Here is a 461,373-nt window from a genome sequence, read left to right as displayed (position 1 = left end):
GGGGTTGGAACCGGAGTTTGCCGCCGCACACGGATTACCATTTCCCGCCCCGGCAGATGGAGCCGGATTGGCAATGGCGGGCGGGTTGGCATTGGCGTGGTTAAAATGGTCGGCGGCAATGGCACCGCTGGCGGCCAGAAAAACCGCGCCATAGAGCAGATAATTACGATCGGTCATTTCTTTTTAAATCCATCGAGGCCAAAAATCGGACGGGCGGCAATGCCAAGCAAGCTGCCGGTAAAAGCCGCAGCAAACCACAGCCAGCCATGCAGGCTGCCCGATGCAATGCCGCTAAACAGCGCGCCAATGTTGCAGCCAAAGGCGAGCCGCGCGCCATACCCCATCAAAATGCCGCCAATTGCCGCCGCGATAAGCGACGCTATTGGCACGCGCACCCGCGGGGCAAATTTACCGGCAAGGGCCGCCGCCAGTGCCGCCCCGATCAGGATGCCGAAATTCATCACCGACGTATCATCGGCCAATACTGAATTATGCAGCGCCCGCGCCGGGCCGGGCCAGTTCCAGAACGCCCAGTTTTCAACGCCGACACCAAAGGCCTGGGCAATTTTAGCCCCCCAGACCCCGAACCCGAACGTGATTGACCATGGATGGCCGGTAACCAGCAACGTCACCACATTCATACCGGCGAGCAAAATACCGGTGCCCACCAACGGCCAGGGCCCGTGAAAAAAGCGCGGCCAGCCGGTGCGGGTTGGAGCAGAAATGGCTTCAAGCGCACCATGGGCGCGACGTTCAATCACCACCGTCACCAATGCCACCAGCGCAAGGGCGATAAGGGTCACAATCACCCCGCCTGCGGGACCAAAAACCGCCCCCAGCCCGACCGGGGGAATGGCCGGCAGCGTGAGCCACATCGGCAAATGGGCCGTACCGACAAGCGCACCGAGAACGAAAAAGGCCAAGGTCACCAGCATCCGGGCCGAGCCACCGCCCGCCGTAAACAATGTGCCGGAACCACAGCCGCCGCCAAGCTGCATGCCAAAGCCAAACATCAGCGCACCGACAAGCACCGACACCCCGACAGGGGCCAAAGCCCCCACAATCGGGCTGCCCAAAGGCGCGCCCACGGCAAGCAGGGGAATAAAGGCAATGGCGGCAACCGCGATCATAAGCAATTGTGCGCGCATGCCGCGCCCGCGACGTTCCACCGCCATGCGGCGCCAGCCACCGGTAAAGCCGAATGACGCATGATAAAGGGCAAGCCCCAAAACCCCGCCAATCAGATAAACCACCATCTGATGCAGGTTAACGGCCTGGGCAATAACAAGGGCGACCGCGATAAAGATAACGGCGCAAATGGCCGCCGGTCCACGATCAAAGGTAAATCGGGGCATGGGCGCGCCCTGGGCGCGGGCCGCAGCCCCACTGGTGTCAGCCATGATTGATCCTGAATGTTTTAAATTCTGTCTAATACCGCTATGCATCGAACGGATAAGGGGCCACTTGAAGATATCATCAAGCCGCCCCTTGAAATTCCGTCCCGGCACCGCCGGATATCATTGCGCGCATCACCGATATGTTTTGGCATACTATATAAGAGCGATGTTTCACGCCCCTGCCCGTGCAGGGTTCATCGCCTATCGTGCCAGCATATAAATGATCGCAAAAACGCCGATATTATTGGGTTTTTACCACGTCGCGCGACGGATCGGCGGCCCATTCGGTCATCGAGCCATCATACATTTTGGTGTTTTTGTTACCCGCCACTTCCGACAGGCCAAACCATGCCACCGATGCCCAGTGGCCGGTATTGCAATAGGTGATTTCCTTGCTGTTTTCGGAAACACCCGCTTTACCTGCCAGTTGTTCAATTACGTCAGCGGCAACAAATTTACCCCGCTTGTCGTCATAGAATTTCGACTGCGAAATATTAACCGCACCGGGAATGGCACCAAAACGTGCAACAACCGGGCTTTTGCTTTTGCCTTCAAACTGGGCCTCGGGGCGGGCATCGATCAGGGCAACACCCTGTGATTTGGCCGCAGCAACATCATCGGCACTGGCGACCAGTTCCGGGCGGTAATGCGCGGTAAAGGCCACCTGTTGCGGGGCAACGGCATCGGTCGAAACATCGCCCTTTGCGGCAATCCAGGCCCGCTGGCCACCATCAAGAATGGTAACTGCATCGTGGCCCAGAACCTTGAAGGTCCAGTAAACACGGGTGGCGGCCCCAAAATCGCTGGAATTTTCGCCTGCTGGCACAATCACGACCTGCTTGTCGTTATCAATGCCCAGGCTGCCAACCCGTTTTGCAATCACATCAACCGGCGGCAACATGCCAACCACATCGCCAACCTTCGAGCGCCAGCCAAATTTGCCATAAGGCGCATCGACCGCACCGGGAATATGACCGGCAGAATAAGGATTGCCCGCTTTGCCCGGCGACCGGATGTCGACCACAACCAGCGACGGGTTATCAAGATTATCGGCCAGCCAGGATGTATCGACCAGCGGCTTTTCGGTCAGGCGTTCAGCCTGGGCAGCGGTTGCGCCAACCATCAGGGAAATGGCGGCAAGACCTGCTAAAATGTAAGAACGCATGGTGAGCGACCTCCAAAATTAATTTCTGTTTGTAGGTCTTATACATTCTCCACTATATATTAGTCAAATATTTTTAATTAACACAAATTATAGTGTTTATTTTAGGCGATTACATTTCCAACGGGATCGACCCTGCTTTTAGCGCCCAGCGCCGGGCACGTCCACACCAAGGGCGGCAAAGGCGGTTCCAATCCGGTCGACTTTGCGAATTTCGTTTTCGGTCAATCCGGTGTCGTCCTGCCCTTTGTAATAAGAGCAAACATCAGGAATGATCAGGGTGTTTTCAATCACCCGCAAATCATAAAAATCGCCCAATGTGTTGCGCTCAATGATCAGGCGCATTTGGGCATAGGGATATAAATCGCCGTCAATCACCACGCCGTTTTCGGTTAGAACACAAGGATCATACCCCTGGGTCCATGGACGGGCATTGTTATTGAGAAATGTCAGCGCAACGTCGACGGGCATAAATTCAACAGCGGTGCGATCAACCATCGCGTCTTTAAATTCGCACCCGGCCAAGGCCAGAGCCGCCACACAGCCCACCACCAAAAATCGCTGTTTCATGCTGTTCCCTTAAAATGATGACGCGGATCTTGCCCCGCTATTTCAATTTGGCACCGGTCAAACCGTTCACTTCCTGCTGCGCCGCTGTCAGTACTGCAAGTTCCGCCGGGCAGCGCGAGGCGGGCACATCGCCTGACACCACAACGGCCATGCCCGGGCTTAACTGGTCAAAACTGTTACCTTCGGGAATGGCGGATATGGCTTTGGGGTCGGGCTTTTTGCCCGGTTTCAGCTTAACCAGCTTGCCGCCCGCCAGACTGACCAGCATCTCGCCTTGCGGGGGTGTTGCCGCATCAAGGTCAACAATCACAAATCCCCAATCGGCCCGCACATCGCGAATAACGCCAACCCGATTGAGCGAAATCAACCCCGCCTGACACCGGGCCAGATTGGTCTGTGCTGTTTTTAACCGGTCCTGCGCCTGCCCCGTCAGCAAGGCTTGCCGGGCTTCTGAATTTTGCGTAAATGGCAAAAAGGCAACAACCGGCACATCACGCGCCGGATCGGCTTCAATGGCATCAAATTCCGTATGCGCCAAAAACACGGTTTCAAATTTACGCCCCACCATCACCCCGGCCATAATGCCCGCAGGCAACAGGGAAACAGTGGCCAGTTGCGCGCGCAACTTGCTGGCAACTTCCTCGCGGCGCTCCCACATTTTGCCGCCCGCTGCCACGCCATACCGGGTGAGGGTGAAAAAGCTTTTGCCTTTTTGCGGGCCGGTTTCGGGCACCACAACCCCGGTCACGACAACGCCCTTGTTATCGGCGGCGATGGCAAACTGGCCAGCCTGATAATCAACCATCGCCCCCAGATCAACAACCCACGGCACCGCCCCTGTTTTTGTGTCCATCGCATACAGGCTGCCATGTATCAGGGTCGAATTATCCAGACGACCGCTGCCATATAAATAAATATAGCGTCCGTCGGGCGAGATGGCGGCGTTTGTTGCCCGATGAAGATTACGGCTGTTCTTCCAGAAATCCTTGCCAAATGCCGTTGCGGGCACCTGCGGCTTTACCTCGCGCAACATCTTGCCCTTCGGGCTTAAAATGCGCAGCGACGGGTTTACCCCCTCGTAGTGCAAATAGATATTCCCGGCATCATCGCGCACCATGGCGGCCAGCGTGTCGCCAAACCCTTTTTTGTCGGTTGCCACATAATGCCAGCGCGTTTTGCCATCCCGGTCCAGCCCTTCAACATGGTCCTGCCCGCCAATCAGGATGTAGGAAATAATCATTCCGCCTTTGCCGTCGGCCAAAACATCGCTGCCATATGAATTGCCGTTATTTGACGCAATATTTCGCTGCCAAACCACCCGACCCAATGTGTCATAGCGCACAAAGGTTGCCGTCGCGGGCACATTTCTTTCCACCGGAACCGGCCCGTAACGGCTTCCCGCCATCACAAACTGGCCATCGCCTAACAACGCCCCGGCCTTAAAAAATGCACCGGCAGCCCCGCCCAGAACACTGCGCCATTGCACCACACCTTTGGCATCCACAAAGCTGCTAATAGCGTTATAATATCCCAAATCAGCACTGGTCGTGGTTGCGGCAATATAGCTGCCATCGGGGTAGGTTAGCCGGATGGGACCTGCCGGTTCCTCACGTCGCCAGCTTTGCCCCAGCAGGGTTTTGCGGGCTTGCAATTCGTCAAGCATCGCCTGCGCCCGCTTTTTTAACGCACCATTGCCTGCAACATATTTGCCAAGGCTGGCAATGGCGGCATCGTTGCGGTGCATGCGCATCAGGGCCTGGCCTTCGGCAAAGCTGATTTCAATGCCCAGGGGCACGTTCAAGGCCCGCAACCGCGCCACATATTCCAGTATGTCGCCATCATCGGCCCGGATAACCGCATCGCCCAGCGCCGTTGCCAACTGGCGAAAGTCGTTGCTCACCCCGGCCGATCTGGCCTGCTGCACGGGCATCACCGCCAACAGCAACGCCATCACACAACCGGCCAAGGCGAACCCGGCGCGGGATTCAAACAACCCTGTTTTCATACGATCACCCATGCCCGGCAACCACACTGATCGCGTTCGAGGCATCGCACTGGCGGGCAACATCGCGGCATTGATAGGTGGTGCGCCGGACCAGAAGATAGGACGGCAAAGTCATCATTTGCGCGATATCGCGGTCATAGGGCAGGATCGCGTCTTCACAAAACAGGATAAATCCCTGCTGATAGGGCTCCCGGCGGTGATCAATATCAGCCGCCGCACAGCCGACATATTCCAGCGCCTGCGACAGGGTATTTTTAATCTCGGTTCTTTGCACCGGCCCGTCACAAAACCATTGTTCATCGCCAAAGGCGGGTGATGTATTTTGCTTTGAATAACAATAGGCAACCGTTTCCATGCGCGTAACCGGGTCGCGCAAGGCGGCCGAAACCGGCCCCTGCCCGCCCGATGACCCAGCGACATTGCCATTGCCCGCCGTTCCCGCCGCGCCACGCGCCGGGGCCAGGGGCGACATCGCCGTCCCACCGCCAAAGGCAATGTTGGTATTTTGCGAACCACTGCTGCCCAAGGCAGAATTTGCCCCGCCCGCCACCACACCGGCCATGATTGTTGTTGAAGATGCGGTTGATTGTGCTGTTGCGGCCTGCCTTGCCGCGGCCTGGGCAGAGGCCCGAACGGCGGCAAGCCGGGCGGCCTCGGCCTGTTGGCGGGCAAGCTCTGCCTGATTGCGCGCCGCACTGGCCGCAGCGGCATTTTGGGCGGCAGCAAGCCGGGCCTCGGCATCGGCCTGCGCACGGCGGGCGGCATTTATGGCATTCACCGTGGCATAGGCACTTTCCGAGGCAATACGCCCCTGTATTTCGGCCTGGGCAACATTATTTGCCGCCCGGTTAATGGCGTCCATAATCATGGCGTTGTTCTGCGCTTGCTGGTTTGATGCCCCCGAATTGCGAATGGCGTCAATCCGGGCCATATCGGCGGCGCGTTTTGCCGCCTTTATTTTGGCGTCGTTTTCTTCTGCCAGTTTGATCTGCTGCTTTTTCTCGGCCTTGGCTTTTTCGTATGCAGCCCATTGGGCCTCAATTTCGGTTTTGCGGATCACATCAAGCTTGTCACCCTCGGCCCGGCGGGTTTCTCTGGTTTCTTTTTCCAGCGCCACGCGCGTGTCAAAGTCGCCCAGCGCGCGGGTTAACGCATCGCTTAAAACCTGATCAAGGTAGCTGGCACTGTCTGCCGCACGCGCGGTGCCAGGCCCCAATGCCGGTGCCAAACCCAGCATCATCGCCGCACATATCGTGATTTTCCCCAACATGGCGCCCCTCCATGTCCTGCCCATAACCTGCACAGAAAGATACCTCCACCCCAACCACAGGGCAAGATAGATAAGAACGTTATTCGCGTTAAAATCAGGGGCGCAAGCTGCTTAGATAGCGGGCATATTCACCGGCAAAGGCGGCGTGAACATCGCTGCTGCGTAAAACCGGCGGGCGGCTAAGATAACCATGCAGGGTTGCCATAATAAATTCCGCCACGGATGATGCCTGAATATCGGTGCGGATATATTTGCCAAATTGCGACCGGGTGATATGCCCGGCCAAGCCCCGCCGCCAATATCGGTAAACGCTATCGACGCGTTTGCGCGTGGCGTCATCCATGTCATCGGCCCCCGATGCCAACCGGGCCAGCGGGCAACCGTGGTTTAATATTTCCGGGGCATCACGGGTGCCAAGCCGGTCCACCTGCGCCATTAACGTGGGCAATACATCCTGTTCAAACGCCAATGCGTCCAGCCATGTATCATCAATATAGGCGGGCAGGCATTCGTCAATCACGGCATTTGCCAGGTGCGATTTACTGCGAAAATGGTGATAAAGCGCGCCCTTGGTCACCCCGGCCAAATCAATGATATTGGCAATCGATGCGCCTTCCACCCCGGCACGGCGAATTTCGGCAAACCCGGCATCAAGCAGCTTTTGCCGCGTCCCGCCGGGGTCGCGCGGGGTGCGCAATTGTAACCGGCGCTCGCCATCCCCCTTGCCATCACGGCGCCAGCCATCCTCGTTTTCGCTATCATCGCCAAGAACCAAAGGTGTCAGGTGTCGAATGTCGCTCATATCGTTTTGATACGCCGTAATGTGACCATACTATGCAAAGGGTTACCTCTTTTAGACCCGAGGTCAAGAATACCTGAGGATAGCAGCGTGAAATATATCACCTTTCTTTCCCCCTCGACCGCGCCGTTTTAATGCCAGCCCCTTGCAATTCCAAGTCAATAAGGCTCTATTTGCAGGCTGATTGCGCCGGGTGCCTTTTGGCGCCATATCGTGTGTCGTACCATATCGTAACGGCCCGCGCGGCCATCCCCGCCTCGACGGATAAAAAATGTATATTCATTCAATCGCCTTTGTCGCCGCCGAAACCAAAATCGCCCAGGATGCCATGTACCGGCTCAAGCATCGCTATGGCCATGTTTCGCCCGATATCGCCGAGGTGATTGTGGCCCTTGGCGGTGATGGCTTCATGCTTGAAACCCTGCATCGCTATATGGGGCGCAAAGTGCCAATTTACGGCATGAACCGCGGCACGGTCGGCTTTTTGATGAATGAATTTCGCGAAATCGATTTGCCCGAACGCATTGCCGAAGCCCAGACGGTGGAACTGCACCCGTTGCAAATGGAAGCCCACACCAAGGATGGCGGCAGCATGTGCGCCCTGGCCATTAACGAGGTCTCGCTTCTGCGTGAAACCCGCCAGGCCGCCAAATTGCGCATTAAAATCGACGGGGTTGAACGCCTGCCCGAACTGGTTTGTGATGGTGCATTGGTTTGCACCCCGGCGGGCAGTACCGCCTATAACCTCTCCGCCCACGGGCCGATTTTGCCGATGGGCAGCGGGTTAATGGCACTAACCCCGATCAGCCCGTTTCGGCCGCGTCGCTGGCGCGGGGCGTTATTGCCCGAACGGGCCGAAGTGGTTTTTGAAATTCTTGATGCCGAAAAACGCCCGGTTTCCGCCGTGGCCGATTACACCGAAGTCCGTGATGTTTCCAAGGTCATCATCCGCGAGGATCGCAGCATGAAAATCCGCCTGCTGTTTGACCCGGAACACAATCTTGAAGAACGCATTCTAAAGGAACAGTTTGTCGAATGAGCGCGCACCCGAGTGAAAAAACCCTGGACTGGCTGGAAAAACTGATCAGCCACAAAACCACCAGCATGGATTCCAACCTCGACCTGATTAATCAGGCGCAGGATTTCCTTAAAGGTCTTGGCTATCGCTGCCATACGGTGTTTGACGACGATCACGGCAAAGCCAACCTTTATGCCTCTATCGGGCCGGATATTCCCGCCGGGGTGATCCTTTCGGGCCATAGCGATGTGGTGCCGGTCGAAGGCCAGGTCTGGCAAAGCGACCCGTTCACCACCGAAATTCGCGGCGACAAACTTTATGGTCGCGGTTCTTGCGACATGAAGGGTTTTCTTGCCTGCCTGATGGGCAAGGCAGAACTTTTCGCCAGTGCCAATCTGCGCGTGCCGATCCACATCGCCTTTACCTATGACGAGGAAGTGGGCTGCATCGGCGCACCGCGCCTGGTGGAAATGATCAATGATCTGAATTGCAAACCGGCCATGTGCATTGTTGGCGAGCCGACCAGCATGCAGGTAATTACCCAGCATAAAGGCAAGTTTTCCGGCCGCGCCCATGTGACCGGGCGTTCGGGCCATTCATCGCTTCCGGGCGAAGGGGTTAACGCGGTTGAATTTGCCGCCGAACTGATTGTGTTTCTAAAAAAACTCGGCGCAAAATTCCGTGACGAAGGCCCGCACGATAACGATTTTGTGCCCAACCACACCACGGTTCATACCGGGCTGATCCAGGGCGGCACCCAGCTTAATATCATTCCGCAAAATTGCTGGTTCGATTTTGAATATCGCAACCTGCCCCTGCATGATCGCGCTGAAATTCGCAAAACCATTCAGGACTATCTCGACAACACCCTGATCCCGGAAATGCGCCAAACCTACCCCGAGGTCGGCATCGAAATTGAAACCGTCGCCGATGTGGCAGGCCTTGCCACCGGCGATGACGACGACGTCACCCGCCTTGTCATGGAACTGACGGGTGCCAACACCACCGGCAAAGTCAGCTTCGGCACCGAAGCAGGCATTTTCGCCGAACTGGGCGACATCCCCACCGTCGTCTGCGGCCCCGGCAATATCGAACAGGCGCATAAGCCTGATGAATTCATCGCGCTCGATCAGTTGGTAAGGTGTGAGGTGTTTTTGGATAAGTTGGTGAGGGTAATAACGAATTGAATAGACTAAAAGACCATCTGAACCGCCTCTTCTGAGGCGGTTTTTTATTTTCCCTTCACAAAAAGCGCAATTTCCTTAAAGATAAAAGCCACAGATAAAACGATTGCACTGAGAGGCTTGATAAAATGAGGATGATTTTCCCCGAACCCGACATCACGCCAACAAGCGGGTTCACTGAAAAAGTAGACATCTTTAAGCGCAAAGATTTCGGGGATAGGCTAGCAAATTTAATTGAGAAATCAGGTGGCAGTTCTGTAATTGCCTTAGATGCGGGATGGGGCGAGGGGAAAAGTACTTTTATCAAAATGTGGAGAGGATATCTCTCAAATCGCGACAGAAAAAAAATCACTTCCATATATTTCGATGCATTCGCAAATGACTATCAAGAACACCCCTTCCTCGCCCTAGCCTCTGAAATATATCAATTAATACCGACCACTGATAAGAAAAAACAAGAAAAATTCCGAGACAATTTATCTCAAGCCACAAAATCACTAACAAGAGGCGCCATTAAAGTTGCAGCCAAAATAACCACAGCAGGTATAGTAGATGGCAGTGACGTCGATTCTATTGAAAAAATAATCTCTAATTTTAAATCAAAAGAAATAGATGAAATCGTTGACGAGAAGCTAAAACAAGCAAAAAACGATAAATCATCTCTACAGAAATTCAAAAATCATTTGACAGAAATCTCCCAAGAAATCGGTGATGGATCACCACTTATCTTCATTATAGATGAACTTGATCGCTGCCGCCCAGATTTTGCCCTAGAACTATTAGAACAAATCAAACATCTATTTTCCGTTGAGGGAATAACGTTCCTACTTGTCACCAACAGGAAGCAACTTGAAGATTCAATAAGAGCAAAATACGGCACCGAAATAAATGCAACCAACTACCTCAACAAATTTGTTCATTTATGGGTAGAATTACCAAGAGCATCAGATAAGCATAACGATCACGGAGTAACCTTCCTCAAATACGCACTAAAAGAAATGATGGAGACTGATGAAAAAATAAATAACACAGATACGATTGAAATTCTTGCCGCACTAGTAGAGTATTACAAACCTTCGTTCAGAGAAATCGAACGAACATTAACTTACTTTTCCATCATAATGAACATGTCTGGAGAGAAAAAATACGATTCTATTTTTCAAATTACAATTGCAATCGTATGTTATTTCAACGTATATCAACCAAACTTATTCAGGGCAATCGACAGTGAACTGACTTATGATCAAGTCATGAATAAATCCAGATTAGACAAATTCAACCCTGAAACAGACCCCCATTACCTAGGTGTCGTCAAAGACATAATAAAATATGAATTAGGAGACAAAGAAACAAAAGAAGAAATTATCCAAAAAAATAGCTTATTCAAAAATCATTTTGGCAGACCTCACAATAGCGTAATTAAAGAAGTAAGATCATGGCTGTCTGATATAAAAATAAACTAACCCCCAAGCGATCTTTTTACTTCGTAGATTTCAAATCCCCAACGACTTCGCCTTATGCTGATCCCCCACATGCTTGGCAATATTAAAACTGTCGGCGGAGGCTGCTTTCCACCAAAGATCATACGGTGTGTCTTCCGGGGCCTCGACCAACTGGTTTTCCGCGACAAACGGGTAAATCTGGTCGGCGGTGCGGGCTTCGGTGGGGCTGATGCGGTGGAACAGGTGGTGGGGTTCGAGGTCGTGGATGCTGTGCAGGCCCGCCGAGCTTGAAATTTGCAGGGCGGCGTGGACGGTTTTGCGGTGGAAGCGTTCGACCTGTTTGGCTTTGTCGGCCACCACCAGCCCCCGCTGACGGCGCGGGTCCTGGGTGGCAACCCCGGTGGGGCAGGTTCCCTTGTGGCAGTTCATCGATTGAATACAGCCGATTGAGAACATAAAGGCGCGGGCGGCATTCACCCAGTCAGCACCTAGTGCAATGGCGTGGGCAACGCCGGTGCCGGAATGCACCATGCCACTGGCCCCCAAACGCACATGTTTTTTAAGGCCGGTTCCGACCAGCGCATTGCGCACAATCACCAGCCCGTCATACAGCGGCAGGCCGACATGGTTTGACAGCTCTATCGGCGCGGCACCGGTGCCGCCTTCGGCCCCGTCCACCACAATAAAATCAAGATATATGCCGGTTTCGAGCATGGCCTTGGCAATGGCAAACGGTTCGTGCGGATGACCAACGCACAGCTTGATGCCGACGGGCTTGCCACCCGACAAATCGCGCAGGCGGGCGGCGAAATGCAGCATTTCGCGCGGGGTGGAAAAGGCCTTGTGCGAGGCCGGGGAGATGCAGTCTTTGCCTTCGGGGATTTTGCGGGTTTGCGCAATTTCCGGCGTTACTTTGGCACCGGGCAACACCCCGCCATGGCCGGGTTTGGCCCCCTGGCTGAGTTTTATTTCGATCATTTTGACCTGATCGGTGCAAGCGGCCTTGGCAAATAAATCTTCGTCAAAATTGCCGTCTTGCGTGCGGCAGCCAAAATAGCCCGAGCCGATTTCCCAGATCAGATCACCACCGCCGTTGCGGTGATAGGGACTGATCGAACCTTCGCCGGTATCGTGGGCAAAATTGCCCATTTTGGCCCCGGTATTAAGCGCCTCGATCGCGCGGGCAGACAGGGCACCAAAGCTCATCGCCGAGATATTTAAAATCGACGCGCTATAGGGCTGCGTGCATTGCGGGCCGCCAATGATGATGCGCGGGGCGACATCGGGCACCTCAAGGGCGGCGATCGAATGGCTGATCCATTTATATTCGTGGGCGTAAACATCCAGCTCGGTGCCAAAGGGGTGATTATCTTCCTCGCCGCGCGCGCGTTCATAGACCAGACGGCGCTGGTCCTGATTAAACGGGCGGCCTTCAAGGTCGCCTTCAACAATGTAGGATCGCAGATAGGGCCGTAAATCCTGAAACAGATACCGCGCCCAGCCCAAAACCGGGTAATTGCGCAACACCGCATAATCGCGCTGCGATACATCATGAAGGGCAACAACAAGCACCGGCAGGCAAATAACCAGCCCCCATAACCAGTCCTGATCCCAGACCGCCCCCACAAGACAAACCACCGCGCCGATAAAGGCCACAAGTGGCAGAACGGCGCGGATGGGGCCATTGCCACCGTTAAAGGCGGCAAAGATGCTGTCATTGTGTTTCATGGGGGATGTTCCATTGTTGGTATCGCAAAAAACCGGGCCGTCAGAACGACGACCCGGCCATAAAAATTACAAATCACGCAGATATTTAAAATTGGTCGATATCTGATCGATCACTTCGGTGCCCCGGCCCGACAATATCATTTTTGCTTCGCTGAGCGCATAACTGCCAAGCTGATCAACCGAGGTATGGGGCGGCATGGCCACCGCGTAACGGTCGGTTTTCACATCAAGCAACACCGGGCCGTCATGTGCCATCGCCATGCGAACGGCATCTTCAACCTTGTCGGGGTCGTCCACCGTCACCCCGCGAATATTGCAGGCCTTGGCGACCTGCGCGAAATCGGGGTTGACCATTTCGGTTTGATAATTGGCCAAACCGGCCAACTGCATTTCAATTTCAACCATGCCCAGGCTGGAATTATTATACACCACCATTTTAACCGGCAACTGATACTGGCCAATGGTGGCAAGGTCGCCCATCAACATCGACAGCCCGCCATCGCCGCACAGCGCAATGCTTTGCCGACCGCCCCCGGCCAAGGCCGCCCCCATCGCCTGGGGCATGGCATTGGCCATGGACCCATGCGAGAACGAGCCCATAAACGTGCGCTTGCCGGTACTTTTAAGGTAGCGCGCCGCCCACACCGTGGTCATGCCGGTATCGGCGGTGAAAATGGCGTCGTCATCGGCATACTGGCTGATCATTGCGGTTAAATATTCCGGGCTGATTTCGCCGGTTTTACCCCCCGTCCCGGCATGATGTTCCAGCCGGTCCTGATCGGATTTATACACACCCAGCCGGTCTTGCAAAAAGCTGTCATCATCGCGGTTTTCAAGGCGGGGCAACAGGGCATCGAGCGTGGCGCGCACATCGCCAATCAGGCCCATTTCAACATGGGTACGCCGCCCCAGCCGTTCGCCGTGGGTTAAAACCTGGGCAATGCGGGCATCGGTTTTTAAAAAGTCCTTCCACGGAAAGTCGGTTCCTAACAGCAACACAACATCGGCCCTGGCAATGGCATCGGCACAGGCCTTGCCGCCGATAAAGCCGGTCATGCCAATGCCGTTGGGGTTGTCGTGTTCTAACGCCATTTTGCCTTTTAACGTCCAGCCCAGCGGCGCGTTAAGGCGGCGGGCCAGCTCGCGCACCTGATCACGGGCATGATCACAGCCCATACCGCCATAAATCAGCGGCCGTTTGGCCCCGGATAGCAGGCTGGCAAGTTCGTCCAGCGTTGCGTCATCGGGGCGAACAATGGTTTCGGGCCGATAAACCGGCGATGCAATGGCGGTTTTGGGCAAATCGAGCGGTAAAATATCGCCGCTATAGCCAAAAACGCCGACACCCTTGCGGGTGATGGCGTTTTGCAGGGCCTGTTGCAACATGCGCGGGGCCTGTTCGGGGATTTGGGCCAGCTCGTTATACCAGCTACAGCCATTAAACATCGCCAGATCGGTTTCCTGAAACGATTCCATGCCGTAATCGGCGCGATCAATGGTGGATGGCAGGGCAATGACCGGCGCACCCCAGCGGTGCGCATCATAAAGCCCGTTAACCAGATGCACATGGCCCGGCCCGGAACTGCCCGCACAGCAGCCCAGCCCACCCAGCACGCCTTCGGCCATGGCAGCATAGGCCCCGGCTTCTTCGTGGCGCACATGGATCCAGTCAATGCGCCCGTCACGGCGAATGGCATCGTTTAGCAGGTTAAGGCTGTCGCCGGTCACGGCATACAGGCGCTTAACCCCGGCATCGGCCAGCATATCAACAATGGTTTCGGCAATGGTAAGCGGCATGAAAGCTCCTTTCGCAAGGCGGGGCGAATATGGTCGACATCGCGTTTCCAGCACGGAAGAAACAAAAGGCAGGGTCGTTTGGGGGCTGCCAACGCGCCAGAACGGCATCAGGCAATGAATAGAAAATGGTCGGTTTCGCGATGACCGCAAGGGAGAGCGCAAGGACGGGCGCAAAACCGGAATATCAACGCCTGGTATCAAAACGCGGCAAAACGCAACTGGTTCCACCTATCCAAACGCAATAAGACACATCTATACTGTCGTTTTAGCTATATCGGAACTTGACGATCCCCTTGCATTTGGCCAAAACAAAAGAGCCGGTGCTTTTGCACCGGCTCTTCGTCACGCGCAACCGACGGCGGGGTCGGGGGACTTGCAGATTATTCTGCAGACCGTCGAAGGCGCGGGAACAAAGCCGGTCCGGTAACGGGCCGGCTTTTTCGTGCACGGGGCCAACCATGTTGCTGGCCCCGTATCTGTTATTTAAAGTTCCGGGCTATCATCGATAACCGGCTTTTCCTTTATCGAGCGATCCTTGCGCGAGAACGTGCCGACAATCACCATGAAGAACAACGGCACAAAGAAAATCGCCAGAACCGTTGCCGCAATCATGCCGCCCATCACACCGGTACCCACCGCAATACGGGCCGCAGCACCCGCACCGCTACTGATCGCCAGCGGCAGCACGCCCAGCGTAAACGCCATCGATGTCATGATAATCGGGCGCAAACGCTGACGCGCGGCTTCCACCGTGGCATCGAGCAAATCCATCCCGTCTTCGTAAAGATCGCGGGCGAACTCGACGATCAGAATGGCGTTTTTGGCCGAAAGACCAATTGTGGTCAGCAACGCCACCTGGAAATACACGTCATTGGGCAAACCGCGCAGCAAAGCCGCCGCGACAGCCCCCAAAACGCCCAGCGGCACCACCATCATCACGGAAACCGGAATGGACCAGCTTTCATAAAGGGCAGCAAGGCACAGGAACACGACAATAACCGACATCGCATAAAGGGCGGGTGCCTGGTCGCCAGCGGCACGTTCTTCATAAGAAAGCCCCGTCCATTCCAGACCAATGCCGTCAGGCAGCTTGGAAACCATGTCGGCCATGGCATCCATCGCGTCGCCAGAACTCACCCCTGGTGCCGCCTGCCCCTGAATATTAAGGGAGGGCAAACCGCTAAAGCGTTCCAGACGGGGCGAACCATAACCCCAGGACATAGATGCAAATGCCGAAATCGGCACCATCTCGTTCTGATCGTTACGGACATACCAGTTGTCCATATCCTTGGGCATCATGCGGTATTTGGCATCTGCCTGAATATAAACCTTTTTGACCCGGCCCTTTTCCATGAAGTCGTTAACATAGCTCGACCCCCAGGCGGTCGACAGGGTATCGTTGATATCGCCAATCGAAACGCCCAGCGCCTTGGCCTTTTCCTGGTCAATATTAACCTGGAATTCCGGCATGTCGTTCAAACCGTTCGGACGAACGCCCTGCACGGCCGGGTTTTTTGCCGCCATGCCCAGCAACTGGTTCCGGGCGGCAACAAGGGCATCATGGCCAACCGCACCACGGTCCACCAGTTGCATGTCAAAGCCGTTTGCCGTTCCCAGCTCAACAATCGCTGGCGGGGTAAAGGCAAAGACCATACCGTCCTTGATCTGGCCAAAAAAGCCATAGGCACGGCCGATAATCGCCTTGACCGACTGGGACGCCAATGTACGCTGTGACCAGTCTTTCAAGCTGACGAAGGCAATACCGGCATTCTGCCCGCTACCGGCGAAACTAAAGCCCGCCACGGTGAAAATGCCGTTCACATTGTCTTTTTCGTCATTAAGGAAGTGGCCTTCGACCTTTTTCAGAACGCCGATTGTCCGTTCCTGCGATGCCCCGGCGGGCAATTGCACCATCGAGAACATAATGCCCTGATCTTCATCGGGCAGGAACGAACTGGGCAATTGCGTGAACAGATAGCCAAGACCGCCCACCAGACAGGCATAAACCACCAGATAGCGCCATTTGCGGTTCACCACATGGCTAACACTGCCCTGATAAAAGGTATTGGTTTTGTCAAAGCCACGGTTAAACAGGCCAAAGAAGCCTTTACGGCTATAAGGATCGTGATGCGAGTTTTTAAGCAAGGTCGCGCACAATGCCGGAGTCAGCACGAGTGCAACGATAACCGAGAGCACCATCGCCGAAACGATCGTGATCGAGAACTGGCGGTAAATTGCCCCGGTCGAGCCCGAGAAAAACGCCATCGGCACAAACACGGCCGAAAGCACAAGGGCAATGCCAACCAGAGCGCCGGTAATCTGTTCCATCGACTTGCGTGTCGCATCGCGCGGGGACAGACCATCTTCAAACATCACACGTTCGACGTTTTCCACCACCACGATGGCATCATCGACCAGAAGACCAATGGCCAGCACCATGGCAAACATGGTCAGGGTGTTGATGGAATAGCCAAATACAGCCAGCACCCCAAAAGTCCCCAGCAACACCACCGGAACGGCGATGGTCGGGATAAGGGTGGCGCGCCAGTTCTGCAAAAACAGGAACATCACAAGGAAGACCAGAGCCACCGCTTCCACCAGCGTGTAGACAACTTCCTCAATCGAAATTTTAACAAACGGGGTGGTATCGTACGGGTAAACAATTTCCACACCGTCAGGCATATATGCCTTGAGTTCGCCAATACGGCTTTTGACCGCTTCAGCCGTATCAAGCGCATTCGCACCGGTAGCAAGATTGACACCGATACCAACCGCCCCCTTGCCGTTATAACGGGCAACAACGTTATAGCTTTCCGCCCCGATTTCCACACGCGCAACATCGCCCAGGCGAACCTGGGACCCATCGGTATTCACCCGCAACAGAATATTTGTGAATTCTTCAGGGGTTTGCAAACGGCTTTGCGCGGTGATGGTCGCATTGATCTGCTGACCTTCAACGGCCGGAGCCCCGCCGATCTGACCGGCAGAAACTTCGGTGTTCTGCGCTTGAATCGCCGTGCGGACATCAGAAACCGTCAGGCCATAACTGATCAGTTTATTCGGGTCCAGCCACACACGCATTGCATGCTGCGCCCCAAACACCGACACACTGCCAACGCCGTTCACGCGCGAAATCGGGTCCTTCATCGTGTTGGAAACAAAATCGGCCAGGTCATGGACGTCGATATTGCCATCAGAGGATACAAACCCCACGACCATCAGGAACGACCCGTTGGACTTGGTAACGTTAATCCCCTGCTGCTGCACCTGACTTGGCAAAACAGACATTGCCGCCTGCAACTTGTTCTGCACCTGAACCTGGGCAATATCCGGGTCCGCTTCAGAATTAAAGGTCAGGGTAATTTGCGCACTCCCAGTGGAATCACTGGTGGAAGACATGTAACGCAGGTTATCGAGGCCATTCATCTGCTGTTCGATCACCTGGGTGACCGTATTTTCAACAGTTTGCGCAGACGCGCCCGGATAGCTTGCCGACACCTTGACCGAAGGTGGCGCAATCGACGGGTACTGTTCGATCGGCAATTGCAGAATCGACAGCCCCCCCGCCAGCATGATCACAAGGGCAATCACCCAGGCAAATACCGGGCGATCAATAAAAAACTTTGCCATCAGATACTATCCTTACCGGGATGCCGGCTGTGCGTCGTCGCTCTTTGCGGCAACCGGAGTAACCGGTGCGCCGGGACCGACACGCTGCAGACCGTCGACAATGATGTGGTCGCCAGGGTTCAGCCCCTTGATAACAATCCAGTCACTGCCTTTGGACTGCTCAATCGTCAACGCCTTGGCTTCAACAGTATTGTCGGACTTGATTGTAAAGACATAGGCCGAACCATCCGGGCGCCGCATCACAGCGCGCTGGGGTACAAGATAGGCATTTTCCACCTGTCCCTGATCAACGAAGGCACGGACGAACATACCCGGCAGCAAAACCTGGTCGGGATTATCAAAAACAGCCCGCAAACGCACCGTCCCGGTTGTTTCATTCACCGTTACATCCGCGAACTGGATCTTGCCGATATGGCCGTATTCATCCCCGGTGGAATCGAGCATCAGACGAACATCAACACCATCGCCATCGGCTGCATTTTTAATACGGCCCGATGCAATGCCCTGATTAATCTGCATCAGACGGCCACCGGCCTGGGTGACATCGACGTAAATCGGGTCAAGCTGGGTAATGGTTGCCAGCGTCATTTCCTGATTGGCCGTCACAAGCGCGCCTTCGGTTACCGAAGATGCCCCGATTTTGCCGGGGATCGGTGCGGTGACCGTCGTATATTGCAAATTGATCCGCGCCTTATCAATCTCGGCGCGGGCAGACGCAACACTGGCTTTGCCCTGGGCTTCGGCGGCAATGGCATCATCGCGGGCCTGTTCGCTAACAGCCTGGGTTTTAATCAGTTTGTCATACCGGGCACGGGTTTTGGTGGCCTGATCCAGCGTGGCCCTGGAGCGCGCCAGTTCCGCCTGAGCGGCATCAAGATTGGCCAGATAAACACTTTGGTCAATCTGATAAAGCTGCTGTCCGGCTTTTACCGTCGCCCCTTCGGTGAAATTGCGCTCTGTGATGATCCCATCGACCTGCGGACGAACATCAGCCTTGCGCGATGCAACCGTCCGGCCGGGAAGTTCAGCGACCAGACCAACCGTCTGAGGCTGAACCTCAACAAAAGTGACCTGGGTTGCCGGCGCTTGCTGGGCGGCGGCATTTCCGCCTCCCTTTTGCTCATCGCAGCCTGCAACGTAAATCACCATCGCCACCATACCGGCAGCTTTTAGACAAGAACGAACGGACAAAATTTTCTTCCTTCCAGTCCCGAAATGCAAAGCCGTTACATCAGCCTTGCCATTGCTTTTAAGAATACTGTACTGTACAGTACATATTGTGCAGTGCCGAAGCAAGACCCAAAAACATAAGGCCCTTTAAAATCATGAGCGAAACATTACAGCCGGTCTCAAAACAAATATCGCGCGGTGAGGCACGTCGCCGGGCGATGCTTGATGCCACCTGGGAAATCCTTGCGACCAAGGGATTTGCGGCTGTGACGTTAAACGATGTTATCTCCCGCTCTGGCGGGTCGCGAACGACCCTTTACGAAGCTTTTGGTGGCAAAGATGGTCTTATCGCATCTGTCCTGACAGAAAAGTGTCAGGAGTTTTCAGAAATTTTACAAACATCGCTGGGATCGGATATTCCCCCGCGCGAAGCCCTGCTTAACTTCACGATTATCATGACGGAAAAGTGCCTGGATGACGAATCGATCCGCATCATGAGCTTCTTGCAGCTTGAAATGGATCAATTTCCCGGCATCCGCGAAACCTTTATGAAAAATGGCCCCGAACCCGTAACCGAACGCACGATTTCCTTTTTTCAGCATCAAAACGATATCGGCAATATGCGGATCGCGGACCCCGAATTTACAGCCAAAATGTTCCTCGCCATGATTCAGGGACAATGGCGAGATGTCGTTCTTGAAACCGCCCCGTCGCACATCCCGTCCAAAGACGAAATCGTAAAGCGCGCAAACCAGTTAATTGACCTGTTATTTAACGGCATCTGGACCCGAAATCGCGAAGATTGACCCCGGCCAATCCCCTTTTCCCCATATGTAAAATCTTCCATAATCGAACATATTGCAACGCAAAATTAAATTACAATTGTCTATCGCCCCCCGTGTCATGCCCGCTTTTCAAATTCATGGCCCTGCCCGCTAAAAGCCCGGTATATGACCTGATATCAAAGGGGCACCTGCACACCGAAATGCGGGCGGCCTGTACTTCTTTCCCAAAACCGGCATTCATCATCGGGCCTTCGTGCCTGGCCCCGCACATGACCCCGGCCCCATCAGCCGATACATCACGAGCTTAGCCATATTGTCCCGGCAGTGCGTCCTGTTGGGCAAAACCGGTCGTGTATGCCCGTCCTGTTGCACATCAAAACGCGACATTCCGATTTATGGGCTATGCCCGCATGCCTTTATGTCGCCAAACGCCATCATTCTGTTTAAAAAACCGGCGCGCCAGAAATAATGACGCGCGGCCTTTCACAACCGCGTGACAAGCCCCCGAAAGCACGACTGCCCCATCTTTACCAAAATCCTGCAATATCTTCGCATCCGTTCCTTCACGACCAGCGAGACTGTATAAATGAACAAGGCCGTTTTTCGTTTTCGACCCGGCAGCAAAACACCCCGGTTAACGGCCTTTTTGTGCCTGAGCGCGGGTATGCTTGCCATGCCCGGTATCGCATCGGCCATGGATGTTAACAATGCTCGCCAGATTTTGCAAAAAGTCATGGCACAACATGACGTTACGGCGACCGAAACCTCTGCCACCAGCCATGATGGCATTGCCAGTTTTCACTATGACAATGTCCATGTGCCCCTGGGCGGATATGAAGGTGATCGCGACCTTGTGATGAGCAATGTCGAGATCAACGTCAATGACGACAAAAACACCCCCCGTTATGTCAGCATCGATTTTAACCTGCCTGAGCAAGCCAGCATCAGCGCACAGGAAACCATTAATCAGCGTAACCTGACCATGCATAATGCGCGTGGCACAGTGACCTGGAACACACAAACGCAAAGCCCGGAAGGGTTTACCGGCTTTGCCAATTTCCTTGGTGCCGACGAACCGGTTTCGCGCCAGCACTGGTTGCTAAGCGATCTGAAAATTTCGTGGCTGACGCGCAAGGTTGACCTTGCCTGGAAAGATGCCGAATGGACCGGCCCCAACCGCGAAAAAATGGGGGCGATGAAATCAGCCGAATTGTCGCTGTATCCTGACAGCGACGGCACCACCCGCCTGGACTATGCCCATGACGGCATGTGGTTGCCCGGCCTGTTTCAACCGCGCACCGTGCGCCTTTTGGGCCATGCCACCGGCGTAAAATGGACCAGCGCCCGCCCGATTTTACAACAAGGCTTAAGCGACCTGTTATCAGGCATGCGCCCGTCGCTGGTGCGTAACAACATCGCCAACGCCCTGTGGCACGAGGCCTTAAAAACCGGCAAGCCGATTGACGTTGAAAAGCTGTATGTCGAAAGCCGTAATCTTGAAGCTGCTGGCACCGGCCAGTTCGTGCCGCAAAAAAATGCGGCTTATGGCTTTCAGGGCGTGCTGGACCTTGACCTGGTGGGCCGCGAACAACTGGAATATCTTTTGGGCACCCCCAAAAGCCCCACCATTCTCGGTGCCCTGTTCCCGCCTGCGGTCGACGGACTGGCGGCAGGTACGCCGGGCAAACAAGGCACCAGTAAATACAAACTGCAACTGCTTGCCGATGGCCGCATCACGGTTAACGGCCAGCGCGTTATGAACGGCCCGGGCCGCTAGTTCGCCCTGTTGTCCCTCGCCCCTTGTTTCAGCCCGCAATGCCCTTGACCAAGGATCGCATTGCGGGCTTTTTGCTGCTTGCACGGCAAAAACCACCAACCCGGCCATCCTCCCCGTCGTGACGATCTGCGCGCAGCACCTTGTTGGCAAAAGCCTTACTTGATCGCGTCCAAGCGCCAAAGACTCGGTACCCATATGACAGTCTGTTTCCCAGCGACGTTAGATCGCAGCCCATAGTGCTGCCCGCAGCTTCTCCGGTTGCGCGCCTCGCATATCCTTCGCGCAACACACCGTGGCGGGTGATGCGGCGGCGCAGTTTTTGGTTTCGCCCCGCAATTTTCGCCGCAAAACAAACGCCCCGGCAAAACACTATTTTGTCGAGCTATTGTAATTTTATGTCGGGAAATATCAAAAAACAGTCGTGAACTTTCATTAAACTTGACAATGGCCCCCTGTATTGGACAAATTGGTCTGACGTCTGATGTCTGACGGCATACCACAATATGCCCGGCAAAGATGCACAACCGACAAATCAGGGATCAAAGTGTGGCAGACATAACGGGTACCGGCTTTACACCCATTGCATCATCGGGACGCCGCGATGCCATTTTGGAAGCGCTGACCAGCTTTATCGTTCAAACAAACCTGAAACCCGGCGACCGTCTGCCGCCGGAACGCGAATTAATGACCGGTCTTCACGTGGGCCGTTCCAGCATCCGCGAAGCCATTGGCCATATGCAGGCCCTGGGCATTGTTGAAATCAGGCGGGGTTCTGGCACCTATCTGAAACGATCGGTCACCGAACAAACCGTTTACATGCCGCTATCCATCGCCACCCAGCGCGACGGCCTGTTGCAAACGCTGGAGGTGCGGCGCGGGCTGGAATGCGAGGCCAGCGTTCTGGCCGCCAAACGCGCATCGCCCGAGGATATCACCGAAATGCGCACGGCACTGGAAGCAATGGAGGCCGAACATTTACGCGAAGGCACAGCAGGCCAGGCCGACCTTGTTTTTCACCTGTCGATCTATAAGGCCGCCGGAAACCCGCTATTTGAACAATTGCTGGGCCAAATGCGCGAAGCCTTTGAATCGTTCTTTTCCATCCCGTTCAACCGCCCCGATTTTGCCCGTGATTCCTTTGAATTTCACCGCATGCTGTTTGACGCCATCGAGCGGCGCGACCCCGAAAGCGCCCGGCAGCATACCCTCGCCATCCTGGAAGTCGTTGAAAACGACATCGTGAGAATGTCCAATGAACACCAATAAGCCCCCCGTCGTTACGTCTTCCCCGTCAACCGTCGTTGCCTATGATGAAACCCATTTTGGCAATGCGGTGGTGCCGCCGATTTTTCAAAACTCGTTGTTCGTTTTTGAATCCTTCGCCGACATGGCCGATACCTATGCCGGCAAAAAGGTGCGCCCCGTTTACAGTCGCGGCCTGAACCCGACCGTGCGCGCCTTTGAAGAAAAAATCGCCAAACTGGAAAAAACCGAAGACGCCCTTGGTTTTGCCAGTGGCATGGCCGCCATTTCGGCATCGGTTCTTTCGGTGGTAAAACCCGGCGACCGCATTGTCGCGGTCGAGCATCTTTACCCTGATGCCTATCGTTTCTTTGAAATGATGCTGAAAGACCTGAATGTCACGGTCGATTATGTCGATGGTCGCGATATCGATGCGATTGACAAGGCCCTGCCCGGTGCAAAGCTGCTTTATCTTGAAAGCCCGACATCCTGGACATTTCATGTTCACGATATCGCCAAACTATGCGAAATCGCCCGTAAACATGGTGCGATTTCCATGATCGATAACAGCTGGGCCTCGCCGATATTTCAGCAACCCGCAACGCTGGGGTGCGATGTTGTTATTCATTCGGCATCAAAATATCTGGGCGGGCACAGTGATGTGGTAGCCGGTGTTGTGGCCGCCAGCAACGACTTTATTGGCCGTTTGCGCGGGCAGATTTTGCCTTATCTCGGCAGTAAACTTTCGGCTTTTGATGCCTGGCTGTTGCTGCGCGGGTTGCGCACCCTGCCCGCCCGCATGCGCGAACATCAACGCTCCGGCCTTGCCATCGCCCAAAAGCTTGCCGATCACCCCGAAGTGGTCGCGGTGTACCACCCGACACTGGGCCGCAATCTGCCCGACGGTTTAACCGGGTCTTCGGGTTTGTTTTCGTTTGAATTTTCACCCCGCGTCAACATCCCGCTTTTTTGCGATGCCCTTGGCATTTTTAAAATCGGGGTTAGTTGGGGCGGCCATGAAAGCCTCGTTGTGCCCGCACTGGTTTCGCGGGCTCAGGTTGGCGGGCCTAATTCGGCACTTCGTTTCGGCGTGCCTGAAAATCTGGTGCGCCTGCATATCGGCCTCGAGGACGCAGACGACCTTTGGTCGGATCTGTCTGCTGCCATCGATGCCGCTCTTTAAATAACAAAACGTCCATTAACAGGGGACTTCACATGAACTGGAAGACAACAATTCTGGCAGGTGCAGCTTCGCTTGCGCTGGCGGGCCATGCCTATGCCGATACCACGTTAAAGCTGGTCGAAGTCATCACCAGCCCGGACCGCACCGCAACCTTGAAAACACTGGTCAAGGAATATGAAGATGCCAATCCCGGCGTGAATGTGGAAATCACATCGCTGCCGTGGGGACAGGCATTTGAAAAATTCGCCACCATGGTGTCGGCCGGTCAAACGCCCGACGTGGTCGAAATGCCCGATACCTGGCTAACGCTGTATGCCAATAACGGCGCGCTTGAAAGCCTGGAACCTTACCTTAAAGACTGGGACGCGACCGAAAACCTGAATGCGCGTGCGCTTGAATTTGCCCGTTCGGCTGGCAACGAAGCCTATATGCTGCCGTATGGTTTTTATCTGCGCGCCATGTTCTATAACAAAAAGCTGTTCAAGGAAGCCGGTGTTACCGAAGTTCCCAAAACGCTGGAAGATTTCCGCGAAGCCGCCAAAAAGGTTTCGGCCTTGCCGGGCAAATCGGGCTATTGCCTGCGCGGCGGCCCCGGTGGCCTTAATGGCTGGGTGATGTTTGGCGCCGCTGCCGCCGGGTCCAACGACTTTTTCACCAAAGACGGCAAAAGCACGTTTGATTCCGATGGCTGGGTTAAGGGCCTTAAATACCTGACCGACCTTTACAAAGAAGGTCTGGCCCCCAAAGACAGCCTGAACTGGGGCTTTAACGAAATTGTCGCCGGTTTCTATTCGGGCACCTGCGCCATGCTTGACCAGGACCCCGACGCCCTGATCGCCATTTCCAGCCGCATGAAAGCCGAGGATTTCGGCATTACCACCATGCCCAAAGGCCCGTCTGGCAAGGCATTCCCAACCATTGGCTATGCCGGTTGGTCGATGTTTAAATCCAGCGAGCATAAAGACGAAGCCTGGAAACTGATTTCGCACCTTGAAAGCAAGGATGCCAACCTGACCTGGAACAAGCGCATTGGCGCATTGCCAATTTACAAGGGTGCTGAATCCGATCCGTTTTTTGCATCCGACCAGTTCAAAGGCTGGTTTGCCGAACTTTCGGACCCTGACGTTCATCCGACCGTGATGCCGACCCATCTTGAAGAATTTGCGTTCTTTAAAGATTCCCTGGTCATCCGCACCAGTCAGGAAGCCCTTCTGGGCCGCATCACCCCCGAAGAACTGGGCAAACAGTGGGCCGATTACCTGACCCCGGCCCAGCAGAAATGGATGGCAACAAACCCGTGACCAACATGACTGATGTCGGAAAACGTCCCGCCGCAAGGCGGGGCGTATTTTCCCGCAGGCTTTCCGGCATACTTGAACCCTATTATTATGTATCGCCCGCCGTGGTGCTGATTGTCGCGGTTATGCTGATGCCCCTTATTCTGGGCTTAAGCTATGCCTTTCGCGACATCCGTATTCTCAACCCGTTTAGTGGCGGGTTTGTCGGGCTGGCCCATTTTCAGGCACTGGCCCATGACAGCGCCTTTTTAGGCGCGTTAATCAATACCGCCTGGTGGACCTTTGGCTCGCTGGCGTTTCAGTTTTCGCTGGGGCTGGTGCTGGCATTGCTGCTAAACCGCCAGTTTTTGGGCCGCAGGCTTATTCAGGCGCTGGTGTTTTTGCCGTGGGCGGTGCCAACATTTCTGTCCGGTCTTAACTGGGCATGGATGTTTAACCCTGTTGTTGGCCCCTTGCCGCACTGGCTGACCAGTCTGGGTTTGATGGATACCCCCTTTAACATTTTGTCAGACCCCGATCTGGCAATGTGGGGGCCGATCATTGCCAATATCTGGTTTGGCATTCCGTTTTTTGCCATCACCCTGCTGGCCGCCCTGCAATCCATTCCCGGCGAATTGTACGAAGCCGCCTCGATTGACGGGGCAACAACGCGCCAGAAATTTATCAGCATCACCATTCCCTTCCTCGCGCCCACCATTGCGATAACCTTGATGCTGCGCACCATCTGGATTGCCAATTTCGCCGATCTCATTGTGGTGATGACCAAAGGTGGCCCGGCTGATTCAACCCAGATCGTGGCCAGCTACATCTTTACCCAGGCGTTTCGTCGCCTTGATTTCGGCTATGCCTCGGCCATTGCGGCGGTGTTGCTTGTTTTGTTGCTGGCCTATGCGCTGGGCGTTATTGCGCTGCGCCGCGCCATGACCCACGCTGATAGTTAACCCCAAAGGAATTCGGACATGTCAACGCCCGGAAAATCCCGGCTTCGCAAAACGGCCTATTGGGGCACGCATTATCTTATGATTGCTGCTTTCGTCGCCTTTGCGCTGTTTCCGCTTTACTGGCTGCTAAAGGTGTCGGTGACCCCCAACGACATTCTCTATACCGAAGGTGTACGAATGTGGCCGTCACGCACAACGTGGGACAATTACACCTTTGTGCTGACCCAAAGCCACTTCCCGCATTATTTCATGAACTCGGTGATTGTGTCGGGCTTTACCGCCCTGTTTACCTGCATCATTGCCGCCGTCACAGGCTATGCCTTTTCGCGGTTTCGCTTTAACGGCAAAATCGTCATTGTCGCCCTGATGCTGATCACGCAAATGTTTCCGCTGGTCATGCTGATCGCGCCAATTTTCCGCATTCTTGCCCCGCTGGGCCTGACCGACAGCCTGACCGGCCTGATCATTGTTTACACCGCCTTTAACGTGCCCTTCGCCACCTTTCTGATGCAATCCTTCTTTGATGGCATCCCCAAGGATCTGGAAGAAGCCGCCATGATAGACGGCAACACCCGGTTTGAGGCCTTCCGCCGCATCATCCTGCCCCTCACCCTGCCTGGCATTGCCGCCACCCTTGGCTTTGTCTTTACCGCGGCATGGTCGGAACTGTTATTCGCCCTGATGCTGGTCAGCAGTGAATCGGCTTCAACCTTCCCGGTCGGCTTGCTCAGCTTCGTTTCCAAATTCGGTGTCGATTTCGGACAAATGATGGCGGCTGGTGTGCTGGCCCTGATCCCTGCCTGTGCCTTCTTCCTGCTGATCCAGCGTTATCTGGTTCAGGGGCTGACGGCAGGTGCAGTCAAAGGATAAACGAGGACAAAATGGCTTCAATTGAAATTACCAACGCCCGCAAAAGCTATGGCGCCGTCGATGTTCTGCACGGCATCGATCTTGATATTCAGGACGGGGAATTTATCGTTCTGGTCGGCCCGTCGGGCTGTGGCAAATCAACCCTTTTGCGTATGATTGCCGGGCTGGAAGAAATCACATCGGGCGATATTGCCATTGGCGGCAATGTGGTTAACGATTTGGACCCCAAAGACCGCGACATCGCCATGGTGTTTCAGTCCTATGCGCTTTACCCGCATATGACCGTTGCCCAAAACATGGGCTACGCGCTGACGCTGCGCAAAACCGCCAGGGAAAAGGTCAGTGCCGCGATTGATAATGTTGCCGGTATTTTGGGCTTAAATGCCCTGTTGCAACGCCGGCCCAAGGCCCTTTCGGGCGGGCAGCGCCAGCGCGTTGCCATGGGGCGCGCCATTGTGCGCCAACCCCAGGCATTTTTGTTTGACGAACCGCTGTCAAACCTTGATGCCCGCCTGCGCGAACAGATGCGCACCGAAATTCGTAAACTGCATCGCCGCCTTGGTGCGACATCGGTTTATGTCACCCACGACCAGATCGAAGCCATGACCATGGCGGACCGCATTGTCGCCATGTATGACGGCATTGTGCAACAGGTCGGAACGCCGCTTGAAATTTATGATCGCCCGGCAAACATCTTTGTTGCGTCGTTTATCGGCTCGCCCGCGATGAATTTCCTGTCGGGCACCTGCCAGATCACGGCACAAGGATGCGCCCTGATCCTTGACGACGGCACATCCATCCCGTTTCTGGCACCGCCAAATGTCAGCAACGGGCAAAAGCTCACGCTTGGTGCGCGCCCGGAACATATCGACATTGTCGGGAACGGCAGTGCCCCGTCGGTTCCCGCCACGGTTGACCTGATCGAACCCATGGGCCTTTCCACGCTGGTTCATGTAACACTGGCAGGTAAACCGGTTAAGATATTCACCCTTGCCCGGCCCGACCTTGCCATCGACAGCACCATCGAGATCGCCTTTAACATGGATAAAACCCATATTTTTGACAGCGAAACCGAATTACGACTGCCGCGCGCCAACGAACCGTTTGCCGCCGAAACGGCATAATATAACTAAAACAGGATATTAGCTAAAACCAGGGCCGCCGGACCCGTTCGGCGGCCTTGGTCATCTTTAAAAGATACCAAAGTTGGCCCTAAAAATTGCTTTGGATCTTCCCATATATTGCAAACGCGTTGTTCCAAATGTCTCATAAAACATTATCACGTCGGGCGCGACATCGGGGAAGAACCAAGAATGAACCTGCTTGGCAAAATTCAGCTTGTGGCTGTCTTGCTAATTCTGTCCGCCCTGCCGGCAAATGCCCAGCCGTCGCTGGTTATTGCCACCAACGACTACCCGCCCTATGCCACATCCTCGACCGACCAAAATTTCCTGGCCGACCTGTTTGCCGAAATCGGCACGCAGATGGGGGTCCGTTTTGAATTTCACTATTTGCCGTGGAAACGCTGCGAACAGGAAGTTGCCGATGCCACCGCATGGGGGACCATCCCCTATCGCAAAACTGCCAGCCGTGAAAAAGCCTTTCTGTTTTCAGACCCGATCTATCTCGCGGACTCGCACTTCTTTGCCTACAGCGCGAACGGCACCAAACCGCCCATCACATACGAAAAACTGTCCGACCTTCAGCCTTATAAAATCGGCGGTATTCAGGGCTATTATTACGAACCGTGGTTTGAAAAAGCCGGGCTGGATGTGCAATATGCCCATTCCGAAGAACAGAATTTCAAACGCCTGCAACTGGGCCGCATTGATTTGTTTTCAACGGCAACCACCGTTGGCTGGCATTTGATCAACACGCAATTCCCGCCCGAAGAAGCGGCAAAATTCTATACCCTCGAAAAACCGTTGATCGCGGGCGAAGGCCTTTTCCTGATGACCTCAAAGGACTACCCCGAAACCTATGCCTTGCTGCCCCGCTTTAACGCCGCCCTGGCCGTTATCAAGGAAAATGGCACCTATAAAAGGCTGATTAATCAATATGGATTGATCATGACCTATTAAGCGATTTCCCCGCACGCTTCAGGCAAAGACACGCCTTTGAAACGTTCGAATTTTATGCGGCCAATGCCTTAAATACCCTTGGGATGTATCACGCCCGGGCATCATATTGCCCAATCCAGACAACATTTCACCTTTTTAACGCAACAAAAAAAGCCCCCGGCGACAAGGACAGCAAAGCTGTGCTATTTGGATAAGAACGTTGCAAGGCCTGCATTTAAACAGAATTCGCAGGCACATCACATGTGGAAACGCCCTTATTGCTTTTTGGGATCGGCAGCCGATCTGAACCGTCAGGAAAATTAAATGCGTACTGTTTATGTCAACGGCCAGTATGTGCCGGAAAATGAAGCATCCGTTTCAATCTTTGATCGCGCCTTTCTGTTCGCCGATGCTGTCTATGAAGTCACCTCGGTGCTCGATGGCAAGCTGATCGATTTTCACGGCCACATCACCCGCCTTGAACGCTCGCTTTCCGAACTTGGCATTAATTTCAAGGTCGATGCCGATGCCCTTTTGGCCATCCACCGTGAACTGGTAAGCAAAAACAACGTCACCGAAGGTCTGGTTTATTTGCAGATCTCGCGCGGGGCCGCTTCTGATCGCGACTTTATGTTCCCCGCTGCCGATGTTGCGCCGACGGTTGTTTTGTTCACCCAGTCCAAATCCCTGATCAAAAGCGCGCTGGCCGAACGCGGACAAAAAATTGTCTCCTTCGCCGATCTGCGCTGGCGCCGCTGCGATATCAAAACCGTGCAGTTGCTTTATCCCTCCATTGTCAAAAACGAAGCCGCAAAAAAAGGAGCCGATGACGCCTGGCTGGTGCTCGACGGCAAGGTCACCGAAGGATCATCGAACAACAGCTATATCGTCACCCGGGACGGCACCATTGTTACCCGCGAACTGTCGCACGACATCCTGCACGGCATTACCCGCAAGGCTGTTTTGAAATGCGCTGCCGAACTTGACCTCAAAGTCGAAGAACGCGCCTTCACCATTGCCGAAGCCCAGACCGCACAGGAAGCCTTCACCACCTCGGCCTCGGCCTTTGTGTGCCCGGTTGTTGAAATTGATGGCGCGGTTATTGGCGATGGCACGCCCGGCCCCATCGCCAAACGCCTGCGCGAAATCTATATCGACGCCAACCGCGCAGCCGCAATCTGATCAGCCCCAATACCGATAGCCCAAAACAAAAACGCCGCCCGGGTCATTTCCGGGCGGCGTTTTGTTTTGGGCGGTTTTAAACCGGCACCCTTACCAGCAAAAATCGCCGATGGCATAGGTCACATAACGACCCGTCACTTGTAGCAACTGGTCCAGCTTTGCCTTTTCCGGCAGGGTTCCGCGCGGGGCGTTTAGTTCCTCGGCATGGATACCGCCGGTAACAAAGGCAATGTCCAGCCCGGCGGCATTGGACCCGGCAACGTCGGTGGATAATGAATCCCCCACCACCAGCAACCGCGCATCCGGCCCCATATCAAAGGCTTGCAGGCAAAAATCATAGGCACTGGCAAGCGGCTTGCCCTCCCAGCGCACATCGCCGCCCAGTTCTTCATAGCGCCCGGCAATGGCCCCGGCACAAATAATGCGCTCGCCACCCCGGATCACTTCACGGTCCGGGTTCGGGCATAACATGGGCAGCGACAGCGACAGGGCAAGATGCAGCATGTCTTCATAGTGGGTCACCGGGTCGTGGTCGTCATCGGGCCCGGTCACCAAAATCCAGTCGGCATCTTCCAGTGTCTCGGCAAATTCAACGTCCTGTTCTTCGAACATCGAATGGTCGCGCACCGGGCCAACCCGAAATACCTTGCGCCCCAGCTTGCCATACCAGGCATCATGGCGGTCGCGCAGCTGGTGATAGGCAATTTCGCCCGATGCCACCGCCGGCCCATATAGCGACCGCTCAATCCCCATATCTTCCATCCGCGCAATCACCACGCTGGAGCGGCGCGGCGCGTTTGACAACAATGCCACCGGAATACCGGCTTCTTTTAATGCCTGCATCGCCGCAATCGAACTGGGATAGGGCGTGATACCGTCATGCACCACACCCCATAAATCCAGAATAACAGCATCGTAATTTCCGATCACTTCGGACAGGCCGTTAATCATCTGATACGAGGGTTGCGGCATCTGGTTTCTCCTGCGTAAGGCCATGCGTGATGCCAACGATCATGCGCCAGCGTCACGGGGCAAATAACTGTTTCAGTCTTGTTTTGGATCAGAAGGTGTTGCGGGCGTCGCCACCATCGGCTCGGTCACATCATCCGCATCTGCTGCGGCAGTGACCGTGGCCGTGACAGTGGCGCGCACAACCTCGTCAATCGCGGCGTGCTTGCCACTAATTTCCGGAAACGCCGCACCAACGGCATCGCTAACCGATGCAAAACCATCCTGTCGCAACCGCTTTTCAAGGTCGTCCTTAATTTCCTGCGCCAACCCCGGCCCATGATAGACCAGTGCGGTATAAATCTGCACCAGCGAGGCCCCGTTCAGGATTTTTTCGTAGGCATCCTTGCCCGACGTTACCCCGCCAACACCAATCAAGGGTACCTGCCCCTTGGTCAACTGGTAAAAATCGGCCAGAACCTTGGTTGATTGTGCCATCAACGGCGGACCAGACAACCCACCTTTCTCCGCCTGATCATAGCTGTTCATGCCAACCGGGCGGTCAATTGTGGTGTTGGAAACAATCAGGCCCTCAATTTTCAAATCCAGCACAACGCTGGCAATATCGGCCTTGTCCTCATCGCTCAGGTCGGGTGCAACCTTAAGCAACACCGGCACACCGGGGGCGGCTTCATCGCGCGCGGCCAAAACCGCGGATAACAATTCAGCCAGCAATTCACGGCCCTGCAAGGCGCGCAAACCCGGCGTATTGGGCGAGGATACATTCACCACCAGATAATCGGCATAGCGACCCAGGGTGCGAACGCCGGTAACGTAATCAGCAGCGGCATCGGCGGCATATTTGTTTTTGCCCAGATTGGCCCCCAAAACACCCCGGCGCGCGCGTTTGCGCAGGCGCGTTGCCACCACCGCCAGCCCGTCATTATTGAACCCCATGCGGTTAATCACCGCGCGGTCCGAATAAAGCCGAAACAGGCGGGGTTTGCGGTTTCCGGCCTGCGGCTCGGGCGTGACCGAACCTATTTCAACAAACCCGAAACCCTGATCCAGCATCTGGTTGGGGACTTCGGCGTTTTTGTCAAAGCCTGCGGCAAGGCCAATCGGATTGGTAAATTTGCGACCAAAAACCTCGCATTCCAGAAGCGGGCTGCTATCGCCTGCGCCGTCGGGTTTTGGCACAAGATTATTCTTCAGCGCCCAAAGAGCCAATCCGTGCGCGCATTCGGTATCGATCCAGCGCACTACCGGCAAAACAAAAGTTTTATACCACCCCACCCGTCTGGCTCCGTCCATCTGTTTGTCCCTGCCCTTTTCTTACGCGGCTGAACCCGACGGGGCAAGTCATGTCTCATTCTGCGGGCCATCTTCCTGCCCGTGCAGCCCGCATACAAACGGCCCGCCCCACATAATGCGTCGGCTTTTTAAGTTTTTAAACGTTCTCGACCTGCTCGATCCGGGCATCATAGGTGGCACGCGCCTTTTCCACCTCGGGCATATAATCCAGTGTCCATTTATAAAGGGCTTTAAACGGCCCCTGTAACTTGCGGCCCAGCGGCGTAATCTCGTATTGCACCGCGACCGGCGAACTTGCGATCACTTTGCGTTCAACCAGGCCGTTTCGCTCCAGACGGCGCAAGGTCTGGGTTTGCGCCTTTTGCGTAATCCCCTCAAGCTGGCGGCGAATTTCATTAAACCGCAATGGTCCGTCATCCAGCACGGTCAGTATCATCATCGACCATTTATCCGAAATCTGCTCGAACAGTTTACGGCTGGGGCAGTCGACATGGAACTTATAGGGCGAACATTCGATCATGCGGTTTCCTTGAATATACCTGGTCGTCTTTGGGTGCCTGATTGACAGTAGGTATATTTTTTATATCTAAACAGCAATTCACATTTTTCCGGAGAGCGAAAAACATGCCTGCAACAGACATTCTGTTCAAACCCTTCAAGCTCAAATCCCTGGAGCTTGCCAACCGTATTGTCATGGCCCCAATGACCCGTTCCATGGCCCCGGACGGCATTCCCGGCAACCCCAATGCCGCCTATTACAAACGCCGTGCGCAAGGCAATGTTGGCCTCATCCTGTCGGAAGGCACCGTGATTGACCGCCCGGCATCACGCAATGAAGGCAATATTCCGTTCTTTCACGGCGATGCCGCCCTTGCTGGCTGGAAAAACGTCATTGACGCCGTACATGGTGCCGGGGGCAAAATGGGCCCGCAAATCTGGCATACAGGTTCTGTCACCAGCTTTCTAAGCGACTGGCTGCCCGATGTCCCGGTTGAAAGCCCGTCCGGCCTTGAAGCGCCCGACAAACCGCGTGGCAAAGCCATGAGCGACGAAGACATTGCCGACACCATCGCAGCCTATGCCAAGGCCGCCGCCGATGCCAAACGCCTGGGCTTTGACGTTGCCGAAATTCACGGCGCGCATGGCTACCTTATTGACCAGTTCTTCTGGGATGGCACCAACCACCGCGACGACAAATATGGCGGCAAAACCATTGCCGAACGGTCCCGCTTTGCCGTTGAAACCGTTGCCGCCGTGCGCAAGGCCGTTGGCCCCGACTTCCCGATCATTCTGCGTTTGTCGCAATGGAAACAGCAAGATTACACCGCCCGCCTTGCCACCAGCCCGGCCGAAATGGAAAGCTGGCTGGCCCCGCTTGCCGATGCCGGTGTGGATATTTTCCATTGCTCTCAACGCCGTTTCTGGGAACCGGAATTCCCCGAAATTGATGGCGATGAAGGCCTTAACTTTGCCGGTTGGGCCAAAAAAATTACCGGTGCCGCCACCATCAGTGTCGGCTCTGTCGGCCTTTCGGGCGATTTCATCGGCTCGTTTTCGGGCGAAGCGGTTAGCAATGCGGGCATTGAAAAACTGCTGGCCCGCATGGAACGCGACGAATTTGACCTGATCGCCGTTGGCCGTGCCCTGATAAGCGATCCGCAATGGGCAACCAAAATTCGCACCGAAAAATGGGACGAAATTTCAACGTTCACCCCCACAGCACTGGGTGAACTGGTTTAACCTCCGTCCCAACCGCCTGAATACCACCGCAACAGGGCAGTTTTATCGCCCCTGTTGCGGCGGCTGCAAAAATGCTATGCTTTGTGCGGACATAAAGCTGATATTTCCCGTCATAAAACCGGGCAGAGGCCGCGATGACCGATGAAGAAATTGCACGTCTGCGTCACCAACTCACGCATCTGCCCGCGGGAAATTTTCATTTTCCCGAAATTTATGGCCCAACCTGGGACCAGCTTTATATCGGCGACAAGGTAAAATCCGGCCATGCCTTTATGAACGCGGTCAGGGCTGGCAAATTCCCCGGCATCATCGATACCGGCATAAAAAAAGGCGGCGGCCGGGTCTATCAAAAGATAGAAAACCCCTAAACCCGCCACCTTTGAAATGGGTGTTATTGCTTAACGCAAATCTTCCGGCAAAACATGAACGTCATTTTCATCAAGGCGAACATCATCCACCCGAAAAACATCCTGTACCGACAGGCGTGCATAAAGATGCGGAAACAGCGTGCCGCCCCGTGCCGGTTCCCATTTGAGATGCGCCGCAATCGGTTCTACCGGCACATGCAGCAATTTCAAATGATTGCGCCCGGCATAATGCAATGCCAGCGTTGCCGCCAGGGTGTCGCGGGTCGAAAAATGGATAAAGCCGTCGGCCACATCATGCGGCGCGCCCAGATACTCGCCATGCGACAGGGCTTCCGCCCATTCATCGCTGCCAAGAACCCGATATATAATCTGTTCGTTCATGGCCCGGACTTTACGGCAACTACGTAGATCGGGCAACAGGAAGGAAGTCTAGCAACAAACTATCCGTTAGAATATCTGGTGCCAAATCAAGGGGCAGGCGCGGTTGCCCGCCCCTTTTGAATGGCAAAACGGTTAGCGCGGGAAATTTGACGGAAACAGGGCGCGTTTGGCAACATCGTCCATTTCCGATTTAAATGTGTGCGATGCCAGTATCTTGCGCGCCCGTTCCACGGCCGGGCGGGAATTGATAAAATCAAACCAGCGCGCCAGATGCGGATAGCTTTCAAGCGGAATGCTTTCGCCCTTCATCACCACCGGCGCACGGTCGATCCAGCCCCAAAGCGAGATATCGGCGATGGTCAAATCATCGCCCACCATATGATCCCGGCCGATCAAATGGGTATTCACAACCTCGTAATGGCGTTCAATTTCGCGACGATACCGGTTTATCGCATAGTCATTGGGTTGCGGCGCGGCATGCTGAAAATGCACTGCCTGCCCGGAAAACGGGCCAACGCCGCTGGCAATGAAAAACAGCCACGACAGCAATTCGCCACGGTCTTCGTCCTTGCCCAGAAACTTGCCGGTTTTTTCCGCCAGATACAACAAGATGGCCGAGCTGTCAAAAACCCGGGTTTCCTTGCCCCCAACGCCATCGGTATCGACAATCGCGGGCACTTTGCCGTTGGGGTTAATCTTCAAATAGGCGTCGCTATATTGCTCGCCTTTTTTGGTATCAACCGGAATCGCCTCAAACTCCAGCCCGGCTTCTTCTAGAAACAGGGCGATTTTGGCCGGGTTCGGCGTGGGGTGAAAATAAAAACGAATCATCGAAAGGCTCTCCTGTCGCCGAAATATTCGGCGAATTGCTTGAGTTTTAAAACGATCGTTCTACAATGATGGCATTGATGAACAAACGCAAGCCTTGCTGATAATTTATAAATCTGTCAGGGAAATGACAGTGCCTGTTGCGACAGGCTTTGGCATGGCAATTTGAAAAAAGGTATGCCCGATGATCGAGCTTTATTACTGGCCAACCCCGAACGGCCATAAAATCACGATGTTTCTGGAAGAAGCCGGGCTGGATTACGAAATTCATCCGGTCAATATCAGCGCCGGTGACCAGTTCAAGCCGGAATTTCTGGCCTTTTCCCCCAATAACCGTATGCCCGCCATAATCGACCGCGCCCCGGCCGATGGCGGCGATGCGATTACGGTTTTTGAATCCGGCGCAATCTTGCTGTATCTGGCCGAAAAAACCGGCAAGTTCCTGCCCGGCGACGTTCGTGGCCGCACAACCGTCAGCGAATGGCTGTTCTGGCAAATGGGCGGCCTTGGGCCGATGCTGGGGCAGAACCACCATTTTGGCACCTATGCCCCCGAAAAAATCCCCTATGCGATTAATCGTTATGTCAATGAAACCAATCGTCTTTACGGGGTGCTGAACAAGCGCCTCGAGGGCCGCGATTTCATTGCCGATGACTATTCCATCGCCGATATGGCCTGCTATCCGTGGATTGTGCCCCATGAACGCCAGCAGCAAAACCTGGATGATTTCCCCAACCTGAAGCGCTGGTTTACCGCCATTGGCGAACGCAAAGGCACGATTGATGCCTATGCCAAAGGCAAGGCCGATCATTTCACCCCGACCGTGACCGAAGAAAGCAAGAAAATCCTGTTTGGCCAAACCGCCAAAACCGGCGATTAACCTGCTTTGTGCCTAAACGCAAAAAACAGCCCGGCCCGCCATTATCGGCGGGCCGGGCTTTAATTATATCATCAACGCAACACAACCGATTATGGCGACAAGGGCGGCAATCCCCGCCGCAATCATCACCACCCCGTCACGCAGGGTCATGGCAAGGCCAAACCCCGCCACCGCCACCATTGGCAAGGCGGCGGCAAAGGGCACCAGTTCAAAAAACGGCATCGGCAAAACCAGCAACAGGCAAATTCCCGCCGCAACCCTGATCGTGCGATGGGTTAAAACCCCTTCCAGCCGTTCATGAAAATGCCGGTCCAGCCATCGCCCGACCGGGTGCATTTTTTCCATCGCAGCTTCCAGCCTGGCCCCCGCCACCGATTGCCGCTCAATAATATCGGGCAGCCAGATATGCGTGCGGCCCAGCACCATTTGCACGGCAAACAGGGCAATCAAAATGCCCAGCAACGTCGGCACACCGGGAATGGCGCCCAGGGGCGACACGCCGATCAGTCCCGGTACCAGCAAGAACGGACCATAACTGCGAAACCGCAAGGCATGGGTCATTTCGCCCAGCGTTACGTCACCATTTACCCGGCCCGTTTCAACCAGTTGGTCGATAATGCCGGTCACGGGGTTATCGTTTTTGCAATCAGGCTTGCTTTGGCTGTGTGGTTGTTCAAAATTCATATTCTGCCAACGTTATAACCACCCTGCTGGTTCCGGTGACAAAGGTCTCCCGCCAAATCAAACCGCGTTAACATCAGCCATCCCGGCGTTTATCCCCGCTGCGTTTCACCACCGAAATGCCCAAAACCGCCAGGGCCACGCCCCAGATCGGGCTGGTATTAACAAGGGCGGCAATAATCGCCGGGGCTTGCAACGGCGTCATCACAATGGCTGCCGCAATTGCCCCCATCATCAACACCCAGGTCAGGGCCATCGCATAACCAAAACTGGGCCGCCAGCGCCGCACAAAGGCATCGTCTGATGCCACTTCCGCCCGGATTGTCTGGTTCACTGCGCGCACCACCGTGCTGTCATGGGCCAGTTGGGCGCGCACCATGGCCTCGGCATGGCGGTTGGCTTCGGCCAGTTGATCCGCCCCGACCACACCTTGCCCCACGGCCACCTCCACATCACGCAATCCTTTGGCCGCCGTTTTTGCCAACGGATTGTCAATCGCGTCCAGCCCCGCCCCCACCGCCTTGATCAGCAAGGGCAACCCGATTTGCGCCAATAATGCCGGTATCATTTTTCAACCTCACCTGTTGGGAAAAATAAGCACGCCAAACCATCCCCTGTCATTGCAGGGCGGCTAACCGATATCGTCGTAAAAAACATGATTGCCAATTTCGCACACCGGCACATGGCCGCGCGCCCACCACGGGTCGCATTGCAAGGTGTGATAATGCGTCGCCCCGTGCGTGGCATCGGGCAGCTTCGCGCTCATGGCCCGGTTGGCCACCCGGCGGCACAACCGATATGCCAGGTCGCGTTCGCTCACGCGCAGCAGTTTTTCCCGGTTCGGATCACCCCGGTTCCAGCACGAAAACTGCCCGGCCTTCAGGCACACCGCCACCACATCATTGCCCCACCAATACCCGCCCCGGCGTTGTGCCATTGCCACCCGGTTCATAATCACACCGGCAACGGCTTCAATCCCGGCAAGGTCTTCGCCGCGCGCTTCGCCATAAAGGGTGCGTGCCAAAATATCGACCGGCGATAATTTCGCCAAAGCCGACAGGTCTGTTTCTGTCTTTTGCGTATTTCTGGTCATGCGAGGCCCCCGTTATTTTTCATGTTCCGCAAAATCACATGTCCCGATGTTCAAGCTTGGCCTCAATGCGCAACAAATGCGCGGTCAAGCGCCGTTCCACATCTTTCAGATACGGGATCGACACATAATTGCGCGCCACATCAAGCTTGAACGCCGCCAGCCCGTCGCGGTTATCCTGACAATCACGCGTGGTTTGCGCGGCGCTAACATCTATCTTGCGCTGCAATTCCGCCCGGCTGCGCCAAATCAGCCAAAACAAACCCGCCAGTGCTGGCAATTCCACCATTGTCAGCCACCAGCCCAAATCAACCGGCCCTGCTGCCATTGTTTTTCTCCCAAAAAAAAGACCCGCCGGAATATACCGGCGGGTCAGTTCAGGAGTTTCTCATCATTAAGAAACGTCCCCCTAATCGTATGTATCGTTGGTCAAACACACCGCGTTAACATCACCCAAATCAATCCTTCAGATGGCCGCGTGTATCCTCGAATTCAAAATTTCAAAACCGTTACCTGCCCCGCACCAACGGGCCGGGTCGCCCCTGCCGGTGTTGTCAGCAAAACGGCCCCTAACAGCAAGGCAAGCAAAATAATGATGCGCCACATCGCCATATCCTCGCTGATCCAGGCAATGCCCGGAAACCAGTGCCTCAAACACCAAACTATTCTTTAGAATAGTAATTAACCACACTAACTATCCTTTGATATAGATTATACATCGCATGAGCAAAAGCAAGAGGCCCCGCAACCATGAGGTGATATTTTTTTTAAAAATCCCCATAACCATATGTTTTAAAATAAAAGTTATGGATCAAACTGTGGCTCTGCCTGTAAAAATGCACTCGCTGGCCGCCAATCCCGGCCAAAATCGGCGCGAACCACACGGGGCAATCGCACCGGTTCTGCCAGAATACACCCTGCCACGGCATCCAGCCCGTCGTCGCGGTTGCCGCCATTGGGCCGCCATTCGCGCATTTCACGAATAAACGGGGTTCGCCAGATATTGCGATGCCCATGCAACAACCCCGCCGCCAGCACCGCGCCAAAGGCATCGGCAATGCGGGCTTCCTTGTTGCGGCTTTCGTGAAATTCCACCACGGCCGTCAGGCACCCGGCCTGTTTCAGGCACCGCCGCAAAATATTGGGCAAAAACCGGCCAATGCCATTGGTCTCCACCCGCACCACGGGCAACTGGTGGCGTTTGGCAAACGCCGCCACTTGCCGACAAAGCTGGCTGGCTTCGTCTTCCCTTTCCAACTGGTTGGGATCGCTTTGCAAATAGGCCACGTCATGCAACCAGTATTCCCCCTGATCACACATATAAATCGCCGCAATCACCGCACCATCCTGCCCCTTGCCGCCAAATGACGGGTCAAAATGGCAACTTGCCGCCACCATGCGGCGCGCACCTATGCGCAATCGCTGCTCGCCATTGGCGGTTTCAAATTCGGCGTCCTCGTCATAGGGGTGCATCCGGGCCGGGTCCAAATCACCTTGGTCGGGCGGCACCATTTCCAGCATCATCTGGCTGGCAAATTTCCCTGCCGGGGTCCGGGCACGAATTTGCTCAATCTTTGCTTGCGAAAAACGCTCTGGCCACGCCGACACTCCGTTTTGATCGATAATCGGCAAACAAAACCGCGAAAACCCGTTTAAAAACGGTGCATCCTCGCCGGTTTCGGGTCGGGTTTCATCGGCATAGATCGAATAATAACTATGCGGTGTGCCAATAAAAACCTGCATCCCGCCGGGGCTTAACACATAGGAAATCTCGCCCAGTTTCTCGCGAAGCTCGCTGCGTTTATGGGCCGTGTCACAGGTTTTTGGCACCTCCACATCGTCACAAATCACCACATCGGCGCGTGACCCGGTAATATTGCCGCCAATCCCCGCCGCCTGCATCGACGGGTCGCGCAGCTCGCCGGACCGGTTGATGGTAAAACGTTCCGCGCCCCAATCGGTCTGCTTGCCCGGCACCGCGAATGCCAGCAACGGGTGGCGCTCGACAATGCGTTTCACATTGCGCACCATCTTTTTTGCCAAATCAAGGTCGGCCGCCAGCACTAAAATCCGCAAATCGGCATTGTAATACAGCAACCAGGCGCAAAACAGCCCCACCATGGTGGACTTGCCACTGTTGCGAAACGCCATCAACAACAAATCACGCGGCCCATAATCATTATGGTGCTGCAACCATTGCGCCATTTTTTGATGATGCGCCGGTGTGCCCTGCCCCAGCTTCTGGTTCCATATCCAGACAAATTCGGCAAGGCTGGCTTGGCATTCCTGCATTCCGCCCGTCCTCCCACCCGTAACCCGCCCCAAAACACCCCGTCGTCACACCGGGTTATTCCTCCTGCATCGCGTGCCGCGCCGCCAAAATCAGCTGCGACACCGCATCGGCCTCGCCTGCGTCATTCACCCCATTTTCAGTTGTATCCACACCCGCCCCCGGCTTGCCATCGCTATCAATCATGCCTCCTTTTCCGGCAGGCTGCCCCCCGCTCAGGTCTTCGTCACACACCCAGCGCAAAAGTTTGATCAGGCTTTCCACATGCGCCAATGCGGCTTTGCACGCGGCCTGATGGTTCACAAACCCCTTGGCATCCATCACACTGGCCGCTTCACTTGCCACGCGATGATACGCCTTACGCGCCCGGCGAATATCGGTGGGCAAAGCACGCAAAAGCTCGCGTCGCAACCGTGTTAACCGAATACGATCATCGGTCGAAAAACCGCTATCCGCTGTTATTTCCGCTTCATTCTGGCGCATTGCACTCCCCGCCTGCGTTACTTACCCCGCCCCGTTGGCACAAAGGGCGACCAGCCGGTCATCCCCCAACCGCCCCGGCCAATAGGATATTGCCCGCACATAGCCGTTAAGCTGGCTTCCGCTTCCGCCATAAGACCCGATCCCCAATGTTTGAAAATTGCGCGGCAAGGCAAAACCGGGGGCCGTTTTTAAAACCCCGTTTTGGGTGGCAACGGCAATGTCATCATCCTCAAACGCCAGTGCCAGCAAATTGCGTTGCCCTGGCACCAGTGCGCCATAAAGCGACTGCGCAATAATTTGCTGCCCGCCTTTGCGCAGGCTGATGCGCAACTGGTTCGCGGCACTGTCATAACCCAGGTCCAAATGATCATCATTCAAACTGGCGGAATAAAGCTGCATCACCCGCCAGATCCCGCTCCAGGCGGCAGGCAGGGCCAGATCAAAAAATAGCGTCCCCGCACCGGCCATAAACCAGCCGTCTGATAAATCCAGCCGCACATCATCGCCATTGCGCGCCGCAGGAATACCGTTGCTAACCATATCGCTGCTCGCAACCGGGGCCGCTTCAAGCTGCGCATTCCACACCAGCACCGATGCCGCCGCCCCCGAAATCGCCGTGCTGATTTTGGGATACCGGCTGGTGGCCGATGCCACCTCGACAAACCCCACCCGTTGCCAGCGCTCCCCTAACATAACCCCGTGTTGTGACGCCCCGTTGATCCCGCCCAGCGTTATCTCCGCCGTGCCACTTACCGCGCGCATCCACACCGCAAAGGCATGGGTCGCCCCCGACGCCAAATTATCCACCCGCTGATAAATCCCGCCGGTTCCTGCAGCAAAATCAATTCGGGTCGCTGTTTCGCTGCCATCCGGCGCCGTTCCCGCCCCGGCCAAAACCGTTACCCCGGCATCCTTTTCCCAAATCGCATTGGTAAAATTCGCCGAATGGCGCAACAAATTCGCCGATGCCCCCTCAATGCGCAGGCCCAATGCCCGCCCGTCATCATCAAATTCAAAGGCGGGCATATTCACGGCAATTTCACCAATCACCCCGGTTTCATTGCGCACATGCGTGGTGCTGGCCCGCGCCACCTGCAAATAATCCGTCAACGGCAAAAACCGCATCGCCATATCATCTGTCCTGTTTTGAAAACCGCCACCGGGCATAACAAAACCCCGCCAACACTGTTGCTGGCGGGGTCAGTCCCCATCACATATCAAACCTGTCGGTAATCAGGCGCTTAGCCGCACCGCATGAAACCAGCTTGCCAAACTGGTGGCAACAATATTGCGCGTATCACTCGCCCCATGCGCCACCCGCACCCGAAAGGCGTTATCAGTGGCAATGCCCGCCCGGGCAATGCCACTACATCGCAACACCTTGCGCCCGTCCGCCCCATTTGGCAGGGTATCAACACCTTGCAAATGCATGTTCCAGCCGCCCGCGCCCAACCGTTCGACAAACACCATCCCCTGCACCGACTGGTCCGCCAGTTCCATGCAAATGCCGATGTCAAAATGGTAATGCCCCGGTGGCACATTGGCGATGCCGTCATAACCGGCATGATAAAGGCCGTGGCTATCGGTTACGATGCTGTCCCATCCCACAATAAATTCGCCATTGGCCGGGATCGCCTGCTTTTGCGTGCGCAACATTTTCACCAGCGGCCCGCCAGACCGCAAAATCTGCACCTGCCAGCGACTGCCATCGCAAAACACCTCTACCGCATCGCCGCGCATCGGCAGGGCAAAAACGGCCCGCTCCGCACCACCATCCACCGGGCGCAGCACATCAAGGCCCACCGTCGTAATGTCGCTCGCCGTGCCATCACCATTAAAAATGCGAAACGTCACCCCGTTGCGGCTTGGCTGGCAGGCCGGAAGCGTAATCCGCCCGCCATTTGAAACCCGCACCACAACCCCGCTTTGTAGGGGGTTCAGGGTCACATTACCCGGCGCATCAACCATCGGCATCCGCCGTTCATCCTGATAGGCCAATGCACGCCCGGTGCGACAATCAAGCTGCAAAACCGCCGTTGCCGCCTGGCTAACAAACCCGGCAAACGATGTTTGCGCCTGATCTGCCGCTGCGCTGGCCTCGTTCGCCGCCCGGCTGGCCGTTTCGCCTGCCACCTGCGCCCCGGCAATTGCTACACTATCGGGGCCGTTCACCAGTTGCCGTGCTGTTTGATCCCACATAATCGCCCGGCCTGCCTGCGGGCCCGGCAATTGGGCCGATACCCCGTCCCCGTTGGCATTGATCGCCCCGTCGGGCAGGCGCAATGTACTGGCAAAACCTGCCTCCACATCGCCAAGGGCAGCCAGCACATAATCAAAATCGGCATTTAAAACATCGGCACGCAGGCTGCTGCCGCTGTCATAATGGCTTAACCGGCGCAACCCCAACCGGCGCGTTATCAACACATCTGCCCCCGTCACCGGGGCTTTGGCAAATGTCACAGTGCCGCCGCTGGCCACCACACTGCCGTCGCCGGTTTCGCCACTGCTTTGGCTGGTATTCAGGGTAATGCCAACATCTTCACTAATCTCGTCGCCATTCACCGTTACCTTCACGTCCGATCCGGCAAACACGGCAAATTCAAACGGAAATTCCCGGCTTTGCCCATCGCCCTCATATCGCACCGCTGCCGGGTCGCCATTGGCAAAAATTGCACCCACGGTCTAGCCCCCCCAATTATCGCGCCGCGCAAACCACGATGTAATTTGCGACAACGTGTTGTAACGCGATGTGTCCAGCAAATTTTGCCGCTTATATTGCGCGCTCTGCTCAATGCTGCTGCTTTGCCGGGCAAACGCCCCATCGGCCGCGTCCTGCACATCTAGCAAACTGCGCTGCGCCCCGGCCAATACCGCACTGGCGGACCCTGCCGCCCCGGCCTGAATGCCTGAGGCCCCCTGTGCCGCGCGCAAACTGGCCTGTTGCACGCGCAATTTGCGGGCGCGCTCGGCATCATCTGTGGCCTTTTGTGCGGCCAATGCCTGCTGCGCGCTTTGGCGCTGGGCATCAACCTGGCTGGCGGCTTTTTTGGCCTGTTTCTGGCTGGTTGCAATTTCGGTTCCGGTCTGTAGCGCACTTGCCACCACCGGTGCCCACGATGAAAATCCTCCCATCAGTCATTCACCCCCACTTCGCTGCTAACTCCCAGCAATAAAAAAGGCCGGGGCAAATCCCCGGCAATGCGCCAAAGCCCATCCTGCCCGCCGCGTTTCCACCCCATGGCCCGCACCGTCACCTCGCCGCGAAACAACCCGTTTGCCTGGTCCAGAACCCGCCCGCTTGCCGGTTTGCGCAACGGCACCCGGCGCATGCCCCGCCCCACATCCACCGCCATCCCGGCACTGTCATGCAGGCGAAACGTCGCACAAATCAGCCGCAGGCTGGACCCGCCATAGGGCCGCGATCCGTCCCCCCCCACCGGCGGCAACGCCATAATTTCATGGCTAAACGGCAAACCGGCCATCACTTGTGTTTCCGGTGTCGCTAATTGCAGGCTGCCCCCTTCAATCAACACATCACGGTAAAGCTGGTTTCCGGCCCACACCCCAACTTCCATGCCATCTAACAGCCCAAACTGCCCCCATTGCGAAATGGCATCATCCGCTTGCGCCGTTAACGTCAAATCAAACCCGGCCTCCTCATCAAACCGGCCCAGAAAAAACCGCCCCGCACGTTCAATCGCCACATAAACGTCGCCGCCACTCACCGCGACATTGCGAAACGCCCCGTCAATTTCCTGCCCGCTCCAGGCCGTTACACCTTCACTACGATAAAGGGTTAATGTGCCAATCGTGCCATCACTCATCACCACATGCAAAAGGCGCCCACTGGCATCATAGGCCTGATCGACCGGCGCATTGATCAAATGGCTCGATAACAACGCCAAATCCGCCGCCCCGTATGCCTGCTCCAGATCGGTGAATAAAAATTCCCGCATTTCCGTGCCATTGCGTGCGGCAAATACCGTGGCGCCATCAATGTTAACCGGCGGCACGTTGCGGTCCACCGCGCTGCCAATGCGGGTTTGCCGCGTTACCTGAATATTTTGCGGGGTTAACGGCGTACCGCTCACCATCCATTCCGCCCCGCTGGTAAAAACCTGCAAATCCCGGCCCGAAAACACCGCCGCAATCGCGCTGACCTGGTCGGCCAGCAAGGCAAACTCAATCGCCTCGTCATCCAGCCCCTCGCCCAGCTCAAAATTAAACAATGCGCCGGAATGCGACATCCACAAACGGTTGGGCAAATCACGCGATCCGCCAATCACCATCCGGTCCTGATGAAACGTCACACTGCGCGGCCAGCCCCGCACGGCCGAAAAGGCCGGTTCGGCAAAATCCTGGGTTTCGCTGGCATCGGGCAGGTTTTCACGCAGGGCAAGGCTGGCATGTTTGCCATCGGCAACGGCGGTTATTTCCCCCTCAATCCCCTGCACCCGCCATTGCAACCCCACATGCCCCGCCACAAACACATCTTCGCTGGCAATCAGGGTTACCGTGCCCGATACCCCCGATGGTTTTACCGATACATAAGGTTCAGCAAACTTATAATAGGGTTGCTGGCGTTTCACCGTGGTTTCGCCCCAAACCCAGCTTGTCACCAGCCAGTCCTCGCCCTGTTTGGGCACAATACGCACTGGCACCACATCGGGGTGCACCACCAGCAACGTATCCGCACTTTGCGTCCAGCTGATCTGGCCTAAATGTTTGCCTTCAAATGGCGTGGTCAATTCCTGCACCACCTTGTCCCCGGCATAAACCGTGGCCCGCAAATGCCAAAACACCACCAAAAACGGCTGATCAACATTATATTCAAACGGCACCAGCCGCACCGGGCCCGCTACCTCATCAATCAACCGCACACCGGGCCTGCGGCACACCCCGCCCGATGGCTGCACAAACACATTGCGCAGTTTGGCCGCCCCGTTGCGATAGGCGGCAATATCGCCGCGCCCCCATAATTTCGGTGCCAGTTCCCCGGCACTAAATGTGGTTTTTTCCAAAACACTGCGCGCCATTACCCTCGCGCCTCCAGCAAGGGAAAATCTTCAATCCGGCGCGGGGTCGATTGCTGGGCATCGGCCAGCCGCGCCTGATGAAACAGCGTGTCCGCCCGCCTTTGCAAATATTCCGCCCGGCTACCGCTTTCGGTTAGCGGCAGGCAAAACTCCGCCGCCAGCCGCGCCATCAACGCCATATCAAACCACACCGGCAACGATGCTTCGGGCATCCGCCCCACATAGTGTAAAAACACCCGGTCCGCCGCACATACAATGCCGCCCTTGCGCAGTTCAAATTCCGGCAATGGCCCGGCACCACTTTCCAGCGACAACAACCGGATAAAATCGCCCGGCAGGGCAAATTGCCGTTCACCCTCACCCGGCACGTCATTGGCATCGTCCGCCAAGGCCAGCCGCGACAGCCACTTGCCCCGCGCGGCAAACTGCCACGGATACGCCGCCAGCATCCCGTCGCGCAGCGCCGGGTACAGCATCGCCGCCACTTCCGCTTCCACCGTTTCCTCGGCAAAGGATGCAATCGGGCTTACCCCGATCATCACCAGTGCGCGCGCACATAATGCCACATCGCTTAACGCCATCACGGCCTCCCTGCCAGCTCGCCATAAAAAAGCCCGGCTCAACCGAACCGGGCTTTTGCGTTTCCCCCCAAAACCAACCGATCAATCGGTATTGGTGGTGCCAATCGCGGTCATATCGCGCACATCAACGCCGTTAACATCGGCCTGCGTCACCAAAAACATCCCGCCCGAAACCCCGCCATCGCGGTTGGTATTGGCAAACATAATGTCACCCGCGCGCAACATGTCGCGGGCGGGTTCAAAATAATTCAATGTGTCCACATCGGTCGCCACATCCGGGGTAATGTAATGCCACAGGGTAAAACCGTTGGCATAGGCCAGAACGCTTAAATTCCGGGCCTTGAAACCTTCTGCCATTTTAATGCTCCGCTATTTTTTGGGAAAAACGCCCATCCGGGCCACTCAAAACGGCGGCACCCTCAGGGGGAAAATGCCCCCAAACAGTGCCGCCCAAACAGCCCCCTATTCCTTGGCCTGCAAGCAGATGATCCCGTCCCCGTCCACCTTGATCGCCCCCTGACTCATCGAATTATTAATGAAATGCGCCGCATAGTCGCCGTGCCAGGTAATGTCAGTCTCCACATCCGCCCCCACCGCATGGCCAACCGCGGTGCGGTGATACCAAAAACAGCTGCGGACATTGCCCTCCAATGGCAAACCCGAATGGGGCATCCACAACGTCCCCAGCCAGCGTTTGGCCTGCGTGCCCTTCCACGGCAAATCGTCATCGCCAATATAATCCGACGATGCAAATTCCTTCACCGCCAGCAAATCCGACCATTGTTTCCAGCCAACAACCGCATACCGCTGCCCGTCATCGGGCACATCGAGTGTCCCCATGCCTTCAAAGGCTTCCAAAACCTTGTCCAGGGTCAAACCGGTATTGTCGTGCGCGACCACGTTTGCGGTTGTTTTCAGGGCGTTAATAATCAGCTCGTCGGTCTTGCGCCCCAGCGCATAGGCCCCGGCATTGGCCAGCACCATTTTTTCATCATGGTTGATTTTCAATTCATCCAGCGCATCCACCCAGTCCCCGGCGTAATAATCGCTTAAATCACAGCGCACCGTGTCGTGCTCCACATTCATCACCGGCACTTTGGCATGTCGGGCCTTGGTGGTGGCAACGCCTTTGCCCACTTTTTGAAAAACGGTGGTCGCCCCCTTGATCCCGTTTTTCACCCGCACCGTATTGCGCAGTTTCGTGCCCATCCGCTGATAGGCCTGATGCACATCGGCCTGAAAATGCTCCACAAAACTTTTATCAATGGAAATACTCATTGCCGCCCCTTTTGCTTTGAAAATGCTCACACGAAGCCGATCACGGCAATCAAGGCACAAACGCCTTATTTGCCGTGTTAAACGTCATTTTCTGGTCATGCTTTGATGGTTGTTTTCCTGTTCCGGATTCTGGCTTTCGGGCCAGACTGAACTGCCATCAAATGGCTGCCGGACGACCCCGATTTATAAAAACGTCAACCCAGTCGGAGCCCTCCAGGTGCGCGCACGTACTTATGCAATTTTAACAATTATCGCTTTGGGTGCTGCGGGCTATTTTGCCCTGCCCTACACACCGGTGCCCGACTATGTTCATGCCTTCACCGCCCGTGTATCCGCCCTTACCGGCTTTGGTGCCGACCGCATCCGCAGCCGTGTTTTACCCGATATGGAAAAACGCCTGAACGAAGCCGGTATTGCCGTTGGCGCCCCGGTTTATTTGCGGGTTTTCACCGCCGATCAAAAACTGCAAGTCTGGCTGCGTGGCGACACCCGCTATAGCGAAATTCAGGATGCCGGCTTTTGCGCCAGTGATGCCGACGACACCAGCGCCAACGCCACCTTCCAAACACCCCCGCCCGGCGTATATCGCATCCGCCGCGACGACCTGTCGCCCAACAGCCCCAGCCATGTTGAACTCAACCTCACCCCGCTGCCCGATGACGACGCCCCGTCAACCAACGATGCCGCCGCCGCCATCTCCTACAGCCTGCATGGCAACTGCTCCGACATCGCCGGTATTTCCCTTAAAAACGACGATATCGAACAAATCTATCTTCTGGTCGATGCCGCCCTGCGCGCCGGTCAGCAATCTGTCCCGGTCCATATTTTCGAAAAACCCCGCGATATGGATGACAGCCTGGCCCTGACCGAAGACGCCACTAACAACAGCCCGGCCCCTGGCCTGTATGATGTTTACGCCGCCTTCGAACGCACCCGTATCCCGCCCGACGTCAGCAAAAGCAACGGCCGCTATCACGTTGACCCGGCCAACTAAAATACAAACGGCCCGGCGCGCTCCAAAAATCAATCACCCCGATGCAGGCGGTCAAACGCCGCCTGCACCTGTGCGACCAAAGCCGGGTTGCGGTCGCGCCAATATCGCGGGTCATTCATCAACCGGTTAATATCGTTCTGCGGGTCGGTCCCGCCTTGCCCGGCATGGTTTCCCGCCAGTCCCGGTTCGCTGCCCTCTTGCATCAGCCGGTATAACGCCCGCACCCCGTCCGGGCTTTGCGCCATCGCCTCATAGGCACCGGGCAAGTTTTTTTGCCCCCAGCTGGCAATGCGCGGGGCCAGTTTCGCCCAGTGTTCCGCCCCGCCAAATTCAGCCGCCAGTTGCCCCTGCATTTCTGCCATCTGTGCGGCATTTTGGGCCTGTGCCACCATTGGCGATAAAATTTCGGATGCCAAATCATATACCAGCTGCGCCTGTGGTCCGGTAAAACCGGCCTCATGCAACCGGGCATTCAGGGCTTCGTCCACCCCGCCCAACGTCTCAGCACCGCTAATCTCGTAATCTGCCGGGCTTTGCGGCACACCAAGGGCCGCATAAAATGCCTGCCGCTCCGCATCCGAACTATCCGGCCCCGGCACCCGAAACGCTGGCACATCTGCATTCGGGGTTTCCGCCGCCCGTGTCATGGCCGCCACCATTGCGGCCCCACCCACTGTGCCGCCGCCGCCAACGCCATCCTCGCCACCTCGCACCGATCCCCCCGCCGCGCTCAAAATATTGCCGCTGTGCGCCGCTGCGGCTGGCACCAACCCCGCACCAGCACCCTGCCCCGCCACGCCGTCGCCCTTAACCATCCCGGCCACATCCCCGGTTGCGGCACCGTTTGCATTTCCGCCCCTGGCACCACCTTGTTGGCCTGCACCATCACCCGCATTTCCCGCCATCAAAACCCTCCCGCATCTTTAAATTTCCAAATCTTCCCCCGCGATCAGCCACCCCGTGCCCGGCGCAACATCTGCAACACCAGGGCACGCTGCCCTTCTCGCATCCAAATCGCCTGCGGGCTTGCCGCCGGGCCAAGGGCCCGTTCCAGCGTCATGGCGCGTAACTCTGCACACACCACCGCCGCATCATGCCCGGCGGATGCCCCCAAAACCCGTTGCCACGCAAGGTCCCGTTCCTGGCGCGAAACCCCAATCACCCCGGCATTTTCCGCCTCTGGTAAAACCGGCGGCAGCGTCCCGCCCGCCAACCCGCCCTCAAACCAGCCCCACCCGCTGTCCTCGCCGTCGCCACTTTCGCGCGCACCACCATCCTCACCGGCCAATGCCGCCGTTCCATTCCCCAAACCTGCAACTGGCGTCGCATCGGCATCAACATTCATCACGGCATCCGCCTTCGCCGGTTTCACACGCCGCCAAATCCTCATTGCCCGCCCTCCCCGGTATTATTCGCGCTATCTTTCCCGGCGCGAACCCCGGCAACCTCCGGCGCGGTCATCATCTCGCCCACAATTCCGGCAATCCCGGCCATGTCTTCGGGCGTCATTTCCGGCTGCAACAATTCCTGCGGCACACCAAACTGCCCGGCCAGCCAGCGCACGGTTTTGTCCATATCAATCGTCGCCATCGCCTCTGGCCCCAATGATGCCAACCGTCCCAACCAATCCAGCGTTTGCCCGGCCTCCGCCTTGCGGCTTAACTGCGCCATCGGGGCGGTATGGCGCAAACACACCACATTGCCATCAATCGGAATATCGGGAAGCTCGCCACTGCGCGCCAGCACATGCAATGCGCGCCGCATCAACGGAAAAATCAGTTCCGCCTGCAACCGGCTATAAGTCGCCGCCAGCAACCGCGAATTTTCCGCAGCCCTTTCTAAAACCTCGGTCGCGGTCATGCGCGGTGCATCCACCTGGCCTAACCGGTCGGTCAGCAAACAACGGCGAATGCGTTCGCGCAAATCGGCCAAAACAACGTCGGAAACATCAAACCGCCCCGGCGCGTCCAGCGGTGTTAACCCTGCCGACCCAACTGCTTTGGGAATAATACTGCCCGGCACCAACCGCACCGTTGCCGGGTTTAAAATGCCATCATCATCGGCCTGCCAAATGCCGGTCACCGCAATCGATGCATTTTTTAACACCAGCTCCACCACCTTGTTGGCGGTTTTAATATCGGGCAATGCCTTCATCACCGGTGATCTGCCATAAATTTCACCCGGTGCCTTTAGCCAGCGAAAGGCGATATAGGGCGAAACTGCAAACTGCCCCGTGGCAATCACGCCATCCTGCGCGGTATTGGCCGCCGGATCATTGGCAAAAAACACCACATAATCATAACCACCCCCGCCGGATCGATCGGGCAACACCGCCTCGATCACGGCAAATTTTTCCATCCCGGCATCCGGCCCGCTCGCCATACGGTCGGGTATTTTCGCATCCGGCCATTTTTCGAAAATGTCATCAATGCCAAGGTTTAACTGGCGAAAAACCGCATCAAGCGTGCCATCCACCCGCTCCTCAAATGCCAGGTGGCGCACCGGCACCGCACAAAACCGAAACCGCGATGGCGCACCGGGTGCGTCTTCCTCCAGCCGCAAACACGCCGTTCCCACCGTCACCAGATCCAGATACGCCTGATGAATTTCCACCGCAAAATTGGACCGTTCAAAATGCCCCTGCACAATCCGCACGGCACGGGCCAGCTTGTCGGTCAAATCCGCCTTGTCGGCGGGGGCCACGTCATCGCCCGGCACCATCTGAAACCACCCGCCCGACGGCGGCGTTATTTCACCTAACAAACTGGCCGCCAGTTGCTCCACCGCATCAGGGGCAGTGGCATCAAACACCCGGTCAAACTGCTTTTTGCCCACACTGCCACCCGCCCCGCCGGTGGCGTTCATCCCGCCAAAACTGCCCATCCCGCCCGAACCCGCGTCACTCTCCTGGCGTTGCGGCAGGGCAAATTCATAACATTCCTGCCAATGGCGTTGCCAATGCCCCCGACGTTGCAAAGCCGCCCGAAACCGCCTGCGCAACATCGCGCTATCCATTTCCGCCTGCTTCATCTGCTCGCCCCCGCTCCCAAAAAACCGTCGCAATCCCCGGCACCCCCGTCTACAGAACCCGCTTCCCCGCCAATTCAGCCCTCACCCTGCCCCCCTCAGCCCTGCCACGCCCAACGAGACGAGACGAGACGCCAAAGCCAAAGCCAAAGCCCCAAAGCAAAAAACCCGCCACCGTTTCCGGTAGCGGGCGCAACTGTGGTGTTGATTTAGGTATCCTAGCCTATTAAAAAGAACAAATCAAGAACTTTTTTGATAAATTTTCGATTTGTTCACAAGGTAGCGATGCAACCCCGCCGGGGTCATCACATACCATGCCGAAATGCCCAGCAATCGCTTCACCACCTCAACACAGCTAAACATGCCCAACCGCACCTTTTTCGCCACATCATCGGGCAAACTCACCCACAGACATTGATGTCCCTGCCCGCGATAATACGCCGCCGGGTCAAACAGGGCCGAAAACTGCCAAAGCTCGCATTGCAACTGGTGGCTTGCCGGGTTCAAATAAATCCACTGCCCGTTTTCCCCGGCCGCAATCACCGCAAAACAATGGCGAAACCCGGAGGGCAACCACCGCAAAAACCGCTTGTCCGGCGCATCGGAAAACACAATCAACGCCCGGTTTTCCCGGCCTCTTTCCCTGGCCCCCGCCATCATCGGCACGCTATGCCGATCCAGCGAACGATCCGGCAAACCATCCTTCACCGCCCGCCGTTGCGCATCACATTCACCGCGCCAGCCTCGCTTTAAAAAATGCGAACCCGCATCCGTTACGGCCTGGTCATTCGCCGCATCGCGCTCAAACCCCGCCGCCACCAAAGCCCCCTGTGAAACCCTTCCTAAAAATGACATGGCGTAAAATCCCCCTGCATTTCCTGGTCGGTATCGTTTTCCTCATAGTCCGCCGATGTCGCCAATGCCTGCCCGTCCGGGTCGACAATACCCCGGCGGATCAACACAGTCGCCAGCACTTCCAGCGCTTCGCGCCACAAAACCGCCTTACGCTGTTCCTCGCCCACCCGTGGGTCGGGCAGCCGTTCCACCGCACCGTAATATTCCAGCACCTGCAAATGGGCCTGCCCAATCACACCACCACGCCATAACCGCATCACCGCATTATAAATATCGTCCGGGTCGCAAGGCCGGGTCACATCCCCGGCATCGGCCACCACCCGCGCCCCGTCAATCCGTGCCGCCTGGCACCGCACAAACCAGAACCACGCCTGCTCGGCACTGGCAAACAAGGTAACCTCCCCGTCCCGCAGGGGTTTGGGAAACAATCGTTGCTGCGTCATTTCGCCCTCCTGATAAAAATTTCACTGCTCTGTGGTCGCCTCACGCCACACCCTGTCAGCCTTTCGCGTCTTGGCGCTTTCATCCCTTTCGTTGGCCCTGTCCGCTGCCTTGTTGCGGCCCCGGTACTGCCGCACCGCCCCACCCCGCTATAACGCCATCCGCTATAACGATTAGCCAAAATTGCGGCACGGCGGCACGATGCAAACAAACCGGGGCCATCACCGCACCCAGGGTGCCGCGTCATTGATGAACCGGACATGATCAAATATTGAAAGGAACGATCCCCCATCGGTATGCTGGCAACAATATTCCCTGCCGCCACATACTCCCGGATGCAAATCTCCCGCTGACACTCAGCTTTTAATCCCTTTTTGTTCTTCCTGTAAAGGATTATTTTCCTATTTCGTTCTCGTATTCCGACAAGGAATAAATTCCCTGTCCCGCGCCCGACCAACCCTGATAGAATAGCCGCATGATCAGACATGACCTCATCTGGGCTGCCCTCGACAAAATTGCCGAGGATAAAGGCCTGTCGCCCTCCGGCCTCGCCCGGCTGGCGCAGCTTGACCCGACCACGTTTAACCGCTCAAAACGCAATACAAATGCGGGCAAACCGCGCTGGCCCTCAACCGAAAGCATCGCCAAGGTTCTCTCGGCGGCCAATGTCACATTCCGTGAATTTTCTGAACTGATGGATGGCAATGGTGCCGGGCGCATCCCCGTCATCGGCTTTGCCCAGGCAGGCAATCGCGGCTTTTTTGATGATGCCGGCTACCCTGTGGGCGGCGCCTGGGAAGACATCACCTTCCCCGCCCTGCACGACCCAACCGCCTATGGCCTGCGCGTCGCGGGCGAGTCGATGTCGCCGGTTTTTCGCGATGGCGACCTCATCATTGTCTCCCCCGCGTCCAACATCCGCCCGCGCGACCGCGTGGTGGTTAAAACCCGCGAAGGCGAGGTGATGGCCAAGGAACTGGTGCGTCGCGGTGCGATGGGAATAGAACTTAAATCCCTCAACCCCGCCTATGAAGACCGCTATATCGAAGCCCAGGACCTCGACTGGATCGCCCGCATTCTGTGGTGCAGCCAGTAAAATCCGTCTAATTTTAAAATCTACTTCCAAAATTATCACCAACATTTCCCTGCATTTCCAGTTCAATTATACGCAGCAGAAATTTTAAAAAATTTCTCTCCCTCCCATTCGAGGAGTCCAAAGTCAGTTTACACGGCAATAATTTTGACTATCCCATTTCCAGTGGAGCACACCAAATAAACTCAACGAAAAATAAAATCGTGAAATTCAAAAAATCTACAACACCCGTCAGAATCTGGAATGCAGGCAATATAACTTACCTGTAAGGGAACCCAGACGACTTCCGGACAGCCAAAAACATTCCGAAAATTGAAATTACTGATGGCAAACTCACCCCAGATTCATCAATAATAGTTCTTCTTTTGAACTAATCACCACATTCAGGGAGTGGAGGATGCCACCAAAGCTTCAGCAGGATTCACTGCCCCGAGACAAAATATTAACGCTATATCAAAAACTGACTTTAGACAGCAGAAAACATTTTCAAGCAGACTTGGCCAATGAACTCGAATGCTCATCCCAAACCGTCGCGCGATTAATCGATCTAGTTGACCGCCACCTAACAAAAGACGTCCAAATAGAACGAGGCATGGACGGCCGCCGCCGTTATTACCAGTTAAGCTGCAATAGCATCAAACATGGATTAGGGTTTTCTTTTGAAGAACTACACTTCTTGGCAATCTGCCGAGACCTTGCCACACCATTTTTGTCTAAAGATGCTACAGACCGTATCGGAAAAACATTAGCAAATATTGCTCTTGGTCTAGGTGAAGATTCTCCAACCAGTGTACCAATACGTTTTCATAGCAAAGGAGTGATTGATTACACTCCACATCTCACAACTCTCTCAATGCTGCGCGAAGCCATAAAACACAAAAAAATTTGTGAAATACAATATATTGCCACAGGCAGAAAAATAGAAAAATCTTATCGATATGCTCCAGGACGTATTTTGATAATGGGAGGTACGATATACGTCCATGGCTACCAAATGGAAGAAACCTCTCTACTTCCAGGTCGCCCAACGACATTCAGCCTACATAGAATTACTCAGATCACAACGGCTCAAGAGTACTTCCTCTTTAACGCCGATGCTGACGAAGTTCGTTGTTTCGGGTTGTCTTGGCATGAGCCTTTACGCATGAAAATCCATATTGCGCCACAAGCTGCGGATTACGTCCGTGATCGAATATGGAGTGACGACCAAATCATAGAAGATCACCCGGACGGTAGCCTGACGCTAACGTTCGTCACCACCAGTCAAAAAGAAGTCAACGCCTGGGTAATGAGCTTCGGCAAATTAGCCCATATTGTTGAACCATATTTACCAAGGACAAATTAAATGTCGCTAAAAAAGCAAAAAATTACAGAAATTCCTTTCGATGATAAACTTGCTATCCACACTGCCATTCAGAACCGTGAAAATATTGAAATCATCCGTTGCCAAGGCAGGATGGCCGTAGCCGCCTTGTTCGTTCAACGAACTATCGCTTCCGAAGGCCTACAATCTCTGATTTGTACTGCACACGCTCCCAAAGCCCCAAAAAATAATAAAATTGACTACGAAATAGTTAGATTTCCAATCAACGGAAGTTTGAAAATCATTTATGTCAACAAAGAGGCATCTTCGGGGAAAAAAATATCGACAGCATACCAAAAAGCTAAATATTTCGGAGAACAAAGTTATCGCGAAGCTCTTCGCTCGGCAGATGAAACTTGGGATAAACATGCCCCAAGCAAAGAGGCTATTGTCGGAACTGCATTTTTGGGTCTACCTGGACACCTTATTCTTGGTGCCGACGGTGTTAAAGAAGTTGGGGCCAAAGTATTAAGTAAGACAACGTTCAAAACGTCCGACGTGAAAATAAATCCTGATACAACAGTACACTCCACCGAAACAACCAACGCAAATTCAGTTGAAAAACCAAAGAACACTACTCTGAATAATAACACCGAGTTAACACCGAAAATAAGCCCATGGGCTATATTTGGCGGTGCTATCGTCGGTATTGCCGCAGTTGCTGCGGCACCTTTTACTGGCGGCGGATCTGTTCTTGGTGCCGCATCTCTACTAGGCTCGCTTTCAGGCGCCGCTGGGATAGCTGCAGCAGGCGCAGCTGCAGGAGCCGCCGTTGGTGGAGCCGTATCCACTGGAAGCCAAAAACAAGCATTCCAAGCTGGCCATGAAACTGGACTTGCCACCAACGCAGGTAAAATTCAGGATTTGGAAGCGCGCATGACCCGCGCAGCGCAGCGGTACGAACAACAAAATAAAACAAATGAATTTATCATATGCTTGTTCGCCGTCGGCGCGGCCATAGCGGCATGTGATGGGAATTTCCACAAAGACGAAGAAAGCAATCTAAAAGAGTTCATATTAGGAGCATTAGCAGAGGCAATCCCGACTGATCTCGAAGGCCCCATTTATACACTACTAAACAACCCACCAAACTTCAACGGCGCAATACAATACATTGAAAAACTAGACAGAAAAATCTGGCCTGTGATCGACGACGTACTCACAATTGTAAGTGAAGCTGATACGATCATCACACCAGAGGAAGAGAAATTTATCGGCCACTGGAACGAATACAAATCAATCAATACAACCAGATAAATGATTCTTCAATTTCACCAACGCTTCTAATATATATCACAAGGATTAAACGCAATGAGTGACAGAATCAACCGCTTTAAAGACCGAAAAATTCTAACAAAAAGTGACAACTCTACCAAATCAGAAATAATATTATCTATAAATGCGTCGACATATAACTCTGCAGAAGTACTTTTGTCATCAGCCAAACTTCGAATGGAAAATGACCCCCCCCTCGAAATGACTGACCCTAATGCGTTACTTTCAGAAATTCATGGAAAGATTAGTTCCGACAAAATCACTGCACTCATCGAATCATGCCAAAACGAGTGCATAACCGCTGTTATACGCCCACTTGGGCTAGGAAAAGTCCTTTTCAATGATCAATTAGGTGGCAATGTAACAACAACCCATAACGTTCGGAGTGAGGATTATGTAAATTCTGAAAACACATCGTACTCGAACAATGGAGAAAAAAAACACTACGAATCCGAAATAAAAAAATGGGAGATGGAAAAAAAAATATATTCTCAACAAAGCAAATACAAAAAAAATATTAAAAAATGGAAAGAGGAAGGCGGGAACGAAAGGAAAAGACCAGAAAATCCGGCAGACGTGACTAATTTTGACGGGGAAATATTTGATCCAAAACACACATATAGAGATGGCAATAAAAATTACAAAAAAACAAAAGAAAAATACAAAAAATTTAAAGAAAACGGTGAGTTAAAAGATCCCAATAGCAACGAATACTTTAGGAAAAATGACGACGTACATTTAGATCACACACGTTCCGTCGAGGAAATTCATCGTGATCGCTCACGCGTATTGACTGGATTAGATGGGCCCACACTAGCTAATATAAAAGAAAATTTACTTCCGATGGATGCACATATCAACCAATCAAAAAGCGACCTATCAGCAAGAGACGCAATCGAACTTTGGAAAAGGCAGGCGCCAGAAAGAAAAAAGAGAATTGAAACCCTCAAAAAAACAATTGAAAGCGGAAATGCCAATGAAGACCAAAAAAGCCGGCTCCGAAAACTCGAAAAACTCGAAAATATAAACGTTGATGCGTTGAAGGGAAATTATGATACAGCAACAAAAATTCAAAATTCAAAAATCGATACGAACTACTATTCCAGTCGTAATTTCATAACATCGTCGGCTCTCACCAGCACCAAGGAAGGCGGAAAAATGGCCCTTCAACAAGCACTTGGTGTGCTGATGGAGGAATTCGTCCGAGCGACCTTCGCCGAGGTTAAGGATGCTTGGAAAAATGGCTTTAAAAATAAAGTTGACGCTAGTTTTCTCGATGCCCTGAAAGAACGCCTAACCCGGATTGCGGTGCGCGTCCACAGCAAATGGAACGATGCTGCATACGCACTTCGAGACGGTTTCATAAGCGGTTTTTTTTCCAACCTGATCACTATTCTGATTAATACATTCGCCACGACAGCCGCCAGGTTAGTGCGCATGATCCGCGAAGGATTTATGTCTCTTTATCGAGCATTGAAAACGCTGGCTCTCCCAGAAGAGGGGACTTCTCTGGCCGATGCCGCCGATGCAGCACTCAAAATCATTGCAGCAGGCTTGGTCGCAGCAGGAGGCATTGCTATTGAAGGATTTTTAGAGCCTTACTTAAAACCACTTGGTCCGCTTGCCGATTATATCCTCGCTATTTCAGTAGGGTTAGTAACTGGCGTTGCTGTCGCCTCTACTGTTTATCTACTAGAGCAAATTGACTTATTTGGTGTGCACGCCAAGGCGCGACATGAGCATGTCGTCGATCGCTTAACAAACACGATTGATCTTTCATATGAAAGGGCCGTTAAGGCCTCGACTATTTTCGATGATCCGATTCTTCACCATTTAACATAGTGCTACTCCGTTGATGACGCCTTTTGTCAATGCAGTTGTAGTCCATGTTGCAGCACAGCTGTCGCCCCTACTCTATCACTTCTTTGCTCAAAATATGGGCCGCATTCAGAATTGAAATTTCATTGCTAGCGCAATCAAGCATTCCAATTCTTTTGCGGCCCCCCAAAAAGGAGATCTTCTAAAACGCCGGATCCGACAGCTGTTCCGAATTTCTCTCAAAGCAAACAACTGTTATTTAACCCCGGTCATCTCCGATAACACCGCCGCCACATGCGGCCCGGCCACCAAAATCGGCGCGCCTTTTTCCAAAACATCCAGGGCCTGCAAAAACCCGTTGCACCAGCCCCCGGCCTCGCGCATCAAAACAATGCCCGCCATGCAATCCCACGGGTTGATGTGCGGTTCAAAATAGCCAATCAGCCGCCCGGCTGCCGCATAGGCCATCATCAGCGCGCACGACCCGTTGCGAATAAACATGCCCTCGCGGTCCAAAAGGTCGGTCATAAATGGCACCAATGCCACACTGCCCACCCGGTGCGACATACCAACCCCCATCACACCGGCATTCACATTATCAACCTGGCTGGCTTGTATTGGCTTGCCATTCACCGTGGCCCCCTGCCCGGTGCACGCGGCAAAAAATTCATCACCATTGGGTTCGTAAATCAGGCCAATCACCGCCTCATCCCCCACCATCAACGCCACCGAAATCACCCAGGTCGGCATTTTATTGACAAAGCACGCCGTGCCATCAATCGGGTCTATCACCCACAGGCAGTCGTTTTTACCGCGATCAATGCCCATTTCCTCGCCCAAAAACCCGTCATCGGGGAACTTCCCGGCAATAAGCTTACGAATAACCGCCTCAACATCCTTATCGGCAATGCTGACAACATCTAGCGGGTTATCCTTGTATTCCACCACCAGATCATCAACCCGGCGATAATAATCCATCGCCACCCGCCCGGCGTCTTTTACCACACTCATGGCATGTTCAAACCGTGCGGCAATATCCACACCATCGCTGGCCTTGTTCAACGCTTCGCTCACGTTTATTTCCCTTATCTTATTGCGGGTTACGAACCCGACACAAGCGCAAGACCGCGCATCGAAAACCAATTCCAAACAGGCAAAACCCTGCCCAACAAGATGTAATCCATGGCGCTACCAAGATATGCCGCATGCGTCACGTTACCCTTTCGCGACATTTGCCCCGCTTCCCCATCAATCAGGCACGCAGCATCATCCCGCCCCACCCTTCATATTTCGCACACGGTTTTCTTTGACCACAGCCAATTAAAAAATCTATGCTGAACATCTCATATTCATCATCTCACCAGCCCCACTGGCGCGCAGCATCGGCTGCCCCCAATAAAATAAATCAGGAGAAACAAAATGGGTCACGCCACCCCTTCCAAAACCTGGACCTGGCATCAGGGCACCTGGCACGAAGGCAACCCGGCCATCATCGGCCCGGCCACCCATGGCATGTGGATGTCCTCCACCGTGTTTGACGGTGCGCGCCGCATCAACGGCAAAACCCCCGACCTCAAACCGCACTGCGCCCGCGTTATTCGTTCCGCCCAATTCATGGGGCTGGAGCCCAAAATTACGGTCGGTGAAATCCTCGAACTCGTCGCCGAGGGCCTGACCAGGTTTGACCCGGACGTTGCGCTTTACATCAAGCCGATCATTTACGGCGAAACCGGCTTTCTCGCCCCCGATGCCGACAGCGCGCAGTTTGTGCTCTGCATTAACGAAAGTGCGATGCCAGAATCCATCACCACCGGCTTCACCGCCCAAAAATCCAGCTTTCGCCGCCCATCGCCCGAAAGTGCGCCGACCGAAGCCAAGGCCTCCTGCCTTTATCCCAATGTCGGCCGCGCGGTAAACGAGGCCAAAGGCAACGGCTTTGACACCGGTGTGATGCTCGACCCAATCGGCCACGTTGCCGAGTTTTCCTATGCCAACCTGTTTTTTGCCAAGGACGGCACGGTTTATACCCCGGCCCTTAACGGCACCTTCCTCAACGGTCTCACCCGCCAGCGCGTGATCCAGCTTCTGCGCGATGATGGGGTAAACGTGGTTGAAAAGGCCGTCAAATACAGCGAATTGCAAGAAGCCGACGAAATATTTGGCACCGGCAATTTCTACAAGGTGGCCCCTTGCGTCAAACTTGACGACCGCAACCTCCAACCCGGCCCCCTCACCAAACAGGCCCAAAACCTTTACTGGGCATTTAGCGAAGCCAGCTAAATTGACTTGTGATTGCGGTGCCAGGCGCATCGGCACCGCAATTTTTCCCTTAAAAGTTTTATCTTGGACATCGGCCACACATATCATTACACCCAAAAGAGACATATTTCTCTTCAGGGTAAGTGATGAATTCCAACTTATTAACCTATTGGCGGTCGTCTCTGATCGATAGCCAACGCACAGCTCCCGTCTTGAATGATGCAACATGCCATGTTCTGAAAATTGGCGAGCTTGCACAGGGGGTAGTTGCGCAAGACATTTCCCGGAAAATTATAAAACAGCGTCAGGAATTGCTCAAAAGGCAATTTGGCCAGAATCTGACAAAAGAACAGGAAGACGAAATCGACGCAATTCAAACAGCATCGGTTCTCATTACCCCTTTTATTGTTTCCACACGCGTTGAACACGGCGTTGCCCGCTCAGACACTCAAAAGGCACGTCAGGGTTCCATCTGGATATCGGCAACAGTTAATCTTGAAGGTAAACTCGCTGCCGATGCAAACCGGCCACCATGGTTTGAACGTGCCTGCCTTGAACCGATCGGCCTTAGGACAATTACCCTTGGTACGATTGAAAGCTTCGATAAATTCCTCGAACACACAACCTTCCCGACAAACCCGTCTTTTCCCGATGTGCTAACTTTTGCCGACAAGCTCTGTCAGGCCGTCGCCAATACATCTATTTACAATCCGGTTTTTGAAAATTACAGCAGCCAGGATGGCCGCATCATGCTGTTTCACGAGCATGCGGGCGCCGGGGAATCGATTGTTCGTTTTTGCGAAACGATGCGCGACAGCCCAGAAAAATGGACCCAAAACACAGCCCTGAATGCATTGCTCGCGGCTGAAACAAATAAACAACCCGCCATAACGTCGTTTGAAACCGCAGCGACATTGCATCACACAGGGCATATCGGCCAACATATTCTTGCCCCGACCCAGCGACAGGCCATGGCAAACATCCTCTCAACCGAGCCCCAATCCATCCTGGCCGTGAACGGGCCGCCGGGCACCGGTAAAACCACATTAATGCAAAGCGTCATTGCATCGGGCGTGGTTAATGCGGCGCTTTTAGGCGAGGAACCCTTTGTTGCCCTGGCTTGCTCAACGAACAATCAGGCTGTCACCAACCTGATTGACAGTCTGGGCAAGGCACTTTTGCAAAACAGTCCCGACCCGATAAGCCGTCGCTGGATTCCCCAGGCCCGTTCTCTGGGGCTTTTCTTTCCATCCGATAAAGCCAAAGAACGCATCCCCAAAGGGAAATACCTGGTGGCGGCGCGCAAGGGTGGCGCATTCCCCGACGAAATCGAACACACGGAAACCCGTGCGAGAACCGAGCAACATTTCTTTGAGTGTTTTAGCCGTTACTATGGGGAAACTATTGAAAACCCCGAAAAAATCATTCGCATCCTGCACAACGACCTGAAAACCCAGTTCAATCGCTATTCAAAAATCGTCACAGAGCTGGAACAACTCGAAGAAATCCGGCAGGCATTGGAAGACAGCCGCTTTACCGACCTTGCGGAATGGATAAGCTCTCTTGAGACGGAAACCGTTACGCTACAAACAACATTAAATGCCTGCCAAAAAACAGCCGACGAGGAAGCCAGCCGGGCCGCCCTAAAACAGCAAAACGCGCGAAAATTACAACAGGCTGCTAAAAACGAAATTGAACCGAAATCCGTGTTCAACCGTGTTTTGAACCTTCTGCCCGACAACAGACAACTAAGAATCAGCAACCTGCAATTCTTGCTGATAGACAATGGCTATGAACACCTTGCAGAAAAATTAGCGCAGCCAAACTTCCGCCTGTCTCAGGCAATGCGAATATTTGATCGCCTCGTAATTGAGGCCACCCGGCTCGCGCAATTGCCAGAAGCAGCCGCACAAATTTCAACCCTCAAAACGAATATCGCCACCCTTCAAACCCGGACCAAACAACTTAAAAAATGGCTCTCGTTTCGTATTGAATGCTGGACCGAAATAGCCGAGCTTATCAACCAGATAAATGCCGATACACGCGCCGCCGAGTTCGAATACCAGCACAGCGAAACACTTCGGAAACTGTACAAAAACAATCCCGAAGGACTGATTGAAAAACTCGATACCCTCGTCCGAAACCGGTTATTCTTCCTTGCCTCGCGCTACTGGGAGGCGCGCTGGATCCACGAAAACAACAACATCGATACCAACACCAACCTGAAACAAACGGCTGAACATATCAGCAAACGCATGCGCCGCTATGCAATGCTGACCCCGTGTTTTGTCGCCACCTGCTACAAGGCCACTGCCACTTTCCTTGTCCCCTATAAAGGGCCGCTACAAGGATTTTTCGACATGATCATCATGGACGAAGCAGGACAGGTCGCCCCCGAAATAGGGGGCCCGTGCCTCGTCCTTGGTCAAAAAGCCATCATCATTGGCGATACCCTGCAGATTGCGCCGATCGTTTCTGTCTCATCGGCCATTGATCGCGGCAACCTGCATGAAGCAGGCCTGCTCGAACACAAAACAATGCTGGCCCAAAACGGATATACCGCCTTTGAAGGCAGCATGATGAAAATGGCACAGCATAAAAGCTGTCGCACGCTTTCTGATGGCAAGGGAATGTTTCTGGCCGAACACCGCCGCTGCTACGATGAAATCATTGGTTATTGTAACCGTTTTTACAATGGGTGCCTCAAACCCGTGCGCGGACCGAAAACAGACTCCTTCCTGCCCGCCATGGGGTACGCCCATATTCGGGGCGAGGCCCGCAAGGTGCAGGGGAGTTGGTCAAACAAAATTGAAGCACAAACCATTGCAGAGTGGATCGCCCGGAAACGGGTCAAGCTGGAAAACCGCTACAAGACACCGATTGATCAAATCATCGCAATCGTCACCCCGTTTCGCAGTCAGGCGACCCTGATAAAAAACGAGCTTTCAAAACTTGCTGCGGCCAATGGCGTGCATGGGCTGAAAAACATCACCGTTGGGACAGTACACGGGCTTCAGGGCGCTGAATGTCCCGTCGTCATTTTTTCAACCGTCTATGATTTCACCGTCAGCACACAGTATTTTTTCAACAGCGACAACTCCATGCTCAACGTTGCCGTCAGTCGCGCGCAGGACAGTTTTCTGGTCTTTGGCGACATGCAAATTCTCGACGCCAGTTCAGACCCCAAAACAAATTCGGATCATTTGGCGCGGATCATCCTCACCGATCCCGAAAATGAAATTACCGACATCCTGCCAACAACAATAGGCATCGATTCCCAAGCTCTGCCGTTGCGCATCGAGACGCTGGAACAACACTGCGATTATTTACGCAAAAGTTTTAAAACCGCACAAAAAAACATACTCGTTTATTCGCCCTATCTAAGTGACAAGGCAATAAATCACGACAAAATCGTTGAACTGATCAATGATGCCAGCCAGCGTGGCGTCAAAGTGGTTATCGCGGCGTGCGCTGATCATTTTATACCGTGCAGCAAAACTGAACAAGACTACGCCCGAAAAGGGCGTGAACTCCTGCATGCAACCTCGGCCGAGCTGATTTTCCTCCCGCGCATCCACAATAAAACACTTATTGTCGATGACCAGCACCTCATCGAAGGCTCGTTTAACTGGTTTTCGGCACCGCGCAGCAAAAAATACGACAAACAGGAATTTTCAAACGCCTATTCTGGCGACGATATCACAGATACCATTCACCGGGTCTGGCAGCGCACTCTTGAACGCATCCCGGACCCATCAGAACGCCAACGAATTCGTCAATGGATTTTTCAGTAAAACAATTCCTGCGATCAAAATGCCAAAGAAAAGGCGGCCGCAACCCGGCCGCCTGCACCAAAATCCAGACCACAGAAAAACGAGCGATTACTCGTTCGCGGCTGCAGGCACCACCGGCGCACTTTGCCCGGCCCGGTACGGGTAGTTGGCGAAAATCGCGCCAATGGCTTCGGCAATCGCTTCATCGGGGTAAAAATCGCCGCCCGATCCCGTCCAGTTGCCGGTTTTGCCTTCCCAGACGGTTTTGTTGGTTTCGCGATCAATCAGGTCAATCACCACCTCGCCGCGCACATAGGTATCAACCCGGCCGGTATCCCCATATAGCGGCACGCCAACGCCGACACCGCCCCGGCCCGAGGAACCGTAATACCCGCCATAAGACGGGCCACTGCGCACAACCTGCTGGTCACGCGTGTTTACATGGTAATCCACCAGCAAGTCGGGGTGATGAATATCAAGCTCATAGCCATAGGCCTGCATCCGGGCTGCAATGCGGTCTTCCATGCGCTGGCCGGTCAGGGTGGTATATTTTGCGTCCCGGTCCTTGCCCGCAACGTCGACAAACGCATAACTGTGATAGCGGCCAAAATCCGTTACCGGGTCCTGATCGGTATAAACACGCGGACCACCGGCACAGCCGGAAACCAGCACACCGGCCAATAATATCAACCATTTATAACGTTTCACTGCCATGCCTCCAATTCTCTAAATAAATGCCGTTTGCCTGTCAGGCGTAAACACATAATGCTGTTGCTTACTGACATCACCATGAAACTACGGCATTTTTTTGCCCGCCAAATTTGCGGCTATATTTGAAACAAATGTCGCCACACGGTTGCATGTTTTTTCCCGTCGACTTTGGGTTACAACCCGCCCAAACCATCCCGACACTTATTTTCCCGTCAGAACTGACACATAAAATACAGTTGCTCTGCTTAACTTCCGGCCCTATCTTCAACCGGGGATTGATTAAAGATTTGAATATTTAATAAAAACACAGCATGGAGGACGAGACATGCGCGGCCTGTTCTGCGGCCCGGCACGTGTAATCATCGGGTTGTCATTATTAATGCTGGGTGCCTGCAGCAATGGCATTCACGATCAAGTCGTTGGCGGCAACGCATTATTTGGCGACGCCAAAGTTGGCGCATTGTCAACAACAGCATCCTATCGCACTGTCGTCGCCAAATTTGATGGCAGTTCGCTGGTCTGCCCGGAACCCCCGCCCGATGTTGCCATTGCCGTCACGTCAAGCCTGCTGGCGCAACTTGAAGCAGGTAAGGGCGATATCACAGGCAACGCAACGCTTGCACGCAGCGTAGCAGAGAAAATTGCGCCGTTGCTAAAGCGAACAACGGCATTGCAATTCTATCGTGATGCCCGGTCCTACAATTGTTTCGCCCATATGAACGGTGCGTTGAATAATGAAGATTACAAACAGGCTAACGATGCTGCGATGAAGTCCGTCACCATGTTAATGGCGCTCGAAATCCTGAAAGGGACGGATCAAACGCTGCCTGAAGAGTTTCAGGCGGTAATTGACAGTGGCGACGTCGATAAACTCAAGGAACTGATCGAAAAGTTCAAAACGAAATAAATAACAGGCGCCGGCCGCCAGACAACACACAGCGCAATTGAAGAAGCCCACCAACGGGCGGGCTTCTTCTGATTTGTATATCTCGACCAGATTTGATCAGGCCCCTAAATCTTCACCGGCAAGGGCGCGGTTGATCAAGGCGACACTTTCATCAATGCCATACAGCGCAATGAACGATCCCATGCGCGGCCCCTGTTCCTGACCCAGCAAAATTTCGTAAAGCGCTTTGAACCAGGCGCGTAAATCGGCAAAACATTCATGCGTTTTACCAATTTCATAAACCGCGGTCTGAATATCGCTGCCACTGGTTGTTTTATCCAGCCCCACCAGCACATCGCGCAATTCGGTCAGGGCCACACGTTCTTCTGCGCTGGCCTCGCGGTATTTTTTGGTTGGCTTTACAAAATCGCGGTAATAATTAACCGCATAGCCCACCAGCTTGTCCAGGTAAGGCGCATTTTCCGGCGTTGCCCCATTGGCATAACGCGAAATAAAGCCCCACAGAACGTCCTTGTCCTCGGTATTACACACCGAAACCAGGTTCAGCAAAATACCAAACGAAATGGGAATATCGCGGTTCGGTGCGGTGCCCGCATGAATATGCCATGCCGGGTTCTGAAGCAGCTTGACCGGGTCGGTTTCGGATTTCAGCTTTTCGGCAAAGGTCAGATATTCATCAACCGTTTTCGGGATGATATCAAAATACAACCGCTTGGCCGTCTTGGGCTTCTGAAACATAAACAGCGACAGGCTGTCTTCCGGCGCATAGGTCAGCCATTCTTCTACCGACAGGCCGTTGCCCTTGGATTTCGAAATTTTCTGCCCGGTTTCATCCAAAAACAATTCATAGTTAAAGCCTTCGGGCGGCGTGCCGCCCATGGCTTTCACAATTTTGTTGCCCAAATCCACCGACGGAATCAAATCCTTGCCCGCCATTTCGTAATCCACCCCCAGCGCATACCAGCGCATCGCCCAGTCGGGCTTCCACTGCAATTTGCAGTTCCCACCGGTTACCGGGGTTTCCACCAGCTTGCCGGTTTCGGGGTGTTCGTAAACAATCGTGCCTTCGGATGCCTTGATTTCCACAATCTTGGCCATCAGCACTTTTTGCGTGTCGGCCTCAACGGGCATAAACGGGCTATAGCTGGCCCGGCGTTCCTCGCCCAAGGTCGGCAGCATAATTTTCTGGATCTTGTCGTAAACTTCCAGAACCCGCAAAAGTGCCGCATCAAACATACCCGAACGATAACAATCGGTCGATGACTTGAACTCGTATTCAAAGCCAAAACCGTCAAGAAACTCGCGCAGGCGGGCATTGTTATGATGGGCAAAGCTTTCAAACTTGCCAAACGGGTCGGGCACACTGGTCAATGCCTTACCCAGATGCTGGGCCAGCATCTCGCGGTTGGGCACATTGTCGGGCACCTTGCGCAACCCGTCCATATCATCGGAAAAACAATACAGTTTGGTCGGAATATCGGACATGGTTTCAAAGGCGCGGCGAACATAGGTTGTGCGCGCAACTTCACCAAAGGTGCCAATATGGGGCAAGCCCGACGGGCCATAACCGGTTTCAAACAGGACATAGCCTTTTTCCGGTTTTTTGTCTTTGTAACGCTGCACCAGCTTTTGGGCTTCACTAAAAGCCCAGACATTGCTGTTTAACGCGGCATCACGAAGATCGGCTGTCATTTTTGAAACCTTGAACAAGTGTTTTACATAAAATTCGGATTTGGGCGCAAACGATAAGGCGCAAGCGCCGCCAGAAGCTAGCCCCGCTTGCGCCCAAGATCAAGCCCGGAGCGCACATAGCGCATCGTAACGGCAAACATGGCTGGCATCGCCCCGCCGAAATGCCCAAACACCCGCCAATCTGGCACCCAACAACCGCAAACCGGCACGCCACCATGCGGTCCCTCTACGCGAAATTACGATGCCTCGCGAATTTCGCGCAAAAATCCGTTCACGGCATCGCCAAGGCTGGCGGCCTCGCGCAGCAGCCCTTCGGCAATGTTTAACACATCGCCCACATCCTCGCGCACGGTGGCGGCGGCTTGCGACAAAACCAGCACATCTTCATTCGCGCGCTGCGTGCCCACCGCCACTTCCTGTGACCGGTCCACAATCGACTGCGTTAACCGCGCCTGTTCGCCCACCGCCACGGCAATTGCCGCCGAATTGCCCTGAATTTTCTGCACCCCGTCGGTCATTAACGCCACAACCGATGCCGTCTCGCGCGAGGCATCCTGTGTTGCTGCAATCTGGCGCGAAATATCACCGGTGGATCGCGCGGTTTCCCCCGCCAGATGTTTCACTTCGTTGGCCACCACGGCAAATCCCTTGCCCGCATCCCCGGCCCGGCTGGCTTCAATATGGGCGTTCAGGGCCAACAGGTTGGTTTGCCCGGCCAGCCCTTCAATCAGGCCCACAACCGCGCCAATTTCCGATGTCGCCAGCGCCAGCCCGGCAATGGTGGTTTTCACCTGTTCGGCCCCGGCGGCGGTATCGCCAATAACCTTGGCCGTTTCGCCCGTGCGCTGGTTAATATCGGCAATCGATGTTGAAATTTCGCTCGCCGCTGCGGCCACCTGCTGAATACCCGCTGCCATCTGGGTCGAAATAGCCAATGCCGCATTGGCGCGTGTACTCACCTGATCGGCAATACCATTGAGGGCGCGTGCCCGGTCGGTCATGGTCTGGGCCGCCCCGGCCAGGGCTTGCACAATGCTCAGCACATCGCGTTCAAACTGCTCGGCAACGGCAATGCGGCCCAGCTTGCGCTGCTCGGATGCTTCATGGCGCGATATTTCCATTTGTTCGCGGGCATCATCCATCGATTTGGCATTGCCAATAAAAATGTCGAGCGCATCAATCATCTCGCTAATTTCATCGCTGCCATCATTGCGTAGCACCACCTGGCGGTCGCCATCTGCCGCCCGGCGCATGGCCTTGGCCAGGTTTTCCAGCCGTTTGACAATCCGCCGCCCCACATACAGCCACACCACCAGAATGGAAAACACCACCCCGGCTGCGGCCAGTGAAATTTGCAGCATATTGGTCTGGTCCAGCGCTGTTTGCGTTTCCCCCGCCCCGGTCGCCGCCGATTGTTGGGCTGCCGCCACAATAACCGCCACATCATCGGCAAGGCGCGTGGCGGCTTCGCGGTTTTCCTGCATCATCGCATTATTGGCCGCCAGGGTATCAAGCTCCTGCCCGCGCAGGGCCAAAATGCCCTCATCGCCAAACCCTGTTGCCAGTAACTTGTCGATCAGCCCCGAAATAACGGTTTGCTCCGCGCCAAGCTGCCCGGCCTCGCTGCCAATCTGTTTGGCAACCTGCTGCAAGCTGGTTTTAAGCATCGCCAACTGGTCCGCACTGCTGGCATTGCCCGCCTCGGCCAGTCGCCCGACCAGCAAATTCACATCTGCCAGAAGCGAGCTTAACCGAATGTAACTTTCCTGTGCCTGTGGCACCTGCACGCCTGCCAGTTCCTGGGTCTGCGTTGCAATTTCCTGCCCGGAACCGGCAATATGGGTGCGAAAATTAAGCATCATCGGCAACAGAAAATTGCTGATATCGCCGTCCAGTTCCACAATCTCATCAACATATTGCGCCAGCTCCGCCGACAGTTTTTCCGCCTTCTCCGATCCCGGCTCGGCCCGCAACTGGCCAATGCGCAGCATATAAATGTTTTTGTCATCGCCGCCAAAGGCCGCCAGTTTGTCAATCGCACCCAGCACCATTTTTGCCGCCGGGTCTTTCGCCAGTGGCCGTAACGCGCCTTGAATGTTGGCAAGGGCTGAATCAAAATCGGTCGATCGCGACATCACCTTGGAGGGTTCGGTTTCATAGGCCCCCAACAGCAACGATTTGGTCAGGGCCGCCGTGGCCCCGCGCAATTGAAACATCGGCACAATACGTTGCGACAAATCATCGCTGATCGAACTTGACGCCGTTGTCGTTGCCACCGTCAACGACGCAATACTGTTGGCCAGCCCCTGTTGCGATTTTTCCATCGCCGGTTTTAACTGGGCTAACAAGGTATCATGTTGCTGTTCAAGCGTGCCCAGCCGCGCCACGCGCTGCGCCTTTTGCTCTAACCGGGTCCGCGTGGCTTTCACCAGTGCATTCAGGCTGGAATTTAACGCCCCCACCTTTTGCACCATGTCGCTGGCGGTATCGTCATCGAGATGGTTCTGCGACAGCTTGTCGACCGCAGCGGTCATAAATTCCTGCTTTTGCGCACTTTCCTGCGCCAGCCCGTCCAGTTCACCCGCACTTTCTGCCGCATCAATACGCGGCCCCAATGCCAAAATCCCGGCCGCCGATGTTGCCAGCCCGTGGGCTGTTTCCAGCAATGGCACCTGGGATTGCGTAATATCGGTCACATGCCCGCGCACCGCACGATAAGACAACCAGCCGATCGACGCGGCAATACATGGCACCAGCGCAATCACCCCAAATGCCAATAACATTTTGGCCTTAATGCCCGTTTTGCCCTTGCCCGATCTTGCCCGCATTTTCACCTGTCCTTGTGCATTGCATCATTGGCACGAAGTTAGTCCCGACCGGGCAAAAACGCAGCAACGCTTCGGTGAAGTTTTAATGACCCTCATTTTTGTTTAAAATCAAATGATTACAACAAAACCAGCATGGCAAAAACATGCCGTTGCGGGCGAAAACCTTTATTGAAACAACCGTGAAATGTGAACACTTTCACATTTGTGCCTGCGAACAACGCCCGCCAGCGGCCCCACCCTTGCCCGGCTTTACCGGTCCCGCTCCCCCGGCCCGCCGGTTTTTCGGCCTGCTGCAAAAATATCGCTATCGCGCAACCCGAAGTTACTTCTAAATGAGCCAAAGCCATTTAACGGAGCATTCGCCATGCAGGCTATTCCCGCCATTCCCGCGACCTTGTTTTTGACAGCCATTTTCGCGGTGATGTTAACCGTCCTTAGCCTGCTGGTATCCTTGCAGCGCCGGTCTGCCAAAATTGGCACCGGCGATGGCGACAATATCGTGCTGCGGCGTCGTATCCGCGCCCATGGCAATTTTATCGAAAATGCCCCGCTGCTGGTGCTGGTCTGCGCGGTACTGGAAATCAGTGCAACGGCATCTTCCGCCACCATATGGGCGCTGGCCGTCGCCTTTATGGTCGCCCGGCTGTTACATGCGTTGGGGGTTCTTAAAATTCCGGTTGTCGGCTCGCAAGCCGTGGGTATGGTGTTACAGCATGTCGCAATACTGATCGGGGCGGCTTTGCTGTTGCGCGGGCTGATCTGATCATTTGATCATTTGATCATCAGGTTGCCAAGCCCGCCCGCCAGCGCGCACCACGCCCAAACGCGCTTGTTCCCGGCCGTTCCGTATCGCCCCCCTGTTGGTTCCTATTGCGCCGATTTTTCCAGCGCATTGCGTAATGTCGTCAGCTTGCGGGTTAAATCCACCAGTTCGTCCAGCTTCATGCCACAGGCTTCAAAAACACAATCGGGCACATCGGCGGCCTTTTGTTGCAAGGCGCGCCCCTGTTCGGTCAGCACCACACGCACCTGTCGTTCATCCTCGCGGTCGCGTTCCCGGGTTAACAACCCGGCCACTTCCAGCCGTTTGATCAGCGGGGTCAAGGTGTTGCTTTCCAAAAACAGTTTGCTGCCAATGCCGCGTACGGTTTGCCTGTCTTCCTGCCACAACACCACCATCACCAGATATTGCGGATAAGTCAGCCCCACCTCGTCAAGCAACGGCTTGTAAATACGGTTAAAGGCATGGCCGGTCGAATAGACCGAAAAGCACAATAGCTGATCCAGCGTCAGGGTCGGTTTTTCTGCCATCTGGCTCTCCTGTTTCACATCAACCAGTTAATTTAAATCGTGCACGATTAAATATCAAGCGATTTAATCGCGGGTCTGATATTCCATAATTTAAATCGTGCACGATTTAATCGCGTGCTATTTAAAATGCACCGAACGGCGATACACCGCCCCCCCACCAGACAATCCGAAAGGACACCACCATGAACGCCTTAAAAACAACCGTTACCGCCGCCGCACTGGCCCTTGCCACCGCCACCTTCACCGCCCCGGCCCAGGCCGATGTGGTGCTTGAACCCGCCACCCAGAACTTCCTCGACGGGCTGGCCGCCGCAAACGTCCCGGCGATCTATACCCTGACCCCGCAACAGGCCCGCGACCTTCTGTCCGGTGCGCAGGCCGGCGATGTCACCGCTCCCGCCGTTGATACCGAAGACAGCATTTTGCCGGTTGGCCCCACCGGCGCCACCCGCATTCGCATCTATCGTCCCAAAGGCAACACCGACCGCCTGCCGGTTATTGTATATTTCCATGGGGCTGGCTGGGTGATGGGTGGCACCGATACCCACGACCGTCTGGTTCGCGAACTTGCCGTTGGTGCCAATGCCGCCCTGGTCTTTGTCGATTATGAACGCTCGCCAGAGGCCAAATACCCCACCGCCATCGAACAGGATTACGCCGTTACCAAATATGTCGCCGATCACAGCGAACAGCTTAATGTTGACCCCACCCGCCTTGCCATTGCCGGCGATAGTGTCGGCGGCAACATGACAGCCGTGGTTTCGCTTTTGGCCAACGAACGCAAAGGCCCGGCAATTAAAGCACAATTGCTGTTTTACCCGGTCACCGACACCAATTTCGATAACGGCTCCTACACCGAATATGCCAATGGCCCGTGGTTAACCCGCGATGCGATGAAATGGTTCTGGAACGCATACCTGCCCCAAAACGTTGACCGTACAGACCCTAAAATAACCCCGATCCACGCAACGCACGACCAGCTTGCCGGACAGGCCCCGGCCCTCGTGATTACCGATGAAAACGATGTTTTGCGCGACGAAGGCGAAGCCTATGCCCGTAAATTGTCACAAGCCGGTGTCACGGTAACCTCGACCCGATACAACGCAACCATCCACGATTTTGTCATGCTCAACGCACTGTCACAAACCCCGGCAACCCGGGCCGCCATCGCCCAGGGCATCTCGTTTCTTAACAACGCCCTGCACGCCAACTAACCACAAGCTAACCTTGCACCAAACCCGCAACGGGGTTGCAGGCAGCGGCCTGTGCCCCATGTTAAGCGCACCCCCGCGCAACCGACCTTTAAACAAAGGATGATCAAAATGTCTGTTAAAGTTCTGTATCGCACTTCCGGTTCTGCAACTGGCGGCCGTGACGGCAATGCCAAAACCGAAGACGGCTCGATCGAAGTTAAACTGACCACCCCGAAAGAACTGGGCGGTGCTGGCGGCGACGGCAACAACCCCGAACAATTGTTCGCCATGGGCTATTCCGCCTGCTTTATCGGCGCAATGAAGGCAGCCTCCTCACAGGGTGCCCCCAAAACCCCGAAAGACGCCGCCATCAAGGCAACCGTTGGCATTGGCCCGCGCGATGAAGGCGGCTTTGGCCTTGATATCGACCTGCACATCTCCCTGCCGGGTCTGGAACGTGCCGATGCCGAAAAGCTCGTCGAACAGGCCGATAAAATCTGTCCCTATTCCAATGCCCTGCGCGGCAATGTCGATGTCCGCCTTCACATCGACTAATCTCAACCGTCTTTAAAATGGCGGATCTCCCCCCAAAACAGATCCGCCCGCTTTGGCCCGGCACATTCCCCAATGTGCCGGGCTTTTCCGGGGTGCCTCACCATCGCGATCCCCAATATTCCAATGGACCAAATCCCGGCCAGTCGCTATGTCGTCCCTATGGTCACATTGCTTCTTGTTTATGGCGGGCTGTTTTTATCGGCCTTCACATCTGCCACCTTGCTGCCCGGCTCGTCCGAGGCGGTTTTGGCCGCCCTTGTTGCGGCGGGCAATTATGATGTGCGCGTGCTGGTGCTGGTCGCCACATTGGGCAATGTCGCGGGCTCGCTGATCAACTGGCTGCTTGGCATCGCCATCGAACGCTATCGCCATGCCCGCTGGTTCCCGGTATCGGACCGCGATTATCAACGCGCCTGCCACTGGTTTTCGCGCTTTGGCCTGTGGGCCCTTTTGTTTGCCTGGCTTCCCGTTATCGGCGACCCCATCACGCTGGTGGCCGGGGCTTTGCGGGTGCGTTTTATCCCCTTTATCCTTCTGGTCACCATCGGCAAGGCGGCGCGTTATGCCATGGTGGCAGGCGGGGTCGGCTGGGTCGCAAGCCTGTTTGGCTAATTCAAAATATTGCCAAATAAAAATATTTCAAAAGTCGAAACGCGCAAATTATCCAAAACACAACACCAAGTATAACCAAATAAAAACATAAGTAATTTGCTAAAAATAACAGTCAGTGATTTAATAAATTTAACAACACTAAAAATATACTTATGAATTTCATAAAACTAATGGGAAAATACTTAATGAATATGGAAATTCCTACCTGGGTAAAGCCCGGCATTGTCGGCGGTGTCATCGGTGCGATCGTAATCACAATTATCGGCTTCAATGCGAACTGGGTTGTTTCAACCAGCACCGCAGCCGAGATGGCCGATGATCAGGGCAAGGAAGTGGTTATTGCTGCCCTCGCCCCGATCTGTGTCGCCCAGTTCAAAACCCAAACGCCGACAAACCAGACCGCGCAGCTTGCTGCCCTGAAGCAGGAAAGCTCTTACAAGCGCGACGATTTCGTCGTCGACCAAGGCTGGGCCACCATGCCCGGCAGCGAAAAACCCACCAAAGAAATCGCCGACGCCTGTGCAGACCAGTTAATGAAACTGACCGAATAACACACATCCCCGAACACCTTCGGGGACGTTCTCTGTTAAAAACGGCGTTCGGGATAACACCCGAAGGCCGTTTTTTATGTTGCTTGTGGGCACAACCGTTTAATAATCATGCTCCAGCTCACTCTGTTCCCATCGCCAAACCCGGAATGCATTACGGATCGGGCTTTGTATCCTCCCGTTTACCAGCGGTCCCTTTGGTAAAATTCGACAGCAGGATAATTTCCCCGGTAGCACTCGCCTCGCACACTGATTATAGTGCCGCAAATGTTCGATGATCGCACCGAAACCCAGCCCCGTTTTTTGCCGCCCGACGCACCGGTTATGGTCGCCGGTTTGCGCCATGCTGTGTTTTTAACCCCCGATGGCGAGGTCGAGGAAATGCCGCTGGCTGCCGCGGCCAAGCGGGCCCGCGCCCAGCGCCCGATCATTGTTCACATGCCCGCCACCGCCAAACGCCTGCGCCTTGATGGCTTCATTGGCCATGATTTGCTTGAACTTTTTGCCTTTGTGCGCCCGGCGCAGTTTTGTGTGCCCACCCCGCGCGGCATTGCCCTGGCAACCGGGCAAGTGGCCTGCGATGACCTGGTTGGTCAGGCTCAGGCGCTGGCCGAAGCCATGAAACGCCTGCTTCAGGAACTTGCCGTTCTGCCCGGCGAAAAACGCGGCCATGCCCTGTCCATTGCGTGGCCAATGGCGCGCGGGCAATGGCCGTGGGGTGTGTCGGTTTTGGCTGCGATGGGGGCCGATGGCGATGGCCCGCACCGCTTTGCGGTTTATGAAGGCCTTAAAATCTGGAAAAAACTGGGCGAATGGTCTGAACATGCGCCGCCGCCGCCCCCCGGCAACAATCCGGTTGAACCGGCCGAGGCCCGCGAACGCCTGTTAAAACTGCTGGGCGAAGGCGCCGAAGAACGCCCGCAACAGGCCGATTATTCATCCGCCGTTTGTTCCGCCTTTGCCCCGCGCACCGCCGATGGCGCGCCCAATATCGTGCTGGCCGAAGCCGGAACCGGCACGGGCAAAACCCTTGGCTACGTCGCCCCGGCATCGGTGTGGGCCGAAAAAAACGAAGGTGCGGTCTGGATATCCACCTATACCCGCAACCTGCAACGCCAGATCGACGGCGAACTCAACCGCCTTTATCCCGACCCGCGCGACAAACGCCGCAAGGCCGTGGTCCGCAAGGGGCGCGAAAACTATTTATGTCTGCTAAACTTTGAAGAAGCCCAACGCCCGCTGGCCCAGCAACCTCGCCAGGCCATTCCGCTCGGTTTAATGGCGCGCTGGGCGGCTGCCACCCGCGATGGCGATATGGTTGGCGGCGATTTTCCGGCATGGCTGACCGAACTGATCGGCGCACGCTTTACATCGGCCCTGGCCGATCAGCGCGGCGAATGTATTTATGCCGCCTGCCCGCATTATTCGCGCTGCTTTGTTGAAAAAACCGTGCGCCGGGCACGCTCGGCCGAAATCGTTGTCGCCAACCATGCCCTTGTGATGGTGCAGGCCGCCCTTGGCGGGCTGGATGATGCCTCCATGCCCACCCGTTATGTCTTTGACGAAGGCCATCATTTGTTTGATGCCGCCGACAAGGCCTTTTCCGCCCACTTAACCGGGCAGGAAGGGGCCGAATTGCGCCGCTGGCTGTTGGGGGCCGAAAACAAAGGCAGTTCGCGCGCACGCGGCCTCAAACAACGCCTTGAAAGCCTGATCAGCGAACGCGAAGAACTGCGCGATGCGGTCAATGCCGTGATCGTTGCCGCCCAATGCCTGCCTGACCAGGGATGGCTGATGCGCCTGCAAGACGGTGTTGACCATGCCAGCGGCCCGGCCGAAATTTTTCTGGCCCATGTCAAGGCACAGGTGATGGCGCGGGCCTCGGAAAAAGACCGTGGCTATTCGATCGAAACCGATTGCAAACCCGCCGTTACCGAAGTTCTCGCCAGTGCCGCCGATCTGGACCGGGCCTTGGCCTCGCTGGAAAAACCGGCAAAAACGCTGATCAAAATCATCGCCCATATGCTTGATGAAAAAGCCGACGAGCTTGATTCCGCCGAACGTCAGCGCCTCGATGCCGCCATTCGCTCGCTTGAACGGCGCGCCATCATGCAGGTTGCCGCCTGGCGCGGGATGCTGGAATCACTGGTCGATGCGACGCCTGCCGAATATGTCGACTGGTTTGCCATCGAACGCCAGTTTGGCCGCGATTTTGATATCGGCATGCACCGCCATTATATTGATCCGACCTTGCCGCTAACCGCCGCCCTGGCCCCCACCACGCATGGCATGGTCGTCACATCGGCCACACTGCGCGATGGCACAGGGGACGACATGTTTGACTGGGGTGTCGCCGAAGACCGCACCGGGGCATCCCACATGCCGCTGCCCGCCGTGCGTGCGGCCATGAAAAGCCCCTATGACTATCGCAAGCAAACCCGGGTTTTTATTGTTAATGATCTGGCGCGCGACAATGCCGACCAAATCGCCGCCGCCTATCGCGAATTGTTTCTGGCATCGGGCGGCGGTGCGCTGGGCCTGTTTACCGCCATCACCCGCCTGCGCGCGGTTTATGAACGCTTGACCGGCCCGCTCGACGAAGCCGGTTTGCAATTGCTGGCCCAACATATGGACGGCATGGATGTTTCCACCCTGATCGATATTTTCCGGGTTGAACGCGATGCCTGCCTGCTCGGCACCGATGCCGTGCGCGACGGGGTTGATGTGCCCGGCGACAGCCTGCGTTTAATCGTGTTTGACCGCGTGCCGTGGCCCCGCCCCGATATTTTGCACCGGGCGCGCAAGGCCGCGTTTCACGGTGCCCGGTACGACGACATGATCACGCGCCTGCGCATGAAACAGGCCTTTGGCCGCCTTGTGCGCCGCGCCGAAGATCGCGGGGTGTTTGTCCTGCTCGATAACCGGATGCCAACCCGCCTTTTGGGCGCGTTTCCCGAAGATGTCGATGTGCAGCGCGTTGGCCTGAAAGAAGCCATTGCCCAGACAAGGGCGTTTTTACATCCCGAGCTTTGACAGGTTAACCCTGCCTCGTACAGGCTTACCTGGCACCACCAAGATCGGATGCAATATCGTGGCGCAGGGCCAGCCGAAGCGCGTTTGAAATGGCGATAATATCAATGCCTTCCTGCAAAAGCGCCCCTGCCACCGGGCTGATATAGCCCGCCGCGGCAAACCCCATCGCCAGCACCGACAGCACCATGCCACCAATAACGCTTTGCAAAAGAATACGGCGCATGGCGATACTGATATGCAAAAGTTCATCCACCGTGGCCAGCGATGCCTCGGGGATCACCACCCCTGCGGCCTGCGCCGTAACCGCACTTTCCTTGCCAAAGGCAATGCCAACCGTGGCCACCGCAAGGGCCGGGGCATCATTAATGCCATCGCCCATGAACAATGTCGGCGCAGCCGCCGTTTCCGCGCGCACAATGGCAACTTTCTGCTCCGGGCTTTGGGATGCCAGGCTTTGGTCAATGCCCAGCAATTGCGACAAATAGGTAACCTCGCTTTCGCGGTCGCCCGATACCAGCATGATTTTTTTAAACCGGTGGATCGGCCCTAAATGGTCCACAAAGGATTTGCCATCAATGCGCGGCGTATCGCGAAACCGCAATGTTGCCCCATACCGGCCATCGACCATCACCACACATTCCAGCCCCGCCGACGTTTCGGGCAAAAAACGGGCGTTTTCCGGGTCGCTCGCCAGCAATTTTTTGCGATGGGTAACGGCAATGTTGTGCCCGTCCACCACCCCGGTTAATCCCTGCCCCGGCTTTTCCGATGCACTGGCAACGTCACCAGCTTCTATCTTGCGGTCCTTGGCCGCCGCCATCACCGCCATTGCCAGCGGATGGCGCGAATAACGTTCCAGGCTGGCAGCAAAGCGTAATACATCTTCGCCAACAAAACCCTCGCCGGGCAAAATATCGGTCAGTTCCGGGCGGCCATAGGTCAGGGTGCCGGTTTTATCAAAAATCGCGGTCTGGCAGGTTGGCAACCGTTCCAGCGCGGTCGGGTCGCGAATAACAATTCCGCGCCGGGCCGCAATCGAAATCGCACTCATCACCGTAATCGGAATGGCAATTAACAACGGGCAGGGGGTGGCCACCACCAGCACGGCCAAAAACCGTGTTGAATCACCCGTCACATACAAAACCAGCATGGCAAACAACAATGCCACCGGCGCAAACCACGCCCCGATCTGGTCGCCCAGGCGGCGAATTCTGGGCCGTTTTTGTTCGGCATCGCGCATCACATTCATGATCCGGGCATAGCGGGAATCACGCGCCTGTTTTTCCGCCCGGATCACCAGCACGGCATCGCCATTAATCGCGCCTGACAGCACCGCCGTCCCCGGCACTTTTGCCACCACAAATGGCTCCCCGGTCAGGTAGCTTTCATCCATATTGCCATGCCCCTCGACCACAGTTCCGTCCACCGGGGCGGTTTCATGGGGAAAGACCGCAATCAAATCGCCAATCGCAACATCATCAAGTGCAATGTCGGTTATCTCGCCTTTTTCGTCCTTGCGGTGCGCCACCGCCGGCATCCGGCTGGCCAGCGCATTTAACGCCGACGACGCCTTGCGCATCGCAAACGCCTCCAACACCTGCCCACCGGTCAACATCAAAATAATCAATGCGGCAGCCAGATATTCGCCAAGCCAGATCCCGGCGACAAAGGCAATGGCAGCCAAAAAATCGGCCCCCATTTCGCGGCGCAGAAATTTCAACAATAACTGGGCAAGGATCGGCACACCGCCAATCCCAAACAGCACCAGCAACGGAAGGTCGGCCGCGCCAAAGCCCCAAACCCCCTGCAAACCCGACCAGCGCAGCGAAAAATGCCCAAGGATCGCCAGCAATGTTGTCATCAGGATTGCGCGATTAACAACGGGAGCCGACAATACCGCGTCCACCTGCGCCAGAACCCGGTCCGCCTCCCCGAAAATCGCCATATCGCATGCTCCTGTTGATGATCGTCAGATCATGACCGACTTCCCAACGCGAGGCCATCGATATGACCTCAAACAAAAACATCCCCGCCGAAATAATCAAGGGGACGACACAACAGGTCTAATCCTTAAACCCATCCCAATAACAAAATCCGCATCGGCACCCGCAATGGGTTTCCCGCTGTCTTTATTGTTTCTAATCACCGCCCCCCTATGGGCAAACGCCCGGTCGCTCGGTTTTCACAGCACCCTCAACCGCAGGTAAAACGTCTTTTAAAACATATACCCCTTGTGAAATACGCCACAAACCGGCCTGAATTAGATATTGGTAAACTTTGACAGCATCTTGAAAACGTTATAATCAAATCGCAGATTAATCCTGATTTGGACATTTGCCGTGCGTGCCAACCGGGCCTCCTCACCGTCTGATCTGCGGGTAACCATCACAACGCTGGTGGCGTGCCTTCTATTGGTCAATACCGTGCTGTTTGGCTTCATGCATGCACCGCTGGCCGCCCAGGCCAATGCTGACGGTACCGGCTATATCCCGCTGCTTATTTGCACCGCCAACGGCATTCAGGCCATTCGCGTGCCCGCCGACCCGGCAGACCCGCAATCCGCCCCCGAAACATCGGGCAAATACGACAGCTACGAAGCCTATCAATGCGCCCTGTGCGGCATCGGCATGCATGCCATGGCCCCCGCCGAAATTGTCGAAATTCCGGTGCTTCATCGCATTTTGCTGTCCAATGCGGTAACCGCCCTTCACATCACGGCCCATTCCCCGCAATTTTATCCCCAAGCCGGGCCTGCCCGCGCCCCGCCAGTTCCCCTTGCAGCATAATTAACCGTTTTTTGGTTTATTTCCGTCGGTAAAGCCGCCGATAGCGATCAACCGCCTGCAAGGAAAATGCCTGTTTTCGGCGTTATCCGGCCTGCCAACCTGCCATCAACTTTATGATGGTTAAGGTGTCATTTGCCGGATCCCCCATAACAAAGCATTCCTTGATGGCCGCCACCGCCGTGCCCTTCGCTCACGGACATCACGGTATTGCGCCATAAATGGCCCCGAAACGGTTCTTCATGCTGCCGCGTCTGATCATGCTGCGCGGTCTGTCGGCCTGTATTTTTAATGCCCGGCCCCACTCCCCGCAGCTTTCGTAATGACACCAGCAGAACGCACGTCGTCTCGCCTTGCGAGAACCCGCAACGTGCCCTGTTTTGGGGATATATCATGTCCAACCCGATCAGCAGTGCTTCGCACCGCGCCGAAAACACCCATGCCTTGTATCGCGCCGTCTGGCGCTGGCATTTTTATGCCGGGCTTTTTGTCCTGCCCTTCATTGTCCTGCTTGCCATAACCGGCGGGGCCTATCTTTTCCGCGATGAAATCGACAATTTTGTTTATTCCGACCTAAAACAGGTCACTTCCCCCGCCACCCCGGCCCTGCCCTATAGCCAGCAAATGGCGGCAGCCCGATCAATGCAAGATGGCACGGTGGTTAAGTTGACCACCCCGGTCACGCCAACATCATCGACCGAAATCACCATTGCCGATGCCGCTGGTGCTCGCCATGCGGTTTATGTAAACCCCTATACCGGCAAAGCCCTTGGCGAAATGGCCGATCGCGGCACCATCATGTGGCTCATCCGCCGTCTGCACAGCTTGGCCGAATTTGGCACCTTTCCCAATGCACTGATCGAAATTGTTGGCGGCTGGACCATTTTGCTGGTCCTGACCGGCATTTACCTGTGGTGGCCCAAACGGGTTGATGGCACCTCGCGTCTTGCCATTCGCGGCAAGCCCGCTACCCGGCGCTGGTGGCGCGACAGCCACGCCGTGATCGGCCTTTTTGCCGGGTTTTTCATTATATTTCTGGCAACCACCGGCATGCCGTGGTCGGTATTTTGGGGCAAATATGCCAACCAGTTTGCCAATGGCACGCCAACCGGTTACCCGTCCGGTGTGCGCGTCGATGTGCCGCTTTCCACAATTCCCATGATCGATGCCTTTGGCACAACCGGCTGGACCACCGAAAACGCCCCGCTGCCTTTTTCGGTTGCCACCGGCCCGCAAGCTATCGGCATTGATGCCGCCACACAAAAGCTGAACAATCTGGGCCTCACACAGGGCTACGCCGTTAGCCTGCCCAATGGCCCGCGCGGTGTTTACAGTGCCTCGATCTATCCCGACGACCTTTCCCTGCAACGTGTCATTCATCTTGATCAATATTCCGGCCAAGCCCTGATCGATATGTCCTATGCCGATTACGGCCCGCTGGGACGGGGGCTGGAATGGGGGATCAACGTGCATATGGGTCAGGAATTTGGTCTGGCCAACCAGATATTCATGCTGATGGTCTGCATCTCGCTGATCTTTATGGCGGTTTCGGCCGGCGCGATGTGGTGGAAACGCCGCCCCAACGGGCAAATGGGGGTTCCGCCCCTGCCGCGTGACATTCGCAAGATTTACGGGGTTATGGCGATTCTGGCGATTGGCGGCATCATCTTCCCGCTGGTTGGTCTGTCGATGATCGTGATTTTGCTGCTTGATCTTGTTTTTGTTGTTCGTCCGCGTGCGCAGCTGCGCAACGCCTGATCATTGTTTGGGCGCACGGCATTCATGCTGTGCGCCTTTTCCCGCAAACAGAAGGATCCGGCCATGAACACCACCGAAGCCCTGCGCCACATCCTGCCCCATGCAGATGACACCCCGTTGCGGATTCCGGCGAACCGCGTGCTTGAACCCGAACACGAAAACCTGACCAGTGCCTATATCATCAAACAGGGGCTGATCATTCAGGGCCATTACAATCGCGGCGGCGACCGCCAGATTTGCCGGGTATATCGCCCCGGCGACCTGTTCGGCCTCGAAGCCCTGAACGGCCCGTTCCCGCCAACCGGCCCCACGCTGGTCAGCGAAACCCTGTCGGAATGTCAGGTGATGCGGGTTTCACTGGCACGCTTGCGCCAGCAACAATCGACCAACCTGTCGCTGACCCAGGCGGTAGCCTGCTTTCTCAGCCGCGAAATTATCGCCAGCCATTACTGGAAAATCAATATCGGCAGCGGCACCGCGCTTAGCCGCATTTGCCGGTTTTTATTATGGATCGCCCATCACGACCAATGCATTGTCCCGCCGCGCGAAAAGCTGGGCAGCATCGTTTCCGTCACCACCGAAACCGCCAGCCGCGCCATCGCCAATTTACGCCGCGAAGGATCCCTGCAACCGGGCGACCCGCAACACCGCGATAAGATGCGCATCAACCGCGCCGAATTAATGCGCCACGCAGGCGACTTCTGGGATGATCGGGCGGCATGAACATGGGGCCCTAATGGCCGTAATATCCGCGCACCTCATAATCAACGCTCACTCGCCTCAAGCGATGGCAGCAGCACTGTTAACGTGGATGGCATAAACACTGGTTGTTGCCGTTATCAGCAACTCGTTGCCGCGCGGTCCACCAAATGTCAGGTTTGATACGGTCTCGGGAACCAGAATTTTACCCAGCAAAACACCCCTGGCATCAAAACAATGCACACCATCGGCGGCCGAGCTCCAGACATTGCCGTGGCAATCAACCCGTAACCCGTCAGGGATTCCCGTATCAACCGACGCAAAGTTCCGCCCGTTTTCAAGTGAATTATCCGCCCCCACATCGTAAACGCGGATAACAGCAGGCACGGTGTCATCATGGCTGCGCCCCGATTCCGCAACATAAAGCCGCGTCTCGTCGGGCGAAAAAGCCAAACCGTTTGGCTGCGTAAAATCCCATGCAACCGGCAAAAGGACGCCGGTATCAGGGGCCAGGCGGAAAACATGGTGATGGCTTTGTTCGGGGGCGGATTTATACCCCTCGTAATCGGACAAAATCCCGTATGTCGGGTCGGTAAACCAGATACTACCATCGGATTTAACCACCACATCGTTGGGCGAATTAAGGCGTTTTCCGTCGAACTGATCAGCCAGTGTTGTAATGCGGCCATCATGCCCGGTACGGGTCACAGTCCGCGTCCCGTGCTGGCAACTGATCAGGCGGCCTTGCGGGTCCGTGGTATTGCCATTGGCAAAATCAGACTTGTCGCGAAATACATTCACCGTGCCATCACACATCCAGCGATAGATTTTCTGATTGGGAATATCGGAAAATAACAGGCATTGATGGGCGGCAAACCACACTGGCCCCTCTGTCCATAAATGCCCGCTCGACAGCTTGCGCAGACTGACATTAAGCAACACAAGGTCGCGAAAACGCTCATCAACAATTTCATAGGGTCCGTTCATACCCTGCCCCTTTTTTTGCTGGCCAGTGCAACCACAGACACAATAATCAACCCGGTCAGGATCAAACGCACCCCGGCACCCAGGCCATAGGAATTCAGCATCGACACCAGCAGAAACATGAAAAGCGCCGCCGCCCAGATACCGGGAACATTTGAATTTCCCCCGGCAATCGACGATCCGCCAATCACAACCACCGCAATCGACATCAGCATATATTCCGTTCCCATATTAAGGTTGGCCCCGCCGGAAAAACTGGCCAGCATAAAACCGGTAAGCCCCGCCAGAACCGCACAGCCGACATACACCCCGAAATGCACCGCATTGACCGGCACACCGCCCAAACGGGCCGCGCGCTTGTTTTGGCCCGTTGCCAATATCCAGCGCCCGACAATGGCCTTTTCCAAAATGACCCACGCCAGCACGGATACCAGCAGTGCCACCAGCGCGGCATTGGGAATACCAACCGTGCCCCCGGTCGCAAAATCAGCCAGACTTTGCGGCGGTTTGATCCGCAAGCCCCGGTTTGACCAGATCGCCAGCGACTGAAACAAAAATGACGACGACAGCGTGGCAATAATGGGTGGAATGCGCATCAGCAAAATCAGGCCAAAGTTAAACAGCCCGCACGCCAACCCGACGCCAATGGCAATCAACAGCCCCGGCACAACAAGGGCGCCATCGCTTGCCATGAATTTTAGCGCAACGGTCCCGGCAAGGGTCATGGTTGCCGGAATGGAAAGGTCCACATTGCCCGGCCCCAATGTCACAACAAACATCTGGCCAATCCCCACCATTACGGCGAAGGAGGCAAATGTAAAAGCAACGTAAAGCAAAGACCAAATCCCGCCACCGCCGCCGCCCGAACCGGCCAGAATGGCGGCAACATAGGTGGCACCAGCCGCCAGATAAGCCCATATCCACGCCTTGCGTGATAATGCGCCAAGCAGATATTTAACCCCTTGCTTTGGCGTAGGAACGGCATTGTTTTTGGCAGTCATGGTCATGCCAGTGCCTCCCGCCGGGTAAAGACAAGCCGCACCGCAAGCACCAAAATCAGGATCGCCCCTTGCGCACCAATCTGCCAGTCAGACGACAGATGCAAAAACGATAGAAAACTTGCCGCCAATGTCAGGGTCAGCGCGCCAATAACGGCCCCGATAGGCGACACCCGCCCCCCGGTAAACTCGCCACCACCCAAAATTACCCCGGCAATCGACAACAGGGTATAGCGCAACGCAATGTTGGCATCGGCCGATGTCGTCAACCCCACAAGGGCCATCCCGGCCAGCACCCCAAACAGCCCGGCAATGCCATAGGCAATCGCCTTAAGCCCCAGAACAGACCACCCAGAACGCTCAATCGCCTGTGCATTGCCGCCAACACCGCGCAGCAACACCCCCAACGAAGACCGCTTAACAAAATAATGCATAATCAGCCCAATCAGGATCGGCGCAATAATCGCCACCGGCAAAAAAGGTGGCTTGGCTTTCATCATCGCCCGGAGCCAGTCCGGTGCGGCCCCGCCAGGCGACGGCAAAATCAAAATCGCCAACCCCGACCAGAAAAAAGACATGCCCAGTGTCACAACAATCGCCGGCAGGCCACGGGCATGAATAACCGCCCCCATTCCGGCATAAACAAGGATCGCTGCGAGCAAGATGGCATAGCCGATCACGGGATCAGACTGCACAAAGGTCGCCGTCACACAGGCACAAAAACTGACAAAGGTACCAATCGACAAATCAATGTCGTTCACCATCAGGATCATCATCTGGGCTATGGTCGCCAAGGCAACCGGAACCGCCAGATTAAACAGAAGGTTAAGTCCGAAATAGCTCATGGCGCGGGGTTGCAGATAAAACACCGCCGCCAACAAAATCGCCAGCGATAAAACCGGCAATAAAATACGCAAATGATCGCGGTTCATGGGGCGGCCTCCTGCATCTCGAACGATGCACGCAGCATGTTTTCTTCGGTAATGTCATCGCCGGTTAGCTCAGCGGCAATTGCACTGTCGCGAAAAACAAAAACGCGATCACATTCCAGAATTTCGTCGGTTTCGGTCGAATACCACAAAAATGTCCGGCCTTTTTCGGCTTCATCGCGGATCATGCGATAAACTTCCTTTTTGGTGCCAACATCCACGCCGCGCATCGGGTCATCCATCACCACAATCGGGGCTATCGATGCCAAAGCCCGTGAAAACAGCACCTTTTGCTGATTACCGCCGGAAAGCGACAAAATCGAACTTTCAAGATTGTCGGTTTTAATGCCGATTTTGTGGTGCCATTGCTGTGCCAGCGCCTTTTCCCCCTTGCAATCGACCAGAAAACGGCGGCTAAACTCCACAAGGGTCTGCAAACTCAGATTGCGCATGATCGACCACAGCGGCATCACACCATCGCGTCCGCGGTCACCAGCAACAAAAACCACGGCAGGTTCACGGGTGGCGCGCCAGTCCGACGACCGTTCGAGAAAACACTGCGCCAATGCCTCGGCCTGTCCATGCCCGGCCAGGCCCGCCAGCCCGACAATTTCGCCCTTGCGCGCCGTCAGGCCATTTTCCATTCTTAAAACTTCGGGGCCAAATTCTTTGTGCTTTCGCGCCGCCGCCACGTCTGCTGCGTCGGGCACAACATGGCCCATCGCGTCGACAAGGCTGTCGCGGGTAAAGTTTTCGGCATCATCATTGGCAAGAATGCGCCCGTCTTTCATCACCACAAGGCGGCTCGCCACTTTGAAAATTTCGCCTAGCATGTGGGAAATAAAGATAATCGCCCCGCCTTTGGCGCAAAACCGACCGATATAATCCAGTAATTGATCTGCAATCGCGCCATCAAGGGATGATGTCGGCTCATCAAGGATCACCAGTCGGGCATCAATATCGCGCCCGGAAAAGGCAATCGCAATTTCAACCATCTGGCGTTCGGCAATCGACAGATCACCAACCACGCGATAGGGATCAATTCCGTTGCCGGGAAAAATGGCGTCCAGAGATGCGCGCACCGCCAATGCGGCGTTGCCGCGCCAGTTGCGCCACGGCATTTTCCGATAGGGAATGCGTAAATTTTCCAGAACCGTCAGGTTGGGGCATAGCGACAATTCCTGAAACACACTTCGTATCCCGGCATTTCTGGCCCGCAGGGAATTCCGAAAATCAGCCTTGCTGTCCCCGCCATCATAGCTGGCATCACCCGTCGTCGGGGACAAACGGCCATTAATCACGTTAACCAGGGTCGATTTGCCCGCACCGTTATGACCCACCACCCCGACACATTCACCCGGCATGATGGCAAGCTCGATATCGCTCAGGGCCTTTACCGCGCCGAAAGAAACCCCGATGCCCGCCAAAGCAATGATCGGCACCTTTCCGGTGCCGATCCCTTTTTGGTTTACCACCATAATCGCGTCGCCTTACTTCGTCGATTTGATCAGGTTTTTCGCGTCATCCAATGAATATTCCACATTGGCGACCGAGCCTTCCGGCGTACTCTTGAGCATCTTCTCAAGGTCACCCTGATCAACACGCAAAATCGGCACGGTCAGATCTTTGGCAACATCAGCACCATCCAGAATTTGCTGCGCCACCCAGAAAGCCAGCGTGCTTACACCTGGCGCAATCGACAGCGAGGTCGTTTCATACCCGTTTTTCGCGTTTTGCTCGGACCACCATTTCAGTTCATCCTGACGGTTGCCCATAATGATGGTTGGGGTTGGCCGGTTGGCCGCCGCAAAAGCCTGTGCGGCACCATATCCATCGCCGCCCTGGGTAACGACCCCCGCGATCTCGGGCAGGCTGGGCAAAATGCCGGCAACGGCTTTCTGGGCCACATCCTGTGCCCAGTCCCCATGCACCGACCCCACAATCTTGAATTTGGTGCCCTCTACGCCTTCATGGATACCCGCGCTGATTTCATCATCAACGAACACCCCGGCAAGACCGCGAATTTCAAGAAGGTTGCCCCCATCGGGATAGCGTTTTTCCAGGTATTTAATCTGGTCGCGGCCCATCTGTTTGAAATCAACCGCAATGCGCCATGCACAGGGTTCGGTAACGATACCATCAAAGGAAACCACGATAATACCGGCATCGCAGGCTTCCCTGATCGCACCGTTAATCGCCGTCGGGGATGCCGCATCTATAACAATGGCGTCATAGCCCTGCAGGATCATATTCTGAATTTGGGCGGCCTGCTCGGTCGCCTGGTTTTCCGATGTGGTAAAGGCATCGGCAGCGGCGACAGTGCCATTTTTAGCAGCCGCCCCGGCAACCTTTTCCCAGCTTTCCAGCATGGCCTGGCGCCAGGAATTGCCGGCATAATTGTTGGAAAAGGCAATACGTTTATCGGCAGTATCGGCCATCGCATGGCCTGACGCGACAATTACAGTCCCCGCAATCACGCCCAGAAGCATGGTCTTGAATGTCATTTTTCCTCCCTGACGCGACGATGCCACGTCTTGGTTTACTTGTTTTGTTTCAACTTCCCCGCCTTGTAGCGCGACGGGATTATCTTTTTTTACGTAATATGATTTAGGGTGATCCCGGCAAAATCGTAAAGAGCGCTCGCCGCACCAGCGTTGCGGGTTCACACACCAGTGTTGCGGGTTCCCGCAAGACAAATCAAATCCACCGTCATATGCTCATCGCAGGAGGAAGCCTTCATGTCGGATCTCGCTCATTACCTGCGCATTTCCAATCTTCTTGCAGGCAATCTCGATATCCATTCTGCCTTGCATTCCGTAAAATCGGAAATCGACAAGATTATCGAATTTGATCATCTTGATGTCTGCCTGACAGACACAGACAAAACATGGAACACATCCTACGAAGTGGGGCTGCAAACAAGCTGGAGCGCCTCGCGATCGCTGGTAAACAAATCGCCGGTCCGCGACATTCTTTTGGGCCGAACCGACTATCTTCTGACCGGCAATGCCCTTAAAGACCCGCGTTATATTTTCCCCGATGCCATAAGCGCGCCGATCCTGCATCACGAGTTTCGCAGTCGCGTAAATGTCGCAATGAAGGTTCTGGGCGAAGTTGTCGGTTCGTTGAACTGTTCGTCTCAAAAGGAAAATTTCTATACTCAGCGCCACGTCGAACAGGTGCGCATTCTGGCCGATATCCTGGCCCCATATTTTTATGCCTTGCGGGCCAATGAAAAAGCCAGCAAGGAAGCGATATTTCGCGCCGAAATCCTTGCACGGGAAGAAGGTTTGCGTCTTGGCGCGCTCAGCCTGACCGATGCGCTGGAAGCGGAACGACAACGGATTGGCATGGATTTACATGATCAGACGCTGGCAGATTTAACCCGTATCGCGCGTGACATCCATCCGGGACTGACCGAAATACAGCATCATCGCCTGCAACAGCAGATACAAAACATGATACAGGATTTGCGCGATATCATTGACACATCGATTCCGTCCATTCTGGAGCTTTTCGGCTTTCATCATGCCATCGCCACCCATATGGAACGCGCCGTCAGCCGCGAAAGCACAATGCAGTTCAAGGTCGAGGATCTGACCGGCGGTGCCGTTGATACCTTGCCCGACACCATCCGTATCGCCGTTTTCCGCATCTGCCAGGAGGCCACCAATAATGCCGTCCTGCATTCGGGGGCAGCCCACATTTCCGTTCTTGTATGTCATGATTCCAACGGATATCTGAAAATCAGGATTGCCGATGACGGGACGTTCCGACTGTCCGATCGCAAAACCCGACGTGGGCTGGCCCATATGAAAACCCGTGCCCAACTTATCGGGGCGCAATATGAACTTCGCACCACGAACGGAACGCAAATAACAATAAAGCTGCCACAAGCGGCCAAAAATACCGAAGGGTCGGCCCATGAAAATATTGCTGGTTGAAGACGACAAAATGCATGCCGATTTCCTCAAGGAAATCGTCGAAAGTGCGCTGCCGGAATTTAACGAAATCGTGATTGCCCGGGATGGCAAAGAAGGCGAAATACTGGCCCAGCAGCATAAGATTTGGGCCATCGTGATGGATTTGCGCATGAAAGAACATAACGGCATCGAGGCCGCCAGAACCATCTGGGCCAGATGCCCCGATACCCGTATTCTTTTCTGGTCAAATTATTCGGACGAAGCCTATTTGCGGGGCATTGCCACTATCGTTCCTCCTCAGGCAACTTATGGCTATGTGTTAAAAACGGCCACACCGGACAAAATGCGGCTGGCCTTGCGTGCTGTTCTAATCGAAGCCCAAATCGTTGTTGATCGTGAAGTCCACCAGATACAAAATCAGCAAATGCGGTCGCACAGTGCGCTGACCGAGTTTGAATATGTCATCTTGCTTGATGTCGCCCTTGGCCTGCCAGACAAAGCCATTGCCACACGGCGCAAACTCTCACTGCGCACGGTCCAGAACCGCTTGTTATCCCTGTATGACAAACTTGACGTCGGTGCCCTTGACCAAAATGATATGGGCATCTTGCTTAACAAACGGGCCCGCGCGGTTTCCAGCGCCATTGCCCGCAAAATCATTAACCGCGAGGGGCTGGCCGCCGCCGAAAAAGAACTCCGGGCATGGCTCAGCAAATCCCAAAAACCACAGCAGCAATAACCATCACCGACCGAACAGGATATTAAGGCTCAGGGTGCCAGATCATAGCTGCAGGGCTGTGCTGCTTAATGTGTTATACGGGGTGTAAGTTCGGCTTGTAATTGCACGTTTAAAAGGGCTTCCATTTCGGGGGCGGGCAAGGGTTTACTAAAATAGAATCCCTGCAATTCATCCACCCCTTCGGCACTGATCCGGTCAAGCTGGGTTTCGGTTTCAATCCCCTCGACATTGACCGACATACCAAAGGAGCGCGCCATAAACACCACCGCACGCACAATGGCCGAATTGCCGTCTTCTTCGTCCATATCAACAATAAACGACCGGTCAATTTTCAGTTTATCCACCGGAAACCGCTTTAAATACGCCAGCGACGAATAGCCGGTGCCAAAATCGTCAATCGCAATTCTGATGCCCTGATTGCGCAACATGCCCAGCGTAATCGCCGCTTCACGCGGGTTGGCCATCATTGCCCCTTCGGTCACTTCAAACTGCAACTGGTGCGGGTCCAGCCCGGTGCGTTCCAGGGCATTGCCCACACTTTCAATCAGGTCCTCGTGGCGCGCGAGCTCCAGCGGCGACAGGTTCACCGAAATCAAAAGTTTGCCCAGCCCGGCTTCACGCCATTTACGGGTTTGAATACAGGCATTGTTCAAAACCCATTTGCCCACTTCGGCAATAATGCCCATGCGTTCGGCCACCGGAATAAAATCGACCGGGCTGACCATCCCGCGCGACGGATGGAACCAGCGCACCAGGGCTTCCATGCCAATAATCTTGTGATCAATCACATCAATGATCGGCTGGTAAAACAGTTCGAACTCGTCATTGGCAATCGCGCGCGACAAATCGCGCTCCAGCGCCTTGCGTTCCTGTACCTCCAACTGCAACCGGGTTTCAAAAAAATGATACCGGTTGCGCCCTTCGGCCTTGGAACAATAAAGGGCGAGATCAACATTGCGCAAAAGGTCTTTTTCGTCGCGCCCGTCTCTGGGATAAACGCAAATCCCCACCGATGTCGACACCAGAACCTCGTTGCCTTCGAGCATGAAGCGCTCGCTTACCCGTTCAATCAGGCGCTGGGCAACAAGGGCTATTTCCTCGGCCGATCCGGGCTCGTGCAGCAATACGGCAAATTCATCGCCGCCCAAGCGGGCCACCACATCCTCGTTGCGCAGCCGCACCCGCATGCGTTCGCCCACCCCTTGCAGCAACAAATCGCCAATCGGGTGGCCCAGCGTATCGTTGATGTCCTTGAAATTATCCAGATCAAACAGCATCAAAACAAAACTGCTATGCTCGCGCTTGCCGCGCGCCACCGCACTTGCCAGGCGTTCCTGAAACAGCGTCCGGTTGGGAAGCCCGGTTAACCCGTCATGATGGGCCAAAAACTGAATACGCGCTTCCGACCGTTTGCGGTCGGTAATATCGGTAATAGATCCTTCAATCAAAACCGGCACCCCGCGATCATCCCGGATCAGGCGGGCGTTTTCCTCAATCCAGATAATTTTGCCATCACCGCGGCGCAGTTCGGCTTCAAACCCCTGCACAATGCCATCGCGCAACAATCGCCCGGTAAATTGCAACCGAATGCCCGGTTGCAAATAAAACCCGTCACTGGCCTGCGCCTTTTTAAGAATAAGTTCACTTTCGTCGCTAAAGCCAAGGATCGATACAAAAGCCGGATTGGCCGACAATAACGGCCCCAGCGGCTTGGCCTGATACAGCCCTTCGGCTGAATTTTCAAAAATGCCGCGATATTTTTCTTCGGCCAAACGCAGGGCACGTTCAACGGCGGTTCGCTCGGTCACATCCTGGCCAATGCAAATCACCCCGCCAACATTGCCGTTTTCGGCAAAATGGGCGCGGGCATTCCATTGCAACAGGCGAATTTCACCGTCCTTGCGGCGAATGGATATCACTTCGTCCTTGATAATTTCACCGGCGATCATGCGGTGAATGCGGGTGGCAACAAGGCGGCGCTCGCGTTCCACCACCAGTAAATCAAAAAAGTTCCGGCCCGCCGCCTCCATCCACGAATAGCCAAAGGTCCATTCGCTTTCGCGGTTATATTCCAGTATCCGCCCTTCGGTATCGAGAAACATAATCACGCTGCCTGCGGTTTGCACCAGCGCGCGATATCGTTCCTGGCGGCGGCGCAAATCATGCTCGGCCTGGCGGCTTTTGGTCACATCAATCAGGGTGATGCTATAACCCAGCAAAATGCCGCCTTCACCATGAATGATGGTGGCATTCATCCGCACCCATATCTGGCTGCCATCCTGACGGCGCATTTCAACTTCGCGGCCGCTAAACCCGTTACCCCGGCGCAAATGCTGGCGCAATTCAACAAAATCATCATCGCGGGCATAAAATGCTTCGGGATTAACCAGATAGGCCCGTTTAACCGAAAGGGAATCCTCAAAACCAAACAGCGGTGCCACCGCATCACTAACCGCTGTCACCCGCCCGTCGGCCGATAAATCAACAATGCCGTGTACCGCGTGTTCCAGCGCCCGGCGATAACTTTCCTCGCGGGTGCAATCACGGCCAAACAGCGCAATGCCGCCATTATCGGCCAAAAAGGTCCGCCGCCATTGAAAAATACGCTGCCCGTAATGAACCGAGCGCATGGTTTCGTCGGGTTCGGCCGGGCCGCTTAACGGGCGTTGTCCATTGGGGATCGCCAAGGCCGCAACATTGGGCAGCCCCACGGCCAGCGCCACCAGTTCGGCGGCGGCATTGCCGTGGCGAAATGCGCCGTCCTTCCCCAACACCAGAACCGGCAAGGGTGAAATCATCAACCCCGATGACATCAGCCGGTCTTGCTGCGTCAAAATCACAACCCGAATAACATTCCCGCCTTCAAGCGGCAGCCACCATCCCAAAAAATAATGCTGTGCCATCCCCGCAACCGGAATGACAAACGTCTCGCCTTGCGGTTCAACCATATCGGGGCTTAACCGGGCGCGATCGATAACCTCGGAGATTTGCCAGCAGGTGCTCACGGCTTGCCATGCGGGCACCTCGGGCATCGGCACGCCAAACACGGCAGCCCATGCCGCATTGCCCATCACCACTTGCCGGTCAGGAACAATAACTGCCGCAGGCACACGGTCACACGAAACCAGTGCCGCTACTGACGTGGCGACGTCAATTGAAATATTAGCTCCCATTTACCCAGCTATTTTCTATCTGTTTTTGTTATAGCTGCGCGACCATAGCTTTTCACCACCACCCTGCAAAGGGCTTTTTGCACCGCTGGGCATTTCCCCGCATTCCTCATACCAACGGCTCCTGTTAGATGAATTATATGTTTTATTATCAACCCTTGATTTAATTCAAAATCCGGATTTCGCCTTGTGTCACCCCGAAAAAACACGGCCCGACGGTTCTTTTTCAAATGCTTTGCAAACAAAATTTTCGCCCATCCCCGCTGTTAAACAGTTGCGGGTAACCGGTTCCCGTTCTAACTTGGGGAACGATGCGGCTTATGGCCGGTCGGCCCTCACGCCCTTGTCAAACCCGGACTGTCGAGGAGAACAACGGTGATTTCGCATCAAGACGCATTGATCTACACCATGGTGATGGTATCTGCGGCAGACAACGACATTACCGACGCCGAACTTTCGGCCATGGCGCGACGGGTTCGATACCTTCCCGTTTTCGCCGGATTTGACAGCGAACGCCTGACCGAGGTCACACGCGATTGCGCCGCACGTCTGGGCGAAGAAGACGGGCTCGACAATACCCTTATCCTGATCCGCGACGCCCTGTCGAAAAAAATGCGTGAAACAGCTTATGTGTTTGCCTGCGAAATCGTGCTGTCGGACGGCGAGATCAGCCAGGAAGAACTGCGCATTCTCGAACTGATCCGCCACCGGCTTGATATTGATCGTCTGGTTGGCTCTGCCATCGAACGGGCCATGGCCGCCCGTTATTTGCGCCCCGGCGACGTATAAATCCACCGGCACTGCCGCAGGAACCCACGCATTTCGACGCTGATTTGCCACATTAAAACGTAAAGATCGCACGCTAAAACCCCCACCGCACCTACCAGGCATCCTTTGCAGGACCGGTTTGTTTGCGCGGGAATGCCAACATTTTTGCACCATCCTTGCGGTGGCGCACCGTCTTCGTTGAATAATTTGCACGAACAAAGGGAACACACCGTCATGACCGCACTGGCAGGCGAAAACATAGCCTTCATCGGACTGGGGCTTATGGGGCGCCCGATGGCCCTTAATCTGGAAAAGGCGGGTGCCAAACTGACGGTAACCACCCGCAACCCCGAAACATTAAACATGTTCGAGGATCTGGGCGTTGAAACCGCCGCCACCCCGGCCGATGCCGTGGCCAATGCCACCATTGTCATTATCTGTGTCGCCGATACCGACGCGGTTGAAAATGTGCTGATGGGCGAAGACGGCGTTCTTGATGGTCTGGAAGAAGACACCATCGTCATCGACATGGGCACCACATCGGTCGATGCCACACGCCGTTTTGCCGATGCGGTCGAAGATGCTGGCGGCGAATGGCTTGATGCCCCGGTATCAGGCGGTACCCAAGGTGCGCAATCGGGCACGCTGTCGATCATGGTGGGGGGAGAGCCAGATATTTTTCAGCGGGTTGACCGTATTTTCAAGGTGCTGGGCAACCGTGTTACCCATGTCGGGCAGGCCGGTGCCGGGCAAATTGCCAAGGCCGCCAATCAAATGATTGTTGGGGTTACCATTGCGGCCATTGCCGAATCTTTTTCCATGGCCGAAGAAGCCGGGGTTAATATTGCCAGCCTGCGCGAGGCGCTAACCGGCGGCTTTGCCGATTCCGTTGTTTTGCAGGAACATGGCAAACGCATGATCGAACGCAATTTCGAACCCGGCGGCCGCGCCATCACCCAGCGCAAGGATCTTTATCAGGCACTTGAATTTTCCGAAACCGATCTGGGGCTGGAACTGCCAATGGCGCGTCTGGCAATGGAACTTTACGACGAACTGATCGACCTTGGCGATGGCGAGCTGGACCATTCCGCCCTGATCAAAATCTACGAAGAAGACTAATTTTCTACCCCTGGCCTGCCAGCTTGTGACATTCACGCATTCGCCATCATCCCCCCGGCCCTGTCGCCGGGGGGATGTGTGTTTTGCACCACAGCGTGCCACACAGGATGCTCCACAGGTTTGTATTTATGTTTACCCCGGCATCAGGCATGATAAACCCCAGTGCCAATGCCAACGACGCATTCCCCACCATCCATAAATACAGAGCCCCATGACAGATACAGACCTTGAAACCCGCATCATCGAACTTGAAACCCGCATTTCCCACCTTGATCAGGCAATGACGGATATGTCGATGATGGTCAAACGCCAGTGGGACCGCATTGATGTTTTGGAACGGCGTAACCATTTACTGGGTGAAGACATGAAACGCATGAACGATTTCATGCAAACCGCCCCCGAAGACGACGTTCCGCCGCCCCATTATTAACGGTGGGCACCCCGTTTTTACCAGCCCAGCGAGTAAGATGTGCCCAATTCCTACCTTGCCATTCCAACTTTTAGCGACTTTCGGCAAATTCTTGACCCGGCCCGTTATCATGCCCTGCCCGATGACTGGTATGTCGGAATTGCCGATATTGTGGCCTCGACCGAGGCCGTGGCACAGGGGCGCTACAAGGCGGTAAATATGGCCGGGGCCGCCGTGATTGCCGCAATTAGCAACACATTGGGCCATTCGGCCTATCCGTTCATGTTTGGTGGCGACGGGGCCAGTTTTGCCTGCGCCCCCGAACAAATTGATAAAATCCGCATTGCTCTGGGCGCAACCCGGCGCTGGACCCGCGAAAACCTGGGGCTGGAACTGCGCGTTGCCCTGTTTAAAATGTCGGAAATCCGCGCCGCCGGGCGCGATGTGCGTGTGGCGCGCTATGCCGTTTCCGATGCCGTCAGCTACGCCATGTTTAGCGGCGAAGGTGTTCACTGGGCCGAAGCCCAAATGAAGGCCCACAGCGACCATCATGTGTCCTCCGCTCCGCCCGGTGCCCAGCCCGATCTTAATGGGTTGTCGTGCCGCTGGTCGTCGATTACCGCCTCAAACGACGGCTCAATCGTCTCGCTGATCGTTTTGCCAACAGACAATCGCGCCGCCTTTGATGCTGTCGTCAATGACGTGCTTTACCTGCTTGACGAAGACCCGCGCCATGCCCACCCGGTTGGTGAAAACGGCCCGTTATTTCGCTTTCCCCCGGCGGGCCTAACCCTTGAGGCCCTGGCAAGCCGCCCTTTGGGCGGGTCATTGTTTGTCGCGCGTGCCAAGGTCATCCTGACCGCGGCGCTGGCCTTTATCCTTGATAAAACCGGCTGGAAACTGGGCGCGTTCGACCCCGCCCATTATCGGCGTTATACCGCCCTGAATACCGACTATCGCAAGTTTGGCGATGCCCTGTTCATGACAGTCAATTGTTCCGCCAAACAGCTTGACGACCTTGAACAGATTTTAACCAGGGCCGAACACGAAAACAGCATCCAGTTTGGCCTGCATCGGCAAAAAACCGCCATCATGACCTGCATTGTCCCCTCGGTGCTCAATGATGCCCATTTTCACTTTCTCGATGGCGGCGAAGGCGGCTATAGCGCGGCATCGGCCGCATACAAGGCCAAACGCCGGGCACGGGACAATGCGAAAACCGCGCAAACACCGCAAGCTGCCTCACCCGTAGCGCCCCTGTAATTACCAAAATTAATCACATTGATCATAGCGATCACTTTGTTGCATCATAACGCAGCCGGGCATAACCGTTCGCGCTTGTGAAGGGATGCAATATGGATACCCGCGAATTACAAACCCTGATCGCCGTTGCCGAGGAAAAATCCTTTCATGGTGCGGCCGGTCGGCTGGGTTTAACCCAGCCTGCCGTTACCCGGCGCATTCAGCGCCTTGAAACCCGCACCGGCTGCATCCTGTTTGACCGCGCCGCAAAACCCCTGCGCCCGACCCCGGCGGGGCAGCGCGCCCTGGCCGAGGCCCGCGACCTGTTGCGCCGCCTGTCGGGCTTTGCCGAAATTGTCAAAACCGGCACAACGCCCGGCGGCCCGGTTAAAATTGGCGTATCGCACGGGGTGGCACCGCTGGTTACCGCCCAAACCATTCGCAAATTGCATCAAAATTTCCCCGAGACACAACTCAGCCTGCGGTCCGGCTGGGCCAGCGAAATGCTGCCCATGTTACGGCGCGGCGAAATTGATGGCTTGCTGTCGATGGACGAACCGCAAACCGGCATTGGCGGCATTCCCAGCAGCGATCTGCCCAAATCCTTCCGTCTCGATGCCTTGTTTGACGATGAAATCGTTCCCATTGGCCCGGCAGATGATCCCCACCCGCCAACCACCATTGCCGAACTGGCCGAGCGCCCGCTTGTGTTGCTGCCCGAGGGATGCTCGTTTCGGGCCTTGGGCAATGTTCTGGCCCATCGCCGTGGTGTCAGTTTTCGCGAAATACTCGAAGTTTCCGCCCTTGATTTGCAAATCGAAATGGTTGCCGCAGGCATCGGTTATGGCATTACCGCAAAACGATATTGCCAGCTCAGCCGCTCGGCACCTTCTCTTTTGCTGCTCGATATCCCCGATGCCTGCTGGCCGATGAAGGTTATTTTGCTGCGCCGCCCCACCAGTGCCGATATCGACATGGTTCTCGATGGCCTTGCCAAAATTGTGACCGATGCAGCAGGGGCAAAAGCACAGGCACCGTCCGCCTCAGCCATCATGCACAAAAGTAATCGCATAGATGAACCCTATGAATTGGACGCATGATTTTCACTCCGGCATAGTCTGCCTCATATCTTTTTAACGTAACAAGGCATAACGAGGCACCATGTCCCCATCGATTAAAGCCGCCAAATGGTTCCCGTGGCTGGTCCTGCTTTGTGGCGGGCTGGTTTTGGCCGTCAATCTGGGTATTCGCCCGTCTCTGGGCCTGTTCATCCCCGATATGCTTACCGCCACGGGTTGGACAGCCTCAATCTTTGGCTTGGCCTTTGCCATTCAAAACCTGTTATGGGGCCTGGCCGCGCCTGTTGCCGGGGCGCTGGCAGACAGGTTTGGCACCACGCGCACCCTTGTCGGCGGCACCGTTTTTTATGCGCTGGGTCTGTATCTTATGGGGCAGGCATCCTCGCCAATTGCCCTTTATGCCACGGCGGGGCTTTTGATTGGCATTGGCGTTGGGGCCTCCAGCTTTGCCGTGGTTCTTGCCGCCATCAGCCGGGTTTTCCCGCCCGAACGGCGCAGTTTTGTGCTGGGCCTTGCCAGTGCCGGGGGCTCGGTTGGTCAGTTTGTTATGGCACCAACCACGCAGGCGTTAAATTCCGGCCTTGGCTATGCTGGCGCGCTTGCCATGATCGCGCTGATCAGCCTTCTGATCATGCCAGCCGCCTTTGCCCTGACGGGCCGCGCCGACCACACGCCGGGCAGTGCCACCGCCGCCACCGACCTTGGCCCGTCCAGCCTGATCGATGCCTTCCACGAAGCCCGCAAACACCGGGGTTTCCTGTTGTTAAATGCCGGTTTTTTTGTGTGCGGCTTTCACATTGCGGTTATTGCCACCCACCTGCCCACCTTTACCCAGCTTTGCGGTTTGCCGCCCTCGGTTGCGGCCAACGGGCTGGCGTTAATTGGCCTGTTTAACATTGTCGGCACCCTGGCATCGGGCTGGTTTGGCGGGCGCTGGCGCAAAAAATGGGGGCTGTCGCTTATTTATGGCACCCGGGCGCTGGTGATTTTCGTGTTTCTGCTGGCCCCAAAAACGGCTGATTCGATCTGGCTGTTTTCGGCCCTGATGGGGGCCTTGTGGCTCTCGACCGTGCCGCTTACCAGCGGTATCGTTGCTCAGGTTTTTGGCCCGCGCTATATGGCAACCCTGTTTGGTCTGGTCATGCTCAGCCATCAGATCGGCGCGTTTTTTGGCGCGTGGCTGGGCGGGGTTCTTTATGACATGACTGGCAGTTTCGATGCCGTCTGGATCATTTCCATCGCCCTTGGCATTTTCGCCGCCCTCATCCATATCCCGATCAACGATACCGCCCTTCGCACCGAACATCGCGTTGCCAGCAAGGCATAACGCCCCGCCGCAAAACCATGACAAACAGGCAGCATTGCAAATTAATGCTACCTGTTTCGTCTCTGCTGTCTCTAACCACTTAACGGCCCCTGCGATCCCTCTTTGCCTCGCCCCGTCTTTGCGATAAAAGCCCTGCATGGACAAACCAATTTACATCACCCCCCAAGGGCTTGCCACGCTTCGCGCCGAACTGGACCGTTTGTGGAAAAAGGACCGGCCCGAAACCGTGGCGATTGTGTCGTGGGCGGCGGGCAATGGCGACCGCAGCGAAAACGGCGATTACATCTATGGCAAAAAACGCCTGCGCGAAATCGACCGCCGGGTGCGTTACCTGCGCAAACGCATCGAGGATGCCGTTATTGTGCGTTCTGAAGACCAGCCCGACCATTCGCGCATCTTTTTTGGGGCCGAAGTCACCTATGTGAATGCCCGCGACGAAGAAAAAACCATTCGCATTGTCGGCGAAGACGAAGCCGAAAGCCTGAAAGGCAAAATAAGCTGGGTGTCCCCGGTTGCCCGGGCGCTGATGAAACGTCAGGTCGGCGATGTCATCACGCTGCGCACCCCGGCGGGCGAAGACGAGCTTGAAGTGCTAAAAATCCATTATCCGGACTAACCCGGCCATACCAGAGAATGCGCTTCAATGCTGGCAGGCCCCGCCAATCAGTCGGGCACGGTGCCGCCGCCCGTCACGGCAATCTCATAGCCATCCGGGTCACGCACAAAAAACTGCAAACTGCCGTCTTCCAGCATCTCTATCGGTTCAGGCGCATATCCGCCATTACCAAGCCGCGCAAACAATGCCGGCACATCATCACATTCCAGATACCACACCATCGCACTAAAGGATGGCCGCATCTTGCGTTCTTCATGCGACACCCCGCCATGGGCGGCCAGCATCAGCCGGATCGGATCGCGCCCCGGTTTCGCCTCGCTGTTTGCCAGCATGGCCCAAACGATTTCGCCGCGTGCGTCATCGCGGGTGCGCGCCACCAGCGCAAAACCAAAGCACTGATAAAACCCGGTACTTTGTTCGATATTGGCAACGCATAATAACGGTGTCGCGGCATTTAGCATGGCTCAGGTCTCGTCTTTCATTCGTGCGTTCAAATCCCATGCTGCCAGAAAAGACCCGGCTGTCACAACTCTCAGCTTTTCGGGCGTTTGATCCGCCGGGTCGGTTCGGCCTGTAACGGGTCATCGGGCCAGTAATGGCGCGGATAACGCCCCTTCATTTCCGCCTTTACCTGCGCATAGGACCCTTGCCAAAAGCCGATCAAATCCGATGTCACCTGCAACGGGCGCTGCGCGGGCGATAATAAATGCAACGTCACCGCCACCTTGCCCCCGGCAATTTTCGGTGTTTCGGTCGCGCCAAACATTTCCTGTAACCGCACCGGCAAGGCCGGGCCTTCCGGCCGGTAATCAATACGAACATGCGACCCGGTTGGCACGGTCCAATGGGTGGGGGCCAATTGGTCCAGCTTTTGGCGCTGGTTCCAGTCTATGCCCGACATCAGGGCTTCGGCCACACTCACCTGGCGCAACTGGCTGCGTCGGACAATACCGGTTACATACGGGGCCAGCCATGTTTCCAAAGTCGCCAACAACCCGGCATCGCTCATATCGGGCCAGTTTTCACTGTCCTGTTCATGTAAAAACGCCAACCTTGTGCGCAAATGTTCGCTTTCCTTGCTCCAGTTCAAACACGAAAGGCCCATCTTGCGCACGCCATCGACCATCGCCTGTGTCAGTTTTGCCGGGTCCACCGCATCGTGAACCGGCTTTTCTTCCAATACCAATGCACCAATACGGCGTTGCCAGCGCGCCACAACCATATCATTCTGGCTGTCCCAGAAAACCTCGGTCCCGGTACGGATCTGGCTGGCGAAATGGTTTTCCAGCACGCCTTGCGACACCGGGGCGGCAAGGTAAATTTTGGCTTCGCGCGATTGCCCGTCAAGCTCGGCCACCGCCAGCCATGGCTCGGGTGCCAGCCCGTCTTCCTTGGGCAAAACACCCCCGCGCCCGCCCGACAGGCGATAACGTGGTTCGCCCCCGCGCCGACGCTCGCCAATCCGGTCCGGGTAGGCAAAGGCGACGAGCAAGCCCACACGGTCGGTAAAATCAATATCATCCGTGGTTTCATCAGCGGGACGGCAAACAATTTTGCCAACCTGCTTTAACCGCCGGGCAAGCTGCCGGGTGGCCTCGCCCAGCATGCCCGGTGCGCGCCCGCGCGCCATTGCCTCAACCCGCAGGCGCAAATCGGCCCCGGCACTGCGCATAAAATCACGGTCTGACAGCAAAGCCGCCACCGCACAGGCAGTATCGGCCAAGCCCAGTTGCTGGCCCCGCACCATCATATGCGCTAATCGCGGATGCACCGGCAAGGCCGCCATCGCCTGCCCCATTTGTGTGATGCGGTTGGCATCATCAAGCGCATCAAGGGCGCGCAACACATCACGCGCCTGATCAATCTTGGCGGCCTCAGGCACATCTAGCCACGGCAGGCTGGTCACATCGGCCACACCCCAGCGCGCCAGCTCCAGCGTTAGCGGGGCCAAATCGGCCTCGGCAATTTCGGCAGGGCTAAATTGCGGGCGGGCACGATGTTCGGCCTCGGCCCACAGGCGGTAACAAATGCCCGGTTCCAGTCGCCCGGCGCGGCCCCGGCGTTGTTCAGCACTGGCCTGCGATGATTTTACCGTTATCAACCGCGTCATGCCCGATGAAGGGTCAAACCGGGGCAATCGTTGCAACCCGCAATCGACCACCACGCGAATACCATCAATCGTCAGGCTGGTTTCGGCAATGGCCGTTGCCAGCACAATTTTACGGTGGCCATCGGGTGCCGGTTGGATGGCAAGGTCCTGCGCCCTGGTATCCATCGCGCCATAAAGCGGGGCGATAATCACTTTGTCCTTGGCGCTAAATAACGGTCGAAGCTGGCTTTCCACCCGGGTAATTTCGCCCTGACCGGGCAAAAACGCCAAAATCGATCCATGCTGTGTTGCCAGTGCCTCGCGAATGGCGGCCACCATGCTGGTTTCAACCCATTCACGCGGTTTGGGCGGCATATAGGTGGTTTGCACCGGAAACGCCCGGCCTTCACTGCTGATCAGCGGGCAATCGCCCATCAAAGCGGCAACCGGCCCGCCATCCAGCGTTGCCGACATCACGATAATGCGTAAATCATCACGCAACGCGGCTTGTGATTCCAATGCCAGCGCCAGCCCCAAATCGGCATCTAACGATCGTTCGTGAAATTCGTCGAAAATCAGCGCACCAATGCCCGAAAGCTCCGGGTCATCCTGAATCTGGCGCACCAAAATGCCTTCGGTTACCACCTCGATCCGGGTTTGGGCGGAAACCTTGCTGTCAAACCGCACGCGATAACCCACCGTCTCGCCCACCTGTTCGCCCAACAATTGCGCCATGCGCCGCGCACTGGCCCGTGCGGCCAACCGCCTTGGTTCCAGCATGATAATCTTGCGCCCCGCCAGCCAGTCGGCATCGCGCAACGCCAGCGGCACCATGGTGGTTTTACCGGCCCCGGGCGGGGCCTGCAAAACGGCATTGGTGCCATCGACAAGGGCTGTTTTCAAGGCGGGCAGAACCGCATCAATCGGCAAGCTGGGAAAATCAGACGTCATAAAACCCCGACAGTTTCCGGCAAAAAAGGCTGTGCGTGTTATTCGACATTAAACCTGGTCTGGCAAGCCGCAACCATCGCCCGCGCTACGGCGAAGGCCGCCTGACCGCCAGAACAAAGCCCCGTTCACCGCTAATCCGCTGCAAGGTTTTCAACCCCCGTGTCAGGGCATAAAGCCGGTCCATATCGCCGTTCTGGCGGGCCATACTTGCGGCCTTGCGGGTTACCACATACAGGGCCTTAAATTCCGCCGCATCAAGGCTACGCAAAATCGCCTCTTTTTCAGCACGTTGCGGGTCCGGGTGATCAAAACAAAGCGGTTCCATCATCTTCCCTGTTTGCCTGTTTCCCAATTCCGGGCGTTTGCTTATCAAGCATGATCGATACGGCCCACACCATCCATGCCTGCGTCCAGCGCATAAAAACCCGCCGGTCTTTGCCAAACCGGCCGATACCGGCATAAAAAACGCCCCGGTTTTGATCAAAAAGATGGTCAATCGCAAACAGGGCCACATTGCGGGCCTGCGCAAATGCCCCAAACCGCTGCAATGTTGCCATCGCCTGTGCTACCGCATGGCTATCGAGATAGCGGTTTTTACCGGCAAAGCTGCGCGGCAAACCCTGGCCATCAAAACATGCACGCTGATAAAATTCCCAGCCCCGATCCATCGCCTTTTCCAGGCCCGGCCACCCGGCATGGTCCAGGCGATGCAGCAAATCAAGGATATATCCGCTATGAAAGCCGTCAACAAAACCGTGATGGGCCCGCCTGCCATAGACCCACGCCCCGTCAGCGCGTTGCTGGCCCAAAACCCGGTCAATCGCGGGCTGTGAACAGGGATTACCCGGCACCAACCGCCATAATATCCACGCCGCCCACAGCGTCACATTATAAATTTCGGCATCCGCCCCGGCGATATAGCCAAAATAGCCGCCATCTGCCCCGGCTGCCGGTGGTTTGCGCCATAAATCGCGCTGTAAAAACACCGCTGCGGCCTGCAACGCCGGGTGATCGGGCGGCATTTTGCCGCCGTTCAGCAAACCATCGACCACAAAACAGGTGACAATGGCATTGGATTGCCCGCTTTGGGCAAAAAACGCCCGCGCCTGCCATGCAAACGGATATCCCCAACCGCCATCGGGGTTTTGCAGCGCCAGCAACTGACGGGTTAAATCCATCGCAATCTTCGCCCTGTTAAATGTCCCCGCAGATGATGTCGGCGACACAGTCCAATCCGACACCGGCACACCGGCCCCAGCACCCAACAACAACGCCAGCGTTTTCGGGTTGACCATAGGGGGAATGGCAGCACAGTCGCGTATCTTCGCCGGGGCATGTTTCATTGCCTGCAACCATGCCAAGCGACTGATACGATGGCGCAATATGACCGACCCGGTATATTTGCTGTGTAATCCATCAAACGGATCGGCCCCGGCAAAGCGGTTTGCTGCCATATGCTGCCACACCCGGTCCCGCACGGCGCGCAGGCGTTCTGCATCAACCACCGTCATCACGCTGTTAAAACTCACCATCATCCGCCTGCATTTGTACGTGCCATGCCACCCCGGCGCCAAGGCCGCTGCACAGCAAATAATGCCCGTACGACAATGTGTTGTCGGTTATCATTGTCACCATCACCGCCAGCAAAATATAAACCGCGCTCTTTGAAGCCCGCACCAGCCACATCATCACCCCCCATCCGGTCAGCCACAAGGCCGCCCCGACGATACCGCTTTCATAAAGCATGTGAAAATGGTCGTTATGCAAGGCCCCGAACGAGGATGCGGTTTGCAAATGCTGCAATTGCCGTTCAATCGCCCCGGCCCCAAAGCCCAGCCAGCGATTTTGCGCTGTGCCCTGCCACCATTGCTGCCAGAACATTTGCCAATAGGCCAACCGCCCACTGGCATGGGTGAATAACAGCCGTGGCAAGGCATCCATCACCGCCCACAAAGCCAGACCCGCCAATGGCAAGCCCAACAGCCAGGTCCAGGCATGGGTAAACCGAATGCGCGCGGCCATAACAACGGCCATTGCCAAAACCGCAATCCGGGTCTGGCTGGCGAATATGCCGCCTGCCGCAATCACCGCCAGCGCCAAAGACAAAAACCCGGCATTCCCGGTTTCGCCGGACACATCGGGCTTTACGCGCCACGCCACCGCCATCACAAACAGGGCCAAGAACAAAAACGGATTATTCAACCGCCAGCCTTCGCTGGTCAGCAAAAATTCGCTATCGATCAAAACATAAATCAACAGCGGCACCATAACCGGCCACAGGCAACGCCGCCCCACCATCATGCCAACAGCAAGGCCCAGCGGCAAAACCGCCAGATTTCCGACCAGCCGAATGGCGGCCCCCATATCTGCCGACCCAACCAGCACCCAGAGCGAAATTGCCCCCCACACCAGCAGGGCCAATGCCGCATCCAGCCCCAACGCCTTACGCCCCAGCCTGCCCAACAGCCCGGCCAACGCCCACAAAATCAGCAGGATTTTGGTTATCGTCCCGCCCAGCGGCAACGCCCATAACGACACCGCAATAACCGCCATGCCAAGGATAGCGATAAAAAGCTGCAATATCCCGGCGCGCTGCTGCCCAATGTGGGACATGCCACTATCATGCCCGATGTCATCGCCTTTTTTCTTGCGTTGGCGGCTTTGTCTGGGGCCGGTTGATGGGCTCAATTCTCTCTCATTGTGCTACGCGCCAAAATGCCATGACACAGGGTCTGGTTAAACCTACACTTATGTCCTGCATCCTCAGGGGTCAAATCCCGTCATGACGACTGCTCTTACCCGCCGGGTTCTAATATTTGAACTGATAATTGCGCCGCTATTGCTGGGCGGGGCGCGGCCATGGGCGATGGCGCTGCTTGCGCTGCTTGTCGCCATCGCCCTTGTCGGCCAAATCATTCACCAGCGCAAATCACCGGAATGTGGTTTTTCAAATGCCATGCGGGGTATCTGCCTTGCCGGGGGCATCGCCTGTGTTTGGCTTGCCTTGCAAACCCTTCCCATATGGCCATCGTCCCTGACTTTGCCGTTTCAAACCACCTCGCTGGCACTGGCCCCCGCGCGCACGCCCGATGCCGTTCTTTACGGGATGTGGCTTGGTGCCATCGTCATGCTGGGTGCCACACAAAATGATCTGAAAAACCAGCTTGCCGTCATCTGCCGGGCGCTGGTCGCCAGCGCCGTGCTGCAAGCCGCCATTGCATTCGTCCTGTTCGCAATCGATGCGCCCGGAACATTATGGTTTGTCAAAACCGCCCATATCAACGATTTCACCGGCACATTCGCCAATCGCAATGCCTTTTGTGCCCTGATGGCGGCGGGGTTTTTCGCCTGTCTTTACCTGTGGCAGCGGCCCACTGGCACACTGCGCGACAAGCTGGACCGGCATGGCGGCTGGCTGGCGCTGGCGATTTTGCTGTTTTTATCGGCCCTTGCCAGCCATTCGCGCGCCGGTATCCTCGCCCTCATCATGGGCAGCCTTATTTTTATCTGGCTGGCAATACCGGGGCGAAACCGGGCAAAAACCCTTGCGTTGTTGGCAACCGTTATTGTCATGACCGGGGCCGTTTTTGCCACGCCCGCTTTAACCGCCCGCTTTGCCCAACTGGCCCGGCGCGACTGGTTGCAACGCGATGATGTCTGGCAAAGTGCGATCACCGCAATTATGCACCGCCCGCTTACCGGGTATGGCCCCGATGGCATCGCGGCTGCCTTGCAGTATTTTGCATCACCAGGGTTAAACACACAGGCGCGCTGGGCCAGCAGCCATAATTTATGGCTTGATGGCCTGTTGGTGTTAGGCGTGCCTGTTTTTCTGCTCATATCCGGGCTTGTGGGCTACGTCCTCATATCCGCCCTGCGCGATTTGGCGGAGCAAGCCAAAACCCGCCCGCAATTTGCCCTTGTCATGGCTGTTTTAACCGCCTTTCTGGTGCAATCCCTGTTTGATGGCATTGCCACAATGCCTGCAGTGATTCTACCCGTCGCGATCATGGTCGGGCTGGTAATTCACCCTTATCAAACCGCACACGCGCCTGCATCATCACCGCAGCCAGCAACCTCTCGGCCTGCTGCCTGACTGCGCCATCCTTGCCCGCAAGGGTCATAATCACCCGAAGGGCATCGGCCAGTTCCGCCCGGCGTTCCGCCTGTTCATCCGGCTTGGCAGAAAACTCAGGCAACATTAAAATCCGCACCCGCACATCTTGCAGCAACACATTCACATCATTGGGATAAACCCGTTTTAACTGTGTTAACAATCCGTGCGCCCGCGGCCAATCCTGCTTGTGCATCGCATTGTCAATTTGCTGGCGCAAACTTGCCAGAAAAATGCCGTCTGCAGCACGAAAGGCCGCCTGATAATCGCTAACATCGGGCAAAACCCGCGCCACCTGCCATAGCTGCCACCCCGCAAGGCCCACCATCATTGCCGCCATTGTCAAACCCGCGACGACGGAAAATCGTATCCCCCGTTTTGCACCAAAACCGCCTTGCAACGGGCTTTGCACAACATCCGAACCATAAATATCTACGTTTGGCCCGTTTTCATGCGCCAGATCGTTGCATTTGCGTTTTTTCATGGCCGTTTTCGCCGTTTTTTGCCGCCGTAATAGGCCCCCCGGCGTGAAACACCACTAAAAATAAGGCCATCTGCCGCGCAACCGGCCTGTTCCAGGCGGCGAACCGCATCAAGGATATCCTCCCGACGGCTTTTTTGCGCGCGGATCAACAATAACCGGTCATCTGCCGCCCGCATCAGCCAGATCGCATCTGCCACCGCTAAAACCGGCGGCGCATCCACCACGATATAATCATAACGATGGCGCAAATCCTGCATCAAACCCAACAGTTTTTCCGCCATCAATTGCCCGGCAAGGGCCGATGACACCGCATCTTGTGCGCCCAAAAAATCATAATAAACATCGCCCGGCTTGCCATCCCCCTCATCGTCCAACCGAACCGGAAAAATCGCCTGGTCCGGCGTCGCATCGCCTTGCAAAACCAGCGAAAAATCCGGGTTATTGCCTTCAACCGGCCCAACACGCCCGGCAATCGGTTGTTTTTCCAGCGTCGGGCGGCGCAAATCACCGTCCAGCAATAAAACCCGCTGGCTGTTTTGGGCAAAGCGTACCGCCATTTTTTGCGCCAACCGGCTTTTACCCTCGCCCGGCATGGGTGATGTTATGCACACCACCCGCCCGCCATATCGCGCGGCAGGGCCGTCATCATTGCCGGCCCGCGCGGTGTCACGGCGCAAACGAAGAATGGTTTGCAAATGACCAATCGCCTCGTTTTCTTCTTCTGTCACCCGCCGTGCAGGATGGGGGGAAACACGCGGCAATACCGCAAAAATAGGCAGACCAGTTAGTATTTCAGCTTCGCTGGCACGGTGCAGGGCGCGGTCGAAATATTCGCGCAAAATGGCCGCTGCCATCGCTAGCAAGGCCGACAGCGCAATCGCAATCATGGCAATATGCTTGCGCGACGGAAAAACCGGTTTGCCTGGTGTTTCGGGGATTTGCACAATTTCCACATCGGGGCGCAAGGCGGCCAGCTCCGATTGCATAATCCGCGCCCGATCTGTCAAAACCGATACTTCAGCGGTCGCGGCATCGAGCTTGCGGCTGAGCTGGTCAAACGCCAGCCGGTCGCGGTTATCGGCCACGGCCTGTGCCAGAACCCGGTTATATTCCTGCGCGAAGGTGCGAAACCGGGTGGCGGCATTTTGCGCATCGCGGTCAATCGCGGCAATCTGTGCCGATATCGCCGCCCGCACATCATCCTGCGCCTGTAAAATCTGTGCATCATTGGCCATTACCAGCGGGTGACGCGGCCCATAGCGCCGCCCCAGATCGGCCTTGGTTCCGCGTAAAACCGCCAAGCGCAAATTCAGTTCGCGCACGGTTTCACTATTGGAAATTTCGGGCAGCTTCATTAATTGGCCCACATCGCCCTGCGTTGCGGCAATTGCCTGTTGGCGGGCCTGCAACCCCAAAAGGTCAATCTGTGCCGCCTGACGTTGGGCGCGAATATTTTCCAGATCGCGCCCCAAATCGCTAGTGCCCGAAGCTGCCGCACCACTACCGCCACCACCCCCCACGACAGAACCGGTCAAGGGGTGCTGGTCTTGCCAGTCCATCAAGGCTTGCTGGTTTTGTGCCAATGCGGCTTCGGCTTGCGCGCGCTGACGCACGGTTTCGTCATATTGGTCGGCCAGTTTGCGGCGCAAATCATTTGCGCGTTTCCACACATAACTGTCAATCACGGCATCCAGCATCCGGCGGGCCCGTTCCGGGTCGGCGTCAAACAGCGATATTTCAATCACCCGGGCATTATCAATTTGTGCGGTTTTGATCTTGCCGCGCAAAATGGCGATATCGCGGTTTTCATGCACCCTTTCTGCCGTCATGCCCGGCGGCACCACCATTGTTTCTTGCGCCGGTTTTATCCCCAGCCAGCGGGCCAGCGGCGACGGTTCTGGATCAAACACAATGCCATCGCCTTGCAAAACCGCGCGCGCAGCAGACAAAACCGCCGTGCCGCGCACCATTGCCATTTCGGTATCAAGGTCCGAAATTTGGAAAACCGGCGTGGGCGGGGTGGCATCTTTTAGGGCCAGCGGGGCGGGTGTGGCGGGTAAAAACCCGATCTGCCCCGATGCCCGAAACAGCGGTTGCCACAACGGCACCCAAAATGCAGTCAGGGCAAGGAAACAGGCAAACACCAGCAACGCAACACCCCGGCGCCCCCAGATCAGCGGCACCATGTCGGCCAGTGTCACGGCCTGCCCCGCCGTTTTAATCGGGGAGAAACGTTGCGTCATGTTATCCCGTCAACATTGGGCATCAAAAGCTTAATTCCCTGGCCGGGAACGGACGGAAAAAGCGACGGCCTGCAAGGGTGAAAATTACCGGGGGCTGGCATCGTCGGGCCACCAGTCATCGTTGCCGTCCGGGTTTTGGGTCAGTGGTTTTTCATCATCAAACGGGGCGGGAATATATTTATCGCCATGATCCGGGGAGGCAAAAACCTGCCCGACCACACCGGGGCGATAAACATCAATGCCGGTGTTTTGCGCGGGTTGCGCAGGCTGATTTACCGGCAAAACCCGCTCAACCCCGTCCCCCGTCATGCCAAATGCCGCCGCCGACAGGCCCGGCGCATATCGATATGCCAGTTGCGCCGGGTCCCCCCCGCCTTTGCCATAGCGTAAAATCGCCACCAGCAAGGCCTGCATCAATATGCCCTGTATGCCCCCCATCAGGGTCGCGGGAATAAATTGCTGCACAATTAGCTGGGCAAAACACTGCTCCAGCGACGATATAATTTTAATGCCGATATTTTGCCGGGCCTGTGCGGTGTCCGCGCCCTGTGCATCGTTAACCGTACCGGCATTCGGTTTGGCATCCCACGAATTCGGGTTTTCGAAAAACCCGCCCAAAATGCTGGTCAAAGTTTGCCCGTCAATAACAGGTAAAATACCGGGATGTTGCACTAAAACCAACGACGTAAAAAACCCCGCCATCACCGTTGCAACCGAGCGCACCATGTCGCCGTTTTCGACATTTTCGCTATTTTGCGCGCCTTCGGCCGCAGCCAGTTGCGATAATTGCTGTGTTAACTGCGCGCCGGCATTTTGCGGGTCCATAACCGCCGATGCCGTTAACCCGGCCGCTGGCACGGTTTGCCCCCAGGCCGACCCTGCCCCCAAAACCCCGCCCATCAAGGCCACAATCGCTAGCAGGCTGAACTGTTTGATGCGCGACAAACCTGCAATTTGGGTGCTGCGGCTTTTCACCCCTTGCCGTGCCACTAAAATAGCAAACTGAAACAATCCTTTGGCGTAACGCGGGCTCATGGCACGCGGGGCCTGCAATACCCGCCACAGCCATTCCATTCCGGCGTTTTGCCACGATTGTGGCGCACGTTTCACCTGGCCTGAAATAACATCAAACGCCCCGCCAACGCCGATCAGCAACCGCGCCCCGCAGGCCTCGGCATACTCGACAACAAAACGTTCCTTGCGCGGGCTGGGCAAGGCGACAAACACCACATCCGCCCCGCTTTGGGCAACCATATCGGCCATTTCGGCGTCGGTGGCCTCATAGCCATGCCGCCAGCCGACAATGTTTAAACCGGGATAATCACGCACCAGGCGGCTGCGAGTGCGCGCTACAATATCGGGCTTTGCCCCCAGCAAAAAAACCGATGATCGCCGTTCTGCCAGCCCCGGCATCAGGGACATCATTAAATCAATCCCGGTTACACGCCCGGCCAGCCGATAGCCCAACAGCTTTGCCGCCCAGACAATGCCCATGCCATCGGCACTTAAACAATCGCACGCCCGCAAGGCATCGCACAGGGCCGCATCCTTGCGCGCTGCCACCAGCTTTATTGCATTTAAGGAAATATGGCGCAGGCGCTGGTTTTGTTCCAACCCCGCCAAAATATCATCGCGCAATTGATCCGGCCCCCGCCGGTCCAGTCGCAAATTAAAAAATGTTCTGTTCTCCCCCAAGCACCCTGCCCCCCAGATCAGTTTGCTATCAAACGAAACCCTAGGATGGCATAAGTTAACAAAAAAACATCCCTATATTGAAAGTTAACCGTGAAAATTGCACTGATCACGAACCTGATCCCGCCTTACAGGCACCCTGCCCATGCGATACTTGCGGAAATGGCGCAGGCAGAAGGTGGCGAATTTTGCATTATCCGCAGCCACAAAACCGAACCCCAGCGCGACTGGCCCGAGCAAACCGGGCCGTATGCGCAAATCATTCTGCCCGGCATCCGGTGGGCCTTGTCTGAAAACCGCTCTATCGCCGTCACATCCTCCCCCGCCCGCCATTTGGCCACCTTTGCCCCCGACGTCGTCATTCTTGCGGGCTTTGGCATGGCGATGTGGCAGGCCCATCGCTGGTGCCGGGCGCACAATATTCCCTATATCGTCCGTTTTGATGGCTGGGCACAGTCCGATGCGGCCTTTAAAAACCTGCTGCGGGCCAAAATGCGCCGCATCATGATTTCCCATGCCAACGGGGCGATTGCCGCCAGCCAACCCGGCAAACACTGGTTTTTGGCCCACGGCATGGCGGCGGATAAAATTTCGACCATTCCGCTGGCTCCGTCATTTTCGCCATTGCCCAACCCGGTAATACCGGAGTTCACCCAACGCCCCTATGACCTTTTATGGTGTGGTCGCCCCACCGCGCCAAAGGGCTTTACCCACTTTCTGTCCATCGCAAGCGCCCTTTATCAGCAACATGCCATTTCGCGCATCTGCATTGCCGGTGTATTTGCAAGGGATACCGCCATCCTTCAGGCCAAATTGTCCGCAATTGGCCTTGGCGATATCACGACAATACTTCCGCCAACACCCCCGCACAAACTGGCCCCGGTTTATGCCAATGCCCGGCTGTTTTTGCTGCCATCGCTTACCGATGCCTACGGTGTTGCCGTGGTTGAGGCAATGGCGTGCAATACACTCGCGCTGGCATCTGATCAGGTCGGGGTGGCCCATGACGTTTTGGTGGCCGGTGAAACCATGTTGCCCCTGCCCAATCCCGGCACGGAAAACTGGTTAACTGCCGTCAAACGCCTGTTGACCAATCCCGCTTATCGCCACCGGCATTTAGCGTTGCAAAAACAGGCCATTGCCCACAATACCCCCCGCGATATCGCCCAACAAACCTGGCAGGCCTGCCGGGCTGCGATTGGCTAAACCACCGCCCACCAGCAACAAGGTTGCGGGTTTGTTTTGCCTCAACCGATAATTGTCAGATATGGTTTTATCTGTTTGCAACAATGCGGGCATATTGGGGAATTGGCCGTTTATGAAAATGCAGGGTGCGTTATTTATGGGCGATCATACGTGCGACAATCCACAATGATTGCCGATATCTGGATGATTGGCCGCATAGACCAGTTTGCTGTGCTGGGCGCGCATTTAGCCCAACAGGGCAGACTTGCCCGCTGGGACAGTTTCTGGCGTCATTCTGACCTGCTAGCCCCGCAGCAAACCCGTTTGCCCAGCCCCCCTCACCACCGCTTGCGTGCTCTGCTTAACCGCCCGTCGCGCCGGGTGGATGCACAAATGGCCACCATTCCCGGCCGCCATTTGCTGCCCGATATTTTGGGGCATGTTGCGCGCACATGCCGGTTGCCGGGTTATAATCTGGCATCCGATCTGCCGTTATCATGGCTGGCGGCAAGCCATATGCCCGCAACCGCGCGTATCTTGCACGGGCAGGGCAATTACAGCCTTCCGGCCATGCAGCGCGCACGTAAAAACGGTGTGCTGACCATCAGCGATGTTACCGGGCAACTGGCCCCCATCCGCACCCGTCAGCTTGGCGATGAATACCGCGCCCATCACCGGAACTGGCGCGAAATATCGTCTTTTCTGGCCCGCCGCCGGTTGGGCGAAGCCCGCTTTGCCGATGCGGTTTTTGCCCCGTCTGAAACCGTGGCACAGGGTTTGGCGCAGTGTGGCATTGCACCAAACAACATCCATATCGTGCCGTTCGATGCCCCCCTGGCCCGGCAATGCCTGACACTACGCCGCCCCGATACCGCCGTTTCGAATAACAGCTTTCAGTTGCTTTATATCGGCGACATGGCGCTGGCAAAGGGGCTGGCAACATTGATTGACGGGTTTAAAACCCTGCGCCGCCAGTTTGGCCCGGCGATACACCTCTCGCTGATCGGTCGGGCGCGCGATTGTGCCCGGTCCTTGTTAGCCCACCTGCCCGATGGCGCCACATGGCAGGGGCAACAACCGCCAACCACCATTTTACACGCCCTGCAAACCGCCGATTTGTTTGTGTTTCCATCCCTTTCCGAAGGCTCCAGTCTGGCGGTGCAAGAAGCCATGGCCGCAGGCATGGCGGTAATCACCACCCCGGCGGCGGGCAGCATTATAAAAGACGGACATAACGGCGTTTTAATCCCGCCGCGCGATCCCGGCGCGCTGGTTCATGCCATCACAAAGCTGATGCGCGATCGCCCGTTTGGCGCAAAGCTGGGCCAGGCGGCAAGAACGGCAATTGCCGCCCAGCTTGGCGAAGGCTATGGCAACCGGGTCTGTGCCGCCTATGACCGGGTGTTGACCCGTCATGGATAATCGCGCGCCGCTGTGGATGATTGGGGCAACCGCGCTGAACCGGGCGGGCGGATTGATCATGATCCTGATTTTGGGTCATGCCATCGCGCCGGATATTCTGGCCGGTTATTTCAGCGCCATTGTCACCATTGGCGTTGCGATCAGCATTACCCAGGCGGGCTGTGGCCCGTTGCTGGTTCGGCTGGCGCAAAACCGGCAATGGCGGGCTGTTATTGGCATTGTTATGCTGCGCGTTGCCCTTGCACTAGCGGCCATTCTCATACTCGCCCCCGGCCTGCCGCCTGTCGCGTGGCCGGTTCTTATGATGCCGCTGGCCGCCGCCCTGTCGCCCGACTGGATCATTACCGCCCGCCTGCAATTCCACCGCATTCTGGCGATTGGCAGTCTGGGCCAAATTGCAGGCATTGCCATCGCCCTTTATGCCAGTGCCGGTCCCGCGACGAATAGCACAGCATGGCTTTATGCCTGCGCCCCGGCCATCAGCCTGACAACCTGTCTGGCATCGGCTTTCTGGGCATGGTCTGGCAGGTACAAGACCCGGCACAGCCCGGCAAAGACAACGCCCCGCATCCCCCCGCTAAACATCAAAATCTGGCCGCAACTGATTTTGCTCACCTTGCTGGCCGGGTTGTTGCCCAATATTGATATTGCGTTTTTGCCATCAACGCTGGCGCAAAGTGATCATGACGCGCTGATGCTGGTCCACCGGTTATTACTGCTGTGCGCTGCCGGGTTTGCCGCCATATCGGGGGTGTTGTTTGCCCAAAAACAAACTGGTGCGGGGCGCGATATCTGGCTGTTTATCCCCGCCCTTTGCATGGCGCTGGCCTTGTTAATCCTGCCCAATGCCGCGTTAACCCTGCTGTTTGGGCACAGCAGTGCCGCAAGCAGCGACATATTGCGCCTTGCCGCCCCGTGGCCGCTTCTTTTGGCGCTGGTATTACGGCAAATTCTGATCCTTCAGGAACGGTCCGGGCATGTGGTGCTCGCAACGCTGGCCATGGTTATTTGTGTCGGCGGTGCTGCGGCACTGGCCCAACTGGGCACGGTCGACGGCATTGTTATGGCGATGAATGCCAAACTGGCACTTTTGGCAGGACTGTTTATGATGGCGGCACGGCTTGATGTCTGGCAAAGGTACGCGTCATGCCAGAATTAACCACCCAAATCACCGATAACCGCCTGATCAGCGGCAGTTTTGGCCCGGTTCATTTTGGCACGAATGATTTCGGACCGGTCAATTTCGGTCCCTGGGGGTTTGAGGCATCGGACCGCGTATCCTTTCTGACCCTTGACGATAACAGCCGCCATGTGAACCATGCGGGCACCGACATTAATTTTAAAAATTCACGCTGGCGGCTGGAGTATCAGACCCGACCGTCGCAAAAGGACACCGCCATCACCATCTCCGCCCGCTTTACCGCCCTTACCGGTGGCCCGTTACAGGACGCCGTTATCCGGCTGGTATTTGATAAAACAGCGATTGACCACGGCATGATTGCCAACCAGAAATACCATCATCGCAACAGCGACAAATACCGCCTGTTTCCCACCCGGCAGGTGCAATTGCACACCCGTGATGATCGCAAGATTGACGTAACACTGGACCACGCCGAGGGTGCCGGGCGTTTCGCCCCTTATATGTATTTGCGCGACCGCGATGAAAGCTGGATCATTCATGCGCGCCTGTTGCCAATCGCCCCGATAGATGACATCTGGCTGCGCTGGGCCAACCGTTTGTTCACCCTGACCTGCCCGCAAAAGCTGGCACGGCTCATCTGGAAGGCCCCCGGTGGCAAAGCCATTTTGTGGCGTTTGCGCGAAAAATGGGGCCGCCATGCCCCGGAAATTCAGGCGGTTCCGTTAAACATTCTAAAACCGGGTCAAAGCCTGTATCTGGAGGTCACATGCCGGTTTCACTAAACCCGCCAGAGGGAACACCTGCCAAAAAAACCAAAACCCGGCGCGGCATTAAAACCGGCACCGCCAGCAATGCATCGGCTTTAACACCGCAAATCAGGGCGAAACGCCTTGCCGTTCTGATTGCCGATATATTACTTGGCCAGCAAAACCCGGATGGCAATTTTCCCCAACACGGTTTTTATGCCACCGCCTTTGCCATTGCCCTGTGGCAGGGGCTTGACGATGCCAAATATCAATCCGCCATTGATCGCGCGACAACGGCCCTGCAAAATCAGGCCAACGACCCGCGCTATCATCGTGAATTTATTGAATTTGCCCTGCATCACTCCCCCGGCACGTCCGAACCACGGCGCAAACGCATTTTATCTGGCAAGCGCTATCGCAATGCCGGCATTGCCAACTGGCTGATTTTGCGAATGCTCTGCCTTGAAAAAGGCAATTTACCGTCGCGCCTGGCGGCCCGCGCATTATGGCGCTTTATTGCGCGAAATTTCCGCGACGGTGCGGCTTTTATGGACCGCAAAGGGTGCTTTTCGGCCCAGTATCATGCCTTTTGCGCCGCCTTGCTCAGCTTCAGCACCCAGCCTGCCTGTCGGGCAGCCGGGCGGGTGGCAACCGGCCTGATTGCCCAACTGGTCACCGAAACCGGTCATGCCAACCTGATTGGCCGGGGGGCGGGGCAAAGTTTTGGCACCGTAAGCGCCCTTTATGCCCTGCTTGATGCCGGCGAAGACGACTGCGCAACCACTCTGCTAGACCAGATCGAACAAAGCCTGATTGCGACCGGGACATTGCCGCTTAATTTGCTGGCAAACGGCGGCGACCATTTAAACATCCCCCCCGCCCCTTTTCCCGCCCCGTCACAGGGAAAAATGCCGCCCTCGCCCGGCGGCACCATTGCCAATATTGCGCTGCCCGCCAATGTCTTGCCGTTGCGCGCCCATTCGGCCCCGATCACCTATCATCCGTTCAAATCCTCAGTGATGGCTGATATCGCCGATAAAACCAGCCCGCCTTTTCCAATAAATCCCGGGCCGGACAACCCCGACACCCCGGGCTGGTATAGCTATAACCGCCATTTCGACTATCTGGCTTTTGCCGGTTTTTTCCTGCTGCGTGCAGGCCAGATTGCCCTCACAGAATCGGACAATCGCGGGTCGAACGCGGTGTTGGCGGGTCATCCCGTGCCCCAAAACCCCGACACACCCTTTCACCATCGCACCACCGCGCATTATGCGGCCCTGTTTAATCTGTCGGGCGGCGCGCCATATGATGTTACCCCGATGCCGGTTGTCACCGCGCCCAATGGCAATATCATTCTGCCCGCTTGCGGGGGCGAGCAGGATTTTGCCAGCCTTTATGGGGCCGACAGCACCCCGCTGCCCTGCTGTGTGCGGCATAATCATTTCGCCCGTTATGATGGCGCGACGTATCAGGATGATACAATTTTGATGCACTATCATGTTGGCGGGTATGTCGGCACACGGCGGATTGTTTTTTTTCCTGACGCGATCGAATTTACCGATCATGTCGAAATCGCCCTTGATGGCGAAACACCCGCACATCAAGCGCCCCAGCCCGACGATATCATCCGGCTGTTTCGGCTGTTTTTACCCCACGACCTGCACGCAACCCAGCATCATCCCAACAGGCTGTCCTTTCCGCAAATCGGGCTGGAAATAACCGGCTCATCACCGTTGAATTTAACCCCGTCAAAGCATTTTTCGGCTTTCGGGCCGGTGCAAACCCTGTTTTGCCAAAAAACCGTCGCCGACGATGGCACCTGCCATGCCGCGTTGAAACTGCATTGGGTGACAAAAAATCCATGACGGAAAACGCCGATGCTGGTGCTGGTGCAGATGCTGGTGTCGCCAAAACCATTACCGTGGTCACAACAATCCACAATGGTCAGGGGCACTGGCCGGAATTTTTCGCCAATCTTCAGGCCATTCTGGGCCCCGATGACCCCGCCATCATTGTCGATGACGGATCATTCCCCGCCGTTTGTTTACCGGAAATCCTGGCGGGCGACAAACGGGTCGCTCTGTTATCCCCGGGCAAAATTGGCCGGGGTGCGGCCCTTAATCTAGCGATTTCACACGCCCAAACGGCCTTTATTGCCATTCAGGATGTGGATGACCGCAGCGATCCGGCCCGCCTGCCTGCTATGAAACAGCTCGCGGCGCGTTATCCCGGTCAGTTGATTTTTTGCCAAGCCATCCGACACGGCAAAACAAACGGGGTTGTGCCAACATCCACCCCCAAAGACGCACCAATCCGCCCGATAGCGGCGGCACGGCTTTATCGTGGCAACCCGTTTCATCATTCGTGTCTCGCGTTTTCCAAAAGCCTGTGGCAGGCCGTGGGCGGATATAATGCCGCCTTGCCCTGCTGCCTTGATCTGGATTTTTATCTGCGCACGCTGGCGCACTCGCCACACCCGATGATGTTGCTTTGCTGCCCGCTGGTAACGCGCCATACCGGCCCGAATCGCCATTATTTTGGCCTGCCGCCCAAACTTTACCATGAAACGGTTTTAGCCATCCGGGCGCGATACCGCCGCCAAATCCAGCCGCCCTTCTGGTTGCGCGTTTATGATTTACGGCATTTTGTTCTGGCAATTTACGCCCGCCTAAACAAGCAACGGCGCAACAATGCCTGAAGCCAAGCCAAAGCATATTCTGGCCCTGGTGCATTTGCCGCCGCCCTTGCATGGGGCTGCGATTATGAACAAACGCGCAATAGAGGTTTTACACGCGCAATACCGGGTCACCCTGCTGCCATTGCGATTTTCCAGCGATATTTCACAGGTTGGCCGGACCAGCCACGCCAAATATGTGGTCGCAATGCTCTATCTTTGTCGCCTGTTCTGGCAATTGATCACCAAACGTCCCGATCTGGTATATTTCAGCTTTGCCCCCACCGGCCCGGCTTTTTGGCGCGACAGCCTGTATGCGCTGTTGATCCGGGCTTTTGGTATTCGCTGTGTGTTTCATTTGCATGGCCGGGGCCTTAAAACCCTGCGTGATCACGCCAAAATTGCAGCACGGGTACAAAAGGCCGTTTTTAAAAATCAGGTTGCCCTTGTTCTGGGACCATCCCTTACAACCGAACTCGACGGGCTTGATTGCGAAACCGCCATCCTTGCCAATTGCGTCGATATCCCTGCACTGCAAAACGCCGGGCCGCAAACCGTGCAAAATCCTGGCCCCTTGCGCATCCTGTTTTTATCCAACCTGATCCGCGACAAGGGGATAGACACCCTGATTAACGCCCTTGGTCTATTAAAGCAGCACGGCATAAGCTTCCGGTTTGATATTGCCGGGGCGCAAGGCGATGTGTCCGAACCACAATTACTGCAACTGTTGAATGATGCCGACATTGCCGATATCAGCCACTATCACGGCACCGTTGGCCCGATTGCCAAAACCACATTGCTCCATAACAGCGATATAATGGTCTTTCCCAGCCGCTATGCCAATGAAGCCCAGCCTTTGGTGGTGCTAGAAGCCATGGCGCACGGGGTTTCTGTTATCAGCAGCAATGTTGGCACGCTTGGCGATATTGTCATTGAAAACCAGACCGGCTTTGTGCTGGGCACTTCGCATGATGCACAAGAACTGGCAACAACCATTTTGCGTGCCCATAACGCCCCCACCCGGCGGGCAGATATGGCAAAGGCCGCCCGCACCCTGTGCGAAACGGCCTTTCATCCCGATATTTTTGCGCAAAACCTGCGCGATATCTTTGCCCGGTTGCTATAGCGGCGCTTTTACAAGCGCCACAAATCAATCCCGTCCGGGCGGTCTTCGCGTGGCAGCATGGCGCGCACATCGGCAACAAAACCCTTGCCGTCATCCAGCATGTTTTGCACCATCGGCCAGCCACCACTGACATAATCACGGTGCGACACCGCCATCACCACGGCATCAGCGGGTTTAAGGTCCGCAAACGCGCACAGCTTTAGCCCGTCAAATTCATGGGCGACTTCATCGGCATCGGCCATCGCGTCATGCACCTGCACTGTAATCCCGGCATCTTCCAGCTCGCGGATAATGTCGATCACGCGGGTATTGCGAATGTCAGGCACGTTTTCCTTAAAGGTCAGGCCCAGCACCGTCACGGTCGGGTTTACCACCCCGCCTTTGCGCAAAATCGCCCGGATCACCTTGTTGGCGACAACTGTGCCCATGCCATCGTTAATGCGACGCCCGGCCAGAATAACCTGCGGGTAATAACCCAGTTCTTCGGCCTTGTGGGTCAGGTAATAGGGGTCAACGCCAATGCAGTGCCCACCGACCAGACCGGGGGTAAAACGCAGGAAGTTCCATTTGGTTCCGGCGGCGGCCAAAACATCGCTGGTATCAATACCGGCGCGATCAAAAATCAGCGACAGTTCGTTCATCAGGGCAATGTTTAAATCGCGCTGGGTGTTTTCAATCACCTTGGCGGCTTCGGCGGCCTTAATCGTCGGGGCTTTGTGAATGCCCGCTGTTACCACGCTGCCATAAACAGCAGCGACAATTTCCAGTGTTTCCGGGGTCTGGCCGGAAACAACCTTGGTAATGGTGGTAAAACGGTGTTCGCGATCGCCGGGGTTAATCCGCTCGGGCGAATAGCCCACCGTGAAATCAACACCGGCTTTCAGGCCCGATTGTGCTTCCAAAATCGGCACGCAAACATCTTCGGTGGCACCGGGGTAAACCGTGCTTTCATAAACCACAATGTCACCAGCCTTTAGCACCGCACCAACCGTTTTCGAGGCCGAGCGCAACGGCGATAAATCGGGCAGATTGGCCTGATCAATCGGGGTTGGCACCGTCACAATATGAAAGTCCGCCAAGGCCAGATCGGCAGCATTGTCCGTCAACAGCAAATTGGCCGCAGCCAATTCCGGTTCATCCACCTCGCCTGTGGCGTCATGGCCCGAACGTAGCTGCGCTATCCGTTTTTTGTTGATGTCAAAGGCAACGGTTTGTCCGTTATGTGTGCCAAAGGCCACCGCGACCGGCAATCCAACATATCCCAAACCAACAACTGAAATCTTGCGTCCGTGGCTCATAAAGCTGACTTTCTCACTTTCTGAAATGACCTTCTGCTTCTATCGACTGCGACAAACAGCGTCAACGCATAGCAAGGCGTTCGCGGCAACTTTCAGGTTAATCCCGCCAATATTCAGCAATGAACAAGACATAGACCGTCATCAGTTCCAGCCGCCCCAACAGCATCGCCCCGATCAGCACCCATTTGGTCGGATCAGACAGGGCTTCAAAATTGCCCGATGGCCCGCCCAGTGTGCCCAGCCCCGGCCCGGCATTGGCCATGCCCTGTGCCACCAGCGTGATGGCCGATAAAAAATCCGGCCCGGTGGCCATCACCGCAACGGACAAAACCAGAAGCGTCATCATGTAGATGAAAAAGAAATTGCGCACGCCCAGAATGGTCTGGTCATCAACTGCGTGCCCGGCATAGCGGGTCAGCAATATCTGATTGGGCCGCACCATTTGGCGAAGCTGGCGCACCAAACCGCCCCACAGGATTTGCCAGCGAAAAATCTTGATCCCGCCTGCGGTGGAGCCCGCACAGCCGCCAATAATCATCAGCATAAAAAACAGACCGGTGGCAAAACTGCCCCAGGCCCCAAAATCGGTGGTGGCAAAACCGGTATCGGTTAACACCGATGTCACATTAAAGGCCGACACCCGTAGTGCATGCCAAAGCGGCATATGGTTGGCATCCACATTCCATGCGGTCATCAGCAAAACAGCACCGGTCAGAACGCCTAAAAATACCACCACCTGGCGTTCCTGAAAAAACGCCCGGCTGCCTTTGGTAAACAAATGCGCGTAAAATATCAGCGGCAAGGCCCCGGCTGCCATAAAAACAATGCCGACAATTTCAATCGGGACGGAATTAAAATACCCCATCGAGGCGTCCTTGGTCGAATAGCCGCCCGTCGCGATGGTCGCCATGGCATGGTTGATGGCATCAAAGCTGCCCATGCCCGCAAGGTCATAGCCAATGGCACATAGCACCGAAAGCCCGACATAAACCATTACGGTCAAAGCTGCCATATGCACCACACGCGCCACCGGCTTGCCCGAAATGTCCGATGATTCCGTGCGAAAAAGCTGCATCCCGCCGACCCGCAACATTGGCAGCAACATCATCGCCATGACAACAATGCCAACCCCGCCAATCCACTGCATTAACGACCGCCACAACAACAAGCCCGGTGCCATATCATCCAGCCCGCTTAAGACCGTGGAGCCCGTTGTCGTTAACGCCGACATGGTTTCAAAATAGGCATCGGTAAAAGTTAGCCCAAGGCTGGAAAAATACAGCGGCAAACTGCCAAACAAACTGACCAGCACCCATGCCGACACGGTTAACAAATACCCCGCCCGGGCATTTAACCGGTCGGACAAGCCCCGGCAAGACAAGGCCAGCGCTGCCCCGATAAACGAACACACCCCGGCCGACCCGGCAAAAGCCCACCAGTCGGCATTGGCCATGCCCAGATCGACCAGCATTGGCACGACCATGGCAGTTGCCAGTACCAGCAGCAGCAAACCATTAACGAACAGGACAAAACGCACGGCACTGCCAAACGGTGTCATGAATTCTCCGGGGTTGTGATGGGCAAATGCCGTGACCGGTAATGCGAATAGTCCGGCATTGCGTATCAAAAAAAACAAAAGCCGGGCAGAACACCCGCCACCAGGAAAAGGCAAATAACGTGGCGGGTATCCTGCCTGAAAGTGACGGCAATAACCCCCGCCAATCGGGAAACCGCCATCTGCGCACATTGCATGCCCAAAACAAAAATGGCGCGCCCCGGATGGTATCCGGCAAGGCGCGCCATTTTTAAAAATCTGCTGTGGTTTTAACCTTTAACCACAATATTCACCAGCTTCGGCGTCGGTTTGGCAATGTAAATCAGCTTCACGATCTCTTTGCCCTCAATATGGCGGGCGACATTTTCTTCGGCCTTGGCAAGGGCCTCGACAGTTGCCTGATCGGCATCTGCCGCCACCATAATGGCACCGCGTTTTTTGCCATTCACCTGAACCGGCACTTCAAATTCATCGTCTTTGGCTTTTTCGGCATCAAATACCGGCCAATCAAACTTGATCACCGATTTTTTGGCGGCAAATTCGTCCGGTGCCAACGTGCTTGCCAGTTCTTCGCCCAGATGCGGCGCAAACGGGGCCACCATCAGGGCAAGGGCACGAATATGGTCCGCATGAACCGCACCTTGTTTGCCAAGGGCGTTGGTCAGTTCGATCAAGGCGGCAAGGGCCGTATTCAGGCGTAGATTGTCAATATCCTTGCCAACCTTTTCGATGGTTTTATGCACCAGACTGTCAATTTTCGCATCTAACACATCGGTGCGGTCCGCCTGGGTTGCCAGTTTCCAGACATTGCCCAAAAACCGCAACATGCCAACAATGGCATCAGACTGCCACGGCTTGGAACTATCAAGCGGCCCCATATACATTTCATAGGCCCGGAAGGTATCGATCGTATATTGGTCGCAAATTTCTTCCGGCGGAATGCCGTTTTTATAGCGTTTGCCCATCTTGCCGGGCACCGTGATCAGGGCTTCATCGGTTTTGGCATTAAACGGGCGTTTTTTACCATCAACGTCACGCATTTCAACATCGTGAATGTCAACATACACGCCACGGGCGTCGGTATAGGCATCGGCCGTGATCATGCCCTGGTTAAACAGTTGTTGGAACGGTTCCGGGGTTTGCACATGGCCCAGATCGAACAGCACCTTGTGCCAAAAGCGCGAATACAGCAAATGCAGCACCGCATGTTCCGCCCCACCCACATACAAATCCACCGCACCGGCCAATGGCTTGCCATTGTCATCCAGCGTTTTTGACCAGTAATCGGCGGCCTCGGGTGCCACAAACGCATCATTGTTATGGGCATCGAAATAACGCAGGAAATACCAGCATGACCCGGCCCAGTTGGGCATGGAATTGGCATCGCGTTTGAAGGCACGCACCGGATATTCCACGCCATTATGAACGTAGTTTTCGCCCGCAGCGGCATCGACCGGCAGAACCGAACCGTCGTCCAGAACAATCCCGGCAACTTCCATCCATTCCCTGGCGCGTGCCAGCGGCGGTTCGGGTTCGGAATTCGGGTCTTCGTTGGATTGCGGTTTAAAATCGGTCATTTCGGGCAGCAAAACCGGCAAAGCGGTTTCGGCCACACCATGCACCTGCCCGGTTTCAATATCGAACAAAACCGGGAACGGCTCGCCCCAATAACGCTGGCGCGAAAACAGCCAGTCGCGCAGTTTATATTGCGTGCGGCCCCGGCCAATGCCGTGGTGTTCCAGCCATTCAATCATCCGGGCTTTGGCATCGGCGGTTGCAAGGCCGTTTAGCGAAATGCTGTCATTGGTGGAATTAATGTTTTCGCCGGTATCGGTATAGGCACCCGCAAATGTTTCAGGGGCGGCAATATATTTCGCCAGCTTTGCATCCCCCGAAAGGTCCGCAATATCCGCAGGCGCGTTTTCAGCCAGCCAATGATCGGTCGGGCGCGTGGTCGCCTTGATCGGCAGGTTGAACTTGCGGGCAAATTCAAAGTCGCGCTGGTCGCCCGACGGCACCGCCATGATCGCGCCGGTGCCATAGCCCATCAAAACATAATCGGCAATCCAGACCGGGATTTTATCGCCCGCGACCGGGTTGGTGGCATAGGCGCCAATAAACACACCGGTTTTTTCGCGTTCGGCATCATCCTTGGCCGATACGGCCTTTACCTCGGCGGCCTGTTTGCGATAGGCGCTCACGGCGGCTTTGGCATCGTCGGCCACCAGCGCATCGACCAGCGGATGTTCCGGGGCCAGCACCATATAGGTGGCGCCAAAAATGGTATCGGGCCGGGTGGTGTAAACGGCAATTTTGCTATCAACACCCGAAACGGTTTCAACCGGGAAATTCACCCGCGCACCAACCGAACGGCCGATCCAGCTTTTTTGCATTTCAACAACACCGTTGGGCCAGTTCAGCCCGGCAAGGTCAGAAACCAGCCGGTCGGCATAGTCGGTAATGCGCAGCATCCACTGTTTAAGCGGGCGTTTGTAAACCGGGTAATCGCCACGCTCGGACTTGCCTTCGTTGGTCACTTCCTCGTTTGACAAAACGGTTCCCAGCATAGGGCACCAGTTGACCGGTACTTCATCGACATAAGCCAGACGGGCACGGTCAATGGCGCGGCCAATCGCGGCGGCACTTTCGGCCTTTACCCCATCGCCAACCATGCTGGCGGGCTGGGCCACACCATCTTCATCTAACAACCATTCCCCGGCATCAAGCAGCGGGCGCAGCTCGGCGATCGGGCGGGCACGGCCAATAACAATATTGCCATCGGGGCCGGTCCATTCCATCAACGGATCATAAAAGCTGTTAAACAGCTGCAGGAAAATCCACTGCGTCCATTTATAATATTCCGGGTCGGTCGAGGCAAAACGACGATGCGGGTCATGGCCCAGACCAATCACCTCGAACTGGCGCAGCATATTTTCAATATTGGCTTCGGTGGTGATGCGCGGATGCTGCCCGGTCTGGATCGCGAATTGTTCGGCAGGCAGGCCAAAGGCATCAAAACCCATCGAATGCAAAACGTTAAAGCCGCTCATGCGTTTGTAACGCGCCTTGACATCGGTGGCGATATAACCCAGCGGATGACCAATATGCAGCCCGACCCCGCTCGGGTACGGGAACATATCGAGGATCACGCTTTTCTTTTTGGACGGATCAAAATCGGCATCGCCCGGGTTTGGGGTGCGATAAATATCGTTTTCGCGCCAATATTGCTGCCAGCGTTTTTCAAACGCTGCGGCACTTTCCTGATAGTTTGCCACTGTATGGTTTGCCGCTGTTGGGTTTGCCACTGTCAAACTGCTCCTGCATCTGGTCAGGGTCAAACCGTGGAGGAAACTCGACACGCCCTGACCGGGTAAATTACGAATTAAACCCTGTTCAATAATCGGGCTTGGCGCGCGGTGCAATCCCCCATCGCAATTATCGCGCCAAAAGACCCCTGATCCCGGGGAACGCGCCGCTGTATTTGGGCAATGGCGCCCCACAATGCTCTGGTTCCCGGATCAAAGGCTCCCATATCAAAGATCATGCTGGTACCGCGCCGGGCCAGCCGCCAGATCAACCTGCCCGTTAATACTTCGCTGGCTTTTTTCGCAAAAACATGCCATTGTCTGTTGTTGAAAATTAACGCGCGTTCCCGCGAAAGATCGCAGGAGTTGGGAAATGGACCTCCTTGTTGGTGGCCAGAATAGTCAAAACACTGGAATATCAGCACGTTCTGCTCAAGCTTATTTGCCGGGCGGCAATGACAAGTCTGGTCACAGTGGATCGCTGATTGGCAAGGACTCGGGTGCGAATATCTTTGGTGATGCCACCAAGGTCTCGCTTTCAAACAGTTCTGCCCAGGCTCTTGGCACCGATCAGATCATTTCTGCGATCAATGAAAGCCTTTCAAGCTCCGGGATCTCGATCCAGGGGGTAAACCCCGACGATTACACGCCCGAAGCCGTATCGGACCGGATATTGTCGCAGGTTTCCAACCTGATCACGTCACATGCCGATAATGAAGGCGAAGCCCGTCATATTTTGTCCGAGGCTTCCAGGGGGATAGCCAAAGGCATTGATCAGGCCCGTGATCTTCTTGAAGGTTTGGGCGCGCTAAATGAAACCGTTAGTGCCAGCATCAATGACACGCAGCAGCGCCTTGATGATGGCCTGAAATCGCTTGATGCCCGAATTACCGAACTGTTTGCCCCGCAAAAGGACGAAGCCCTGTCGGCGGCCAGCCCCAAAGGCGACGAACAGACGGTTCAAACCCAGATTACACAAACCGCGCAAGCCAGCCAGTATTCGGCTCAGGCTGCCGTGGCGCAAGATCGCAACCGCCCACAATTTAGCACTTACGCCTAGGCGACCGGAAATATCCCTGCCCGCCCGCCAATCGGGCGTGGTGCCAGATTGGCTTGGGAAATGTCGTTACCAGGTAAATGCCGCCAGGTAAAAGTCGCGAGATAAAACCGGCTTAATGCGAACAGCCGGATTTCCACCATAAGACCGAGCAAGCAGCAAGAAGTAACCGGCCTGACACTCCCCCGTCAGGCCGGTCTTTTTTCTCCCTTTGTCGTGCCTCGATGCTCAAAGAGCCCGGAGACGAGCACCAAAAAGGGCTTCTTACGCAGCACCATCAATCCACCCCCGCCACCCCGTGGCGCGCCGATCCTGCTGCTGTGAATGCCCCCGGTTACTTTTGCGCGTGATACCGTTTAAAAAAACAATCTGCGGCTTTGCGGGAACAAAGAACGGCTCACGCAGTTCAACAAGTTAACAAATCAATAAGGAGAACATCGATGCGAGCCATCATCGTCCCTTTAATTGCCCTGACAGCAGGGGCCGTTTCGCTGGTTGCCTTTCCGGCCTTTGCCGAAACCGCCGCCACGGCCACCTTTCACAATGACGAAAACACCAATATCGGCACCGCCCAACTCACCGAAACCGACGGCGGGGTTGTGATCAAAGCCGAGGTCACCGGCCTGCCATCGGACCAGTGGGTTGCTTTTCACATCCATGAAAATGGCGAATGCGATACAGCCAGCAAGTTTAAAACTGCCGGGGGCCACTTTAACCCCACCCACAAAATGCACGGTTTTTTAATGCCAAACGGCCCCCATGCCGGGGATATGCCCAACCAGTATGTCAACGCGCAGGGCAAAATGTTTAGCCAGTTGATCGATACCGATGTCAAACTCGACGACAAAGAAACCGGTATTCGTAGCAAAACCATCGTTATTCACGCCGGCGCCGACGATTATATGTCCCAGCCCTCCGGTGCCGCCGGGGAACGGCTTGCTTGTGCGGTCATTAAATAAACAGCTCGTCATTTTCCGGTCCATCTTCCGTCCTGTCGGCTTTCCCCATGCGATACCGGGGGCCGCCGCCCGGGCGTCGGGCACCGCCTTCTTCCGGGCCTTCGCACTGCAACATTAATTTTTGCACCCGCCTCGGCATTGCCATTGGCACCGACTTTTGCATTGCTCCACAGCCCTGAAACGATCCCGTCACAGGCCTGATTTAATCCCCGCACCGGGCCAGTCATAAAAAGCTGTAATTTGGTACCGTAATATGGTTGAATTTTTCTCGCCTGATCTGTTCAACCAACCGGGATCAAACCAATGTGCGTTGCCAGAATATCCGTCTCACATCGTAACGACGCCTGATGCCCGCCCGTAGCAGACCTGCTCAGCCAGCAGCAATCGCGGCAGAAGCGGTACCAGCAAAACCGGCATCGCCTTCGGCCCCCTCGGAAACGTGGCACCAGCTTTCAGATGACTGGATGAACTGGGCCGACCGCCTTGCCCCGCAGGCCGAAAAAATCAATCGCCCCCTGATCGATGCCCTGAACCTGACCTCCCCCGCAAACACCGCCGCCCGGCATCACTTGCTGGTGCTGGATCTGGCATCGGGCGTGGGTGAACCGGCGTTTGGCATTGCCAGACTGCTGGCCCGGCATAAGACCGATGCGCGGGGCGGTGATAATGGCGGCTGCGGGAGCAGCGATGATGAAGATGGTGAACACGCCAGCGAAAATGATCCCGCCAAAGCTTTGACGGGGCATGTTATCGCCTCGGACATTGTCCCGGCGATGTGTGCGGGGCTGGCACAACGCGCACAGGCCGAACAGCTTGCCAACCTTGATGTTATCGCCGCCGACATGCAGGCGCTGCCTTTTGCCAATGACATATTTAATGCCATTTCCTGCCGTTTCGGGGTGATGTTTTGCCCCCGGCCCGATCTGGCCTTGCGCGAAAGCTATCGCGTGCTGGCCCCGTCAGGGCGGGCCGCCTTTATGGTATGGGGACCGATCGGGGATAACCCGTTATTTTCGGTAATGCAGGATGTTTTACAATCAATTTTAGGCGTTGGCTTTGATCAGGCCGGGTTAAATCTTTTTGATTTTGCCGATGTCAATGCGTCAGCATCGCGCATGGGCAAGGCCGGGTTTGACGATATTGTTGTAACATCCCATCGTCCCTGCGGGCGCATTCCGCACAATAGTGCCTTTTGGCGTCCGCAAATGGAAATGCTGTTTGGCCCGCAATTGCGCAATGCCAGCCCGGCTGCCCGCGATGCGATTGACGCGGCAATCCGAACAAAACTGTCGCATTATATTAAAGATGACCATTTTCGCGTACCGATGTGCTTTCATATCATCGCGGGCAGCAAGGGAAATTAAACTGGAACGGATCAAAAACCCTTGCCTTTTTTTGCTGCACATGCGAGATGGAAAGTTTGGTGATCCGCGATGCTGCGCAAATTGTATGGCAATGGCGGGTCCCCCTGTCGTAGCACCAGGTAAAAAACACGCAAAGGTTTGGGATCATGAAAACCATCGTCGTCTGTTCAGGTGGACTGGATTCTGTGACATTGGCGCACAAGGTTGCGCGTGAACACAGTTTATATGCATTGATTTCGTTTGATTATGGCCAGCGCCATAAAAAGGAAATCGATTTTGCCGCCGATGCCGCCAAAGATCTGGGCGTAAGGCACCATATTGTCGACTTAAAACCGGTCGGTGCCTTATTGACCGGGTCGTCATTGACCAGCGATGATGTTGCCGTGCCCGATGGCCATTACGCCGAAGAAACCATGCGGATCACCGTGGTGCCCAACCGTAATGCCATTATGCTGTCCGTCGCGTTCGGCGCGGCGGCAAGTGCCGGTGCCGATACGGTTGCCGCCGCCATGCATGGGGGTGATCACTTCATATATCCCGATTGCCGACCGGACTTTATCAACGCCTTTCAAAAAATGCAGAACCACGCATTGGAAGGCGTTGCGCAAATCCGGCTTTATACGCCGTTTATTAACGCGACCAAGGCTGATATCGCCGCCGAAGCCGGACGGCTGGGCGTGCCGATTGAACGCACATGGTCGTGTTACAAGGGTGAAGAAGTACATTGCGGGCGCTGCGGCACCTGTGTTGAACGTCGTGAAGCCCTGGAACTGGCCCGTGTCCCCGACCCCACCGTTTATATCGACCGTGAATACTGGAAACAGGCGCGTGCCGAACACGCCATGCGCAAAATGGCCGAAGGATAAACACAGCAAAGGATTGCCACGGCGAGCGATAGACACAGGACCGAAAAAAACCGCTTTTTACCAGCGACCCGGCGCAGAAACACCATCTGCTGCCATGCCCGTTGCGCAAAACCGGTTTTATCCCGTACCCTGTCCCTCCGATCCGTGCCCCTTTGCCCGCCGTTACAAGGCACGAACTTGCCCGGCCTGACCACGGCATCGACCACCAATGCCCTAAACCCAAAGCCCGCCAACTGCCGATCTTTGTGGTCATCTTGATGCAAAGACACCGACAGTGCCCAAAAATTTCTGCGCGCCCTGACCGTGTCGGCATCCCGCGCCAATGCGGGCAACATCAGGGCCGCGCAGCATAACAGAGCCAATAAATGTTCAGAATTACCAAACAATTTGCCTTTTCCGCGTCTCATGTTCTTGGCGGTCTTTCCGCCGACCATCCCTGTGCGCGCCTGCATGGCCACAACTATATTGTCGAGGTCGAATTACAGGCCGAAACCCTTGATAGCCGGGGTTTTGTGCGCGATTACCGCGAGCTGACCCCGCTCAAACGGCTGATCGACGATGAATTTGACCACCGCCATTTAAACGATGTGCTGGGCCATGATCACGCCACAGCCGAAAATCTGGCAAAGTTCTTTTACGACTGGGCGCGTAATCGCTGGGATGAAGTTTCGGCCGTGCGCGTTTCCGAAACCCCGAAAACCTGGGCAGAATATCGCCCATGACCCCAGACACAGCCCCTGACATAACCCCTGATACCACGCCAGATCACAGCCCCGAGGCGACCTCGGCGCAAAATGCCGGTGCTGCATCGGCATGGGACGTGGCGGCGGCGGACGACGTGGAAGCTGTGCGTCGGCAGGGTAAAATTCGCATTTCCGAAATTTTCGGACCGACCGTGCAAGGGGAAGGGGCGCTGTTGGGGATGCCAACGGTATTTGTGCGCACCGGCGGCTGTGATTTTCGCTGTTCGTGGTGCGACACCCTGTATGCGGTGGACCCCACCTTTCGCGCCGACTGGCTACCGATGGATGCCACGGCCATTCTGGACCGGGTCAAACAACTATCAAACAACCAGCCGATCCTGATCACCCTGTCAGGCGGCAACCCGGCGATCCAGCCGTTGGCACCGTTAATCCAACTGGGCCAGCAACAAGGCTTCACCTTTGCCATCGAAACCCAGGGCAGCATCGCGCGCAAATGGTTTGCCACGCTGGACCATCTGACCCTGAGCCCCAAGCCCCCGTCCAGCGGCACGGTTTTTAATGCAAACGACCTTGCTGCTTGTATTGCCGCAGCGCGCAGCCCCGCTGCGACCGGCACGACGCCCCCCTTTGCCTCATCCGGCCCTGCCATCACCCTGAAATTTCCGGTCGCCGACGAAGATGATCTGGCCTTTGCCGATCAAGTACGCCAGTTACACCGCGATATTCCCTGTTACCTGCAACCGGTTAACGCCACCCCGGCGGCCCCGCATCCCGATGGGGCCAATGGCGTTGACATTGAAGCCCTGACCGAAAAATACCGCTGGCTGGTCGATCAGGTATCGCAAAAGGGCTGGTTTGATGTGCGTGTGGTGCCGCAATGGCATGTGCATGTCTGGGGTAATTTGCGCGGGGTTTAAGCCGAGCTAATCGGTTACCCCCCTTCCGCATTCAAAAACCGGTATTTCACAAGCCCCAAACGACATCACCTGCCGCTGTCTCTTTCGCCGTCGCCATCACCCACCACCACCATTTTCTATCCCGACATCATCCCAACCACAGGGCTGTTTTTGCATGATCATTTTTCGCCAAGCCTCGCCCGACCAACCTTTGATAGCCGCGCTGTTTGAACAGGCCGACAACCGCGCAGCATCGCTTTACCCCGATCACGACCGATCCGGAACAAGTGCGGCACAGTTAATCGCGCAGAATGTCTGCTTTTTTGTTGCATGCGATACCATCAGCGGCGCGCTTGCAGGGTGTGGTGGCTATGTGCCCCTGCCCGACCTGAAGGCCGGTGAGCATTGTGCGCAACAAGCAGCAGCACACAGCCAAACGGGGGTTTGCCTGGATGCGGAAATTAAACGGTTGTTTGTGAACCCGCGCGCACGGCGCCAGGGCATTGCACGCAGCATTATGACGCATATTGAAATCGATGCCATCAGGCGCGGATATCAGGCGCTGTATCTTGAAACCGGCGTTAAGTCGGATGCCGCCATCGCGCTATATCGCAGTCTTGGCTATGTGCCCTGCCCGCCTTTTGGTCCCAGCCGGAAGGATGTGAACAGTGTTTTCATGGCGAAAACCCTGTCGGGATCGGCGCAAACATGAAAACGGGCTGCATAAATACATATGCAACCCGTTCAAATCTGGTTCTGAAAAAGGCCGGTTTTTAGAACTTGTAAACCAGACCCAGCCCCAAACCGTAAATCACGTCATCTTCAATGATCGAGCTGTCTTTGTATTCATCTGGCAGGAAGGTTGCGCTCGCATTGGCGCGCAGCAGCATCTGCCGGGTTAACTGAAACCCGACCGAGGCATCAAGATGGGGCAAGAAGGCGCTGTCGGGGGCATAGGCCGCACGACCGGCGCGGGCTTCGCCTGGCTCAACGCCAACGTAATAATCGTTCAGGTCGGAATCCCGCCACATCACGCCGCCACCAACTTCATAGTGGAAACGACCGGTTTCAAACGGCACCTTATAGGTGGCATCGGCCTGCTGGCCGTCATGCTCGCCGCTGACATCGTGCAGATATTCGATATGCGCTTTGCCCGGACCAAGGTCGCGGTCATAGGCAACACCGGTTTCAAATGCCCAGTCACGGTCATGCAGCCCGCGAAGATAGTCGCTGTCGCCATCATCAAACGGTTTTTGGCGGACATTGCCCAAAATTGAAACACTGCCCCAGTTGCCTTGGACGATTTTCGCCTTGATCCCGTCAATCCCGACATGCAGGCGTTCGCTGTCAAAGCTGATCCACGGCAGGCCGCCCAGATCATAATCATCAGCCCCGCGATAGGGCGATGTTTTCACATTGCCAACAGCCCCGAGTGACCAGTGCCCTTTCAGCCACTGATCGCGATAGGACGCATTGCTGGCAGATGTATCATTGTTGCCGGGCATGGCCATGTCGCCATTGTCGCCCGCCGATCCGTTTTGCTGTGCCACTTCACGGGCCGGGTCATTATCATGTGATAACGGATCGGGTCCGGGTTGATAAATGGGCGCATCGCTATTGGCCTTTGCCGCGACGGGCAACGTTACGACTGCCAGGCAAACTGGCAACAGGCAATAACGTAAATGATGCAGTCTCATGTCCAAAAGACTTCTCCGTTTATGATGATTTATGATCCGGCATTAAGCGTTTTTTGTTGTTGCTGCCTTGTTGATCAAACCAATTTGCCTGTTTTATGGCAACGTGGCGTCCTTGCGGGTAAGGTCGGTCGTAAAATCACGTCCGATTGCGCATTAGGACGTGCCATTTTCCTTGCGGCGCAGGCTGCTGGGCGTTTCCCCGGTGATTTTTTTAAACGCCAGATTGAATGTCGACTTTGAATTAAACCCCACCTCCAGCGCCACATCGAGAATGGCGCGGTCGGGCTGGTTCAGTAACAGGCGGCTGGCTTCGGCAATGCGGGCACCGTTTACAAAGTCAAAAAAGTTCTGGCCGATATGGTGGTTCAACACATAGGACAGCTGATTGGGCGAGACGCCCACAGCCCGGGCCAGTTTGGGCAGCGATATCATCGGGTCGTGCAATAAATCCCCCCGGGTGCGGATCGCCTGCAACCGCAGTATGGCCCGTTCGGCGTCGTCATCGTCGAGCAACGGGCGGGCCGCCGTGCCCTCGTCGGGGCGCGGGCTTGCCACACCATAATCAGGGTGCGGGGTCGGCTGCGCCGCGCCCGGGCGGCTGTTTGCGCCATCATGTCCGGGCAAACCGGCGTCCGATACGCCATCAAAACTCGCGGGATCCGACGATGCCGTTACAGGGTTTCGGGTGCCATTATTTTTGTCCAGAAAGTGACGAATCGAAGGCTCGGAAACCCGCAGGTTTCCGCCATTCGGTTTTTCATTTTCGTATTTCCCTATATCCGCTGCGGAGTCGACCGGGATGGGCTGAACCAGACCGTCGTCAAGTACCGCATCCTCGCCATCATTGTTTTCATCCCAGTCGGGCAGAACAAAAACCACCTGATAGGTTGCCAGCGTGTAGCTCAGCCAGAAAAACACCAGCAGGAATGCCACATTCAAAAGCTGAAACGACCACAGTTCGTTGCGCAAACGAAAATCGCTGGTAACTTCCTGCACCACAAAAACCAGAAAGATAAACAGCACACTGCCCAGAACGCTGCGCATCCAGCGCACCATGTCATCGCGCCGCGCGCCAAGTTGTTTTTGCACCTGGCGGAAATACCGCATCCCGACACGCCACATCAAAACAGCATAGATCGCCGCCTGCAGGTAAATGCCAAAATGAATGCAGCGCAAAACCACCACCATTAACGGCCCGTGTGCCGCGGCCAGTTCATAGGTCAGTTTCCCATCAGTCGGCGGGGTGGAAATGCCGACCAGCAGCCAGAATGTCAAATTGGCCACCACCGGCACAACGGCCAGATGCAACCCGTGGCGAATTTTAACCGCCCCCGCTGCCTCGCAGAAATACAGATAGATTGCCGGGGCAATAACAAAATTGAACGGTTGAAAAATCAGTTCGCCATAGAAATTAACCGGAGCGGACCCGAATACGTCAAAAACATCCTCGATCAGATTGCTGCAAACGGCTGCAATAAACAAAATCATCCAGCGATTGGCGCGATAGGCCCTGCGCCCTTCGGATAACAGCACGACGCAAAAAAAGCCGGCCTGGAAAAGCCCCAGGATCGAGATAAACATCTCGACGCCTTGATAAAAACTGACTGTATTCAAAATAATCCCGTCCTGCATGCCGCGCAGTGTTGGCCCCGATCGCGATGATACGCGCCCGGCCCCCTCATGCTGGCTAGATTGTATCGCTTCTATATGTCCGAATGCGATTTTTCGCGTCCGATCCTGCATAAACGGACGCGCATCGCGCTTTTTTAAGCCAGTTTCCGCTACGTCGTGCTGTTGATCATATCAGAAATCACAACCTGAGCGAAAATTTCCCGCACGCATAGAACGCAACGTTGACTATGTCGGTTCGTCATAATACAACGCATAGTATATCGAACTGATATAGTAATTTCGTTATAGAAAGTAGCAATAACAGCAATGGACATTCGATCATTATGCCTGGGTGCCTTAATGGCGGGCGATGCCAGCGGTTATGAAATCCGCAAGATGTTTGAAGATGGCGTATTCAGCTATTTTCAAATGGCCTCGCTGGGGTCGATCTATCCGGCCCTGACCAAATTAAGCCAGGACGGCATGGTTACCTTTACCGAACAGGAGCAGGAAAACCGGCCCGACAAAAAAGTTTACCGTCTAACCCCCGAAGGCCGACGGACATTTTTGCGCACCCTGTTCCAGACCCGTCCGGGCGAAGACCGCTATCGGTCCGATATTCTGTTCATGTTGTCCTTTGCCGATGAACTGCCCGTCGAGCTTTGCGAAGCCCTGATTGATGAATATGCGGTACGCCATGAATCAATGCTGGACCGCATTTCCCCGGCCAAGAACCAACCCTCCCTGCCCGAAAACTCATCGGAAAAAAACACCCCCGATGACCCGGCATGCGCGTTCGTCTCCGGGTTGGGCGACGCCGTCTGTCGGGCAACCCTTGATTTTATCGATAAAAACAAAGACTCTTTTCTACGTGAGTTACGTGAACGCCGTCTGCGGCGAAACTGAGCGCGCGATATCCACGCCGTTTGATTGCTACGACTTAAAAAAAATTCAGGCACAGGTCTTTTAGGAACGCGAAACCAATGAATGCTTCACGTTTGATCGCAATTGCGCTGATTGTTGGCGCTGTTTTATGGATTGGCTCAAGCATGCTGACCGGCGAAGACCCCGCCGGCGCCGATAACGGCACAGCAACCGCCAATGGCCCCGAAACCGGCAGCGGTGCCGCCACCAGCGAACCCGACCCATCCGTCCGCGTTATGGCATCAAAGGCCGAAGACCATGTGGACGAATTAATGTTAACCGGCAGCACCGAAGCGGCCGTTAAATCCGACATTCGCGCCCAGACATCGTCGCGCGTGGTGGAAATTGGCGTGGAAAAAGGCGCACGGGTTAAAAAAGGCGACGTTCTGGTACGCCTTGCCGCCGACGACCGCCCGGCCCGCCTTGATGAGGCCCGCGCCCTGGTCGATCAGCGTGCCCTGCAATATGACGGGGCGTTAAGCCTTGCCAAAAAAGATTACCGCTCGAAAACCGGCGTGGCACAATCAAAGGCGGAGTTGGAAGAAGCCCGTGCCGATTTAAAAGCCATCGAAGTTGAGCTGGCCCAAACCACCATTCGCGCCCCGTTTGATGGCGTGATTGAAACCCGCCCGGCAGAAATGGGCAACCTTGTATCGATTGGCGATAGCATCGCCACCGTAATTCAGCCCGATCCGATGCTGGTGGTGGCCCATGTGCCCGAACATTCCATCGGCCATATCCATGTTGGCCAAATGGCCCATGTGCGCCTGTTTGATGACAGTATTCGCCAGGGTGTGGTGCGCTATACCGCCATTGCCAGCGACAACCAGACCCGCACCTACCGGATCGAGGTGGAGCTTGATAACCCCGATTTCGCCATTCCTGATGGCATGACCGCCGAACTGGTTATTCCGGTCGGCACCGAAAAAGCCCACAAGATTTCAGCGTCCTCCCTGACATTAAATGACGAAGGCGAATTAGGGGTGCGCGGTGTGGAAAACGACATCGTGGTGTTTTACCCCGTGGCCCTGCGCGGCGGCGACCGTGAACATGTGTGGGTGACCGGCCTTCCCGACCAGATCGACCTGATCGTGGTCGGGCAGGACTGGGTCAAGGAAGGCACAAAGGTGACGATGGATCGCATCGATCATGTGCCGACCAGCGCAAAACCAGCCGGTGAAACCGCATCTGCATCGGATGCCCCGGCCCAAACACCCGCAAATTCCGCGCAACAGCCGCAAAATGCTGGCAACTAGCTTGCAAGCGCAAAGGAAATCACACCATGTCTCTTATTGATCTTGCGCTGAACCGGTCGCGCACCGTCATAATGACACTGATCCTGTTGCTGGTCGCGGGCTGGGTTGGCTATAACGCGATCCCCAAGGAAGCCGACCCCGACATTCAAATTCCGATCCTGTATGTTTTAATGAACCATGACGGCATTTCCCCCGAGGATGCCGAACGCCTGTTGCTGCGCCCGATGGAACAGGAACTGCGCACCATTGAAGGTGTGAAGGAAATGCGGTCGCAGGCCTATCAGGGCGGCGCATCGGTGACCCTGGAATTTTACAGCGACGTCGATATCGACGATGCCCTGGCCGATGTGCGCGAACGGGTTGATATTGCCAAATCCGATCTGCCCGACGATACCGACGACCCCGAAGTTCACGAAGTGAACCTGTCGCTGTTTCCGGTATTGGTGGTGACCCTGTCTGGCGAGGTGCCCGAACGCACATTGCTGCGCCTGGCGCGCAACCTGAAAGACGATATCGAAGGGGTGCCAGCGGTGTTGGAGGCCAATCTGGCCGGGGACCGTGAAGAACTGGTGGAATTTGTCATCGACCCGATGAAAATTCAAAGCTACCGGTTAAAGGGCATTGATATTGTGTCGCTGGTGCGCAATTCAAACTCGCTGGTCGCAGCAGGCGCGCTTGATACCGGTGCCGGGCGCTTTAACATCAAGGTGCCGGGCCTGTTTGAAGATGTCGACGACATTTTAAACATGCCCCTACTTGTCGATGGTGATTCGGTTATTCGCTTTCGCGATATCGGCGACGTGCGCCGCACCTTCAAGGATGCCACCAGTTTTGCCCGCCTCAACGGGCGCACCGCCATCGCGATCGAGGTTTCCAAACGGGTTGGCGAAAACATCATTGATGTGATCGACAAAATTAAAACGATCACCGCCGAAGCCGCCCAAAGTTACCCCGAAACGGTTAAGGTCACCTATTCGCAGGACAAATCATCCGACATTCGCAACATGCTGACCGACCTTCAAAACAGCGTCATCCTGGCAATTTTGCTGGTGATGGTGGTGGTGATCTGGTCGCTGGGCTGGCGGTCCGGTTTGCTGGTGGGGCTGGCCATTCCCGGCTCGTTCCTAACCGCAATCCTGATTTTGTGGGGCCTTGGCATGACGGTAAACATCGTCGTACTGTTCTCGCTGATCCTTTCGGTGGGCATGCTGGTTGATGGCGCGATTGTGGTTACCGAATATGCCGATCGCAAAATGCTGGACGGTTTACATCGCAAACAGGCCTATCCTTTGGCGGCCAAACGCATGGCCATGCCAATTATTGCCTCGACCGCAACCACACTGGCGGCGTTTTTGCCGCTGGCCTTCTGGCCCGATGTGGTTGGCGATTTCATGAAATTTTTGCCGATCACTGTGCTGTTTACCCTTAGCGCGTCACTGGCGATGGCGCTTGTTTTTGTGCCCACCGTGGGCGCATGGTTTGGCAAACCCGGCATGGCCGCCAACGATGCCCTTGATGCCGTTGCCGCAGGTGAAACCGACAAGCTGGAAAAACTGACCGGCGGCACCGGCTTTTATGTTCATGTCCTTCAGGCATCCTTGCGGGTTTACTGGCTGATCATTCCGCTGGCCTTTGTCATTCTGGTTGCGGTGTGGGCGGCGTTTGGCATGTTTGGCAAGGGGTTTGAATTTTTCCCCTCGGTCGAGCCGGAACAGGCCGCCGTGCAAATTCGCGCCCGGGGCAATTTGTCCTATTACGAACAGGACGCGCTGGTGCATCAGGTTGAAAACCGCATTCTCGCCCTTGATGATACATCCAACACCGGCCATCACTGGTTTGATACGGTTTACAGCCGCGCCGGGGCCTCGGCCCAGGGTGGCGATGATGCCCCCGAAGACGTTATTGGTGTGATCCAGCTGGAATATGCTGATTGGCAGGTGCGGCCAAAGGCCAAGGAAATTGAACATAAAATCCTTGAGGCCACCCGCGATCTTGCCGGGATACAGGTGGAAATTCGCGCATCCGAAGCCGGCCCGCCGCAAGGCAAGGATGTGCAAATTCAGTTACGCTCGCACTATCCCGATATTCTTGATGCGACATCGGCCAAAATCATGGCCGGATTGCACAAGCTGGGCGGTCTTTACAATTTTGAAGACGGTAAATCGCCCCCTGGCATCGACTGGGAATACAAGGTCGACCGCGCACAGGCGTTAAAGTTTGGCGCCGACATTGCCACCATTGGCAACACCGTCAAACTGGTGACCAACGGCATTTTGTTTTCCACCTATCGCCCCGATGATTCGACCGAGGAAATCGATATTGTGGGCCGGTTCCCGCAAAACCGCCGCACCCTTGAAGAATTGCAGCGGCTGCAAATTGTCACCGACAAGGGACTGGTGCCGGTTTCAAACTTTATTACCCGCACAGCAGAGCCCAAAACCGGCACCCTGCACCGGGTGGACAGCCGCCGTGCCCTCACCGTGAAGGCCGATGTCGCCGAGGGCATTCTGGTCGATACCAAGGTGCAAGAGGTCAAACAGTGGGTGAAAACCCTCGATATCGACCCGCGTGTCAGTGTGGAATTCAAAGGGCAGGATGAAGAACAGCAAAAATCAGCCGACTTTTTGAAAAACGCCTTCTCGGTGGCGCTGTTCATTATGTTCATCATTCTGGTCACACAGTTTAACTCCATCACCAGTTCGCTTTTGATCATGGTGGCGATTATCATGTCGACCGCCGGGGTGCTGGGCGGGTTGCTGATTACCGGTCAGGCGTTTTCCATTGTCATGAACGGCATTGGTATTGTCGCACTGGCGGGAATTGTGGTGAACAACAATATTGTTCTGATCGATACCTATGACCGGTTAAAACTGACAGCAGAGACGGTCGAAGACGCCATTTTGCAAACCTGTGCCCAACGTTTGCGCCCGGTAATGCTGACCACCGTTACCACCATTCTTGGTCTGGTGCCGATGGTGTTTCAGATCAATATCGACTTTGTCACCCGCGAGTTTTCCATCGGTGCCCCGTCGACCCAATGGTGGGTGCAACTGGCAACCTCGATTGCCTTTGGCCTGACTTTCGCAACCGTTCTCACCCTGGTGTTCACCCCTTGCGCCCTTCTGATGATTGCCAGATCGGGCCAGGCATGGCGGCGCTGGCGCACCAAAAACAAGGCCTCTGCCGTGTGAAGTTTAACAATCTGAAGCCGGGTTAGCGCGCACCTGCAAAACCCTGACGAAAAAGCTGCCCTCTCGCAAGGGCAGCTTTTTTACTATCACTTGGGTCAGGTATATACCATACTAAGGAATAGAGTTTGCGACAATTACGGCACCCAGCACAGGATGGTGTCTTCGACGGGGAATGATGCGCTATGGGGATCCGGGGCCTCGCCATTGCAGGAAGTATTCTTGCCAGTGTGATCTCGACACATGCAAAAGCAGCGGGCACCACCGAACTCACCTGGGCCATTCCGTCTTTTCCGCCCGCTTACATCGAACAGGATAACACCCTTACAGGATACGCTGCCGAAACCCAGAAATGGCTGATGGCGCGCCTGCCGCAATACAAACACCTGATGAAAAAAGTTCCGCTTGCCCGGTTGCTTGCGGAAATGCGCAGCGAGGAATTACGCTGTTCGCTCACCCTTATTCCCACCCGCGAACGGCGCGACTATATCTATTTTGCCAATCCCATTCTGATCAGCCTGCCGCCCTCGGTGGTGGTTCTGGCCCGCCAGCTGCCAGCCTTTCAGCCCTATCTTAATGATCGCAACGAAATTGACATCGACCGGTTGCTCGCGGATGCCAATATGAATACGGCCATTCGCCTTGGCCGGTCCTATGGGCAATATGTTGACGCAGCGATTAGAAAATACCGGCATCATTCAAATATTATCACCGTTGGCAGCGATGAAAAATTCATCCAGTTGCTGGAAATGGGCCGTCTGGACTGGATAATGTATTTACCCGCCGAGGCCGAATTTCATCACCGTAAGGCGGAGTATAAAAACGAAATTATTTCGCTTCCGATTGCCAGGATGACGCCGCTGATTACGGCAACGCTGGGCTGTTCAAAAAATGAAGCGGGCAAACAAGTGATCGACGCGGTCAATGCCATCCTCAAAGATTACCCCGACATGCCCTGGACACAGTTTTATCAGGCATGGCTGCCCGAAAAGGACCGGTTGCGCTATCAACAAATCCTTAAAACCATCACCACCGCCACCCTTTCCCAAATCAACCCGCCGTCTTAACCCGCCGCCCGGACGGCCCAACCGCCCTTCATGCGTTGCAACCGGACAAACGGCCTCCCGATAAACAGACGATGCGATGGCGCTTGAACAAAAAAAGACCCGCCATCAAAAATGGCAGGTCTTTTAGCAGCTAAACCGTTTTCCCAAGCTTGCCCAAAGGCCGTTCCGGGTAACCGGGTTTTAGTTCTGATGCACCCGGTTCAACCCGTCGTCAGGGTCGTCATCGGGCTGGCCCAGATCTTCTTCTTCTTCAAGTTCGTCCTGGCGTTGTTGTTGTTCAACACCCATGCGGCGATAAGACCGGAAACTGAAGAAAAAAGTAATAAAATAAAGCCCGGCAATCACCGACAAGGTCAGCCATGGCGACGACACCAGAAATGCCACCGATGCCCCGAATGCCAGCATTAATGGCAAGACCCACGCGCGCGGGATCTTGACCTTTTTAAAGCTGAAAGTCGGCATTCTCGACACCATCAGCACCGCAATTAGCACGATATAGGGCGCTGTGATAAACGGGCTGTTAAAAATGCCAACACCGAACTGGAAACTCAGCACCATCGGCCACATCGACAGGGCCGCTGCCGCCGGGGCCGGAACCCCGGTGAAAAACCGGTAGGCCCAGGTTGGCATTTCCGGTTCGCCCAGCATCTGGGTATTAAACCGGGCCAGCCGCAACGACATGCACACGGCAAATAACAGGCACAAGGCCCAGCCAATTGGCCCTAACTGGTGAAGCGACCAGAAATACATCAAAAGGGCGGGTGCCACCCCAAAGCAGACAAAATCCGACAACGAGTCCAGTTCGGCCCCGAAACGGCTGGATGCATTTAACATGCGGGCCAACCGGCCATCTAACCCGTCAATGATCCCGGCGATCAGAATGGCGGTTACGGCGGCTTCCCAATGGTCCTGCATGGCAAACCGGATCGAGGTCAGCCCGGCGCACATCCCCATAAGGGTTGCAACATTGGGGGCCAGACGCGACAGGGACAATGCCTTGAAACGCCGTGGCCGGGTGCGATCAGGACCATTGGCCATTAACGAATCTCCCCGGTTGCCGGAACGGCGACCGTTTGGGCAACATCGGCCAGCACGGTTTCACCCGCAACGGTCAACTGACCCACACAGACCTTGGGTTCAACCCCGGCCGGAAGATAGACATCGACGCGCGAGCCAAACCGGATCAGGCCAAAACGTTCACCGGCCTTAAGAATAGAACCGCGCCCGACGTCGCACAAAATGCGCCGTGCAACCAGACCGGCAATCTGAACCACGCCAAAATCGCGGCCATCCTTGTCGCGGACCAGCAAAATCTGGCGTTCGTTATTTTCGGACGCCTTATCAAGCTCGGCATTGACAAACTTGCCCGGCACATAGGCTTCGCCAACGATTTCGCCATTGATCGGCGAACGGTTAACGTGAACGTTAAACACATTCATGAAAATCGAAATGCGCGTCCGCGGCGACTGGTCCTGAAGTTCCAGCTCCTTGGGCAGCGGGGCCTGTGAAATCATGCAAATGCGGCCATCGGCGGGCGCAATTACCAGATCATCGCTGATCGGGGTTATCCGGTCGGGATCGCGGAAGAAATAGGCGCACCACAAGGTCAGGATGACGCCAATCCAGCCAAGCGGCTGGGCGATCAGAAACAGGATCACGGTCACGGCGGCGAAAATCGCAATAAATTTCCAGCCTTCGGAATTGATCGGCACAAGAACGGATTTCAAAGTTGTCTTCCCTGGTTGCAATGCGACGCGCCAATCAGTGGCACGTCTGGCATGTTCTTATCATTGGCGATCCGTCCCCTTCAACAAGGGGGATCATCCAATGGCGCTTTTTTCACCATAAATCGGGTCAATGGCCCATCAATTGGCCCATTCACCCGGTTCTGGCGATCCATCGGCGGCAAATACACCCCGTTATGGGGCCGGTCAACAATCAGGCGGCGTTACAAGCCGGGCCGTTGCCCAAAACTGCGCCCCACTTTGGCACGGCAGCCCGGCAACAGCAATCGTCATCCGGGCCCAAATCAGCCCAGGACAAAACCGGGGACAAAACAGCTTGATTGCATATAGGGAAAAATGCGCAAAAGTCGATGGGGAGCGGGCACAGAAACGGGGCGCAGCACGGCAAATCGCCGCATTGCGCCCCAATCAGGCCTGTTATTTCGTGGCGTCGCTCTCGGGCAGGGCAAAAATCTGGCCCGGATAAATCAGATCGGGATCGCGGATCTGGTCTTCGTTGCGATGATAAATCACCCAGTATTGAATGCCGTCACCATAGGCCCGGCGCGCAATCCGCCACAGGCTGTTGCCCGGCTGCACGATATATCGCTTGCCCGGTTCCATTGCCTTTTTGGCGTCCGCACGTTCAAACGGCAATTCAACACGGGCAATCACCTTGCCCTGTTTATCAAGCTCGTCGGCGCGCAATTTGTATTGGCCGGGGTCAATATCGGCCCCCAGCGTCATCGACCAGCCGCCCTTGTCATCGGACGGGGCGGTGCCAACAAATTTATTATCAAGATAAACGCGAATATTATGGTCAGGATCGGCAGCGCCCGACATCGCAACCTGGCCTTTGTCATCATAATCCACCACGCCCACACTCAGGCGCGGCATCGACGATGCAATTTCAGGCTGGCCGGCAGCCTGTGCCGCCTGATTAGCAGCCTGGGCCATTTCCTTGTTTTCAGGAACCGCCCCCGGGCCCTGCAACACCGTTGCCGGACCATTGCCTTGCGACGGAACGCGCAGGGCAATAATCGGCTGCTGGTCGGATTTGCTTTTTTCATCCGGTGCGGCGGTGTCGGATTTTTGCGTAACCATCGGTGCCGTGGTTTCGCTTGCCGGGTTTTCCGGGATCAGAACAACCACATTTTCATTGCTCGACTGAACCTTGCCGTCTTTGTCTTCGCTTTCGACGGATAATTCACGGTCCCCCGGTTCAAGTGGTTTTTCCGGCAAAATCACCCATTCGCCCTGGTTATCGGCCGTGGCTTCCCCGATCACGTCCTTGCCTTCGCGCACCCGAACCTTGGTATTGGGTTCCGCACGGCCGGCAATCACTGAATTGCCATCCGGGCTAACGCGCACAACATCAAAGCTGGGATCGGTAACATCAGGTGCATTGCTGTCATCGGACGTAACCGCTTTGTCGCCACTATCGGGCGCGCTATTGGCCGTTGACGCCGCACCGCCTGCCCCCGCAGGTGCCGGTGACGTCGACACGGCATCGGCGTCATCATCACCTGACCCCGTAAGCGTATAATTCAGCACGATGGCGGCAATGATCAGCAACACGCCAATAATGACGAGGATATAAGGTCGTTTCACCGGAAAATATCCTTGAACGATGGTTATCTTTTGGTCGCCGAAGGTCAGAATTGCATCAATGCGCGGCATTGCGGCATGAAAATGGAACCCCGTCCCCACCCCCGACACGGTTATTGGAAACTTGTACTACTTTCATCGCACAGTTTCCATACCGTAACAAAGCTGGAAATGCATCAAGCCGTTGCAAATGCGTCAAATTGTGCATCAAAGGCATTGATTTGGCCGCTATCGACCCGATTTTTGCCCTGCCAACACCAATATAGGAGCTGGCCGCAGCCATGCGCGGGTGAACTTGCCCCAAACCCGGACCACACGATCAAGGTGCGCTCATTGCCGCCCCGATAAAGGCAACAAGTGTGGCCATGCCCACCGGCAGGGCCAGAACCAGCACGCGAACAATGGCATTTCCCGCCCAGATCGTACCGGCGTCGCGGCTGCCTTTTGCGCCATCGGTCGCAACGCGGTCCAGACGCAGGGCCTTTTGCAACAAAACCGTGCCGGTGCCCGAAAACATCACTAAAACCAGCACCGCATGGGCCACCAGACTGGCCGGCGCACGCAAAATTGCCGTTGCCCCCGCCACCATAATGGCCGCCACCATCGACAGCCACACCGCAGCCCGGTATTGCGGTGCGGCTTTTTCCGATATCAGCGCAATCAGCAGGGCAATCGCCATCGCCCCATGCAGAATTTTTAAATCGCGCAGGCCAAATTGCACGGCGATAATGCCCATGCCCAGCACCAGTGCCAAAAACACCGACAGCGCGCCCGGCCCGCGATCCCCGCCGTCAAGATCGGTGCTGACCGATTTGTTTTTGCGGGTGGCGGACACTTTTGTCGTTTTGGCCCTGGTTTTGGTGCCGGTTTTTGCGCCGTTTTTTGCGCCGGGTGTACTGTTGTCTTCGCCTGCATCGGTAAAATCAGGCAGGGTGACATATGCCAGCACCAGCGCCACCGCCAGATACCCGGCCCATGCCAGCACCGAAACCGCGTGCGCCGTTCCGGGCAACGTCACCTGGCCCAGCAAGGCCGCCGTGCCCGTGGCATCATCGCCCAGCACCAGCCACCCGCCGCCCACAATAACAACACAGCCCAAAACCGAGGCAATCCGCGCAGAAAACCGGGCAACATCAATCATCATACCGGCAAGGCCGCCAATCAGGATGACAGCCAGAACCGCACCGGCCCCGCCGCGCATACCTTCGGGCAGGCCAAGGGCGGCGGGCACGGCCACCAGCACGGCTGGAATAATGGCCGAAAGCACCATACGGCGCGCCACAGCACGATCCAGCCCCAACCAAAGGGCCAGCATCAAAACCGCGGCAATGACGCCGGACACAAGTATGGCAAACCAGAACGGACTGTCGACAAACACGCTGTATGAACCTGCCTTTATTATTTCACATCTTTTCGCATCCCGGCATGGTCGGCCCCAAACGGGCGCAACCACAATGCAGGATCGCCACAATACGATATATTGCGGCACAAATCGGGCTGTATATCGGGCCGCGAAAAATTGCGCATTGCAATATCCCCCAAACCCTTGCCCTGCGGCAAAACCGGTTTTGACATCAAGATATCATTGACGGCGCAGGCATATCATACGCTAAGCTGGGGATGAAAGGGGCATTGAAACCGTTCGTGGTTTTAACGCTTTCTTTCCTGCGACAAAATAACAAGAAGGCAGGCCGCCATGACGAAAATAAACTCGATTTGTGTGTTTTGCGGTGCATCGAACGGTGTGAACCCCAAACACAAGGAAAACGCCATCGCCTTTGGCAAAATGATGGCCGAACGCGGCATTACGCTGGTTTACGGCGGCGGGCGCATTGGCCTTATGGGCGCTGTTGCCGATGCGGTGATGGAAAATGGCGGCAAGGTTGTCGGCATTATTCCCGCCCATCTTGATGACATTGAAGTGGGCCATGCCGGGCTTTCAGAACTGATCGTGTGCAACTCGATGTATGAGCGCAAGGTGGAAATGTTTCGCCGCTCGGACGCGTTTGTCACCCTGGCGGGCGGGCTTGGCAGCCTTGACGAAGCGTTCGAGGCCCTGACCCTGCGCCAGCTTGGCATTCACGACAAGCCGTTGGTGTTTTTAAATGCGCTGGGCTATTGGGACAAATGCCTGGCAATGATTGAAGGCATCATTGACGAAGGCTTTGCCCGGCCCAGCAACCGCCAGCTTTATTCGGTGACAGATACGCTTGAAGGCGTGTTTGAAAAACTGTCCGCCGAACCGGGACCGAAATTTGATCCCAAGGAAAAGCTTTTGTAATCCCGGTTATTGCAATTTTAACAAGGCCCTGCCAGCCCTGCCGGCGGGGCCTTGTTGTTTGTGACAACAACCTTGTCTGGCACCACAGCACCACAGGGTTATGGCACGACAAACACGGGTCAGACTCGCAAATTAAAGCCCGAAATGCCGCCTCGCCCGGCATACCTGGCAAGGCAATTAACATTATACATATTTAAATTAGATTTTTGACATACATCATGGTTCCCAGCGGGTTACAGTGATGATGTGATGCCACTCGCACATGAGAGAGGGGACCATCATGAACACCACCCGCACCATTGTCCGACTGCTTGGCGCCAGCGCCCTGTGTATCGGATTTGTGACCAGCGCCCTTGCCGCCGACAAGGTCGATGATGCTGCCCTGCGCACTGCCGCAGGCGACTATTTTGAAGTTATTCCGTCGGCTGTTCCGGCGGTTAAAGGCAATGCCGTTACCCATGAAAAAGTCGAACTGGGCAAAATGCTGTTTTTCGAACCCCGCATTTCGTCAAGCGCGCTGATTTCATGCAACACCTGCCACAATCTGGGCATGGGCGGTGACGACAATCTTGAAACGTCGATCGGGCATGGCTGGCAAAAAGGCCCGCGTAACTCGCCGACCGTGTTTAATGCCGTTTTCAACATTGCCCAGTTCTGGGATGGCCGTGCTGCCGATCTTAAAGCACAGGCCAAAGGCCCGGTTCAGGCCGGCGTTGAAATGGCCAGCACCCCGGACCGGGTTGTCACCACCCTTAAAAGCATGCCCGAATATATCGAGCATTTCAAAAAAGCCTTCCCCGGCGAAGCCGATCCGGTAACGTTTGACAATATGGCCAAAGCCATCGAAGCCTTTGAAGCCACCCTGATCACCCCGTCATCCCGGTTTGACCAGTTCCTTGAAGGCAATGACGTGATCCTGAGCGATCAGGAAAAACAAGGTTTGGCCCTGTTTATGGATAGCGGCTGTGCCTCTTGCCATAACGGTGTCAATGTTGGCGGCAACGGATATTATCCGTTTGGCGTGGTTGAAAAACCCGGCTCCGACATTTTGCCTGCCAATGACAAGGGCCGCTTTGCCGTGACCCATACCGCCGATGACGATTACGTCTTCCGGGCGGGCCCGCTGCGTAATATCGAGCTGACAGCACCTTATTTCCATACCGGCAAGGTCTGGGATCTGGAACAGGCCGTTGGCATTATGGCCACCAGCCAGTTGGGCACCGAACTTGATGAAAAATCAATTTCGGCCATTGCTGCCTTCTTGCGGACACTGACCGGCGAAGAACCCCGGATCGTTTACCCGATCCTGCCGGTAAGCACCCATGCAACGCCCAAACCCGTTGCCATGACGATCAAGAACTAGGCACCACACCACATAATAGCGCACTGGCGGACGATTATTCCGCCAGTGCGCTCTGTCACCGCCAGCGACACGACACCACTTCTACACCACCGACCTGTCGCCCGCCCGCATTGCGGGGCCGGGCGGCTTTTTTATGCGCATGGTCGTGGCCAATATTTGGCGCAAAATCAAACCCCGGCAAACCAGTCATATCCCTGATTTTCCCAATACCCGCCCGAAAAGCTGTTGGTAACTTCGATGGCGCGCACGTTTTTGGCACTTTTAAACCCCAGCTTGGTCGGGATGCGCAGACGCACCGGCGCGCCCCATTCCGGGCTTAGCGGCTTTTCAAGAAAATCCAGCGCCAGAATGGTTTGGGGATGCAGGGCACTCGCCATGTCGATGCTGGTGGTGTAATCATCAAAACAGGTGAATTTCACATATTTCGCCCGCGTATCCGCCCCGATTCTGCGGAAAAAAACATGCAACGGCACCCCGCGCCATTGCCCGACCTGGCTCCAGCCCTCAATGCAAATATGGCGGGTAATCTGGCTTTCCTGCGGCAGGGCCTGCAAAGCATCAAGGGTCCAGGCATTTTTGTCGGAAATGCGCCCTGCAACTTCCAGCCGCCAGTCATCGGGCACCCCGCGCACCTGCCAATCAGGGTAATAGGCGTTAAACCGGAACGGGTCGGTAATGGCGCTGGCCGGGTAGGTTTGCGCCAGACGGGTCGGGTCAAATAAAGCCGCCTGCATTTTGTCATCAAACCGCAAGATCGCTTTAAGCGCAGCATCAACGCCGCTATCGGTCGATAAATTGCACCCGGTTAGCATGGCAAGACCGCCTAACGACAACGACCCGCGCAAAAATGCCCGGCGGTTAAACCGCGCCAGATCGGCGCGGATATCGTCTGGTGTGATCACCGGTTTATTGCGTTTTTTAAACATCAGGGGTCTCCTGCGGGTCGGACGGAACGGCCTTTACCATGGCAACAAGGGTGCGCGGAACAATTGCCACCAGGACCAGATGAACAACGATAAAACCGACAATCAAAATCATCATCGCCAGATGAATGTTGCGCGCCAGAACATACCCGCCAAACAACGAGACCAGCCCGCCAAGCTGCACCGGCTTCCAGATTGACAGGCCGGTTAAAACCTCGACAATCAAGATGCAAATCACACCGCCATAAAACAGGCGTTGAACCGCATTGTAATGGCCGATTTTGTGGGGCAGACGCAGCCGCAACGCTGCGACAAAATCGCGCAGAAACGCCCGGGGAGACGGCGGGCGCAAATCGCGCTTTAAATGGCCGGAAAAAATGCCGTAAAGCAAATAGGCAACGCCATTAAGGACCAAAAGCCACACCGCACTCAGATGCCATGCCAGCGCCCCGCCCAGCCAGCCACCCAATGTTGCCCATTGCGGAAATGAAAACGGCAAATCGGGCGACGCATTGTAAATTTCCCAACCGCTAAACACCATGCAGCACACAGCATAAACATTCACCCAATGCATAATGCGAAGCGGCAAGCTATGCGCCGGACGCACGGAAGATTGCGCACGATTTTCCATAAAAATACCCTGTTGAAAACCAAACCGGGGAGTATTGCCGCCCGGTGGGGCCTGCCGATATCGTGCAAACCCCACCCAGGCGCGCAAAGGTTTATTCTTTACATCGGCGGGATTACGCCACCTTTGCCAACGGCAACCAGCTTGGCGGTTGTTGTTGTGCCGTCTTTAAGGGCGACGACAAAAACGGCTGCCCCTGTTGCCAGATCGGCCTTGCTACCGATCTGAAGGGCAACAACCGGGGCGGTTGGCGGCACAAGAACCGTCTGCTTGCCGCCCTTGTAGGTAACATTCAAAACCGTCAGCCCGCCTTTGGCAGCAGCGGTGGCAACATTGCCATTGGTCATGGCACTATTGACGTCGGTTTTGCCGGAACTGGCAACGGTTGTGACATTACCGTTGGTCATGGCACTGGCGGTCGCGGCACCGGCAGCAAGCGTGGTATCGGCAATTTTATCCCAGGCATAATGGCCTTCACCGGCACCGCGCATTTCGGGCGGAAATATCGATACTTCCAGCGCGATCAGCTTCGACCCAATGGTTTTGGTGGCCGTGCCGATATAGCTGCCTTCGGTAATATCATCGAGGCTGGATTTAACCACGGCGGAATAGCTGGTTTGATCATCAAGGATAACGGTGACGTCTTTGTCATCGCGGGTATGGATCACCAGCGACTGCGGAGTAATTGATGCGATGGTCCCGCGTAAATGTTCCGGGGTTGGGGCGGCATTGGCAAAAGACGCCAGCGGGGTAAAGGCAACCGAAAGGCCAATGGCGGCGAAAGTCGCAAATATAAACGGTTTCATGGATGGTTTTCCTATGGATCGGGGGACAGAACAGGCAAAGGAGTAGCGTTCCCGGCCAGCACAATTCGGGTGAATTGGCCAGGCAGGGTCGTTTTCGCGTCAGTACGGCATGCCGCTTGACGGGAATTTCAGATCATGGGGGAAGCTGTGGCCCGGCATGGCGGCAAACCGGCATGCGGGCAGACTTTCCCGGCGGGCGAGATAGAGCGTTACGGCTTATGTCGGGACGTTTGGCGTTCCGACCAAAAGCCGCTGCAATGCAGGCCAGGCAACGGCCCCGTAAAGGGCGGGGTCGCGTGCGGCCCGGGCGGAAATCATGGAGCCGTGAACCAGCGTCATCAGGATGCGGGCCTCAACCTTTGGTCCGGCCCGAAGCTCAAGCAGCCCGCGCGCCTGCCCCTGCGCCATCACCTCGGTCAGCCAGCCAGACAAATCATCGAAATGCCCCTGAACTTCATCGGCAACGGCATCAGGGATCAAGGGCAATTCACAGGCCAGCATCACACAAATGCAAAACGGCCATGGTCCTTCTCGCAGGCAATGTTCCCAAAAGCCGACAAAAAGCCGCAACAGCCGGACCGGATCGTCGTCTTCTGCGCGCGCCAGCGCAAGCTGATGGTGGGAGTATGTCCGATACTGAATGACAACAGCCTTCACCAGATCAGCCTTGGCCGGAAAATGGTAATGGATGCTGGCATTGGTAACGCCAAGGGTCTTGGCAATATCGGCATAACTAAAACCGTTATACCCGCCATTGGCGATCAAAAGTCGCGCCTGATCAATAATTTCGAGTGCTTTGGGTGATGTCTTTTGGGTCATGAAGATAACTTACTTATCAGTTAGTAAGTTGGCAATCGTCTCTTTAGGCCCTTCCTGGTTCCGGGTGGAGAATTTGCCAATCCCGACGGGTGACCACGCAATTTATTTATCTTTAAAATCAATTACCTGCTTAAATAACGGCCCCTGACTCAAGGATGCAAAAGGCACATCACACCTTTCCGTGAGCACCGCGTGAGCACCCCTTGCCCGCCAGATCTGCCCCATATTGAGCAAGGTTCCGGGGAAATTTAACGAAGACTCCTGCGTGTTTGCGAAAGACCGTCCATGGCGCAGCAGTCCCAGACCAGAACCGGGACAAAAACAACCCGAGCGGCACGGCATCGACGGCAGGCATGGCTCGCCGCAAACAGGGAATAATCGCAAGCTGTTTTGCAAGCTTGGCGAACCGATGTTTTTTGTTCTGTCATGCTTTGCCCCCAAAACCAAAACCCCCGAACCGCACCGGACAGACCGGGCAATTCGGGGGCAAGGCAAACCGCGCAGGCGGGGTCGGGGGGGGGAAGAACATGCGCGGTTTTATCGTCAGGCTGTTTCCCGTATCGGGAAAAAGCCAATAGCGGGGTCAGTGGGCCGGGGCAGCAGCCCCCTGGGGTTTTGGTTTTCTCGCCAATGGCAGCAAAATCAGGGCGAAAACAAACGCTGCCGCCATCACCAGATGCACATCGTTAAAGGCGATCATATTTGATTCACGGGTCAAAATACCGCTGATCGATTTCATCGCCGCCGCTGCCGGTTCGGCAACACCAAGGGAATCATACCGGGCGGTAAGCGTATTAAGGTATTTCTGATACATCGGGTTGGCGGGATTGATATATTCCGCCAGATGTGCCCAGTGCAGATCGGAGCGATTATCAATTAATGTGTTGATGCAGGCCAGACCGATCGCACCACCAAGGTTACGCGTCAGGTTAAACAGGCCTGAAGCGTTCTTGATTTTCTCATGCGGCAAGGTGCCCAAAGCCAGACTGGTAATCGGCAACATGCAAAACATCAGGGCAAAACCGCGGATCGCCTGGGGAACCAGCAATTCGTCAAAATCAAGCTGGCTGTTTTGAAACCCGTTAAGCCCAACGCCCAGAGCAAATAGCGCCAAACCGAAGCCTAGCAACACCCGCAATGGCAAAACCCGCATCAAGCGCCCGGCAATCGGCGCCGACAAAAACTGACACGCCCCTGTCACCGCCATGATGGTGCCGATTTGCAGACTGTCAAACCCGCGAATTCGGGCCAGTTCAAGCGGCAGAATATAAACACTGCCATACAGACCGATGCCCAGGGTGAAACTGAAAATACAGCCCATGGAAAAATTGCGATCCGCAAACGAGCTTAGATCGACAATCGGCTTTTCGTAGGTAAACATCCGCCACAAAAAATACAGCCCCGACAAGGTGCAAATCACCGCGCCATACATGATCGCCCGGTCGTCGAACCAGTCATTGCGCGGCCCTTCGTCAAGCACATATTCCAGACTGCCGAGAAAAGCCGCCATCGCCACCAGACCTTCGATGTCGAAGCCTTTAAGCAATGATCGATCGCCCTTGTCGATATGCAGGGTCATCGCAACAACCGCGCCGACAATAATGCCCGGCACCACATTGATCAAAAACAGCCAGTGCCATGATAACGACTGGGTTAAATAGCCGCCCAATGTTGGCCCCACCGTCGGTGCCATGGTCGCAATCAAACCAATAATCACGCTGGCTCCGTTCTGGCGGGCTTTGGGGAAAATGATATAGGTGGTGGCAAAAACCGTCGGGATCATCGCGCCGCCAAGGAAACCTTGCAACGCGCGAAACAGGATCATGCTGTTGATCGACCACGCCATGGCGCTAAACACACTCATGATCGTGAAACCCGCCGCCGACAGCACAAACAGCCAGCGCGTAGAAATCAGCCGCGACAAAAACCCCGACAACGGGATCATCACCACTTCGGCGATCAGATAAGATGTCTGAACCCAGCCAATATCATCGGGGCTGGCCGATAACCCGGCCTGAATATCTTCAAGCGAGCTGGCAACGATCTGAATATCAAGGATCGCCATAAACATGCCGATCACCATGGCGATCCAGCCAATAAAATGCAGCGGATCTACATGGTCGGGCCCCTGGGGTGCGCCGCCGCCAGATTTGGCACCGTTGCCAGACCCGCCAGCACCACCTGTGCCGCCAGATGCCGGAACAGACGACCGAACCACGTGTGATTTCGCCGGTTCCGCGTGTGTGGCGTGTGTTGCCCCATCACGATGACCGTCATCCTGCATCCGAGCGCTCGCACCGGCATCGGCACTGGCACCTGCGTCGATATCGGCATTATCACGCGCCTCAACATTGCCCTGCCCGCGCCCTGCGACAGAAACGGAACTTAAAACCGCACGGTCGGTTGGGCTGGCGCGCAAGCCTGCGGCCTGATTGTTGTGGTCTGGGGCATTCGGTGCGCGGGCATCGGGCGTTGCCGCCGGTGCGCGATCCGAACTCCGGGGGTCATCGGCCATTATTGCAGCTCCGATACTTCGCGGATCAGGGCTTGATTAGGCGCAAGCCCGGTACCCGCGGCATGCATTTCGCCCGAGGCATCGCGCACATCAACATTCACGACCACCGAAAGGCCGGGCCGCAAGGCATCGGCAACGGGGCTTGGATCAAGTTTGATGCGCACCGGGACACGCTGGGTGATTTTGGTGAAGTTGCCGGTGGCATTTTCAGGTGGCAGCAGGCTGAATTGGGCGCCGGTTCCCGGGGCAAAGCTTTCGACGACACCGGTAATTTCTGAATCGGGAAAGGCGTCAACGTCAATCGTCACCTTTTGGCCCGGTGCCATATGGCCGATCTGGGTTTCCTTGAAATTGGCCACCGCATAAACGCCGGGCAGCGGCACCAGCAGCAATAATTGCTGACCAGGTTGCACCAAAGCCCCCAACTGCACCGAGCGATTGCCGATCACGCCATTAAACGGGGCGGAAATACGGGTATCGTCAAGCGATTGCTGGGCCAGATCAACATCGGCACTGGCTTCGGACACGGCCCGTTCGGCCTCGATTTTTTGCGCTTTTAAAACTTCAAGCTGGCCTTCCTGCACCGCAAGGGTTGCCTTGGCCGCATTTACCTGCGCCACGGCCTTGTTGCGGTCGGCAACGGCGTAGTCATATTTCTGGCGGCTGGCGGCCCCCTTTTTGACCAGGTCTTTATAGCGGTCAAAATCTTCGCCGGTGGTGTTCAAATCCACCTTTGAAATGGCAACATTTGCGGCCGCCTGATCAATCGAGGCCTGTTGCAGGGCAATTTGTTTGTCCATCGTATCAAGGGCGGCCATGCGCGATTCAAACGCGGCCTTGGCCTGATTGAATTTGGCCTGATAGTCCTCATCGCCGATCACCATCAAAAGGTCACCCTTTTTGACGGTCTGGTTATTTTCCACCAGCAACCGGTCAATATAGCCCGAAACCTTGGGCGAAATCGCCACCTGGTCGGCTTGCAAATAGGCATTGTCGGTTTCTTCGTGATAGCGACCCTCGGTCGCCCAGTAAAAACCGTAATAGGCCCCGCCGCCGATTGCGGCTATGGCAATCACGGGCAGCAGAATTTTTTTAACGTTCATTTTCCAGCTTCATTCCCTTTGGTATTGATTAGTACCATTTCGCGTAATATGGTACCAGCCAGTACCCCGGTCAAGAATTAAATTGATCCAAAAAGGGAATGGCACCTTGTCTGAAATGAAAAAAATGGACCCGCGCACAGAAAAGCGCCGCGAAGCAATCATAGAGGCTGCGCGTGAACTTTTTTGTGAACACGGGCTGGCAGGAACGACCCTGGAAATGATTACCGCCGAAGCCGGCGGATCACGACGCACCATCTATGAATTGTTTGGCAACAAGGACGGCGTTTTTGAAGCGGTGATTCGCAATTGCACCGGGCGCGTGACCAAAATCATGCGTGATTTGCCAATTTCACAAGAACCGCTGCGCGATACATTAATTAAATTTGGCGAAAACCTGATGACGGTCCTGACCCTGTCAGACACGCTGCGCTATATGCGGATGTTTCTGGCAGAAGTGCCGCGTTTCCCCCATTTGGGACGGGTCTTTTACGAAAGCGGCCTTATGACCGGCCGCCGCCTGCTGTCAGATTATTTTGAACAGCAAATGAAACTGGGCAATTTCCCCAAGGGCAACCCCGAACTGGCCGCCAGCTTTTTAACCAGCCTGATCAAAGCCGATTACGATATCCGGCAAATGGCCTTTATTGGCTGGGAACCACGCGTGCCTGATTTGATCGAACATGTGACGATTGCGGTCGATATGTTTTTGGCCGGTTATGGTTTGGGCGCGCCGATTGATCCGGGAAAAGCCCCGTCATCGCTGGTATAAATGCCGCAGCATCTGCCGGAAAATCAGCAAAAGCCGCCCGGGCCATGCCCGGCGGCGAACCGGCAAAACAAATGATTTTCAACGCGTCGTGCGTGCCCTTTACCCTGCCCCCGCCAGCAAGGATTATTTAAGGCATATTGCGACGAAAAGAACTTGCGAGGGAAGTTAAGCCAGCCTATTTGATTTTGCGTTCGCATCCTGTATGTTGCGTTCTCCCGACGCGGCCAGGGCGCTCCCTCGCGCGCCGGATGAAATTTGACCGATCTTGTCAAATGGCAGCCGCGCTGATACCTGGCAGCGGCCAGAAAGGGAGTATATTTGCATGACAAAAATTAAAGTAGCAAATCCGGTCGTCGAGCTTGACGGCGATGAAATGACCCGGATCATCTGGGATTTCATCAAGAACAAACTGATCCTGCCGTATCTTGATATTGACCTGAAATATTACGATCTCAGCGTTCAGAAACGTGATGAAACCAACGACCAGATCACCATTGATGCGGCAAACGCCATCAAGGAATTTCGCGTTGGTGTTAAATGTGCAACCATCACCCCTGATGAACAGCGCGTTGAAGAATTCGGCCTGAAAAAAATGTGGAAGTCGCCGAACGGCACCATCCGCAACATCATTGGCGGCACTGTTTTCCGCCAGCCGATCATTTGTTCCAACGTGCCGCGTCTGGTGCCAGGTTGGACCCAGCCGATCGTTATTGGCCGTCATGCTTTTGGTGACCAGTACCGTGCGACCGATTTCAAGGTGCCCGGCCCGGGCAAACTGACAATTAAATTTCAGCCAGCTGACGGCGGCGAAGCCATTGAACACGAAGTGTTTGATTTCCCGTCTTCGGGCGTTGCCATGTCAATGTACAACCTTGATGACAGCATCCGCGGCTTTGCCCGCGCCAGCCTGAATTATGGTCTTAACCTTGGCTGGCCGGTTTACCTGTCGACCAAAAACACCATCATGAAAGCCTATGATGGCCGCTTCAAGGACCTGTTCGAAGAAGTCTTCCAGGAAGAATTCGCCGACAAGTTCAAAGCCGCTGGCATCACCTATGAACACCGCCTGATCGACGACATGGTTGCATGTGCGATGAAGTGGAATGGTGGTTTCGTCTGGGCTTGCAAAAACTATGATGGCGACGTTCAGTCTGACACCGTGGCACAGGGCTTTGGCTCGCTGGGTCTGATGACCTCTGTTTTGATGACCCCGGATGGGCAGACCATTGAAGCAGAAGCCGCCCACGGCACCGTGACCCGTCACTATCGCCAGCACCAGCAGGGCAAAGAAACCTCGACCAACCCGATTGCGTCGATCTTTGCATGGTCGCAGGGCCTTAAATACCGTGGTGAGTTTGACAGCACCCCGGAAGTTGTCAAATTTGCTGAAACCCTGGAAAAAGTTTGCGTCGACACCGTCGAAGCCGGCTTTATGACCAAGGATCTGGCATTGCTGATCGGCCCGAACCAGAAATGGCTGACCACCACCCAGTTCCTCGACAAACTGGACGAAGGTTTGAAAAAAGCCATGAGCATGTAATTGCCCGGCAGTTTTGCCAAGCTGACAAACCCCGCCAGATTAATTTCTGGCGGGGTTTTGTTTTAAGAAATTCAGACAGTTCCTGCCCTGCCCGTTTGGTCGATCAGGGCTGGGCGGTAGCCGGAATTTAGCACCAGCAATGCCAACCTTTTAACGCCGGGGCGTTAGGGGAAAAGGCGAAAACGGCGGGGCCGGCCAGTGCCGTCATTTTATGATTTGGTCAAAAAAAACCCCGCCAGAGTAAATCTGGCGGGGCATTAGTTTGCACGTGTCCCAACGAGCGGCAGGGCTCAGAAACGACAGAATCAAACGTTTCGAGCCGTCAGGTGCCGCTAGTCCCGGTCGTGCTTCCCGTGACACCTTTTGCGCCTTGCGGCGCGACAATGGCGGGGCATTTCCCGTCATTGCATAATTTCGTTGCTGGCTCATTCGCCACCAGGTCATTTTTATGCCCGATTTTTTGCGGCGATGTTGGCCAACCGTCCCTGATAAACTTGCGTTCCTGTTCCAAACCAATGTCCGACCCGGCCGGTGCGCCAAAAACGTGCCATATGACATGGGGCAATTCCCCCGCCATGCCTGAAGGATCCCCCATACCGGGCGGCAAATCGCTTAACGCGTTTGCGCCCTCACTGTATCGGGGCCCGGCATACCCGTTTGCCACCGTGCCACTTTTCGGCAATGAACCATTGTCTGGCGCACCAACCGCGTCGTCCCCATTGGGAGACGGGCCCGATGCCGTATCAAAAGAAATACCGCCACCTGACCGTTGCATACTGCCCGCATATGTCCCGGCCCCCGCCGAAATATGATGCGCGCAAATATCTGTATCTGCGTTCCCTGTGGTACCCGCCGTCTGCGTGGTAATGGGGCAAAAGCCATCACGCGCCGTATGGGCCAACAAGGGCGTTACCGCCAAAACAATCGTTGCAACGCTGCTGACACTGCCTTGCAATAACCGTTTAAGCAGCGCCATCTGTCCCTGGGCCATCCGCTTTCTCCCGATGCGAAACCCTGATTTTGTCTGCTCTTGAGGGAACAACGTTCACGTTGCCCTAATTCTTCCAAAAACTTTTTAAAAAATGTGCGGAATAAAAATTCGACCCGGTACGTTGTCCCATTAACCGACTTATATGGATGCCATGCAGACAGATAGGTTCGACCCGGCCCTGCGAGACGAAATGTCCCGCCTGTTGCCCCGCATACTTCGTTTTGCCCGGTCCCTGACCCGCGACGCCGTCGCCGCAGAGGATCTGGTGCAGAACGCCTATATGAAGGCTGTTGAAAGCCTTGCACAATTTACGCCTGGCACCCGGTTAGACAGCTGGATGTTTAAAATTGTGCAAAACACATGGATAGATGAAAAACGGCGCGCACAAAGGGCGGGAAACGTTATTTCGCTTCAGGATGCGCGCGAGGCAGGGATGCCGGTTCAGGGCCACGGGGGCAATGATCGCGTGTTTTTACGCGCGGCCCTGGCGAGCCTTCCGGCAGATCAGCGATCGGCGCTGACGCTGGTATTGATCGAAGGGTACAGCTACCGCGAAGCTGCCGAGATTTTAAAAGTGCCCGATGGCACCGTGATGAGCCGCGTCGCCCGCGCCCGCCGTGCGCTGGTTGATTTGCATGACGCCGATCACGCTGTGCCACCGCGCGATATAAAACGGGGGACTCCATGACAACGACCCTTACGCCAAACGATGATTTGCTGATATCGGCATGGCTTGACGACGAACTGGACCCGCCTGCCCGGCTGGCGCTGGAACAGCGTCTCGATACCGATGAAGCCCTGCGCGCGCGTCTGGAAATTATGGCGCTGCAAGCTGATATTTTGGAAAACCCGGCGGACGACACCGTGCCCGACCCGCTTCAAAACCGGATCGATGCCATCCTCGACACGGCTTTTGGCGCGGACGCATCATCGTCCGGTGCGCGCGACATCACCGTGCATACCGCCCTTGAAATGCAGGCCCGCGTGATGGAAGAGGACGGGGCGGCTTCGCAATCGCTTGTCCGTCGCGAAAACCCGCAAGTGGCACATTTTACGCCGCGCAATCAATCGCACACATCCCACCCTTCGCACCAGCAAGTGGCGACCCGCCCCAACGCCGGGTCTGCCCACACCTCACTTCATGGTGCCAAAACCACGCGCTGGTGGGCCGGTGCCGGTATTGCCGCCGCCGTTGCGGTGGCGTTTGTTACTGGCGGCTGGTATGGCCGCACCACATTGCCAATGGCCCCCGTAATTGCCGCGAATGGCAGCGACACCAAGGTCGATAATGCCGGGCTGGATATGCTGATTAACGAAACGCTGGAAACCACGCAAAGCGGCCAGATCAAATATGCTGCCCTTGCCACCAATTCGGAAAAAATCGGCAAAACCACCATCGAACCCCTGCGCACCTTTCAGTTAGAAGGGCGTTTTTGCCGCGAATATCGCGCCAATATTGATTTGGGCCAGGAAAAGCCAATTACCTTTTTTGGCCGCGCCTGTCGTGACCCGAAAGAAGGCTGGCAAACGGTTTATCGCCTGTTTCCAGGGCCCGCCGTGGATTTGGGGACCGAAGCACTGGCCGCACATCAAAACCTGTAATCGGCCTGTATTTTACGCGGCGGACAGAAATAACAATAACGGGCGCAGGATTTAACCCCGCGCCCGTTATTTTGTTGTCATCGCATTTTCAGCCCTCAATCGGCGGGCGGGCGCATCGTGGCCTTGCCTTTCGCGGCACTGCCCGTGCGGCGCCGTCGCGCCCAACCAGATCTCCCTGCGTCATTCTCATAAATATCTGGTATCAGCCGGTGGCTTTGGCCCGGACAAACCGGCCTTTTTGAAAATCTTCAAAGGCCTGCATCAGTTCCTGGCGGGTATTCATCACAAACGGGCCATGCCGGGCGACGGGTTCGTTGATGGGGGCCGCCGCAATCAGCAACATCCGCCCGCCTTTGGCACCGCCTTTTAACAAAACCGAATTGCCGTCTTTTAAAACTGCCAGATGGTGGGTTGCCACCGCCCGACCGGCAACTTCGCCATCGCCAATAAACACATACACAAACGCGGCATGACCATCGGGCACCGGCAGGGTTACTTCGGCCCCGGCGGCCAGTTTAACATCCATAAAAACCGGTTTGGTGGCAATGCCCGAAACCGGGCCGGTTTTGCCAAATGCCTTGCCTGCGACCAGACGAATATCAACACCACGGTCCGGGCTGATTTCAACAACCTGGTCGGCTTCAAGGTTTTGATAGCGCGGACGGCGCATTTTGTCCTTTGCGGGCAGGTTGATCCACAACTGAAAGCCCTGCAAAAGGCCAGCTTCCTGTTCCGGTGTTTCGGAATGAATAATTCCGCTGCCGGCCGTCATCCACTGCACCCCGCCAGAGCGCAAAACACCTTCCGATCCAATGCTGTCATTATGGCGCATCGCCCCTTCGACCATATAGGTCACGGTTTCAAAACCACGATGCGGGTGCTCAGGGAAACCGGCGATATAATCATCGGCCTTGTCGCTGGAAATGGAATCAAGCATCAGGAACGGGTCGAGCATCTCAAGGGCGGGCGACCCGACCGAGCGTTTCAGGCGCACACCGGCCCCGTCAGATGTATCCATCGCCCGGATGATGCGGGCGACCTTGCGGCGTTCAACGGTATCAGTCATTTTTCATTCTCCGTGTCCGGGACCCGCCCCGATGGCATCACCGCAGGGGGTCAATTGGCACTGTTTTCTGCCTTTAAAATCGGTTTAATCCGCCCGATTAACAAGGCCCGATGCGGCACCGCATTGTTTCCCGATGCGAACAATAACAGCCTGCCGATGCCAAACCGCCCGCTCAAATGCCAAAAACGCAGCAAGCCGCCCTTTATTTTGCAAAGAGCGGCCCGCGGCAGAATTTCAGAACAATTGTAATTTCCGTGCCAAGTTCAGCCTAGCTGGCCAGTTTGGCTGCAAGTTCGGCGACATGTTTGCCCTGGAAGCGGGCAATTTCAAGCTCGTTTTCCGAGGGCTGGCGCGAGCCATCGGCCCCGGCCAGCGTGGTTGCGCCATAGGGCGAGCCGCCGGTGATTTCGTCCATTTTGGTCAGGCCGGTGCAGCTATAAGGCACACCGACAATCACCATGCCCTGATGCAACAATGTTGTGTGGGTCGAGGTGATGGTGGTTTCCTGTCCACCATGCTGGGTGCCCGTCGAGGCAAAAACCGAGCCGATTTTACCAATCAGCTTGCCCTGTGCCCACAGGCCGCCGGTCTGGTCCAAAAAGGTGCGCATCTGGCCGCACATATTGCCAAAACGGGTTGGCACGCCAAAAATAATGGCATCATAATCGGCCAGTTCGGCAACGGTTGCGACCGGCGCATCCTGATCAAGTTTGGCACCCGCCCCTTTGGCAACATCTTCGGGCATGGTTTCGGGCACACGTTTAACATCAACCGTGGTGCCCGCAACGCCGGTCGCCCCCTCGGCCACCGCCTTTGCCATCGTTTCGATATGGCCATACATCGAATAATACAGCACCAATACTTTCGCCATTGCGCGACTCCTGTTTAAGGGTTGGACCATTTGATCTGGTCACGTCAAAGGCATGATGGGCTGTTTGACCGGCAACGAAAAGGGCGAGATTGGAAACAGTGAATTTCGCCCCAAAATGGCAAAAAGGCGGGAACATTTCTGCATCCGGCCTCTTTGAATTTTAATCAACGTCCTGCGCGCGCAAGCACAAGGTTTATTGCGGCGTTGCTGCCAGATAATCGACAACCTGATCGGGAAAATCGGTAAACACACCGTCGATTCCGGCATCATCAAACACGGCGGTCATGACAATGCGAAAATCCCCGGCCCATTGCGGCAACTGGTCGGCGCGCAGGGTGTAAACATGTACGGGCAAATGGCGGCGCTGGGCGGCAACAAGGGTCGGTGTCATCACCGCATGGCCATCCTCGCTTAACCCCGATATCACCTGATCAAGCGACGGGGCGATGGCATCGACCACCTTGGCCATTTCGCCAACACCCTCGTCGGTTTTCAAAAAATCAAAATCAACATTCGGGGCGATTTTCCAGCTGTTTTCACCCAAAAGCTGCACCATACGGCCCTGATATTTCAGATCGTTTCTGATGCGTTTGGTTTCGTTCCAGTCAAAACACTCGATATAGCCATTGGATTCCCGCGTGCCGTAACCCCATTTTTCCATCACCTTGATCACGGCTTTGGAAATATCCTGCCCCTGCGCACGGTGCCAGGCCGGGTCCTTAACCTCGGCATAAACGCCAATATCGCGGTCGGTGGATTTGTTGAGGCCCTGTATCAGTTTGATTTCTTCTTCAAAGGTCGGAATTTTGAAAATGCTGTATTCCAGCGGAAAGCGGTCGCCATAAACCTGCTTGCCGGTTTTGGCATCAACCCGTTCATGCACATTAAGGGTCTTCAGCTCGGCCAGGGTAAAATCAATCGCATAAAACCGGCCATCCTTGCGGTGCCGTTTGGGGTATTTTTTGGCAACATCGGTGGTGGTATCAAGGTGAATATCGTGCATCACCACCGGCACCCCGTCCTTGGACATCACCACGTCCTGTTCGATGAAATCGGGGTCCATGCCATAGGCCAACGCCACCGCTGGCAAGGTGTGTTCCGGCAAATAACCCGACGCCCCGCGATGCGCGATCACAACATGATCGTCGGTTATGGCCTGTGCCATGGCCCCCGTGGCGGGCACAAGGGCCGCACAAAACAGTCCCGCTGCCAGCGCCATTACCTTAAACATCTGCAACTCCTTAATCCCGAAACGATTTTGCGCGATACTGACGTGCGCAAGCGGCAGGATCAAGGCAGTTCAATGGCGTCATGCGGTGTTTATTTTATGACACCTTCCGGTTTAGACAAATGTGGCCCGCTAAAATGGCCACAAACCGAAACGCCCGGAACCGGGTAAAATACAAATTTACCCGGCAATCTGCACATTTGCCCCGCTATGCCAGCAGTTTTGCCGCAATTTCGGCCAGAAAATCAGGCAGAACCCGGTAACAATAGGGTGCATAGAGCCGTTCCAGACGTTGATGATATTCCCGCCCCCACGGGCCAATATTAACCACCGGATATTCCAGCGCATCCACCGCCGGATGATCGACCAGTTCGCCCACCGGGGTGTTTTCGGCAATCACTTTCGATTCGTCACTTTCTGGACACTTTCCGAAAAACGACATATCGGAAATGCCACCAAAATAGCCCCGATCCACAATTTTGGTATTATGGCGGGCTTCAATCACCTGTCGGGCTTCATGAATGGCATCGATAAATTCGCGGTCCAGCGGCCGGGTGGTATCAAGATGCACGGCGGGGTAATGCAGGCTGGCATTGCCCGTTACAATCGCCGGGGCCAAAAGGCGGGCCTCGGCCATTGCGGCTTGCACCAGCACGCGCGAGCGCAAAAGCGGATTATTGCTATAGCGATATTCTTCTTCGACCGCGCCAATGCGGGCAAGGGCCGCTTCCCCCCCCACATCGCGGGCCATGTCGATTAAGCGCGCATAAGAAACAACCGCCAGCGGGCGATAGGCCATCGGCGCGGGTTCGCCATTGGCCTGCGCATGGATTTTTGCCCGCTCAAACAACCGCGCCAGCGCCCGGTTGGCGGCAACCTCGACAATATCGCCAAACTCGGCCAAAACGTCGGTCGATGTTTTGCCCTGTATCAGCCAGTTAAACGCCATCCACACATGTTCCGGCGTGGTGACTTCGTAATTTTCGCGCAAATCGCGGCATTCAAGGCATACCGGCGGCGGGGCCATAACGTTACGCGCAGTATCGGAAAGGTCGGTATTGCCCTCTATCGCCTGCATAATTTCGGCGCTAATCACGTGCGCGCTGATGCCATCAAACGGGTATCCCACATGGGTGGGCTGGCCAACAATCATGGCAAAGGGCATTATTTTGCCGATCGATCCATGAAAAATCGCCCGCCCAATGTCGCCATTTTCATAATCGCTACTAGCATCCAGGTTAATGCCGCCAACAATATCAATATCCCAACGCCGCACCAAATCGGGCAGCGCATTGCGCAGGCTGCGCATGCCGCAGCTATTGCGTTCTTCATCGGGGGTCAGAAACAAAACAACATTGCCATTGCGGTCTGCCTGCTGCGAGAAATGCTCCAGAAAGGCAATCCCGGCAGCATCGCCGCTTTTCATGTCCAAAAGCCCGCGCCCGGGAATAAAATCGCCGCTTTGCAAATCTTTTAGCGCCAGTTCTTCCTTGGCCGTCAAATCATTGCGCGCCGATAAATCCTTGATCAGGGCCTTGCAAAGTTCGTCCGGCGAAAAAGCCAGATCTTGCAAATCGTGGTAATTTTCAATTGATACCACATCAAAATGTCCCGCCATTGCCATGGTTTTGCGCCCCTGGCCACGCACCAGCGCCACCACATTTTTTGCCATCGCCGTGCCATTGGCGACAAGGTGGCTGTCAATCACCGCAATGTCGTCGGGGTTTTCCTGAAAATAGGGAATTTCACGCAACAGCCCGACCAGCTTGTCGGCAAAATCGGCCTCGTCTTTGGTGCCGGTCACACTGGGCCAGCGGGTCAGGCGTTCGGCAATTTCGCGGGTGCGGGCCTCGGGGGCCCAAGGGGAAAATATGGTCGCCATGACGGTGCGCTGCCCTGATTTGTTTTTGGGTTGGTTGACCCAAATTACCCTGTCACCGGATTAATAAAAATGCCAATTTAGGGCAATTTCAGGATATAAACTGCGTAAATCGGCAGATAAATTGCCGAAAACAGCAACGGAACCCCAAAATGGATGATCTGGACCGCAGCCTGATTGCCGAATTGCGCATTAATGCCCGCGCATCGGTGCCCAAACTGGCCGACCTTCTGGGCGTTGCCCCCGGCACGGTCAAGGCACGCATGACGCGGCTGGAGGAAACCGGCGCGATTGCGGGTTACACAGTAAGGCTGCGCGATGACGCCAGCGACGGCACCATTCGCGGGGTGATGATGATGGAGCTTTCGGGCCGCAATGTGAAGGCGCTGGTGGCAACATTGCGCAAAACCCTTGGCTTTCGCGCCCTTCACACCACCAATGGCGAATGGGACCTGATTGCCGAGGTAGAGGTGGCCAGCCTGCCGGAATTTAACCGCATCGTCACCCATATCCGCAGTATGGACGGCATCGCCAAAACCGAAACCTATCTGTTTTTGGGGCCTGCGTGACGGTAGCGAGAACCAGCAAGTGGTTAAGATTACCCGGCCTGATAATCCCGTACAAATGTCTGCTCTGTCACTTCTGTTCCCCATTGCTGGCCGGTTTGTTCATTTTCAAGAATAAAGCCATTGGCTTCGTAAAGTTTACGGGCGGCATCAAGCCCCTTAAATGTCCAAAGCCGGGTTTTGGCAAACCCGCAAGCATCGCAAAATGACAGGGCTTGTCTAAGCAACGCGCGGCCCACACCGCTGCCGCGCTGTCCATCGCCCACGATAAACCAGCGCAAATGGGCACTGTTATCGCCAAGGTCTTCGCCATCAATTGCGATGGAGCCAACGACATGCCCGCCACCGTCCGTTGCCGCCCATATCTGATTAACCCGGTGGTCCAGCCGCCCGGCAAACTCGGCCATGCCCGATGCCACCTTGCTTTCAAAAAACGCCCCGAAACCCGATATGTTTGCATAATAATGCGCATGCATTTCCACCACACGCCCGATGATGCCCGGCTGATATCCCGGCATAATTTTGGGGGCTGGATTTGCCAAAACCGGTGTTTTGGTGCGACTTGCTGCCAAGGCATCGGCATAGGCCCCCATGCCCTGATGCACCGTGGCATGACTGTGAGGCGGAAGGCATTGCAGGGCCGCGCGCACCTGCGCACTGGCAAAGGCATCGATCCGGGCTAAAGTTTCGCGCCCTTTGGGCGTCAGACAAAGCGGCTTGGCCCGTCCGTCATGCGCGCTAGCCCCCTCGACCAGCTCACCCGCCCGCACCAGCTTTTGCACAAGGCGGCTAACACTTGATTTTTCAAGCCCCAGCACCTCGCACAGCTCCGATGCCGTCAGGATCCCCCGCCGCCCGATTTCGACCAGCGTATGAACAGACGAAGGCGGCATATCCGTCCCGGCAAGGGTTGGTTTCATAAAACCCAGTTCGCGCACCAAACGGCGCGAGGCCTCGCGAATGGGGTTAACCGTCATTTCATCCATAACCGGCCCAGTTATAAAGTTGCATCATACAACTTTATAACTAAAACCAGACCCGTTGAAAATAGCGTTGCCGTTAAATGGTGCTAACGGTTCAACGCGCCCGTCATCCGGTCCAACCCTTCAAGGGTTAACGGATACATCCGCCCGGCCATAAGCTTGTGCAAAATCTGGATTGAAGGGGTGTAGTGCCACCATTTTTCGGGGTGCGGGTTGATCCAGGCGCTATGGTTGAAATGATCGAGCAGGCGTTGCATCCACACCTGCCCGGCTTCCGCATTCCAGTGTTCGACCGATCCACCGGGATAGGTGATTTCATAGGGGCTCATGGTGGCATCCCCCACAAAGACCAGTTTGTAATCGCTGGAATAGGTGTTGATGACATCAAGGGTGGATATTTGTTCGCTGCGGCGGCGGGCATTGTCTTTCCACAGCCCTTCATAAGGACAGTTGTGGAAATAATAGTATTCAAGGTGTTTGAATTCGGTTTTTACCGCTGAAAACAGCTCCTCACACACGCGAATATAATCATCCATCGAGCCACCAATATCAAACAGCATCAATACCTTAACCGCATTGTGCCGTTCGGGCCGCATTTGTACATCAAGCCAGCCCTGCCGCGCGGTCGAGCGAATGGTGCCGGGCAAATCAAGCTCGTCCGCCGCCCCGGTGCGCGCCCATTTGCGCAATTTTCGCAAGGCAACCTTGATGTTGCGCGTGCCTATTTCCACGCTGTCATCAAGGTTTTGAAACTCGCGCCGGTCCCAGACCTTAACCGCGCGGCGATGGCGCGATTTATCCTGGCCAATGCGCACCCCTTCGGGGTTATAGCCATAGGCCCCAAAGGGCGATGTGCCCGCCGTGCCGATCCATTTATTGCCGCCCTGATGGCGTTTTTGCTGTTCTAACAGACGTTGCTTTAACGTCTCCATCAGCTTGTCCCAGCCACCCAGCGACTGGATTTGCGCCTTTTCTTCCTCGCTGAGATATTTCTCGGCCAGCTTGCGCAGCCATTCGTCCGGGATTTCCGCCGAAATTTCGTCCCCGGCGTCGGTCAGCGATGACAGGCCCTTGAAATGCGATCCAAACACCTGATCAAACTTATCAAGGTTGCGCTCGTCTTTTATCAGGGTGGCACGGGCCAGATAATAAAAATCCTCGACCGAATACCCGGCAACGCCCGTCTCCACGGCCTCCAGCAACGTTAAATATTCGCGCAGGGAAACCGGCACGCGGGCGTCTTTCAGCTTGTAAAAAAAGCCGATAAACATGGTCTAGCGCCCTTCGCGCCGCGCCATAAAGGCAAGGCGTTCAAACAGATGCACATCCTGTTCGTTTTTCAAAAGCGCCCCATGAAGCGGCGGCACCGATGATTTGGTATCCTTGGCGCGCAGGGCTTCGGGCGGCAGGTCTTCAGCCATCAGGAGTTTGAGCCAGTCGAGCAATTCCGATGTCGACGGTTTTTTCTTCAGTCCCGCCACATCGCGCATGTCGTAAAACAGGTTCAGGGCCTCGGCCACCAGACGTTTTTGAATGTCGGGGAAATGCACATCGATGATTTGCATCATGGTATCGGCATCGGGAAAGCGGATGTAATGAAAGAAACAGCGGCGCAAAAACGCATCGGGCAGTTCTTTTTCATTGTTCGATGTGATGATGACAATCGGCCGGTTTACCGCCGTGACCATCTTTTGGGTTTCATAAACATAAAACTCCATCCGGTCGAGTTCCTGCAAAAGATCGTTGGGGAACTCGATATCGGCCTTGTCGATTTCGTCAATCAGCAATACCGGGGCATCATCGGCCTCGAACGCATCCCACAGCTTGCCTTTAACAATATAATTGGCAATGTCATGCACCCTCTCGTCGCCCAACTGGCTGTCGCGCAGGCGCGATACCGCATCATATTCATACAATCCCTGCTGGGCGCGGGTGGTGGATTTGATCGACCATGTGATCAGCTTTTTGCCCAGCGACCTGGCAATTTCCTCGGCCAGCACGGTTTTGCCCGTGCCCGGTTCGCCCTTGACCAAAAGCGGGCGCTGCAACGTGATGGCCGCATTGACCGCGACCATCAAATCTTCGGTCGCAACGTAATTTTCGGTACCTTTAAATTTCATTATTGCCCTGCAACAGAGGTTGACGTTTACGTCACCCTAAGGTGTTCAACAGCTTTGAGCAAGAATGCAATTTAAAGCCCTTCTCCGTGTTTGCGGCCTACTCGGGTCCTGCTGACCGCCCCCATTTCCACGCGGGCAAACATATTTGCCACCCCTGCCGCCTTGCCGACCCTTTTTGAAATATTACCTTACGGTAAACTATATTTAACCCAAGGACCCCGATATGAAAATTGACCTGACTGGTAAAACCGCCCTTGTTACCGGATCAACCGAAGGCATTGGCTTTGCCATTGCCGCCGGGCTGGCCGGTGCGGGTGCCGAAATTATCGTTAATGGCCGCAAGGATGACAAAACCGCCAAGGCTGTGGCAAAATTAAAAGCCCAATTCCCCGATGCCAGCATTCGCGGTGTTGCGACCGATCTGGAATCAGCGAAAGGATGCGACACGCTGGTAAAGGCCGTGCCGCATGTGGATGTGCTGGTGAACAATGTCGGCATTTTCGGCCCGCAGGACTTTTTTGAAACGCCCGATAGCGACTGGCAGAAATTTATGGATGTTAACGTAATGTCCGGTGTGCGCCTGTCGCGCGCCTATTTGCCGGGCATGGAGAAAAAGGGCTGGGGCCGGGTGTTGTTCCTGTCATCTGAATCGGGCCTTAATATCCCTGCCGACATGATCCATTACGGGGTGACGAAAACAGCCTATCTGTCGCTGTCGCGCGGCCTTGCCAAGCGTATGGCAGGCACGGGTGTGACGGTAAATGCCATTCTGCCCGGACCGACCCTGTCGGAAGGGGTGATTGCGATGCTGGCCGATGATGTGAAAAAAACCGGCAAGCCGGTTGAAGACGTCGCCAGTGAATTTGTCATGGCGGCCCGCCCGACATCAATCATTCAACGTGCTGCCACGGTCGAGGAAGTTGCCAATCTGGTGGTTTATGTAGCATCGCCACTGTCATCGGCAACCACAGGTGCAGCGTTGCGGGTTGATGGCGGCGTGGTCGACAGCATCGCCTGATCTGGTCGCCATCCAGAACGACGTTCCGTAAAATTGACCCCGTTCCGGTTTTTACGCCGGAACGGGGTTATTTGTCAGCCGGGAACGCGGGACGCAGGGGCGTTGGGGGACGCGGCGATAATCGCCTATTCCCGGCCGACAAAACTGATCGATTGATGGGCGGTGCGCAAGGCACGACGGCGGGGAAATTCGCCATTCACATAGCGATTCACGGCAACCAGCAAATCATCGCGCCACGGCGCATCGGGAAAAGCGGCCAGTTCGGCGCGCGCCATCATGATGGTTTTAAGGCGATGCACGGGTTCAATATAATCATCGCAACCATGATCCAGCACACGCTTATGCAACAGGTTTTTCAGGATGGCATCGCTATCGCCATTATCTTCAATGGCGGCAATGGCGGCATCATCGGCCTGGCCTGTTTCGTCATTTACATATTTGGTGTTGCGACCAATGAAACAGCCAATTTGCAACAGGCCATCGGCCCACAATTCGGGCATGTCGGTTGCCAGTTCGCGCACGGCCTGTGCTGTTGTCAGGGCATGGGTAACATCGAGCCAGTTTACATTTGTGCCAATCGGCATATCGGCACGGTACATGACACGGTGGTCAAAATGGCGCACCTGCCAGGCCGCCGCCCCCAGCAAGGCGTGATAACATCCTTGCACATCGCCCGCCGAACGGCGAATACGCGCCAGAACACGCGCAACAGGCAACCCCAAAAAATCGTCTTTTGTCACGGGTTCACTGGCAACAAGGCTGTCCCAATCCTTGCGAACAACATTAAAGGCGCGAAACTCGGGGATCAGGTCTTCGCGGGTGACGCTGCATAAATGCCGGGTTAAGGGCAGGATCAGGCTTTCCAGCGATTGCGCCCCCAATAACGCCAGCAACGGCGCGATTTTAGAGACATAAATAACCGAATGGCCAAACCCGGCATAATGGCGCATGGCACAGCGGGCAAAGGCCGGGCGCAGATCATCCCAGGTCAAACCCGCTGCCAGTGCGCCGCGCACCAGGGCGATGGCGGTGTTTTCGTCTTCGGCCTCAACCGCTGCGGCAAAGCCGGTTTCTGACCAGTCCTTTACATCCGCGCTAAAGGCATAAACCGGGCGATAGCGGCTGTCCCACGCAATATGGCCGATGGTTTCGGCAAGGCTGGCCAAACGTTCGCGGTCGTCGGAAAGTTCTGCCCGGTATGCCAACCAGTCGGCTGCCCCCGGCATGGCATGGGTGGTGCCATATTCAAAACGGTCCATACGGCAGGCAAAGGCCACACGAATTGCATCAAGCGGGTCCGCGCCGATTAAATCCAGGCGGGCCAGTTCGCGGCAAAGGCGGGAATAATCATATTCATGCAGGGCAACGTCCAGATTAGCCAATATCTGGTCGCGTTGCTGCGCCATTGGCGGTTCGCTCATATCCACCTCCACGGTCCCATCATCACTCAGCCGAACCGGGTAACGACGCAATTTATCGCCCCCCGTCAGGGTATCGCCACTTTCAAGGTCAAATTTCCAGTTATGCCAATTGCATGTCAGCACACAGCCCTGCGAAATTGCGCCTTCCATCAGGGGAAACCCCTCGTGCGGGCAGCGATTGTTGCACGCATATAAACCGGTATCGGTCTGAAAAATCGCAATCTGGCACCCTTTAAGGCGCACCAGTTTACGCCCGGTTTTTGAAAGTTCTGCCATGGTCGTGGCCGCCTGCCAGCCCCCATTAATGGACTGCGCGCGGGATACATCCGGCAACAGGGACAGGGCTGGCTGTTTTCCAGTTTGATCAGACGATGGCATGGCGACCTCATTTCTAAAGATTATTCTTTCAAAAACAAGCTACGCCGCTTTTCTTGCCTTTTCAATAGAATTTTCTTTATAAAAGGATGATGACAAAACGTAATCCCAAAGCCGCCGACGGGGAAACCCGCCGCGCCATCCTTGATATGTTAAAGGCCAACGGCCCGGCCCGTGCCGACCATATGGCGGTATCGCTTGGCGTGTCGTCGATGGCGGTGCGCCAGCATTTAAAAACGCTTGCCGATCAGGGCATGGTTGGCGAACAGCAAATCGCCTCGCCCAAGGGTCGCCCTGCGAAATTGTGGGCGCTGACTGCACATTCAAACACCGCCTTTCCCGATGGGCATCAGGAACTCGCCGTGTCGTTAATTGATTGTATGCGCGACAGTTTTGGCGAAGAGGGGCTGGCGCGCATTGTTGCGGCCCGGGCCGAACAGCAAAAAATGATATACCAGACCCGGCTGCAAAATTGCCCGCCCGACCTGGAATCACGGGTCAACGCCCTTGCCGCCGCGCGTGATGCCGAGGGATATATGGCCGCCACCCTGCGCGACGCCGATGGCACCTTGCTTTTGGTGGAAAACCACTGCCCGATCTGTTCGGCGGCATCGGCGTGCCGCGCGCTTTGCGCAAAGGAACTTGATGTGTTTCAATCGGTTCTGGGCGCGGATGTTATTGTGGAGCGCACCGATCATATTCTGGCAGGTGCGCGGCGATGCGCGTATCGTATTTATGATCGCCCCTGACATCGCCCCGCCTATTACAAAACAGGATACCCGCACATGACCTCGGCAGATTTTACCAAAATGGGGTTGGAAGCCCTGGCACAGGGGCAATATGACGCCGCGATCAATATGTTGCGCCAAACACTGGGCCACAATCAACACGATCTGCCCGCCCGCTTTGGCCTGGCCGAAGCCCTGCACCGGCGCGGCAACTTAACCGAATCGATTTACGAATATCGCAGTGTGCTGCGCGCTGACCCCGCCCATCAACTGGCCCTGCAACAACTGGCCGAGGTTTATTTGCTGTCGGGCAAACCGCGCGAAGCCTTGAATAACCTTGACGTCGCCCTGCGCAGCAACCCCGGCGACCCCGATTTGTTAACTGCACATGGCATGGCACAGCTTGAACTGGGGCGCCATCGCACCGCCTTGGCCGATTTTCACAGTGCATCGCGTTTGCGCCCTGGCGATGGCATGATCCATCATATGATTGCGCTGTGTTACCGGGCAGCAAAAGACAGCGACGGCGAACGCCGCGCCCTTGAACAGCTGTTGCGCATGACGCCACGGTCGCTGGCCTGCCTGAATGATCTGGGCCGGCTGGAAATGCTCGACGGTGATTATCATTCCGCGCTGGAATATTTTGACCGTGCCTTGCAAACCAACCCCACATCGGCCACCGCCCTTGCCAACCGCGCCATTGCCCTGACCGTTCTGGGCGAAGACCGCGCCCAACCGGCATGGGACGCCGCCCTGCAAGCCGATGCCGACGCCCCGCAAGACGGCGCACGCAACGCCACCATTTCCCAGCTTTATCATCTGGCCGAAGGTTTACTTGCCTCCGAAGCCAACACCGATGACGCCGGGCAACGCCAGTATTTAGCGGCAGGTGCCATGACAATGTCGACCATTGTTTAGGCTACCGGTCTTTTAATGTGCCGCCCCATCGCCCGCATTTTTGCCAAGTTCGGGCACAGCACGTTTCCATGCCATGATGCCCGCCACACACATCATGGCGGCAACAAAGCCCATGAAAAACGGCGATTGCGGCGATTGGCCCGATAATAAGCCGCCGACCAGCACGGCGACGGCCTCGGCCATCACATGGGCGGAGCGGTAAACCCCCAATGCCTGGCCTTGTTCATGCGGGCCTGCTGCATCGGAAATAAACAGGCTGGTGGTGACCTCGCACCAGGCTATGCCAAAGGCCGCCAGCGACATTGGCACAAAAATCCAGACCAGCCCGTCGGGCAGCAAAAACGTAATCATGCCAACACCCAAAAACACATGCGCCACCACACTTACCCCGGCAAGGCCGACACGTTTACGTGCCGGTTCCACCAGCAAACCCGCCGCAATCAGCGGCACCGAGATAATCGCAGAACAAGTCCCCAGGAACGAACTGCTGACATCGTGCGTCTGCACCAGGTAAACCCCGAAAAAAGCAAAAAAGACATAAACCGCGACATAGCTGAAAAATGAAATGACAAAACCCGGCAGCAGCTTTTTGTCACACACCGTTTGCCAGACGGTCCGGGGGCGAAATGCTGCGTCACCCGCAGGTTCGACCACGACCGCCTCGGCAGTGGCCGAAAGTTCAACCGCGCTGACCGGCCCCGCGGCACCTTCTGCCACGCGCACGGTGTTGGCCGTTTCGTCATCCTTGCGGCGGCGGGCATAGTCGGGAATGCGCAGGGTAAAAAACACTACCAGTAAATTAACCCCGAACATGCCCGCGGCAAAAAAGAACGGCCACGAGACATTAAAACCGTCGTAAATATCGGGGTCAGACAAAAACCCGCCCAGCAATGGCCCGATGATCCAGCCGATATTAATCGCTACCGTGATCAGGCCAAAATTGCGAACCTTGGTTTTCGGTGTGCTGATATCCGATGTGATGGACTGGGCAATTGCCATATTGCCCTCGCACAGGCCCGACAAAAACCGCCCGGCCAGCAACAAAGGCAGGCTGGCAATGGCAACCCCCAATGAGGTTACCAGATAACCCGCTGCCGCCCCGGCCAACGAGCCTAATAATACAGGGCGCCGCCCGATCCGGTCTGACCAGCGGCCCAGCCACGGCGCGCCGATAAACTGGCCGACGGGATAAAGGGCAATGGCGATGCCCAGCAAAAACGGGCGATATTCAACCGGAATGGACGGATCCAGAAAGCCCAGTTCGGGTTTTAAAAACATCGGCCCGAATACCGGATAAGGCAGGCTGAACCCGGCGAAGCCAAACATAACGGTCAAAAAGACCGCGATCATTAATTTACGTTCCTGGGGCATGGAGACGACTTTGTTTTAAAACGTTAAAAGCACGGTGGCAACGAAACAGGGGCGCGAGGCGTTAACCGCCCGCATCGGCCAAAGGCACCCGCGCGAAATGTTGGGGCATGTAATGCTGACCAAGGCCGTAAATAACGCTGTGCGCCGTGTCGGCCTGCCAGCCTGCCCCGACCAGCATGGCGGTTAGGCCATCGCAAAATGTGGGCAGCGCGTTTTCGCGCAACAAGCGGCCATAATGGGCATCGGTAATTTCGGAAAGGGCCAGCGCATTCATGCCAAAGGACAAGGCCCAACTGCCCAGATTAAGGGTCCGCCCGCGATCGCGGGAATAGTTTTCGCCCAGAACCGGTGCCGCCTGATCGAGAAATTCCTGAAACATGCGGGTGGCGTCGCTGACCTTGCGCAAAAAATCCTGATGGCGGCCATGCGTCGCGCGCTGCCAGATCGAGGGCGACATGGCGAGATATTCCATTTCAAACAGGTCGGGATTTTCGATGGAAAACAAAATATCAAGCAAGCTGGCGACGATGAATTTTTCCAACGCCGGGCCATCATGCTGTCGAGCGGTTTGCAAATAGGCCGTGCGCCCGGCACCCGCCCACATGGCCAAACCCAGCAATAAATCTTCCTTGCTGGCGAAATGAACATAAAGCGTGCCCACCGAAATCCCCGCCGCGCGCGCCAGATCCGACATTTTCAAATCGAAAAAACCGTGTTGGCCAATCAGGGTGCGGGCGCAATCAAGAATTTCCTTCTCGCGCTGCTGCCTTTTTTCCTGTTTCACGGCCAACCTATAAAATGATTAAAAATCGAATTTTGTTCATTTTTTGGTTTGCGGCAAGGGTCTTTTTTGCAAACCAGATTTGAAGGTGCGAAAAACTGCAAGAATGGTCAGGTGCGCGGTGCTGTTTCATGGCATGATGGGCCCGGCAAAAGGCGATAACCGACATTTACATTCGGCGGGCCGACGCAGGCGATGTGCCGGTTTTGCGGGTTAAACTGCTATTGCCACACGGTGCGGGGAACCGCAACGATTGGAAAACGTTCAGCTTTATATTGGTTTGCACAGGCCAACAAACCCGCGCCGATTGTGCCATCATTTTCATCACCCGCGGGTGACACTGGGAAAACCAAATGTTTGAACGCCTGATCCGTATCTGGGAACCTCTTCGGCACAGTCTTTGGCTTTTACCATTATTATTTGGCGTGATGGGCGCATTGCTGGCCGCGTGCATCATGGTGCTTCCCGTGACCATGGTTCGTCAGCTGTTTTCGCCGTTCTGGCCAATTTTTGCCGATGTCAACCAGGTACGCAGCATGGTCGGCATGTTGTTACCGGCCCTGGTAACGATGTTTACCCTGGCCTTGTCGATCACGATGGTGGTGCTGACACTGGCGGCACAAAATCTGGGGCCGCGCCTGATCCGTAATTTTCTTGGCGATCAGGCGACGCAAAGCGTGATCGGCATTTTTGTTGCCAATATCACGTTTCTGGTCACCGCCCTTTTAATGATGGGCGATGTGAAGGACCAGAATGCGGTCGCGCAACTTGCCGGGCTGACCGGGGCGCTGATGTTTATCATCAGCCTGTTCACCCTGATCGTTTTTGTTCATCATCTGGGCCGATCCATTGTCGCTGATCAGGTCATTATCGAGGTGGGCGACCGGTTAGAAAGCATCATTGCCGAAACCCATGACCGGTTGGGCCATGCCGTCATCGAGGCGCGAAATGCCGCCACCACCATTTCTGCGGCACCCGAAATTGCCCCGCAATTTGCCATTCAGGCGGCGCGATCGGGCTATATTCAGGGCATTGATTATGACGGGTTATGCAAAAAAATTGCCGCCCGCCATGCCAGCGTCGAGCTTATTCGCCAACCCGGCGAACACGTCATCAAGGATGAAATTATCGGCCGCATTTGCGGCGATCCGCAACATATCGAAACGCTGCGCCCTGCCCTTCAAAACGATGTGGCCAAAACAGTGATGATCGGCAATTACCGCACAGCCGCCCTCGATATCGAATTTTCCCTGCGCCAGATCGTTGAAATTGCCGTGCGTGCCCTGTCGCCCGGCATTAACGACCCGTTCACTGCCATCGCATCGGTTTATCGGCTGGGCCGGGCCATGCGCGAAACGCTGGCGTTTGTTTATCCCGCCGGTTTATGGATGGACGAACATCAAATCGCCCGGTTAAGCGGCCCGGTTTCCGATTTTAGCGGCATGTTAGGGGCCGCCATTGACCAGATCCGGCAGGCGGCCGTTAAAAAACCCGATGTGCTGATTCCGATTGCCGAGGTTCTCGAAGGGCTTATTCCCTTTATTCGTACCGATCGCCAACGCGACGAAATCCGCCGTCAGGCCAAAATCCTTATCAATACTGCCCGACGCGAAATTGGCGAACCCGATGACTGCCGCGATGTCGAAAACGCCGCCCGCCGGGTGCTGCGCTATAGTGCCAAATGGCATGAAACGCCGCTAACGCCGGGCCAAACCTGACATCCCGACACAAAAACCCCGCCATAACAAAAATGAATGGCGGGGTTTTAATTTAAAGACCGGCGAAACCGGTAAAAGCTGTTTTTGCGGGCTCAGGCACCAAGTTTGGCTTCAATCGCGGCAAGGGCCTGTGCGGCCTTGTCGCCATCGGGTCCACCGCCCTGGGCCATGTCGGGGCGGCCACCGCCACCCTTGCCACCCAGCTCGGCCACACCAATGCGCAGTAAATCCACTGCGTTATGGGTGTTAACCAGATCTTCGGTCATGCCAACCACAATCGATGCCTTGCCACCATCAAGGGCGATCAGGGCAGCAATGCCCGACCCCATCTGGCTACGTAATTCATCGACCATGCCTTTAAGTTCCTTGGCCGGAATACCTTCCAGAACCTTAAACGCGGTTTTAACCCCGTTGATTTCCTTGAAACCTTCGCTGCCACCCGCGCCCCCGGCTCCGCCGGTTGCCAGCTTTTTGCGCAAATCGGAAACTTCGCGTTCGAGACGGCGGCGTTCGTCCTGAAGGGCGCGCACCCGTTCGGGCACGTCTTCAGGGGTGGCTTTCAAATCACCGGCAATCACCTGTAACAGGCGGTCGCGATTGCCCATGTAATTCGCCGCGTCGGCCCCGCACAGGGCTTCGATCCGGCGCACGCCACTGGAAACCGCCCCTTCGGAGACAATTTTAAACTGGCCAATATCGCCGGTGCGTTTGACATGGGTGCCCCCGCACAGTTCCAGCGAATAGGCATAGGTTTTGTCTTCGGGCAGGCCCATGGAGACAACACGCACTTCATCGCCGTATTTTTCGCCAAACAACGCCATCGCTCCGATCTCAATCGCTTCATCCGGGGTCATCAAACGGGTGACGACTTCGGTATTTTCACGAACAAGGCGGTTTACATCGGCTTCGATCACGGCAATTTCTTCGGCGGTGACCGGCTTGGGGTGCGATACGTCAAACCGCAAGCGGTCCGGTGCCACCAGCGAGCCTTTCTGGGTGACATGGCCGCCCAGATGTTTGCGCATCACAGCATGCAACAAATGCGTTGCCGAATGGTTGGCGCGCAGGCTGGCGCGGCGGGTATGATCGACCTTGAACCCGGCTTCGTCGCCGGTTTTGATCTCGCCCGAAACAACCTTGCCCATATGAACATGCAGGCTGCCCAGTTTTTTCTGGGTATCGGCAATTTCAATCACCGCACCACTGGCAGTTTTGATCACACCGGCATCGCCTTGCTGACCACCCGATTCTCCAAAAAACGGTGTCTGGTTGGCCAAAATGGCAACGGTGTCGCCCGCTTTGGCCGCGTCAACTTCGGTGCCATCAACGATAATGGCGGTCAAAACGCCTTCGGCACTTTCGGTTTCATAACCCAAAAATTCGGTCGCCCCCAAACGGTCGTTCAGGTCAAACCAGACTTCCTCGGTTGCGGCTTCGCCAGAGCCCGACCATGCGGCACGGGCCTTGGCCTTTTGTTCGGCCATGGCCGATGAAAAACCGCTTTCGTCAATTTCGATCTTGCGGGGTTTTAATGCATCCGCCGTCAGATCAAGCGGGAAGCCATAGGTATCATACAGTTTGAACGCGACTTCGCCCGGCAATACGGCACCGGCCCCCATATCAAGGGTGGCGTCGTCGAGCATTTTCAAACCACGATCAAGCATGGTTTTAAAGCCATGTTCTTCAAGCTTGAGGGTTTCTTCGATCAAGGCCTGGGCACGGACCAGTTCGGGGTAAGCGGCCCCCATTTTGCGCACAAGGGCGGGAACCATTTTGTACATCAGCGGTTCTTTGGTGCCGATCATGTGCAAATGGCGCATGGCACGGCGCATAATCCGGCGCAAAACGTTGCCGCGACCGGCATTGGACGGCAAAACACCATCGGCAATCAAAAAGCTGGTGGAACGCAAATGGTCGGCAACCACGCGGTGCGACACATTAAACGGGCCATCGGGGTCGGTATGGGTGACATCGGCCGAGGCTTCGACCAGGGCGCGCATCAAATCGATGTCGTAATTGTCGTGTTTGCCTTGCAAAACGGCGGCAACACGTTCCAGTCCCATGCCAGTATCGATTGACGGTTTGGGCAGGTCGAGACGGGTGCCATTGGCCAGTTGTTCATATTGCATGAACACCAGGTTCCATATTTCGATGAAACGGTCACCATCTTCATTGGCACTGCCCGGAGGGCCACCCCAGATGTGATCGCCATGGTCAAAGAAAATTTCCGAACACGGGCCACAGGGGCCGGTATCGCCCATCGACCAGAAATTATCTGATGTCGGGATGCGGATGATGCGGTCATCAGACAGCCCGCCGATTTTCTTCCACAGGGAATGAGCCTCGTCATCGGTATGATAGACGGTAACCAGCAATTTATCTGCCGGGAGGCCGTATTCCCTGGTGATCAGGTTCCAGGCGAATTCAATCGCATCTTCCTTGAAATAATCACCGAACGAAAAGTTGCCCAGCATTTCAAAGAAGGTGTGATGGCGCGCGGTGTGCCCGACATTTTCAAGGTCGTTATGTTTGCCCCCGGCCCGCACGCATTTCTGCGAGGTGGTCGCGCGCGTATAATCGCGATGCTCCTGCCCGGTGAAAACATTTTTAAACTGCACCATCCCTGCGTTGGTAAACATCAGGGTCGGGTCATTGCGCGGCACCAGCGGGCTGGAAGATACGACCTCGTGGCCGTTCTTGCGGAAAAATTCCAAAAACGTGGTGCGAATATCGTTAACGGTCTGCATCTCTCTCCAACCCGGAAAACGCGGAACAATCCCCCCTGCCATCGCAGGGTCGGGACTGCACTGTTTAACGGTTGCGCGGCGGCGTGTCCAGTCGGCACGCCATGAGATGCCTTAATTCGACTTGTCCTGTATTTTCTGACCCAGTTTTTCCAGATCCTTGCCAAACCCGTCAGCGGTTTCACACCCCGCCAGCGCCACACCAAACGCCACCATCAACAGAATCGCCATCACATTGCGGATCCGTCTTTCCATCGCCCGTCTTCTCCTGCTTTCGCTCACAGCCTGTTAATCCAAAAACATCAACGATCTGCGCAACCGCCCCGTCGGGCTGCCTGCATCGTTCTGCATTTGATTAGAGCATATTTCCTTTAATAAGACCCATTCTGCCCGCGCATTCTGCTGCTCGACAAGGAGAAGTCCGCAGGGCGTAACGGGGTTACGGACAAGGATTTCGACGTAACCGAGCAGAAGAATGCGCGGGCCCGTAGGGTTTAATTTTGACGGCATTTGGCGGCGTTACACCGCTTGCGCGATGCGCCGCATCGCGCGGCGCGCTGTGCCTTGCCAAACGGCACGTCAAAATCAAACAGAATGGGTCTTATTAAAGGAAATATGCTCTAATGCGCAAAATATAACAAAATCATGACTTCACCCTACAAAAATCGCGGAGGCAGCCTTTACCGGGGACCGATTTTTTGGAAGGAATTGCGGTATATTACGAAAGCAGACCGCGATATTGGCAAAAAGGCCGGGACAAACACAAAAAAACGAGCCCGCAAGGGGCCCGTTTTTATTGTTGTCGACGACCAAAAACATGTTCGCCTGTTATGTTATCGGCCTAGACTGGCGGGCGGCGCCCCCGCAGGGCGTTGACCAGCAACGACACCAGAAACAGCACAATAAAGACAAAGAACAAAATCTTTGCAATCCCGACAAATGTCCCGGCAAGCCCGCCAAAACCAAGAACGGCTGCCAGCAATGCCAAGACAAGACAGAAAATTGCCCAACCAAGCATCATAATTCTCCTGTTGTTATTATATTTTCAGGCGACTGGCACAGTTTGCCCGTGTTTTCTGTTTAATCTTATGCCAGTCGTTAGCCACACCAGATCAGTTGCGAGCATATGCCCGAAAAGGATCAGTTGGCACCGTCCTGAATGTTATCACCCAGCTTTTCAACATCCTTGCCAAAACCATCGGCGGTTTCGCAGGCGGCCAGCCCCATGCCAAAACCGGCAATGATGGCCAGAGCAAAAAAGCGCTTTAAGAAAGTAGACATGGTTTTCTCCTGATCCTTGATCTTGAGAGTATTTGTATTTTCTACACACTTACTCGAACGCAAAGGCGGGTTGCTTGTTCCTGATGAAAAACACGCTGATCGGGCATTTCGGGGCTTACCGCTTGGAAAATGCTTCAAAAACCGCAGTATTTAGCCATTGAGGCAAAAAATGATCATTTTGGGGCATAATCGGTTCCCTTGCATGATCGACAATGACCCCGCAGAACCGATAGATAAAAGCCCTGACACGGACCGCGTACCGGTGAATTGCGCATAAAAAAACGGGCACCTGTTAAAGGCACCCGTTTATCGTAACTGGCAATATCAGAATTAAAAGGTCGTCGCTGAAAACCTAGTCGTCGTCGTCGTTGAAAACCTAGTCATCGTTGCTGACTTCGTCTTCGCTCAAATTGGTCATGCTTTCGGCGATCAAACCGGCACTTTCACGGATCGCACGTTCAATCTCGTTGGACATTTCGGGGTTGTCGCGCAGGAAGTTTTTGGCGTTTTCACGCCCCTGGCCAACCCGGGTGGAATTATAGGAAAACCACGAGCCCGATTTTTCCACAATCCCGGCTTTGACGCCCAGATCAAGGATTTCGCCCATCTTGGAAACGCCTTCGCCATACATGATGTCAAATTCGACCTGTTTGAACGGCGCAGCCATTTTGTTTTTGACAACTTTGACACGGGTCTGGTTGCCCACAACCTCGTCGCGGTCCTTGATCTGGCCGATACGGCGAATATCAAGACGGACAGAGGCATAAAATTTAAGCGCGTTACCACCGGTCGTGGTTTCCGGGCTGCCAAACATCACGCCAATTTTCATACGGATCTGGTTAATAAAGATAACCATGCAGTTCGAGCGAGACACCGAGCTGGTCAGTTTGCGCAAGGCCTGGCTCATCAAGCGGGCCTGCAAGCCGACATGGGTGTCGCCCATTTCGCCTTCAAGTTCAGCGCGCGGGACAAGGGCGGCCACGGAATCGACCACCAGCACATCAATCGCGCCAGAACGCACCAGCGTGTCGGAAATTTCCAGAGCCTGTTCCCCGGCATCGGGCTGCGAAATCAACAATTCGTCGACATTAACGCCAAGCTTGCGGGCATATCCCGGGTCAAGGGCATGTTCGGCATCGACAAAGGCGCAGGTACCACCGGCTTTTTGGGCTTCGGCAATCACATGCAGCGCCAAAGTGGTTTTACCCGAGCTTTCCGGGCCATAAATTTCAACAATACGGCCTTTGGGCAATCCCCCGATGCCGAGCGCGATATCGAGCCCGAGCGAACCGGTAGAAATTGCCGAAATGTCTATAACACTGCCGCGCTGCCCCAGTTTCATGATCGAACCTTTGCCAAAGGCGCGTTCGATCTGCCCAAGGGCGGCTTCAAGTGCTTTCTGCTTATCCATAGTATCCTTATCCACCAATTGCAGCGCGGTCTGAATCATCGCTTGAACTCTCTTATTCCACAGGCCCGGGTTTGATGCAACGCAGGCGGTTCCCAGGCCCTTTGTGCGGAACGCCACCGCAGGGACCAGCCCCAAAGAACATTTGAGGAACACTGACACAGACCTACAGATGTTTCAAGTTTGTTCTCGCCCTATACGTTAAAAGTCCTAATAAAATCGCGGCGTGTTTCACATTTTGTTCGCACCCGAATGCGCAACCAACCCGGAACCTGCAAAATCATGTTCTAAAACAGCAGCTTGCCCGCATTATCGGCAAAGGCAACGCGACCAGCCCGTGTTTTTGCCCGATATGCCGGAAATGTTTTGCGTTCCTGCCCGCAAGACAATGACAGGCCATGCGGGCAACAAACACACCGACCATATCGGCGATTAAAATGTGGAAATATGCAGATTCGCCCTGTGAACGTTTACATCAACACACGGGTTCCGCGATCAGGTGGTGATTTTAAGATGTTCGTGCTTGTGGGTGTGCCCATCCTCGCCGTGGCGATGGGCTTCGACATGCACTTCACCGGGCACGGTATAAAGGCTACCGTGGCGCACACCGGGCTGGGCCAGAATTTGATCGGCGAATTTACGAATATCGCCGAGCTTGCCTTTCAGGGTCACAATTTCAAGGCAGGTATCATGGTCAATATGAAAATGAACCGTGGAAACCGTCATGTCATGATGTTCGTGCTGGGCCGACATCAGACGGCTGGCCAGCATGCGTTCTTCGTGGTCATAGACATAATTCAAAACGGCAATGCCGCTGCCGTTTTTGTCTTCGGCCAGTTGTTCCTGTTGCAGTTTTTCGCGGATTAAATCGCGAAATCCTTCGGACCGGTTGGTATAGCCGCGCCCGTCCAGAAATGCGTCGAACGCCGACATCAAATCATCTTCGATCGAGACGGTAACGCGCGTCATCCAAAGTTCCTTTCAAAATTCATCCATCCTGCATCAAGGGCAAGGACAAGCCCCGAACCGGACATATCCATGCGAGCGCTAATGTCACAGAGGATGGCAAATGTTTCAATCAAACTTCGCACCGCACACCGGGCTTGCCGCAACAGCATTTGTGACAATCTGACAAATTCAAACATTTCCAATACTTTGGGTGACATCATCGATGGTGCCCCATATGCTTTGCAAGCTTGATCGGGCCGCGACTTCCCTGTCGATTTTTCGTTCCGATTTAAGCATTTGCTCGTGTCCCACAGATATTTCATCTGTAATTACCTAACAGCCATCTCTTTTCAGAGCATGGCTGTTTTTTTGTCTTGCCGGTTGGTGATGCGGGTTACAGCAGGAACAGGATTGCGACACCGGCAAAGGCCATGCAGGTGCCCATTATGGCCTGCAAGCCAACAGGTTTGCGCAAAACCACGCCTTCATACACAATCAGCAAAACCGGCGGCGTCGCCATTAAGGTGCTGGCAATACCGACATTGGCATTTTGCACCGCCAGCATCGACAGCCACACCCCCATTGCCGGGCCAATAAATGCGCCCAACATCAGCCAGCCGCGCACATCGGCAGCCGTGCAAGATATAATCGTTCGGCGCACACGCCCGGTCAGGGCGGCCAGCCCCCACATAATCACAACCGCAACCAGTGTGCGGATCCAGGTGGCTGACAGGGCCGAATAGCCGCCAATCAGCGCATATTTCGCCGTAATTAGATTGGCAACCTGCCCCATCGCCCCACCCAGCCCGCATAAAATACCAATCAGATATTGCCGTCCGTCCAAATTGGCCGGGCGCCCCTTGCGGATCATGATCACGGTTAAAATACCACCCACCCCCAACGCCACCCCGCCGATTTGGCCGGGGCTAAGCACCTCGTCAAACAGAAACCACGCCAGCACCGTCCCCATAATTGGCACAGAGGACATCATCAACATCGACAGGCGCGCCCCCAGAATGGCAAAGGCCTGAAACAGCATCGCATCGCCAATTACCAGCCCCAGCACCGACGACAAGGTTAACCAGCCCAGTTGTTGGGGCGTGGTGGCATGGGGCCAGGGCTGCCCCTCGACCAGCCAATGAATAATTGTCAGGCAGGTGATCGAACACAGCAACCGCCCGCGATTAACGCTTTGCGCCCCGGCCTTGCCGCTAATATTGGAAAAAATCATGCTCGACGTGGCCCAGGACAGGGCCGCCGTCATGGCAGCAGCTTCACCGAAAAAAGGGATCATCAAGGATCATCCAAGCGGGAGACGCGGGGTCTCGTCTGAAAAAGCGGCAAAAAGCGGAAAGCGTTTCAATCACACATCTGGCATTTTCGCAACCGGGACCAACAAGGGGGCCGATATAAAATGCCATAAATACCCGCGATCAACCGCGATGCCGACATGCACAAACCCAAATAAAAAACCCGCATTGGAACTATAATTAAAAGTGTTTATTACCACGCCCCGCAACCTGCGAAATATTTTCCCGAGGCTGTACAAACAGGGGAATGTTACGAACCGGTTTGAGCGACAAGGGCAACCACGCGCGGTGATGAGGCGATGCATCGCGCAGCGCCTTGCGAAATGCGCCCCAGCCAGTATGTTGGGTCCGATCAGATAACACAGGACAGTGCCCATGAGCCGGACCAGCAACGACACCACCGCCACCAAACCCTTTAAGGGCATTCGGCGTCACTTGCATGATGGTGAAGTGGTGATTATGGATTTGCCGTTATCGGCAACGTCCATTCTTGTGCCCGGCCTCATTAAAATCATCTGGCTGGCGGTGCTTATTTTCGCGGCCTACCATTACGGCGAGATATACGATTTTCTGCGTCCCTATCTGAAATCTGCGTTCACCGGCCCCGATGCCTTTGCTGCCCTCGACCGGTTATGGAACAATTACGAATTTGTCTTTTCCATCGCCCTGTTTGGCGTAATCATTGCCGCGATATCGATTATATGGCGGCTTTTTCGCCGTGCCCTTGGCATTTCAACGGCCGCGGCACGCGACAGCATTTTGCTGCCCCTGACCGCCATCCGCGATCTGTTCTTTTTTGAGCGTATCATCACCAACAACAGGATTGTGACGCGCAGCGGTGTTTTCGTTAAAGACCAGGACGACACCGGGTTTGAAGCCATCAAGGCCACCCAGATTTACAAAAGCGTGATTGGCAATATCTTTGATTTTGGCGATTTGCGCATTACCGACCGGCTGGGTTACAGCTTTATCCTGCGTCAGGTGACAGCACCGGAAAAAGTCGCCAAGGAACTTTCCGATTTTTTTGGCCGGGTGACATCGCACCGGGCGGGCGAGCCGGTAAACATTACCGGGCGCAGTCGTGAAACCGTTATCGACAGCCAACAGCAAAACCGCAATTTACCACCCGAAGGCGATACGTTTTAAGGACGGTGCGACCGCGTTAAACGACAATGCAATGTTAAATCAATGCATCGTCCTGTTTAATAAGGGCTTGTTCGAGATGTGCAATGCCGTCGGGCGTGTTGGCAAAAACGGTAATACCGTGATTTTGCAACAGGGCCACCGTGGCCCCGACCCCGCGATGACGTGTGCCAGTGAACTGCCCGTTATAAATAAAGCTGCTGCCACATGACGGGCTGCCATCGGTTAACAAGGCGAAGCGGCAATTATGGGTGTTTGCAAGTGCCAGCGCATTTTGCGCACCGCATAAAAATTCATCACTGACATCGCGACCGGTATTTTCCACGATACGCGCCGTTCGCACCAAAACGTCTGTGCCACTATAACCCTGTTCGATTTCGGCAGGCGGACGCGGGATTGGCAACCCGGCAGAAACTTCAGGGCAAACCGGCACCAGCCGCCCTTCGCCGTGCCAGCGGTCAATCGCATCATGGACCAGGGTTTTGGCCGATCCGTTATAACGTACCGGCGCCCCTAACAAACACGAACTGATCAGGATTTTTGCGACCATCGCTGCCGTTCCGAATAAAGCGGCTTACCGCAAACCGTTAAATCGCGGGTGCCACTTTGGGTTAAAGAACCTCTTTGACCTTGGTTGCCAGTTCCTTGAGCGAGAAAGGTTTGGGCAGGAAGTGAACGCCGTTTTCTTCGTCAAGTTCATCGCGGTAGGTGTCTTCGGCATAGCCGGAAATAAAGATCACCTTCAAATCGGGCCGTTCAGCGCGCAATATCCGCACCAGACTGGGGCCGTCAAGCCCCGGCATCACCACATCGGAAATCACCAGATCGATGGTTTTGTCGGTGTTTTCAAGAACTTCCAGCGCGTTGTCGCCATTGCTGGCTTCAAGCACGTCATAGCCCTTACCGCGTAGCGCACGCGCGCCAAAGGTGCGAACGGCGTCTTCGTCTTCCACCAGCAAAATCGCCCCGCTGCCGGTCAGATCGCGTGACGGGGCTTCTTCGCTTACAGCCTGGCTGGCGGCCAGTTCTTCGGCGGTAATTTCATGGCGCGGCAGGTAAATGGTAAAGGTGGTGCCCACACCCATTTCACTTTCCACCGATATAAAACCGCCCGTTTGTTTGACGATGCCATAAACGGTTGAAAGGCCAAGGCCAGTGCCTTCGCCGCGTTGTTTGGTGGAAAAGAACGGTTCGAAAATGCGGGTCAGATTGTCCTTCGGAATACCAATGCCAGTATCGCGGACTTCGATGCGGACATAATCGCCGGGCGGTATAATTTCAGCCCCGGCATGTTTGGTTTCATCAACAATTTCGTTGCTGGTTTTAATTGCCAGCATGCCGCCGCCCTGCGACATGGCATCGCGTGCATTGACCACCAGATTGATAATCACCTGGTCAAGCTGCCCCGGATCCACCTTGACCAGCCCAATATCACGGCCATGTGCCACTTTAAGGTCGATCTTTTCACCAATCAGGCGGCGCAGCAGGTTCGACATTTCGGCCAGCGCATCGGTAATGTTAATCACCTTGGGCTGAAGCGTTTGCCGACGCGAAAACGCCAGAAGCTGGCGCACCAGATTGGCGGCGCGGTTGGCGTTTTGCTTTATTTGCATAATATCGGCAAAGCTGGGGTCGCCCGGCCCGTGGCGCGACAGCAACAAATCGCAAAAGCCGATCATGGCGGTTAGCAGGTTATTGAAATCATGGGCAACACCGCCTGCCAATTGCCCCACAGCCTGCATTTTTTGCGACTGGGCAAATTGTTCCTCGAGGTTTTTCTGTTCGGTGGTGTCAAGGAAGTTAAGCAACAATGCGCCGCTTTCGCCCGACCGCCCGGCAACCCGTTGCAGGTAAATATGGGCCGCCACCCCGCGCGAGCCTTGCAGGCGAGCTTCGATCTGGCCACCCTTGCCCATGCCCATCACGGCCTTGGACAAATAGCGCGCCACATCGTCACGGTCCTCGGGCAGGATCAGTTCCAGAATGGATCGGCCAATAACCTTGTCGCGTTTTTGCCCGGCGGTATCAATGAAGGCGCGGTTCGCATCGGTAACGGTGCCGCTCATATCGGCCAGAATGATCGAAAGCGGACTGTCATCAAAGAACCACCGCACCCGGCGTTCTGTTTCGGCCAGGGCATGTTCCCATTCGTGGGCGGGCATCGGGTCGGGGAAAACAACAGCCTGGCTGCGAATAGGCCCGGTATTGGGCGCATTGATGGAATGGGTGATAAAACATTTAATCGGCTCGCCGCCGCGCACTTTAAGGCGCACTTCGCCGTTCATGCCGTCGCCCACCATCAGGTCGGCCAGTTCCACCGCACCATCGGCGTAATCTTCGGGCTTGCCGCCCAGCCACGTTGCCAGGCGCTGATTGACGTAAAGAATACGGCCATCTTCATCTAGGCCAAACACGCCGACCGGCAGGCGTTCGATCATCAGATCGGCATGTTCAAACCCCTTGGACCCGGTTGCCAGATGCGATGAAATACCGCCGATCTGGTCGGGAAGGTCCGCCGGGGCCAGATGGGCCGCAACAGATGTGGCATCCTGCAGGGCCAGTTGCCGCCCCTGTGCCAGCACCAGGGCTGTGCGGCTGGCAGGGTCAACACCATCGACAGTCCATAACATTTGCCCGCGCCGGGCATTGGCCGGGGTGACGGACAAACGCAGGATTTTGCCTGCGGTGGTGGCCTGTGCTGCCAAACGGCGTTCGTCATCACTGCCTTCGCCGCCATCCGCGCTGGATACTATATAGGATGTCGGGCCATCGTCATTGGGAGACGCATCGGCAGCGCGGGCACCCTTTTCGGTGGCCTCCGCAGACCGGGCCAGCGCATTATCAAGATAAACCTCGCCCGACTCGCCGCGCATGGCACGCGCGCGCAGATCAACCAGATCAGCACCATCAAGATCAAGGAAACTTAACCGGCTTTCAAGGGCGGCCAGCATGTCTTCGCCGGGTTCAATGCCCAGTTTTTGCGAGAAGGCCGGGTTGGCATAAAGGGTACGGCCATAGGCATCGATCAGGGCGATGCCAATATCCGATGTGGCAAAGCCCGACATAAGCGGTGCGAGATCACGCTCACCATCGCGGCGGCGCGCCGTCACCGACAGGATGGCTACTGCCAAAACAGCGACCCCTGTGACCATTGCGCCAATGATCCACATTACCCGTGCGTCAATGCCCGCCTTTGCCATGACCTGCATCAGGACATAGATGAAACCGACAAACGCCACACTTACCGCAAGGATTAACCCCCGTAACAGCACGTCACCGCCTTTATTACCAACAGCTTATTACGACAGCCTATAGTTTTAGCTGTAATTGCCCCCACTGGCTACCAGCAAGTTTGGCAAGCCCGCTACCCGATGGCACATCGATGGCACATCATCGAACACCGCAAACACGGCAACGCGATGGCACAGAGACAAAAACAGGAACACAAACAGGGGCACAAGGCCGCGCAAATTTGCCGGAATTGCCTAAAGACTGTGATCGACAAACCGTTTCAAGGCCACCTGGGTATTTTCATCGGTATTAAATTCGATGCTGATTTCATCTTCATTAACCGCACAGACCCGCCCCGAGACCCAGCCCTTGGCAGCAGGAACATCAAGATCAACCAGCGTCCCGTAGGAAACGGGCCGGGCCAATTTTACCATGGCACCGCCTTCCGACAGGTTTTCAATTTCGGCGTCAAATGTTTCCCTGCCAACGCGCAGCTTTGATTTGATTGCCACCCTGACACGCGGGGCATGGCGGCGGTCAACGTCGCTTGTGGAGGTGCGCACAACATCGACCAGCACCTTGCGCAGATCGCGCACGGCATGGGCCACCTGATTGGACAGATCCCCAACCTCGCTGGCAAGTTGGCCGGTGATGGCGGCTTCGTCGGAAACTTCGCCGATTTTTCCCGATACCTCGCGCGAGGCCGAGGCACTGTCGGTCACATTGCGGGCAATTTCGCTGGTGGCGGCACTTTGTTCTTCGACGGCGGCGGCAATCGCGGTTGATATCATGTCGATATCGCGGATTTTCTCGGCAATAAGGGAGACGGCCTGCACCGCGGTTTTGGTAACCGCCTGAATTTCGCCGATCTGGCGGGTAATTTCATCGGTTGAACGGCCGGTTTGGGTCGCCAGGTTTTTCACTTCCTGGGCCACCACGGCAAACCCTTTGCCCGCTTCGCCGGCACGGGCGGCCTCGATTGTGGCGTTCAGGGCCAAAAGATTGGTCTGGGCGGCAATGCCAGAAATCAGTTCGACCACTTCGCTAATGCCATTTACGGTATCAGACAGGCGGGTAATGGTGGCTTCGGTTTCATTACTCGCGGCAACGGCTTCGGCGTTAATCCGGTTGGCGTGGCCGATCTGGGTGTTAATTTCCAGCAACGAGGAATTAAGTTCTTCCCCCGCCCCGGCAACGGCTTCGACCGTTGCCAGCGCCTGATGCGAGGCCGAGGCCACCGAATTGGCGTTGGTTTGCACGGTATCGGCCGACCCCGACATGCGATTGGCGACAACGGCAAGGTTTCCGGTTTGCTCGGCAATGGTTTCAACCACACGCCCGGTTTCACTTTCAACCTTTTCGGCCATCGCAACCAGGGCATCCCGACGATTTTTCTCGGCTGTAATGCGATCGGTTTCCTGCTGGTTACGCAATTGTTTCGCCTGCAGGCCGGTGGCGCGAAAAACATCAAGCACCCGGCTAAGATCGCCAATTTCGTCGCTGCGATCAGACTGGGGCACAACAACGTCGAAATCCCCCTCGGACAATTTGCGCAAATTGTCCACCATGCCGGTCAGGGGCACACCGATACGCCGATGCATAACCAGCGCAATCACACCGCAGACAAAAACCGCCGCAATCGTGACAATTGTTGTCAGATAAAAAACAAGACTGATGCTTTTATCAAGCTGGTCAAGCTTGTCTGACAGGTGATTTTCGGAGGTGGCACTATAGGCCTGCGTTTCAAGAACCATGGCAGATAAGGCAGCCGTCATTTTGTCGGCTTCGGCATCAAACTTGACCCGCAGACGATTACCCTGTTCGGCACCACCATCGATATAGGCCTGTGCCATTTCCTTGCCCTGGGCATAATAGGACGGAAACGCTGCCGATACACCGTCCAGCGCGGTAACAATTTTGCTTTGCCCCAGACGCGTGGCAACAGAACGGGCTTCTTCCAGGTCTTTTTTCAAAACCGCAACGGCCTGTTCTGCCTTGTCAAACCCGCCATCAAGGCCATCCTTGCCCCGCGATGCCGAAATTTCCGACAAGCCCTGCTGCACCAGCGTGACATTATACCGTGCGTCGGAAATATTGTGGATCAGAACGGGGATGTCTGTTGTGGTGACAGATGCGATTTCCACAGCCTCGGACGTGGTGCGCCGGGCATCAAGATCGACAAGACCAATACCAATCGCCACCGCAACAAGCATGACAACGATAATGGCATTGGAAAAGGCAATTTGTCCTGAAAGTCGAAGCTTCATAAGGATGTTCCCGAACTGGCCGCTTTCACGGACGATGCAGTGTGACAAAACGCAAATCGCCAAACCACACGGGTGACCGAAAGGCTTGCGAAAATGTGAGCGCTATCTTGCTACGCGCTACCTATACTTATGGCAAGAAAATTTATAGCACGCCTTGCGGCAAAAGGAAAATTCCGGAACAAAAGCAGATGACTAACATCTATAAACCTTCTTTTGAAAAGTATAGTATTCCTATCCTAAAGGTAGGGAATTTATGTTCAAACCGGCCCTGCACAGAATAGAAAACCACCCCGCCAACGGGGCGGCATGGCATTTCAGCCCAGTTTTTTGCCCCGCAGCCGGAAAACATACGAGATAATTTCGGCCACCGCCTTGTAATGTTCGGGCGGAATTTCGCGGTCCACCTCGACTGTGGCAAACAACGCACGGGCGACAGGCGGGTTTTCAATGATGGTAACATTGTTTTCCTTGGCCACTTCGCGAATACGCAATGCCACGTGGTCCTGCCCCTTGGCCACACATTGCGGGGCCTGCATCATGCCAACATCATATTTCAGCGCAACCGCATAGTGGGTCGGGTTGGTGATAATCACGTCGGCACTGGGCACATTTTGCATCATGCGTTTCTGGGCGCGTTCCATCCGGATCTGGCGCACCCGGGCCTTGATTTCGGGGCTGCCTTCGGTTTGTTTGTATTCGTCTTTTATTTCCTGTTTCGACATCCGCATGGTTTTGTTGAATTCGTAGCGCTGATAGGCAAAGTCCATTCCGGCGATCACCGCTGTCAGGGATACGGCCGCAATCATCAACATCACGATCAAACGATATAAATGATCGAGAATTTCGGGCAGCGACATTTGCGGATAAAGCTCGATATCGCTGAGATGGGGAATGATCACGATTGCCAGCACCGCGCCCACCAGCACGATTTTGGAAATGTTTTTGACAAACTCGACCATTGTTTTCATTGAAAACAGGTTTTTGAGCCCCTTGAGCGGGCTGAGTTTGGTGATGTCAGGCGAAATACGTTCAGAGGAAATAACCAGCCCGTTTTGCACCAGATGCCCGGCAGCAGCAAAAAACACCAGCAGCAAAAACGGGATGCCCATAATTTTGAAAAAGCCGACAATAAGCCGCTGCCACAGCTGGCGCGTGCTTTCGGGGTCGAGGCTGAAATCCTGAGGATGGGCGACAAATTGCACCGCGAAATCGCGAATGCCATCCGCCATGCCCGGCGCCATCATGGTAATCACCAGGGCCCCGCCAAACAGCAGCATAAAGTTACCGACTTCCTTGGAAACCGGCACTTGCCCCTTCTCGCGCGCATCGTCGAGCTTTTTTTGGGAAGGGTCTTCTGTTTTTTGGCTGTCGTCTTCGTCGGCCATGGTTACACCCAGATTGACGCCGCACTTACGGGGTCAGAAAATTTTCCAGCCCATTTTCGAAATAGTTCGAAAACACCATCATCATGGAGGGCAAAACAATCAGGAACAAGAAGAATGCCACCGCGATCTGCACCGGCATGGCAACAAAAAACACCGGCAATTGGGGCATCAGCTTGTTTAACAAACCCAAAGCCACCTGCAAAACAATGGAAACCACCAAAAACGGTGCAGACATTTTCATGGCAATGGTAAAACTGTCATTGAGCGCATGAGATATAAATTGACTCATATCGCCAACCGGCAATTTTCCGCCGGGCGGAAACAGGGTGTAGGTTTCAAACATGGCCTGGATCATCAAATGATCAAGCCCGGTCGCAAAAAGCAGCACCAGCCCCACCTGGGTTAACAACCGCCCGGTAACCGCACTTTGCTGCCCGGCAATCGGATCGTTGGTAAAGGCGTTTGCCATCGAGGATGAATAGGCAATAATTGTTCCGGCTGTTTGCAAGGCTGCCATCAATATTTGGCCGAACATGCCAAAAAACAAGCCGATGGTAATTTCAAATCCCAGATAAACAAACAGGGTTGGCGCATCGGCCGGTTGCGCCGGGATCAGGGGGGATGTCAGCGGGGAAATCACCACCGCAATCCACAATGCCAGCATTAACCGCACCCGGGCAGGCACCATGGTTGACCCAAAACCGGGCATAAAGGCAAACGCCGCCCCGACCCTGGCGAAAGTCATCAGGACAACATAAAAGTCTAGAACAAGAAGGTCCTGCAAGGACGACATGATAAAGACCCGGTTGGGGCGAAACGACAGAACAGGTACTCAGACCGGTGCGACCACAGCCCGCAAACCGCCAGCCGGGCTAATTGGGCAATCCGACAAAATGATCGACCATGCGATTGGTAAACTCGATCAATTCGGTCATCATGTAGGGCAGCAATACCAGCAACGAGATAAAAATAACCAGAATTTTGGGCACGAAAGTCAGGGTCATTTCCTGAATTTGGGTCAAAGCCTGAAACAGGGCAATAATCAGACCCACGCCCAGTGCAATCAGCATGATCGGCCCGGACACCTTGATCAGGGTCCATACCGCATCATAGGCCACGTCCATAATCTCGGCCTGATTCATCGGAAAAAATGCTCCGTCCCGGTTATGCCGTCTGACGATGAGCGGAAAAACCGTTCATTGCGACCCTGTGTCCGTATTTCTTCATACAAGATCACCGCCGGTCACCGCCATGATTTTGTTTTGGCATGGTACCCGCGGATAAAGGAAGGAAAGAAAAACAAAACAACAAAAAAGCCGCATCAACGGTGCATTGCGCACATCATGCGGCCTCCCTGCAAAAATTGCCGACCCCAAAAAGGTCAGATCGGCATCCGCAAAATTTCCTGATAGGCCTGCAAGGCCTTGTCGCGCACACCAACAACTGTTTTCAGCGTCACTTCTGCCGCCGAAACCGCCGTAACCACTTCATGCAATTCGGCTTTGCCGACAATCGCCTTCTGGGTCATGGTTTCGCTGTTCATCATGGTATCGCGGGCATCAACCGCCGCATCGCGCACCATATCGGAAAAACTTTGCCCGGGATCGACGGCAGTGCCGTTATTTGCCCGGTCCGTAATCGTATCGGTTTTGCCATCTGCCACATTGCGGTAGGCAGAAATTGCATTCGCAAAGCTGTTATTGATCATGGCGCGGACTCCTTATCCTTACCGACCTACCTTAACGGATAATGTCCAGAGTCTGCAACAGCATGCTGCGCGAGGACTGTATCACATTGAGATTGGCTTCATAACTGCGCTGGGCTTCGCGCAGATCCATCATTTCGATCATCGGTTCAACATTCGGAGTCTGAACATAGCCCTGGGCATTTGCTGCCGGGTGGCCCGGTTCGTATTTCAGGCCAAAAGCCGATTTATCGGTATAAACCTTGTTAACCTTGACCAGATCAGCACCGGTTTCGCGGTCCATAACGTTTTTAAATGTCAGAATTTTGCGGCGATAAGGGTCTTTGCCCGCTTCGGTTGGCAAGCTGTCGGCATTGGCCATGTTTTCGGCCGCCACCCGCAAACGCGTGCCCTGTACCTTCATGCCAGCGGCGGAAATCTGAAATGCGCGATAAAGTTCCATGTCTTTTAATTCCTTTTAACGCAACAGCTTAGCTGGAACGACCAATGGCCGTTGTCATCATTTCAGTTTGCTTGGCATAAAGTCGGGTCATGGTTTGATAATCGATCCGGTTTTCGTTCATCTTGATCAGCTGTTCTTCAAGCACCACGGCGTTTTTGTCCGGGGCGACTTCGTAATTCTTGCGCACTTCCTCGGCCTTGAAGTTGCCCGGTTTGCGAAGGCCGGTCGCGTGGCCGGGCTCGGTCTGGGCCATGGCAAGAATGAACTGGCGATCATTGCCAACCGTAGAGGGGTTGAATTCCTTGAGATCTTCCGGGCGATAGTTCGGGGTATCGGAATTGGCGATGTTTTTGGCAATAACCTGCTGACGCTGGTTCAACCAATCCATCTTTTCCTTCATGTTCGCGAACATGCTGAGTTTGCCGATATCCATAAACCTTACCCTTTCGTTATCTGCCCCAGTATCCCGTCTGCTGGTAAAGCCCGGGTTAACGACTGTATTTTGTCTGTCCCCGTCGTCTCGGCCTTACCCGGTTTCCCGGAGCGATCATTCCACCGCATATCCCTTGCATATCCCGTGCCACAATCCTAAAAGGCAGGAATTGCTTTGCGCTGCATGCCCTCTGGACCAGAACGGCCAAAGCGGGCATAGTCATTCGACCCGAACCAGACGGGCCGTGACCCGATCAAAAAATCAGGACCGAACATGCTGTATCTGACCCGTAAAGTCGGCGACTCCGTTATCATTGATGACAATATTGAAGTCACCGTGGTCGAGGTTCGCGGGAAAACGGTAAAGCTGGGCTTTACGTTTCCGGAAAACATCCAGGTGCTGCGCCGCGAATTATATGACCGTATTCAGGACGAAAACCGTTCGGCAACGGCAAGTGTTGATTTCGCCCGCATCTTCAACAACCGCGCCGCCGAAAATGCCCCAGCCACCAGCACCGACACACCACCGGCCCAAAACCCGGCCCCCGACACCGCCGACAAAGCCGCCGATACCGGCCCCGATGGCGACGAGACACCAAACCGCTAAGACAGGCATTTTGGGCAGGCGGCCCCATATCACCCGCATTGCAGGGGCAACGGGCACCTTTTAACCGTGCGCCCGCCACGTGTTCCCTTTGTTTTTTGCCGCGCGCCAGAACTGTGATGCTGCGGCGAAAACGCAAAAACGACGATAAAGGGAACGAAGCATAACGGGATGGTGATGCACTATTTTCCCGTTAAATGCCGCGCAAAAACCGGACGGCAAGGATTTGTTGACCAAAGCCCCCCTATGATCGACCCTTCAATTGATGGATGCGAAAGACAACATCCTAATGGCCAAGATCCGTGATGGGCAGAAATGACCGGCAAAAAACACAGCGTTGACCTGCTGGCTGACCGCGACGGGGCAAACCCGGAAAAACTTGCCGCGCCGGGCCAGTCAGACCAGATCGCTGTCGCCTTGCGCTATTTGCAAGGTCGCGATAATGCCCCTGTGATGGCGGCCAAGGGCCAGGGCAGCGTTGCGGAACAGATTTTGCAAGTGGCCTTTGCCAAGGGGATCAAGGTCCGACAGGATGCTGATCTTGCCGAAATTCTGATGGCTGTTGATATCGACAGTGAAATTCCGCTGGAAGCTTTTGCCGCCGTCGCCGAAATATTGAACTATATTTACCGCATCAATCAGATCTATGGCTCGCAGGGTGGTCTTCATCGCCCTGAAAAAGATACCATTTCCGGGCCGTCAACAGATCATCGCAAGCAGGAACCGCCCCATGACGCTTGAACAGTTCAAACAGGATTTAAAGCGGGTTTTATCCCTGATCGCCACCAGCCAGCGCTTTCTTGAAGAAGGCAAGGTGGTTGAACTGGGGTCGCTTGAAACGCGCATAGCCGACCTTTGCGGCAATGCCAAGGGGCTTAGCGCACAAGAACGCAGTGAAGCAGCCCCTTTTCTGGCCGCCCTGCAAGCAGACCTGACGCAACTTGAAGACTCGATGCGTGTCGAACATGCCAGCCTGCAACGCCAACTTAAAGGCCTTAACAATTCCAATCAGGCGGTTAATGCCTATACCCAGACAGCCCGTAACCGCTAATCGCGGTAAGGGCGCGCAGTGCTGCGACCGTTGCCGGGTTACATCACGGCCAGCAGCCACCTGGCGGCACCAACACAGCAAGGCGTACCGCATATCGCCTTGTGGCTTGCGCACCGGGCGACAGTGGGATAATCCACAAAGATGGGTACCGGTCAATCCGGCGCGACCATCACAAAACAGGGGATAATCAGCCAGCGATGGATATGGAGTCATATTTCCGCTTTGTCGCGGCACTGGTCTTTGTGCTGGCGTTAATTGGCCTTATTGCCTTGCTGGCCCGGCGTTTTGTGCCCGGCGCCCGCACGGTGAACCGGGGCAAAAAGCGCAGGCTGGCCCTGATCGAGGTTTTGCCGCTTGATACTAAACGTCGGCTGGTCTTGCTGCGCCGCGATGATACCGAACATCTGATTGTGCTGGGGCCAAATGGCGATCTGGTGGTCGAACGCAACATTGGCACCACCTTTAACCAGCTTTTACCTGACGGGGATATTGCGCAAGGATCCGCTCAAAAATTGCACGGAAGGGACGCCGCGTCTGCCGGAACGATCAACAGCAATGTCGATGCCCCTAAAGACCGGGATGTTTTGCCATGATGTTTGCGCGCAAAAACACGACCCCGCCCCATAACCGAACCGCCCTTACATCTGCCGCCGCGTCCGTATCTGGACCAACGGGCAGGTTTTTGACCCTGCGCACGCTAAAACTGGCGGCTTTCTGGTCATTATTGCCATTGGTGGCCATTGTTTTTGGCGGCGATGTCGCCCATGCACAATCGTTTAATCTTGACCTTGGCGATGGCCCCGGCGTGACATCGACCGGGCGCATGATCCAGTTGCTTGGCCTGATCACGGTACTTAGTCTGGCGCCCGCCATTCTGGTCATGGTCACGTCATTTACCCGGATCATTGTCGTATTGGGTCTGTTACGTACCGCCCTTGGCATTCAGCAATCGCCGCCAAACCAGGTGATGGTCAGTCTGGCGCTGTTTTTAACCCTGTTTATCATGATGCCGACCATGGAACGGTCCTGGGACGAGGGATTGCAGCCCATGATCAATGGCGATATTGACGAATTTCAAGGCATGGACCGGGCGATCAAACCGGTTCATGATTTCATGATGACGCAGGTTCGCGACCGCGATCTGGAACTGTTTGTCAATATGGCCAAGGCCACCGTCACCAGCCCCGATGATGTGCCGTTGCGCGCGCTGATCCCGGCCTTCATGATCAGCGAATTGCGCCGTGCCTTTGAAATCGGCTTTTTGTTATTCATCCCGTTTCTGATCATCGACATGGTGGTCGCCAGCATCCTGATGTCGATGGGCATGATGATGCTGCCGCCAGTGGTTATTTCACTGCCGTTCAAGCTGATCTTTTTCGTGCTGGTCGATGGTTGGTACCTGATTTCGGGGTCGCTGGTGCAAAGTTTCGGTGCCAGTTAGAGCATAATCACCCTGTGCCTTATCGGTGTTCAAATCGTTGCTCTGGCGGGTTTTCAGGCACAAAAAAACAGGCTGTTTACGCCTGTTTTTTAATATTCCATCCATGTCGAATTATTCAACCGTGCGCAGACCCACATGCGCCCGGCGCGGTGCCGGATCACTGATAAACAACTGATCGGCACGGCGAATTTCGTCGATTGTCATGCGCGCCCGGACCGCGTCAAATTCGCGGTGGGCATGAGTGCTATGGGCCGGTGTTGCCATTTTAAGCCAGTAATAGGCCTGAACATTGTCCTGTTCGACGCCATTACCAATGGCATAAAGCCGCCCCAGTGCCGATTGGCCATTGGCCGACCCCTTGCGGGCGGCACGTTCATACCAGCCCGCAGCACGTTTCATATCAACCGGCACGCCAAGGCCGTGTTCATACATAACGCCGATCAAATGATAACCGCCAGGATGCCCAAGCTCGGCCAGATCCATTGCCAGATCCAGCGCCTTGCCATAATCAGGCTCGCGATGTTTGACCCCGAAGATCAGAATTTGCGTCATCTGATATTTGGCCGAAACATCGCCCTGATCGCATGCCAGCGACAACATTTGCCAGCCGCGATTAAACAGCTTCAGCTCGGAGCTGTGGCAGAAATACATTGCCAGATTGGCCTGGGCATAGGCATCGCCCTCGCCCGCGGCCAGTTCAAACCAGCTGATCGAGGCTTCAATATTGCGTTCTGCGCCAAGACCAACGCCAAAAGCATAGCCCAGCGCAGATGCGGCCTCGACACTGCCCGCCCGCGCCGCGCGCAAATTATATTCAAATGATTTTCCGGGATCGCGTTTAACGCCACGCCCTTCGAGATAAAGATAGGCCAGCACACTTGCCGCGGCGATGTCATTATGGTCACAGGCCGATTGCAGCAGTTTCACCGCCTTGCGATCATCCTGTTGCACGCCCCAGCCATTAAGGTAACACACACCCAGATTATAAGTCGCAACGGGTGATCCGCGGTCGGCGGCCTCGCGGAACCATTCGGCGGCCATATCGGCGTTTTCAGGCACGCCAAGCCCTTTGGCATAAAGATAGCCCAGATTGCTGGCCGATGTGCCCTGCCCGGACTGGGCTTCTTCGCGAAACCAGTAGGCTGCTTCGCGGTACCATTGCTGGCCTTCGCCCGAATCACGGCTCACGCCAATGCCCTTGCTGCGCATAAAGCCGTAACATACGGCGGCAAAGGCCCGGCTTTGACGGTGAATTTGATCAAGGATGCGGCGGGTGGCTGACTCATCGCGCGGCATACCGATGCCACGGAAGTTTTTCAGGGCAAGATTCAGCTGCGCGAAAATGTCGTGTTCGACATCAGCCTCATCGTAATAGACCATTTTAAGTGCGCGATCCATCTGCCCTCAGCTTACACACACTGGAAATACACGGTTAAAAGAATAAACAATTATTCGCAAAGCGCAACCACCTATTCTTACGGCTAATTTTGTCACGGCAAAAGCAGCCACAACACCATCGCCACAGCGCCCAAAGAAACGGCAGTGAAAAAGGCAGCCCTTCAAAGCTGTTTGCACGTCACGGCGGGGCGATCTTTTCATATCCCGCACGGAAACAGAGCCTTTGTTTTTAGGTACATCCGCGCGCATGCCCCGCCTGTCACAAAATTTATGCCAGGGATAAACGGCCCCGCCCGCACGGCACAGGCCAAAAATGCTGGCTCAGTTAATCGCGCTCAACTGGGTTTTTTCCAACTGGTCCCGATAGTTACCAAGAAATCCTTTGAAATCTTCGACTTCCTTAATCTCGTTTCCGATCGAGCGATAATCAATCAGGCCCCGGGTCGGTGACGATGTAATCAGCTCAAACCCCTTGGCGTAAGGCCCCTTTGACATCAAGGCCCCATAGCGCCGTTTAACCATGTCGAGTTCGCGTTCGCGCCCCGACATCGCCAGATTAATCGCCCAGTTCAAAACATATTGGGCGCGCTGGTCGCTAAATCCGTTTGCAATATTCCCCGGATCAGAACCCACCAGACGCTGGAAACTATCCGCCATCGCGCCGTAATTTTTTACTTTTCTGTATTGCTCGATTCGCAACAGCTCGGCTTCGGGGGTTAAATCATCGCCCAGCAGCGCCATCGCCTCGTCACCCTTGTCAAGGTCAAGCAAGGCGCGGGCCCGCAAATGCAACCGTTGCGTCACCAGATCATCGCCCAGTTCCGGGCTGTCACTGTCATCAAGCACATTGAGGGCGTCTTGCGGCTTGTGATCCAGCAGGTAAACCAGCGCCAGCCGCGCTGCCACCCGGGCCTTTTCATGGCCGGTCAGGCGAAAATCAATCTGATGGAGCAACAAATCCTCGGCCCGGCCAAACAGCTCGACACTAACCATCCGGTCGGCCAGACGGCGGATCAACTCGTCGCCCTTGTCGCCCGCCGGGGTTAATTCGCGAAACTCGTCATACAGGGCCACGGCCTTGATTGCCGAAATATTGTTTATGTCATCGCCGAGATACAGGTCTTCGAAGGTTTTATGCATTTTTTCGGTGATGGCAGGTGTTGACGGATGATTGGGGAAGAAAATTGCCGCCTGACGCAATGTTTTAAGGCCATCGCGGAAATGTTTTCCTTCGACCTGCAAATTGCCAAGGCGGCGCAAAACTGCCAGTTCAAAATCATCGCCCCGCCAGGCAAAGCGCAATTTTTCCAACTGGGTAATGGCGTCATCAACCGTCAGGCGTTTCAGCTTTAACAAAAGCTCGGTGCGGTCAAAAATGGCGTGCGCGCGTGCTTTGCGGTTATCGCCATTGGCGACCTGGTCCCAGGTGGCAATGGCCTGGTCAAACTGGCCAGCTTCCTGTTCGAACAGTCCTTTTAAATATTCAACATCCAGCAGCTTGTTTTTAGACGCTTCGGGGTCTTCAAGCATCTTGCTGACAACTTCCATCCCGGCCTTGGGGTTTTTCACAATCAGGGCCTGTTCTGCCGCCACCGGCCCCAACCGCATCAAAAGCTCGGTCGGGTATTTATCCAGCAGATGAATGGACTCCATCAAATCGCGCGCCCCTTCATTGGGCCGCCCGCGCGCCGCACTGTTCACCGCCCGCCACAATTTCACCTCGGTCAAATCGGCAAGGCGCGGATCGCTTAGCAGGCGTTCGGCTTCGTCATATTGGCCGTTCAAAAACTTTGCCGCCCCTTTCAGGGCGCGAAATTCGGATTTCTGACCAATCAGCGGGTCGTCCTGTTCCATCATTTCGATCATCGCATTGGCTTCCGGCCCCAAACCGTTGGCCATGTAAAACCGTGCCATATCCAGCCGGGCCTTGTTGCGATGTTCATCGCCACTTCGCACCACATCCCCCATCAGCGCGGTAATGGCGTCATTGTAATTATCCAGTCCGCCCCGGCGCCAGTCTTCAAGGTCGAAAATGCGCCCTGCATCAGTATCGCCCGTGCGTGCGCGCACCCCGGTTGCCGAGGCCAGCAACCGCGCCCCTTCGGGCGAGATGTTCAACCCGTTATCCGCCGTTACCACCACCGCCTCGCCCAACGGGGCTGGCGCAGCCGGGTCATTGATTTCGGTTTGTGCAGCGGGCGGGGCCCGATGCGAAACTTTCACCCGGTCGTTAACCGGGGCAACAACCACGCCTTGAAACGACGGCAAAACGTTAAATTCGGGATAATGTAACGGGGTTTCAATGCCGTAACCCGCCTGGGTTGTTGGCACCACACGCAGGCTATCGCCCACTTCGGGGTCATTAACTGTCATGGTGTCGCGGACACCGGTCAGGGGCACGGCCAATCTGGCGCGGGTTTCGCTGTCGAGTTCAATCGTCGGGCCCAGCCGTTCGACCGGCTGCAATATCCCCGCTTCCATCGATATCACCCAGCCACCAAGGTCGTCCTGCCGCGAGATCAAGCCCACCCCGTCAGGAATGGTCATGCGCACCAGCGTGCCATAGGGGCTTTCGAGCTGTTCGATCACCCCGACAATCTGGCTTGCTTCCTGGCGGACCCGGTCAAGGTCAAGCTCGGCGCGGGTATCAAAGGCAAACCATAAAAATCCTGCCCGATCCCAAATTGCCGCCCCGGTGGGCCGCCCGAACGGAAAGGTCAGTTCCAGCTTTGTCGCATCTTGCGTGACACCAACGGTGATCTTGCCAATGCTTTCAACCGGGGCCAACGCCTCGTTTGCCGCGCCGCCCGTGGTGGTATCACGTATTGCCGAGGTCAGTTGACGGGGTTTTCCGGTACTGTTTTCGGTGGCGGGTGTTTTTGGGCCTGTCGATGCACCGGCCGGGGCCGTTGGGGGCGTCACAGGCTGGGTTGCACCGGCGGCTTTTTGCCGGGCAGCCCCGTTTGGCGGGCCAGCAGATGTGTCATCCTCACCCTGGGGGGTGCCATCAACCCCCATCACATCGACGACAACCTTGGTGCCCGAGCGAAAATGGCGCAGCGTGCGCGCAGGATCGCTGCTGATGACAACATCAAGCGGGCGGGTTGCAGCCTGTGATACCGACACGCCACGCGGCAACCGCCGCGACGTTGCCACCTCGTCGATCTGGGCGGGGCTATCAAAAACGATATGGTTTTGGCCGTCGGCTCCGCTAACCTGGTAATTAACGGTTTTGGGCCAGTCAAAAACCAGCCGGTAAAATGTGGGATGGCGCCCGACCCGAATTTCCAACGTCGGCAGGCTGGCATCTGTGGGTGCGGCGCCCGGTGCGACCGGTGCAGGCGATGTCGGTGCGGCAGGGGCGGCAGAGGGAACCTGCGCACCGGACGTGCCGTTGCCCGGCCCGGCAGGCGACGTTTTCGACGTTTTCGACGGGGTCACGGGTGCAGGCGTGGCGGGTGCAGGCGTGGCGGGTTTGGATGCCGGACGCGGCAAAGCCCCCCCCGGTGATGCATTTCCCGGCTGTTGTGCGGGCGCAGGTGCCGTCACCCCGGCAGGCGCACCTTGTGCCGGCGCGGTTGGCGCAGGCGCGGCTTGGTCTGCTGGCGGCACCACAGGAGCCGGGGACGGAGATGGCGCGGCAGGCTGGGGAGCAGGCGCAGGAGTGGGTTCCGGGGCGGCTTTATCAAGAATATCAAGCACCACATTGGTGCCGACATTAAACGCGCGCACGTCAAAGTCATCGCGCAAAACAAAGGCAACTGTCCGGCCATCGGGATCGAAAAAAGCATCGCTGACATAGTCGGAAATCGGGTCAACCACCCCGCGCAAGGATGCGACCAACGGCTGGTCAAAGCGAACAACAAGCTGATTGCCGATAATTTCGGCGGTGTAATTCACCTGATGATCCCATTGCACCACAATGCGACCATACCCTTCGTGATTGCCCGAGCGCATGATGACCGGGCTTGCCGTTTGGGCATGCGCAACCGGCACCGTTTGCGCCGCGACCACCAAACCGGCAGTCGCCACGGCAACAGCCAGCAACAGTCGCGTTAACCCACATCGCATTCCTAAGAACCTCCCAGACCGCTCCCGCCGTGGGGTTCAATGACGATGTCAACACGTCGCGCCATCTCATAGCGCTTTTCTTCGTCACCTGTCCGCGGCAGTTCGTCGTATCTTGATGCCGCAAATCCGTAAATATTTATGTAATCCAGATAACCCGACCTTTTTAATTCATTGGCAACTTCGGCGGCACGCGCCAGCGACAGCTCCCAATTCGAGGTATAACGGCTTTGCGTGCTCACCGGGCGGGGGTCGGTATGCCCTTGAACACCCACACGATTACCAATGTTGGACAACACACCGCCCAGCACAAACAGGGCCTGACGGGCGTTTTGCGCCAGCTTTTCGCTACCGGGAACAAACATCACATCGCCCGGCAGGGAAATAATCAGTTTATCTGCGGTATGGCGTAACCGGGCATGCCCCAGCACGGGGTTATCGCGAATGGCCCCTTCAATCACCGAGCTTAAATAATCCAGGTTCATCGCCGGTTTGCGATACACACGGGGAATATTCATTTGTGCGGTCGGCTCATCGGTCGGTTCGACCGGGGCCGGGCGGATCGATTGGGAGAGCGAATCAACAACTTCGTCCCAGCGATCGACCTTCACACTCGACATTGCAAACAGCATGACAAAAAACGTCAGCAGCAGCGAAATCAAATCAGCCAGGCTAAGCATCCAGATCGGCGGGCCGGTGGGTTCATCTCTTTTGGGTTCGTCAAGCATCATCCGCCTCCCGGTGTTATCGAAGGTGCCGCCGGTTTTGCCGGGGCAACGGGAACCACGCCGGGCGAGGCCATGGGAAGCGGAATGGTCACGCTTGGCGCACTTGTACCCGTGCCGGTTTTGTTAAGCGGCGGTAGCGCAACAGAAGACGGAATAGCCTGTTGGGCGGCAGCAGCACGTTCAGCGGCCGCCTTGGCTTCGGCAGTCTGGTCCCAAAAGAAACGAAAGGTCACAATGAAAGGATCGGCACTGGGATCGATGCCAACATCGACCGCACGCGCCGGTGCGCCCTGGGCGATGACCGCACGGGCAAAGGCCCCGGCACGGGCGATTTCCAGGCTGTCTTCAACCGGAATGGTACCCTGCTTGCCCAGATTGCTGCCCAGCATCATTTCCATTTCATATTGCGCGCCCCCCGCTGTATTGGCCAAGGCCTGCGCCAGATTGGCAACAAATCCCTGCTGGCGTTCGCGGATGGTGCTTTTGGACGGATCAAAAAGCTGGTCGGTATGCATCATCACCTCCAGCAGTTTTCCCGGCTGAAGAACTTCGACACGGGCCACATTCAAAGGCGACTGAAACAGGTCTCCCAGTTTTTTCTGGGTTTCCTGTGCCGCCAGCAACGGGCCATCAACAGAGGTTACAGTATCGAGACTGGTGGTCGGGGGTAAAATAGAAGCAAAGGCCGATGACAGGCTTTGCTGCACCTTTTGGGCCTTTACCTCTTCATAGGTCGAGATGGTGTTTAACAGAATGAAAAAAGCCAGAAGCAAAAGATAAAGCGACAGAAACAACGCCGTTGTACCGCCGGTCACGGCACTTATGCGGCGCGGGGAATCTTCATCTTCTTCTGTCATACCCGTTCGTCATTTCGCCCAAAGGGTCAATTAAACATCGCATCAATATCAGCCTGTGACACGCCCTTGCCCTCAAGCTGCGGACCATTCAGCAAGGCTTCATCACCCTGCTTGTCGTCTTTTGACTTGCGCGGGTTGGCTTCTGCATAACGTGCGATCTCCGCACCAAATGCCGTTACCAGCCCTTCTACCCGTTCTTCAATGGCCTTCAAGGCCTTGACAACCTTGGTCGTCCGCTGCCCGGTGATATCCTGAAAATTACAGGCTTCATAAACCCGCATCGTCGCATTTGTCACAATCTCGGCCTGTTCGGGCGGCAAGCTTGCGGCAAATTCTTCAAGCGAGTCCATTGCATCAAGAATTTCGTGTGTTGCACCGGCGGTCGCATCAACAATGGCGTCCAACTCGTCGGTCGCATTGGGAATATATTCGGCCTTGATGTCGTCGGGCCGCAAAGACGCAATTTCCGATTTCATCTTGCGAATGATATTGGAAAGCTCGTCCAATTCCCCAAACAGGCGTTTTTCATCCTGATTGTCGGTTTTCGTGCTGGCCGGAAGAAATTTTGCCAGACTTTCAACAAGCCCGGAAACTTCTTCAATCTTCAGATCGCCTTTTTCAAGACGTTTCTTAAGCTGTGCCAGCAGGTCGCGTAACTGGGTATCATCCACGGCGGTATCACGGGACAAAATGCCCCGTGCCCCTCTTTGACTTAGAAATCACCAAGAACCGTGGTCAGCTTACCCTTGAGGGTTTCGGCATTGAACGGCTTGACGATATAATTTGATACACCGGCTTTTTTGGCCATAACGACGTTTTCAGTCTTGGCTTCAGCCGTGATCATGATGAAGGGAAGATCCTTCAGCTTCGCATCCGCGCGAACTTCCTTGAGCAACTGAAGACCAGTCATCGGCTCCATGTTCCAGTCGGAAATCACCAGGCTGAACGGCTTTTCGCGCAATTTGCGCAACGCCATGCTGCCGTCTGTTGCTTCTTCAATATTGGTGAAGTTCAACTGGCGAAGAAGATTACGGATGATACGCAACATGGTTTTGTAATCATCGACAATCAGAATTGGCATATTGGGATCGACGGACATTTACCACTCCATGATGCTGTCAATCTGGAAAAACACCCAGCTTTGGTTCGGAACTTTATCTTCGTGATGTACCTATTTAATTTAGGTTAATCAAGGCTTTTCACTTTAACAAGAATGGGGGTTTTCACACCCTGTTTCAAGAACTTCCCCCAAAACAGGGCGATAATTAACCCCAAAGCCCCAAGGCGCATTCGCAAGTCGCGCCAGATCAGGGGTTGGTCAATGGCAGCGAACTCAGATCGCGCTTGTAAGCAAGCTCGGTTGTCAGGGCGCGGGCGCGTTCGGGCGTCATCTGGGCCAGAACCGACGCCGTATTGGCCTCGCGCATGCCCTGTGCCACCTGCAAAAGAATGTTCATATCCAGATCGTTCCAGATACGGGCCGCATCCTTGGGCTTCATTTTTTCATAAACCGTGATCAGCTTCTTGATCCGGTCGTCGTCCTTTTCGTCTTTCTTTTCGACCAGCTGCGCAATCGAGGCCTGCAACCGTTTCATTTCGGAAATTTTGCTGTCTATCCGCGCCTCAGCAGCGGTCAACAGGCTTTCACGTTCGTCAAGGCGCTGCTCGCGACGGTCAAGTTCGGAGCGGCGCGCCGACAAGTTTTGCAAAAGATCAATTTCTTCCTGGGTAAACAAGGTCGGATCACCGCCAAAACTGGGCGGGTCTTCGGCCGCGTTGCCCCCGCCAGCGGCCTCCTGGTCCATCGCCGGTGTCAACGCATCGGCACCGCCCGCCGGGGCATCCAGACCGGGCCCACCGGCAATGCCCGCCGGATCGGCAGGGTTTTCCTGCGCGCGTGCGGCCTGCACCATGCTAACGGCGGCGGATTCCTGCATATCACCGCCATCGCGCCAGATCGACACGACATCAGAGACCTTCAGTGACAGGACAACACCCGACACAACGATCAGCACTGGCAAAATACGCAAAGAAGACATTCACTCACCCGACATTAAGCAGCAGTCCGCAGCGCGAACCACATCAAACCCGAAACGTAATTTTGCTGTCCCCACAAGACAGCCCGTATATGAAAATGGGCCGTCATCCCCACCAGAACAAGCCTGCATCCGCAAACCTGTGCCGATTTTATTGCACAACAGCAATGCAAATTCCCACATATATCCCGACCACGCACCCATCGTGGCTGAACATTCCCTTATCGTCCGTTACCCAATCGTAACGCCATTACCGTACCGAACGCAACGCTGCCAGCAATTCACGTTCGGCGTCCGACCGTCCGGCGTCTTCGTCGGCATCATTGTCGTCCATCAGGTTGGCCCGGCGATCATCGCGCATGGACGTCGACGCACCTGACGATGCCGAAGAAGACCGATCATCACGCATGTCGCGCGACGCCGCGCGGCCACCACCATTTTCATAGGTGTTCCGCGCACTTTGGCGTTCGGTATCGCGGACCAGACGGGCAGCCAGTTCCTCGGCGCGGGTTTCGATCCCGACATTGCGATCACTGCGATCATTCCGGTCGCCCCGGTCATTCCGATCACCCCGTTCGTTGCGGTCGCCCGCATCGTTGCGATCATCCATAACCTGTTTGCCGCCATTGCCAGATGCGCCAAAACCGGCATCGGCCCCGGCGGCCTTGCGCGCGGCATTCACACCGCTGGCCGCTTTTTCAAGACGGTTGGCAATCGCGTCGCCACGGTCAACCATAAAGGACAAATCTTCATGCAGGCCACTGGCCCGCCCGATATCCTCGCGCAACGCATCCCCGCTTTGCGATGCCATTTCCTTCAAGGACTGGATCAGTATTTCGGCCCGCTCGGTCGCGGCATGAAAGGCCGATAGAAACTGTTCCATATCCTCGCGGTTACGACGAAAGGCTGCAAGCCTGCGATTAAGCATCAGCGCATAGATGATTGTCGCTACCAGCAAAACAATCATCAGGAGATCGAGGTAAAACTCGACAGCCATCAGCCGGTTTCCTCCTTGTTCTTGCGCGCACGTTCGCGCACCTGAATGGCGATCCGATCCCCTTTTCGCCCCATCAGGCCGCGAAACAGGGCAACATCCCCGCACCGCACTTCGACCGGCGATGTCGGCCCGGTATTAAGCAACATCCGGTTCCCCACTTCCAGATTGATCACGTCCCCAAGGGCCATCACCTGTTCATCAAGGACGGCCAGCAGGTTCACATGTGTTTGCCAAAGCTCATTGGCCAGATGGTTTTCCCAGATCGAGTCACGGCCGAACTTTTCGCCCATGAACATCTGAAGCAGCAATTCACGTACCGGCTCCAGTGTTGCATAAGGGATCAGCAATTCAAGCCGACCGCCGCGATCTTCCATATCAATGCGCAACTTGGCCACAATGGCGGCATTGGCATGGCGGGCAATGGTGGCAAAACGCGGGTTGGTTTCAAGGCGTTCAAACCGGAAATTAACCGGGCTTAGCGGGTCAAACGCGGCGGAAAGATCGCCCAGAACCACATGGATCATGCGTTCAACCAGATTGCGTTCAATCGTGGTATAGGGTCGGCCTTCAATCCGCATAGCGGCGGTACCGCGCCGCCCGCCCAAAAGCACGTCCACAATCGAATAAATCAGGGCTGAATCAACCGTCAACAGACCATAATTGTCCCATTCCTCGGCCTTGAAAACACCCAGCATGGCGGGCAAGGGAATGGAGTTCAGATAATCGCCAAACCGCAATGACAAAATGTTATCGAGCGAGACTTCGACATTGTCCGAGGTAAAGTTACGCAACGAGGTCGACATCATGCGCACAAGGCGGTCAAACACCACCTCAAGCATCGGCAACCGTTCATAGGCCACCATCGACGAGTTGATAATCGCCTGAATACCCGACTGGTCGCCCGAGCCGCTGCCATCGTCAAAGCCCAGCAGACTGTCGATTTCGTCCTGGTTCAGAACCCGCGCAGATCCGGGGCCGACAAGTTCTTCGTCCTCGCCGCCATCCTCGCCAAGCATGGATTCCCATTCGGCGGCCATATCATCGCCGCCGTCACCGTCGTCGTCTCCGCCCCCGGCCATGGCTTCCCATTCGGCGGCCAGTGCATCATCATCGTCTTCTTCGGCCATCGGCGTTTATCCCAGGCTTAAATCTGCGGTCATGCGCGATACATTATTGTACCAGCATTTCCTTGAACAAAACGTCGTTAATTTTGGCGGGCTTTGCCGCCGCACTTACCCGGATCAGCAATTCTTCGCGCAGGCGGAACATCCCCTCGGACCCGGCAAGATCTTCCGGGCGCAATTCGCGAAGATAGACCTGAAAATTATCAACAATGCGCGGCATCATCTGCTCGACCTCGGGCACCTTTAACTGATCGGCAACTTCCAGACTGACCCGTATTTTCAAATAGCTGGGCTTGCTGGTGCCGGTATTCAAATTTACCAGAATTTCAGGCAAATCAACAAAACCGACATTGTCTGGCACGCCCGGCGCCTGTTCAATCGCGTTTTCAGGGGCTGCTTCCTCGGTGGTCTGGCTGCTGCCCCCCAGAACCATGTCGATCACCGGCTGCATCAACCCGGTAAAATAGGCCGCAGCCGCACCACCAACCAGCAACAAAATTATCAGAACAATAACAATCAGCAGCTTTTTGCTGCCGCCTTTGCCATTACCTTCGCCTTCAATTTCGTCGAGATCTTCGCCCATTATGCCGTCCTGCCCCGCATATCGTCACCTTACACTGGTATGCGCACCCGCACAGCACACCATTTTGACAGCCTTAAACCGGCCACGTTAATATTCCGTTGCCGACACTATCAAGCCTGCGGCCAATCGACAACAAAAGCCCCGTCTTAACACTGCGGCAATCACACCATCCACGCCCCGGCATCTATCGTAACGATAGTGAACTGTATTGCCTGTGGTGCCTGTATTGCCTGTGGTGCCTGCGTCATCTTGTTATAATTTGGGGCGCGCGGCCCGAAATTGCCAGCCTCCCCGCCCGATAACGCAAGAACATTGCCAAAACAAAGGGCGATACAGCGACAAAAACGGTCGCCGCCCGTGTTTTCCCATTATGGCAAGGACAAAAAGGAGGGCTGTTCTTGCCGCATCCTGCCGATTTGGTGCAGGGCAAGTTTTACCGCACACCTATAATCCATTGTTTTTAAATTATATTTTAAATCTGGCATGCCATTCGCATTAAAGCTTGCAACCAATTTTGCCTGCAAGCGGGATATGACCCATAATGGAAAATACATCCTATATCGCCCTGTCGCGCCAGATGGTTTTGCGTAGCAAGATGAACAACATTACGCAGAACCTGGCCAACATGGATACCAACGGGTACAAACAGCAAAACATGATGTTCACCGACTGGATGGCGGCGAACAAGGATGCGCCGTTTCGCGGCGAACGCAAAATCGCACTGGTGCAGGATATCGGCCAGTATCGTGATACGACGGTGGGCAATATCGAAACCACTGAACGCGATTTTGACGTGGCGCTGACCAAACCCGACATGTATTTTTCGGTCGATACCCCCAATGGCACCCGTTACAGCCGAAACGGCAATTTTTCGCTCGACCCTGGTGGCCAGCTCATTACATCGGAAGGCTATCCGGTGTTAACCGATGCCGGACAGCCGCTGTTTTTTGGCCAGGCTGACACCCGCGTGACCATTGCCGGGGACGGCACGGTTTCAACCGATGTTGGTCAGGTCGGGCGCCTTGCGGTTTCCACCTTTGACAATATCCAGCTACTCAAACCCGAGGGCTCGTCGCTTTATAATACCGACCAGCAACCCCAGGCGGTTGAAAGCCCCGGTGTTGTTCAGGGTTCCCTTGAAAAATCCAACGTTAATCCGATCAAGGCGATGGTCGACATGATCGACGTATTACGGACCTATCAGGCCGTGACCAAGACCGTCGAAAATGAAAACCAGCGCCAGCGCGACATGATCAGCAAGCTGGGCGATGTCCGCGCCTGATTGATATGAACAGTTTGTTCCGCACCCCGGTGTGGAACCATGAAGACAGCGCATAAAGCGCAGGATGAGGAGACAAAAATGCGGTCACTCGATATTGGAGCCCTTGGCATGATGGCACAATCCACCAACGTGGATGTGACATCGAACAACATCGCCAACATGACCACCACCGGCTATAAACGCCAGCGCGCCGAATTTCAGGATCTGTTGTATCAGGATTTGCGCCGTGCCGGTTCGCCGTCATCTGATACCGGCACGATTGTGCCGGTCGGTGTGCAGGTGGGCTTGGGGGTAAAAACTGCCGCCATTGGCCGTTATACCGGGCAGGGCAGCGTAACCATGACCGAAAACGAACTTGATGTTGCCTTGCAGGGACGCGGGTATTTTCAGGTTGATTTGCCCAGCGGCGAAACCGCCTATACCCGTGATGGCACGTTCAAACTTGATGGCAACGGCCAGATCGTGACCAAGGATGGTTATGCGATCCAGCCGGGCATCACGGTTCCTAACAATGCCACATCGGTTACCATTAACGGATCGGGCGAAGTTTACGCCGAAATTGATGGCCAGGTCGCGCCGCAGAATCTGGGTCAGATTCAGTTGGCAACCTTCATCAACCCGGCAGGTATGAGCGCACTTGGCGACAACCTGTTTCTTGAAACCGATGGCTCGGGCACGCCCAATACCGGCACGGCGGGCTCGGTCGGGTTTGGGACCTTGTTGCAGGGATATCTTGAATCTTCCAACGTCAACGTGGTTCAGGAAATCACCAACCTGATCAAGGCCCAGCGGGCCTATGAAATGAATTCTAAATCCATTTCCACCACAGATGAAATGATGAGCGCGATCAGCAATCTGCGTTAAGGACACGGGCATAACAGAGGGTGACCCCATCCTCTGCCCGAGACACGCCTGTTCATTCCGGTTCAGGCGTGGCAGGATAAGGTTCAATTTTACCTGCTGTCCATTTTTTGGTGCTAACATTCCGGCCATGATCATTCGAAACATCATCGTTGCCATTACGTTGGCCCTGTTTTTTGTCTTTCCTGCCCCGTCCCGGGCGCAGGATATGGATATTCTTTTGCGCCCGCAGGCCCATATCGAAGGGGCCTATGTGACACTGGGCGATATTTTCAGCGGCTTGCCGATCGACCAGGAAACGGTTGCCGTGGCCCATGCCCCACAACCGGGCCAGCAGGCCGTGCTTGATTATCGCTGGCTGGCAGGAATTGCCCAGCGCTACAAGGTCGCGTGGCGCCCCCGCACCACGGCCGACCAGATCATCATCACCCGCGACAGCCAAAGCATTGGCATGGACGAAATTTCCGATGTCATTCATGGCGCGCTACAGGAAAACGGCATCGCGCCGCCATTTTCCGTGGATATGGGCGGCGACACCTTTCGTATTGAATTGCCCGTCGATGCCCCCGCGCAAATAGAAGTCACCGGCATTAACATCAACCGCCGTACCGGGCGCTTCATTGCCGATGTTACGACCGGGCGGGGCTCTGCCCAGCAACGCACCTATCGTATGAGTGGGCGGTATTTTCCGCTAGAACAAGTGCCGGTACTGGTTGACCCGGTGCGGCGTGGCGATATTGTGCGCCCCGATCAGGTCGAATTGCAGGAGGTTCGCAGCGACCGCCTGCAGGCCAATGTTTTGCGCAACCCTTCGGATGTGATTGGCAAGGAAGTGCGCCGCAATGTCGGCCCCGGTGAACCCTTGCTGAACCGCGATTTCACGGCCCCGATTTTGGTCAAACGCGGGGCGATCGTAAACATTCGGCTTGAAACACCGAATATGTCGCTCACCGCACGGGGCAAATCGCTTGAAAACGGCTCGGTCGGTGATGTGATCCGGGTGGTGAACTTGCAAAGCAACAAAACCATTCAGGTCGAAGTAACCGCCGAAAACGAAGTGCGCGCCTTGCCCTCCATGAGCCAGTAAAACACCCTCGCCACCTTCCCACCCGCGCGCCCGTCACAGGCACGCAAATTTTCCGGCGTACCGGCACGCGAACGGGCAAACGCAGATCGGGATCGGTAATTCCATGGCTCTGACAAAGTCCGGTTTGCCGCTCTCTCCTTTCTTTACCGCCCCCTTCGTCTCCCCTCTCGTCCATTCTCCTCCCTGCCCCCCCCTGCAACTTTGCCCGGCAAGCTTTGCCTTGTCTGGCTTATGGAACTGGCACGCGGGTTGCTAGTTATACCGTGCGGAACCCAGGAGGACCCTATGACCAAACCCAAAACCCCGAAAACCGCCCGAATGGGCCGGTTTCACACGCCCAAAATGGCCGTGGCCCTGTCATTGATATGTGCGACGGCACTTTTGTCCGGGTGCAACACCTTGCGACGCCTGTCAGAAGTTGGCGAAGCCCCCAAGCTTTCGGGCATTAACAACCCGACCCAAAGCCCCGGCTATCGCCCGGTCAGCATGCCTATGCCTGCCCCGCAGGTCGCCGAAAGCAACCCCAACTCATTGTGGCGTACCGGCGCACGGTCGTTTTTCAAGGACCAGCGCGCCAGCCAGGTGGGTGACATTCTGACGGTGAGCATCGCCATTGATGACAAGGCGGAACTGGCCAACACCACCGCTCGCACCCGGCGCAATTCCGAAGATATGGGGGTGCCCTCGCTGCTGGGGCTGGAAAGCCAGTTTACCAAGGTGCTGCCCGAAAGTATTGACCCCTCGAACCTGTTTAACATCGACAGCAATTCGTCCAATTCAGGCGGCGGCACGCTGGATCGTAACGAAACCATCGACCTGAAGGTCGCGGCCATCATTGTGCAGGTATTGCCCAATGGCAATTATGTCATTCATGGCCGCCAGGAGATCCGGGTGAATGCCGAAGTACGCGAAGTTCAGGTGGCCGGTGTGATCCGGGCGGCCGACATTACGTCGGCCAATACCGTTTCCTATGACAAAATTGCCGAGGCCCGAATTTCCTACGGCGGACGTGGCACCATTTCCGATGTTCAGCAGCCGCGCTATGGCAGCGAAATCATGGATATCCTGCTTCCGTTCTAGTTTTTATGCGCAGGGTTTTGTTCTCTTCGGGGTTCCGCAGTCGGGCAATATTGCCCGCCCCGATGACCGGTCGGCATGAAAATGCCGGCCGGTTTTCTTTTACCGGCATCCGCACCGTTGGCCCGTGCAGACAAAAGAAAGGGACCGGCCCAGTCTGAGCCGATCCCTGTTCGGGTATCGCGTATTCGCGTTTCTCCCACAAGAAACGAATTTTTCGGCTGCGGGTTTCATTAAGAATTCCCGTCTTGTTACCGTATTTTTTTACCGCTGCGATTAATCGTCGCGGCGGGTTCGCTCCATCCGTTCATGACGTTCCTGGGCTTCAATGCTCAGGGTCGCAATCGGACGGGCTTCAAGTCGCTTAAGGCTGATCGGTTCGTCAGTTTCTTCGCAGTAACCGTAGGATCCGTCTTCAATGCGGCGCAAAGCAGCGTCAATCTTGGAAATCAGCTTGCGCGCACGGTCTCGCGTCCGCAGCTCAAGTGAACGCTCGGTCTCCGCTGAAGCACGGTCGGTAAGATCGGGTTCTTGCAATCCTCCGTCCTGAAGATTTGCCAGTGTTTCTGATGATTCGTGCAAAAGTTCGAGCCGCCAGGCTAAAAGCTTCTGGCGGAAATATTCCCGCTGACGCGGATTCATGAACTCTTCGTCCTCGGCGGGACGATAGTCAGGTGCTAATGTGATAGTCATGTATGCCCTCTATACAGGACTCACCGATCGCGCGGGAATATAGAGGCAGCAGCCTATGGGCGCAAGCTGATTGAACAATTTCGCCAAATCTATCGGGAAAACCCGAAAAAATACTGCGATTTCAAATACCTGCCCCGACAAAACCAAACTAACGCAAACCGGCAACATCCAGCTTTGCCAATTCAACCCTTGCGCGCAACTCTATTTCATCAAGGACCGCACTTAACGCCGGATCATCGACATCTTCGCGCTCTTTTCCAATAACATCAACAAGTTGCGCCAGTTGCGATGCCGGAAGCCCGCCGCCCAGCAAAGCCTGCCGGACACGGTCAAGTTGATCCAGCAAGGTCTTTGCCCGCAAAACAGACCGGCGACGCGGAGAATCCAGCGCATCGCCACTTTGTTGCAGTGCCAGCAAAGCCCCCAGCGCGCTTACCGATGATGGCGCATGCATGCCCTCGCTCGCAGCCGCGCGTTCGGGACCGGGCCCGTTTGATCGCATGGCATTGGCAAACCCCTGGTCATTTCCACCAGTGCCCGAAGCCTTGCGTGTCGATGCACCTGATGTGGTGCCTTTTGATCCGCTAACCTTCATGTTCGTCTACTGCCCTGTACCAAGATAACTGTTCATCGGAAAAGAATGCGCGTTTGCGTGTACCATATATCTGGAGGCAAACCGTTCCTTTGTCGAGTCTTCCCCAAAGCAGGCGTTTGGGCAACCGGAAAAAAATGCCGGGTTGGCCCCGCAACCTCGCCGATATGACAAAAACACTCTCCAGCCAATTGAGTTTACGGGAATTGCATTAAAACCGCCCTGCCGCGAACCTTGCAAACACTCGCTTGGCACGATTTTCGCTTTGCTTATGGCGAGGGCATCCGACCATGATGCCATCCCCGTTAACCGGCGGAAGTTTTCGCCCACGACACAGTGGAATGACCAATATGATCAAGCGTCTTGGCAAATATGCATTTCAGGCAGCGATTATCCTCGCGGCACTGGGCATTTTCGCCCTGGCTCCCATATCAGCAGCCCATGCCCAGTCTCGCATCAAGGACATCGCCGATTTTGAAGGTGTCCGTGACAACATGCTGGTGGGCTATGGTTTGATCGTTGGTTTGAACGGCACGGGCGACGACATGAAAGACGCGGACTTTACCCGCCAAAGCATGGTCGCCATGCTTGAACGGCTGGGCATCAATGTTCGCGACCAGATCGAAAACATCAAGTCGGACAATATTGCCGCGGTCATGGTCACCAGCACCCTGCCGCCTTTTTCCCGGCAAGGCTCGAAAATTGACGTCAGCGTCAGCGCGATTGGCACATCGGAAAGCTTGCAGGGCGGCACCTTGCTGGTCACCCCGCTGGTGGGTGCAGACGGCGAAGTTTATGCTGTCGCCCAAGGGCCGGTTGCCGTTGGTGGTTTTAGCGCATCGGGCAACGCCCAGACCGTGGTCAAGGGCGTTCCAACCGCCGCGCGCATTGCCAATGGTGCCATTGTTGAACGCGAAATAGATTTTAATTTGAATGCTATGAAATCGATGTCGGTTGTGCTGCGCAACCCCGATTTCACCACCGCCCGGCGCATTTCCAATGCCATTAATGCCTATCTTGGCGAAGTTGCCGCCCGCCCCAGCGACCCTGGCACAGTGCGCCTGACCGTCCCGGACCGCTACAACAAGAATGTGGTGTCGCTGTTAACCGATATTGAACAGCTGCGCGTTGAGCCTGACCAGATCGCCAGGGTGGTGATTGACGAGTCGACCGGGACCATTGTCATGGGCGAAAATGTCCGCATCAGCCGTGTGGCCATTGCCCAGGGCAACCTGACCATCCGGGTTACCGAAACACCGCAAGTATCGCAGCCCTCGCCGTTCTCGCAAGGTGGCACCACCACCACCGTTCCGCGAACCAATGTTCAGGTTGACGACGGATCGGATAAACAGCTGGGCCTGCTTGATACCGGCGTCAGCCTTCAGGAACTGGTCAATGGCTTGAACAGCCTGGGCGTTGGACCGCGTGACATGATCACAATTTTGCAGGCCATCAAGGCATCGGGTGCCCTTCAGGCCGAAATCGAGGTGATGTAATGATGATTGATGGCACCAGCGCCCTAATGGCGCAGGCCCAAACCAGCGCACAGGCCAGCAAGGCATCATCCATTGCCTCGCAAGTCAGCACCATGGGCAACGGCAAGCACAAAACACCGGCCCAGGCTGTCGAAGCGGGCAAACAATTTGAAAGCATGTTTTTGTCACAGATGTTGAGCCACATGTTTGAAGGGATCGAAACCGATCCCAATTTTGGCGGCGGGCACGGCGAAACCATGTTTCGCTCGATGCTGGTCGACCAATACGCAAAAACAATGACCAGTGCGGGCGGGGTTGGCATTGCCGATGCCGTCACCCGTGAAATCCTCAAGACGCAAGGAGCCTGATATCATGTCAACCGAACAGATGGTCATCGAGCTGAAAAGCGTCACCTTTGATCTGATTTCATTGCTGGAACGCGAAACCGACGGCATGCGCACCCTTGAAACATCCGAATATAACCGCTTTGTCGCGGAAAAATCGGCCTTGTCGATGCAATATGAACAGTTGGTACAAGAGCTGCGCGGCCGGGTCGACGATCTGAAAAACATGTCCGAAGACGAAAAGAACGAACTGCGCGAATTGCAGGCCCTTTTTCAGGAGGCCGCCAAGCGCAATATGCGCGCGCTCAAAGCCGCAGAAACCACCAACCAGCGCATGATCGACACCATTGTCCGGGCGGTAAAGAGCCGGGCCAATGAACAGGTCACGACCTATAATCGCGGCGGATATGCCAATACACCGACCAGTCGGGGTTACAGCACCGCCAAAAATCGCGGCACATTGTCCATCAGCCTGAACGAAACGTTCTAGGGCGCGGGGGAAGCACCATGTCACTGACACAGGCCCTTAATTCTGCCATTTCCGGTTTGAACACCGCGCAATCGCGCATTGCGATTACATCGTCGAATATTGCCAACGTCAACACCGCTGGCTATTCACGCAAAATTGCCGGCCAGGAATCCCTGACGTTGAACGGCCAGGGTGCCGGTGTTCAGATTGGCGATGTGACCCGTAACGTCAATGCCGGTCTGCAAACCGAATTGCGTGGCGAACTTGGCAAAGCCGGCACAGCCGAAGTGCGCGATGAGTTTTATCAGCGGATCCAAACCTTGTTTGGCACGCCGCAATCAAACTCGGCCATCAGCCAGCGCATCAGCGACCTGTCTGACGCCTTTGAGCAGCTTAACAGCACGCCAGAACAGAACTCGCCCAAGGTGCAGGTTTTGTCTGCGGCAACCCAGCTTGTCGACTCGTTTGGAAAATTGTCCGACCAGGTTCAGAACCTGCGCAGCGACGCCGATGACAGCATCAACCAGGAAGTAAACGATGCCAATTCGTTGCTTAACCAGATTGCCAAGTTAAATACCGATATCGTACGACTGGGCAATATTGAGCAGCCCACCACCGAACTGCGTGACCAGCGCGACCAGAAGGTTAACGCGCTGTCAAAAATCATCAATACATCGACCTATACCCGCGAAGATGGCTCGATGGTGATTTTTACCGGCAACGGATCGCGGCCTTTGCTTGATCGCAGCCCGGTGCCGCTCAGCTTTGCGCCGACAGCTGGCTATGAACCCGGCTCAAGCGGATCGGGCATCACGCTGGACGGAGTGGATATTACCGACGAAATCAAGACCGGCACCCTGCGTGGCCTGATCGATATGCGCGACCAGGACCTGCCGCAACTGGCCGATCAGGTAAACGAACTTGCCACCCAGTTGCGCGATGCGGTCAATGCCGAACATAATAAAGGGACGGCTTTTCCGCCGCCCACCAACCTGACCGGAACGCGCCAGATCGAGGGAACCGACCTGTTTTCGGCCACCGGCAGTTTTCGGGTTGCCGCCCTTGACAGCAACGGCGACATCAAAAGTTATGCCGATATCGACCTTTCGGGGGTGACCACGGTCAATGATCTGGTCGCGGCGATCAACGGTTCTGCTGCCGGGGGCGACCTGCAGGCAAGAATTGCCGATGGGCGCCTGGTGATTGAAGGCCAGAATGGCAACCGGGTTGCGATTAACGAACTCAACAGCGACGTCACACTAAGTGACGGCCGCAACCAGGGGTTATCGCATTATTTTGGCCTCAACGACCTGTTTACCAACGCCAAAAATTCCCGTGTCATAACCTCGACGGCAATAGCAGATCCATCATCGGCACTGGGTGCCTCGGGAACCCTTACGTTTTCGGCAGGCAGCGGCACCCTTAGCCCGACGCCGATCAGCATCAACTACACCAATGGCGACAGCCTGACGACCCTCCAGAACAAGCTGCGCGGACAATTGACCGGCGCGTTGGGCCTGAGTTCAGATCAGGCGGCGAATATGGTTTATATCGCCACTGATGGTGACCGGTCGCGACTGGTGATTTCCAACGATGCCAACATGTCGGTAACCGACAGTGGCAATCTGTCCGACAAGATCGGCCTGACCGAAGACCAGCCCAATCTCGCAGGAAATCTGACAGTATCGCGCGATATCGCCAATGATCCGTCACGCCTGTCGCGCGGCACCCTTGATGCCGATATTTATGAATCAGGTGTGTCAACCGGATCGGGCATTACCATTGCCGACCCCGCAACCACTCTGGCAAATCTTGGCACCCCGGCATCGCCCCCGGCACCGGCAGGCACCAATTACAGCCTCAATATCACGGGTGATTTTGGCACCGTGGCCATTTCCTATAATGGCAGCACCGACTCCCTTAATTCGATTGCTGCACGGATTAATGCCAATTCGACGCTGACCGATAACAACGTCAATGCCGAAGTCTATTTCGACGGATCGGCCGGGAGCTATAAAATCCGGGTTCAGGATGCCGATGGCGATTCGATGTTTATGACCGACAACTTCGCCACCATGCCTGCATCTGCCGGTACCGAAAAAAGCCTGACCGATATTCTGGGCTTTGGCATTCCTTATGGTATCCGTGAAGGCGACAACTCCTCGGCGGCCTCCCTTGCAAATGCCTTTACAAAAACCGATATCGGCTTTGACGCGGCGGGCGGCCTGTCGCCAGAAAAGACATCCCTGATTGACTATGCCGCCAGTATTATCAGTACAGCAGCCACCAAGGCCTCTGCGGCCAGCGATTCCAACGCGTTTCAAAATGCCCTTGCCAACGATCTTGATACCCGTATCCAGAACGAAGCCGGGGTTAACCTTGATGAAGAAATGTCGGACCTGATCATTTTTCAGCGGGCTTATTCGGCCTCGGCAAAGGTGATTTCGACCGTTGATGAATTGTTTGATGCATTGCTGAATGCAGTTTAAGATGCTGCGAGTAATGGAGAGCTAAAATGGTAACCCGCGTAGCAACCTTTACCAGCCACACATTGTTAAGCAATCTTGCGCTGAGCAATGCCGCCAAATTGACGGATCTGAGCAATCAGTCCGCCAGCGGCTATAAATCGCGCAGTTATGCCGGGATCGCATCAGATACCCAGCAATTGCTCAATATTGAGGGCTCACTTACGCGTAACGACCAATATCTGAACAATATCACCCAGGTGAAATTGCGCCTGCAAAACATGGAATCTGCGACAGACTCGCTAACAGACATTGCGACGCGGATGAAAACTCTGTTGCTGCAAGGCCTTAGCAACTCACAGGCCAGCGACCTCAATCTGGATGAAGAAGGCAATCAGGCGCTTGATCAGGTAACGTCGCTGCTTAACACCACGCTGGACGGACGGTATCTGTTTGGCGGCGGCACCACCGACACAGCACCGGTTAACCTTGCGGCCGCCCCGCTGCCCGACACCTATTTCGCCACTGTTGCCGGAAGCGACAGCGCGACCCTTGGCGCTTTGGGCGGCACGACAGCAGGCAGCCTTGATATTAACGGGCAAACTATTGCCTATACCCCGGGCATGACGGCCAAGGCTCTGGCAAATGCCATCAACTCACTATCACCGCCGCCGGCCATTGCATCGGTACGGGCAGATGTGGGCACCCCCAACTATCGGCTGGTGATCGAAGATTTTTCCGGCAATGCCATGGCGATCAGCGAAACGGGCGGTGGCAACCTGCTTGACGGCCTGTCCCATAACCCGGCACCATCAACCGATGCCGGATATTATCAGGGCGACCAAAAGCAACTGTCGGCCCGGATTGACGAGGATTACTCAATTAAATACGGCGTTCGCGCCGATGACCCGGCATTTGCCAGCCTGATCTCCGGGCTGCAGATCATGAGCAAAACCACCGACGAGACTTCCCTGCGAATCGCGCTGGGGCATATCGAATATGCCATCGACAACCTGCCCAATGTGACGTCGAAAATCGGTATCGACACAAAAAATGTTGAAACGGTTGAATCCCAACATCAGGATTTTTCAGTTTTCGCCAATAATGCGATTTCCGATATTGAAAACGTGGATGTGCCGCTGACGCTGGCTGAACTTGAACAATACAATACAGCCTTGCAGGCCAGCTTTCTGGCAATATCGAAATCGGCCGATAACTCGCTTGTCAATTATTTGCGCTAGTCATTGATTTGAGACAGGGCATCGCGGCCAAAACTTGACGATCCTGAAAAAAGGCACATCTTGTTGCTGATCAGAAATTGGGGGAAGACGACGGGATATGACCGAACAAAAAATCAATGATGCAAATATTCCCAAATCCATTCTCGTCGAAACACGTTTTGGCGATATCGAGTTTGTTTGGGAACGTGCCCTTTACATGCCAGTCGGCCTGCTTGGCTTTGCCGATCAGCATGTTTTTGGCCTTGCCAACATTCCGGGCAAAAGCCTTGACCAGTTCAAGCTGTATCAAAGCCTGACCGATGCCGACCTGTCGTTTATTGTCGCACCCTATAATATGGAAAGCGGCATCTATTCGAACACGGATATCGAGCGGGCCGGGCAAAGCCTTGCCATCCCGCAAGAAGATATGGCCATCTTGCTGATTGTCACAGTCCGCCCGACCGGCGATAACCAGAATTTCACCATGTCTGTCAATTTGCAGGCACCGGTGATCCTTAACACCACCCGCCAGATTGCCTGGCAGCATATTATGCCGCACGACAAATACCCCGTGCAGCACGATATTTAACCACCCCCGAGACGCATGGAACAACCCTGACGATCCGTTTCATGCGTTAACGTGCCGACCCGGAATTTTTATTTTTCCGGTGCCTGATCGTGAAACCCGTTGTTCCTGCTTGGTAATTTCGGGCTTCATAAAACGCTAGACTTTATCTTGGCAGTTGGGTATATTTTGACTATCGAATCGGCATTCCTTGATCAAGAAGATCTTGGTGCCCTCCGGCAACATCGCCGGGTTTGATTGGCAAAATCGCCAATTGCAAGTGATCCATGTAGGAGTTTATCACTATGTCTTTAAATATCATTTCCAACTATGCCGCCAACGTTGCGCACCGTAACCTGCAGGCATCCGATGACATGGCGACCCGTTCGCTCGCCAAACTGTCTTCTGGTACCCGTGTCGTGTCTGCGCGTGATGACGCAGCTTCGATGGCCATTGGTGCCCGTTTGAATGCAGAAAGCCAGTCGCTGAAAACCGCGACGGTTAACGTTGGACAGGCCAACTCGATGCTTCAGATCGCCGACGGCGGTATGGCCACCATCGATAACGTTCTCGTTCGTATGAAAAGCCTTGCTGTTCAGGCATCTTCGGGCAACTTGTCCGACACCGAACGCGGCTTCCTTGACGACGAATACGGCAACCTGACCGACGAAATCAACCGTATTGCCGGTACCACCAAATTCAATGACGTTCAGTTGCTGGGTTCAGGCGGTGGTGCGGAAGTTGATCCGACTGCCATTGGTGCGGCAGTGACTTCGACCCAGGGTATCCAAGGCCTGACTTTCTCGGCCAATTCACCCATTCCTGCGGACGATGGAGTCACCCCCACCCCAGCGGGAAGCCAAATTACCTTTAGCATGGAAACGAATGCTGCTGGCAGTACGATTTTGACATTGTCTGCCACCTCAGATGGCACGACTCCTCTTAACGACGCTGCGGGCAATCCCCTTACGCAATCGATCGACGTTACCCAATTTGCATCTGGCGGCTCACAAGAAATTGGTACAGGCCAGACCAAAGAACTGAACTTTGATGACCTCGGCATTAAGCTAAAGCTGAATGAAAACTTCACGGGTACCGTTGGTAACGTTGCTCTTGCTGCTGATGCCAACAAATTTACTGGTGGGGCCACGGCTGATGTCGCGGCTGATCGTACGATTACACTTCGTTCTACCTCTGCTTCTGCCGCTTTGGCTCCGGTTGATTTCCAGATCGGTTCAGGCAACACTGCCAATGACCGTTTCACCATCAACCTGACCGCTGTTGACGCCGGTTCGCTCGGCACCGCTTCTGGCACCAATGCCCTGCAGTCAAGTGACTTGTCGAACCAGACCAACGCACAGGCTGCGATTGAAACGGTTGGCAATGCCATCAACGACCTGCAGAGCGCACGGGCAAGCATCGGTGTGTATCAGAACCGTCTTGACTTTGCCGCACAGAACCTTTCGACCACGCAGGAAAACACTGAAGCCGCTCGTTCGACCCTTATGGATCTCGACGTTGCTTCGGAAATGACCACGTTCAGCTCGAAACAGGTTCTGGTTCAGTCTGGCGTTGCCATGCTGGCACAGGCCAACCAGATGCCGCAGAACCTGCTGCGTCTGTTGCAGTAATCCAGATATTCGAACAGGAACGGGGGCGCGTCCCCCGTTCCTAATTCGAATTATCCGTAGCCGACGTGATCGGCACAGGCGGAGGCCACGATGGAAATTAACCAGACGACTTCTTCGATTCATACACCGTCATCCGGTAGTACTGTTTCCGGCGTCGCTACTGGTGTTTCTACCGGCAGCCTTTCCTTGGGAAATTCCCCTGCGGTTAGTCCCACATCAGTATCGAAATACCATGCATCCGGCAATATTGCGCCGATTGATGCCACGGATCAGTTGAAACAGGCATTTGCCGACCTTGACCTGCCAGAGCGCCCTATCGACAATTATCGCGTTGAATTAAACTTCAATCGCGATACGGGCCGGGTCATCGCCAGGGTAACCGACCGTACCAACGGCGAAATTTTGCGGGAAATCCCCTCAAAAGAATTACAAAACCTGTTTTCCCAAATTCGTGATTACCTCGGTACTTTTGTGAACGAAGAAGCCTGATTTTAATTAACAGCACCCGATGCCTTAACCGGCATGGCGTTTGCGTTAGTTTCAGGGCATAATCGTTACAAGGCAGCTTTTGCCTATCTACAGTTACCGGGAGACGCACTATGAGCAGCGTCAATTTAAATAATGTCTATGTTGGCGATAACGGACGTATTCAGCTTTCGGGCTTGAGTTCCAATATCGACTTTGTCGATGTCGTTGACCAGATGATGAAGGCCCGTCGTATCCCGGCCGACAATCTTGAAAAACGTATCGATGCCAACGACGAAAAACTGACATCCATGCGCGAGCTGCAAGATCTTGTCAAAGATCTGCAAAGCTCGATTTCCACACTATATGGTGCCGCAAGTTTCGATCAGTCCAAAAATACATTTGCCTCCAAACAGGTGTTCTCGACATCTGCCGATGGCAATGCCGCAAATCTGATGTCTGTTAGCGCAAGTAACAATGCAGCAACGGGCAGCTATAAATTTGTCGTTGACCAGATTGCCTCGAAACACAAAATTGGCGCCGAAACCGTCAATATGAACCCCGATGATGCCCTTAGCACCGCCACCAACGGGGCGGGTACTGCTATTGGTACCGGCAGCTTCACCCTTGGCACCGCCAAAGGCAGTGTGCAGATTGACGTTTCGGCAACAGACACCCTCAAAGACGTTCGCGATAAAATCAACACCGTTACCGGCACCACCGGCATTCAGGCCTCTGTGGTCAAGGTTGCCGACGGGCAGTCTACCATTATTCTGACTTCCTCGGACGAGGGGTCGACCAACCGCATGACCCTGTCTGACGATACGGGTAATGTATTGGAAAACCTCGGCATTCTTGCCGTTGATGCCGGCACGGGCACACTTGGCATTAATGCCGCCCAGGAAATTAACCCGGGTAATGACGCCAAATTCACAATGGACGGCGTGTCGATTACACGGCCGTCCAATGATATTGATGATCTGGTCGATGGTCTAAGCATCAGCCTTTTTGATGCCGAACCGGGCATGACCATCAATGTTGAAGTTGAACAGGACCTGACGGCGGCCAAAACAGCGATCCTCGGTTTTGTCGATTCCTATAACGCGGTCAAATCCTATATCAACGAAAAAACCTATGTTGATCCGCAAACCAACAAAGCCGCTGACGGCTCGGTGCTTTTGGGTAATTCGACGGTAAAATCCATCGAAACCAGCCTGCAGCAGATTGTTGGCTCGACGCCGTTCCGTTCGGACAATGGTGGCGATTCCGACCTTGCCGTGCTGGCACAGATCGGCATCAGCATTACCTCGGCGGCGGCAAGCGGCAGCACCGAAGACACCAAATATTCGGCTGGCACCCTGACGCTTGACGAAACCAAGCTCAATGACATGCTGATCAACAATGTTGATGAAGTTGCCGAGCTTTTTAACTTTAAAGCCACCAGCGACAGCCCGGCCCTGACCATGACCAGCTTCACGGGCAACACCGGGGCTGGCAATTACGAATTTTCGGTCACCAAGGACGTGGATGGTAATATTACCGATGCGACCTATACGCTTAACGGCGAAACCAAAAACGCCAAAATCAACGGCACCAGCCTGACCACGGCTGACGGTTTGAAAATTTTCTATAACGGTGCCGATGGTGCCACCGAAACCGCCACGATCAGTACGTCGGTCGGCCTCGGTGCCCGGTTGCAGTTCGCCATGCAGGAAATGCTCGATAGCGACAATGGCAGCCTGCCCTTGGAAATCAAATCAGTTGAAGGCCAGAATACCAGTTTTTCCGACAAAGTTACGCGCATTGACGACCGTATCGCCAACCAGCGCGAAGTGATGATGAACAAGTTCATCAATATGGAAAAGTCACTGGCCCAGATTAAAACCGTGCAAAGTTCTCTCGACGAGTTGATGGCCGCGGGAAAAAGCGATAACTAGGTGATTGAAGCCCCGCTTCTGATCTGCACCTTTTGAATATCAAGGAATATGGCATGAATACAAACGCGGCCCGCGCCTATGGCGACCAGCAGGTCAACACAGCATCGCCGGCACAGATGGTTTACATGCTGTATAACAAAACCATCTCGCTGCTTCAGGAAGCCATCAAGGCGATTGAAACCAACGATGTTCAGGCGCGCTGCAATGCAAATTGCCGGGCGATGGAGGTTATTGCTCACCTGTCAGGAACACTTGACCTGGATCAGGGCGGCGAGATTGCCAGTAATCTGCGTGAAATATACCGTTTTTCAACGGTCCACCTGATGAAGGTTGACCGCCATAACGATGCGCAGGCCGCGCAGGATGTTATCGGCCTGCTCACCCCGATGCGTGATTCCTGGCAGATTTTGGCCAACCGCAGTGCCGACGAATTGCGCCAGGCGGTTCAGGGTGCCAAGGAAGGCAATGTCGACCAGCAAGATATGTCGCAAGGCGCGACCGGCACCGACAATGCCAGCGCAAGCAGCGCAGATGCTGACACGGCAGAAGCACCGCGCCCGTCCGGCATTTCAATTTCGGCATAAACCGTCATCTTGTGGCACCGAACCAACGCCATCTGAAACGACGTTTCCACGCCGACGTCCGGTTTTAAAATTTTCGTTATTTTCAAATCCCTCCGGTTTCTGACCGGAGGATTTGTTTTTTAGCCTGCCTGACAAGGACGAAGCGGCAAAAGGTGCCGGGTCGACATCGCGCCCTCGCGGCCCTCCCCTTCCCTCCCCGCCTTACCCGCGCTTCACTTGTAACCTGTCATTGCGTTGCACCTGTCACGGTCGGCCCCTGTCCCGGCCCCTTGCGTGCCCCTCTCGTGTGCTCTGCCCCACAGCAACCCGCTTTCGGGTTAATTTGCCGTCGTGCCGCCGGGTGTTCACGGCAGCGATGGACAAAAACGGGCACGATTTGGCTGCTCCCGCTTGCACGCGTGGTCTTTGAAGGGTCACGGGGCAAATCCCCCCGGTTGCCCCTCGGCAAAAACTGCCCGTACCCGCATCACCTTCCCCAACCATTTGCCAGATAATGATTTTTTGTAAATTTCGATTCTGGCCCGATGTTTGCATTATCTATCGCAGACTTACAAAAGGGACCGTGTCATGCACAGCTCTGCGATCGATAAATTAAATACACCGACCATATCGGTACCCGCGCAGAACCAACCTGCCAGCCGCAGTGTGGCCTTCGCCGACATCATGGACCAGGTCCGCTCCGACCGGGCAGAAAGCGCTGCCCGCACGCCGGATCGCCCGGCAAATAGTGCCGATGTTAGCCTGAAATTGCGCGATAGCCGCAGCAATCAGGACCGTCACGAACCTGCACGCGCAGACCGCAGCGATAAAGATGTGGCGCAGACGAGGGACACCACCAGGAACGATCCGAAAGACGACAAGGTTGCACGCAACAGCGACCCCAAGGACACGGAAAACAGCAAACACAAAAACGACGCGACCTCGCGGCACGACGATACGGATGAAAAACCGGTCAAGGATGCAGCCAAGTCCGATAGCAAAACTGCCAGCGGCACCGATAGCAACGATACCGCAGACTCCGCAAAGGCCGAAACCAGCCCCGACGGACAAACGAAGACGGCCACAAATGGCACCGATGCCGGCAAGAATGGCGATATAATTGACGCCACCGCCGACCCGGCAACGGCGGAAACCATTGCCGCATCCGGCTTGCCCGTTATTGCCAGCCAGACCGCGATCGGCATTCCAACCGGAATTGGTGCCCAAGCCGCCACCGCCCAGACCGGCGATGGCAGTGCGAAGGATGCCTTGTTATCAACAACCGCCCTGTCACAATCATCCACCGGGCTGGCACAATCCGCCACGGCCAGTGGCACTGCACAAAGTGATGGCACGGCTGCCAAAACAGTGCAGGCCGCCGCGCTGAACGGCAGCGGTAGCAACGCCGAGGGCAGCACCCAAACTGCAGCCCCGACAGCAGATTTTGAAACCGCGTTAAAGCAGGAACTGGGCGGCAACGCCAAAGGTAATGCCAATGGCACCGCGGCCAATGCAGGGGGCAATACCGGCAAAGGAAACGGACAAAATAGCGCCAGTTCCCCGGCAGGCACCGCCGCGACCGCAAATAATGGCGCGCAACAAGGCACCAATACCGCAATGGCCAACCTTGCCGGTATGCAAAACGCCGCCACACCCCAGGCAGCAGGCACCGGCACCGGCACCGCAGGCACAGCGCAGCCCGGTGGCAATGCAACCGCTGCCATCGGGGCAACCGGCGCCACCGATGCCACAAATGCGAATGTTACGGTAACCGGCCTTCCCGGCCAGCCCGGAACCGCAACAGGCACGGCAGCAACACAGGCCGCCCAAACCGCGGCCGGACAAGCCGGACGCAGTGCCGCAACGGCAGAACCAGTCCAGCAACAGGTTGCGGTGCACATCAAAAACGCTGTGAGCGATGGTGTTGACAAAATTTCGGTACAGCTTCGCCCCGAACATTTGGGTCGGGTGGATGTGAAACTGGAAATTTCCCATGACGGCCGCGTTCAGACCCTGGTGCAGGCAGATAGTCGCCAGACACTGGACATGATGCGTCAGGATGTCAAAGGGCTGCAGCAAGCGTTGCGCGATGCCGGATTGAATGCCGATTCACAAAGTTTCACCTTTGAACACCGCCAGGATGGTGGTCAGGGGCAGAACCAGAATAACGGCAATAATAACGGGCGCTCTGGCGCCTCTCGCCCCAACGAGGGGGATATTATCAGCGGTGCCGAACTGGCCCAGCATGTTGCTGTGGGTTACGGCATCAATTCCAATGGCCTCGTGGATATTCGCATTTAGGACCCGGAGATAAAAAATGACGGTTTCTTCCTTAACCAATATCGGTCTTCAGACCTCGAATGCGAATGCTTCTTCGACCGCGTCGTCAACGTCGCTTTCGCAAAACTTCGATACCTTCCTGACGCTGCTGACCACGCAGTTAAAAAATCAGGACCCGACCTCGCCGATGGAAAGTGACAAGTTCACCGACCAGCTCAGCCAGTTTGCCCAGGTCGAACAGGGTATCGAAACCAACAAAAATCTTGAAAACCTGCTGACCATGCAAGGCCAGCAGCGCCAATTGTCCGCCCTGTCCTATGTCGGTGCCGAAATTGAGGCTGTTGGTGATACCAACTGGCATACACCGGGCGAAAATCTGGATTTCAAATACAGCATTTCGCCTGACGTGCCCTCGGCCCAGCTTCAGATCGTCGATCAGAGCGGTAAAACCGTTTATTCCGAAACGGTCGAAGATGTGTCGGGTGTTCAATCCTTTAGCTGGGATGGCAAGGACAATGCCGGTAACGATCAGGCCGAAGGTGCCTATACCATGGTTATCAAACCGCTGGGCACAGACGGTGAAACCTTCAAGGACGACAAGGGCAAGGAAGCCTCGGTCTCGATTGGTATCGTTGGCAAGGTCGACAGTGTCGATATTGGCGATGACGACATTTATCTGCGGATTGGCGATGTGTCAGTTCCGTTTGCGACCCTGACCAACGTCAAGCTGGCCGCAAATGCCTCAAATAACGCCAGTGATGGCACCTCCGGGACAGGTAGCACCGGAAGCGATGGCGACGATACGGCGAGCGATCCAGCCGCCTGATTGATCGACCACTTTTGAAATACCTATCAGCCTGTAAGCGCAGGAGACAAAAATGAGCCTTTTCGGTGCAATGATTTCCGGTGTATCCGGCCTTAACGCCCAAAGTCAGAACCTTGGCGTTATTTCCGACAACATCGCGAACCTTAATACAGTTGGCTATAAAAGCACCGTGGGTCGGTTCTCGACCCTGGTGACGCAGTCAGCCAGCCAGACCAACTATACACCGGGCGGGGTGCAGTTTCACCCCACAGCCCTGATCAGCAAACAGGGCCTGTTGCAAGCCACATCCTCGACGACGGCAGCTGCCATCTCGGGCGAAGGCTTTTTTATTGTGCGTGACACAGCAAACCCGGGCGAAGACAGTGAACTGTTCTTTACCCGTGCGGGTGATTTCAAGCCTGACGATAACGGCTATCTGAAAAACACGGCCGGTTATTACGTTCAGGGCTGGGCCACAGACCGTAGCGGTCAGCTTCTTGACAAAACCGGCGCTGTGACCTCGTCCAACAGCTCGGCGGCGGGTGACTTGCAGGTTCTTGACGTTAACTCGATCCTGACGGCGGCAGCCTCGACCACAAAAATCGAATTCGGTGCCAACTTTAATGCCGATGAAACACCGCTGGCCGGAACACCAACTACTTCTGCCACTGCCGGTATTACGGCCGACACCACCGACCTTACCACCCTTGCCGGTATTAACGCAGGCGACAGCTTTGATCTTTCCATTGGTGGCGCAGCGGCTGGCACAATCACGATTGTCGCGGGCGAAACCCTTAACAGTCTGGCCGCCAAAATTACGGCCCTGACCGGGGTAACAGCGACGGTGGATACCACCAGCACCAACCACACGTTGTCCATTTCCTCGACCGACCCGCAAGAAACCCTGACGCTGGCAAATAACACCGGCACCCCCCTGACAGGACTGGGCTTTGGCACGCTGACCACCACGGCGGCCTTTACCCCGGGGGCTGGCAACATTGCCTCAGGCGCGATTACGGCCAATAACAGCCTGCCGGTAACGGTTTATGACTCACTCGGAACAGCCCACAAGCTGAACCTGCAGGTGATCAAACTGGGGCAGAACAAATGGGGCTATGAATTAACCGGTGCAACAACGACCGGCGAGCTTGATGGCACCACCCACCCCAATGGCCTGGTCGCATCGGGCACCATGACATTTGACGGTAACGGTGCCCTTAAAACCTTTACCGATGAAGGTGGTGTATCGCGGGTCAACCAACCTGTTACCGGTATTACCTGGTCAAACGGGGCTGAACCCAGCTCGATCACCCTTGATGCCGGTGTCATTGGTCAAACCAATGGTGTCACCCAGTTTGCCGCAGGTACCGATGCCAACGGCAATCTGGTCGATTACACCACCCACTTTATTAACCAGGATGGCGCCCAGGCCGGAACCATGGTCAATTATGGTTTCACCGAAGACGGTTTCTTGCAGGTGGAATTTGCCAATGGCGTGAAACGCCCGGTTTACAAACTGGCAGTAGCCACGTTTGAGGCCCCGGATTCACTGGAAAACCATACAGGCAACGTCTATCGCCAAACCCGTGAATCGGGCGATTACCTGCTGCGCGAGCCGGGCCTGAACGGCGCTGGTTCGGTGGTGGCATCGGCCCTTGAATCGTCCAACGTCGATCTGGCCGAGGAATTCACCAACATGATCGTGACCCAGCGCGCCTATTCGGCCAATACCAAAACCATCACCACCACGGACGAAATGCTCGACGAACTGATCCGGGTGAAACGTTAAACAAGAGGGCGCGGGTTAACTTCCCGCGCCGTCTTTATGGCTTTTTTTGCCACAGGTTTACTGTTAGAGACTCGCCCGGCTTTGTCCGGGCTTTTTTTTCGTTAATCCGATACCCACATAAGGGGTAAGCGGTCTTTCAATCAAAGATGCCGGCAAACGGTCATCACTGGGCAAAATTTGCCGGTCGTTAACCTGTTCTTCAACTTGCACCCCTATTCGTGATAAGGGTTGGTAAGCGTCATGACGCCATACCAGTTGGGGAATTGGGGTGACCGAGCGGGATAGGAGCAGCCTGAATGGGCGGCATTTTACAGACTCTCAAGAGCCTGGGGCCGACACGTCTTATGGCGTTGTCGGGCGTAGCCCTGTTGTTGATTGTGTTTTTTGCTTTTCTGGTTTTGCGCGTTTCGGCGCCGAACATGGATTTGCTCTATCGTGATCTGTCTCCGGCGGATGCCGGGCAAATTGTTGATCGCCTTGAAAGCCAGCAAATCCAGTATCAGTTGCTCAAAGGGGGTACCGAAATTCTGGTCCCGTCCGACGAAGTCAACCGCATGCGCATTTCAATGGCCGAAGCTGGCTTGCCCACCGGCGGCTCTGTCGGGTATGAAATTTTCGACAAGCAGGACGGCCTGGGCTCGACCAGTTTCGAGCAAAACATCAACCATGTGCGCGCCCTTGAAGGCGAATTATCGCGGACCATCGCCTCGATTGATGCAGTAAAACAGGCCCGCGTCCATCTGGTTCTGCCCAAACGGCAAATGTTTTCGCGCGAAACCCAGGAACCCAGTGCGTCGATTGCGCTGCAGCTGCAAGGCAAAAACCTTGATGCCGAACAGGTTACCGCCATTCAGCATCTGGTCGCGGCGGCCGTGCCCCAGCTTGTGCCCAGCAAGGTTTCCATCATTGATGAACGCGGGCATTTGCTGGCACGTGGCGATGGCGAGCAGCAAACGGCCACCTTCCTGACCCAGACCGCCGATGAAATGCGCATCCGCAACGAAACCCGTCTGCGCAACACCATCGAGGATCTGCTGTCACGCTCGCTGGGCTATGGCGAAGTTCGGGCCGAAGTATCGGTCGATATGAATTTCAACAAGGTCACCACCAATAACGAACGGTTTAATCCTGACGAACAGGTGGTGCGTTCGAGCCAGACGGTTGATCAGACATCAAACAATACCGAAAGCGATGGCAACGACCCTGTAACCTTGCAAAACAACCTGCCCGACCCCAATCTGGGCAATAATGGTGCGGGCAGCAACAGCCAGGAAAACCGGTCGGAAGAAACGGTTAATTACGAAATTTCAAAAACCACCACCACCAGCATCAAGGAAATCGGCCAGATTTCGCGGGTCACTGTCGCTGTTCTGGTAGATGGCACCTATAATACCAACGAAAATGGTGAAAAGACTTATCAGGAACGCTCCAAGGGCGATCTTGACAAAATTGCCGCCCTGGTGCGCAGTGCCATTGGCTATGATCCCAATCGCGGCGACCAGGTCGAAGTCATCAATATGAAATTTGCTGACAGCTCCGATATCTTCAAGGATGCACCGGTTGATACCTTCCTGGGCCTCGACAAGACCGAGGTCTTCCGCATCGCCGAAATGCTGGTGCTGGCAATTGTTGCCATCCTTGTTATCTTGCTGGTGGTACGTCCGCTTCTGACCCGGGCCTTCGAAACCTTGCCCAGTGCCGCCGACATGGCCCAGCGCCAGTTGCTGGCCGAAGATGGCGGCATGATGGAAGGGGGCACACCGGCATTGGCGGGGCCTGCCCCTGTACCGGGTGCGCACATGTCCGAAGAACATGACGAACTGATCAACATTTCGCAGGTCGAAGGCCGGGTCAAAGCATCGTCGGTTAAAAAGATTGGCGAAATCGTCGACAAACACCCGGAAGAAGCCCTGGCGATTATTCGCAACTGGCTTTACCAGGAAAACTAGGGCCAGAATGCCGCCGGGGGGCGATGGCGCGGTGCGTTCGATATTCCTGATCCGGGGTTACGGCCCCGGACTAACACCCGACAGATTGCCGATGTGATATGACTGCGATCGAAAAATTCAAATTTGAGCTTAATTTTGACGATGCCGATACCGTGATTCGCCCTGCGGGTTCGTCACAGGAACGCTATTCGCTAACGCGGAAGTCAAAAAAGAAGCAAAAAGCCGAAGAAGATGTGCCGCCGCCACCGCCGGCCATTTACACCGAAGAACAAATGCAAACCCTGCTGCGCGATACCGAAACACGCGCGCGCGAAGAAGCCTTTGCCCAGGGACATAGCCAGGGACTGACACAGGGCCGTGATGAAATTCTGGCAGCGGTGGAAAAAACGGTTGCCGATACGGCAGCGCAAATTGCAGCACGGCTGGACCATATCGACGAATTGCAAAAACGCGCCCAGGCAAGCACGGCCGAAGATTCCATTCATGTAACACGGGCGATCCTGAAAAAGCTGATCCCGGCCTGGACCCTTGAAAACACCACAATCGAAATCGAAAACATTGTTCGCCAATGCCTTTCCAACCTGTTTGATACGCCCAAAGTCCTGATCCAGGTTCATCCCGCCATTGCCGACGAACTGCAAAAACGCGTTAGCGAAATTGCCCGGAGCCGCGGGTTTTCGGGCCAGGCCGTGGTGGTGGGTGAAGCCAGCATTGCCAGCGGCGATTGCCGGGTCTCGTGGGGGGATGGCACTGCCATCCGGGATCAAAAACGAACATGGTCGGAAATCAACGCCATTGTTGATAATGCCATCATCGCCCATCGCGACGGGTTTAACCTTGGCGACAACCCGATGGCGGACCCGCACATACAGGAAAGCCGTTTTCCCGCGCCCGAACCGGGTACCGGCACCGACGCGCCTTCGGCACCAAAGCCCGATATGTCGGCCAGTGGCGAAAATTCGGCAATGTCCGAACCTTCTGAAAATCCTGAACATCACGAACATTCCGAAACACCCGACCCTTTGACGCCCAAGCAAGATATGCCTGCCCCCCATGCGCCTGCCACCGGCAGTGCCAGCGCCACCCCGGATGTCGCGCCAGCCGACCCTGATGCCGCCGTTTCACCGGAAGGCACGGAAAATATGGCACGCCAGCCCGACACCCCGCCCGGCACCACCTGAATCGCAACATAAAAAAGACACCCGGCAGATAAAAACAATAGATTGCATCCGACCGGTGATGAAAGCGACAATACAGGTTCGGCAGGAGCCATCCACCCCGATACCAGCAGGAGACTAAAATGGCAGATGATGACGATCTGGAACTGTCCGAACTTGATGATGACGATATCGAACTGGAAGGCGAAGGAACAGAATTGCTCGCCGGACTCGACACCGGTGGCGAAGGGATGAAAACATCCAAGGATCTTGAGGCGGTATATGATATTCCGGTTCAGGTATCTGCGGTTCTGGGAAAAGCCACCATGCAGGTCAGCCAGTTGCTGAAATTGGGGCGTGGGGCCGTCGTCGAGCTTGACCGCAAGGTTGGGGAAGCTATTGATATATATGTCAACAACCGCCTGGTCGCCCGTGGCGAAGTGGTTGTGGTCGAAGACCGTCTGGGGGTAACCATGACGGAAATTATTAAATCAGAACGAAACTAGGCTGGTCAGAAGGATAGCTGTGAATGGCGGACGGGGGGACGAAGACGAAGTTCGACATCGCAACGGTGGTCGGACTGATCGTCGGGTTTGCGTTGGTTGTTGCTGCAATTTTCCTGGGCGGATCGCCCGGGGCATTTATTGACGTACCGTCAATCCTGATTGTTATCGGGGGGACTGCCGCGATTACGGCAGTGTGTTTTGCCCTGAGCGAATTTCTCGGGGTTGGCAAGGTTTTGGCGCGGACGATTTTTCATCCGTCGCGTAACCCGGCAGATGCAGCATTGCAGATTTTGCAACTGGCCGAAATTGCCCGCAAGGGCGGTGTCCTGTCACTGCAGGGACATCTCGACAGTTTGCTCGGCGAGGAATTTCTTTGGAAGGGCCTGTCCCTGGTTGTGGACGGCACCCCGCCCGAAGAAGTAGAGGGGATCATGCGCAAGGACATGAACGCCACCATTTCGCGCCATCACAAAGGGGCAAGCATGCTTAAAAAGGCAGGCGACATTGCCCCGGCCATGGGCCTGATCGGAACCTTGATCGGTCTGGTACAGATGCTGGGCAACCTTGATGATCCATCCTCGATTGGCCCGTCCATGGCGGTGGCCCTTTTGACAACGTTTTATGGCGCGGTTTTGTCCAACATGGTGTTTATGCCGCTGGCAGCCAAACTGGAACGCAACTCGCAGGAAGAAGAATTATTAAACTCGGTCTATATGGTTGGCGCCGTTTCAATCGGTCGGCAGGAAAACCCCCGCCGCCTTGAAATGTTGCTCAATTCAATTTTGCCCCCGGCAAAGCGGGTCAGCTATTTTGACTGATCCGGTGGCGCCATTTTTCGGTAACGAAACAATGGTATCACAGCACAGACACACCAAAAGCGGATCGGAAAGAGATTAGGCAATGCAGGTATTGATCGTTGGTGGACTGGGCGGCCAGATCGGCGCAGCCAGCAAGATCGCGATGGCACGGGGTGCTTCGGTTCAATTGGCCGAAAGCGTTACCACAGCCTTGAACATCCTGCGCGCAGGCAAGCGCATTGATCTGGTTATGGCCGATATTACCCTTGATGTCGGTGCCCTGATCAACGGGCTGGCAGCCGAACGCATCAGCGTACCGGTTGTGGCCTGCGGCGTTGGCAACGACATTAACGGGGCGGTCAACGCGATTAAGGCAGGTGCGCAGGAATATATCCCGCTGCCCCCCGAAGCCGACCTGATTGCCGCCATTTTTGAAGCCGTCACCGAGGAAAGCCACGCCCTGATCCACCGCGATCCGCGCATGACCGAAACCCTGCGTCTGGCCGAACAGGTCGCGCGCAGCACCGCATCCATCCTGATCACGGGCGAAAGCGGGACCGGCAAGGAAATTCTCTGCCGGTTTATTCACCGTAAATCCAGCCGGGCCGAAAAACCCTTTGTTGCGGTTAATTGCGCGGCCATTCCCGAAAATTTGCTGGAATCCGAGCTGTTTGGCCACGAAAAAGGGGCCTTTACCGGCGCACAGGCGCGGCGCATTGGCAAGTTTGAAGAAGCCGATGGCGGCACCTTGCTGCTTGATGAAATCAGCGAAATGGATGTCCGCCTGCAAGCCAAATTGCTGCGCGTTATTCAGGAACGTGAAATTGACCGTCTGGGCGGCAGCAAGCCGGTCAAGGTCGATGTGCGCATTCTGGCAACCTCGAACCGCAACCTTGAAGCCTATGTCCAGTCGGGCAATTTCCGCGAAGACCTTTATTTTCGCCTCAATGTCGTCAATCTCGACATTCCCTCGCTGCGCGAACGCCCGGGCGATATCCCGGTTCTGGCCGAATTTTTTGTCCGCAAATATTCAGAAGCCAATGACATGCCGCTTCGTCCCATCAGCCCGCTGGCAATCGAACGGCTGGTTCATCACTATTGGCGCGGCAATGTCCGCGAACTTGAAAACACCATGCATCGCGCCGTGCTGATTGCCGGGCCCGGCGAAATCGGCCCCGAGGCCATCATGCTTTCGGGCGGTATGCCAAATGTCGATGCCCCGCAACCGGCCGCCTTTTCGCCCCCGCCGCAAGCCCCGGCACAGGCCCCCGCACCATCAACGCCACAAGGATATGGCGCATCGGGTGCCGACCCGCGCGAAATTGCCCGCAGCAATGCCGCCGCGGCGGCGTATAACCCGTCTTATGTCAATGCTTACCGCAATGGCGCACCGTCGTCTGGCGGGGGCTATGCTACCCCTGGCGGGCAAGGCGGTTATGGCCAAGGCTACCCGCATGAAGCAGCCCCGTCACACACCGGCACGCCCCCGGCCACACCCGCGCCAAACGCCCCAGCTAACGGCACCACCGCCGCCGAACCCGCCCGTCCCTATGGCGACGCCCCCGACGGCGGCGAGGACAGTGGCGTTATTTCGGAACATGGGTCGATCACGGCGGCTTTGGTGGGCCGGACCGTGGCCGATGTTGAACGCGACCTGATTATTGATACCCTGAAACATTGTTTTGGCAACCGCACCCATGCGGCCAATATTCTGGGTATTTCGATCCGTACCTTGCGCAATAAGCTTCGCCAATATACCGACGAAGGGGCTAATGTTCCCTTGCCTGGCAATAACTGACCACCCGCGTTGCGCGGTGCCAGCGGCGGACATGCAAAATAATTGTCTCTCGATATGGATGGACGCGCTGCAACATACAATATAACCCCACACCGGGTTTACCCTGCCGACACGGGCAACAAGACAGGAACAACAGCACACAAGATGGCAGATGGTCGCCAAATAACCCCGTCAGGGCCTGGAAATTCGGGCGGTCCGCCCGGTAATAGCGCGCTGATGGATAATGTGAAGGGCCGTTTCCGTTCCGCATTGCGGCGCGGGGATATTGCCATGGCACTGGGTTTCGTCCTGATCCTTGTGATCATGATGTTTCCATTGCCGACCTGGTTGCTCGACATGTTTCTGGCCCTGTCGATCAGTTTTTCGATCCTGATCCTGATGACCGCCCTGTTCATCCATAAGCCGCTGGAATTCAACTCTTTTCCAACGATTTTGCTGGTGGCAACATCGCTGCGCCTGGCGCTGAACATTGCCACAACCCGCCTGATTCTGGGCCACGGCCATGAAGGCCCGCAGGCCGCCGGGCACGTGATCGAAGCCTTTGGCAGTTTTCTGGTCAGCGGCAATTTTGTCATCGGTATTATTGTTTTTGCCATTCTCGTGATCATTAACTTTGTCGTGATCACCAAGGGTTCAGGCCGTATCGCCGAAGTTGCCGCCCGCTTCACCCTTGATGCCATGCCCGGCAAACAAATGGCGGTCGATGCCGATTTGTCATCGGGCCTGATCAACGAAGAACAGGCCAAGGCACGACGCAAGGAACTGGAAGAAGAAAGTTCGTTTTTCGGCTCAATGGATGGTGCGTCAAAATTCGTGCGCGGCGATGCCGTTGCCGGTATTCTGATCACGTTTATCAACGTTATTGGCGGCATCATCATTGGGACCGCCCAGATGGGCCTGACCCTGAACGAAGCCACCGAAACCTACACCATTCTGACCGTCGGCGATGGTCTGGTCTCGCAAATTCCGGCCCTGATTGTTTCCACCGCGGCGGGCCTTCTGGTCACCAAAGGCGGCATGGAAGGGGCAACGGAAAAGGCCGTTTTTGGCCAGGTGTCAAATTACCCTGCCGCGCTGGGCATTGCTGCTGCCATGATGGGCGGCATGTCGCTTTTGCCAGGCATCCCCATGGTCTGGTTTATGGGGCTGGCCATCGGGATGGGCTATCTGGCATGGATGCTAAGCAAACGCAAAGACAATGCCGCCGCCCTTGTGACCCAGCAAGCAAGCGACGCCGCCGCACAGGCCGCCGCCCCGCCCGCCGAAGAACCCATCGCCAACGCCCTGCGCATGGATTATGTCCGGCTGGAACTGGGTTATGGCCTGTTATCGCTGATCAGCACCGAACGCGGGCAAAAACTGACCGACCAGATCAAGGCGCTGCGCCGCCAGATGGCGGCCGATATGGGCTTTGTCATGCCCAGCGTGCGCATTCAGGACAACATGCAGCTTCCGGCCAATACTTACGTTGTGCGGGTGAAGGAAATTGAAGCCGGACGGGGCGATTTGCGCCCCAACATGTTGCTGGTGATGGACCCCCGCGGCGAGGAAATAACCCTGGCGGGTGAAAAAACCATCGAGCCGACCTTCAACCTGCCTGCCATGTGGGTGGAACAGGGCATGAAGGAAGAAGCCATGTTCCGGGGTTATACGGTGGTGGACCCGCAAACCGTAATTACCACCCACCTGACCGAAGTGGTCAAGGACCACATGCCCGAGCTTCTGTCCTATGCCGAAACGCAAAAGCTGCTGGACGAGATGGAAGACGAACAGAAAAAACTGGTCGAGGATATTATCCCCAGCCAAATTTCGGTCGGCGGGGTTCAGCGCGTGTTGCAGGCATTGTTAACCGAACGCATTTCAATCCGCGATTTGCCGACCATTCTTGAAGGGATTGGCGAGGCTACCGCCTTTACCCGCAATCCGACCTTCATGACCGAACATGTGCGATCACGTCTGGCGCGTCAGCTATCGGACACCAATTCCAACGGCGATGGTGTGATTCCGCTTGTGACCCTGTCGCCGGAATGGGAACAGATTTTTGCCGAAAGTCTGGTTGGCACCGGCGAGGAAAAGCAGCTATCGATGCCGCCCAGCCAGTTGCAGGAATTTATCAACAAGGTCCGCACCACGTTCGAACGTCTGGGCATGATGGGGGAATCCCCGGTCTTGCTGACCAGCCCTGGCATTCGCCCCTATGTGCGGTCGATTGTCGAACGTTTCCGCCCGGCAACCGTCGTGATGTCGCAAAACGAAATTCACCCCAAGGCACAATTAAAAACAATGGGGCAAATTTGATGATCGGGCAAAAAGGGGCGTGCCATGCGTCTTAAAACCTTTACTGCCCCTACCATGAGTGCGGCGATGGCGCTGGTCAAAGAACATATGGGGCCCGATGCCATTATCGTATCGACCCAGGATATTCCCGGGTCCGGCGTGCGCCTGACCGCCGCCATTGACAGCGAACCCGACTTTGACATTGGCATTGGCACCGGCGTTGATGACGGGGTTAGCGCGCCAACGCAGGGCGAACTGATCGAGGAAGCCGAGCGCGCATTAATTCGCCATTCGGTGCCGGAACGATTACGCCTGCGCCTGTGCGATGCCATGGGCCGCGAACGCAACCCGGGCAATGTGCAGCAATTGCTGGCCAGTGCGCTGGACGAGATATTTGAATTTACCCCCCTGCCCGAAAAAAGCAGCCCACGCGCGATTGCCTTTGTTGGCACACCGGGGGCGGGCAAAACACTTTGCGTTGCCAAGGCCGCGGCACGGGCGGTGATGAAAAAACGCCGGGTCGCTGTTTTAACCAGTGACACCAAACGCGCTGGCGGTGTTGACCAGCTGCGCGCCTTTACCCGAATTTTAAAAATCCCGCTGGGCATTGTCAAATCGGCAGAAGATTTTCGCGCCCAGTTCGATGCCGTGCGCGAGGCCGATCTGGTATTTGTCGACACAGCGAACTGCAACCCCTATATCCAGTCCGAGCTTGTGGCCTTGACCGCGTTTTTACATGCCGTGCCCAGCGAACCCATTCTGGTTTGCCCGGCCGGGGTTGATGCCGAAGAAACCGGCGATATTGCCAATGCCTTTGCCGAATGCGGAACAACACGAATGCTGATTACGCGCCTTGATGTTGCATCCCGACTGGGAGGGGCGTTATATGGTGCAGATTGTGGAAATCTTTCATTATGCAATGTCAGCATGACCGCGCAGGTTGCAGATGGCCTGACCGCCATTAGCCCGGTCGCCCTGGCAAAATTGCTGATCCCAGCCCGTCACACCCATAAGAAAACGAGTTTCGCCGAGGTCATGAAATGACAGCCAAATCTGATGCCACCCCAATAGAGGCTGGTCGCACCAAGGGACGCAATGTCATTGCCGTTGCTTCGGGCAAAGGCGGTGTAGGAAAGACGTGGTTTGCCATTTCGCTGTGCCATGCGCTGGCATTGCGCGAAATGAAATCGCTATTGTTTGACGGCGACCTTGGCCTGGCCAATATCGACATTCAATTGGGCCTGATGCCCAAACACGATCTGGGCGGTGTTATTTCCGGGCGCATCGCCCTTAAGGATGCCATCACCCGATTTGAGGATGGCGGCTTTGACATTGTCGCCGGGCGCAGTGGCTCGGGCACATTGGCCAACCTTCCTGCTAGCCGGTTACAGGCCCTGTCTGACGACCTTTTGCAAACCGGCAAAGCCTATGACAAGGTTTTGATCGACCTTGGTGCCGGGGTGGACCAGGGCGTGCGCCAGATGACCAGCCTTGCCAATACCGTGATTGTGCTGACCAATGGCGACCCCACGGCATTGACCGATGCTTATGCCTTTATCAAGGTAACGCACATGGCGCGGCCCAGGGCCGACATCCGTGTGGTGGTTAATCTGGCAAAGGACAAAAAGGAAGGCGAGGCAATTTACGCCAAGCTTCTTAAAGCCTGCGAAGGATTTTTAAAAATCTCGCCGCCGCTTTTGGGCGTGATCCGGGCCGATAGCAAGGTGTCGGAATGTATTCGCAGCCAGACACCGCTTCTCACCCGTCATCCCAATTCCAATGCCGCACATGATGTCGAGGCGATCGCCACAAGGCTGCTCGAAGGATAACACCGTTATGGCAGACACCAGCACCCCTGTTCCGTCTGTCTCCGGCGCCAATGCCGTTGGCACCGGATCAACCGGTGCGGCCAATGCCGGGGTCGGCACCGTTGCCCAAAACGCCCCCGAAGCCCTTGCCAAACTGCCTGTCGACAGCCTGATACAAGCCGCCATCCAAAGCCGGAACGGGGCCGAAACCACCCTGCAAACCGCCCTTGGCAATGTCAATGTTCGCCTGCCCGCCCAATTGCCGGGCAGCCTGAACGATCTGGTCTGGGTGCGGATTATGCCGCAAACCGGCACCGAGGGCACCGGTGGCACCAATGGCCTGCGCTTGCAGGTATTGCCGCAAACATTGCTGGCAGGCGGCGGCACTGCCAGCACGGCAGGATCCGCCCCCGCGCCGATCCTGCCGGGGCAAAGTTTTACCGGTATTACCACCACCAGCCTTGCCCTGCCCGGCGGGGCCACCTTGCCTGCCGGAAGCCAGATGCAAATGGTGTTTGTCGCACCCGGTGCGGCCTCTCCGGCCAAAGCGGCCGGTCTTTTTGCGCCGTCACAACTTGCCGGGCAAGCCGCGACGACCGTATCTGTCGGACAAGGTGCCGCACAGCCCGCTGGCGTGGTCGGAACCATTGGAGCTGCCGGAACTGCCGGTGCCAGCGGCACCCCCGCCTCCAGCACCCTGTCGGCAACCGCCGCGGGCAATGCCGCGATAACAAACAGCGCCATCGCGGCCGGGCAAACCGGCACCGCCAACAAGGCCGGTATCGTTTCCGGGGCCGGTATTCAAGCGGGCGGCGCCGGGCGTGCGGCCCTGTCAGCCCCGGTTATTTTAACCGGCACGGTTTTGCCCGCCAACAGCCCCGAGGCCCGCCTGCTTCCCGACGGGTTTACCGCCCTTCGTACCAATGCCGGTGTTATCGGGGTAAAATTACCGGTCCCCGCCCCGGTCGGGGCGACGTTATCGTTTGCAATTGATGCCAACAGTGCGGCTGCGGCCCGCATTCCCCAGCCAGTGATGACCGAAGGCGAACTTATGGCACGGGGCCAGGCCGCCAGCCTGACCCACAACTGGGACAGCTTGCAACGCGCGATCAGCACCCTTGCCCAGTTCGACCCGCAGGCGGCACAGGCGATTTTAAACCAGATCCCGTCGGCAGGCCCGCGCCTGACCAACACCATGATGTTTTTCTTTTCCGCCATGACCGGTTCGGCGGGTTCGGCCAAAAGCTGGCTGGGGGAACGCTCTATCGGCTCGCTTGACGGACGCGACAGCAAAGATGCCGGACTGGGCAAAAAGCTGGAGGGGGATTTTAATATTCTGCGCAGCATGGCCAGCGAGCAGCGCCCCGATGGCTGGCGTGTGATGTCGATGCCCTTTCAGATGGGCGAGCGGATTGAGCAAATGCAACTGGCCTGGCGACACGGCCATAGCGACGAGGACGACAGCCCGGCGGGTAAAACAGGCGATCCGGGTACCCGCTTTTTGCTCGATTTGTCTTTTACAGCCCTGGGCCATACCCAGCTTGACGGGCTGGTGCGCAAAGACAGCCAGAAATTTGATTTGATCGTTCGCACGGAAAATACCCTTGATGGCCCGCAACGAGATGATATCCGCGCCATTTTTAACGAAGCCCTGACAATTGCCAAGTTGGGCGGTGCCCTGAATTTTCAAAATGGCAGCCGCTTTATTGAGGTCAGCCCGACGCCGGAGCCACAAGGCCCGCAAAAACGCGGGCTTGAGGCATAATTCCACCCGCCTTTATCAATCGGGGACTGGTCCGGTTTGCGATTGATGACTATGCTAAAGCAATAACCTCCGGATCAGGAACAGGCACATGCTGGAAATTTTTGAACGACGCAATCTGCTGGAAACCGAAACCAATCCCGGTATTCAGTTTGATTATGTCGTGACCCTGCAAAGCGAACTTGGCGGTGCCCAAAATGTTTTTCCCGCCCGCCTGACCCTGCGTTACATCCCTGACCGGCTGATTTTAAAACCTGCATGTCTGGCGACATATTTTCAGGAAATCGAAACCATAGTTTTTGACAATCTTGAACAGGCCGCCGTCCTGCTGATGGAAGATTTCAATAACGAACTGATCCCGCGCTGGATCAATATGCGGCTGAACAAACACACCGCCGATAACGCCAGCGTGCAACATCACGAAGCCACAATGGAAGACCGCCAGCCGCGCTGGCACAATGCCCGCCTGCTGGAACGTCTGGAACGCTACTGATCCATTATCGAAACGGCTGCCCGTGCACCCAGCAAGTCAGCGAAAACCGGGTTCCGGCAATGGTGGGGGCCACCCGGTGCAAAACAAAGCTGGGAAATAAAATGGCGGTGCCGCGTGCCATCGGGGCATCCACAATGTGCCCCGCCGGGTTCATCTGCAACAATCCACCGTCATAATCGGTCGGATCTGACAGCTGGATCACCATTGTCAGCTTGCGGCGGCGCGCAACGTCCGATGCACCAATGTCGCTGTGCCAGTCATAATGCCCGCGCTGATCGCCTTCATAACGGGCGATCTGGGCGTTTTCGGCAAAATCGGTCAGGCCAAAATCAAAACAGGTGCGGTTGGCGGTGGCGACCAGATCAACGATCTGGCGCATGACAACGGGTTCCTGTTCTTCATTAAACCAGCCGATCTGGCTGCGGCGAATGTGGCTGGCGGCCTGCCCCTGCACCAGACCACCTTCATCAAGGCGGTCATTGAAATTGGCGATAAGCCGGTCGCAGGTCGCAATATCAAGCGCGTCTGGCACAATCAAAGACATTTCGTCAGGAAACATTTCGCCAAGACTCCAAAAAGCACCCTGTTGGCACTGCCGCCGATCTATACCGCTTTGCAACAGCTGACCAGCGGAAAAACCCCGCACCGGGCCGAATTTTCAACGCCGTAAATTCAGGGTAACAGCATCAAGTCGCTATGGTGATTTTTAGATAGATGTCAGTTTTCCCGGTTTCATCCGCCCCCGACGGTCCGATGATTTTGCGGTGTCATCGCTAATATCGGCCCACCCGTGGCGCTGGCGTCGTCGGGGTCGTGGGTTACCATCAGGGTTGGCAATGCCTTTTGCCGGGCCTGATCAAACACAAAACGACGGAACTGATCGCGCAGGGTGGCATCGAGTTTGGAAAACGGCTCGTCAAGCAACAAGGCAGAGGGTTGCGACAGCAAAACCCGCATCACCGCCACCCGGGCGCGCTGCCCGCCCGACAATGTTGCCGGATCGCGCGTTGCAAAGCCTGCCATATCCGCCGTGATCAGAGCCTGTTCCACGGCAGCAAGCCGCCGTGCCCGGCCCCTGATTTTGGCGGGCAAGGCAAAGGCCAGATTGCCGCCCACCGACAAATGCGGAAACAGCAAATCATCCTGAAACAATATGCCAACATGGCAGTCTTGCGGCGGCAAATTATCAATCCGGGTGCCGTTTAAAAACACGCCTCCGGCCACGTCAAACCCGTGCGCCAATGTGCCACAAATATAAGCCAGCAAGGATGATTTCCCCACCCCGCTTGGCCCCATCAGGGTGACAATTTCGCCCGCCCCAACCGTCAGATCAACATCGCATAATTGCGCACCATTTACCGAAATGCGCACATGGTCAAGTTTCAGGCCGGTATTTTGCGGCGGTCGGGGTGATGTGGCCATATCGGATATATCTCGTTTTTTTATATGTCACGTCGCATGCCACGACGGCGGCAAAACAGAATTGCGGGAACAAGCATGGCAATGCCAAAGCCGACAAAGGGCAAAACGGTTTGCAAAACACCATAAATGCCGATCATGCGCCGATCATTGCCCGCCGCCAGTGCCACCGCATCGGTGGTGAGGGTGGCAAAGCGCCCGGCACCAATCAGCAAGGTGGGTAAATATTGCCCGACACTAACAGCAAAGCCAACGGCGATGGCGGCCAAAACAGGCCGGGTTAATAACGGCAAAATCACCCGCCAGAACACCCGGTCGGGCGATGCCCCCAAACACAAGGCCGTTTGGCGATAGCGCGGATCAAGGGCGCGAAACGGGTCGGCCAGCGATAAAAACACATAGGGCAGTACAAAAACCAGATGCGCCAGCACCACCGAAACCAGTGTGCGTTCCAGCCCCAAAAAAGTGAAGAACACCTGCAAACCAAACATGAAACTGATTTGCGGCATCAGCAACGGCACGTAAATCAGCCACAAGGCCCCGCGGCCCGGTCGGGATGTGGCGGCGTTTCGCTGTTCACGCTCCAGACACGCCACCACCAATATAATCGCCAGCACCACCGCCGCCCCGCCAATCACAACGGTATTGATCACATCATCGCCCAGGGCCGGTAATTCACGCAGCCATAATTTTACACTCCATTGCCCCGGCAACATATCGGGGAAGCGCCAGAACCCGGCGATGCTCCAGACTGCCAACCCGGCAATGCCCAACAGCACCATGCCCGCCGCGATCAGGGCGGCCACCGCGCCAAGCGCGCGCACACTTCCTTCGCAACGATACCGCCCCCCGGCTTCGGCCCAACCGCGCCCAAAGCGGGCAACCAGTTTTTCAAAACCCCACCAAAGGGCAATCAGGCCCACGACCACGCCCAATTGCACCAGTGCCGCCGCCGATGCCATAAACCGCATCGATAAATCCGGGTCGGACAGCCAGTGTAAAATACGCACCGCCAACGGGGCCGGAGTGGTGGGGGCCAATATCATTGCCACATCCACCACCGATGCCGAATAGGCCAAAACCGCAAAAACCGGCAATTTGATTTGCGGGTAAATACGCGGCAACACGGTTTTAAACCAGCCTGCCACCCGGCCATACCCCAAGGTTAACGCAACATGACGGGTGCGTTCGCCGTCGGCCTGTGGCAGGGCACCCAATGTCATTAAAAACAAAAACGGCACTTCCTTGGCCACCAACCCGGCGACAAGTGCCAAACCCCAGCCATCCTGCACAGTCACAATATCAGCCGGGCGGTCCCAACCGCCAAGGGCCGCAAAAACCCGCACAATCCAGCCCGACGGGGCAATTAAAAAGGCAATGCCAAACGCCGCTGCCGCATGGGGCACCGACAAAATCGGTGCCAGCACGCGTTGCATCAGGTCAAAGGCGCGTGTGCCCTGCCATGCCGCACAAAAAAGCATGACCACACCAAAGGATATTGCGGTTGCCAACAAGCCGGTCGTTGCCGAAAGCCGCACTGAAATCAGCAAACCCGGTTGGGCGAATAACGCACGCCACGCCGCCAGCGATGCCTGCCCCCCACCCAGCGCTGGCAAATAGCCAAAAGCCGGTAAAACCGTGCCCAACAGCCCCGCCAGTAACGGCCCGACCATTAAAACCACGGTTAAACCCGGCGCATATTTTAGCAGCTTGGGCACGTATCCCCCGTCATGGCGGCGTTGCTGGCGCGGTCAGGTTGAAAAATTTGCACGGCCCTGAAACGGGATTTGGCCAAAATCATGGGGCGACGCCATAGCGTTTTTGCCATTCCCTTTCGACCAGTTCCATCCAGCTTGGATGGGGTTCGGGCAAAACCTTGCCCATATCAGCCGGTGACAAGGTGGCGACGCCCAAATCGAGCGCATCAAATTTTTCGCGGTCTGCGGGCGGAATTTTATCCATGTCCAGCACCGTAAAGCTGCCCCAGATTTTCGGGTCCTGCTTGCGCAACTGGGCCTGTGGCGACATCAAAAAATCGGCCAGCACCACCGCCCCGGCCTTGGCCGAGGCATTAAACGGAATGGCGACAAAACTGGTATTGCCAAGAGTGCCGCCATCAAACACAAAGCTGCGCACACTATCGGGCAGCTCAAAATTGGCAATCGCGGCTGAAACTTCGGCGGCACTAAACGAAAAGCCGATATCAATTTCATTATCGGCCATCATGGCACGCAAGGCCGCCCCATTGGCCGGATATGCGTTGCCGTCGCGCCACAAAAGCGGCTGCATTTTTGCGAGATATGTCCAAAGCGGTGCCAAAACCTTTTGTGCGTCGGCGTCACCGGCGGGTTTTTGCAAAACCGCCGGATCATCGACAACTTCGGTTAGAACCTGCTTTAAAAACGAGGATCCCATATAGTCCGGCGGCTGCGGATAGGTGAACCGGCCGGGATGGGTTTGCAACCATGCCAGCAATGCCTGCGCGCTGCGCGGCGGGGTTTTCACCCGTGATGTATCATCAAAAAAGCTAAGCTGCGCCATGCCCCACGGCGCTTCCAGCCCGGCAGTCGGCACGGTAAAATCGTTAATCGTGGTCGGCTTGCCAATGACATCGACATATTTGAAATGCGGGGTTTGTTCCACCCACGGGCCAAACAGCAAACCATTGCGTTTCATCGCGGCAAAATTTTCGCCGTTAATCCAGATCATATCAACGGCACCGCCATCGGCAACACCAGCGGCCTTTTCGGAAACCACCTTTGATACCGCATCGGCGGTATCGGCAAGTTTTACCTGTTTGACGGTAACGCCGTATTTTTCCTGCATCTGATTACCCGCCCAGGCGATGTAATCGTTAATGCGGGGTTCTCCACCCCAGGCGTACCAATACACGGTCTGGCCTTTGGCCTGTTTTAAAACCGCGTCCCAGTTTTGCATATCGGGGGCCGGGTCGGCACTGGCAAGGGACGAAAAGCCCATCAGGCTTGCCCCGAAAATTGCCGCCGCCATTAAACGGGCTGTTAATCTGGGCATATGTTTTTCCTTCCCCCGGAATTTACGCAATCGGCGCGCATGTCCATTGTCTGTGTTGTGCCAAGGCGCAACGGAACAATCAATTTTTGCCGCCGTTATCAACCTGCAATGAATTGTTGTCGGGCCTATGGCCTGCGAAATCAATTCACGCTTGCGTTAAGTCTGCGCCAAACACATCTTGATGCGACGATGCCGCAAGGCCACAACACGGAAATGGAAACACCAATGTTTGACTGGATCGCCGACCCCCATATGTGGGTAGGTCTTGCAACGCTAACCGCCCTTGAGATTGTGCTGGGCATCGACAATATCGTTTTTCTATCCGTCATTGTCTCCAAATTACCGCAAAAACAGCAAAAATCCGCCCGGCGTGCGGGCCTGCTGGGCGCCATGCTGATGCGCCTGTTGCTGCTGGCCTGCATGGCATGGGTGATGGAACTGACCACGCCATTATTTGAAATATTTGACCGTGGCATTAGCGGGCGCGACATGATCCTGATTGTCGGCGGGCTGTTTCTTATTGCCAAGGCATCCATGGAAATTCACCACACCATTGATGAGCCGGGTGAACATGAAGCAAAGGCCATTGCCGGGTTTGTTGGCACCATCGTGCAGATTATGCTGCTTGATATTATCTTCTCGCTGGATTCCGTGATTACCGCTGTCGGCCTTGTGGACCATCTCACCGTGATGATGCTGGCCGTTGTCATATCGGTCGGTGTGATGTTAATGGCCGCGCGCATGATTGGCGATTTTGTCGACAAACACCCGTCGATCAAAATGCTGGCGCTGTCGTTTCTGATATTGGTGGGGTTTGTGCTGTTGCTCGACGGTGTGCAAATTCATGTCCCCAAAGGCTATATCTATTTTGCCATGGCGTTTAGTCTGGGTGTTGAAACCCTGAACCTGCTTAATCGCAAACGCAAAAATAACGCCAAACAAACATCGGCACCGTCATGAAAAAAATTACCCCGCCCGCCATGCTTGCCGCGGCATTTAATGCGGCAGGCCAGGGCAATATTAACGTGCTGGAATTTCCTGAAGGCACCCGATCCGCCGCCGACGCCGCAGCCGCCATTGGCTGTGACATCAGCGATATTGGCAAGTCGCTGGTGTTTTGGGGCCAAAACAGCCAAAGCCCGGTTTTGATTATTATGAATGGGGAAAACCGGGTTTGCGAAAAAAAGGTTGAAGCCATCATTGGCGAACCGATTGGCAAGGCTGATGCAAAACAGGTCCGCGCCCATACCGGCTATGCCATTGGCGGCGTACCGCCTTTTGGCCATGCCACCCCCGTACACACCTTGATTGATGAAAAATTGCTGCACAAACCGCAAATCTGGCTGGCGGCAGGCACGCCCCGCAGCGTTTTTTGTTTAACCCCGGCGCAGTTATGCCACATCACCGGCATTCCACACGGCCATAGCGTGGCACAGGAAACCACATAAACCCCGCCCGTTAACGCGAAGGGACGGACCGGGACGAGACGGAACGGAACGATGGAACGTGATCAAGGCCGAACCCTGCTTAAATCAGGCCATCTTTACGGGTAGCGGCACGGGCGCCGATTTCATCAAGGGTTTCCTGTTCCTTGCGGTCTTCCTCGGCGCGCACGGCGGCAACACGGTTTCGTTCGGTAATTTCGGCGGTTTTCATATCTTTAAACGCCTGCGCGACCACATCGCGAAAGGCATCAATTTTGGCTTCCTGTGCGGCAATCTGTTCGTTCAGGGCGGTGCGTTCGGCAATCACAGCATTGGCAAAGTTGCCATAGGCGAACCCGGCCGTTTGCGGGTTTTCCGACGCTACTTTCTGTTCCGCCTTCAAGGCACGGCCCAGTTCGTCGCGTTGCTCAATCAACTGTTCGAGCACGCGCAACAAATCGCCCAGTTCACGCTGTTTTTCATCGAGCGTCCACTTGCGAATCCGCACAAGGGTTTTAAAATCCTTGGCCATGGGCGGCCTTTCTTTTCTGTGATGTCAACATTGCCATTACGGGCAGCGGGCGCGCTTTAGCCGCCCCACGCTATATATTCGATCAGCCGTTTATCACCCGCCTAAAGCCCGCTTGGCGGCGTTCAAATCGGTCGGGGCCTGTCGCGACTGGCTGTTAACCGCGCCGCCGGGGCGTGCCGCGTGGCCTGCGTTTCCGGCCACCTGGGCATTACCATCTTCGACCGGGGCCATATCAAGCCTGCGGGCCAAATCGGCATAGCCTTCGGCCAGGCGCGTGCATTCATTTTTACGCTGGCTTAAAAATTCCTCGATCAGGGGAAAATAATGGATCGCTTCATCGACCTTGGTATCCGTCCCCCGGCGATAGGCGCCCAGCCGGATCAATTCGGCCATGTCGTTATAGGTTGCCAGCAATTGCCGGGCACGGCGCACAATCTGATTTTCATAGTCGTTGTTACATCCCGGCATGGTCCGCGAGACGCTGCGCAAAATATTAATTGCCGGGTAACGTCCCTGTTCGGCAATTGCGCGGTCCAGCACGACGTGACCATCCAAAATACCGCGCACGGCGTCGGAAATCGGTTCGTTATGATCATCGCCATCGACCAGCACGGTAAACAGCCCGGTGATGGAGCCTTGCCCCGGCCCGCCCGGCCCGGCGCGCTCCAGCAAACGGGGCAGTTCGGCAAACACGGTTGGCGTATAGCCCTTGGAGGCCGGGGGTTCACCGACCGACAGGCTGATTTCACGCTGGGCCATGGCAAAGCGGGTGACGGAATCCATCATGCACAACACATCGCGCCCGCGATCACGGAAAAATTCCGACACCGCCATTGTCATATAGGCGGCCTGGCGGCGCATCAAAGGTGGCTCGTCCGATGTGGCCACAACCACAACCGACCGGCTCAGGCCTTCCTCGCCCAGATCATCCTCGATAAATTCGCGGGCTTCGCGGCCACGTTCGCCAATCAGCCCCACCACCGACACATCCGATGTGGTGTGGCGCGTCATCATCGACAGCATACTGGATTTACCCACACCGGAACCGGCGAAAATACCCATGCGCTGGCCCCGGCAGCAGGTTAAAAAGGTGTTCATGGCGCGCACGCCCAAATCCAGCTTGCCCGACACGCGCTGCCGGGTATGGGCCGAGGGCGGGGTGCGGCGAATCGCATAAGGTGTGTTGCCCTGTGGCAGCGGCCCTTTGCCATCCACCGGGTCACCAAAGGCATTGATCACGCGGCCCAGCCAGCCATCGGCAGGGTAAATTTGCGGTTGGGTATCGGCCAGTTCCACCTCGCAACCAATACCAATGCCGTCAAGCGCGCCAAACGGCATTAACAGGGCACGTTCACTGCGAAAACCGACAACTTCGCAAATCACGGCTTCGCCGTCGCGGCGCACAACCTTGCAACGATCGCCAATCGACATCGATCCTTCAACGCCGCCAATTTCAACCAGCAATCCCAAAACCGCCGTCACACGGCCCACAACCCAGTATTCGGGAATGTGGCGAAGGTCGGCGACTATATTTTTGCCAATTTGAAACATAAGGGCCTGCTGTTTGCTCGGGGATACGGGGTGGCGCCGCGAGAGTGGAAAGCGGCGCGCTATGACCCAAATATAGAGGAGAAGGGCAAATTTACAAAGCCAACACGCGCACATGGCCGTAATGACGCCAAAGTTATGACCTAGGGATTGGGGCTTAAACCCCTGTTAAATCTTTGTTTGGTCATGACGGGAACAATATGGCAGTAAAAAAGTTAACAAATAGCGACTCGTGCGCTTGCCACGAGTCGCAAAGCAACGTATCGTTAACAAAAGGGAAAAATCCCACGATACGGCTGCTGTTGGGGCATAGCCGGGACAGTCCGGATAAACACCAAATTTATTGCGGAATATGGTAACGGAGCGGAGCGGAAAATGCGGGTGCTGCTTGTTGAAGATGACGATGCCATGTCGGACAGCATAGAACTTATGCTGAAATCCGAAGGAATGGTTGTCGACACCACTGATCTGGGGGAAGACGGCCTCGAGATTGGTAAATTATACGATTACGATATTATTTTGCTGGACCTGATGTTACCCGACATAGACGGGTACGAGGTTTTGCGTCGCCTGCGCGATGCGCGGGTGGAAACACCGGTTCTGATCCTCTCGGGTCTGACCGAAACCGAAGACAAGGTTAAAGGCCTTGGCTTTGGCGCAGACGATTATCTGACCAAGCCGTTTGACAAAACCGAACTGCTGGCGCGCATCCAGGCGATTGTTCGCCGATCCAAGGGGCATGCCCAGTCGGTTATTGCCACGGGGATGCTGCATGTCAATCTTGATGCCCGCACGGTCGATGTGGCCGGGTCTCCCTTGCATTTGACTGGCAAGGAATATGGCATTTTAGAATTGCTGTCGCTGCGCAAGGGCACCACGCTGACCAAAGAGATGTTTTTAAACCATCTTTATGGCGGCATGGATGAACCGGAACTGAAAATTATTGACGTCTTTGTCTGTAAATTGCGCAAGAAAATCCAGTCTGCGACCGAAGGCGACAATTACATTCATACTGTCTGGGGCCGTGGCTATGTTTTACGCGACCCGGAAAGTAGTGGCGCGCACGCCGCAGCCTGATACGGGCGGCTCCGCTATCTGCACTGCAAAAAACACCCCGACACAATATGTGGCGGGGTGTTTTTTATAGGTGCGGCACACCGGAATTATATGCTGGCAACACTTCAAAACCCATATGTTCATGCAGGACCATCAAGTTTTCCCTCCGCCGACCACCTCAATGAAGGCCGTGCGGCACAGTAGCACCTTGTCACCGACAAGAAGACAACAGCTTAATCTTTTTTGTCGTCGGGTTTACGCGGGTAAGTCCGCCCGAAGGTGGAAGATGACGGCCGCGTTGACGAAAAACTGCTACCACTGCCCGAGCCCGCAGTTCCACCAGGACTTGCAGGGCGCTGATATCCGCTGCCTGCTGTCGTACCCGTACTGCCGCCGCTGGCACCTGTCCCATAGCGCGAAGTCCCGGTACCCGTCGTACCGGTGGTACCGGTTGTGCCCGCCGGACGGCTATAGGTCCCACCCGTTGTCGATGTACCGGCACTCCCGGTGCCATAACTGCGCGGCGATGTGGTTGAGGGCGTGGTCGGACGGGCAGTAGGCGTTGCCGAGCCTGATGTGCCACCAGCCAGTGTGCCTGTCGCCCCGGCCTGCATCGCCTTGGGTTTGGGAAAAGCAAAACCACCTGCTGCAGCACCGCTGGCGGCACTCGTCGCCCCTGCTGCTGCTGCCTGCAATTTTTCAAGGGCGGTAACATCCACCTCGGGCGCACCGGGACGGTTAAGCTGATAAATGCCACGCTGACGGGCCAGCGGTTTGAATTTGTCAGAAATACCCAAAACCGTTTCAGCACCGCCTAAAAACAAAAAGCCGTCATCGGGCATTTGCGCCGAAATGCGCGTCAGCACATCGGTTTTGGTTGGCTGGTCAAAATAGATCAGCACGTTGCGGCAATAAACAATGTCAAACTGCCCCAGCGGCTTTAGATCTTCCAGCAGGTTATATTCGCGATACTGAACCTTTGAGCGCAGATCAGACGAGATTTGCCACATATCTTCGGCCTTCTGGAAATGCTTGACCAGAAGGGTAATCGGCAAGCCGCGCTGGACTTCAAACTGCGAATACAGGCCCGCACGGGCCTTGTTAAGAATTTCACGCGAAATATCGGTACCGATAATTTCAATCCGCCACCCGGCCAACTGGCTGGCAAAATCCTGCAGGATCATCGCCAGCGAATAGGGTTCCTGCCCCGAAGAGGCCGCCGCACACCAGATGCGCAAATGCCGTTTGCTGGCGCGCGCCTTGATCATATGGGGCAACACAACATGGCGGAACTGATCGAACGGTTTGGTATCGCGAAAGAAAAACGATTCGTTGGTGGTCATTGCTTCGACCACATCTTCGATCAGGGCACGGTCCATTCCGCGCAACGCCCCGATTAATTCGCCAAGGTCTTTCAGACCACGCTTGCGCGCAATCGGCATAAGCCGGCTTTCGAGCAAATAGAACTTATCCTGCGTCAGGACAAGACCCGAGCGGGATTTGATCAATTTGCTTACGAAATCAAAGTCTTCCGGCTTCAACATCTTGTGTTAACGACCTCCGGCAAATTTTTTAACATAAGGGGCGATTCCCCCTATTGGCAGTATCGCCGTACAAATTCCGGCCTGTGCCGCCGCACCGGGCATTCCCCAGACCACACTGGTGGCTTCATCCTGGGCAACCACCATGCCACCGGCACCAACAACATTACGGCCCCCCAACATACCATCCTGCCCCATTCCGGTCAGGATGATTGTCAGCAAATTGCCCCCGTAACTGTCAACCAGACTGCGCAACATCGGATCAACTGACGGACGGCAGAAATTTTCCGGGGCATTCTGGTTCAGAGCAATTCTGCGGTTGTTACCGCGACCATCAACCACCATGTGGTAGTCCCCCGGGGCCAAATAAACCCTGCCAGGCTGAACAGTTTCGCCGTTAACCCCTTCGCCGCATTTCAAACCGGTCAGGCGGGTAATATGTTCGGCCAGAATTGTGGTGAAAGTTGCGGGCATATGCTGGGTAATAAAAATTGGCTGACGCACCCCCACCAGCCCGCGCAACACCTCAAACAAGGCCTGCGGCCCCCCGGTGGAGCTGCCAATGGCGATGGCTTCGACATTCAGTTTCTTTTCGGGCACCAGAACCAGCGGTCCCTGATTGTGGCGACCCCGGCGGGCCGGTGCCGGGGCATTGCCAACAACAGTTGCAGCCCCGCGTCTTGCACTGGCATCGGCGGCACGGGCCACCGGCGGTGCCTGGCGCAAGGCGGCCTCGCGGGTTTTTCCCGCCGGGCGGGCCGCGCCCTGGTCATTGCCTTTAACATTATTCGCATGTGCCGTGCCCGCAGCAGGGCGCAAGGGCGAATGTTGTGCCATTGCTGCCGGTTTGGCATGCTGGGTCATCGGGGCGGCGGGGGCACTGTGCCCGGCCGGGGTGCCTTTTTTGGCCGCAACTGCCGCGTCTTCAATCAGCCGGCCGGGATCGCGGACAGGCGCGCGGCGGGTTTCCGGATGCACTATATGGGCGGCATCGCCATGGCTTGCGCTATCGCGTCCTGCGGGCTGACCATGATGCTCGCCCGGGTCGCGCGCAACAGGTGCGGTGGCGACATGGGGCATCGGGCGCGTGGCAGCCTGCATCGGCCGGGGCCGCAATTCGGCGGTGAAACGCTTGCGCTGAATACGACCGGGCTTTTGCATAACCTGATGATCAGCAGAGAGTTCTGCGCGAAACGGTTTGGTGCCGTCGGTATCGTGGCCGGTTTCATGCAAACCGGCTTCATCACCGTGATCGGCAAAATGCCCGGTTTCCCCGATATCGGCAGGCCCACCGGCACCGGCATCAATACCGGCCTGATCTGCCCCGTGCACCGCCAGTGCGGCATCGCCGTCATCAGGCAAGGCACCGGTATCGCTGCCAAGAAGCCCGGCATCGCCAATATCGTCAAAGCCCTCGTCTTGTAAGGCGGCGGTTTGTTCCAGCATCTTGCGACGCTGTTCCGACCATGCCTTGACCTTGTCGACCAGTTCTGTTCGAAAACCGGACCCGACATTGATATCCTTGGCCGAGGACGGCTTGGGGATATAGTCAACCGCGCCCAAAGTCATGGCGCGAAAGCTGATATCGGCGTTTCGCTTGGTCAGGGTGGATGCCATGATGACGCGAACTGTCGGATCGATTTCAAGAATCTTCGGCAGGGCGGTCAGCCCGTCCATCACCGGCATTTCGATATCAAGCACAACCGCTTCGATGCCCCCCGCCAGCATGACGCCAAGGGCATCTTCGCCGTTGGCGACCGAACCGACGACCTCAATATCGTGATCCTCCTGCAACATACGCGTCACAAGGCCGCGTACAATTGCCGAATCATCAACGATCAGGACTTTATATGGTGGATCGATGTGGTTGTGTTCCACAGATACGATGTTCCCGTTTGCTCAGGCCGCAACGCCCCAAACGATGTCGCGGCCACAAGGATCAGATCAGGCCAACCTGTTCGAATTTGGCCTGGATGATCTCACTATCAAATGGTTTCATGATGTATTCATTTGCCCCGGCGGTAATGGCTTCCTGGATATGCTCCAGGTCATTTTCCGTGGTGCAGAATACAACAACGGGTTCATCCCCCCCCGGCGCTGCGCGCAGATCCCGGAGGAAATCAATGCCGCTTTTTATCGGCATGTTCCAATCAAGCAGCACCGCGTCCGGCATATCGGCGAAGCATTTTTCAAGTGCTTCCATACCGTCTTCGGCTTCGACAACCTCGAATCCCAATTCCTCAAGGATACGGCGTGCCACCATTCTGATGACTTTTGAATCATCGACGACGAGACAACTCTTCATCGACTTCCTTCTCGCAATTTCACTTGTTAAGCCACGACCGGCAATATCCGGGCGCCGGGCGCGCCCGGAACATCGTTAACAGACCGGCATCAGCCAGCCTGCTTCACAGACCCGGCAAAATCAAGCAGCCGGGTGACATCAAGAATAACCAGCAGGTTCTTTTCCAGACGGAAGATGCCGTCCGAAAATTCCCGCCAGCGCGGATCAAGTGTTGCCGGGTTCCGTTCAAACGCGTTTTGCGGCACGCTTAAAACTTCCCCGACCTGATCAACCATCAGGCTATAAAGTTCGCCACCCTGGTCAACCACGATGCTCATACCAGGATCTTCGACTTCCTTGTTGCGCAAACCAAGACGTTTGCGCACATCAATCGCGGTAACGATGCGCCCGCGCAGGTTCAAGGAACCGGCCACTTCGGGCGGCGCCAGCGGAATACGGGTAATCCGCTGCGGGCCAAGCACATCCTGCACGGTCAGAACCGGAATGCCAAACATCTGTTTGCCGATCGTCGCCGTCACAAAATCCTTGGTTGATCCTCCCAGATCAAGGGCCGTACTGCGATCTGAACCGGGAACAAGTGCGTTTTTATCACTCATGATACTTTACCTTCGATTTAGACAGCTGCCAGCGTCTGGATCAGCGTCGACACCAGGGCTTCGCGGTCAAACTTGGCGACATAATCGCTAAATCCGGCACGACGCCCGCGTTCGAAATCTTCTTCGCTGGTATGCGAGGACAGGGCGATAATCGGAACTTCGCCCCAGGCCTCGTCATTTTGCAGACTTTCGGCAAACTCAAACCCGTTCATGCCAGGCATTTCGATATCGCTGATAATGGCATCAAAAATGGCACCATTATTTTTCAGCTCTATCGCCTGCTCCGCACTTTCAACCGACGTTACCTTGAAACCCGAAACCGACAACATCGGCGTTAGCAGATTGCGAAAGAAGGGGCTGTCATCGACCAGCAAAACCTTCTTTTTCTCGCCTGTGGTTTCTTCGGTTCCGAACCAGTCGCTAAATGCCAGTTCAAGATAATACCCCGCATCGATCAGATCGGTTGCCTTGCCGTCAACCACGGCCGACCCAACCAGACCATCCCGATCCGATGTCAATTCAACATTGAGCACATCATCAACGATATCAACGATTTCGTCGACAACAAGGCCCATGGTCCGTTCACGGTCCTGGAAAACCAGCGTCGGCTGACGCCCTTCGGTTTTCATCTGGTAGGCACCGTCAATAAACACCAGCGGCATCAGTTTGCCACGGTACTGAACCAGCGGACGACCGTTGGAATATTCGATGCTTTCAACATCGATTTCTTCCAGTCGCGCCACCAGTGCCAGCGGCACCGCACGAACTTCGTTGCCACCAGCGCGGAATACCAGCATCGACGTCGTCTGGCGATCCGTGCTTTCGGATTTGGCCTTGGATTCAACACCCTGACCACCACCAACCGTGATTTCGCCGGTCCGCGTGGCAATGCCGTTCGGATCGAGGATCATGATGACGCTACCGTCACCCAGAATAGTATTGCCCGAGAACAGCGACAGATCACGCAGGATCGGTGCCACCGGTTTGACGACGATTTCCTCGGTGTCAAACACCCGGTCAACGATAATACCAAAGCTGTAGGTGCCGACCTGGGCGACCACGATGAAGGCTTCTTCATCGACGTCGCTTTCGCCGGTTTCATCAAGACCCAGTATTTTCTTGAGCGTGACGAGCGGCAACAACCGGTTGCGCAAGCGCAGAACCGGCGTGTCGTGGATCCGCTCAATCGAATGTTCGGAATTGCTTGAGGCACGCACCAGTTCCAGAACGCTGATCTGGGGAATGGCAAAACGTTCGCCGCCACTTTCAACGATCAGGGCCGAAACGATGGCCAGAGTCAGCGGAATTTTAATGATGAAGGTTGACCCGCGACCTTCAACCGATTTCAGCTCGACCGTGCCGCCGATCTTTTCAATGTTGGTACGAACCACGTCCATACCGACACCACGACCGGAAACCGATGTAACCTTTTCAGCCGTCGAGAAACCGGCCTTGAAAATAAACTGGTGGATCTGCTGATCCGACATGCTTTCCAGTTCGCCTTCCGAGACCAGACCATTGCTGACAGCTTTGGCCTTGATCCGCGCAACATTAAGACCGCGCCCGTCATCGGAAATCTCGATAATAATATGACCGCCTTCATGATAGGCGTTCAGGGTTACCGTTCCGGTTTCAGGCTTGCCAACATCGCGGCGGCCCTGAATGTCTTCAAGGCCATGATCGGCAGAGTTCCGCACCATGTGGGTCAGCGGATCCTTGATCAGTTCAAGAACCTGACGATCCAGTTCGGTGTCGGCACCAATCATTTGCAGATCGATCTTTTTGCCCATTTCAAGGGCCAGATCGCGCACGATACGCGGCAGTTTGGCCCATGCATTGCCAATCGGCTGCATACGGGTTTTCATCACACCTTCCTGAAGGTCGGTGGTGATGTGCGACAAACGCTGCAACGGCACGGTAAATTCGCTGTCATCCTTGCCACGCACCATCTGCAACAGCTGGTTACGTGTCAGCACCAGTTCGGAAACCAGTGTCATCAGGTTTTCAAGCAATTCGACATTCACACGAATGGTCTGTGCCGCAACCGAGCTTTCCTTGGCCTCGTTACGCACATGCGGGTCCGCCTTGGCACCGGCATCCTGGGCCGGGGCGGCGGCTTGAACCGCTTGCGTTTTCGGGGCCGATGGCGGTTTGGCCGCTGCGGCAGGTGCCTTGGGCGCTTCTACCACGGGTTCGGGTTCGGGTTCCGGCTCGGATTTCGGTTCAGGTGCCAGAAAAATTTCGGGCCGGGGCGGCGAAACACTTGCCGCAGCCGTGGGGATATTTTCCCCGGCAGCCGGCAGGTTGCCGGTATCGGCAAAATAGTTCAAACGGGCGATCAGGTCGGCATCGTTGCCTGCCGGTTCGGTTTCGTTGGTTTCAAGTTCGCTCAACAGATATTTAATCGTGTCGATCGATTCCAGAACCAGCGTCACGGCGTCAGGAGTAACGATCAGTTCACCATCGCGGATTTTCCCCAGGACGTTTTCGCCCGCATGCGCAACGGCTTCAAGACGCGGCAACCCTAAAAAGCCGCAAGTGCCCTTGATGGTATGAACCAGACGAAAGATATTCGAAAGAATATCCGGATCATTCGGATTCTGTTCAAGTTTCACCAGTTCGACGTCAAGCGTCGAAAGACTTTCCGAAGTTTCGGTCAAAAATTCGCTTAAAAGATCGTCCATATACCCCCTCCACAATGCCGGCAATCAGACCATCACCGGACCCGGGACGTCAACCGCATCAAATCTGCCCACAATATTCTGTTTCTCATATTACATGAGAGCTACCATGTAGGTAGAGCCTAGCATACGGTTTTACGATACTGGCACGTCTATTTTTTTAAACATAGATCAAAGTAACCGAATTTTCTTTGGCTTCCACCCGCACCCCCTTGCCTAGTCTTTCGGCTAGGTTTCGGGCAAAAAAGCCCTGAATGTTGCGCGGATCAAGGTCGTTCGGGTCCACCGGCCCGGAAAGCACCTTTTCAATTTCGGGGCGGATTGCGGCCCGTTTTCCCTGCGCGATGACGCGAATTTCCTGACCGGAGTCGCACTGAACCGAAATATCGCCGCCAAATGGCAGCGCTTCGCGGGCCATCATGATCATGTTCAAAACAATCCGGCCGGTCACGGCATCGATGGTGCGATAATCAGCCCAGTCCAGGCTCACCTTGCCGTCGGCCTCGTAGGCCTGGGTAATTGTTTTATGCATGGTCGATGCATCAACGCTGTTCCCGGCCCGGCCATAGGCCAGACGAAACAGTTGCAGACGGCGCTGGGCCTCCTGTCCGCTGCGGCGCATCAGGGCCAGGGCTTCGTCGTCGGTGCCCCCTGCCTCGTCCATCAGTTCGGCCCCGGCATTCACCGCGCCAACCGGCCCAACCAGATCGTGACAAATACGCGAGCTGATAAGTTCTATCAGGATAAGCTCTAGCTGCCTGTCCTGTTGCATGCACTGTGCTCCAGATTCTTGATGATGCGCCTTCCCCAAAAGCCGCATCCCCACATAAAAAAAACGGTCTCACGCCCGTTGAGGCGGGAATCCACGCCCTAATGTGCAAAACAGGTATTAAAACCTTATTTATATGATAGGCCAAACTTGCCCTGATCGACACGTCAATTCGGCGTGAAACACGTTTTCGCCCTTTGTCAGACCCGGTTTGCGGTGCTAGATTTGAAATAATAAATCTTGCAAGATAACGGATATCGGTTGCCGACCTGCGCGCAAATCGCCCCGATAAACCGGCAAATGCACGACTGACACAGCAAACCCCCTAACGGTTCGGATAGCAGCTTTATGGATTTTCTTCTGACCCCTGGCACCATTGTTCGTCACCCCGGCCAACCCGACTGGGGCCTTGGCCGCATTCAGGCCGCCGATGGCGACAGGCTTGCCGTCAATTTCGAGGAAGCGGGCCGCCAGATCATTCGGACCCGCCATGTGGTGCTGGAAATTGTCGAACCTGCCTTCGGGTATGAATAACGACAATTATCAAAAATGCGGCCACGATGGCATATTGCCTGCACAGCCAGCCCCTGCCCCGCCGCATTTTTAAAATTGCGGGGTGATATGGTTCTGTTTTGCAGGGTTTTGCAAGGTTTTGTGCCGTTTATCCTGCGCGCGCGGCCCCGGGCACGATAAATTGCCCCTGCCCGTCATAACAAACTGATATCATTCTGATAAAATTCTGCTTCATCACCCCGAACAATTGCGGACACCTTTTAAATGACAAAGACAGAAATCCCGGTTGCCCCGGACAGCTTTAAAAAACGTCACCACGATGCGGCATGGTCCGTTCTGGAACGTTTTGCCAGCGGTCTGTCGGAAAAGGCGCGCAGTCAGGGCGATGTTGTCAGCATCGGCGATATCAACAAGGCGCTTGGCGCCCTTAAAAACCAGCCCGCCCTGTTTGAAGATGCATGGTATGCGCTGGAAAGCGAAGTTATTGCCGCCAATGCCCGGCGCACGCCTTCCATTCGCCACGATCCGTTTGGCCGTTTAATGGTCAGCCGCTTTGCCCATTTGCTGGAAGGACGCGAAGCCGGAGACCTGGAGCATGGCGCCCTGTCACGCGAAATGCTGCATCCGTTTTTTCAGGTTATCCGCATGATGGTCGGTGCCGACACCATCGAACAGATTGACACCGAAATTCGCACCATCGTCGAAACCCATGCCGACGCAGAAGACGAAATGCGCGATGCCACCGATTACTGGGATCATCTTTCGGCCAATCCGCTGGTATCAAAACAGATCACGATGGTATTTGTCCGGATGGCCATGCATTTTGCCGATTATGAAAAACGCAAAAACTGGTTTATCCAGCTGGTCAACGACAATATGCACCGCAATGGTGCCAGTTGGGAATTCACCGAAAGCCATTTTATAAAACTGATCCGCGCCCTGTTTCGCGATGTCCGGGCCATTCTTGCCAGCCCCGATCAATCGGCCCTGCTGGCCGCCGAAATAGACCACGGCAAAGTCACCATTTTGCGCGGCGTCATGGCAAATCTGGACCGCGACATTGCCGCCTTGCACAACCGCGAAGCCGCCGCCTGGCAAAACGACCAACCCGCATAATTTGCCTGTATATCCGGGCGGTATTGCCCCGGCAATCGCCCGGATATAAGCCCGCCCCGACGGCGCCCACAAACCGGTCACAAAGCTGATCAGAAAAAAGTGAGGATGCGGGCCTTGCACCGGGCCGGGTCGATGGACTATTTGTCATACAAAGGTGACGCATTCCGTTTTCGCAAAAATTCAGGCAGTTATCATCGTGCGCAATCCGCTGATCGACAAATATGGCCGTCATGTCTCGTATTTACGGGTTTCCGTAACCGACCGCTGTGATTTTCGCTGTACCTATTGCATGGCGGAAAACATGACGTTTCTGCCAAAATCACAGGTTCTGACCCTTGAAGAACTTGATCAGCTTTGCTCGGCCTTTATTGCACGCGGGGTGCGTAAACTGCGCCTGACCGGCGGCGAACCACTGGTGCGCCGTGGCATCATGGATTTAATTCGCGGTTTGTCGCGTCATTTAAAATCCGGCGCGCTGGATGAACTGACCCTGACCACCAATGGCAGCCAGCTTGCCACCTATGCCGATGATCTGGCACGGGCCGGGGTGAAACGGTTAAACATTTCGCTTGATACGCTCGACCATCAAAAATTTGCCGAGATTACCCGGCGTGGCCGCCTGGAACAGGTCTTGACCGGTCTTCAGGCCGCCAAAGAAGCCGGTATTGGCATTAAAATCAACGCGGTTGCCCTGCGCGGCCAGAATGAAGACGAAATTTCGCGCATGCTGGCCTGGTGCGGGCAGGAAGGTTTTGACCTTTGTCTGATCGAAACCATGCCGCTGGGCGATATTGATGGCGACCGCACCGACCATTACCTGCCACTGACCGTGGTGCGCGAACGGCTGGAAAAAGAATGGACGCTGGTGCCCAGCAACCATGTCACCCCCGGCCCGGCCCGCTATGTCAGTGTGGCTGAAACCGGCGGTCGCCTTGGTTTCATCACACCCATGACCCATAATTTCTGCGAAGGTTGCAACCGGGTGCGCATTACCTGTACCGGCACGCTTTATATGTGCCTGGGCCAGGAAGACCATATCGACCTTCGCGAAATTCTGCGCGAAAACGACCCCGCCTTGCTTGATGCCGCCCTTGACCGCGCCATGCTGCTTAAACCCAAAGGCCACGATTTTGTGATTGAGCGCAAAGGCGAAAAACCCGCCGTTTCGCGCCATATGAGCATGACGGGCGGTTAAACCGCCCCGTCAGCCCAATCAAGCGGCCTCAAGTGTCCGCTTTTGCATTACGCGTGAATATCACCGGAAACCAGTCTTCGCGCAATTTCTGCCCGGCTTGCATGTCATGGCCGGGAAACGGCGGCGATGTGGGGCCGGGGCGCTCGACATAGCGTGCATCATCGCCAACCAGCCGCACCGAAAAAGCCCGGCGGCGATTGCCCGTCAAATTGCCGCGTGCGCCGTGCAATATGCGAAAATCAAAGGCCACGGCATCCCCCGGTGCCATTTCCCATTCGCAAATTGTCATGCCTTCGGCATCCGGGTCGGGCACCGGCATATAGTCATCTTCGTTGGGATAAAAACTTGTTTCTGACAGCCACCGGGTTGGCAACACCGCACGCGGCCATTTGTGTGACCCCGCCACACAGCGCAACGATGCCTCGCGCACCGGGTCCAACGGCGACCAGAAACTGACCGTCTGTTGCCCTTCAACAAAATAATACGGGCTATCCTGATGCCACGGGGTCGGCTTTGATGTTCCCGGTTCCTTGACCAGCACATGGTCATGAAACAATTGCACGGCGTGTGACTGCATCAAATCGGCGGCCACCGCGCCCAGCGGCGATTGACGGATCACCTGCTCAAATGCATCAATGCGCTGCCAGTTGCAATAATCATCAAAAAACCGCCCACCTTCACCCGCTTTCAAATTCTCGGCGGCATAGGGGCCGGGCTGGGACATATTGGTTTCAATCCCGGCGGCCAGTTGCTCAACATGGCTGGCAAACAGCCCACGGATCAAAACAACACCGTCGCGCTGAAAGGCGTCGATATCGGCCTGGGATACAAGCGGATGGGAGATAATGGAATGGGACATTGGAAACTCCTGCATGGCACTATCGCTAGCCTGCCCTGCCCGATAAATAGTTTCCAATAATACATTCTAAAGTTATAATTAGTCTGATGTTATATTTAACCTTGCGTCAGATCGAATATGTGGTGGCCGTTGCCCGTGCCGGAAGTTTGGCACAGGCAGCGCAAAACCTGCATGTGTCGCAACCGGCCTTGTCGGTCGCCCTTTCATTGGTGGAAAACCGGCTGGGGCAAAAGCTGTTTATCCGCCGCAAGGGCAGCCCGATCACCCTTACCGCCTTTGCCCAAAACTATATCGCCGAGGCTGAAACCCTGCTGGCACAGGCACAAAGGCTGGAAGACCCTGCCGCCCTGTCGCGCATTGTAAATGGCACCCTGACACTGGGTTGTTTTGATGATCTGGCACCGGGCCATCTTGCCCCGGTTTTAAAGGCCTTGCGAAGCGGCCTGCCCGATGTGGCGCTGCGCTGGCGCATTTGCGATTTTGAAAGTCTGGCGCGCAACATGCGCGAAGGCCAAATCGACCTTGCCATCACCTATGACCTCGGGCTCGACGCCGCGTTTGATAAAACAGAATTAAAAGCGGTTTCACCGCACGCCTTTATGGCCCCGGCGTCGCCACTGGCCCAGCGCACCAGCATCAGCCTTGCCGATCTGGCATTGCAACCGCTGATCCTGTTTGAGGAAGGCTTGTCGATCCGCCATATGCTGAACCTGTTTCGCCATGCCGACCATAATCCCACCGTCGCCCACCGGGTGCAATCGCTGGAAGTTATGCGCAGCCTTGCCGCCAACGGCGAAGGCATCGGCATTGCCTATACCCTGCCGCCTGGCAATTTTTCCTATGACGGTCATCCCCTTATTGCCCGCGAAATCGGGGATCATAGTGCAATTGAGCCCATCATTCTGGCCCGCAGCAATCATCATCCCAAATTGGCGGCTGCAAACAGTGCGCAACACATAATTTGCCGTATGTTCGGCGATCAAAATCAGAAAAACAGGCTCAACGCCTGAAAATAGCCGCCCAAAAGAGAGGCAAACTTACTTGCTACGTTCCTGCGATCAAATGATCTGCGGTACGTCTTTAGCGATATTCTCGGCCCGATAGGCGGACGGTGTTGTGCCGGTGATCTTTTTGAACGCCAGATTGAACGTTGATTTTGAATTAAATCCAATGCTGATCGCTATATCAAGGACCTGCCGATCCGGTTGCTCCACCAGCAAGCGCAAAGCATGCTCAATGCGCACCGAGTTAACAAAATCAAAAAAGCTTTTCCCGATATACCGATTTAGGACGAAGGAAAGCTGATTTGGTGTCACCCCGACAATTTGGGCCAGTTTGGGCATCGAAAGTAATGGATCAAATATTACCTCGTCCCGTGTAACCGTCTGATCCAAGCGTCGACAAATGCGCCTGACCTCATCTTCCCCCACAAGATTGCGCGATATTGCATTGCTGCCCCGCACACCTTCAGACGACAGAACCTCTTTCTCCATGGCCTCATAACCGCCAAACACACCGGCCTCGACAAAAAGAGCAGGGTTGCTTGCGATAACGTGACTAATACGAAAGAAGACCAAAACAAAACCGCAATGCGCAAGAATGATCAGCCATTCGCTTCTTAATACAAAAATATCAAACAGGTTAATCGCGGTATAAATTACAAATATGACACTTGTTTCAACGAGAAACTCGAAAGTCCAATTGCGCAATACCGCCCCATCAAGCCCAAACTGTTGTTGTACTTGCCTTTGATAGAGCAGGCATGTTTGCCATATCGCAATCATGTAGGCAAGAAACTGCCCGCAATACACCGCAATTATCGCCAGCATCAAAGCCGTTACGACGACAGGGGCCTGCCACTTGAACCCAAGTCCCTGATCTGTCAGCAACAGGTGATTGGCGTCTGCATTGGTACGAACAACCCAGACAACGGCTGAAATACAAACGGCAACAAGCAAAATAATGGCGAAATGTCTGGCGGGATGTGGGGCGGGGCGACCGGAAATTTCGCGAAAATACAAATAAATTGCCGGAATAGATGCAAACACAAAGGGAGAGAATAAAGGGGCAAGATACAAACGTATCAGGGGAGACAAGAAAACGTCGCAAACCTTATCGACAAAAATAATACAAACGACCGTCGCAAAAAATATCAACCACCGATTGGCCCGAAAGGCGCGTTTTCCTTCCTGAAGCAGCAATAATATTAAAAAAAGCGCCTGACCGATCCCGACGACGGCGATAATCAACAGGGCGACATCTTTCGGCTCAAGCATATTTCAGACCTACAAGAAATTAAAACGCAGCCCGGAATCGTGAATGATCCAAGGCATAGAACGTCAGCGATGCGCCACTATCGTGACTTCATCCATCCAAATCAATTGCGAACCGATAACGGTCCACGCCTCACCATACCGGGCGATAATTAACGAGGAACGCCATCGGGTAACCTCGACCGCATTTTTCTTCCATTCAACCCGGAACCGTATTTTTAATTATATTTAAGACGTTAACCACCACGGAGGCATCACCCGGAACAGCCAGCAAATGCGCCGGGCATGACGCGCAGTCCGAGCTGCCAAAACCGGCAACAGGAACCGAAAGTAAAAACTTGTCGCGTAAGCAGGTACATAAATCGCATTCATTACCACCGGGCACGGCCAGAACCGATATGACCTTTCCCACCGGGGCGGTTGTTAGCGCATCAATGTGCCAATGCGGTTTTTTATCGTTCGCACAATGGCGTTTAACCCGCGCAGCGATCCCGCCCGGGCCATTGGCACTGCCGCAATATAAATACTGCCCGCGCGCAATAACCCGGCCTGCAAACTGTTTGGGGGCAAGCTGCACATCTTCATTCACATCAATCGCCAGAACATAGGCTCCGGCTGCCTTTGGCAGCAGCCGGAGGGTTTGATCCGTGATGGGGGATAAAAACAGCATCGGTGCGTGTGCTTATAACAACAAATCAACCGACAGGCCGGGGCCGCGCTGGCCCGATGCCAGAACCGGTTCACAATTCGTGTTGATCCGGGCGGCGATGCGCTGGCGAAAGCCGCTAAAATGTTTCGAGGCGACCACATCCACCGCATGATCAAGGTGAACCTCGATCCGATAAACGCCGCCAACGGGGGTGCGGGTAAGCCCAAGGATTTTGCCTGACACGGCGTGTCCCAGATAAGACCCGGCAAAGCGTTTGCCTATACCAAGGTCTTCGATACTGATGGCGGTTGAATTGCGCCGTGTTACGGCAAGGGCCGTGTTCCAGTCGCGAAAGCCATAACTTTGGGCCATCAGTTCCAGACTGCCAGCGTGCGATACTGTCACATCACGGCTGGCCAGGGCCGCGCGCAGGCGTTTGGCCTGGACCTTCAAGGTGTCGGCGGCGTCACTGGAAAAGTTTTTGGGCGACCCGTTATCGGGGTCGATCGCAGTTTGTTTAATCGGGGTGTCCAAATGCATCTTCGTCTCCTGACAGGAGGCCGGGTGTTCGCATTGCCGGTCCGACGCGGAACCGATAAACATCAGATCGCAACATTCACCTTCCCTTGCGGGTGCGAACGGCTGGCTGTTGCAAAGCCGATAAAGGCAATAGCGCAAAGTTTGACAAAGTTCAACGCAATGATACCTGGCCCCCCAAAAGCAGCGGTAAATGTGCCCGGCTTCACAATACCGAGAATGCATTATGACCGCGATGCCGTTCAACCTGCCCGCCTTGATTGACAGCCCCGGTGGCGCAACATATACCAGAACCAACAATGAATTTTGGCAAATCCGCCCACCCGCACGGGCCACAGGATTTGCCCCAGAAAGGATGACAAACATGGCGATGGCAGCCCACGAAATTGAAACCATGATCAAGGAAGCCCTTCCCGATGCGCAGGTGCGAATCGAGGATTTGCGCGGCGACGGTGATCATTATGCTGCGATGGTTGTGTCCGAAGCATTTCGCGGCAAAACCCGCGTGATCCAGCATCAGATGGTTTATTCGGCCCTGAAAGGCAAAATGGGCGACGAATTGCACGCCCTGGCACTGCAAACCTCTGTTCCTGAATAAGCGCTTTTTATTTTTCGGAAATCCCACCCGATGCGCCGCCTTTAACCGGGCGCGCGCACCTGGTTTCCGGGGCCAGATTATGCCCCAATAACTGACCCTGGTTCATCTGATATGTCGAACACGCACAAACCCGCCCTGATCGGGGCGGGTCCATTGGCCGGCCTGTTTGCCTTTATGACCTGGGGGGTCGCCGGGGCCTATTTTCATGCGGTTGGCTTTGCCGATGCGATGGAAATTCTAAGCCACCGCATCCTGTGGTCGGCCATTTTAACCCTGGTTTTAATCTTTGCCCTGGGCCGCCAGAAAGCCCTGATGGATTTGCTGCGCTCCGCCCGCACGATGGGGCTGTTATTTATTACCAGCCTGCTGATTGCCGGGAACTGGCTGATTTATATCTGGTCGGTCAACCACGGACATGCGCTTGAAGCCAGCCTTGGCTATTACATCATGCCCCTGATCATGCTGGTGCTGGGACGGATTTTTCTCAATGAAAAGCTTAACCGCACTCAGATCCTGTCGGTTGTGATCGTCGCGGCCGGGGTTGTGAACCTGCTGATCTTTTTTGGCACCCTGCCCTGGATCGCGCTGAGCCTGGCCTTCCTGTTTGGTTTTTACGGCTTGCTGCGCAAAATGATCCCGGCCGACCCGATTGCCGGGCTGTTTGTGGAATGCCTGACATTATTGCCCGTCGCGATGATTTATCTGGGCTGGTTGCAAAGCAACGGGCAAATGGCGTTCCTCCATACCGGGACCGGCCACGACGCCTTGCTGATCGGTTTGGGCGTCATGACAACCATACCGCTGGTGATGTTTGCCTTTGCCGCACGCAACATGAAATTTGGCGCCCTGGGATTAATGCAATATATTAACCCGACGCTGCAGTTGTTCGTCGCGGTCTTGTTGTTTGGTGAAAACTTTACCCGCGCCCATCTGATCACGTATATTTTTGTCTGGTGCGGTTTGGCCCTTTTTACCTGGGATAATTTGCGCACAGCACGCCATTTGCGCGCCAACAGTTGACATAAACGCCGCAGAGCGCCATATCTTCGGCCAGAAACACTTATATCAGCGGTAGCATGCAGCGCCGCATTTATCACAGTCAAGGATACCCGCAATGTCCGAAAATCCGGTTTTTGAACGCATCCAGAAGGATATCGACGCTAACGATGTCGTTTTGTTCATGAAAGGAACCTCCATGTTCCCGCAATGCGGCTTTTCCGCCGCTGTTGTGCAGGTTCTCTCCGAACTTGGCGTTCCGTTCAAGGACGTGAATGTTCTGGTTGATCCGGCCATCCGTCAGGGGATCAAGGATTTCTCGAACTGGCCGACCATTCCCCAGCTTTACGTCAAAGGCGAATTTGTTGGCGGCTGCGATATCATTCGCGAAATGTTTGCCAATGGCGAACTTGGCCAGCATATGCGTGAAAAAGGTGTGGCTGCGGCCGCCTGATTTTCGCATTTCGCATCTGATTTGTAAAACACGCCCGGCGATTTCATCGCGGGCGTGTTTTTTATTGGGCCATTCCTGCCATCTACCAACTGGTGCTATCTTGCGCTGCTGGCCTGTTTTTCGTTCTTGTTTCCGTTCTTGCCGGGCGCTTGTGGCACCGGGAACAACACATCATAGGCCCAGTTAAAAACAAACGCATACACCAGATAAAACGCCGAAAACGATATATCCATCATAAAAGCCTGCAACAGGCTGACATGCAAATACCAGGCGATCAGCGGCATTAAAACAACCAGCAAGCCCGCCTCGAACAAAACAGCATGCGCCACGCGCAACACGATTGTTTTGTTAACATGGCCCCAAAGCGCGACCATGGCGCGATCAAACAGCAGATTAAAAACATAGTTCCACAGCGCCGCCAGAACGGCACTAAACAGGGCCACCACGCCAATATCATGGATGGGCATGTTAAAAACCCATGTGCCCAGCGGGGCAACAATGGCAAAACCGATAATTTCAAAGCTGAGAGTATGACGGATACGATCCAGTGTTGTGCGCATGGCGACCTCTTATTTTATCGGGTCGTCCCGAACATATAAAACCCAAGGCGGGCGAGGTCGTCCTCGTTTTGCCATCCCATTTTGCCCGAACATAGCGGATGGATCAAACACCATCAAATAACGGGCACAAAAAAACGCCCGCTGAAAACAGCGAGCGTTTCTTTTTGTATTCGGCGAAACCTGCGAAGCAGATTAACGCGAATAGAATTCGACAACCAGGCTCGGCTGCATCTGAACCGGATACGGGACTTCGGCGAATTTCGGGACGCGCACGAAAGTACCTTTGAAGGCTTTCGGGTCAACTTCGACATATTCGGGAATGTCACGTTCTGCCAGAACAGCAGCTTCGAGAACCATCGGAATTTCGCGCGAAGCCGATTTGATTTCGACAACGTCGCCTTCCTTGACCAGGTAAGAAGGAATGGTGACCTTCTTGCCATTGACCAGGATGTGGCCGTGGTTCACGAACTGACGTGCAGCAAACACGGTCGGAACGAATTTCATACGGTAAACAACAGCGTCAAGACGGGTTTCGAGAATCCCGATCAGGGTTTCCGAGGTATCACCCGGGCGACGCGATGCTTCTTTGAAATAACGCAGGAACTGTTTTTCCGAGATCGAACCATAGTAGCCTTTAAGCTGCTGTTTTGCGAACAGCTGGATACCATAATCGGTCGGTTTTTTACGACGGGTCGCGCCGTGCATACCCGGACCATATTCGCGCTTGTTCAGCGGCGATTTGGAACGGCCCCAAAGGTTTACACCAAGGCGGCGGTCAATTTTATGCTTTGCAGCAATACGTTTCGACATTGTAAACTCTCTTTTTTAAAAGTGCTTTGTTGTCCCGATAGTTTCTGCAAAACAACCTGCTTGCAGAACGGGGACGCAGAACCTTTGCCGCGACCCGCTTTCTCGGAAGTGAGGCGCAATATAGAGATGAATCCCCGCGAGTCAAACCAAAACCGCAGAAAACCAGCCTGTTCATACGATTCTTCCTGTCTTTTTTCGGTTCATTGGCGGTAACGCGATCATCGCCAACAATTTTTTCTCAAAAAATCCGATCCAGCCCCCCGCCCCTTGCGTAACCATTATTACCATGCGTGTTCAGACCGGATCAGCTCTTGGGACCCGTTTTGACAATAATGAAGCTACGCGGCGAAACACGCAGGATAAAAAAAGACAAGTCGCGAGCGAACAAGCGTAGGACATCGAGACAATGAAATTTCGTTCCCTGATGGTTATTGCGTCCGCAACAATGGCCCTGACCCTGGGTGCATGCTCGTCTGGCATGCATGCTGATAAATCTGACATGATGAAGGCCAGCACCGCCATGACACCGGAAAATCATGTGGTGATGGTGGGCGGCGCGCCGATGTATCCGTCGAAAAACATCATTGAAAATGCCGTAAATTCCAAAGACCACACCACACTGGTCGCCGCCGTCAAGGCCGCAGGCCTGGTCGATACCCTGTCGGGCCCGGGTCCGTTTACGGTTTTCGCCCCCACCAACGATGCATTTGACAAATTGCCCGCCGGTACGGTCGACACCCTGTTAAAACCGGCCAACAAACCGACCCTGACCAAGATCCTGACCTATCATGTTGTTCCTGGCACCCTGACGGCCAAGGATTTGATGGAAAAAGCCATGATGATGGGCGGCATGTATAAAATGACCACCGTTGAAGGCGGCACCCTGACCGCCGAAATGAAGGACGGTGCGCTTTATATTGTCGATGAAAAAGGCAACTGGTCAAAAGTCACCACTGCCAATGTCATGCAGTCAAACGGCGTGATCCATGTGGTTGATACCGTATTGATGCCAAACTAACCGGCACATCCTCTCACACACGACAGACCTTACATTCCGTAAACGGCAAAGCCCCCGGATTTATCTCTCCGGGGGCTTTTTATGTGCTGTCGTCACAACAAGTTATACCAAACTGCACTGATCGAAACCGATCAATGCAGCCCTCAGTCGGCGGGCGGGCTTCTACAAAGCCCTTGCCTTTCGCGGCACAGGCCGCGCGGCGCAGTCGCGCCTAACCAGACCTCCATGAGTCATCCTCAGTGAGATCTGGTATTACGGGCTTGCAAACCGTGGGCAGACCCAACAATCAGGTTTTCGGTTTTGGTTTGTGCTTGGCCCCGCGCATGGCGGAAACCATCCCGCGAATGGTTTGCACTTCCTGATGGGTCAAACTCATGCGGTTAAAAATATTGCGGATGTTGCGTTCCATCGCCGGGCGCTTGGCCTCAACGCGGAAAAAACCCGACTCATCAAGTTCATATTCCAGATGTGCTAACATCCGTGCGACCTCGTCATGGGCGGCGGGGAACGAATCGTTCATCATCATCTGGTAATCGGGCACATTCACCCCGGCCTGCCACCATTCATAGCCAATCAGCAACACCGCCTGTGCGAGGTTAAGCGAAGTAAAGCCCGGGTTTAACGGCACGGTCACCACGGCATCCGCCATGGCGATATGTTCATTACGCACACCGGTGCGTTCCGGCCCGAACATCACGCCAATTTTTTCGCCCTTGCCAATATTGGCACGCATTTCCGGGGCAAGACCACGCGGGGTAAAAACCGGTTTCACCGCATCGCGGGTGCGCGCTGTTGTCACGTAAATCCGGTTTAAATCGGCCAGCGCATCGTCTTCGTGTTCGAACACTTTGGTATTGTCGATCACAATATCGGCTCCCGATGCATTGGCCGTGGCCCGTTCATTGGGCCAGCCATCGCGCGGGCGCACCAGGCGCAAATCAACCAGACCACAATTCAGCATCGCGCGCGCGGCCTTGCCGATATTATCGCCAAGCTGCGGTTCGATTAAGATAATAACGGGTGGGTTAACCACGCCTGCCGTTTCGGGGCGGGCCGCAGTTGGGGTATCGCTCATCCCCTGAAGTCTCCTGTTGTCTCAATCGGCACAGATTACACACCAGCCAATAACCGGCACCAATCCATAAAGGCGGCAAACCCGCCCGTGATTGCGGGCTGCTTTAGCATTTCCTGCCGCATAGCACCAGTATCAGCACGCATAACTTTGCAAACCCGGCACCGGGTGCCGCCAACAGCCCCCGGTTAACCGAAATGCGCTCATGGATCAGGAATGTTGGCTGCGGATACCCGCCTTAAACAGTTTGTAACTTATGGAATCACGCAACGCATTATAAGACGCCTCGATAATATTGCCCGACACCCCGACTGTGGACCAGCTATTGCCTTCGGCATCGCGGCTTTCGATCATCACGCGGGTAACAGCACGGGTGCCATCGCCCCGTGTTATGATCCGCACCTTGTAATCGATCAGCTCGATCGGGGCGATCACTTCGCGGTATTCCGGCACGGTGAGCAACACCTTGCGCAAGGCGGCATCAAGGGCGTTGACCGGGCCGTTACCCTCGGCCACCGACATAAACTGTTCATCGCCCACCACCACCTTTACCGTGGCTTCGGACATCGTAATAACCTGTTCGTCCTGCTCATCGACCCAGCGGCGTTCATCGATCACGCGAAACGATGTGACACGGAAATAACGTTCCAACTGCCCCATCGCCTTTCGCGCCAAAAGCTCAAAGCTGGCTTCGGCCCCGTCATAGGCGTAACCGTCAAATTCGCGCTGCTTAACCAGTTCGACAAGTTTGCCAACCGCTTCGGATTTCGGATCAACCTCGACGCCAATTTCACGAAACCGCGCCAGAATATTGGATCGTCCGGCCTGATCGGACACCAGAATGTGGCGCTGGTTGCCAACTTTTTCCGGTTCAACATGTTCGTAACAGGCCGGGTTTTTCTCGACCGCGGACACATGCAATCCGCCCTTATGGGCAAAGGCCGAATCGCCCACATAGGCTGCCTGCCGGGTCGGCTCGCGGTTAAGCCGGTCATCAAGAATGTGCGAAATACGGCGCAGCTGGGTTAACTGTTGTGCGCTAACTCCCACATCATAACCCATTTTCAACATCAGGGTCGGGATGATGGAAATCAGGTTGGCATTGCCGCACCGCTCGCCAAGACCATTTAACGTGCCCTGAATTTGCCGCGCCCCGGCCCGCACGGCCGCCAGCGAATTGGCAACTGCGTTTTCGGTATCGTTATGGCAATGAATGCCAACGTGGCTTCCGGGAATGCGCGTACAGACATCGGTTACAATTTCGAAAATTTCATCGGGCAATGTGCCGCCATTGGTGTCGCACAGCACAACCCAGCGCGCCCCGGCATCATAGGCCGCCCCAATGGCCGACAGGGCATAATCGCGATTGGCTTTATAACCATCAAAGAAATGCTCGGCATCAAACAGCACTTCCTCGCTATGCTGTTTTACATGCGCGACCGATTCCGAAATCATCGCGATGTTTTCATCAAGTTCGATGCCCAGGGCTTCGGTTACCTGAAAATCCCAGCTTTTCCCCACCATGCACACCACCGGCGCATTCTGGATTAACGTAGTTAACCCCGGATCATTCGATGCCGAACGCCCCGCACGCCGTGTCATGCCAAAGGCTGTCAGGCGGGAATTTTTCAGTTTGGGCGGATTGGCAAAAAACGCATCATCGGTGGGGTTTGCCCCGGGCCAACCGCCTTCAATATAGTCAATCGACAGCTCGTCCAGTGCCTTGGCAATCGCGGTTTTATCCGCGGCTGAAAAATCGACGCCCTGGGTTTGTTGGCCGTCGCGCAAGGTACTGTCGTAAAGATAGACGCGCTTGTCAGACATATTGGTTCCAAATCTGCATTTATGCGGTGCCACGCGGGCAGCCTGTGAAAAACGGGTATCTTCCCGCGCCCTTTTTGCCGGGGCGGTCTGGCAAATTGCCGCAAAACCACGCGGGGCGCAACCTCGTTACGCCCGCAAGCAAAAAATCGGTAAATTCCGCCATTTCACCGCCTTTCGAGTAGCAGACCTGTCCCCATGCATGATTGTGCCGCACCGGGCGGTAGCATTATATTGTGACATACACTTATAGGTGCATTTGATGAAATACCTCAACACAGCGTTGTTATCCGTGCGTATATCGACTTACTCTTGATGTTAAGGAAATAGTCATATGGGTCGCGTTCTTCCCGCATCGGACGATCTTATTTTTCTGGGTGGGCTGACATGGCACCGCGACGGCAAACATTGCTGGCGCGCCGCCGACCGGTTTGCGGAATATACCATTTGCCGCGATGTTGATGACAGATGGCATGGCTACTGGATGCGCAACGGCATTAAAACCCGTGCCGAATGGTCCTGCCCAACGATTGAAACCTATGCCGAGTACCTGATTGATCAGGTGCGTCATGCACGGCTGGAAATTGACTGACCGGGTCGCAATCCTTGCGAAATAATGATCGTCAGTCCGCGCCGGTATTCACCGCCAGACAATGCCCCGCCGTCATGGACGTTCTGTAATCTGTGCTGCCCCACGTTAAATACCGCCCGAAAATGACGGCATTTCCCCCCCATGCAAACAAGGCTACCGGGCCGTTTCACAACGCCACACACAGCCAAATGCCAAACGGTCCGGTTTGGCTGGTTTCACCACACGGCAAAGCAAGAATGGTTGCGTTCCTGTGACAAGGGCTTATGTCTGGGGCAAGTTCATTCATAACAAAAGGTCCCGGCATGACCCAAACGACCAAAATGCAGATCGACATTGTTTCCGACGTTGTCTGCCCGTGGTGCATTATCGGCTACAAACATCTTGAACAGGCCCTGGAAAATCTGGAAGGGCAGCTTGATGTGAAATTGCGCTGGCACCCGTTCGAGCTGAACCCCGAAATGGGGCCGGAAGGGCAGGAACTGCGCGAACATATCAATGAAAAATACGGGCTAAGCCCGGATCAAAGTGCCGAAAACCGCGACCGCATCCAGATGATGGGGGAAAATGCCGGTTTTGACATCCAGTTCAGTTCAGATAGCCGCATTTACAACACGTTCGATTGCCATCGCATGCTGTATTGGGCGGGCAAACACGGCAAACAAACCGAATTGAGCATGGCGCTGTTCCGGTCCTATTTTCAGGACGGCGAAAACCCCGGCGACCACGGCGTTATAAAACGCTGCTGCGAAGAAGTGGGGCTGTCGCCCGAAGAAGCCGGTGAAATTCTGGCCAGCGACACATTTACCAGCGAAGTTCGCGCGGAAGAAGAAGAGTTTAAAAGTGTTGGCATCACTTCGGTTCCGACCTATGTGGTCAATGGCAAATACGCCATTAGCGGCGGCCACCCGCCCGAAGTTTTTGAACAGGCCCTTTCCGAAATCGCCCGTGGCGCGACTGGCGACGAATAAGCCTGCCAACCACCCGATTACATTCTTTTGGCAAAGCCCGGCGATATTCGTCGGGCTTTGTTCGTTTGTGCCAAACCTCTGTGCCAAACCTCATTGATCGCAACCGATCAACAAAGCGCGCTTCGGTGGGCGGGCTTTTTCACCGCCCGCCATCCTGACATGCCCCGTCAGCATTATTCACAACCGGGCTTTCAACAATCGACGCCGCCCCGCCATTGGCATATGCTTTTGGAACAGATCAAACAACAGGCGGGCGTCATGACGGAATTTCAGCTGTATTTACCCGGTATTTTGCTCGCTTATGCGGCCTTGCTGGTCGGCCTGATCAGCCCCGGCCCGGCTTTGATGGCGCTGATGGGGGTGTCGCTTGGCGAGGGCCGCCGGGCGGGGCGCTTTTTTGCCCTTGGCATTGGCAGCGGGTCGCTTTGCATTGGCGCGATCACGCTGTCGGGGCTGTCGGCCCTGCTGCTTGCCTATGCCGATGCCATGTTTGCCATCCGTATTGCCGGGGGCTGCTATTTATTATGGCTGGCATTCAAGGCCCTGAAATCGGCTTTTCGCCCGGCAACCAATGATGCAAAACCGGAAAATGGCCCGCAACGCGCCCCAAGCCATTATTTCAGCCGCGGGTTCGCGCTTCACCTTACCAATCCCAAAGCCATCCTGACCTGGATCGCCATCATCTCCATCGGTTTTCAGCCCGGCGCACCCTTGTGGGTTGGCATGGTCATTGTGGCAGGCTGCGGGATTTTATCGACATTGATCCACCTGTTTTATGCCACAGCCTTTTCGACCCGGCCGGTGATTGCGCTCTATCGGCGCATGGCGCGCTGGATCAATGGTATTTTGGGCGTGTTTTTTGCTGCCATTGGCGTGAAACTGTTGTTAAGCCGCTAGCTCACCTGCCCGTGCCGCCGCCCGTCGCATCGCGCGGCATTACACCGTATGAAAACGTTATTCTATAAAGCCGACTTTATCGGTTTGGTGGTGTGTGCTGTTTAACCGCCCCGGCGGCGTAGCAACCGGTTTGCGCGTTACGCCACTTTTGGCATCCATCCACCCCCCCAATATGGCCAGCCACGCCGCCACCAGCGGCAACCATGCAATATCCTGGTCCATCGCCCACAATGTCAGGCTGGTGATCAGGCACCACAAAACCGGCGCGGGCAGCAATATCCAGCGCCAGGTCCCACGCGCCAGCAACAACAATCCCAATGTGCCAATCATTGTCGGGTCGGGCGCGCTGCCAAACAGTTCTGCTGCCATCATATCGCGCCCGGAAAACAGGCTGAAAAACGGATAAACCGGAATGGCGAGAACCAGCAACGCAACCCCGGCCATGCTGGAAAAATCACCGCGCCAGCAAAACTGCAGCGGCGTTTTACGCACGGCAAACACCGCCAGCATCAGAGTTTCAAACCCGAATAGCGGCAAGACATAGGGCACCGCCCAATTGATCGGCTGGTAATAATAGCCCATAAAAACCGCACCGGACCACGCCCACATGAGCGCCAGTATCACCGGCACCAACCGGCACAACCAGCGCTGCCTGTCTGCCCCGGCTCCGGTTCCGGATCGTAACACCAGAACAACCAAGCCCGCCCCGGCCAGATACAGCGCCAGATTAACCGGCCAGAACGCCAAATTAAAACTGGCAAACAACCGGTAATAAACCCGGGTGGAAAACAGCAAAAAATCAATCAGATGATAATCCCACCAATCCGTCACAGGGCATCCCCTATGGCATTGGCGATGGCGTGGCGCATTTTTTCATCGGGCAGGATGTCGGGCAGGATATCGGTTTTTCCCGCGTTTCCGCCTTTGTCGGGCATGGCAGCAGCAAGGTTTTCGCGCACATGATCCACCTTTGTGGTCGCGGGAATGGCGCAGGTTACCGCAGGGTGCGAAATGATATATTTCAAAATCAGTTGCGCCCAGCTTTGCGCACCATAATCGCCCGCAAACCCGGGAAGAGCCTTCCCGCGCAGGGCCTTGGTCAAATGCCCGCCGCGAAAGGGGCGGTTAATGATAACGGCAATGCCACGTTCCTGTGCCATTGGCAAAATACGATTTTCAACCGCGCGGTCCAGCGGGTTATAGGTCACCTGAATAAAATCCAGGGGTTCGCGCTGCATGATCACAGATAACAATTCGTGGCGGCGTTGATGCGATGTCGTAACGCCGATATATCCCAGTTCACCGGCAGCTTTTTTGGCCTGTAACATGGGTAACTGGTCTTCCCAGTCCAGCATGTTATGCACCTGGAGCAAATCAAACCGCGATATACCCCAGTTTTTCGCACTTTGGGCAATTTGCTCAGCCCCGCCATTTTCATCACCGGTCCAGACCTTGTCGGTGGCAAAAACCTGATCGCGGGCAATGCCCAAGGCGGCCAGCCCATGGCCGATGGTCGCCTGCGATGACCCATACATTGGCGATGAATCAATCATTTTGCCGCCGCCGGCAAAAAACGCGCCCATTACATCGGCGCAGTTCTTTAGCAAAACCGGGTCATTACCGACGTTAAAGGTAATCCAGCTGCCCAGACCAATCGCCGGTATTGTTTCACCGCTGGCGGGGATTTTACGGTGCAGCCCCCCGGAACCAGACACAACCTGCTGCGCGCGGGCCATGCCCATAAAGGGCACACCGGCACCGGCAAAGGCCACAGCCCCCAACCGGGCGGCCCCCGTCAAAAATGTGCGTCGACTGATATCAGCAAAGGTCATGTTAGCATTTCCTTTGATCATCCGTGGTTCGTATCGCAGCCCAAGGGTGCAGCAAAACAGCCCCGCATGCAAGGAACGCCATTTTGCCCCCCAACCCCGCCATTTTTCAAAGAAAAAGGCGCCCCGGTTTCCCGGTGGCGCCTTTTGCAAAGGTCAGAAAAGAACAGATCAGCCGCGTTTCCAGCTTGTCCCGTCTTTGAAATCTTCCAGAATAATACCGCGTGCCAGCAAATCATTGCGGATCTGATCGGCCACGGCAAAATCGCGGTTTTTCTTGGCGTCCGCCCGCTTGGTAATCAACGCGTCAATTTCCGCGGCTTCATCGGCGTCACCGCCAGCTGTAAACCAGCTATCAACATCGATTTCCAAAATGCCCAGCAATTCGGCTGCGGCCAGAACGCGGCCTTTGGCTTCGGCTTTTTTGCGGTCGTTTTTGGCTTTGTTTAACTGCGTGATCAGTTCATGGAATTCGGCAATCGCCAGCGGCGTGTTCAAATCATCGCACAACGCGTTTAGTACCCCGTCGGGCACGTCGGCATCTTCATGAATGATGTAGGATGTCTGACGCAGGGCCGTATAAAAACGGTCCAGCGCTTCTTTGGCCTGACGCAGGTTATCAAGGGTCCAGTTGATTGGCTGATGATAATGCGTGCTCATCATCGCCAGGCGAATGGCTTCGCCCGGCCAGTTTTCCAGCAATTCATGCACGGTGACAAAATTGCCCAGCGACTTGGACATTTTTTCGCCTTCAACCATTAAATGGCCGTTATGCATCCAGTATTTGGCATAGCTGGACCCATGATTAGCGCAGCAGCTTTGGGCAATTTCGTTTTCATGATGCGGAAACACCAGATCAATCCCGCCGCCATGAATGTCAAAATTTTCACCCAGATAGCGCGTCGCCATCGCCGAGCATTCAATATGCCAGCCCGGACGGCCCCGGCCCCACGGGCTGTCCCAGCCCGGCGTGTTATCGTCGGATGGTTTCCACAACACGAAATCTGCCGGGTCTTTTTTATAAGGCGCAATTTCAACCCGGGCACCGGCAATCATTTCATCGCGGTTGCGCCGCGATAATTTGCCGTATTGTTCATATTTCGATACCGCAAACAGCACATGACCTTCGGCAGCATAGGCAAAACCCTGTTCGATCAGGTTTTCGCACATGGCGATCATATCGGGGATATGGTCGGTCGCGCGCGGTTCAATATCGGGCTTGTCCGCGTTTAACGCGTCCATATCTTCAAGATAGGCCTGATGGGTGCGTGCCGTAATCGCCGAAATGCTTTCGCCACTGTCGCGCGCGCGCTGATTGATTTTATCATCAATGTCGGTAACGTTACGAACATAGGTGACGTTCGGATACAGATAGCGCAACAGGCGTACCAGCGTATCAAACACCACAACCGGGCGGGCATTGCCAACATGGGCATAGTCATAAACCGTTGGTCCGCAGACATACAACCGTACATTTTCGTCATCAATCGGTTCAAAAACCTGCTTTTCGCGGGTCAGGCTGTCGTAAATGCGCAGTTCTGGATATGTATCAGTCATATTTTTCAAGGTCCGTTCAAATGGCGTAAGGGCGGCTGTCAGTTTCGGGCGGTCTGAGCTAAATCAGACCGCCGTGCCACACAGCCGCGCACGGGCCTTTTCACTGCCAATAAGCGGCAGCATTGCCGACATTTCCGGGCCATGTTCGCGCCCGGTCAGGGCTTTGCGCAACGGCATGAACAACTGCTTTCCTTTACGCTCGGTTGCTTCCTTAAGCGCACCGGTCCAGCTTTTCCAGCTGGTGGCATCCAGTGCGCCCTGGGGCAATATATCGGCGGCCTGACGCAAAAATTCGGCATCTGCTTCGTCAATTTCAGGCACGGTCACGGCGTGGATCACATCCCACCATTCGCGGGCTTCGGCCACACGCCAGCAATTGCCACGCACTGCCAGCCAGAAACCTTCGTCAATATCGTCCATCCCCGCCGCAACCAGTTTGTCGCGCGCCTGGTCATAGGGCATTTCATGAACGATTTTTTCGTTCAGCGATGCCAAATCAGCCGGGTCAAACTTTGGCGTGGCGCGGCCATAGGCCGAAATATCAAACGTGGCGATGGCTTCGCGCATGGTCGCAGGTTCGATCCGGTCAGACGCGCCAAGCCCGGTCAGAAGCCCAACCAGGGCGGGCACTTCAAAGCCGTCATTGCGCAATTCGCGCAGCGACAGGCTGCCCAGCCGTTTGGAAAGCTGGGATCCGCCCGGCCCGGCCAAAAGCGGGGTATGACCAAAATCAAGCCCGCCTGCCTTGCCGCCCAGCGCCATATAAACCAGAATTTGCGCCACGGTATTGGTCACATGGTCTTCACCGCGAATGATATGGGTGACACCCATTTCAAGGTCATCAACCACCGAGCCCAGCATATAAAGCAACGATCCGTCTTCGCGGATCAGAACCGGGTCCGAGACATGTTCGGTATCAAAATGGCACAGGCCACGGCACATATCGTTCCATTCCACCACGCCATCGGGCAGCAGGAAACGCCAATAGGGCGTGCGCCCTTCGGCTTCCAGTGTCCGGATCTCGGCAGGGTCAAGGATCAGGGCCTTGCGATCATAAATGAAAGGCTGGTGGCGCTGGCGGGCGGCCTTGCGTTTCCAGTTCAGTTCGCCTTCCGTTTCATAGCACGGATAAAGCAGCTTTTCGGCTTTCAGCTTTTCAATCGCGACGTCGTATTTGTCCTGACGCAGGGACTGGCGTTCCTCGCGGTCCCAGTCGATGCCAAGCCAGCGCAAATCTTCGCGAATGGCATCAACATATTCATCCTTGGAGCGTTCCGGGTCGGTATCGTCAAAGCGCAGGATAAATTCGCCGCCATGCTTGCGGGCATACAGCCAGTTCATCATCGCCACACGGGCATTGCCCACATGAAGCAAGCCGGTCGGGCTGGGCGCAAAGCGTAAAACAGGTTTTTTCATATCAATATTTTTCAAACAAAATCTATTTCAGGTAACCAGATTGGTAAAACCATTGGTAATCGGATAGCGCCGGTCGCGGCCAAAGGCGCGCGGCGTAATCTTCACCCCCGGCGGGGCTTGTCGGCGTTTATATTCGGCCCGGTCCAGCAAACGCCATACCCGGCGCACAGTTGCCTCGTCATGGCCGCTGGCAACAATGTCGGAAACACTGCGTTCCCCTTCAATCATTTGATGAAGTATATCATCAAGAACGTCATAGGGGGGCAAACTGTCTTCGTCTTTCTGGTCCGGGCGCAATTCAGCCGAGGGCGGCTTGGTAATGATCCGTTCGGGGATCACCATGCCATCGGGGCCAAAAACACCTTGCGGGCAATGCGCATTGCGCCAGTGGCACAGGGCAAATACCGTGGTTTTATAAAGGTCTTTTAAAACCGAATACCCACCGCACATATCGCCATACAGGGTCGCATACCCCACCGACATTTCCGATTTGTTGCCTGTGGTTAACACCATATGACCAAACTTGTTGGAAAGACCCATCAGGATAATGCCACGCGAGCGCGCCTGAATGTTTTCCTCGGCAATATCGGGGTCGCGCCCGGCAAAGGCCGGGGCCAGCATGGTGCCAAAGGCCTCCATCGCTGGGCCGATATTAATGCTTTCAATGCCGGTTTTTAACATGTCAGCGCAAATTTGCGCATCTTCCAGACTATCGGCCGAGGTATAGGGCGATGGCATCATCGCCAGACGCACCCGCTCCGCCCCCAGCGCATCGACCGCCACCGCAGCCGACAGGGCCGAATCAATCCCGCCCGACATGCCAATCACCACACCGGGAAAGCCGTTTTTATTAACATAATCACGCAGGCCCAAAACCAGCGTCTGGTAAATGGCATCCAGCCCCGATGGATAACGCGCATCGGGTGCTGCATCATCACAATACCATTTGCCGTCGCCATCGCGTAACCAGTTTGAAATCTGAACCGATTCGGCAAAGGCCGGCAGGGCAACAGCAAGGTTACCTTCGGCATTTAACCCGAACGACCCGCCATCAAAAACCAGTTCGTCCTGACCGCCAACTTCATTGCAATAAATCATCGGCAGGCCGCATTCCAGAACCCGGTCACGGATCAACTGGCGACGCAGCCCGTCCTTGTCAGCTTCAAAGGGCGACCCGTTAGGTACCAGCATAAATTCGGCACCGCGCCCGGCCAGATGGGCCACCACATGGGGCGTCCACACATCTTCGCAAATCGGAACCCCCAGCTTGATCCCGCGAAAATCAACGACATCGGGCATGGGACCGGCGGCAAAAACGCGTTTTTCGTCAAAGACACCATAATTGGGCAAATCATTTTTGGCGCGCACGGTTTCAATGGTGCCGCCATCAATCAGCAACACGGCATTATAGCGGGCACCGTTAAATTCCCACGGGGTGGTCAGCAACAGGGCCGGTCCGTTTTTGCGCGAAGCCGTGCGTTTGCAAATATCTTCAACCGCATTTTTCAAATGACGCATAAAAGACGGTTTCATCACCAGGTCTTCGGGCGGATAGCCCGATAACACCAGTTCAGAATAAAGGACAATATCCGCGCCCCTGGCGGCCGCAGATTCCCAGGCAGCCACAATTTTTTCCGCATTTCCGGCAATATCGCCGACAATGGGGTTCAACTGGGCAATGGCAATGGCGAGTTTGTTTTTCATGTTGTTTGGAATAGGAGGGGTCCGCCCGCAAGTCAATTGCGGAAATTGCAATAGCCCCCGACGGTTTTACAACCCGCCAGCCAACACGACCCGCCACACAGCCTAAAGCGCCATCGCCGCGTCGATTTCATCCTGGCTCATGGTTTTGGCTGAACCATGAATGATCGAACTGGCAACATCCATAAACCGCTGTAAAGCCGCTGTCGTGCTGTTGGCGGTCATGCGGATAATTTCCGGGTTGCCTTCATTAATCACGACGGCAAGCTGTTCGTTGGCACGCAACACCACCGCATTCATATGTTCGATGGTTTCCTCAAACGGGCGGCGAAATTTATCGGGCACATGGTCATAGGCCTCGATCGCCAGTTCACGATCGGAAAAGGCGCTATCGTGAAAATGCTGTTGATAGCCTTTCGGCGCCCATTCCTGACAATCTTCAAGCATATCGGGCATATCGGGCACCATTTCCAACAACATAACGATTTCGTTGAAATGATTCAGATAATCCGTTGCAAGCAGGGTTGCCGAGGAAATGTTGGTTCCCTCAACCTTCTTTTGCCAGAGTGCAAAATCGTCATCGGCTGACATGTTCGCGGTTATCCCTCTCTCGCCGGCAAGTGCGCCCTGTTTCTTTTATATGCTAAAGGACAAGCATCGCATCAATATCAATCTGAAACAAATTCCCAAATAGGGATGTTTCGACCGCTTTTACGCATAAAAATACCTCAAAAACATTGTCCAAATGGTCAATATCACGAAGAAAAAAGGGCGCCCGGCAAACCGGACACCCTTTCCAACATCTGTAGCAGCAATTTACGGGTCATTCAAATCGTTCAGGCGCTGGCCTGCAATTCGTCCCGCACATTGTCGCGTTCCTGTTTAATCATTTCCGCCATCAGAAACGCCAGTTCAAGGGCCTGGGCCCCGTTCAGGCGCGGATCACAATGGGTGTGGTAACGATCCGACAGGCTGTCTTCGGTAATCGCCTGCGCGCCGCCGATGCATTCGGTCACATCGGTGCCGGTCATTTCAAAATGAACGCCACCGGCATGGGTACCTTCGGCCTTGTGGATGTCAAAAAATGTTTTGACCTCGCCCAGGATCGAATCAAACGCCCGGGTTTTGTACCCGTTGCTGGCCTTGACTGTATTGCCATGCATCGGATCGCACGACCATACAACCTTGCGGCCTTCGGCTTGAACACGGCGCACCAGACGCGAAAGATGTTCGGCCACCTTGCCCGACCCCATCCGGCAAATCAGGGTCAAACGCCCTGCTTCATCGGCGGGGTTCAGAATGTCGATCAGGCGGATCAGGTCATCTTCTTCAATCGTCGGGCCGCATTTAAGACCAATCGGGTTTTTAACCCCGCGCAAAAATTCGACATGCGCGCCGTCAGGCTGGCGGGTACGATCACCAATCCACAGCATATGGGCCGAACAATCGTAATACTGGCCGGTCAGGCTGTCCTGACGGGTCAGGGCTTGCTCGTAGCCCAGCAACAAGGCCTCGTGCGAGGTATAAAAATCGGTTTCGCGCATTTGCGGGGCGGTTTCGGGCGTAATGCCACAGGCCCGCATAAAGGCAACGGCTTCATCGATCTGGGTGCTCATCTGGCGATATCGTTCCCCTGCGGGGCTGTTATCAACAAATGACAGGTTCCAGCGATGGATCTGGTTCAGATCGGCAAAACCACCCTGGGCAAAAGCCCGCAACAGGTTCAGCGTCGAGGCTGACTGGTTATAGGACTTGATCTGGCGCTGCGGGTCTGGCGTGCGCGATTCTTCGGTAAATTCGATCCCGTTAACATTGTCACCGCGATAGCTGGGCAGTTCCACGCCGTTGATCGTTTCCATATCGGATGATCGCGGCTTGGCAAACTGGCCGGCCATACGGCCAACCTTGACCACCGGGCACGACGCGCCATAGGTCAAAACCACCGCCATCTGCAACATCACCTTAAAGGTGTCGCGGATGTTGTTGGGATGAAATTCCTTAAAACTTTCGGCGCAATCTCCACCTTGCAACAAGAAGGCCTTGCCTTCCGCGACGGCACCCAGTTTTTCCTTAAGCGCACGCGCTTCGCCAGCAAATACCAAAGGAGGATAGCTGCCGAGCTCTTGTTCTACGCCCTTCAGGGCCTGTGCATCCGGATATGACGGAATCTGCTTCGCAGGCAGTTTCCGCCAACTATCAATGCTCCAGCTCTTGCTCATTTGCTTCCTCTCCATCGGATGTCTCTTTCAACACCCCTAGTATATCATCATTTATATCGTGCGACCCGATTTATCCGGGCCAAAACCCGCCATTTGCCGGGTCCAACTAGATAAGGGTTTTGTGTCGCGGTTTCCAGTCTTTCCCGCACCGCCACAACATAAAAATGGCAAATTTTTGCCAATACTGCGCAATTGCACGCAAAATTCCACTCATTTTAACCACCAATGGATGAAACGCCCAATCCCGTCCACACGCCACGCGCACATTGCCATTGCGAATCCGCCGTCCCATCAGGCCAAATTCTTGTCTGGTTGAACGGAACATATTTTGCCGTCATCAGGACCGCCACTTCGCCCCGCCGGCACCAACAGAAACAAAATAGATCAATTTGTGTTGTTTTGTATTGCTGGAGGGCGAAGAAAATGATAAAAATTACGCCGCCAAATCACGGAAAAACCGATGCTCTTGATTACCTATAGCCGGGACGCCCAAAAAGCGCTTCGCAAAATTCCCGGCAAACAAAAGCTACGCATCCTGACAGCCATCGAAAAAGTGGCCGAAGACCCTGCCCGCGATGATCTTGATATCAAAAAGCTGCAAGGCCGCCCCGGTTTCCGCCTTCGTCTCGGTGATTATCGCGTCATCTATAGCGAGGATGGCGTCATTCTTGATATCGAGGATATCGGCCCGCGCGGCAGTATTTACAGATAAAGACGAGTTAAAATGACCAAGCATCAAATTATCTATGACAATGACCGCCCGGCATTTGTTGTTGTGCCGTTCGACGAGTACCTGGCCCTGAACCCGGATGCAAAATCGCTTTTAACCGACGAAGAAATGTTCGACCGGGCAGTCGCGCGCGATGACGGCACGCGCATTCCACACGAAATCGTCAAGCGTCTGGCACTTGGTGAAAACCCGTTAAAAGTCTATCGCGAATGGCGCGGCCTTCTACAGCAGGACCTTGCAGAGAAGGCCGATATTTCCGTGGGCTATATCAGCCAGGTCGAACGCGGTGTGCGAACCTTGTCGCGCAAGATGCAAGCCGAAATTGCCCGAATTCTGGTTGTGGATTACGAAGACCTTGAACCGGCAGAACTGTAACGAAACCGTTTCAGTTGTTATGCCAGCGCTCTCCTCAGACCAAATTCTTGTCAGGTTCGCCGGGATATGTTTTTACCCCGTCGGGAATTATCACACCGGGCAGCTTGCGCTTGGCCCAGATATGATCCACCCGGGCAAGGTCGGGTACCACATCAAATGATCCGCCTTTTACACTGACCACGTCGCGTTCCCCCGGTGTTCCATGAAACAGGCGCGTGTCACAGTCGGGGCAAAAATGGCATGGCAGCACCGCCCCGCCATCGGTTGGGCGGGACCATGTTTTAACCGTTCCCTGCATCAGTTCGATATCACAGCCGTGAACCAGCACCGAAATACCAAACGCCGATGCGGCCTGTTGCCGGCATTCACGGCAATGGCAAATACAGGTTTTAACTGGCGCTGCCTTAACAAGATAACGCACCGCGCCACACTGGCAGCCGCCCGTTATTGCCGCGGCATCGTCAGGTGAGATTTCTGCCATGTTGCGTTCCCTTTTATCATTGCGTAGGCGACAAAGCAGTTTACCCCGTGTTTGAAACTGTTGCACCTTTGGGCAAACCACAGCAAACTGCGCCTCCTGACACACCTTGGCAGGAACCACGCCCTTCTTTTCCAGGACACCTGATGACAGTTGAAACAGCGGTGATTATCGCCTGCGCCTATTTTATTGCGGCCTTTGTCAAAGGGGCAACCGGGCTGGGGTTTTCAACATCCGCCCTGCCAGTACTCACCCTGGGGCTTGGCCTTAAATCGGCAATGCCACTGGTGATTATCCCCTCCGTGGTCAGCAACACCATCATCATGGTTCAGGCTGGCCACTTTCGCGAAACCGTCAAACGGTTCTGGCCGATGTTTTTAGCCACCATTCCTGGCTTGATTGTCGGCCTGCTGATTTTGGACCGGGTCAACGGCCTTGTCGCCGGGGCGGTGTTGGGCACCGTTCTTATTCTGTATGGCCTTGTCACCATCAGCCGCCCGGCCTTTCATTTGCCCGAACATCTGGCAGGCAGGCTGGCGCCGGTATCGGGGTTTCTGACCGGGCTGGTCAATGGCATTACCGGGTCGCAGGTGATGCCGATCCTGCCCTTTTTTCTGTCGCTGCGCCTGGACCCGAAACGTTTTGTGCAGGGGGTGAATATATCCTTCACCCTGTCCAGTCTGGTCATGGCGGCAGGCTTGACCAAAATCGGTTTGATGACATGGCACAGCGTATGGATATCGCTGGCCGGGTTGATCCCGGTTTTTGTCGGGGTCAAGGCAGGCAGCTTTGTGCGCGCAAAGCTGGCGGCAGAAACATTTCGCAAACTGGTTTTGATCATGCTGATCTTGTTTGGCATTATTCTGGTTGGCAAGGCTGCATTGGCCTAGGGGCTGTTGCGCCCATTGCCGGTCTGATATGACAGCAATCATGAACACACTTCATCAACCTGCCTTTTGCGAAACCGAAGAAAAAAAGTCGCGCTTTTTGGCAACACTGGTGCCCTATGACCAGTTTGCCGATACGCTGGCGGCCTTGCGCAAGGCGCACCCCAAGGCCAATCACCACGTCACCGCCTATCGTTATTTAAATGACGAAGACCAGTTGATTGAACATGGCAAGGATGACGGCGAACCATCGGGCACATCGGGTATGCCCTGCCTGAAAGTTTTGCAGGGTCGCGATTTGATTAATGTTGGTGTTATCGTCACCCGCTATTTTGGCGGCACCAAACTGGGTACCGGCGGGTTGGTGCGGGCCTATAGCGGGGCGGTACAGGCCGTTTGTGATAATGCCGCAATAATCCCCTATGTGCCACAGGGCACCGCCCGGCTGTTTGCCAGCTTTGCCGATGCCGGGGCCATGGAACATGCCTGCTCCCGGCCCGACATTACCGTGCTGGATCGCCAGTTCGATACATTGGGCACCCTTATTCACATCAGCGGGCCAAAGGATGCGATCACAGAACTGGCCGCGCGTTTCCCCACACTGGGAAGCGACACCCCGGCATAATCCATTACACCCCCGTCACACAGCGCGATAAGTACGGTCCGTGCTTTGGCGCGCCTGCAATTCAAACCCCAGATCAATAATTTTTCGCGGCGGCGGTGTGCCGTCAAGCACGGCATGGATCATGTTCACCGCATGACGGCCAATGCCATAACGATCCGTGCGAATGCTGGTCAGGGTTGGACAGGCGGCTTCCATCATTTCAAGGTCATTAAACCCGGCAATGCCCAACTGCCCCGGCACCGAAATACCGGCCTTTTGCGCGCCAAACAATGCGCCAAGGGCAAGGTCATCATTGTTGCAAAAAACCGCATCCAGATCAGGCCGGTGACGGGCCAGTTCGCGCAAAAGCACACTGCCCAGCGTCACACTGGACGATGTGGTGGTGGTCCGCACCAGATCGGGGTCAAACATGCCGGCATCATCGAGCGCACGGCGAAACCCGGCCAAACGGCGGGTGGTGCGCGGGTCCATCCGCGCGCCTAAAAATCCGATATGCCGGTATCCCTGATCAATCAAATGCTGGGCCGCGGCCCGGCCCCCGGCAAAATGCGAAAACCCCACCATCATATCAATCGGGTCGGGGCCGGTTTCCATAATCTGCACGACCGGGCAGTTTGCTTCTTCCAGCATTTTTCGCGCTGCTGGCGTTTGATCAATACCCGAAACAATCATTGCCGTTGGCCGCTGGCTTAAAAATATGCCCACCAGCCGTTCCTGCTCGGCCGCGGAATAGCGCGAGTTTCCCAACTGCACCTGAAGCGGGCTGCCATCAAGGGCATCATAAATGGCGCGCAAGGTATCGGCGAAAACGTTGTTGGTTAGCGATGGCACCAGCACGCCCACCACGTTTGATCGCGATGATGCCAGCGCACTGGCATGGGTATCGGGAATATAATTAAGGGCGCGCACCGCCTTGTCGATGCGGCCGCGCAACCGTTCGGATACCTTTTGCGGGTCGCGCAGGGCGCGCGACACGGTAATGGAACTAACCCCTGCCTGGGCGGCGACATCGGCGATTGTCGGTCGGCCTGCCCCTTTACGTTTTCTCATTCATGCCTGACTGCAATATGCATTAATCGTGTGGACCACCACGTAAAATTTCTTCGACCAGCGGTATCAGGGCGGTGCCAATCGCCCGTGTATTGGTGGCATCAAGATGCACCCCGTCAACAGGCGATGCCACAGCAACACGGGCCGCGTCAAAGAAATAGCATTTCTTTTCCGTGGCAAGGGCCTGATACGCGCTCGCAAATTTTTGCGATTCGGCAATGCTGCGCCCCGATGGCAACGTGCCCCCGGTTTTGGCGGTTTCACAACAATGCGGGGGCGACATAATCAGAACCGCAGGTACCGGACCAGATTTATAGGAATATCCACGCACAATATCAACCAGTCGCCCCAGCCCGGCGGCGGCCCCCATAACATCCCCGCAAATAAACGGCTTTAAATCATTGGTGCCCAACATGATAATCACAAGGTCAAGCGGGTCGTGACTGCCCAGCAAAGTGGGCAGGATTTGCGCGCCATTGCGGTTGGCCGGGGCGGTGTAATCGTCAAAGGCGGTTGTTCGCCCGCCCAGCCCCTCGGAAATAACGCGCCCTTGCACGCCCAGTCCGGCATCAAGCACACTTGGCCATAAATCATCATAAGGATGGCGACGCCCGTGGTCAGGGTGATGCCCCCAGGTCAGACTGTCGCCAAAGGCGAGAATGGTTTTGGTATACATTGCATTCTTCCCGATGAAATTACGCCAACAAGGCCCTGCCACAAACCCGGTCCAAAGCCGCTTGCCTGTCTTTGCAAACGCCGCACCGGCACCGCTGCCGAACCCGGAATTTGTTTTATCACAGACAAGGCTTCACACCGCGTGATTGAGCCCACACTTAGATTACAATCATTCTAACATGCTGCATTCCCGTGTGATTACAAGATGGAAAAATGTACCCATTTATCGGTTGACTCGATGTTAGCGCTATCATTATGTTAGCGCTAACAAGGCAGGGAGCCAGCAAGGCCCCCGCAATCAGCGTCCGGGAAACAGTATTTACCAATGAATAATGCCGCGAAATTCGTCATCATCATGGGTGTGAGCGGATCGGGAAAAACCGAAGTTGCACGCCGCCTCGCCCTTGCCACGCAGGGCGCGTGGCTGGATGCGGATGACCACCACCCGGCCGAGAATGTCGAACATATGCGCCGTGGCCTGCCGTTAAATGACGAAATGCGCTGGCCGTGGCTTGAAGCCTTGTGTCAGGCTGCCCTTAAAATCCGTAATGACAGCACCTGTGCGCACAACACGGCATCCACCTCTGGCGAGGTTGCCCCCATTTTTATCGCCTGCTCGGCCCTGAAGCGCCGCTATCGCGATTTTTTGCGGGCTGGCCTGGGGCCCGATGCGGCATTTATTTTTCTCGAAGGCCCGCGTGAACTGATTTTAAACCGGATGAACAACCGGACAGATCATTTCATGCCTTCTGCCTTGCTCGACAGCCAGCTTGGCGATCTTGAACCACTGGCACCCGATGAAGGCTCGGTAACGGTCTCCATCGATGCCCCGCTTGACGATATCGTCAAACAAGTGGCGGACTTGTTAACCATAAGAAACCACAACCAATACCGGACGGATCCTTCCGCATCCGGGCGAAACGGAAAACCAACATCCAAGGGAGGATGATGACCATGAAGACATCCATGAATACCGTTCTGGGCGCAGCTTTTGCTGTTGCTTTGGCCAGCACCACATCATTTGCGGCCCATGCCGCCGATTACGAATGGAAATTCCAGTCCAGCGACACCGCTGGCACGCCGACCTTTGAAATCGACACGGAATGGACCAAACGTGTTGAAGAAATGACCAATGGCCGCATCAAAATCGAACTTCTGCCGGTTGGTGCGATTGTTGAACATGCCGAAACCCAGGATGCCATTGCGGCGGGTATTCTTGACGGCCATATCACCGATGTCAGCTATTTTTCGGGCAAAGACCCGGCATTCAGCCTGATCGCCAACCCGATTGGGGCCTGGGCCGACCCGCAGCAGATGTTCCGATTCATGAATTATGGTGGCGGCAAGGAACTGATGAACAAACTTGAAGGCCCGTATGGCCTGCATTTCATCGGTGCCATCACCCCGGGTCTGGAATCCTTTGTCTCGACCGTGCCGATCAACGGCGTTGCCGATCTGAAGGGTCTTAAAATTCGGGCGCCGGAAGGCATGGTGCAGGAAGTTTTTGCAGCCGCCGGTGCGGCCCCGGTGAACATTCCGCAGTCCGAAGTTTATACATCGCTTGATAAAAAAGTGATCGATGCGGCCGATGCCACCGTTTTCGCCACCAACCAGGCGATGGGCTTGAACGATATTGCCAAATATCCGGTCTATCCGGGTTTCCATTCCATGCCGTTGGTCGAAGTATCGATGAACAAGGAAAAATGGGATTCCCTGCCCAAGGATTTGCAGACAATTCTGACGGTTTCCGTGCGTGACCTGTCGCAGGATCTGGTTGCCCGCCTGCAGATGAAAGACCGCGAAGCCGTTGCGGCCGATCTGAAAAAAGGCGACATCCACATCACCAACTGGTCAGACGATGAACGGGCGAAGTTCCGCAAAATCGCCATGGGACAGTGGAAAAAAGTTGCCGATCGCTCGGACAATGCGATGGAAGTCTATGAAACCCTGACCAAATACCTCAAGGCACAGGGTCTTTTGAACTAAGCAGCACAACGCAGCGAACGATCTTTTCCCCCGGCCTTTCAGGGCCGGGGGCATTGCCTGAAAGATACCGCCCTGATCGCCGTTATTGGCCTATAATGGCCCGTCAATGGCACATCGCGGTGATATTTTGATGTCTGGCGATAATCCCTGTTCGTTTAAGGACGCGGCCCCATGACCAACACACCCCATTCTGATCCACACCCGCCCCTTGGCACATCCGAAGGCGATGTTGCCGAGTTAATCGACGACACCCGCACCGTGCTGCCGCAGGAATCGGGTCTGTTTGGCAAATGCGTCAATGCACTTGGATCGATATTTGCCATCGGCTTTCTGTGTTCGATGGCAGCGTTGATTTATGAAATCTGCATGCGCCATATTTTTGATGCCCCGACCATCTGGGCCCACGAAACCACCACCTTTTTATGTGGCATGGGATTTGTTTTTGCCGGGCTGTTTTGTGCCTCGCGCAACCAGCATATCCGGGTGGTCCTCATTTATGATCTGGTTGGCCCGAAAACACGGCGCGTTCTTGATGTGGTCATTTCCCTGATCTGTGCAGTTTCGACCGGCTTTTTTGCTTTTGCGGCATGGTTGATGGTCAAGCGCGCGGCTTTCACGCCCGATGGCAATATTCGCCTCGAAACCAGTGGCAGTGCGTGGAACCCGCCCTTTCCCGCCATTCTTAAAATATTCATGCTGGTCGTCATGGTGGCGCTAACCATTCAGTTCCTGATTCTGGCCTATAATTATGCCCGTAAAACACTGGACCTGCCCGCTGGCGATGCCACCGCAAGGCGCTGATTGCGCCCTTAATCGTCCCATGTCTCCTTTCCTGCGCTCCGGGCGCATCAGGATATTTTCCCATGTTTCATCTGCAATCGCTGGGCATTGAATACGGCACGCTGGCAATATTTGTCCTGCTGATCAGCTTTTTGCTGACCGGGATGCCGCTGGCGTTCGTGACCCTGCTGGTAGCCCTGCTCTTTACCATTGGCTGGTTTGGCCCCATGGCGGTGCCCCTTATCACCAGCCGGGTTTATTCCTTTGTCTCGTCGTTCGTTTTTGTTTCAGTACCGATGTTTGTGCTGATGGCCGCCCTGCTGGACCGATCTGGCATCGCCAAAGACCTGTTTGAAGCCATGCGTCTGTTTGGCGGACGCCTGAAAGGCGGGGTCGCGGTTCAAACCATTTTTGTTGCCGTTATTCTCGCCGCCATGAGCGGCATTATCGGCGGTGAAATTGTGCTGCTTGGCATGATCGCCCTGCCCCAGATGCTCAAACAGGGCTATGACAAAAACCTTGCCATCGGCGTGGTTTGTGCGGGCGGGTCGCTTGGCACCATGGTGCCGCCCTCGATTGTGTTGATCATTTATGGCCTAACGGCCAATGTCTCGATTGGCGATCTGTTTACTTCGGCCTTTATTCCCGGCTTCATGCTGGCGGCATTTTACGTCGCCTATGTGCTTATTCGCTGCTATTTCGGCAAGGATATTGCCCCGCCACCGCGCACGGAAACCATCCCGACAGCCGAAAAAATGCGGCTGCTCAAGGGCCTGTTCCTGCCGCTTCTGGTCGTCTTTTGTGTTCTGGGCTCCATCTATGGCGGGATCGCATCGGTTACCGAGGCATCGGCGGTTGGCGTTGCGGGCGTGATTTTATCGACCATATTGCGCGGCGAGTTTTCGCCATCGATGCTCAAAGGTGCGGCGATGCAAACGCTGTCCACCTGCGGCATGATTGTCTGGATCGGGATTGGCGCATCGGCCCTTGTCGGGGTGTTTAATCTGATGGGGGGCATCAAATTTGTGTCGGTCCTCATCACCGGCATCTCAGATGACCCGACCGTCGTGATCCTGTTCATGATGCTGATCCTGTTTGTGCTGGGCATGTTCCTCGACTGGGTCGGGATTGCGCTTCTGACCATGCCGATCTTTGTGCCGATCGTAAAAGACCTGGGCTTTGACCCGATCTGGTTTGGCGTTTTGTTTGCCATGAACATGCAGGTCAGCTTTCTGTCGCCGCCTTTCGGCCCGGCCGCGTTTTATCTTAAATCAGTCGCGCCACCAGATATAACCCTTGGCACTATTTTCAGATCCCTGGTGCCGTTCATTTGCCTTCAGGTTCTTGCCGTTGCCATCCTGATTATCTTCCCCGGCATTACCGGGCGATAACCGCGCAACGCCAAACCGGCATTAAGCACACCATACCACATCAAACGGGCGGGATTGCACAGCATCCCGCCCGTTTTGTTGACCGCTTTCGCCCTGTTTATACGGCGTCGGGTTTATGACGCATCAGAATGGCGACGGGCGCAAATCTCGCTGGCAAGGTCGATAAATTCGCCCAGTTCTGGCGCATAATCGCGTTTGCGCCACGCAATATATAACGGCAATTCCAAAACCGGGTCGCCGTAAGGCCGAAACATCACGCCATCGGGCGCAATGGTTTGCGCCCATTCGGGCACCAGTGCCACCCCCATACCCTGTCGTACCAGTTGCAACATGGTTGATTTATCAATCACCTCGCAGGTGACCTCGGGCGGGGTTTCAACATCAGCCAGACTGCCCATGACCAGATCATGCAACAAGGGCCGGGCATGACGGGGAAAGCCGATCAGCGGCCAGCGTGCCAACTGTGCGGGTGTTACCGTGTCGTGATCGCCCATTTCGCTTTGCCAGCCATCGGCCACACTGCCAGGCGCAGCAGGCTTTGGCACCGGCAAGGCTGCCATAATGCGCTGGCGATATAACAAACGGCTTTCCACAAAATCGCTGTTTACGCTTTCGCGAATAAACACTACATCGGCGCGATGGGCCTCAAGGGCTTGCACATTACGGCCCGATGATGAAACCTCGTGAATTTGCAAATAGATGCCGGGGTGGCCTGCGCGAAACTGCGCCATCAAGGCCGGCACCAGTGTCACAATCGCCTCATCCACCCCGCCAACACGGATAGACGGCACAGCGGCATGGGCCACCTCGCGGGCATGGCGCTTGGCGGCATCGATGCTGCGTAAAATCTGGCGCACATCTTTTAAAAACACGGCGCCTGCTTGCGTCAGGCTAACCTGTCTTGTGGTGCGAAAAAACAGCGCAAAGCCCAGATCAGCCTCAAGGTTTGCCAGACTGGCCGATAACGCGGGCTGGCTGATGGCAAGGCGCACAGCAGCACGGCGAAAATGCAATTCTTCGGCCACTGCAACAAAACACTGTAGCTGCCTGATTTCCATTTTCGCCCCGCTTTATCACCCGCCCGCGCGTTCCGCACATTCTGCGCATACCGTATGTTCCGCGCATTCTGCGCCGGTCACAACAGCCCGGTTAATGTTTATCGAAAAAATCCAAAAACTGCGTCGCCACCTGATCGGGTATTTCCTCGGCCAGATAATGCCCGGCAGGCAGGGCAAAACCGTTCACGTTTTCCGCCCGCGCGCGCCACAGGGCCAGGGCATCAAAACACCGTTCAATCACGCCGCGCCCGCCCCAGATTGCCAATAACGGCATGCTCAGTTTGCGGTCCCCGTCGGCATCATCATGGGCGATGTCGATGCTCGCCCCCGCGCGGTAATCCTCGCAACTGGCATGGATAACGGCGGGGTTACGAAACAGCGTCAAATATTCATCCAATGCTTCGGGCGCAAAGGGCGATGCTCCGGCACTTTGCGCCTTGCATTTAAATTTCCAATAGGCATCCGGGTCGCCGCCAATCATGGTTTCGGGAAACGGGGCGGGCTGGATCAAATAAAACCAGTGCCAATACGCACGGGCAAAGGCATCGTCGGTGTCGCGGTACATTTCACGGGTCGGCGCAATATCAAGCATCGCAATCGCCTTCACGGCCCCGGCATGATCCATCCCCATCCGGTGCGCCACCCGTGCGCCGCGGTCATGCGCGCCGACATAAAACTGGCTATGCCCCAACTGCGCCATCACCTTTACCATATCGGCCGCCATGGCCCGTTTGGAATAGGGGCTGTGCTGCGCATCGGTTTCGGGCTTTGACGACCTTCCATAACCGCGTAAATCGGCACAAACCACATGATATTTATCGGCCAGTTGCGGCGCAACCTTGTGCCACATCGCCGATGTTTGCGGGTATCCATGCAACAATAACAATCCCGGCCCGTCGGCATTGCCGCCATGACGAACAAAAATATCAGCACCGTCGCCAGCAATTATGTCTTCGCGAAAACCTTCAAACATGACCTTCCTCCTGATGCATGGATCGGCCTTTTGCCAAGGCCGTTCGTTCTGCCCAGCATAGCGGATTTCAAGAATGCCATTATGTCGCAATATTGATCAATAAAATCTATTAATCTTGCCGAACTCAAAACAGGCCATCGGGTTGGCGACGTGCGCGCGGATTTTGCGTTCAAAAAAACAGCAAGGAAAGCACATGCTCCCCTTGCTGAAACAACCTTGCCTGTATCCGGGCGGTCAGCCGTTGCGATACAGATAGCTATAGGCATTAATCGCCGGAACCCCGCCCAAATGGGCATACAAAACCTTTGATCCTTTGGGGAAATAGCCCTTTTTCACCAGATCAATCATGCCCTGCATCGATTTACCTTCGTAAACCGGGTCAGTCATCATGCCTTCCATGCGGCCTGCCAGGCGAATGGCATCATTGGTTTCATCGGACGGCACACCGTAAGCCGGATAGGCGTAGTCATTGATCAGGGTAATGTCTGCATCCGAAATGCCGCCTTCCAGTTCCACCAGATCGGCGGTTTTCTCGGCAATTGCCAAAACCTGCGCCCGGGTTTGTTCGGGGGTGGCCGATGCATCAATCCCCACCACTTTATCGGCCCGGCCATCGGCGGCAAAACCAACCACCATCCCGGCATGGGTGGACCCGGTAACGGTACACACAACGATATAATCAAACTTGAAACCCAGTTCCGCTTCCTGCGCGCGGACTTCTTCGGCAAAACCAACAAAACCCAGCCCGCCATATTTATGCACCGATGCCCCGGCGGGAATGGGATAAGGCTTGCCGCCTTTGGCTTTCACATCTTCAAGGGCGGCTTCCCAGCTTTCGCGAATGCCAATGTCAAAGCCTTCATCGACCAGCTCAATTTCAGCCCCCATAACGCGGCTCATCAAAATATTGCCAACCCGGTCATAAACGGCATCGTTAAACGGCACCCAGCTTTCCTGCACCAACCGGCATTTCATGCCAATTTTGGCGGCAATCGCGGCGACCTGACGGGTGTGGTTGGACTGCACACCGCCAATCGTCACCAATGTGTCGGCACCCGATTTAATCGCATCGGGAATGATATATTCCATCTTGCGAACCTTGTTACCGCCAAAGGCCAGCCCGGAATTACAATCTTCGCGCTTGGCATAAAGCGCAACATCGCCGCCCAAATGCGCCGACAAACGCGGCAAGGCTTCAATCGGGGTCGGCCCAAAGGTCAGTGTGTATTTTTCAAATTTACCCAAATTCATCTCGCACTCCCTGTTTTGCGATTATTCACCGGGAAATGCTACTGCCAGTTAAATGAAAGGTGCTCTCGAAGTTTGGGCTACTTTTGCGCGTCAGACTTCCTAAAATGGCAAAACCATGCCTAGACTTCCATAAACTGGCCCACATCTGGAAGATGATTTCATGCCCCAACTGCTAGACCGCACAGATCAAAAGATTTTGCGCCTGTTACAAAGTGATGGCCGCATGGGCAATGCCGATATTGCCAAACGGGTGAATGTCAGCCCCGCCACCTGCCACCGCCGCATCCAGCGCCTGTTTGATGAAGGCTATGTCAGCACGGTGCGCGCCATGATCGACCCGCAAAAGGTGGAACGCGGTGCCCTTGTCATGGTCGGCGTGGTGCTGGACCGTTCAACCCGCGAAAGTTTCGCCGAATTTGAAACCGCGTGCCGCAAATTACCGTTTATTCTCGATTGTCACCTGGTCGCGGGCGATTTCGACTATTTCCTGAAAATCCGTGTCCGCGACATGGCGGACTTCAACCATCTACACGGCGATCAACTCATCGCCCTGCCCGGCGTCCGCCAAACCCGCACATTTTTTGTGATGAAAGAGGTGGTGGATAATGCACCGTTGGCGTTTTAAAGGAACTTTCACACGCCATTAGTTTCGGAAAAAACCATCCCCGCTTAACACGATTTCTCCGGGAACCCGAGAAATCCACTCTCCCGTTTTCTCCACTTGAGTCGATGTTAGGTAATACTTAGTTAAAAGCTGCTTTTTGATGCTCTCCAGAAAATTTCTTTTATCCTCATGAATATAAGGAAGAGCCTGATCTATACAGCGAAGGTAAGCATACACAGTCATCAGGTTTTTCTCTCCCAGCCTGGAGCCCGCAAACTTCCTCTCAATATTCAATATGTGCCGAATCTCCCCGTCGGTTAGGTCCTGGCCTGATTTGTACTTTTTTAGATATTCCGCCAAAACTTCATACGAAACACCTGGGACCTTTTCCTGTCGTAAAATAAGGTAAGTAAGTGCCTTTTGCTTCAGCAACTTATCGGCCCGAGCAAGATGTGATTTTTCTGAAAGTGTCGAATTCTTTTCCTTTCCGCTGATCGGCGTCAGTTTGATAGCCTTTGTAAAGTCGGGAATATCCTTCAGTTTTTGCTCTGCTGCATTATCCAAGACTTTACGAATGCAGGTCGGGCCAAAAGCCAATTCATTTCCTTCGTCGTCCAGTGCAATAACAGCCACGTTAGACGTCAAAGCCCGCCCACACTCATGGCAAGTAGCCGAGAAAATAAAATCTTTCCTGATTGGGATCATAATTCATTCTCCTTGCCTAAATTTATTCAGAACAGAGCATAACAAAGCTCTATGCAAGTAACGAACAGATCAATTTGAATGAAAAAACCGCAGGAAAAAATCGCTTAATCGCAAAAAGCGGCCCCAAATCGGAACCGCCTTTCGCGCTTTTAGCTTTCAGATTATCCTGGCAATCAGTCCCCAACCGGAAACCGCATCGTCACAAATTCCTCGGCCGCCGAGGGATGCACGGCCACCGTTTGGTCAAACTGGGCTTTGGTCGCGCCAAGCCGCACGGCAATGCCTATCCCCTGAATGATTTCGGCCGCATCAGGGCCAACCATGTGCGCGCCCAGCACCACATCGGTGGTTTTATCGACAATCAGCTTCATCAGCGTTTTTTCATCGCGGCCCGAAAGGGTGTGGCGCATCGGTTTGAAGGTTGATTTGTAAATTACCACATCGCCGCCCTTGGCCCGGGCTTCTTCCTCGCTAAGGCCCACCGTGCCAACAGGTGGCTGCGAGAAAACAGCGGTCGGGATGGCCTGATAGGACATGTGCCACGGCTTGCCGCCATAAACGGTATCGGCAAAGGCCATGCCTTCCTTGATCGCAACCGGGGTAAGCTGCACATGGTCGGTCACATCGCCCACGGCATAGACATTTTCAACGCTGGTTTGCAAACCCTTGTTGATTTTAACCGCACCGTTATCGTCGGTTTCAATGCCAACTTCTTCCAGCCCCAGCCCCTTGGTATTGGGCGCACGGCCGGTCGCAAACATAATGGCATCCACTTCCATGTCGCCACCGCCGGTTAATGTCAGCTTCAAGCTGCCATCATCCTGTTTTTCAATCGCGGTCACGTTGGTTTCAACCTTCAGGTTGATGCCTTTTTTAATGATTTCGGCGGCCAAATGGTCGCGAATATCGCCATCAAAACCGCGCAAAATCTGCTCGCCACGATAAAGCTGGGTTACCTCGGCACCAAGGCCTGCAAAAATACCGGCAAATTCCACCGCAATATAGCCCCCGCCCACAATGACAATGCGCTTGGGCAGGTCTTCGAGATAGAAGGCTTCGTTTGACGAAATCGCATGTTCGATACCGGGAATATCGGGCAGGGTCGGATGGCCACCCACCGCAATTAAAATGCGTTCGGCGGTGACTTCCTCGCCGCCAACAATAACAGTGTGCGCATCCTTGAAGGTGGCGCGATGCTCGAACAGTTTCACATCCGATCCGGCCAGAAGTTTGTGATAAATGCCGTTTAACCGGTCAATTTCCTTGTCCTTGTTGGCAATCAGGGTTTTCCAGCTAAAACTTGGTTCGCCGGGAAGGGTCCAGCCATAGGCCGAGGCATCTTCGAAATCTTCGGCAAAATGCGCGCCGTATACCAGCAGTTTTTTGGGCACACAGCCGCGAATAACACAAGTGCCACCAACCCGGCTTTCTTCGGCAATGGCAACCTTGGCCCCATAGCCCGAAGCAACACGCGCCGCGCGCACACCGCCGGACCCGGCACCGATTACAAACAGATCAAAATCATAGTTCGACATACACATAAATCCTTGCGTTGGATAATCCCCGCTACATGGCGCCAAATGTAGGGATGAATTCGCCAGAGTCTAGGATAGAGTTTATGAACATGATCACGTCTTTGCGCGCCCCAACCGGGAATAGCATTTCATCATCATGATCCTATATGATGCAAACACGATTACCCATAATGGCAACACGCCCACAAAACAGGACGACACTAAATGACTGATGCCCGTTTTTCCGAGGATCCGGCCCATCAAACCGCGCAGCCGGTTTATGCCGAAGAACGCAGCGGCAATACGGCCATTGTTTGTTATGCGCTGATGATTGCCACCCTGTTCACCGCCTATGCCACCGGGTTGATCGCCCTGATTGTCGCCTATGTCGCGCGCGAAGATGACAATCACTGGACCAACAGCCACTACACCTTTGTTATCCGCACCTTCTGGATCAGCATTCTCTATGCAATTTTAACCGGTATCATGACGTTTTTCGTCTGGTGGATTCCGCTGATCGGCTGGGCAATTATTGGCCTGATGGGGCTTTATACCGCCGCATGGTTTATTGGCCGCAACGTGATTGGCCTGTTGCGTGCGATGGAAGGCAAACCGATCAATAACCCGCGAAGCTGGTTTTTTGGCTGATCCCGCCTGCTAAACACCGGGCAAAAATGGCAGGATGATTGCACCAGCGGTGCGGCATCGTTAAAGTCGCGCTTGCGGGCTTTAATCAACAGGGAATGGCAGCTTTATGACGACGGCAGGGATGGCAGAAACGGCAAAAATGCGCTGGGAAGATTTGCTTTCGGCCCATCGTCTTGATGTGGCGGGCGGTAAAGTTACCCTGCCCGATGGTCCTGTCCGCCCTGCTGCCGATGGCAGAAGCCCGTTTCAGATTGATGTCGACCGGGTGATATTTTCATCATCCTTTCGCCGCCTGCAAAACAAAACCCAGGTTCATCCGCTTTCGGAAAACGACCATGTTCATACCCGGCTGACCCACACCATCGAGGTCGGCTCGGTCGGGCAGTCGCTGGGCTTGATGGTCGGTGCGCATATCGTCAAACATCTGGGCGATGACTGCGCCATTACCATTGCCGATATCGGCTATATGGTGCAAGCCGCCTGTCTGGCGCATGATATTGGCAACCCGCCCTTTGGCCATTCGGGCGAAGATGCCATCAATGAATGGTTTACCACATCACAGCTGGCAAAAGACGAACTGACATCGCGCCTTTCTGGCCCGGAACTGGAAGATTTGCGCAATTTTGAAGGCAACGCCCAGGGATTGCGCATTATCAGCCAGCTTGAAATGAAGCGCTTTGAGGGTGGTCTGAACCTGACCTATGGCACGCTGGGCAGTTTCATCAAATATCCGCGTTCCACCAGCATGAGCGAAGCACGGCGCAAGGAATATACCGGCCTTAAAAAGCCCGGCTATTATCAATCCGAACGGGCCATTGCCACCGCCATTGCCCAAAATTGCGGGTTGATTGCGCACGAAGGACTGGACGGCGCCTGGCGGCGTCACCCGCTGGTGTATCTGGTCGAGGCGGCGGACGATATTTGTTATTCGGTGGTCGATCTGGAAGATGGCTGGGAACTGGGCTGTGTGACGTTTGAGGAAGTCGAACGTGCCCTTGCCCCGATTGCGCGCAACCCCGATAAATACGAAGGCGACGCCGACCAGCGCTGGGCCGATTTGAAGGCCGAGCCTTGGTATGCGGCCAAATCGCAAAATGACCGCATCGGTTTTTTGCGTGGCAAGGCGATTGGCAATCTGGTCAAGGCATCGGTTGATGCCTTTATCGCCAACGAGGATGCATTGCTGTGCGGCACGTTAAACGGCGACTTGCTGGCAAACACCCCGCTGGGCGATGATGCCAAATATTGCAAAACCCTGGCGGTGGATAAAATTTACAACGCCCCGCATGTCCTGCCCATTGAGATGGCCGGGTTCGAGGTGATTAACGGCCTGCTCAACAGCTTTGTCCGCGCCGCCATTGATATTGAAGAAACAAAAAAACACAAAAAACGCCTGCCCCCGCAAGCCGACCGGATTGATAAACTTCTTTCGGGCAAACTATCGGCCAGCGACACGCTGTATGACCGCATCATGCGCGTGATGGATTATATTTCCGGCATGACAGACCGTTACGCCGTCACCCTGTTTCGCAAATTGCAGGGCATTACCATTTAAGGGTTTGGCATGTCCGCACGCAACATTGCCGTGCTTGCAAACAAAAAGGGCCTTGCCCGCAATGAATGCGGGCAAGGCCCAAAATCTGCCACCTGAATGATCGATCAGACCATCAGATAATATAGTGAATGCCGCATTCGGTTTTGTCCTGCCCGGCCCAGCGACCGGCCCGAACATCGGAAACAGCGGCATCCACCCGGTCGGTACACGGCATGCAGCCGATTGACATATAGCCTTCGGCTTCTAGCGGATGGCGCGGCAAGGCCCGGTTTTCAAAGATATCTTCGATATCCTGGCGGTTATACCCGGCCAGCGGGTTAACCTTGATCCGCGTTCCTGCGGTTTCGATTACCGGCAACGTGCCGCGTTCACCACCGTGAAAGCGTTTGCGCCCGGTTAGCCACGCATCATAGCCCTGAAGGGCGCGTTGCAGTGGTTCGACCTTGCGGATAAAGCAGCAGCGATTGCCATCTTTGGCAAACAGCATGCCTTCCGGGTCTTCGGCTTTCAGCTTTTCCTCATCCGGGCGCATGATGCGGATATTGGTCAGGCCCAGTTGATCCACCAGTTGTTCGCGATAGCGATGGGTTTCGCCAAACAGCTTGCGGGTATCAAGGAAAATTACCGGCAGGTTGCGGTCGACCTCGGCCACCAGCGCCAGCAGGGCTGCGGCCTCGGTCCCGAACGATGACGTCATGGTAATTTTACCGGCAAATTCTTCATGCACCATCGGCTCGATCAGGGAAATGCCCTGCAAATGGCCGTAGCGATCAAGCAAGGTGCGGGCACGTTCGGTGGTTTCGTCCACACTCATGCTGCCACCGGTGACGACTTCTTCTTCTCTCAAAGCAGCCATTATAACCACCCCCGGCGATCTATATAATCATCTGTCAGGCGCACAAGCTGTTTCATATCCGCACCGGATTCCCGCCATTTGCTGCGCTGGCTTGCCAGTTCGCCCAAACGGTCGCCCCAATGCGGGGACAGCCAGTTTTCAATCGCACGGCGAATACGTCCTGCCAACCGGGGACTGGCACCATTGGTCGAAACCGTGATGACCAGATCACCGCGCTGAACACGGGCCGGGTTAAAAAAATCGCAATAGTCTTTCACATCCTCGACATTGACAATCGTGCCAACGGCGCGGGCGGTGGTGGCAAGGTCTGCGGCGCGGGCCTCGGGCAGGTCCACCACAAACATCACGGCAACGGCGTTAATGTCGGCAGAATTGGGCAGGTAACGGTGCAAACGGTCGCCTGCCTGTTCGGCCAGGTCGGCACTTGGGTCTTCGCTATAAACGGTGACATATTTGGCCCCATCACCGTCAAGCTGGCGCAAACGGTTCAGCGTGGCCTCACCGTTGCCAACCAGAGCCACCGACAGGCGGCCAAGGTCCAGATTGATGGGAAACATCGTCGATCCTCTTAATACGGTTTTCTGTTTGTTGATTGCACTATGAAGGTGTGTTTTATTAAATTCAATACATTTTTTATGTGTTTTATTTACATTCAACAAAAATTAAGTGTTTATTTCGCCACCGCCACAGAAAACCGGCAATCTCGCCCCTTGGCGCCCGATAACAGTTTCGTGATTGGGGGTTCAGGGCGGTTGCATGCGGCTTTTCGTACAAAACAGAATTGTTTCGTCCTATAGTGCCGACGAAATTTGCATTGGCTGAGCCAGAGGATTCGATGTCGCGCAGTGTTTCCCCCACCCTTCACCCCGCCACCAGCATAAACATTGCCGCCCCGCAACCGCACCGCGCCGTTGCAATGTGGCTGTTTTTTTGTGCCTTCATGGTTTTTGTCATGGTGGTGATTGGCGGATTAACCCGGTTAACCGAGTCCGGTCTTTCGATTGTTGAATGGCATCCATTTTCCGGCATCATACCGCCGCTTAACGAAACCGACTGGCAACGCCTGTATCAGGAATACAGCCAGTATCCCGAGTTCCAAAAGGTCAATGGCTGGATGTCGGTGGCTGATTTCAAATCGATCTTCTGGCTGGAATTTATCCATCGCCTGTGGGGCCGATTAATTGGTTTGGTGTTTTTTGTGCCTTTCGTGTGGTTTTTAATCAAACGCAGCATCGATGGCACCACCAAATGGAAGCTGGCCGGGCTTTTTGTACTGGGCGGCCTGCAAGGGGTGATGGGCTGGTACATGGTGATGAGCGGCCTTGTCGATCGCCCCGATGTCAGCCAATACCGCCTCACCGCCCATTTTGGCCTCGCGTTGATTATTTTTATCGCCCTGCTATGGGTCGGCTTGCAGCAATATGCGCCGCGACCGGGTGCCACCGCCACATCACGCCGCATTCTGGGTGTGCTCGCACTGGTGGTGTTTACCGCATTGTCGGGCGGCTTTGTTGCCGGGACCAATGCAGGCTTTATCTATAATACCTTCCCGCTGATGGACGGGCATTTGATCCCCGACGGGTTATTTGCCTTTGACCCGGCATGGATGGCCCCGTTTGAAGACATAAAAACCATCCAGTTCGACCATCGCTGGCTGGCCAAGATTACGTTTTTTGTGGTGCTGTTTTTCTGGTGGCGCACCACACGGCAGGACATTAGCGCCGATCAAAAACGCGCCTGTCATTTGATGCTGGCGGCGGTGTGCCTTCAGGTCGCCCTTGGCATTTCAACCTTGCTGAGCGTGGTGTGGTTGCCTTTGGGTGTTGCCCATCAGGCCGGTGCGGTCCTTTTGATTACGGCGACAACATATTGTGCCTATCGGCTGCGCGCCCGGCACCTGGCATAATTCGCCGCATCATATACCACACACCATATGCCGCCCCTTGTGCAATCGGTTGGGGGCGGGGCTTTCATATTGCCGTGCTGCGGTCTATATAGGAACAACGCCCTATCGGCCGCCTGTACCGGCACGATACACATAAATGCCGCGTCAATGCCGACGCAAAAGGAGGTTTCATGACCGATCTGAGCAAAACCGACAGCCTCTTTTTCGACAAGGGCGAACTTGATCGTGACCGGTTGGAAAGCCAGGTCAATGAAGCCTTGGCCACCGCCGAAGATGGCGAACTGTTTTTGGAATATCGCCAGTCCGAAAGCCTGAGCTGGGATGATGGCCGTCTGCGCAGTGCCAATTTTGATACCGCACAGGGCTTTGGCCTGCGCGCGGTTGCCGATGAAGCCACCGCCTTTTCCCATTCCAACGAATTGTCCAACGCCGCCGTTGGCCGCGCGGCAGAAACCGTTAAAGCGGTTGGGTCTGGCCGGTCGGGCAAGGTCGATCTGGGGTCCATTGGCACCAACGTCTCGCTTTACACCGACATCAACCCGCTGGGCGAAGCCAGTTTTGAAGCCAAGGTCGATTTGCTGGGCAAGATAGACGCCTATGCGCGGACCAAGGACCCGCGCGTATCGCAGGTGTCGGCATCTATTTCGGGCAACTGGCAGGCTGTGCAAATCTGGCGGTCAGGCGGACAGCGCATTGGCGATATTCGCCCGCTGGTCCGGTTTAATGTTTCGGTCGTCGTCAAGGATGGCGACCGCATGGAAAGCGGCTCGCACGGGCAAGGCGGGCGCATTGGCTTTGATGGTTTCTTCGAAGAAAAAACCTGGAAATCCGCCGTCGACGAGGCCCTGCGCCAGGCGATTGTCAATCTGGATTCCGTTGCTGCCCCGGCCGGTGAAATGACCGTTGTTCTCGGGCCGGGCTGGCCGGGCATTTTGCTGCACGAAGCCATTGGTCATGGCCTTGAAGGCGATTTTAACCGCAAGGGTACATCGGCCTTTGCCGGGCTTTTGGGCCAGCGCATTGCATCACCGGGCGTGACCGTGGTGGATGATGGCACCATTCATGACCGTCGCGGATCGCTTTCGATTGATGATGAAGGTACGCCCACCCAGCGCACCGTTTTGATCGAGGATGGCATCCTGACCGGCTTTATGCAGGACCGCCTGAATGCGCGCCTGACCGGGGTTAAATCCACCGGTAACGGGCGGCGTCAGTCCTATGCCCATGCGCCGATGCCGCGGATGACCAACACCTATATGCTGGGCGGCAATCACAGCCCCGAAGAAATTCTGTCATCGGTGAAAAAGGGCATTTATGCTGTTAATTTTGCCGGTGGCCAGGTCGATATCACATCGGGCAAGTTCGTATTTTCGGCATCGGAAGCCTATTTGATCGAAAATGGCAAACTGGGCGCGCCAGTCAAGGGTGCCACCCTGATTGGCAACGGGCCAGACAGCCTGACCAAGGTTTCCATGATCGGCAATGACATGAAACTTGATGACGGCATTGGCACCTGTGGCAAGGATGGCCAGGGTGTTCCCGTTGGCGTCGGCCAGCCCACCCTGCGTATTGACGGACTAACCGTTGGTGGTACAGCGATGTAAGCAGGCATCACCATGCCTGCCGGTTATATCGGATAGTTGCCAGACTTGCTAAAATCGTAAAACTATCAAAGGGATGCTGCATTTAACGATGCAGCATCCTTTGTTTTTGTACCCTTTATTTCCCCGCATCCCATCTAGAACTTTTCAATCTCGCCGCGACAGTCTATCCTTTTGGAAGATTTGGGGGTGGCAAGCCCATACCGTTATTGAACAACAATATCGGTCCAGGCGGCTTGCCAGATATTTGGGGTCTAAAATTGTCAGTGCTGTCATTGCGTCGCGACCATATGTTCGCGGCTATGGTCTTTATGTTTGCGTCCATACCGCTGTCGGGAACCGCGCGCGCGCAGGAACCCGCAGCACTTGATGCGCAACAACGTGCCAACCAGATGCAGCAGGACTTTGAAGAGCTTTCCGGGGCAACTGAAAAATCAAAATTTCTGCTCGAAACCGATGACGGCAAAGGCATTACATTTGCCGATATCCTGCGCGACCCCGACAATATTGTCCTGAACTTTCGCTGGGCCAAGGCCCAGATGGCACAGGGAAACATTCGCGGGGCTTCGGCAACGCTGGAACGCATCCTGATCCTTGAGCCTGATCTGGCACCGGTGCGTTTGTATTATGCCATTATCCAGTATCGCCTCGACAGTCTCGACATTGCCCAGGCCCAGTTTGAAAAGCTGCGCGCGCTGCCCATCAGTGACGATGTCGCCAGCCAGATTGACCTTTATCTTGATCAGATCAAAAAACGTCGCCAGCGCGTAAAACAAAGCCTGTCGATCAGTTTTGGCGGCCATTACGACACCAACCGCAATTCGGCCCCAAGCGATAATGAACGTATGGTGCTGGGATCCCTTCAGGAGATCACCAATACCGGCGACCGCCATCAGTCCGATATCGGCTATATGGCGGCGGCCCATTATGACATTACATATGATTTGGGCTATCAGGCCGGGCACGATGTTTTTGCCGGTGTCACGGGCTATTACGACGATCAGGTTCGCCTTGATAACCTTGATGTTGGCACCGCCAGCTTTGAAGTCGGTGGCCATTGGCGCAGCCCCTATGTCACCATCACCCCCACCCTGATCCAGACAGCAGCCGAACTTAACAATGAAAAATTCCTGACCTCGCGCGGGGCGCGGGTCCGGGTGGACTGGAAATTTCAACCCGATACCACGCTGTGGGGCCAGACCAGCTATTTTGATGAACGCTATGGCGCCACCCCGGATTCAAGCGCGCTTCCGCTGCGATCGGGCCAGCGTTATCAGGGCAAGGCCGGTGTTACCTATGCCTGGAATAACCAGAACCGCACCACATTTGGCCTTACAATGGCGCGTAAAGAAGCCGCGCGCAGCTATTATACCTACCGCAGTGCCGGTGCCGAACTCAGCCATACCCTGCTTTTGGCTGGCGGAAAATACATTCTGGGCAGCCTTTCCTATGGTGTAGACCAGTATCAGCAACCCGACCCGCTGGTAACCGGCAGCACCCCGCTAACGCGCAAGGATTATCCGCTGCGTGCGCGGCTGTCTTATGGGTCCAACCTTGCAAACCTGCTCGATGCGGCATGGTTTGGCAGCGGAATTGGCCGGGACTTTTACCAGTTTATTGCACCGGTTTCCTGGTCGATTACCGAAGAATACCAAGCAACATCATCCAACATTGCCAACTACGATTATGACAACTGGCGGACGCAAATTTTGCTGTCACGCCGTTGGGCATTTTAACCGGAGCCGCGATATGATCCCGTCTATCGTCCCAGACCGCCCTGCTTTTATCAGCCATCCCCGCCGCAAGGCGTGGCTGCCCTGTGCGGGTATTGCGGCATTCCTTATGATAACAACAGCATTATCGGCCCAACCGGCCTTTGCGCGCGGCGAACAGGCCGGTGTCAGTGCCGCCGTGCGTGGCGAGGTCGAACTGGCCGAAAGCAAAGGTGTCGTTGGCTCTCTGGTTGAAAGTGGCCAACCGATTTATCTGGGCGACTATATTACCTCCTCGCCGGGCTCGGGCATGCAGATATTGCTGCTTGATGAAACCGTTTTCACCATCGGTCCGAACAGCGAAATCGCCATTGACGATTTTGTTTATGACCCCGCCAACAATCAGGGCCATATGACGGCCAGCATTACCCGTGGTGTGGTGCGCGTGTTGACCGGCAAACTGGCCCATGACGACCCGAAAACCATGAAAATCAACCTTCCGGTTGGCTCCATCGGTATTCGTGGCACCCAGTTTCTGGTGTCGGTTCAGGATGGCCCGGGAAATGGTGGCAGCGGTGGCAATGGCGGCGGAAACAGCTGGTCGCCTTCAACCCAGAAATTCGCCCAGCAACAATTGGGATCGTCGGGCAGTGGCGGCAATACCGGGCCCGTTGTTGGCGTCATCAACCTTGGCCCGGGTTCGGGCCGCAACGATTCAGGCTCCCATCCCGGCGCGGTTGAACTGACATCGCTTAACGGTGTCACCCAACCCCTGTCAAACGAGGGTTTTGGCGCCTTTATCACCAGCGACACCGTCACCCCTCCAACCCGCTTTCCCGCCGACCTTGCCGGGCTTGATATGAGCAGCCTTGTCACCCGGCCCACCCCGAAAGACGCCAAAGCCAACGGATCAGGGTCTCAAAGCGGGGGCGGCAATGGCAATGGCGGCAGCAAAAGCAGTGGCAGCACAACGACCGGCAGTTCCGGGTCGCAATCCAGCAGCGCGTCGGCCTCTGGCACCACAAAACCGGCCGCATCTGCATCATCGTCCGGGACTGGGTCCGGGTCTACCGCGGCATCTGGCACCCCGGCAGCGACATCGAATAATTCGCAATCAACGCCCCTGAGCGGCACGGTGATGACAGCAGCAAGCAGCGATACCGGCCAATCCGTTGCCAGTGTGCTCGATGTGGCGATAACCCAAACCAGTGTGACGTCGCAAACCAGCGAAACCAGCAACGAAACCGCCGAAACAAACAACGATGTGCATAGCAACCCGGACGTCACCACAGACGTACCGGACGAAATCGTAGATGCGACAACTTACAAAGCCATGAGCGAAATTTCGACCGGATTTTACGACGGAAGCAGGTTCGTAAGCACCGAAAATCTTTCGTATAATTCGTATACTTCTGTGGATTTTGGCGCTCGTGAAATTTTCACGGAAATTTTCAATATTACCGATTCAAAAGGTCAGGATGGCTATTTGAGCGCACACAAATATTATACGGACAGCTCAGATTACGCCGTTATCACAAATGATGACCTTCAAGCGATACCTGATTCAAACTGCATCGCAATGGGCTGCAACGGAAAAGTTACCTTCACAACACCGACGGTTGTTCACGTCGAGCTATCCACTACGGCAGCTCCGGACGGTGCCGATGCAACTTATGGACTAAACAATTTTGATCCCGGTCCTATCGATGCCCCGCCCGTTGATATCCCGGATTGCCAGGACTGCGGAGGCGGAGATTACCCGCCAGATACCGATCCTGGCGATGCCCCGCCCGTTGATATCCCTGTTCAGAACCCGTGACAAGCAAGGCACTATCACCATGCGCAAAAAACTATCTGGCGTTTTGCATTACCTGATCCCGTTGCTGGTTTTGATCACCTGCGTTGTTTTGCGCTGGCAGGATGTGCCGCTGGTGGGGCAATTGCGGATGAATGTGTTTGATACCTATCAGCGTATCGAACCGCGCCAGTATCAGGATGCCGGGGTGCGCATTGTTGATATTGATAACAAAAGCCTGGCCGAACTGGGCCAGTGGCCGTGGCCACGCACCCGCCTTGCCGAACTGGTTTACCGGTTGCGCACCGCCGGGGCCGCCGTTGTTGGCTTTGACGTAATTTTTGCCGAGCCCGACCGCACATCGCCATCGCGTGTGATTGGGGACTGGCCGCAAGATGACAATACCGCCAAAATTCGCGAACTGGCCGCTGGCCTGCCCGACCACGACGCCCTGTTTGCCCAGTTTATTGGCGGCGTTGGGCAAATTGTTACAGCAACCCAGTTGACCAACGGCCCGTTGGCAACCGTTCCCCGCCAGGTCGGAAATTTTTCAGTCGCCGGATCACAGGGCCGCAAGATTGCCGAATATATCCCGACGCTAAGCGGCGCAATCACCAACCTGCCCGCCCTCGAAGACGCGGCAGCGGGCAATGCCCTGATTAACGTAACACCAGGTGCCGATGGTGTGGTGCGACGTGTGCCCCTGTTACTGGCCCTTGATACCGACCTGCCCTTGATTGGCAAACCGGTTTACCCGACGCTAAGCATGGAAATGCTGCGCGTAATGCAAGATGCCCCCAAAACAATGAAGGTCCGCCTGTCTGGCGCCAGCGGTGCCGCAAGCTGGACCACATCTGACGGGGTGGATGCCATTCGCGTCGGGCAATTGACCATTCCATCCGATGCCACAGGCAATATGTGGGTTTATTTTACCGGCCATCAGCAACAACGCTATATTTCAGCCGCCGACGTGATGAACGACAAACTGCCTGCCGGTGCGCTTCAGGATACGGCAGTTTTGATCGGCACCAGTGCGGCGGGCCTGCTTGATTTGCGGTCATCGCCGCTGAACCCGGTTTTGCCGGGTGTCGAGGTTCACGCCGAAATGCTTGAACAGATGTTGTTGCAACAATTTCTGTCGCGCCCCTATTGGGCCTCGCAGGCAGAAACACTGGCGCTGGTTGTGGCCGGTCTGTTTTTCATCATCGCCATTCCCCGGCTTGGTGCGGTTTGGCCGGCCATTATCGGCGTGGGCTTTATTGGCGGGGCCATCGGCTTTTCGTGGTGGGCCTTTCGCGAACATCACATGCTGATTGATCCGCTCTATGCCTGCCTGTCGACCATACTGGTTTATCTTTCGGGCAGTTTGATCGGCTTTATGCGGACCGAGGGCGAAAAACGCCAGGTACGTGGGGCGTTTTCAACCTATCTGTCGCCTGCATTGGTCGAACAACTGGCCCAGCACCCTGAACGGTTAAAACTGGGCGGGGAAATGCGCGAAATGACATTGCTGTTTTGCGATGTGCGCGGCTTTACCACCATTTCCGAAAGCTATAAATCAGACCCGCAAGGCCTGACCCAGTTGATCAACCGGCTGTTAACCCCGCTGACCGGCTGTATTTTACAACGCGATGGCACCATCGACAAATATATGGGCGATTGCATCATGGCGTTCTGGAATGCGCCGCTTGATGTGCCACAGCACCCTGAAAAGGCCTGTGAATCGGCCCTGGCGATGTTTGTTTCGCTGCGTGCCTTAAACGCCGAACGCGAAGCCGAAGCCCATGCCGAAGGCCGCCCGTTTTTGCCGCTTAATATCGGCATTGGCGTCAATACCGGTACCTGCGTTGTGGGTAATATGGGATCGGACCAGCGCTTTGATTATTCGGTTCTGGGCGACGCGGTTAACCTTGCATCCCGGCTTGAGGGACAATCTAAAAACTATGGCGTCGATATTGTGATTGGTCAGGATAGTGCGGTGACGGTATCCGACCGGTTTGCGGTTTTGCAGCTTGACCTGATTGCGGTGAAAGGCAAAAGCGAAGCGGTTGAAATTTTCACCGTGCTGGGCGACCGCGATTTGCGCGATAGCAGCGATTTTGTTGAACTGGCCCAAAGGCACGACGCCATGATTAAAGCCTATCGCGGGCAAAACTGGGATCAGGCCGACGAACTTTTGCGAACATTGCGGCAAAACCCGGTGCGTGATCTTTCTGTTTTGTATGACATGTATGACGAACGCATTGCGGCCTTTCGCAAAATGGCCCCCGGCCCGGACTGGGACGGTGTTTTTGTTGCGACCAGCAAATAACATCCGCCGATTTAGCCCAAACCACAAACCCGCCGCGCTATCGCCCGGCGGGTTTTGTTATGCTTGCATTTCAAAGCGGTTACGCCAATGCTGGATCAAATATCGCCACCAGCTTCCAGTTCGAAAAACAGGCCCCCATGAATTTTTCATCTGACAATGTTTCACCGATATGCCCGGAAATTCTTGCTGCCATCGCCAGCCAGTCCGACAGCAGCGCGCTGCCTTACGGGCAAGACGACGAAACCGCAAAACTTGATACCGCCTTTTCACAACTGTTTGAAACCGACTGCGTTGTTGTGCCGGTTGCCACTGGTACTGCTGCCAATCTAATCGGCCTTTCCAACCTGGTATCGCCTTATGGCGGGGTGGTTTGCCACCACGAAGCCCACATCAACCAGACCGAATCAACAGGGGTGGCATTTTTTGGCGGCGGGGCAAAATTGCTGACGATGGATGGTCCATCGGCCAAAATCGAGGCCGACCGCCTTGATGAATTTTTATCCGCGCAAAGCAATCGCGGCATTCACGCGGTTGACCCCGAATGCGTTGCCATTACCCAGGCCACCGAATTTGGCGCGGTTTACACTGTCGACGAAATCCACGCCATTGGCCGGGTTTGCAAAACCCATGACATGCGGCTGTTTATGGATGGCGCGCGCTTTGCCAATGCGGTGGCATCGCTGGGCTGCCATCCTGCCGACATTACGTGGAAGGCCGGGGTTGATGTTTTAACTTTTGGCGCCACCAAAAATGGCGCATTGGCCGTGGATGCGATTGTGCTGTTTGATAAAACGCTGCGCAAAAAAACCGAGAAGGCCCGCAAACGCGGGGGGCATTTATTTTCCAAACATCGCTATCTGGCGGTGCAATTGCTGGCCTATCTGGAAAATGACCTGTGGCTGAAAAATGCCCGCCACGCCAATATGGCGGCCAGGTTGTTGGGGCAATCCCTGACCAGTCTGGGCGCACGCATGGTGCATATACCCCAGGGCAATGAACTGTTTGTGCGCATGGACGATGACCTTGCCGCCCTGTTACGCGCGGCAGGCATTATATTTCGCCCGTGGCCTGCGGTTGGCCCCGGTGCCTATCGGTTTGTTACCGCGTGGAACAGCCCGCTTGAAGCCATTACCACCCTGCCCGGCGATCTGAACCTAGCATAGCAAACATTGCCAGACGCGCCGCCACCATGAAACAATAACGCCACCATATTGCGCGCCTTTATGCTGCCACCGGCATGAAGGCGCGTTTAACACCCGATTAAAAAGCGAGCCTTTGATGAATTTTGCTTCCGATAACGTGACCCCCGTTTGCCCCGAAATTCAGGCCGCCATCGATGCCCAGTGCCAGGGCAATGCCCCGGCCTATGGCGGGGATGATGTATCAGGCACCCTTGATCGTGCCTTTTCCGGGTTATTTGATTGCGAGGTTGCCGTGGTGCCGGTCAGCACCGGGACGGCGGCAAACTGCATCAGTCTTTCCACACTGGTGTCACCTTATGGCGGCATTGTTTGCCACCACGAGGCCCATATTAACGAAGACGAATCAACGGCCGTCGCCCATTTTACCGGCGGGGCAAAATTGCTGCCGATTGACGGGCCATCGGCCAAGCTTGAAGCCGAAAATCTGAGCCGCTATCTTGAAAGCCGGGTTGATCGCGGGGTCCATTCGGTAACGCCCGAATGTGTTGCCGTCACCCAGTCAACCGAACTGGGCGGGGTTTACAGCCCCGATGAAATTGGGGCGATTGGCGCGGTCTGCAAACAGTTTGACAAAAAACTGTTTATGGATGGCGCACGGTTTGGCAATGCCGTTGCCGCGTTAAACTGCCATCCGGCGGATATCACATGGAAGGCCGGGGTGAATGCGCTAAGTTTTGGCGGCACCAAAAACGGGGCGCTGGCGGTTGAAGCGATTATTTTGTTTGACCCGTCAAAGCGCGCACAGGCCGAACTGGCGCGCAAACGCAGTGGTCATTTATTGTCCAAGCACCGCTATCTGGCCGCGCAACTGGCCGCCTATATCGCCAACGACCTTTGGTTGAAAAATGCGCGCACGGCCAACACCGCCGCCCAGGCCCTTGCCAGCCTTTTGGTCGATCAGGGTGGTGAAATGCTGCTCGACAGTCAAGCCAATGAACTGTTTGTGACACTGCCCGATAATACCGCCCAAAAGCTGCGCGATGCCGGGATGCTATTTTATTCATGGCCGTCTCTGGGGGCAAATGCCTATCGATTTGTGACGGCGTGGAACAGCGATACCGGCGCAATTAACGACCTGAAAACGCAGTTGCAAGGATCGTAAATTTCACTAATTACCTGAAACGACGCACGAATCCCGATATGGGATAAAATATGAAAATGCGCCCCGGTTTAACACAGCAAGGGCGCATTTTTACGTTGTGGCATAAGCAGCCCCGAAAAAAACACATGGCAGCCAGCGAAAAAATTTATCGTCAATTTCATAAAAATAACAAACACTTGACATAAATTCATCTCTCACACGGCTGTGAATGCTACGTAAATTCCCTCAGCAGACGTTGACGGTACGCAAAAACCCTGATTACTTTCCCTCGACGATTACCAACATACGTGTTGGATCGGGTAAACCAGCCCGGGCTGATCATATGGTTTGCAAAGGGTGAGACTTGCAAACCATAACGGCGGTTCGGGCCAGCCTTGAGGGAGGCATATAAATGAAATCGACTTTCGTCAAAGCAGCTTTGGGCGCTGCCCTTGTTGCGACGACAGCCTGGGCCGCACCGACGGCCGCTTCGGCAAAAACCCTGGTTTATTGCTCGGAAGGAAGCCCCGAAGGTTTCAACCCGCAGCTTTACACGTCGGGTACCACCTTTGATGCGACGTCAAAGAACATCTATAACCGTCTGGTTCAGTTCAAGCGCGGCACGACAACGATCGTTCCGGGTCTTGCAACCAGCTGGGACATTTCGGCTGATGGCCTGGAATACACCTTCCACCTGCGTAAAGGTGTAAAGTTCCAGACCACCAAAGAATTCACCCCGACCCGTGAATTTGATGCCGACGACGTTCTGTATTCTTTTGACCGCATGTGGGACAAAGAAAACGCCTATCACGGTGTCAGCGGCGGTTCGTACGAATATTTCGACGCCATGTCGATGCCCGACCTGATCAAGGACATCGTCAAAGTTGACGATTACACTGTCAAATTTGTTCTGAACCGTCCGGAAGCCCCGTTCATTGCCAACATGGCGATGGATTTTGCATCGATCCTGTCCGGCGAATATGCCGACAACATGCTTGAAGCAGGCACCCCGGAACAGGTTGACCTTGTCCCGGTTGGCACCGGCCCGTTCCAGCTGGTTCAGTATCAAAAAGATGCTGTCATTCGCTATAAAGCCAACCCCGATTACTGGGAAGGCCCGGCCGCAATTGACAACCTGATCTTTGCAATTACACCTGACAGCACCGTTCGTTACCAGAAGCTGAAAGCTGGCGAATGCCAGGTGATGCCCTATCCGAACCCGGCTGACCTCAAAGCAATGGATGCCGATGCCTCGATCAACCTGATGAGCCAGGAAGGTCTGAACGTTGGTTACCTTGGATACAACACCAAAAAAGAACCGTTCACCAAAACCGAAGTGCGTAAAGCACTGAACATGGCGATCAACAAGGATGCTATCCTTGAAGCGGTTTATCAGGGTGCCGGTTCCAAGGCCAAAAACCCGATCCCGCCGACGATCTGGTCGTATAACAACGACATCGTTGACGACCCCTATGACCCGGCTGCGGCCAAAAAGATGCTGGCAGATGCCGGTTATCCGGACGGCTTTGAAACCGATATCTGGGCGATGCCCGTACAGCGCCCGTACAACCCGAATGCGCGCCGTATGGCTGAAATGATCCAGGCTGACTGGGCCAAGATCGGCGTTAAAGCCAAAATCGTTTCCTATGAATGGGGCGAGTATCTGGAACGCACCAAAAAGGGCGAACAGGGTTCGTTCCTGATGGGCTGGACCGGCGACAATGGCGACCCCGATAACTTCCTGGCCGTTCTGCTGGGTTGTGATGCCGTTGGCGGCTCGAACCGCGCACAGTGGTGCAACGAAGACTTCGACAAGCTGATCCAGCAGGCGAAAACCACCTCGGACGTTCTCGAACGTACCCGTCTGTATGAACAGGCACAGGTTGTGTTCAAAGAACAGGCTCCGTGGGCAACCATTGCACACTCTGTCGTTTTCGAACCGATCCGCAAGGAAGTTGAAAACTACAAGATTGACCCGTTTGGCGGTCACATCTTCTACGGCGTCGACATCAAAGAATAATCGCGTCTTCATTTTGCAGAGAGGCCCGGTTGTCCGGGCCTCTTCGCATTCCCGATCAAAAAATATGAGAGAGAACGTTCAAGCGCGCAAAAAGCGCCTGAATGAGCAAAAAGGCCCCAAGGCATGCTAGGATTCCTTTTCCGCAGACTGGGTGACATCGTCCCGACGTTTTTCGGCGTTACCCTGCTGGTCTTCTTCCTGATCCGCCTGATCCCTGGCGACCCCATCTTGATGATGGCCGGGGAACGTGGCGTTGATGCCGTTCGCTATGCGCAGTTAAAGGCGCAATACGGATTTGATCAGCCAGTCATTGTTCAGTATTTCCATTATTTACTGGGTGTATTTCAGGGCGATCTTGGCAAATCCTTTGTGACCAAAAAACCGGTCCTTGAAGAGTTTATGACCCTGTTCCCGGCAACGGTTGAACTGGGCGTTATTGCAATTTTGTTTGCCATTGTCGTTGGCTTGCCGCTGGGCGTTATCGCCGCTGTGCGCCGGGGTGGCATTTTTGACTACACCACCATGACCATCTCGCTGGCTGGCTATTCGATGCCGATTTTCTGGTGGGCAACGATGCTGATCATGTTCTTTTCGGTATCGCTGGGCTGGACCCCGGTTTCAGGCCGCCTGTCGGTTTTATATTACATCGAACCCACCACCGGCTTCATGCTGATTGATACCCTGCTAAGCGACCAGAAAGGTGCCTTTGTCGATGCGTTACGGCATCTGATTTTGCCCTCGATTGCGCTGGGCACCATTCCAATGGCCGTCATTGCCCGCATGACCCGGTCTTCGATGCTCGAAGTCCTGCGCGAGGATTACATCCGTGTTGCGCGCGCCAAGGGGCTTAGTCCGGCCAAGGTCGTTGTCGTGCATGCGTTGCGCAATGCGCTTATTCCGGTGGTCACGGTTATCGGCCTGCAGGTCAGCGTGCTGGTGGCCGGTGCCATTTTGACCGAAACGATCTTTTCATGGCCCGGCATTGGCAAATGGATCGTCGAAGCGGTAAGCCGTCGCGACTATCCGACCATTCAGGGCGGAATTCTTCTGATCGCGATCATGATCATGATGGTTAATCTGTTTGTTGATCTGACCTACAGCGTAATCAATCCCCGCATTCGTCATACGCGCTAAGGGATGGAAAAATTATGAGCACACAAACAAATCCCGCGACCACGCCCGACCCGGACGATGCGGCGCAAAAAGAACTTGAAGCCATCCTGCTGGCAAAACCGCCCTCGCCTTTGGCCGAGTTTTGGCACTATTTCCGCCAGAACCGCGGCGCGCTGGCCGGTTTGATCGTGGTGGGAATTGTTGTTTTTCTGGCCGTCTTCGCCCAGGTTGTTGCCCCTTACGACCCCATCGCCCAGGACCGGTCCGCCATCCAGATGCCCCCGTCATGGGAAGATGGCGGCAGTTCGCAATATTTGCTCGGCACCGATGCCGTTGGCCGCGACATGGTTTCGCGCCTGATGTATGGCGCGCAGCTTTCGGTGTTTATCGGCCTGTTCGTGGTGGTTATTTCGGTTATCTTTGGCGTCACCCTTGGTCTGGCGTCGGGCTATTTCCGGGGCTGGGTTGAAATAGCTATCATGCGGGTCATGGATATTATGTTGTCCATTCCCAGTCTGGTGCTGGCCCTTGCCATTGTCACCATTCTTGGCCCTAACCTGATCAACGCCATGCTGGCCATCTCCATTGTCCAGTTGCCCCATTATGTGCGGCTGACCCGGGCCTCGGTGATTTCGGAACGCAACAAGGAATATGTTACCGCATCGCAAATTGCTGGTGCCGGTCCCATGCGGCAAATGTTTATCAACATTCTGCCCAACTGTGCCGCCCCCTTGATCGTGCAGGGCACCCTGGGCATTTCCAATGCCATTCTTGATGCCGCTGCCCTTGGCTTTCTGGGCCTTGGCGCACAGCCGCCAACGCCGGAATGGGGCTCGATGCTGGCAAATGCTCGCGAATTTGTGGGTTCCGCCTGGTGGATTGTTACCTTTCCCGGCCTGTGTATCCTGATCACCGTGCTGGCCTTTAACCTGATGGGTGATGGTCTGCGCGATGCCCTCGATCCCAAGATGAAGCGGTAAAGCGTCATGGCATTGTTAGAAGTTAAAAACCTGACGGTCGAATTTGGCTCGGAAAAGAACCCGTTTCGCGCGGTTGATTCTGTCAGCTATTCGGTCGAACGCGGCGAAGTTTTAGGGATCGTTGGTGAATCCGGGTCGGGTAAATCGGTCAGTTCACTGGCCCTGATGGGCCTGATCGACTATCCCGGCCGGGTCACCGCCGACAGCCTGACCTTTGATGGCGAAGATCTGTTGCGCATGTCTGCGCGCAAGCGCCGCAACATTACCGGCAAAGACATCGCCATGATCTTCCAGGATCCGATGTCTTCGCTTAACCCGTGCTACACCGTTGAAACCCAGATCATGGAAGCCCTTAAGGTCCATGAAGGGGGCAATAAAAAGCAACGCCGTGAACGCACGCTGGACCTGTTAAACCAGGTTGGCATTCCCGACCCGAAATCGCGGATGAAGGCCTATCCCCATCAGCTTTCGGGCGGGATGAGCCAGCGTATTGTCATTGCCATGGCAATTGCGTGCAACCCGCGCCTTTTGGTCGCCGATGAACCAACCACCGCGCTGGATGTGACCATTCAGGCCCAGATCATTGATTTGCTTTTAAAATTGCAAGCCGACAGCGACATGGCCCTGATTTTGATCACCCACGATCTGGCACTGGTGTCCGAGGCAGCCGACCGTATTCAGGTGATGTATGCCGGGCAACTGTTTGAAAGCGGCCCGGCGGACGGCCTGTTTGCCGCCCCGCGCCATCCCTATACCCAGGCGTTGCTGGAGGCCCTGCCCGAACGCTCTGCCGGGCATGACCGCCTGCGCACCATTCCCGGAGTGGTTCCCGGTGCGCATGACCGCCCGACCGGGTGCCTGTTAAGCCCGCGTTGCCGTTACGCCACCGATAAATGCGTATCGACCCAGCCGCTGGTGACGGATTATTACGGCCGGGATGTGCGGTGTTTTTATCCGTTAGATGATAACGGGCAGCCCACCGGGAGGAACGTGTAAATGAGCTTTCTTGATACCAAACCCGGCGTTGCCCTGATGGAAGGCGACACCTTGGCGCGGCACTACACGGTCAGTGGTGGTTTTGGCAAACCCACCGCATCGGTCAAGGCGCTTGATGGTGTTTCGTTTTCACTCGAAGCCCAAAAAACCCTGGCGGTTGTGGGGGAATCCGGTTGTGGCAAATCCACCCTTGGCCGTCAGTTAACATTGATCGAAAAGCCGTCTTCGGGCGCACTTAAAATCAATGGCGACGCGGTAGGCAATTTGTCAGACAAAGACGCCCAGTTGTTTCGCCGCACGGTTCAAATGATTTTCCAGAACCCTTATGGCTCGCTTAACCCGCGCAAAAAGGTCGGCCAGATTCTGGAAGAACCGGTTTTGCTCAATATGGACAAGCTAAGCCGCAAGGAACGCCAGGAACGGGTGCGCGACACCATGGCCAAGGTGGGGTTACGGCCGGAATTTTACAGCCGTTATCCGCATATGTTTTCGGGCGGGCAGCGCCAGCGTATTGCCATTGCCCGCGCGCTGATTTTGGAACCCAAGGTCATTGTCGCCGACGAACCTGTTTCGGCGCTGGACGTTTCGGTGCAAGCACAGGTTTTGAACCTGATGATGGACCTGCAAGACGAAATGAACGTCGCCTATGTGTTCATTTCCCATGATTTATCCGTCGTGCGCCATATTGCCGATGATGTGATGGTAATGTATCTGGGCCGGGTTGCCGAAAAAGGCCCGACCGAGGAACTGTTTAACCGTCCGCTTCATCCCTATACCCGCGCATTGCTGGCATCAGCACCCAAGATTGACCCGGCCCACCGGGTTAAATCCGAACCGCTGACCGGCGAACTCCCATCCCCGATCAATCCGCCGTCGGGTTGTGCGTTTCATAAACGCTGCCCGTTCGCGACCGATCATTGCGCCCAGGTCCGCCCGGAACTGCGTATGATTGAAGGCCGCGAAGTCGCCTGCCACCGGGTCGAGGAAATTTTCTGATCCCGCCATCCTTGCGTGATCAACCCGTAGTCATAAAGGGACGTACCCGCCAGTGCGTCCCTTTATTTATCGGCACCGGCCAATGTCACCAGCACTTAACGCCGTGCTGCGGCCAGCACCGCCCCCGCCCCGATCAGCACCCCGCCGCTCACCCGGTTTAAAAGGCGCAAATGCCGGGCAGACCGCACAAACCCCTTTACCTGCCCGCCCACCAGCCCATAGGCCAGCAAAACGCAGGCTTCCATCACCAGAAATGTCACGCCCATAACGGCAAACTGTGGCCCATAGGGGACTTGTGCGTTTAAAAACTGCGGGAAAAAGGCGGTAAAAATCAAAATGGCCTTGGGGTTGCCCATGGCGGTTAAAAACTCCCGCCGGGCCAGATCATAGGCATTTGGTCGCGGCTGAAATATCAAATCGTCGCCGGGCATTCCACCGGTATCATCGTGGCCTGAAACATGGCTGCGCCAGGTTTTAACGCCCAAATAAACCAGATACGCCGCCCCGGCATATTTGATAATGCCAAACGCCACCTCGCTTGCCGCCAGCACCACACCAAGGCCGGTTGCGGTAACCACAATCATAATGGCAAAGGCCAATAACCGGCCCACACCGCCCGTTGCCGATGCCCCGACACCGTGGCGCGCGCCATTAAACATCGCCATCAAATTATTAGGCCCCGGCGCCATCGAAAGCGCAAACGCCGCCCCGGCAAAGACCAGCCACGTATCAAAGGACATCACACACCCCGGCAAAAACACATGTTTATGGCCGCTGATTGCGCCGTAAAATCACCCCCGCGTCAAGGCTGCAATCATGTCACGCGCATCAGGCCAGCTCGCAACAAGGTCCGCACGTTTTCCCATCGAAAAATCGGCAAAATCAAACCCCGGCGCCACGGTGCATCCCAGCAAGGCAAAGGCACCGCCGGGTTTAAGGCGCGCGCCCTGCCATACATTTTTAGGCACCACCATTTGCGGGCGCTGCCCCGCCATGATGTCACGGCCAATCTCGACCACGCAGTGGCTGCCATCGGCAAACAGTTGCAACTGTTCAACCGCATCGCCGAGATAAAAATGAAAAATCTCGTCGGAGGTTAAAATATGCATCCCCGAAAATGTATCCGGGGTCAAAAGATAATAGATCGCCGTCCCTGTTGACCGGTCCGACGGATAACGCCCCTGCGGATTGGTGATGTCATCAGCCCGAAAAGTTTCGGCGTAATACCCCCCTTCGGGATGGGGCTGCAAATCCAATTCATTAACAACAAACTCTATAATATTTTTATCTGACATATCTAATTACACCTGAACTCAAAAAGAAAAAATTTCCACTGGCTTAAATCCAACATTCTTCTTGAAATTCATATTATGGGAAAAATTCTTCATGCAATCAGACGGGTCCAGAGTTATAAAATTTAACTCATTTACCGTATCCCTCATCAATAAAGCGCTTAAAATAACCTGATTTTCCAAATGCCCTGTTGCAGAGTTCAATAGAGCATCTTTAGCATTAATAATCACGGAGTTCACTGGTAATATATTAAAAATTTCTCTCGCGACTCTCAAGACGGCGCCACATACATAGTCTTGATATATCAAATTAAAATCCCCCTTCGAAATTTTCTTAGTTGAAATAGAACCTGATTGCCGCAATGTGTATTTTTCATCAGGAACAATTTCTTCCCCATGCACATCAATACTAATCAGGACATTATTTTTTCCCTCCAAAACTATCGATATGTGTTTTCCAATATGTTCGATATCAGAAAACTTTCCCAATTCATCAATCGCCTTTAGCATACACTCAGAATCGCCATCTATAATTCTACGCGAGAAATCACGCCGATCCTTGTATTTCTCCTTTTCAAGGTTAAATTTATCAATTTCCGCATCAAATATTTTCTGATCTTTTTCTAAAGAATTTTTAAAATTTTTCTGAAGTTTATTTTTAACTTTTTCCTCTATCCCAAACCAACGATGAAAAACTGTTGGCTTGTAACTTGTGATTTTTTTCTGTGCCTGATCGGTAAAAAATTCCTTCTTGACAGGAGGGACAGGGGAAGATTCTCTAAATATGTTCGCCCAATTAGTTTCTTTTGCTAGCACACTCTTTTGAAGACTCGTAATGGCTGAAATATACCGATCGTATTCACGAACTGCTTCCTGAGCCTCACCCAATGCTATTATTTTTTCTTGATTTTTTTGACGTCTGACATTTTCACGCTGCACTCTACGTGATGCCGCAGCCATTGCCCTCACTGTACCCTTCCAACCCATGACACATCCCCTCATGTTAATTTGATGGTTTAACGCTAACACATAAGGAAACATTTATTTAAATAAAAAAGGCGCAGTTTAATCCTGCACCTTTTTGTTTAAATAATTCCCCAAGAGAAAATAGCTAGTTTTTCGGTTGCCCCATCATCCCGCCGGACTGGCCCATCGCGCCCCCCATGCCGGAATTCATATCCATCGTCATCGGCGCGTGCTGTTTTTGCGATGCATCGGACATGGAAATAACATCAACATCCACCGGCACATCCCCGGCCTTTTCAAACTGCAAGGTCAGGGGAATATGTTGCCCGGCCTTGAGCGGCGTATGCAAATCAAGAAACATCACATGATAGCTGCCCGGTTTAAAGGCAAGCTCGCCGCTGGCGGGCACATCAACACCGCCTTCAACCCGGCGCATCTTCATCACGTTGTTTTCCATGATGTGGGTATGCAGTTCTGTGCGATCGGCCAGATCGGACGTCGCGCCGACAATTTTGTCGGCCGCGCCCGCATTATGAATGATAAAAAACGCGGCCCCGTTGGGCACGCGACCGATGGATTCCTTGGCCCATGCATCGCTGATTGTGATGTCACCTGCAAATGCCGGAAGGGCAGTCACAATCCCTGCCACCATCGTGGCAATTCCCAAAAACCTGTTAAACATGATCTGGTCCATTTCTCTGATTGAAAATAAAACGACGTTGCATTGATCGATCAGATGGAAACAGGGGGACCACGCGGCGCAAAGCCGATGGCAGCCATGATAAACCGCGCATCCTGCCCCGCCAGAACAGCCGAAAACCGGCTTTGTAATGCAGGATGGGAATAGACAAAACCCGCCGCAAGCACCGGGATGGCATGACAAAATGCGCAATGGGCGCAAAAGGCGTGTGAGGGTGCGGTCTTGCCGCCCGATCTGGCATTGTCAACCTTGTCAGCTTCGTTCGCCAGCGACGTCGCACCATCAGGGGCGGAACGGATGTCCGCATTTACAGCGCCAAGACGAACCGGCTGAATACCGCTTCCGGTACAGATATAGATAATATTCGACGCCGCCCGGAATGCCCCCGGCCCGCTTGCCCCGGCCCCATGCAACGCAAGCGGCACGCCCGCCTGGGTCAAGGATGCCAGAATGACAACAAAAACCAGCCCCCACACCTGCAAATTCGTTCGCAGGGAGCCTTGAACACCGTTAACGGTGCGGCGTAATCGTGCCATCGGTGCGCTAAGCACCGTGGCAGGATACGGCAAAAATGCGGAATATTTTGCTGCCATACAGGATGATATGCCCAATCCCTGTTCAATCGGCAATGTTATATGTCAAACCGGACCGGGGAAGCCCCGATCCGGTCAAGTTATTGCGACAATTTAATCAAACAGCCCAAACAATCCTAGCCGATCATGTCTTCGGCACGGACCAGTTCGTCAAACCGCTCGCCGTCCATATGGCCCAGGGCAATTGTCGCCTCCTTCAGGCTGGAGCGTTCGGCGTGGGCTTTTTTGGCCACGGCAGCGGCATTGTCATAACCAATATGCGGGGCCAGTGCGGTGACCAGCATCAGGCTTTGTTCAACATAGGATTTGATTTTTTCCTCGTCCGCCTCGATGCCGGCAACACAATGGTCGGCAAAGCTGACCGAGGCATCGGCGATCAGACGAATGGATTGCAGCAGGTTATAAATAATCACCGGCTTGAACACATTCAAATCAAGGTGCCCGTTGGACCCCGCCACCGTCACCGTCACATGGTTGCCCATCACCTGCGCGCACACCATGGTCAGGGCTTCGGCCTGCGTCGGGTTGACCTTGCCGGGCATGATCGATGATCCCGGTTCGTTGGCTGGCAATATCAGCTCGCCCAGCCCGCACCGCGGGCCAGACCCCAGCAGGCGAATATCGTTGCCAATTTTCATCAGCGATGCGGCCAGCACATTCATCACACCCGACATTTCCACACAGGCATCATGGGCGGCCAGGGCTTCAAACTTGTTGGCGGCGGTTTCAAATTTCAACCCGGTCAGACTGCTGATTTCACGCGCGAACTGTTCGTCAAATCCGTCGGGCGCGTTAAGCCCGGTGCCCAGGGCCGTGCCCCCCTGTGCCAGCTTGCTCAGGCGTTTCAGGGCATCTTCGATGCGGTCCAGCCCCAGTTCGATCTGCATGGTATAGCCGGAAAATTCCTGCCCCAATGTCAGGGGCACGGCATCTTGCATATGGGTGCGGCCAATTTTAACGATTTTTTCAAAGGCGGTGCTTTTGGCATCCAGCGTTGCGCGTAAATGGCGCAGGGCCGGTTTCAGGCGTTCTTCAATTTCAACCACGGCGGCAATATGCATGGCGGTTGGAAAGCTGTCGTTCGATGACTGGCTACGATTAACATGGTCGTTGGGATGTACCGGTTCGCGTTTGCCCAGCGGCGCGCCCATATATTCGCATGCGCGGTTGGCAATCACTTCGTTGGCATTCATGTTGGTTTGCGTGCCACTGCCGGTTTGCCATACCACCAGCGGAAAATGGTCGGATAATTTGCCATCGGCCACTTCGCGTGCGGCGGCCTGAATGGCATCGGCAATTTTGGGCTCCAGATTGCCCAACACCCGGTTGGCCCGGGCCGCCGCCAGCTTTTGCAGGCCAAAGGCCCGGATCAGGGCTTCGGGCATTTTTTCGCCGCCAATGCGAAAATTCTCGCGCGAACGTTGGGTCTGTGCGCCCCAGTAACGGTCGGCGGGGACCTCGACTTCACCCATGGTGTCTTTTTCGGTGCGGGTTTGCTGCTGATCGGTCAAAATTTCCTCCGTGTCAGAAAATGAAACTGACCGGGGCGGGAACCCGGCATTGCGCCAGATATAGTACCCTGTTTTCTCACCGCCAGCGCCAATAGCGGTTTTTGTTGGTTCTGTTGGGGGATTTAGCCGTCCTTGCGGATCGCATCCCACTTCACAAATTCGTGGCTGATATAATCTTCCATCATGAAACGCCACAGCCGTTCGGCGATGTTGTCGTCCAGCCCGTCAATTTTGCACTGGGCTTTAACCTTGGCAATCACGTCTTCGATGCGGGCTTCGTCGCGCACGGCATCGCGCGATTGTTTAATGCGCGCGGCCTGTTCGATATAGCCCAGCCGTTCGGCCAGCAAGCCCACCAGAACCCGGTCAAGACGGTCCACGTTTTCGCGAACATCCTGCATGGTTTCACACGGCACAGCTTTCATCGCTCAGGCTTCCTTTTTTGGTGGGGCAATAAGGTTTGATGTCTTGCCTGATACAACAAGGGCGGTGGATTTACCACCGCCCCCGCATAATTTTCCGTGCTTAACAATCAATAGGCGTATTCGCGAAACACCGGGTCAACCGAGCCTTCCCAGCGGGTTTCGTAAAGGTCTAAAAATTCGTCGGCAAGGGTGCGGCCACTTTGCGCCACATCTTCCAGACTTTCGATGAAATGGCTTTCATCATCGCCGTAGCTGTCCAGCTTGGCACGGTTTTTAAGGCCCTGTTTGGAAATCGCCAGCACTTCCTTGGCCAAATCCTGCATGGTGCCGTTTTTAAACGGGGTTTGCATCCCCAGTTTGGGCACATCATTGCGCAGGGTTTCGCGTTCTTCGAAGCTCATATCTTTAACCAGATCCCACGCGGCATCAAGGCTGGGGCTATCATAAAGCAAGCCGACCCAAAACGCGGGCAACGCACAAATACGACGCCACGGGCCACCATCGGCCCCGCGCATTTCCAGAAATTTTTTAAGGCGCACTTCGGGAAATGCCGTGGTCATATGATCCGACCAGTCATTCATCGTTGGGCGTTCGCCGGGCAAAACATCAAGTTTGCCTGTCATAAAATCGCGGAAGGATTTACCCGACGCATCGATATATTTTCCATCGCGATAGACAAAATACATTGGCACATCAAGCATATATTCGACGTAGCGATCAAAGCCAAAGCTGTCTTCAAACACAAACGGCAACATGCCGCAACGGTCCGGGTCGGTATCGGTCCAGACGCGTGAGCGTGCCGAGAGATAACCGCTGGGTTTGCCATCAATAAACGGCGATGCCGCAAACAGGGCGGTTGCAACGGGCTGAAGTGCCAGAGATGTGCGAAATTTATGAGCCATGTCGGCTTCGGATTCGAAATCCAGATTAACCTGAATGGTCGAGGTCCGCAGCATCATATCCAGGCCCAGTGAACCCACCTTGGGCATATAGCTGCGCATGATATCGTAGCGGCCCTTGGGCATCCACGGAATATCATCGCGTGCCCATTTGGGCTGATGACCCACGCCAAGCATATCAATATCCAGCCCCGAGCAAACTTCACGAATTTCATGAAGATGCTGATGCACTTCGGCACAGGTCTGGTGAATGTTTTTAAGCGGCGCGCCCGAAAGCTCGATCTGGCCGCCCGGTTCTAGCGATACCGAACATTTATCCTTGGTCAGGGCAATGACATTGCCGTTTTCCAAAATCGGGTCCCAGTCGAACCGCTCGGCAAGGGCAGTCAGCAGCGCCTTAACACCGCGTTCCCCTTCATAGGGGATCGGGCGTAAATCTTCGCGGGTAAAGGCGAATTTTTCGTGTTCGGTTCCAATGGCCCAGTCACGTTTGGGTTTGCACCCGGACTCGAACCATTCAACCAGTTGCGCCCGGTTTTCAATTTCCGGGCTATCGCCGGTGGAGGCACTGACAGTCATCAGACTATTCCTTAATCTCTCGTAACGGGGCGGGCCGACCAGTCGCCGATCCGGTCCTGATAAACTGCCAATGCCGCAATTGCCGCCGTTTCGGCCCGCAAAATGCGTGGACCAAGACTGACGGGCGTTGCGAAAGGCTGTTTTCTGATCCGGTCAATTTCGTCTGGGGCAAAGCCGCCTTCGGGTCCAATCACGAGTATATGGTTAACAACATTGTTGTTGTCGATAGCCGAGCCAGCGGGTTTTGCCAAGGATTCTGTAAGGACATCACCAATCGGTGATCCCGAGCCGGTCTCGTCACAAAACAGCAAGTGATTGTTTTCCGGCCAATTTGCCAGCCAGTCATACAATTTTACCGGTTCATCAATTTTTGGCACGTCCAGGCGTTCGCTTTGTTCGGCGGCCTCAATCACCTGGGCTTGCAACCGGTCAAGGCGCACCTTGTCGGTAATACTGTGCGCGGTAATGATCGGCATTAACCGGGACACACCGAGTTCCACCGACTTTTCGATCAGAAAATCCAACCGCTGTTTTTTAATTGGCGCAAAGGCCAATGTCGGGCCGTTGCTGTTCTGCTGGTCGCGCAACCGGGTTTCAACACTGACCACGCCTTTCTTTTTGCGCAGCTCGGAAAGGGTCGCCAGCCACTCCCCATCCATGCCATTAAATATCTTTACCGGCGTTCCGGGCTTGAGGCGCATGACATGTTCAAGGTAATGAGACTGTTCGGGGGTCAGTGCAATTTCCGCCCCGGCGGTGATGGTATGCGCAACGAAAAGTCTTTGGCGGGCGCGTGGTGTATCTTGCTGCATCTATAGTCCCCGAACCGGATTGAAAATTTGCGATCATTTTGCAGGCGTTAAACAGGGTTATTATGGCACAGGTCAACCAACCGTTAAATCAAACGAAAAACGATATGCCCGCCGATGGCTGGGTTGACAAATATATGCCCGCCCCTGTGCGCCCGTATTTAAAACTGGCGCGTATGGACCGCCCCATTGGCACATGGCTGGTGTTGCTGCCGTGCTGGTGGTCTACCGCCATGGCATCAACCGGCGCACCGAACTGGAAAATGTTTGTTCTGTTTGCCATTGGCGCGCTGGTCATGCGCGGGGCTGGCTGTGTGGTCAACGATCTGGCGGATCGCAATTATGATGGCAAGGTGGAACGCACCGCCACCCGCCCCATTCCGTCGGGCCAAATTAAAATATGGCAGGCCTTTGCCTTTTTGGGGCTGTTATTGCTGATCGGCCTTGCCGTTCTGGTGCAGTTTCGCATCGAGGCCATTATTGTTGGCATTTGTTCGTTGCCGCTGGTCTTTACCTATCCGTTCATGAAACGCATCACCTATTGGCCACAGGCGTTTTTGGGGCTGACCTTTAACTGGGGTGCGTTTGTGGGCTGGGCGGCAGTTACCGGCACCATCGCGCCCGCCGCCGTAGCCATGTATGTGGCCGGTATTTTCTGGACGCTGGGCTATGACACCATCTATGCCCACCAGGACAAGGAAGACGACATTAAAATTGGCGTTAAATCGCTGGCCCTGCGCCTGGGCAATGCCACCCCGCAATGGGTGATGGGGTTTTACATCGTCACAACGGCCCTTTTGGCAATATCGGGTGGGTTGGCCGGGTTGCACTGGGTTTATTTCCCGCTTTTGGCGCTGACCTGCCTGCATCTGGTGTGGCAGGTACGCACAGTTAATATTGATGATGCGGCCAATTGCCTGAAACGGTTTAAATCCAACCGCGATTTTGCCTTGCTGGTCACGGCCAGCATTATCATTGCCAATGTTGTCGGGCACGCGGCGGCATTTTAACGCCCCGCAGGCCTCCCTATCAACGATGTTGCATGACACGGACAAAACACGTACTTGGGCGCAGGTTCATCGCGGTAACACAGGAAAACGCGCACAATGGAAAATATCTTTGCCGATGCGCTGGTCCCCGATGTTGACGACCCGCAATTTGCCGACCTGATTGCGACCTTTACCGTCCCGGCCCGCGTGCCGTTAACGCCCGAAATTGAAATGTATCTGGCAACCCATATCACCCCGTTATGGCAAGCAACCGAGGACATTTTGGGTGTGCTGGATATTCCCCCGCCCTATTGGGCCTTTGCCTGGCCCGGCGGGCAGGCCATTACCCGATATATTCTCGATAATCCCGACCTGGTGCGCGGCAAACGGGTGCTCGATTTTGCCTGCGGCGGTGGCATGCAGGCCATTGCGGCGGTGATGATGGGTGCCGCTGACGTTGTTGCCAACGATATTGACCCGGTTGCCATTACCGCCACCCGGTTAAATGCGGCACGCAATAATGTCGACTTTACCACCCTGACCGATAATCTGGTTGGCACAAGCAGCCCGGAAAAACGCTGGGATGTGATTTTTGCCGGCGATGTTTGTTATCAGCAGGACATGGCCAATGCGGTGTTGCAATGGCTGATGGCCGAGGCCCTTTTGGGCACCCGGGTTATTCTGGCTGATCCGGGCCGCACCTATGCCCCGACACACAATATCGACGAGCTTGAAACCTATGACGTGCCGGTTGATGTGGCGGTCGAGGATACCGACACAAAATTCACCCGTGTGTGGCAGCTGTTGCCCGATCGCACCCGCTAGAACATAAAAAATCCCCGATCACCACACAGGCAATCGGGGATTTTTAGGATGTGCTAACCGCTGTTTATTCCGGTAACGGCTTGCCTTTGGTTTCCGGCAGGAACCACGGCACAATCAAGCCGATAACATAAACACTGCCCATGATCAGGGCGGCATGGGAAAGGCCGCCCATGGTGGTGACCATCACGCCCGCAATAATCGGGAATATCCAGGCGACCAGCCGGGCCGCATTGAAAATAAAGCCTGCTGCCGTGGCACGCACCACCGAACTAAACAATTCGACCAGATAAATCGCCATCCAGCTAAAGGCAAAACCAAGGGTGAAAACACCGTTGAAAAACGCGATCACCATAAAGGTTTCAAGGTCGCCCTGCCACGTATAGGTCAGAATGGAAAAGCCCAGCGACCCGGCAAAAGTTAGGAACAGATACAGGCGCCGCCCCAATGCATCGGCAATGAACCCCGAGGCCACATAGGCACAAATGGCACCAATATTATAGATCAGCGACATGCGCGGAGCCCACACCCCGGCAGGCTCGCCGTGCAGATGGGCCAGTTGTTCGGTATAGCCTGGCATCCAGCTTGAAACCGCCCACCAGCCAACTGTCGTTACAAATGACAGGATGGTGGTTAAAATAACCAGTCGGCGGCTTTCAGCACTGCGGAAAATTTCGGCCAGGGTAAACGGCCGCGCCCCTTTGCCATCTTTTTCGGCCTGGCGTTGCGCCTTGACCGCGCTGGCCCATTTTTCAGACTCGTCAAGTGCGCGGCGTAAATACAGCACACAAAAAGCCGGCAACGCGCCAACGGCAAAAATCAAACGCCAGCTTTCAGCACCCAGCGGCTGATAATGCGACAGGAAATACCAGACCACAGCGGCAAGCAACGCGCCGCCCCCAAACCCTGACTGCAAAAAGCCGCAACCCTTGGGGCGGGCTTTATCCGGCCATGTTTCCGAAACCAGGGCGATACCCGTGCTCCATTCGCTGCCAATTGCAAGGCCGGTAACAAACCGCAACAATGCAAGGGCGGCAAAACTGGTGCTAAAGGCAGTAAGGCCGGTAAACAGCGCATAAAAGAAAATCGAAAACATCATCATGCGCTTGCGGCCGATATAGTCGCTTAACACGCCGCCAATCAGGCCACCAATGCCCCAGCCCAACAAGGTAATGCCAATCGCCAGACCGGCATAAAAAGACGGGGTTTGGGCCTGTTCGGGGGTCAGCAGGCTTTTCATGGCAAACGGTAGCGACAGCACCAGAGCAAATGCCTCGAAGCCATCAAATATCCAGCCAAGGTAACTGCCCCACAAGGTGCGCCAGTGTTGTTGGGTCAGACCGGTATACCACGGCAAATTCGCCGCTGCGGCGTCCGGCGTCTGGCCCTCTCTTTCCTGAAAATTCATCATCCTCCCTTTCATTCTCGCATTTGCGATTTTGTAAATTTGCGCCTTGTATGCACTATTTCTCTTAATATTACTGACCTTGATAGGTTATATTTCGGTCTGTACAAATGAAATTTCGTAACGCTAAGTATGACAAATTTTCATACTTATACCCGTCACCCCATCGAGGTTGCGCATGGTTAGCCGCTTGCCATCAATTGCCTGCCTGCGTGCCGCCGAGGCCGTTGCCCGCCATCGCAGCTTCAGCCGGGCCGCGATCGAACTGAACCTGACACAAACCGCGATCAGCCATCAGATCCGCAAACTTGAAGAACTGCTGGGCACCGAGCTTTTTTTACGAAACGGTCGCACCATCAGCCTCACACCACAGGGCGAGGATTATCTGGCCGATATTCGCCCGCTGGTGGTGGGCATTTCCCATGCCACCGACCGGCTTGCCAGCGGCAAACGCGACACCGTTCTGCGCATTGGCTCGCCGGGCACATTTTTGCTTAAATGTTTGGCACCGCGCATTGGCGAATTTATTGCGCTTTATCCCGATATTGATGTCCGCATGCTGACCCTTGACCCTTACCGGGTCAGTGACCGCGATGGCACCCGGGATTTCAAGGACCTGAGCCTGATTGTTCGTTATGGGCTGGGCACATTTCCCGGCCACGATGCCTATAAAATCAGTACCGAACGGATTTTTCCGGTTTGCAGCCCGGATTTGATCGGCAACAGCCCCATCCCGCTTGATCCGGGCGAACTTTCACGCCATCGGGTCATTCGCACCACAACCCCGTTATTGCTACGCGATGACTGGCCCTTGTGGCTGGAAACAGCCGGTGTGCCCGGCCTTGCCTTTGACAGCGAGATCACCTGCGATTTGTTATATTCCTGCTTTGAGCTGGCCATTCACGGGGTGGGCATGGTGATGGGGCGAACACCCCTGATCGACGAAGACATCGCTGCTGGCCGCCTGATTGCCCCGTTTTCGCAAAGTTTGCTGTCGGCATCGGGGTATTTTTTAACCGCCCCCTATGGCAGCCGGGCCAACGAACCGGTGCGGCTTTTCCGCGACTGGTTCATGGCGACATTTTCCAGCGAAGACCCGTATTTTAACAGCTCAGCCGCGCGGGCGGACATCGTCTCACAAGGCGATAGTTCCCGTTAAACACCAACCAGTCACGGTTTGCGCAAGCCGTTCTGGGCAAGGCGGAAATTTTCGTCTTCGATCAGGCGGATGATAAAATCGGGATGTGGTACGTGACCGGCACGTCTGGCAACATATTGCAGCATTTGCCATTGGCTGCGCGCCGCAAAGCGCCGGTTTTCAGCCGCAATATCGGCCAGGGCAAACGTATCGCCCGGTGAAAATTCGCTGCCATACCGCGCGATATAGGCGCCAACGCGCGCCACTGTCAGCCCGCAATCAAGGACAACACCCGCCGCAGGGATTTGCACATAATCGTAATGTCTCCCCAGCGATTCGGTGGCGTGCATATGATGAAGCTGGTCCGGGTCCAGCCAGTTAATCGCAACGCGCACCGTTGTGCCCGCACATGGGGTGACGGTGGCGGGCACCGCGCCATAACCGGTTAAATGGGCGCAATAAACAATATCATGATTGTGCATCCAGCCCCGTGTTACCGGAATGTCGCCCGCATCGAAAGGCGCGCAATATTTACGGGCCAGTTGCCGCGGCGACCGATTGGACCCGGCTGCCAAAACCGGCACCCGACCCGCTAGCACTTGCGCAATGTCATCGGGCGATCCCGCATCAAACGGCAAAACCGTGCGGTTGCGCAAAACAAAATCATGGTCCGGTGCGCCATAAGGATACAAAAGCGCGCGCAGAAGTTCCTGCGCGCGCGGATGCTGTTTAACCTGTGAACGCAAATCGTCGTCGTCAATCAGGCAGATATCAGACAAGGCAAACATCGTCGGGATCAATCAGCTTTCGATAACCCGATACCGGCAATTGCAGTTATCAACATGCTGCCATGCCAGTTTCGACCATTCCTTTTCTGCCAGCTCGAAGCTGGTGAAGGGGCCGTGGCGTTCTTCCGAACCGCCAACCGGGTTTTCAAAATTGGTGTCTTCATATTCGCCACCAACAACCCAGTATTCGTCCAGGCGTTCAATACGGTAGCGCGAATTGGCATCGTCGACCGACTGCCAGGCCAGCTTTGACCATTCTTTTTCGGCATCTTCAAACGTGCCGAACGGGCCTACTTTGGTTTCTTCGCCGACAGGTGCGTTAAAACCGGTGTCCTGATAGGTGCCCCCGATAACCCAGTAATTGGCCATCTGTGCGTCCTTCGTTTTCTTGGTGAAGTGGAAATGCCGCATCTGTGGGCAATGCGACCGATTCTGCCCACTGTATAACCAATCGACATAAGAACCAAAACCGACAATTTCAATAACATTGCCATGCAACGGACGCATGACCGTCGTTTAATTGCCAAGTTTGGCGGCAAACCTTGTGTTCACGGCGCATTTGGGCAACCGCCCGCGCCAAAACTTGTTTCGAACAACAGAACAAGGAGAAGAACAATGCGAGCAAACAAGATTAAAAACATCGGTATCGCCGGTATGATTTCACTCGGCGCCGCACTTTCCCTGTCGGCTTGCGGGTCTACCACGGTGAACAGCACCGATATCGATGTCGACAGCACCGACATGACCGAAGCAGGCACTGTTCTGGTTAATCAGGGCTATCAACCGCTCAGCGGGACGTCGCTGGTTTCGGCCATTACCAACCATACCTTTTCCTACCGCGACGGCGAAAAAGACGCCAATGTCAATGTGACCTATTTTGAAAATGGTGTCGCCTCCATGACCTGGTCAGAAGATGGCGGCGACCGCGGGATGAAAAAGCGGCTGTGGACGGTCGAACAAAGCAAATATCTGTGCTTGTGGGACAAAAGCGAGGATGACGATTGCGCCACGGTATTCACCAAGGCCGGTCAGCTTGCCACCATCGATAATGACGGCGAAATTCATTATATGACGCAGTCCTGACCGGGCCAAGGCCATAAACAGACCCTGAACCGGTCGACCAACCGGAAAACCACCATGATGCGACCCGTGCGAACCCCTGTGTTTGCACGGGTTTTTTGCAGGTTGAAGCTGAAAACCCCGGCGCGATCATCATATTTGCATCACCACGATTAACCAGATCATCGCGCCATATGCTGGACAAGACCCGATCAGCGTATTACCACCTGTGACCATGTTTTAAATGCGGTTGCCCCTGTTTGACCGCCCCACAAGATTGCGGTGCCATGCCCTATCAGTCTTTGCGCGACTTCATTGATGACCTTGAAAAAAAAGGCCAGCTTATCCGGGTAAGCGAACCGGTTTCGCCCCATCTGGAAATGACCGAAATTCAAACCCGCCTGCTGGCCGAAGGCGGCCCGGCGGTGATTTTTGAAAATGTCGTTGGCGAAGATGGCCGCAAATACGACATGCCGGTTCTGGTTAACCTGTTTGGCACGGTGGAACGCGTTGCCGCTGGTATGAACCGCAAGCCCGAAGAACTGCGCGAAGTTGGCGAAACGCTGGCCTTTTTAAAACAGCCCGAACCACCGGGAAGTTTGCGCGAAGCCTTTTCAATGTTACCGCTGGCCAAAACCGTGATGGCGATGAAACCCAAAACGGTTTCAAAAGGCCCCTGTCAGGAAATTGTTTTAACCGGCGACGATATCGACCTTGGCAAACTGCCCATTCAGGGCTGCTGGCCCGGCGAGCCCGCGCCGCTGATCACGTGGCCGCTGGTGGTAACCCAAGGCCCATCTGTGGGCGAAAAAGATGGCGACAAGCGCGATGTGTTCAATCTGGGCATTTATCGCATGCAGGTGCTGGGCAAGAACAAGGCGATTATGCGCTGGCTCAAACATCGCGGCGGGGCGCAACATCACGCGCGCTGGAAAAACACCAAGCGCGACCCGCTGCCCTGCGCCGTTGTTCTGGGGGCCGACCCCGGCACCATTCTGGCCGCTGTTACCCCCGTGCCCGATACGTTATCGGAATATCAGTTTGCCGGGTTGCTGCGCGGCGAAAAGGTAGAGCTGGTTGATTGCAAAACTGTGCCGTTAAAAGTGCCCGCCACCGCCGAAATCGTACTGGAAGGGCATGTATCGCTTGATGATTATGCGCCCGAAGGGCCCTATGGCGACCATACCGGTTATTATAACTCGGTCGAAAACTTCCCGGTTTTCACCATTACCGCCATTACGATGCGTAAAAAGCCGATCTATCTTTCAACCTTCACCGGCCGCCCGCCAGATGAACCCTCGGTGCTGGGCGAAGCGTTAAATGATGTTTTTGTGCCGTTGCTACAACAGCAATTTACCGAAATCGTCGATTTCTGGCTGCCGCCTGAAGGATGCAGCTATCGCATTGCCGTTGTTTCAATGAAAAAGGCCTATCCCGGCCATGCCAAGCGCGTGATGATGGGGGTTTGGTCGTTTCTGCGGCAATTTATGTATACCAAATTCGTGATTGTGGTGGATGACGACATTAATGTGCGGGACTGGAAAGATGTGATGTGGGCCATATCCACCCGCATGGACCCGGTGCGCGATATTACCACCATCACCGACACCCCGATTGATTATCTGGATTTCGCATCACCCGAAAGCGGGCTGGGCGGCAAACTGGGGCTTGATGCCACCAACAAACTACCACCCGAAACCCACCGCGAATGGGGCGAAAAACTGTATATGCCCGACGATGTGATCGACCGGGTTGACCAGAAATGGGAAAGCTACGGCCTGCCCGGCAGCGGCAAAAAAATCTGGAAATAACGCCCAACCGAAAACGGGCCGATCACACGGATCGGCCCGTTTTTTTCTGACTTAATTGCGATAGAAAACCCAGTGATCGCCTTTTTTATCAGCGGTGTTGTTCCAGTAAAATTGCGGGGTATCGCAGATGAAATCCTCGATCCGTACTGCCGTGGTGCATAAATTGGCATTGCCAACCACATCGCGCACATAATCAGGTTCTACCTGTTGCCAGCTCATCGGCGGCGGGGCGGTATCATCGGCAATGCACAGGGCAAATTGTTTGTCCTGTGCAAAGGGAATAAGTTTCATTTCCGAGCTAAGCGTGCCGCCATTGCGCGTTACAAACAGCACATCAAAAAACGGCCCGTCGGGGTTATCATGGTCCACCCAGCCCGCAATGCGGTCGGGTTGGCCGTCACAGGTAAAATCGCCGACCAGAATCTGGTGCATGTTTTGGGCGGCATATTGCCCGGCCTGAATGCGCATTTGCCCATATAAATCGGCATCGGTAACCGGGCCTGCCTGTGCCGCGCCTGAACCGGGCTGATTATGGCGATTGTCTGCCTTCACACCGTTAACAGTGCTTTGAAGTGCAGCATCTTTCGTTTCATCAACCGGCCCATGCGACGCGTTTTCTGAATCTGAAACCGGCTGGGAGCCCGAAATCCCCTGTAGGGTACTGTTTTTGCCGGTGCCAACATGTGTTGTATCGGCGGCTTGCGCATACGGGGCCACCACCAGCCCGGCCGCCCCTGCCAGACCATAAAGAACACAACAGGCTGCACGTTTGGACATCGGGGCCTCCGTCAGGAATAATCAGTTCAGGTCATGTCAAATCAGCTTGATCGCACCTGCACCATCATAACCGGCAAATGCGGAAGTGACTATCGCAGGGCAGGGTTAAAAAATATTGGCAAAATTCGGACCAAAGGTCGCTTTTGATCAAATCGGCATTTTTGTCAGCGGTTATAGCAATCAGGTCCCCGCGCAAGAAGACCCTATGGAGATCACATGACACCCGCAGACAAGGCCGTGTGGCTGATTGAAACACATATCGAGGATGATGCCGAAACCAGCCCTGATCTGGCATTAATTGCGGAAAAATGTGGTGTGTCTTCCCGCCATTTGCTGCGGGCCTTTGCCGCAGCAACCGGTATGTCGGTCATGCGTTATGCCAGAGCCCGGAAACTGTCGGTCGCGGCACAAAAGCTGGTGGCAAAAGACCTGCGCCATAAATCGATTCTGACATTGGCGCTTGATGCAGGTTATGCCTCGCACGAGGCCTTTAGCCGGGCCTTTCGCGACTGTTTCGGCCTGTCACCCGAAGACCTTCGTGCGCGTGGGCACCTTGAAAACCTGACATTACAGGAGTGTTTACGCATGTCAGAGCAAATGATTGTTAACCTTGAACAACCCCGTTTCGAAAAACACGGTAAACTGCGGATCGCAGGGTTACGTCGCGGCTATAGTATCGAAACAAGCACCGCGATCCCGGCCCAATGGCAACAGTTCATTCCCTGGATCGGTGCGATTGACGGGCAAGCTGGCACGGAAACCTTTGGCGTTTGCACCAAGGCCGATCCGGCAACCCCATCTGCCACCGCCAACATTAAAAACAGCGAAAGTAATGAAAGCAGCTGTTTTGATTATATCTGCGGTGTCGCGATAAACGATGCTGCCAGCATAACCGACCCGGAATTATCGGTAATTGAAATTGCACCGCAAAACTATGTGGTTTTCACCCATCGCGGCCATATTTCGGGCATTCGTGCCACCATACACACCATCTGGAACCAGTACTTACCGAAATCGGGCTTGAAACTTATCAGCGCACCCGATTTTGAACGCTACAGCCCCGATTTTAACCCCGATGCCAATACCGGCACCGTCGAAATATGGATTCCGGCAAATCCCGCCTAGGCTGACAGCCAATCACGCGTGCGAAACAACACCATGGCCAACCCTGTATCCGCAGGCAAAACCGACACATGATCCAAAGCGCAGTCAGGCCAGCTATCGGGCAGTCTGAATGCGCTTTGCGAGGCATAAATATGTTTTGCGCCGCCTTTGCCACAAACCTGATGACCCGAGCCCGTCACACAACAAATCGCCCGATAACGCGCCCCCGTTTATCGCAGCAAGTTCAAACTATCGGTGAAATTTTCCCGGAAACCATCAAATTGGCCTGTTCCCCTTTGCGCATTGGCACTTGGCTACCTATAACGGTGGTAAGACACTTTGTGTGAAAAGGAATATCAATGCCCAAAACTGAAATGACGCTTGATCGCATCAATGATTTGCTGGCCCGTGCGAAGAAGGCCGGCGCAGATGACGCGGATGCCGTTTATGTCGAAGGCACGTCGCTTTCGGTGGCACAACGGTTGGGCAAACTGGAAAAACTGGAACGCTCCGAAGGGGCCGATCTGGGCTTGCGGGTGCTGATTGGCAAGAAACAGGCTGTTGTTTCGTCATCAGACACCAGCGACAGTGCGCTGGACGAACTGGTGGAACGTTGTGTTGCCATGGCGCAAAACGCGCTGGACGACCCGTTTTGCGGCATTGCCGACCCGTCGGAACTGGCCGAAACGTTTGATATTGACGGCTTGGAACTGTGCGAGCCGGGCGAAGTGGATCAGGACAAACTGATATCCTGGGCCACAGCCTGTGAAGAAGCCGCCCGGTCGGTTGAGGGCATTACCAATTCCGAAGGGGCCGATGCCGGTTGGGGCCGCCACCAGGTAACGCTGGCGGCAACCAATGGCTTTGCCAACAGCTATGCCGGAAGTGGCAGCCATATTTCGGTTTCCGTGCTGGCAGGAACCGGCACCGGCATGGAACGCGATTATGATTATGACAGTGCGGTTTTTTCAACCGACCTGCGCGACCCCGCCGATATTGGCCGCATGGCCGCCGAAAAAACCCTGCGCCGCCTGAACCCGCGCAAGATCAAAAGCATGCAGGTGCCGATCATTATGGATCCGCGTGTTTCCGCCTCCATCGTTGGGCATTTGTCCGGGGCGATTAACGGGTCTGGTATTGCGCGCGGCACCAGCTTCCTGATCAGCATGATGGACAAGGAAATTTTTGGCCCCAACATTACGATTGTGGACGATCCGCATCGTAAACGCGGCCTGCGGTCCAAACCGTTTGATGCCGAAGGGGTTGCCAACATGAAGCGCAATCTGGTTGAAAACGGGATTTTGAAAACCTGGATCATGGATTTGCGGTCTGCCCGCCAGTTGGGCCTGAAATCAACCGGCAATGCATCACGCGGGGCTGGCAGCCTGCCCGGCCCGTCGACCACCAACCTTTACATGGAACCGGGCACGATTAGCCCGGCTGATATGATCAAGGATGTGAAGCAGGGCCTGTATGTGACCGAAATGATCGGCAGCAGTGTTAACGGTGTCACCGGTGATTATTCACGCGGGGCATCGGGCTACTGGATTGAAAATGGCGAACTGGCCTATCCGGTTTCGGAAATTACCGTGGCAGGCAATTTGAAGGAAATGTTCAAATCCGTTACGCCAGCCAATGATTTAATCTTTAAATACGGCACCAACGCGCCAACACTTCGCATTGATGGCCTGACCATCGCCGGGCAGTAATTTAGCCGCCCGGCCATATCAAAACCTCTTTTATAAAAATGCCCTGCATCCTTAACGTGATGCAGGGCATTTTCCTTGCGGCACCGAAATGCTTTAGGCGGCGCGAATGGTTGCCATGAACTGGTCGGTCGCACTGCGTAACCGGGTAAAGTTTTCCGACAGCATACTGGCCGCCCCCAATACCTGCTGGGCGGCAGCCCCGGTTTCGCTCACGGCTTCGCTTACACCGGTGATATTGGCACTGACAATTGTCGTCCCCGAAGCCGCCTGTTCCACATTGTGGGCAATTTCCCGGGTGGCGACACCTTGTTCCTCGATCGCCGAGGCAATGGCGGCTGCAATGCCATCCATATCGTGAATGGTCTTGCCAATATCCTCGACATCGGTGGCGGCACGGCGGGTTCTGGCCTGTACATTTTCCAGCTGATGGCCAATGTCGCCAATGGCCTTGGCGGTTTGTTCGGCCAGATTTTTCACCTCGGTTGCGACCACGGCAAAACCACGCCCGGCCTCACCGGCGCGCGCGGCTTCGATGGTGGCATTCAACGCTAAAAGGTTGGTTTGTTCGGCGATATCAGAAATGATTTTCAATACCTGATCGGTACTTTGGGTGGCATCCAGTAATTCCCGCATCGAGCCATAAGTCGACTGTGCCTGATCAACCGCCTTGCGCATCATATCGGTCGACAGGGCCACCTGGCGGTTAATCTCGCCAATCGCCATGTTAAGCTGCTCGGTCGCGGCGGCCACTGAATTAACGTTGCTGCTGGCTTCTTCGGTTGCGGCCGCAACCGCTGTGGTGCGGTGACTGGCCCCATCGGCAAGCGATGACATGGAATTGGCGGTTGCCTGTAACTGCACCGATGCAGCGGCAACGGCTTCGACAATTTTACCAACACTGAACTGAAAATCATCGGCAGTGCGATGCATCAGGTCACGGCGTTGCTCGGCCATGCGCACTTCTTGCAATTTTGCTTCTTCTTCAAGTTCGTGGTTGCGAATGGCCCCTTCCTTGAAAACCTGAACCGCATTGCACATTTCGCCAATTTCATCGGCCCGGTTGCGTGCTGGCACCTCAACCGCCAAGTCGTTGGCAGAAAGCCGATGCATAACCGTGGCAATGCCCATAATCGGCTGCGAAATGCGGGTACCCAGCACCACGGCAATCACAAAACCCAGCACCACACCAATCAGCGATGCGATAATAATTTCCCTTTCCGCCGTCGAAATGCCGGCGGTCATTGTCTGGCGAATTTCGTCTTCATTGACCGTCAGGTTTTCAAGCAGGCCTTCGGCATTGGAGATGATGGTCTGGGTGGCCTTGGCCAGATCATTATTGACCAGCAAGGCAATTTGAACCTCGTCATTACGCACCGCATCAAACACTTCGCGGTAATCGGCAAACAGGCTGTTGGCTTGCGATAACAGGCCGGTTTGCACCGCAACACTTGGCACCTGGCCCAACGCCGCAAACGATTGCTCCAGCTTGCCAAATTCGGCGGCGGCTTGCGCGCCAAAGCTGTCATCCTGCCGCCCGATAAGGATATTGGCATACAGGCGCGCCAGCAACGCATGTTCGCGTGCGGCGACGGCTTCGCCAATGGCCTTGTAATCGCCGCTCGAAAGCGCACCCGATATGATCTGGTCAAGTTCGGCGACCATTTTTTCGCCGTCGGGTTCCAGTTTATCCAGGATCAGGCTGTGATAATGGTCGCTCAGGGTACGGGCACGGTCAAAATTGGCAATATAACGGGTTAAATCCGCCTGCATTTCGGTCACGCGTCCTATGTTTTCAGGGTCGGTCAGCCGGGCCTGTGCTGTTGCCAGCATTGGCTCTATTTCCTTGCCAATACGAAAAACGGCGTCCGCATCTTCGTCCCCGGCGGTATTGGCAAATTCGCGCGCATGCAAACCCAGCCGGATAAACCGCGATTCAATCCGCGCGATCAGGCTGGCTTCATCAACCTTCTCGGCAAATTCGTCGACCCCGTGCGACACAACAACAAAACTGGCATAGGAATAAATCAGTGCCGCCAGCAAAACCAGCAATACAACGGAAAAACCCAGAACGATTTTTGTCCTGATCCGAAGGTGTGAAAACATATCGTGCCTTCCTAAAATCCATTGCAACTATGTGCAAACTCGTTACAGGCCATTGTCGCCATCCCGGCGTTGATGCCCGCAAAGTCACGACCCTTAATATTAGATGCCCCCAATAAACTGTTTTTCAATAACTACAGAACTGGCGCAAAAGGATAGGAAGAAACCTATTCCAAAAGATAGCATTCGCAATTTGTTGAAAACACTGAATTTTATTGCCATTGCCCAGAAGCGGCTGAAAAAACATGCGCCAAAACCGACAGAATGACCAAAAAGCGCATCCAATCTGGCCCTCGACGCCCGCATCTGCGCAGGCTTCGGCGTGCTTTGCGCGCGATATGGCCGCGCGACGCCAAAAAAATGGCCGCACTTTACGAAAATAAAGTGCGGCCAAGTCGGGAGGCAAAACAGGAAGATTCCAAAATTCAGAAGTCGATCCACAAACACCACGGACCAAGCAAGGCACAAGTGGCGTTTCACATCGGTGAAACAGTCGCCACAACAGGCAATAGTCACAGCCGGGCTGATCAGTGGTTTTTACAACGCCCCTGTCAGCCACGCAGTCCCCATATTGGGAGGCTTCGAAAAGGCCCCGTAGAACCCGGTTATAAATCGCAAATGGTGCGCACACTTGCAGCGTTGGCCGATGTTAAAAATATTGGTCTCGGTGGCAAAAGCCGTGGAACAATTCGTGATGCATTGGCGTTTCCGACAGGAAGGGAGCCCGTCCATACAAATTCCCGTTCCAGTAAAACGGGGCCACCGCACTGCGCCAATTGGCCGTGCGGGGATGGGTAAAGTGTTTCATTGCCTGAACCTGCGACAATAATCTGGCGCCGCGCGTAACTGCATACGCGCAAACCGAGGGGACCTTGCGACGGATTGTCGGCAGTGGACCAAGGTGGAAACTTCCCAAAAACGGCGACCCGCGCCGGCCCGAACGGGCCAGTCGAGCAACCGATTATTTGGAGCGAATTTATGTCATCGTCAGAAAACGACGTGGCCGAAAAGCCCAAATCGCAGATATGCGCACCCGTTTTTTTCGGGTCTGCGATTTTGATTTTTCTGGTGGTTTTATTCACCATCGTCATGCCCGAAACGGCCAAGGACACCTTTGGCAGTGTCCAGTCGTGGCTGACCGGCAATTTTGGCTGGTTCTATATGCTAAGCGTGGCCATTTTCCTGATTTTTTCCCTGGGGCTGGCTGCCAGTTCCTATGGCGAAATCAGGCTGGGGCCTGATGATTCCGAACCCGATTACAGTTACACATCGTGGTTTGCCATGCTGTTTAGTGCCGGTATGGGCATTGGCCTGATGTTTTACGGGGTGGCAGAACCGGTTTTACATTTCGACAACCCGCCTGTTGGCGAGGGCGGCACAATGGACGCCGCCCGCGAGGCCATGTCGATCACGTTTTTTCACTGGGGTATTCACGCCTGGGCGATTTACGCCGTGATTGGCATGTCGCTGGCGTATTTCAGTTTCCGCCATAATTTGCCACTCACCATCCGATCTGCCCTTTACCCGCTGATTGGCGAGCGTATTTACGGCCCGATTGGCCATACGGTCGATATTCTGGCCGTTCTGGGCACCATGTTCGGGGTGGCAACGTCACTGGGGCTGGGCGTATTACAGGTTAATTCCGGGTTGAATTATCTGTTCGACATTCCCCAGTCCGAAATAACACAACTGATCCTGATTGCGCTCATTACCGGCTGTGCCACCCTGTCGGTGGTCGCAGGTCTTGATAGCGGGATCAAACGCCTGTCAGAACTTAACCTGTTTTTAGCCCTGGCCTTGATGCTGTTTGTTCTCATCGTTGGGCCGACGGTTTATCTGATGCAAACGTTTGTTCAAAATGTCGGCCTGTATCTTAGCGAAGTGGTCAACAAAACCTTCAACCTGTTTGCCTATGAACCCAATGACTGGATCGGCGGCTGGACCCTGTTTTACTGGGCATGGTGGATCGCCTGGTCGCCCTTTGTCGGCATGTTTATTGCGCGCGTTTCGCGGGGCCGGACCATTCGCGAATTTGTCATTGGCGTGCTGTTTGTGCCGGTTGGTTTTACCTTTATCTGGCTGACCTTCTTTGGCAATGCCGCCATGTGGCTTGATATGGGGCCTGCCGCCGGGGCGATATCCGACGCCGTGGGTGCCGATATTTCAACCGCCCTGTTCAAATTCCTGGAAAACTTCCCCTTTGCCAATGTTTCATCACTGCTGGCGACAGTTCTGGTGATTACCTTCTTTGTCACGTCATCGGATTCCGGCTCGCTGGTAATTGACATCATCACATCGGGGGGCCAGGAAAACCCGCCGGTCTGGCAACGGATATTCTGGGCCGTGACCGAAGGTGTGGTGGCTGCTGTGTTGCTGGTGATGGGCGGGCTTAATGCCCTGCAAACCGCATCGCTTACGGCAGCGCTGCCGTTTTCGGTTGTCATGCTGTTTGTTTGTTATGGCCTGCTTAAAGGGCTGCGGCTGGAAAAACTGAAAAAGCACAGTATGGGGCTAGCCCCGGTGACGTCGGTTCACGGGGCGCATGTGCCGTGGAAAACCCGGTTGCAAACCATTGTCAGTTATCCAAAGCTGGACCGTTGCAAAACCTTTTTGAACGAAACAGCCTTGCCTGCCCTGGAGGCCGTCACGGACGAATTGCGTGGTTCGGAACTGGAAGTGAGCGTTTCACATGCAGAGCGCGAGGTCAGACTGGAAATAATACATGGCGATGTGCAGGACTTCGTTTATGGCGTCCGCCTGCGCAGTTATTCCATGCCCGACTTTGCCTTCCCCGAATTCAGACAGCCGACCGAGGCAACCAAATATTACCGCGCCGAGGTTTTCCTGCTTGATGGCGGGCAAGATTACGACGTGTTTGGCTACAACAAGGAACAGGTCATCGCTGATGTTTTAAACCACTATGAAAAACACCGGCATTTCCTGCATTCCACCGCAAGCAGCTAGGGACGTTAAAAACCGGCATTGGCCCGTTTTGCTTAAGCCATCGTGCCTGGGCGCACGGGGCTGATGCCGGTTTTACCCTCAGGCGCGCTCACCCGCTATTTTGCGAGATTTTCCGGCACGGATCGCGCGGATATCAAAACAACACCGCACTAAAAATTCACCTTAACAACCCGCTCGTTTTACAAGTTTTTCTTTAAGAACATCTCTATTTATGGCTGAATAAGTTTTTACTTAATTGCCCCTGAGTCCACCCCTTCCCTTTGGCCGATTCCGGCACACTTATCCTGCCTCCAGACCGGGAGAAAATACATGAAGCTGGGAAAGCTTGGCATTGCCGCCAAAATATTTGCCATCATTGCCGTTCTTGGCGTCGCCATTGTTGCGGTTGCCGCCAATGGATATTACGGACTGGGCACCATGCACCAGTCGTCCCGGCTACAGGAAACCGCCGCCACCGAAGCCCTTGACGGCTTGCGCCTGACCAAACTGATTACGTCGCTGAACCGTGCCGAATTTCGCATTGCCGCCGACCCTACCCCCGAAACCATCACCGATCTGGACCAAACCATCGCCCGCGAAAGCAAGGAGTTTGAAACCCTGCTGGCGGAAACCAAAGCAACCGCAGGCCCCAAAAGGCTGGCCCTGTTGCAAGACGTTGAACGGCTTTATCATGTTTACCAGGCTGGCATTTCGAAAGTTGTGGCAACCGCAACCGCCCCGGGTGCAACCAGCGACCATGCCGCACTGGCAGAAAAACTGGTAACATTGGCGCGGTCAAACCGGGAAGAAGCCCGCGATTTAAACACATCCATTCGCACCTATGTGGCCTATGGCGAACAACGCCTTGCCAATGCGGTTCAAACCGCCAATGACGCCTATGCGACCGGTATTACCATTACCCTTATTGTTGCGATTTGCGGGCTGGCGCTCGGGTTGGGCATGGGGATTATCATTGCCCGGTTTGGCATTGTTCGGCCGATCCACAAAATTGTCGCTGCCCTTAACGAACTGGCCAGCAACAACCTTGAGGTCGAGGTTTATGGTACTGATCGCGGCGATGAAATTGGCGAAATTGCCGGGGCAATGGATGTTTTCAAATCCAATATGATCCGCAATCGCGAAATGGAACAAACCGCCAAGGACACCGAAAAACAGGCCATGGCCGAAAAACGCCAGGCCTTGAACGACCTTGCCAACAAGTTTGATCAAACTGTCGGTGCCATTGTTGGCATCGTTGCCTCGACCGCAACCGAACTTGAATCTGCCGCCCAAACCCTGACCACCTCGCTGGAAGAAACCAATACCCAGTCCAGCACTGTTTCTGCCGCCGCAACACAGGCCAGCACCAATGTCGAAACCGTGGCCACGGCGTGCGAAGAACTGGCGTCATCGGTGCGCGAAATTGGCGAGCAGGTTTTTCGATCCTCCGATGTCACGCGCCTTGCCGTTGAAAATGCCGAGAAAACCCAGCACACCGCCGAGGGACTGGTCGAATCGGTTCACAAAATTGGCGAAGTTGTTAATCTGATTCAGGATATTGCCGCCCAGACCAATTTGCTGGCCCTCAATGCCACCATCGAGGCCGCACGCGCAGGCGAAGCGGGCAAGGGTTTTGCCGTGGTCGCCTCCGAGGTAAAAAACCTTGCCACCCAAACGGCCAAGGCCACCGAAAGCATCACCAGCCACATCGCCGAGGTTCAGGAAGTTACCCAATCCACGGTCGATGCCATCCGCGATATTTCCGAAATCATTTCGCGGACCCGGGAAACATCGGGCTCCATTTCATCGGCGGTGGAACAACAAAACGCCGCCACCCAGGAAATTGCCCGTAATATTTCACAGGCATCTGCGGGCACCAACGAGGTATCTGCCGCCATTTCACAGGTCAGCGAAGCCGCCCATAGTGGCGGTGCGGCAGCAGAACAGGTGCTGGCAAGTGCGCGCGAACTTTCCATGTCGGCCGAAAACCTGCGGCGCGAGGTTGACAGTTTTATTGCCATGGTCCGTTCGGATTAACCCGCCGGTTTAACGCCCGGTTATTTGCAAACTTTCTGCCGCCGGGCCAAGGCGGGCGGGTGCGGCCAAATTGTCGTCGCGGGCCTCGGTCTGGTTTAAATAGGCGCGCGGCACCAGCAACCGCACCGGATAGGGCGACAGGCTGATTTCGCAGGGCAAGGCCCCGGCACTTTCGCCGTCGATTTGAACCGGTGCCGGGCCGCAATGGCTTGAAATTGTAAGCCTTTCGGTGCGCACCACCGACACATCGGACTGACGATGCAGGCGGTTCATTGTCAGTGCCAGCCCGTAACGTGCTGTTGCCAGGCTGCCACCACCGGGCATCAGCACCACATCAAGCTTGTTATCGGTCAGGGTTGCCTGCGGCGCGATGATAAATTTACCGCCGTAATGGCTGGCATGGGTCGCCACCACACCGGCCACCCGGTATTGATCACGGCCGATATTGACCTCGAAATCGCGATGGCGCGGAAAGGCCATGTTGCGCAGCCCTTCCAGAACATACGCCCCCTTGCCAATCAACCGTTTAAGTTTCAGCGATACATTTGCCACCGTGTCGGCGTCGGCACCAATCCCGACCATCAGGAAAAAAGCCCGACCATTGACCAGCCCGGGCCGCACCCAGACATGAACCGGGTCGTGAATATAGCCCGCCACCGATTTTGCGTTCACCCCCAGTCCAACCTCGACCGCCAGCACATTGGCCGTACCCAGCGGAATAATGCCGAGCGGCGGCACTTCGTGCCCGTCAAGCTGGGCATCAAGCAGGCCGTTCAAGGCCTCGTTGAGCGAACCATCCCCCCCGGCCACATAAAGCCGCCGCCCGGCCCGCACCTTGCGCGCCAGTTCGCGGGCATGGCCGGGATGGGTTGTTTGCAATAATTCAACCCGCACCCCCGCCTTTTGCAGAATAGACGATAAAAACCGCTGCTTGTTGCCACCCGCGCGCGGATTGAAAATAATCGTGATGCCATCGTCAGACATGAAACAAATATTACCTGTAATAAAAATGAAAAATAAAATTTAACTACGCCTATACAAAAGTAAATATGTAACAAAATCCTTTCAATACTGATAAATTTATGTGAACGGGTTATATGTTCGCTCTTTTTGTTTTATTCAGATAGTGGTCGAGCCCAATAAAACGGTGCCTGATCATCCTTTGTATGGGGACATGGAGGGCAACGATGACAGCAATGAACACGAAACCGCATTACCGCACGGTGTGGATTTCTGATGTACATCTGGGAACACGCGGTTGCCAAGCAGAATTGCTGGTGGATTTCTTAAATGAAGTAACCGCCGACACCTATTATCTGGTCGGCGACATCATTGACGGCTGGCGACTGAAAAAAAGCTGGTACTGGCCCGAAAGCCACCACGCCGTGATTACCAATATTATGGAAAAGGCCAAAAACGGCACCAAAGTAATATTCGTGCCTGGCAACCATGATGAATTTGCCCGCGAATTTGTCGATATGACATTTGGCCATGTCGATGTTCGCATGAACGACATTCATACCACGGCCGATGGCAAACGATTGCTGGTCATTCACGGTGACGAGTTTGACGGCGTTGTCAAATATGCCCGCTGGCTCGCCTATCTGGGCGACACCGCCTACAATATGGCAATTATGCTCAACCGCTATTTCAACGCCGCCCGGCGCAAGCTGGGCTACGGGTACTGGTCGCTGTCGGCATATCTTAAAAACCGGGTCAAAAACGCGGTTCAGTTTATTTGCAATTTTGAAACCGCCGTGGCCCATGCCGCTGCCAAACGCAAGGTCGACGGGGTGGTTTGCGGCCATATCCACCATGCTGAAAAACGCATGATCGGCAATGTGCTTTATTGCAACGATGGCGACTGGGTTGAAAGCTGCACCGCCCTTGTCGAACACAAAAACGGCGAACTTGAACTGCTGCATTGGGCGGACATGCGCAATATGGCAATGACCTATATCGGCGCGTCAGACACCAACAGCAGCCCGACCACAGCCGGATTGGGCCGCTTGCTGTCGCTGTTTCGCACCGCACAGCCGCACAACAAACCCAAAACCACGCTTGCCCGTCAAAACGCTGCATCGGCCCGAACCGGGCAAAACACCCCCATGGGAAAAACAGCATGAGAATCCTGATTGTCAGCGACGCCTGGACCCCGCAAGTCAATGGCGTTGTCAGGACACTGGAAACAGTGCGAAGTGAACTGATCGATGCCGGGCATGATGTGCGTGTGATCTCGCCCGATCAGTTCACCACTATACCCTGCCCGACTTACCCGGAAATCCGGCTGGCAATTTTTGCCAAACGCAAATTATCGCGCATGATTGATGCGATGCAGCCCGTTGCCATTCATATTTCAACCGAAGGGCCGCTGGGCCGGGCGGCACGCGCCTATTGCCTGAAACGGAAATTGCCGTTTTCAACCGCCTATCACACCCGCTTTCCCGAATATCTTTACGCGCGCACCAAACTGCCGCTTTCAATTTCGTATCGCGGCATGCGCCGGTTTCACGACAAGTCACAATCAGTGATGGTGGCGACCGATTCATTGCGCGATGAACTGGCCCAATGGGGATTTGGCAATTTGCAAATCTGGTCACGCGGGGTGGATCTGTCGCTTTTTCATCCGCGCGAACATGCCAGCTTTGGCGATTTTCCCAAACCGCACTGGCTGTTTGTGGGCCGGGTGGCCGTGGAAAAAAACATCGGGCATTTCCTCGACCTTGATCTGCCGGGCACCAAATTTGTGGTCGGCGACGGCCCGCAACTTAACGATTTGAAACAAAAACACCCAAAGGCGCAATTTCTGGGCAAAAAAACCGGCGAAAGCCTAGCCATGGCCTTTGCCTCGGCCGATGTGTTTGTATTTCCCAGCAAAACCGACACGTTTGGGCTGGTTATTCTGGAAGCCCTGGCATCGGGCACCCCGGTTGCGGTTTTCCCGGTACAAGGCCCGGCCGACATTGTGCGCGGCACCAAGGCCGGCGCCATTAACGCCGATTTACGCCAGGCCGCCCTCGATGCCTTGAAACTGGACCGCGCCGATGCCCGCGCCCTGGCCGAAAAATACAGCTGGCACAATTCAGCCCAGCAGTTTTTGCACAATCTGGCCCCGTTTTCCGGCGGGTATGACGGCGAAGCCGCCACCAGAATGACCCTTGCCGAAAGTGCCGCGACCCGAATGGCCACAGGCAGCGACCCCGTTGGCAGCGGTTTAACCGGAACCGACATTCCAGCCCCGCATCCCGTGCCCGCGCAATAATCACGGCTCAGTCTGCGGTACCGGGCGGGCATGTGGTGGCACGGGGGCCCATGGTTCGCCCGATATCGCGAAACAAAATCTGGTATGTTTGCAGGGCGGTTATGGCATCGGTGCCCAACCAGCGCCGAAACACCAATAACAGCAGATAAACCGGTAAAATACGATGCAGCACCGTTGCCAGCGGCGACAGGGCGCCAGCATTGTCGCCAGCGTGGAACCGATATTTTTGCCAGCCAAGCTGCAATAAATCGGGCCGCTTTTTTATTTCGCGCTGAATTGAAAACAAAAACAGCAAAATATCGCGGGCCTGGGCATCGGCCACCGGCATGCATCCTTCGGGGTCTTCTTCAAAGTCGATAAAGCCGATGCTGCCATCCTTGCAAATTGTGATATTGCGCAAAAGCGGCGCGCCGTGGGCGCAATCGCGCGCATGTAAATCGGCCAGGCCCGATGCGGCCTTTTCAATCAGATCACAGGTTTTCGCAATATCGCCTTTCGCCACGGCGGCTTTGATCTGGTCTTTTAAAATGCGGCCATTATCGCGCAGGACAATCCAGTTATCGTCGCTCATGATCAGGTCGGGGACATGCACGCCATGATCGCGCATGCGCAATAAATGGCTGGTTTCAAACCGCAAACCATTACATCCGCCCGGCGATACCGTGGGCCGCAACATGGGAACGGCCAATATACCGGCCGCAAAGCGTTGAAAACGATGCCATACCTTTTGCTTGGGCGCGACCGCCTGTTTGACCCACAATCGCTGACCGTGCCAGCGCAGGGGAAACACGCGTGCGCCCACACCTTGCGAAAGGGCACCTTCAATCTGATTTTTAAGTTGTTTGCTCATTTGTTATTTTTTATTTGAACCATATATGCCTGAACGCGGTGCATGGCTTTATGGTTCCGACACCGAATTGTGTATGCCTGTATGTGCCTTCGGGCATACGGATGCTTGCCGTAAAGCCATCACCGTGGTAGCAAACTGCACGGAAAATCGGGCATAAATGGGCCTTGATAAAAGGCAAAAACGGGGCAACCCGCCGGAAACATCCGGTGTCACCAATCTTTGCCACAACAACCAGGAATATCTTCTTGTCCAAACAAAATATCGACCACACCACCGATCATTGGGATACTTGGCCCATGGTCAAACGGATCGTTCGTGAAGCGGTTCGTCCCTATATCGGTAAAATTGTTCTGGCCCTGTTATTCATGGTTGTCGTCGCCGCGACGACCGGTGCGTCTGCCTGGCTGATGGACCCGGTGATCAACGAAATTTTCATCAATAAAAACGGCTCGATGCTGTTGCCGGTCGGGGCGGCGGTTTTGATCACCTTTGCCCTGAAAGGCTTTGGCAATTATGGCCAGGCCGTGATGATGAGCTATGTTGGCGGGCGTATTCTGACCGACATTCAAAACCGGCTTTATAACCACGTCATGAGCCTGGATATCGGCTTTTTCCACGGCACCAACACCGGCAAGCTGATTGCGCGCTTTACCAGCGACGTTGGCGCCATGCGCTCGGCCGTATCTGAAAGCCTGACCGGCTTTGGCAAAGACCTGATGTCGGCGATTTTCCTGATCGGGGTGATGTTTATCAAGGACTGGCAACTGGCCTTTATTGCCATTTTCATTTTCCCGCTCGCCATTTTGCCAATCGCACGGCTTGGCAAACGCATGCGCAAGGTATCGTCAAATACCCAGCAGCAAATTGGCGAGTTTGCCACCCTGTTAGAACAAACCTTTCAAGGCGTTCGCCATGTCAAAGCCTATGGCATGGAAGAATATGAAAGCAGCCGGGTCGGCAAGCTGGTTGATTATATCTTCCAACTGAATTTCAAGGCACAAAAAGTCCGTGCGCGGTCGTCCCCCATCATGGAAACACTGGGCGGTGTTGCCGTGACGGCCATCATTGTTTATGGCGGTTACCGGGTGATCGAGGGCAGCAATGACGCAGGGGGTTTTTTCGCCTTCATTACCGCCCTGTTGATGGCCTATGAGCCGGTCAAGCGTTTGGCCAATATCAATATGAATTTGCAGGCGGGCCTTGCCGCATCGCAGCGGGTTTTCACCATTCTGGATCTCGAACCCGATATCAAAGACAAACCCGATGCCAAAGCGCTGGCGATTTCGGGCGGGGCGGTACGGTTTGACAATGTTGATTTTGCCTATGGCGAAGACGGCGAAAACAATGCGCTTGTCGGTATCAACCTTGATATTCCCGCCGGACAGACCGTGGCCCTTGTTGGTCAGTCTGGTGCAGGTAAATCAACCATCCTTAATTTGATCCCGCGCTTTTACGACATCAACAATGGCAGCATTTCGGTTGACGGGCAGGACATTCGCGATGTGAAATTGCGCAGTCTGCGCGAAGCAACCGCACTGGTCAGCCAGGAAATTTCGCTGTTTGACGATACGGTCCGTGCCAATATCGCCTATGGCCGAACCGGTGCCAGCGAGGCCGAAATCGAGGAAGCGGCACGCAATGCCGCCGCCCATGATTTTATCATGCAGCTTGAAGACGGCTATGACACCATTGTTGGTGAACATGGTGTCAAACTTTCCGGCGGGCAGCGCCAGCGCATTGCCATTGCCCGGGCGATGCTGAAAAACGCACCGATCCTGCTGCTTGATGAAGCAACATCAGCCCTTGATACCGAGTCTGAACGCCACATTCAGACCGCCCTGGCACACCTGATGAAAGACCGGACAACCCTGGTGATTGCGCATCGCCTGTCGACAATTGTTGATGCCGACAAAATTTGCGTCATTCATCGTGGCAAGCTGATCGAACAGGGAAAACACGAAGAGTTGCTTGCCCTTGGCGGTGCCTATGCCAACCTGTATAACCTGCAGTTTTCCGAAGAACCGGGTAAAACCCCGACGATGGTGCCAAATCAGGACTAAGACACGTGAAGTGGTATAAAGGAATTATCAAAAGCCCCCTGGCGCGGGCATCGCTGTGCAATTTGGCGGCATTTTATATTCGCCTGATCCGCTATTCGGGCCGCTGGCGCCAAAATGGCACCGACCTGCCACGCCAGATGCTGGAAAACGGCCAACCTTTTATTGTTGCCTTCTGGCATCAACGCCTGTTGATGATGCCCTATACATGGAAAATTGTCGGCGGGGACACACCGTTTAACATGCTGATTTCATCGCATCGCGATGGTGAAATCATTTCACGCATCATTGGCCATTTCGGCATTTCCACCATTGCCGGGTCTACCGGCAAGGGCAAAGGCGGGGCCAATGCCCTGCGCAGTATTGTAAAATCGCTGAAAGCCGGTGAAGTGGTGGGCATGACCCCCGATGGCCCGCGTGGCCCGCGCATGCGGGCCTCAGGCGGCGTTATCACGGCGGCGCGCATGAGCGGTGTGCCCATTTTCCCGCTGACCTTTTCCATAACCAGCCGGCGGGTCATGCGCAGCTGGGACCGCTTTATATTGCCATTTCCGTTTTCAAGCGGTTCTTTTTCCTGGGGCGATCCGATTTACGTTGGCAAGGACCTGGACGCGGCAGGGCTGGAAGAAAAACGCCAGGAACTGGAAGACAAGCTGATCAGCCTGACGCAAAAATATGACCGTGAATATGGTCTGGACATTATCGAACCGGCAGGGCTTGATGAAATAGCCAAACAAAAACGGCCCCGCCGTGACGCCGGAGACGCCACACAATGAGCCTGTTTTACGCCTATCGCGCGGCAACGCGCATGTTAGGCCCCGTTGTCGGGCTGTATCTGCATCGGCGTAAAAACCGCGGCAAGGAAGACCCCGGCCGCATTGGCGAACGGTTCGGCCACCCCGGCCAGCGCCGCCCCGATGGCCCGCTTATATGGATCCACGGGGCCAGTGTTGGTGAATCGCTTTCGGCCCTGCCCGTGATTGACCGGCTTCAACGCGATTATCCCGAATTTCACATTCTGGTGACAACCGGCACCGTAACATCGGCCCGCATGATGCTGGAACGCCTGCCCGACGGGGTTATTCACCAGTTCATCCCGGTGGACCGTCAGGTTTATGTTGCCCGGTTTTTGCATCACTGGCGGCCTGATATTGCCCTGTGGCTGGAAAGCGATTTGTGGCCCAATATTTTAACCCGTGCGCGCAAGGCAGGCACCAAAATCGCGCTGTTAAACGGGCGTATTTCCGAACACAGCTTTAAAAGCTATCGCCGGTTTTCGTCTTTTATTCGCCCGGTGATGGCGTGTTTTAATGTTGTTCTGGCGCAAACCAGCGAAGAAACAGCCCATTTCACCGAACTGGGCGCGCCCAACGTTATCACCACCGGCAACCTTAAATTTGCCGCCCTGCCCTTACCGGTCGAAGACGCCGACCTTCACAAAACCCGAGACCAGATCGAAGGCCGCCCGATCTGGCTGGCATCAAGCACGTTTGAGGGCGAAGAAACCATAGCTGCCGACATCCATGTCAAACTGCGAGAAAAACACCGGGGCCTGTTAACCATCATCGTGCCGCGCCACCCCAACCGTGCGCCCGCCATCGAGGCCAACCTGATGGCCCGGGGCCTGCGGGTGGCCCGGCGCAGCATGGGGCATATCATCACCCGCGATACCGACATTTTTCTGGGCGATACCATTGGCGAGATGGGCCTGTATTACCGGCTGGCCCCCATTTGCTTTATTGGCAAAACCCTGTGTGTGGGCGGCGGACAAAACCCGCTGGAACCCGCCCGGCTGGGCTGTGCCATTTTGCATGGCCCCGATATGAGCAACTTTAGCGAAATCAGCCGCGAAATGCTGGCCGAACGCGCCTGTCGCCCGTGCAGCGATGCCGATGACCTGGCCCGCCAGCTTGACCAGTTATTATCAAACCAACCCGCATGCCAGGCCTTAACCGATGCCGCGCGCACCTATGCCAACAGCAAGGCCGAAGTATTAGATCGCACCATGTCGGCGATTAATGACCTGCTGGTGGCGTGTCGGGGGCCACATGCACGCCCCTGATTTTTGGCAAAATAACGGTTTTCTGGCCCGCGCCCTGGCCCCGCTTTCGCGGCTTTGGCGGGCGGGGGCCGCGTGGAAAGCGGCAACAACGCCTGCTTTTCATCCCGGCTGCAAAGTTATTTGTCTGGGCAACTTTACCGTTGGCGGGGCGGGAAAAACGCCCTCGGCACAGGCGATACAGGCCATTTTGCGCGATCTGGGCCACTCGCCCCATTTTCTAAGCCGTGGATATGGCGGCACAATTTCCGGCCCGCATCGGGTGGACCTGACCACCGATACCGCCACACAGGTGGGCGACGAACCGTTATTGCTGGCGCGTTGCGGCCCGACATGGATATCGCGTGATCGCGCCTGCGGGGCACGGGCGATAAAATCGGCCGGGGCGGATGTAATTATCATGGATGACGGGTTGCAAAACCCGTCCGTGATCAAGGATTTCGCAATTGTTGTAATTGATGGTGCCACCGGGTTTGGCAATGGCCGCGTCATGCCCGCCGGACCGCTTCGCGAAACCACCCAAAGCGGATTTTCCAAGGTGGCTGCCGCGATTATCATTGGCCCGGATCAAACCGGCATTAGCCAGCGTATCCCGGCTCATGTGGCAGTTTTTTCGGCGCAAATTTGTGCGCAAAACCCCGACGAATTTACCGGCCAAAACGTGGTGGCCTTTGCCGGGATCGGACGCCCGGAAAAGTTTTATCAAAGCCTGCGCGATTGTAATGCCAACATTGTCGCCGCCCGTGATTTTGCCGATCACCACATGTATAAACCCGGCGAGATACAGGACCTGCAGGGGCTGGCACAGCAGCATGGCGCACATCTGGTCACCACAGAAAAAGACCTGGTGCGCTTGCCTTTGGCCCTTCAGCACGACATAAAGACCCTGCGCATCGCCCTGGAATTTGACGATTTGCACGGCATCAAAGAAATTATCAAAACGGTATTTGCCAATGGCGCATAAGAACAGCAACATCAGTCATTTTCAGCGTTTTTTCAGCTACCCTTTGCAGGGGCTGTTTGCGCATATGTTTTACTGGCTGTTTGCCGCCCTGCCAATTGATACCGCCTCGGCGATTGGCGCGCGCATTGGCCGCTGGATCGGCCCGAAACTTAGCGTTACACGCCGGGCACGGCGCAACCTGGAACGGGCCTTTCCCGAAAAAACACCCGAAGAATTACAAATTATTATTGGCGACATGTGGGACAATCTGGGGCGCAGTATTGGCGAAGTGCCCCACATTCACAAGATCGAACCCGGTTCGGACAGGCTGGAAGTGGTTGGCCTTGCAAACGGCCTTGCCCTGAAAGACGACGGCAAACCGGGCCAGTTTTTTACCGCCCATATTGGAAACTGGGAAGTCACAACGCTGGTCGCCCGTATTGTGGGCATGGAAATGATGTCGGTTTACCGCGCCCCCGACAATCCGTGGGTAGACAGTATTTTCAACCGGGCGCGGCAGGGCTTCAGGGGGGAACAGGTTCCCAAGGGACCGGCCGGGGCGCGCAAATTAACCGCCTTTCTCAAAAACGGTGGCCATGCCGCCATGCTGGTCGATCAGAAAATGAATAACGGCATTGCCGTGCCGTTTTTTGGCCGCGATGCCATGACAGCCCCGGCACTGGCACAGTTTTGCCTGCGCTATGACACACCCTTGGTACCTGTACGTGTGGAACGCCTGCAGGGGGCACATTTCCGCATGACGTTTTACCCGCAAATGGATATTGTCGAAACAGACGATCGTCATAAGGATATTCTTACGATCATGACGGACGTCAACGCCATCATGGAAGGCTGGATTCGCGAACGTCCTGCACAATGGCTGTGGTTGCATCGTCGCTGGCCTGACTGATCCCGCTTTATAACGCCCGGGCTGCGTGCTGTAGCCGGTGGTCGGATGCGAATAAGGACAGTGCCTTGCGTATGCAAATGCTGACCAGCATTTTGTTACTGATCGTGTGTCTGGTGTGTTTTGCCACGCCAGGTATCACGTCTGAGCAAAGCGATATTAGCAACGATGCCGTCCAACTGCGCCTGACCATTTCCCGGTTTGACAACGACCTGCAAAAACACCTTAAAAAGGCCCTGCAAACCGGTCCCGAGCGGATCATTCAATGCCAGAACCATCCCGACACCCTGGAAAACTGCCTTTCCGGGCCGTTTCGGGATTTACCCAAACCCCCAGTCACGATCCGCCACGATACGTCAGGGCCGAATAGCAAGCCAACCCCGCTGGTCGATTTGCGGGCCGCCGAGGAGCGCTTTGCCCTTTATACCGACCGCGTCAACACAACCAACGACTTGCTATCGCGCGCGGGACTGGCGTTATTTGTCCCCCCGCGCGACCTGACCCCCGACATCGATGATTTACGCAAGCGGGTGCTGGCGGTGATTGAAAACCGGCACGAAGATGACCTTCTTTTTGAAAAATTCGTTCTGATTGCCGGAATGCTGGTTGTTCTGGCAGGGATCTTTGGGGGCCTCTATCTGTGCCTGCGCCGCTTCAAGGGCTAGGAACACAACAGCACATGTTTCTTTTGCCGGGCAAACGCGCATTTTAAATTGATTATCGCGCCAAACGTCGCTAGCGATAGCACCGGTTTAAACAGCAAAGGGTCGCCGGTCTGTGATCTGCCCGCAGTGCAGTCACAACGGGGTTTGGTAATGGAACGACAACAACCATATTGGCAAGATGTGCTGGTCACCTTGCGCCAGATCATCCGCGCCACCGATTTACATTCCAAACGCATGATGAAAATTTGCGGGTTAACCATTCCTCAGGTCATGGTTTTGCGTGCGATTAACGAATTGCAAAATGTAACGGTGCGCCGCATTTCCAACCATGTGTCGCTTAGCCAGGCCACCGTCACCACCATTTTAAACCGCCTCGAACAACGACAATTAATGGAACGGCGACGGTCCACCACCGACAAACGCGTGGTGAATACCGTATTGACCGATAGCGGGCGCGAAATTATCGCCAATGCCCCCGATCTGCTGCAAGAAGAATTCATTCGCCAGTTTGAAGAAATGCCGGTCTGGGAAAAAACCCAGATGCTGTCATCGCTGCAACGGGTGGCAACCATGATGCATGCCGAAAAAATCGATGCATCACCGTTTCTCGATGTGGCCGCCGTTGTTCCCCCGGAAAACGAGCAGAAAACCGCCTGAAAAACCCGCCGTCATCACCATCACCACCATTATTGCACAATAAAATGGTGGCCGTTTCGCCGCGCATCCCCTGATGCCACCAGCTTGTGGGAGCCAGCATTTAACGCAGCAGCATGGACGCCGCCGAAAAACATGTCGCTTTCCTGCCAGCGCTGCTGTTCGTTGAGGTTAAGCTGATCAAGAATAGCGAGGTCAAAGCCCGGCTCGATTGACAGCAACCCGTCATCAAAATGCATTCTGGGCGCGGCAATCGCATCTTCCAGCGACATGCCAAACACATCAAGGTTCAGCAATACCTGCATCATGGTGGAGCGAATACGGTTTGACCCGCCCGAGCCAAGTGCCACCGCCATGCCATCATGGCCCAGATACAGGGCCGGAGTCATCATGGAGGTCATGCGCACGCCACAGGGCCAGTTATGAAAGCCCTCGGGCGATAAATCGGCTTCACCCAGCATGTTGTTTAGCAAAACACCGGTTCCCGGAATCATTCGGCCCGAGGTAGACCCGTTAGACAATGTTGCCGACGCCAGGTTACCAAACTGATCAACCACCGAAATATGGGTGGTGCCGTTTTGGGTTAAGGGCCGGTCGCCGATCAGATTGCGATAGCCTTCACAAAATTCATCGCCCAGTATCGATGGTGCAGCCCCATATTCGCCGCGCACAACCGAGGTTGTTTTTAAAATTTCCGACAGTGCATCAAGATGGCGGGCATCGCCAAAAACGCCCAGATCCAATTCCCGCGCCAGTTTCAAACCAAACCCGGCCAAAACCCCGCCCGAAGCCGGTGGCGGGTTTAAAACAAAACGCCCGTTGCGCCCGCTGACCAGCAAGGGATCACGTACCAAAACGCGGTATTTCGCCAAATCATCGGCGGTAATATATCCGCCACTCTCACGGCAGGCGGCAATCAGGGCATGGGCAATATCGCCATGGTAAAAGCTGGCCGCGCCATTTTTTGCCAGCTCTTCAATACTGGCGGCCAGATGGGGCTGGCGGTGAACCTCGCCCGTCTTGATCACTTCAAACCCGGCATCGGTGCCATCGCCTGCCTGTTGCGATGCATCTGGCGCACCATAAATCGCACGGGTTTCGTCGCAAAACCCCAATAACGGGGTTACAATATTCATGACGTAATTTTGGAAATCATCAACGACAACACCGTCACGGGCCAAATTTTGCGCCGATTGCGCCAGATCAGCCATTGGCAACTGACCTAAATCGTTATGAACGGCAAAAAGCCCGGCCACCATGCCCGGCGTTGCCACCGCACCATAACCACCGTGAAATTCCTGCGTCACGCCCCCGGCAAAACGGGCAATGCAGCTTTCAAATTCAAGGCTTTCGCCCGGGCGTTTGGCCAGCGGTGTTTCAACAAAAAAGTCGTATAAACGGGGCGTTTGGCCCGCAGGCCGCGCCATTAAAAACCCGCCACCGCCAAGGGATGCCAGCACAGGTTCCACCACACAGGCCGTCCACATCGCCGCGATGATCGCATCAAAGGCCGTGCCGCCAGCTTCAAGCACATTTTGGGCAGCCCGCGCTGTTTCCTTATGTCCTGCGGCAACGGCACCTTGCGTTTTCATTTTTTCGCCCCCGCCAAAACCTGTTCCATCGGTGGCACCAGCAAAGCAGCATCAATGCGGGTTGGCCCCACATTAACCCGCCAGTCCAGATGCGGGCCGGTGGCCCGGCCACTGGCACCTGAATGCGCCACCACATCGCCCTGATGCACAACATCCCCTACTTTGACGTCAATTTTCGACAAATGCAAAAATGCCGAAACAACACCAAGGCCATGATCAATAAACAAAGTTGCGCCGGAAAAATACATATCGGGATGGGCCAATGTGACAACGCCATCAGCCGGGGCCACAACCGGCGTTCCCATTGGCACGGCCACATCAACCCCCCAATGGGCGGCACGCGGCTGACCGTTTAAAATGCGCTGCGATCCATAAACACCGCTGATGCGCCCCGTAGCGGGCCAGACAAAGCCGGATTTATAATATTCGGTGGTAAATCGTTCGGTGCGGGCTTCGCGGGCCTGGCGCGAATCATCCTTGATCCGATCCATTACCGCCGGGTCTGGCGTTACCATTTTGGGCGGCAAGCCATCAATGCGCTGAATGTTAAATTCGCGATGTTTGATCGGATAGGTGAATTGTTCGGTGCTGCCATCCTTGTGGGTCAGCGTCAGGGTTGCCGGGCCCTGATAATCGCGCTCGAACCCAAGGGCGAAATTGCCGTCGGGGGCAATCGTGTCAATCTTTTCACCATCAAGCATCACGGTCGTATCAGCCGTCGTCTGGCCAAAAACGATCCCGCCTTGGCTAAACACACCTTTAAATACCGGCTCGGCAGCCTGTGACGGCATCGCGAACCCGAAAACACCGGAAACACCGGCCACAAAGGTTGCAACAAGTGCCAGTTTCATTCCCAAACGCATTATAAAAGGCTCCCTTGGCGGTCATCATTTTGGGGGCGCGGGTCTTTTTTGCGCCGGGGTTTTTCGGGTTTCGGCGGTGTTTTCCCGCCCTCATCGGGTGGCGATTTTGAAGATGTTAAAGTGCTATCCGGGGCGGGGGTGCTGCCTTGCCCCGCTGGCGGGGTCTGGCTGCCAGAACCTGCATTGGACGCCCCGGCCACCACATTGGCAACACCATCCTGCATTTCCAAAACATATCCCTGCCCGTCAACAAGCGATGCCGCCTGTGCCTGCAACTTGCCGTTCTCATCGCGCACCACGGCAAAGCCGCGTTTTAAAACATTGCGGTACGAATAACTTTCCAGCAACCGGTCATAACGGGCCAGGCCATCCTTTTCGCGAGTGATGGTGTTTTTAACTGCCGCATCCAGCCGCGATGCCAAATCGGCCACATGTTTGCGTTCGCGGTTAATATCGCGGGTTGCATTGGCGGGGCGCAAACCGGCGGCTGCCTGGTCCAGCCGCGATTTCTGGTTTTGCAGGCGGGCTGTTATGGCACCATCAAGGCGCAAACGGGCATTTTCCAGCCGTCCGCGTTTTTCCGACAATTGTTCTCGCGGGCTGACCAACCGGGCGCTGGTTTCGTTTAACCGCGATTTTGCCGTTTGCAGCATGGCCTGTGCCGCACGCGGCAACCGGTCGGACCAGTTATCGAGCATCTGCGCGCGGTCTTCCAGCATCCTTTTCGGGTCGCCCAATCCGCGCGCGGCACTATCAAGGGCGATACGTTTTTCCGCCCCCAGGCGGCGAACGGCCTGCGCAAGGCGCTGGCCGTCGTCATTGACCTGTGCCAATAAATCCAGCCGCACCGGAACGGCTTTTTCTGCTGCCCCGGTCGGGGTTGGCGCGCGCAGGTCAGAGACAAAATCAATCAGGGTGGTATCGGTTTCGTGGCCCACTGCCGATATCACCGGGATGGTCGATTCCGCCACCGCACGGGCAACGATTTCTTCGTTAAAGGCCCATAAATCCTCCAGCGACCCGCCACCACGGGCCACAATCAGCAGATCGGGCCTTGGGATATCGCCATACGGCAGCAAGTCGTTAAATCCGCGCACGGCATGGGCCACTTGTTCGGCGGCCCCCTTGCCCTGCACCATCACCGGCCACAACAATACCCGGCGCGGGAACCGTTCGCGCAAGCGGTGCATGATATCGCGAATCACCGCCCCTGTCGGCGATGTAACAATACCGATCACATCGGGCAAAAAGGGAATCGGGCGTTTGCGGTCTGCCTCGAACAAGCCTTCGGCGGCCAGTTTTTTCTTGCGGTCTTCCAGCAATTTTAACAGCGCACCTTCACCGGCCACTTCCATGCTGTCGATCACGATCTGGTATTTTGACCGGCCCGGAAAGGTGGTGAGACGCCCGGTGACGATCACTTCCATACCGTCTTCGGGCTGCACGCCCAGTTTCGCCGCTGCCCCGCGCCAGCACACGGCATCAAGCACTGCGCTGTCATCCTTTAGCGCCAGATACAAATGGCCGCTCGAGGCCCGTTTGAAACCGGAAATTTCGCCGCGCACCCGGACAAAAGAAAACGCATCCTCGACCGTGCGTTTCAGCGCGTTGGACAGATCGGAAACCGAAAATTCCGGCAAGTTGCCAGATTGTTGCGGTTGCGGTGCATATGGGTCGAACAAATCTTGCGCCATAGAGGGTACTTTATGCTAAAAGCCCGCGTGAATTATTAACGCGGTTGCGTAAAACATTACGCAGTGAAGGTGTGAGACCCAAAGTCGGGGCCTGTTCATATGACCCTAAAGGATCACATCATGACCATCAAGCAGTCGGGGTAAAAGTCATGAAAGTTCTGGTCGTTGGCGGCGGTGGTCGGGAACACGCATTATGCTGGGCAATCGCACGCAGCCCGCGTTTGACTAAACTTTGGTGCGCGCCGGGCAATGCGGGGATCGCCGATTCTGCGCAATGCGTTGCGATTAACGATAGCGATATTGACGGTCTGGTAAAATTCGCCACCGACAACAAGGTGGATCTGGTGGTGGTTGGCCCCGAAGCCCCGCTGGTTGCAGGCCTGGTCGATGCGCTTGATGCTGCCGGAATCAAATCGTTTGGCTGTTCAAAGGCCGCGGCACAGCTTGAAGGCTCCAAGGGTTTCATGAAGGACATGGTCGCCAAATTTGGCGTGCCCACCGCTGGCTATGGCCGCTTTACCAACCGAGATGATGCCCGTGCCTTTGTTGAAAAAACCGGCGCGCCCATTGTGATCAAAACCGACGGGCTGGCGGCGGGCAAGGGTGTGACCATTTGCGAAACCATCAATGACGCCTATCAAGCCATTGATGACGCCATGATTGGCGGCAAATTTGGCGATGCCGGGGCCGAACTGGTGATCGAAGAATTTTTGCGCGGCGAGGAAGCATCGTTTTTCGCCGTGTGCGATGGCAAAAATGTGATCCCGCTAATTGCCGCACAAGACCACAAAGCGGTTGGCGAGGGCGATACCGGCCCCAATACCGGCGGCATGGGGGCTTATTCCCCCGCACCCATATTTACCAAAACCGTTGAAGACCGCGTGATGCGCGACATTATCGTGCCCACGGTCGAGGGCATGGCCGCACAAGGCCACCCGTTTAGCGGCGTTTTGTTTGCCGGGTTGATGATTGATGAAAACGAACACCCGAAACTGATTGAATATAACATTCGTTTTGGCGACCCCGAATGCCAGGTGCTGATGAGCCGTCTGAAATCCGACGTGCTGGATATTCTTGACGGGGCCGCCACCCAAACGCTGGATCAGGTTACCCCGGAATGGCATGACGAAACCGCCCTTGTGGTGGTGATGGCCGCCAAAGGCTACCCCGGATCATATGAAAAAGGCAGCGAGATTAAAAACGTTGCTGCCGCCAATGCGCTGGAAAACGTTAAGGTTTTACACGCTGGCACCAAAATGGCTGGCGATAAACTAACCGCGACCGGGGGCCGGGTTTTGGGTGTTACCGCACGGGCAACCAGCGTTGGTGAAGCCCAAAAACGCGCCTATGAAGCGGTTGATACCATTGACTGGCAAGGTGGTTTTTGCCGTCGCGATATTGGCTGGCGTGCGATTGCCCGCGAACAGGAATAACCCCTGCCGATCGGCGAACATCGGTTTGCCTTAATCTGTTCCTATGAAACGAATTACCCCCTTTTTTCACGATCCTGAACCGGTCCCCGGTTTTCAGGATCGTGACTTTCTGTTCGTTTCAAGGAAAAGCACCCCATGCCCCCTGCTGGCGCAAGGCCGATGTCGGCGCGCACCACATTGTTGCAGCCCCTTCGGGTGTCGGTGGCACTGGCAACCATTGCGCTGACCCTGTCGCTGGGGTTTCTGGCCTTAACGGCATGGCATTCGGCCTATCGGCTGAGCCCGCTTGAAAATCACGTTCGGCAAATTCAGGGCTTGCAGCAAACCGACATTGCGATTGGCAAATTGCTGACCCGGCATCTGGCCAGTCATCAGCCGCCAACGGCAATGGAACTCGAACATATCCGCGCCGATCTGGATGATTTATTGCAGCAAAACGGGCAATTATCACCCAACACCCCCAACAACCTGCGCATGGCGTCGGACTATCTTGCCCTGCCGATTGATAACCCCAGCAGCAACCTGATTGGCGCTTTATCGCTGATCCGCAAGGTTTTGACGCAGGAAAACGCCTTGCAACAGCAGGCAATAAAAACGGCCCGTCAGTCGGCCGACCAGGAATTTACCATTGCCCTGATCGCCTTGATCGCAACCCCGATCCTTGCCATTGCCGTAATGATATGGTTTCGCCGCCGGGCCTTTCGTGCGGTAAGCAGGCTTTCGGAATTGCTTGATAACGTTGCCAGCTTGCGATTTGTCGACATTGAACCGGTATCGGAAAATGACCCGCTGGCCCCGATTTACCAACATTATAACGAAATGACCGCCAGCCTGCGCACGGTATCGCAACAAAGCCGGGACCATACCGACCAGCTTGAAAGTCAGGTGCGTGCGGCATCCGAAACCTTGTTGCGCCAACAAGCCGAACTGGAAAACGGGGCAAAAATGGCGGCAATTGGCGAATTTTCCGCCCGGCTCGCCCATGAATTGCGCAATCCGGTATCGGGTATTTCAATGGCCCTGCACAATATGGAAATTGAAACCAAAGACCCCGACCACCGCGAACGACTTGCCCTGATTGCCGAGGAAATGGACCGCGTCACCCGGTTGTTAAATTCGCTGCTGCAAAACAAGTCCTTTACGCTCGAAACACCGGTCGCCGTCTCAAGCGACCAGTTGATTGGCGATGTGGTTAAACTGTTTGGCTATCGCCTGCCCAAACATGTGGCGATCACGGTGGACAGCAAAAACCATAACATCACCCTGCCGCGTGATACCGTCCGCCAGGTTTTGCTGAACCTGTTAAAAAATTCCTGCGAGGCGCTGGGCGACCTGCCCGGCACCATTACGGTTTCATTTGATGTTGATAACAATACGGCCTGCCTGACAGTGACCGATACCGGGCCGGGTTATGCTGATGCCATGATCGCACGCGGTGTACGGCCCTTTCAGTCGGGCAAAGCCGATGGTGTCGGCCTTGGCCTGTCGATTGTGCAACATCTGGTTCACGGGACGGGCGGCGACATTCAGTTAGGGCGCAGCACCAACGGCGGTGCCATGACCATCATCCATTTCCCCTGCGAGGAGCCCGACCATGCGCACCATTACCATCATTGAAGATGAAAAACTGCTGGGCAGCGAGCTTAAACGCCGGTTCGAGCGCGAAGGATGGTCGGTCACATTATCGCCAACACTGGCCGATGCCCGGCGGTTAATGCTGGAGCTGGATTTCAGCCCGTCGGTTGTGCTGTCCGACATGAACCTGCCCGATGGCAACGGGCTGGATTTTTTAGAAGAAGTACGCGCGCACGGTGGCCGGTCGGAATGGATTTTTCTGTCGGGTTATGGATCACGGCAGGACATTGCCCGGGCGGCAAAACTGGGCGCGCTGGATTTTCTGGCAAAGCCGCTGGATTACCACAAGCTGGACCTGACAATTGCCACCGCAACGCGCGGCGCACGCGCCCGCCAGCGCATGACCGATACCGCCCGGTCGGGTGCGCAAAAATACAGCCCCGACAGCTTCATTGGGCAAAGCCCCGCCGCCACACAGGTGCGCACGATGCTGGGCCAGCTTGCCACGGTTCCCGTCACCAGCATTTTGCTGGGCGGGGAAACCGGCACCGGCAAGGGTTTGGTTGCCAAAATACTGCATTATTCCGGCCAACGTGCCGAAGGGCCGTTTGTTGATTTAAACTGTGCCGCCATCCCGCGTGACATGCTGGAATCCGAACTGTTTGGCCACGAACCCGGTGCCTTCACCGGGGCCAAGGGCCGCCACCGCGGCCTGATGGAACAGGCCGATGGCGGCACACTGTTTTTAGACGAAATTGGCGAAATGGATATTGGCCTGCAATCCAAATTGCTAAAGGCAATTGAAGAACAAAGCTTCCGCCGGGTGGGTGGTGAAGAAACAATATCGGTCGATATCCAGTTAATCGCGGCATCAAACCGCGATTTGCGCGCGGCGTCGGACCAAGGTGATTTCCGTCGCGATCTCTATCACCGGATATCTGTTTTTGAATTGCGCCTGCCCAGCCTGCGTGAACGCACGGGTGATATTGCCGCTATTGTCACCACCCTGTTTGGCGAATTTAACGCCCGGTCAGGCAAACAGGTTAGCATCCTGCCGCCCGCCATTCTTGAAACGCTGCAATCCTATAGCTGGCCGGGGAATGTGCGCGAATTACGCAATGTGATTGAACGTTCCGTTATGCTGGCGACCGGGCCGAAACTGCCCCGGGAATGGTTGGGCATAACGCCCGATAACGTTGCCACGTCACCGTCAACGCCCGCCCCCCAACACCAACAATCAAACGCCGCCCCGCCCCAAGCGATGCCGAATGATCCCGCCGGGCTGACATTGCCGCTTGATGGATCGATGACGCTAGATGACATGGAAGAATGCATTATTCGCACCGTGCTGGAACGCCATGATTTTAACGTGATGGCGGCCGTTCGCGCCTTGGGCACCACGCGCGAGACCCTGCGGTATCGCATTCGCAAATACGGGCTGGAGGCTCTGGTGAACGCATAAGCGGGTCAATGTAACCGAGGCAACCACCACATCGGCCCCAAAATTGGTGGTAATATCCACCAATTCCCGGCACCGAACCCACACCATTTATAAATATCATTTTAAATCAATTAGTTAATATCTGGCACGGTCCCTGCAAAGTAAAGATCAGATGTCGCAGAAAACGACATACGGAACGGCCCACAGGCGACACCCATCGCGGACCTTCTGATCATTATCTTTACCGGGTTTTGTGAAAAGGACTAATGCCATGAAAAACGTTACCCGCAAATTTGCCATTGCCACCGTTGCTTTCGGTGTTTCTGTGGCCTGTGTTCCGGCCTTTGCCACAACTGCCAACGCCGCCAGCGCCAGCCCCTATCAGGCGATTGTGCCCAACAATACCGCCGGCAAACATGGTGCTGCAAAGGAATATGAAATCTGGCTGGCCGCACACCCCGATGCAGATACATCGTCACAAGTTGGCCCGGCCCACATCAGCCACGAGGTCGTTCCAAACAATATCAGCGGGCCGCATCGCGCGCGCAAGGAAACCGATATTTATGACGCAGAACAGGCCAAACTGCCGCAACCCGATGTCAACAGCCCGGCCCTTCAGGCCCGGTTTTCGCAAGAAGGACAGGCTGTGTTACAGCAGGTTCATGAAGCCCGCGTCTCGCTTGCCAAAAATGACCGGGTAACGGCGAAAAAGCTGTTGCACGAAGCCCGCGCCACCCTGTCGAACATGTATGACGAAGGGGCACGCGGAAACCTTGTGATCAATGGCCTGTTGGTAATGGATCAGGATTTTGTCGCGCCCCAAACCGGCACCGGCAGCAATGTTGCCTTTAACAAGGTCGTCATGCCGTTTTCCCAAACCCTTGGCGATTTGAACCTGGCCTATACCCAGTTGATCAACAGCTATCCGGTGGATGCCAATCAGACGCTGGGGCTGGTCGAACGCAACCTTACCGTCCAGTCCGCCCTTGTGACCCAGTCCCCGACCACTGCCAAATCATAACCGGCTTTAAATCATCGCCGCAAAATACCGGGTGGAAACGCCCGGTATTTGCTTATCGCTGTGCAGCAGCAGGGAAAACGGCGTTATTTCCGGGTAACTCGAGCATATTTCCTTTAATAAGACCCTCACACGGTCTGATCGGCACGCGCAGCAAGGCCCGTTTCCAGTATACGATGCCGGGTCTTGATACCGTTGACCAGTATGTCGGCCAGATCGGCAGGAAAGTCTTGAGGTAACAGGGAAAGCGTTTTGCTGATCGCGACGGGAACTTGCAAACAAATTTGATCAAGCAATTGCGCAACCAGGGGAACCCCCAAACCGGCTGCTTTTGCTGATTGCAAAAAATGCCGCGGCACGGCGTCGTCCATTCGATAGTGATTGTTTGTACCAACCGACATTGCCAGCCGAAACTGACCGTGGCGGATTTGTCCCGCATCACATGCCTGTTGAGCTGATAAAATATCATATAACGGGGTCATGACGAAGCCACCCCCAGGGCGCAAAAACAGACTGAAGTTTTTCGCATGCCCATCCGTTGCCCCCAGAATCCAGAACAAAATCTGGGCGCGAAAAAACGCAAGCCGGTCATCGGTTGGCGTATTACTGCCTGCCAGCAACATTGCGCAGGATTTAACATCTGGTCCACCATCCGCCTGATATTTCTGACTGGGCGGATATTTCAGAGCCTGGCAAAAATCCTCCTGTGGCAGGCGGATCAATTGGCCCTGGCGGGTCCAGCGCCGATCAAAACGCTCGATAATCAAAGCGCGGGTATCGTCGAAGTCATGGATTTCGACGTTGGCCACATTGGCCCCCATCGCACGACAAAACTGCATGCAGAAAAACTCATTCTCCACGCTATGGGACAGATTAACCCCGTTTGGCAACTGGCCTAATTGTGTTTTCACAATATGCGTGGTTGGTGTCGCACCCAAAGGACGCAACCATTTGCCATCTTTCCTTAATAGCGCGGTTTTTTCCTGTGCCCCGGCAATCGAAATTCTAAAATCATCTTCTTCAACGATACCAAGCGGGGCTGTGGCAAGATTTTTGATCACGTCTGCAATTTGCGTGTCGCTCAGAACATCCCCATCCATTGCCGGTGGCCCGACCTCACCGTCATAATCGGCGAAAAATTGCAACGCCCCGACACAATCACGTCCGATTTTTTCCAACATATGATACGCATCAGTCCCCTCTGCCCCTACCTTTGCAGCAACACGCTCCCGAATTTTCTGATTATCGGGAAGCAGATTTTCCAGATACGAAATAACCGGTGCACCAATATGGGCTTGCACCTGCAAAGGCAGTGACAGCGAAACTGGCAGGGCATATTCCCAATCCAGCCAGGCCTGATCGTATCGAAATGTCACCGCCCCGCTGGTTGCCATCACAATTTCGCCAACAAGCCGCCCATTCAGCACAACCGTCAAAGGCTTGTTGCGTCTTGTCGGTTTCACGAGAAAATGTCCTCTATGCTGAGTTGGCTTTCCTGAACGCGGTCCTGAACAACGAATTCAAGATCAAGGGCCGCCAGCACACTTAACACTGTGCGCATTTGCGTCCCCGGATCCCCGTTTTCCAGGGACGAAATCGTTGCCACCCTCAAATTGGTTCGCGCACTGACATCTTTTTGGGTCATGCCCTTAGCCTTGCGCACGCGCCGTAAGGCATTGCCAATCTGATCGGGTGTTCGGGCAGTAATTTTCATCAGGACCCCTCAATATTACGCTATAACGTAATTTATCTCATTTTACGCCATAGCGCAAATTTTATCATCTTACGCTGTAGCGTAACTTATATATTTTTACGCCATAGCGTAACAAATGGTGTAATCAAAGCTGCAATATTGCCTGTGGAACGTCAGACAAAAAGTCAATCGCACAAAACGATGTGCTGCTATCGAAAACGGGATCAATTCAAAAACTGGCGCGTTGGTATATTTGGTCGCGAATTCGCCATGCTTTGTCCGGATTACCACCACAGTGTTTCGCAAGCTTGTGCAAATCAAAAATATAACGGGGATAATTTCGATGGACACTTCCGCACAGCGCCGACAATTTTTAAAGTCCGCTGCGGCCGCCGGTCTGATATTGCCGGGTATGTCGATGTGGCAGCAGGCCTTTGCGGCCGATGCTGCGAAAAAGCTGGATCTGGGTAAAAAGCACAAATTCAGCTTTGATGCGCTGGTCGAGCGCGCCCGCAAAATGGCAGGCAAGCCCTATGTCGCTCCGAAAACCCCCGACAAGGCGATCCTTGAACAGATTGATTATGCCGAACATGGCAAACTGAAATACAAACGCGATTTCGCGCCTTTTTCTGACGGGTCGGGCACCTATCCGGTGACCTATTTCCATATGGGCCAGTTTTTCCAAAAACCGGTGCGTATGTACCTTTTGGAAAACGGCATGTCACAGGAAGTCGAATATAAAACCGACTATTTCGAAATGCCCGCAAACAGCCCGGCACGTAAATTGTCGGAAAATATCGGCTTTGCCGGTTTCCGCCTGCATGAAAATATCAAACGCGATGACTGGAAAACCCAGGACTGGGTGGCGTTTTTAGGGGCATCCTATTTCCGCGCCATTGGCGATGAAGGGCAATATGGCCTGTCTGCCCGCGGCATTGCCGTTAACACTGCCACCCCGCAGGGCGAAGAATTCCCCGATTTTACCGAATTTTATATCGAGCCTGCCAAATCGGCCGAAGACCCGGTCACAGTTTATGCCTTGCTGGATGGCCCCAGCATTACCGGCGCTTATCGGTTTTATCTCACGCGCGGCAAGGGTGTGACGATGGATGTGGAAAAATTCCTGTTCATCCGCAAGGACATTGAACGCTTTGGCGTGGCACCATTAACCAGCATGTTCTGGTATTCCGAACAAAACCGCCCGTTCCGTATGGACTGGCGACCCGAAGTACATGATTCCGACGGGCTGGCATTGTGGACCGGGGGCGGTGAACGCATTTGGCGGCAGTTGAACAACCCCGAAGTCACCCGCGCCTCGGCCTTTGGCGATGATAACCCGCGCGGCTTTGGCCTGATGCAGCGTGACCGCGACGTTAGCCATTATCTGGATGGGGTGATGTATCATCGCCGCCCCAGCCTGTGGGTGGAACCGCTGGGTGCATGGGGCAAAGGTGCCGTACAATTGGTGGAAATTCCCACCGATGATGAAATCCACGACAATATTGCCGCCTTCTGGGTGCCAGAGGCCCCGGCCAAGGCCGGGCAATCCTATAATTTCCGCTATCGGCTTTATTGGCAGGCACATACACCTTATCCGCTGGAAAAACTGGCCTATGCCAAGGCAACCCGGCTTGGCCGTGGCGGGCAGGAAGGCCTGCCACGCCCCAAGGGCCTGACCAAATTTGTGGTTGATTTTGAAGGTGATATTTTAGGAACGCTGGCATACGGCGAATATCCCGAGGCGATTATTTCGGTATCACGCGGCAAACTGTCGCGGATCAAAACCGAGCCGATCCCCGACACAAGCCTGTGGCGCGCCATTTTCGACCTTGAAGTGGCAGGCAACGACCCGGTTGATATGCGGATGTATTTAAAACGCGGCGATGCACCGATGTCTGAAACATGGATGTATCAGCATTTACCGGGCCTTAAAAACTGGGACGAACAATAATCCCGGCTTGATTGATATCATCAGTATTTCAAGTACGAACCCGCCTTTTATCGGCGGGTTCGTTTGTTTTCAGGCGGTCTATTTATAATTACGCCAGCCCCAGCCATTTCCAATAGGTGGCGGTAAACACCAGGGTCAAAACATAGGCGATCACGGTTAACACCAGCCCGGTACGGACAAAGTCCTTTACCGCGAAGGTATCTGTGCCATGCGCGACCATGCCCTGCGGTGAGTTAACCGGTAAAATAAAGCCGAAACTAACCACAAATTGCAGCAAAATCGTCGTGCCAAAAACATTAACACTGCCAGTGTCCATTTGCTGTAGCACCGCAATGATAATCGGGATCATCGAGGATGCCAAAGCCGTGGCGCTGGCGAACCCCAAATGGATCACAATCAAAAATCCACCCAGAACCGCGACAATGCCCAAGGTACCAAAACCCGACAGGCGAAATATATCCACCGCCGACTTTGCCAGCCACGACGCCGCCCCGGTGCTTAGCAATGCGGACCCAAGGCTAATCCCAACCCCGAACAAAACAATGGTGCCCCAGGGAAATTTGGCATTGGCCTGTTTCCAGCTCATCACTCCGACACCGGGCAACAGCAAAAATGTCACGGCAAGAACGGTCAGGGTCGCACTGTCAAAGCTGTGCAAAACCCCTTCCGTTGCCCAGCAAAAAACCAGCAACAGGGAAACGCTTAACAGGCGTTTTTCCGCCCCGGTCATCGGCCCAATTTCTTTAAGGGCGCTCGCAACACTTTCGCGCCCGCCGGGCACTGTGTCCTGTTCTGGCGGCATCATCCGCATCATCACAAAATACAGTGCGACGGACATCAGCAGCGAAAACGGGGCTGCGGCAATAAACCAGTCCAGCCAGGTAATTTCGACGCCCAAGGTACGTTGTAAAAACCCGACGGCGACCATGTTCTGGGCGGCCGCTGTTTTAATGCCGACATTCCAGATGCTGACAGCCTGAACCGTTGTCATGATCAGCAAACCGGCAAAGCGGCTTTGTTTGCCCGCCCCGAACGTGGCCACAATGCCCATCATAATCGGAATAACGGCGGCGGCACGCGCCGTTGCACTGGGCACAAGAAATGCCAGCAAGGTGGCAACAACGATACTGCCAATCACAATATGGCTAACCTTGGCCCCCACTTTGGACAACACCATCATCGCGATCCGGCGGTCCAGCCCGGTCAGGGTCATTGCGGCCGATAACAGCAAGGCCGACGCCACCAGAATAAGCGCCCGGCTGCTAAACCCGGTAATTGCGGTGCCAAGCGCCTTTGATGTGCCCAGCATACCCTCTGTGTCGCCAACGGCTGGCGACAGACCCAGTGTCACCGCAATCATGGCGGCAATCAGAATGGCGCTGACGGCAAAATCAACCGCTTCGGTCACCCAGATAATGACGGCGAAAATAAAAATCGCCAACATCCGCTGCCCTGCAATCGGCAGGCCCTCGGGTGTCGGTAACAACATGATTGCAACAAAGGCAACAATTGCAGCAATCAACCCGAAATTCAGCGCTTTTGCTGGCGCACGAAAAGGTGTTTTGTCCCCGGTGGCGGGATGCGTTTTGTCAGACATCAAATTTCCATCCGTCTGTTTTGATCCCATTGATCAAAAACATGTTCCTGACAGACGTTTTATACCTGTTTTAAAATCAAATTTCTGATCTAGCGCAGGGTGCCCAAAAATCTTTTCGCCATCTTGCTTCTTCCATCACATAATCCGTAAACTGATGGGGTTTCATTGTTTTGTGGCTATAGGTCCGTCCCTGTCTCTATAATTCAGACCGTGGCCATACCCGCATGGCCCCAGATATCAATGATGTTGCCCCCTCCCCAATACGACTGGAATTGTCGATGTCTGATCCTTTGGCCGAAATTGTCACGCTGCTGCAGCCCCAGGCGCCTTTTTCAAAACTGGTCAGATCAAGCGGCGCATGGCGTGTGCGGCGCACAAATGTTGATCAGGTATATTATTGCCTGATCCTGACCGGCCAGGCCTGCCTTGAGGTTAATGGCAAACCTCCTTTAACGCTGAAACAGGGTGATTTCGCGCTTATCCCGGAAGCCTACAGTTTTGCCATGTCGAGCGTTACGCCAAAACCCGATGACGACCTTGAAACCGTTCCGGCCCAACAGGACGACGGTACTTACCGGTTGGGCGACCCGAACGGCCCGGTCGACACGCAACAATTAATCGGGTTTTGTGTTTTTGGCGCGCCCGATGCCTCCCTGCTGGTTTCCTTGCTGCCCGATGTCATTGTTATTCGCGGGCAAAGCCGCATTCGCACCCTGGCAAAGCTGGTTGGCGACGAAGCCCGGGCAAACCGGCCCGCCCGCGACATATTGCTCGAACGCCTGCTCGAAGCACTTTTAATTGAAACCTTGCGATCCGTGCCCGAAACAACGGCGTCACCGGGCTTGCTCAAAGGGCTTTCCGATGAACGGTTAAACATTGCCTTGCGCTGCATGCACGCCAAACCGGACCAGAACTGGTCCGTCGCCGAACTGGCAAAACAGGCCGGGTTATCGCGGTCGGCGTTTTTTGTGCGCTTTAACAAAACGGTTGGCATCGCGCCGATGGATTACCTTTTGCAATGGCGCATGACGCTGGCAAAACAGATGTTGCGACAAACCAAATGTGGTGTTGCAGAAGTCGCCAGCAAAGTTGGCTATGGCTCGGCCAGCGCTTTTAGTGTGGCGTTTTCCCGCCATACCGGGTTCCCGCCCGCGCAATATGGCCGCCAGACGGACCTTGTTGCACCAAACGAACCTGCCGGGCCGATATAACAGCTTAAATTGGACTAATTCTAACGTTTTATGGATTTCAGATTATAGAAGGTATCGAACCTTCATCCTATATCTTGGGCCTCATCACCATATAGAGGTCTTCCCATGAAAACAGTTCTGATTACAGGTTGCTCGTCCGGGTTTGGTCGCGATAGCGCCAGCTATTTTCTGGCACAGGGGTGGAATGTTATCGCAACCATGCGCACCCCGAACGAAGATGTTTTGCCCAAATCGGACAAACTGCGCCTGATCAAACTTGATGTTACCGACGATGCCAGCATTGCCGCTGCCATCAGGGACGCCGGTAAAATTGATGTGCTGGTAAACAATGCCGGTATCGGCTGGCTGAACGCGGTTGAAGGCACATCAATGGAGGTTGTGCGCCAGATTTTTGAAACCAACACCTTTGGCACCATCGCCATGACCAAAGCCGTTTTACCGCAATTTCGCGCCCAGGGCAGCGGCGTGATTATCAACGTAACATCATCAGTCACGCTAAAACCGCTACATTTGCTGTCGGTTTATACGGCCAGCAAGGCCGCCATTAATGGCTTTACCGAATCAATGGCGCTGGAACTTGAACCATTCAACATTCAGGCGCGCATTGTGCTGCCCGGCCGTGCCCCGACCACACAATTTGGCGAAAACGCCCGCATCCGCATGGGCAAGGAAGGTGGATTTCCCGAAGCCTATGGCGCATTGGTACAGCAGGTTTTTGCAAACTTTGAACAGGCTTCGCCCGACATGGTGACCCAATCGGACGATGTTGCAAAAGCAATATGGCGCGCCGCAACCGACCCGTCCTGCCCGGTTCGCCTGCCTGCCGGTGCCGATGCCGTGGCGCTATCGCGCTAACCACCACCCCGGCGCCATCCATGGCAGTTTACACCCTGTGGCCCGGTATTTTGCCGGGCCATTTCTGTATCGTGATATTAAAGCCCCATCAAACCCTGGCTTTTGCGCCCGGTTAACGCAACGATCCAAAAAATTCCTTAAGCAGGGTTGCCGCCTCAATTTCGCCAATGCCGCCATAAACTTCGGGTCGGTGGTGGCAACTTGTGCTTTCAAACACCCGTGGTCCGTGATCAACCCCGCCGCCTTTGGGGTCATACGCGCCAAAATAAACCCGGCGAATGCGGGCAAAGGAAATGGCGGTTGCACACATCGGGCAGGGTTCAAGCGTGACATACAAATCGCAATTGGGCAGGCGCGGTTCGCCGCGTAACGCGGCGGCGGCGCGAATTGCAACAATTTCGGCATGCGCCGTGGGGTCGTTGTTTTCCTCGGTCAAGTTACCGGCCCGGGCCAACACCTCGCCGCTATCGGTATCAACCACAACAGCACCGACCGGCACTTCGCCGCGCCGGGCGGCGGCACGGGCTTCTTGCAGGGCCATATCCATGAAACTGTCTGCGCTCATTGCTTTAATCCCATCTTGCTGATCCCATCCCGGCGACGCCTGTGATCACCCGATATCTGTCATGCCCTACGGCCTGTTTTCATTTTGGGTCACTGGCTTTATGATCGGCCCGGAACAACCCGCAAAACAGTGCAATTTACGCCCCATATGGTCAATAAGCCATAAAGTGTTGCCAAACGTGCCCCCTTATAACGATTGCCATTGCCCAGACCCCGACAGAAGGCTAAACAGCGCCCATGAACACAATTGTTAAAAAACCAATCATTGGCATTACCCTTGATTCCGAACAACCCGGCGGGTATTCGAAATTTCCGTGGTATGCGCTGCGCCAGAACTATGCCGGGGCCGTTGTGGCCGCAGGCGGCATTCCCATGCCCCTGCCCCATGAAATTGACCTGGTCCCCGACCTGCTTGACCTGATTGACGGGCTGGTTGTCACCGGCGGCGCGTTTGATGTGGACCCATCGCTGTTTGGCGCCACCGAACGCCACGACACCGTGATTACCAAGGACCGCCGCACCAAATTTGAATGGGCCATGGCACAGGGCGCGCTGGAGCGCGACATGCCGGTTCTGGGCATTTGCGGCGGCCAGCAACTTTTGAACGTTATTCTGGGCGGGTCGTTGATCCAGCATATTCCTGATACGGTCGAAAATTGCCTGCCCCACGAACAACCCAACCCGCGCGATGAAGCTGGCCACGACGTAACCGTCGAAACCGGCACGCTCCTTGCGCGCATCTGCGACAATGTTGACCATCTATCTGTTAATTCAGCCCATCATCAGGCCGTTGCCGGTGTGGGCCCGAACGTGATTATCAATTCACGCGCCCCGGACGGTGTCATTGAAGGCATCGAACATCCCGCGTACCGTTATTGCCTTGGCGTACAATGGCATCCCGAATTTCACATCAGCACCGGAGATGCCAAGATCTTCGACGCCCTGATTATTGAGGCCCGAAAATGACCGACAAGGCAGATACCGCCCCGTCACAAACCGACATTCCTGCAAACATTGCCGCCGACAATAAAGTCGACGCCGCAACACCGCAGGACGACATTGGTTCGCAAAACGATGGCGAAAGCAATGATGAAACCACTGCGTCGCCAACCGAGACTACCGCAGAAATTGCCGAAGACATCGCCACTGAAATTGCCGACGGCGATGAATTCGACGCCGAAATGCCGCAGGACGACTTTGACGCCGGGATTGATGGCGAAACCGACCTGGTTGAAATTGAAATCCCCGAAGAAGACCTGCCGCGTGAACGCATTGCCAAGCGCATTGCCCGATCAGGTGTGTGTTCGCGCCGCGATGCCGAACAGCTGATCAAAACCGGCAAGGTAAAGCTTAACGGCAAGCGCCTGGATACCCCGGCGGTTACCGTGACCGACAATGACGTTATTCTGATCAACGAAAAACCGTTGCCGGAAAAACAAAAGCCGCGCCTGTGGCGCCTGTTTAAAAAACGCGGGCTGGTCACCAGCCACCGCGACGAACAGGGCCGCGAAACCGTCTTTAACAGTTTGCCGCCGCACATTCCGCGCGTTATTTCGGTCGGTCGTCTTGACCTTAACTCCGAAGGCCTGCTTTTGCTGACCAATGACGGCGAACTGGCCCGCTATCTTGAGCTGCCCGCCACCGGTTGGGCGCGGCGCTATCGGGTGCGTGTGCATGGCTTTATCGATGATGCCAAGCTTAAACAGCTTGCCGACGGCATCACCGTTGACGGTGTTAATTACGGCTCGATCCAGGCCGAAGTGGACGTTCAAAAAGGCACCAATGCCTGGATGACGATTACGCTTCGCGAAGGTAAAAACCGTGAAATTCGCCGGGTTATGGAACATCTTGGCTGGCCTGTTACCCGTTTGATGCGCCTGTCCTATGGTCCGTTCCATCTGGGCAAAATGGCACCGGGCGACATTGAAGAAATCACCGGCAAGGTGATGAAAGAACAGCTATCGGGTTTCTTTGGTGGCGATAGTGGCAAAGCCAAAGCCAAACGCGACAATGACAACCACGGCCAGGCTAAAGCCCGCCCCAAAAAGCCGAAAGCACATCGTAAAACATCGACGCGCAGCGACAGCCGCGATGGGCGGCCCAATCGGGATGGCGATACCGGCCCAAGCCGTTCTGCCCGCCCGTTTGATAATGGCACCGACCGCAATGGCGGACGCGACTTCGCCCCGCGCGATGGAAATCGCAACGACGGATATAACGATAGCCGCGATAACAACAATCGCGATGATCGCAATGATCGTTTTGATAACGCCCCGCGTGGCGGCGGATATAACGACCGTGCCCCTGCTGGCCGTGGCCGCGATAATGATCACGATGATAACCGCAGCAACAGCCGCGATGACAGTGCACGTCGTGGCGCACCGCAGAACCGGTCTTTTGGCGGCGGTAATGATCGCAATGATCGTTCTGGCAACGACAGCCGTGGCGGCGGATATAACGACCGTGCCCCGGCGGGGCGGGGTCGTGATAATGATCGCGATGATAACCGCAGCAACAGCCGCGATGACAGTGCACGTCGTGGCGCACCGCAGAACCGGTCTTTTGGCGGCGGTAATGATCGCAATGATCGTTCTGGCAACGATAGCCGTGGCGGCGGATATAACGACCGTGCCCCGACTGGTCGTGGCCGCGATAATGATCGCGATGATAACCGCAGCAACAGCCGCGATGACCGCACACGCAGTAACGCACCGCAGAACCGGTCTTTCGGCGGCGGTAATGATCGTAATGATCGTTCTGGCAACGATAACCGTGGTGGCGGATATAACGACCGTGCCCCGGCTGGCCGTGGCCGCGATAATGATCGCGATGACAATCGCAGCAACAGCCGCGATGACAGTGCGCGTCGTAGTGCCCCGCAAAACCGGTCTTTCGGCGGCGGCAATGATCGTAATGATCGTTCTGGCAACGACAACCGTGGCGGCGGATATAACGACCGTGCCCCGACCGGGCGTGGCCGCGATAATGATCGCGATGATAATCGCAGCAACAGCCGCGATGACAGTGCACGTCGTGGCGCACCGCAGAACCGGTCTTTCGGCGGTGGAAATGATCGTAATGATCGTTCTGGCAACGACAACCGTGGTGGCGGATATAACGACCGTTCCCCGGCAGGGCGTGGCCGTGATAATGATCGCGATGATAACCGCAGCAACAGCCGCGATGACAGTGCGCGTCGTGGCGCACCGCAGAACCGGTCTTTCGGTGGTGGAAATGATCGCAATGATCGTTCTGGCAACGACAACCGTGGCGGCGGATATAACGACCGCGCCCCGACCGGGCGTGGCCGCGATAATGATCGCGATGATAATCGCAGCAACAGCCGCGATGACAGTGCACGTCGTGGCGCACCGCAGAACCGGTCTTTCGGCGGTGGAAATGATCGTAATGATCGTTCTGGCAACGACAACCGTGGTGGCGGATATAACGACCGTTCCCCGGCAGGGCGTGGCCGTGATAATGATCGCGATGATAACCGCAGCAACAGCCGCGATGACAGTGCGCGTCGTGGCGCACCGCAGAACCGGTCTTTCGGTGGTGGAAATGATCGCAATGATCGTTCTGGCAACGACAACCGTGGCGGCGGATATAACGACCGCGCCCCGACCGGGCGTGGCCGCGATAATGATCGCGATGATAATCGCAGCAACAGCCGCGATGACAGTGCACGTCGTGGCGCACCGCAGAACCGGTCTTTCGGCGGCGGTAATGATCGCAATGATCGTTCTGGCAGCGATAACCGTGGTGGCAGACCCGATACTAACAGCCGGAATAGCGGCTATCAGGGGCAACCCGCGGGCCGGAGTGGTGCGCCACGTAGCCGCGATGATGCCAGCGATAGAAGCGATGGCACCAACCGCCCTGTGAACAAGGGCCGGGGGCGTTATGCCGGAGGCAATGCCGGGGCTGGCAAGCCAGCGGATCGCCCCGTTGGCCGTACCGGCAGCAAACCGGCGGGCAATCGCCCGGTGGGTCGTGGCGGATCGAAACCTTCGGGTAATGGCAATCGGGGAGATCGTTAATGCGGATTGTCGGAGGAAGTCTTCGCGGACGCAGCCTGACCTGCCCGCCGGGCAGTGACGTGCGCCCGACGCTGGATCGGGTGCGAGAATCGCTGTTTAATATTCTGTCCCATGCGCGCCGCTGGTATGAGGACGATGAAAACCCGTTAATGGATGGCATTGTGCTTGATGCCTTCGCCGGGTCCGGCGCGCTGGGGCTTGAAGCCCTGTCGCGCGGGGCGCAAAAGGCCGTGTTTTTTGACCGTGATGCCAAAGCCCTGGCCGCGATTGAAGAAAACATCAAGTCCTTGCGCCTTGAAGACCGGGCCACGACGCGCCGCGCCGATGCAACCAAACCGGTCAAAAGCCATCAGGCCGCCAGCCTGATCTTTCTTGATCCGCCCTACCATCAGGAATTGATCACGCCCAGTATCATTGCGCTCCGCGATGCGGGCTGGATTAACGACAAAACCCTGATCATTGCCGAACGCGCCCTGCGCGATCCCGGTGCCGATGTTCCTGGCATCGACTTGCTGGATTCGCGCAAATACGGTCGCTGCAAAATAGAGATCATGCGCCTGTTGGCTTGATGTAAAATACTGATTAGCGAAACAAACGGGGGCATATCAGTGCCTCCGTTTGTTTTGACAAAGATTGCGTCCCACGCCAGCGAGCGATATTTTGTCTTGGTGAAAAGATGGAATAACCCGATGCAACCCGTAAACCCGCAAAACACCACCGCCGAAGACACGGCCCGGTTTGGCCGCAAATTGCGCCAGTGGCGGCGCATGGCTGAAATCAAGCAGCAACGCCTGGCCGATATATTGGGGGTGACGCAGGCAACGGTATCGCGCTGGGAAAAGGGAATGCAACAACCTGCCCCGTTACAATACCAGCTTTTGCACGAGATGATGACGCGTAACCGCAATATCCGCCTTGACCACGCGGTGAAGCGGCTGGTGGTGCAGTCACGCCAGCGGGTTCACCTGATCGAGGATCGCAGCCACCGGCTGTTATGTTCATCCCACCCCCGTCAGCACGAATGGCAACGCGCGGACCATGATTTGCTGGGCCAGTCCTTATGGCGCTTTGCCACGCCCGAAATTGCCGCCGCCGAAAAAAGCCTGCATCACATGGGCTGGCACGACGATATGGCCGACCATGTTTTATTTGCCAACTCCACCCGTGATGGTGCCCCCATGCGCATTATTGACCGCTATATCCTGTGGGAACGGTTTTTCCTTGCCGATGGCCGGGCCGTGCGGTTAACCACCGGGTTTGATGACCGCCCGCAGCAATATTAATCCCGAAAATATCACCACAGATTAAGGTGAAATCACGCCACGCGCCGGGCCTGAAACCGCCCGTATATTTCATACGTGGTGATGTGGGGGCGAGCACGATAAAAGCACGCAAAGCTTAATTTGGAATAATCCCATGCGTGCCGTTTTTCCAATTATATTTCTTTACGGAGCCGGGCTTTGCGCCTCGATGCAGGTGGGGTTGATCGGGCCGATTGCAACCTTGCTGCGCGCGCAATTTGACCTGTCACAGGCCCAGTTCGGCCTTGTCGCATCGCTGATTACGGCGGCGGGGGCGATTTGCGCCATCCCGGCCGGGGTGTGGGCCGCACGGCTGGGGCTGAAACAATCGGTTCTGGCCGGGGGTGCTATGATGCTGGTCGGGGCGGTTGTTTTTGCCCAGGCCGATCGCATCGGGTTTCTATATGGCGGGCGCTTTCTGACCAGCATCGGCTATTTGCTGATTGTTGTTGGTGCGCCCAGCTGGATGACACATTTGGGCTCCCCGCGCGTGGTGGCACTGGCCATGGGCATATGGGGCACCTTTGTGCCCGTGGGCATTGCGCTGGGCACCTGGTTAAGTGCGGCGTTAAGCAGCTATTTTGGCTGGCAGATCGCCGTGTTGGGATGTGTCGCACCGGTTTTGGTGTTTTTGGCACCGCTGGTGTGGATGAAAAACCCGCCCTGTGATGAATTTAACCGCCCCCTGACCCGCAGCATTGGTGCTGTTTTGCGCAATCGCAATGCCGTTTCGGTGGCCCTGACATTTGCCCTGTTTGCTGGCACCACATCGGCAACGGTGGCCTTCATGCCCGCCATGCTAATGGACTGCCTGCACGTCAGCCTTGCGGTTGCGGCAACCGCCATTGGCATCACCACGATCTGTTTTAATCTTATCGGGTCACTGGCGGGGGGCTTCTTTCTGGGGCGCGGTGTTCCGGGGCGCACGCTGTTATTGTGGGCATTGCCTGCGATGGCGCTTAGCATTGCGCTTGTTTATCAGGCCTCCAGCCTGGCCATGGCGGTGATATTTCTTGCCAGTTTTAATACCGGCCAGGGCATTGTGGCAGGCACCTGCTTTGCCATTCTGCCACGCATTGCGCAAATTGGCCTGCCAATGCCCGCCTTGCAAGGCATGCTGGCCCAGTTTGCCGAAATATCGGTTGTGATTATTCCGCCGGTGGCCGGCCTGATTATTGATGATTTTGCGTGGTCCGGTGCGGCCTTGGCCTTTGCCGGATTTTATCTGCTGGCCATGATTTTCGCCAACCGCCGCCCACGAATTGCACCCTGATCACGATACGATTATTGCGTATCAACGCCTTGCCAGATCGGGGTCTTGACCAAAAGCCGAAAGCGAGCGACTTTGCCATGCGCAAAACATGGCAAAGGATGCGGAATGACCTGGCTAAAAGCCATCTTTATCGGTTTGTTACTACTGGTTATTGTGGCTATTTCCGGGTTTTTCATCTGGCTTGCCCCGGTGGGTGCTGGCTATACCGCCAAGGTGTTATGTTCGCGAATCTTTGTAAGTGGCCTGTCATCCGAACGCGCGCTGCGCGAAGATGTTCTTTCCGACAATAACAGCCTGTTATCGCTGATTACGGCAAATATCGATTTGCGCCATCAAACAGTCAGCGCCCATGCCTTCGGGTTTCGCACCCGCGTCGCGGTCTATCGCCCCAATCTGGGTTGTACCCTGACCGACCCTGATCATGTGGCATCCCTGCAAAATACCGCCCCGGTTTTACGCCCGATCCCGCCCCAACCGCTGATGACGGCCCCGTTGCCGCCCGGAACCGACCGGCGCAAGTTTAACAATATTCTGGCCGACGCCATGGACGAGCCAACCATTGAGCCCAGCCGCCGCACACGCGCGATTGTGGTTATGTACAAAGGCCGGGTTATTGCCGAACGCTATGGCGAAGGCATCACAGTCAATACCCCCCTTACCGGCTGGTCGATGAGCAAAAGTGCGTTTTCTGCCATTTTGGGCCGCATGCGCCTGAACGGTATGTTGCCGCCGTTGAACTACCCGGTCAGCATCAATGAATGGGATACCCGGCCCAACGACCCGCGCGTTAAAATTACCTATGATGAATTGCTGCAAATGAGCAGCGGGCTGGAATTTGATGAAAGCTACTGGAACCCGGTCTCAGATGTGGTGCAAATGCTGTTTGTCGCCCCCAGTGCCGCCGGGCTGGCGGTTTCAAAACCGCTGGCGCAAACCCCGGGCACGGTATGGGCGTATAATTCCGGCACGACCAATGTGCTATCGGCTGCCATGCGCAACCTGAGCATGTCTATGCAGCAATATCAGGCTTTGCCAACCGAATTGCTTTTCCGTCCGCTCGGCATGCGTCACGCGGTGATTGAAACCGACAGTGACGGCTATCTGGTCGGGTCGAGTTTTATGCATGCCACCGGGCGTGAGTGGGCCAAGCTGGGTCAGCTTTATTTGCAGGACGGCGTCTGGAACGGCACCAGACTGCTCCCGAAGGGCTGGGTTGCCCACGCCACCAGCCCGGCCCCAAACGCTCCTGACGGGGCCTATGGGGCGCACTGGTGGCTAAAACTCCCCGACTATGGCAACAAATTATCCCAAAAAGGTTCAACACTGCCGGAAATCGTCCCTGCGGATGCGTTTTTCGCGCTTGGCCATGATGGACAATCGCTTTCGATTATCCCGTCAAAGGATCTGGTGATTGTGCGCCTGGGTCTGACACGCAGCCACAATGCTTTTAACCCGCGCCAGTTTGTTGGTGGCATCGCCAGCCTGTTTCCCACCCATCAGGACGATCCTGCACGCGACAACACAACGGATGATACCGATACCCCGTCACGTTGATCGACACCGCTTGTCGCCACTCAACAGCGATCACCTCGTCCTTCAGGCGGCTGGCGGCTGACGATAGGCAGCAGGTGACAGGCAGTTTGATAAAGCCCGCGCATCACGCGCCACAAACGCCGCGATCACGTTAAAACTCACCCCAAAAACAATCATCCCCCGCCGCGAACGACAGGGGATGATAAAAATCTGATGCAAATATCGGGCTGCCCGCACCATGCGGACAATGACACAGACGTGCCACCGTTACCGAAAGGCAGGCTCGTCAAGCGAGCGCAGCTTGCGCGAATGCAGCTGATTGACATCCGCCCGCAAGGTATCGATCGTTTGCAAACCGATTTCAAGGTGCTGGCCAATCCGCTGGCGATAGAAATTATTGGCCATGCCCGGCAATTTCAGTTCGCCGTGAACCGGTTTGTCCGACACGCACAGCAAGGTGCCATAGGGCACGCGAAAACGAAAACCGTTGGCAGCGATGGTGGCACTTTCCATATCCACCGCAATCGCCCGGGCCTGGTTAAGGCGCACAAACAATTCGCTATATCGCAGTTCCCAGTTCCGGTTATCGGTCGTGGCGACGGTGCCTGTGCGCATCCGGGCCTTCATTTCCTTGCCTGTCAGGCCGGTTACCCCGGCAACAGCATTGGCCAGCGCCACCTGGACCTCGGCAATTGGTGCCACAGGCACCCACAAGGGCAAATCGGAATCCAGCACATGGTCATCACGGACATAGCCATGGGCCAGCACATAATCCCCCAACAACTGGCTTCGGCGCAAACCGGCGCAATGGCCCAGCATCAACCAGCAATGTGGCCGTAAAACTGCAATATGGTCGGTCGCTGTTTTGGCATTGGACGGGCCAACACCGATATTAACCAGGGTAACGCCAAGGCCGTCTTCGCGGATCAAATGATAGGACGGCATTTGCGGCAACTGTTTTACCGCATCCCCGCCGGCCTGCCATTTTTTCGGGGCATCTTTGCGCACATGGATTGCAGGGCCGGGCTCGACAAAGGCCACATAGGGGCTTTTGGGGTCTTCAAGCTGGGCCTTGGCATATTCGATAAATTCATCGACATAGCGCTGGTAATTGGTGAACAGAACAAACTTCTGGAAATGTTCGGGCGCGGTTGCGGTGTAATGGCGCAAGCGGGCCAGCGAATAATCCACCCGTTCGCCCGAAAACAGCGACAGCGGCTTGGGCACATCGCCATTGCGAACATGCACACCGTTGGCGATGTCATCATCGGTCCGTGCCAGATCGGGCATATCAAATGTCATTTGCAACTGGCGAATATCGGTCGGCCCGATGGCATCAGTTGCGGTTTCAACCAGAAACGGCACCGGAATAGGCCGGTCTGATACGCCAACAACAACCGGCACATCGTGGTTTTTCAGCAGAAGTTCAATTTGTTCGCGGTAATATTGCTCAAACAGGTCCGGCCGGGTCAGGGTGGTGCCATACACCCCGGGATCGCGCGGCGCACCATAGGAAAGCGTGCTTTCAACATGCAGCTTTTCGGGCGGCACTTCGATGCCAAGATAGGGGTAATAGGCACGCACCGGCGAGGTTTGATGGCCATTGCCAAAACGGGTAAAGGCTTCGCGAACAGCCGTTCCGCCGGTCTCGTAAATATCCCGAATGCGCGACAGTGCCTTGTCTGCGTCGGTAAATTCAAACAGATCGCGAACCGATCCGTGGATTCCAGATACCATAAAGAATGCTCCTTTTTATTTTTTTTGGTTGTGAGCGAGAGATTTATCACCGCTCAACCCGGTGCTGGCAACCCCCAATTGTGCAAATGTGAAATGCAGATCGCACGATCAGACCGCGTCCGCGCCCCGTAAATAATTACACACCCCGCACAAAACAGCACCTTCTTACCCACACCGACCCAGGACTGTGCCCGCGATTTTCAAATTTCCCAAATGACAGTTTTCCAAATCATGGCAAAACCAAAGATCAATGCAATGGTGGTCTTTGTCGCTAACTTTAAAACACCCGAATCGCCCGTTGCCGTTCATTGTTCCATCCCGCCACACCCGAACCGGGCCATGCAGGTTTCCTGTGAATTAAATGACCAATGGTCATTGATGGGCGCGGTGCAGTGCGGCAATAGCACAGGGCGCGCCGAAAGCGCGGGATTGGGCGAAAAACAGGGAAGTTTGAGCCTGTATGGCATCACATATGGCCCCGAACGGTTTTCGTTCCGGACAAAAAAAGGGGCCGGAGCATAAGCACCGACCCAAGAATGGGGCTGATAAGACGTTGAGGAAAAAGACCACAACCCCGGTTCGGCAAGAGGCACACTTGCCGAAAACCAATAAATGACTACTGGTCATTTATGGAATACGGGAAATTTTCAAAAAAGGCAAGCCGGTAAACACTCGGAAAATATGTTTTTCGCATTTGCGAAACATACAGCCTGCACAGCGACCGCCCACGACGTCGCACGACACCAAACCGCCTATCCCGCCCCCGGCGGGACAACTACCCCGGGCGTGTACCTTGGGCAACCGGCTTGGCTTACCTTCAGCCTGGTTCAACTCGGTTTAACGCAACACCTGCCTGACTGCCACCCGAGCCGGTACACATCCACGCCGGATGTAAGAACAAGGTGGCTATACCAATAACGGTAAAAATTGCTGTACCGGTTTTAAAGATACATCGCCGTTACGTTTCACGAGTCGCAGCCCTGAAAACGTAGAAACAAATCTACAAAATACGCTCTGAATTCAAAGAGAAGCGCGGTCGCGCCCCCATATGTGTCCATCACAGGCACCGGCAAACAAAAAAGAAGCCGGTTCCTGTAAAAGAACCGGCCCAATTCGGGATTGAACTAAAAGACGTTGAGGGAAAAGATGGCAATCCCGTGTATTCGCTGCGTCAGTGAAGCAAGCCGACAGATTTAGCTAGCTTCTTAAGTCTTTGTACGCGGTGATATTGAAGAAAATCGATTTTATTAGTGTCATTTTCATGACCTTTTTCAATATCGATGATCGTTTTAGCGGCCAGCGGGTCACTTTGCACAAGTTGTTCGATTTCGTGCTTGTCAGCATCTGTTTCAATCTTGCCGTGCACATAATTCAGAATGTCTTCCCTGCCGTATATAGCAAGAATTGCTGTCATTACCCAGCCTCCGTCACAAATCGTGAAACATGTTCGCGTGCTTCAATTTGGCCAACCATCTCGCGCATTTTGCGGCGAGCACGTCCGACACGCGACTTTACTGTACCAATTTCAACATTCATGAATTTGGCAGCGTCCTGATAGGACATTTCATCTACTGTCGTTAGCAGGATCGCCTGGCGCTCCTGCTCGGGAAGTTCATCAAGGACCCGATCAGCGTCGCGAAGTTGCAATCGCGCCATCTGATTACTACCGTGCCCATAGACATCGCCAAGATCGTCCCAGTCAACATGATGACCACGGGTCTTGATCCGGCGGACTTCAGAAATAAACGTATTGAACAGGATGCGGTGCAACCATGCTTTCAGGCTGGTGCCCTCTTCGAATTTGTCCTGTTTGCTGATCGCTTTAAGCAAGGTGTCTTGAACAAGATCATTGGCACGGTCCTGAGTACCACTCAGTCGATATGCATGACGACGCAGAGCTGGAACGTGATCTTCAATTTCATTCATTACCTGGCCCGACATCACAACCTCCGTTTTTTGTTGATGACCCAACTTAACAGAAACCAGAAATAAACAAAGTAATTTCGTATACTTCACCACCTCAATACACTCCCTATACACAGTATAAACAACTAATGGAGGGTGATTAACCTAATCATTATAACTAACTGCATCACAATACATATGTTGTTCACATTGATTATTTTACGTATATTAATCAAAGGCTGTATCCTGCTCAAAACCAGTATTATGGTTGAGTTACGGAGAAAACAGCGGTAACGTCAGTTACTCCAAAATTTACGAAACCACCGCATATCAACGGTTTCCGCGCCACCCTAGAAGGGCGCGGATGAGCAAAGGAGCACAAAGTGCCCACGTCTAAACGGACCGAGAAGCTCCAAATTATGTTGGACGACGACGAGCTGAAGGTGATTGATGATTGGCGTTTCGAGCACAGAATGCCGACGCGAGCCGCTGCAATCCGCGAATTAATTCGCCGTGGATTGGTCTCTGAGGACGTTGAGGCCCCTGACGTTGAGGGTAAAACGACCACAGATTTTCGTATTGAAGCTGAATAATGGCGAAAAAAACGCCCGGAAAAATCGACCGGGCGTTTTTATTTCAATATTCCAACAATTAATTGCTTCAATATTTGCCGCTCCCCGACTTTATTTTGCCTCTTTACTGCCTTGTTTGGCACCTCGACGGGAAAAATAGCGGACATAGCCAGCGCCAAAAAGGCGCACAATCGCGAAAAGTCCGTAATATCGAATCGCCCGTGACAAAAAAATCGCGCTAAAAAACAACCAGAATGAATAATTGGTAACCCCTGCCGCCAATGCAGCAAGCTGCATCGGGGCCGGTGTGATGCTTATAATGAACACCACCCAGAATCCCCCGTCCCTGAAACGGTTCTGAAGCTGGTAAAATTGTTCATGGCCACCGCTCCAGTCCAGAAACGGGGTGACAACATTGTCAAACATTCCCCAGGCCAATAAATAAAGCACCACAGCGCCAAGCAGACTTCCCGCCAGCGTTACAGTCGCAATCTGCATGCCACGCTTACGCGAAATCGCCATAAGCGGCGTAATAATAATTTCGACCGGAATGGGAATGATGGTTGTCTCAAGAAATGATGCAACACCAATGCCGGTCAATCCGCGCTTGCCCGCAGCCAGCGCTTCGAGAGGACGTCGCAATCGCTGCCAAAATCCGGCAAATCCTGTTTTCTGGAATGATTTTTTGTCGTCACCAGAATGCAGTTCAGTCATTGGCGTTCTGTTCCCGTATAGGCGATGCGCTTTATTAACGCCGAGCATTTCACAATTAAAAACGGCCCGCCCCAAAGTTGAGGCGGACCGAAGCACCCGTGGACTTACATGCGCCCAATCAGGTTGTGATGTCTGTTATTGAGCGTCAGGCTCGTCGTCGAGTGCATTCTGTGCCTTGTTCAGAGCGGCAATCGTTTCGGCCTTTACGTCTTCCCACGTTTCGGCAGATGAATCCTGAACATCATCCATCGCTTCGCTCAGATTGTCCTTCGCGTCGTCCCAGGCATCGCCAATAGCGTCCATTGCGTCGTCGCTATTGTCGGCCGCAGAATCTTTCATCTCGTCGTATTTGTCACCGAGCTGATCAGATTTTTTCTTGGCCCAATCCATGAAATCATTTTTCTGCTCATAGGAATAATCCTTGGCATCGTTGAATTCATCTTTGGCATCATTTTTCATTTCGGTCGCGTCGGCCTTAACGGCGTCATCCGTCTTCATTGTATTGGTGTTTGCAGAATCCGCATGTGCCGGCGCAAAAACAGCCGCAGACATCATAATGGTACCTGCCATCAACATTGCTTTACCAAGCATCACAACCTCCATTTTTTTGTTTAAAAGCAGCGTCTTTATTTAACGTTGCTTGCCCTGTCTAACGAGACGGGAAAGATGATGTTCCCAAATCGGGTTATTTATTTCGATGGAACTTCTGCCTTCGCGCCCGCGTTCTATAGCCAATCGTTCATCTACTTTGAACGACACGATCCATAAGAAAGCAGGAGTTACCCATGGCTCAGAGCAATATGCAGAGCGTTGCCAAGGAAGTACCGGTCGAGACCGGCGTTGAACGCAAGGACCGTCGCAAACTGTCCGAAATGCTGACACGTATCGTCGCATCCTCGCATGTTCTGTACGGCAAGGTTCGTGGCGTACACTGGAATGTCGTCGGCCCGAACTTCTATTCGCTCCATAAAATGACCGAAGAACAGTACGAAGATTTACATACCGCCAATGACGACATGGCAGAACGCATTCGCGCCATCGGCTTTACCGCGCCGACCGGCCTTTCGACCATGATCAAAAATTCGGTTGTCACCGACGAAACCGAATTGCTCAAGACCGATGAAATGGTGCGCGAGCTGATTGAAGACCACGAAAAAATGGCCAAGCTGCTGCGCGAAGGTGTTACCGAAGCCGACAGCGTGGATGACCCCAAAACAGCTGACATGCTGACCGAACGCATCGGTGTGCATGAAGAGGCCGCATGGATGTTGCGCGCAACGCTTTCCTGATTGCGCCCGTCACAAAGATGATCAACCGGCGCCACAAAGGCGCCGGTTTTTTTTAGTCATGTTCAGCTTGTATTATGTTCAAACGCACATCAACCTGTGGTTATTGCGTTAAATGTCAGGGAGTTCGATCAGGTGAATAATTCTGACCTCACCGGCAAGGTTCTTATGTTGCTGACCCGTCACAAGGTTCCCGACAGATGGCGCCGCGATGGCGCCCAACCCTTGCGCAGCGTTTTTGAAGATGCGGGCTATCGGACTGAACTGGTGTTTTGTGACGACCCCGGCGCCATGATCGAACAGATCAAAACCGCGACCTGCCCTGGCGATATTGTCGCCATTGGCGGCGGTGATGGCACCATAAACGCGTTGATCGACCCGATTTGCCAGTCAGGCACCGTGCTGATCGCCCTGCCGCTGGGAACCGCCAACGATTTTGCCCGCAGCCTCAAACTGCCCGACGATCCGGTACAGGCCGCACAGGCCGCCATTAATGGCCAGCTGGCAATGCTTGATATTGGCCGGGTTAATGGCAAAAGTTTTGTCAATGCGGCCTCCATCGGCGTTCCCGCCGATGCCCGCAAACGCATCAACCCCGATTTGAAACGCTGGACCGGTGCGATTAGCTATGCCATTGCCAACTGGCAAAGCTGGCACGAAATGACTCCGCTCAAGCTTGACGTCACCTGTGCCGGGCATGATCGGCAGCAGTTGAGTTTGCGCCAGTTAACCGTTACCAACGGCCAGTATTTTGGCGGTGGCCTGCGCCCGCGCGAAAACAAACGCCTGGATGATGGCAAGCTGCATGTTTTTGCTATTCGTGCCGATGTTGATACCTTGTCCGGGATGGATATCGGGGCGGCGTTGCTGTTTGGGTCGGTTGATGAATCGGAACTGGCGCTAACAATGGAATGTGACGACATCCATGTCGATTGTGATGAACCGCACCCGATTTTGGCCGATGGTGAAATTATCAGCAAGCTCCCCGCGCATTTCACCCTTGAACGGGCCGTTTTACCGGTGTTTGCCCCGGCAACCTTTACGGGTGAAGCCAACACCCCCGACGATATCGCCGATGGCGATGCCCTGAATGATATCGCCACCGACACCGAAGACCTCGCCATTCGCATGGAGGCGATTTACAGCATCGCCCAAAGCAGCGACTTCAAGGCAATCTGCCATGACAATGCCCGCGTGCTGCGCGATATTATCCGCCAGCTTGAACTGGCCCTCCGCCCGTATAGATTGCCACTATCATCGCCCGATCCCGATTTTCACAGCATGGAAGCATTGCGCGACCGGGCCCTGGCGTGGGTGCTAAACGACCTTGATGTGCGCATGAGCACCGGGCTGACCAACCAGGTCAACGCCCTTCTGGCCCTGCTGAAAGACTGCCCGATTGATGACAAACCCGAACCGATCCGAAATAACCTGAACGACCTGACACAGGCACTGGCAAACATCCACTCAGCCCTTGCGACGTTTCGCGCAACCCCGGGCGCCTGAACCCTGCCGCGCTGCTCTTTCCCTGTATCAGCAAAAAGGCCGCCGGAGATGCTCCGTGCGGCCTTTCATTTATATTGTACGATGGATCGCGAATTTTAATCTTCAAGTCCGGCAAGGCTGCGGGCAAAGTTGCGCGCCTCGAACGGGCGTAAATCTTCGGCACTTTCGCCAACGCCAATCGCATGTACCGGTTTGCCAAATTTTTCGGCCAGTGCCACAACAACACCGCCCTTGGCCGTGCCGTCCAGCTTGGTCACAATCAGCCCGGAAACATTGGTGGCCGCTGAAAACAGCTCGACCTGTGAATGAGCGTTTTGGCCGGTGGTGGCATCAAGCACCAGCAAGGTATCATGCGGGGCGGTTTCATCGCGCTTGCGGATCACACGGACGATCTTTTTAAGTTCGTCCATCAGATGGGCCTTGTTTTGCAATCGCCCGGCAGTGTCGATCAACAACACATCAACACCGTCGCGCTGGGCCTGATCAATGGCATCAAAGGCCAGTCCGGCGGCATCGGCACCGGTATCGCGTGAAATCACCGGGCAACCGGTACGATCGCCCCAGACCTTTAATTGTTCGACCGCAGCCGCGCGAAAGGTATCGCCCGCCGCCATCATCACATTCAGGCCCTGATCCTTGTAGGATTTTGCCAGCTTGCCGATGGTGGTGGTTTTGCCCGAGCCATTCACCCCGACCACCAAAATCACATGCGGCTTGCGGGTCGCATCAATCACCAGCGGACGTGCCACCGGCTCAAGAATTTTGGCAACTTCTTGCGCAATAAATTCCTGAATCTCGCTGGCATCGACTTCTTTGTCGAACCGGGTCTTTGCCAGTTCCGCGCTCAGTTTGGCAGCGGTTGTTACACCCAGATCGGATGTAATCAGCAAATCCTCGAATTCTTCCAGCGCTTCATTATCAAGGCGGCGCTTGGTAAAAATATCGGCAATGCCGGTGGTCAGTTTCGAGGAGGACCGTTTCAACCCGTCCTTTAGTCGGGCAAACCAGCTTTTTTTCCCCTCATCACTCATTCCATCAGCTCCGCAATCAGTTTTCCGTCTTCATGGCCAACGACTTTTGCCTTGGCGATCGTGCCCGGTTCTATCACGCGATCCAGCACAACGGGAGCAAAATGCTCCGTATGGCCGGTATTTTCCTTTTCAACCAGCACATCCTCGATCAGACCCACGCGGGACTGCAAAAATGCGGCCAGTTGAATATCACCTGCTTCGCGCAGGGCGCTCGCCCGTTCCTTGCGCTTTTCCTTGGCCACCTGCGGCATTTTGGCCGCGGGCGTGCCTGGGCGCGACGAATAGGGAAACACATGCAAATAAATCAGCCCGCATTCTTCAACCAGACGCAGGGTATTTTCGGCCATTTCATCGGTTTCAGTCGGGAAACCGGCAATAATATCGGCACCAAAGGTGACATCAGGGCGCAATGCCCGCACCTTGGCGCAAAAATCGATCACGTCCTGGCGCAAATGGCGGCGCTTCATGCGCTTTAGCACCATATCATCGCCCGCTTGCAGGCTGATATGCATATGGGGCATCAGGCGTGGTTCAGTTTCGATCAGGCGGAAAATATCTTCGTCAATTTCAACCGGGTCGACCGATGAAATGCGCAAACGCGGCAGTTCGGGCACCTGGGCCAGTAACCGGCGGGCCATTTGCCCCAAACTTGGCTTGCCGGGCAAATCATGGCCATAGGATGTAATATCCACCCCGGTCAAAACAACTTCGGCATAACCATTGGCAACCAGTTCACGCACCTGGGTGACAATTTCGCCCAGCGGCACGCTGCGCGAATTACCCCGGCCATAGGGGATAATGCAAAAGGTGCAGCGATGGTCACAGCCATTTTGCACCTGAACAAAGGCGCGCGCCCGGCCTTCAAAGCCCGACACCAGATGGCTGGCGGTTTCTTCCACCGACATGATGTCGTTTACGATCACGCGTTCATGGCTGATATCCATGAAGGTTTCGGCCTTCATTTTGGTATCATTGCCAAAAATGCGGTCGATTTCGGTCATCGCGGCGAATTTTTCCGGATTTACCTGCACAGCACAGCCGGTGACAAAAATTTTGGCATCGGGGTTTTCGCGGCGCAAACGGCGAATATTTTGCCGCGCCTGACGTTCGGCCTCGGTCGTAACGGCGCATGTATTGATGATGATGGCATCATCAAGCCCTGCTGCCTTGGCATGGTCGCGCATCACCTCGGATTCATAGGTGTTTAAGCGGCAACCAAATGTAATGACGCGCGGCTCTGTCATGCTCGGCTTTCGAAGACTGGCGGTAAAACGGAAACAAATTTACATCGTCTGGTGAACCGGGGCATGGAATGCTAACCCGAAACGCCAGACAGCCCGGCAACGTTTAGCGCGCTCAGGCGCTGGTTACATACGCTTTTGGGCCCATGATTGCAAGACCGCAGCCCCCGCCCGCCACTTGCACGACCTGCCATATCCCCGAACCCGATACGCCGAAAACACCGGCAAATTTAAAAATTGAACCCGGGACAACCCGCTGAAAACAGGGAAAAATACAAAACCGCGCAATGGTTGCACCCTCGACCGCGCCCCGATAAACAACGTCGGATCACCGATGGCAGTCAGGGGCAATGCAGCCATGCGCGGTGTTTAAGAAACCGGGACGCCGCCATCATAGGGCAGTGCAATGCAATGCTGGTCACGCCCGGCCTGCTTGGCGCGGTACAGGGCATTATCGGCCCGATCGATCAAGGAAGGGCCGCCTTCGTTGCCGTGATATTCGGCGATGCCAACAGAAATGGTCATATGGCCAAACGAGGTTCCCGACGGTTTGGCGCGAATGTCACGGGTGCGTACCCGGTTCCCCAGGTCTTCGGCCAGAAACAGGGCTTCGTCCAGCGTTGTTTGCGGCACCAAAATCACAAACTCGTCGCCGCCATATCGGGCAACGGTGTCTCCGCCCTTGATGCCGGATTTCAAAATACCGGCAATCAACACCAGAATTTCATCGCCAATGCGATGACCATGGCGATCATTGATTTGTTTGAACTGATCAAGGTCGATCATCATCAGGCAAAAGGGCTGACTGTCGCTACCGCTGTCGCGATCAACGACGGTGCAAAGGTCGGTCAGGATCTGTTCAAAATGCAGGCGGTTTGAAATGCGGGTCAGTCCGTCGGTGAAGGATGCCTGGCGGGCTTTATGCAATTCTGTTTGCAGATGTGAAATTTGCTGGTGATACGTCTGTAATTGCCCGGCCAGGCCCGACACTGTTTTTTGTACCCGACGGGTGTGGCGGGCAACCGCGCCAAGCAATTCCATCGGTTTGCCGTCACGGCGCAAAACCGCATCGGTTTCATCTAGTACCTTGTGATAAACCGTCAACTCGCTGGTCACCGCCGCAATGCTTTGTTCGCTGTGTTCGATCACATCAGCAAAGCTTTCCATGCCCTGACGTAAAAATTCGGTGGTCTGACGGTGCAAGATGAAGCGGTCATAAAGGGCAAGCAGGTTTTTGTCGTCAATCGTGCCGTTTTCCTGACGCGACAGGTCAATCGCGCGCACGATATCGGGGTTTTCGTCGGCAAAATAAACAAACCAGACGTGAAACAGTTGCGGCACCGGCGACAGGTCATGCTCGCGCAGCGCCGCGAGCGCAGCCGAGGCAATTTCCCAATGGCGAGATTTAAGAGGAGACATCCGTGCCACCTTGAATTTGTTCTGCGACACCAGAAACAACGACGCAGCAGCGACGCCCGGCCTGCTCACCCGAACGGATGACCATACATCACCCAAGGTCAAACCGACACGTTTGCCGATAAAAAAACAGGCCGAACAGAACAAACCGGAAAATCCGGGGATTACCCCCGGATCATGGTTCCCGCACCGCGTTCGGTAAACAGTTCGAGCAACACCGCATGGGGCGCACGGCCATCAACAATAACCGCCGCCTCAACCCCGTTTTGCACGGCATCAAGGCAGGTCTCGGTTTTGGGAATCATCCCGCCCGAAATGGTCCCGTCCGCAATCATGGCATTGATGCTGTCAACATCGGCATCGCGAACCAGTTGTTTGTTCTGGTCCAAAATGCCTTTAACATCGGTCAGCATATACAGGCGACGCGCACCAATTGCCTTGGCGATGGCACCTGCGGCTGTATCGGCGTTGATGTTATAGGTCTGGCCATCCTCGCCCACCCCAATCGGTGCGATGACGGGGATGATATCGGTATTGGTGAAACAATCGAGCACATGCGGGTTCACCTTGACCGGCTCGCCGACAAACCCCAGATCCAGCACTTTTTCAATGTTGCTTTCCGGGTCGCGTTTGGTCCGTGTCAGTTTGCGCGCCGTAATCAGGTGCGCGTCCTTGCCGCACAGGCCAACGCCGACACCGCCAGCCGAATTGATGTTGGAGACAATTTCCTTGTTGATCTTGCCTGCCAGCACCATTTCAACAACGTCAATCGTGCGCTGGTCGGTCACACGCAAGCCGTCGATAAATTCAGACTGGATGTTAAGTTCTTTAAGCATCTGGCCAATCTGCGGCCCGCCGCCATGCACCACAATCGGGTTCATGCCAACCTGCTTTAACAAAACAACATCCTGGGCAAACAAACGGGCCAGCTCAGGATCACCCATGGCGTGCCCGCCATATTTGATCACTATTTTCTGGCCGTTATAGCGTCGCATGTAGGGCAAAGCTTCCGACAGAACCTTGGCGCGCGCCAAGGTCCGATAGGCACTGGACTCGGAACTTTCGTCGTCGGGACGGACTTCTTCGCTCATAATGCTCCCCAATTCATGCAACGCGGCAGTCTGATTATTATAACAGGCTTGCAACCTCGGCACGCAATTCCGCGATGCCGGTATTTTTTTCGCTGGAAGTTGCAAAAATCTGATTAAGGGCAGCGGGATGTTTTTTCAACGCGGTAACCACTTCGGCAATGCGTTTGTCCATCTGCCCTTTTTTCAGTTTGTCCGCCTTGGTCAGAACAACCTGATAGGACACGCCCGTTTCATCGAGCATTTTCATCATTTCAAGATCCGCGCCCATAAAGCCGTGGCGTGAATCGATCAAAACAAAAACACGCCGAAGCGTAACACGTCCGCGCAAATAAAAGCGGATCAGCCCCTGCCAGTTGCGCACAACATCCTTGGGTGCCTGGGCAAAGCCATAACCGGGCAAATCAACCAGGTTAAAGGCCCCGTCCAGATCAAAGAAGTTCAGCTGCTGGGTCCGGCCCGGCGTGTTTGATGTCCGCGCCAGATCCTTGCGTGAACACAGCGCATTAATCAGGCTGGACTTGCCAACGTTGGATCGTCCGGCAAAACAGATTTCCACCTTGTCTTCGGTTGGCAGTTGCTCAAGTGTGGCAACGCCCAACATGAAGGTAATCGGGCGCGTGAACAACATGCGCCCGGCTTCGATCTGCCTTGTTTTATAGGTCGGTACTGGTGACAGCACCGGCATTTTTTCTGCGGTCATTTTTTTCCGTATCCGCGCTTGGCGGCCCGAAGACGGGGGTCGTTAGACCCCCATCCGGTACATTATGTAACGCTGCTGAAGAATCGACAGCGTGTTGTTCCAGGCCCAATAGATCACCAGACCTGCCGGGAATTTCGCCAGCATGAAGGTAAAGATAAGCGGAAGGAACATCATGATCTTGGCCTGGGTCGGATCGGCCGGAGCGGGATTAAGTTTTTGCTGCAAGAACATGGTAATCCCCATGATCAGCGGCCAAACCCCGATCATCAGCATATGCGGCGGCGTCCAGCTGATCAAACCAAACAGGTTGAACAACGTGGTCGGGTCGGGTGCCGACAAATCCTGAATCCAGCCAAAGAACGGCGCATGGCGCATTTCGATGTTCACAAACAGCACTTTATAAAGCGCGAAGAACACCGGAATTTGCACAACGATCGGCAAGCAACCCGACGCCGGGTTGATCTTTTCACGTTTGTACAGGCCCATGATTTCCTGCTGCTGACGCTGACGGTCATCGGCGAACTGTTCGCGGATTTTCGTCATTTGCGGCTGCAGCTTTTTCATGCCGCTCATGGATTTGTAGGATTTGTTCGCAAGCGGGAACATCACCGCCTTGACCAGAACCGTAAAGGCCAGGATCGACAGACCGAAGTTGCCAATCACATGGTTGATCCACTGCAGGATCTGGAAGAACGGAATGGTCAGGAACCAGAACCAGCCAAAGTCAATCGCACGATCAAGCAGTTTGATGTCGTACTTGTCGGCATAGGCATCAAGAAGGTTATATTCCTTGGCCCCTGCAAACATATGACTTTCCGAGGTCGCACTGGCACCACTTGCGATGGTGCGCGCAGCCCCCAGATAATCAGCCTGGAACTTGTCGGTATTGTTAACAGTGTGATGGCTGAACCGTGCGGTCAGGCTTTCGTCATTGGCCGGAGCCAACGCCACCAGCCAGTATTTGTCGGTGATACCGACCCAGCCGCCGGTGGATTTTTTGCTAACCGCACCGTCATCTTCCATCAGGTCCTTGTAGCTGATTTCTTTCAGCGACCCGTCGATAACACCGACCGGACCTTCATGAAGGATGTAATAACCTGATGTATGGGGCAAGCCACGACGCGAAATCAAACCATACGGATAAAGCGAAACTTCCTTGCCGCTGTCATTTTTGACCGACTGCTTGACCGAGAACATATAGTTCTCATCAATCGAAATCGTGCGGGTGAAAGTCAGGCCCTGGCCGTTATCCCAGCTGAGCGTTACCGGCTTTTCCGGGGTCAGCGTGTCGCTATCGGCCTGCCAGCGGGTATCATTGCCCGGCAGGGCAATATCACCGGCACCATCGGCTGCAACCCAGCCAAATTCGCCAAAATACGCATCGTCCGACCCGGCAGGGTTCAGAACGTGGATCAGCGGGCTGTTGGGGTCTTCGGTTTCCCGATACCCTTGCAACTGGATGTCGTCAATCAGGCCACCAACCAGACGAATGGAGCCCTGCACGCGCGGTGTATTGATTTCAATACGCGGCGACGACGCCAGGGCATCATCACGGTTTGCGACGGGCGCTGCGGTTTTGCCACCGGGCGCAGACGGAGTCTGCGTCGATGAGGAAGGCTTCGGTGCAGTGGAATTGGTATCCAGCTGCTCGCGAACCTGCGCCTCGCGAACCTGGGGATCAGGTTTGTGAGGGAAAAGGAATTGGAACCCGACCAGGATTACGACCGAAACCGCAATCGCAATCCAGAGGTTACGTTGTTCTTTCATCGCCTCTTTCCGCTTTCGTCCGGCGGCCCATCGGCCTGACCGGCTGTTATTCTATCTATATGACGAAAGCGCCGAGGACCGAGGGTCTCTGTCCGGCGGCGCCTCTTTTCGTTCGCAACCACAATCAGGCACAGGATCGTATCCGTGTCCACCCCAGGGATGGCACCGCATGATCCGTTTAAACCCGATCCAGCCACCTTTCAACGCCCCGTGTTTTGCCAAAGCCTCCATCATGAAGGCCGAGCATGTTGGCTGGTAACGACATTGCCATCCAACATAGGGGGATAAAAAAAGCTGATAGCCCCGAACGGCGAGTTGCATGAGGCGCGCAAGAGGGCTCATTTTACCGAGCCACCTTTTGTCTGACGTTTCCCGCCCTTGCCTTTATTCCGGCCCCGCACAGGGCGTGATCGGTCAACAGGGGATGGCTTGGCGTCAGGTATACGCCGCAAGGCAGTTCTCATATCGTCAATCAGGGCTTCAAATGGCCGCTCGATGGTTTGATGCCGTCCAATGACGACATAATCCCATCCGGGCAAAGCCAGTTCTTTAGCCAACTGATCGGCGACAGCACGCAAACGCCGCCGAACGCGATTGCGTACGACGGCCTTGCCCACCTTTTTGGTGACGGTAAAACCGATTCTGGCGAACCGGTCTTCTCCGGCGCTTTGTTCTTCCGGCTGGATCCCGGGACGCGGAGCGCCTTGCAGGATCAAACCGTCTGTTACCCATTTACGGCGGGTCCCGGCGACACGAAGAAACTCCGCACGCTTTTTCAGGCGTTCCACCGTAACGGTCACAAGATTAAGCCGACAGACGCTTGCGGCCCTTGGCGCGGCGTGCGGTAATCACGCGGCGGCCACCGACGGTCGCGTTGCGGGAACGGAAGCCATGACGGCGTTTCCGTACGAGTTTGCTGGGCTGGTAGGTGCGTTTCACTGCACATACTCCGTTCTAATGAAGGTAATCCAATAAAATTCGAGGTCCGCTGTATAGGGCTTCCCACCTGCGCTGTCAATCACGCCACCGCCTTTTATCCCCGAAATCCGGCAATAGCGGCGGGTTTTGTTAAGCGCAGCATAAATTTGGAACGCAAGGCCGCAGTGGATAAGGGGCTTGGCGGGCAAAGTCAACGGGATTTCGCATTGTGCCTGAACGAGCACGACGAATCGCGCCATATAAACCATGTCGACATTATCCAGGCACCGTCATCGCGCTCAGATAGAAAACAAGCCTTCGCACCCACGTCGAAAACAATCCCCGGCCCACAAAAAAAAGTCGGGATTCGCGGCCCTTCGCGAAGCAGAATACGACGGGTATATGAAATTTTCCCGCCCGCAAAATAGCACCAAGATCTTGCACGGCTAAAACGACGCAGACAGCTCTGCCCTACCTTTAAACAGGTCTGGCCCCGCGCCATCACAAACGGGTTTTATTCCTCGTCGCTATCGCCGCGCAAGCGGTCCAGAGCGCGTCTTTCGGCCTTGGTCGGGCGGCCACTGCCGCTTTCACGGGTCGCAACCGCAGCGGTGCGAATATCGGCGTCTGCATCCTGCTTTTTAATGCGTGGCGGGGATTGATCGTCATACAGGGTCTGCGCCTCCGGTGCGGGGCCGCGGCGGGTTCCTGACGCAACAATTTCGACAATGCGAATATGCGGCCCCTGAAAAAACTGGAGTCGGTCCCCCGGCCCTACCGCCACACTGGGCTTTGACACCGTATTACCATTTAAAACAATATGCCCGCCCTGGCAGGCTTTGCTGGCAACCGAGCGCGTTTTGAAAAACCGCGCATACCACAGCCATTTATCAATGCGGACCTTGCCGCCAATTTGTTCGACCATTGCCTTTTCCCGTTTAAAAACAATTTCGGCCTGCTGCGAAGATCACAACAGGCCGAAATCCTGATCATTACTGCCTGCCGGGATTTACCCCTTGGCGGCCAGCATTTCCTTCAGCTTGGCAAAAGGAGAATCTTCGTTGATCTGGTTGCTTTTTGCTGCGGGTTGCTGCGTGTTGCCGTTATTGCGGCCACCACCAGAGCCCCCCTTGGGACCGGCTTTGGGGCCGCCCTTGGCATGACGCGGCGCGCCCTTCTGTCCGCCCCGGTTACCGGCACCACGGCCTTCGCCACGGCTATCGGTGCGGCCTTCGCCAGCACCAGCAGCCTGATTGCGCGGACCACGGTTGTTCTGCCCGGACGGATGACGCTTGCGACGATCGACACGCACAAAGAATTTTACCTCTTCGTATTCGTCCTCGTCGGTTGGTGCAGCAGCACCGGCGGCATCAGCATTTGCATCCCCGTCAGAAGCGGCAGCAGCCGATTCGACCGGTTCAACAGCATCTTGCCGGGGTGTTTCTGCCTCGGCAGCAACCTCGGCAGCAGGTGCCGCGTCAGCGACCGTGCCTTCTGCTTCATCTGCAGCCGGCGCGTCCGAGTCGGACGGTGCCACCACAGTTTCAGCAACGGGCTCGGCAGCAGGATCGGCAACCGGTTCCACCACGGCTTTTTTCACCTTGACGATTTCCGGACGCCAGCCCAAAGCCGCAAACACGCCTTCGGCCTGTTCTACCGTGCACCCCAGCAGCGAAAGAAGATCAGGGTCCGGGCGGACCTTGCCATCATTCTCGCGGGCTTTCTGACGCAGCAGGGCGGCAAAGCGCTCCAGCATGTCAACACGGGCCGCCAGCGGGCCGACGGGCATATAACCCGCCGCCAGATAAAACCCCTTGGAATTGCTCCGGTCATTGGGGACCGAGGTCCGGCCTGCCGGTGGCAGTTCGGGCAATGCTTCGAGATCGCGTGAAACGGCCCACAAAATGCCGCGCAACTCGACCGGGTCAGGCTTGAGCGCATCAAGCACATGCACCGTTTCCACGCCCAGACGAACGCCCAGCTTTGCCAGCGCTTTGCGATCCTCGTCGGTCAGATCCTTGATCAGACTTTCAAGTTCGGAGCGCGGGACACAGCCCAGACCTTCGTTAAGCTGGAACAGCAACCCGCGAATCGCACCTGTCATTTGACAGTCACGCAAGCGGGTCAACATTTTGAGACGGGTTTCAATATGGCTGTTCAGCCATGTTTGAATCCGTGTCCGCACCCGTTCCCGGGTTGGACCGTCAAAAAATTCGCTGTCGATGACGCTGATTTCGGGACTCAGCACCGTGTCGCCCTTTTTAAGGGTTGCGACAACGGAGTCGAGCCAAAGGATCTCTAGTTTGCCATTCACGGCGAACTGGGTATCCTCGTCCGTTTCCAGTGTTTTGACGCGCTGGGCAATTTCTCCGCTCAGCGCACGACGGGCGGCGCTGGCGATTGCCTTGCCTTCAAAGGCGGCGTCGGTTTCATCGGCAATGAAACGGAATCCTTCCAGTCGGCCGACGAATTCACCTTCGACCTGGACTTCACCATTCGCAGTGATGGTAGACATGAGTTCAGACTTGTCCTTGAGACTTTTCAATAAAACCGAGGTCCGGCGATCCACAAACCTTTGGGTCAACCGTTCATGTAGCACATCAGACAGCTTGTCCTCAATGGCGCGCGTTCGTTCTTGCCAATGTATCGCATCATCAAGCCAATTATGCTTGTGCGAAACATATGTCCAGACGCGAATACCCGCCAAACGGGACGACAGCTGATCAATATCACCATCATAACGATCCATACGCAAGACCTGTTCGCCCATCCAGTCAATTGGCAGCTTGCTTTTTGGCTGACAAAGGAACTGATAGATGGCTGAAAGCAGGCGCGGATGGGCGTCAGTATGGATATTTCGGAAGTCTGGAATTTGGCAGACTTCCCACAATAGACGCACCCGGTCCGGGGACCGTGTGGTGCGGGCTATATCTTCTATATGCGACAGATAATCCAGCATGATTTCATCAACAGGTTCGCGAACCCGGATTAATGTTGGATCAGAAGGCAGGCGGCGCAGCGATTTTTGCAGGCCCTCAATCGATCTGAAATCAGGCTGGGCCGATCGCCAGTATACTTTGGCCAGCGGCTCAAATTCGTGCGCTTCGATTTGTTCGATAATATCGGGGTCAATGCCCGTCAAATTGCCGGTCACCCCGAAACTGCCGTCATTCATGTGCCGTCCGGCCCGCCCGGCGATCTGGGCGGTTTCGGCGGCACTCAGGCTGCGGTGAAACTGGCCGTCAAATTTTGACAGGGCCGCAAAGGCCACATGTTGCAAATCCAGGTTAAGCCCCATGCCGATGGCATCGGTGGCGATCAGATGTTCGACATCGCCGTTCTGAAACATTTCCACCTGGGCATTGCGCGTACGCGGGCTGAGCGCGCCCAGCACCACCGCCGCCCCGCCTTTCTGGCGACGCACCAGTTCGGCCACGGCATACACTTCCTGGGCCGAAAACGTCACCACGGCCGATTGCGATGGCAGGCGCTGGATTTTTTTCGGGCCGGAATATGTCAGGGTTGAAAAACGCGCCCGTGTCTCGAATTCAACATTCGCTACCAGCTTGCGAATAACGGGGCGAATGGTTGCCGCCCCCATGAACATGGTTTCATAGCGGCCCCGCGCATGAAGCAGGCGGTCGGTAAAAACATGGCCGCGTTCCGGGTCGGCGCACATCTGTATTTCGTCAATCGCCATAAAATCAACCGGCATATTCACCGGCATGGCCTCGACCGTACACAGATAATAGCGCGCATGGGGTGGCAAAATGCGTTCTTCACCCGTAATCAGGGCGACGGCACCCTTGCCCACCCGGGCAATGGCGCGATCATAATTTTCACGCGCCAGCAAACGTAACGGAAAGCCAATCATACCCGTGGTATGTGCCAACATCCGGTCCATGGCCAAGTGGGTCTTGCCGGTGTTGGTCGGCCCCAGAACGGCAAGGATGCGGGGACCTGATCGGGTTGAAATCTGCATTAAACTCTTCCAGCAGGCGGTTTCCCGATACGGGAACCACCGGTCTTAGCGCTTTTCAACACTTTGCCCGCATAAAGTCAAGTATTCTGCCGTTTTGCCTTATCCCGGCATGCAGCCCCCGGTGCGGTCAATTCCCGAACACAAAGATCCCCCCAACGGTCCGCGCCAAATACCGGGCCTGTCGAACAAATCGCGCCTGGAAACCGCGCGCCCCGAATTTCCATGACCCTTTTGCGTCACCGGTGGGGCAAGACCGAAAACATGTGCACCACAAAAAGTCGTTATGATAGATTTACATCATATAAATAAAATCAAAAGACGTGTAGCGAGGGAGGTCATTAATTGCCCCGAATATGAAACATCGCTTTTCCTCGCCGCACCAGTAATAGAAAAAAACTATCGTTATTTAATAAAATTGTGAATTTCCTTTATGATATCGCATTGTTAAGGTTGCTGAAGTGAGGGGCGCGTCCCGCGATATCAAGCGCGTTCACGAAGGATAACGGCACGCGGTTCAATGGCCATTTGCCGGTAAATCAGTCAACGAAGCCATGATCGGAGATTAAGATGGATGGAAACGGTAAGAATACGGCCGGCAAATGCCCGGTGATGCACGGTGGTCACACATCCACAGGTGTCACCAACACCGACTGGTGGCCCAACGCCCTGAACCTGGACATTTTGCACCAGCACGACACCAAAACCAACCCGTTGGGAACGTCATTTTCCTATCGTCAGGCGTTGAAAAGCCTTGATGTTGATGCGCTGAAAAAAGACATGCATGCCCTGATGACCGACAGCCAGGAATGGTGGCCGGCTGACTGGGGCCATTATGGCGGCCTGATGATCCGCATGGCGTGGCATTCGGCAGGGTCCTATCGCCTGGCAGACGGGCGCGGCGGTGGCGGCACCGGCAACCAGCGTTTTGCCCCGCTTAATTCCTGGCCCGATAACGTCAGCCTCGACAAGGCACGCCGCCTGTTATGGCCGCTCAAGAAAAAATATGGCAACAAGGTTAGCTGGGCCGATCTTTATATTCTGGCCGGGACCATTGCCTATGCCTCGATGGGTTTGAAAACATTCGGCTTTGCCTTTGGCCGCGAAGATATCTGGGCGCCGGAAAAAGATACCTACTGGGGCGCTGAAAAAGAATGGCTCGCCCCGAGTGACAGCCGCTATGGCGATCTTGAAAACCCGGCGTCGATGGAAAACCCGTTATCCGCTGTTCAGATGGGCCTGATTTATGTGAACCCCGAAGGGGTGAACGGCACGCCAAACCCGCTTAAAACCGCAGCACAGGTGCGCGAAACCTTTGCCCGCATGGCAATGGACGACGAAGAAACCGCCGCGCTGACCGCTGGCGGGCACACCGTTGGCAAAACCCACGGCAATGGCGATGCCAGCCGCCTTGGCCCCGAACCCGAAGCCGCCGATGTCGAGGCACAGGGCCTTGGCTGGGCCAATCCGAATGGCAAGGGCGTTGGCCGCGATACCATTACCAGTGGCATTGAAGGGGCCTGGACGACCAACCCGACCAAATGGGATAACGGTTATTTCAAACTGCTGTTTGGCTATGAATGGGAACTAAAGAAAAGCCCGGCTGGCGCATGGCAGTGGGAACCGATCGACATCAGAGAAGAAGACAAGCCCGTTGATGTTGAAGACCCGTCCATTCGCTGCATGCCGATCATGACCGATGCCGATATGGCCATGAAGGTTGATCCGGTTTATCGCCAGATTTGCGAACGCTTTGCCAATGATCAGGACTATTTTTCCGACGTCTTTGCCCGGGCATGGTTCAAACTGACCCACCGCGACATGGGCCCGAAGGTACGTTATTTCGGCCCCGATGTACCCAAGGAAGATTTGATCTGGCAGGACCCGATCCCGGCAGGCAGCACCAGCTATGACATCGCCGCCCTTAAAGCCGCGATTGCCAATAGTGGCCTGACGGCCAGCGAAATGATTTCAACCGCATGGGACAGCGCGCGCACTTATCGTGGGTCCGACATGCGCGGCGGTGCCAATGGTGCCCGCATTCGCCTTGCCCCGCAAAAAGACTGGGCAGGCAATGAACCGGCCCGCCTGGCTAAAGTGTTGGCTGTTCTTGAACCGATTGCAGCCCAACATGGCGCAAGCCTTGCCGATACCATTGTTCTGGCGGGTAATGTTGGCATTGAGCAGGCTGTAAAAGCAGCCGGTTACACTATCGACGTCCCGTTCAGCCCCGGTCGTGGCGATGCCAGCGATGAAATGACCGATGCCGATTCTTTTAACGCGCTGGAACCGGTTCACGATGGATACCGTAACTGGCTGAAAGCAGACTATACCGTCAGCGCCGAAGAAATGCTGTTGGATCGCACCCAGTTGATGGGCCTGACAGCCCCTGAAATGGTGGTTCTGGTCGGTGGTATGCGGGTTCTGGGCACCAACCACGGCGGCACCAAACATGGTGTTCTGACCAGCCGCGAAGGTACGCTCAGCAATGATTTCTTTGTCAACATTACCGATATGGCAAATACGTGGAACCCTGCCGGGAATGGTGTCTATGAAATTCGTGACCGCAAAACCGGTGCGGTAAAATGGACCGCCAGCCGGGTGGACCTGGTCTTCGGGTCAAATTCCATCCTGCGTTCCTATGGCGAACTTTACGCCCAGGACGATAACCAGGAAAAATTCGTAACCGACTTTGTCGCCGCCTGGACCAAAGTCATGGATGCGGACCGTTTCGATCTTGCCTGATCGCTAGCGCCTAAACGGCACTACCACCCTGATCTTACCCCTGCACCAGCACCTGGTGCAGGGGTTTTTGCATCAAGCCATAAATCCACAAACAACAACGGGGCAGCACACATGCTGCCCCGATCCTTTTACGATGAAAACGCAATGATCAGCACATTGGCCTGATCAATGATTGCGCATTTTCTCGGCATAGTCCTTTAGCTGACGTCGCGCGGCCTGAAAGCTGTTTTTCAGCGCGATATAAACGTCCTCGTGCGCATGGTCGGCACTGTCACGCTTGACCATAATTTCCTTTCCCGGAACGTTAATGCCAAAATGAACAGAATATTGCGTGCGCGCATGAGATGAATGAGGCTTCTCAATAATCACATGACAGGATGTCATGCGGTCGAAGGTTTCTTCCAGTTTCTCCACCTTGAAGCGGATACGCTCATCAAGCGCATCGGACTGATCAACATCACGATAGGTGATTTGCACGGGAACCTTCATATATGGCCTCCTGTTTAAGCCTGGACGTTCACAAGACTTTGCGCCTTGCATTTTATCCGGGATGACGCCCATCCCGGGGCAGGACCGACACCAGATTTACGGTGTCGGGAAAAACCGTCTTACTATAGATGTAGGATACAGGGCTTGCGCTGCAAGATGTGTTGACGCATATCAAGCAGGCTGCGGTCGCGAGGGATATAATCATATCTTTCGTAAATTGATGGTAAGTCCATTGATCCAAAAGGAGAAAACAGAGGTCATGACGGAAGAAAAAATGCGGTTCGAGGCCGAGGTCAGCCGCCTTCTCGACATCGTTGTCCATTCGCTTTATTCCAACAAGGACATCTTCCTGCGCGAGCTCATTTCCAACGCATCCGATGCGTGTGACAAGCTGCGCTATGAAGCCATTTCCAACCCCGACATGATTGCCGGTGACAGCGAATTTAAAATTCGCCTGATGACGGATAATGTTCGAAATGTCCTAACCATCATTGATAACGGCATTGGCATGAACAAGGCCGATCTGGTGGAAAACCTGGGCACAATTGCCAATTCGGGCACGGCCAAATTTGTTGAAGCCATGACCCAGGCCAAGGATGCGAAAAAAAGTGTCGATCTTATTGGCCAGTTCGGCGTTGGCTTTTATTCCGCCTTCATGGTTGCCAACAAAGTTGAAGTTATCACCAAAAAAGCCGGTGACAGCCAGGCCTGGAAATGGACATCGGATGGCAAGGGTGAATACACCGTCGCCGAAACCGAAATGGACGGGCGCGGCACCCAGATCACGCTGCATCTGAATGACGACTCCAAAGATTTCACCGAAGAACATCGCCTGCGCCACATCGTTAAAACCTATTCCGACCATATCGGCATTCCGGTTGTGTTGATGAAGGGCGATGGCGACGATGAAACCTTAAACGAGGCATCGGCCCTTTGGACCCGGCCAAAATCGGAAATCACGCCCGAGCAATATACCGAGTTTTACAAACACAGCTCGCACGCCTTTGATGAACCGTGGAAGACCATCCACTATCAGGCCGAAGGGGCGATTGAATATACCGGGCTTCTTTACATCCCGACCATGCGCCCGTTCGATTTGTATGACCCGGCGCGCAAGGGCCATTTGAAACTGTATGTGCGCAAGGTTTTCATCACCGAAGGGGCCGATGAATTGCTGCCGCCGTGGCTGCGGTTTGTCTCGGGCGTGGTCGATAGCCAGGACCTGCCGCTTAATGTTTCGCGCGAAATGTTGCAAGACCACCCGCTTCTGACCAAAATTAAAAACGGCCTGACCAAAAAGCTGCTGTCCGAACTTGAAAGCAGTGCCAAAAAAGACATCGAAGGTTACAACACCTTCTGGGAAGCCTTTGGTTCGGTGGTCAAGGAAGGGCTGTATGAAGATTACACCAACCGCGACCGCATTTTAAAGCTGGCCCGTTTCAAATCCTCCACGGTCGATGGCTGGACCAGCCTGGAAGATTACGTTAGCCGGATGAAAGAAGGCCAAAAAGCCATCTATTACATCAGCGGCGAAGATGTCGACGCGCTGCGCCGCAGCCCGCAGCTTGAAGGGTTTGATGCCAAGGGCGTTGAAGTCCTGTTGCTGACCGACCCGGTGGATGAATTCTGGATGCCGTCTGTTGGCCAGTTTGACGAAAAGGATTTCAAATCCGTCACCCGGGGTGGTGCCGATTTGAATGACGTCAAAGCCGATGACAGCGACGCGGACAAAAAAGACGACGCCGACGACAAACCGGTCAGCGATGCCGAACTTGATACCCTGATTGCCGCAATTAAAATTGCGCTGGGGACCAATGTGAAAGACGTTCGCGAATCCGACCGGTTGACCAGTTCGGCCTGCTGCCTGATCGCCGATGAAAGCGATATGGATTTGCGGATGGAACGGTTGATGAAACAACATAACCGGGTTGACGATGTCAGCACGCGTATTCTTGAAATCAATCCCAAACACAGCCTGATCAAAAAGCTGTCCGATATGGCCAAAGCAGATGCCAAAGCCGCCATTCTGGGCGATGCGGCCCTGCTGTTGCTAGATCAGGCCCGCATCCTTGAAGGCGAAGCCCTGCCCGACCCGGTGGCCTTTGCCCGCCGCCTTGATCTGGTGATGGAAAAAGGTTTGGGGGCTTAACGCCACCTGCCAAATAAACCGAACCGACAAAAACGGTCCGTTAAAAAGCGGGCCGTTTTTTTGTGTGTAAATGCCGTTGGTCGGTCCAACAAAAAATAATAAGTTTGGCGCGTTTAAAAGGGTTGTTTACCTTCGCCCTGCATATAGGGGGAAATCCCCGTTTTTGGTGAAAGTCGGCATAGAATGATGAACTGGCAAAAATTGCTGTCCCCGGTCCGTTTGGGCACCCAACATTCATCGGTGGGGACGTTTGGCCGGTCCGATTTTCACAAGGATTATGACCGCATCATTTTTTCGGCTGCGTTTCGCCGCCTGCAACGCAAAACCCAGGTTCACCCCCTGCCCGAAAACGACAATATCCACACCCGGCTGACCCACAGCCTTGAGGTTTCCTGTGTCGCGCGGTCTATGGGGTTAATGGTGGGCCATCGTCTGGCCGAAAAACAGCATTTGCCCGACCATGTCGAAGCCGACCATTTGGCCGCCATCAGCCAGGCCGCGGCCCTGGCCCACGACATTGGCAACCCGCCCTTTGGCCATGCCGGGGAATATGCCATTCGCCAATGGTTCGCCGAGGCCGATGAAAAATTCCTCGCCCCGCTATCGGATGCCGAGCGCGCCGACTTGCTGACGTTTGAAGGCAACGCCCAGGGCTTTCGCCTGCTAACCAACAAGCGCACCGGCCTGCATGATGGCGGCATGCGCCTGACCTATGCCACCCTTGCCAGTTTTATCAAATATCCGTGGACGGCGATTAACAGCCCGTTCCCGGAAAAACTTAAATTTGGTGCCTTTCAGCGCGAAGTACCGATGCTGGCCCAGGTTGCCGAGGTAACCGGGTTGCTTGAACGGGGCGAACATTGTTACGCCCGCCATCCGCTGGTGTATCTGGTTGAGGCGGCAGACGACATTTGTTATGCCCTGATCGATATTGAAGACGGGATCGAGCTGGAACTGGTTGATTTTCAGGTCTTTGAAAACCTGATCATGCCCTGCATTCACGATGTACCCGCCGAATATCACCGCGAACAAAGTGTTACCCGGAAAATGAACTTCCTGCGTGGTCGCATCATGACCGGGTTGCTGGCCGCAACCAGCGATGCCTTTATCGCCAATGAAGAACGATTGCTGGCTGGCGAAATGACCGGCGAGCTTTTGAACCATGTCGATGGCCCCTATAACGACATGATCCTGCGGGCCAAGGAATTTTCCGAACAGCAGATTATTTTAAACCGCCGCAAGGTCCAGATCGAGGTTGGGGCTTTTGCCTGCATCGAGGTTTTGCTGGAAACCTTTTGTCGCACCGCTCTGGAAATTCATCAGGCACACAGCGAAACCGATTTATCCTATCGCGCGGCACGGGTGCGCGAGCTGATTGGCCGCGACGATTTGCCGATCAATGGCAGGTTATATGATCTTTATCTGTCGATCCTTGATTATATTTCCGGCATGACCGACGATTTCGCCGCCCGCCTGACCCGCGATATTGGCGGGTCGCAAGGACGCTAACGTCCGCCCTGCGCAAAAATTTGCGCGGACAGGCTCTGGTGCCGCAATGCCTGTTGAGGCTTGCGCTATAACGGGAAACCGGCGATGACAGGCACCTTGTGGTGGGTATTGGGCTGTTTTTTGCAGCGATATTATCGTCGTCTGGCATTTTTTGGCGCGGCGGGGCTGGCAACAATCATTTACGGGTTGGTGGGGCAAAGCCCGCGCCCGGAATTATCCCACCAATATTGGCCACCAATTTTTGCCGCGATAACATTTATCATTACCCGGCTTTTAATACGGCGGTTACTGGGGCAATTGGGGTCTTTGTTGTTGCGGCGTATCCGTTCATAGGCGCAGGCACGCGCACGGGTGGGAATGCTGTTAAAAACCACCATATCGACACATAAATACCCGGCACGCCAACGCGTACCGGGTAAAAATCAGCAAATCGACAGGCGGTTTGTTTTAAAATCTGCGTTCGCCAAACGCCGCTTCAATTTTTTTGTCGGTTTTATACTGGCTCAGGGCATAGACCGCCCAGATCGCGGCTGGAATCCACCCCAAAAGGGTAATTTGCAAAATCAGGCAAATAATCCCGGCAATCGGCCGACCGACGGTGAAAAACAACAGCCACGGTAACAACAATGCTATCAGCAAACGCATTTCATATTCCTTGTACAAACGCGGACCGGGTGCTGCCCAATCCGCACAGATTAACTACGAAACCGCAGGCGCAAAATTGTCATGGTGACGAACTCCCTCGCGGAACCAATTATCCATTCAATTCAGGCAAGTTTACGGCTTTTTACCATAAAAACATAACGTTGAGCACTAAACGGCCAGCCCGAACCATTCTATGATCCTGCCTCACCGTCCTTGCCCGACAATGGCTTTTGCCAATTGGTCAAGCTCGCCTGTCAAGCCAACCTTAATCCGACTTACCGCCCAGCAAACCTTTCATGGCACTGCCCAGCGCGTCGCTGCCTTTTTTAAGCGCCCCGTTGCCGCCATCGGCTCCTGTTGAGCCTGGCGCCGTTCCCAGCGCGCCTAATGGTGCGGCAAGGCTTTTGCCAAAATCGCCAACCCCTTGCATCAAACCATCCATATTCAGTTGGGATACCGAATTAATGACGGCGCTGTTCATTGCCGAAAGAACTTTTTCCGCGACCTGGGCCGGGGTTGCACCGTTTGTGTCGCGGCCAATATCAGTCAGATGCAGGCTTGGCAGCGAGGTCGACAATTTTTTACCGCCCAGAAAACTGGCCGAAATGGCAACCGAACCGTTCTCGATATACACATGGTCAATCACAACCCGGGTGCCGCCCTGCTCGTCATTGATGTCGTCGGCATCCCTGGTGGCGTTTTCGCCCGCCGGGCCAGAAACACGGCTGATGAAACTTTCAACATTGCGCTGGATCGTTGCGATGTTGGAGGTGTTATCGCCAACCTCGTAAATGATCGAGGGGGCCGTGATCGTTACTTTTTCAACATGTATCACGGGTTCGGTCAGCGATGATCCATCAATCACGACCGAAATATCGCCCAGGGCAAAGGCCTGTTCGCTGTAAAATCCGGCAGGGTTGCCGATCTTCAAGCCTTTGATCTCGGCGGTGTTTTGGGTGGTTTCTATTTTCACCGCATCCACCGTAACCTCGGCCTGCGTCACCCGCGTTCCGGCTTCTTCGATGGTCGATTTCACAATCGTATCAAGATTGGCATAAAGATAAACAAGGAACCCGACGACGATCAGAATAATGATCGTCAGGCCAATCAGGATTTTACGCATTTTATTGTTCCCACTTCCCGATATGTCGGACGAACCGGCATAACATCCCCTGCGGAAGCATCATGCCGAAGGCACGACCCATAGTCCTCGCCCCCAAACAGGGCAAGTTTTCCATAAAAAAAGCACAGGTGAAAGAAAAATCCGCCTGTTTCAAGCAGATACCACCTGTGCCTTCCTTTTTCACGCCCCGATCCGAGCCGGACCTAGCCGATATGATCAGATATTAAACTCGGCAATAACCGGTGCATGGTCCGATGGTTTAACCCAGTCGCGCGCCGTATCGTATACCGATGCTTTTGTCACCGTTCCAGCCAGTTCGGGTGTCATCCATACATGGTCGAGACGACGCCCCTTGTTCGACACCCGCCAATCGCGCGAGCGATAGCTCCACCAGCTAAACAGTTTTTCCGGCTCGGGGTAAATTTCGCGCACGGCATCGATGAAATCACCGCTTTGACGAAACCGTTCCAGCGCCTCGATCTCAACCGGCGTATGGCTGACAACTTTTAAAAGCTGCTTGTGCGACCACACATCGTTTTCTGACGGGGCAATGTTAAAATCGCCCACCAGCACCGCTTTGCGCGGTGCAATCTGGCGGCGTTCGGTCCACCACTGGGTCATTTCCTGCAGGAATGACAGTTTGTGGGCGAATTTTTCGTTGATGGTGACATCGGGTTCATCGCCACCAGCGGGAATATAGAAATTATGCACTTCAACGCCGTTTTCAAACGCCGCCATGCAATGGCGACGGTCTTCCTTGGCGCAAAAATGCTTAATCTCGGTGCTGGTGAACGGTATTTTGGCAATAATTGCCACACCGTTATAGGATTTCATCCCGTGGACATGACGGTGTTTATACCCCAGCGCATCAAACGCTTCGTGGGGGAAATGCTCGTCCGGGCATTTCAGTTCCTGCAAACACAGCACATCGGGCTGCTGGTCGCGCAAAAAATGCGCCACCTGTTCAATGCGCAAACGCACCGAATTGATATTCCAGCTTACGATTTTCAAAACCGGCTCCGTTACTGGGGTTATTCAGCTTATTTCAATGTCACCGACAGTGAACCGACATTTTCAATCACCACATCCATCCGGTCACCGCGCACAACGGCACCCACACCTTCGGGCGTTCCGGTATAAAGCAAATCGCCTGCCTTAAGCTCGATCAGGGTGGAAAGATGAACCAGCGCATCAATCGCCGGCCAGATCATTTTTGCCGTCGTATCGTTCTGGCGCACGGTATCGTTAACCGATAATTTCAAATTGGTATCGGCAGGGTTGCCACAGGCATCCTTGGGGCGAATGGCAGAAATGGCGGCACAATCATCAAATGATTTGCCCATATCCCAGGGCAAACGACGTTCTTTAAGGTCGCCCTGGACATCGCGCCGCGTCATATCAAGGCCGCAGGCATAGCCGAAAATTGCCGCTTCAATCGCCGCACGGTCCAGATCTTTGCCGCCTGCTGCCAGGGCAACAACCAGTTCGCCTTCGTAATGCAAATCGTTGGTGGCCGACGGATAAGCCAGATCGCCATCGCCAACTTTCAGGCAATTGGCCGGTTTCATGAAAATGCAGGGCGGCGTGCTGGCAGGGTCGGAGCCCATTTCACGCACATGATCGGCATAGTTTTTACCGATGCAAAAAATACGATTAACCGGGAAAACATCATCGCTGCCATCAACCGGAACGGTGACAGCCTCGGCAGGTGCAAACAAATAGGCCATTGGGGGAACTCCCTGAGAGACATTTATCCCTCAGTGATAGCGAAGCGCGCGGCAAAAAGAAATGGCGCAACGTGCAAATTCACCACACCCCTGTCAGGATATGTCAGAAGCAAGCCGGGTCCGCCGCCCGAAACAGGTTTTAATCCATGATCTGGCGGGCGCATCTTTGGGTACCGGCAAACAAAAACCCGCCGGTTTCCCGGCGGGTGGAATGCAAATGCAACTTCAAAACAAACGCCGTGCCTTACAACAGGCCCTCGATCACGCGATCAGGCGGGGTATGGCCATCGACAAAGGTTTTGATGTTAATCAGCACCTTTTCGCCCATATCCACCCGGCCCTCGATGGTGGCCGACCCCATATGGGGCAGCAAAACAGCGTTATCAAGCTCGATCAGTTTCGGGTTTACCGCTGGTTCGTGTTCAAACACATCCAGCCCGGCCCCGGCAATTTCGTGGTTGGATAACATCCGGGTCAGGGCGGCTTCGTCAACAATTTCGCCGCGCGCGGTGTTGACCAGAATGGCATGAGGTTGCAACAGCTTTAACCGCCGTGCCGACAACAAATGATAGGTCGCCGGAGTATGCGGGCAATTGACCGATACCACATCGACATGGGCCAGCATCTGGTCCAGGCTTTCCCAATAGGTGGCATCAAGTTCCTGTTCGATATCGGGGTGAACCCGGCGGCGGTTATGATAATGCACCGACAGGCCAAACCCCTTGGCCCGGCGCGCCAACGCCTGCCCGATGCGGCCCATACCCAAAATACCCAGCCGTTTGCCCCAAATCCGATGACCCAGCATCAGGGTTGGGCCCCAGCCGTTCCAGTCGCCCGACCGGATCAGGCGTTCGCCTTCACCCACCCGGCGCGAAACGGAAAGGATTAATCCCATCGTCATATCGGCGGTGTCTTCCGTCAGGACATCGGGGGTATTGGTAACGGTAATGCCGCGCTGGCGGGCTGTTTGCAGGTCCACATGGTCTATACCATTGCCAAAATTGGCAATCAGACGCAAATTTGGCCCCGCATGCGCCAGCACTGCCGCATCAATCCGGTCTGTGACAGTGGGAACAAGAACATCGGCTTGTTTCACTGCTTCAATCAGCGCCGATTTGTCCATTGGTGTATCATCAATGTTCAAACGGGCGTCGAACAGTTCCATCATCCGGGTTTCAATCGCTTCCGGCAGCTTGCGGGTCACGATGACGAGGGGCTTTTTCGTGGTCATCAGCCGATCCTATGCGGTCTTTTAACTCTTTTGCTGGCAAGATCGGTTTTCCGGCCTGCGCATCTTGCCGCAATGCAGTGATGCCACGGCCAAAGGTACGAAAGCAAGTATTTTGACGCCTTTTTTGTAATTTTATTTCTTTTGAATCCATTCTCGCCCCTAAAACAGGGCCAGCCACCACTAAAAAGGGAATCACCCCCATGCCTGCCAGGATGCGAAAGCTCCTCTTACTGATCGTGTTATGCGGATTTGTCCTGCCAAATTTTGCCACCGCACAAGAATCGGGCCTGCCGATCCCGCGTTTTGTTGCGTTGCGATCAGACAAGGTTCATCTGCGATCCGGGCCGGGGCTGCGATATCCAAAAGTGTGGATTTACAAACACAGTCATTTGCCCATGGAAGTCGTTTCGGAATTTGATACCTGGCGCAAGGTGCGCGACTGGGAAGGCAGCGAAGGCTGGGTGCATCAAAGCCTGCTGATTGGCACCCGCTATGTCATCGTCACCGGCGACGAAATCACCCTGTATAGCTCGTCCGATAAAAATGCCCGGCCAATTGCCCTGGTCAAGGCCGGGGTGGTGGGCAAGGTTGAAACCTGCCCCAAAGGGGTCGACTGGTGCCAGGTCCAGTTTCAGGATTACGACGGCTGGGTTCAGCGCCAGGGTATCTGGGGTGTGTACGACACGGAAACCATCGAATAGGTCGGTGAATTTTCGCGATACCTGACCCCGGAAATGCTAAATATCATACAAACAGGGCGACAGAAAAAACGCTGTCGCCCTGTTATGGTTTTGCGCCCCGTTAAAACGCCCTGCGTATCAAGACAGCACATTTACCGATCAGGGCTGTATTACCCCGGAAAAGACACCCCGGTCATTTTCTCGGTCAAGTCCCACAATTGCTCGGCCTGTGCCGGGTCCACCGCCCACGGCCAAACACCGGGGAAAAACACCCCAATGGTTTTCGCATCGGCACTTACAACCGGCGAAATATCGCAATCTTCGCAATAAACGCCGCCCATACCGTTTAATTGCGGGCTTGTGGCACACCAGACCGTGGTTGCGGCCCCTTGCTCCAGCGTTTTTTTACCGGTTTGCGGGTCAATAATCGCCGATCCATCCTCGGCGACAAAGCCGGTTGCCTTCAATGCCTCGTCAGACATATGACGGCTAAGGTTTGTTGCCAGTATACCGCCCGGATGCAACGAAAATGCCCGCACGTTATGGGGCTGGCCGCGTTTGTCCAATGCACGCGCAAACAGGGCATTGGCCGTTTTGGCCTGCCCATAGGATTTCCACGGGTCATATTCGCGATGATTAAAATTGGGGTCTTCAAAGTCCACCGGCGAATACCGGTGCCCGCGCGACGACACCGCAATCACCCGTGCCCCGTTTGCCTGACACAAGGCCGGCCACAACCGCATCGTCAATTGGAAATGCCCCAGATGGTTGGTGGAAAACTGCGCCTCGTTGCCGCGTTCGTCGCGCATAAGCGGACTTGCCATAACTGCCGCATTGTTAACCAGCACATGTAACGGGCGTTTGGATGCCAGAAACGCATCGGCAAAGGCATCAATCGATGCCGGGTCCATCAGGTCGAGATCCATAAGTTCAACATCGGGCAAATCGGCCAGTGCCTTTTCTGCCTTGGCCCGGTCGCGCGTCGGAACAATAACATGTGCCCCCGCGCCGACAAAAACCCGCACAGTTTCAAGGCCAAGCCCCGAATAGCCGCCGGTTACAATGGCGACCTTGCCGGTCAGGTCCTGCCCCTTGATCACATCGTCGGCGGTGGAGGACGCAGAAAAGCCCGAACCAATGGGTGCTTGCGCTGTTGTCATAATCTGTCTCCTGTTAAACGGTGACACTTGATATATCCCGGCATTTCTGAATGATGAATGCGCTAACGTCCCAATAAATTGCGTGATCGTACCAAATGACAACAGATCCCCTTTCCGATGCCCTGCACATTCTAAATGCACGCAGCACCGTTTCCGGCGCGATGAAGGCGGGGGGCAAATGGTGTTTGCAGTTTCCGGCCCCGCAAGGCGTAAAGGTAAACGCCGCCGTGCGCGGCGGATACTGGCTGCTTCCTGATGCGCGTGACGCACTACCCGATGTGTGGATCGAGGAAGGCGACGTTGTGCTGTTTAATGGCTGCCACGGCTTTGTCATGGCCAGTGAAAAGGGCCTGCCCGTTGAAAATGCCCACGCGGCCTATCGCGACAGCCACGACAACAGCCTGGTGCTAGGCGACGGGCAGGATTGTTTTATTTTGGGCCTGCATGTGCGACTGGACCCCGATGGTGTCGATTTTTTAACCGGGGTCCTGCCCAAAATGGTGCGCATTCGCGCCCGCGACCGCGAAGCCGCCATTTTGCAATGGTTGCTAGAACAAATGATCGATGAAAAAAACCTGAACCAGCCGGGAAAAACCGTTGCTTCCAACCAGTTGGCGCAATTGATGTTTGTTCAGGTTTTGCGCACATATATCGCCAATGCCGACGCCCACGAACGCGGCTGGTTACAGGCGATTGGCGACCCGCATATCGGCGCGTCCCTGCGCCATATTCACGCCAACCCCGCCCACGCATGGACCTTGGCCGAACTTGCCGAAAAAGTTGCAATGTCGCGAACAAATTTTGCCCTGCAATTTCGCACCAAGGTTGGCATGCCGCCTTTGACCTATTTACAGGGCTGGCGCATGCGGCTGGCCCGCCGCGCCCTGCGTGAACGCGATATTCCTGTATCCTCGCTGGCCCTTGAACTGGGTTATCTGTCGGAAAGTGCGTTTAGCAACGCGTTCAAACGCCATACCGGCCTGTCGCCCAGACAGTTCCGCCTTCAGGCCCGTCCCTCACAGGAAAGGCCACACTCCGATGCAGGGAACCCGCAACAAACTGTGGCCTGAACCAAAATCAGACGACCCAAAAAACCCGTAATCAGGCGGCGACAGGCAATGTCCGGCGCAAAACGGCAAACATTTCAAGATGCGGCGACCACAAAAACTGGTCCACCGGCACCACCTGTTGCAATTCATAGCCGCCATTGCGCAACAGGCGCATGTCGCGGGCAAAGGTGGCCGGGTTGCACGACACTGCAAAAATCCATTCCGGGCCAAAATCGGCCAGAATTTCGCACTGGGCCAGGGCCCCGGCACGCGGCGGGTCAAACACCACCACGTCGGCATCTTTTAGGGCGTCGGCATCCAGCGGCTGGCGAAACAGGTCGCGATGGATCACCTCAATCGGGGCGGATGCCTTGCCAACGGCATATTGCATCGCCCGCACGGCGTTAATGTCGCCTTCAACCGCCATCACCCGGCGGCGGTCGCCGGTTAAGGCCAGCGGGAAGGTAAAGCTGCCAATACCACAAAACAAATCAATCACCTGCCGGGCCGGAATACGCGACAGGGCGTTGGCAATCGCATTGGTCAGTGCGGTTTCGCCTTCGCGTGTTGCCTGCAAAAACCCGCCTGATGGCACCGATACCGGCACCCCGGCAAAACGGACCTGCGGGGTGCGGCGTTGCGCCACGGGTTCGGCCGGGTGATCGCCCACTTTCCACGCCAGCCGTGCCAGATCAACATGATCGGCCAGTTCAGCCAGCCCCTGACGCAAATCAAGGTTGGGTTCGTGGCTGGCTCCAATCATAACATCAAGGCCGGTGTCGCTGTAATTGGCGACCACATTGCGAATGATGGTGACCGTTTCGCGCGGCAGGCTTTCAAGAAAAGACTGAAACTGATTGCGAAACTCAACAATTGCCGGGATCAGTACGGCACATTCTGAAACATTGACGATGTGATGGCTGAACCGTTCGGTAAAGCCGACAAACACGCCTTCTTGCGTGCAAATAACCGAAAAATCCGCCCGACGCCGGCTGGACGGGGGGGATGTTTCAAGGGCGGCCACCATGTTTTCGGCTTCGCCCGCATCGGAAATTCCGGCGCGCATTACGGCCTGAACCGCACGATGGCGTTTCCATGTGCGATAATCCGCATCGGGAAGATGCTGTAACGAACAGCCCCCACACTGGTCATAATGCGGGCATTTGGCAGCGGCATGCGCCGTCACGCCCGCATTGATCGCCACAACTTCGGCGCCATAACCATCGCCCCGTTTCTGGCGCAGTTTTACCCGCACATCGTCGCCTGGCAAAACGCCGTCGACATAAACCAGAACCGATTTTCCGCCAATGGCTGTGGTTTCGGCCAAACCATCGCCCCGCGCACCGATATCGGCGATTTTAACATCGACCTCAACCCCGATCAGCGGATCACGCCGGGGCGCTGCTCCGGAACGGCGACCGGGACGGGAACGAGGATTGCGGGAACGGTTTTTCATAACAGGTCTCTTACACGGGATAAAATTTCAAATCCGCACTGGCCGTCGTCGCGCAATGGCGTTTTTATCTGTCACGACGGGGCCTGAGGATTGTGACGGCCCCTGTTATAGGGCCTTGAGGCATGAATGCCTAGCCTTTGCCTTTACCACGCAGGGCATGGCAGACACCCGCAGTTGGGCGCACAAGGCTGATCGCAACACAGATCCAATCACCAATCCCAACACAGATCCCAACACAGATCCCAACGGGGACAAGCACCGATTGATTGGCTTTTTATACCAACAATTTACAACGGCAACATTTCACGACACATTTCCCGATAAATCCGATAAGCTGATTGTCAAACGAACCGCGCGATACACCGGTTTCATAAACAAAACCGTACCCACGGGGCCGTCCGGCCCGTTTTACCGGTGATCGCGCACGGGGACGCATAACAAAACGGGGAACCTATGCAGGACAGCGCCGATTTGCCCGACGATGGTCGGGAAACACACAAAACGACATTAAAGCCCCGCGCAATATTTGTGGCCGCGCTGGTTTTTTGTCTGATTGGTGGCGCATCCTGGCTTGTTGCCCGACAAATGGAACAGGGCCGTGATCATATCCTTGGCGCGAATGCCCGTTTACTGGCAATGGGGCTGGGCGAACGGATTGATGAAACCATCAATGCCAATTTGCACGCGCTGGAAAATTTCGCCGATAGCTGGCAGGGCGATGCCCCGGTCGATGAACGGCAATATCTTGCCCATGCCTCACCATTGCAATCGCGGTTTCAGGCCTTGCAGGCCATTAACTGGATTTCGCCAAATTATATCATCAAATATGTCGCCCCGATAAAGGGCAATGTCCCGGCAATGGGGGCCGACCTTAAACGCCACCCCATTGCTGGCCCGGTGCTTGATATCGCCTTTGATCAACGCCAGACCCAAATCACACCGACACTTGAACTGTTGCAAGGCGGGCGCGGTTTTGCGGCCTATGTGCCTGTCATTAGTGCCAAGGGCGAAGTTATTGGCATGGTTAACGGGGTCTTTCGCATCCGCACCATGCTTAGCAGCGTTCTTGAAAGCGATTATCTGGCGGGCTACACCATTCGGGTCCGTGAAAATGACAGTGTCCTGTTTGAAATGCAGGGCGACAGCACCGACCCCAAACTGACCGAAACCACCCGGATCAACGTAGCAGGCCGCCAGTGGCAAATTGACGTAACCGCAGACCCGACGGTGGCTGGCTTTTCAATCATCACACCGGGAATGATCAGCAGTTTCGGGGCCATTCTGGCGGCCCTTATCGCCGCATTGCTGTTTTGGTATGCCAACCGGGATATCGGCCCGACCGGCAGAAACCTGCAACGGTTGCGCGGCCGCGAAAACATCAGCGACCTTGCCCTGACCATCAGCCGTGCCGATGGCCATTTGCGCCTGATGTCGCCCGAAACCGCCAGCTTTTTCGATCTGCGCGAAGAAGATTACGGCTTTATCCGCCTTTACAATATTGCCCCCGAATTCCAGTCCGACGGCACATCGTCGCACCGCGCCCAGGACAAACTGTTGACCGCGATTAACCAGGGCGACATCGAAGTTCGCCGCGAATGGGTTGTGCGCAGTTCCGAAGGCGTCCATGTGGTTTGCGATCTGTTAATGACCCCGTCGGAAACCCACCCCGATTGCGTTGATGTGATTTTGCATCACAATCCTGCCGCCAATGCCGCGGTGAACCGGCTGCGCTATCTTGCCACCCACGACCCGCTTACCGGCCTGCCCAACCGCGCCCTGTTTGATGACCGCCTTAATCAGGCCGTCGCCCATGCCAAACGCTATGAAAAGCTGTTATCGGTGCTGGTGGTTGATATCGACAATTTCCGCGCGGTCAATGACCGTTACGGCGCGGATGTGGGCGATGAAACATTGCGCTCCATCTCCGGGCGCCTGCGTGCCACCGTGCGCGAAAAAGACACCTGCGCACGGCTTTCAGGCGACATGTTTGCCATTATCGCCACCGACCTTTCCGAGGCCGAAGGGGCCGCCCTGGTCGCCGAACGCATAGTCGAGGCCATTTCGCACCCCATTCCTATTTCCGGCGAGGAAATCCGCCTCCATGTCAGTGTTGGCGTTGCCCTTTATCCCAATGATGCACGGGCACCGTCGCAATTGCTGGCCAATGCCGATGCGGCCATGTACCGGGCGCAAAAATCGGCAGAATCATCTTATTGTTTCTTTGTCGAAACCATGAATAACGTCATGCATGCGCGCCTGTCGCTGGAAACCCAGCTGCGTCGTGCCGTCGATGAAAAACGCTTTATTCTGGAATATCAACCGCGTTTCCGCCTGTCCGATCATGGCGTATCGGGGTTCGAGGCCCTGCTGCGCTGGGTCGATGATAGCGGCCAGCGTCATTTGCCGCCCGATTTTATCGCCGTTGCCGACCGGACCGGCCTTTTAGCCCCTCTGGGTCGCTGGATTATCAAAACCGCGTGTAGCCAGATCGATCAGTGGCGCACGGAGGGGTATGTTCCGGTCCCCATCGCCCTGAACCTTTCCGGTCGCCAGTTCATTCAGGCCGACATCATTAAAAACATTGTTGAAGAAACCGAACGTCAGGACATTCACCCCGCCCTGATCGAAATTGAAGTCGCCGAAGACATCGCCATGCGCGATCCCGAACGCTCGCTGACCCAGTTTTACCGGTTTTCAGAAGCAGGCATCAGCCTGACCCTTGATCAGTTTGGCGCGGCTAATTCGTCGCTGCGTTATCTTAAACGTTTCCCGATCCAGCGCATCAAGCTGTCGCGAAACCTGTTTAACATCGAACTTGACGAGCAACCGGAAAACAGCGTTCTGAACCCCGCGGTGCGCCTGTGCAAAAGCCTTAACCGCCGGGTTGTCGCTGTGGGGGTTGAAACCGAAGAACAGTTGGCCATGCTCGGCGCGGCCGATTGCGATGAACTACAGGGATTTATCTTTTCGCCGCCGGTAAAAAGCGAAGAAACACTTCAGTATCTTACCCGCCAGATCACCACCGACACTTCATCCCCATCCACGTAACGTGGTGCTGTCTGGTGTTTTGTATGATGTCCGCGAACAAACCGTCGCGGACATCCCGCGGTATTACATCAAAAATGCAGCGGCCAGCCCCAAAAAGGCAAAAAAGCCAACCACGTCGGTAATGGTTGTTAAAAACACCGATGATGATACCGCCGGGTCCACCCCGGCCCGCTCCAGCGCCAGCGGAATAATTGCCCCCGCGGCCCCGGCCATAATCAGGTTAATAACCATCGCCACCCCGATAACCGCCCCCAGGCGCATATTATCGAACCACAACCAGCTGACCAAACCGCTTAACACAGCAAAAGCCAGGCCATTAAGCGTGCAAACCGCCACTTCCTTGCGCACCACGCGCCAGGCGTTGGTGCTGCTAAGTTCACGCGTGGCAATGGCGCGCACGGCCACAGTCAGGGTCTGGGTGCCGGCATTGCCGCCCATGGAGGCGACAATCGGCATTAACACAGCCAGGGCCACCAGGCTTTCAATTGTATGCTGAAACAGGCCGATCACCATTGATGCGCCAATTGCAGTGCCCAGATTGACCAGCAACCAGGTAAAGCGCGACCGCGTGGTATCCAGAATGTCGCTGGAAAGGTCGTCTTCCTCGCCAACACCGGCCATGCGCATCATGTCTTCTTCGTATTCTTCATCAATAACGTCGACCACGTCATCGACGGTAATCACACCGACCAGCCGTCCGTTATCATCCACCACCGGGGCGGAAATCAGATCGCGCTGACGAAACAGATGGGCAACATTTTCCTGCTCCTCGGTGACCAGCACCGTGCGCATGTCTTCGGTTTCCATTACATCGCGCACCAGCACCGGGCGGTTGGTACGAATGGCGCGCGACAGGGGCACCATGCCGACCGGGCGATAGCGCGGGTCAACCACGATAATATCGTAAAAATCTTCGGGCAGGTTTTTGGCGGAGCGCAGAAAATCGATGGTTTGGCCAAGGCTCCAGTAATCGGGAATCGCCACCAGTTCGCGCTGCATGATGCGGCCAGCGGTATATTCCGGGTACGATAAGGCTTCTTGCACCCGGGCCCGTTCAATTTCCGAAAGCGCCCCCAGCAATTCGCGCTGCTCTGCTTCTTCCAGATCCTCGATGACTTCAACCACGTCATCTGAATCAAGCTCGGAAATGGCTTCGGCCACCGCTGCGGTGCCAAGCTGCGCAATCACTTCCTCGCGCAACTCGTCGTCAAGCTCGGTCAGAAGTTCAGGGTCAAAATCGGGGCGGATAACATCAACAAGCTGCTGGCGTTCCCAACTGCCCGCCCAGCCAAGCAAGTCGGCAATATCGGCAAAGTGCAGTTCGCCAACCAGTTCCGCCACACGGGTCGTGTCTTCCTCATGCAGGGCATCAAGGATTTCACGGGCATATTCCGGCGTCAGATCAACATAGTCGTCACTTGTCGATACAGATGATGTTGCACTATCCGGACGATCAATTTCATCGATGTCAGTCATCTGCCCCTCCCCCGTTATTTATATGCCGCGCCAGGTACCGGTCCCGGGGGCAAGTTACAAACCCCCAAGATAAAAGCCGTGCCGGACGCTATGGTCCGGCACGGCTGTTTTTGCGCCAACGTTTATGCCCGGTCAAGTACGACGATGTACCGTTCTGGTTAAACGCGATCAGTTGCGCGACTGTTCCCGGTCAATCGCGTCAACAACGGCAATAGCACTCATATTCACAAGGCCACGCACGGTGATTGACGGGCTAACCACATGTGCCGATTTTGCCGCACCGACCAGGATCGGACCCACCGGCAAACCATCGCCCAGCATTTTAACCATGTTGTACGAAATATTCGCCGCATCGAGGGTTGGCATCACCAGCAAATTGGCCGATCCCTTCAACATCGAATTGGGGAAAATGCGATTGCGGATGGTTTCGGAAATGGCTGCATCGGCATGCATTTCGCCTTCAATTTCCAGATCCGGTGCCTGAATACGAATAATTTTCAGGGCATCGCGCATCTTGCAGGCCGACGGATTATCGTGGCTGCCAAAATTGGAATGCGAAATAAGCGCGGCCTTTGGCGTAATACCAAACCGTTTCACCACATCGGCCGCCATAATCGCGGTTTCGGCCACATGTTCGGGTGTCGGATCAACCGAAACATAGGTATCGGTCAAAAAGAACGTGCCCTGTTTCATGATCATCATATTAACGGCCGAGAAATCCGAAACACCCTTGCGCAGGCCGACCAGATTTCGCACATAGCGCAGATGACGCAGGAAACCGCCCTGGCAACCACACACCATGGCATCAACCTCGCCCCGGCGCAGCATCAGGCAGGCAACCACGGTTGGCCGGGTCCGCACAATAGAACGGGCATATTCGGGGTTAATCCCGCGACGGCCCATAATATTATGAAAATCCTGCCAGTCCTGTTCGAAATGGCGGTTATCGTCGGGGTCGTGAATTTCAACCTGCACATCAGGGATCAGGCGCAGGCCAATTTCCTTGATGCGGTCCAGAATAACGTCACGACGGCCAATCAGCACCGGATGACAAACACCATCATCGACCAGCACCTGACAGGCCTGAAGCACACGGCGCGATTCGCCTTCCGGGTAAACCACACGTTTTTTATGGCTGCGTGCCATATCAAACACCGGCTTCATCACCAGACCAGAACGGAAGACAAAGCCTTCAAGCTGCTGGCGATAGGCGTCAAAATCCTCGATCGGGCGCTTGGCAACACCGCTATCCATGGCGGCCTTGGCAACACGGGGCGGAATTTCCAGCATCAAACGCGGATCAAACGGCTTGGGAATCAAATATTCCGGGCCAAATTTCAGTTCTTCGCCGCCATATGCGGTGGCAACAATGTCTGAAACTTCAGCCGTTGCCAGATCGGCAATGGCTTCAACCGCAGCAATCTTCATTGCCTCGTTAATTTCGGTGGCACCAACATCAAGCGCGCCACGAAACAGAAACGGGAAACACAGAACGTTATTAACCTGGTTGGGGTAATCCGTCCGCCCGGTTGCCATAACCGCATCGGGGCGAATTTCCTTGACCAGTTCAGGCGATACTTCCGGCGTCGGGTTGGCCAGCGCCATAATGATCGGGCGTTCACCCATTTTGCGCAGTTCTTTTTCGCCCATAATATTGGGGGCGGAAAGACCGAGGAAAATATCAGCCCCTTCGATCACGTCATCGAGGGTGCGCGCATTGGTTTCAATGGCATATTCCGCTTTCCACGGGTCCATTTCTTCTTCGCGGCCTTTGTAAACCACGCCGAAACGGTCGGTAACGGTAATGTTTTCGCGCGGCATCCCCATCGAGACCAGCAGGTTCAAACAGGCAAGGGCGGCCGCCCCGGCACCCGATGCCACAAGGCGCACCTTGTCGATATCCTTGCCAACAACACGCAAACCGTTGCGTACAGCAGCCGCAACACAAATTGCCGTGCCGTGCTGGTCATCGTGAAAAATCGGAATATTGCAGCGTTCACGCAATGCTTTCTCAATGATGAAGCATTCCGGCGCTTTGATATCTTCAAGATTGACGCCGCCAAAGGTGGGCTCCAGCGCGGCAACAATGTCGATAAATTTTTGCGGGTCGAGTTCGTTCACTTCCAAATCGAAAACATCGATATTGGCGAACTTCTTGAACAGGACGGCCTTGCCTTCCATCACCGGCTTGGAAGCCAGCGGGCCAATCGGCCCCAGCCCCAGCACCGCCGTGCCATTGGTGATTACGGCCACCAGATTGGCGCGCGCCGTGTAATGAACCGCGGTTTCCGGGTCCTTGACGATTTCTTCGCAAGCGAAGGCAACGCCGGGCGAATAGGCCAGGGCCAGATCGCGCTGGTTGGCAAGCGTGGTGGTTGCCGCGACGGCCAGTTTACCGGGGGTGGGGTACCGGTGATAGTCCAGTGCCGCTTCGCGCAGCTTGTCGTTTCTGTCTGTCATGATAATACCTTTAACTTCAGGTATTTAGGTGAAATTAACCTAAAGTCGATTAAGTCCTGAAAAATTGTGCCGTGTGGGACCGGCCACCGTAGTGGAATTATCACATCGTGAGAAGCGTTCTATTAATTCGTTCATGAATATTTCGCTGCCCCCCTGATGAAAAATCATCCCCGTTTCAAAAATCATATCATGGATGGCGGGCGATTCGAAAAATTTAACACTCTGGAACGGGTCATGATTTCACTTTATCCCCCGACGCCATCGCAATAATCGCGGCGGACAGGCATGTAACTGTCCCTGCAGGTCAAAAAAGGGAAACCAACGCCCGTTGCCTTGCTGTTTAGTCCCGGCATCGGGAGGGGAAGGGGAAAAGCACCAGCGGAGGAAAGGGCGACCCACCGTAAAACAGGCCCAGAATCAGAAAGGCCCTTCCTTGCAAAACAAGGAAAGGCCTTTTTGGTGCGGTCGAGAAGACTCGAACTTCCACGGGGGTTAGCCCACAGCGACCTCAACGCTGCGCGTCTACCAATTCCGCCACGACCGCATAGATATTCGTAACAAGCCCTGTGAGGTAACTTTGCGGACTTGCCTTGGCGCGGAAAGGGAGATAGCAAAAAGCCTCACCCCAATCAAGGGGAGTTTTCATTTATTTGACAGGAAAAATGAAAAGTATCGATTTTAAGCCCGAAAAACCGGAATGGCGGGTCGCCCCGGCACCGGTTTCCTATCCCGAGGCCCTTGCAGAAATGGAATCGCGCGCCGACGCCATTTATCGCGACACGGCAGGCGAACTTGTCTGGCTGGTTGAACACCCCCCCCTTTACACAGCGGGTACCAGTTCCAAAATAGAAGACCTGGTCGACCCTGAACGCTTCCCTGTCTATGACGCGGGGCGGGGTGGCCAGTATACCTATCACGGCCCGGGGCAGCGCACTGCTTACCTGATGCTCGACCTGCGCAAGCGGGGCCGCGATGTTCGTGCCTATGTTCACGCACTCGAAGAATGGATTATTCGCACTCTGGCCCTGGCCGGGGTCACCGGTGAACGCCGGGATGGCCGGGTGGGCATCTGGGTAGATCGCGGCAATGGTCGCGAAGATAAAATTGCCGCAATTGGCGTGCGCGTGCGCCGGTGGGTTACTTTCCACGGAATTGCGATTAATTTAAACCCGGATTTGACACATTTTGGCGGCATCGTGCCCTGCGGCATCGCAGAACACGGGGTAACCAGCCTGAAAGATCTGGGAGTCGATATCACAATGTCGCAACTTGATGATTTACTGGCACAAACATTTGACGATGTATTTCCAGCACCGGTCAGCCAGAATAGCAACGAGGCTTAGCCAAAAAACGGCCCAACCAAAACGGAACGGCACAACAAGGTTGCACCGATGGATGAAATGACCAACCGCGATAACGATGCTTCCGGACAGCGTGAAACAGACATGCCCGAAAGCATCGCGGTCGGTAATTTTATCGACGCCGAACGGGACATTCTGGCCGAGCTGGAAACCGCCCTTTGCGAACATATCGCCCTGGTTCTGGAATGGAACCGGCGTTTGCTGGTCCGTGATGGCGACACGCCATCCCCGGCAGATATCCCCGCCCCGCCCGCAGACCGACCCCATGCCTATACCCATGCCCACAATCACGCTCACGCCCATGCGGACGACCATGACTGCAATTTTGGCGCATGGTATGCCTTAAACCAGCATAACCGCCTGATCGACCAGCCCGCGATCAAATCGCTGGCGGCCACCCATGAACAGCTTCATGCTGCCGCCCGTCGCTTGCTGGAGCATTTTGACCATGACGGCGAAATTGATGCGGCCGAATATGATGCCATGGCATTACGCGCCGAGTCCTTTTTTGCCCAGATCCGACGCATTGAACGGGCCTTTCGCACCGCGCGGTCCGATGTCGACCCGCTAACCGGTGCCTATAACCGGCAAACCATGCTGTCCGACCTTGAAATCGAACGCGAGCGGGCCATCCGCAGCCGCTCGACCGCGGCGATTGCCCTGGTTGACCTTGATCTTTTCAAGGCAGTGAACGACACCCACGGCCACCAGAACGGCGACCTTGTCTTGCAAAGCGTCGCCAGCATCCTGCAATCGCATGTCAGGCCCTTTGACAAAGTTTATCGCTATGGCGGCGAAGAATTTCTGATTTGCCTGCCAAATGCCGACATGCGCCAGACCGCGCGCGTGCTTGAACGCCTGCGCCGCGTGATCGAGGCATCGCCGGTCAAACTGGGCAACGGCACCTTGCTTAAAATCACCACATCCATTGGTGCGGCCCCAATCACCGCCGACAGGCAAATCGGCCAGATCATTGAAAAGGCCGACCGCGCCCTTTATGCCGCCAAAAACAATGGCCGAAATTGCGTACGCGTCTGGCGCCAACCAACCGAGGCTCCCCCTGCCAGCGTCGCGACCACCCCAAAAAACGAAATACCGCCGCTATAAAACCGGTGGCCCACCCGCCAAACAATGCGGGCACCACCGCCAACATATTATTCCCGCCTGTTGTGGCGTTGGTAACGGCATGGGGCCGCCGTCCGTGACAATGCCAATGCCAACACCCGATGATGCTCCGCTGTGTCCGAACGTTGTTTTTCAGCCGCAGGGTTAAATCGCGGATCTGTAAACAGCGCCAGAGGCGATATGGAACACAACCGGCAGATACGGCGTTTTATTGTCAGAAATGACCTTGTCGCTGCCGTGAAAGGTGTTGTGACGAAATAAAAATCCACCCGCATAAGTTACAAAACTTTCGGGGGAAAAATATTTCAAACCCGAAACCGTATGGAAACAGCCTTTATTGCAGCACGTTTTACAACCCGAGGCATAAAAGCGCTGAAAACAGAAAAATTACGATTTATTTCCGGTTCAATTCTTGTCTTCACAAGTTTGAAACATATCTGCAAACTATAATAACAATAACGCAACCGGGTATTTATACCGCAAATAACAATGGTTGCTCCCCTGGGAGGGAATTCGTTTCGCCATAGACGGAGGCCCATAATGACGACCACAACAGATTACATCCCCGGCGATCCCGCCCTGATGTTAACGATTTTGCGTTCCGCGTCAGCCAGATTGGGTAAGGAAGCCGTCCGAAACAAGGTTTTATCCCTGTTTTGCTGTGACGATGACGGTCGCCAGATTATCCTCGAAGACACGCCAACGCTTCGATCTCGCATTGAATATGCCACATCTCACCTCAAAATGGCCGGACTGCTCAGGATGTCTGCCGATGGCACGCCGGGTATCACATCGCTTGGTGAAGCCATGCTGATCACTTATCCGCTTGGCATTGACGACGGTGTTCTGTGTTCGCTGCCCGCTTTTCGCAACCGGATCTATAGCGAAAACGCCCCGTCGATGCGGGCGCGCCCCTTACCTAACCCGGCATATGGGTACGGCTTTTCGGCCGGTCTTGGTGCCCACCGCCTGACAGAAAACCCCTATCCTTCCGACTGCCGCGAACATGAAGACTGGTTGATGGGCTGGGACGAAGCCCTGGATCAGGACAAACGCGAAAAGGAAACCCTGCTCAGCTAATTTGCAAAGGCTGATTTCCAACATCACAGATTGCTATTTGACATAAAGTGTCACCCGACACCGCCTGAAGTGCAATATCAATTCAATATTGCAGCGGGATTTCTGCCCATTGTGCCCCCGCGCACGATGCGACCGGGTGACGACATGGTGCACTGCCCCCCAAAAAAGCCGGGGCAAATCGCCACAAAACGCGGTCGCAGCACCCGGCTTTGGCAACATCCCCATGTGACTCCCCATGACCGGCCCCAGGCCCCCATCGCGCAGATACAGCGACACAGCGTTGCGCCCGCCCCCCCGCAGACCACCACCACATAGCATTCCCGATCTTTCAATATGCATCCAGCAAGCACACACGCCCGTTCCGCAAAATGATTTGCGCAGCCGCCAGCCGGTGTGCCCGCATGATCCGTCGCGCCAGCCCCTCCAAAATGAATGGTAAAAAAACCATCGCGCGGCGGTGGGAAGGTCATCTCAATCTCGGTGGCTGAAACCGACCAACGCGGTCGTCAATCAGCGGGCGGACGCATAGAGCCCTTGCCAATCGCGGCACAGGCCGCACAGCACCGTCACGCCGAACCAGGTCAGGATGAGGTGTTCTCATCGTGAACAGGTATCAGGATTTGCCCAATTCACGAGTTTTTCGGGGGCTGCTTTTGGCCGCGCCACGCGTCAATCCGGATCACGCGGGATGTTTGAGCGATAACTTTGGCCGGTTCCCCCGGCGCATTCCCGTTTTCCGTACCGGGGCCGGCAGGTCTGCCTGTCAGCGGCGTTTTCGCTGGCATGGTTGATCGCTGGGGTATTACAGGCGGCGTGGCACAGTTTTGCAGCCCATCATCGCCGACAGCAGTATTTAGGGCCTTCCGCGGGCCTTGCCCTATACCTTCGTCTCCGCTGGCTGCATCATCAGGTTTTCTTCCATCAACTGAAGAACCATCTGACCTGCAAGGCACCGGCCCTGCCGCGGGTTCATCTTCCGGGTCAGCGTCGTTCTGGCGTAAATGACCGTCGATCTTTTTGGTCGCCAGATCTTTCAGGGCGCGGGTTTCGTCGCGCTCGGTCCGGGTGCGGCCAAACGACGCCCGATTGGCCTCTGCTTTTCTGGATTTTTCATCGCGCGCCTTGCGTTTGCGATGCTGACGCAAATTCACCACATCGGCCATGATTGCCCCGATCACTTAATTTCAAACCGGATTGAACGGAGTCGATCTTATCACAACCGATAATCTGACCCGGTAAATTGTTTGCAAATTACGATTCGCTGTTCGCAAATTCACAAAAAAAAGGCACCTCCCGAAAAGGAGGCGCCTTGTTTGGCCGTTCATCAGATCAGGATCGAAACTGATTAGCGAACGAAAACGTGAACTTCGTTTGCAGAAACTGCAGAGCTGGTCGAGTCTGACAGGCGCACCCGTGAATTGGGCATTCCCATATCGGTCAGCGACCGTAAAACGCTTTGCGCATCCCGCTTTGCCTTGTTGCTGTTCAAGGCAACCTGTGCCGGCGTTCCCCGGTTCGGGGTCACCGCAACAATATCGAATGTCGCATCGGGGCGACGTTCAAGGGCGCGATTAACCGCGTTATACAAGGCTTGCTCGTACTTGACGCTGGCACTGTCAAAGCGAATGACCACCAGCGGGCGGTCGCCGGAATCGGGCATATCGCGGCTGCTGGCCATCGGCTGTGCCGGGGCAGACTTTGCCGCCAGCGACTGACCGAAAATCTCGCCATTTTTCACCGCAAGCGCCAATGCGTTCAGATTGGAACGTTCACCGGCGATATAATTGGTCTGACGTGACAAATCTTCGCTGATTTCGCTTAACAACCGGTCGATCAGAACCGAGGTCCGGCTGGTTTCGTCTTCCAGCATGGCGAGTTGACGGTGATCTTCGTCAACAGCACCGGAAACCTGATACGCGGAACGCACCGATTCCAGAAGGAAGGTCGACAGCGTGGAATCGGCGGCAACATCATTGGCCAGCGAATTAAGCGATGCAATATCGCCATTCACCCGGTCCAGTTCCTGCTGGGCCTGGTTCCACTGATTAACCAGCACCGGGTTGCCCGGCGTTGTGCCAACCTGCAGGCGGGCATTAATTGCCGCCACCGTGCCATGATAAGCCTGCGAATGGCCAACCGTCTGAGCACGCAAGGTCTGCAACTGGTTGTTATGGGAATCCAGCGCAGATTTCAGGCGGTTCAATTCCTGACGCATGCTTTCAACCTTGGTCCCGACAAACGTACCTGTCGAAGACATCCCGGTTAAGGGCTGCGTACTGCGAACCACATCGGCCTGTCCGGCCCCCGTGCCGATATCCGACTGCCCGGCTGCCATACTGGTGGAAGACTGACTTGCCGAATTTCCGGCGTCCTCCCCGCTGAGCGCCGGCCACATGGCATCGGTAGAATTTGAACACCCGCCTAGCAGCAGGGCGACGCCGAAAACGGCGAGGTAGGTTTTGCGAACGGCCATTTCGATCAATTACCTAATAGGAATAAGCGAATCTCCCTGGGCCTGCTTTTTTTATAGAATAAACAAGCCCCTGCTCCCCTGGGATTGAGAGCATCTTAATAGACGGTTCCCCAAGGAACAAGACGCATTTCCCCCTTTTTTCCCGTAACATAGCGATAATCGCCAACATGGCGGAAAACAAAGCCTCCCGGGGGGCTTTGACGACGCTTTTTTACGAGATTTTTAAAAAAATACAGTTTTTTGAAAATTACCGCTTGCAAAGGGCAACGCGTTTTCATAAGTTCCGCTCCGCCGACGGGGAGCACACTTCGCAAGCCGCCGGAAACAAGGACGATGCGCCCATAGCTCAGCTGGATAGAGCATCTGACTACGAATCAGAAGGCCGGAGGTTCGAATCCTTCTGGGCGCACCATTGAAAGGCTCGACGTTAACGCGTCGAGCCTTTGTTTTTTCCAGCCCCCACCCGCGCGCATTTCCCCGATATGAATTGAACCCTGCCACGGCCTTGGTCAAAACCGGGCCAGAACGGGACTGTTTTGCACACGCCCTCAACAAATTTAAAATCACAGTGCCCTCAAACCGACCCGGTTTGCGTTTAACAGCAAGATGGATCGACCGCGAAAAGCTGTGTTAAATGGTCCGCGCCCTATATTATAAAGTGTGACCTGTCGTATTATTGCGCCCGTCACCTTGCCGGAAAACAACGGAGACCTTTATGAACGCCAATACCCGCATTACCATTTCGTGTCGCGACCGGGTTGGTCTGGTATCCGATATTACCGGACGCCTGTTTGATATTGGCGTTAATCTGGGCCCCACCGGTTTTGCCCTTGATCAGGGGCGCGCCACCTTCACCACCCAGTGCGAATTGCCCGACACCTGCCCGATCACGGAATGCGAAGTGGCGTTGTGCGAGCTGTCTATGGAACAGGCAGAAGTGACGGTAGAGGCGATTTATCCGGTTCTGCCTGCTGCCAATGCGCCCGGTGCGACCCACATGATCGAATGTTCCGGCATTGACCAGCCCGGCCTGATCGCGCGGTTATCTGAGATATTTATCGAATTTAACGCCAACATCGTGCAATTGGCCGCCAGCGCCACCAACGAAAACGATTCGCGCGTTTACACCACGCGCTTTGCCGTCTCCATCCCGGTGGATCGCGCCGCCGCCTGCCTGGCAACCCTGGCCAATACGGCAGGGTCACTGCGCCTGTTGTTCAAATTCGAGGAAATTGGCGCTTAACGCATAAATACAGCACGAACCGGCATGTATGATGATGCACAAGGCCCCAACAAAAGGGACGCCCCCCCATATTGCGTCCCTTTCAATCCCTGCCAGCTATGCCTGTCAGGCCTAGCTAACAGCCATGCCATCATCGAAAATAACATGACCTTCATCCAGGTCGTCTATCGTGATGCCATCAATTTGCACGCCATAATTATAATGTGCGCCATTGGCAAAATCGACATAGACGCCGGTATCGTTTTGCTGGGCGTGGTCGATAAAGTCCTGAAAATCGGTAATGCCGGATTTATACTGAAAATTGTCCGACAGTTTTATGTGATCGGCATTTGAGCCATCGGCCTGAAAATCGACGATCCGGTCGCGCTCCGCCCCGCCTTCATAGACATCCCATAAAAAGGTATCTGCGCCCGCCCCAAATCCGCTGTGATGAACATCGCCAATCAGATAGTCATTGCCATCGCCGCCTTCCAGCACATCCGCGCCAGCACCGCCCTCAAGCACGTCGTGGCCATTACCGCCCTTCAGATCGTCAGTGCCAGAACCACCTTCCAGCCGGTCGCGTCCGTCATCGCCGGAAAGAAAATCATCGTCACCCAGGCCCTGTAACAAATCATCACCGCCGGCACCGCTCAGGGAATCATTACCCCAGTCGCCGTAAAAAACATTGCGACCATCATCACCTAAAAAGGTGTCATCGCCGCTGCTACCGGTCAGGTTTTCAAAATTGCGAATGCTGGAATTTTCATACGCACCGCCGGAAATCTCACTTGTCGCCAGATCCACAAAGACATGCCCATCGGGGTCACTTGCGACAAACAGGGTATCTGAACCGCTTCCGCCATCCATGACGTCGCCATTCTCCCCGCCATAAATGATATCATCACCGCTGCCGCCCAGCATGGTATCGCTGCCGCCATCATGGGAAAACAACCAGTCGTCGCCGCTACCGCCGAACAACGTTGCGCTGCCGGTTTTCAAATCATCATAGGGACCACCGGCCTCCATCCAGTCATCGCCTTCGCCGCCAATCAAAATGTCATGACCGACACCATCGGCATACACCGTGTCATCCCCGGCACCCCCGTCAAAATAGGTATCGGGGTTGTCGCCAGCACCTTCATATTCGTCAATATCGTTGGCTATGTTGTCATCGCCGTCCCCGCCATACACGGTTTCGCCATTCAGCCTGTCGTCACCATCCCCGCCATAGAGGGTATCTGTCCCCATCCGGCCTATCAGGGTATCGGATGCATCGCTCCCTGTCGCGATATCGTCAAACTGGCTTAAATCCACGACAGTGAAATCGTCGAATACGTCGCCTTGGGCATCGCCACCGCTGCCTTCACCGGTTTGCAAATTCACATTCACCCCGGCATCCGAGGCAAGATAGTTCAGCGCGTTCTTGCCCGCACCGCCCAGCATATGGTCGGCCCCTTCACCACCGTAAAAATAGTCGTTGCCCGCACCACCTTCCATATAATCGTCGCCGCTGCCGCCATCGAACCGGTCATATTCGGAACCGCCGATCAAAATATCGTCGCCGGCACCACTGTTAATAACGGACCGTTCATCTTCCAGCGCAACGAATCTATCGTCAAAGGCCGTTCCGTGAAGTTCAACTGTGTGCACATCATCGGAAAACGTTATCTGGTCCCCTTCGGCATTCCCGCCGTGCCCCAAACCGTCATTCAGATCAAGCTGCACGCCCGCATCTGACGACGAATAATCCAGCACGCTCTGCCGATATAGAAATTCGCCCTTTTCAAAATGAATAGTATCCGCTCCGGCGCCGCCATCGACATAGCTGAAATCGCCGGTAATGTGGTCGTCTCCATCACTGCCAATCACGCTGATCGTCGGGCGGTCCACGGAATCTCGGGCGATAATGCTGTCGCCCTTTGCATCACCCCCCGATGCAGACAAAACCGGCTCGGGATATATCGGGGCGTCATTTAAGCGATAATCCAGGGTTATGGCCTGCTCGGACCCCTCATATGAAAGGGTCACTTCAATTCTGCTTTCATCTAGCACAAAGGTATCGCCACCTTCGCCGCCAACCAGAACATCGCCGTTACCCACGGCAGTCAGTCTGTCATCCCCGGCCAGTCCTTCGATCCGGTCGATGTCGTCGGTTCCTGTCAGAACATCGTTTCCACTGGTTCCGATGATGCTTGCCATTCTAACCTCCCTGCGCACAGATGAAAAACTGCACCAAGGCTACTACCGCAGGTTAAACAAGACAAACGGATAAAAACTAAATATACCAAACTAATAAAATTTATTATCGTGTATTTATTGAAATTAACTTTGAATAAAATTCAAATTAACCTGCCGTACAATATTTATTTAATTAAATAATTTCAAATAGTCACCGAGGTTAACTTGCAATTCGATTGCGGCCTGCATCTTTTGCTGCGAATAACTTCTCGTCAGCAGCCTTTAACACTTTCCATGGGTCGTCTTCACCGTCGCTTCGCTCGGCCAGACCAATTGAAACGGTAATACCCACGCTGCGGTTTTTATCTGGCAACAAAATTTTGTTCGCGGCGATCTTTTTTCGCAAAATTTCCAGCGTTTCCCTGGCACGTTGTGCATCGCGGCTGGCGAACAGGATGGCAAATTCTTCGCCGCCATAACGAAACGCCTTGCCGCCACCGCCCATATGGGCCAGTTCCCGGGCAACCTTGCACAGCACGATATCGCCTACATCATGACCGTGGCTGTCGTTGAATTTTTTGAAATGGTCAACATCGAGCATGGCAATGCGATATTGCCCGCCCAGTTCCGCCAGCGCATGGCCCAGCGCGCGCCGCCCCGCCAGCCCTGTCAGATCATCGACAAACGCCATGCGCCAGGCTTCCTGAACAACACCCCCCAAAATAACCGCTGTCGCCGCCAGATACCCGAACGGAATGTAATATGGCCCGGCCAATGTCGACACCCAGACCGCAGGCAATGTACAGGCAAAGGCAAATTCAAGCGGTCGCCCTTTTAGCAACAACACCACACTCACCAGGGCCGACAGGATAAAGGCAGCCTGGGGCACAGCATTGGCGACCCCGCCCAATTCAATGAAATGAACATTTAGCAACATGAATAATGCAGCCGCGACGTCGGATCGGACCGCGAACAGCATCAGAGCAAAAAACTGAAGCCCCAAAAACAAAACCCGGGCGATGCCGCGGCGCCGAAACACCCCGCGCTCCGACATAAAAGCCAGCACCAGCATGTTCATCGGCACGATATAAAGGGTTGCCAGTTGCAGGAACTGCGCCCCTTCTGACGGAAGAAATGCTGGCGCACTGATACAAAACCAGTAACAGAAAAACAAAACCAGCATCGCAAAGACAGCACGGCCCCGGTTAAACCAGCAGCCCAGAACCACGCCAAGTACCGCCAAAAAAAACGGGCGGTATTTTAAAAATCCAACCAGCCCGTCGGGCAGGAGCGCAGCCCTGTCCGCAAGCACCAATGCCAGCGCCACCGATAAAATCAAAAGCGGTACAAGCCCGACAGAAATGCCGGCAAAAAAGGCACGACGCATCAGAACCCTGGCCCGTTATATCGATTCCTGGAAATTCGACCGGCAATATAGAGATAAAACCTGAAAAATTTCTATAATAGTTTCAATTTAATATGAATGCTCTCGCCCCGCGCATCCCCGTAATCACGGGTTCCCCCCCAAAAAAAACCAGGCAGGTGCCGCACACCGACAGAAATATTATTGCCCGGCACAGCCCCCAACCATCGTCGCATTGGACGGCCCCCAACAAGTTTTGCTAACATGGCCCAAATTATTGCGGCGCAAAAACACAAAGACCGCATTTTCTGCCCAGGCAGGCCCCGGTACAGGTTTGACGCCATTGCGCCATTTGCGGCACCCCGCCGCTTTGCGCAATGACAGCAAGGAGAACGACATGAGCTTCACCACACCGACCCCGGCCCCCGCGCGCCTGAACCGATCAGAACTGGCCGTGCCCGGCAGCCGGATCGAACTTTTTGAAAAAGCCGCCAAATCAAAGGCCGACGCCATTTTCCTTGATCTCGAAGATGCCGTTGCCCCGCGCGACAAGGAGCAAGCGCGCAAAAACATCATAAGCGCCATCAATGACATTGACTGGGGCGACAAGGTTTTATCGGTCCGCATTAACGGGCTGGATACCCATTATATGTATCGCGATGTTGTTGATGTGCTCGAACAGGCGGGCGACCGGATCGATCTGATCATGATCCCCAAGGTTGGCACGGCGTCCGATGTTTATGCCCTTGATATGCTGGCAACCCAGATCGAAGCCGCCAAGGGGCGCAAAAAACGCATCGGGTTCGAGCTGATCATTGAAACCGCCCTTGGCATGCAAAACATTCACGAAATTGCCGCCGCGTCCAAACGCAACGAAAGCCTGCATTTCGGTGTGGCCGATTATGCCGCATCGACCAAGGCCATGACCACCGGCATCGGCGGCCCCAACCCGCATTATGGCGTGTTAACCGACAAGGACGGCGACGCCGCACGCGATTATCATTGGGGCGATATGTGGCATTATGCCATTGCCCGCATGGTGGTGGCCGCGCGTGCCAATGGCCTGCGCCCGATTGACGGCCCGTTTGGTGATTTTTCCGACCCCCAGGGCTATCGCGCCCAGGCGGCACGGGCCATGGTGCTGGGCTGTGAAGGCAAATGGGCCATTCACCCCAGCCAGATCGCCCTTGCCAACGATGTTTATTCGCCCTCGGATGCCGAAATAACCAAAGCCAAACGCATTCTTGAGGCGATGGAAAAAGCCCAGAACGAGGGGTCTGGTGCCGTGGCCCTTGATGGCCGCCTGATCGACATTGCCTCGATCAAACAGGCCGAGGTTATGGTGCATCAGGCCAACGTTATTGCCGCCAAGGATGGCAAATAGCACCTTCTGAGCACAAACAAACACCAAACAGACCAAAAACAGAACAGGGATGCGCGGCATATCGCCCCGCATCCCTGTTTCTTAAACGTCTGCTTTATCAATTTCGCAATCGCGAACGCTTAGCCTTCAATGCCGGTAAAGGTGATTTTGCCAATCGCCTTGCCCGATTCCAGCAATTCATGCGCTTTACGCAGGCTTTCGGGGCTGAGGCTGCCGTAATTTTCGGTTGCTGTGACCTGAAGTTTCCCGCCATCGACCATTGCCGCGACTTCGCTGAGCAATTTGTGCTGTTCGATCATGTCCGGGGTCTGGAACATCGAGCGGGTAAACATGAATTCATAGCAAAAGCTGGCCGATTTGGCTTTTAACAAATCAACATTATGGTTTTCCGAGGCTTCGGTAATGCTGGCAATGCGGCCCTGCGGGGCGATCAGATCGCACATCACATCCCAGTACTGGTCGGTTTCGGCCGTACACAGAATATAGCCCACAGCAGCAAAACCGGCCCCTTCAAGCTGTTCTTTCAACGGGTTATGGTGGTTAATCACATGATCCGCCCCCATCTTGCTCACCCATGAAATGGTTTCGGGGCGCGATGCGGTGGCAACCACCTGCAAACCGGCAAGTTTGGCCAACTGAATGGCGATGGAGCCAACACCGCCCGCACCGTTAATGATCAAAATGCTTTTGTTCTTGTTGCCCTCAACATCAGTGCGATCAATGCCCATGCGATCAAACAACGCTTCCCACGCCGTAATTGTGGTCAGCGGAAAGGCGGCTGCGGTGGCAAAATCAAGGCTTTTGGGTTTTTGGGCGACAATACGTTCGTCCACCAGCTGCAATGCGCTATTGGAACCGGGCCGGGTAACATCACCGGCATACCAGACTTCGTCGCCAACCTTAAACAAGGTAACATTTTCGCCGACAGCCTCGACCACACCAGCCGCATCCCAGCCCAGCACCTTGAAATTGCCGTCGTCGGCCTTGCCTTTACGGACCTTGAAATCTACCGGGTTCACCGCGACACCTTTGATACGCACCAGAATATCATGGCCGGTCGGGGTTGGTGTTTCAATGTCGGTCTGTTCAAACAGGTTGGTATCCGTAACCGGACGGGCAACTTTTAAACCAATGGCTTTCATAGCAGGTCCTCCTTGCTGAGGTTTAATTTGCGAATGCCAGAGTCCTAACGCATAATCACGGCAATGATAAGTACGCACAATTTGGGCTGATAGTGACATTTTGTATACTATTGCCGTTTTCTGCGCTTTACGGAGGATAAATGCAAAATTTTGATTGCCCGCCCAACCGCAGCCCCGGTTGCCCGGTTGAAGGCACGCTGAGCGTTATTGGCGGCAAATGGAAGGGTGTTGTGCTGTATCATTTGCTCGACGGCACCAAGCGTTTTAACGAACTGGGCCGTAAAATGCCCGGTGTGACCCAGCGTATGCTCACCCGGCAATTACGCGAACTTGAGCATGACGGCCTGATCAACCGCAAGGTCTATGCCGAGGTTCCGCCCCGCGTTGAATACAGCCTGACAGCAAAAGGCGAGACCCTGCGCGAGATTATTTTGGCCTTAAAGGACTGGGGCGAAACGCATGTTCCCTATTATGCGCCCGCCGCTGCCAATTCTGACAAACCTGCGACCGACGCAAAAGTGCTGCCAAAAACCGTTCAAAAAAACAACGCTCAGGCGATGGAAAGCGTTTCCTGAGCGGCGACATCGCGTGTCATCACCCAATATGTTGGCGTGCTAAAACCGGGATGCGTCCCCTCGCCGTTAATGGCAAATCCGCATCGCTGAAAAAAGGTCACATTGCCCGCCAGTTCCTTGCGCACATGCAGGCGCGCGCGGGAAACGGCACCTTTTTGCGCAATATGGTCAAGGGCGGCATCTATCATCGCCCGGCCTATGCCCTGGCCATGATATGCGGGATCCACCGACATTTTATATAGATAGGCATCGTGATCTGTTTGTTCGATCCAGATCTGGGCGATAATGGCGGTATCATTTTCAACATCACAGGCCACAAGCACGGTGTCGCGTTCAAATCGCCATTGCAATTCGGCCACATCCACCCGCGTTACCGAACTGGGCGGGTTCACAATGCCATCCTGAAAGGCAAATGCCGCTTTCAGGATGGCTATCAGCCGGTCAAAAACCGCAATATCAGGAGTCAATAACGGCACGATGCGTAAATTGGTGGACATATTCTTTCCATTTGGCAAACTTATGAACGCAAAATTCATACGATTTGGCCGATGATACGGTCGAATATTGAATTTATCGCGCCTTTTTTTGCTCCACCCTTGACGTGGCAAACTGATCACGTATGTTCCGCTCCATTGTTTCCCAGCCGGATTTGACGTCCTGATGCACAACTTCCTGGATTTTGAGAAGCCGATCGCCGAACTTGAAGGCAAGATCGAAGAACTCCGCCATTTGAGCGGCAATGATGACGAAGTCAACATTGCCGATGAAGTCGCGCGCCTGCAAGACAAGCTGACCAAACTGCTGCAAGGCACCTATGGTCGCTTAACCCCGTGGCAGAAAACCCAGGTAGCCCGTCATCCGGACCGGCCGCATTTTGTGGATTACGTTAAATATCTGTTTAGCGATTTCACACCGCTGGCCGGGGACCGGCTTTATGGCGAAGACGAAGCCATTATTGGCGGTCTGGCCCGCCTGCGCGGCCGCAGCGTCATGGTTATCGGCCACGAAAAAGGCCGCGATACCGAATCGCGCGTCAAACACAATTTTGGCATGGCCAAGCCCGAAGGTTATCGCAAGGCTGTCCGCCTGATGCGCATGGCCGAACGGTTTAACATTCCGGTTATTACGCTGGTCGATACCGCCGGTGCCTTTCCCGGTGCCGACGCCGAAGCCCGTGGCCAGTCCGAAGCCATCGCCCGGTCAATTGAAACCTGCCTTGATATCAAGGTGCCGCTGGTTTCTGTGATTATCGGCGAAGGCGGTTCGGGGGGTGCCATTGCACTGGCAACGGCCAACACCGTATTGATGCTGGAAAACTCGATTTATTCGGTTATTTCCCCCGAAGGCTGCGCATCGATTTTGTGGCGTTCGGGCGATGAAGCCAAAACCGCCGCCGAAGCCTTGCGTTTGACCGCACAGGATTTGCAGCAGCTTGGTGTGATTGACGATATCATTACCGAACCGCTGGGTGGCGCACAGCGCGAACCCAAAAATGCCTGCAAGAAGGTTGGCGATGCGATTGAAAAAGCATTGATCAAACTTTCTGGCCATGAAGGGGGCGTGTTAAAAGCACGTCGCCGCGACAAGTTTCTGGAAATGGGCCGTCAGGGTGTGAGCTAACCCCTCCCTTATTTCCATGACCGTGAAAAAGGGCTGACAGGCAATGCGCTGTCAGCCCTTTTTATATTTGCACACTTAACCCGCAGCGCAGATAGGACGGCGGATGACGTGGGCGTGTCGTGCGATCCAGTCGCGCTAAAAAATAAACCACAAACCGATTAAGCCGCTGACATATAACGAGTCCTGTCATTTTCGGCTTAAACCACGCTGTCCACACCCTGCAGTTTGGCAGCAAGGCAGGTCTTTCGCCTTCCCCTGCCAGATATCGCGCCCTCGCGACGGGTTCTCGTCGTAATAGCGCCGTCAGACCGCACTAAACTGCCAATTTTTCCCTGTCACACCGGGTTCGATCCAAATTTGAATAAATTAAGGTGGTTCTCGACAGGCTTCCTCGACTAAGATTTTGCCGAAGCAAGGGGAGTTGGGGAATGAAACTTACTTTTGCGGGAACAGGATCAGCTTTCTGTACTGCCGCAGATAATTTCCAAAGCAATATGATTTTGGAAACCAGTAATACCGAAACCGGCCAACTGGCACGGTTGCTCATTGATTGCGGCACCGATGCGCGCCACGCGCTGCATCGCCTTGGCTTATGGCCAAAGGATTTTGAAGCCATCTATGTCAGCCATTTGCATTCCGATCATATCGGCGGGCTGGAATGGATAGCGCTGAGCAATTATTTCATTTTTCACCGGCACCGTATCGATCTGTACGTGGTAAACGAATTGATCGACCCGCTGTGGGAACACAGCCTGCGGGGCGGACTTGAGGTCAGCGATCATGGCAACAGCACGCTGGAAACCTATTTTAACGTCAAACCCTTGCAGCCGGAAGGCAGCTTTAACTGGCATGACGTTAATCTGGAAGTTCTGCCCGTTGACCATATTGTCGCCAAAAACGGAAAAATGCAGTCTTTTGCGTTGTTTGGCACAACAAATTCGACACGCTTTTTCATTACAACAGATGCGATCTTTAATCCCGATGCCCATATGGCCTATTATCGCAAGGCCGATGTGATTTATCAGGATTGCGAACTGGGTCCGCGTTGGTCTGGTGTGCATGCGCATTACGATCAGTTAAAGACGCTGCCCGACGACATCAAAGCCAAAATGTGGCTTTATCATTATCCGGCTTATGCAAAGCCCGATGCCGTCGCCGACGGTTTTTGCGGTTTTGTGACCCCGGGACAAAGCTTTGACCTGGCCTGACCGGATGGACCGGTCCGGCATTGCAGCATAACGGGAAACGTGCATGCCGAATTCGGTATTTGCCTATATCTGGCGCCACAGTCGCTTACAACAGATCGTCCTTTTGATCGTGACTGTGCTGTCATTTCCGTTTCTGTATTATTCCCTCGACCTGCCCAAAATGATCGTCAACCAGGCCATCGGCGGGGCGGGCGAACCGTTTGACATTCTCGGTGTCAAACTTGACCAGGTCGAATATCTGTTTGCATTGTCGGGCATATTTCTGGCTCTGGTTTTTGTAAATGGCGGTTTTAAATATTTCATCAATGTTTATACCGGTGTTATGGCCGAACGGCTTTTGCGCCGGATGCGCTATATTTTATATGAACGCGTGTTGCGGTTTCCCCTGCCCCATTTTCGCAAAACCAGCCAGGGCGAAATTGTCTCCATGATCACCGCCGAAGCCGAACCTTTGGGCGGTTTTTTTGGCGAAGCCTTTTCCCTGCCAGTTTATCAGGGCGGCATTCTGGTTACGATTTCGGCTTTTATCTTTATTCAGGACCCGCTGATGGGGTTTGCGGCGGTGTCGTTTTATCCGCTGCAAGGTTATCTGATCCCCAAACTGCAGCGCCGGGTGAACAAGCTGGGCAAAGACCGGGTGCAAAATATCCGGCGCATGTCAGAACATATTGGCGATACGGTCAGCGGTGCGACCGACATTCGCGCCCACAACACCCAGGGCTACGAGCTGATGCGCTATACCCAGCGCATGGGCCGGATTTTTGAAATCCGCAAGGAAATCTATTTCCGCAAATTCTTTATCAAATTTCTCAATAATTTTATCGCCCAGATCACGCCGTTTTTCTTTTATTCGATTGGCGGCTATCTGGTTATTGCGGGCGACCTGTCATTCGGGGCACTGGTGGCGGCTCTGGCTGCCTATAAGGATATGTCGGCGCCGTGGAAGGAACTTCTGGCCTATTATCAGCGCCTGGCCGATGCCCATATCAAATATGACCAGCTTTACGAACAGTTTGAACTGCCCGATCTTGATCAGGAACACGAACTGACAGCCCCTGTTGCCGGGCATCTGAGCAGCCCGATGGATGTTTATGCCCTGTCATGGACCGATGATGACGGCACTAAGGTTGTTGAAAATGTATCGTTCAACATGCCCTTGCCCGGTTCCGCCCTGCTTACTGGCACCGCCGATAGTGGCAAATCGCATCTTGCCCGATTGCTGGTCCGTTTAATCACGCCAAGCAGCGGCCGCATCCAGTTCGCCGACACCAATGCCGCCCAGCTTCCGGCCTCATTTCTGGGCCAGCGCACCGGCTATGTCGGGCCTGATTCCTATCTGTTTCATGGCACCATATCGGACAATCTGCTCTATGGGCTTAAACACCGCCCCCTGGTTGAGCCCCCGAAAAACACCGGCGACGCGCAGCCCGCCAGCACCGATGGCAAAGCTGTTACCAGCACCGATGATGCCACCGCGGGCGACCTTCTGGCCCCGGTTCTGGTTGAGAAGATTGAACTGGCATCGCCCACCGACCTTCCCGATCATTTAACTGCCGAAATGTTTGATGAAATCAAACGCTCGGGCAACATTCCCTACGACCCCAGCGGCCAGTGGATTGATTATGTCGGGCCAGGTTATGACTCGCTTGAACATCTTAACAGCGAACTTTTGACCCTGCTGTCGGTTGTTCATCTTGACCGCGATATTTACCGGATCGGCCTGTTTCGCCGGATAGACCCGAAACTGCGTCCCAACCTGTCCAAGGCCGTCCTCGCCGCGCGCCCGCGCCTGAAAGAATTGCTGGCTGAACGCGGTTTGGCTGATCTGGTCGAACCGTTTGATATCGAAAGCTATAATGACAACGCCACCGTTGGCATCAACCTGATTTTCGGGGTGCCGGTAAACCCGAATTATGAACGCCGCAACTTCCTGAACCATCCTTATTTTCAGGGTGTTTTGCGCGACAATGGCCTGTACGAACCCATGATCAATATGGGCCGCAACATGCTGGAGCTGATGATCGAACTGTTTACCGGCCTGCCGCCGGGGCATGAATTTTTCGATCGCTACAGCTTTATTTCCGCCGATGAGCTTACCGATGTCAAAAACATGCTGAAACGCATTGATGGCGTTAATGTTGGTGATATTCGCGAAGATGACCGGGTGCGCCTGCTTGAAGTGGCGATGAATTTAACCCCGGCCCGCCATCGCCTGCGGGTGATGGATGATAATTTCCGCGATCTGGTTCTAAAAGCCCGGCCGAAATTTCACGAAAACATCCCCGCCGACCTTGCCAGCGAGATCGACTTTTTCGAGGTCGAAAACTACACCGCTGCGGCATCCATTCTTGATAACCTGCTGTTTGGGCGCTTTGCCTATGGCCGTGCGCATTCGGAAGAACGCGTTGGCGAAGTTCTGTTTGAAATTGCCCGCGATGGCGGCCTGTACGAAGCCCTGATTGCATTGGGCCTTGAATCCGATGTCGGGGTGGGCGGCAGCCGGGTGTCGCAAAGCCTGCGTCAGAAAATCACGCTGGTGCGTGCGCTGATCAAAAACCCCGATATTCTGGTCGTCGACGAGGCCCTGTCCGCGCTTGATAACGAAACCCGCGACCAGGTCGTGGAATTTTTAACCCGGGGCGCCAGCGAACGCAGCGTGATCTGGGTCGATGGTGCCGATATGCCGGGCGACCGTTTTTCCACCCGCCTGCATATGTCCAATGGCAAGCTGACCCGGCGCGACAAGCCTGGCGAAGCCAGCCCTGACGTCCTTGGCGATGCCACCGCCATCACCGCCGAAACCGACACCATCCCGGCGGAAGATGGCAGCATCGAAGAAGAAGTCCGACTGCTGCGGACCATTCCGCTGTTCTCCGCGCTTGATCCCAATGTCATCAAACTGCTGGCATTTACCAGCCCGCGTCTTACCTATAAACGGGGCGAGGTGATCGTCAAACAGGGTGAACCGGGCGATGCGGCCTTTATCGTTATTTCCGGTCGCGGTGAAATCTGGCTGACCACGGACGAAGCCCAGACCCTGAAACTGCGCGATGTCGAACCCAAGGAAGTGATTGGTGAAATTGCTTTGCTGGTCGACCAGCCACGGTCTGCAACCATTCGCGTAGTGGAAGACATGACCGTTCTGAAACTTGATAAAGCCGAATTCCTTGGCCTTGTTCGACAGGATCAGGCCGTATCGGTCCAGCTGTTGCGCGTTCTTGCCGAACGGCTGGACATGACCACCAAACAGCTCACCAGTCGAGACCAGCCGAACCGATGAACAAAATTGCCGCCATACTGATTGCCGCCTTTGTCGCCATTTTTCTGATACTGGGTTTTATGGCGATTATTGGCGGCAGTCTGGCCGGTGCGCTTGTGGTCGCTATCGGCATTCCCTTTGCCTTTCCCACCACCACAACGTTGCTGTTGCTGGTTTTCATGGTGTTGATCATTCGCACCATTATCGAAAGGCAGCGCAAACGCCGCGAGATGAAAGCCTGGCTGAACGATAACGACGACAGCGCGTCATAAGTCGCAAAAGCCCACCATTTCTGCCGTTTCTCGCGGTGTCGGCTCGCCTGAATTGCGCCTGCCACCAACCGCTGGCAGAAGAAACATCGTTTAAACGCCCCTCCCTGCCAAAAAAACCACACCAAATCGCCTCACCTTCGGAGACCTCCTCTGCGGCGAAATTGTTAGTCTGCCTTTAGTTCAACAGGCAGACCCGGCATAACCATTGGCCGGGCCCGTTTAAAAGGAGGCTCCCATGACGGCACAATTGAAAGAACAGCGTTGTGTGTCGTTAAGCAATCTGTCCGATTTGCGCTTGTTGCGTGAACACGCCTATATCGACGGGCGCTGGAGTTCGGCAGATAACCGTCAGGTCATCGAGGTGACCAACCCGTTTGACGGAAGCTTTCTTGGCACAGTTCCCAATATGGGTGTTGCCGAAACAAGGCGGGCAGTTGACGCCGCCCACGCCGCGTTTCCCGCATGGGCCGCTTTGCTGCCGCAAGACCGCGCGCAAAGAATGCGCCGCTGGTTTGAATTGCTGATCGAAAACAAGGAAGACCTTGCCCTGTTAATGACACTGGAGCAGGGAAAACCGATCACGGAATCGCGCGGTGAAATTGACTACGCCGCCAGCTTCATCGAATTTTACGCCGAAGAAGCCAAGCGGGTGAATGTTGAAAGCATTTCATCGCACCTGCCCAATCGCGCCATGAGCATCCGCCGTGAACCAATTGGTGTAACCGCCGCCGTTACCCCGTGGAACTTCCCCTGCGCCATGATCACGCGCAAGGCCGCCGCCGCCCTTGCCGCTGGCTGCACCATGATTGTGCGCCCGGCCACCGAAACCCCGTTTTCCGCCACGGCATTGGCCGAACTGGCCGAACGGGCCGGTATCCCGGCGGGTGTGTTTAACGTTATTACCGGCGACCCCAACCCGGTGGTGGGCGAGCTATGCGGCAACCATGTCGTCCGTGCCCTGTCTTTCACCGGCTCCACCCAGATCGGGCGGCTGTTGCTGGCGCAAGGCGCACAAACGGTTAAAAAAATGTCGATGGAACTGGGCGGGCATGCCCCGTTTATCCTGTTCCCGGATGTGGATATGGACCAGGCCATTGCGCATGCCATCGGCGCCAAATTTGCCACCAGCGGGCAAGATTGCCTGGCCGCGAACCGCATTTTCGTTCATCGCGACATTTACGACCAGTTCATTGCCCGTTTTGCCGACGCCATTGAAAAACTGCGGGTCGGCAACGGGTTGGATGAAAATTGCGATATTGGCCCGCTGATGCATGACCGTGCCGTGGCCAAATGCGCCGAACATGTTGAAGATGCCCGTGCGAAGGGTGCCCGGGTTATCGTGGGTGGCAAACAATTAGGCGGGCTGTTTTACGCGCCGACCCTGCTGGCCGATGTCACCGATGACATGCAAATCTATCACGAGGAAACCTTTGGCCCGGTGGCCCCGGTTATTCCGTTTGATAGCGAAGACGAAGTCATCGCCAAAGCCAATGACAGCGAATATGGGCTGGCCGCCTATCTTTACACCAGCGACCAGTCGCGCGCCAACCGGGTTGCCAATGCCCTTGAATACGGCATGGTTGCGCTAAATTGCGTAAAAATTACCGGCGCACCGATCCCGTTTGGCGGGGTCAAACAGTCGGGCCTGGGCCGCGAAGGATCGCGCCACGGCCTCGAAGAATTCACCGAGCTTAAATATGTCTGCGCAGCATTTTAAAGGCTGGCAGTTCGCCCCACGACCTTGAACGGGAGAAGAAAATGAATGTGATTAAAAACAACACCGCAGAACTGCAAAAAATGGACCGGGCGCATTTCATGCATCCGTCAACCAACATGCGCCAGCATGCGGATGGCGAAACGCCCAACCGCATCATCAATGGCGGCAAAGGCATTTACATTCACGACACCGAAGGCAAGGAAACCCTTGATGCCTTTGCCGGTCTGTATTGTGTCAATGTTGGTTATGGCCGCACCGAAATTGCCGATGCCATTTATGCCCAAGCCAAGGAACTGGCCTATTACCACACCTATGTGGGTCATGGGAACGAGCCAATCATTCGCCTGTCCGAGCGCATTGTCAAAAGTGCGCCCGAAGGCATGCAGCGGGTTTATTACGGTATGTCCGGCTCGGACGCCAACGAAACCAACATCAAGCTGATCTGGTACTACAACAACATTCTGGGTCGCCCGGAAAAGAAAAAAATCATCTCGCGCTGGCGCGGGTATCATGGCTCGGGCATCATGACCGGCAGCCTGACCGGCCTTGCCACCTTCCACAATGCGTTTGATTTGCCGCGTGCGCCGATCTTGCACACCACCTGCCCGCATTTCTACTGGAATGCCGAAGCCGGTGAAACCGAAGAACAGTTTGCCAAACGCTGTGCTGATGATCTGGAAAAAATGATCCTGCGCGAAGGCCCCGAAACCATCGCGGCCTTTATCGGCGAACCGGTGATGGGCACGGGCGGCATCATCACCCCGCCCAAAGGATATTGGGAAGCCATTCAGGCGGTTTTGAACAAATATGATGTGCTTCTGGTTGCCGACGAAGTTGTTACCGCGTTCGGGCGTACCGGCAGCTATTTCGGCTCCCAGCATTACGGCATCAAACCCGACCTGATCACGATTGCCAAGGGTGTTACATCGGGTTACCTGCCGCTGTCGGGCGTTATTGTCGGCGAACGGGTCTGGAAGGTTCTGGAACAGGGATCGGACAAAATGGGGCCGCTGGGCCATGGCTGGACCTATTCGGCCCATCCGGTTTGTGCCGCTGCCGCCAATGCCAACCTTGACATTGTCGATGGTGAAGACCTGACCGGCAATTCCGCGAAAACCGGTGGCTATTTCCAGAACCTGCTGCGCGAAACCTTTGCCGATCATCCGCTGGTGGGTGAAGCCCGTGGTGTTGGCCTGATGGCTGCGCTGGAATTTGTCGCCGACAAGGACAAAAAGGAACGCTTTGATCCGAACCTGAAGGTCGGCGCCAAAGTATCAGCAGCGTGTCTGGAACGTGGCATGATTGCGCGCGCCATGCCGCACGGCGACATTCTCGGCTTTGCCCCGGCACTTTGCATCACCACAGCTGAAATCGACAAGGTTGTCGATATTGCCAAACAGGCCGTCGACGCCGTCACCGATGAACTTGCTGCCAAATAAGCCGGTCGACAAACGAACTGTCTTTCCCAAAACAGCTCTCCGTCCTTGCAGGCCGAACCTTGTGTTCGGCCCTTCTTTTTTGCCGAAAGCATATTTCTTTTAATAAGATCCATGCTTTAAATGTTGCCACGCACCATGTTTGTTACGCAGGTGCACTATACGAATAAGGAATAATACCAATACTAAAGAATATTTCATCTAAGACATTGAAAAAATAAGTACATTATAATTTAATTGTATAAATTTAAAATTTGAACTAGCTATACTTACAGAACAAAAAATATACTTGAATTGGGACCGATACTGACCAAACCGATGATGCGAACTGGAACTGAAATGAATAACTTACCACGCATATGCTGGACTGTTTCAGCCTGTCTGGCATTCATTGAGGCGATCTGGGGATTGAAAACAATCCTGATCGAAGGGTCCTCGATATTCCCGACTTACAGTTATGTTAATTTGCTAAGCTGGTTCAGCCTTGCCCTGTACGGAACCTATTACCGGATCAGCCGCCGTCATTTTGATGGCATCGACAAAACACAGGTTTTATTCGCTGTTCTCGGGGCCGTCGCCATGGCCTCAGGCACCGTCATTGATCAGGTCGGCGGCCCGCACTTACCGGCTTTAATCGGATCTGCGATCACGACGGTGGCAATTGGGCTATTTGCCTATATCACCGTGTCCCGTCCGCTGCGATTGCTTGCTGTTTCCTAGCTGCTATTACATATAAAAACCCCTGCAAGCCAACGCTTGCAGGGGTTTTGCACGAACAGAACTGCCGTCATATCGACAATTCTCAAGCCAGATAATTACATCTTGCCCAATTCTTTTTCTTTTTTGCCGATTTCATCGCGCAAATCAGCCAAAACCTGTTCGGTGTCGCCACCAACTTCTTTGACCAGGTTGTCACCAACGCTTTTTGAAGCTTCTTCAAATTTGGCGCGCTGATCGGCATCAAGTTTAATAACCTTGATGCTCGGCTTGGCTTTCTTGATTTTATCAAGCGCCTTGTCGTTCAAATCAGCCTGTGCCTTGAAGATATAATCATCAAGTTCCGATTTAACATCTTTCAACAGCTTTTTGCGGTCATCCGACAGGCCTTTATAAAAGGCGTCATTGGTAACCACAGTGGTGGTGTATTGCTGCTGACCGGCATAAATCAGATAGTCGGTAACTTCGTAAAACTTGGCACTTTCGATGAAGAAAATCGGGTTCACCTGCGCGTCAATCACGCTGGTTTGCAGGCCCGAATATACTTCACCCCACGGCAATGCCACCGGGTCGGCACCAAATGACTTGTAGCTGTCAATCAGGATCGGCGAGGTCATCACGCGGAATTTGACACCATCAAAATCCTTCGGGGTTTCGACCTTTTTCTTGGTGGTCCACACCATTTCCCCTTCGGGATACATGGTATAAAGCTTCAGACCCTTGCTTTCGAAATCCTTGGAAAGGCCCTTATAAATCGTCGGGCTTTCAGACAGAACGGCCTTGTTGACATCGTTATTTTGCGACAGCAAATAAGGCACACCAAAGACCTGAATTTCAGGAACGAAGGTTCCCAAATGGCCCGGAGATGCGTTGGAGAACTGAATAGCCCCTGAAGCGGTCAGTTCGGTAATGTCGTTTTCAGTCCCAAGCTGGCCATAGGTGTAAATGGTGACATCAACGTCGCCGCCACTTTTTTCCTTAACCAGTTCCTTGAATTTCTGGGCGTACAAATCCTGGACGTCGCCCGTGCTTTCTTCGATGGCGAATTTCCATTCCTCCGCATGCACGGTCATTGCCGTACCTGCAACCGCAAAAACTGCTGCGGCAGACAGGGTCGCCTTGAAGAGCTTTGTCAAACTCATTACAGAAGTCTCCCTTGTTGGGCCGCTACAACCCTGCGTCCTCACAGGATCGGCGGCAGTTAGATTGTTTGAACGTTCGAAGTCTTGAAATGTTCCTGCATCAGGTCAATGAGTGTTTTGTATCATTACAAAAATATAAAGCCCTCTACCCAAAATACCCGTCGCTATGTTAGGGTGCCGACAAAACGGATGGGTGGAACGAGTAAAATGTGGCTACCGACGACAGATCTGAGTGGCGACACAGGCCCTAAATACAAGGCGCTGGTCGAAGCCATCATCACCGATATCGAGTCCGGGCGCCTGCGCCATGATGTTCGCATGCCAACACATCGCGACCTGGCATATCATTTAAAAGTCAGCGTCCAGACCGTAAGTGCTGCCTACAAGGAAGTGGAGCGGCAAGGGTATTTGCGGTCCGAACGGCGACGGGGCACCTTTGTTCAGGCCCGGCTGACCGACCGGGCATCGTCGTTTATCCTTGATAACCGCCAGCCCGATCTGATCGATCTTTCCATCGTGCGCGCCGCCTATACCGATTTTCACAACGACCTGTCACGCCAGATGCACCGCCGTCTGGCCGAGGATTCCCACCACCCGTGGATGGAAAGCTGCCGCCCGGTGGCGGGGTTTGATTATCACCGCGAGGTCGGGGTCAAATGGCTGGCGGGCATGGGGCTGACTGCCGAGCCTGCCCAAACCATCATCACCAATGGCGCCGCCCAGGGCATTTTCATTGCCCTGGCGTCCATTGTGCAGCCCGACGATGTTGTTCTAACCGAAAGCCTGACCGATCACGGGGTTATCGGCACCGCCAGCGTGTTGCGGTTTAAACTGGGCGCGCTGCCGACCGACGATGAAGGCATCCTGCCCGAAGCGTTCGAACGCGAATGCCAGCAACGCGCCATTCGTGCCCTTGTTGTTACCCCGATTTATACCAACCCGACCAATTGCCTGATGGGGCTGGAGCGGCGCAAACGCATTGCCGAAATCGCCAGCCAGCATGGTGTTTACGTGATCGAGGACGATGTTTATCGCCCGCTTCTCGAACAAAACCTGCCCCCCATCACCAGCTTTTTACCGCAACTGGGCTTTCACATATCCAGCCTGACCAAAATCGTCATGCCGGGTCTGCGCACCGGCTATCTTGTTGTGCCAAAACACCTTTCGATTCGCGCCAGCAGCGTGCTGCGCGTGACCGGCTGGATGGGCACCCCCCTGATTGCCGAGATGGGCGCACGCTGGATCGAAGACGGTGTGGTGGCACAGGCCGTTACCGTGCAGCGCGCCCTGATGCGCGAACGACAAAGCCTGGTCGCCGAGATCTTGGGCGATGCGGTTGTGCGCCATCACCCCACATCCCTGTCGGCCTGGGTGCGTATTCCCGAACACTGGCAAGAGGAATGGTTTGCTTCCGAATTGCGCAAAAACGGTGTCGCTGTCACCATTTCCGACCCCTTCATGACGGTCAAGGTCAAACGCCCCAATGCCATCCGGGTTTGCGTTGGCGGTGCCATCGATACACCAAGCCTGCATCGCGGGTTGATGCAGATCCGCCAGACCATGGATCAAATGCCCGGTGTACATGCGTTCGACGTCATGTATTGATTTTGTCATGACACAAAAATTTCATTGAACCGTTCAATAGCGTTTCTATTCTGACCTTCTGGCGCGAAGCAGACTGATATCTGTGGGAGGGAACCGTTCGTATTGTTACGCGTTCCAAACAAATGTCTCGCACGCGCATCAAGGAGGTCGTATGTCTGGATCGAACGGAGACGCGCCGATAGAATCTCGCACGGCGCTTAACGTGCTTAGAAAAATTGATGATGGGCTGTCTGTCATTGAACGGCAGTTGCTCGGCTGGAGCATCATCATCATGGCGGTCAATACGGTCGCCAATGTTATTGCCCGACTGGGATTTAGTTCCAGCCTGTTTTTTTCCGAAGAACTAAATCAATTCCTGATCATTCTGGTGACCTTTGTCGGCATATCGGAAGCGGCACGAATGGGGCGTCATATTCGCATGTCGGCCTTTTCCGACATGCTGGGACCGCGCGCCAGCAAGGTTCTTATGATCATTGTAAGCGTGGGCACGGCGACCCTGCTGTTTACCCTGGCCTATTATTCAATCGATTATATTGCCGGGCTGATCAAAACCAACCGTCTGACCCCGTCCTTGCGTATTCCCATGTACTTTACCGTGCTGGTGGTTCCTTTCGGTCTGACCGTAACCGGTATCCAGTTCGTACTTGCTGCCTTGACCAATATTTTAAAGCCAGGTGTCCACCTGTCTTACCGGGTCGAGGACATTTACGAAGACGACACCCTTGATACGCATTTGTAGGGGCGGGGAAAACAATGGATTTAGGTACAACAATCATCATCGTCATGCTGGGCCTGCTATTGCTGGGCTTCCCCATGATGGTTCCGCTTGCATCGGCCAGCGTTATCGCCTTTGCGTTTTTCCTGCACATCCCCCACGAGATCATTATTCAACAAATGGTCAGTGGCATCAGCCCGGTCGCCCTGATCGCGGTGCCGATGTTTATTTTTGCTGCCGATATCGTTACCAAGGGCCATACCGCCAGCCGCCTGATCGACCTTGCCATGACCTTTGTCGGCCATATGCGCGGCGGCCTTGCGGTCACAACCGCACTTGGCTGCACGCTGTTCGGAGCGGTGTCAGGGTCCACACAGGCCACCGTGGTTGCCATGGGCGGGCCGCTGCGCCCAAAAATGCTGGAAGCTGGCTATAAAGACAGCTTCACAATGGCGCTGATCATTAATGCCAGTGACATTGCCTTTCTGATCCCGCCATCAATCGGCATGATCGTATTTGGTGTGGTTGGCAAGGTTTCCATCGGCGAGCTGTTTATCGCCGGTATTGGCCCAGGCATTTTGATCTTGCTGTTGTTTTCGGCCTACTCAGTCTGCTACGCCAAAATCAACGATATTCCCACCATCCCGCGCCGCACATGGCCCGAACGGGCCAAGGCGGTTGTCAATGCCGGCCCGGCCATCATGTTTCCGGTGCTGATTGTTGGCGGGATTTACCTGGGCTGGGTCAGCCCGACCGAGGTTGCTGCTGTTTCCGTGATTTACGCTGTCATCCTCGAAGTTCTGATCTTCCGCTCGGTCAAATGGCACGAATTATTGCATATCGCCCGCTCAACCGGGTTGATCACGGCGGTGGTTTTCATTCTGGTGGGCGCTGGTACAACGTTTTCCTTCGTCATTTCCTTTGCCCAGATCCCGCAAGCCGTAATTGGGGCGCTCGCCCTTGATACGGCTGGTCCCTACACCATTCTGTTTGCCATCTCGATTGCATTTTTTATCGGCTGCATGTTTGTCGACCCGATTGTGGTTATTCTGGTTTTAACCCCGATCTTTATGCCGCTGGTCAACAATGCCGGGATCGACCCCATTCTGGTAGGTACTCTTGTTACCTTGCAGGTGGCGATTGGCTCGGCAACACCGCCCTTTGGCTGCGATATTTTTACCGCCATTGCCATATTCAGGCGACCTTATGCCGAAGTCATCAAAGGCACACCGCCCTTTATCTTCATGTTGTTGCTGGTTGCAGTCGCGCTGATTTTCTTCCCGCAAATTGCAACTTTCCTGCCCGAAACCGCCTTTCGCTAGGCACGCGGCCCGCCCCGGTTCCTTATAAAACCGGGGCGGATCCGCACCTGGAAAACCCGGCTTTGGACACAGCGTTATCGTTTTTGACGGAGCATTCACCCCGATGTCAGCCATTTCCGACATCACGCCAGAGCTGGTTAATTTAAGTTACAAACCCGACCCGGTCGCCCCGGCAGGCCGGGTCGGGCTGATTACCCTGGCAACCGATTTTAACAGCGAAGACGATTTACGCCGTATTTTGCCATCTGATGTCGGGTTGTTTACCACCCGCATTGCCAATGCCAACCCGATCACGGTTGATAGCCTGCGCGCCATGGCCGATGATTTGCCGCGTGCCGCGCGCACAATTTTGCCCGGCTTTGGTGTCGACGTGGCTATTTTTGGCTGCACGTCCGGCACGGCTGTAAACGGGTCAGACCGCATCAGCGCCTTGATCCACGAAGGCCTGCCCGGTTGCAAGGTCACCAATCCGCTTTTGGCATCGCAATATGCGCTGCGTGCCGTTGGCGCAAAAAAAATTGCCATCGCCGCGCCCTATATCCTCGATGTTACGGCAACGGTGGCCCAAGGCATTGTGGAGCAAGGGTTCGAACTTACCCGCGTTTTGGCATTTGGCCTTGAAAACGACCCCGATATGACGGCCATTCCGCCCGATGCCTTGCTCGCGGCGGCCTTACAGGCTAACTCTGATGATGCGGATGCTGTTTTTATTTCCTGCACCGCCATTCGCGCCGCAGAAATTGCACAGCGCGCCGAAAAGCTTTTGGGCAAGCCGGTGATCACCAGCAATCAGGCCCTGATCTGGCATGCCTTGCATCTGATGAACTATCAAAACCCGGTCACAGGCTTTGGCAGCCTGTTTGACCAAACACCCCCCACCGCCTGATGAACGAGGTTGCCGTGAAAAAGCCGATCACGCTTGGCGATATCCTTGCCGCCCGCAAGCGCATTGCCGGGCATGTTATTCATACCCCGCTGCGCCCCAGCCAAAGCCTGAGCGACCATGTTGGAACCCCGATCTGGATCAAATGCGAACATCAGCAATATACCGGCAGCTTTAAACTGCGCGGTGCCGCCAATGCGGTTTTAAACCTGAGCGACGCGCAAAAAGCCAAAGGGGTTATCGGTGTATCGACCGGCAACTATGGCCGTGCGCTTGCCAATGCCGCGCGCAATGCCGGGGTACGTGCGGTTATTTGCATGTCCGAACTGGTGCCGCACAACAAGGTTGAAGGCATTCGCGCCCAAGGGGCTGAAATTTGCATTTCCGGGCAATCGCAAGACGAAGCCCAAAAGGAAGTCGATCGGCTGGTGCGCGATGATGGCATGACCATGCTGCCGCCGTTCGACCATGCCGACATTATTGCCGGACAAGGCACACTGGGGCTCGAAGTGATCGAGCAATTGCCCGATACCGAAACCCTGCTCGTCCCGCTTTCGGGCGGTGGCTTGCTGGCCGGTGTGGCATTGGCGGCCAAGTCAATCAACCCCGCCATTCGCGTGGTCGGCATTTCGATGGAACGCGGCTGTGCCATGATCGAAAGCCTGCAGGCCGGTCAACCCACATCGGTGCGCGAATGGCCCAGCCTGGCCGACAGTCTGGGCGGCGGCATTGGCGAAAACAACCTTTATACCTTTAACATGTGCGCCGATTTGACCGACGATTTTGTGCTGGTCAACGAAGCCCAGATCGCCGATGGCATCCGCGCGGCCTATATCGATGACCAGCAAGTGATTGAAGGGGCCGCCGCCGTGGGCATTGCCGCGCTGCGCGCCGGGCTGATCGATAACCCCGGCAAAACCGTGGTTCTCAGCACGGGCTGCAATATCGACATGAACCTGCATCGC

General features: G+C 55.1%; 406 protein-coding genes, 2 tRNA genes and 1 pseudogene (2 of these 409 cut by a window edge). 203 read left to right on the top strand and 206 right to left on the bottom strand.

Annotated features, from left to right (window positions below):
• Positions 1-154: the 3' portion of a hypothetical protein gene (locus TMES_RS22780; protein ID WP_158091207.1), read on the top strand. It extends 23 nt beyond the left edge of the window; the window shows 154 of its 177 coding nt (coding positions 24-177); its start codon lies beyond the left edge, outside the window; the stop codon is at positions 152-154.
• A 19-nt stretch (positions 155-173) separates the two neighbouring features.
• On the opposite strand, the gene TMES_RS07825 is transcribed toward TMES_RS22780, so the two are convergent.
• The 6 genes from TMES_RS07825 to TMES_RS07800 form a co-directional block, all read right to left on the bottom strand.
• Complete coding sequence (locus TMES_RS07825; protein WP_085581114.1) at positions 174-1,400, bottom strand: YeeE/YedE family protein; 1,227 nt, start codon at positions 1,398-1,400, stop codon at positions 174-176.
• Positions 1,401-1,638: 238 nt separating this feature from the next.
• Positions 1,639-2,562, bottom strand: coding sequence for a sulfurtransferase (locus tag TMES_RS07820; RefSeq protein WP_085581112.1), 924 nt, complete (start codon positions 2,560-2,562; stop codon positions 1,639-1,641).
• Positions 2,563-2,700: 138 nt separating this feature from the next.
• The gene (locus TMES_RS07815) at positions 2,701-3,129 is read right to left on the bottom strand and encodes a hypothetical protein (RefSeq protein ID WP_085581110.1); all 429 of its coding nucleotides are present in this window, start codon (positions 3,127-3,129) and stop codon (positions 2,701-2,703) included.
• Between the two features lie 37 nt (positions 3,130-3,166).
• Entirely contained in the window at positions 3,167-5,146 is a 1,980-nt protein-coding gene (locus TMES_RS07810; RefSeq protein ID WP_085581108.1) for a hypothetical protein, read from the bottom strand.
• The gene (locus tag TMES_RS07805) at positions 5,139-6,404 is read right to left on the bottom strand and encodes a hypothetical protein (protein ID WP_085581106.1); all 1,266 of its coding nucleotides are present in this window, start codon (positions 6,402-6,404) and stop codon (positions 5,139-5,141) included. Before TMES_RS07805 ends, TMES_RS07810 begins: the two co-directional genes overlap by 8 nt.
• Before the next feature lie 94 nt (positions 6,405-6,498).
• Positions 6,499-7,206 (bottom strand): TetR/AcrR family transcriptional regulator, encoded by a 708-nt coding sequence (locus TMES_RS07800; protein WP_085581104.1) that lies wholly within the window; start codon positions 7,204-7,206, stop codon positions 6,499-6,501.
• 268 nt (positions 7,207-7,474) lie between these two features.
• On the opposite strand from TMES_RS07800, the gene TMES_RS07795 reads away from it, so the two are divergent.
• The 3 genes from TMES_RS07795 (at position 7,475) to TMES_RS07785 (ending at position 10,868) form a co-directional block, all read left to right on the top strand.
• The gene (locus tag TMES_RS07795) at positions 7,475-8,242 is read left to right on the top strand and encodes an NAD kinase (protein WP_085581102.1); all 768 of its coding nucleotides are present in this window, start codon (positions 7,475-7,477) and stop codon (positions 8,240-8,242) included.
• Positions 8,239-9,408, top strand: coding sequence for an acetylornithine deacetylase (gene argE, locus TMES_RS07790; RefSeq protein WP_085581100.1), 1,170 nt, complete (start codon positions 8,239-8,241; stop codon positions 9,406-9,408). Before TMES_RS07795 ends, argE begins: the two co-directional genes overlap by 4 nt.
• 125 nt (positions 9,409-9,533) lie before the next feature.
• Positions 9,534-10,868, top strand: coding sequence for a KAP family P-loop NTPase fold protein (locus TMES_RS07785; protein ID WP_085581098.1), 1,335 nt, complete (start codon positions 9,534-9,536; stop codon positions 10,866-10,868).
• Positions 10,869-10,898: 30 nt separating this feature from the next.
• Here TMES_RS07785 and TMES_RS07780 read toward each other — a convergent pair whose 3' ends face one another.
• The 4 genes from TMES_RS07780 to TMES_RS07765 form a co-directional block, all read right to left on the bottom strand.
• On the bottom strand, positions 10,899-12,575 hold the full coding sequence (locus tag TMES_RS07780; protein WP_085581096.1) for an FMN-binding glutamate synthase family protein: 1,677 nt from the start codon (positions 12,573-12,575) through the stop codon (positions 10,899-10,901).
• 66 nt (positions 12,576-12,641) lie between these two features.
• Positions 12,642-14,372, bottom strand: coding sequence for a thiamine pyrophosphate-dependent enzyme (locus TMES_RS07775; protein WP_085581094.1), 1,731 nt, complete (start codon positions 14,370-14,372; stop codon positions 12,642-12,644).
• Positions 14,373-14,855: 483 nt separating this feature from the next.
• Positions 14,856-18,002: an efflux RND transporter permease subunit gene (locus tag TMES_RS07770; protein ID WP_085581093.1), complete on the bottom strand. Its 3,147-nt coding sequence runs from the start codon at positions 18,000-18,002 to the stop codon at positions 14,856-14,858.
• A gap of 12 nt (positions 18,003-18,014) precedes the next feature.
• A complete protein-coding gene (locus TMES_RS07765) occupies positions 18,015-19,193 on the bottom strand; it encodes an efflux RND transporter periplasmic adaptor subunit (RefSeq protein WP_245835247.1) in 1,179 nt (392 codons plus the stop codon).
• A gap of 134 nt (positions 19,194-19,327) precedes the next feature.
• On the opposite strand from TMES_RS07765, the gene TMES_RS07760 reads away from it, so the two are divergent.
• From TMES_RS07760 to TMES_RS07715, 10 genes are all read left to right on the top strand, one after another.
• Positions 19,328-19,978: a TetR/AcrR family transcriptional regulator gene (locus TMES_RS07760; protein WP_085581089.1), complete on the top strand. Its 651-nt coding sequence runs from the start codon at positions 19,328-19,330 to the stop codon at positions 19,976-19,978.
• 565 nt (positions 19,979-20,543) lie between these two features.
• A complete protein-coding gene (locus TMES_RS07755) occupies positions 20,544-21,734 on the top strand; it encodes a hypothetical protein (RefSeq protein WP_085581087.1) in 1,191 nt (396 codons plus the stop codon).
• A gap of 546 nt (positions 21,735-22,280) precedes the next feature.
• On the top strand, positions 22,281-23,000 hold the full coding sequence (locus TMES_RS07750; RefSeq protein ID WP_211275882.1) for a FadR/GntR family transcriptional regulator: 720 nt from the start codon (positions 22,281-22,283) through the stop codon (positions 22,998-23,000).
• On the top strand, positions 22,987-24,159 hold the full coding sequence (locus TMES_RS07745; RefSeq protein ID WP_085581083.1) for an aminotransferase class I/II-fold pyridoxal phosphate-dependent enzyme: 1,173 nt from the start codon (positions 22,987-22,989) through the stop codon (positions 24,157-24,159). The genes TMES_RS07750 and TMES_RS07745 overlap by 14 nt, the downstream gene beginning before the upstream one ends.
• A gap of 32 nt (positions 24,160-24,191) precedes the next feature.
• Complete coding sequence (locus tag TMES_RS07740; protein ID WP_085581081.1) at positions 24,192-25,460, top strand: ABC transporter substrate-binding protein; 1,269 nt, start codon at positions 24,192-24,194, stop codon at positions 25,458-25,460.
• Between the two features lie 5 nt (positions 25,461-25,465).
• Positions 25,466-26,398, top strand: a complete 933-nt coding sequence (locus TMES_RS07735) for a carbohydrate ABC transporter permease (RefSeq protein WP_085581273.1) — start codon at positions 25,466-25,468, stop codon at positions 26,396-26,398.
• 18 nt (positions 26,399-26,416) lie between these two features.
• The gene (locus TMES_RS07730; protein WP_085581079.1) at positions 26,417-27,268 is read left to right on the top strand and encodes a carbohydrate ABC transporter permease; all 852 of its coding nucleotides are present in this window, start codon (positions 26,417-26,419) and stop codon (positions 27,266-27,268) included.
• 11 nt (positions 27,269-27,279) lie between these two features.
• Complete coding sequence (locus tag TMES_RS07725) at positions 27,280-28,392, top strand: ABC transporter ATP-binding protein (RefSeq protein WP_085581077.1); 1,113 nt, start codon at positions 27,280-27,282, stop codon at positions 28,390-28,392.
• Positions 28,393-28,581: 189 nt separating this feature from the next.
• The gene (locus TMES_RS07720) at positions 28,582-29,349 is read left to right on the top strand and encodes a substrate-binding periplasmic protein (RefSeq protein WP_085581075.1); all 768 of its coding nucleotides are present in this window, start codon (positions 28,582-28,584) and stop codon (positions 29,347-29,349) included.
• A 303-nt stretch (positions 29,350-29,652) separates the two neighbouring features.
• Complete coding sequence (locus TMES_RS07715) at positions 29,653-30,510, top strand: D-amino-acid transaminase (protein WP_085581073.1); 858 nt, start codon at positions 29,653-29,655, stop codon at positions 30,508-30,510.
• 90 nt (positions 30,511-30,600) lie between these two features.
• Here the strand turns inward: TMES_RS07715 and TMES_RS07710 are convergent, their stop codons facing one another.
• The 3 genes from TMES_RS07710 to TMES_RS07700 form a co-directional block, all read right to left on the bottom strand.
• Entirely contained in the window at positions 30,601-31,482 is an 882-nt protein-coding gene (locus TMES_RS07710; protein WP_085581071.1) for a TIGR01459 family HAD-type hydrolase, read from the bottom strand.
• Between the two features lie 72 nt (positions 31,483-31,554).
• A complete protein-coding gene (locus tag TMES_RS07705; RefSeq protein WP_085581069.1) occupies positions 31,555-32,772 on the bottom strand; it encodes a quinone-dependent dihydroorotate dehydrogenase in 1,218 nt (405 codons plus the stop codon).
• Between the two features lie 136 nt (positions 32,773-32,908).
• A complete protein-coding gene (locus TMES_RS07700) occupies positions 32,909-33,292 on the bottom strand; it encodes a winged helix-turn-helix transcriptional regulator (RefSeq protein ID WP_085581067.1) in 384 nt (127 codons plus the stop codon).
• 104 nt (positions 33,293-33,396) lie between these two features.
• Here TMES_RS07700 and TMES_RS07695 point away from each other — a divergent pair, with 104 nt between their 5' ends.
• Together TMES_RS07695 and TMES_RS07690 are read left to right on the top strand one after the other, a co-directional pair.
• Complete coding sequence (locus TMES_RS07695) at positions 33,397-34,512, top strand: NADH:flavin oxidoreductase (protein WP_085581065.1); 1,116 nt, start codon at positions 33,397-33,399, stop codon at positions 34,510-34,512.
• Between the two features lie 134 nt (positions 34,513-34,646).
• On the top strand, positions 34,647-34,880 hold the full coding sequence (locus TMES_RS07690) for a DUF1413 domain-containing protein (RefSeq protein WP_085581063.1): 234 nt from the start codon (positions 34,647-34,649) through the stop codon (positions 34,878-34,880).
• A gap of 30 nt (positions 34,881-34,910) precedes the next feature.
• Here TMES_RS07690 and TMES_RS07685 read toward each other — a convergent pair whose 3' ends face one another.
• Both TMES_RS07685 and TMES_RS07680 read right to left on the bottom strand, forming a co-directional pair.
• Positions 34,911-35,261 (bottom strand): DUF952 domain-containing protein, encoded by a 351-nt coding sequence (locus TMES_RS07685; protein WP_085581061.1) that lies wholly within the window; start codon positions 35,259-35,261, stop codon positions 34,911-34,913.
• A gap of 132 nt (positions 35,262-35,393) precedes the next feature.
• A complete protein-coding gene (locus TMES_RS07680; protein WP_085581059.1) occupies positions 35,394-36,092 on the bottom strand; it encodes a glutathione S-transferase family protein in 699 nt (232 codons plus the stop codon).
• A 181-nt stretch (positions 36,093-36,273) separates the two neighbouring features.
• Between TMES_RS07680 and TMES_RS07675 the strand changes: the two genes are divergently transcribed.
• Positions 36,274-36,969 carry a glutathione S-transferase N-terminal domain-containing protein gene (locus tag TMES_RS07675; protein WP_085581057.1) on the top strand — a complete coding sequence of 232 codons (696 nt, stop codon included), beginning with the start codon at positions 36,274-36,276 and terminating at the stop codon, positions 36,967-36,969.
• Between the two features lie 63 nt (positions 36,970-37,032).
• Here the strand turns inward: TMES_RS07675 and TMES_RS07670 are convergent, their stop codons facing one another.
• The 14 genes from TMES_RS07670 to TMES_RS07610 form a co-directional block, all read right to left on the bottom strand.
• Positions 37,033-37,653, bottom strand: coding sequence for an exopolysaccharide biosynthesis protein (locus tag TMES_RS07670; protein WP_085581055.1), 621 nt, complete (start codon positions 37,651-37,653; stop codon positions 37,033-37,035).
• A gap of 73 nt (positions 37,654-37,726) precedes the next feature.
• Entirely contained in the window at positions 37,727-38,218 is a 492-nt protein-coding gene (locus tag TMES_RS07665) for a 3TM-type holin (RefSeq protein WP_085581053.1), read from the bottom strand.
• A 63-nt stretch (positions 38,219-38,281) separates the two neighbouring features.
• A complete protein-coding gene (locus TMES_RS07660) occupies positions 38,282-38,743 on the bottom strand; it encodes a cell wall hydrolase (protein WP_085581051.1) in 462 nt (153 codons plus the stop codon).
• 34 nt (positions 38,744-38,777) lie between these two features.
• On the bottom strand, positions 38,778-39,068 hold the full coding sequence (locus TMES_RS07655) for a hypothetical protein (RefSeq protein WP_085581049.1): 291 nt from the start codon (positions 39,066-39,068) through the stop codon (positions 38,778-38,780).
• 164 nt (positions 39,069-39,232) lie between these two features.
• Entirely contained in the window at positions 39,233-39,394 is a 162-nt protein-coding gene (locus TMES_RS22775) for a hypothetical protein (RefSeq protein ID WP_158091206.1), read from the bottom strand.
• 150 nt (positions 39,395-39,544) lie between these two features.
• Positions 39,545-41,032: a phage terminase large subunit gene (gene terL / locus TMES_RS07650; RefSeq protein WP_085581047.1), complete on the bottom strand. Its 1,488-nt coding sequence runs from the start codon at positions 41,030-41,032 to the stop codon at positions 39,545-39,547.
• A gap of 55 nt (positions 41,033-41,087) precedes the next feature.
• Complete coding sequence (locus tag TMES_RS07645; RefSeq protein WP_085581045.1) at positions 41,088-41,513, bottom strand: hypothetical protein; 426 nt, start codon at positions 41,511-41,513, stop codon at positions 41,088-41,090.
• Between the two features lie 21 nt (positions 41,514-41,534).
• Complete coding sequence (locus TMES_RS07640; RefSeq protein WP_085581043.1) at positions 41,535-42,644, bottom strand: phage head spike fiber domain-containing protein; 1,110 nt, start codon at positions 42,642-42,644, stop codon at positions 41,535-41,537.
• 102 nt (positions 42,645-42,746) lie between these two features.
• The gene (locus tag TMES_RS07635; protein ID WP_085581041.1) at positions 42,747-44,192 is read right to left on the bottom strand and encodes a hypothetical protein; all 1,446 of its coding nucleotides are present in this window, start codon (positions 44,190-44,192) and stop codon (positions 42,747-42,749) included.
• A gap of 3 nt (positions 44,193-44,195) precedes the next feature.
• Positions 44,196-44,645 (bottom strand): hypothetical protein, encoded by a 450-nt coding sequence (locus tag TMES_RS07630; protein ID WP_085581040.1) that lies wholly within the window; start codon positions 44,643-44,645, stop codon positions 44,196-44,198.
• Positions 44,645-46,549, bottom strand: coding sequence for a phage tail protein (locus tag TMES_RS07625; RefSeq protein ID WP_085581038.1), 1,905 nt, complete (start codon positions 46,547-46,549; stop codon positions 44,645-44,647). The genes TMES_RS07630 and TMES_RS07625 overlap by 1 nt, the downstream gene beginning before the upstream one ends.
• Positions 46,549-47,130, bottom strand: coding sequence for a phage connector family protein (locus tag TMES_RS07620; protein WP_085581036.1), 582 nt, complete (start codon positions 47,128-47,130; stop codon positions 46,549-46,551). Before TMES_RS07620 ends, TMES_RS07625 begins: the two co-directional genes overlap by 1 nt.
• Positions 47,131-47,211: 81 nt before the next feature.
• A complete protein-coding gene (locus tag TMES_RS07615; protein ID WP_085581034.1) occupies positions 47,212-47,487 on the bottom strand; it encodes a hypothetical protein in 276 nt (91 codons plus the stop codon).
• Between the two features lie 105 nt (positions 47,488-47,592).
• Positions 47,593-48,408: a phage capsid protein gene (locus TMES_RS07610; RefSeq protein ID WP_085581032.1), complete on the bottom strand. Its 816-nt coding sequence runs from the start codon at positions 48,406-48,408 to the stop codon at positions 47,593-47,595.
• A gap of 217 nt (positions 48,409-48,625) precedes the next feature.
• On the opposite strand from TMES_RS07610, the gene TMES_RS07605 reads away from it, so the two are divergent.
• Positions 48,626-49,402 (top strand): hypothetical protein, encoded by a 777-nt coding sequence (locus TMES_RS07605; protein WP_085581030.1) that lies wholly within the window; start codon positions 48,626-48,628, stop codon positions 49,400-49,402.
• Between the two features lie 29 nt (positions 49,403-49,431).
• On the opposite strand, the gene TMES_RS07600 is transcribed toward TMES_RS07605, so the two are convergent.
• The 5 genes from TMES_RS07600 to TMES_RS07580 form a co-directional block, all read right to left on the bottom strand.
• On the bottom strand, positions 49,432-50,307 hold the full coding sequence (locus TMES_RS07600) for a capsid assembly protein (protein ID WP_085581028.1): 876 nt from the start codon (positions 50,305-50,307) through the stop codon (positions 49,432-49,434).
• A gap of 44 nt (positions 50,308-50,351) precedes the next feature.
• Positions 50,352-50,792, bottom strand: coding sequence for a Bbp19 family protein (locus TMES_RS07595; RefSeq protein WP_085581026.1), 441 nt, complete (start codon positions 50,790-50,792; stop codon positions 50,352-50,354).
• Positions 50,789-52,432, bottom strand: coding sequence for a portal protein (locus TMES_RS07590; RefSeq protein ID WP_085581024.1), 1,644 nt, complete (start codon positions 52,430-52,432; stop codon positions 50,789-50,791). The genes TMES_RS07595 and TMES_RS07590 overlap by 4 nt, the downstream gene beginning before the upstream one ends.
• A gap of 237 nt (positions 52,433-52,669) precedes the next feature.
• Entirely contained in the window at positions 52,670-53,284 is a 615-nt protein-coding gene (locus TMES_RS07585; RefSeq protein ID WP_143589566.1) for a hypothetical protein, read from the bottom strand.
• A complete protein-coding gene (locus tag TMES_RS07580; protein WP_211275881.1) occupies positions 53,272-53,727 on the bottom strand; it encodes a hypothetical protein in 456 nt (151 codons plus the stop codon). The genes TMES_RS07585 and TMES_RS07580 overlap by 13 nt, the downstream gene beginning before the upstream one ends.
• A 473-nt stretch (positions 53,728-54,200) precedes the next feature.
• Here TMES_RS07580 and TMES_RS07575 point away from each other — a divergent pair, with 473 nt between their 5' ends.
• From TMES_RS07575 to TMES_RS07560, 4 genes are all read left to right on the top strand, one after another.
• Positions 54,201-54,821 carry a S24 family peptidase gene (locus TMES_RS07575; protein WP_085581020.1) on the top strand — a complete coding sequence of 207 codons (621 nt, stop codon included), beginning with the start codon at positions 54,201-54,203 and terminating at the stop codon, positions 54,819-54,821.
• 394 nt (positions 54,822-55,215) lie between these two features.
• The gene (locus tag TMES_RS07570) at positions 55,216-56,163 is read left to right on the top strand and encodes a helix-turn-helix transcriptional regulator (protein ID WP_085581018.1); all 948 of its coding nucleotides are present in this window, start codon (positions 55,216-55,218) and stop codon (positions 56,161-56,163) included.
• Positions 56,164-57,438 carry a hypothetical protein gene (locus TMES_RS07565; protein ID WP_085581016.1) on the top strand — a complete coding sequence of 425 codons (1,275 nt, stop codon included), beginning with the start codon at positions 56,164-56,166 and terminating at the stop codon, positions 57,436-57,438.
• Positions 57,439-57,492: 54 nt separating this feature from the next.
• Positions 57,493-59,298 (top strand): hypothetical protein, encoded by a 1,806-nt coding sequence (locus TMES_RS07560; RefSeq protein ID WP_085581014.1) that lies wholly within the window; start codon positions 57,493-57,495, stop codon positions 59,296-59,298.
• 231 nt (positions 59,299-59,529) lie between these two features.
• Here TMES_RS07560 and TMES_RS07555 read toward each other — a convergent pair whose 3' ends face one another.
• Complete coding sequence (locus TMES_RS07555; RefSeq protein WP_245835246.1) at positions 59,530-60,348, bottom strand: inositol monophosphatase family protein; 819 nt, start codon at positions 60,346-60,348, stop codon at positions 59,530-59,532.
• A 345-nt stretch (positions 60,349-60,693) separates the two neighbouring features.
• On the opposite strand from TMES_RS07555, the gene TMES_RS07545 reads away from it, so the two are divergent.
• Positions 60,694-61,554: a branched-chain amino acid aminotransferase gene (locus TMES_RS07545; protein WP_085581011.1), complete on the top strand. Its 861-nt coding sequence runs from the start codon at positions 60,694-60,696 to the stop codon at positions 61,552-61,554.
• A 635-nt stretch (positions 61,555-62,189) separates the two neighbouring features.
• Here TMES_RS07545 and TMES_RS22770 read toward each other — a convergent pair.
• A complete protein-coding gene (locus TMES_RS22770) occupies positions 62,190-62,477 on the bottom strand; it encodes a hypothetical protein (RefSeq protein WP_158091205.1) in 288 nt (95 codons plus the stop codon).
• 129 nt (positions 62,478-62,606) lie between these two features.
• Here TMES_RS22770 and TMES_RS07540 point away from each other — a divergent pair, with 129 nt between their 5' ends.
• Complete coding sequence (locus TMES_RS07540) at positions 62,607-65,327, top strand: AAA domain-containing protein (RefSeq protein WP_158091204.1); 2,721 nt, start codon at positions 62,607-62,609, stop codon at positions 65,325-65,327.
• Positions 65,328-65,414: 87 nt separating this feature from the next.
• Here the strand turns inward: TMES_RS07540 and TMES_RS07535 are convergent, their stop codons facing one another.
• The gene (locus TMES_RS07535) at positions 65,415-66,014 is read right to left on the bottom strand and encodes a DUF4136 domain-containing protein (protein ID WP_158091203.1); all 600 of its coding nucleotides are present in this window, start codon (positions 66,012-66,014) and stop codon (positions 65,415-65,417) included.
• A gap of 328 nt (positions 66,015-66,342) precedes the next feature.
• On the opposite strand from TMES_RS07535, the gene TMES_RS07530 reads away from it, so the two are divergent.
• Positions 66,343-66,924, top strand: coding sequence for a hypothetical protein (locus tag TMES_RS07530; protein ID WP_085581005.1), 582 nt, complete (start codon positions 66,343-66,345; stop codon positions 66,922-66,924).
• A 96-nt stretch (positions 66,925-67,020) separates the two neighbouring features.
• On the opposite strand, the gene TMES_RS07525 is transcribed toward TMES_RS07530, so the two are convergent.
• Together TMES_RS07525 and TMES_RS07520 are read right to left on the bottom strand one after the other, a co-directional pair.
• Complete coding sequence (locus TMES_RS07525) at positions 67,021-68,616, bottom strand: lysine--tRNA ligase (protein WP_085581003.1); 1,596 nt, start codon at positions 68,614-68,616, stop codon at positions 67,021-67,023.
• Between the two features lie 236 nt (positions 68,617-68,852).
• Positions 68,853-71,444: a methyl-accepting chemotaxis protein gene (locus TMES_RS07520; protein WP_085581001.1), complete on the bottom strand. Its 2,592-nt coding sequence runs from the start codon at positions 71,442-71,444 to the stop codon at positions 68,853-68,855.
• 364 nt (positions 71,445-71,808) lie between these two features.
• Here TMES_RS07520 and TMES_RS07510 point away from each other — a divergent pair, with 364 nt between their 5' ends.
• Positions 71,809-72,207, top strand: coding sequence for an MAPEG family protein (locus TMES_RS07510; RefSeq protein ID WP_085580997.1), 399 nt, complete (start codon positions 71,809-71,811; stop codon positions 72,205-72,207).
• 104 nt (positions 72,208-72,311) lie between these two features.
• On the opposite strand, the gene TMES_RS07505 is transcribed toward TMES_RS07510, so the two are convergent.
• A complete protein-coding gene (locus tag TMES_RS07505; protein ID WP_085580995.1) occupies positions 72,312-72,755 on the bottom strand; it encodes a MarR family winged helix-turn-helix transcriptional regulator in 444 nt (147 codons plus the stop codon).
• 182 nt (positions 72,756-72,937) lie between these two features.
• Here TMES_RS07505 and TMES_RS07500 point away from each other — a divergent pair, with 182 nt between their 5' ends.
• From TMES_RS07500 to TMES_RS07480, 5 genes are all read left to right on the top strand, one after another.
• Positions 72,938-73,969, top strand: coding sequence for an alpha/beta hydrolase (locus tag TMES_RS07500; RefSeq protein ID WP_085580993.1), 1,032 nt, complete (start codon positions 72,938-72,940; stop codon positions 73,967-73,969).
• A gap of 108 nt (positions 73,970-74,077) precedes the next feature.
• Positions 74,078-74,503 (top strand): organic hydroperoxide resistance protein, encoded by a 426-nt coding sequence (locus tag TMES_RS07495; protein WP_085580991.1) that lies wholly within the window; start codon positions 74,078-74,080, stop codon positions 74,501-74,503.
• Between the two features lie 159 nt (positions 74,504-74,662).
• Positions 74,663-75,115 carry a YqaA family protein gene (locus tag TMES_RS07490; protein ID WP_085581269.1) on the top strand — a complete coding sequence of 151 codons (453 nt, stop codon included), beginning with the start codon at positions 74,663-74,665 and terminating at the stop codon, positions 75,113-75,115.
• Between the two features lie 185 nt (positions 75,116-75,300).
• Entirely contained in the window at positions 75,301-75,666 is a 366-nt protein-coding gene (locus TMES_RS07485) for a hypothetical protein (RefSeq protein WP_085580989.1), read from the top strand.
• Positions 75,667-75,930: 264 nt separating this feature from the next.
• Positions 75,931-78,696, top strand: coding sequence for an ATP-dependent DNA helicase (locus TMES_RS07480; RefSeq protein ID WP_085580987.1), 2,766 nt, complete (start codon positions 75,931-75,933; stop codon positions 78,694-78,696).
• 25 nt (positions 78,697-78,721) lie between these two features.
• On the opposite strand, the gene TMES_RS07475 is transcribed toward TMES_RS07480, so the two are convergent.
• Complete coding sequence (locus tag TMES_RS07475; protein WP_085580985.1) at positions 78,722-80,641, bottom strand: heavy metal translocating P-type ATPase; 1,920 nt, start codon at positions 80,639-80,641, stop codon at positions 78,722-78,724.
• Positions 80,642-81,035: 394 nt separating this feature from the next.
• Here TMES_RS07475 and TMES_RS07470 point away from each other — a divergent pair, with 394 nt between their 5' ends.
• From TMES_RS07470 to TMES_RS07460, 3 genes are all read left to right on the top strand, one after another.
• Positions 81,036-81,482: a DUF2946 family protein gene (locus tag TMES_RS07470; RefSeq protein ID WP_085580984.1), complete on the top strand. Its 447-nt coding sequence runs from the start codon at positions 81,036-81,038 to the stop codon at positions 81,480-81,482.
• Between the two features lie 390 nt (positions 81,483-81,872).
• Complete coding sequence (locus tag TMES_RS07465) at positions 81,873-83,237, top strand: PepSY-associated TM helix domain-containing protein (protein WP_085580982.1); 1,365 nt, start codon at positions 81,873-81,875, stop codon at positions 83,235-83,237.
• A 63-nt stretch (positions 83,238-83,300) separates the two neighbouring features.
• Positions 83,301-83,960 (top strand): Crp/Fnr family transcriptional regulator, encoded by a 660-nt coding sequence (locus TMES_RS07460; protein WP_158091202.1) that lies wholly within the window; start codon positions 83,301-83,303, stop codon positions 83,958-83,960.
• 57 nt (positions 83,961-84,017) lie between these two features.
• On the opposite strand, the gene TMES_RS07455 is transcribed toward TMES_RS07460, so the two are convergent.
• Genes TMES_RS07455 through TMES_RS07435 form a run of 5 tightly spaced genes read right to left on the bottom strand, consistent with a single transcriptional unit; the run spans position 84,018 to position 89,351 of the window.
• Complete coding sequence (locus TMES_RS07455) at positions 84,018-84,923, bottom strand: SMP-30/gluconolactonase/LRE family protein (protein WP_085580978.1); 906 nt, start codon at positions 84,921-84,923, stop codon at positions 84,018-84,020.
• Positions 84,920-85,927, bottom strand: a complete 1,008-nt coding sequence (locus TMES_RS07450) for an ABC transporter permease (protein ID WP_211275880.1) — start codon at positions 85,925-85,927, stop codon at positions 84,920-84,922. Before TMES_RS07450 ends, TMES_RS07455 begins: the two co-directional genes overlap by 4 nt.
• Positions 85,924-86,850 (bottom strand): ABC transporter permease, encoded by a 927-nt coding sequence (locus tag TMES_RS07445; protein ID WP_085580976.1) that lies wholly within the window; start codon positions 86,848-86,850, stop codon positions 85,924-85,926. Before TMES_RS07445 ends, TMES_RS07450 begins: the two co-directional genes overlap by 4 nt.
• Entirely contained in the window at positions 86,847-88,325 is a 1,479-nt protein-coding gene (locus tag TMES_RS07440; protein WP_085580974.1) for a sugar ABC transporter ATP-binding protein, read from the bottom strand. Before TMES_RS07440 ends, TMES_RS07445 begins: the two co-directional genes overlap by 4 nt.
• A gap of 12 nt (positions 88,326-88,337) precedes the next feature.
• Positions 88,338-89,351: an ABC transporter substrate-binding protein gene (locus TMES_RS07435; protein ID WP_085580971.1), complete on the bottom strand. Its 1,014-nt coding sequence runs from the start codon at positions 89,349-89,351 to the stop codon at positions 88,338-88,340.
• Positions 89,352-89,585: 234 nt separating this feature from the next.
• Between TMES_RS07435 and TMES_RS07430 the strand changes: the two genes are divergently transcribed.
• Both TMES_RS07430 and TMES_RS07425 read left to right on the top strand, forming a co-directional pair.
• The gene (locus TMES_RS07430) at positions 89,586-90,791 is read left to right on the top strand and encodes a GAF domain-containing sensor histidine kinase (protein WP_085580969.1); all 1,206 of its coding nucleotides are present in this window, start codon (positions 89,586-89,588) and stop codon (positions 90,789-90,791) included.
• Positions 90,772-91,509 (top strand): response regulator transcription factor, encoded by a 738-nt coding sequence (locus TMES_RS07425; RefSeq protein ID WP_085580968.1) that lies wholly within the window; start codon positions 90,772-90,774, stop codon positions 91,507-91,509. The genes TMES_RS07430 and TMES_RS07425 overlap by 20 nt, the downstream gene beginning before the upstream one ends.
• Positions 91,510-91,574: 65 nt before the next feature.
• Here TMES_RS07425 and TMES_RS07420 read toward each other — a convergent pair whose 3' ends face one another.
• The gene (locus TMES_RS07420; protein WP_085580966.1) at positions 91,575-94,682 is read right to left on the bottom strand and encodes a sensor domain-containing protein; all 3,108 of its coding nucleotides are present in this window, start codon (positions 94,680-94,682) and stop codon (positions 91,575-91,577) included.
• Positions 94,683-95,054: 372 nt separating this feature from the next.
• Between TMES_RS07420 and TMES_RS07415 the strand changes: the two genes are divergently transcribed.
• The 7 genes from TMES_RS07415 (at position 95,055) to greB (ending at position 101,239) form a co-directional block, all read left to right on the top strand.
• Positions 95,055-95,468, top strand: a complete 414-nt coding sequence (locus TMES_RS07415) for a tellurite resistance TerB family protein (protein WP_085580964.1) — start codon at positions 95,055-95,057, stop codon at positions 95,466-95,468.
• A 132-nt stretch (positions 95,469-95,600) separates the two neighbouring features.
• Positions 95,601-96,566, top strand: a complete 966-nt coding sequence (locus TMES_RS07410) for an NAD(P)-dependent oxidoreductase (RefSeq protein ID WP_143589565.1) — start codon at positions 95,601-95,603, stop codon at positions 96,564-96,566.
• 211 nt (positions 96,567-96,777) lie between these two features.
• Positions 96,778-96,996 (top strand): SlyX family protein, encoded by a 219-nt coding sequence (locus TMES_RS07405; RefSeq protein WP_085580960.1) that lies wholly within the window; start codon positions 96,778-96,780, stop codon positions 96,994-96,996.
• Between the two features lie 39 nt (positions 96,997-97,035).
• Entirely contained in the window at positions 97,036-98,238 is a 1,203-nt protein-coding gene (locus TMES_RS07400; RefSeq protein WP_085580959.1) for a DUF3095 domain-containing protein, read from the top strand.
• A gap of 92 nt (positions 98,239-98,330) precedes the next feature.
• A complete protein-coding gene (locus TMES_RS07395) occupies positions 98,331-99,317 on the top strand; it encodes a LysR family transcriptional regulator (RefSeq protein ID WP_085580956.1) in 987 nt (328 codons plus the stop codon).
• 61 nt (positions 99,318-99,378) lie between these two features.
• Positions 99,379-100,623 carry an MFS transporter gene (locus TMES_RS07390; RefSeq protein WP_085580954.1) on the top strand — a complete coding sequence of 415 codons (1,245 nt, stop codon included), beginning with the start codon at positions 99,379-99,381 and terminating at the stop codon, positions 100,621-100,623.
• Between the two features lie 136 nt (positions 100,624-100,759).
• Entirely contained in the window at positions 100,760-101,239 is a 480-nt protein-coding gene (greB, locus tag TMES_RS07385; RefSeq protein ID WP_085580952.1) for a transcription elongation factor GreB, read from the top strand.
• Between the two features lie 47 nt (positions 101,240-101,286).
• On the opposite strand, the gene TMES_RS07380 is transcribed toward greB, so the two are convergent.
• From TMES_RS07380 to TMES_RS07360, 5 genes are all read right to left on the bottom strand, one after another.
• Positions 101,287-101,700 (bottom strand): VOC family protein, encoded by a 414-nt coding sequence (locus TMES_RS07380; RefSeq protein ID WP_085580950.1) that lies wholly within the window; start codon positions 101,698-101,700, stop codon positions 101,287-101,289.
• Positions 101,701-101,771: 71 nt separating this feature from the next.
• Positions 101,772-104,279, bottom strand: a complete 2,508-nt coding sequence (hrpB, locus tag TMES_RS07375; RefSeq protein ID WP_085580948.1) for an ATP-dependent helicase HrpB — start codon at positions 104,277-104,279, stop codon at positions 101,772-101,774.
• Between the two features lie 85 nt (positions 104,280-104,364).
• A complete protein-coding gene (locus tag TMES_RS07370; RefSeq protein WP_143589564.1) occupies positions 104,365-104,607 on the bottom strand; it encodes a hypothetical protein in 243 nt (80 codons plus the stop codon).
• Complete coding sequence (locus tag TMES_RS07365) at positions 104,585-105,808, bottom strand: prenyltransferase/squalene oxidase repeat-containing protein (protein WP_143589563.1); 1,224 nt, start codon at positions 105,806-105,808, stop codon at positions 104,585-104,587. Before TMES_RS07365 ends, TMES_RS07370 begins: the two co-directional genes overlap by 23 nt.
• Entirely contained in the window at positions 105,798-106,892 is a 1,095-nt protein-coding gene (locus tag TMES_RS07360) for an O-antigen ligase family protein (RefSeq protein ID WP_085580942.1), read from the bottom strand. Before TMES_RS07360 ends, TMES_RS07365 begins: the two co-directional genes overlap by 11 nt.
• Before the next feature lie 169 nt (positions 106,893-107,061).
• On the opposite strand from TMES_RS07360, the gene TMES_RS07355 reads away from it, so the two are divergent.
• Positions 107,062-108,375, top strand: a complete 1,314-nt coding sequence (locus TMES_RS07355) for an O-antigen ligase family protein (RefSeq protein ID WP_085580940.1) — start codon at positions 107,062-107,064, stop codon at positions 108,373-108,375.
• Here the strand turns inward: TMES_RS07355 and TMES_RS07350 are convergent.
• From TMES_RS07350 to TMES_RS07340, 3 genes are all read right to left on the bottom strand, one after another.
• Positions 108,287-108,877, bottom strand: coding sequence for a hypothetical protein (locus tag TMES_RS07350; RefSeq protein WP_085580938.1), 591 nt, complete (start codon positions 108,875-108,877; stop codon positions 108,287-108,289). The two genes, TMES_RS07355 and TMES_RS07350, sit on opposite strands and share 89 nt — an antisense overlap.
• Positions 108,874-111,120 (bottom strand): GumC family protein, encoded by a 2,247-nt coding sequence (locus TMES_RS07345; protein WP_085580936.1) that lies wholly within the window; start codon positions 111,118-111,120, stop codon positions 108,874-108,876. The genes TMES_RS07350 and TMES_RS07345 overlap by 4 nt, the downstream gene beginning before the upstream one ends.
• Before the next feature lie 84 nt (positions 111,121-111,204).
• A complete protein-coding gene (locus tag TMES_RS07340) occupies positions 111,205-112,758 on the bottom strand; it encodes a WecB/TagA/CpsF family glycosyltransferase (RefSeq protein ID WP_158091201.1) in 1,554 nt (517 codons plus the stop codon).
• A 147-nt stretch (positions 112,759-112,905) separates the two neighbouring features.
• Here TMES_RS07340 and TMES_RS07335 point away from each other — a divergent pair, with 147 nt between their 5' ends.
• From TMES_RS07335 to TMES_RS07305, 7 genes are all read left to right on the top strand, one after another.
• A complete protein-coding gene (locus TMES_RS07335) occupies positions 112,906-114,018 on the top strand; it encodes a glycosyltransferase family 4 protein (RefSeq protein ID WP_143589561.1) in 1,113 nt (370 codons plus the stop codon).
• A 150-nt stretch (positions 114,019-114,168) separates the two neighbouring features.
• A complete protein-coding gene (locus TMES_RS07330; RefSeq protein ID WP_245835245.1) occupies positions 114,169-115,419 on the top strand; it encodes a glycosyltransferase family 4 protein in 1,251 nt (416 codons plus the stop codon).
• Positions 115,412-116,578 (top strand): hypothetical protein, encoded by a 1,167-nt coding sequence (locus TMES_RS07325; RefSeq protein ID WP_085580929.1) that lies wholly within the window; start codon positions 115,412-115,414, stop codon positions 116,576-116,578. Before TMES_RS07330 ends, TMES_RS07325 begins: the two co-directional genes overlap by 8 nt.
• The gene (locus tag TMES_RS07320) at positions 116,566-117,342 is read left to right on the top strand and encodes a hypothetical protein (RefSeq protein WP_085580927.1); all 777 of its coding nucleotides are present in this window, start codon (positions 116,566-116,568) and stop codon (positions 117,340-117,342) included. Before TMES_RS07325 ends, TMES_RS07320 begins: the two co-directional genes overlap by 13 nt.
• Positions 117,327-119,171 (top strand): hypothetical protein, encoded by a 1,845-nt coding sequence (locus TMES_RS07315; protein ID WP_085580925.1) that lies wholly within the window; start codon positions 117,327-117,329, stop codon positions 119,169-119,171. The genes TMES_RS07320 and TMES_RS07315 overlap by 16 nt, the downstream gene beginning before the upstream one ends.
• A complete protein-coding gene (locus tag TMES_RS07310) occupies positions 119,168-120,004 on the top strand; it encodes a glycosyltransferase family 2 protein (RefSeq protein ID WP_085580923.1) in 837 nt (278 codons plus the stop codon). The genes TMES_RS07315 and TMES_RS07310 overlap by 4 nt, the downstream gene beginning before the upstream one ends.
• Entirely contained in the window at positions 119,997-121,106 is a 1,110-nt protein-coding gene (locus tag TMES_RS07305) for a glycosyltransferase family 4 protein (protein ID WP_085580921.1), read from the top strand. Before TMES_RS07310 ends, TMES_RS07305 begins: the two co-directional genes overlap by 8 nt.
• 8 nt (positions 121,107-121,114) lie before the next feature.
• Here TMES_RS07305 and TMES_RS07300 read toward each other — a convergent pair whose 3' ends face one another.
• The 3 genes from TMES_RS07300 to leuS form a co-directional block, all read right to left on the bottom strand.
• Complete coding sequence (locus tag TMES_RS07300) at positions 121,115-122,404, bottom strand: nucleotide sugar dehydrogenase (protein WP_085580919.1); 1,290 nt, start codon at positions 122,402-122,404, stop codon at positions 121,115-121,117.
• A 97-nt stretch (positions 122,405-122,501) separates the two neighbouring features.
• Positions 122,502-123,962 (bottom strand): TrkH family potassium uptake protein, encoded by a 1,461-nt coding sequence (locus tag TMES_RS07295; protein ID WP_158091200.1) that lies wholly within the window; start codon positions 123,960-123,962, stop codon positions 122,502-122,504.
• 266 nt (positions 123,963-124,228) lie between these two features.
• A complete protein-coding gene (gene leuS / locus TMES_RS07290; protein WP_425444043.1) occupies positions 124,229-127,264 on the bottom strand; it encodes a leucine--tRNA ligase in 3,036 nt (1,011 codons plus the stop codon).
• Between the two features lie 373 nt (positions 127,265-127,637).
• Between leuS and TMES_RS07285 the strand changes: the two genes are divergently transcribed.
• The 7 genes from TMES_RS07285 (at position 127,638) to TMES_RS07255 (ending at position 133,822) form a co-directional block, all read left to right on the top strand.
• A complete protein-coding gene (locus TMES_RS07285; RefSeq protein WP_085580915.1) occupies positions 127,638-128,324 on the top strand; it encodes a DUF5610 domain-containing protein in 687 nt (228 codons plus the stop codon).
• A gap of 437 nt (positions 128,325-128,761) precedes the next feature.
• The gene (locus TMES_RS07280) at positions 128,762-129,280 is read left to right on the top strand and encodes a superoxide dismutase family protein (RefSeq protein ID WP_085580913.1); all 519 of its coding nucleotides are present in this window, start codon (positions 128,762-128,764) and stop codon (positions 129,278-129,280) included.
• A gap of 347 nt (positions 129,281-129,627) precedes the next feature.
• On the top strand, positions 129,628-130,644 hold the full coding sequence (locus TMES_RS07275; protein ID WP_085580911.1) for a class I SAM-dependent methyltransferase: 1,017 nt from the start codon (positions 129,628-129,630) through the stop codon (positions 130,642-130,644).
• 146 nt (positions 130,645-130,790) lie between these two features.
• Entirely contained in the window at positions 130,791-131,510 is a 720-nt protein-coding gene (gene queC / locus TMES_RS07270) for a 7-cyano-7-deazaguanine synthase QueC (RefSeq protein WP_085580909.1), read from the top strand.
• A gap of 365 nt (positions 131,511-131,875) precedes the next feature.
• Complete coding sequence (gene queD / locus TMES_RS07265) at positions 131,876-132,232, top strand: 6-carboxytetrahydropterin synthase QueD (protein ID WP_085580907.1); 357 nt, start codon at positions 131,876-131,878, stop codon at positions 132,230-132,232.
• Positions 132,229-133,131 carry a 7-carboxy-7-deazaguanine synthase QueE gene (gene queE / locus TMES_RS07260; RefSeq protein WP_085580905.1) on the top strand — a complete coding sequence of 301 codons (903 nt, stop codon included), beginning with the start codon at positions 132,229-132,231 and terminating at the stop codon, positions 133,129-133,131. The genes queD and queE overlap by 4 nt, the downstream gene beginning before the upstream one ends.
• A 154-nt stretch (positions 133,132-133,285) precedes the next feature.
• Entirely contained in the window at positions 133,286-133,822 is a 537-nt protein-coding gene (locus TMES_RS07255) for a GNAT family N-acetyltransferase (RefSeq protein WP_085580903.1), read from the top strand.
• A 61-nt stretch (positions 133,823-133,883) separates the two neighbouring features.
• Here the strand turns inward: TMES_RS07255 and TMES_RS07250 are convergent, their stop codons facing one another.
• Both TMES_RS07250 and TMES_RS07245 read right to left on the bottom strand, forming a co-directional pair.
• Positions 133,884-134,807, bottom strand: coding sequence for a MipA/OmpV family protein (locus TMES_RS07250; protein WP_085580901.1), 924 nt, complete (start codon positions 134,805-134,807; stop codon positions 133,884-133,886).
• Between the two features lie 153 nt (positions 134,808-134,960).
• Positions 134,961-136,388 (bottom strand): helix-turn-helix domain-containing protein, encoded by a 1,428-nt coding sequence (locus TMES_RS07245; RefSeq protein ID WP_245835244.1) that lies wholly within the window; start codon positions 136,386-136,388, stop codon positions 134,961-134,963.
• 357 nt (positions 136,389-136,745) lie between these two features.
• Between TMES_RS07245 and TMES_RS07240 the strand changes: the two genes are divergently transcribed.
• From TMES_RS07240 to TMES_RS07225, 4 genes are all read left to right on the top strand, one after another.
• A complete protein-coding gene (locus tag TMES_RS07240; RefSeq protein ID WP_085580897.1) occupies positions 136,746-137,324 on the top strand; it encodes a PadR family transcriptional regulator in 579 nt (192 codons plus the stop codon).
• A 77-nt stretch (positions 137,325-137,401) separates the two neighbouring features.
• The gene (locus tag TMES_RS07235) at positions 137,402-138,598 is read left to right on the top strand and encodes an efflux RND transporter periplasmic adaptor subunit (RefSeq protein ID WP_085580895.1); all 1,197 of its coding nucleotides are present in this window, start codon (positions 137,402-137,404) and stop codon (positions 138,596-138,598) included.
• A gap of 26 nt (positions 138,599-138,624) precedes the next feature.
• Positions 138,625-141,789 carry an efflux RND transporter permease subunit gene (locus TMES_RS07230; RefSeq protein WP_085580893.1) on the top strand — a complete coding sequence of 1,055 codons (3,165 nt, stop codon included), beginning with the start codon at positions 138,625-138,627 and terminating at the stop codon, positions 141,787-141,789.
• A gap of 182 nt (positions 141,790-141,971) precedes the next feature.
• Complete coding sequence (locus TMES_RS07225; RefSeq protein ID WP_085580891.1) at positions 141,972-142,853, top strand: transporter substrate-binding domain-containing protein; 882 nt, start codon at positions 141,972-141,974, stop codon at positions 142,851-142,853.
• Between the two features lie 180 nt (positions 142,854-143,033).
• On the opposite strand, the gene pssA is transcribed toward TMES_RS07225, so the two are convergent.
• From pssA to TMES_RS07200, 4 genes are all read right to left on the bottom strand, one after another.
• The gene (gene pssA / locus TMES_RS07220; protein WP_085580889.1) at positions 143,034-143,891 is read right to left on the bottom strand and encodes a CDP-diacylglycerol--serine O-phosphatidyltransferase; all 858 of its coding nucleotides are present in this window, start codon (positions 143,889-143,891) and stop codon (positions 143,034-143,036) included.
• Positions 143,891-144,601 (bottom strand): phosphatidylserine decarboxylase, encoded by a 711-nt coding sequence (locus TMES_RS07215; RefSeq protein WP_342746306.1) that lies wholly within the window; start codon positions 144,599-144,601, stop codon positions 143,891-143,893. The genes pssA and TMES_RS07215 overlap by 1 nt, the downstream gene beginning before the upstream one ends.
• Positions 144,602-145,015: 414 nt before the next feature.
• Positions 145,016-146,188: a LysM peptidoglycan-binding domain-containing protein gene (locus TMES_RS07205; RefSeq protein ID WP_085581263.1), complete on the bottom strand. Its 1,173-nt coding sequence runs from the start codon at positions 146,186-146,188 to the stop codon at positions 145,016-145,018.
• 316 nt (positions 146,189-146,504) lie between these two features.
• On the bottom strand, positions 146,505-147,563 hold the full coding sequence (locus TMES_RS07200) for a hypothetical protein (RefSeq protein ID WP_085580883.1): 1,059 nt from the start codon (positions 147,561-147,563) through the stop codon (positions 146,505-146,507).
• A gap of 318 nt (positions 147,564-147,881) precedes the next feature.
• Here TMES_RS07200 and TMES_RS07195 point away from each other — a divergent pair, with 318 nt between their 5' ends.
• Positions 147,882-148,466 carry an LOG family protein gene (locus TMES_RS07195; protein WP_085580881.1) on the top strand — a complete coding sequence of 195 codons (585 nt, stop codon included), beginning with the start codon at positions 147,882-147,884 and terminating at the stop codon, positions 148,464-148,466.
• A 280-nt stretch (positions 148,467-148,746) separates the two neighbouring features.
• Entirely contained in the window at positions 148,747-149,829 is a 1,083-nt protein-coding gene (locus tag TMES_RS07190) for a cytochrome-c peroxidase (RefSeq protein ID WP_085580879.1), read from the top strand.
• 55 nt (positions 149,830-149,884) lie between these two features.
• Here TMES_RS07190 and TMES_RS23400 read toward each other — a convergent pair whose 3' ends face one another.
• The 7 genes from TMES_RS23400 to TMES_RS07160 all read right to left on the bottom strand — a co-directional run bounded on the left by TMES_RS23400 (position 149,885) and on the right by TMES_RS07160 (position 156,623).
• The gene (locus TMES_RS23400) at positions 149,885-150,019 is read right to left on the bottom strand and encodes a hypothetical protein (protein WP_281253458.1); all 135 of its coding nucleotides are present in this window, start codon (positions 150,017-150,019) and stop codon (positions 149,885-149,887) included.
• Positions 149,997-150,755, bottom strand: coding sequence for a molybdopterin-dependent oxidoreductase (locus TMES_RS07185; protein WP_085580877.1), 759 nt, complete (start codon positions 150,753-150,755; stop codon positions 149,997-149,999). The genes TMES_RS23400 and TMES_RS07185 overlap by 23 nt, the downstream gene beginning before the upstream one ends.
• Positions 150,748-151,383 carry a cytochrome b/b6 domain-containing protein gene (locus tag TMES_RS07180; protein WP_085581261.1) on the bottom strand — a complete coding sequence of 212 codons (636 nt, stop codon included), beginning with the start codon at positions 151,381-151,383 and terminating at the stop codon, positions 150,748-150,750. The genes TMES_RS07185 and TMES_RS07180 overlap by 8 nt, the downstream gene beginning before the upstream one ends.
• Before the next feature lie 98 nt (positions 151,384-151,481).
• On the bottom strand, positions 151,482-152,186 hold the full coding sequence (locus TMES_RS07175) for a hypothetical protein (protein ID WP_085580875.1): 705 nt from the start codon (positions 152,184-152,186) through the stop codon (positions 151,482-151,484).
• Positions 152,187-152,402: 216 nt separating this feature from the next.
• Positions 152,403-153,005, bottom strand: coding sequence for a TetR/AcrR family transcriptional regulator (locus TMES_RS07170; RefSeq protein WP_085580873.1), 603 nt, complete (start codon positions 153,003-153,005; stop codon positions 152,403-152,405).
• Between the two features lie 583 nt (positions 153,006-153,588).
• Positions 153,589-155,520 carry a DHA2 family efflux MFS transporter permease subunit gene (locus TMES_RS07165; protein WP_245835243.1) on the bottom strand — a complete coding sequence of 644 codons (1,932 nt, stop codon included), beginning with the start codon at positions 155,518-155,520 and terminating at the stop codon, positions 153,589-153,591.
• The gene (locus TMES_RS07160; protein ID WP_085580871.1) at positions 155,520-156,623 is read right to left on the bottom strand and encodes an HlyD family secretion protein; all 1,104 of its coding nucleotides are present in this window, start codon (positions 156,621-156,623) and stop codon (positions 155,520-155,522) included. The genes TMES_RS07165 and TMES_RS07160 overlap by 1 nt, the downstream gene beginning before the upstream one ends.
• 115 nt (positions 156,624-156,738) lie before the next feature.
• Between TMES_RS07160 and TMES_RS07155 the strand changes: the two genes are divergently transcribed.
• Positions 156,739-157,392 (top strand): TetR/AcrR family transcriptional regulator, encoded by a 654-nt coding sequence (locus tag TMES_RS07155; RefSeq protein ID WP_245835253.1) that lies wholly within the window; start codon positions 156,739-156,741, stop codon positions 157,390-157,392.
• A 322-nt stretch (positions 157,393-157,714) separates the two neighbouring features.
• Positions 157,715-158,932 (top strand): NADP-dependent isocitrate dehydrogenase, encoded by a 1,218-nt coding sequence (locus tag TMES_RS07150; protein ID WP_085580869.1) that lies wholly within the window; start codon positions 157,715-157,717, stop codon positions 158,930-158,932.
• A gap of 322 nt (positions 158,933-159,254) precedes the next feature.
• On the opposite strand, the gene TMES_RS07145 is transcribed toward TMES_RS07150, so the two are convergent.
• On the bottom strand, positions 159,255-159,923 hold the full coding sequence (locus tag TMES_RS07145; protein ID WP_085580867.1) for a hypothetical protein: 669 nt from the start codon (positions 159,921-159,923) through the stop codon (positions 159,255-159,257).
• A 151-nt stretch (positions 159,924-160,074) separates the two neighbouring features.
• Between TMES_RS07145 and TMES_RS07140 the strand changes: the two genes are divergently transcribed.
• A complete protein-coding gene (locus tag TMES_RS07140; protein WP_085581255.1) occupies positions 160,075-160,611 on the top strand; it encodes an RNA polymerase sigma factor in 537 nt (178 codons plus the stop codon).
• A complete protein-coding gene (locus tag TMES_RS07135; protein WP_085580865.1) occupies positions 160,608-161,525 on the top strand; it encodes an anti-sigma factor in 918 nt (305 codons plus the stop codon). Before TMES_RS07140 ends, TMES_RS07135 begins: the two co-directional genes overlap by 4 nt.
• A gap of 202 nt (positions 161,526-161,727) precedes the next feature.
• Here TMES_RS07135 and TMES_RS07130 read toward each other — a convergent pair whose 3' ends face one another.
• The 4 genes from TMES_RS07130 to TMES_RS07110 form a co-directional block, all read right to left on the bottom strand.
• A complete protein-coding gene (locus TMES_RS07130) occupies positions 161,728-162,591 on the bottom strand; it encodes a pirin family protein (RefSeq protein ID WP_085580862.1) in 864 nt (287 codons plus the stop codon).
• 268 nt (positions 162,592-162,859) lie between these two features.
• Positions 162,860-163,462: an NAD(P)H:quinone oxidoreductase gene (gene wrbA, locus TMES_RS07120; protein WP_085580858.1), complete on the bottom strand. Its 603-nt coding sequence runs from the start codon at positions 163,460-163,462 to the stop codon at positions 162,860-162,862.
• A 193-nt stretch (positions 163,463-163,655) separates the two neighbouring features.
• Positions 163,656-164,693 (bottom strand): glycerophosphodiester phosphodiesterase, encoded by a 1,038-nt coding sequence (gene glpQ, locus TMES_RS07115; RefSeq protein WP_085580856.1) that lies wholly within the window; start codon positions 164,691-164,693, stop codon positions 163,656-163,658.
• A 205-nt stretch (positions 164,694-164,898) separates the two neighbouring features.
• On the bottom strand, positions 164,899-166,572 hold the full coding sequence (locus TMES_RS07110; RefSeq protein ID WP_085580855.1) for a M20/M25/M40 family metallo-hydrolase: 1,674 nt from the start codon (positions 166,570-166,572) through the stop codon (positions 164,899-164,901).
• Between the two features lie 149 nt (positions 166,573-166,721).
• On the opposite strand from TMES_RS07110, the gene TMES_RS07105 reads away from it, so the two are divergent.
• Entirely contained in the window at positions 166,722-167,138 is a 417-nt protein-coding gene (locus TMES_RS07105) for an Lrp/AsnC family transcriptional regulator (RefSeq protein ID WP_085580853.1), read from the top strand.
• A gap of 29 nt (positions 167,139-167,167) precedes the next feature.
• Here TMES_RS07105 and TMES_RS07100 read toward each other — a convergent pair whose 3' ends face one another.
• The 3 genes from TMES_RS07100 to TMES_RS07090 form a co-directional block, all read right to left on the bottom strand.
• Positions 167,168-168,112 carry a bifunctional helix-turn-helix transcriptional regulator/GNAT family N-acetyltransferase gene (locus TMES_RS07100; protein ID WP_143589560.1) on the bottom strand — a complete coding sequence of 315 codons (945 nt, stop codon included), beginning with the start codon at positions 168,110-168,112 and terminating at the stop codon, positions 167,168-167,170.
• Between the two features lie 92 nt (positions 168,113-168,204).
• On the bottom strand, positions 168,205-169,389 hold the full coding sequence (locus TMES_RS07095) for a vWA domain-containing protein (RefSeq protein WP_085580849.1): 1,185 nt from the start codon (positions 169,387-169,389) through the stop codon (positions 168,205-168,207).
• Between the two features lie 3 nt (positions 169,390-169,392).
• Positions 169,393-170,238, bottom strand: coding sequence for an AAA family ATPase (locus tag TMES_RS07090; protein WP_085580847.1), 846 nt, complete (start codon positions 170,236-170,238; stop codon positions 169,393-169,395).
• A gap of 223 nt (positions 170,239-170,461) precedes the next feature.
• Between TMES_RS07090 and TMES_RS07085 the strand changes: the two genes are divergently transcribed.
• The gene (locus TMES_RS07085) at positions 170,462-171,256 is read left to right on the top strand and encodes an SDR family NAD(P)-dependent oxidoreductase (RefSeq protein WP_085580845.1); all 795 of its coding nucleotides are present in this window, start codon (positions 170,462-170,464) and stop codon (positions 171,254-171,256) included.
• A 125-nt stretch (positions 171,257-171,381) separates the two neighbouring features.
• Here the strand turns inward: TMES_RS07085 and TMES_RS07080 are convergent, their stop codons facing one another.
• A complete protein-coding gene (locus tag TMES_RS07080; protein ID WP_085580843.1) occupies positions 171,382-173,055 on the bottom strand; it encodes a Rieske (2Fe-2S) protein in 1,674 nt (557 codons plus the stop codon).
• Between the two features lie 89 nt (positions 173,056-173,144).
• Between TMES_RS07080 and TMES_RS07075 the strand changes: the two genes are divergently transcribed.
• Positions 173,145-173,801 (top strand): helix-turn-helix transcriptional regulator, encoded by a 657-nt coding sequence (locus TMES_RS07075; protein WP_211275879.1) that lies wholly within the window; start codon positions 173,145-173,147, stop codon positions 173,799-173,801.
• A 36-nt stretch (positions 173,802-173,837) separates the two neighbouring features.
• Positions 173,838-174,698, top strand: a complete 861-nt coding sequence (locus TMES_RS07070; RefSeq protein ID WP_085580839.1) for a tetratricopeptide repeat protein — start codon at positions 173,838-173,840, stop codon at positions 174,696-174,698.
• Positions 174,699-174,710: 12 nt separating this feature from the next.
• Here the strand turns inward: TMES_RS07070 and TMES_RS07065 are convergent, their stop codons facing one another.
• Complete coding sequence (locus TMES_RS07065; protein WP_158091198.1) at positions 174,711-176,048, bottom strand: MFS transporter; 1,338 nt, start codon at positions 176,046-176,048, stop codon at positions 174,711-174,713.
• Between the two features lie 82 nt (positions 176,049-176,130).
• On the bottom strand, positions 176,131-176,853 hold the full coding sequence (locus TMES_RS07060) for a TetR/AcrR family transcriptional regulator (protein ID WP_158091197.1): 723 nt from the start codon (positions 176,851-176,853) through the stop codon (positions 176,131-176,133).
• A 350-nt stretch (positions 176,854-177,203) separates the two neighbouring features.
• Between TMES_RS07060 and TMES_RS07055 the strand changes: the two genes are divergently transcribed.
• Positions 177,204-178,568, top strand: coding sequence for a DUF2254 domain-containing protein (locus TMES_RS07055; protein ID WP_085580834.1), 1,365 nt, complete (start codon positions 177,204-177,206; stop codon positions 178,566-178,568).
• Between the two features lie 92 nt (positions 178,569-178,660).
• Here TMES_RS07055 and alaS read toward each other — a convergent pair whose 3' ends face one another.
• The 8 genes from alaS to TMES_RS07015 form a co-directional block, all read right to left on the bottom strand.
• A complete protein-coding gene (alaS, locus tag TMES_RS07050; protein WP_085580832.1) occupies positions 178,661-181,315 on the bottom strand; it encodes an alanine--tRNA ligase in 2,655 nt (884 codons plus the stop codon).
• 111 nt (positions 181,316-181,426) lie between these two features.
• On the bottom strand, positions 181,427-181,567 hold the full coding sequence (locus tag TMES_RS07045; protein WP_085580830.1) for an entericidin A/B family lipoprotein: 141 nt from the start codon (positions 181,565-181,567) through the stop codon (positions 181,427-181,429).
• 586 nt (positions 181,568-182,153) lie between these two features.
• Positions 182,154-182,333 carry a DUF1328 domain-containing protein gene (locus TMES_RS07040; protein WP_425444042.1) on the bottom strand — a complete coding sequence of 60 codons (180 nt, stop codon included), beginning with the start codon at positions 182,331-182,333 and terminating at the stop codon, positions 182,154-182,156.
• Positions 182,334-182,452: 119 nt separating this feature from the next.
• Positions 182,453-182,593 (bottom strand): entericidin A/B family lipoprotein, encoded by a 141-nt coding sequence (locus TMES_RS07035; protein WP_085580826.1) that lies wholly within the window; start codon positions 182,591-182,593, stop codon positions 182,453-182,455.
• Between the two features lie 376 nt (positions 182,594-182,969).
• Positions 182,970-184,043 (bottom strand): recombinase RecA, encoded by a 1,074-nt coding sequence (gene recA, locus TMES_RS07030; protein WP_085580824.1) that lies wholly within the window; start codon positions 184,041-184,043, stop codon positions 182,970-182,972.
• Positions 184,044-184,496: 453 nt separating this feature from the next.
• Positions 184,497-184,970: a nickel-responsive transcriptional regulator NikR gene (gene nikR, locus TMES_RS07025; RefSeq protein WP_085580822.1), complete on the bottom strand. Its 474-nt coding sequence runs from the start codon at positions 184,968-184,970 to the stop codon at positions 184,497-184,499.
• Entirely contained in the window at positions 184,967-185,170 is a 204-nt protein-coding gene (locus TMES_RS07020; protein ID WP_143589559.1) for a hypothetical protein, read from the bottom strand. The genes nikR and TMES_RS07020 overlap by 4 nt, the downstream gene beginning before the upstream one ends.
• Before the next feature lie 173 nt (positions 185,171-185,343).
• Entirely contained in the window at positions 185,344-186,243 is a 900-nt protein-coding gene (locus tag TMES_RS07015; RefSeq protein ID WP_085580818.1) for a DMT family transporter, read from the bottom strand.
• A gap of 391 nt (positions 186,244-186,634) precedes the next feature.
• On the opposite strand from TMES_RS07015, the gene TMES_RS07010 reads away from it, so the two are divergent.
• Entirely contained in the window at positions 186,635-187,405 is a 771-nt protein-coding gene (locus TMES_RS07010; RefSeq protein ID WP_085580816.1) for a PH domain-containing protein, read from the top strand.
• Between the two features lie 34 nt (positions 187,406-187,439).
• Here the strand turns inward: TMES_RS07010 and TMES_RS07005 are convergent, their stop codons facing one another.
• The 9 genes from TMES_RS07005 to flgB all read right to left on the bottom strand — a co-directional run bounded on the left by TMES_RS07005 (position 187,440) and on the right by flgB (position 196,865).
• Positions 187,440-187,952, bottom strand: coding sequence for a 2-thiouracil desulfurase family protein (locus TMES_RS07005; RefSeq protein WP_085580814.1), 513 nt, complete (start codon positions 187,950-187,952; stop codon positions 187,440-187,442).
• Positions 187,953-188,013: 61 nt separating this feature from the next.
• The gene (locus TMES_RS07000) at positions 188,014-190,674 is read right to left on the bottom strand and encodes an ATP-binding protein (protein WP_085580812.1); all 2,661 of its coding nucleotides are present in this window, start codon (positions 190,672-190,674) and stop codon (positions 188,014-188,016) included.
• A gap of 213 nt (positions 190,675-190,887) precedes the next feature.
• Positions 190,888-192,900, bottom strand: a complete 2,013-nt coding sequence (locus TMES_RS06995) for a methyl-accepting chemotaxis protein (RefSeq protein ID WP_085580810.1) — start codon at positions 192,898-192,900, stop codon at positions 190,888-190,890.
• Positions 192,901-193,214: 314 nt separating this feature from the next.
• Positions 193,215-194,285 (bottom strand): flagellar biosynthesis protein FlhB, encoded by a 1,071-nt coding sequence (flhB, locus tag TMES_RS06990; RefSeq protein ID WP_085580808.1) that lies wholly within the window; start codon positions 194,283-194,285, stop codon positions 193,215-193,217.
• 25 nt (positions 194,286-194,310) lie between these two features.
• Positions 194,311-195,078, bottom strand: coding sequence for a flagellar biosynthetic protein FliR (fliR, locus tag TMES_RS06985; RefSeq protein ID WP_085580806.1), 768 nt, complete (start codon positions 195,076-195,078; stop codon positions 194,311-194,313).
• 79 nt (positions 195,079-195,157) lie between these two features.
• Positions 195,158-195,427: a flagellar biosynthesis protein FliQ gene (fliQ, locus tag TMES_RS06980; RefSeq protein ID WP_085580804.1), complete on the bottom strand. Its 270-nt coding sequence runs from the start codon at positions 195,425-195,427 to the stop codon at positions 195,158-195,160.
• 239 nt (positions 195,428-195,666) lie between these two features.
• The gene (gene fliE, locus TMES_RS06975) at positions 195,667-195,993 is read right to left on the bottom strand and encodes a flagellar hook-basal body complex protein FliE (RefSeq protein WP_085580802.1); all 327 of its coding nucleotides are present in this window, start codon (positions 195,991-195,993) and stop codon (positions 195,667-195,669) included.
• Positions 195,994-196,024: 31 nt separating this feature from the next.
• On the bottom strand, positions 196,025-196,432 hold the full coding sequence (gene flgC / locus TMES_RS06970) for a flagellar basal body rod protein FlgC (RefSeq protein ID WP_085580800.1): 408 nt from the start codon (positions 196,430-196,432) through the stop codon (positions 196,025-196,027).
• A gap of 28 nt (positions 196,433-196,460) precedes the next feature.
• Positions 196,461-196,865 (bottom strand): flagellar basal body rod protein FlgB, encoded by a 405-nt coding sequence (gene flgB / locus TMES_RS06965; RefSeq protein ID WP_085580798.1) that lies wholly within the window; start codon positions 196,863-196,865, stop codon positions 196,461-196,463.
• A 273-nt stretch (positions 196,866-197,138) separates the two neighbouring features.
• Here flgB and csrA point away from each other — a divergent pair, with 273 nt between their 5' ends.
• The 5 genes from csrA (at position 197,139) to fliP (ending at position 199,960) form a co-directional block, all read left to right on the top strand.
• Entirely contained in the window at positions 197,139-197,471 is a 333-nt protein-coding gene (csrA, locus tag TMES_RS23300) for a carbon storage regulator CsrA (protein WP_085580796.1), read from the top strand.
• Between the two features lie 312 nt (positions 197,472-197,783).
• Positions 197,784-198,209: an EscU/YscU/HrcU family type III secretion system export apparatus switch protein gene (locus TMES_RS06955; protein ID WP_085580794.1), complete on the top strand. Its 426-nt coding sequence runs from the start codon at positions 197,784-197,786 to the stop codon at positions 198,207-198,209.
• Positions 198,199-198,519: a hypothetical protein gene (locus TMES_RS06950; protein ID WP_085580792.1), complete on the top strand. Its 321-nt coding sequence runs from the start codon at positions 198,199-198,201 to the stop codon at positions 198,517-198,519. Before TMES_RS06955 ends, TMES_RS06950 begins: the two co-directional genes overlap by 11 nt.
• 197 nt (positions 198,520-198,716) lie before the next feature.
• Positions 198,717-199,112, top strand: a complete 396-nt coding sequence (locus tag TMES_RS06945; RefSeq protein ID WP_085580790.1) for a flagellar biosynthetic protein FliO — start codon at positions 198,717-198,719, stop codon at positions 199,110-199,112.
• The gene (gene fliP / locus TMES_RS06940; protein WP_245835242.1) at positions 199,109-199,960 is read left to right on the top strand and encodes a flagellar type III secretion system pore protein FliP; all 852 of its coding nucleotides are present in this window, start codon (positions 199,109-199,111) and stop codon (positions 199,958-199,960) included. Before TMES_RS06945 ends, fliP begins: the two co-directional genes overlap by 4 nt.
• A gap of 111 nt (positions 199,961-200,071) precedes the next feature.
• Here the strand turns inward: fliP and TMES_RS06935 are convergent, their stop codons facing one another.
• From TMES_RS06935 to TMES_RS06885, 10 genes are all read right to left on the bottom strand, one after another.
• Positions 200,072-201,358, bottom strand: a complete 1,287-nt coding sequence (locus tag TMES_RS06935; protein ID WP_085580788.1) for an SEL1-like repeat protein — start codon at positions 201,356-201,358, stop codon at positions 200,072-200,074.
• Between the two features lie 321 nt (positions 201,359-201,679).
• Positions 201,680-205,429 carry a tetratricopeptide repeat protein gene (locus TMES_RS23295; RefSeq protein WP_085580786.1) on the bottom strand — a complete coding sequence of 1,250 codons (3,750 nt, stop codon included), beginning with the start codon at positions 205,427-205,429 and terminating at the stop codon, positions 201,680-201,682.
• A 2-nt stretch (positions 205,430-205,431) separates the two neighbouring features.
• On the bottom strand, positions 205,432-206,157 hold the full coding sequence (locus TMES_RS06925) for an OmpA/MotB family protein (RefSeq protein WP_085580784.1): 726 nt from the start codon (positions 206,155-206,157) through the stop codon (positions 205,432-205,434).
• Positions 206,154-207,011: a hypothetical protein gene (locus tag TMES_RS06920; RefSeq protein ID WP_085580782.1), complete on the bottom strand. Its 858-nt coding sequence runs from the start codon at positions 207,009-207,011 to the stop codon at positions 206,154-206,156. The genes TMES_RS06925 and TMES_RS06920 overlap by 4 nt, the downstream gene beginning before the upstream one ends.
• A 26-nt stretch (positions 207,012-207,037) precedes the next feature.
• Positions 207,038-207,700: a protein phosphatase CheZ gene (locus tag TMES_RS06915; RefSeq protein ID WP_085580780.1), complete on the bottom strand. Its 663-nt coding sequence runs from the start codon at positions 207,698-207,700 to the stop codon at positions 207,038-207,040.
• A 23-nt stretch (positions 207,701-207,723) separates the two neighbouring features.
• Positions 207,724-208,110 (bottom strand): response regulator, encoded by a 387-nt coding sequence (locus TMES_RS06910; RefSeq protein ID WP_085580778.1) that lies wholly within the window; start codon positions 208,108-208,110, stop codon positions 207,724-207,726.
• A gap of 208 nt (positions 208,111-208,318) precedes the next feature.
• Positions 208,319-209,050 (bottom strand): MotE family protein, encoded by a 732-nt coding sequence (locus tag TMES_RS06905; protein WP_085580777.1) that lies wholly within the window; start codon positions 209,048-209,050, stop codon positions 208,319-208,321.
• 247 nt (positions 209,051-209,297) lie between these two features.
• Positions 209,298-210,044 (bottom strand): DUF6468 domain-containing protein, encoded by a 747-nt coding sequence (locus TMES_RS06895; RefSeq protein WP_085580773.1) that lies wholly within the window; start codon positions 210,042-210,044, stop codon positions 209,298-209,300.
• Positions 210,044-211,171 carry a flagellar motor switch protein FliM gene (gene fliM / locus TMES_RS06890; protein WP_085580771.1) on the bottom strand — a complete coding sequence of 376 codons (1,128 nt, stop codon included), beginning with the start codon at positions 211,169-211,171 and terminating at the stop codon, positions 210,044-210,046. Before fliM ends, TMES_RS06895 begins: the two co-directional genes overlap by 1 nt.
• Before the next feature lie 43 nt (positions 211,172-211,214).
• The gene (locus TMES_RS06885; protein WP_085580769.1) at positions 211,215-211,751 is read right to left on the bottom strand and encodes a flagellar basal body-associated FliL family protein; all 537 of its coding nucleotides are present in this window, start codon (positions 211,749-211,751) and stop codon (positions 211,215-211,217) included.
• A 541-nt stretch (positions 211,752-212,292) separates the two neighbouring features.
• On the opposite strand from TMES_RS06885, the gene flgF reads away from it, so the two are divergent.
• The 4 genes from flgF to flgH all read left to right on the top strand — a co-directional run bounded on the left by flgF (position 212,293) and on the right by flgH (position 216,061).
• Positions 212,293-213,033, top strand: a complete 741-nt coding sequence (gene flgF / locus TMES_RS06880) for a flagellar basal-body rod protein FlgF (RefSeq protein ID WP_085580767.1) — start codon at positions 212,293-212,295, stop codon at positions 213,031-213,033.
• Positions 213,034-213,111: 78 nt separating this feature from the next.
• The gene (gene flgG / locus TMES_RS06875) at positions 213,112-213,897 is read left to right on the top strand and encodes a flagellar basal-body rod protein FlgG (RefSeq protein WP_085580765.1); all 786 of its coding nucleotides are present in this window, start codon (positions 213,112-213,114) and stop codon (positions 213,895-213,897) included.
• A gap of 127 nt (positions 213,898-214,024) precedes the next feature.
• The gene (gene flgA, locus TMES_RS06870) at positions 214,025-214,981 is read left to right on the top strand and encodes a flagellar basal body P-ring formation chaperone FlgA (protein ID WP_085580763.1); all 957 of its coding nucleotides are present in this window, start codon (positions 214,025-214,027) and stop codon (positions 214,979-214,981) included.
• Positions 214,982-215,299: 318 nt separating this feature from the next.
• Positions 215,300-216,061 (top strand): flagellar basal body L-ring protein FlgH, encoded by a 762-nt coding sequence (gene flgH / locus TMES_RS06865; protein ID WP_425444044.1) that lies wholly within the window; start codon positions 215,300-215,302, stop codon positions 216,059-216,061.
• Between the two features lie 273 nt (positions 216,062-216,334).
• Here flgH and dksA read toward each other — a convergent pair whose 3' ends face one another.
• Both dksA and TMES_RS06855 read right to left on the bottom strand, forming a co-directional pair.
• Entirely contained in the window at positions 216,335-216,751 is a 417-nt protein-coding gene (gene dksA / locus TMES_RS06860; RefSeq protein ID WP_085580759.1) for an RNA polymerase-binding protein DksA, read from the bottom strand.
• Positions 216,752-216,899: 148 nt separating this feature from the next.
• Positions 216,900-217,346: a flagellar assembly protein FliX gene (locus TMES_RS06855; protein ID WP_085580757.1), complete on the bottom strand. Its 447-nt coding sequence runs from the start codon at positions 217,344-217,346 to the stop codon at positions 216,900-216,902.
• Positions 217,347-217,693: 347 nt separating this feature from the next.
• On the opposite strand from TMES_RS06855, the gene TMES_RS06850 reads away from it, so the two are divergent.
• The 23 genes from TMES_RS06850 to TMES_RS06740 all read left to right on the top strand — a co-directional run bounded on the left by TMES_RS06850 (position 217,694) and on the right by TMES_RS06740 (position 245,898).
• Positions 217,694-218,839: a flagellar basal body P-ring protein FlgI gene (locus TMES_RS06850; protein ID WP_085581251.1), complete on the top strand. Its 1,146-nt coding sequence runs from the start codon at positions 217,694-217,696 to the stop codon at positions 218,837-218,839.
• Positions 218,839-219,186: a rod-binding protein gene (locus TMES_RS06845; protein ID WP_085580755.1), complete on the top strand. Its 348-nt coding sequence runs from the start codon at positions 218,839-218,841 to the stop codon at positions 219,184-219,186. Before TMES_RS06850 ends, TMES_RS06845 begins: the two co-directional genes overlap by 1 nt.
• Before the next feature lie 4 nt (positions 219,187-219,190).
• Complete coding sequence (locus tag TMES_RS06840) at positions 219,191-219,652, top strand: hypothetical protein (protein WP_085580753.1); 462 nt, start codon at positions 219,191-219,193, stop codon at positions 219,650-219,652.
• A 17-nt stretch (positions 219,653-219,669) separates the two neighbouring features.
• Positions 219,670-222,120, top strand: a complete 2,451-nt coding sequence (flgK, locus tag TMES_RS06835; protein WP_085580751.1) for a flagellar hook-associated protein FlgK — start codon at positions 219,670-219,672, stop codon at positions 222,118-222,120.
• A 26-nt stretch (positions 222,121-222,146) separates the two neighbouring features.
• Entirely contained in the window at positions 222,147-223,337 is a 1,191-nt protein-coding gene (flgL, locus tag TMES_RS06830) for a flagellar hook-associated protein FlgL (RefSeq protein ID WP_085580749.1), read from the top strand.
• A gap of 97 nt (positions 223,338-223,434) precedes the next feature.
• Positions 223,435-223,905, top strand: coding sequence for a flagellar assembly protein FliW (gene fliW, locus TMES_RS06825; protein ID WP_085580747.1), 471 nt, complete (start codon positions 223,435-223,437; stop codon positions 223,903-223,905).
• A gap of 281 nt (positions 223,906-224,186) precedes the next feature.
• Positions 224,187-225,512, top strand: a complete 1,326-nt coding sequence (locus tag TMES_RS06820; protein WP_085580745.1) for a flagellin N-terminal helical domain-containing protein — start codon at positions 224,187-224,189, stop codon at positions 225,510-225,512.
• A gap of 90 nt (positions 225,513-225,602) precedes the next feature.
• Positions 225,603-226,001: a flagellar protein FlaG gene (locus TMES_RS06815; protein WP_085580743.1), complete on the top strand. Its 399-nt coding sequence runs from the start codon at positions 225,603-225,605 to the stop codon at positions 225,999-226,001.
• A gap of 110 nt (positions 226,002-226,111) precedes the next feature.
• Positions 226,112-227,914 (top strand): flagellar filament capping protein FliD, encoded by a 1,803-nt coding sequence (fliD, locus tag TMES_RS06810; RefSeq protein WP_085580741.1) that lies wholly within the window; start codon positions 226,112-226,114, stop codon positions 227,912-227,914.
• Between the two features lie 53 nt (positions 227,915-227,967).
• Positions 227,968-228,498 (top strand): flagellar export chaperone FliS, encoded by a 531-nt coding sequence (gene fliS, locus TMES_RS06805; RefSeq protein WP_085580740.1) that lies wholly within the window; start codon positions 227,968-227,970, stop codon positions 228,496-228,498.
• A 567-nt stretch (positions 228,499-229,065) separates the two neighbouring features.
• On the top strand, positions 229,066-230,778 hold the full coding sequence (locus TMES_RS06800) for a flagellar hook-length control protein FliK (RefSeq protein WP_085580738.1): 1,713 nt from the start codon (positions 229,066-229,068) through the stop codon (positions 230,776-230,778).
• A gap of 16 nt (positions 230,779-230,794) precedes the next feature.
• Positions 230,795-231,583 carry a flagellar hook assembly protein FlgD gene (locus TMES_RS06795; protein ID WP_085580736.1) on the top strand — a complete coding sequence of 263 codons (789 nt, stop codon included), beginning with the start codon at positions 230,795-230,797 and terminating at the stop codon, positions 231,581-231,583.
• 52 nt (positions 231,584-231,635) lie between these two features.
• Positions 231,636-233,351: a flagellar hook protein FlgE gene (locus tag TMES_RS06790; RefSeq protein ID WP_085580734.1), complete on the top strand. Its 1,716-nt coding sequence runs from the start codon at positions 231,636-231,638 to the stop codon at positions 233,349-233,351.
• Between the two features lie 296 nt (positions 233,352-233,647).
• On the top strand, positions 233,648-235,300 hold the full coding sequence (gene fliF / locus TMES_RS06785) for a flagellar basal-body MS-ring/collar protein FliF (RefSeq protein WP_085580732.1): 1,653 nt from the start codon (positions 233,648-233,650) through the stop codon (positions 235,298-235,300).
• Positions 235,301-235,398: 98 nt separating this feature from the next.
• Positions 235,399-236,481 (top strand): FliH/SctL family protein, encoded by a 1,083-nt coding sequence (locus tag TMES_RS06780; protein ID WP_085580730.1) that lies wholly within the window; start codon positions 235,399-235,401, stop codon positions 236,479-236,481.
• Positions 236,482-236,708: 227 nt separating this feature from the next.
• Positions 236,709-236,963 carry a flagellar motor switch protein FliN gene (fliN, locus tag TMES_RS06775; protein ID WP_371440813.1) on the top strand — a complete coding sequence of 85 codons (255 nt, stop codon included), beginning with the start codon at positions 236,709-236,711 and terminating at the stop codon, positions 236,961-236,963.
• A 23-nt stretch (positions 236,964-236,986) separates the two neighbouring features.
• Positions 236,987-237,781 (top strand): motility protein A, encoded by a 795-nt coding sequence (locus TMES_RS06770; RefSeq protein WP_085580726.1) that lies wholly within the window; start codon positions 236,987-236,989, stop codon positions 237,779-237,781.
• Between the two features lie 82 nt (positions 237,782-237,863).
• Entirely contained in the window at positions 237,864-239,558 is a 1,695-nt protein-coding gene (locus tag TMES_RS06765) for a sigma-54-dependent transcriptional regulator (protein WP_085580725.1), read from the top strand.
• A 144-nt stretch (positions 239,559-239,702) separates the two neighbouring features.
• On the top strand, positions 239,703-241,856 hold the full coding sequence (gene flhA / locus TMES_RS06760) for a flagellar biosynthesis protein FlhA (protein ID WP_085580723.1): 2,154 nt from the start codon (positions 239,703-239,705) through the stop codon (positions 241,854-241,856).
• A gap of 24 nt (positions 241,857-241,880) precedes the next feature.
• Positions 241,881-242,879: a flagellar biosynthesis protein FlhF gene (locus tag TMES_RS06755; protein ID WP_085580722.1), complete on the top strand. Its 999-nt coding sequence runs from the start codon at positions 241,881-241,883 to the stop codon at positions 242,877-242,879.
• Positions 242,876-243,664, top strand: coding sequence for a MinD/ParA family protein (locus TMES_RS06750; protein ID WP_085580720.1), 789 nt, complete (start codon positions 242,876-242,878; stop codon positions 243,662-243,664). Before TMES_RS06755 ends, TMES_RS06750 begins: the two co-directional genes overlap by 4 nt.
• A 7-nt stretch (positions 243,665-243,671) precedes the next feature.
• Positions 243,672-245,408, top strand: a complete 1,737-nt coding sequence (locus TMES_RS06745; protein WP_085580719.1) for a hypothetical protein — start codon at positions 243,672-243,674, stop codon at positions 245,406-245,408.
• Between the two features lie 88 nt (positions 245,409-245,496).
• Positions 245,497-245,898, top strand: a complete 402-nt coding sequence (locus TMES_RS06740) for a hypothetical protein (protein ID WP_085580717.1) — start codon at positions 245,497-245,499, stop codon at positions 245,896-245,898.
• A 4-nt stretch (positions 245,899-245,902) separates the two neighbouring features.
• Here the strand turns inward: TMES_RS06740 and TMES_RS06735 are convergent, their stop codons facing one another.
• The 4 genes from TMES_RS06735 to TMES_RS06720 all read right to left on the bottom strand — a co-directional run bounded on the left by TMES_RS06735 (position 245,903) and on the right by TMES_RS06720 (position 250,350).
• Entirely contained in the window at positions 245,903-246,457 is a 555-nt protein-coding gene (locus tag TMES_RS06735) for a 2OG-Fe(II) oxygenase (RefSeq protein WP_085580715.1), read from the bottom strand.
• 173 nt (positions 246,458-246,630) lie between these two features.
• Positions 246,631-247,320: an ATP-binding cassette domain-containing protein gene (locus tag TMES_RS06730; RefSeq protein ID WP_085580713.1), complete on the bottom strand. Its 690-nt coding sequence runs from the start codon at positions 247,318-247,320 to the stop codon at positions 246,631-246,633.
• 20 nt (positions 247,321-247,340) lie between these two features.
• A complete protein-coding gene (locus tag TMES_RS06725) occupies positions 247,341-249,035 on the bottom strand; it encodes an ABC transporter permease (RefSeq protein ID WP_245835241.1) in 1,695 nt (564 codons plus the stop codon).
• A 79-nt stretch (positions 249,036-249,114) separates the two neighbouring features.
• Entirely contained in the window at positions 249,115-250,350 is a 1,236-nt protein-coding gene (locus TMES_RS06720; RefSeq protein ID WP_085580711.1) for an ABC transporter substrate-binding protein, read from the bottom strand.
• 225 nt (positions 250,351-250,575) lie between these two features.
• Here TMES_RS06720 and TMES_RS06715 point away from each other — a divergent pair, with 225 nt between their 5' ends.
• Both TMES_RS06715 and TMES_RS06710 read left to right on the top strand, forming a co-directional pair.
• Positions 250,576-251,310, top strand: a complete 735-nt coding sequence (locus TMES_RS06715; protein ID WP_085581248.1) for a TerC family protein — start codon at positions 250,576-250,578, stop codon at positions 251,308-251,310.
• Entirely contained in the window at positions 251,307-251,798 is a 492-nt protein-coding gene (locus TMES_RS06710; protein WP_085580709.1) for a YbaK/EbsC family protein, read from the top strand. The genes TMES_RS06715 and TMES_RS06710 overlap by 4 nt, the downstream gene beginning before the upstream one ends.
• Before the next feature lie 79 nt (positions 251,799-251,877).
• Here the strand turns inward: TMES_RS06710 and TMES_RS06705 are convergent, their stop codons facing one another.
• Together TMES_RS06705 and fliI are read right to left on the bottom strand one after the other, a co-directional pair.
• A complete protein-coding gene (locus TMES_RS06705) occupies positions 251,878-252,306 on the bottom strand; it encodes a flagellar export protein FliJ (protein ID WP_085580707.1) in 429 nt (142 codons plus the stop codon).
• A gap of 93 nt (positions 252,307-252,399) precedes the next feature.
• Positions 252,400-253,857 (bottom strand): flagellar protein export ATPase FliI, encoded by a 1,458-nt coding sequence (fliI, locus tag TMES_RS06700; RefSeq protein WP_085580705.1) that lies wholly within the window; start codon positions 253,855-253,857, stop codon positions 252,400-252,402.
• Positions 253,858-254,229: 372 nt separating this feature from the next.
• On the opposite strand from fliI, the gene ctrA reads away from it, so the two are divergent.
• Complete coding sequence (gene ctrA / locus TMES_RS06695; RefSeq protein WP_085580703.1) at positions 254,230-254,931, top strand: response regulator transcription factor CtrA; 702 nt, start codon at positions 254,230-254,232, stop codon at positions 254,929-254,931.
• A 710-nt stretch (positions 254,932-255,641) separates the two neighbouring features.
• On the opposite strand, the pseudogene TMES_RS23290 reads toward ctrA, so the two are convergent.
• The 6 genes and pseudogenes from TMES_RS23290 to TMES_RS06665 form a co-directional block, all read right to left on the bottom strand.
• Positions 255,642-256,451, bottom strand: a pseudogene (locus TMES_RS23290) (CheR family methyltransferase); the annotation flags it as partial.
• A gap of 9 nt (positions 256,452-256,460) precedes the next feature.
• Entirely contained in the window at positions 256,461-258,329 is a 1,869-nt protein-coding gene (locus TMES_RS06685) for a chemotaxis protein CheB (protein WP_085580701.1), read from the bottom strand.
• Between the two features lie 61 nt (positions 258,330-258,390).
• Entirely contained in the window at positions 258,391-258,756 is a 366-nt protein-coding gene (locus tag TMES_RS06680; RefSeq protein WP_085580699.1) for a response regulator, read from the bottom strand.
• A gap of 89 nt (positions 258,757-258,845) precedes the next feature.
• The gene (locus tag TMES_RS06675; RefSeq protein WP_085580697.1) at positions 258,846-259,352 is read right to left on the bottom strand and encodes a chemotaxis protein CheW; all 507 of its coding nucleotides are present in this window, start codon (positions 259,350-259,352) and stop codon (positions 258,846-258,848) included.
• Positions 259,353-259,369: 17 nt separating this feature from the next.
• A complete protein-coding gene (locus tag TMES_RS06670) occupies positions 259,370-262,036 on the bottom strand; it encodes a hybrid sensor histidine kinase/response regulator (RefSeq protein WP_085580695.1) in 2,667 nt (888 codons plus the stop codon).
• 157 nt (positions 262,037-262,193) lie between these two features.
• Positions 262,194-262,805: a histidine phosphotransferase family protein gene (locus TMES_RS06665; RefSeq protein ID WP_085580693.1), complete on the bottom strand. Its 612-nt coding sequence runs from the start codon at positions 262,803-262,805 to the stop codon at positions 262,194-262,196.
• Between the two features lie 345 nt (positions 262,806-263,150).
• Here TMES_RS06665 and TMES_RS06660 point away from each other — a divergent pair, with 345 nt between their 5' ends.
• From TMES_RS06660 to moaA, 3 genes are all read left to right on the top strand, one after another.
• Entirely contained in the window at positions 263,151-263,336 is a 186-nt protein-coding gene (locus TMES_RS06660; RefSeq protein ID WP_085580692.1) for a DUF3553 domain-containing protein, read from the top strand.
• A 243-nt stretch (positions 263,337-263,579) separates the two neighbouring features.
• On the top strand, positions 263,580-264,431 hold the full coding sequence (locus tag TMES_RS06655) for a hypothetical protein (RefSeq protein WP_085580690.1): 852 nt from the start codon (positions 263,580-263,582) through the stop codon (positions 264,429-264,431).
• 196 nt (positions 264,432-264,627) lie between these two features.
• On the top strand, positions 264,628-265,626 hold the full coding sequence (gene moaA, locus TMES_RS06650; RefSeq protein WP_085581244.1) for a GTP 3',8-cyclase MoaA: 999 nt from the start codon (positions 264,628-264,630) through the stop codon (positions 265,624-265,626).
• A gap of 28 nt (positions 265,627-265,654) precedes the next feature.
• On the opposite strand, the gene TMES_RS06645 is transcribed toward moaA, so the two are convergent.
• Positions 265,655-266,485 (bottom strand): phytanoyl-CoA dioxygenase family protein, encoded by an 831-nt coding sequence (locus TMES_RS06645; protein WP_211275878.1) that lies wholly within the window; start codon positions 266,483-266,485, stop codon positions 265,655-265,657.
• A gap of 86 nt (positions 266,486-266,571) precedes the next feature.
• Between TMES_RS06645 and TMES_RS06640 the strand changes: the two genes are divergently transcribed.
• The gene (locus tag TMES_RS06640) at positions 266,572-267,495 is read left to right on the top strand and encodes a LysR family transcriptional regulator (protein WP_085580688.1); all 924 of its coding nucleotides are present in this window, start codon (positions 266,572-266,574) and stop codon (positions 267,493-267,495) included.
• A 48-nt stretch (positions 267,496-267,543) separates the two neighbouring features.
• Here the strand turns inward: TMES_RS06640 and TMES_RS06635 are convergent, their stop codons facing one another.
• From TMES_RS06635 to TMES_RS06625, 3 genes are all read right to left on the bottom strand, one after another.
• Positions 267,544-268,761 (bottom strand): AraC family transcriptional regulator, encoded by a 1,218-nt coding sequence (locus TMES_RS06635; RefSeq protein ID WP_085580686.1) that lies wholly within the window; start codon positions 268,759-268,761, stop codon positions 267,544-267,546.
• Positions 268,762-268,957: 196 nt separating this feature from the next.
• Positions 268,958-269,428 carry a GIY-YIG nuclease family protein gene (locus TMES_RS06630; RefSeq protein WP_085580684.1) on the bottom strand — a complete coding sequence of 157 codons (471 nt, stop codon included), beginning with the start codon at positions 269,426-269,428 and terminating at the stop codon, positions 268,958-268,960.
• A 12-nt stretch (positions 269,429-269,440) separates the two neighbouring features.
• Positions 269,441-269,947 (bottom strand): glyoxalase superfamily protein, encoded by a 507-nt coding sequence (locus tag TMES_RS06625; protein ID WP_245835240.1) that lies wholly within the window; start codon positions 269,945-269,947, stop codon positions 269,441-269,443.
• A gap of 361 nt (positions 269,948-270,308) precedes the next feature.
• Here TMES_RS06625 and TMES_RS06620 point away from each other — a divergent pair, with 361 nt between their 5' ends.
• From TMES_RS06620 to grxD, 3 genes are all read left to right on the top strand, one after another.
• Entirely contained in the window at positions 270,309-270,542 is a 234-nt protein-coding gene (locus TMES_RS06620; RefSeq protein ID WP_085581238.1) for a BolA family protein, read from the top strand.
• A gap of 111 nt (positions 270,543-270,653) precedes the next feature.
• Positions 270,654-271,562 (top strand): EamA family transporter RarD, encoded by a 909-nt coding sequence (rarD, locus tag TMES_RS06615; protein ID WP_085580682.1) that lies wholly within the window; start codon positions 270,654-270,656, stop codon positions 271,560-271,562.
• A 94-nt stretch (positions 271,563-271,656) separates the two neighbouring features.
• Positions 271,657-271,992, top strand: coding sequence for a Grx4 family monothiol glutaredoxin (gene grxD, locus TMES_RS06610; protein ID WP_085580680.1), 336 nt, complete (start codon positions 271,657-271,659; stop codon positions 271,990-271,992).
• A gap of 95 nt (positions 271,993-272,087) precedes the next feature.
• Here the strand turns inward: grxD and TMES_RS06605 are convergent, their stop codons facing one another.
• Entirely contained in the window at positions 272,088-272,552 is a 465-nt protein-coding gene (locus tag TMES_RS06605; RefSeq protein ID WP_085580678.1) for a PACE efflux transporter, read from the bottom strand.
• 192 nt (positions 272,553-272,744) lie between these two features.
• Positions 272,745-273,362 (bottom strand): 30S ribosomal protein S4, encoded by a 618-nt coding sequence (gene rpsD / locus TMES_RS06600; RefSeq protein ID WP_085580677.1) that lies wholly within the window; start codon positions 273,360-273,362, stop codon positions 272,745-272,747.
• Between the two features lie 406 nt (positions 273,363-273,768).
• Between rpsD and TMES_RS06595 the strand changes: the two genes are divergently transcribed.
• Positions 273,769-274,380: a fasciclin domain-containing protein gene (locus tag TMES_RS06595; RefSeq protein ID WP_245835239.1), complete on the top strand. Its 612-nt coding sequence runs from the start codon at positions 273,769-273,771 to the stop codon at positions 274,378-274,380.
• Between the two features lie 286 nt (positions 274,381-274,666).
• On the opposite strand, the gene TMES_RS06590 is transcribed toward TMES_RS06595, so the two are convergent.
• Both TMES_RS06590 and cimA read right to left on the bottom strand, forming a co-directional pair.
• Positions 274,667-275,455: an RNA methyltransferase gene (locus TMES_RS06590; protein WP_085580675.1), complete on the bottom strand. Its 789-nt coding sequence runs from the start codon at positions 275,453-275,455 to the stop codon at positions 274,667-274,669.
• A 207-nt stretch (positions 275,456-275,662) separates the two neighbouring features.
• Positions 275,663-277,276 (bottom strand): citramalate synthase, encoded by a 1,614-nt coding sequence (gene cimA / locus TMES_RS06585; protein WP_085581234.1) that lies wholly within the window; start codon positions 277,274-277,276, stop codon positions 275,663-275,665.
• Positions 277,277-277,607: 331 nt separating this feature from the next.
• Between cimA and TMES_RS06580 the strand changes: the two genes are divergently transcribed.
• The 3 genes from TMES_RS06580 to TMES_RS06570 all read left to right on the top strand — a co-directional run bounded on the left by TMES_RS06580 (position 277,608) and on the right by TMES_RS06570 (position 279,730).
• A complete protein-coding gene (locus TMES_RS06580; RefSeq protein WP_085580674.1) occupies positions 277,608-277,865 on the top strand; it encodes a hypothetical protein in 258 nt (85 codons plus the stop codon).
• A gap of 302 nt (positions 277,866-278,167) precedes the next feature.
• Positions 278,168-278,833: a DsbA family oxidoreductase gene (locus TMES_RS06575; RefSeq protein WP_085580672.1), complete on the top strand. Its 666-nt coding sequence runs from the start codon at positions 278,168-278,170 to the stop codon at positions 278,831-278,833.
• A gap of 258 nt (positions 278,834-279,091) precedes the next feature.
• Complete coding sequence (locus tag TMES_RS06570) at positions 279,092-279,730, top strand: LysE family translocator (RefSeq protein ID WP_085581232.1); 639 nt, start codon at positions 279,092-279,094, stop codon at positions 279,728-279,730.
• A 57-nt stretch (positions 279,731-279,787) separates the two neighbouring features.
• Here TMES_RS06570 and TMES_RS06565 read toward each other — a convergent pair whose 3' ends face one another.
• From TMES_RS06565 to TMES_RS06535, 7 genes are all read right to left on the bottom strand, one after another.
• Complete coding sequence (locus tag TMES_RS06565; RefSeq protein ID WP_211275877.1) at positions 279,788-280,561, bottom strand: DUF6064 family protein; 774 nt, start codon at positions 280,559-280,561, stop codon at positions 279,788-279,790.
• Complete coding sequence (locus TMES_RS06560) at positions 280,558-281,562, bottom strand: aldo/keto reductase (protein WP_211275876.1); 1,005 nt, start codon at positions 281,560-281,562, stop codon at positions 280,558-280,560. The genes TMES_RS06565 and TMES_RS06560 overlap by 4 nt, the downstream gene beginning before the upstream one ends.
• Before the next feature lie 168 nt (positions 281,563-281,730).
• Positions 281,731-283,116: a cysteine--tRNA ligase gene (gene cysS / locus TMES_RS06555; RefSeq protein WP_085580670.1), complete on the bottom strand. Its 1,386-nt coding sequence runs from the start codon at positions 283,114-283,116 to the stop codon at positions 281,731-281,733.
• A gap of 63 nt (positions 283,117-283,179) precedes the next feature.
• Complete coding sequence (locus TMES_RS06550) at positions 283,180-284,532, bottom strand: glutamate--tRNA ligase (RefSeq protein WP_085581228.1); 1,353 nt, start codon at positions 284,530-284,532, stop codon at positions 283,180-283,182.
• Positions 284,533-284,559: 27 nt separating this feature from the next.
• On the bottom strand, positions 284,560-286,236 hold the full coding sequence (locus tag TMES_RS06545; protein WP_085580668.1) for an NAD+ synthase: 1,677 nt from the start codon (positions 286,234-286,236) through the stop codon (positions 284,560-284,562).
• Between the two features lie 102 nt (positions 286,237-286,338).
• Positions 286,339-286,824, bottom strand: a complete 486-nt coding sequence (locus TMES_RS06540) for a hypothetical protein (RefSeq protein WP_085580666.1) — start codon at positions 286,822-286,824, stop codon at positions 286,339-286,341.
• A 245-nt stretch (positions 286,825-287,069) separates the two neighbouring features.
• The gene (locus TMES_RS06535; protein ID WP_085580664.1) at positions 287,070-288,452 is read right to left on the bottom strand and encodes a class II 3-deoxy-7-phosphoheptulonate synthase; all 1,383 of its coding nucleotides are present in this window, start codon (positions 288,450-288,452) and stop codon (positions 287,070-287,072) included.
• A 460-nt stretch (positions 288,453-288,912) separates the two neighbouring features.
• On the opposite strand from TMES_RS06535, the gene TMES_RS06525 reads away from it, so the two are divergent.
• Both TMES_RS06525 and TMES_RS06520 read left to right on the top strand, forming a co-directional pair.
• Positions 288,913-289,164, top strand: a complete 252-nt coding sequence (locus TMES_RS06525) for a type II toxin-antitoxin system RelE family toxin (protein WP_085580660.1) — start codon at positions 288,913-288,915, stop codon at positions 289,162-289,164.
• 12 nt (positions 289,165-289,176) lie between these two features.
• Positions 289,177-289,557 carry a helix-turn-helix transcriptional regulator gene (locus TMES_RS06520; protein ID WP_085580658.1) on the top strand — a complete coding sequence of 127 codons (381 nt, stop codon included), beginning with the start codon at positions 289,177-289,179 and terminating at the stop codon, positions 289,555-289,557.
• Positions 289,558-289,591: 34 nt separating this feature from the next.
• On the opposite strand, the gene TMES_RS06515 is transcribed toward TMES_RS06520, so the two are convergent.
• Positions 289,592-290,038, bottom strand: coding sequence for a GFA family protein (locus tag TMES_RS06515; protein ID WP_085580656.1), 447 nt, complete (start codon positions 290,036-290,038; stop codon positions 289,592-289,594).
• Between the two features lie 143 nt (positions 290,039-290,181).
• Between TMES_RS06515 and TMES_RS06510 the strand changes: the two genes are divergently transcribed.
• Together TMES_RS06510 and TMES_RS06505 are read left to right on the top strand one after the other, a co-directional pair.
• Positions 290,182-290,925 (top strand): sulfite exporter TauE/SafE family protein, encoded by a 744-nt coding sequence (locus tag TMES_RS06510; protein ID WP_085580654.1) that lies wholly within the window; start codon positions 290,182-290,184, stop codon positions 290,923-290,925.
• A gap of 40 nt (positions 290,926-290,965) precedes the next feature.
• Positions 290,966-291,547: an IMPACT family protein gene (locus TMES_RS06505; protein ID WP_085580652.1), complete on the top strand. Its 582-nt coding sequence runs from the start codon at positions 290,966-290,968 to the stop codon at positions 291,545-291,547.
• Between the two features lie 15 nt (positions 291,548-291,562).
• On the opposite strand, the gene gntR is transcribed toward TMES_RS06505, so the two are convergent.
• Positions 291,563-292,597 carry an HTH-type transcriptional regulator GntR gene (gntR, locus tag TMES_RS06500; protein WP_085580650.1) on the bottom strand — a complete coding sequence of 345 codons (1,035 nt, stop codon included), beginning with the start codon at positions 292,595-292,597 and terminating at the stop codon, positions 291,563-291,565.
• 22 nt (positions 292,598-292,619) lie between these two features.
• Entirely contained in the window at positions 292,620-293,273 is a 654-nt protein-coding gene (locus tag TMES_RS06495; RefSeq protein WP_085580648.1) for an SGNH/GDSL hydrolase family protein, read from the bottom strand.
• Positions 293,274-293,597: 324 nt separating this feature from the next.
• On the opposite strand from TMES_RS06495, the gene TMES_RS06490 reads away from it, so the two are divergent.
• The 4 genes from TMES_RS06490 to TMES_RS06475 all read left to right on the top strand — a co-directional run bounded on the left by TMES_RS06490 (position 293,598) and on the right by TMES_RS06475 (position 297,429).
• Positions 293,598-294,221, top strand: coding sequence for a gluconokinase (locus TMES_RS06490; RefSeq protein ID WP_085580646.1), 624 nt, complete (start codon positions 293,598-293,600; stop codon positions 294,219-294,221).
• A gap of 5 nt (positions 294,222-294,226) precedes the next feature.
• Positions 294,227-295,258, top strand: a complete 1,032-nt coding sequence (locus TMES_RS06485) for a TRAP transporter substrate-binding protein (protein ID WP_085581226.1) — start codon at positions 294,227-294,229, stop codon at positions 295,256-295,258.
• A 171-nt stretch (positions 295,259-295,429) separates the two neighbouring features.
• Entirely contained in the window at positions 295,430-296,059 is a 630-nt protein-coding gene (locus TMES_RS06480; RefSeq protein WP_085580645.1) for a TRAP transporter small permease subunit, read from the top strand.
• Between the two features lie 62 nt (positions 296,060-296,121).
• Positions 296,122-297,429 carry a TRAP transporter large permease gene (locus TMES_RS06475; RefSeq protein ID WP_085580643.1) on the top strand — a complete coding sequence of 436 codons (1,308 nt, stop codon included), beginning with the start codon at positions 296,122-296,124 and terminating at the stop codon, positions 297,427-297,429.
• Positions 297,430-297,542: 113 nt separating this feature from the next.
• Here TMES_RS06475 and TMES_RS06470 read toward each other — a convergent pair whose 3' ends face one another.
• From TMES_RS06470 to TMES_RS06460, 3 genes are all read right to left on the bottom strand, one after another.
• Positions 297,543-298,487: a LysR family transcriptional regulator gene (locus TMES_RS06470; protein ID WP_085580641.1), complete on the bottom strand. Its 945-nt coding sequence runs from the start codon at positions 298,485-298,487 to the stop codon at positions 297,543-297,545.
• 91 nt (positions 298,488-298,578) lie between these two features.
• On the bottom strand, positions 298,579-299,460 hold the full coding sequence (locus TMES_RS06465) for an alpha/beta fold hydrolase (RefSeq protein WP_085580639.1): 882 nt from the start codon (positions 299,458-299,460) through the stop codon (positions 298,579-298,581).
• Between the two features lie 234 nt (positions 299,461-299,694).
• Positions 299,695-300,711, bottom strand: a complete 1,017-nt coding sequence (locus TMES_RS06460) for a 1-aminocyclopropane-1-carboxylate deaminase (protein ID WP_085580637.1) — start codon at positions 300,709-300,711, stop codon at positions 299,695-299,697.
• A 160-nt stretch (positions 300,712-300,871) separates the two neighbouring features.
• On the opposite strand from TMES_RS06460, the gene TMES_RS06455 reads away from it, so the two are divergent.
• Positions 300,872-301,336 (top strand): Lrp/AsnC family transcriptional regulator, encoded by a 465-nt coding sequence (locus TMES_RS06455; RefSeq protein WP_085580635.1) that lies wholly within the window; start codon positions 300,872-300,874, stop codon positions 301,334-301,336.
• Between the two features lie 18 nt (positions 301,337-301,354).
• On the opposite strand, the gene TMES_RS06450 is transcribed toward TMES_RS06455, so the two are convergent.
• Both TMES_RS06450 and gor read right to left on the bottom strand, forming a co-directional pair.
• Positions 301,355-302,020 carry a hypothetical protein gene (locus TMES_RS06450; RefSeq protein ID WP_085580633.1) on the bottom strand — a complete coding sequence of 222 codons (666 nt, stop codon included), beginning with the start codon at positions 302,018-302,020 and terminating at the stop codon, positions 301,355-301,357.
• Between the two features lie 173 nt (positions 302,021-302,193).
• The gene (gene gor / locus TMES_RS06445; RefSeq protein WP_085580631.1) at positions 302,194-303,555 is read right to left on the bottom strand and encodes a glutathione-disulfide reductase; all 1,362 of its coding nucleotides are present in this window, start codon (positions 303,553-303,555) and stop codon (positions 302,194-302,196) included.
• Between the two features lie 204 nt (positions 303,556-303,759).
• Here gor and TMES_RS06440 point away from each other — a divergent pair, with 204 nt between their 5' ends.
• Together TMES_RS06440 and TMES_RS06435 are read left to right on the top strand one after the other, a co-directional pair.
• Complete coding sequence (locus tag TMES_RS06440) at positions 303,760-304,182, top strand: DUF4870 family protein (protein WP_085580629.1); 423 nt, start codon at positions 303,760-303,762, stop codon at positions 304,180-304,182.
• A 106-nt stretch (positions 304,183-304,288) separates the two neighbouring features.
• A complete protein-coding gene (locus TMES_RS06435) occupies positions 304,289-305,737 on the top strand; it encodes a deoxyguanosinetriphosphate triphosphohydrolase (protein ID WP_245835238.1) in 1,449 nt (482 codons plus the stop codon).
• 112 nt (positions 305,738-305,849) lie between these two features.
• Here the strand turns inward: TMES_RS06435 and TMES_RS06430 are convergent, their stop codons facing one another.
• Positions 305,850-306,593 carry a phosphoadenylyl-sulfate reductase gene (locus TMES_RS06430; protein ID WP_085580627.1) on the bottom strand — a complete coding sequence of 248 codons (744 nt, stop codon included), beginning with the start codon at positions 306,591-306,593 and terminating at the stop codon, positions 305,850-305,852.
• Positions 306,593-307,150 carry a precorrin-2 dehydrogenase/sirohydrochlorin ferrochelatase family protein gene (locus TMES_RS06425; protein WP_085580625.1) on the bottom strand — a complete coding sequence of 186 codons (558 nt, stop codon included), beginning with the start codon at positions 307,148-307,150 and terminating at the stop codon, positions 306,593-306,595. The genes TMES_RS06430 and TMES_RS06425 overlap by 1 nt, the downstream gene beginning before the upstream one ends.
• Before the next feature lie 278 nt (positions 307,151-307,428).
• Here TMES_RS06425 and TMES_RS06420 point away from each other — a divergent pair, with 278 nt between their 5' ends.
• The 12 genes from TMES_RS06420 to TMES_RS06365 all read left to right on the top strand — a co-directional run bounded on the left by TMES_RS06420 (position 307,429) and on the right by TMES_RS06365 (position 324,306).
• Positions 307,429-308,499, top strand: coding sequence for a COX15/CtaA family protein (locus TMES_RS06420; RefSeq protein WP_211275875.1), 1,071 nt, complete (start codon positions 307,429-307,431; stop codon positions 308,497-308,499).
• 170 nt (positions 308,500-308,669) lie between these two features.
• Positions 308,670-310,103 (top strand): metalloprotease TldD, encoded by a 1,434-nt coding sequence (tldD, locus tag TMES_RS06415; protein WP_085580623.1) that lies wholly within the window; start codon positions 308,670-308,672, stop codon positions 310,101-310,103.
• A gap of 308 nt (positions 310,104-310,411) precedes the next feature.
• The gene (locus TMES_RS06410) at positions 310,412-311,836 is read left to right on the top strand and encodes a tetratricopeptide repeat protein (RefSeq protein ID WP_158091196.1); all 1,425 of its coding nucleotides are present in this window, start codon (positions 310,412-310,414) and stop codon (positions 311,834-311,836) included.
• Positions 311,837-311,849: 13 nt separating this feature from the next.
• Positions 311,850-313,631: a FecR family protein gene (locus TMES_RS06405; protein WP_158091195.1), complete on the top strand. Its 1,782-nt coding sequence runs from the start codon at positions 311,850-311,852 to the stop codon at positions 313,629-313,631.
• Positions 313,632-313,650: 19 nt separating this feature from the next.
• A complete protein-coding gene (locus TMES_RS06400; RefSeq protein WP_085580617.1) occupies positions 313,651-315,918 on the top strand; it encodes a CHASE2 domain-containing protein in 2,268 nt (755 codons plus the stop codon).
• 59 nt (positions 315,919-315,977) lie between these two features.
• Positions 315,978-317,081, top strand: a complete 1,104-nt coding sequence (locus tag TMES_RS06395) for a threonine aldolase family protein (protein ID WP_245835237.1) — start codon at positions 315,978-315,980, stop codon at positions 317,079-317,081.
• A 115-nt stretch (positions 317,082-317,196) separates the two neighbouring features.
• Complete coding sequence (locus TMES_RS06390) at positions 317,197-318,222, top strand: threonine aldolase family protein (protein WP_085580615.1); 1,026 nt, start codon at positions 317,197-317,199, stop codon at positions 318,220-318,222.
• A 391-nt stretch (positions 318,223-318,613) separates the two neighbouring features.
• Positions 318,614-320,221 carry an ABC transporter substrate-binding protein gene (locus tag TMES_RS06385; protein WP_085580613.1) on the top strand — a complete coding sequence of 536 codons (1,608 nt, stop codon included), beginning with the start codon at positions 318,614-318,616 and terminating at the stop codon, positions 320,219-320,221.
• A gap of 123 nt (positions 320,222-320,344) precedes the next feature.
• Complete coding sequence (locus TMES_RS06380; RefSeq protein WP_085580611.1) at positions 320,345-321,355, top strand: ABC transporter permease subunit; 1,011 nt, start codon at positions 320,345-320,347, stop codon at positions 321,353-321,355.
• A 14-nt stretch (positions 321,356-321,369) separates the two neighbouring features.
• Entirely contained in the window at positions 321,370-322,314 is a 945-nt protein-coding gene (locus TMES_RS06375) for an ABC transporter permease subunit (RefSeq protein ID WP_085580609.1), read from the top strand.
• A gap of 6 nt (positions 322,315-322,320) precedes the next feature.
• The gene (gene dppD, locus TMES_RS06370) at positions 322,321-323,310 is read left to right on the top strand and encodes a dipeptide ABC transporter ATP-binding protein (protein ID WP_085580607.1); all 990 of its coding nucleotides are present in this window, start codon (positions 322,321-322,323) and stop codon (positions 323,308-323,310) included.
• On the top strand, positions 323,311-324,306 hold the full coding sequence (locus TMES_RS06365) for a peptide ABC transporter ATP-binding protein (protein ID WP_085580606.1): 996 nt from the start codon (positions 323,311-323,313) through the stop codon (positions 324,304-324,306).
• Between the two features lie 95 nt (positions 324,307-324,401).
• On the opposite strand, the gene TMES_RS06360 is transcribed toward TMES_RS06365, so the two are convergent.
• From TMES_RS06360 to TMES_RS06320, 9 genes are all read right to left on the bottom strand, one after another.
• Entirely contained in the window at positions 324,402-325,046 is a 645-nt protein-coding gene (locus tag TMES_RS06360) for a LysE family translocator (protein ID WP_085580604.1), read from the bottom strand.
• Positions 325,047-325,097: 51 nt separating this feature from the next.
• Positions 325,098-325,601 (bottom strand): cupin domain-containing protein, encoded by a 504-nt coding sequence (locus tag TMES_RS06355; protein WP_085580602.1) that lies wholly within the window; start codon positions 325,599-325,601, stop codon positions 325,098-325,100.
• A gap of 18 nt (positions 325,602-325,619) precedes the next feature.
• Positions 325,620-326,585 (bottom strand): hypothetical protein, encoded by a 966-nt coding sequence (locus TMES_RS06350; protein ID WP_143589557.1) that lies wholly within the window; start codon positions 326,583-326,585, stop codon positions 325,620-325,622.
• Between the two features lie 124 nt (positions 326,586-326,709).
• Positions 326,710-327,246 (bottom strand): copper chaperone PCu(A)C, encoded by a 537-nt coding sequence (locus TMES_RS06345; protein ID WP_245835236.1) that lies wholly within the window; start codon positions 327,244-327,246, stop codon positions 326,710-326,712.
• 50 nt (positions 327,247-327,296) lie between these two features.
• A complete protein-coding gene (locus TMES_RS06340; protein WP_085580596.1) occupies positions 327,297-327,857 on the bottom strand; it encodes a hypothetical protein in 561 nt (186 codons plus the stop codon).
• Positions 327,858-327,973: 116 nt separating this feature from the next.
• The gene (gene fumC, locus TMES_RS06335) at positions 327,974-329,368 is read right to left on the bottom strand and encodes a class II fumarate hydratase (RefSeq protein WP_085580594.1); all 1,395 of its coding nucleotides are present in this window, start codon (positions 329,366-329,368) and stop codon (positions 327,974-327,976) included.
• A gap of 122 nt (positions 329,369-329,490) precedes the next feature.
• Positions 329,491-329,793, bottom strand: a complete 303-nt coding sequence (locus TMES_RS06330; RefSeq protein ID WP_085580592.1) for a chorismate mutase — start codon at positions 329,791-329,793, stop codon at positions 329,491-329,493.
• 107 nt (positions 329,794-329,900) lie between these two features.
• Positions 329,901-331,271 carry a glutamate--cysteine ligase gene (locus TMES_RS06325; RefSeq protein ID WP_085580590.1) on the bottom strand — a complete coding sequence of 457 codons (1,371 nt, stop codon included), beginning with the start codon at positions 331,269-331,271 and terminating at the stop codon, positions 329,901-329,903.
• A gap of 11 nt (positions 331,272-331,282) precedes the next feature.
• Positions 331,283-332,083, bottom strand: a complete 801-nt coding sequence (locus TMES_RS06320; protein WP_085580588.1) for a 16S rRNA (uracil(1498)-N(3))-methyltransferase — start codon at positions 332,081-332,083, stop codon at positions 331,283-331,285.
• 62 nt (positions 332,084-332,145) lie between these two features.
• Between TMES_RS06320 and ubiA the strand changes: the two genes are divergently transcribed.
• Both ubiA and TMES_RS06310 read left to right on the top strand, forming a co-directional pair.
• Positions 332,146-333,090 (top strand): 4-hydroxybenzoate octaprenyltransferase, encoded by a 945-nt coding sequence (ubiA, locus tag TMES_RS06315; RefSeq protein ID WP_085580586.1) that lies wholly within the window; start codon positions 332,146-332,148, stop codon positions 333,088-333,090.
• Positions 333,091-333,186: 96 nt separating this feature from the next.
• A complete protein-coding gene (locus TMES_RS06310) occupies positions 333,187-333,894 on the top strand; it encodes a class I SAM-dependent methyltransferase (RefSeq protein ID WP_085580584.1) in 708 nt (235 codons plus the stop codon).
• Positions 333,895-333,958: 64 nt separating this feature from the next.
• Here the strand turns inward: TMES_RS06310 and TMES_RS06305 are convergent, their stop codons facing one another.
• Positions 333,959-335,302, bottom strand: a complete 1,344-nt coding sequence (locus tag TMES_RS06305) for an MFS transporter (RefSeq protein ID WP_245835235.1) — start codon at positions 335,300-335,302, stop codon at positions 333,959-333,961.
• Positions 335,303-335,474: 172 nt separating this feature from the next.
• Between TMES_RS06305 and TMES_RS06300 the strand changes: the two genes are divergently transcribed.
• Positions 335,475-336,455, top strand: a complete 981-nt coding sequence (locus TMES_RS06300; RefSeq protein WP_085580578.1) for a LysR substrate-binding domain-containing protein — start codon at positions 335,475-335,477, stop codon at positions 336,453-336,455.
• An 11-nt stretch (positions 336,456-336,466) separates the two neighbouring features.
• Here TMES_RS06300 and TMES_RS06295 read toward each other — a convergent pair whose 3' ends face one another.
• Both TMES_RS06295 and TMES_RS06290 read right to left on the bottom strand, forming a co-directional pair.
• Positions 336,467-337,213 (bottom strand): hypothetical protein, encoded by a 747-nt coding sequence (locus TMES_RS06295; protein ID WP_143589556.1) that lies wholly within the window; start codon positions 337,211-337,213, stop codon positions 336,467-336,469.
• 21 nt (positions 337,214-337,234) lie between these two features.
• Positions 337,235-337,591, bottom strand: coding sequence for a DUF4170 domain-containing protein (locus TMES_RS06290; RefSeq protein ID WP_085581218.1), 357 nt, complete (start codon positions 337,589-337,591; stop codon positions 337,235-337,237).
• Positions 337,592-337,837: 246 nt separating this feature from the next.
• On the opposite strand from TMES_RS06290, the gene TMES_RS06285 reads away from it, so the two are divergent.
• Complete coding sequence (locus tag TMES_RS06285) at positions 337,838-338,305, top strand: hypothetical protein (protein ID WP_085580574.1); 468 nt, start codon at positions 337,838-337,840, stop codon at positions 338,303-338,305.
• 263 nt (positions 338,306-338,568) lie between these two features.
• Positions 338,569-340,092, top strand: a complete 1,524-nt coding sequence (locus tag TMES_RS06280; RefSeq protein ID WP_085580572.1) for a UbiD family decarboxylase — start codon at positions 338,569-338,571, stop codon at positions 340,090-340,092.
• A 51-nt stretch (positions 340,093-340,143) separates the two neighbouring features.
• Here the strand turns inward: TMES_RS06280 and TMES_RS06275 are convergent, their stop codons facing one another.
• Complete coding sequence (locus TMES_RS06275; protein WP_085580570.1) at positions 340,144-340,869, bottom strand: hypothetical protein; 726 nt, start codon at positions 340,867-340,869, stop codon at positions 340,144-340,146.
• A 216-nt stretch (positions 340,870-341,085) separates the two neighbouring features.
• Between TMES_RS06275 and TMES_RS06270 the strand changes: the two genes are divergently transcribed.
• On the top strand, positions 341,086-341,994 hold the full coding sequence (locus TMES_RS06270) for an AraC family transcriptional regulator (RefSeq protein ID WP_085580568.1): 909 nt from the start codon (positions 341,086-341,088) through the stop codon (positions 341,992-341,994).
• Positions 341,995-342,332: 338 nt separating this feature from the next.
• Entirely contained in the window at positions 342,333-343,682 is a 1,350-nt protein-coding gene (locus TMES_RS06260; RefSeq protein WP_085580564.1) for a TldD/PmbA family protein, read from the top strand.
• A 93-nt stretch (positions 343,683-343,775) separates the two neighbouring features.
• Here TMES_RS06260 and TMES_RS23185 read toward each other — a convergent pair whose 3' ends face one another.
• Entirely contained in the window at positions 343,776-345,785 is a 2,010-nt protein-coding gene (locus TMES_RS23185; RefSeq protein ID WP_085580562.1) for a methyl-accepting chemotaxis protein, read from the bottom strand.
• Positions 345,786-346,760: 975 nt separating this feature from the next.
• Here TMES_RS23185 and TMES_RS06245 point away from each other — a divergent pair.
• Complete coding sequence (locus TMES_RS06245; RefSeq protein WP_085580558.1) at positions 346,761-348,746, top strand: BCCT family transporter; 1,986 nt, start codon at positions 346,761-346,763, stop codon at positions 348,744-348,746.
• A 309-nt stretch (positions 348,747-349,055) separates the two neighbouring features.
• The gene (locus TMES_RS06240; RefSeq protein ID WP_085580556.1) at positions 349,056-350,762 is read left to right on the top strand and encodes a methyl-accepting chemotaxis protein; all 1,707 of its coding nucleotides are present in this window, start codon (positions 349,056-349,058) and stop codon (positions 350,760-350,762) included.
• A gap of 9 nt (positions 350,763-350,771) precedes the next feature.
• Here the strand turns inward: TMES_RS06240 and TMES_RS06235 are convergent, their stop codons facing one another.
• Positions 350,772-351,746 (bottom strand): diacylglycerol/lipid kinase family protein, encoded by a 975-nt coding sequence (locus tag TMES_RS06235; protein WP_085580554.1) that lies wholly within the window; start codon positions 351,744-351,746, stop codon positions 350,772-350,774.
• Between the two features lie 203 nt (positions 351,747-351,949).
• On the opposite strand from TMES_RS06235, the gene TMES_RS06230 reads away from it, so the two are divergent.
• Positions 351,950-352,888 carry a UDP-2,3-diacylglucosamine diphosphatase gene (locus tag TMES_RS06230; RefSeq protein ID WP_085580553.1) on the top strand — a complete coding sequence of 313 codons (939 nt, stop codon included), beginning with the start codon at positions 351,950-351,952 and terminating at the stop codon, positions 352,886-352,888.
• A complete protein-coding gene (locus TMES_RS06225; RefSeq protein WP_085580551.1) occupies positions 352,885-354,024 on the top strand; it encodes a glycosyltransferase family 4 protein in 1,140 nt (379 codons plus the stop codon). Before TMES_RS06230 ends, TMES_RS06225 begins: the two co-directional genes overlap by 4 nt.
• A gap of 7 nt (positions 354,025-354,031) precedes the next feature.
• Here the strand turns inward: TMES_RS06225 and TMES_RS06220 are convergent, their stop codons facing one another.
• Positions 354,032-354,874: a BUD32 family EKC/KEOPS complex subunit gene (locus TMES_RS06220; protein WP_085580549.1), complete on the bottom strand. Its 843-nt coding sequence runs from the start codon at positions 354,872-354,874 to the stop codon at positions 354,032-354,034.
• A gap of 245 nt (positions 354,875-355,119) precedes the next feature.
• Here TMES_RS06220 and TMES_RS06215 point away from each other — a divergent pair, with 245 nt between their 5' ends.
• The 7 genes from TMES_RS06215 to TMES_RS06185 all read left to right on the top strand — a co-directional run bounded on the left by TMES_RS06215 (position 355,120) and on the right by TMES_RS06185 (position 362,162).
• On the top strand, positions 355,120-356,934 hold the full coding sequence (locus TMES_RS06215) for an ABC transporter ATP-binding protein (RefSeq protein ID WP_342746305.1): 1,815 nt from the start codon (positions 355,120-355,122) through the stop codon (positions 356,932-356,934).
• Positions 356,935-356,939: 5 nt separating this feature from the next.
• Complete coding sequence (locus TMES_RS06210; protein WP_085580547.1) at positions 356,940-357,707, top strand: lysophospholipid acyltransferase family protein; 768 nt, start codon at positions 356,940-356,942, stop codon at positions 357,705-357,707.
• Positions 357,704-358,993 (top strand): 3-deoxy-D-manno-octulosonic acid transferase, encoded by a 1,290-nt coding sequence (locus TMES_RS06205; protein ID WP_085580545.1) that lies wholly within the window; start codon positions 357,704-357,706, stop codon positions 358,991-358,993. The genes TMES_RS06210 and TMES_RS06205 overlap by 4 nt, the downstream gene beginning before the upstream one ends.
• A complete protein-coding gene (lpxK, locus tag TMES_RS06200; RefSeq protein WP_085580543.1) occupies positions 358,980-359,954 on the top strand; it encodes a tetraacyldisaccharide 4'-kinase in 975 nt (324 codons plus the stop codon). The genes TMES_RS06205 and lpxK overlap by 14 nt, the downstream gene beginning before the upstream one ends.
• Complete coding sequence (locus TMES_RS06195; RefSeq protein ID WP_085580541.1) at positions 359,944-360,843, top strand: LpxL/LpxP family acyltransferase; 900 nt, start codon at positions 359,944-359,946, stop codon at positions 360,841-360,843. Before lpxK ends, TMES_RS06195 begins: the two co-directional genes overlap by 11 nt.
• A 65-nt stretch (positions 360,844-360,908) precedes the next feature.
• Positions 360,909-361,505: a hypothetical protein gene (locus tag TMES_RS06190; protein WP_143589555.1), complete on the top strand. Its 597-nt coding sequence runs from the start codon at positions 360,909-360,911 to the stop codon at positions 361,503-361,505.
• A gap of 150 nt (positions 361,506-361,655) precedes the next feature.
• Positions 361,656-362,162: a MarR family winged helix-turn-helix transcriptional regulator gene (locus TMES_RS06185; protein WP_085580537.1), complete on the top strand. Its 507-nt coding sequence runs from the start codon at positions 361,656-361,658 to the stop codon at positions 362,160-362,162.
• Positions 362,163-362,191: 29 nt separating this feature from the next.
• On the opposite strand, the gene TMES_RS06180 is transcribed toward TMES_RS06185, so the two are convergent.
• From TMES_RS06180 to xseA, 3 genes are read right to left on the bottom strand one after another with little or no spacing between them, the layout of a single operon-like run.
• Positions 362,192-363,751 carry a gamma-glutamyltransferase family protein gene (locus TMES_RS06180; RefSeq protein WP_085580535.1) on the bottom strand — a complete coding sequence of 520 codons (1,560 nt, stop codon included), beginning with the start codon at positions 363,749-363,751 and terminating at the stop codon, positions 362,192-362,194.
• Entirely contained in the window at positions 363,748-364,614 is an 867-nt protein-coding gene (locus tag TMES_RS06175; protein WP_085580533.1) for a M23 family metallopeptidase, read from the bottom strand. Before TMES_RS06175 ends, TMES_RS06180 begins: the two co-directional genes overlap by 4 nt.
• Positions 364,614-366,308 carry an exodeoxyribonuclease VII large subunit gene (gene xseA / locus TMES_RS06170; protein WP_085580531.1) on the bottom strand — a complete coding sequence of 565 codons (1,695 nt, stop codon included), beginning with the start codon at positions 366,306-366,308 and terminating at the stop codon, positions 364,614-364,616. Before xseA ends, TMES_RS06175 begins: the two co-directional genes overlap by 1 nt.
• Positions 366,309-366,457: 149 nt before the next feature.
• Here xseA and purD point away from each other — a divergent pair, with 149 nt between their 5' ends.
• The 4 genes from purD (at position 366,458) to TMES_RS06150 (ending at position 371,778) form a co-directional block, all read left to right on the top strand.
• Positions 366,458-367,741 carry a phosphoribosylamine--glycine ligase gene (gene purD, locus TMES_RS06165; RefSeq protein WP_085580530.1) on the top strand — a complete coding sequence of 428 codons (1,284 nt, stop codon included), beginning with the start codon at positions 366,458-366,460 and terminating at the stop codon, positions 367,739-367,741.
• A 135-nt stretch (positions 367,742-367,876) separates the two neighbouring features.
• Positions 367,877-369,358, top strand: a complete 1,482-nt coding sequence (locus tag TMES_RS06160; protein WP_085580528.1) for a sensor histidine kinase — start codon at positions 367,877-367,879, stop codon at positions 369,356-369,358.
• Positions 369,336-370,778, top strand: a complete 1,443-nt coding sequence (locus TMES_RS06155; protein WP_085580526.1) for a sigma-54-dependent transcriptional regulator — start codon at positions 369,336-369,338, stop codon at positions 370,776-370,778. The genes TMES_RS06160 and TMES_RS06155 overlap by 23 nt, the downstream gene beginning before the upstream one ends.
• Before the next feature lie 250 nt (positions 370,779-371,028).
• A complete protein-coding gene (locus TMES_RS06150; RefSeq protein ID WP_085580524.1) occupies positions 371,029-371,778 on the top strand; it encodes a hypothetical protein in 750 nt (249 codons plus the stop codon).
• A gap of 125 nt (positions 371,779-371,903) precedes the next feature.
• Here TMES_RS06150 and TMES_RS06145 read toward each other — a convergent pair whose 3' ends face one another.
• Both TMES_RS06145 and TMES_RS06140 read right to left on the bottom strand, forming a co-directional pair.
• A complete protein-coding gene (locus TMES_RS06145) occupies positions 371,904-373,238 on the bottom strand; it encodes a type II toxin-antitoxin system HipA family toxin (protein WP_143589554.1) in 1,335 nt (444 codons plus the stop codon).
• Positions 373,235-373,489 carry a helix-turn-helix domain-containing protein gene (locus tag TMES_RS06140; RefSeq protein WP_085580522.1) on the bottom strand — a complete coding sequence of 85 codons (255 nt, stop codon included), beginning with the start codon at positions 373,487-373,489 and terminating at the stop codon, positions 373,235-373,237. Before TMES_RS06140 ends, TMES_RS06145 begins: the two co-directional genes overlap by 4 nt.
• A gap of 322 nt (positions 373,490-373,811) precedes the next feature.
• On the opposite strand from TMES_RS06140, the gene TMES_RS06135 reads away from it, so the two are divergent.
• Positions 373,812-375,419 (top strand): OpgD/OpgG family glucan biosynthesis protein, encoded by a 1,608-nt coding sequence (locus TMES_RS06135; RefSeq protein WP_085581213.1) that lies wholly within the window; start codon positions 373,812-373,814, stop codon positions 375,417-375,419.
• Between the two features lie 88 nt (positions 375,420-375,507).
• On the opposite strand, the gene TMES_RS06130 is transcribed toward TMES_RS06135, so the two are convergent.
• Positions 375,508-377,016, bottom strand: a complete 1,509-nt coding sequence (locus TMES_RS06130) for a DASS family sodium-coupled anion symporter (RefSeq protein WP_085581211.1) — start codon at positions 377,014-377,016, stop codon at positions 375,508-375,510.
• A gap of 278 nt (positions 377,017-377,294) precedes the next feature.
• Here TMES_RS06130 and TMES_RS06125 point away from each other — a divergent pair, with 278 nt between their 5' ends.
• Together TMES_RS06125 and TMES_RS06120 are read left to right on the top strand one after the other, a co-directional pair.
• A complete protein-coding gene (locus TMES_RS06125; RefSeq protein WP_085580520.1) occupies positions 377,295-378,227 on the top strand; it encodes an AraC family transcriptional regulator in 933 nt (310 codons plus the stop codon).
• Between the two features lie 105 nt (positions 378,228-378,332).
• Positions 378,333-379,082 (top strand): SDR family oxidoreductase, encoded by a 750-nt coding sequence (locus TMES_RS06120; RefSeq protein WP_085580518.1) that lies wholly within the window; start codon positions 378,333-378,335, stop codon positions 379,080-379,082.
• Positions 379,083-379,194: 112 nt separating this feature from the next.
• Here TMES_RS06120 and TMES_RS06115 read toward each other — a convergent pair whose 3' ends face one another.
• Positions 379,195-379,647, bottom strand: coding sequence for a nucleoside deaminase (locus TMES_RS06115; protein ID WP_085580516.1), 453 nt, complete (start codon positions 379,645-379,647; stop codon positions 379,195-379,197).
• A 236-nt stretch (positions 379,648-379,883) separates the two neighbouring features.
• On the opposite strand from TMES_RS06115, the gene TMES_RS06110 reads away from it, so the two are divergent.
• From TMES_RS06110 to TMES_RS06085, 6 genes are all read left to right on the top strand, one after another.
• The gene (locus TMES_RS06110; protein WP_085580514.1) at positions 379,884-380,612 is read left to right on the top strand and encodes a gamma-glutamyl-gamma-aminobutyrate hydrolase family protein; all 729 of its coding nucleotides are present in this window, start codon (positions 379,884-379,886) and stop codon (positions 380,610-380,612) included.
• On the top strand, positions 380,609-383,689 hold the full coding sequence (locus tag TMES_RS06105; RefSeq protein WP_085580512.1) for a pseudouridine synthase: 3,081 nt from the start codon (positions 380,609-380,611) through the stop codon (positions 383,687-383,689). Before TMES_RS06110 ends, TMES_RS06105 begins: the two co-directional genes overlap by 4 nt.
• Entirely contained in the window at positions 383,689-384,258 is a 570-nt protein-coding gene (gene rsmD, locus TMES_RS06100; RefSeq protein ID WP_085580510.1) for a 16S rRNA (guanine(966)-N(2))-methyltransferase RsmD, read from the top strand. The genes TMES_RS06105 and rsmD overlap by 1 nt, the downstream gene beginning before the upstream one ends.
• Positions 384,259-384,378: 120 nt before the next feature.
• The gene (locus tag TMES_RS06095) at positions 384,379-384,972 is read left to right on the top strand and encodes a helix-turn-helix transcriptional regulator (RefSeq protein ID WP_085580508.1); all 594 of its coding nucleotides are present in this window, start codon (positions 384,379-384,381) and stop codon (positions 384,970-384,972) included.
• Between the two features lie 133 nt (positions 384,973-385,105).
• Positions 385,106-386,263: an MFS transporter gene (locus TMES_RS06090; RefSeq protein WP_085580506.1), complete on the top strand. Its 1,158-nt coding sequence runs from the start codon at positions 385,106-385,108 to the stop codon at positions 386,261-386,263.
• 105 nt (positions 386,264-386,368) lie between these two features.
• Positions 386,369-387,817 carry a serine hydrolase domain-containing protein gene (locus TMES_RS06085; RefSeq protein ID WP_085580504.1) on the top strand — a complete coding sequence of 483 codons (1,449 nt, stop codon included), beginning with the start codon at positions 386,369-386,371 and terminating at the stop codon, positions 387,815-387,817.
• A gap of 246 nt (positions 387,818-388,063) precedes the next feature.
• Here the strand turns inward: TMES_RS06085 and TMES_RS06080 are convergent, their stop codons facing one another.
• The 3 genes from TMES_RS06080 to TMES_RS06065 all read right to left on the bottom strand — a co-directional run bounded on the left by TMES_RS06080 (position 388,064) and on the right by TMES_RS06065 (position 391,459).
• Positions 388,064-389,533, bottom strand: a complete 1,470-nt coding sequence (locus TMES_RS06080) for an AMP nucleosidase (RefSeq protein WP_085580502.1) — start codon at positions 389,531-389,533, stop codon at positions 388,064-388,066.
• Between the two features lie 1,171 nt (positions 389,534-390,704).
• Positions 390,705-390,947, bottom strand: coding sequence for a hypothetical protein (locus TMES_RS06070; protein ID WP_085580498.1), 243 nt, complete (start codon positions 390,945-390,947; stop codon positions 390,705-390,707).
• Positions 390,947-391,459, bottom strand: coding sequence for a sigma-70 family RNA polymerase sigma factor (locus TMES_RS06065; RefSeq protein ID WP_245835234.1), 513 nt, complete (start codon positions 391,457-391,459; stop codon positions 390,947-390,949). The genes TMES_RS06070 and TMES_RS06065 overlap by 1 nt, the downstream gene beginning before the upstream one ends.
• 362 nt (positions 391,460-391,821) lie before the next feature.
• On the opposite strand from TMES_RS06065, the gene TMES_RS22760 reads away from it, so the two are divergent.
• Positions 391,822-392,031, top strand: coding sequence for a hypothetical protein (locus TMES_RS22760; RefSeq protein ID WP_085580494.1), 210 nt, complete (start codon positions 391,822-391,824; stop codon positions 392,029-392,031).
• 90 nt (positions 392,032-392,121) lie between these two features.
• Here TMES_RS22760 and TMES_RS06055 read toward each other — a convergent pair whose 3' ends face one another.
• Together TMES_RS06055 and TMES_RS06050 are read right to left on the bottom strand one after the other, a co-directional pair.
• On the bottom strand, positions 392,122-392,772 hold the full coding sequence (locus TMES_RS06055; RefSeq protein ID WP_245835233.1) for a YqaA family protein: 651 nt from the start codon (positions 392,770-392,772) through the stop codon (positions 392,122-392,124).
• A gap of 87 nt (positions 392,773-392,859) precedes the next feature.
• Complete coding sequence (locus TMES_RS06050; protein WP_245835232.1) at positions 392,860-393,315, bottom strand: hypothetical protein; 456 nt, start codon at positions 393,313-393,315, stop codon at positions 392,860-392,862.
• 194 nt (positions 393,316-393,509) lie between these two features.
• Between TMES_RS06050 and TMES_RS06045 the strand changes: the two genes are divergently transcribed.
• Together TMES_RS06045 and TMES_RS06040 are read left to right on the top strand one after the other, a co-directional pair.
• Positions 393,510-394,013 (top strand): Dps family protein, encoded by a 504-nt coding sequence (locus TMES_RS06045; RefSeq protein ID WP_085580488.1) that lies wholly within the window; start codon positions 393,510-393,512, stop codon positions 394,011-394,013.
• 132 nt (positions 394,014-394,145) lie between these two features.
• Positions 394,146-395,516: a diacylglycerol/lipid kinase family protein gene (locus tag TMES_RS06040; RefSeq protein ID WP_085580486.1), complete on the top strand. Its 1,371-nt coding sequence runs from the start codon at positions 394,146-394,148 to the stop codon at positions 395,514-395,516.
• A gap of 95 nt (positions 395,517-395,611) precedes the next feature.
• Here TMES_RS06040 and ftsY read toward each other — a convergent pair whose 3' ends face one another.
• The 11 genes from ftsY to TMES_RS05975 form a co-directional block, all read right to left on the bottom strand.
• A complete protein-coding gene (ftsY, locus tag TMES_RS06035; RefSeq protein WP_085580484.1) occupies positions 395,612-396,547 on the bottom strand; it encodes a signal recognition particle-docking protein FtsY in 936 nt (311 codons plus the stop codon).
• Complete coding sequence (gene mtaB / locus TMES_RS06030) at positions 396,544-397,791, bottom strand: tRNA (N(6)-L-threonylcarbamoyladenosine(37)-C(2))-methylthiotransferase MtaB (protein ID WP_085580482.1); 1,248 nt, start codon at positions 397,789-397,791, stop codon at positions 396,544-396,546. The genes ftsY and mtaB overlap by 4 nt, the downstream gene beginning before the upstream one ends.
• Positions 397,792-398,157: 366 nt before the next feature.
• A complete protein-coding gene (locus tag TMES_RS06020; protein WP_085581209.1) occupies positions 398,158-399,207 on the bottom strand; it encodes a GGDEF domain-containing protein in 1,050 nt (349 codons plus the stop codon).
• A 161-nt stretch (positions 399,208-399,368) separates the two neighbouring features.
• Positions 399,369-400,295 carry an acetylglutamate kinase gene (argB, locus tag TMES_RS06015; protein WP_085580479.1) on the bottom strand — a complete coding sequence of 309 codons (927 nt, stop codon included), beginning with the start codon at positions 400,293-400,295 and terminating at the stop codon, positions 399,369-399,371.
• Positions 400,296-400,332: 37 nt separating this feature from the next.
• Positions 400,333-400,995: a ribosome biogenesis GTP-binding protein YihA/YsxC gene (gene yihA / locus TMES_RS06010; RefSeq protein WP_085580477.1), complete on the bottom strand. Its 663-nt coding sequence runs from the start codon at positions 400,993-400,995 to the stop codon at positions 400,333-400,335.
• Positions 400,996-401,037: 42 nt separating this feature from the next.
• Positions 401,038-402,762, bottom strand: coding sequence for a membrane protein insertase YidC (gene yidC, locus TMES_RS06005; protein WP_085580475.1), 1,725 nt, complete (start codon positions 402,760-402,762; stop codon positions 401,038-401,040).
• A gap of 51 nt (positions 402,763-402,813) precedes the next feature.
• Positions 402,814-403,083: a membrane protein insertion efficiency factor YidD gene (gene yidD / locus TMES_RS06000; RefSeq protein WP_245835250.1), complete on the bottom strand. Its 270-nt coding sequence runs from the start codon at positions 403,081-403,083 to the stop codon at positions 402,814-402,816.
• Between the two features lie 17 nt (positions 403,084-403,100).
• Positions 403,101-403,562, bottom strand: coding sequence for a ribonuclease P protein component (gene rnpA / locus TMES_RS05995; protein ID WP_085580471.1), 462 nt, complete (start codon positions 403,560-403,562; stop codon positions 403,101-403,103).
• Between the two features lie 4 nt (positions 403,563-403,566).
• Positions 403,567-403,701: a 50S ribosomal protein L34 gene (gene rpmH / locus TMES_RS05990; protein ID WP_073953396.1), complete on the bottom strand. Its 135-nt coding sequence runs from the start codon at positions 403,699-403,701 to the stop codon at positions 403,567-403,569.
• Between the two features lie 493 nt (positions 403,702-404,194).
• Positions 404,195-404,605: an RNA-binding S4 domain-containing protein gene (locus tag TMES_RS05980; protein WP_085580468.1), complete on the bottom strand. Its 411-nt coding sequence runs from the start codon at positions 404,603-404,605 to the stop codon at positions 404,195-404,197.
• Positions 404,606-404,689: 84 nt separating this feature from the next.
• On the bottom strand, positions 404,690-407,662 hold the full coding sequence (locus TMES_RS05975) for a helicase-related protein (RefSeq protein WP_085580466.1): 2,973 nt from the start codon (positions 407,660-407,662) through the stop codon (positions 404,690-404,692).
• Positions 407,663-408,229: 567 nt separating this feature from the next.
• On the opposite strand from TMES_RS05975, the gene katG reads away from it, so the two are divergent.
• On the top strand, positions 408,230-410,404 hold the full coding sequence (gene katG, locus TMES_RS05970; protein ID WP_085580464.1) for a catalase/peroxidase HPI: 2,175 nt from the start codon (positions 408,230-408,232) through the stop codon (positions 410,402-410,404).
• A 165-nt stretch (positions 410,405-410,569) separates the two neighbouring features.
• Here katG and TMES_RS05965 read toward each other — a convergent pair whose 3' ends face one another.
• On the bottom strand, positions 410,570-410,893 hold the full coding sequence (locus TMES_RS05965; protein WP_085580462.1) for an HPF/RaiA family ribosome-associated protein: 324 nt from the start codon (positions 410,891-410,893) through the stop codon (positions 410,570-410,572).
• Positions 410,894-411,152: 259 nt separating this feature from the next.
• On the opposite strand from TMES_RS05965, the gene htpG reads away from it, so the two are divergent.
• The 3 genes from htpG (at position 411,153) to TMES_RS05950 (ending at position 414,884) form a co-directional block, all read left to right on the top strand.
• Positions 411,153-413,042: a molecular chaperone HtpG gene (htpG, locus tag TMES_RS05960; RefSeq protein ID WP_085580460.1), complete on the top strand. Its 1,890-nt coding sequence runs from the start codon at positions 411,153-411,155 to the stop codon at positions 413,040-413,042.
• A gap of 183 nt (positions 413,043-413,225) precedes the next feature.
• Positions 413,226-414,551, top strand: coding sequence for a deoxyguanosinetriphosphate triphosphohydrolase (locus TMES_RS05955; RefSeq protein WP_085580458.1), 1,326 nt, complete (start codon positions 413,226-413,228; stop codon positions 414,549-414,551).
• An 84-nt stretch (positions 414,552-414,635) separates the two neighbouring features.
• Positions 414,636-414,884, top strand: a complete 249-nt coding sequence (locus TMES_RS05950) for a hypothetical protein (RefSeq protein ID WP_085580456.1) — start codon at positions 414,636-414,638, stop codon at positions 414,882-414,884.
• Positions 414,885-414,998: 114 nt separating this feature from the next.
• On the opposite strand, the gene TMES_RS05945 is transcribed toward TMES_RS05950, so the two are convergent.
• The 6 genes from TMES_RS05945 to TMES_RS23285 all read right to left on the bottom strand — a co-directional run bounded on the left by TMES_RS05945 (position 414,999) and on the right by TMES_RS23285 (position 419,602).
• Positions 414,999-415,196 (bottom strand): YqaE/Pmp3 family membrane protein, encoded by a 198-nt coding sequence (locus TMES_RS05945; protein WP_085580454.1) that lies wholly within the window; start codon positions 415,194-415,196, stop codon positions 414,999-415,001.
• Positions 415,197-415,461: 265 nt separating this feature from the next.
• Positions 415,462-416,319, bottom strand: coding sequence for a hypothetical protein (locus TMES_RS05940; RefSeq protein WP_085580452.1), 858 nt, complete (start codon positions 416,317-416,319; stop codon positions 415,462-415,464).
• 216 nt (positions 416,320-416,535) lie between these two features.
• Positions 416,536-417,330, bottom strand: coding sequence for an exodeoxyribonuclease III (gene xth, locus TMES_RS05930; RefSeq protein WP_085580449.1), 795 nt, complete (start codon positions 417,328-417,330; stop codon positions 416,536-416,538).
• A 29-nt stretch (positions 417,331-417,359) separates the two neighbouring features.
• Complete coding sequence (locus tag TMES_RS05925) at positions 417,360-418,046, bottom strand: fumarylacetoacetate hydrolase family protein (protein WP_085580447.1); 687 nt, start codon at positions 418,044-418,046, stop codon at positions 417,360-417,362.
• Between the two features lie 244 nt (positions 418,047-418,290).
• Complete coding sequence (locus TMES_RS05920) at positions 418,291-419,277, bottom strand: 2-hydroxyacid dehydrogenase (protein WP_085580445.1); 987 nt, start codon at positions 419,275-419,277, stop codon at positions 418,291-418,293.
• A complete protein-coding gene (locus TMES_RS23285) occupies positions 419,222-419,602 on the bottom strand; it encodes a hypothetical protein (protein WP_245835254.1) in 381 nt (126 codons plus the stop codon). Before TMES_RS23285 ends, TMES_RS05920 begins: the two co-directional genes overlap by 56 nt.
• Between TMES_RS23285 and TMES_RS05915 the strand changes: the two genes are divergently transcribed.
• Complete coding sequence (locus TMES_RS05915; protein WP_245835231.1) at positions 419,490-419,978, top strand: SH3 domain-containing protein; 489 nt, start codon at positions 419,490-419,492, stop codon at positions 419,976-419,978. The genes TMES_RS23285 and TMES_RS05915 overlap by 113 nt on opposite strands.
• 149 nt (positions 419,979-420,127) lie before the next feature.
• Here the strand turns inward: TMES_RS05915 and TMES_RS05910 are convergent, their stop codons facing one another.
• On the bottom strand, positions 420,128-421,117 hold the full coding sequence (locus TMES_RS05910; protein ID WP_085580441.1) for an oxidoreductase: 990 nt from the start codon (positions 421,115-421,117) through the stop codon (positions 420,128-420,130).
• 95 nt (positions 421,118-421,212) lie between these two features.
• Between TMES_RS05910 and TMES_RS05905 the strand changes: the two genes are divergently transcribed.
• On the top strand, positions 421,213-422,187 hold the full coding sequence (locus tag TMES_RS05905) for an AraC family transcriptional regulator (RefSeq protein ID WP_085580439.1): 975 nt from the start codon (positions 421,213-421,215) through the stop codon (positions 422,185-422,187).
• 31 nt (positions 422,188-422,218) lie between these two features.
• Here TMES_RS05905 and TMES_RS05900 read toward each other — a convergent pair whose 3' ends face one another.
• Positions 422,219-423,622: a class I SAM-dependent RNA methyltransferase gene (locus TMES_RS05900; RefSeq protein ID WP_085580437.1), complete on the bottom strand. Its 1,404-nt coding sequence runs from the start codon at positions 423,620-423,622 to the stop codon at positions 422,219-422,221.
• 453 nt (positions 423,623-424,075) lie between these two features.
• Here TMES_RS05900 and TMES_RS05890 point away from each other — a divergent pair, with 453 nt between their 5' ends.
• The gene (locus TMES_RS05890) at positions 424,076-426,670 is read left to right on the top strand and encodes a bifunctional diguanylate cyclase/phosphodiesterase (protein ID WP_085580433.1); all 2,595 of its coding nucleotides are present in this window, start codon (positions 424,076-424,078) and stop codon (positions 426,668-426,670) included.
• 63 nt (positions 426,671-426,733) lie between these two features.
• On the opposite strand, the gene mgtE is transcribed toward TMES_RS05890, so the two are convergent.
• The 3 genes from mgtE to TMES_RS05875 form a co-directional block, all read right to left on the bottom strand.
• A complete protein-coding gene (mgtE, locus tag TMES_RS05885; RefSeq protein ID WP_085580431.1) occupies positions 426,734-428,146 on the bottom strand; it encodes a magnesium transporter in 1,413 nt (470 codons plus the stop codon).
• A gap of 168 nt (positions 428,147-428,314) precedes the next feature.
• Positions 428,315-430,606: an NADP-dependent malic enzyme gene (locus TMES_RS05880; RefSeq protein WP_085580429.1), complete on the bottom strand. Its 2,292-nt coding sequence runs from the start codon at positions 430,604-430,606 to the stop codon at positions 428,315-428,317.
• Between the two features lie 457 nt (positions 430,607-431,063).
• A tRNA-Leu gene (locus tag TMES_RS05875) sits at positions 431,064-431,150 on the bottom strand.
• A 118-nt stretch (positions 431,151-431,268) separates the two neighbouring features.
• Here TMES_RS05875 and lipB point away from each other — a divergent pair.
• The 3 genes from lipB (at position 431,269) to TMES_RS05860 (ending at position 434,172) form a co-directional block, all read left to right on the top strand.
• Positions 431,269-431,949, top strand: a complete 681-nt coding sequence (gene lipB, locus TMES_RS05870) for a lipoyl(octanoyl) transferase LipB (protein WP_085580427.1) — start codon at positions 431,269-431,271, stop codon at positions 431,947-431,949.
• Positions 431,950-431,997: 48 nt separating this feature from the next.
• Positions 431,998-433,074, top strand: coding sequence for a diguanylate cyclase (locus TMES_RS05865; RefSeq protein WP_245835230.1), 1,077 nt, complete (start codon positions 431,998-432,000; stop codon positions 433,072-433,074).
• Positions 433,075-433,632: 558 nt separating this feature from the next.
• Positions 433,633-434,172, top strand: a complete 540-nt coding sequence (locus TMES_RS05860; protein WP_085580425.1) for a hypothetical protein — start codon at positions 433,633-433,635, stop codon at positions 434,170-434,172.
• A 629-nt stretch (positions 434,173-434,801) separates the two neighbouring features.
• Here the strand turns inward: TMES_RS05860 and TMES_RS05850 are convergent.
• Complete coding sequence (locus TMES_RS05850) at positions 434,802-435,335, bottom strand: DUF4169 family protein (protein ID WP_085580421.1); 534 nt, start codon at positions 435,333-435,335, stop codon at positions 434,802-434,804.
• A 182-nt stretch (positions 435,336-435,517) separates the two neighbouring features.
• Complete coding sequence (locus TMES_RS05845) at positions 435,518-436,645, bottom strand: hypothetical protein (RefSeq protein WP_085580419.1); 1,128 nt, start codon at positions 436,643-436,645, stop codon at positions 435,518-435,520.
• A gap of 335 nt (positions 436,646-436,980) precedes the next feature.
• Between TMES_RS05845 and TMES_RS05835 the strand changes: the two genes are divergently transcribed.
• Together TMES_RS05835 and TMES_RS05830 are read left to right on the top strand one after the other, a co-directional pair.
• A tRNA-Arg gene (locus TMES_RS05835) sits at positions 436,981-437,057 on the top strand.
• A 303-nt stretch (positions 437,058-437,360) separates the two neighbouring features.
• Positions 437,361-437,888, top strand: coding sequence for a glycine cleavage system transcriptional repressor (locus TMES_RS05830; protein WP_085580415.1), 528 nt, complete (start codon positions 437,361-437,363; stop codon positions 437,886-437,888).
• Between the two features lie 111 nt (positions 437,889-437,999).
• On the opposite strand, the gene TMES_RS23395 is transcribed toward TMES_RS05830, so the two are convergent.
• Together TMES_RS23395 and TMES_RS05820 are read right to left on the bottom strand one after the other, a co-directional pair.
• Positions 438,000-440,069 carry a calcium-binding protein gene (locus TMES_RS23395; RefSeq protein WP_085580413.1) on the bottom strand — a complete coding sequence of 690 codons (2,070 nt, stop codon included), beginning with the start codon at positions 440,067-440,069 and terminating at the stop codon, positions 438,000-438,002.
• A gap of 199 nt (positions 440,070-440,268) precedes the next feature.
• A complete protein-coding gene (locus TMES_RS05820; RefSeq protein ID WP_085580411.1) occupies positions 440,269-441,435 on the bottom strand; it encodes a GGDEF domain-containing protein in 1,167 nt (388 codons plus the stop codon).
• Between the two features lie 373 nt (positions 441,436-441,808).
• Between TMES_RS05820 and TMES_RS05810 the strand changes: the two genes are divergently transcribed.
• Positions 441,809-442,795: an HpcH/HpaI aldolase/citrate lyase family protein gene (locus tag TMES_RS05810; protein WP_085580408.1), complete on the top strand. Its 987-nt coding sequence runs from the start codon at positions 441,809-441,811 to the stop codon at positions 442,793-442,795.
• A gap of 119 nt (positions 442,796-442,914) precedes the next feature.
• Here the strand turns inward: TMES_RS05810 and TMES_RS05805 are convergent, their stop codons facing one another.
• Complete coding sequence (locus TMES_RS05805) at positions 442,915-443,937, bottom strand: zinc-binding alcohol dehydrogenase family protein (protein ID WP_085580406.1); 1,023 nt, start codon at positions 443,935-443,937, stop codon at positions 442,915-442,917.
• Between the two features lie 140 nt (positions 443,938-444,077).
• Here TMES_RS05805 and TMES_RS05800 point away from each other — a divergent pair, with 140 nt between their 5' ends.
• Positions 444,078-444,512 (top strand): winged helix-turn-helix transcriptional regulator, encoded by a 435-nt coding sequence (locus tag TMES_RS05800; protein ID WP_085580404.1) that lies wholly within the window; start codon positions 444,078-444,080, stop codon positions 444,510-444,512.
• Here the strand turns inward: TMES_RS05800 and TMES_RS05795 are convergent.
• Complete coding sequence (locus TMES_RS05795; RefSeq protein ID WP_085580402.1) at positions 444,488-445,009, bottom strand: GNAT family N-acetyltransferase; 522 nt, start codon at positions 445,007-445,009, stop codon at positions 444,488-444,490. The two genes, TMES_RS05800 and TMES_RS05795, sit on opposite strands and share 25 nt — an antisense overlap.
• Positions 445,010-445,172: 163 nt before the next feature.
• On the opposite strand from TMES_RS05795, the gene TMES_RS05790 reads away from it, so the two are divergent.
• From TMES_RS05790 to TMES_RS05760, 7 genes are all read left to right on the top strand, one after another.
• Complete coding sequence (locus tag TMES_RS05790; RefSeq protein WP_085580400.1) at positions 445,173-446,132, top strand: acetyl-CoA carboxylase carboxyltransferase subunit alpha; 960 nt, start codon at positions 445,173-445,175, stop codon at positions 446,130-446,132.
• Positions 446,133-446,560: 428 nt separating this feature from the next.
• Complete coding sequence (locus tag TMES_RS05785; protein WP_085580398.1) at positions 446,561-447,340, top strand: MBL fold metallo-hydrolase; 780 nt, start codon at positions 446,561-446,563, stop codon at positions 447,338-447,340.
• Positions 447,341-447,383: 43 nt separating this feature from the next.
• Complete coding sequence (locus TMES_RS05780) at positions 447,384-450,620, top strand: ABC transporter transmembrane domain-containing protein (RefSeq protein ID WP_085580397.1); 3,237 nt, start codon at positions 447,384-447,386, stop codon at positions 450,618-450,620.
• Complete coding sequence (locus TMES_RS05775) at positions 450,617-450,871, top strand: hypothetical protein (protein WP_085580395.1); 255 nt, start codon at positions 450,617-450,619, stop codon at positions 450,869-450,871. The genes TMES_RS05780 and TMES_RS05775 overlap by 4 nt, the downstream gene beginning before the upstream one ends.
• Before the next feature lie 235 nt (positions 450,872-451,106).
• Positions 451,107-452,588 (top strand): NAD-dependent succinate-semialdehyde dehydrogenase, encoded by a 1,482-nt coding sequence (locus TMES_RS05770; RefSeq protein ID WP_085580393.1) that lies wholly within the window; start codon positions 451,107-451,109, stop codon positions 452,586-452,588.
• A gap of 41 nt (positions 452,589-452,629) precedes the next feature.
• Complete coding sequence (locus TMES_RS05765) at positions 452,630-454,027, top strand: aspartate aminotransferase family protein (RefSeq protein ID WP_085580391.1); 1,398 nt, start codon at positions 452,630-452,632, stop codon at positions 454,025-454,027.
• Between the two features lie 336 nt (positions 454,028-454,363).
• Positions 454,364-454,744, top strand: a complete 381-nt coding sequence (locus TMES_RS05760; protein WP_085580389.1) for a hypothetical protein — start codon at positions 454,364-454,366, stop codon at positions 454,742-454,744.
• Between the two features lie 95 nt (positions 454,745-454,839).
• Here TMES_RS05760 and TMES_RS05755 read toward each other — a convergent pair whose 3' ends face one another.
• Positions 454,840-455,883, bottom strand: coding sequence for a TRAP transporter substrate-binding protein (locus TMES_RS05755; RefSeq protein WP_085580387.1), 1,044 nt, complete (start codon positions 455,881-455,883; stop codon positions 454,840-454,842).
• 207 nt (positions 455,884-456,090) lie between these two features.
• Between TMES_RS05755 and ehuR the strand changes: the two genes are divergently transcribed.
• The 5 genes from ehuR to eutB form a co-directional block, all read left to right on the top strand.
• Positions 456,091-457,488, top strand: a complete 1,398-nt coding sequence (ehuR, locus tag TMES_RS05750) for a MocR-like ectoine utilization transcription factor EhuR (protein WP_085580385.1) — start codon at positions 456,091-456,093, stop codon at positions 457,486-457,488.
• Between the two features lie 151 nt (positions 457,489-457,639).
• On the top strand, positions 457,640-458,227 hold the full coding sequence (locus TMES_RS05745) for a TRAP transporter small permease (protein WP_143589552.1): 588 nt from the start codon (positions 457,640-457,642) through the stop codon (positions 458,225-458,227).
• A 14-nt stretch (positions 458,228-458,241) separates the two neighbouring features.
• A complete protein-coding gene (locus TMES_RS05740) occupies positions 458,242-459,525 on the top strand; it encodes a TRAP transporter large permease (protein WP_085580383.1) in 1,284 nt (427 codons plus the stop codon).
• Between the two features lie 103 nt (positions 459,526-459,628).
• On the top strand, positions 459,629-460,411 hold the full coding sequence (locus TMES_RS05735; protein WP_085580381.1) for a maleate cis-trans isomerase family protein: 783 nt from the start codon (positions 459,629-459,631) through the stop codon (positions 460,409-460,411).
• Between the two features lie 14 nt (positions 460,412-460,425).
• Positions 460,426-461,373, top strand: the 5' portion of a protein-coding gene (gene eutB / locus TMES_RS05730) for a hydroxyectoine utilization dehydratase EutB (protein WP_085581203.1). Its footprint extends 75 nt past the window's final position; 948 of the gene's 1,023 nt are visible here — the first part of the coding sequence; it begins with the start codon at positions 460,426-460,428; the stop codon falls past the right edge of the window.

Origin of the sequence: Thalassospira mesophila, from assembly GCF_002115755.1 — a bacterium.
GTDB classification, from domain to species: Bacteria; Pseudomonadota; Alphaproteobacteria; order Rhodospirillales; family Thalassospiraceae; genus Thalassospira; species Thalassospira mesophila.
This window is presented reverse-complemented; position numbering and strand designations above follow the sequence as displayed.

Bases quoted from the DNA above. Each gene is read 5' to 3' on its own strand.
- greB (WP_085580952.1), top strand. From the start codon at position 100,760: ATGGACAAACCAATTTACATCACCCCCCAAGGGCTTGCCACGCTTCGC.
- TMES_RS07035 (WP_085580826.1), bottom strand. From the start codon at position 182,593: ATGTCTACTTTCTTAAAGCGCTTTTTTGCTCTGGCCATCATTGCCGGT.
- flgL (WP_085580749.1), top strand. From the start codon at position 222,147: ATGGTAACCCGCGTAGCAACCTTTACCAGCCACACATTGTTAAGCAAT.
- TMES_RS07690 (WP_085581063.1), top strand. From the start codon at position 34,647: ATGACCGATGAAGAAATTGCACGTCTGCGTCACCAACTCACGCATCTG.
- dppD (WP_085580607.1), top strand. From the start codon at position 322,321: ATGGCATTGTTAGAAGTTAAAAACCTGACGGTCGAATTTGGCTCGGAA.
- TMES_RS07760 (WP_085581089.1), top strand. From the start codon at position 19,328: ATGAGCGAAACATTACAGCCGGTCTCAAAACAAATATCGCGCGGTGAG.
- TMES_RS07085 (WP_085580845.1), top strand. From the start codon at position 170,462: ATGAAAATTGACCTGACTGGTAAAACCGCCCTTGTTACCGGATCAACC.
- TMES_RS07660 (WP_085581051.1), bottom strand. From the start codon at position 38,743: ATGACCAGAAATACGCAAAAGACAGAAACAGACCTGTCGGCTTTGGCG.
- TMES_RS05810 (WP_085580408.1), top strand. From the start codon at position 441,809: ATGAGCTTCACCACACCGACCCCGGCCCCCGCGCGCCTGAACCGATCA.
- TMES_RS06765 (WP_085580725.1), top strand. From the start codon at position 237,864: ATGCAGGTATTGATCGTTGGTGGACTGGGCGGCCAGATCGGCGCAGCC.
- TMES_RS07585 (WP_143589566.1), bottom strand. From the start codon at position 53,284: ATGTCATTTTTAGGAAGGGTTTCACAGGGGGCTTTGGTGGCGGCGGGG.
- TMES_RS07185 (WP_085580877.1), bottom strand. From the start codon at position 150,755: ATGTTTAAAAAACGCAATAAACCGGTGATCACACCAGACGATATCCGC.
- TMES_RS06375 (WP_085580609.1), top strand. From the start codon at position 321,370: ATGAGCACACAAACAAATCCCGCGACCACGCCCGACCCGGACGATGCG.
- TMES_RS07095 (WP_085580849.1), bottom strand. From the start codon at position 169,389: ATGTTTATCGGCTTTTTTTACAAGCTGAAAGACGCCCGCGTGCCGGTT.
- TMES_RS07045 (WP_085580830.1), bottom strand. From the start codon at position 181,567: ATGGAAAGACGGATCCGCAATGTGATGGCGATTCTGTTGATGGTGGCG.
- TMES_RS06285 (WP_085580574.1), top strand. From the start codon at position 337,838: ATGCGAGCAAACAAGATTAAAAACATCGGTATCGCCGGTATGATTTCA.
- TMES_RS07240 (WP_085580897.1), top strand. From the start codon at position 136,746: ATGGACATTCGATCATTATGCCTGGGTGCCTTAATGGCGGGCGATGCC.
- ctrA (WP_085580703.1), top strand. From the start codon at position 254,230: ATGCGGGTGCTGCTTGTTGAAGATGACGATGCCATGTCGGACAGCATA.
- TMES_RS06720 (WP_085580711.1), bottom strand. From the start codon at position 250,350: ATGCCCAGATTAACAGCCCGTTTAATGGCGGCGGCAATTTTCGGGGCA.
- TMES_RS07460 (WP_158091202.1), top strand. From the start codon at position 83,301: ATGAACACCACCGAAGCCCTGCGCCACATCCTGCCCCATGCAGATGAC.
- TMES_RS23395 (WP_085580413.1), bottom strand. From the start codon at position 440,069: ATGGCAAGCATCATCGGAACCAGTGGAAACGATGTTCTGACAGGAACC.
- grxD (WP_085580680.1), top strand. From the start codon at position 271,657: ATGTCCGAAAATCCGGTTTTTGAACGCATCCAGAAGGATATCGACGCT.
- TMES_RS06920 (WP_085580782.1), bottom strand. From the start codon at position 207,011: ATGACAGAAGAAGATGAAGATTCCCCGCGCCGCATAAGTGCCGTGACC.
- ehuR (WP_085580385.1), top strand. From the start codon at position 456,091: ATGTGGCTACCGACGACAGATCTGAGTGGCGACACAGGCCCTAAATAC.
- argB (WP_085580479.1), bottom strand. From the start codon at position 400,295: ATGAGCGAAGAAGTCCGTCCCGACGACGAAAGTTCCGAGTCCAGTGCC.
- yidD (WP_245835250.1), bottom strand. From the start codon at position 403,083: ATGCAACTCGCCGTTCGGGGCTATCAGCTTTTTTTATCCCCCTATGTT.
- flhA (WP_085580723.1), top strand. From the start codon at position 239,703: ATGGCAGATGGTCGCCAAATAACCCCGTCAGGGCCTGGAAATTCGGGC.
- TMES_RS07390 (WP_085580954.1), top strand. From the start codon at position 99,379: ATGTCCCCATCGATTAAAGCCGCCAAATGGTTCCCGTGGCTGGTCCTG.
- TMES_RS06755 (WP_085580722.1), top strand. From the start codon at position 241,881: ATGCGTCTTAAAACCTTTACTGCCCCTACCATGAGTGCGGCGATGGCG.
- TMES_RS06905 (WP_085580777.1), bottom strand. From the start codon at position 209,050: ATGTCTTCTTTGCGTATTTTGCCAGTGCTGATCGTTGTGTCGGGTGTT.
- TMES_RS06710 (WP_085580709.1), top strand. From the start codon at position 251,307: ATGAAAAAAATTACCCCGCCCGCCATGCTTGCCGCGGCATTTAATGCG.
- yidC (WP_085580475.1), bottom strand. From the start codon at position 402,762: ATGAAAGAACAACGTAACCTCTGGATTGCGATTGCGGTTTCGGTCGTA.
- TMES_RS05850 (WP_085580421.1), bottom strand. From the start codon at position 435,335: ATGGCCGATGTGGTGAATTTGCGTCAGCATCGCAAACGCAAGGCGCGC.
- TMES_RS07705 (WP_085581069.1), bottom strand. From the start codon at position 32,772: ATGGACGGAGCCAGACGGGTGGGGTGGTATAAAACTTTTGTTTTGCCG.
- flgB (WP_085580798.1), bottom strand. From the start codon at position 196,865: ATGGATATCGGCAAACTCAGCATGTTCGCGAACATGAAGGAAAAGATG.
- TMES_RS06455 (WP_085580635.1), top strand. From the start codon at position 300,872: ATGCCCCAACTGCTAGACCGCACAGATCAAAAGATTTTGCGCCTGTTA.
- TMES_RS06405 (WP_158091195.1), top strand. From the start codon at position 311,850: ATGATCCCGTCTATCGTCCCAGACCGCCCTGCTTTTATCAGCCATCCC.
- queC (WP_085580909.1), top strand. From the start codon at position 130,791: ATGAAAACCATCGTCGTCTGTTCAGGTGGACTGGATTCTGTGACATTG.
- TMES_RS05800 (WP_085580404.1), top strand. From the start codon at position 444,078: ATGCAAAATTTTGATTGCCCGCCCAACCGCAGCCCCGGTTGCCCGGTT.
- TMES_RS06715 (WP_085581248.1), top strand. From the start codon at position 250,576: ATGTTTGACTGGATCGCCGACCCCCATATGTGGGTAGGTCTTGCAACG.
- TMES_RS06640 (WP_085580688.1), top strand. From the start codon at position 266,572: ATGTTATATTTAACCTTGCGTCAGATCGAATATGTGGTGGCCGTTGCC.
- TMES_RS07615 (WP_085581034.1), bottom strand. From the start codon at position 47,487: ATGGCAGAAGGTTTCAAGGCCCGGAATTTAAGCGTTCTGGCCTATGCC.
- TMES_RS07645 (WP_085581045.1), bottom strand. From the start codon at position 41,513: ATGCGCCAGAATGAAGCGGAAATAACAGCGGATAGCGGTTTTTCGACC.
- TMES_RS07500 (WP_085580993.1), top strand. From the start codon at position 72,938: ATGAACGCCTTAAAAACAACCGTTACCGCCGCCGCACTGGCCCTTGCC.
- TMES_RS06740 (WP_085580717.1), top strand. From the start codon at position 245,497: ATGCTGGAAATTTTTGAACGACGCAATCTGCTGGAAACCGAAACCAAT.
- flgA (WP_085580763.1), top strand. From the start codon at position 214,025: ATGATCATTCGAAACATCATCGTTGCCATTACGTTGGCCCTGTTTTTT.
- TMES_RS07545 (WP_085581011.1), top strand. From the start codon at position 60,694: ATGGGTCACGCCACCCCTTCCAAAACCTGGACCTGGCATCAGGGCACC.
- TMES_RS06260 (WP_085580564.1), top strand. From the start codon at position 342,333: ATGCCCAAAACTGAAATGACGCTTGATCGCATCAATGATTTGCTGGCC.
- TMES_RS07010 (WP_085580816.1), top strand. From the start codon at position 186,635: ATGAGCCGGACCAGCAACGACACCACCGCCACCAAACCCTTTAAGGGC.
- TMES_RS06355 (WP_085580602.1), bottom strand. From the start codon at position 325,601: ATGTCAGATAAAAATATTATAGAGTTTGTTGTTAATGAATTGGATTTG.
- TMES_RS06840 (WP_085580753.1), top strand. From the start codon at position 219,191: ATGTCAACCGAACAGATGGTCATCGAGCTGAAAAGCGTCACCTTTGAT.
- TMES_RS06520 (WP_085580658.1), top strand. From the start codon at position 289,177: ATGACCAAGCATCAAATTATCTATGACAATGACCGCCCGGCATTTGTT.
- TMES_RS05980 (WP_085580468.1), bottom strand. From the start codon at position 404,605: ATGGTCGAACAAATTGGCGGCAAGGTCCGCATTGATAAATGGCTGTGG.
- TMES_RS06160 (WP_085580528.1), top strand. From the start codon at position 367,877: ATGCCCCCTGCTGGCGCAAGGCCGATGTCGGCGCGCACCACATTGTTG.
- TMES_RS07560 (WP_085581014.1), top strand. From the start codon at position 57,493: ATGAGTGACAGAATCAACCGCTTTAAAGACCGAAAAATTCTAACAAAA.
- TMES_RS07070 (WP_085580839.1), top strand. From the start codon at position 173,838: ATGACCTCGGCAGATTTTACCAAAATGGGGTTGGAAGCCCTGGCACAG.
- TMES_RS06135 (WP_085581213.1), top strand. From the start codon at position 373,812: ATGGACACTTCCGCACAGCGCCGACAATTTTTAAAGTCCGCTGCGGCC.
- TMES_RS05780 (WP_085580397.1), top strand. From the start codon at position 447,384: ATGCCGAATTCGGTATTTGCCTATATCTGGCGCCACAGTCGCTTACAA.
- TMES_RS07090 (WP_085580847.1), bottom strand. From the start codon at position 170,238: ATGAAATTTAAAGGTACCGAAAATTACGTTGCGACCGAAGATTTGATG.
- TMES_RS06485 (WP_085581226.1), top strand. From the start codon at position 294,227: ATGAAGACATCCATGAATACCGTTCTGGGCGCAGCTTTTGCTGTTGCT.
- TMES_RS05790 (WP_085580400.1), top strand. From the start codon at position 445,173: ATGCACAACTTCCTGGATTTTGAGAAGCCGATCGCCGAACTTGAAGGC.
- lpxK (WP_085580543.1), top strand. From the start codon at position 358,980: ATGCACGCCCCTGATTTTTGGCAAAATAACGGTTTTCTGGCCCGCGCC.
- TMES_RS06270 (WP_085580568.1), top strand. From the start codon at position 341,086: ATGACACCCGCAGACAAGGCCGTGTGGCTGATTGAAACACATATCGAG.
- TMES_RS06220 (WP_085580549.1), bottom strand. From the start codon at position 354,874: ATGAGCAAACAACTTAAAAATCAGATTGAAGGTGCCCTTTCGCAAGGT.
- TMES_RS05900 (WP_085580437.1), bottom strand. From the start codon at position 423,622: ATGAAAAACCGTTCCCGCAATCCTCGTTCCCGTCCCGGTCGCCGTTCC.
- TMES_RS05740 (WP_085580383.1), top strand. From the start codon at position 458,242: ATGGATTTAGGTACAACAATCATCATCGTCATGCTGGGCCTGCTATTG.
- TMES_RS06625 (WP_245835240.1), bottom strand. From the start codon at position 269,947: ATGCATTTGGACACCCCGATTAAACAAACTGCGATCGACCCCGATAAC.
- TMES_RS06470 (WP_085580641.1), bottom strand. From the start codon at position 298,487: ATGGAAATCAGGCAGCTACAGTGTTTTGTTGCAGTGGCCGAAGAATTG.
- TMES_RS06180 (WP_085580535.1), bottom strand. From the start codon at position 363,751: ATGAAAACGCAAGGTGCCGTTGCCGCAGGACATAAGGAAACAGCGCGG.
- TMES_RS07100 (WP_143589560.1), bottom strand. From the start codon at position 168,112: ATGACGGTTAACCCCATTCGCGAGGCCTCGCGCCGTTTGGTGCGCGAA.
- TMES_RS07350 (WP_085580938.1), bottom strand. From the start codon at position 108,877: ATGAAAAAACGCAAATGCAACGATCTGGCGCATGAAAACGGGCCAAAC.
- TMES_RS06950 (WP_085580792.1), top strand. From the start codon at position 198,199: ATGACGCTTGAACAGTTCAAACAGGATTTAAAGCGGGTTTTATCCCTG.
- ubiA (WP_085580586.1), top strand. From the start codon at position 332,146: ATGGCACAGGTCAACCAACCGTTAAATCAAACGAAAAACGATATGCCC.
- nikR (WP_085580822.1), bottom strand. From the start codon at position 184,970: ATGACGCGCGTTACCGTCTCGATCGAAGATGATTTGATGTCGGCGTTC.
- TMES_RS07625 (WP_085581038.1), bottom strand. From the start codon at position 46,549: ATGGCGCGCAGTGTTTTGGAAAAAACCACATTTAGTGCCGGGGAACTG.
- TMES_RS06305 (WP_245835235.1), bottom strand. From the start codon at position 335,302: ATGATGAATTTTCAGGAAAGAGAGGGCCAGACGCCGGACGCCGCAGCG.
- TMES_RS05945 (WP_085580454.1), bottom strand. From the start codon at position 415,196: ATGCGTTTGCTGATAGCATTGTTGTTACCGTGGCTGTTGTTTTTCACC.
- TMES_RS05865 (WP_245835230.1), top strand. From the start codon at position 431,998: ATGGATGAAATGACCAACCGCGATAACGATGCTTCCGGACAGCGTGAA.
- TMES_RS07370 (WP_143589564.1), bottom strand. From the start codon at position 104,607: ATGATGGAACCGCTTTGTTTTGATCACCCGGACCCGCAACGTGCTGAA.
- rsmD (WP_085580510.1), top strand. From the start codon at position 383,689: ATGCGGATTGTCGGAGGAAGTCTTCGCGGACGCAGCCTGACCTGCCCG.
- TMES_RS06235 (WP_085580554.1), bottom strand. From the start codon at position 351,746: ATGTCTGACGATGGCATCACGATTATTTTCAATCCGCGCGCGGGTGGC.
- TMES_RS07130 (WP_085580862.1), bottom strand. From the start codon at position 162,591: ATGACTGATACCGTTGAACGCCGCAAGGTCGCCCGCATCATCCGGGCG.
- TMES_RS07745 (WP_085581083.1), top strand. From the start codon at position 22,987: ATGAACACCAATAAGCCCCCCGTCGTTACGTCTTCCCCGTCAACCGTC.
- ftsY (WP_085580484.1), bottom strand. From the start codon at position 396,547: ATGAGTGATGAGGGGAAAAAAAGCTGGTTTGCCCGACTAAAGGACGGG.
- TMES_RS06050 (WP_245835232.1), bottom strand. From the start codon at position 393,315: ATGCTTGGTAAAGCAATGTTGATGGCAGGTACCATTATGATGTCTGCG.
- TMES_RS07005 (WP_085580814.1), bottom strand. From the start codon at position 187,952: ATGGTCGCAAAAATCCTGATCAGTTCGTGTTTGTTAGGGGCGCCGGTA.
- TMES_RS07490 (WP_085581269.1), top strand. From the start codon at position 74,663: ATGGTCACATTGCTTCTTGTTTATGGCGGGCTGTTTTTATCGGCCTTC.
- TMES_RS06360 (WP_085580604.1), bottom strand. From the start codon at position 325,046: ATGTCCTTTGATACGTGGCTGGTCTTTGCCGGGGCGGCGTTTGCGCTT.
- TMES_RS05820 (WP_085580411.1), bottom strand. From the start codon at position 441,435: ATGCGTCGTGCCTTTTTTGCCGGCATTTCTGTCGGGCTTGTACCGCTT.
- TMES_RS05775 (WP_085580395.1), top strand. From the start codon at position 450,617: ATGAACAAAATTGCCGCCATACTGATTGCCGCCTTTGTCGCCATTTTT.
- TMES_RS06895 (WP_085580773.1), bottom strand. From the start codon at position 210,044: ATGGCTGTCGAGTTTTACCTCGATCTCCTGATGATTGTTTTGCTGGTA.
- TMES_RS06560 (WP_211275876.1), bottom strand. From the start codon at position 281,562: ATGACCTTTGCTGATATCAGTCGACGCACATTTTTGACGGGGGCCGCC.
- TMES_RS06885 (WP_085580769.1), bottom strand. From the start codon at position 211,751: ATGGGCGAAGATCTCGACGAAATTGAAGGCGAAGGTAATGGCAAAGGC.
- TMES_RS06425 (WP_085580625.1), bottom strand. From the start codon at position 307,150: ATGTTTCCCATCAATCTGGACCTTGGCCGCCTGTCGGTGGCTCTGGTT.
- fliR (WP_085580806.1), bottom strand. From the start codon at position 195,078: ATGTCGTCCTTGCAGGACCTTCTTGTTCTAGACTTTTATGTTGTCCTG.
- TMES_RS07740 (WP_085581081.1), top strand. From the start codon at position 24,192: ATGAACTGGAAGACAACAATTCTGGCAGGTGCAGCTTCGCTTGCGCTG.
- lipB (WP_085580427.1), top strand. From the start codon at position 431,269: ATGAAAAGTATCGATTTTAAGCCCGAAAAACCGGAATGGCGGGTCGCC.
- TMES_RS06275 (WP_085580570.1), bottom strand. From the start codon at position 340,869: ATGTCCAAACGTGCAGCCTGTTGTGTTCTTTATGGTCTGGCAGGGGCG.
- TMES_RS06595 (WP_245835239.1), top strand. From the start codon at position 273,769: ATGAAATTTCGTTCCCTGATGGTTATTGCGTCCGCAACAATGGCCCTG.
- TMES_RS07570 (WP_085581018.1), top strand. From the start codon at position 55,216: ATGCCACCAAAGCTTCAGCAGGATTCACTGCCCCGAGACAAAATATTA.
- TMES_RS07715 (WP_085581073.1), top strand. From the start codon at position 29,653: ATGCGTACTGTTTATGTCAACGGCCAGTATGTGCCGGAAAATGAAGCA.
- TMES_RS07160 (WP_085580871.1), bottom strand. From the start codon at position 156,623: ATGAACGTTAAAAAAATTCTGCTGCCCGTGATTGCCATAGCCGCAATC.
- TMES_RS06090 (WP_085580506.1), top strand. From the start codon at position 385,106: ATGCGTGCCGTTTTTCCAATTATATTTCTTTACGGAGCCGGGCTTTGC.
- fliP (WP_245835242.1), top strand. From the start codon at position 199,109: ATGATGTTTGCGCGCAAAAACACGACCCCGCCCCATAACCGAACCGCC.
- TMES_RS06910 (WP_085580778.1), bottom strand. From the start codon at position 208,110: ATGTCCGTCGATCCCAATATGCCAATTCTGATTGTCGATGATTACAAA.
- TMES_RS07245 (WP_245835244.1), bottom strand. From the start codon at position 136,388: ATGTTTATCTCGATCCTGGGGCTTTTCCAGGCCGGCTTTTTTTGCGTC.
- TMES_RS06240 (WP_085580556.1), top strand. From the start codon at position 349,056: ATGAAGCTGGGAAAGCTTGGCATTGCCGCCAAAATATTTGCCATCATT.
- flgF (WP_085580767.1), top strand. From the start codon at position 212,293: ATGGAAAATACATCCTATATCGCCCTGTCGCGCCAGATGGTTTTGCGT.
- fliE (WP_085580802.1), bottom strand. From the start codon at position 195,993: ATGATCAATAACAGCTTTGCGAATGCAATTTCTGCCTACCGCAATGTG.
- TMES_RS07285 (WP_085580915.1), top strand. From the start codon at position 127,638: ATGGACCTCCTTGTTGGTGGCCAGAATAGTCAAAACACTGGAATATCA.
- TMES_RS07800 (WP_085581104.1), bottom strand. From the start codon at position 7,206: ATGAGCGACATTCGACACCTGACACCTTTGGTTCTTGGCGATGATAGC.
- mtaB (WP_085580482.1), bottom strand. From the start codon at position 397,791: ATGACAGAGCCGCGCGTCATTACATTTGGTTGCCGCTTAAACACCTAT.
- TMES_RS06390 (WP_085580615.1), top strand. From the start codon at position 317,197: ATGAATTTTGCTTCCGATAACGTGACCCCCGTTTGCCCCGAAATTCAG.
- TMES_RS07640 (WP_085581043.1), bottom strand. From the start codon at position 42,644: ATGGCGATGCGGTTTTTGCCGTTGACGGATTATTTGCAGGTGGCGCGG.
- TMES_RS05940 (WP_085580452.1), bottom strand. From the start codon at position 416,319: ATGCGTAAAATCCTGATTGGCCTGACGATCATTATTCTGATCGTCGTC.
- TMES_RS06065 (WP_245835234.1), bottom strand. From the start codon at position 391,459: ATGAATGAAATTGAAGATCACGTTCCAGCTCTGCGTCGTCATGCATAT.
- TMES_RS06205 (WP_085580545.1), top strand. From the start codon at position 357,704: ATGAGCCTGTTTTACGCCTATCGCGCGGCAACGCGCATGTTAGGCCCC.
- TMES_RS07700 (WP_085581067.1), bottom strand. From the start codon at position 33,292: ATGATCGAATGTTCGCCCTATAAGTTCCATGTCGACTGCCCCAGCCGT.
- fliQ (WP_085580804.1), bottom strand. From the start codon at position 195,427: ATGAATCAGGCCGAGATTATGGACGTGGCCTATGATGCGGTATGGACC.
- TMES_RS06730 (WP_085580713.1), bottom strand. From the start codon at position 247,320: ATGGCCACATCACCCCGACCGCCGCAAAATACCGGCCTGAAACTTGAC.
- TMES_RS05905 (WP_085580439.1), top strand. From the start codon at position 421,213: ATGACAACAGATCCCCTTTCCGATGCCCTGCACATTCTAAATGCACGC.
- TMES_RS07175 (WP_085580875.1), bottom strand. From the start codon at position 152,186: ATGAAACCGTTTATATTTGCGACTTTCGCCGCCATTGGCCTTTCGGTT.
- TMES_RS05745 (WP_143589552.1), top strand. From the start codon at position 457,640: ATGTCTGGATCGAACGGAGACGCGCCGATAGAATCTCGCACGGCGCTT.
- TMES_RS05920 (WP_085580445.1), bottom strand. From the start codon at position 419,277: ATGACCACGAAAAAGCCCCTCGTCATCGTGACCCGCAAGCTGCCGGAA.
- TMES_RS07710 (WP_085581071.1), bottom strand. From the start codon at position 31,482: ATGCCGCAACCCTCGTATCAGATGATTAACGGCCTGTCCGAAGTGATC.
- TMES_RS06055 (WP_245835233.1), bottom strand. From the start codon at position 392,772: ATGCTCGGCGTTAATAAAGCGCATCGCCTATACGGGAACAGAACGCCA.
- TMES_RS07110 (WP_085580855.1), bottom strand. From the start codon at position 166,572: ATGGCGACCATATTTTCCCCTTGGGCCCCCGAGGCCCGCACCCGCGAA.
- TMES_RS06475 (WP_085580643.1), top strand. From the start codon at position 296,122: ATGTTTCATCTGCAATCGCTGGGCATTGAATACGGCACGCTGGCAATA.
- TMES_RS07295 (WP_158091200.1), bottom strand. From the start codon at position 123,962: ATGACACCGTTTGGCAGTGCCGTGCGTTTTGTCCTGTTCGTTAATGGT.
- TMES_RS06820 (WP_085580745.1), top strand. From the start codon at position 224,187: ATGTCTTTAAATATCATTTCCAACTATGCCGCCAACGTTGCGCACCGT.
- TMES_RS23185 (WP_085580562.1), bottom strand. From the start codon at position 345,785: ATGTTTTCACACCTTCGGATCAGGACAAAAATCGTTCTGGGTTTTTCC.
- TMES_RS06675 (WP_085580697.1), bottom strand. From the start codon at position 259,352: ATGAGTGATAAAAACGCACTTGTTCCCGGTTCAGATCGCAGTACGGCC.
- TMES_RS06790 (WP_085580734.1), top strand. From the start codon at position 231,636: ATGAGCCTTTTCGGTGCAATGATTTCCGGTGTATCCGGCCTTAACGCC.
- TMES_RS22770 (WP_158091205.1), bottom strand. From the start codon at position 62,477: ATGTTGGCCGATATGCCCTGTGTGATGCAATGTCGCTGCGGTTTCAAA.
- TMES_RS05880 (WP_085580429.1), bottom strand. From the start codon at position 430,606: ATGACAGACAGAAACGACAAGCTGCGCGAAGCGGCACTGGACTATCAC.
- TMES_RS07775 (WP_085581094.1), bottom strand. From the start codon at position 14,372: ATGCCGCTTACCATTGCCGAAACCATTGTTGATATGCTGGCCGATGCC.
- TMES_RS07600 (WP_085581028.1), bottom strand. From the start codon at position 50,307: ATGGCGGGAAATGCGGGTGATGGTGCAGGCCAACAAGGTGGTGCCAGG.
- TMES_RS06605 (WP_085580678.1), bottom strand. From the start codon at position 272,552: ATGCGCACAACACTGGATCGTATCCGTCATACTCTCAGCTTTGAAATT.
- TMES_RS07230 (WP_085580893.1), top strand. From the start codon at position 138,625: ATGTCTCTTATTGATCTTGCGCTGAACCGGTCGCGCACCGTCATAATG.
- yihA (WP_085580477.1), bottom strand. From the start codon at position 400,995: ATGACCGCAGAAAAAATGCCGGTGCTGTCACCAGTACCGACCTATAAA.
- TMES_RS06510 (WP_085580654.1), top strand. From the start codon at position 290,182: ATGACAGTTGAAACAGCGGTGATTATCGCCTGCGCCTATTTTATTGCG.
- TMES_RS07430 (WP_085580969.1), top strand. From the start codon at position 89,586: ATGTCGGATCTCGCTCATTACCTGCGCATTTCCAATCTTCTTGCAGGC.
- hrpB (WP_085580948.1), bottom strand. From the start codon at position 104,279: ATGACGTCTGATTTTCCCAGCTTGCCGATTGATGCGGTTCTGCCCGCC.
- TMES_RS07465 (WP_085580982.1), top strand. From the start codon at position 81,873: ATGTCCAACCCGATCAGCAGTGCTTCGCACCGCGCCGAAAACACCCAT.
- TMES_RS06855 (WP_085580757.1), bottom strand. From the start codon at position 217,346: ATGAAGGTTAGCGGATCAAAAGGCACCACATCAGGTGCATCGACACGC.
- TMES_RS07180 (WP_085581261.1), bottom strand. From the start codon at position 151,383: ATGGAAAATCGTGCGCAATCTTCCGTGCGTCCGGCGCATAGCTTGCCG.
- flhB (WP_085580808.1), bottom strand. From the start codon at position 194,285: ATGGCCGACGAAGACGACAGCCAAAAAACAGAAGACCCTTCCCAAAAA.
- TMES_RS06645 (WP_211275878.1), bottom strand. From the start codon at position 266,485: ATGTCCCATTCCATTATCTCCCATCCGCTTGTATCCCAGGCCGATATC.
- TMES_RS07475 (WP_085580985.1), bottom strand. From the start codon at position 80,641: ATGGCGATTTTCGGGGAGGCGGACCGGGTTCTGGCGCAGGTGGACGCG.
- TMES_RS07520 (WP_085581001.1), bottom strand. From the start codon at position 71,444: ATGCGGGCAAGATCGGGCAAGGGCAAAACGGGCATTAAGGCCAAAATG.
- TMES_RS06430 (WP_085580627.1), bottom strand. From the start codon at position 306,593: ATGGCTGCTTTGAGAGAAGAAGAAGTCGTCACCGGTGGCAGCATGAGT.
- TMES_RS06750 (WP_085580720.1), top strand. From the start codon at position 242,876: ATGACAGCCAAATCTGATGCCACCCCAATAGAGGCTGGTCGCACCAAG.
- TMES_RS06070 (WP_085580498.1), bottom strand. From the start codon at position 390,947: ATGACAGCAATTCTTGCTATATACGGCAGGGAAGACATTCTGAATTAT.
- fliF (WP_085580732.1), top strand. From the start codon at position 233,648: ATGGGCGGCATTTTACAGACTCTCAAGAGCCTGGGGCCGACACGTCTT.
- TMES_RS06705 (WP_085580707.1), bottom strand. From the start codon at position 252,306: ATGGCCAAGGATTTTAAAACCCTTGTGCGGATTCGCAAGTGGACGCTC.
- wrbA (WP_085580858.1), bottom strand. From the start codon at position 163,462: ATGGCGAAAGTATTGGTGCTGTATTATTCGATGTATGGCCATATCGAA.
- queD (WP_085580907.1), top strand. From the start codon at position 131,876: ATGTTCAGAATTACCAAACAATTTGCCTTTTCCGCGTCTCATGTTCTT.
- TMES_RS07395 (WP_085580956.1), top strand. From the start codon at position 98,331: ATGGATACCCGCGAATTACAAACCCTGATCGCCGTTGCCGAGGAAAAA.
- TMES_RS06290 (WP_085581218.1), bottom strand. From the start codon at position 337,591: ATGGCCAATTACTGGGTTATCGGGGGCACCTATCAGGACACCGGTTTT.
- TMES_RS07165 (WP_245835243.1), bottom strand. From the start codon at position 155,520: ATGGCCGATGACCCCCGGAGTTCGGATCGCGCACCGGCGGCAACGCCC.
- TMES_RS07310 (WP_085580923.1), top strand. From the start codon at position 119,168: ATGACGGAAAACGCCGATGCTGGTGCTGGTGCAGATGCTGGTGTCGCC.
- TMES_RS07075 (WP_211275879.1), top strand. From the start codon at position 173,145: ATGACAAAACGTAATCCCAAAGCCGCCGACGGGGAAACCCGCCGCGCC.
- TMES_RS06380 (WP_085580611.1), top strand. From the start codon at position 320,345: ATGCTAGGATTCCTTTTCCGCAGACTGGGTGACATCGTCCCGACGTTT.
- TMES_RS06080 (WP_085580502.1), bottom strand. From the start codon at position 389,533: ATGGTATCTGGAATCCACGGATCGGTTCGCGATCTGTTTGAATTTACC.
- flgK (WP_085580751.1), top strand. From the start codon at position 219,670: ATGTCACTGACACAGGCCCTTAATTCTGCCATTTCCGGTTTGAACACC.
- TMES_RS07805 (WP_085581106.1), bottom strand. From the start codon at position 6,404: ATGTTGGGGAAAATCACGATATGTGCGGCGATGATGCTGGGTTTGGCA.
- TMES_RS07145 (WP_085580867.1), bottom strand. From the start codon at position 159,923: ATGGCCCAGGGACAGATGGCGCTGCTTAAACGGTTATTGCAAGGCAGT.
- katG (WP_085580464.1), top strand. From the start codon at position 408,230: ATGGATGGAAACGGTAAGAATACGGCCGGCAAATGCCCGGTGATGCAC.
- TMES_RS07150 (WP_085580869.1), top strand. From the start codon at position 157,715: ATGACAAAAATTAAAGTAGCAAATCCGGTCGTCGAGCTTGACGGCGAT.
- TMES_RS06450 (WP_085580633.1), bottom strand. From the start codon at position 302,020: ATGATCCCAATCAGGAAAGATTTTATTTTCTCGGCTACTTGCCATGAG.
- TMES_RS05910 (WP_085580441.1), bottom strand. From the start codon at position 421,117: ATGACAACAGCGCAAGCACCCATTGGTTCGGGCTTTTCTGCGTCCTCC.
- TMES_RS07440 (WP_085580974.1), bottom strand. From the start codon at position 88,325: ATGGTGGTAAACCAAAAAGGGATCGGCACCGGAAAGGTGCCGATCATT.
- TMES_RS07720 (WP_085581075.1), top strand. From the start codon at position 28,582: ATGAACCTGCTTGGCAAAATTCAGCTTGTGGCTGTCTTGCTAATTCTG.
- TMES_RS07530 (WP_085581005.1), top strand. From the start codon at position 66,343: ATGCGCGGCCTGTTCTGCGGCCCGGCACGTGTAATCATCGGGTTGTCA.
- TMES_RS07730 (WP_085581079.1), top strand. From the start codon at position 26,417: ATGTCAACGCCCGGAAAATCCCGGCTTCGCAAAACGGCCTATTGGGGC.
- TMES_RS06540 (WP_085580666.1), bottom strand. From the start codon at position 286,824: ATGTCAGCCGATGACGATTTTGCACTCTGGCAAAAGAAGGTTGAGGGA.
- TMES_RS07255 (WP_085580903.1), top strand. From the start codon at position 133,286: ATGATCATTTTTCGCCAAGCCTCGCCCGACCAACCTTTGATAGCCGCG.
- purD (WP_085580530.1), top strand. From the start codon at position 366,458: ATGAAAGTTCTGGTCGTTGGCGGCGGTGGTCGGGAACACGCATTATGC.
- TMES_RS06435 (WP_245835238.1), top strand. From the start codon at position 304,289: ATGACGACGGCAGGGATGGCAGAAACGGCAAAAATGCGCTGGGAAGAT.
- TMES_RS06245 (WP_085580558.1), top strand. From the start codon at position 346,761: ATGTCATCGTCAGAAAACGACGTGGCCGAAAAGCCCAAATCGCAGATA.
- TMES_RS07670 (WP_085581055.1), bottom strand. From the start codon at position 37,653: ATGAATTTTGAACAACCACACAGCCAAAGCAAGCCTGATTGCAAAAAC.
- cimA (WP_085581234.1), bottom strand. From the start codon at position 277,276: ATGTCTGACAAGCGCGTCTATCTTTACGACAGTACCTTGCGCGACGGC.
- TMES_RS06635 (WP_085580686.1), bottom strand. From the start codon at position 268,761: ATGCTTGAGCCGAAAGATGTCGCCCTGTTGATTATCGCCGTCGTCGGG.
- TMES_RS07345 (WP_085580936.1), bottom strand. From the start codon at position 111,120: ATGACGCAACGTTTCTCCCCGATTAAAACGGCGGGGCAGGCCGTGACA.
- TMES_RS05845 (WP_085580419.1), bottom strand. From the start codon at position 436,645: ATGGCCGTTCGCAAAACCTACCTCGCCGTTTTCGGCGTCGCCCTGCTG.
- TMES_RS07590 (WP_085581024.1), bottom strand. From the start codon at position 52,432: ATGAAGCAGGCGGAAATGGATAGCGCGATGTTGCGCAGGCGGTTTCGG.
- TMES_RS05735 (WP_085580381.1), top strand. From the start codon at position 459,629: ATGTCAGCCATTTCCGACATCACGCCAGAGCTGGTTAATTTAAGTTAC.
- csrA (WP_085580796.1), top strand. From the start codon at position 197,139: ATGCTGTATCTGACCCGTAAAGTCGGCGACTCCGTTATCATTGATGAC.
- cysS (WP_085580670.1), bottom strand. From the start codon at position 283,116: ATGACTGATACATATCCAGAACTGCGCATTTACGACAGCCTGACCCGC.
- fliD (WP_085580741.1), top strand. From the start codon at position 226,112: ATGAGCAGCGTCAATTTAAATAATGTCTATGTTGGCGATAACGGACGT.
- TMES_RS07780 (WP_085581096.1), bottom strand. From the start codon at position 12,575: ATGAAACACAATGACAGCATCTTTGCCGCCTTTAACGGTGGCAATGGC.
- TMES_RS07685 (WP_085581061.1), bottom strand. From the start codon at position 35,261: ATGAACGAACAGATTATATATCGGGTTCTTGGCAGCGATGAATGGGCG.
- TMES_RS07155 (WP_245835253.1), top strand. From the start codon at position 156,739: ATGAAAAAAATGGACCCGCGCACAGAAAAGCGCCGCGAAGCAATCATA.
- TMES_RS06140 (WP_085580522.1), bottom strand. From the start codon at position 373,489: ATGAAAATTACTGCCCGAACACCCGATCAGATTGGCAATGCCTTACGG.
- TMES_RS07820 (WP_085581112.1), bottom strand. From the start codon at position 2,562: ATGCGTTCTTACATTTTAGCAGGTCTTGCCGCCATTTCCCTGATGGTT.
- TMES_RS06175 (WP_085580533.1), bottom strand. From the start codon at position 364,614: ATGCGTTTGGGAATGAAACTGGCACTTGTTGCAACCTTTGTGGCCGGT.
- TMES_RS06195 (WP_085580541.1), top strand. From the start codon at position 359,944: ATGGCGCATAAGAACAGCAACATCAGTCATTTTCAGCGTTTTTTCAGC.
- TMES_RS07080 (WP_085580843.1), bottom strand. From the start codon at position 173,055: ATGCCATCGTCTGATCAAACTGGAAAACAGCCAGCCCTGTCCCTGTTG.
- TMES_RS07275 (WP_085580911.1), top strand. From the start codon at position 129,628: ATGCCCGCCCGTAGCAGACCTGCTCAGCCAGCAGCAATCGCGGCAGAA.
- TMES_RS06365 (WP_085580606.1), top strand. From the start codon at position 323,311: ATGAGCTTTCTTGATACCAAACCCGGCGTTGCCCTGATGGAAGGCGAC.
- TMES_RS07280 (WP_085580913.1), top strand. From the start codon at position 128,762: ATGCGAGCCATCATCGTCCCTTTAATTGCCCTGACAGCAGGGGCCGTT.
- TMES_RS07190 (WP_085580879.1), top strand. From the start codon at position 148,747: ATGAACACCACCCGCACCATTGTCCGACTGCTTGGCGCCAGCGCCCTG.
- TMES_RS07355 (WP_085580940.1), top strand. From the start codon at position 107,062: ATGACGACTGCTCTTACCCGCCGGGTTCTAATATTTGAACTGATAATT.
- TMES_RS06665 (WP_085580693.1), bottom strand. From the start codon at position 262,805: ATGCAACAGGACAGGCAGCTAGAGCTTATCCTGATAGAACTTATCAGC.
- TMES_RS07250 (WP_085580901.1), bottom strand. From the start codon at position 134,807: ATGAGACTGCATCATTTACGTTATTGCCTGTTGCCAGTTTGCCTGGCA.
- TMES_RS06630 (WP_085580684.1), bottom strand. From the start codon at position 269,428: ATGCTGTTTTTATCCCCCATCACGGATCAAACCCTCCGGCTGCTGCCA.
- TMES_RS07135 (WP_085580865.1), top strand. From the start codon at position 160,608: ATGACAACGACCCTTACGCCAAACGATGATTTGCTGATATCGGCATGG.
- TMES_RS06230 (WP_085580553.1), top strand. From the start codon at position 351,950: ATGACAGCAATGAACACGAAACCGCATTACCGCACGGTGTGGATTTCT.
- TMES_RS06225 (WP_085580551.1), top strand. From the start codon at position 352,885: ATGAGAATCCTGATTGTCAGCGACGCCTGGACCCCGCAAGTCAATGGC.
- TMES_RS06105 (WP_085580512.1), top strand. From the start codon at position 380,609: ATGACCGACAAGGCAGATACCGCCCCGTCACAAACCGACATTCCTGCA.
- TMES_RS07755 (WP_085581087.1), top strand. From the start codon at position 20,544: ATGAACAAGGCCGTTTTTCGTTTTCGACCCGGCAGCAAAACACCCCGG.
- TMES_RS06575 (WP_085580672.1), top strand. From the start codon at position 278,168: ATGACCCAAACGACCAAAATGCAGATCGACATTGTTTCCGACGTTGTC.
- TMES_RS05925 (WP_085580447.1), bottom strand. From the start codon at position 418,046: ATGGCCTATTTGTTTGCACCTGCCGAGGCTGTCACCGTTCCGGTTGAT.
- TMES_RS06185 (WP_085580537.1), top strand. From the start codon at position 361,656: ATGGAACGACAACAACCATATTGGCAAGATGTGCTGGTCACCTTGCGC.
- TMES_RS06345 (WP_245835236.1), bottom strand. From the start codon at position 327,246: ATGTTTAACAGGTTTTTGGGAATTGCCACGATGGTGGCAGGGATTGTG.
- TMES_RS06460 (WP_085580637.1), bottom strand. From the start codon at position 300,711: ATGAATTTGGGTAAATTTGAAAAATACACACTGACCTTTGGGCCGACC.
- TMES_RS07040 (WP_425444042.1), bottom strand. From the start codon at position 182,333: ATGATGCTTGGTTGGGCAATTTTCTGTCTTGTCTTGGCATTGCTGGCA.
- TMES_RS07695 (WP_085581065.1), top strand. From the start codon at position 33,397: ATGCCTGCAACAGACATTCTGTTCAAACCCTTCAAGCTCAAATCCCTG.
- fliI (WP_085580705.1), bottom strand. From the start codon at position 253,857: ATGTTTCAAATTGGCAAAAATATAGTCGCCGACCTTCGCCACATTCCC.
- TMES_RS06780 (WP_085580730.1), top strand. From the start codon at position 235,399: ATGACTGCGATCGAAAAATTCAAATTTGAGCTTAATTTTGACGATGCC.
- TMES_RS06395 (WP_245835237.1), top strand. From the start codon at position 315,978: ATGCTTGCATTTCAAAGCGGTTACGCCAATGCTGGATCAAATATCGCC.
- argE (WP_085581100.1), top strand. From the start codon at position 8,239: ATGAGCGCGCACCCGAGTGAAAAAACCCTGGACTGGCTGGAAAAACTG.
- TMES_RS06130 (WP_085581211.1), bottom strand. From the start codon at position 377,016: ATGTCTGACAAAACGCATCCCGCCACCGGGGACAAAACACCTTTTCGT.
- TMES_RS07235 (WP_085580895.1), top strand. From the start codon at position 137,402: ATGAATGCTTCACGTTTGATCGCAATTGCGCTGATTGTTGGCGCTGTT.
- TMES_RS07495 (WP_085580991.1), top strand. From the start codon at position 74,078: ATGTCTGTTAAAGTTCTGTATCGCACTTCCGGTTCTGCAACTGGCGGC.
- TMES_RS06655 (WP_085580690.1), top strand. From the start codon at position 263,580: ATGACAAAGACAGAAATCCCGGTTGCCCCGGACAGCTTTAAAAAACGT.
- flgG (WP_085580765.1), top strand. From the start codon at position 213,112: ATGCGGTCACTCGATATTGGAGCCCTTGGCATGATGGCACAATCCACC.
- TMES_RS05785 (WP_085580398.1), top strand. From the start codon at position 446,561: ATGAAACTTACTTTTGCGGGAACAGGATCAGCTTTCTGTACTGCCGCA.
- TMES_RS06800 (WP_085580738.1), top strand. From the start codon at position 229,066: ATGCACAGCTCTGCGATCGATAAATTAAATACACCGACCATATCGGTA.
- TMES_RS06795 (WP_085580736.1), top strand. From the start codon at position 230,795: ATGACGGTTTCTTCCTTAACCAATATCGGTCTTCAGACCTCGAATGCG.
- TMES_RS05890 (WP_085580433.1), top strand. From the start codon at position 424,076: ATGCAGGACAGCGCCGATTTGCCCGACGATGGTCGGGAAACACACAAA.
- TMES_RS07565 (WP_085581016.1), top strand. From the start codon at position 56,164: ATGTCGCTAAAAAAGCAAAAAATTACAGAAATTCCTTTCGATGATAAA.
- TMES_RS06410 (WP_158091196.1), top strand. From the start codon at position 310,412: ATGTTTGCGTCCATACCGCTGTCGGGAACCGCGCGCGCGCAGGAACCC.
- TMES_RS05915 (WP_245835231.1), top strand. From the start codon at position 419,490: ATGCGAAAGCTCCTCTTACTGATCGTGTTATGCGGATTTGTCCTGCCA.
- pssA (WP_085580889.1), bottom strand. From the start codon at position 143,891: ATGGCCAATGGTCCTGATCGCACCCGGCCACGGCGTTTCAAGGCATTG.
- htpG (WP_085580460.1), top strand. From the start codon at position 411,153: ATGACGGAAGAAAAAATGCGGTTCGAGGCCGAGGTCAGCCGCCTTCTC.
- TMES_RS07655 (WP_085581049.1), bottom strand. From the start codon at position 39,068: ATGGCAGCAGGGCCGGTTGATTTGGGCTGGTGGCTGACAATGGTGGAA.
- TMES_RS07595 (WP_085581026.1), bottom strand. From the start codon at position 50,792: ATGAGGATTTGGCGGCGTGTGAAACCGGCGAAGGCGGATGCCGTGATG.
- TMES_RS05965 (WP_085580462.1), bottom strand. From the start codon at position 410,893: ATGAAGGTTCCCGTGCAAATCACCTATCGTGATGTTGATCAGTCCGAT.
- TMES_RS07360 (WP_085580942.1), bottom strand. From the start codon at position 106,892: ATGTCCCACATTGGGCAGCAGCGCGCCGGGATATTGCAGCTTTTTATC.
- TMES_RS06115 (WP_085580516.1), bottom strand. From the start codon at position 379,647: ATGAGCGCAGACAGTTTCATGGATATGGCCCTGCAAGAAGCCCGTGCC.
- TMES_RS07770 (WP_085581093.1), bottom strand. From the start codon at position 18,002: ATGGCAAAGTTTTTTATTGATCGCCCGGTATTTGCCTGGGTGATTGCC.
- TMES_RS06495 (WP_085580648.1), bottom strand. From the start codon at position 293,273: ATGTATACCAAAACCATTCTCGCCTTTGGCGACAGTCTGACCTGGGGG.
- TMES_RS07225 (WP_085580891.1), top strand. From the start codon at position 141,972: ATGGGGATCCGGGGCCTCGCCATTGCAGGAAGTATTCTTGCCAGTGTG.
- TMES_RS06150 (WP_085580524.1), top strand. From the start codon at position 371,029: ATGAAAAACGTTACCCGCAAATTTGCCATTGCCACCGTTGCTTTCGGT.
- TMES_RS06620 (WP_085581238.1), top strand. From the start codon at position 270,309: ATGGCGATGGCAGCCCACGAAATTGAAACCATGATCAAGGAAGCCCTT.
- fliN (WP_371440813.1), top strand. From the start codon at position 236,709: ATGAAAACATCCAAGGATCTTGAGGCGGTATATGATATTCCGGTTCAG.
- TMES_RS07825 (WP_085581114.1), bottom strand. From the start codon at position 1,400: ATGGCTGACACCAGTGGGGCTGCGGCCCGCGCCCAGGGCGCGCCCATG.
- TMES_RS07455 (WP_085580978.1), bottom strand. From the start codon at position 84,923: ATGAACGGACCCTATGAAATTGTTGATGAGCGTTTTCGCGACCTTGTG.
- TMES_RS06420 (WP_211275875.1), top strand. From the start codon at position 307,429: ATGTCGCGCAGTGTTTCCCCCACCCTTCACCCCGCCACCAGCATAAAC.
- TMES_RS07785 (WP_085581098.1), top strand. From the start codon at position 9,534: ATGAGGATGATTTTCCCCGAACCCGACATCACGCCAACAAGCGGGTTC.
- TMES_RS06545 (WP_085580668.1), bottom strand. From the start codon at position 286,236: ATGAAAAACAAACTCGCCATTGCCATTGCCCAGTTGAACCCCATTGTC.
- TMES_RS06550 (WP_085581228.1), bottom strand. From the start codon at position 284,532: ATGAAAAAACCTGTTTTACGCTTTGCGCCCAGCCCGACCGGCTTGCTT.
- TMES_RS06310 (WP_085580584.1), top strand. From the start codon at position 333,187: ATGGAAAATATCTTTGCCGATGCGCTGGTCCCCGATGTTGACGACCCG.
- TMES_RS05975 (WP_085580466.1), bottom strand. From the start codon at position 407,662: ATGCAGATTTCAACCCGATCAGGTCCCCGCATCCTTGCCGTTCTGGGG.
- TMES_RS07480 (WP_085580987.1), top strand. From the start codon at position 75,931: ATGTTCGATGATCGCACCGAAACCCAGCCCCGTTTTTTGCCGCCCGAC.
- TMES_RS06125 (WP_085580520.1), top strand. From the start codon at position 377,295: ATGTCTGATCCTTTGGCCGAAATTGTCACGCTGCTGCAGCCCCAGGCG.
- TMES_RS06120 (WP_085580518.1), top strand. From the start codon at position 378,333: ATGAAAACAGTTCTGATTACAGGTTGCTCGTCCGGGTTTGGTCGCGAT.
- TMES_RS07580 (WP_211275881.1), bottom strand. From the start codon at position 53,727: ATGACGCAGCAACGATTGTTTCCCAAACCCCTGCGGGACGGGGAGGTT.
- TMES_RS06935 (WP_085580788.1), bottom strand. From the start codon at position 201,358: ATGGATCGCGCACTTAAAATGGTCTATTACGATGAGGCTGATGTCGAA.
- TMES_RS07675 (WP_085581057.1), top strand. From the start codon at position 36,274: ATGATCGAGCTTTATTACTGGCCAACCCCGAACGGCCATAAAATCACG.
- gor (WP_085580631.1), bottom strand. From the start codon at position 303,555: ATGTCGAACTATGATTTTGATCTGTTTGTAATCGGTGCCGGGTCCGGC.
- TMES_RS06480 (WP_085580645.1), top strand. From the start codon at position 295,430: ATGACCAACACACCCCATTCTGATCCACACCCGCCCCTTGGCACATCC.
- TMES_RS06735 (WP_085580715.1), bottom strand. From the start codon at position 246,457: ATGTTTCCTGACGAAATGTCTTTGATTGTGCCAGACGCGCTTGATATT.
- TMES_RS07435 (WP_085580971.1), bottom strand. From the start codon at position 89,351: ATGACATTCAAGACCATGCTTCTGGGCGTGATTGCGGGGACTGTAATT.
- TMES_RS05795 (WP_085580402.1), bottom strand. From the start codon at position 445,009: ATGTCCACCAATTTACGCATCGTGCCGTTATTGACTCCTGATATTGCG.
- TMES_RS07505 (WP_085580995.1), bottom strand. From the start codon at position 72,755: ATGGCAGAAAAACCGACCCTGACGCTGGATCAGCTATTGTGCTTTTCG.
- TMES_RS05760 (WP_085580389.1), top strand. From the start codon at position 454,364: ATGAATAACTTACCACGCATATGCTGGACTGTTTCAGCCTGTCTGGCA.
- rarD (WP_085580682.1), top strand. From the start codon at position 270,654: ATGTCGAACACGCACAAACCCGCCCTGATCGGGGCGGGTCCATTGGCC.
- TMES_RS07015 (WP_085580818.1), bottom strand. From the start codon at position 186,243: ATGATCCCTTTTTTCGGTGAAGCTGCTGCCATGACGGCGGCCCTGTCC.
- TMES_RS06085 (WP_085580504.1), top strand. From the start codon at position 386,369: ATGACCTGGCTAAAAGCCATCTTTATCGGTTTGTTACTACTGGTTATT.
- TMES_RS06995 (WP_085580810.1), bottom strand. From the start codon at position 192,900: ATGAAGCTTCGACTTTCAGGACAAATTGCCTTTTCCAATGCCATTATC.
- TMES_RS06845 (WP_085580755.1), top strand. From the start codon at position 218,839: ATGATGATTGATGGCACCAGCGCCCTAATGGCGCAGGCCCAAACCAGC.
- TMES_RS05765 (WP_085580391.1), top strand. From the start codon at position 452,630: ATGAATGTGATTAAAAACAACACCGCAGAACTGCAAAAAATGGACCGG.
- TMES_RS23295 (WP_085580786.1), bottom strand. From the start codon at position 205,429: ATGCGATGTGGGTTAACGCGACTGTTGCTGGCTGTTGCCGTGGCGACT.
- TMES_RS07665 (WP_085581053.1), bottom strand. From the start codon at position 38,218: ATGATACCGGCATTATTGGCGCAAATCGGGTTGCCCTTGCTGATCAAG.
- TMES_RS05770 (WP_085580393.1), top strand. From the start codon at position 451,107: ATGACGGCACAATTGAAAGAACAGCGTTGTGTGTCGTTAAGCAATCTG.
- xseA (WP_085580531.1), bottom strand. From the start codon at position 366,308: ATGGCGCAAGATTTGTTCGACCCATATGCACCGCAACCGCAACAATCT.
- TMES_RS06580 (WP_085580674.1), top strand. From the start codon at position 277,608: ATGGGTCGCGTTCTTCCCGCATCGGACGATCTTATTTTTCTGGGTGGG.
- TMES_RS07510 (WP_085580997.1), top strand. From the start codon at position 71,809: ATGCAGGCTATTCCCGCCATTCCCGCGACCTTGTTTTTGACAGCCATT.
- TMES_RS05860 (WP_085580425.1), top strand. From the start codon at position 433,633: ATGACGACCACAACAGATTACATCCCCGGCGATCCCGCCCTGATGTTA.
- TMES_RS07320 (WP_085580927.1), top strand. From the start codon at position 116,566: ATGCCAGAATTAACCACCCAAATCACCGATAACCGCCTGATCAGCGGC.
- TMES_RS07055 (WP_085580834.1), top strand. From the start codon at position 177,204: ATGTTTGAACGCCTGATCCGTATCTGGGAACCTCTTCGGCACAGTCTT.
- TMES_RS06110 (WP_085580514.1), top strand. From the start codon at position 379,884: ATGAACACAATTGTTAAAAAACCAATCATTGGCATTACCCTTGATTCC.
- TMES_RS05955 (WP_085580458.1), top strand. From the start codon at position 413,226: ATGATGAACTGGCAAAAATTGCTGTCCCCGGTCCGTTTGGGCACCCAA.
- TMES_RS05950 (WP_085580456.1), top strand. From the start codon at position 414,636: ATGACAGGCACCTTGTGGTGGGTATTGGGCTGTTTTTTGCAGCGATAT.
- mgtE (WP_085580431.1), bottom strand. From the start codon at position 428,146: ATGACTGACATCGATGAAATTGATCGTCCGGATAGTGCAACATCATCT.
- TMES_RS07425 (WP_085580968.1), top strand. From the start codon at position 90,772: ATGAAAATATTGCTGGTTGAAGACGACAAAATGCATGCCGATTTCCTC.
- TMES_RS07735 (WP_085581273.1), top strand. From the start codon at position 25,466: ATGACTGATGTCGGAAAACGTCCCGCCGCAAGGCGGGGCGTATTTTCC.
- TMES_RS06020 (WP_085581209.1), bottom strand. From the start codon at position 399,207: ATGTCTCCTCTTAAATCTCGCCATTGGGAAATTGCCTCGGCTGCGCTC.
- fliW (WP_085580747.1), top strand. From the start codon at position 223,435: ATGACCGAACAAAAAATCAATGATGCAAATATTCCCAAATCCATTCTC.
- alaS (WP_085580832.1), bottom strand. From the start codon at position 181,315: ATGCAGACCGTTAACGATATTCGCACCACGTTTTTGGAATTTTTCCGC.
- glpQ (WP_085580856.1), bottom strand. From the start codon at position 164,693: ATGTTTAAGGTAATGGCGCTGGCAGCGGGACTGTTTTGTGCGGCCCTT.
- TMES_RS06400 (WP_085580617.1), top strand. From the start codon at position 313,651: ATGCGCAAAAAACTATCTGGCGTTTTGCATTACCTGATCCCGTTGCTG.
- TMES_RS06815 (WP_085580743.1), top strand. From the start codon at position 225,603: ATGGAAATTAACCAGACGACTTCTTCGATTCATACACCGTCATCCGGT.
- TMES_RS07305 (WP_085580921.1), top strand. From the start codon at position 119,997: ATGCCTGAAGCCAAGCCAAAGCATATTCTGGCCCTGGTGCATTTGCCG.
- TMES_RS06535 (WP_085580664.1), bottom strand. From the start codon at position 288,452: ATGAGCAAGAGCTGGAGCATTGATAGTTGGCGGAAACTGCCTGCGAAG.
- gntR (WP_085580650.1), bottom strand. From the start codon at position 292,597: ATGAGAAAACGTAAAGGGGCAGGCCGACCGACAATCGCCGATGTCGCC.
- TMES_RS06660 (WP_085580692.1), top strand. From the start codon at position 263,151: ATGGATTTTCTTCTGACCCCTGGCACCATTGTTCGTCACCCCGGCCAA.
- TMES_RS07405 (WP_085580960.1), top strand. From the start codon at position 96,778: ATGACAGATACAGACCTTGAAACCCGCATCATCGAACTTGAAACCCGC.
- TMES_RS06325 (WP_085580590.1), bottom strand. From the start codon at position 331,271: ATGACTGTCAGTGCCTCCACCGGCGATAGCCCGGAAATTGAAAACCGG.
- TMES_RS06955 (WP_085580794.1), top strand. From the start codon at position 197,784: ATGACCGGCAAAAAACACAGCGTTGACCTGCTGGCTGACCGCGACGGG.
- fliM (WP_085580771.1), bottom strand. From the start codon at position 211,171: ATGGCCGAAGAAGACGATGATGATGCACTGGCCGCCGAATGGGAAGCC.
- TMES_RS06670 (WP_085580695.1), bottom strand. From the start codon at position 262,036: ATGGACGATCTTTTAAGCGAATTTTTGACCGAAACTTCGGAAAGTCTT.
- TMES_RS07450 (WP_211275880.1), bottom strand. From the start codon at position 85,927: ATGACCATGACTGCCAAAAACAATGCCGTTCCTACGCCAAAGCAAGGG.
- TMES_RS07445 (WP_085580976.1), bottom strand. From the start codon at position 86,850: ATGAACCGCGATCATTTGCGTATTTTATTGCCGGTTTTATCGCTGGCG.
- TMES_RS06095 (WP_085580508.1), top strand. From the start codon at position 384,379: ATGCAACCCGTAAACCCGCAAAACACCACCGCCGAAGACACGGCCCGG.
- flgC (WP_085580800.1), bottom strand. From the start codon at position 196,432: ATGGAACTTTATCGCGCATTTCAGATTTCCGCCGCTGGCATGAAGGTA.
- tldD (WP_085580623.1), top strand. From the start codon at position 308,670: ATGACCGATCTGAGCAAAACCGACAGCCTCTTTTTCGACAAGGGCGAA.
- fliS (WP_085580740.1), top strand. From the start codon at position 227,968: ATGAATACAAACGCGGCCCGCGCCTATGGCGACCAGCAGGTCAACACA.
- TMES_RS07485 (WP_085580989.1), top strand. From the start codon at position 75,301: ATGAATATGGAAATTCCTACCTGGGTAAAGCCCGGCATTGTCGGCGGT.
- TMES_RS06340 (WP_085580596.1), bottom strand. From the start codon at position 327,857: ATGGCAGCAAAATATTCCGCATTTTTGCCGTATCCTGCCACGGTGCTT.
- TMES_RS07815 (WP_085581110.1), bottom strand. From the start codon at position 3,129: ATGAAACAGCGATTTTTGGTGGTGGGCTGTGTGGCGGCTCTGGCCTTG.
- TMES_RS07170 (WP_085580873.1), bottom strand. From the start codon at position 153,005: ATGACCCAAAAGACATCACCCAAAGCACTCGAAATTATTGATCAGGCG.
- TMES_RS07420 (WP_085580966.1), bottom strand. From the start codon at position 94,682: ATGGGAGCTAATATTTCAATTGACGTCGCCACGTCAGTAGCGGCACTG.
- rpsD (WP_085580677.1), bottom strand. From the start codon at position 273,362: ATGTCGAAACGTATTGCTGCAAAGCATAAAATTGACCGCCGCCTTGGT.
- TMES_RS06590 (WP_085580675.1), bottom strand. From the start codon at position 275,455: ATGAGCGATACCCCAACTGCGGCCCGCCCCGAAACGGCAGGCGTGGTT.
- TMES_RS06155 (WP_085580526.1), top strand. From the start codon at position 369,336: ATGCGCACCATTACCATCATTGAAGATGAAAAACTGCTGGGCAGCGAG.
- TMES_RS06350 (WP_143589557.1), bottom strand. From the start codon at position 326,585: ATGGGTTGGAAGGGTACAGTGAGGGCAATGGCTGCGGCATCACGTAGA.
- TMES_RS06490 (WP_085580646.1), top strand. From the start codon at position 293,598: ATGAATAATGCCGCGAAATTCGTCATCATCATGGGTGTGAGCGGATCG.
- queE (WP_085580905.1), top strand. From the start codon at position 132,229: ATGACCCCAGACACAGCCCCTGACATAACCCCTGATACCACGCCAGAT.
- terL (WP_085581047.1), bottom strand. From the start codon at position 41,032: ATGCAGGAATGCCAAGCCAGCCTTGCCGAATTTGTCTGGATATGGAAC.
- TMES_RS05830 (WP_085580415.1), top strand. From the start codon at position 437,361: ATGAACGCCAATACCCGCATTACCATTTCGTGTCGCGACCGGGTTGGT.
- TMES_RS05805 (WP_085580406.1), bottom strand. From the start codon at position 443,937: ATGAAAGCCATTGGTTTAAAAGTTGCCCGTCCGGTTACGGATACCAAC.
- TMES_RS05755 (WP_085580387.1), bottom strand. From the start codon at position 455,883: ATGAGTTTGACAAAGCTCTTCAAGGCGACCCTGTCTGCCGCAGCAGTT.
- TMES_RS07325 (WP_085580929.1), top strand. From the start codon at position 115,412: ATGGATAATCGCGCGCCGCTGTGGATGATTGGGGCAACCGCGCTGAAC.
- TMES_RS07630 (WP_085581040.1), bottom strand. From the start codon at position 44,645: ATGGGAGGATTTTCATCGTGGGCACCGGTGGTGGCAAGTGCGCTACAG.
- TMES_RS07410 (WP_143589565.1), top strand. From the start codon at position 95,601: ATGCCAACATTTTTGCACCATCCTTGCGGTGGCGCACCGTCTTCGTTG.
- TMES_RS06505 (WP_085580652.1), top strand. From the start codon at position 290,966: ATGAACACACTTCATCAACCTGCCTTTTGCGAAACCGAAGAAAAAAAG.
- TMES_RS06945 (WP_085580790.1), top strand. From the start codon at position 198,717: ATGGATATGGAGTCATATTTCCGCTTTGTCGCGGCACTGGTCTTTGTG.
- TMES_RS07620 (WP_085581036.1), bottom strand. From the start codon at position 47,130: ATGGCGTTAAGCGATGTGGCATTATGTGCGCGCGCACTGGTGATGATC.
- TMES_RS07300 (WP_085580919.1), bottom strand. From the start codon at position 122,404: ATGAGCCACGGACGCAAGATTTCAGTTGTTGGTTTGGGATATGTTGGA.
- TMES_RS07140 (WP_085581255.1), top strand. From the start codon at position 160,075: ATGCAGACAGATAGGTTCGACCCGGCCCTGCGAGACGAAATGTCCCGC.
- flgH (WP_425444044.1), top strand. From the start codon at position 215,300: ATGGGCCGGTTTCACACGCCCAAAATGGCCGTGGCCCTGTCATTGATA.
- dksA (WP_085580759.1), bottom strand. From the start codon at position 216,751: ATGACTATCACATTAGCACCTGACTATCGTCCCGCCGAGGACGAAGAG.
- TMES_RS06745 (WP_085580719.1), top strand. From the start codon at position 243,672: ATGGCAGACACCAGCACCCCTGTTCCGTCTGTCTCCGGCGCCAATGCC.
- TMES_RS23400 (WP_281253458.1), bottom strand. From the start codon at position 150,019: ATGACTGGTTTGCCGGGGTTTGATTTTGCGCCAAATATTGGCCACGAC.
- TMES_RS07525 (WP_085581003.1), bottom strand. From the start codon at position 68,616: ATGACAGCCGATCTTCGTGATGCCGCGTTAAACAGCAATGTCTGGGCT.
- TMES_RS06440 (WP_085580629.1), top strand. From the start codon at position 303,760: ATGACTGATGCCCGTTTTTCCGAGGATCCGGCCCATCAAACCGCGCAG.
- TMES_RS07380 (WP_085580950.1), bottom strand. From the start codon at position 101,700: ATGCTAAATGCCGCGACACCGTTATTATGCGTTGCCAATATCGAACAA.
- TMES_RS07575 (WP_085581020.1), top strand. From the start codon at position 54,201: ATGATCAGACATGACCTCATCTGGGCTGCCCTCGACAAAATTGCCGAG.
- TMES_RS06850 (WP_085581251.1), top strand. From the start codon at position 217,694: ATGATCAAGCGTCTTGGCAAATATGCATTTCAGGCAGCGATTATCCTC.
- TMES_RS07065 (WP_158091198.1), bottom strand. From the start codon at position 176,048: ATGATCGCGGTCTTTTTGACCGTTATGTTTGGCTTCGCCGGGTTCAGC.
- TMES_RS07610 (WP_085581032.1), bottom strand. From the start codon at position 48,408: ATGAGTATTTCCATTGATAAAAGTTTTGTGGAGCATTTTCAGGCCGAT.
- TMES_RS07020 (WP_143589559.1), bottom strand. From the start codon at position 185,170: ATGATGTCACCCAAAGTATTGGAAATGTTTGAATTTGTCAGATTGTCA.
- TMES_RS06320 (WP_085580588.1), bottom strand. From the start codon at position 332,083: ATGCAGCAAGATACACCACGCGCCCGCCAAAGACTTTTCGTTGCGCAT.
- TMES_RS07725 (WP_085581077.1), top strand. From the start codon at position 27,280: ATGGCTTCAATTGAAATTACCAACGCCCGCAAAAGCTATGGCGCCGTC.
- TMES_RS07795 (WP_085581102.1), top strand. From the start codon at position 7,475: ATGTATATTCATTCAATCGCCTTTGTCGCCGCCGAAACCAAAATCGCC.
- TMES_RS07105 (WP_085580853.1), top strand. From the start codon at position 166,722: ATGGATGATCTGGACCGCAGCCTGATTGCCGAATTGCGCATTAATGCC.
- TMES_RS06330 (WP_085580592.1), bottom strand. From the start codon at position 329,793: ATGAAAGCTGTGCCGTGTGAAACCATGCAGGATGTTCGCGAAAACGTG.
- TMES_RS07680 (WP_085581059.1), bottom strand. From the start codon at position 36,092: ATGATTCGTTTTTATTTTCACCCCACGCCGAACCCGGCCAAAATCGCC.
- TMES_RS06770 (WP_085580726.1), top strand. From the start codon at position 236,987: ATGGCGGACGGGGGGACGAAGACGAAGTTCGACATCGCAACGGTGGTC.
- TMES_RS06280 (WP_085580572.1), top strand. From the start codon at position 338,569: ATGCCCTATCAGTCTTTGCGCGACTTCATTGATGACCTTGAAAAAAAA.
- TMES_RS06515 (WP_085580656.1), bottom strand. From the start codon at position 290,038: ATGGCAGAAATCTCACCTGACGATGCCGCGGCAATAACGGGCGGCTGC.
- TMES_RS06385 (WP_085580613.1), top strand. From the start codon at position 318,614: ATGAAATCGACTTTCGTCAAAGCAGCTTTGGGCGCTGCCCTTGTTGCG.
- TMES_RS06465 (WP_085580639.1), bottom strand. From the start codon at position 299,460: ATGTTTGAAGGTTTTCGCGAAGACATAATTGCTGGCGACGGTGCTGAT.
- TMES_RS06525 (WP_085580660.1), top strand. From the start codon at position 288,913: ATGCTCTTGATTACCTATAGCCGGGACGCCCAAAAAGCGCTTCGCAAA.
- TMES_RS06300 (WP_085580578.1), top strand. From the start codon at position 335,475: ATGGTTAGCCGCTTGCCATCAATTGCCTGCCTGCGTGCCGCCGAGGCC.
- TMES_RS06680 (WP_085580699.1), bottom strand. From the start codon at position 258,756: ATGAAGAGTTGTCTCGTCGTCGATGATTCAAAAGTCATCAGAATGGTG.
- recA (WP_085580824.1), bottom strand. From the start codon at position 184,043: ATGATTCAGACCGCGCTGCAATTGGTGGATAAGGATACTATGGATAAG.
- TMES_RS07810 (WP_085581108.1), bottom strand. From the start codon at position 5,146: ATGGGTGATCGTATGAAAACAGGGTTGTTTGAATCCCGCGCCGGGTTC.
- TMES_RS06045 (WP_085580488.1), top strand. From the start codon at position 393,510: ATGGCTCAGAGCAATATGCAGAGCGTTGCCAAGGAAGTACCGGTCGAG.
- TMES_RS07195 (WP_085580881.1), top strand. From the start codon at position 147,882: ATGACGAAAATAAACTCGATTTGTGTGTTTTGCGGTGCATCGAACGGT.
- TMES_RS06570 (WP_085581232.1), top strand. From the start codon at position 279,092: ATGACGGAATTTCAGCTGTATTTACCCGGTATTTTGCTCGCTTATGCG.
- TMES_RS06925 (WP_085580784.1), bottom strand. From the start codon at position 206,157: ATGATGCTTGACGAACCCAAAAGAGATGAACCCACCGGCCCGCCGATC.
- TMES_RS07315 (WP_085580925.1), top strand. From the start codon at position 117,327: ATGCCGGTTTCACTAAACCCGCCAGAGGGAACACCTGCCAAAAAAACC.